Raw genomic sequence first — 461,373 nt, 5'->3', positions numbered from 1 at the left:
ATGACATTAATTTCAACCCAGTTGTACGGCATATCGCCAAGGTGCCGTTATCAGTCGTTACGGTTGGAGCCGCTGGCTGAACCGTTATTGGAACAACCACTGCTGGCGGAAAGTAAACCTTGTTCTGTCCATTCAGGAGTCGGGCCGTGTAGATGCCAGAGCCAACCGTCAGACTACTGCTGGTACTGCCTGTACTCCACGTGTATTGATAACCAGTTGGTTGTGTGAGCGTCAGCTGGTTGGAGCCTGCACAAGCCAAACTCGCTACCGGCTGAGCCTCTGCCGGATAGGGCGAAATCATGGCCAGGTACGAGTCGGAGATCGCATTAGCCCAGGAATCACCCGCTTTGTTTTGGCCAGAGGGCGAAAAATGAAGCCCATCGGGACGATCGGCTAGTGTGTTTATATTATCCAGATCAGGCCCCTGAAATGCTAAATAACCGGCCGTATTAATAACCCGAAACTGCGCAGCCCGTACATTGTCGAAGCGAGCCCCCACAAATGATGACAAAGCGATAATACAGGCCAGATTCGGCTTACTAAACTCGGATCTTACTTTATCAATAACCTTGTAATAATACTTTGCCGTTGAGTCGGTCGGGTTATCGCGATCATTCTCGCCGTGCTGAACCAACACAGCTCGTATCCCTGTAGTAGGCACATACAGATTCATCAGGTTACGCAGATTGGCATAAGGCATACGCAGGTCGTAGCGTACAAATGAATGCTGAAAGGGTATATTATAGGCGGCAAAGTAGTTTTGCTGCATAGTTGTTCCCCCAAATCCCGCATTGTAAAACATGACTGGGACATTAATTCGCTGGACGAGTACATCTCCCATATGCCCCCACAACCAGGGTATACTGGCAAAAGGCGAAAAACCGCTTGTGAGCAACAACTGACTGAATGCCAGCCCCGGTAGGTAACGCGTATCAGCAGTATTGAGATATTGCTGAAAATCACTGCCATTATCATCAATGGCAACAACAGTAACCCGATCGTCATTTGCTCCATTAATAGACGGACACTGGTTCGCTCCATTAACCGTACAGCTAGATCCCTGAGCATTAGAGTGCCCCATGATGGCAAACACCTCTCCTACCCCAAATCGATCTAATGAATCAGTGGTGACAATGGCGCCACCACTTCGGCCCCGGACCAGCAGTTTATACCAGCCCCCTTTAACGGATAGCGTACCCCTAAACTGGCCATTCGTTGGGTTGGTTTGCAACGTAGTCCAGTCGGTAGTGGTACCCTGTCCGTCAACACGCGCTACAACGCGAACTTCAACAGCATCTAAGGCCTGACTATAGCTTCCAACAATTTGTACGTTTGCCTGATTTCCGTTGTCTCGCTGAAGAACCAGTCGACTGACAGGAAATGTAATTTTGATTTGAGCTTTTGCTTCGCAAAAACCAGCTAGAACAGCTACAAGTGTTATCCACACGACCACACCCACCCTCCCGTTCATCTTGTACACTTTTATCATTTAAAAAACTGTAAGTCAGGATATATATATTATTATAATCACATGATCAGCTTATTATTTCATAAGCAAACGAATTCACTCAGTCTGCTCAGTGATAGGTGTGGGGTAGTTCTAACTAGTTTCCGGTGCGTTGCCAAAACTATCAACAAACTACCGTTTACACAATATTTATTTTACATATTTTTAAATAAATAAACTTACTTAATACGAAAACACCTTTTTATTTCACTTAAATAACATCAATATAAACACATATTTTACTGTAAAATTTTGCCTCAACAGACAGTTGCTATGGAAATTCCCTTAGCGTAACGTCAGATCTAGACGCCACAATTCTGCTTCTATTTCATTCAATCAGTTTGTTTCAGCGATGGTATTCCGGCTAAATTTGCCGTCTAAATCTCTCCCAATAAGCACTGTCATCCTCTTCTCAGAAGACCGTCAATAAACCGGCGAATTGATTAGATAGGCTGTTGGCGCCCAACTACCCTTATGAAAAAACTCCTCTATTTATTTGCCTGGGCAACGTTATTTTCTACCGCATCTGCCCAACCCACTACCTCCGATCCGGTCGCTCTGGTCAATCCATTAATCGGAACGGATTCTAAGCCGAGTTTGTCGAATGGAAATACCTATCCGGCCATTGCATTGCCCTGGGGAATGAATTTCTGGATGCCCCAGACGGGCAAAATGGGTGACGGATGGGCCTATACTTACACTGCCGATAAAATTCGGGGGTTTAAACAAACGCACCAGCCGTCGCCCTGGATGAACGACTATGGCCAGTTTTCACTCATGCCGATAACCGGAAAACTCCGAATTGACGAAAACGAGCGCGCCAGTTGGTATTCACACAAATCGGAATTGGCAACTCCCTATTACTACAGCGTGTATCTGGCCGACCACGACGTTACAACCGAGCTGACTCCCACCGAACGAGCGGCTACGTTTCGGTTCACCTTTCCCAAAACCGACCATTCGTATATGGTGCTAGACGCCTTTGATAAAGGCTCTTACGTGAAAATCTTGCCGAAGGAGCGTAAGATTATTGGCTACACAACCCGGAACAGCGGTGGCGTACCAGCCAATTTTAAAAACTACTTCGTCATCTATTTCGATAAGCCATTCACGACGGCGCAGGTCTGGCACGAGAAAACGATCACCAAAGATTCACTGGAAATACAATCGGATCATGCGGGGGCCGTGGTCGGTTTTAAAACCAGCAAAGGCGAGCAAATTCACGCTAGAGTAGCTTCGTCGTTTATCAGTCTTGAACAGGCCGAACTGAATTTGAAGGAGTTGGGGACCGATTCATTCGATACGGTTAAACAGAAAGCCAGACAAGCTTGGAATAAAGAACTCGCCCGAATTCAGGTTGAAGGCGGCACTCTTGCCCAAAGGCAAACCTTTTACTCCTGTTTGTATCGCTCACTCCTGTTTCCCCGAAAATTTTACGAACTGGATGCCGCCAGGAAAGTGGTGCATTATAGTCCTTACAATGGTCAGGTGATGCCCGGCTATTTATTTACCGATACGGGTTTTTGGGATACGTTCCGTTCATTATTCCCTTTTTTGAACTTGATGTATCCTTCATTGAACGTCCAGATTCAGGAAGGTTTAGTCAATGCGTATAAGGAAGGAGGTTGGCTACCCGAATGGGCAAGCCCTGGTCTGCGGAACACCATGATTGGCTCCAATTCGGCGTCTATCATTGCAGATGCCTACCTGAAAGGAGGACGTGGGTACGATATCAATACATTGTATGAGGCCGTATTGAAAAATTCGGAACAAGAGGGGCCATTAGATGCCGTTGGTCGGCGGGGAGCCAGTTATTACAATACGCTGGGTTATGTACCTTACGACGTAAAAATCAACGAAAATGCCGCCCGAACACTGGAATATGCCTACGACGATTTCACCATTTATCAGCTGGCCAAAGCCCTCAAACGCCCTCAGGCCGAAATCGACCGGTTTGCGAAACGGAGCCAGAACTACCGGAATTTATTTGATAAGCAGACGGGGCTGATGCGCGGCAAGAACCAGAATGGAACTTTCCAGTCGCCGTTTAATCCATTCAAATGGGGTGATGCCTTTACCGAAGGCAACAGCTGGCATTACACCTGGTCAGTTTTTCACGATGTGCAGGGATTGATTACTCTGATGGGTGGTCGGCAACAGTTCGTTACAAAACTAGATTCCGTTTTCACTATTCCACCTGTGTACGACGAGAGTTATTACGGCAGCGTTATTCACGAAATCCGGGAAATGCAGATTGCCAATATGGGCCAGTATGCCCACGGAAACCAGCCGATTCAGCACATGATTTACCTGTATAACTATGCCGGTGAGCCCTGGAAGGCCCAATACTGGCTTCGGGAAGTGATGAATCGGCTCTATTTGCCAACGGTTGATGGCTATTGTGGGGATGAAGATAATGGGCAGACATCGGCCTGGTACGTATTTACGGCTATGGGTTTTTACCCTGTTTGTCCCGCAACCGATCAGTACGTTCTGGGGGCTCCCCTATTCAAAAAGGTAACAGCGAAATTAGAAAATGGCAAAGAGCTGATTATTAAAGCGCCTAACAATAGCGACCAGCATAAGTACATCAACACACTACGCCTGAATGGAAAAACTTATTCAAAAAACTGGCTGAGCCATAAAGAATTAACACAGGGAGCCACACTGGACTTCGATATGTCGACAACACCCAATCGACAACGGGGCATCAAACCGGAAGATTTCCCCTATTCATTTTCAAGTAAATAGAACGCTGATTTTTATGAGAGTTATGATTAGAATTATACTAGTTTTTTGTCATCTCTCCTGAGGTCGGGATGACAAAAATAACATTATAAATAACTGAAAATCAATTGACAATTCCAGATACTATCCATTATTCACGTTAAATAAGATTCGCGGTGAACCGTGGCACGGTTCACCGCGAAAAGCTTATTTAAACAGCACCGGTAATCATAAAAATCAGCGTTCTTTGAATTTCATATCACCATTTTGGTGTTCTATCAGAGTTACATATACCATTTACTATTTTAAAAATCTTCGCAAATGAAAACAAACATTGGCATTTCAGCAGAGAACAGAGAAGTAGTCGCTCATCAATTAAGCAAGCTTTTGGCCGACGAATTTGTATTGTATACAAAAACGCTGAACGCTCATTGGAACCTGGAAGGGATGGATTTCCATTCGGTACACCTCTACTTCGAAGAGCTCTATAATGAGTCGGCCGAGATTGTGGATAATGTAGCTGAGCGCATCCGCCAGTTAGGCCACTACGCCCCCGCTACGCTGAAGAATTTCCTGCAACTAACGCACCTGACCGAACAGGACGAAGACGGTAACGATAGTCGGAGCCTAATGAAGAAACTGTTGAGCGACCACGAAAGCATCATTGAATTCATTCGCGGAAACATCAATGAGTTTGCCGATGCGCATAAGGATGCCGGAACCAGTGATTACATTACGGGTCTAATGGAAAAGCATGAAAAAATTGCCTGGATGCTTCGGGCACACCTGAAGTAAATTAGAAAATGAATAATGAGAAATGGATAATGCATAATGTCACTAGCAGCCATTATGCATTATCCATTTCTCATTATTCATAATTCATTGCTCATTATCAATAAACATTACCTATGAAAGCGATTGTTTTAAGCGATTGGGGTGGCGTCGAAAATTTCGCCATTCAGGAAGTACCTACTCCAACCATTACTCCCGATGAAGTTCTGGTGAAGGTCAAGGCTTTTGGGGTAAATCCGGCCGACTTTAAAACGCGAAACGGCACAACGCCCTACTCGCAGAGCTATACTCATCCCATCATTCTGGGTTGGGATATGGCTGGTGAAGTGGTAGAAACGGGAAGCAACGTAACGACGTTTAAGCCGGGCGATGCCGTTTATGGTATGGTTAACTTTCCCAAACCGGGCAATGCCTATGCGGAATACGTTGCCGCTCCAGCCGACAATCTGGCCCATAAACCTACTCAGTTATCATTCGAAGAAGCTGCGGCTGCCCCTCTGGCTGTACTCACGGCCTGGCAGGCGCTCACTGAACATGGGCATCTCGAAGCCGGTCAGAAATTACTGATTCAGGCGGCATCGGGTGGTGTTGGGCACTTAGGCGTTCAACTCGCCAAAGCAATTGGCGCCTATGTGATTGGGACGGCTTCGGGTAAAAATGAAGCCTTTGTCCGGTCGTTGGGTGTCGATGAGTTTATCGATTATACCACAACCGATGTCGAAAAAGCGGTGAGCGATGTTGACCTTGTTTTCGATACAGCCGGTGTCGATACGGTTTTCACCTCTGCGAAGGTTCTTAAACCTAACGGCCATTTGATTTCGATTGCTTATGGAGCTATGGATAAAGTATTGGCTATCCGACCCGACATCAAAGCAGAACGCACACAAGTGCATACCAGCGGCAGTGATCTCGAAACGATCAACCAGTTCATTGCCGACGGAAAATTAAAAATTACGGTTAGCCAGGTGCTCCCCGCTGAACAGATTGCCGATGCCCATCAACAATTAGAAAGTCGCCGGACAACCGGAAAAATCGTCCTGACATTTTAATTCTGAGGATTCTATAGGATTCTTTCGATTCTTTTTTGATAATCGATGGGAATAGAATCGAAAGAATCCTATAAAATCCTCAGAATCAAACTACTCCCTTGACTCAAAAACTATAGTGTGTGGGGGGTAAGCTAACCGTTTCCCACCAGTAGGCCCGTAATTCCTGAAAATAGAATAACCAATCCGAAAAAGTAGTAGGCTTTACCAGATAGGAAGAAACGCCCAATTGATAGGCCTTTACTATGTCGGCTTTATCTTCCGATGAACTGAGCATAACAATGCGAATCTGATTGATCGGCGAAGGCATTTGCTTGATCTGTTTAAGTAATGTCCAGCCATCTTCGCTGCTGGGCAAGTACAAATCCAACAGGATCAGTTTTGGAATTTCCCATTCCTGATAATGCCACTCATTAAGAAGAGTCATTGCTTGAATCGGCGTAGCAACCCGAACAAGAGTTACTTCGGGGAGCGATTGCTCCATAGCTTGCCTGGTCAGTAGCCAATGATCATCATTATCTTCAATAACAAGTATCTTGGCAAATCTGAAATTGGCTTTAATAAGGGAATGAGGATCATTACTCTTCATGACAAAGTGGCTAGGTTCTCACTTAATAATATATTGATTAAGTAGATTGTTTAGCCGTTCCGTCAATCTTATCAAATTTCACTACGAACGATACCACCCAATAGCATTTCCCAGCCAGATGAATTTTTAGTGCTCAATGATCTACTTTCAGAACTGCCAACGGCAGAAAAGTAAATAACTCCTTAATCGCAATACCTCCTCCCTGGCACTTCCCTTTGTCTTTATTTAATCGATTTTCCCAATGGACAGGCGCATCGGCAGGTAGTACTAGCCGAGTGTCTTTCCAGTCTAAAGATACGGCATCGACTTGCTGCTCCCGGCACACCGAAGCCAGTCCTAATGGAATAACAACCACGTACCACAACTGCTGATACAGGCGCGCAAAAGCCAGCACGTTTTCCTTATAAAAACCCTCTACCAACAATGGTTTGTAGCCTCCATTGGCAAAAAGCTCAGGTTGCTGATTTCGTTCCGTTAAAAGGCGATGTAACAACCAGAGTTTGATCCGTGCATCGTAGCGATTCTGCCATAACTCAGGCCACAAATCGTCGTTGGCCTCTAGCAATATCAGCTCATCAAGCCATCGTTGGCGCTGTTCGAAATCAACGGGTCGGCGGTTGTCGGGATCGACCAGACTTAAATCCCAGAGTTCGCAACCTTGATAAACATCTGGAATTCCCGGACAAGTGCATTTTAAAACCACCTGCACTAGTGAATTGATAATCCCGAAATCGGCCACGCGCTGGTGAAACGCTTGAAAACGAGTCCAAAATGGCCGTTTCTGGTCTAATAACGTCTGGGCAAAGGTTTTGGTAGTTTCTTCATAAACTTCGTTCGGATCAGCATGCGATGAATAGCGCTTGGCCTCGCGCAAGGCTTTCTGTAAATACTCCGTCAAACGATCAGCGAAATCAACTTGCTCATTAGCCGAATCTACACCCGGCATCGGGTAAGCCCCCACTAGTGTTTGATAAATGAAATACTCATCATTTCGGTCGGGAGCATCCAGGGGCTGGTTAAGTCGTAGCCATTGGTTTACTTCTTCAATCCATTCATCGGCCAGATCAGTTAGTACGTTAAGTCGGCTGCGTACATCTTCTCCCCGTTTCGTATCGTGTGTTGACGTGGCACTGAGCGCCAGTGGCCAACTGGCCTGCCGCTCGCACATTTTCTGGTGAAAATCAGCTATGGCCAGCCCAAAGAATTCCGGAGAGTCACCAACTTCATCATGTCCGATAAAGCGATTGTAGGTGTACATGAGCGTATCTTCAACGCCCTTCGCCATGAGCGGCCCCGTAAACTGCATACACCGCTGATAGAAGTGAAGGGCCCGATTGTTATAGTCGGGCTCACTGGTTAGTGGCTTTATCAACAGCACATCGTCCAGTAAATCAAGAGCGGATATCAGTTCTGGTTTACGGCTTCGTATCTGATCTAAAATAGCCCGTATTGCCTTCGCTTCCTGATTATCCAATGGCATGTCATTCCCGAAATAACGATACACAGGACACCAAATCAGAAACTCACCAATGGCAGCTTTGAGTGTTTCAGGCTGTACGACTTTTAATTGATCAGTATCAATCAGGTTCAAATCAAGCAGGAGCTGATGCAGATTGGTCAACTCCCCACCCATGTGTTCGTGCAGGATACTGGCCTTTTTATCGTGCAGTTCCAGATGAAGGTGTTTCTTCTCTCCCAGCAACTGCCGATAAAACTGCGTGAAGGCTTGTTGGCTACGGGTTTGCGTAAGCAGATTATTCAGAAGCGACAAATACTGATAGCCGGTTGCCCCCTGAATTGGCCAGTACGGCAGCAACTCTTCACCCTGTTCCAGTATCTTCTCAACAACAATATATGCATTCGGTCCGGCCAGTTCCCGAAGTCGATCCAGGTATTGGCTGGGATCATACAGTCCGTCGATATGATCAATACGCAACCCCTGAAACAGACCTGATTCGAGCAGCTTTTTCGTGTAACGGTGAACGTGTTCAAAAACGACTAGCTCCTGAATGTTCAGGCAGATCATGTTATTGACCGTAAAAAAGCGTCGATAATTAATCTGATACTCGGTTTCGCCAGAATAGCACAGCCTATACGCCTGATCATCAGCAATTTGACAAATAAGCGCCGGATTCGTATTCACTGCTTTCAGACCGGATTTCAAGTAGTCATCGACAGTCGGTTTTTTCAACAAATCAGCAAGATTCTCCTGTAATTCAGCGCAAAAACTGGCATACATTTCGGGCTCAATAATGGTATCTAATTTATCGAATTGCTGAATTAGCCCTTGAATCGACTCGTCTACGCGGTCTGTATCAGCCTGTAAAATAATCTTATAGGAGCGGAGATTAATCGGGTAGATTGCGTCCTGATAGGTTAGTACGAAACGCTTGTCCTGATAAGCGACGGACAGTTCTCCCCGGCTAATACATTCGGCCAAATTGGCACCTAACAGAGGAACCATCAATCGTCCTTCGTAAACGGAGCTTGTCCAGTCAATATCAAAAAATGACGCGTAAACCGACCGTTGCCCTTTTTCCAATACGTCCATCAGCCAGGCATTATCCGGATGGAGGGCCATGTGATTCGGCACAATATCCTGAATCCAGTTTATCCCTAGTTCTTGAAGTTGACGACTAATTGCTTTTAGTTGCTCTTCGGTACCGATTTCTGGATTAATCCGGTCCGGATTTACAGCATCATACCCATGCATACTGCCCGGAACAGCTTCAAAAATGGGCGAAGCATACACCGTTCGAATTCCCAGTTTGTTCAGATACGGGATAAGTCGCTCAAAATCATGGAAGGTAAAGTTTTTGTGAAATTGGACCCGGTAAGTGGAAATGGGGTTTATCATGAACTTACACGTAAAGGCTTGAGGGAAATTTATTCGACTACCCTAATTCGACCGGATTGGCAAACCCAGATTTTTATGTACGGTCCTGAGTCAGCCACTCAGTTCTTTAGTTACCAGATCTGCTGGAACCAGGTAATCTAACAATGTGCAGCCAGAATTGGCAGATACGCTCAATAGTGTTTTCAAAAAGTATGGACCCATTTGGCATCGACACCACTGAGTTTGCCTGTTTTTGGTAGCCATTAATCACCAATTGTTCGGTTGGCAAAACCATCAGTACAACAGGAATTCGACTAAGCTGGCTGTCGCTTTTTAACCGTTGCAGGGTGTTCAGTCGCTCCGTTGTTTGCGTTCTAGCATCTAGTATAATCAGCAATGGGTACTCTGATTCGGGCAGTTGGCTTAGGATTTCTGGCAGAAACGTACTTTCCTGGGCAATGTGAATATGATAGGAAGGCCATTTCCCCCGTAGCGATTGCTCGGCTAAAGAAGCCCTTTCCTGATCACTTGTAACCAGAAATACAGAGGCCACGGCGGGTTCCTGAGACTGCCCATCCAGGGGCGTACTCATGGCCTCAGACTGGGTATCCAATGGTTCCTCGCGACTGTCTTTCGTAGAATGCTTCAGCAACGACTCTACTACCTGAAGCCATCGTCGACGACTAACCGGGAATACTTCGCCACTATCCAGATGCACCTTGCCCGACATTTTTTTGTGCGGAGGCTCATCCAGGCTTTTTACATAAGCCGGATTGATCAGCACGGTTTTATGAACCCGAATGAAATCGGGTAGCTGACTTTCCAGATAACTAATTGGTTTAGCCAGCAATTTCTTTTCGCCATTCCGAAAATAAAGCCAGCAATAGTTATTAGCGCCTGAAAAATAAGCTATTAACTCTGGATGCTGGAGAGCTGGTTTAATAACACTCATACGTTAACCTACCTCCTATATCATTATGTACGCCCCTAGTCTACCTTACTACTAAACGAATAAATAGCCATTGGGTTTACTACTATTGGCATGCGTTTACTAGCCCCAATAGGTTGAGTGTAACCGTTTATACGCTTACTAATAACGTAGTAAACCACTAATTGATCAGTGATAATAACTATAACCAGCAGTCGCCTGGTTAGGTTAGGTTATTGAAAATTTACTGTCATTCGTGCCAGGATAAGCCGGTTCATGGCCTCCCAGGTGCTATCCCAGGAATTAGCCAATAAAAACGCATCGACAGCTGTCCAGTCGTCAGACATCGTATGATGAAGCGCCTTATCAATGGCCTGCTCAAAAGCCTCAGCCGTATCAGCGATAAGCACCGGCGCCCATCCTCCATAGGTACTAATCACATCCTGAATGGACGTTGACACAACGGGCAATCCGGCTGCCAGATATTCCGGTGTTTTGGTAGGGCTGATGTAGCGGGTTGCTTCATTGAGCGCAAACGGCATCATGGCCACATCCCATTGATTAAAATAAGCAGGTAGGTTTTCATACGGTTTCATGCCCAGATAGTGCAGGTTGGGGCCTTTAGGCAAATGTGCTGGATTAATTTTCACTACCGGCCCTAACAACACAAATTGCCAGTCAGGCCGCTTCTGGGCCAGTTCGCCCAACAAACCAATGTTCATCCGCTCGTCAATTACCCCACAAAAACCAATACGTGGCCCGGCAATTCCGATAACGTCTGCAGGTTCAGGCAATGAGTGCCGGGCTGGCTCGAAATGATTATAGTCAATGCTACTTGGAAACGCAAAGACGCTGTCATGCCGGGTTTTCTTGGCTTCGTATAAGCTCATTCCGCCCGTAAAGACTAAATCGGCCCGGTTAAGCAACTCCTTTTCTTTGTCCAGCAAACTCCGGGGTGCCCCTAAAAAGGCCGACAACTCGTCCATACAATCATAGATAGTCAAACGGGGCGTCAGATGATCACTAAAGGAGAGCGCCATGGGGGTATAATACCAGGCGATAAAATCACGAATCGAATGCTGCGCAATCAATTGATTTACGGCTTCCCGTTGCTGACGAATTGCCTCCTCGTGACTTGTTCCATGTTTCAGAAAGGGCACCACAACTGTTAGGGTCTCGCTGACAGGATGAAACTCTAATCGGTCTTCGTGGCTATAAATAGGCTCTTCAATAAACCAGACCCGCCAGTTTTGGCTGGCCCGGCTAAGGAGATGTTGGGGACGCTGATAAACGAAATTCCACCGAAGGTGCGAAAAGCAAAGTAAATCAGTTACTTCTCCTGCTGATTCATCTGGACTTTGTGATTGTTTTACGACTTCCGATTTAGCTAGTTCCTGATAGCCTGCGTGTACTGTTGAGTTAGGTTGATATTGAGTCATCGGTTGTATAGAAAAAACATAGAATAGCGCTTTCTGGCTCCTGTCCATAAAAAGCCAATGCCTTAACTCGAGAAACTCGTACAGCTATTGGCTATAAACGCAGAACTTGAAGGGGTACCAATGACTATGAACTAGCTGGGGCCAACTTTGTTGCTTCTGTGAGGGAGTGGTACCGAGAATTCTTTTTTTGCGTCAATTAACCTGGCCCTTCTACTTCTTAGAGAATGCCTAAGTTTCATAAAAATAGTCTAGGTTTTACCCCCACCCCCTGAAGGGGGCTTATTCCCACGATGAACTAAGCCCCCTCCAGGGGGGTGGGGATAGGGTAAATAAATGAAAAACTAATTTTTAGACAGCCTCTTAAACAATCTGCGAGGCTGTCGATTTAACAAGACATGAACGCCACGCAGGAAGCTACGTCTACTATTTCACGCCTACCAATTGATAGCCCAAGTCTGTTAAATCCATTGATTGATCGGATAGCGCTGGCCGCTCCGGATACAGATCAGGAAGGGGCTTTTCCTGAAGATGCCTTTCGCTGGATGGCGGAAGCGGGGTTACTGGCGATCACTCTCCCCGGCCATGATCTTGACTTTAGATCGGGGCAAACGGCTCGATTACTGCATTTACTTAAACGAATTGGGTCGGCTAATTTAGTTGTCGGTCGGGTCTACGAAGGGCACATCAATGCGTTGTATTTAATTCATCTCTTTGCTACACCCGATCAACGTATACGCTGGTATACCGACGTGATTCAACATCATCGATTATTCAGTGTCTGGAATACACAAGCCGATAACGGCGTACAGATTGAGGGAGTCAACACCCCGGCAGGCAGTACAACCTATCGACTGTCGGGAGCCAAAACATTTTGCTCTGGGGCTGGCTGGATTCAACGCCCCTTAATTACTGGCGAATTACAAACACGTGACCAGCAAGGAGAACAACGCAGAGGCTGGCAAATGACGATTGTACCAACTGAGCAAGTTTCACCGATTGCGCAGAACAATCAGTTCTGGCAACCGCTGGGCATGCGGGCATCGGCCAGTCTTAAACTTGATTTCACCGGCATTGAGGTAAGCGATGCAGACTTACTCGGACAACCCAATGACTATTACCGGCAGCCCTATTTTAGTGGTGGCGCCATTCGGTTTGCGGCCGTACAACTTGGCGGAGCGGAAGCTATGTACACAGCAACCCGACAATTTCTAACGATGCTGAAGCGCACCGACGATCTATTTCAGCAAACACGGCTCGCCGAAATGGCCTTTTTACTAGAATCGGGCAACCAATGGCTTGAAGCTGCTGGCAATAACACCGATCGCTGGCTGGCCGAAGGAGCTGATTGGACAAAGATCGTAGCCTACGCCAATATGACTCGAACAGCTATCGAAGAAATCTGTCTGCGGGTAATGCCACTAGCCGAACGGTGTGTAGGGGCCAGAGGACTACTCCGTCCGCACCCTTTTGAACGCATCCATCGCGACCTGACCCATTACCTGCGCCAACCCGCTCCCGATGCAACGTTGGTAGATATTGGAAAATTTGTACTCACAAACCCACAACCTGCCGATGAACTTTGGCGTTAATCAGACCCACCGGCTAGACGATCTGGCAAAACCGCTCACGAATCTACAAACCATTGGTTCAGCGTTAGTAGTGGCTCCTCACCCGGATGACGAATCGCTCGGTTGCGGAGGTACGATTGCCCAGTTACGGCAGCTAAATTATGCCGTACATGCTGTATTTGTCAGTGATGGTACCATGTCGCACCCACACTCAAAAGCGTATCCGGCAGAGCGGTTGCGTAATTTACGTGAGTCGGAAGCACGCGAAGCGCTACACATTCTGGGTGTTGCTCCAGACACCTGTACGTTTTTGCGCCACCGAGATCGGCAGGTACCGACTGTTGGGGTGGCTGGCTTTTCGGAAGCCGTTACGCAGCTAGTGACGCTGATCGATCAGCTAAAACCAAGCACCGTATTTGTACCCTGGCGACGGGACCCTCACCCAGATCATCGAGCCTCCTGGCAGATTGTCCAGGAAGCGCTCAGGCAACTGGCAACGAAGCCCAGGCTATTAGAATATCTGATCTGGTTATGGGAATTAGGCACCGAAGACGATATGCCTGACCCTGCTGACATCCTGGTATGGCGCGTTTCGATTGATTCCGTAATGAACCAGCGAAATCGGGCTATTGCGGCTCACCAATCGCAGGTAACTCATCTAATCAATGATGATCCAAGCGCTTTTTATCTGTCGCCGGAATTACTTACCCATTTCGATCAACCTCGTGAGCTTTTTCTAGAGGACAAACCAAATCGTTAAGCCAACCTATGTCAACTCAATTATCAACCTTAGATCAAGCCTATTTCGATCATGTTTATCAGGCGAACGACGATCCCTGGTCATTTGCCACCAGCGACTACGAACGTCAGAAGTATAAAGCAACACTAGCCGCTTTGCCCAATGCGCACTACGACGATGCCTTTGAAATTGGCTGTTCTATTGGTGTATTGACCCAAATGCTGGCCGACCGATGTAGCCGACTCCTGGCCGTTGATGCCAGCGTGTTACCCCTAAAAGCGGCTCGCGAACGATTGGCATCCTACCCTGGCGTAACGATCCAGCAGATGCAACTACCCAATGAATTTCCCGACAGCTCGTTCGATCTAATTCTATTGTCAGAAGTTGGGTACTATTTGGCCATACCCGATTTGACACGTACCCGACAATTGCTGATTGATCACCTCAACACCAATGGCCATTTACTACTGGTTCATTGGACGCCATTTGTACACGATTACCCATTGACCGGCGATCAGGTACATGATTTCTTTCTGGAAGCCGCGCAACCCAATGGTCCATTAATTCATTTAACCAACCAGCGTGAATCAACTTATCGATTAGACTTATTTCAGAAGAAATAAATCAACTCCCTAATTTTCAGAAATTTAGATCGAGTTCGAGATTAGGCTGTGTTTTTTGCCCCGTTAGGGGCTCCACAGCGTAGCGTCGGTAGAAGAGGGGAATTATCAGCCCCGTTTGCGTGCCGTAGGTACGTAACCATCGTCAATCCGTTACGTACCTATGGTACGCTTCCAGGCGATATCTATTTTTACTACCAACGCTACGCTGTGAAGCCTCTAATGGGGCGAGAAACGCTCGATTCAATACTAAAAGCCAGTCTGGGTTATCTTTAATTCCGAACTCACTTTAATTTACCCACAAACAGAGCGTTACCGCTGTCCGCTGGTACGCAGAAATAGGCGCAGGTCATGAATAGCCGTTGTAATTGGAACCAGTGGCCATAACGAAGGCCACTTGCCCTTAGCCATCTGTTCCTCTACGCGTTCCCAAAGTTGCCCAAAATAACAGCTTTGTACTACTTGTTGCTGTAGCCAATCCGTATCGACCAGTAGGTTGGCTGCAACTCCGTCTAGTTTGGTAGTCGGTAATTCAATAGCACGACGTTGCCAGAGTTTTCGTAGATCGTGCCGGTTCTGTATTCGTCGAATAATGGCTCCAGCGGACTCAGCCAGTTGACATTTACGAGCCTGATTCATAGCTTCCCAATAGCGCAATTGCTCCGAAAAACCAACCTCAACCCTACCCTGCATCCGGGTAGAAGTTGTAACGCGCACCTGCGGACTCTTACGAACTCGGATATCTGTTCGGAGTAGGGCTTTATACAGGGCTTCATCTTCCAGACAAGCCACCTTAGGTAATCCACCAACCCGCTGATAGGCCGAGCAGGTTAAGGCAATACTGGCCCCAAAATGCTGAAAATGACGAGGCCAGGGATCAGAAGGTGATGGATCAAGATAAGCTTCCAGTTGCGAAATCAACATGCGATAGGTAACATCACGTAGATGGTTGATACGTACGGGATTGGTATCAGGTTGGGTTAAAATTCGCCCCCCAACCGCTTCACAACCTTTACTAATTTCGGCCCGAATCTGAGCGATCCAGTACGTATCGACTTGTGTATCAGCATCTGTAGAGGCAATAATTCCCGGCGGGTTATTGACCGATAACAGCCGCTTGCAGGCTTCATCCATCAGTAATCTTCGTGCCGTGCCCACATTAGCTTTTTCAGAAGGCAGTTGAATATTGGCAATTCGAAGCGGGAAAGTTGGGTACTGTTGTTGGTAGCGTTCTGCAATCGTCAAGGAATGATCGGTGCAATTATTTAGTAGCACCAATACTTCATACCGGTTTACAGGCATTGGTCTGTCATCAAGTTGCCGTTGCGTACGAAGCGCATCCAGTGCATATACCAGATAATTAGCTTCATTCCGAGCCGGTATAACGACGGCCATCTGCAATTGGGGGTCAGGTGGATAGCCTTTAAAAAGTGAGAAGGATTGGGATAGAGAAGTAGTCAAAAAAGCAGGCGCAGACTGCATAGGTTCATTTTCCTGCTTTGATGAGCCAGGTTGGCCATACAGGTTACCTCACAACCAAAAGTTCGCTCTATTGTTGACAACAACTTGGCAACGGTCGGTTGCTTTACAACAATATCGCTTGCTGACAACAAAACCCATGAACAACAGTTTAGTCAAGTTGATAGCCCAACGGCATCTTACTCAACGACATTATGGAAACCTTTGAATTTCGCCCCAAGGCTGACGCTATTCCGGGGCAGCAGCTTCCTTATCCGGCCCGCCAGTCGGATATGAACCCCGCACCGGATAGTAATCTCTCGAACTACAAAGCAGCCGGAAAACTTACCGACAAAATTGCCATCATTACTGGAGCCGATTCGGGCATTGGTCGGGCTGTGGCCATTGCGTTTGCGATGGAAGGTGCCGACGTAGCCATTGTCTATAACGAGAATACCGACGACGCCATGACTACCAAACACATGGTGGAAAGCAAAGGTAGATCCTGCCTGGTCATTCAGGCCGATGTGCGGAGTTCGGCGGCTTGCCTGGATGCTGTCAGACAGACGGTGGATCGCTACGGAAAATTGAATATCCTGATCAACAATGCGGCTTTTCAGATGGCACAGGAAAGCATTGAAGATCTAACAGAAGAACAATTCCGGCGGACGTTCGAGACCAATATATTTGGCTATTTTTTCATGGTAAAAGCCGCACTTCCACATCTTCAGGCGGGCGATGCTATTGTGAATACGGGCAGCATTGTCGGAATTGTTGGCAATCCGATTCTGGTCGATTACACCGCTACGAAGGGAGCCATTCATTCGTTTACCAAGTCGCTGGCTATTCAGTTGGGGAAACGAAATATTCGGGTCAACTGTGTGGCACCCGGCCCTGTCTGGACGCCCAATATTCCCGGAACCATGCCCGAAGACGAGGTCAAGAACTTTGGTCACGAAGTGGCTCTCGCCCGCCCTGGTCAACCCGAAGAACTGGCACCAGCTTATGTGCTGTTAGCCTCGAGTGAAGGTAGTTTTATTACGGGTAGTATCGTTGAAGTAACGGGCGGAAAACTAGGATAATCGAGTATGCACGATCATTATCCCGAAGGTACCGTTCGCGCCTTATTAGCTACCGATCTGGTTACAGAAGCAACCCGTCAGGCGTTGGTTAAGCGGTTAACAGCCTCACCTCAGCCCCCGAAGTTTTTCACAACCAGCGAGTTCGCCCTGTTAGAAACCATCTGCAATCGACTGATTCCGCAGGGAGCTGACGATGAACCAATTGATATTGTAGGTGGTATTGACCAACGACTAGCTAACAACGAATCGGATGGCTGGCGGTACGACGTTATGCCCGCCGACGGCGATGCCTATCGCCTGGGACTTGCCGGGACAGATGAAACGGCCCAACTGCTATTCCAGCAGCCTTTCCAACAGCTCTCCGACGATCAACAGGACGATGTTCTCCTGAACATACAGCGAGCCACCGCGCCCGGCAAAACCTGGGAACACCTGCCTGCTGGTCGCTTTTTTGAAGAACTCCTGGCCGAAGCCACGCACCTCTATTACAGTCATCCACTAGCTCAGGAAGCCATTGGTTATGTAGGCATGGCCGACGTGCCGACCTGGCAACGCATCGGCCTGAATGAGCTGGAAGACCGCGAACCAAAACTAGTTAATGGATAATGAACAATGAGTAATGAATAATTGACTGCAATTAGGTAAAAATCGCGGGCAGTCATTAATAGCGTATCACTCATTATCCATTTTACATTATTCATTATGATCTCAGAAACCGTTGATGCTGTTGTGATTGGCACGGGTGCTGGTGGCGCTCCCTTATTGGCACGGCTAGCGGCTGCTGGCCTGAAAGTCGTGGCGCTCGAAGCCGGAAAGCACTGGAACCCAACCACCGATTTTGCCACCGACGAAAAGTCGCAGGAGAAGTTATTCTGGAATGATGAACGACTAAGCGCTGGTCATGATCCGTTGCCTTTCGGGAGTAACAATTCCGGTACGGGCGTGGGGGGCTCTACCTTACATTATACAGCCTATACTCCTCGCGCTCAACCCGATGATCTTCAACTCCGTACGCATTTTGGCGTTGGCGAAGACTGGCCCTTCGGCTTCGATCAGTTAGAGCCGTATTACGACGAAGTTGAACAGTTTTTGGGCGTTTCGGGACCGTCACCTTATCCGTGGGGTCCTGCCCGTAAACGCGCTTATGCGTTAGGACCATTGCCCATTAATGGAGCGGGGCAACTAATGGAACGAGGCTGTAAAAAACTCGGCATTAAGACCTCACCAGCAGCCAACGCAGCCTTGTCGGCAGGTTATTATCAGGAAGGCGTCGGACATCGACCTGCCTGCGCCAATCGAGGGTTCTGCCAGGCGGGTTGTACGACGGGGGCCAAAGCCAGTATGGACGTGACTTACATTCCGTTAGCGCTCCACCACGGCGCCGAAATCCGATCAGAAAGCTTCGTGACGCAGCTACTTCAGGATGCATCCGGCCGAATTCGGGATGTGATTTATATCCGAAATGGTCAGGAAGAACGGCAGCGTTGCCGGTTTGTTTTCCTTTGCGCGGGTACCATCGAAACAGCCCGATTGCTGCTCCTGAATAATCTGGCGAATAGCAGCGGCCAGGTCGGCAAGAATCTGATGGCCCATACCGGTTTACAGGTCTGGGGGGAATTTGAGGAAGATGTACGTCCCTACAAAGGCATTCCCGGTGCGCTGATTTCGGAAGATACACATCGACCCGATCAGGCCGATTTTGCAGGCGGCTATCTACTCCAATCTATTGGGGTAATGCCGCTTACATACCTTACGCAGATGGCGCGGGCGCGGGGGTTGTGGGGACAAGCGTTAAAACAGGCCGCATTGGCCTACAACCATGTGGCAGGCATTAATATTCTCGGCGATTGCCTTCCTTATAAACACAATTATCTGGAATTAGCCGAGGAAAAAGACAGTCGCGGCTTGCCTAAACCGCGTATTTATTTCTCGAATGGAGACAACGAAAAACGAATGACTGCTCATGCCGACAAAATCATGCGCAACATCTGGGACGCAGCTGGGGCCAAAAATGTCTGGGCTTTCCCCCGAAACGCGCACGTAATTGGTACTTGTCGAATGGGCACTGATCCCGATAAAGCGGTGGTGAACGCCGAAGGTCGATCATTCGATATCCCGAACCTGTTTATCAGCGATAACTCAACTTTCCCTAGTGCGTTGAGCGTTAACCCAGCCCTGACAATCATGGCCTTATCGCTCCGCACCGCCGATCGATTTTTAAAGAGCGAAAGAGCGAAAGAGTGAAAGAGCGGGTCGTTGCTTACGCTTACATAATCCACTCTGATACTTCACTCTTTCGTTCATTCACTCTTTCACTCTTTACTCATGGGATTTTTAGATCGTATCAAAAAACAGTTTGGCGATGGTAATTATGCTGGTGACGAATTCGGTGGAGCTTCCGGGCACGATGGCAGCGGGCTACCGGCCGATAATCCCGGCAACTTTATGTTTGCTACGGGTATTGAATGCTCGTATCCAACCATTCAGCAGGGCAAAGTTCGTCGGGATTTGCTCCGGGAATGCGGGCATTATGATCGCTTCAAGGAAGATCTCGGTCTGGTCAAGGAATTGGGATTGAACGTATTACGTTATGGTTTGCCGTATTACAACATCCAGCAGGGGCCAGGAAAATTCGACTGGAGTTTTGCTGACGAAGCCATGGCCGAACTAAAGCGGCTGAAGATAACACCCATTCTGGATCTGATGCACTTTGGCGTACCCGATTGGATCGGTGACTATCAGAATCCAGATTTGCCCGTTCATTTTGCCGAGTACGCCGGCGCTGTAGCTGAGCGTTATCCGTGGGTACGCTATTACACGCCCGTTAACGAGATTTACGTGACGGCCCGACTTAGCGCCAAAGAGGGTGCCTGGAATGAACAGCTCAAAACCGACAAAGGCTTCGTGACGGCCCTTAAGCATTGTGTGGCCGCCAGCATCATGGGGAATCATGAAATTGCCAAACGTCGGAACGATTGTGTGATTGTTCAAAGTGAAAGTGCCGAATACACGCATGAGCTTTGCGCAACCCCGTCTCCCCAAATTGCGTTGGAAAATGAGCTTCGTTTTTTGTCGCTGGATTTACTCTATGCCAATCCACCTTCGGCAACGGTGGCGATGTACATGATGGATAATGGCCTTAGCCGGGAAGAATACGCCTGGTTTATGGCCGGAAAACCGCCGGGTTATCAGGTAATGGGAAACGACTATTATGGCCGCAATGAACGAATAAAATTACCTGATGGCTCCATTCAGACTTCGATGGATGTTCTGGGTTGGTACGAAATTACCAAAGACTACTACGAGCGGTATCGAATGCCGGTGATGCATACCGAGACCAACGTATTCGAGCCCGATCTGGCACCCATTTGGCTTATGAAGCAATGGGTCAGCGTGATGCGAATGCGCCGGAATGGAATACCCGTTCTCGGATTTACCTGGTATAGTTTGATTGATCAGCTGGATTGGGATAGTCAGTTGAAAGAGGTCAATAAAAACGTCAATGCCTGCGGGCTTTATGATCTAAATCGAAAGCCGCGTCCGGTAGCCGAAACGTATAAATCTTTATTAAAGGAGTTTGGTCAGATTACGATTGTTCCGCACGCCGAGATGCTCGAAATCACAGACCGTCCGGCGCGATTGAAAACTATGATATAACAGAAAATTATCCTCACCCCCGACCCCTCTCCTAAAACAGGAGAGGGGAGTAGGACTGTCCTATTTTTCACCCCTCTCCTGTTTTAGGAGAGGGGCCGGGGGTGAGGTCAATATGAATTATGCACTACTCCATCAACAACACAAAACTCAATGTCCTTGAGTTAGGCAACGGTCCACTAACCCTTGTCTTTCTGCATTATTTTGGCGGGTCGGCGTTGGAATGGCAACTTGTGATGAGTCAGCTTGACGATCAGCACCGTTGTGTGGCGATTGACCTTCGTGGACACGGTGACTCCGAATCGCCAGCATCGGGCTATTCGGTGAGTACAATGGCCAATGATGTACTGGCATTGCTTCGGCTACTGGATGTTCGGCATTTTAGCCTGATTGGACACTCAATGGGGGGAAAAGTTGCTCTGGCGCTGGCTAGCGAACAGCCTGCCGGACTCCAGTCGCTGATTTTACTGTCGCCTTCGCCACCCGTCCCTGAGCCTATTTCTGACACCGACCGGGCAACGATGCTCGAAACACATGGACAACAAGAGGCCGCCGAACAGACAGTAGCCAAAATCACAGCCAGACCACTTTCTAAAGAAGTAAAGAATCAAATTATTGCCGATAATCTTCGAACATCTAACGAGGCCTGGAAAGCCTGGCTCACCCTAGGCAGTCGGGAAGATATTTCAGGAAAGATGCGTACCATTAACCAGCCTGTCGCCATTCTCGTTGGCACAGCTGATCAAGCGATTAAGCCTGAAGTTCAATCCGAGATGACCCTACCTTACCTGAAAACGGCCACCATCGACACCATCGATAAGGCAGGCCACCTCTTGCCTTGGGAGACACCAGACGACGTGGTTGCGTTTATTCGGCGCCATGCTAGCGCTTAGTCTGCAAAACAAATACCTAAGCTTAGGTAGTTAGATAGAGACTATGACGAATTCTCTATCCAATAATCCATTTCAGTCTTTCTGGTGGGCAGGTTACGAATGCACAGACCAACTCAACTGTTTTGGCAATCGAGTTGATTTACTAACCAAGACAGGACATCTTCAGCTCATTGATTCAGACTATGAGCAGCTTACTCCCTTTTCCATTCGCACCGTTCGGGAGGGAATTCGATGGAGTCAGGTAGAAAAAAAAAGCATATCAGTATGATTGGAGCACGGTCGAACAAATGCTTGTGGCTGGGAAGCGTCAGGGCATTCAACAGGTTTGGGACCTTTGTCATTTCGGTTACCCTGATGATCTGACGCCCTTACATCCCATGTTTGCCCGTCGGTTTGCAGCCCTATGCTGCGCCTTTGTCCAGTTTTATCGAGACCGATACCCTGATGATACCCTCATTGTTACCCCCATCAATGAAGTCAGCTTTATCGCCTGGTTAGGTGGCGATGTCAAGGGTACATCTCCTTACTGTGTCAGGCAGGGTTGGGAAGTTAAGTTGGGGCTCATGCGTGCCTACATTGAGGGCGTAGCAGCCATGCGCGAAATTGATCCAGGCATTCGCATTCTAACAACCGAACCGCTGGTTCAGATTGTACCGCCGATCAATGCCACCGAGCGCGAAATTATCGATGCGACCATTGCCGATGAAAATCAGTTTCAATCGGTCGATATGCTCGCAGGAATCATTGCTCCAGAATTGGGAGGCTCTCCCGATTATCTCGATATTCTAGGGTATAATTACTATTTTAATAATCAGTGGATCAACAAAATCGGAACGAATCTCGGTTGGAATGACCAGATTCCCGACCCACGCTGGGTTCCTCTTCGGCGCTTGTTGATGAAAGCCTGGCATCGCTATCAAAAACCAATTGCCCTTACCGAAACCAGTCACCCCGGTATCGACCGCCCGGTCTGGATTAATATGATTGGGCGCGAATGCAGCGCTGTTATTGAGGCAGGCGTGCCACTTTGGGGTGTTTGCCTTTATCCAATCATTGACCGCCCTGATTGGGATCATCTCGACCATTGGCATCAATCTGGACTTTGGGACGCCGACCTGTCCATGAATCCACCGGGCCGAGTGTTAGATGAGCCTTATGCCCACGCTCTTATACAGGCGCAATCAATGGTAAGAGAGCCTCTGATACCCCAAATCATTATTTATTAGTTACTTCTTTGTCCTATGCCATTCCTTGAAGAGATGACATAGGACAAAGAAGCAATTAGCTGCCTATAGCTTAACTTTCTACATGTTTCTTACGCGTAGCAGCCGCTTTTTTGGCGGACTCCGAACGTGCCTCGGCCGAGCGCGAAGCCGATGCGGCTCCTCCTTTCTCACCACCTTTATGGTAAGACTCATGGTTTTCGGCATGACCTCGGCCCGAGCCGCTTTTCTTACCACCACCCGATACTTTATTTACCGTTGCCCACGCCCGGCGTTCGGCTTCGTCATCAGGTACTCCACGATCCTCGTAACTCTCCTCGATATGTTCGGCCTGTCGTTTTTGCTTATCGGTATAGGCCGATTTATCTCCTTGTGGCATTGTTGTAATTGGTTTAGTTTTAGGTATCAAGCCAGCTTTTTACTAGCCTGAATTCAACTAATACTAAATCGAAACAAGTAGGTCAATTGGTAAAATTGTGAGGAAATGGGTCTGGCAAACTTTTTTGAGAACCCTTGTGGTTAAGCCCTTTACCGTTCTTATTTCAGGAAAATCTCGTCGTTATCCGTCACGAACATCCGGGTACTTTCGGTGTAGGTGCCACCTGTTGGTGCTTTATATTTCAGGTCGATATAAAACGCCCGATAGCCTGATGCTGGATATAGATCCGTTACCGAAATCGTCGATTGATTTTTAAGACCCAGACTTTTCCCTTCCCACTTTTCGTTCTGAAAAATCATATCTGTGGAGTTTGCCGACCAGACTGTGACATCTTCCAGTTTATCGGATGTTGTTTTTACTGTGACGTCAACACCTTTTTTAGTCGTCGTGACAGTCCATTTACAAGCCGGGTATGCTTGTTTGGCGAGTGTATTTCCGAAAAAAGCATTCAATCCTTCTAAAGCCTGCCGTTTATCCCCCAGATCGTGGCCCACATTGGGAACATAATGAATAAAATTCTCACCCGGAATCTGTCCAATGTAATGCTTCACGGCATCAACCGTCCAATACTCGTCGTTGGTGCCCATGAACAACATTTTAGGCATGGTTAACTTCTTTCGATACGAGTACGGATCAATCATTTCATTGATGGCGGCACCTTCTTTGGTATGTACGCTCTGCGGAATACCGATTTTCACATAGTCTTCAATCTGTTCACTATACTTATTCCAGCTCTTTATCTGATAATCCAGATTGACAGGCATATTCAGAATATCGATCACCATCGGTGCAATGGCCGCAACGCGCTTATCGCTCGCTCCCGTAAGCCAGGTAGTCCAGCCCCGTTTCGATGCACCCGACACAACGAAGCGATTGATGTCTTTATGCACCTTTTCTTTGGCCAATGCCTGCATGGCGTCCATCACCCGAACGGCACTTTTCACCATCGGAAACAGTAAGGGCCAGGAATAATCTCCGTCTTTTTTAAACTGATGCAGCGTATAGGTGATCAGGGCATCTTCTGTCAAGTTACCATAGAGCGGCTGATTGGGCGTTTGCCGAAGTACAGCCACAATGGCTTTGTTTTTGGTAGCCAACGTACTGATGGCCCGGTTAAAACCATCCTCTCGTTTATTCCAATTTGGCTCACCTTCTTTAAGCGATCCGCCGGTGATGAACAGAAGCGCCCCGTCGTAATTGATTTCGTTTGGCACCATTACCGTCAGCTGGTGTTTCCAGATATGTTCCCGCCATTTTTGCGACGTCAGCAACACTTCATAGGCGGTAATGTCGCCATAGGTATAGGTATCTTTCACTTCCCACTTAAACGACTGATCACCATTATGCAGGTAACTTTCCAGCGCCGTTGAGGGCGTAATACCCTCTTTCGTATTAGGCGAATCAAATGAAAAAAACAGACTGACACTGATCAGAAAAAAAAGAGCAAAAGTTTTTAGGAAATAAGGTTTCATGGGTGTGTTAGGGTTAATGTAGCGCGGGTGGAAACCCGCGTAGCCGAAGGCTAATTGGTAACAACATTATTTAGCCTACGGCTACGCGGGTTTCCACCCGCGCTACACGCTACTTGTATCCATCCGCTCCTGGCGATTCGGCGACTAACTTCAACGCTTCGTCCATGTAAATTTCGGCCGTATTTTCGCCAAGGCTCGTTCGACTAATGTAGTCATACCGCTTAAAACTAGTGAAGTCTACTTTGGTCAGCATATACCCAAAGGCATCGTTCGTCAGGCCAAATAATAGCGGTACTTTAGCGTGCATGTGCCGCTTCACATAGTACCCGATATTGGGCAAGGCTTCGCCCGGAATAGTCAGTATCTGCGCACTACCGATGTTGAGCAGGTTTACCTGTGCAACTACCTTGTCGCCGGGTTCTACTTTATAGTTCAACGGTGATTTTTTGACAATGTATTTCATCACCTCCGATTCAATGGGGAACGTCACATTACGAGCCGTACAGAAGAGCGTAGCATTTAGTTGGACTTCGGCAGGATTCACAATCCGTAAAGCTTCATCAGCCAGCAACTCGCCAATACGGATGCATTCTTCCCAGGTGTTGGCTTCTTTGGCATTTTCTCTCCGATTATCGGCCGTCACCATTCCGCCCTGGGCACCGTTCATAAAAATCGCCACTCCCCCCACTTTCGATTCGATTCGGTCGCAGAGGGGACCACATAAATCAGGGCTGAGGATACCCCGGCCGGAGCCAATCACCTCTGGATGAATGGCATAATTAACCACAGTTGCAATAGGTTTACCCGCATTGGCTCCCGTAGTAGCAATGGCCTGAATAACGCCACAACGCGGGTCGTATAGTTCAGGTGCGTAATAGTTGTAGGCGATTTGCCCTTTAGCCTCACCAACGGCAATTTTCAGGGAGGCCGGAGCTAATTTCATAACAGCTTCATTAACGGCGTCGGCTATAGCTTGTACGCATTTATCCAGATAAGGCAAGTCGGCGAAGGACTCCCCTTTCTCGTTCGGAAAGCCATACGCATCAGGCCCGCTGTGGGTATGCGTACAGCCAATCAGAATATTTTGTGGCGGAATCCCTTTAATGAGCGCCCTCGACTTATTGCCCAATGCCGACGGCCAGCCCAAATTATCAACACTGACTATGGCAACGCGAATGCCCCCTTTTTCAAAAACGCAGGCTCGAACAAACAGGTCTCCCTTTTTTTCGACTGCTTTTTTAGGCGTACCAATTCCTCCAGAAATGGGTAACAACGGGTTAGGCGTAATAAGCCTGACTGCCGCTCCCGCTTTAAACTCCTGTGCAACCACAGGATGTATCCATACAAAGAGCCAAAGTAAGCCAATAAGTGCTTTCATAATAAACAGAAACTTCCCGAAAGCAGGGTGCTTCCGGGAAGTTGACTTAGGTACGGTATTATTGACTTACCAGGGCGTTGTAACGCCTTGTAATAACCACATTTTCGACCAGGCACTATTGTTTCCATCAGCCTGCGAATAGTTCGTTGATGTCAAAGCACTAATAGCCTTATTTGCGTTGTCGGTATTATACCGCTGTTCATCAGTGGAATAGTAGAAACGCAGTGGCAATACAGATCGCTTAGCATACGTTCCTGCTTTCAGGACAGGGAAACCCGTCCGGCGCCAGTCGAACCAGGCTTCAGTTGCGGCTGTCCAGCCAGCAATCCATTTCTGGGTTATAATCTGTTGAACGGTACCATCGTATACAACCCCTGTGTTGGCAATGTAGGTGCTATACTGGCTACTAACTCCCCAGGTGGTAAGCGATGCGCTAATACCAGCGTAATAGTGCGTTTTCGCATCACCAGCGGCCCAACCTTTCTGAGCCGCTTCGGCCAGAATGAACTGAACCTCTGCTGCCGAAGCCAACCGCGCTTTCAGCAATGGAGACTTGCTGGTTGACGGCTGTGTGTACATATCGTTCAAATACGATACGTGCGGATTATACGATGCCTGACCTACAATTGGGTTCGCGTTGTAGGTAGACGGCGACTGAATACCGGCAGGAAGACCTACATAGTTCGGATCGGTATTCACAGGCGCAATTTGTTGGGTTTGCAATAAAGCAGGGGCAGCTGTACCAAAGTACCGAACGTTGTTGATAACCTGGTCGGTGGTTGGTGGCAAGGTAGGATCAATTACAATGGGGATCTCTACTTTCTTAGCCCAAACAGCTAACCGGGGATCTTTCAGGGTTGTCAGCGCGCCGACAAGCGTCTGACAAGGTTTCACCCGGCGATAGTTCTGACCACTGGCATCGAAATAGGTATTGGTTGGCCAATCGTCCAGTCCTGACGTAACACCAGGATAGCTCATGGTAGCATCATTGGCAGGATTGGTAATAAGCGGATACGTATCAGGCGCAGCGACGATTTTTTCGATACCAGCTTTGGCGACATCCGGCTTTTTAGCCGACAGACGCATGTAGTAACGGAGCAATAACGTGTTGCCAAATTGGCGCCATTTCGTTGCATCGCCACCATAATATACATCAATTGTACTCGACACAGTTTCTAAATTACTCTTTGCCAGCAGTTTATTGGCCGTTTCCAGATCAGCCATAATTGCCGTATAGATGCTTTCCTGACTATCGTAGGCCGGAGAAATAGTTTCTACCGTTCCCTCTTCGCCCCGGTTCGCCATCGAATAAGGCGCATCACCCCACAAATCAGTGACCAAGCCAAAGATCATCGACTTCATAATCAGGGAAATAGCCGTATGGAAGTCATACCCTAAGGCAACTGAGCGATCGTATAGCAGCTTGTTATTACGCTGAATACCATAGAAATCGCCCGAAGATGAGCCAGAGGCTGTCCAGGAGTTACTCTGTCCCCAGTCGTAATAATCACGACCTGAGTTAAACGCATCTCCCTGCGTATGCTGCACAATTCCCGATACATCGCCAAAGCCCAAGAGCAAATACGATTTGGCTGCTTCGGTTAGTACCGTAGGCAAAATAAGATCAGGGTTTACGTTTTGTGGTACTACCCCGTTGGGGTTGACATTCAACTCAGTTATATCCTTACAAGAGGAAAAGAACAGAGCGAATACCAGCGCACAAGAGGCCGAGTATTTACCAATTCTAGTTTTCATGATTCTTGTTCCTTATAGTTTTTTTAGAATGTCACGTTTAGTTTAAAGCCCACTGGAATCACCCACGGCGTAACATTGTATCGTTCAACACCTTGCATAAACGTGCCTGTAGTACCGGCAGTAGTTTGTGGTTGGAAAGCCATCTCGGGATCGATATTGATTTTGGCAGCTGTCCACAGAATGATATTCCGGCTATATACACCAAGCGATGCATTCTGTACTTTTAAGCCTTTCAGGAACGACCGGGGAATATCGTACGATAACGAGATTTCGCGAAGTTTTACGAAAGAAGCATCGAACTGAGCAGCTTTGTTGAACGACCAGGCATATCCATCGTTATAGCCAAAGTACGTAGTGCCAGGGCCACCCAGGTTTTCAGTATAGCCCGTAATGTTCCCTTTGGCATCATACTGCGCCATTACACCCGGAATAAAGTTACCATTGCTGGTTCCATTGTCGCCAGCCCAGCTAAACCCACCCGAACCAGCCGTAGGACCGCCTACTTGTGGGAATTGATTACCATGCGGAATAATATATTGGTCGGCGTTCGCTTTCAGCCAGCTAACCAGCGCATCGCCCGTACGTCCACCTGGATTGATAATGCTTTCGACATATCGTTGCGAGTGGAAATCCGACTCATAGTACCGATAGGTTTGCGACAGGAAGCTACCACCTGCACGCCAGTCGAAGTTCATATTCAGCGTAAAGCCTTTATAGGAGAGGGAAGTCTGGGTACCAAGCGTAAAGTCTGGATTGTAGTTTCCAATTTTATTCTTCGTGCTGGTTGCTCCTACTGAATTCCACTGACCATCTGATGTCAGGATAGGGTAGCCATAATAAGGCGATGACTTGTCCGTAACAGTGCTTAACTGAGCATCGTACATATCACCCACGGTTTCGCCCACGAACGTCCAGGCACCACCTTTACCAGCCGTCCAGAACGTAAACTTATCGATACCCGGCGCTAACTCCTTGATGATGGTCCGGTTACGGGAGAAATTGAACATAATGTCCCAACGGAAGCCATTTTTATCAATCGGTGTTCCGCCCAACGACAGTTCAAGACCTCTCGAAACCAGCAAGCCAGCATTGATATTTTTGGTTGAATAACCAGACGCTCCATCAATGGTACTTGGCAGAATCTGGTTTCGGTTTTCCTGGCTGTAATAAGTACCCGTAAACCGTAACCGATTCTGGAACATGTTCAGGTCAATACCACCTTCGTAAGATGTTGAAATTTCAGGCTTCAGCGTTGGCAACAGAATCGAGCCAGATTTTGACAGGCGGATCAGACTTCCTCCCCAGGCTCCTGCGTTCCCCAGCGTATTATATAAACTATAGGCAGCAGCGTCATTACCAACTTGTGCAACCCCAGCCCGTAGTTTGAACAAGCTAACATTCTTATTTACATTGACAAACTCATTCAACAGTACGCTCAACGAGGCCGATGGATAGAAGTAGCTGTTATTTCCTTTAGGCAGTGTACTTGACCAGTCGTTACGAGCTGTAATATCGAGATAGATTTTGTCTTTAAAGCCAATGTTCGCCAAACCATACACGCTTTGAATACCCCGTTGCTGATAATAGCTGGAGTAATTCAGGTTAGTTGGAGCAATGTTCGATAACGTAAACAGGTTCGGAATAATTAACCCTGATCCAGATTTACTCGAGTTGGTGATATTCGAATTCATAGAATACCGATTATTAGCACCAGCCGATACTGTGAAATGGAAGTCTTTCAGATCCTTCTTATACGTCGCCAGGAAGCTCATGTTACGCTCCAACTGATCAATATCGGCAAGTCCATAAGCACCTCCGTGGGTCTCCTTCGTATAGCTGTTCGTGATTTTGGTTTCCCGTCGTTCGTTGTATATATCCAACGCATACATTCCCATCACGCTCAGTTCGGGAGTGATTTGCCAATCGGCTTTCAGGTTTCCGAAGGCCCGGTTCCGGGTAAAGCCGTTATTGACTTCATACGCCATAAACCAGGGGTTGTTATAGTTACCCTGCGATACTGATAGTTGCTGAAGACCTTCCTGACCTGGTACCCAATAGTTCCGCAGATCCCGAATGTCGTTGTTTGGCGCTACATCGTAAGCAGCTTCCAGCGGGTTGGTTCCTACACCACTAGCCGGACGGTTGTTGGAGCGTTGCTGCGATACGTCCAGCGATGTGCTTATTCTCAGTTTATCGCTGGCTTTAACAGTAGAGTTAATAGCTACAGAATTTTTAAACAAATCGGAATTAGGAATAATCCCGTGGTTCGTCATGTTGCTATACGACAACCGGTAGTCAACCCGATCGGTACTGTTGGCAATCGAAATGCCGTTGGTCGTGGTAACGCCAGTCCGAACAAAGTTCTTCACGTTGTCTGGGTGCGATACCAGTGGCGTTGGGATTTTGTTGCCATTAGCATCTTTTGGGCTATTCCATTGGATGGCTTTGTACCCTTTATCCAGTTCTGGACCTGCCCACTGCGATTGCGATTCATCGATTGTGTAAGGATTACCCGACTGGTTTACAATAACGCCCTGTGCATTAGGCAGGTAAGGCAGGTTTCCTACCGCGTACTTGGTTTCCATAGGAAGGAACTTGTACGGGTTATCGAAAACCGTATTCGACGTAATCGATACCGTCATCCGCTTATTTTTTGCGCCACTCTTGGTCGTAATCAGTACCACGCCATTACCAGCACGGGTACCATACAACGCAGCCGCACTAGGCCCTTTCAGAACCGATACACTCTCAACATCTTCAGGGTTAATATCAGAGATGGCATTTCCATAGTCGACCGTGTTATTATTACCTGCTACCTGCTGTACGTTGCTTAGTGAGTTTACGATAGGAACACCATCAACAACAAAAAGAGGCTGATTATCCGTACTAAGCGATTTGGCTCCGCGAATAACCATGCTGACCGAAGAACCGGCACCACCTGTCTGGCTGATCTGTACGCCAGATACCTTACCAGCCATAGAGGTAAGTACGTTCTCCTGAACAACGTGGGTCATGTCTTTACCTGCCACGGTTCCTACGGAGTAGCCCAGCGAGCGTTCTTCCCGTTTAATGCCTAAGGCCGTTACGACTACTTCACCCAGTACTTCGCTGCTTTCGACAAGCGCCACGTTAATAACACTCTGATTACCAACAGTAACTTCTTGTGGAGTATGTCCCACAAAAGAGAAGACCAGAACTGCCGAGTTGCTATTTACGGAGATGGAGTAGTTACCTTTCTGATCGGTAACCGTACCAGCTTGTGTGCCTTTAATCAAAACGTTGGCACCTGCAATGGGCTGATTGTTCGTGGCTAACGTAACAGTCCCTGTTATCGTTTTGGCAGGATTCCGCTGAGGAAATCCTTTAGCCAGCGCTTGCAAAGAGCATAGCCCAACCAATATGGCAATGGCCAGCGTATGCCTTAGGGTTAGCTGAAATGTAGAACTTGATTTCATGCGTGTTCAGTAAATTAAATACAAGAGATTAATTAGTAGGACATTACACGTTTTTGAAGGGGGTGGGTTCTTTTTACTCCGGTTGTTTATCAGCTTCCGGCTGATGTTCGTGTTGATTTAGGAGTTCAATAAAATAAGCTTCGAGTATTTCCGAATAGGCCTGTCTTTCTTCGGGTTTATGCAGGCCCGCCAGAAATTGATCCAACTCTTCTGTTGAGAGTTTACCGTGAATTAATTGTTCAATAAGGTGTGTGACGCCTTGCCTTTCCATTACCATCGGTGTTTAGGCAGTTTACACATAGTACTGGCTAGGCCGAAAAAAAGGCTACTACTCGCTACGGATTTTATTTTGAGTTAATATTAGGAACGCTCAGAAGCCATGTACAGCCTGTGGTTTGCCAACCACAAGACATTATAATACAGAAGCTTACGATTCATATAAGCTTAAAAACCAACTCATATTCCAGACTTTAATTAGCAATATCCACCCGGTCCCGCAGAAGCTGTTTCGCTTTTACTAACTGGTTTTTAACGGTATTCTTCGAAATCCGTAATGACTCCGCGATCTCCTGATAGGACTTTCCTCCTTCTACATTGAGCAGTAGAATCAGCTTACGCTTTTCCGACAACGCATTAATAGCCTTATGTAGGGTTATATATCGGGTTTCCAGCTCGTCCTGGTCGTCTTCGGTCGCCCGTTCCATCCGCTCCATGTACCGCTGCCGAAGCAATTGGCTTTTTTCCATCTGCTTCATATAGTCAAATATCATATTCCGCAGGCAGGTGAACAGGTAGGAACTGAAATTAAGCTCAGGATTAATCAGGGCCCGTTTCTCCCATATCTTTATAAATACATCATGCACCATATTTTCAGCCTCTTCTTTATCCTTCAGCAACGAGAGACTAAACTTTAATGCGGGTGTCCGGTAATGCTGATACACTTTCGCAAAAGCCGCCCTATCACCCTGAATAGCTTGGTAAATGACAGTTTCGGTGAGACAAGCCATGAGTATTTAGTAGTTAAGGTGGAAATACTGGTAAGAAAAGGCACTGAACGCACAAGCAAGCTTTGGGTTAAATCTGCGATAGCTCTTACACCAAGAAGATCTAACAAAAACTATGAAATTGAATTAATTGCAAAATTTTTATAAACAATTCCAGAAAATATCAGAATAGGATTTTGCGTTAACTAAACAGAATGATTTTTCGTCAACTCACCAGTTTAGTTATTAATCATCCAGCCAACACGGTTTATTCAAAATAATATTTGGCCTATATTGTATAGCCGCAACAAATATAGAGTGGCCTATTTCAATTTATTTTCGCATCTTGCGTAAAATTGCCTTCAATTTGCGCAAATCAATTAAATTTCATTCAGGGGTAATCTTCCAATATGGAATAGGGCCGTGATCAACACAGTATCAGACTTTTACAAAAAAGTCGCTATACAGGCTCAGGAAGCGCTTAACATTGAGGTAATGTGCCTTTTCTCGAGCCTAAATGGCGTCTTTAGAAGTTCTCCTCGCTACTATTGATCTGGAAATTTACCACGTGACAAATAGTCCGATACACGATCATGGGAGTATATCAGGAGAACTTCACAAACGATGCGCTCACGATCCCAACAGAATTTGTCTCGACAGTTTGTGGCTGGTTTGAGGGTATATGCCATATCTCCAAGATATGGCATATACCTTCAAACCAGCCACAAACTAAGGCAATGTCTATGCATTATTGGGATAAGCTTATGGGGATGGGCCTGCTCGTCAGAAACGCATTCCGATACACATAACGCATCGTTAACGACTTATAGCGATACCGCTTTTCAGCAGGAGTATCATGAGCCCTATCCGGTTGGGCAAGATGAAAAAGCGAATGATATTCGAAGCATTTCGGTAGATCGCCAGGGGGTAGTTTGGATTGCGACAGGTGCGGGTATATTCTCAAAAAAAGCAGATCAAAATGAGTGGATGCCGATGTTGCCCGCTACAAAACAGGGGCCTGCATTTTCGGTAGTCGTCGACAATCAATCAGTAGTATGGGTTGGTACCTGGAATGGCCTGTATCGCTATAAAAACAATCTAGCGGAACATATAGCTGGTCTCGATGCACCCATTTCAACCGTAGCCGTAGCCCAGGAAGGTGTTTATGCGCTGGGACCACTAGGCGTATGGCTGATCAATGCAAAAGGCGTTCAAAAAAAGAACTTTATCCTCCCCCGCTCCATTCGAAACGCACTGTCCGACAGCCATGATGGCCTGTGGGTAACAACCGATGTTGGACTCTATCATGTCACCGATCAAGCCAGCACCGTTTTCCAAAACACCGACCAGCTATTGAGTGCATCCACCAAAGGAATTGCGTTTGATTCGGCTCATAATCTGTGGGTTGCAGGTTTGGGAGGAATAACAATTTTGCGACAGGATAAACCTAAACAGGTTTTGCAACCAGCGCAGGGAATTCCGTCCGTTTTTGTCACTTGTGTCGAACGAGCACCCGATGGCGACATGTGGATAGGCACTGAAACAGGCATTGTCCGATATCGTCCAGATGGCTGCCATTCCTTGCGTTTTAGTCGTAGATGGCTGCTGGATGATCACGTTACCGACATTGCTTTCGATACGCAGGGAAATGCCTGGATTGCGACCGTCAAAGGGGTAAGTGCGATCAAGCACCGGTCTATGAATCTGGCGCAAAAGCAGGATTACTTTTACGATGTTCTGATGAAGCGGCACATCCGCAGCCCCTGGATTGCGGGGCAGTGTCGCCTTCCGATTCAAGGCGACATAACTACCTGGGAGCCAGACGACGACGACAATGATGGCGAGTATACAGCTAACTATCTGGCGATGGAGTGCTTCCGTTATGCGGCCACCAAAAATCCTGATGCAAAAGCAAAGGCGAAAAAAGCGTTCGACTTTTTAAAATTGCTTCAGGAAGTGACAGGCACCGATGGCTTTTTTGCCCGCACCATCGTACCCGCTACCTGGACACGTGTTGACGATGGTAACCGTACGTTCAGTCCGCGCGAACGAGCTGACGAACTAGTCAAAGAGCCTCGTTTTAAACCTGTTGAAGTTCGCTGGCGAAAATCGAAAGACGGAAAATGGCTCTGGAAAGGCGATACCAGCAGTGATGAGCTTTGTGGCCACATGATGGGCTATTATGTGTATTACGAACTTGTAGCCGACGAAGCCGAAAAGGTTGTTGTAAGAAACCACATTGCGCGTATAGTCGATCATCTCATTGCCAACGGCTTTACCTTAACTGACGTCGACGGTAAACATACTCGCTGGGGAGTCTGGTCGCCCGACAAGCTAAACCATGATCCAGATTGGGTGCCGGATCGAAACCAGAATTCAATGGAGTTACTGGCGTTTCTTAAGCTCGCTGCTCATGTAACGGGCAAGCCGATTTATGAGCAGCGTTACCGACAACTTATTGATAAAGAAGGCTATCTGGATAACATGGCGAAGATCAGCCAGCAAAACCCAGCCTGGTTTATCTATTTCGACGTCATGCTGTCTGCATACATTTACCCTATCCTGCTTCGCTGCGAAAAAGACCCGAAAACCCGGTCTTTTTACGAGAATCACATAGATAACTGGCTGGTTCAGCGTAAGGCCGATAAAAATCCGCTGATCAATTTCCTATACTGCTATTCCCGCGATAAGAAGGTCGAATTAGCGCCTTCGGTAGACTTTTTAGTCGATACGCCCCTTGACTTAATTAACTGGACCGTCGATCATACCAAACGCGAAGATATTTCCATTGTGCGAACGCCCGTGCTGGATGAACTTCAGGTCAGCGAGCTACCTCCCGCCAGTATACGCACCGTTGTTCGCTGGGATAAAAACCCTTGGTCTGCTATAAACGGTCAGCCCGATATTGAACGCGAGCCTGTTTTCTGGCTTCTCCCTTACTGGATGGGGCGCTACCTGGGCATGATCGAATCCACCAAATAGACACAGCACCCATCATCACTGATTATCAAAACATTAACCAGTAAAGACAATCTCGCGACATCCAAAATTTACAACCTGTTCTTATTCATAATCATGCAAATCCGTTCTATACGATTAGCCTGCTGTTTACTATCATTTCTATGCCTGAATAGTCTGTCAATCAGTGCGCAGACTGTCTTTCAGGACAAACCATTTCAGCAGGATTTCAGTGTAAAATATTACTACAACAAATCGGGTTTTAACCTAACTGGCGTAGCCTGCGACCGAAATGGTGTTATTCAGGTCTTTTCATCCGAAGGCTTGCTTCATCCTGCCAACGGTGAATTTCTACATCCGGGCACCTTACAAGCTGATCAGACTTATCGATTCATCAAAGACCTGAATCTTAAGGCGATTGGATCACAAGATCAGCAACTCGTTTATCTAAGTGAGAAAGCGGTTGTGAGCAATGCCTGGGCCGGAAAACTAAATGCCGAACACCAACTCCCGCAAGCAACGATTTTTGCCGGAAAACCCGATCTAACGTTTCTGGTTTCGGACGGAAGCGCGATACAGGTTGTTAAAGACAGTAAGATTCTCTGGAAAGGAACACTCTCATCCGACGAGGTAATTGGCGCTCATTTTCAATCCACAGGTAACATATTCTGGGTACTTGGCAAAAAGGCGCTATACACGCTTTCAGGCGCAAACTTTACGCTTACCAAGGTTCTCGATGGAACGGGATTTACGTCTTTTGCACTCACACCCGCTCAAAAGGTAATTATCGGAACAAGCGACGGCTACATCGAATTTGATCCCATTAGCAAAAAACAAGTCGGTGCTATTCATCGCAAATTACCCTGGACAGAAATCACAACAGTGGCTACCGTGAATGGCAAAGTATGGTTCGGCACGACGAAAGGAGCGTTTTCGCTTCGCCCCGATGGCAAATACGATTACTACTACGGCGAACGCTGGCTACCTGGCAATCAGGTGACGGCGATTGCTGAAGGGCCCAAAAACTCTGTGCTCATTCTAACCACTGAAGGTCTGGGAAAAATCTGTTTCAAATCGATGACACTCCACGACAAAGCTGTTTTTTTCGAAGATCAGGTTCGGACAAGGCATATTCGGAATGGTTTCAATGCCTCACTGGATCGCATGGAAAAGGGCAATCTGGCCACGGGTTATCTGTCTGATTCTGACAATGATGGTCTTTGGACATCGATGTATCTGGCTGGGGAGGCTTTTCGCTATGCGGTCACGAAAGACAAAGACGCCCTGCAAAACTGTCGCGAATCGCTGGACGCAATGGAGCGGCTGTATACCATCACCCCGGTACCAGGCTTTCCGGCAAGATCCTTTGAACGAGCTGGTTACATCAAACAACTTCATGATTCGGAGCGTTGGCAGCATTCGCCACAACCTGGCTGGGACTGGAAATCAACGACCAGTAGTGATGAAATAATTGGTCATATTTTCGTCTTCGGGGTCATGGCCGAGCTTGTCGATGATAAGGCTATCCAACGACGATCTATCACGCTTATCGATACGGTCATGAGCCATATTCTGTCGCACAATATGTACCTGATCGACTTCGATGGCAAGCCGACGATGTGGGGCAAATGGCATCCAGAATACGTGAATAATTTCCCAATCAACGTAGGCGACCGGAAGCTCAATTCGTCCAACATTGTAGCTATGCTTCAAACGGCCTATCACTTCACCAAGAAGGAAAAGTACAAAAAGAAAGCGCTCGAATTAATGCAGAAAAACGGCTATCTGGAAAACCTGATGCGCCCAATGAGCATTATTGGTAAAGCTCCGGCAGACGCCGATGAACACAGCAAACACATGTCGGACGGCTGGAATCACTCCGACGATGAAATGTACTTTGTAGGTTACTGGGGCCTGTATCGCTATGCGTTCGATGATGCCTTAAAAGCGAAATATAAACAGGCGATCCTTGACCATTGGGAAGCCGAACGCCCTGAAAAAGAGGGCGCCTGGAATATCTTCACCGCCTTGACTGGCACCAAAAACTTCGACCTCCCCGAAGCGGCCTGGTATTTACGGGAATATCCACTCGACCTGATCGACTGGTCAATTATGAACAGTCAACGAAAAGATATTGAACTCGTTGCGCCAAACTTCCGGAATCAGACCACGAAAGAAGTGCTCCCTCCTGACGAAACACCGATCCAACGCCATAATGGGAACACGTTTGCCCTAGATCGTTCCAAAGGCAACAGCGGCACCTCTGAGCACAGCGCCGGTGATATCTGGCTCCTTCCCTACTGGATGGGCCGGTATCTAGGCGTCATCAGTGCTCCCATCGGGAAGTGATTTTTGTAATCTAAACTGTGGTGTCGGGTTCTAAACCCGACACTGTGAGGTTTCTCAAAACCGAATGCTTGTACCCATAGGTTTTGAGAAACCTAATCATGTCAGATTCAAAATCTGACACCACGGCTCGTCAGGTTGAAGAACCTGACGCCACCTAACTCAACAAACCGGAACTAACTCATGAAATCACTCTATGCTGTTTTCTTAGTCATTCTGCTTCCTAAGAGCCTACTCGCCCAAACCACCCCTTACCGCGATACGCCTTACTTACAGGACTATAGCATAAAATATTACACCCCCGACAGTACCAGTCAACTGCAACAGGTTGCAGCAGATCGGAATGGTGTGATTCAGGTTTTATCCTCAAAAGGCTTGTTACGACCTCGCTCGGGCCATTTTCAATACCCCGGAACTTTAGAAATTGACCGTTCCTATCGACCCATGTCTGACCGAAAACTGGTGGGACTAGGGCTTCAAGACCGACAGTTCGTTTATCTCGACGACAAAGCCATTTTCAGCAATGCCTGGGCGGGCAAGCTGTTCGACAAGCACACCTTACCCGACGCGAGGCTGTTTTGTACGGGTTCAGGCGCTGTGTTTCTGGTATCAGACGGCACTCGTCTGAAGCTGTTGTCGGAATCGTCGGTTATTTGGGAAGGTGCGCTAGAGCAGGATCAGGTGAAAGACATTCGATACGAAGCGGCCAAAAATCGATTCTGGCTGCTGGGCAGTCACTCGTTGAGCTTGCTTGACGTAAGTACGAAAAAATTGGCAACCGTCTTTCAATCGCCTGATCTCACCTGTTTCGACAGCGATCAGAATAAGGTTTATCTGGGAACGAACGATGGCTATTTAACCCTTGATGGCACTACGTATAAGTCCGTAGGTGGTCTTCAGAAAAAACTCCCCTGCCCCAACTTGACAGCCATTCGCGTGGCACACGGCAACCTCTGGTTTGGCTCTACCATGGGCGCATTTATGCTGCGGAAAGACGGTAAGTTTAATTATTACTATGGTGAACGTTGGCTACCCGACAACCAGGTAACAGCCATTTCAGAAGGTGAAGACAAAACCGTTTTAATCCTGACCAACAAGGGGTTGGGCGAGATTCATTTCGAGGCAATGACTTTACAGGAGAAAGCGCTGCAATACGAAAAACAGGTTCGGCAACGACACATTCGCTACGGCTTTAACTGCGACGTAACCGTAATCCAGCAGGGCGACTTATCGACGGCCCAAATGGGACAACGCGACAGTGATAACCTTTGGACGTCGATGTATCTGGTGAGTCAGTTGTTCCGCTACAAAGTGACTGGCGATAAAGTGGCGCTACAAAACTGTATGGAATCGTTTGCGGCTATGGAACGACTGTTCAGCATTACAGGCATGAGCGGCTTCTTCGCCCGTGGATTTGAACGGAGCGGCTATCACAAATTTGAAGCGAAAGCCTGGGACGGTGGGCTGACCAACGGCTGGAATCATGCGAAGGACCCAGAATGGGACTGGCGTGGAACTACCAGCAGCGACCAGACGGTGGGGCAAATATTTACGCTCACTCTCATGGCTGAACTGATGGATGGCGACGTGAAAAAGCGGGCCATTACTCTGATTGACCAGTTAATGACCAACATTATAAAAAACGATTGGTATCTGATCGATGTAGACGGGAAGCCAACCCTCTGGGGTAAATGGAATCCGAGTTATGTCAATGGCTTTGCGCCAAATGTTGGGGATCGAAAAATCAATTCGTCCAATATTATCGCCTTTCTGCAAGCAGCCTATCACTTCACCAGAAAACCCATTTACAAAGAGAAAGCCTATGAGCTGATGAACAAACACGGTTATCTGGAAAACCTGATGCGGCCAATGAGTGAAATTGGGAAAGCTCCGGCAGGCTCCGACGACTGGGCAAAAATGCTCTCCGAAGGCTGGAATCACTCCGACGACGAAATGTACTTCCTGGCGTATTGGCCTTTGTACCGGTACGCTTTCACGCCCGAACTGAAGGAAAAATACCGCGAAGCGATTCGTGATCACTGGCAAGCCGAACGTCCGGAAAAAGACGGTCTTTGGAATCTCTGCTACGCCATGACGGGCGCGAAAGCCTTCGATTTACCCGAAACCGTCTGGTATTTGAAGGAGTTTCCGCTGGATATGATCGAGTGGCCTATTATGAATAGTCACCGGAAAGACATTGAACTCGTTCCCGAAAACTTCCGTGGTCAAACCACTAAAGAAGTATTACCTCCCGATGAACGCCCTGAACTTAAACACAACCGCAACCTCTTCAAGCTCGACCGACCGGGGAAAGTTGTCAGCGAACTAAGTGCTGGCGATTCATTTTTATTACCGTACTGGATGGGTCGGTATCTGGGCGCCATTAGCGCGCCGGTGAACAAATAGAATTGTAAAAATAAATAGACTATGCAAGCATTGGATAGGTGAGGAATTCGAGCTTATTTTGGCCATTGATTCCTCACCTTTTATGCGTTCACTCTACTACTCATTAGCCGTTTTTATAACGGCAGTTTCCTCTCTTTTCGCCCAGTCGTATTCACCTTATATATTGACGATTACAAACAGTCCTGTCTGCGCTGGACAGTCATTTCAAATCAATGCGACTTATTCAATTCCACCGTCTGGTACAACAGTAAGTTTTCGCTGGGCGGGCCCAAACAGCTTCACCAGTTCGGGCTCTAATGCTATAAGTGTACCCGCTTCTGCTGCTACAGCAGGTGTTTATTCCGTAACAATGACGTATTCAGGCACGAGCCAGGGTACTGAAATCTCTTCAGCGACAGTAAGTCTCGGTACCTCAAAACCAAGGGCTTCCGTATATGATCAGTCGTTCTATACACGTAGTCGTTCAATATGTGGTCCAACTAGCTTGTCATTTGTAGCTTTTCCAGATCGAACATTTAGTAGCAACACAGCTACTTATCGCTGGACTGGACCTAATGGTTTTGTGAGCACAGAACAAAACCCGGTAGTACCACAAGGAGTAGCTGGCTTGTACATTGTAGAGGCCACCTATCCTAATAATTGTGGTGTTGGTAAAGATACTGTGCAGATATACAATACCACGCTTTCAGTTAGCGCGAACTCATATTCTACTGGATCAAATCCACAGCCTTTTAATACATTTTGTCCAGAAACATCCGCAGAGCTTCGAGCAACTGCATATCCTTCAACGGGAACAACTGTTACCTATCAGTGGCGAGGTCCGAGCGGTTTTACCAGTACAGCCCAGAGTTTCACATTGCCCAGTGTTACAACCGCTGTAGCTGGCACATATAGCGTAACAGCTACATTTTCTGGCAGCTGCCCAGGAACAGCTACTGCCTCACAAACAATCCAAACAGGTCAGCTGGCTGTCCCAATCGGTTCGTTTCGACTCAATACAGACGGCAGCCGATCGTCGGCACAAACGGTATGCCCTGGTAGTAATTTTGTTGTCAGTGCCTACTCAATGGCTCCTAGTTCCTATTCAGCAACATTTCGCTGGAGTGGGCCTAATGGGTTTACAAGCAACATTGATAGTCCTACCCTCACGAATGCAACAACGGCAATGAGTGGTCTTTACAGCGTAACCGCAACCTTGTCTACTGGCTGCTCGGGAACAAACTCGGTCAACATGAATATTGGCTTACCCACTATTGCTGTGACCAGTGCAACTACTGGTAGCAATACAGCCCTCAGCGGTACATTTTGTCCTGGCAGTTCCTTTGGAGTGAGCACTACACCCTCTTTGGAAGGTCTCTCTGCAACCTATTTATGGAACGGTCCGAATGGATTCAGCAGTACTAGCCAGAGCTTTACTATGACTAATGTAACTTACACTATGACAGGCACATACAGTGTAACTGCTACGCTGTCGGGAGCCTGTACCGGCGCCATTACTGCAAGTAAACAAATTCAAATTACGAAACCTCTTGTGAGTCTTTACAGTCAGTCAACCGATAAAGCATCCTATGGCAATCAATACTGTCCGGGTACCTCTTTCGACATGTATCCAATTTTCTTCAATGGTCCAAATGGGTTTCCCTCAAGTCGATCAACACTTACCTATCAATGGAGCGGTCCAAATGGCTTCACCAGCTCTGCGAAGCAGCCAACCATACCTACTGCCAGTACTCTGGCTTCTGGAACATATAACCTAACAGTCAATGTTTCAGGCGAATGCAGTGGTACCTATTCAAATGCTCAAGGTATTACTATCGGCAAGCCCATTAGTTATATTTCGGCCTATCCCTTAGCAGGAATGTCTCCCGCCACTGATACGTATTGCCCGGGGGCAACTATATTCCTATCGGCCTATAACTCAATTGATAGTACATCTGTAGCCTCCTACCATTGGAAAGGTCCAAACGGTTTTACTAGTTCGGCCCAAAGGCTGACACTTGTCAACGCAACTACAGCTATGTCTGGTGTCTACAGCCTGACGACAGTTTATACAGGCCAGTGTGCTGGCACACGAGTTAGTTTTGCAAATGTCATTATACAATCGGCGACAATGCAAATTGGTGTTTTCAGATCGAATGGTGGTGGTGGAGGTACTCCTCCACTTTGTCTTGGCAACACATATCGATTGGCGCCCAATGCCATGGCGTATAACTCTAATGATGTATTGACTCAAAACAGTTATGAATGGACATTGCCAGACGGTAGTACGTCTACTTCTCCCTCATTAAGTATCTCAAGTGCCAGTGCAGCCAATGCCGGACTTTACATTTTAAAAACTACGTTTGGCGGTGCTTGTGCTTCTGCCATTACCCGCGATACAGCTAGTATAACCGTAGGAATAACGGCACCTAAAATTTGGACTAGCAACTCATTTATTGCCAGCGGCCGATCAACAGTTCTGTACGCAGATAAGTGCATTGGGTCAGATGTTCAATGGTCGGATGGCCAAATGGGCCGTTCAATCATTGTCACACCAAATCAGACGACTATCTATACGGCAACCTGTTTGGGATATGAAGGCTGTGTGAGTCCCCCTTCCGCTCCACTAACAGTTCGGATTAGTGACCAACCTGAAACGGATTTGAGTCTACAACTCTCTGTCAACAACCGCATAGCAGTTATAGGTAAACCCATTACCATGACACTAACTATTAATAACAGTAGCAGTCAGGAAGCTCATAATGTACAGATCGAAAGCCGATTGCCTGCCCTAATGGCAGTTGTCAATGCAGGCAGCTTTCAAGCAGATGGAACAGTTATACGTGCCTTAGTCACCAATATTCCAGCTAATGGTTCAGTGGACCTATATTGTGAAGTAGCCCCAACAATAACTGGAGTGTTCAGATTAGCAGCTCAGATAACAGGTACCGACAACCCTGATCCTGATTCGGCTCCTGCCAGTGGCACCAATGACGGTCAAGACGACGTAGCCTGGATTGATCTGCGAACGACTGAACCTGGCTCTACTATCAGCGAATCACCTGAACCAAATCCAGCTTATTTACCATCACCTAAGGTCGATAAGATAGTATTACCAGATGAACTGGTTGATCTGAGTTTGACAACATTAGTAAGCAATGCTGCGCCTTCACTTAATGAGCTCATTACAGTTACCCTTCTGGTCGATAATTACAATAATACTCGCTTACTGAGTCCAGAAGTCACTTGTCTTTTGCCAGCGGGATTGACGTTCGTAGACGGCAAAGGCATGGTTGCAACAGGTCAGCAAATTGTCTTAACAGGTGGACAGTATTTTCCTAAATGGCCACAGGCATTTACGTTTCAGGTACAGGCAACTGGCCCAATAAATGAGCCCATTAAAGCACGAATCAGCCATTGTGATTGGGAAGACATAGATTCTGATCCAACCAACGGTTTTGATACTGGCGAAGACGATACAGCGCAGATAAGTTTGCGACTGAAGTAAATCTAACAACTTGTCTAAAGAGTCACAAATCGATGAAATTCCAGAAAAGACATGGACGATCGTAAGTTTCCCATCGGGCCTTTTGTTCCGCAAGACACCTATTCTACCGAGGAACTGGCCCAACTAATTAAAATTATTGAAAACAGCCCGGCGGCTTATCGAGAACTGGTCGAAAACCTATCGACAACTGATTTAGCAAAAACATACCGTGAAGGCAGTTGGACGGTACAGCAGTTGGTTCATCACGTGGCTGATATTCAGTTTGTGCATTTTCTTCGCATGAAAAAAGCGTTGACAGAACCCGATTATAAGGTGCTTACGCTCATCGACATGAACGCCTGGGCGCATACGCCCGATGCAACAGAAGCGCCCATTGACGACTCGCTGGTGCTGCTCGATGGAGTCACCCGACGCTACGTTTATCTGACCAAATCCCTAACAGAACCCATGCTGGCCATTTCGTATTTTCATCCAGTTCGGCAGATTATGATTAGCCAAGCTCAGGCTCTGGCCATGACCGCCTGGCACGTTCAACACCATCTGGCCCATATCAAACTGGCGTTATCCTGAACAGCTAGTGCGCTGGCGCGAGTATTTACTCGTGCCTGTTCATGAATTCAGTATTCACTGACGCAAGCGAATGCTTGCTATATGAACAGGCACGAGTAAATACTCGCGCCAGCTCTTACAGAGTCAAACTCCAGCCCTCTCTATAATCACGCTTAACAAACTGATTAGCCAGATCGTAATTCGTGATTTTCATATTGGGCGCATCATAATACAACTTCTTGCGACCATTGTATCGCTCCGAAGATCGTTTGGCGGACGGATTATCGCGCAACATCCAGCTACGCAGGGCCAGATTTCCGATAAGGATACTTTCCGCAAACGGGGCCGCGTATTCGAACGGCGAACTTGTTATGCCTTTACCATGCCCCGCAATGCACGCATCGACCCATTGCAGATAATGGTCTTCGTTAGGCACACGGGCAATCGTTTCGGGAATATTCAACGTCTCATTGGCTTTCAGGGGCAACAGACGCGGGTTGGCACCGTAGCAATCGGCCATGAGCTTGCCTTTAGTACCGATAAACAGCACTCCCCCATCCGAATTACCAAAGCTTTCTCCGGGTAATAGTTCTTCTGGAAGTTCCGGCAGAATACCGCCATCGTACCAGCTTAACTTGATGTCGCCCTTGCCGTCTTTACGGGGGTAATTAAGGTGAATAGATGATGAAAAAGGCGTCCAATCTGGATTGTCATCTTGTGGACGTAACGTAAATGCCCACGTGCCGGCCAAACTACATTCTACCGAAGTCGGGTAATCAATGGGTAAAATTCGGAAGACGGGGTCCATGATGTGGCAGGCCATATCGCCGAGGGCACCCGTTCCATAAGGCCACCAACCTCGCCAGTTCCAGGGTAGATAGGCTTCGTTATACGGCACTTTTTTAGCGGGACCTAACCACAGATCAAAATCCAGCTCTTTCGGAATATCGAAGGTTTTATCGGTCGGAACGGCTTGTGGCCAAACAGGCCGATTGGTCCAGGTCAGCACTTTATGAACCTCGCCAATAATCCCGGAATCATAGATTTCTTTCATCCGGCGAACACCATTCCCCGAACCGCCCTGATTGCCCATCTGCGTCACGACTTTGTATTTTTTAGCCGCCTGGCCCAAAATCCGCGATTCGTAAATGTCGTGGGTTAGTGGTTTTTGGGTGTACACATGTTTACCTAACTGCATGGCAGCAAGCGTGGCTACAGCGTGCGTGTTGTCGGGTGTGGAGATGGAGCAGGCATCAATGTTCCTGTTTTCCTTAGAAAGCATCTCCCGAAAATCCTTGTAATAGGTCGCCTTCGGATAACGGCTCCGGGAATCCACGGCCTGCCGATCATCGACGTCGCAGAGGGCCACGATGTTGACATTCGGGCTTTTTGCAAAGGAAGCCAGGTCGCTTTTACCTTTACCACCGGCTCCAATTCCCGCAATGTTGAGTTTATCACTTGGGGCTATAAATCCCTTGCCAAGAACGTGCCGGGGAACAATGAAAAATGACGTAGCCGCCAATGAGGATGTTTTCAGAAAATCGCGACGACTCTCTGCATTCGGTGTAATTTTCTTTTCTTCCATGAAAGTCTGAGAGGTTTGGGGGTTTAGGAATAGGTCCGATTTACAAAAGATCGCTTCGACCTAAACTATAGTACTGATTTATAGGGAAATCGTACCTTTCTGGCTGGCAAAAATTGTAAGTCAGATGATGATTTATCAATAGCCCCGCAGATTTTTAGGATAATTATGATTGACGCAGATTTCATTTAAATCATCCTTCATCGTAATCATCATAAAAATCAGCCGGTCCGTCGGTGCGGGGCTACTAGTCTAACATGAATTCGGGATTATGGGTGGTCCGTTAGGACCTTCACAGCGTAGCGTCGGTAGCAAAATAGGGTTGAAACAGTCAATGTGCCGTTAGGTACATAACAATTGTGTACCTAACGGCACACCTAGCTATTCGTATAGAGGCTTTTCCTACCGACGCTACGCTGTGAAGGCCCTATGGGCCAAAGCAAATGCAGGCTGATTCTGAAATCATGGTATAGTACACACGATCAGTTCTCTGGCCAGTATTCAGCTATTTTTTTCTGTAGGAACGCGACACTACGTTCTAGCTGCGCCATACCATCTACCCCATCCTCAATGCTGATCCAGCCATCGAAGCCCACTCGTTTCAGTTCCGTAAATATGGCATCGTAATCGTTAAGACCCTTACCTATTTCGCCGTGACTGAGTCGTTTGGCGTATCCAGCCGCACCACCTTCTTCACGACGAAGGTCTTCGATGGTCCCTTCGATCAAATATCGGTCGCTGGCGTGCATAGTCACCACCCGGTGCGATACCCGATAAAGAAGCTCCAGCGGGTCTTCACCGGCCAGATAGGTATTGCTTGGATCATAATTGACACCGAAATTTGGATGATTGATTCGGTCTACAAGCATACAGAACACATCCATTTTCTGGGCAAATTCAGGATAGGTCCAGAAGTCATCTTTATAATGATTTTCGATGATGAGCGTAATACCGCGTTCCTGCGCATAAGGCAAACAGGCTTCGATGCATTCGGCCGCCAGAGCTACCCCTTCTTCGATGGATAGCTCCGGCCGTCGCTGTCCAGAAAGCACCCGACAATACGAACCACCTAGTATATACGTCATATCGATCCAGCGTTTCTGCTTCGCAATTTCGTTGGCACGGAAAGCGGCATCAGGGTGCGTAAAATCGGGGGAGCAGCACATCATCGGAATCACCTTTCCATGAGCTTCCACTTGTTGGCGAAATACAGGCCAGTTGGCCTCATCGTCCATCTCCAGAAATCCGGCGTACCATTCCAGACCATCAATATTGAGTTGAGATGCCAGCTCAATCCATTCCGAAACACGCATGGTTCCGTCTTTGCAGAGCTGCTGCATAAACGCTTTAGGGAAAGCGGCTAATTGGGGCATATGCTTAATTTTTGAATTGTTGAATGATTGAATTATCGAATTGTTGTGTTGCGCTACTCATTCAACAACTCAATCATTTAATCATTTAATTTTTGGGCAGATTTCGGCCGATAAATGGGTACTGTTCCAGATCAACAATTTGTCCGCTAACGGGTCCACTTTCATCGGCCAACCAATACACGGCAGCGGCAGCAATTTCTTCGGGCTGCAAAATCCGGCCCGATGGTGCAAGTTCTGGCGGCAGGTGGTTGTACCAGTCATCAGCCATTCCCTGCTCATGCTTGCGTTGAATTTCCCTCTCGGTCAACACCCAGCCCAGGTTTAGTTGGTTGACCCGCACCCCCGATTCCCGATGAAGCGTATCGCCCAGATTTCGGGTCAACGTCACCAGCGCTCCTTTCGAAACGCTATAGGCCATTAGATTCGGTTCGCCACACCAGGCATTCAGTGAGCCAATATTCAGAACACACCCGTGCTGTTTCTGCAGATGGGGTAACGCCACCTTAATTAAGGCAAATGGCGCTAACGCATTCACTTCCATCACCTTCCGAAACAGTACCAGATCAGTTGTCTGGGTGTTTGACGAAACAACCATAGCCGCATTATTGACGACCGCATCCAGTCGGCCAAACGTTTTCAGGGCCAGATCCACTAAATGCTGTGGGGCATTGTCGGCGGTAATTTCTTCGATGTGTAGCACGGCGTTATCACTCCCCAACGAGGCAACGATCGCTTCGCCCAATTCCCGTTCCAGTCCGTGAACAACAACCCGTGCCCCTTCGGCAACACACCGCCTGGCAATGGCCTTTCCAATACCAGTACAACTTCCGGTAACAATGATGACTTTATGTTGCAACCGCATGGGTCAAACCGGTTTTAGTACGCTTTTTACAACATCGCCCCGGTGCATTTTTTCGAAGGCTTCGTGCCAGTCGGTAATAGACCACACGCCCCCAATAATGGGTTTCACATCGAGTTGCCCATTAGCAAGCAAGGCGATGACGCGCTCCCAGATTGGCCAGTTATGGCTAAAACTTCCCTGAAGTGTTACGTTTTTTTGCACCAATGGATCGAGCGAAAAACCAAGCGGCTGTGGTCCCCAACCAACTTTGGTAATATGCCCATTGGGCCGAACCAACTGCATCGCAATTTTCAGAGTAATGCTCGAACCGGCCGCATCAATGATACAATCGGCTCCGAGGCCATCCGCTTTTTTCGCCCATTCGGTAGCATCCCCAATAATGGCTTCACAACCGTACTGCTTTCCAATCGCCAATCGATGCCGATCGGCTTCCAGGCCAACCAAAGCAACTTCGGCCCCACAAAGACGGGCCATAGCGGCACACAATATACCAATAGTACCCGGTCCGAGCACAATCACGCGGTCGCCAGGTTTTATCCGGCTGTTTTCCACAACAGCATTGAACGCCACGCAGCAGGGCTCTGTCAGACAGGCCTGCTCGAAAGCGAGTTGATCAGGTACTAAATGCAGGCAGCGAGCTGGAACACGCACAAAGCGTGTCATAGCACCATTGACTCCATAGCCAAACCCTTTTCGGGTAGGGTCGAGATTATAGAGCCCGCGACGAGTCATTGGGTTGTTGGCGTCAATAACAGCCGCCGTTTCACTAACGACGCGATCACCCTCACGCCAACCCGTCACCCGACTTCCGAGTTCAACAATATGTCCACCAAATTCATGACCTAGTACGACTGGATAGTTTACGGGCCAGCTATGATCAGACGTCCACTGGTGAAGGTCACTTCCACAAACGCCAACGTTCGCCACTTCCAGCAACACATCATCTTCCCCAATCGTTGGTCGATCCAGTTCACGAATCTCGACGGAGCCTTTCTCCGGCGCATAATTAACAACGGCAGCAGATTTCATAAGGGTTCAAGTAAATGAATAATGCAGAATGCAGAATGGATAATGAAATGCTAATAGACAGTACATCAATCGATTACCTCATCATTCATTTTACATTTTACCGCACGGGCGGCCCCGATTATCCATTGTTCATTCTAATTTTTGTTCATTATTCATTTCAGTTTTACATCGCCATAGGCGTGGATTTTTTCACAGATCAGCCGAAGAGACGCTTCCAGATTGCCATCGGCGGTTTTGAACGCATCGGCATCAATGGTTAAAGGAGCGCCAAGTACAACTAGTGGAGCGCCATATTCCGGACAGCGAATAGCTTGTTCCAGACTTAGTCCGCCAACGGCCTGAACCGGCACCCGAACAGCCTGCACAACCTCACGTAACTGATCCAGCGGGCTAGGCATTCGGTGACCCTGAGCTGCAATCCCCCGCCGTTCGTCGTAGCCGACGTGGTGAATGATGTAATCGCAACCGAGGTCTTCGAGCCATTTTGCCCCTTCAACCATATCCGGGCAAACCATGTTATCGCCCATTACACTGACGCCAAAATCGCGACCAGCCTTCACGACGCATTTGACCGTTTCGGCGTGGGCACGCGCCATCACAACCACATGGGTTGCACCGGCTTTGGCCATCATTTCGACTTCGAGGTAGCCTCCGTCCATTGTTTTTAGGTCAGCGACGATTGGGACATTGGGGAAAGCTTCGCGTAATTTTCGTACACCATGCAGGCCTTCGGCCAAAATTAAAGGGGTTCCGGCTTCCAGCCAGTCGACACCTGCTCGCATGGCTAAAGCAGCTGTTTCGAGCGCTTCATCGATGTTGGTCAGGTCCAGTGAGATTTGAACAATAGGTTTCATTTTAACAGAGCGGAGGAATAATCATTGGTTTGGGCTTCCCTTCCAGAAGCTGATTGTTTCTGGAGTCAGCTACTCAAAATCAACCAGAAGCACTACTACTTCTGGTTATAGTACTACGGAGGTGTTTATTCAGGCTACTGGCAATTGGAAATAAATCATGGCCCTAATAGCCTGAAAGGCCCATTAAGCAGTACTATGGTAGTATATAATTGTAGCGATTAACCAGGACCAAACGGCCAATGGCTGATTGGTCCTTTGTCTTACAACCTCGTTATTCAGCACGTGTAATCACTCGTCAAAATGGCTATTCCGACCCACTTAAGTTTGCTTAAAAAACTACAACAGGGCAAAAACGTATACGGTAGCTGCATCACGTCGACCGCACCGATGTGGCCGAAAGTTATTCAGCAGACCGGCGTCGACTTTGTTTTCCTGGATACCGAACATATACCGCTGGATCGGGCTGATCTGGCGCGTCTCTGCCAGCAGTTTCGGGCGTACGGCATTACACCCATTGTCCGGATTCCAAGTCCCGATCCGTTTCGGGCCTGTCAGGCTATCGATGGGGGTGCCATTGGTATTGTCGCACCTTATCTCGAATCGGTGGAGCAAATTCAGGAACTGGTGGGTTCTACAAAATTTCGCCCGCTGAAAGGGGAACGACTCTATGCTTACCTGACTGGCCAGGAAGAAATGTCGGACGAGATGCAAGCCTACATTGCTGCTTACAATGCCGATACGATCTGCATCGCCAACATCGAAAGTGTGCCCGCCCTCAACCGACTTGACGAACTGCTGTCGGTACCGGGGCTCGACGCGGTTTTCATTGGTCCGCACGACCTATCGGTTAGTTTAGGGTTGCCTGAACAATACGATCATCCTGATTTTGAAGCCGCCGTCCGAAGCATTATTCACCAAACACGCGCCAAGGGGCTTTCTATCGGCATCCATTTCTCGCTGGAACCCGAGCGCCAGATTAAGTGGATGAAAGAAGGCGTTAACATCGTGGTACACAGCTTCGATGTAGCGCTGTTCAGTCAGCGACTGCGCCATGACCTTCGGATTATTAAAGAAGCCGCAGGTGATGATCTATCCCCCGATACCAACGCAGGACTCGTCATCTAATGCAGACGCTGGCATTTTCCCGTAATCGCCCAAGCCCTATCTGGCACTGGCAGAGCGTGTTGCTCGGCGGATTGGCCTTATCGATTGGCTGGGGTATCCGGGGCAATTTTGGCCACGAATATGGTGCTGCCTTTGCGGGATGTCTGGCAGCCATTGTTATTTCCCTCCTGTCGGGTCGCTCAGACTGGCAACAGCGCGTGCTTTACTTTGCCTTTTTCGGTGCCATCGGTTGGGGGTTCGGCGCGTCGGTTTCGTATATGCAGGTTATCGCCTATACGCAGAGTGGGCATAGCTCTACGCAGTTATATGGCTATGCGGCTTTGTTTTACATTGGTTTTCTGTGGGCTGGCCTGGGTGGTGCTGGCACAGCACTAGCGGCTGTAGCCGAGCGGGAACGACTGGTTCAGTTGTTTAAACCCATCCTGTTTGTCTTTGGCATCTGGTTTTTGCAGGACCTGTTCGAAGATCCCCTGGCAAATGCACTCCAATCGGGAATCAAGCTCGACCATACAGAATCCCGCCATAAAAGCCCGCTCTACTGGTTCGATGCCGATTACCTAGCGGCTTCAACAGCGTTGCTGGCCATGGGAATCTACGACCTCCTCGACCAAAAAACTCGGCAGGCGATATGGTTACCCGTTTTTGCCATAACAGGCGCATTAGTCGGTTGGCTGGCTCAATATCTGTTGCATCTGGCAGGGTTAGACCAATCACTGGCTTCCCTACTGACCTATCCATTAGGCGACCCTACCTACATCAATCCAGAAACGGGCAAGCTGGCTTTTGAGGCTCATAACCTATTGAATAACTGGCCGCAATGGTTTGGTGATTATCCGACGCACATTGGCTGGGTAATTGGGTTGACTCTGGGAATAATCGCCTATTTCATCCGCTTTGGAAAATTTCGAAATGGCTCCTCCTTGATCGTCTATATGGCTTCGGGCTGGCTGATTTCGTTTCTGGCCTTTCCGGTACTCGGTAGTTTATTTTTTACCAGCATTGGGGGGCTTCGAATGACCCCACCCCGTAGTGATGACTGGGCTGGTATTACAGGGGTCTTTATCGGCACGATTAGCTGGATGCGTCGCTATGGTCTGCGCCCAGTGGCGGTTGCTTCGGTGATGAGTGGTACCATTGGTGGGTTAGGTCTTTCGGGTATTCAGTGGATCAAACAACTACTCATGGTTCCTGGGAATCCACGCATTCTGGCAGGCCGGGGATTATCGCCAGAAAGTGCCGAATTTAAAGCGGCTGTGGCTACCTGGGCCGATTGGCAACACCAGAACTGGCATAGTTTTCTGGAACAGAGTTACGGTTTCGTCAACGGCCTTGCTATTGTTGTGGCGCTGGGTTTTCTGGCAACCCGCATCCCCCTACATAACGCCCTAACTCCGAACAAGCCGGCACAAGGAAAATGGACGCTGGGGGTTGCTACTGTTTTCGTGCTGCTGGCCCTCCCCTACGTCAATCTGGTTAAAAATGTAGAAGAGTGGGGCAAGCAATTAAATCCCGAAGTATGGACACGCCCTACCCTTCTGCCTGATGGTACGCAGGAAACAGCCCCCGCTCTGTGGGATGTTCCTTTCCTGGGCCATTTACCCGGTGTCGATTTTCTACATTTTACACCCGAGGGCTGGTTTAAGCTAACCTGGCTTCTGCTTCTGACGTTATTTATCATCCTGATTCGCAGGCATTTTCGAGAGCCAATAGCACTTGTACCATCGTCGTGGCTTGGCAAAGGGCAGCTTATTTTCCTGATTCTACTTTGGTTTATGGTCGTCGGAAATTTCGAACGGGCATTGGTAAACTGGCACCCCAGTCGACTCTTAACGGAGTGGATTATCACGTTCAATGCTATACTGGCGACCTTACTTGTTCTGACCGTCCCGACCGAAAAAGCGCCTGTTGTGGCTCAGGTACCAGACTCGTATGACAGGTTATACAAACAGACATGGATTCGGGCAGCAACTGCCTTAACGGTTTCTGCGCTGTTTTTCTGGCTGACCAACCGGGCGATTTACCACTATCCCGAAAACGAAAAACTGGATAGTTCACTTCATTTACGCTTTGGCCCGGAAGCCGACTGGCGTGCACGGCCAAACCTAAAAAACGCTCAACATAAATGAAAAATCGACAACGGATACAGACGTGTATTGCTGGCCTTTTATTGTTGGCTCTTGCCGTCCCGGACCTTGCTAATAGCCAACCTGTTAGCCAACCAAATTCGGTTACCGACTCTATTGGAAGATACAAAGCGATTATGGCCACCCGTCATCAGCCCGGCGTTTCGGCTCACCGGGGTAACTCTCAGCTCGCGCCCGAAAACACGCTTGCCACCTTTCAGGAAGTACTCCGAATGCAAGTCGATTTTATTGAGATTGACGTTCGGACAACGCAGGATAATCAGCTAGTAATTCTGCACGATGGCAGCCTGAATCGCACAACGACAGGCAGTGGTCCTATTAAAGACCAGACTCTAACAACCTTAAAAACCCTCTCGGCGGGCAAAGGCTTCGATAATCGTTTTCAGGCCGAACGGATTCCGACACTCGCCGAAGTATGTCAGTTGGTCTCTCGCTGGAATGCCAGTCATAAGACGCAGACAAATCTGTACGTCGATTGCAAAGCGGTGGCTCCACAACCATTAGTAGAAACACTACAGACCTACGGATTGCTTAAAAATGCCGTTTTTTATGGTTCCGACGAAGCGTTACTCGCTCTGAAACAGGTCGCTCCAACTGCCCGGCTGATGCCATCGCTCGATAAGGCAGAAGATATGCCCACCAAGATCAGCAAGCTCAAGCCCTATGCGTTCGATCTGAACTGGGCGGTGGTTAATGAATCGCTCATTCAGCAGATTCATCAGCAGGGGATTAAGGCGTTTTCTGATCTACTAGACTCGTTTGATACCCCCGAAAACTATCAGAAAGCAGCTCAGTTTCACCTCGATGTTATCCAGACAGATTATGTACTAAATGTCTATAAATCGCTGACTCAAAAAGTGCACTAAACCTCTCAAAACCACAGATTAACCCACTCTATACAAGTAGCCGTTTTATGAAATTTCTTTTCTTTTCATTCTTTATCGTACTCACCTTTTCCTCTTCCAACGCTCAGACCCATAAACCTTATCCGGCCACTGTTTATCCAGATCGGTTAATTTTAGGCTGGCAGGGCGATCCTGCGACATCGCAATCAGTCAACTGGCGCACTGATTCGACCATTACCAACGCAATGGGTGCCATCAGTGAAGCCGATCCTTCGCCCGATTTTGTCAAAAATGCTACCATAGTGCCCGCTACAAGCGAAACGGTAGTGCTCGACGGTAAATCAGTAAAGTATTATTCCGTTCATTTCAAGAATCTGAAACCAGCTACGCAATACAGTTACCGGGTGGGCGATGGCACCTACTGGAGCGAGTGGTTTCATTTCAAAACGGCTCAGGCTAAATCAGCCCCCTTCTCTTTCCTGTATTTCGGCGATGCCCAAAATGACATCCGTTCGCTTTGGTCACGGGCTATTCGTGGGGCTTATTCAACACTTCCAACCGTGAATTTCATGATTCACGCGGGCGATTTAATTACAACTTCCAACGCCGACTGGCAGTGGGCAGAGTGGTTCGAAGCGGGCGGCTGGATCAACGGTATGGTGCCCACGCTGGCCGTACCGGGCAACCATGAATATTTCAAAGATGAACAAGGCAAAAGTCGTGTATCGAGACATTGGCGTCCGTCGTTTGTACTGCCCGAAAATGGCCCTAAAGGTCTTGATGAAACAGCCTATTATCTTGATTACCAAGGCACACGCTTTATAGCGCTGAACTCACAAGCGGCCTTGCTCGATTCGACGGTTTTGGACGCCCAGGCAAATTGGCTCACTCAAGTATTAAGCCAGAATCCAAATCGCTGGACAGTTGTCGTTCACCATCATCCGATTTATTCAACCAAGCAAGGTCGCGACAACGATGAATGGCGGGTGAAAATGGAGCCGATTTACAAAAAATACGGCGTCGATCTGGTTTTACAGGGACACGATCATACCTACGGCCGCGGATTGAATATGCCGTTAGGGAAGAGTCGAAAGCATCCTGACGGGCCTATTTACGTGGTGTCGGTGAGTGGCCCAAAAATGTATGATATCGGCTTGCAGGACTGGATGGATCGGGCTGGATCGAACACGCAACTCTATCAAACGGTGTCGATTGACGGTGATAAGTTATCCTACCAATCGTATACCGTAACCGGTCAAAAATACGACACCTTCATCCTGACAAAAGATAGCAAAGGGAAGAACACGCTGATCGACCAATCACCGACCCTCCTCCCCGAGCGCCTGGATTTGCCAGCCGAGTATCAGCAAAAGTTCAAACCGGAACAAATGCAGGAATACCGAAATCGCTTTCAGGAATATAAGGCACGGAAACAACAGGCAAAGCCATAGAAGCTGTGGACTCTATAGAACCAATGTCCCGACAGAATCAAAAAATCTATAGAATCAAAAATATATCGATTTTATTCGCTTATTTATACCAAAAACGTATGTCTGTAGTGTCTACCTCGCCTACCGAGCCAGCTGTACTCCAGCCCGCTCCCGTTAAACGACTTCTCTCGCTCGATACCTTACGCGGCTTCGATATGTTCTGGATTATGGGCGGTGAGGATATTTTTGGAGTTCTTGCCAAAACAACGGGCTGGGCCTGGGCTATTCTCATTGCCGATCAGTTCAAACACCCCGAATGGAATGGATTTAGGGCTTATGATCTGATTTTCCCGCTGTTTGTATTCATGGCAGGCGTCTCAACCCCTTTTTCGATAGGGTCAAAATTGGATAAAGGCGACGATAAGGCGCAGATTGCCCGCAAGATTATTACCAGGGGGCTTATTCTGGTGCTACTTGGCATCATCTACAACAACGGCCTGTTTGTCAAAGCAATACAGGATACGCGTTTCCCAAGCGTGCTGGGTCGTATTGGCCTGGCGGGTATGTTTGCCCAATTGATTTATCTATATGCCCAACCACGCACCCGCTACATCTGGTTTCTGGGAATTCTGTTAGGTTACTGGGCGGCCATGATGCTGATACCTGTGCCGGGTTGTGGTGCTGGTGTACTAACAATGGAGTGTAATCTGGCCAGCTATATTGACCGGATTCTGGTGCCGGGTCATTTATACAAAACGATTCATGATCCAGAAGGTCTTTTCTCAACGATTCCCGCGATTGATAATGCGCTGCTTGGCATTTTTGCCGGTTCGTTTTTAAAGGCACATGGTAAAACGGGCAATCAGAAAGCCATACAATTAGTGGCTGCAGGGGCAGTTTTTATACTCCTCGGTGTACTCTGGAATTTCATTTTTCCCATTAACAAAAACCTTTGGACCAGTTCGTTTGTGATGGTTACTGGTGGTTTAAGTCTGAGCTTACTGGGATTATTTTACTGGATTATCGACGTTAAAGGCATCAAAGGCTGGACCTTCTTCTTTACGATCATTGGGATGAACTCCATTCTGATTTATCTGGCAGGTGAGTTCATCGAATTCGAATATGCCACCCACTTTTTCTTCGGCGGCCTGATTAAGCTCATCTCTTCGGGCTGGGTAGCTGCCGTGCTGGGTGTACTGGGTTACCTCGCCGTAAAATGGGTATTCCTGTATTTTCTGTATAAGAAAAAGACGTTTTTGCGAGTGTAGCTTAGTCGCCTATTACAGAAATATTGATACATTTCCGGAATGAAACGCGATGATTCTCTCTGGGAGAGTCACACAACGAAGTACGACGATGGGCATTGAACAATTTTTGTTAGAAAGGGCCCAAAAACAGGGCATTGAAAAAGGTATAAACGAAAAGACACTAGCCTTTACGCAAACGCTCATCCGGGAAACGGCTTTTACGGCAGACGAAATAGCCCGACTGGTCGGTGTATCTGTAACCTTCGTTGAAGATGTAAAGAGATCGGCTTCATAAACAATACACAACAAATCGATACCCCTATCAATCAGGTAATATCCTGATTGATAGGGGTATTTCTTATTTCTTAATCAACCAAATCTCCGTCACCTGCGAGCCGCGTTCACCTTCTCCACATTCCCAGATGAAGGTGACGGACCCATCAGCCAAAGCCGCTTTTGGAACATCGAACTCATAAATGGGCTGCTCGCCAGTCTGAATAAAATCATGGACTACCGAGCCATCGTCGGTGGTGAGTTTCATGCGCGACCGGAAACGGCCTGTATATGCGATACGCATCCGATACGAAGCATTCGGATCAAGCTCGTTGTACGCAATTTTTAACGGCTGATCGTATAGCGTTTTAGCCTGTTTCATCCAGACTCGGGGTGTAATCTGGCCTTTGAAGCCTGTTGCCTTAATTTCATCCACCCACTCGACACCCACCAAACCTACGCCAAACCCAATTCTTGGTGATTGTAAGCTACCGGGATCAACCGACCAGCTCACATCTGAAACCACTCGATGCCAGCTTTCGGGAGCGCCAAAATGGTCGTAGAAACCGCCCGGTCCCGGATCGGTACGGTGTAGCATTTCCCGAATTTTCTGAACGCGCTCCGGCTCACTACTCAGCTTTCCAATCTGCTCAAGTTGCGATAGTAACCAGGGCGAATCGTTGAGAGGAATATCGATGTTGTCAATAAAATTACCCCGGCCACTCATAGCGCCGTGTTTATCAATGGTGAGTTGTGCACCGATGCTCTTAAAAAGCGAGTCAGCCAGGGCAAAACATTTTGCTCGATATTCAGGTAAAATTGGTTCTTTCCACGCCTTTTCCAGAATAGCGTTCGCTTGCTGAATAGCCACCAGCGATCCTCCTGACCCAAGTGTTTCTAGTTTCATCCGTGCCTGCTGCTCCAGATCAGTTTCGTATACCAATCGACGGCGGGTAAAGGCATCGTAATAGGCTCGAATCAGACCCATCTGAAAGCGCGGGTTTTGCAATACCGACTGAGGAGCCGATTTCTCCAGAGCCTGCCACTGCATCAGTGTTCGCTCTACCGCGTCATTAGTCAGTAAATTCCCTCGCCAGTTTTGCTCTAGTGCAACCAGTCCCTGCGCCACCGATTCAGTATAATCACCCCCAATAAACAGGCGGGCGAAGTCGCGAAGCGTTTCAATGACGGGCGTTTCGGGATTCCAGTCCTGATCGCTCCAGACAAACTTGTTGACATCGTCATTCGTCCCTTCCGAATAGCTGATACTACCTACCCCATACTGATCAAGCGCGTTGTGAATGGCTTTCTCATCGTGCGGGCGCGGGTTGATGCATTCCCGACCCAATGTCATAGCCCAGGCCAGATCCCAGTGTGGTACTGGATACTGCGAGGCATAGTTGTGGGTGATGTCGGGATAATGTCGAATTGGAATCGACGACTTCACCACTTTCCGAATTTCCTGTACCGGCATCTTCACCCACGGCCCAAAAACAACCCCACCAAACCAATCATATTCCTTATTCACGTGCTTATAAAACGCATCGAACCACTGTTTGGTAGGTCGGAATACCTGCGGAGATACCCAGATTTTGGCTTTGGGATGGTATTTGTGCAATACCTGTGCTTCCTTCTCGAGCCACGCAAAAAGCACGTCAGGCTCCAGTTCGCCGGGGTCTCCGCCGGGAACAAAGACCGCATCCAGCTTCGGCACAGCGGCAAAGACTTGCTCTCGCTCAGCTAATTCTTTCTGAATTGAATCTGGATGGGCATAATCCATTCCCATATTCGGATACCACATCCAGACATCCAAACCATATTCCGCACAAATCCGTGACTGCTCGCCAATCATTTTAATAGCGGGCAGTTTCATATGGCGACTGGTAAAATCATCGTCAGTACGCGGAGGCATAATCTCGATGCTATTGGCCCCAAACAACGCTAAATCCCGAATATACTGATCGAATTGAGCCACCGAAAAAGCATCGTAAGCATTGGTTTTGGGTCGATACCCCAACTGATGCCCCCGAATTGGGTACTGCGGGCTGGTGGCAATGGCCAAATCTCCGGCAACAGCCAGCTTTCCCGACTTCATATCCAGTTTGCGTAACAATCGCCCCACGCCATACAGCAACCCTCGTGCATCATGCCCAACAATCAGCACTGCATTCGTCTTTTCAATGGCTACGAGCTTAAACCCTTCACTCCTGCTTTCGGGCATCGCCTGAACAACAGCCCGAACATCCGGTGACAATTGGGCAAGATTACTTTCCAGCAGAAGGGCAATGAATGGCAGCTTATCGGTGGGGAGTTTCGTGACGACCGACAATTGAATACCGCTTCGTTTCTGGACTTCCTGCTGAAGAATCTCGACCGTTCGGCGAAGGACTTTCTTGTCACTAACGATAGTGGCTATACGTGCTTTCGATAAATTGATTGTAGCCGCGTTCGCGGTTGTTAGAATTGATAGGATAAGAAAGGTTAGGCGGATTGTCATTTTCTTCGAAATTAAATAGGACTCTCAGGTGAGGTCAGGTTCTTCAACCTGACCTGTGAGGTTTTAAGAAACCTCTCGATTACATTAGACATTATTCTGAAGGTTTTGAGAAACCTCACAGTGTCGGTTTTAAGAAACCGACACCACGGCATGTACACCCGGACGTGGCCGTCCAGGCTACAACTTCACAACTTGATAAAAATCTTCCGCTGATATAATAAATAAGCCGGAATGAAATTGATGCCGATAAAAAACAGGGCATATAGCAGACTGGCGAGTTCGGGCTGTAAACCTGCGTTTATTAAGCCAGTCACTACCTTTTCGTTTAGCGGTAGCCCCCCGAATTTGAGTCGGTAGAAGAGGAGCGCGAAGATGTCGGCTAATACGTATACCGTAATGGCGTTAGCACCGAAGATGATTCCTAATTTCGTCCCCTTCTTACGTCCCAACACATCGACCAGAAAATACACGGCACCCAGCAACATGGCCGCAAAGCCAGACGTAACCAGTACAAACGAACTGGTCCAGAGGTTTTCGTTGACCGGAAAAGTCAATCCCCAGAAATACCCGGCGGCAGCCGTAAACAGTCCAGCCGTCATTAGATACGACACTTTTTCAGTTGGACTAACACGGCTGAGCATCCAGCGTCCGGCCAGCATACCGGTAATCCCTGTCACAATTGATGGAAACGTACTCAGGATTCCTTCGGGGTCCCAGGTGCCCTGCCACATACGGCCGGGCAAGTATTTTCGATCAATCCAGGCCGCCAGATTTTGCCCTCGTTCCAGCACCACTTTTCCAACATCGGGCGTGGGAATCTGTGTCATGGCCAACCAATAGGCAACGAGTGTGAGAGCGCCAATCCAGGCTTGCTGTTTCCAGTTTGTATTCAAAAAAAGAAACGCACAGACGAGGAAGACAATGGCAATCCGATGAAGCGTACCCGTCCAGCGAACGTTCGAAAAATCAAAATCGGGCATTAGATTAAGAAACATTCCCACTGCAAAAATCTTCAGCGACCGAATCACAATTTTTCGGTAGAGTTCGCCTTTCGGGCTGCCTTCATCCACTTTTCGGGCATAGGCTAGAGCAATGGAAACACCAACGATGAATAGGAAGGTTGGCGCAATTAAGTCGGTAAAGGAGAGGCCATTCCATATCGTATGTCGTAGTGTAAAATACACAAACTCCTCACTCCCCGGGAAATTGGCGACAATCATAGCGGCAATGGTAAAACCACGCATCGCATCTAAAGAAATGAGTCGGCTCGGTTGCTGTATCATTAAAAATATTTAAAAAGCCCCGCTAGAACAATGGTATCTTTAGTACTGATTTGAGTAGTATAAAGGCTACTTAACCTAAGGATTTATGCGAACTACTTTTTTGACCGTTCTCATCGCGACGATCATTGTTTGTTTTACTGGTTGTAGATCGGGCGATACGCCCTCCAACGATGAGGCAAAACAGATTGCTGTTTCCTGGGAATTAGTAAGTAATTTCACTGAAATCGAAACTGGCTTCGATGCTCGCTTTACGCTTACTAACAAAAGCGATTTTTTGCTGACAGATACCAATTGGGCCTTATTTTTCAATATGTCGCCCCGACCTATTGTCCAGACCAAGGACTCGCAGCCAGCTACGGTCCATCACATCAACGGCGATTGGTACAAACTCACCCCAAACGTAGGATTTAGCCTCAAACCGGGCGCAACTATCGATATCAGATACGAAGGGACAGAAGCCGTCAATAAGCTTACCGATGCGCCTATGGGCCTTTATTTCGTTTTTTACGATAAGGAAGGTAAGGAACAAAACATCGTTCAGGTAGCGAATTATAGCGTTAAGCCCTTCACGAAAAAGGAACAAATACTGCGTGGTAAAATCGATCTGGAGCCCCTTCCGACGCCTGAGCATACCTATCAGACTAACCTGGCAGCTTCCTTGCTTCCTGCCGATAAACTTCAGAAGATCATCCCCTCACCTGCCAAGTTGACACCGGGTACAGGTACCCTGGCACTCAGTTCATCGCTTCCGATTTATGCCGAAAAAGGTCTCGAAAGTGAAGCCCATTTCCTGAGTCAGAAATTAAAATCGCTGACCGGCAAAGACTTTTCGATAAGCAGCGGAACGGGCAAAGGAATTACACTCAAAGTAGGCAAAGTCAGTGTCAACGGGGTGACGAAAGAAGCCTATCAGCTTGGCATCGATGGCAACGGTGTTTCCATTGCGGGCAGCGACGCAGCAGGTGTATTCTATGGCGTACAGAGTCTACTGGCGCTGATTCCGACCTCAACCTATCTGAAGCCCTCTGACAATATTGCCCTGAATTACGTACAGGTTGAAGACGCTCCCCGATTTGAATTCCGGGGTATGCACCTGGATGTTAGCCGGAATTTCCAGACGAAAGAAACCATCTTGCGCCTGCTTGATTTACTGGCCTTCTATAAGGTTAATAAGTTTCTGTTTTACACAACGGAAGATGAAGGCTGGCGACTCGAAATCGACGGTTTGCCTGAGTTAACCCAGGTTGGCGCGCAACGGGAGCACACGTCGGGGAAAGAGACGGCTGTTTTGCATCCAGCGTATGGTTCAGGCCCCAAAGCCTACGACGAGGGCAAACATGGTAGTGGCTTCTACACCAAAGCCGACTTTATCGAAATCCTGAAATACGCGAAGGAGCGCCATATCAAAGTTATTCCCGAACTGAATTTACCAGGTCACGCACGAGCTGCGATCAAATCGATGGAAGCCCGGTATGAACGCCTGATGAAGGAGGGCAAAGAAAAAGAAGCGAATGAATATCGGCTCATCGACCCCGACGACAAATCGGTTTATCTGTCGGCACAGGGTTACACCGATAATGTGGTCAGCGTTGGGCGAGAATCCACCTATCATTTCTACGAAAAAGTAGTCGACGAGATTACGAAAATGTACAAGGAAGCTGGTCTTCCGATGGATGTCATGCATGCCGGTGGCGATGAAGTGCCGGAAGGTGTCTGGACAAAATCCCCCATTGCAGCCAAGCTGTTGAAAGAAAATCCGTCCATCAAGGACCCTAAAAATTTACAGGCTTATTTCTTCGGCAAACTTCGGGAGCGGCTCGCCAAACGCAACCTGGAAGTACACGCCTGGGAAGAAGCCGTACTGGTCAAAGCGGCTGATGGTAAACTAGTACTGAACCCTGAATTTGTAGGAAAAGGCGTCGTGCCTTACGTATGGAACAATCTGTTCGACATTGATCTCGGCAATCGAATGGCGAATGCAGGCTACCCGGTGGTATTGTGCAACGTATCGAACTTTTACTTCGATATGTCGTATAACAATGATCCGCAGGAGCCAGGTCTCTATTGGGCAGGTTACGTAGACACGCGAAACAACTGGGCGTTTGCTCCTTTCGATATGTTTAAGACCACCTACAAAACATCGATGGGTAAGCCACTTAGCTTCGACGGTCTACAGAAAATGAAACCCGAAGCCCGTAAAAACATCCGGGGTGTTGAATCGCAGCTCTGGAGTGAAACCGTGAAAGGGCGCGACATGGCTGAATACGATATTCTACCTAAACTATTGGGTTTTGCCGAAAGCGCCTGGGCTCCACAGCGCCCGTGGGAAACCATCGAAAACCGACCAGCCCGCGAAAAGTCGATGAATACAGGCTGGAATGTGTTCGCCAATACGCTTGCTCAGAAAGACTTACCCCGACTGGCCACGCTCAATGGCGGCTATAACTATCGACTACCACTACCAGGTGCTATCATCGAACAAGGAATGCTGAAAGCTAATATCGAACTGCCGGGCCTTGCTATTCGGTATACGACGAATGGTACCGAGCCTACTGCCCAATCTCCTTTGTACACAGGCCCCGTTAAGGTTTCGGGCACGGTAAAACTAAAAAGCTTCGATGCGTCGGGTCGGTCGAGCCGGTCAGCAATTATTACTGTCAATCAATAAATCGAGCTGATACCTCGGTTTCCAAATACTACCAAAAACTTCTTTCAAATGACTATTGGGGTCGACTTAGGAGGAACCAACGTGCGGGCCGGGCTTGTGCGAGATGGATCGATTGTCCACCAAATGAGTGGTCTGTTACACCAAAAAGAATCACTTTCCTCTACATTATCACAACTTATTGAGCTTATTCGCCCCCTGACAGAATCGTCGGTAAGCAGTATTGGCATTGGCGTTCCCTCTGTGGTTGATGTGAATCGGGGCATTGTCTACAACGTGGCCAACATTCCTTCCTGGAAAGAAGTGGCCCTTCGCGATATTCTGGAAGAAGAGTTTTCGATACCTGTATTCGTGAATAACGATGTAAACTGTTTCACCCTCGGCGAGCACCAGTTTGGTCTGGCCCAATCGTACCAATCGGTCGTTGGGATGTCGATCGGAACCGGGCTTGGCTCAGGTCTTATCATCGACAATCAGCTGTTTGTTGGCTCAAACTGCGGAGCGGGTGAAATTGGCCTCCTTCCGTATCGGGATAAAAATTTCGAGTATTACGCTTCGGCTGAGTTTTTTGAAGCCATACACGGCACAACGGCCCTGGAGGCTAGTCAGGCTGCGCAACTGGGCGACGAGAATGCCTTAAATCTCTGGACTGAATTTGGTCGTCACTTTGGCTGGGCTATCAAAGCCGTCCTTTACGCCTACGATCCAGAAGTCATTGTACTGGGAGGCTCCATCGCGAAAGCGTACCCATTCTTTAAAGCGGGGATGCTGGAGAGTATGCAGGACTTCGCTTATCCAATGACACTCAAGCGACTTAAGATTTTCCAATCGAAAAAAGAAGGAATCGCTCTGCTCGGTGCTGCGGCTCTAGTTGACCAACGGGAGCGCGTTTAGGTAATATAGAACCGCACCGGCGGACCGGCTGATTTTTAGGATGCCGGGTCGCCGGTGCGATTAAGATGAGATATGATTTCAAAAAAAGTGCATTCCTTCAAATAGACTATTTTACAATTAATCATCATTAATATAACCAAAAGCTATATAATCATATCAATCATAAAAATCAGCGTTCTATTGTATTCATGAAAAAAGTGTTCTTCTTAGTTGGCTTTACTACGCTCACGTTCTGGGCAGCAGCTCAATCTCCCGGAACAACAAAGCCCGTTCGTAAATCGCCCCCGTTAGCTGGTCCCAAATTAGTCGTTGGCATTGTGGTCGATCAGATGCGCTACGATTATCTGTATCGGTTTTATAACAAATACAGCGAAGGCGGTTTTAAGCGCTTACTAAATGAAGGATTTAACTGTCGAAATAACCACTATCACTACGCCCATACTGTAACAGCCGCTGGCCACGCTGCTGTTTATACCGGCTCGTTACCAGCGATCAATGGTATTATCGGGAATGAATGGTATGACTCGTTCGCGCAGAAGTCGGTGTATTGTGTAGAAGACAACACGGTACAAACGGTAGGAAGTACAAACGCCAGCGTCGGTCGGATGTCGCCCCGGAATTTATTAACCAGCACCATCACCGATCAGCTTCGGATTGTGACTCAATTCCGGTCTAAAACCATTGGAGTGGCCATTAAAGATCGCGGTTCTATTTTGCCCGCAGGTCATGCTGCTTCAGGCGCTTATTGGTACGATTCGAAAACCGGAAATTGGGTAACGAGTACCTTTTACCGACCCGAGCTCCCAACCTGGTTAACCGAACTCAACGCCCAAAAACTCCCCGCCCAGTACGTAAAACGAAACTGGAATACGCTGTTGCCCATCGCCGAATACACCGAAAGTACCCCCGACGATCAGCCGTATGAAAGCAAATTACCGGGTGCCTCAAAACCCGTATTTCCGTACGAACTGGTGAGTCAGGCAGGTGATGCGTTTGGAGCGGTCATGTCTACCCCCTGGGGCAACACCATGACGAAAGACGTTGCGATTGCCGCCATAAAAGGAGAAAATATGGGCAAAGGTCCTGTAACTGATTTTCTGGCCATTAGCTTCTCTACACCCGACCGTATTGGTCATGCGTTTGGCCCCAACTCGGTAGAAGAGGAAGATATTTACCTTCGGCTTGATCTGGAATTTGCGGACCTTTTTTCCTTTCTGGACAAGTGGACTGGCAAGGGCAACTACAGCGTATTTTTAACCGCCGATCACGGCGTCATGGATGTTCCTGCGTTCTGGCAACAGCATCATTTGCCAGCTGGGCTAATAGACGCCAAAGCTATTTCCAATACCGTCAAAAAATCGTTGACCGATGCCTTCGGCAGTGGCGATTACCTGCAGGCAAGTGAGAACTACCAACTTTATCTCAACCATGCCCTGTTGAAAGAGAAAAAGATTACGGTCGATGCTGCGTATGACGTAATTCGGGAAGCACTGCTACCCATGCCGGGCATTGCCGATGTGGTTAATTTGCGCAGTCTGTATACGACTAATTTGAATACGCATTTACTGGATCTGTACCGAAATATGCTCCATGCCAAACGTAGTGGTGATATTCAACTGATTACAGAACCCGGCTGGATTGCCAATGGCGGCACGGGTACTGATCACGGGTCGCCTTATCATTACGATACACACGTTCCGTTCGTTTTGTACGGCTGGGGTATTACGAAAGGCGAAACGCTCCGGTACACAACCGTCGCCGATATTGCGCCTACCATTGCGTCTTTATTGCATATTTTACCGCCGAGTGGTACCGTTGGCAATGCCGTACAGGAAGCGCTAAAGCACTAATTATGAACCGAAATACCCTGATTGTCGTCCTGATTCTGTTAATATTCTTCGTCATCTCGTTTCTGACGAATATTCTCGGGCCCATCATCCCTGACCTGGTCGATAGTTTCCAGTTGAGTATTGGTCTGGCGGGGTTTCTGCCGTTTGCCTTTTTTGTGGCGTATAGCGTGTCGATGCCATCGGGGTTATTAGTCGAAAAATACCGAGAAAAACCGGTCTTGCTCGGAGCCTTTTTTCTGGCTTTTCTGGGGGCGCTTTTGTTCGCGCTCGTTCCTCGCTTTTCGATTGCACTGGTATCTCTTTTTTCGATTGGTGTCGGAATGGCGATGTTGCAGGTCGTCATTAATCCGTTGCTGCGGGTGGCGGGTGGTGAGGCCCATTTTGCCTTTAATTCTGTACTGGCGCAGCTTTTTTCGGGCGCAGCTTCGTTTATCAGCCCGTTTTTATACAGCTATTTCGTCCTCAATCTGCATACGGCCAACACTAGTTTTCCCATTGCGCTACTCAACCGGGTTGTGCCTGTTCATCTGGAGTGGGTGTCGCTTTACTGGGTATTTGCCCTTACCACGCTGCTCATGATTGTGGTGGTTGGGGTGATTAAATTCCCCAACGTTGAACTGAAAGATGACGAAAAAATAGAAGTTGGCGGTACGCTGCTTGAGCTACTTCGTGACAAAACGGTGCTCTTATTTTTCGCGGGTATTTTCGCCTATGTTGGAACAGAGCAGGGTATTGCTAATTGGATTTCTAAATTCCTTCAACTCTATCATGGTGTCGACCCAGCCACAACCGGCGCCGAAGTAGTGGCTTATTTTTGGGGGCTGATGACGGTAGGCTGTATTTTGGGTCTGGTCTTACTAAAACTAGCCGACAGCCGTAAAGTACTGATGTTGTTTACGTTCGGTGCCGTTATTGCCTTATTGATTGGTTTGTTTGGCCCCAAAGACTGGGCTATTTATGCCTTACCGACAACCGGTTTTTTTGCCTCCGTTATGTGGTCGATCATTTTTTCGCTCGCCCTTAATTCCGTTCCGCAGCATCACGGCACATTTTCGGGTATCCTGTGTACCGGAATCGTTGGTGGTGCCCTGGTGCCGTTGATCATTGGGGGCCTGGCCGAACTAATCGGACTCCGTTGGGCCATGCTGATTTTGTTGCTTACCTTAGGTTACATTTTCAGCATTGGCATCTGGGCGAAACCGCTGGTTACGAATGCGACAATTAAAAGTGTAAAGGACCTATTTAAGTAGCGCGGACATCCTGGCCGCATAGCAAAAAAGTTATCTTTATGCTATGCGGACAGGATGTCCGCGCTACACAAAACCCATGCACAAGATTATTTTGTTGATCGATTTCGCGGAGGAGTATAGTAAGAGTCTGCTAAAAGGCATCACTAAATACTCGCGCGAATATGGTCCCTGGGTATTCTGCCGAATGCCGCTTTTCCACCGGGAAACGATGGGGATCAATGGTATTTTAAACTGGGCACTCGAATGGGAAGCCGACGGTATTATTGGTCAGCTTTACAACGAAGAGAGTATCCAGAAAATCACCGAAGCAGGCATTCCTCTCATTGCGCAAGACTTTAAAGAACGGTTTACGGAGATTCCGAATATAACGGGTGCCCACCAGGAAACTGGAGCCATAGCCGCCGATTATTTCTTAAAGAAAGGCTTCAAAAACTTTGCCTTTTATGGCTTTACCGACATCGTCTGGTCGAGGGAGCGAGCTGAAGGATTCGAAGAAAGCGTTTCCAAAGCAGGCTATAAGGTTCATTACTTTGAGAATCAGAACGCCCGCGAAAGTGAAATCGAACTCTGGTTCTACAAACCTAGTTCGTTGAGCCAATGGCTCCTGTCGTTGCCCAAACCCATTGCCATTATGGCCTGCGATGACCGGTTAGGGCAGCATATAACCGAAGCCTGTCGGCACTCAGGCATTCGAATTCCAGAAGAGGTGGCCGTACTGGGTGTGGATAATGATGAAATGATCTGTGAGCTTTCAGACCCACCCCTATCCAGCATTGCGCAAGATGCCGAGAAAGGTGGTTATGATGCGGCCCGCCTGCTCGACCGTATGATTCGGAAAGAAACCGCTAGTTTCTATGACATCGTTGTTCGACCAACGCAGGTGATCACCCGACAGTCGACCGATATTTATGCGACACACGATGATTTCATTGCCTCTTCGTTGAAGTACATTCACCAGAATATCGACAAAAATCTTCAGGTCGATGAAGTGGTAAAGCAGGTGCCGTTGTCACGACGATCGCTGGAAATGCGGTTTCAGCACGTGATTGGCTACCCCATCTACAAATACATCCAGAATCTGCGCATCGAGAAATTTTCCAAAAAACTACTGGAAACCGACCTGACCGTTTTTGAGATTGCAATGGAGCTTGGTCTTAACGACAGTAAAAACATTTCCCGGCAATTTCGTCAGGTTAAGGGCTGTACTCCGCTCGAATACCGGAATCGGTACCTGGCAGGAAAGTAAGAACGTAAAGTCCAGATTTTTAGAATTTAAGATTGACTGGTTAACATTCCCAAAAGCTATCTTTAGGCTCATTACCGGACCCTTGTTCCTTACACTATGAGCTTTGATCAAACGACACTAACCCTCTATGGAGCGGAATGGTGTGAAGACAGCCAACGGGTAAAAACCTACCTGGAAGATAATAAACTGAATTTCACCTATATCAACGTTGATCTCGACCGGCAATCTGTCCGGCAAGTCGAGGAAATTCAGGAAGGGAAACGGCTTACGCCCACTCTGGTTATCAATGAGACATCCGTTGTTAATCCGAGTAACGCCCAAATTGATTCGTTACTCGGCCTTAACCATAATCACCCTCGCATCCGTTTGTTTGGAGCCGATTGGTGTCCGGATTGTCACCGGGCAAAAGCCTATCTGAGCGATAATGGGATTAACTATCAGTACATTAATATTGATGTACACAGATGGGCCATACCCGTTCTGGAGACGATAAACAACGGCAAACGAATCATTCCCACCATTCTTATCAATGAACAAGCCTATGCCAACCCCGATAATAGAGTATTAAGAGACCTAATTGGCATAACTCAGGAAGCCCAGACACACCTTTACGATGTGGCTATTATTGGGGGCGGTGCTGCCGGACTAACCACGGCTATTTATGTACAGCGGGATAAGTTTTCATCCATTGTCCTGGAAAAAAAGCTCATTGGCGGCAATGCTTCATTGACCGAAAAAATTGAAAACTATCCTGGCTTTATTGACATCAGCGGAAAAGAGCTGATGAACAAAATGGCAGAACAAGCCCGAACCTATGGGGCAGAGATTAAGCTAGGAGTCGATGTTCGCAAAATCAGTTTTGAAGACCAGATTTTTCATCTCGAAACCAATCTGGGCGACCTTACGGCCCGATCCGTTGTAGTAGCCGTTGGATCGACTTACAAACGACTTAATATTCCGGGAGAATCTGATTTACTGGGTGCCGGAATTCATTTTTGCGCCACCTGCGACGGAGCCTTCTACCGCGATCGGGAGGTTATTGTTATTGGTGGGGGAAATAGTGCGCTAGAGGAAGGGATGTTTCTAGCTCGTTTTTGTCGGAAAGTATCGTTTGTTCATTATAAGCCAGCCTTTAGTGCAACCCAAACGTATACCGATAAATTAACTGAATTTACCAACGTAGCGGTCTACATGAACCAAACACCCAAGGCGTTTCTCAGTAACGAGCAGGGAACGTTTAAGGCGTTGCAGGTGACCGATAATACAACAGGTGAAGTTCAGGAAATTACTGCCGATGGTGTCTTTCTGTTTGTCGGTCTTATCCCTAATACCCGATTTCTGGCTAAGACACTTGACCTCAATGAGCAGGGATTTATTTGCACCCGCCCCGGATCAGTTGAAACATCGGTTCCCGGTATTTTGGCCGCAGGCGACTGTCGGCTAGGCGCTATTGCGCAGGTAGCCGCAGCAACTGGCGAAGGAGTGGTTGCCAGTTTTGGCGTTAAAGCTTATCTGAATCAGGCAATGGTATAAATTGTAACGCGGACGGTCGGCCGTTGCCGTGGAAACCCGCGATTGGTATAAGCTTATGTCTAATAGCTACCAATCGCGGGTTTCCACGGCAACGGCCGACCGTCCGCGTTACAATTACTTCTTCAACAACCAGATATCAGAGATACGGGAATTCTGCCGCCAGTTCAGGTGCGATTCTTCCGGTTCGTCGAAGGTGACGTTGATACGGCCATCCTGAGTAGCCGACATGGGCACGATCCATTCCTTCACTGTATCGGCCTCCCGATTATACACGATTGGGCTTAAGCGCTTACCATCAACACGCAACAAAGCCTCTCCAAACCCAACCACGCGAATCACATATTCTGCCTTCGGGTCCAGATTCTCATAGTCCAGAACTGGGCTCCGCTGAAAGGTTTGTGAAGAAAGGCGCGTCCGGCTAAACCCATTGTTCCACCAGGCAATATCCGTAGCATCGTCGGAAATAGTTTTTACGCGAGGACCTTTGCTTACGCTCGACACATCATCGTAGAAACTACCCTGGCCCGGTGTTTCCCAGGCACTGATTTGCTGTAGGCGCTTCTGTTTTTCTTCGTTCGTTTTCAGCGCCCGAACTTTTTCGAACTCATCGGCCATCCACCAGCGGTTATTCAGCGGATAATCGACAAAATCAAGTAGGCAACCTCGCTCATAGCCTCGTGCCTTGTGCTTTGGCATGCTGGTCTGTAACCCAATTGAGCTGTATAAATCGTCACATAACGACACAATTTTAGCCTTCAATTCTGGCGCGATTGGCTCCGTATCGGCTTTGTTTACAATGGCCAACGCCTGGCTCATCGCCTTATCAGGATCAGTATTCCTTTCCTGACTCAAAACGGCATCGGCTTTAGTTTCTAGTCCCTGCTCATACAGTAAGCGACGGCGGGTGTACGTGTCATAATAAGCCCGGAGTAGCAAAAGTTGCCAGCGCCAATTCGTGGCTAATGTTGGATTGGCCGTTTCGAGCGTTTTCCAGAACGAAAATGTAGCCTCTACGCCCCCATTTTGGGCGAGCGGCCCATCCCAGTTTTTTTCCAGCGCTTCAATGCCGTTCGCAGCGGATTCCGTCAATGGCCAGCCAAAGAAAAAGCGGCTGTACTCATTCAGAATCTGGTGCACACTCATCTGCATATTCCACGCCCGCATACTCCACATTACTTTGTTAATATCGTCATGACAACCGTCGGAATACGATACAAAGCCATCGGTAAACGGAGCCGCAGCCGCCTGAGCCCGCGCATAAAAATAAGGTCTCGGGTTCGATGCTTCACGGCCTAAAGTCAGCGCGTAAGCCTGATCCCAATGCTCTACCGGGAATTCGCACCGAACCGTATGGGTGATATCTGGATACTGCCGGAGCTGGTATTGTTTGGGCAGACGATAACGGGTTTCGGCAAGAGGGGGGCTACCTGGTCCGTAAACGACTCCCTGCAACCAGCTCGGATTGTTTTGTGCCAGATAGTCATAGAAATAGTTGACCTGCTCCACATTGAATCCTTGTAATGAAATCCAGACTTTTGCCTTCGGATGGTATTTCACCAACAGCGTGTGTATGTCCTTCAAAAAAGGCATTACATCCTTTGGATGATTCTCGCCGGGATCACCACCGGGAAAAAAGATATGGTCGAGACGAGGGCAAGCCTTGTAGAAAGCCTCGTGTTGATCAAGCTCTGCCTGCCGTTTCTTAGCGTCGGTCAGTTCAATCGTTGCGGGTGTCCATACCCAATAATCCAGATCATAGGCCTTACAGATTTCGCTCACTTTCACCCGCATGTCGGCCGCTGGTATCTTAAAATGAGGGCTAGGCTTTTCGTCTTCGTGAAACGGAATTCCTTCGATCGCGTTGGTCCCAAAAATGGCCAGATCACGGATGTACTGTTCAAATTGACCCACCGTCCAGGCATCGTACGAGTTTGCCGTGTGGCGATAGCCCAACTGGTGCCCTCGAATAGGATAATCGGGTGACGTAGCTACATTGACAGGGCTGGACAGCTCCAATATTTTACGATCCATTTTCAGATTTCTCAGCACCCAGCCAGTCCCGAACAGAATACCCCGGCTATCGGCCCCAATAACCCAAAGGGTTGTGCCAGTGGCATTTGTTTCACTAACAATTCGGTAGCCTTCTGGCTTTAGCTCGGGTCGTTCGGTTGCTGTGTTAGCTGGAACCGAAGCGCCTTGTAGTGTTTTATCACTTGCCAGGACAAGAGCCACACGGGTTATGCCACTCTTAGGCCATGTCGATGTTGTTTTCAACAAAACGCCCGTTCGTTTTTCAATCTCTTCGCTGAGTATTCGGGGAGCGGTTTCCCGCATGGGCGAGGGCACAGACGGAGAAACCAGTAGGACTGCCTGTTTAAGATTAATCGTCTGGGCCATTAGTGGGCCGCAACTCATCACCAAACACAAGGCAAGACTATTGATTAGCCAACTGATATTACGATTCAACTTCATGTATTAAAAAGAAAGGTATTGTTAAGATTTTAGGCAACTATTGATTTATGATTTGTACCCACGGGCCGGGCCGCGTTCGGCTTCAGCCCGTGTTTTAATTTAATTCATACACGGGCTGAAGCCCGTGTGTACAGCTGAATTTTCCGAATCGCCCTGGCAAACGATTCCATATCTTCTCGGGTACCCAGCATAGCGTGCTGGAAAACCCACACAGCCTCGTCGGCACAGGCTCGCTCGGCTTCCGGGCAATTTACCTGCGTATAATCGACTGAGTCAGGGATGGCGTAGCACATAAAATTCTTCTGCTGAAACACCGGCTGTTTATACAACGGATGCGGATAACCACCCGAACAGGGAACTCCTTCGGCCGATAACATGGCCACAAAGTCCTTCTTTGGTAGTTGACCGAATTTAGTTTTGTCGTACTTGAAAATATACAGGTGATAGCAATGCCGAATGGCTACCTCACCCCGGCTTAAGGGCGTAACGCCTTCAATATCCGCGAGCAAACCATTCAGGTACAGACCATTCTCGTTTCGGGTAATGGTTTGCTCATCAAGGCGTTTCAATTGTTCAGAAAGGAGCACAGCCTGAAGTTGGGTAATACGGTAATTGCACCCTGGATTAAAATGATCGTACCACTGTCCACTCGGCGAGCGGCCAACATTCCGGAGCGAATTCATGGCTTCATACAGCGCATCATCATTTGTAATTACGATCCCGCCTTCGCCACTCGTGAGGTTTTTGGACGACTGAAAACTGAAGCTACCTGCATCGCCAATGGAACCAAGTTTTCGGCCTTTATACTCGGCTCCATGCGCATGGGCTGCATCTTCAATAACGCGCAGATTGTGTCGTTGGGCAATAGTCAGAATCGCATCCATATCGCAGGCTAAACCGGCAAAATGAACGGGAATGATAGCCCTGGTTTTCTCCGTAATGGCGGCTTCAATACGGGCCGGATCGAGGTTGTAGGTGTCGGGATCAATATCCACGAAAACCGGCACGCAATTTATCTCCAGCACTACCGAAGCCGTGGCGATAAACGTATAAGGCGGCACAATGACTTCGTCGCCGGGACGAAGACCGCAGGCGATTAATGCCAGCCGGAGCGATACCGAACCGTTAACACAACTCACGGCGTATTTGCTCCCGCAATAGGCTGCAAATGCTTGCTCAAAGCGGGCAACTTCATCGGCACAATCAGGATTGCCCCACTGTCCACTTCGCACGATGTTAGCTACGGCCTGTACTTCAGTTTCGTCGTAGATGGGCCAGGGAAAGGTTTTAGTAACCGATTTTGGTCCACCCTGTATGGCTAATTGCCCCATTTCAGTATCGATCATTACACAGAAAATTCTCATCGAACAGCCATCCAGAAGGCCGGCTGAACGCATTTACTTAACTCTGACATAATACGCCGATGAGCCGATTTCAGGCTATTAGATGAGCTGAACTTTAATAAGTAATGAAGCTGGATTCCTCATGGAAACCGTTAATTTGGCTACAAAGAATCGCCAGTATATTGACGTGGAAATGTGACGATGTCGCGAACATCCGCATCGGCGACTCAGCGTACCAGCCTATCCCATTTTTCGGCTCGTTCAACCCATTTATTCCACGCGTCCACCTGCTCCAACTAGCTTTGACCACGTATCAATCTACTTTTCATATCCCATGCGAATTCGCTTATTAGCCTCATTCCTAAGCCTGCTCGTCGGCAGCAACCTGTATGGTCAATCGCCAGATCTTGTCAAAACTCAGGGCATTACCTCGGCGGTGCATCAGGCCAATATTGGCAAGATCATCTTTACGAGCAAAGACATTCCAGCGGCAAGCCTCCAAGCGTCCGATTTTCTGGATACCTATGAGCTGACCAACAAAAGCAATCTGTTCATGACGGTTTTCATGGGTAATTCGCTCACCAATTACCTGCATCAGCTGGCCCCTGAATTATCGGCAGACGAGCTTACGAAAAGCGGTTGCTACCAGTTCAATTTTTACGTAGATGATAAACTCATTTATCAAACCAATCTTCATCCTGGCGCGCCTTATGCTCAGATCAAAAACGTAGAAACGCTTATCAGTAAACCCTTGATTAACAATCAGCGGGAAGGTGCCTGGTGGAGCCAGTCTGCCTGGAATCGGTTTATGAATAATGGCGGAGATGCTGCATTAAGTGATGGTTCTCATATGTTCAAATTCGAAATCAAACCCTATCTCAACAAACCCGAATTGATTGTAGGAAACCTGATTGCAGTAGGTCAACTAAAGCTTTTGGTTAAACGCAAACCCGTTATTGATCTGGCCAGCATACAGTTAACACCCCCCAAACCATACAATGGACTTTCTGTGTCTTCGGAATCGTTTGATACCAACAAAATCAAGGCGTTAAAAGGAAATATCGACGCGGATGTCTTCCGACATATTACCAGCGTGGTGGTCATTAAAAACGGTAAACTCCTGATCGAAGAATATTTTAACGGCGCTACCCGCGACTCGCTGCACGATGTTCGTTCAGTGGGGAAAACGTTTGCCTCCACCTTAACCGGAATTGCGAAACAGGAAGGTTACCTGAAAAGCGAAAGTCAGACACTCAGCGAGTTTTACGATTTAAAAAACTTTGCCAATTACTCATCCGACAAAGCAACTACGAAACTAAGCGAGCTATTGACCATGAGTTCGGCCTTCGACGGCAATGATAATGACAGCGATTCGCCAGGTAACGAAGAGAATATGTACCCAATGCCAGACTGGGTAAAATTTGCGCTGGACTTACCCGTTGAACCGGCCAAGTTCAAAAACGAGTGGCATTACTTTACAGCAGGAGTTGTCCTGCTGGGCGATGTTCTGAATAAGGTCGTTCCCGGCAAATTGGATCAGTACGCAGACAAGAAACTATTTAAGCCTCTGGGAATTAGCCATTATAAATGGCAGTATACGCCCCAGCACGTAATCAGTACGGCAGGGGGAATTCAGATGAATGCGCTGGATTTTGCCAAATACGGTCAGCTTTACAAAAACGGCGGTCAATGGAATGGCAAGCAAATTATTCCAACAGCCTGGGTCAATCAGACATTTATGCACCATAAGACCCTCCCCGACCGGACCGATGAATATTACGGCTATCTGTTCTGGAACAAAAAGTATACGGTGAATGGCAAAGCCTATGAAACCTATTACTGCTCTGGAAATGGTGGCAACAAGATATTCGTTTTCAACGATCAGCCGTTGGTTGTTGTCGTAACCGCAACCGCTTACAACACCGCTTATGCTCATCCACAGGTAGATAAGATAATGGAACAGTATATTCTGCCAGCCGTGATTCGTTAGCTTTCCAGACTGTAGTTTATCGAGCAGTTTTTTGTCATGAACTGTGTCATCTCGACGTAAGGAGAGATCTCAAAATCACCACCTTGAGATCTCTCCTTGCGTCGAGATGACAAAAAATAGACTTTGGAAAGGGCCATTATCCCACTGATGGCGTCACCGTAACGATAATTGATTTCGACGTTGGCGTGTTGCTTTTATCTGCTTTTGAGTCGATGGGCACCAGCACGTTGGTTTCGGGAAAATAAGCGGCTGCGCAACCGCGTGGAATACTGTAGGGGACAACCACAAATCGATGGGCGGTTCGCTGTTTGCCATTGTATTGACTGTGTAAATCCACAACCTGCTTCTCGCGCAAGCCTCGGTTGGCAATGTCGTCGGGGTTCATAAATACAACCCGTCGTTCGTTGTAGATGCCCCGGTAGCGATCATCATTTCCGTATACCGTTGTATTGAACTGATCGTGGCTACGAATGGTCATCAGTAGCAATTCTCCCGGTTGCAGATCGTGATGGGTGGGTGTATTGACCGTAAAATGCGCTTTGCCATCTTTTGTTTTGAACTCCCGAACACGAGGTCCATTCGGGATGTAAAAACCACCCGGTATCCGCACTCGGGCGTTGTAGTTGTCAAAACCAGGAACAACCTGCTCAATAAGATCACGAATGCCGTCGTAATTGGCAACGAGGGCGTCCCAGAATGTAGTCTGGATGGCTACGTCCGGATAGTTAGGTTTGTCCGCCCGGACGTGGCCGTCCAGGTTACAGAAAACTGCTTTAGCCAACTCACCAATAATGGCCACTTCACTTTTCAGATAGGCCGATGACGGCTCAACTACACCGTGCGACTGGGCAACTACGCCCGTTGTACTTTCGCAACTAACGAACTGTTCACCGGTCGCTTGCATATCGTGATCGGTACGTCCCAGACAAGGCAAAATCAACGCTGTTTCGCCATGAATCAGATGGCTCCGATTTAGTTTTGTGGAAACGTGTACGGTCAGTTTGCAGGTTTTCAAAGCCTCTGCTGTGTAATTTGTATCGGAAACAGCCATCGCGAAGTTACCACCCAGCCCGAAGAAAATTTTGGCTTTCCCTTCATGCATCGCTTTTACAGCGGCAACGGTATCATATCCATTTTCGCGGGGAGGCTCAAACGCAAATACGCGTTTGAGCGCATCCAGAAATTCGGGTTTGGGTTTTTCCCAAATACCCATCGTACGATCGCCCTGCACATTACTATGCCCACGAATCGGGCTGGCCCCTCCCCCTTCGATACCGATGCTTCCTTTAAGTAAGAGCAGGTTAATGACTTCATTAATCGTCTCAACGGCGTTACGGTGTTGCGTCAGCCCCATAGCCCAGCAGATAATCAGCTTAGGCGTGTACTTAAACAAATCGACCGCTTCCTGAATCTGTGCAATTGTCTGACCACACTGCGCGGCTAAATCGCTCAACTCAAACTGATCAAGGCTTTTAACAAACGCTTCATAGCCGCTCGTATATTGCTTGATAAACTGCTGATCGAGCACCTTTCCGGGGCTCTTTTTCTCTTCCTCCAGCAACAGTTTGCACATGGCTTTCACGAGTGCCAGATCGGAGTTGATGGGAACCTGTAAGAATAAATCCGTAAGTTTTTGGCCGCCAAATACAACATCCCGGACACTTTGCGGGTACTTGAATGATAGTAGCCCCGCTTCGTGTAATGGATTGACCGCAATGATTTTAGCTCCATTACGCTTGGCCTGCTCCAAGGGCGTAAGCATCCTTGGCGCGTTGGTTCCGGGATTCTGACCGATAATCATGATCACATCGGCCTTTTCATAATCTTCATAGGTGACCGATGCTTTTCCCAAGCCAAGCGAATCCGCCAGCGCAACGCTGGTCGATTCGTGGCACATATTCGAGCAGTCGGGCATATTATTGGTACCAAACATTCTGACAAATAGCTGGTACAGAAAAGCAGCCTCGTTACTCGTTCGGCCCGAGGTATAGAAAATGGCTTCGTCGGGTGAATCGAGTGCATTGAGCTGACTGGCAATCAATTGCATAGCCTTATCCCAGCTGATTGGCTCGTAGTGCGTAGCACCGGGTTTCAGGATCATTGGCTGCGTCAATCGCCCTTGCTGACCAAGCCATAAATCGCTTTTCTGAAGCAACTCTGCCACCGAATATCGTTGAAACAGAACCGGCGAAGCCGAATGTTTCGTCATGATTTCATCTGCTACGGCCTTGGCCCCACTTTCGCAATATTCGCCCAACGTAGATCGATGGCCATCGGGGTCGGGCCAGGCGCAGGATGGGCAATCGAAGCCGTCTTTCTGGTTCAAATCAGCCAGCACCTTTAACCCGCGAATCAGTCCCGTTCCATTGCGAATATGCTCCAGCGATTTCACGATGGCCTCCACACCAGCAGCTTCAGTATAGGGCTTACCGACTTCAAGTTCGCCGGTTAGTTCTTCGGGGGGTGTATTTTGTTCCATAACCAATTCTATAATGTGGTTAATCCACTTTCTACTGAATGCTGTCGAGCTTCGGCACTGTGCGCAAAGTAGCAACAAGGAACACCCATTGCTTCGACATGACTCAATATTTCACGCGTTTTCGGCTGATTTTTATGATAAACCTGCCGAATATAGACACAACGAATCCGAGCCTGAAAATGCCTGACTACCGACTCATAAATTGTCGGGTCTTCCTGAGTATCATCACCCAACAAAATAAAACGCTGCTCCGGGTAGGCTTCCAGAATGCGGACAATCCGCATAAACTTGGTCATATGCTTCCCCTGACCCGTTTTCAGCACTTCGGCCAGTTGTTTTAACGGGCTTAACAGATATACGCCTTCCGGTAGTCCGTTCTTCTTCGAAAACTCTACAATGTAATCGTACAGGTTCCATTCACTACTCGATACATAGAAAAATGGGTTTGTTTGCCCATCTGTCCGATTCGCTTCGGCTAATAGTTTATAATGTGCAACAACGCCTTCAAACGGCTGGCGTGTGTGTGCATTCCGGGTGAGCAAGACTCGTAGTCGTTTCAATAACGTGGCCGAATGCGACACCAGAAATGTATCGTCGATGTCGGAAATACAGGCAAAGCCAGCCTGGTGAGGAATCAATATAGCTCCTTTACCCTCAGCCACCACCGTTTCCTCTCCGCTTTCCTGGGCAACGCACTGTACCTGAACAACATGCCAGCCCGATGGCAGCGGTTCAACAACCGGAACCTCAGCCCGAAAATAGCCATCCAGGTCCGCCTGCGTATATATAGTCTGTCCGCCTGCCTGTATGCGCATAGTCGCATGTGGGTATGGGCGAACTAAAAACAACCGAATCAGGCCCAGGAGATTTAACCAGATACTCGTTCGGTATTTCGTTCTGGGCAAGGCACTCCGCCGAAGCATACTTCCATGCACAATCAGCGTTTTGCCATTGCCAAAGCCCCGATATATTTTCACGGCTGGCTGATCCACCAGATGCAGCCATGAAAAAAAATGATGTTTTATACTATCCTTCAGGTCCTTATTTTGTTTATAAATAAAAGGCAGTTGCAACGTCTCCATCGTAATCAGTCGATACCTGTTAGTTATAACTTCTAAAACGCTTATAAGTTGACCTTTTTATTCGCAATTAATCCAGTTTCGGGTGGAACTGATAAAACTGTTTGGGAAACAGGTATTCGCGACTACTTCGCCGATTCACCACATACCGTTCACCAGTTTTACCTCGATGGTAAAACCGACAACGAGACAATTCCACAACAAATCGAAAAATATAAACCCGACTGCGTTGTGGCGGCTGGGGGCGATGGCACCATTAAACAGGTGGCAGAACACCTGCTTGACACCTTTATTTCGCTCGGGATTCTGCCTGTAGGATCGGCAAATGGCATGGCTCGCGAATTGGGTATTCTCACCGATGTACATGGTAGCCTAGATACGCTGGTCAACGGTATGTCCAAGAAAATCGATGTTATTTCGGTGAATGACGGAGAAAGTTGCCTGCACCTGGGCGATATCGGCCTGAATGCTCAGTTAGTTAAATATTATCAGCGGAATAACCTGCGCGGTAAGCTCGGCTATTTACAAAGTGTTATAAAGGTGCTGCGCAAACATCGGCTCATGAAGGTGTCCATTACCGTTGATGATGAGTGCGTGCACCGGGCCGCGTTTATGGTTGTGCTGGCCAACGCTCGTATGTACGGAACGGGGGCTGTTATTAACCCAGATGGCGATGTATCGGATGGTAAATTTGAAGTAATTGTTTTCCGACGCTTATCGTTTGGCGAAATCCTGAAATTATTCTGGCGATTCCAGCCCTTCGATCCGAAGCAAATTGAGATTTTCCCCGCCACATCGGTCACCATTGAAACAGGGCGTAAAGCCTATTTTCAGGTTGATGGTGAATATCGGGGCCTCACCACTACGGTAAAGGCCCATATTCGACCGGGTGCTCTTACGATACGGGTACCTGCTCCGGTAGCCTCTAAGCCAGTTGAGTTATCCGAACCCGCCCTGGCTCGCTATATAGGTTAAATCGTTCGTTACGGACAAATCCGGCCAGTGTCATTTGGGCATCCTGCGCCATTTGAACAGCCAGGCTGGATGGCGCACCCACGGCCGCAAGCAACGGCACACCCGCCATCCAGCTTTTTTGTACCAGCTCCACCCCTACCCGACCACTCAGAAAAATGCCGAACTGAGTAAGTGGCAGCCAATTTTGCCAGAAAGCAGCTCCAATCAGTTTATCCAATGCATTGTGTCGACCGATATCTTCCCGGACTAACAACAGCTTTCCCTCGGCATCGAACAAGGTAGCCGCGTGAATACCACCTGTGTAGGCAAACGCCAGCTGTGCTTCCCGAATCCGGTCGGCCAAGGAATGAATGATGGATGGCTCAACAGCGAAATCGGACAACATTGGGCCGGGAGTCAGTGCTCTGACGGCATCGATCGTGGTTTTCCCACACAACCCGCAACTCGATGATGTAAAGGTATTTCGCTCTAAACGGGCCCAGTCAACAACCACGTCGGGCTTAAGTTCAACCCGCAGAACGTTCCCCTCCTTTTCCGAATCCTGCACACAATGTCGGCACGAAACAATGTCGGAGGGCTGGTGAATAATGCCTTCGGTAAACAGAAAGCCCATCGCCAGCTCTTCGTCATGGCCGGGCGTCCGCATGGTAACCGAAACGGATTTCTGTTGGCGATCGTCAACGGGTCCAAATCCTAGTCGAATTTCGAGCGGTTCTTCAACCGCCAGCAGATCAGAAACTTCGGTCAGATTTTCGCCAACTACTTTCTGAATAGTGGCCGGAGCAACGAGTGACATAACGATACTGGTTTCTAGCAGAACAAGCCGTAGATGCAGAAAGTTATCGCATCTACGGCTTGTTTGTATAACGTCCTTCTAAGTAGACGGATGAATAACGATTGGCTCAAAAACTAACCGTTGCTGATGCCTTTAGCGCAAACGAATTGAATGGAATACCATTAGGCCCATCTTCCAGATAATCCAGTCGGTGAATGGCCTGAATCCGAATCAATTTAAAGATGTTATCGATGCCGTAACCCACTTCCATATACGGTTTTTTAGGATTGAGCGCTCCGAAGTAAATAGGTCTTACGCCATCGGGTAATGGTTTAGCACTCGAAACAGCCCGGTTCTCTTGCGATAAACTTCCCCAGAGCGCATCGAAATTGGCAATTAATCGCCAGTTCAGTTTCCGTATTCCCGGTATGCGGTTGAACAACAGTCCTTCAAAGCGGTGTTGAATGTGCATAGCCACAAAGCGGTCGCTGACAAATTCATAGAACTGCATCCGGTTGAACGTATTAGTTGTCAGCAAAGGCGTTGGATTACCAATGTGCGGGAACAGCATGGGAGCCGGCATTACGTCTGGTGTATAGCCTGCTGACAGCAGATAGGTCATCCGTCCGAGCGGGCCAAGACGCAACGTCTGTTGCGCCCGCAGGGTAATCCGATTATAATTAAAATCGCTACCCAGTGATTTTAGGCCACGCGTGTACCGGATGGTCAGGATAGGCGCCCGTTTTGTTCCGAGTGTAATCCGTTCGTTCCCGTCCATCAGGTATTTTTCCTTTCGGGCCAGTCGGGCTTCAATTGACCAATAAGCGTCGTTAATATCCGACTGTAACGGCGACTGATCGCCCAGTTCGGGGCTCTTCCGATAATGAAATGGGAACAGTGGATCAAACGTCCGGCTGCCTAACATAGCGGTCAGCAGGATTCCTTTAACCGGTTCTGTTTTAAAGAAAACTTCTTTCTGATAACTCTGATAACCACCCCGGTACCGACCAAAACGGCTAAATGCGTAGAAAATCCGGTTACCCCCAATCAGTTCAGGCGTTAACCCAAGGCGTTCCAGATCATTAGCGATCCGAACGCCCAACACCGTCCAATGCTGCCTGGAGAACAGGTAATCGATTTCACCACCGTACTTGAATTTATTATCCAGTGTACCATAGGCAGCATACCCGCGAAGAATCCAGTTGCGACTGAATTGTTCGTTGGTCCGAAACCCGATTCGCGTCCGTAAACCCTCGACACTATTCACAGCAAACAAGTAAGGATAGGGCCCTATATCAAACCCACCCACTTTATAAAAACCGGTAACAGCTACCTGTCCTACCGCTTCGGCCATCTTCACGGCTGGTACGGCCCGTAATTTCTCAATGATCTGGCGCGTCTTCTGGTCTTCCTTATTTAAGGAGTCGGCCCCAGCCATATTTTTCTGTACGCTATTCCAGTACGCATCGTTCTGGGTAGCTACCGTATCACTTGGCTCAATAGGCTGTTCATAAAAGCCCGACGGTCGAGGTCGGTTAACCGTTATGTTGGTGTTCCGCAAGGTCACCTGAGCCCGAAGTCCCAGCGATTGTTTACCTACTCCCGTTAGGTTTGCCATAAGGCGGATACTAACGGGCAACCAACCCGCCGTACCCGATACTGATGCGGTAGAATCGAGCGTTGATTCTAACTCCTGCTCAATGGTGAGGGAACGAACATAGTTCAGGTTAGCGCCCTGACCGATTTTAGCTTCAATCTGGCAGAGAGCAAATGAAGTTGTATCGATCCAGGCCTTTCCGATAAAGGCAAGATCTTCTTTTCGCTTGGGATCGAACTGAATTTCGTAACAGATATGATCGCCAATCTGGGTCGTATCGGCCAGAAAGAACTCGTACCAGTTCCGCCAGTTATCGCCAATGGGCGAGGCAAAATCTTTTCCCAGAATAGGAATGTAGTTGTCGTAGAAGTTCTGACTAACCAGATTAGTGCCCCCTAGCAACTGCGAACTAAGCCCAGCGTCGTCCACCGCTACCCCTTTGATTCGCGTTTTACGAATGTCTTCGCGTTTACGGTCGGGACTGGTTCGATAGTAATAACGGGATACCGACTCCGAAGCCAACAAGGGTAATAGCCGATGACCTTCATCGTCAACGATCGAATCCTGTTTGCTCATCGCTTCGTTAATGCGCTTGATGAGTGGATTCTTCCGCATTCGGTCGGTTACATGGCTGAGGGCAATATCGGTTTTAACATAGCTGTCATATTCATAAGCAGCCAGTCGTTTTCGGTCGTTGAGGGATCGGTTTTTACGCAGCTGCCGAAGTACACGCCAGGCTGGGTTTTCGCCAGCCTTTACCGTTACCTCCTGCAAGGCATTTCCTGCTGATGCCAGTTTGAAATCCACCGCCTGACTCGGCCGCTCAGGGTCGATAGCCTGACGCAGCGCTTTGTAGCCCATTGAGCTAACGGCCAGTGAATCCGACAAAACTTTAACCTTGAGGGTATAGCGTCCTTTTTCGTCGGTCAATGTACCACTTCGACGGCCTACGAGGGCGACGCTGGCAAAGGGAATTGGCTCACCTGTTTGAGCATCTGTAACCAGCCCAGTGACGGTGAAATCAGTCTGGGCTTTTACAGTACTGCTAAAGCTGACTAAGGTCAAGCAAAAAAAAAGTTAGCAGTGTTTGATATAGAAGTGTCTTCATAGAAATTACGGTCGGCTAAATTACAAAAAACTTACCAAATCCGAATCCTAAAAAGAGACTCAATTGTCGCAAATAAGTCCTTAATTGTCAAAATATTGAGATCAACTGTTCCTTATACCATAACAGGTAAATATACCCATAAAAAATGGATAGTTAGCTAAGTAATTCTAACAGTCCAATCTTGCCTCTTAACCAGCCCTATTCTGCCACTAACCAACTAGCCAGATACGGTCAGCATCAGCCCCTTGCTCAGTCCATTCAACCAGTACTTGTTGTGATTCAAGCGTATTTACCCGCTTGCCCGTATAGTCTGGTTTGATGGGGAGATCACGGTTATAGCGCCGATCGATCAACACCAGTAGTTCAACTTTTCTCGGACGTCCAAAGGCGGTCATCGCATCGAGAGCGGCTCGAACCATCCGGCCCGTTGCCAGCACATCGTCAATAAGAATGACTCGTTTGTTTTCAATAATGAACGGAACATGGGTTGTATTGGGCCGCAAGGGGGAATCCCGTCGACGAAAATCATCCCGATAAAACGTAGCATCTAAATAGCCCAATGGCACCGTATGCCCCAGCGCTCGATTCAGTTCCCGTGCCACTCGTTCGGCAAAATGAATGCCTCGTGGCTGCATACCCAGAATAACAGTATCGGCAAAATCCTGGTGGGTTTCAATTAATTGCTGGGCAAGTCGGCTAATCACAATTTCGAGTAGCGGACTCGACAAAATCAGGCGTTGTTGGTTCATGAAGTAAAAATAGGAAGGAAGTCTAAATAGTCGCTAGTTATAAATCCGACATATTCCCAAATGTTGCTACATTAGTAGACCATACGTTAGGTGTCTCGCCTAAACACCGCTGTTATGAACCGAAACATTACCATTGGCCTCTTACTGGTGTTCGGGCTGGTTCTTGCCGACAGCAAGGCGCAATCCAACGTGGCAGGTTTCTGGCTAGGCATAACCTATCCTGGCGACCCTACTCAGTCCGTCTACAATTACGCGCTAACGATTACCCAAACGAATACAACCTTAGGCGGCACAGCGCAATCAGCTAACCCGAAATTACCTCTTGGTGGCTTGGCCTATATAAAAGGAGCCGTTTCCGGTTCAACCGTTACGTTCAACGAATCGGATAAAAATGGTAGCACAGCCGTAAGAGGTATTTGTTACTGGCAGGGTACACTCACCTACAACCCTGTTGATGAAAGTCTGATTGGCACATACGAGAGCATCGTAAACGGGACCACTTGCTTCGATGCAGCGGGGGGCAAAGTTGAACTCTATCGAGTTGTTCTGAAATCGGGAAGTCCCGTTTGCAAAGGAAGCCCGGTTAATTTAGTCGTTACAGGTAAAGATATTCGGTGGTACTCCTCTTCGTCGGGCACCAATCTTCTGGCAAGAGGCAATACGTACAGCCCTCAAATTACAAAGACAACCACGTTCTATATCACCCAGACGCTCTATCAAAACGAAAGCCCACCAATTCCCATTACGGTTGAGGTTGTTGAGCCAACTATTAAGGCAACTCCCAGCAACACGGGTTGCGACAAAACAAATGGATCTATCGAAGTTGTTGCGACTGGGTCAACCGGTTGGCAGTATAGCCTAAATGGAAGTGCGTTTCAATCCAATCCTATATTTACCAGTCTCGGCCCAGGCTCTTATACGGCTGTTGCAAAAGACGCTGCTGGCTGCCAGGCTTCCCAATCTGTTACCCTCACGACCGACACTCCGCCAACCATTACAAGTCTGAAAAGTACCCCTCCTCATTGTGAAACAGCAAATGGCGAGGTGACTGTTTTAGCCACGGGTGGCAAAGCACCCCTAACCTACTCCATTAATTACGGGGGGTCGTTTCAGTCCAGTTCGCTTTTTACAAAGTTACCGGGTGGCACGTACACGCTTCGCGTACGCGATGCGAATGGCTGTGAAGTCAATAGTGCGCTGAGTTTACCTTCCTATAAACCGATGGTTATTCTGGATGCTATCGAAGTTCCTACCTCCTGCGGTCAGGCAAATGGGCAGCTGGCCATGAAAATTGCCGGGAATAGTAGCCCCGTTCAATTTAGTATCGACAATACTAAATTTCAGGACAGTCCGACTTTTACGGGCCTACCGTCAGGAAGCTACACCCTCGTGGCGCGAGACGGCGAAAATTGTACCATTAGTCAATCAATGAATGTAGCAGCCAGTGCGGGACCGCAGCGGGTCGCTGTCAATACGTCTGACGCAGCCTGTGGCCAAAAGAGTGGCTCTATTTTAATTACCACTGCGCGTGTTGCCGGAGTAGAACAATATTCGCTCGATGGGCAGCAATTTCAATCCTCGACCACATTTTCGGGCTTGACCGGCGGAATTTATACTCTAACGATTCGCGATGATCAAAACTGTGTGATCACGCAACCCGTTCAAATAGCGGTTGATTGTCCTAATCTCGTTCATCTGCCAGCGGCTTTCTCGCCCAATCATGACAATCAGAACGATGCGCTTGCCGCTTACTTTACTTTTTCCTCATTAACCATTGCTCGATTCACAGTTTATGATCGTTGGGGAGCAGTCATTTATAATCGTGCTAATTTTGTGCTTTTAAGTGGTGAGCCCTTATGGGATGGCTTCGTAAATGGTCAGGCGGCCTCCAGTGGTATCTATGGCTACCGACTGGATTGTCAATTCCCGGATGGCACCCAAACCACCTACCGTGAATCGGTAACCTTATTGAATTGATTTGTTATGAAATTTTTGATTGTTGGATTGGGCAATATTGGCCCAGAGTACGCGCTTACCCGCCACAATGCTGGCTTTATGGTTCTGGATCGACTGGCCGCGCAACATGGTTTTACTTTCTCGATGACCCGTTTGGCATATACCGCCAAATGGCAGCACAAAGGGAAGCAGCTTTTTTTTATAAAGCCCACTACCTATATGAACCTCAGCGGGCGGGCGGTGCAGTATTATATGAAGCAGGAGAATATTCCTGTTGAAAACATACTGATTATCACCGATGATAAAGATTTGCCCTTTGGAAAGCTACGCCTGAAGCCTAAAGGATCGCCGGGCGGACATAATGGACTCAAGAATATTGACGAGGTCCTAAATACGCAGGAATATGCCCGACTTCGGGTAGGAATTGGCAATAATTTTTCAAAAGGCAGGCAAGTTGATTTCGTATTGGGGCAGTTTCCGGAGGATGAATTGATTCAATTGCCAGGCTATTTAGATCGTGCAGGCAACGCAGCCATTACTTTTTGTACTATTGGAATACAGGCCGCCATGAATAATTACAACCAATGATATAACTTTTTAAAGAATTTTATAATTTTACGAAGGCATATTTTATAGGTATAAAGCACAGTTAATACAATATATTATTCCGAATCAAAGGAATTAAAACCATTATTATAAAAAAAACACCTCAAAATCAGCATTAAATTCGGAATAATATTTCGCAAACGCCCTATATGGGCGTTTGCAGTTTAGGAATTTCTATAGACATTTGTGCGTTCATTAATCGAAACCAAATAGAACAAAACAATGAAAACGCGTGTTATCTTTGCATCACTGATTCTTGGATTAGGATTAGCAACATCTCAGGCAACCGCGGCTACCACCACCAATACTGATGATAGCCCGGCAGCCAACAAGCCGGCAAGTGCTATGCTTGTCAATGGTTCACAGAAGCTTTTTGCTTCGTATGTTGAACAAAACGTTGCCAAGTTTGTAAATACTACCAACTGGCAAAACTTTATGAGCGTTGTCTCGTTGTACAACCAAAACCCGGCTGCAGTGCTGAACATCAGTCCTGCCGACCGAGCCAAGTTCAACGAAGCGGCTGTTCAAGTAAATAATAGACTGGCTAAGCAAAAAGATGCAGCTGCCGGTCACTGGATGAATCAGGCTGGTTATACAGCCCGGATGATCAACTTCCTTTGGGACGCGAATCAATCCATCAGCCAAGCTGCTGACGTTCAGTAAATTGAAACAAATACTGAATTAATTCGGTATTTGGAACAGAAAAGAGTAAAAGTTAGTTTTTCATGTAGAAAAGGTTAAGGGTTTAGGAATAGTCAGTATAGGGTTCTCTGCAACGTTCAGGGAACCTTATCTTTTTTATAGGGTTTTCGGAGCGGGCTATAAGCCCGTTTTTTGTATAGTGTGAGTAGAGGTTATTGTAGATTAACGTGAATAGGGAATAGATAGGCCCTAATGGGCCATTCCTAATCCTATGTTACTTTTTTACCATTGAGCTACTCACCAAAAAGGCCACTTGCTCAATAGCAAGTGGCCTTCGTTCATTCGTTAACAGTTTATTTATTGAGCCACAGTGGATTCAGCGAAGATGCACAAAGAAGCTACATAATCTTTGCTGCCGTCGGTAACCCAGGAATCCAGTTGAGCGGGGTCTTTCATTTGTTGGCCCCGGAAGCGAGGGACTTCGATATACCCGCATTTTACATCGGCCAGCGCCGACATATCACTCCATAGTTTTTCGATTTGTGCCACCGGATAAATGTCTTCCTGACCGTGGCCCCAGCGATATTTTACATCTTTGATCGTCACATAGGTCGGAATCCGGTGCGCTACACTTCGTACGGCTTTAGCCAGTTGCGCTTCATCTCCCGTTTGTAGATCAGCGCGCGTGAGGCCGAACAGTTTTAACAGGGGATCAATCTGAATCCAGGTTGTATTGGTGCTGTAATAGCTTAGGTTCAATTCGTCCTCTTCACGGGGTTGCGCTAAACCTTCTAACAGACGAAGCTGGCCATTTACGCGCGCCAGTCCACCCCCACGATCTTCAATGCGACGGGGCACAACCTCAAACGTAAGCGCATTCCCGGATTCGAGGTGATAACCCAGCACTGCCGGATCTACATCAGCACCGAGTGTATCGATGTTGTGCAGCATAATTGTTTCAACCTGTGGGTATTGAGCCAGTAACGCTGCCAGCGTACCGTTGCGCAACAGGTTCGATACTTCATACCAGTGACCGAGGGGCGAAAAGCGCTGAGCAGCAATATTATCGACATAATCGCTGCCCTCTCCTTTCGACTTCGCCCAAGCAATCATCGACTGACGCACCGCATCGCGAACTTTTTGCTTGTTCTCATCAAGCGTTTCCTGGGGCATATCTTCCCACAAAAAGCGTAAATCCCGTTCCATCGGTACAAAGCGCTGCCCAATGGATCGACCCGGCGACAGGAAGGTTGGCCCCTGATAACCAAAATTATTGGTCAGGTCCAGCTTTTTCCGGATAGGCTCATGGGTCAGATAACTGGTCGCTACGAGGTGCGGAATAGCAGCCCCATAGCGCTCGGCTACTTTCCGGGTTTTGGCTAAATGGATTTCCAGAAAACTCCGATGCACGCCGTCAATCTCCACGAATGGGTTGATCGCTTTGATCACACCAGCTCCTTTAGTCCAGCGACTACCTACACCCGCAGCCAGACTCAAAATGGCAGCTTTGCCCGACCGAATGGCAGCTTCACCCGCCTGAGCAGCGGCAGACAATGATTCTAATGAAACAAGGTCTCCGGGCAACACATCGTCAATGGCAGTTTCGGCCGACAATCGGTTGCGAGACAGACCGATACGTCCTTTTTGTATCTCTTCACGAATTTCATTATGCTGAATGTAATCGAAGCCGTTCTCTTTTTTAACCCGGTCGGCTTTTTCATTTTCAGCGCTCCGATTACCTTGCGAAGTAGGATCAGAAACCTTGAATAAGTTACTGACAATAGTGCGCAGTAACGGATACGCCAGGTTATTCTGGTCGCAATAAGTAGTGAAGTAATCGATCTCGGCCCGGCGCACGTACGAAATCGAACCTGGATCTTTCCGCACCAGCTCCGACACCTGAATACCGTAGTATTGTTCAGGCATAAGTGCCTGATTACCTTCCTGAAGCGTGGCCCACGTGCCTTTGTTGTTGATACTCCAATTGTAGACGACGGGCTCCATTGCAAAAGGAAGCGAATCGGAGAGCTCGTTTTTCGTTTTTCGAAGCATCTCCAGTACCTTCATTTTGTACTCTTCGTAATGAGCCGGATTGACAAACATGCCCATTCCTCCACCCGACATCCCTCCCAGCATCAGGAAGCCATAATAATCGTCGCCAAGTTGTTTTTTCGCTTTGGCAATGATCTGCTCCGTGAAATAAGTCGAAGCCCAGGGAATAATTGTTTTGATGGGGCCTTCCCAGTTTCGGGCCGTGTTTTGGCCTAGTTTCTTAATATCTCCCTCCTTAATAGCGGCCAGGATATTGTCAAAAATCTGGTTCGTTTGCTGGCGGGCATTCCATTCATTGTTACCCCGGAGCAGGTACTTTTCGGTTACCATTTCCAGAATAGGTCCAACGTTAGAAGCCATGCCTCCGTGCATCAACACCAGCGAGTTCATGATTTTCTCCTGAATATCAGGATGTACTTCTTCGCCTTGTAACACCCGGTGGCGAGGCAGCAACGTACCCCGACTAATGCCAAATTCGGGGTCGCCCTCTTGCGCAAATGTGCCCTGAATGGCTTTAATACCCGGCCAGACACCACCCGAATCCTGCCAGCCACCACCCGAACCGCCAATCCATTCACCCAGAATCGCCCGTGAGGCTACCAAACGTCGTTCGCTTTCCTGTAAACCGCCTTCCAGATTTTTCGTCTGACTCGTAGCACGCATCAGCAGACTGATGATCGAACCTAGCAAGTTGGTTGACACGGCAAACCGGGAGCCTTTGGGAATATCGTTCACTTTCGTAACGAGTTCAATACCCATGCCGGGCGCCACAATGCGAGCCAGAATTTCGGCCAGCGATTGGTTCGTACCTTCAAACGAAGGCGGAATCAGCCCCGATGCAATAACCCCGGCTTTGACCAGACTCAGGTAGTCATTACCAAAATTGAACAGATCAGCGAGGTCGTGAACATCTTTGGTGGTGTTCAAATCCACGCTGGTCAGGCGAAGAACAGGTTCTGATATAACCCGCACATAACAATGCAGGGGTGGTCGAATGTCTTTGTCGCGCCCAAAAACGCCCAGATCAATGGAGATATTAACAACCCGGGCACCTTCGGGATAATCCATCCCGAGGAAGAAAATATCCGACCAGCCGCTATGGGTCAAGTCCATCCGGACGGAGGTCTGCTCGTGCAGAATCGGGTAGAAGAGCGAGTTATCTGAGCGTTGAAGAAGACTCGGGTGAATCCGAATCGGATGCTCGGCCTGATGCCCTACCCGGAACATCCACTGGTTACCCTTGCTAGACCGAACACTCTTACGAACCTGATCAGCCAGTGTCTGGAAAGACAACTGATGGTAGCTATCGGCCAATCCACTGAACAGGGTTGCATTGGGACCTCGTTTGTCCAAATCCTGCAAAAACGTGGCAATAGCCTGCTCAAATCGGCGAGCTAGCAAATCGTCGAAACCAGCGTAGGGGATTTTTCCAATGGCCGGAATCTCCTTTGTTTCCATCAGAAAAAAGCGGAAACCAGCATACAGGAAAAGAATCGCCCGGACTTTATCGTAGAGATTGGGCGTAGACTTTCGAAATTCGTCCAGTTCACGCAGCGCTTTTAATAAGGTATTGGCGGATAAATTTCGGCTTATATCAAAAAAGGATCGGTTACGAACAGCGGGATCGGCAGACGTAATCGTTTCTATAAAAACATTCATGTTGATTGATAAGTAAATGAATAATGGATAGTGGCCAATGCATACTGAGTGGTGGATAATGAATACGGTTAATTCATTGTCCATTATTCATCATCAATTGACCATTTACTTACTGAATCAATTGCGCCTTTCGCGTATTGGCTTCGGCCAGCAGTTCGACCATCGACGTCAGGATTTCGTCGTGGGCCACGCCTGCTAAGCCAAGGGCCATTTGTGCCCGTAGCAAACCCTGCCGTCCGCTCAGGTCATAGCGATTGCCCTTAACCTCCAGCGCCAGGTATTTTTCGGTATCGGCCAATTCCTGTAGGGCCGGTGTTAGTGGCGTATTCTTGCTGCCCAGGGCCAGTTGCTTCTCAAGAAGGCTAAACACGGTGGGTGTAAATACGTGCATGCCGAAGAAACAGAGGTAATAACCAACACGTAAGCCGGGCGTTTGTAGTTCGAGCTCGGCCAGACTCAACGAAGGTTTCTCTATGAGTTTTTCAATCTGATAAACCCCATTTACCCCCGGCTCATGCTTGCCCGTAATCGTGCCATACTTTCCAATCTGATGCTCAATCGTGGGATTAACCGCCGATACAGAGCAGTTCTCCTGCATCGCCAGTTCGATGAGCTGAGCTGCACACCGCTTGCTGGTGAGGTTCGACACATACAGGTAATCGCCCAGGAGAAGTAGAAAAGGCTCATCGTTGACGAAGTCTTTGGCACAATAAACGGCGTGGCCATAACCCAGCGGCTCCTGCTGCTCGGTAAACTGAATTCGGCTAATGAGATTATCAATTTTTTCGGCTTCTTCCCGTGCCCAGTCAACACTTTTGTATGATTTAACCAGGTTGTCGCGCAGTGAGGTAAAGGCATTAATATAGCGTTCGCCATCGCCAGGGGCACAAACAATGCAGATTTCCTCAATACCGCTTAGAAAAGCCTCTTCAGCAATGGCCTGAATAACGGGCTTATGCAATCCATCGGTATCAATAACCGGGAGCATGGCTTTCTGTATCGTGTCGGCTACTGGATATAATCGTTCTCCGCGAGCGGCTGCGGTAATCACTGCTTTTCTAACTTTCATTTATCGAGCGTATTTGTCAACGAAGATAGGACAACATGCCTAATCTATCCAAAGCGCATGTATGTAGATTTATTTTACGCCATGATGGGTGGCTTAACCAGAGAACCCCTACCCGATTAGCTAAACTCGTTCGGCAGATTGTGAATTCATTGTGCTGGCTTTGAAAACAATCCTACAGAGGCCCCAATTTTTATACCTCCCCAACGATGCTGCATACCGGTGTCAAACTCTCGGGTAAGTAAGGATTGATAATATTCCAGATACAATTTTTTGTAACGAAATACGGCTCCATAGTTCGCCTGAAATGTCGTTCTCGCCAGTTGTTCGGTAGGGATCACGTAGGGGCTACTTCGATTGAACAGGCCTCCCTGCAAAGAAGCATCGTAAGCAACAAGACTCACCAGTGGCTGCGCATATACATAGAGTTGCAACGGCAACCTCTTTGCAGTTGTGCCAAACGGCGAATCGAATCGACCCACCATTACCACAAATCCCGTTTGTAATCGATCCACAAACGTGCCCACCTGAGCCTGAGCATTAGCACTTACCGATAGCGCGTGACGATAGGCATAGAGTTGCTTTTCGTAAGTAAGGCTATAATTCACGATCGCATCGTTGCGAATCTGATGTTGCCAGCCATGCGGTTCAACACCGTTTATGAGCCGGTGAATCGCCGACTGCATTTCGTACCCAAACGCAACCGGGCCTATCATCCCCGTACTCAATACCGACGCTATTCTAGCCCGGCGCAGTGTATCGGTTGATATACTGAATGTTTTGAGCAGAATACAAGCCGCAAACGGACGGTCGCCTACTAAAATAGCATCGCTTCCGAGGGTAGTCGGCGTAAATCCGAAATGTTCTAACGCCAATCCGTATTGAACATAACTGTCCCTGGCTTTAATGAGCAGCTTTGTCAGTGGATTTTTTCGGAGTGCCGGATTGACGATTTCAATATTGTAGCCCTGCGTATAGTATTGGTCCGTGGCGGTAAAATAATCGTTGTCGTAGTGAAAGCGCCAGTACTTATCACTATCAATTTGCCGAAACGATGCGGTATTATCAATGCGTTGGGCGAAACCCAACATCGGGATCAACCACCCTAAAGCGGCTAAATAGCGTTTAACGTTCTGCATGATAGGTTATGTACGCCTATCCTATGCCAGCGGATTGATTTATCACTTGACACCTCATCGCTTCTGTCTAAAAAGGGCATACACTAGTTCAACTTAGCTAGCCAAACCGTACGATATCCGCAGGTTGGATCTTCCACAACATGATCGATAACCGTAAACCCTTGCTCTTGGAGAAGGTTTTGGTAATCGATAGTATCTAAACTGGCATGATAAAGCGGTTCACCCTGGTATTCGCCTATTGCTTCACCGTACGAAGGGCCACTGGTAAACAGCAACGCAGCACCTGAGGCCGCGTAGTTACGAAAAACCGGAAACATCTGACGTTGGTCTGCGTGATTCAGATGAAAGAAACTATCCCAGGCTAAAATACCCTGAAACTTCTTGTCGAGAACTACATTACGCATATCCGCAACTAGCCAGTTTTGCTGAGGAAAGCGGTTTTTACATAGGTCGATGAACGTATGTGAGGTATCTACGCCTGTAACTGTACAACCTTGCTCAATTAAATAGTTAGCAATAGGCTCTCCCATACCGCAACCAAGATCAAGAACCGAAGCATCAGCCGGAATGAGACTCAGAAAACGATCCAGCCACGCCTTTTCAAATAAGCTCCGATTTCGCTCCTCATTCCATAGTAAGGCATGCCGTTGATATAAATCACGAATACGTTCTGAGTCTGATTGCATATACGAAGCATTGTGCGTTTTGTTGCTATGAAGGTATTTGTGCTTGCCTGATCTAACGACTTGCGCTTAGAGCCGAGCGTAACGACGCAGTGTAGTTTGTGGCAACCAAAGCCCCCAAAATAGACGAAAAGCTTGCCTATCGAGATAGGTTATTGCAGGGCGAATTAACGGACAGTATCTCTTTGGCTTATTTCCGCTTGAATACGCTTCAGATTTTGTGAATATCTCGAACCAATTAGGAACGAAAAACCCAGTAAAATAACAGGGAGGATAAAACTTTTATGAGTGGCTGCATAAATAGCGATGCCAACTAGCAAACCTATAAACACAGCAGTTGTAATTTTTTGTGATTTTATTTTTTTCTCTTCTGACACTAATTCGTCAAGTGTCATTTTCGAATAGTCTTTACTGGACAACATACTAACTTGTTACGTTAAAAAAATTCTGAGACTGTAGTTACGTTTTTATCGCTCAATTTATGCTTATCGGCATTTCCTCCCAAGAACGAATCGCACTGGCAGGACGTGCTAAGCGTGCTGTTGCTAAAAATCACCTTACCACTTCACTAACCAGTATAGTAGGAGTAATATTGGTGTACTTTGGAAAATCTGCCCGTATTGCATCTCGATTAGGAGCGATAGCAGCTTGATAATCAGGTAGACTCTTAACATAAAAACTTCCAATCGCCATAAATGGTAAGGGAGTGTTGGGAATTCCACTGGCGATACCTTTTTCTATTGTATAGCGTACCAAGTTAGACCCTAACAAACCTGCGACAAATGGCATATGGCTTTTTTCGTAATAATCCATATCGAACGTCTTGCCTTCTGCATACGGGTAAAAAATAGATACCTTAATCAATCCTTTTTCGACAACATCCGCTTTGATTTCGGATTTACGAGCTTGTGTTTGTTGCGCAAATGTTGAAAAATATGTGCCAAGAACTAATAAAACGAATACGAGATTAGTTTTCATACTGGTATTTTTTAAGGGTTTCTGTATTAATTGGTCCATCAGCGTAAAGCGGCATAGACCCACTTTTATCAGCCTGCCTAACCGGAGCAATTCTCGTGTCAACCGAAGCCTGACCGGCGAGCCCAAAAAGCTGTCCTGTTAAGATGTGCGGCCTATCGAACGCAATCTGCACACTATTGATCTGCCTGGTATGCTTATTTTCGGTCTGTTATATTGCCCCAACATTGAACGGCTTGACGTTATAATGGAATTGAAAATACGTCAGCCCAATTTAATACAAAAGTTTAACAGTAACACACCAGTTGAATGAGGCCCTTCGGCCACCCTATCGCCAAACCAATATTACCAGTAGGACTTTTTGTCGGTCACTGTTTTTTTGTCAGTTGAACGATTTCCTAAATTGTAAAGGTGAAAGCTGGGTCTTTGTTTTAAATAGTTTGCTGAATGATTGTAGGTGTTCAAACCCCAGAGTATATGCGATTTCGCTAACGGATAGATCCGTCGTAGATAATAATTCTTTGGCCTTAGAAATGAGTTTTTCGTGAATATGCTGTTGCGCATTCTTCCCAGTTATTGATCTCAACAGGGCACTTAGGTAGTGTGGAGAAATATTTAATTCTTCAGCGACCGCTGTAACATTTGGCAAACCCGATTTCAATAAATTCTCATTATCAAAATAGTTATTTAGCAAGTAGTCTAATCTATCGAGTAATTGATGACTAGCAACCTTATTCGCATTAAATTGTCTTTGATAAAATCGTTCGATATAGGCTAATAATGCATCAATTAAAGCAATCGTAATATTATGACTAAATCTATCTGTATTTTTTTGAAACTCGTACGAGATATTTGCAACAATGATGTTTATTGTGGTTTGCTCTTCGTCAGATAAAAACAGTGCTTCTTTTAAATCATAGTAAAAAAAATCATAGCTTCTGATTTTTCTTGCAAGCGGAGTGTGCCATAAGAAATCGGGATGAATGCAAAGCATCCACCCTGATGCACTAGGAGTTACAGCCTTGTTGGGTTCTACCTTTACTACCTGTCCTGGCGCTCGAAAGCCTAAAATACTCGCATCAGAATCTTCACATAACTGGCTATATTTTGTATTTGCCGTGCAACCACTTTTAAATGATAGTACATAAAAACCGAAGACTACACTTCCCGATTCGATCTGCTCATATACTGGGGCATTGGAAATATCGAGAACGCTAATTAGTGGATGCGCTGGTGGTGCTAAATTTCTTAATTTATAAAATTGCTCAATTGTTTTTATTTGATGAATCATCTGGCTAAACTGTAAGTACAATTTTTCCTGCGGTGCGACGAGTTTCTACCTGTGTATGCGCTTCAGCCATAGCTGTAAAAGGATACGTTTTAGCGATGTAGGATTTTAGTATACCCTTAGCCATTAAATCAGCGAACGCTCTAAGATCTTCTCCATTAAATTGCAATCCCCATAAGGACAATTTTACGTTTTTTGCCTGCGCTTTGGACTTTAGACGCTCGTCCGTCATAGGAATAATCGAAATAATTGTACCACCCGGCTTGGTTACATCAATCGAATGCTCCAACGTTTCTCCTCCAATAGTATCTAAAACAAAATCAACATCGCTAATTACTTCCCAGAAATGTTCAGTTTGGTAATCGATATGTTTATCAGCACCGAGGGACATAACAAAATCGTGATTTTTACCGGAAGATGTTGCAATTACCTCTGCATCTAAATAATGGGCTATTTGCACAGCATAGTGGCCAACTCCCCCGGCAGCTCCATGTATAAGAATTTTGTTGCCCTTTTTGATATTCATTCCGTGAACCAGTGGCTGCCAGGCTGTCAAACCAGCCATTGGAGCAGCAGCAGCTTCTTCAAAAGTAATCTTACCTGGTTTATGCGCTAATAGTCCTACATTGACCGCCACAAATTCAGCATAACCACGAGCATTTTGCAAAAGAGCAAACACGGTATCACCTACCTCAAATCCAGCCGTATTCTCAGACTTTTCGACAACCTCCCCAGCTATATCCCAACCCATTATTACGGGCTGCTCTTCACCAAATATATAGGAGATCAATTTGGATGAATTTCGATAAATGGTATCAGCGGGATTTATACCGATGGCTTTTACTCTGATTAATACTTCCCCACTTTTTAAAGTAGGTCTCTGGGTTTCGCTAAGAATCAACTTATCGACCCCTCCAGCTTCATATAATAAGTATGCTTTCATGGCTCAAAACTCGGAACAAATCGCAATGGTGATTTAGCCTAACCGGACTACTATTTAGCCAAAACGGAAATGTTGTATTGGCCGAGTAACAAACTGTCAGAAGGCAGTCCACCGTAGATTATTTCCAAGTGAGTGCAGAACTAAAACCGTACTTTAACCTTTAAAACCTCGTTTGGTTGGGCTGCAAACCTACCAACCGGCGAGGCTCCCGTCGCACGAGACCTGCTCTTGCCTATTTTTCGTAAGATTCGATTACTTCAATTGGACCGACTATGTGGCTATTGAACTCCTCAAGCTCTTCAGAGGGGACCCACAATTCATTATGAATAGGCCCTCCCACATTTTCTATATTATACTTTTTCAGGTATTCACTATCAACGTCAAACTTGGTTACGTACCCGTTGCCGTAAGCTGGCACATTCCATTCAACTGTTATTTGTCGGGCGTATTCGATGTTAGTGACTGGGTAGAAAATAGGTTGTTCAAGTAAGCGAGGTGGAAATTTTGTCCAGTTAGACTGTTCAATCAGGTCTAACTCTTTTTTACTAACAGGTCGGAATAAGGTAGTTGTCATTGTTTAAACTTGTCTTCACTAACTTGTAAATGTGGACTGTCTGAGGGTTTATATGTCATACGGACGCGGCCTAATGAGCCAAAAGCTACTCGGTTGGGACGAACGATCCATCGCACACGACCTAACCACTACATTATCTGTTGTTTGCTTCAGCCAATACCCAAAAGGGTTGATGATATGCAGGCTAGCTCGCTTTATATGCGTTACCTTCAACTTTATAAACTCATTTGGTTGGGCTGCCAACTTTCCCTGGGGACGTTTTTGATATTACTGGCAAACCAAACCGCCCCTATAAATCATAGATTAAGGCGCCCATACAGTTGATTTAATTTGTTCAATCTTCCACTGCCTTTCTGAAATCTTAGCGGCTTGGCCTTCATATGTGAGTGTGCTATCGTCGCCAATAATTGACAGCTCAAAACGTAACTTAGCTCGATTCGGCGATGTATACGAAAATCTATACTCTTTATAATCCCCTATATACTCCACCAAGGCTTTATCGGCTTTTGCTTGGTCAATCAACTCGAAGAGAAAAGAAGGAGTATAATAATCAACCACTAAACGGACGACGTTTGTCACAATGATGAGACAAATAAAACCAATAAACAACGCCTTTAAAATCCGTTTTTTATCCATTTACTCGAACATACTTTGTCGAAGTACAAGCGGTTAGCCTGTCGTACAAAACGTAGCATATGCACCTTTTAGCTGGCTAACTTAGGCGTTTGACTTGCCAACTGAAGCCGCCCAACGAGCCCCAAGGCCTGGCACCTGAGCGAACAAACACACGTTTTTTTATACTTGTCTGACGTACTCAACACCAGCGAGGATTGATAGATTGCCTCACAAGTTAACTAAAACAACCCAACTTTCGACCTTCCCCCCCCCCCCTGGTGGTTGTGCAAACTCTCCCACGGGACGTGCCTCCTGTCGCAGAGAAGCTCCTCCATTTAAAACGGCAATAAAGCTATTTCCTATTCGGTATAAAAGCGGCTGGCCTGTCACACGTAGCTCGCCCATGAGCAACAACCTAACTTGTCATTCCCTTGTCACCCGTCAACCGCCTAGTAAGCACTTTATGGGCACGTACCCAACGCCCCCAAGGGCTGATGGAGCGCTACACCAGCTAAGTAAACGAACAGAGTTCGGACTTTTCCAACCTCGCCCGGTTGGGCTGCGAACTTTCCTTCGGGACGTGATCCCTGTCCACAGACAGCCTGAAACTATGAAGCAATCAATGATTACACTTCCTTTTGTGGTGATTTAGGTTCACGTCGTTTAAAGATTAACTATAATTTCTGGTCGTTGGGTGTACTCGTGCAGGATAATGTTTGGTGTTACATTGGTAAATTGCTTAAAATCCTTTGCTAAGTGGTTATAGTCGGTATAGCCAAAATTTATGGCTATAGTGAGCCAGTCAACCGTTGGGTACTTTTCTTTATAATCAAACGCCTGGTAAAATCGACTGATACGGCTGTAGAGTTTAGGGCCGATGCCGATTCGTTCGTTGAATTTTCGCTCAAACTGACGGGGACTTAAGTTAGATTGGTCCGCCAACCAGTCTAACGAAAAGGGCGTTGGACAATGTAGTAACAAGCTTCCAATTTGGTCAATAGGATGTGCGTCAATTTTTATCGTTCGTAGTTGTCGTAGTAGGTATTCTTCCGCCCGATCAATCACCGCCGGATACGTAGTAGTATTGGCGATCTGGTCGTTTACGGACTGTAATTCGGCGTTAATCACCCATTCCGCATTACAGAATTCCTGAGTGAGTTCATTGCTTGAAATCCCCAGCAGGCGATGCATCGCTCCTGGCTGAAAAATGACCATCAACATCAGGAAATCGGGTTCCGTGAAGGTGTGAAAATTTAGGCGCGAAACGTGCTGACCAAACAGCGCATTACGAGCAATTTTTTCCCATTTTCCTGTCAGCGGATCGTGCGATTCAATATACCCCCGTGCAAAAAACACAAGTGCCTGTTCGATTCGCGTTGGGTAAGGTTTGACGGGGAAGATAACATCATGCAGATGAACCAGCAGGTAATTCCTGACAAAGGGCCTTAACGCTAGACAAGGAAGTATTTCTTGGAAAATCATAGCTCAGCAAGAATGGCGACCAGTTTTTCAGGCATCGAAAAGAATGGTGAATGACTACTGGCTAAAGTATACAATTTCTGGACGGGTACGTTCTGTGCTAAACTGCTTTTGTCCAAGTCTTTCGCCTGCGTGCAGAGAATATACACTTTCGAAACAGCCCCGTAACGGGCATTCGTTACGTTCACAGGCGTACCTAGGCAGGCCATCGACTGCGGACATAAGTGTGCCTTGGCAAAGCTTACGTCGTCAGCAGAGCAATCGTGGTAGAACAATTGACCGACCCTATCCGGCTTAATCACCGAAGTCTTTTTGTCATCCGAAAGAATTAGGCTCTCCGTTAATGAAGATCCCGACTCCGGTTTGCCAGCGGCTTTGTTTTGCTCACCCGCTTTTCCCGCCAACGCAAATACGGATTCGCCATTTTTAGGCATAAAGGCATCCAAAAATACCAACTTCGCCACTTTTTCTTTACCTAATACCTCGGCTGCCTGAGCAATCGCAATGCCCGCCATTGAGTGCCCAACTAGAATAACAGGTCCCGTTTGAGTATTGACTACAGACACTATTTTTTGTACATAATCGTCAAGCGTAACGGTCGCCATCGGGGTTTTATCGTCGCCATGACCAGGCAAATCAATAGCCAATACCCGATTGCCTTTGGCTTCCAGCAGGGGTACTACCTTTTTCCAGCACCAAGCCCCGTGCCAGCCCCCATGAATCAGCAGGTAGGTTTTTGACTGGGCCTGCGAAATGGTTTGAAGAAGGCACGTAATAAGCAGTAAAAGAAGTCCGGTTTTCATGATTGTCGCGGTTTAATGTCCGCCACAAACCTATCGGACCACAGTCAGATACAACAAGTAGAAAATCGACATCTTTTTATCGGAAAAATATTTTATTTAAAACAAGCGCGAAGCTTGACACTGTAGCGAAACCGCTATGCTTACCTCGTTAACCGGGGCGTTTCTGGAGTTACCCGGGACCCGCCGAACTTGCCCAAGCCCCACTGTCGGGGCGGTTGGCCTGTCAACGGAAGCCGCCGAGTGAGCCCAAAGGCCCCTATCGAGCCGGGCAGCTTGTCGCACGAGACCTGTAAACACTCATTCAGGCTGTTCGGAACACCCAACGCCCGCGAGGGCTGATGGCCCCAAAAGTCACTTGAAACTACAAACATAGCCGCCTGCCTTTACACCCCTGTTTGGTTGGGCTGCAAACTTCCCCACGAGACGCGCTCCCTGTCACCGGAAAGCGACCCCACGCGGAGCGGGCAAAACGCACCAATCCGATTAAAGCCGAGCGCGAAGCCTTTCACTACGTAGCGAATCCGCTTTGTTCTACCGAGTCTTGCCAAGGCTCGCCTGTCGGGGCGGTTGGCTTGTCGCAGGTGACATAGCAAGCCCACTTTTTCAACCTGCCCAACTGGGGCGTTCACCCTGTCGCACCCAACCCGGCAAATAAACCAAAACCACCCTGTCACGAAACATGCAAGTTGTCGCACGAAGCCCGCAAATACGCTTTTTTTAACAGCTTGTTGAGTTCACCCAACACCCATGAGGGTTGATGGAGTGCCACGCAAGATAATTAAACTAACGTAGTTTGGACCTTTACACCCTCATTGGGATGTACGCATGCTTCCTAACTCCCTTATTATCAGATCGCTCCTAAATTAGCAAAAAGGCCCAAATCTGTACCCGTAATCCCGAATTTGACTATTTTTTTCTTCATTAGACGAATCTGTTGCAGCCTGAACTGATCCGCATCCCGCACCAGTTTGCCCGGATCATAAGCCTCCCCCGTTGTCAGCATCTTGTATACCAGCACGGCCACCTTCCGCCCTGTGGCCGTAACCGCTTTGATCCGCCCTGCTTTGTAGGCTATCCTTTGAAAAAAGGCCGTCAGCGGATTCGCTTTCTTCATGTTGCCAATCGAGTTGGCTACCATCCGAAACGTATTGGGTAAGCCCGACTTGTTCTTCAAGGTCTTCTTGGAGAGTACTTTACCACCCGATGATTTATTGTTGGGTGTAAAACCAAGCCACTTTGCAAACGCTTTGGCCGAGTGAAAGCGGCTCACCGCTTCGCCCACCTCCCCTAAGAAGCCCAGTAAAGCATCCCGACCAAAGCCGGGAATGTTGCTTAGATCAACGCTCAGCAGTTTGTGAGCATACACCTCAATGGGGATACGCGGGGTGTTTTTGGAGATCCGCAGCTTCTGACGGCCTTTGGTGGGGTCTTCTGTTTTGGCTGGTAGGGCCAACTTCTGAGTATACTGAACAAAATGTTCGTCGAGTTTCTTATCTAAATCGGCCATCTCCGTCTGCAAAGTTTTGTAGATGCGATAACACGAGTGCACTTCAAAACGCATGACCTCGTTCCAGTTGCCCTGTAACAACTCGATGATCTCGGTGGGCTTTTTCTTACAGCCTGCATCAACCAAAGCCGCCAGTTTAACGGGGTCTTCCTCGCCCTCACAAATGGCGGCAATCACCCGCAGACCCGATACGGAAGTGGTATCGGTCAAGACCGTGTCCAGCCGCACATTGCCCGCTCGTAAGGCTTTCTGAATCTGACGAATGTAGCTAGAGGCATTGTCAATCAGCCCCCGGCGCATACGCACTAGAGGCCAAATAGTAGTAGCAAACTCATCGGGCAGAAAAATAGGTGGTAGCAGGCCCAGACTATGCAAAGTACGGATGTGAATAGCATCTGATGTATCCGATTTGAAGCGTCGGTAGTTCTTGGTGTTGGCTCCAGCGGTCACCAGAACCTCAAACCCAGCGACCTGTAACACATTGACCAATGGTTTTTCGTACCCACCAGTAGCTTCTAAAGCTACATGTTGAACATGGTTATCGGTGAGCCATCGGGCCAATCGAAATAACTCGCTGGTGGAAACGCCGAATTGCTTGACATCGGTTTTAGGGTCGTCACCGACGGCCACCACATGAAACTGTGAGCCGATGTCTATACCAGCTACCTGCTGATGGACGATGGGCATAGCGTGATAGTTTGGAATCTCCTGTTTTTTCATCGGGGCGATGGTCTAAAAGGTGACGAATTACTATCAGCGGGCTATTTTCAAAAACAAGTAGTAGGATGTACGGGGTAGCTTAAGGCTCCACCAGTTGCGAGTTCGATGCATCAATCTATCAACATAGACTGATAGCCAATAGCCAAATCGGAAGGTTGGACGGGTTGATGAGCACCAACAAATGAGACGATCTTCCCACAGGGGGCTACTGATAGCTCAGTAAAGATAAGCTTGGCAAGTGGCTTTTCAATTCATGCGTTCTTGTGCGTGTGTTCGCCCGCGAACTCAGCGGAGGTTGGGCTGCAAACTCCAAGACGGGACGGGAGTCCTGTCGCAGGAAGCAACCCCCACGCGGAGCGGACACAAACGCACGGAACCGATTTCCAGGCCGAGCGCGAAGCTCAACAACGCCACGCATCCGCTTTTGTCGAGCGGGCCCAATCGGGGCGTTTCTGCTGTCGCAAGTGAGCCGCCTAACTGGTCAAAGCCCGAGTTTAGGGGCGTTTGGCCTGTCAACCGAAGCCGCCCAACGAGCCCAAAAATACCTGTCGAGCCGTGCCCCCTGTCAGCCGTAACCCGCCTTTGATTCCTATTTTGGACCCGCCACCCAACGACCCAAAGGGCTGATGGATGAGCAAAATACTCGATACAACAAACGTAGTGTCAACCTTTACACCCTTTGCTGGTTGGGCTGCATACTTTCCTGCGGGACGTGCTTCCTGTCGACGGGGAACGCCCCCACGCAGAGCGAAATTAACTAAACCAGTTACGTATCCTGCTGATACTACGTTCAACAATCGTGGGACTTAATGCTGAGTATTCATCTTTAATAAATTCAGTTAGGTTTCTACCCTGTCGGTCGTATACTAAAGTTGGCTTAGACTCGAAAGCTGGGACTGCAATATCAATCTCCCAATGTTCAGGGATTTCTTCGATAGCGATTTTAGACTTGTGCAGGAACTGAAACCATCTGGGAGTTTCCTCGTAGATAGTGAATTGAAAGTTACTGTCACAAAATATGTCTAAGCCGATGGTATCAATAGTGTATAAATCTTTTTTAAAGCCTACCATACCGACGACATTTTCCCATTTTATGATGTGCGCCTTTTCGCTAATTAAGACTTCAAAGACATCACCAAAATAAGTGAAAATGCCATTATCATTATAGGCTCTTTCAAACGCTATTTTATCCTTTTCGCTCAGTGACATAGACACTTATGGCTATCCTTATTAGAGCGTTCTTTCTGTCAACCGAAATCGCCCAACGAGCCTAAAAACTACCTGTCGAGCCGTGCATCCTGTTGCCGGTAATCCGCCTAGCACTCCCATCTTGGCCGGGTCACGCAACGACCACAGGGGCTGATGGCCGCTGAGACCACTAAAAACAACAAAAGTATCTGCCTGCCTTTACACCCCTGTTTGGTTGGGCTGCCCCGCCTTCCCAACCGGCGAGCATCCTGTCGCCCGAAGGGTGACAGGGGAGCCAAACATATTATGGCCGTCTCAATTGATTCAAATTTTTGATACGTTCAAAACACGCTGAACAAACTAACTTGATGTCCGCAAAAGCCATATTATCATCGTTCCACCCCTGCCCAAGAGCTCGTAGGTTTTCGCATCGATTACACCACCCTTCTAAACTAGGCTCACCATCCTCGTCATGTCCCTGATGAAAGCCTAAACGTTCCCCATTAAATACATGCTGACATACAAAGCCACCGGGCAACTCCCCATGTTCTTCACAAGAAACTAACCGTTCTGCCATTTTTGTCTTTGTTATCGAGTTTCCAAACAGGGGCGTTTGCGCTGTCGCCCCCAAGCCGCCATACATCTTAAAGCCTAATTATCGGGGCGTACCCTTTGTCAACCGAAACTGACCAACGAGCTAAAAAGATCGCCTATCGAGCCGTACTCCTTGTCGACAGAAAGCCCACCACTACATTACAGACTGTTGAGTTCACCCAACATCTCCATGTGCTGATGACGAGCGTAGCGAGACATTTACACACATGGACGGTTGGGCTGTCAAAGCTTGACTTTGCGGCCTGCTACCTGTCTCCGGAGAGTTGGCGAACAAAGTTTTCGCTCACGCCAACGGTTTGTGCTATCTGACTGACAGTTAAAATGCCTAAGTTCAACAGGTTCTTTACTGTCTCAACTTCTTTTTTCTCTACTGCTTCTTGAATCCGTTGCTTCTCAGCCTTTACTGCTTCGGCATTAGCTGCTGTCACACGCGCAAAGTAAGCCCGCTCTTCTGGAGTCATTTTCCGCGTGTCCAACTCGTCAATAGCCCGTTTGAGCCATTCCTCATTCCAGAAAGCGGGGTATTGAGTAGGCTCAGTAGTATGAAGCGTCTTCATGGTATAAACCAGTTTTTCTAAATCGGTCTCTATTTCAGCTACTTGCTTATTAAACTTAGCCAATTCTACGGTGATAAACGTCATCTGACTATCAATAATTTCACCCTCCTCACTGCGTAGATTGGCAACGGTATGAAACTGAGTCGTTGGCAGAATGTTCTTTGCTAAAATAGCAATCGCATAGATTTTAGGCAGATTGGCATAATCGAACTCCCCTCGCTCTACCACTGTGTTAAACTTGTGTAGAGCGTAAAATTTCATCCGCTGCACAAAATGCGGAGCCAAGCCTAACTGCATTTCCACGATGAACTGACTACCGTTTTCATCCGTGCAGGCTAAATCAAAAATGCCGCTTCGACTGTCGATGGTCAGTGCTTCAAACACATTCTTATCAAAATGCACCTCTCGAATGGGTGTGTCTGATTTGATAAGTGCCTGTAAAGCGGTACGAAGGAATAAACTGTCAGCTTCATTACCAAAGGTAGCTTTGAAGCCATAGTCCGAAATAATAGGAATGTAAATACCTGTTTCCATGTCGCAAAGCTACTGGAAACCTTGAAAATACCCTTCCTGACATTTATAGAGATACACCTTCAATCTGAATGTGCGTTGGGATTAGGCAATTCTCCGATTATTTTGAAAGAGCTTTCAGGTAAACCAATGGCTTCGACAACTAACCGCGTTAATCTTTGAAAACTATCAGGGCTTTGATGAGTTCCGAGATACAGATTTGTTAATGGAATTTTGTGAGGACGGCTAACCTTTGATTCGTCAAAAGTAAAAAATGTAGCTCGGTTATTGTTCAGATTCAATAGTACATCCGGGTCTTTAAATCGTTTTTGTTCAGCAAAGATTCCTAACACTTTAGTTAGCATATCTCGCCAATGCTCAACAGTATGAATAGTGCCCTGTAACTCAAACTGTTTTAAAGTACGTTTTGATTTCGATTGCTTAACAGCATTTTTACGCAAGCTGGCAATCTCCCTCTTTAAATCAGCGTTTTCTTGAGTAAGGGCAGATATTTGACTGATTAGCGGCTTTACATCTACAACTTCGCTTCCTCTAACCCAGCCTTCTAAATTGTAGCGGCTATCAATTTCAATCATTGACTGAAAAATAGCCAATTTTATTCCATCCAAGCTGTCAAAAAATTTGACGATTTTTGACATCACAACTTTCTTGAATTTCCTGTACTTATCGACGTTATCCTGCTCAAGGACTGCTCTACTGTACGTCGTCAAATGAAAGTGGACAAAAGGGGTGAAAATGAGAAGAGACAATTCAGTAAATTGTTTCACTCAAACCTCCTTAATTATGTCCAATTCGGCTAAAACCTCCAAAGCCAAGCGCACAGCCTCGCAATCTCCCACCTCTGCCGAGCGCAAGCCTGCTTTATCCATCATCAAAGACATTCAGCGACAAACCCGACGCCAATACACCGCTGAAGAAAAGATTCGCATTGTGCTAGAAGGCTTGCAAGGCGAACAGTCAGTAGCTGAGATCTGTCGGCGGGAAGGGCTCAACACCAACATTTATTACCGCTGGAGTAAAGAGTTTCTCGAAGCGGGTAAGAAACGACTGGCGGGTGATACAACTCGAGAAGCCACCGCTCCCGAAGTGCAGTCCATCAAGTCCGAAAATGAGGCTCTTAAACAGCTGGTAGCCGAACTGAGCTTAGAGAATCGGGTATTAAAAAAAAGCCTTAAGGCCGACGATTAACCCCGATCATCACATGACTCAGTCCGAGAAAATGGAGATTATAAGCTTAGTCGAACAGTCACCCATCAGTGTAAAGGCCACGTTACAGGAACTGGGGATCAACCGAGCTACTTTTTACAGCTGGTATAAGCGTTATTTAAGCGCTGGCTTTGATGGCTTGGCCGATCAACCTTGCCGTCGTACAAGCATCTGGAATCAACTACCAATCGGCGAAAAAAATCGGATTGTTGAGCTAGCTTTAGATCGACCTGACCTTTCCAGTCGCGAACTGGCTTGCTATATCGTTGATAATGAGCAGTGGTTTGTCTCCGAATCCACCGTTTACCGGGTTCTCAAAAGTCGGGGGCTAATCACTACCCCTGCTTATCGGTTGATGGAAGCGGCTGACCACTTCTATAATCCGACCACGGCTCCCAATCAACTCTGGCAGACTGACTTCACCTATTTCAAGATCAAGCACTGGGGTTGGTATTATCTGTCGACGGTATTGGATGATTATTCTCGGTACATCTTAGCTTGGGAATTATGTCCGGGCATGCAAGCGACAGATGTAGAGCGAACCGTGCAAGCTGCTCTGAAAGCGAGTAGTCTGAAAAGTGGTCAGCGGCCTCGTATGCTCTCCGACAATGGTTCGGCTTATGTATCTCGCTATCTAAAGGATTATCTGAAAGGAGAAAGCATCGATCATATTCGTAGCGCTCCCTTTCATCCGATGACCCAAGGAAAGATCGAGCGGTATCATCGATCCATGAAAAACGTGCTGTTATTAGAACACTACTATAGTCCGGATGAGTTGAGAGAACGCCTAACGGAGTGGGTAGACTATTATAATCATCAACGCTACCATGAATCACTGGACAACGTACGGCCAGCCGATGCGTACTGGGGTCGTCAAGAGCAGATCTTGGCTAGTCGGCAAAAAACGAAGCAGCTAAGTTTGTCCCAACGCCGGAAAAATCATATTTTTCAGCGAGCCCAAAGTGGCTAAAACCATCTCTTCTCTTTTCACCCGCGTCTGTCCACTTTCATTTGACGACATACATGCTCTACCAACTTGAGTTATTTTCGTATCAAGAAAAGCATCTGACATAACCACAGCGAAAACGGGCTTTTTCTTTTCGATAGCGTATCTATATTCGACTTCTGTATATGCCAGCTTAGTCTTTGGGTCTAAAGAGCCGTATCTACCACCTAAAAGTAGCATGTAAACATCAGAAGCATCAATCCATCTTTTTATCGTTTCAAGCTGGGTTTCACTTCCTGCTGCAAATAACTCCATACCTGCGGGTATGTGACCTGCCTGCAAAATGGTTTCGACACAGGCTTGGCGCTCCTCTAACAAATCACTATATGTGGATGATACAAATACTTGTAATTTTTTCATCTTTAAAGTTACTCTCGCTCAATGTTAAAAGTAAGAACTAAAGTGGGACAGTACACTATATTAATAAAAGAGAGTCTTTTGTCGCCCGAAAGTCTACTTTCAACCAACCCATTAATTTGCCTAACGGGGCGATTCTCGTGTCAACCGACGCTTGCAAACAATCCAAAAATCAGCCTAACGAGCTGTGAGCGTTGTCACACGAAACCCGGCCACTACGTTGTTTTTCAGCCTGTTCGCATCACCCAACGCCAACAGGGGCTGATGGATGATGAAACCACCCAAGACAACAAACGAACTTTCAACCTTTACACCCCTGTTTGGTTGGGCTGCCCCGCTTTCCGGCGGGACGTGCTCCCTGTCGCCCGAAGGACGGCAGAGGAGATCAGAACCTTTCTACCTATCGTATTCAGCCTTGTCAAGAGCTGTCTGAATATCAGCCATTCTTTCTCCATTGGTCATATCCAGAATGACAACTGTCTCAATGTCAACCTCATCGTCATTGGCTGCGATAATTGAAAACCAGATACCGTCCTCAAAATCATGATGCCAAGTGGTCATTATAGCATGACTAGGAAGGTAAGGCTTGTCTTCTTCCTCTACTTCCCTAAATACGATTTCTTCATCTATCAAATCGTGTACCTCTTCACATTGCTTCCCAACTGTGGCTATCCAGCAAACATCCTTGAGGATAATTTTTGAGATGACTTCATCAAGATACCTCCTTTCCCGGTTATCACTCACTAAAACACATAACCAATTTTTAATTGGAATTTGAGCATACCAGTTTTGAGCAGTGTTATACTCAACCAAAAGAATGTCGCGAGAATTAATACGCCTTGCCAAAGTAATTCCTTCAAGTTTATTGTTGAGTCATGCTGTTTGTCAACCGAGGCTAACCCATGAGCCAAAAGCTTGCATGTTGAGCCGTGACCCTTGTCGACCGGAAGCCGGCCAACGAGCCAAACAGCCCGACTTCGGGACGAGCTTACTGTCGTACGAGAGCCCACCGCTACGTTATCCGCTGTTGTGTTCACCCAACGCTCATGAGTGTTGATGGTGGGCGAGTCTTCAACTGAACAAGCGTACCTGAACCTTTACACACTCATTTGGTTGGGCTGCCAAGCCTCCTGAGGGACATGCGTCTTGTCACAGGTAGCCTGCCCGCGCGGAGCGTCATTGCCGCCTACTAACTTGACGGTTAAGCAAAAAATAAACTCCACTAATTAAGCAAAACAAAAAGCCTAAACCCTTTAATACACTGCCCCAACCAATGACAAAATAGGTAGCATAAAGCTGAATGTCAAAAGCCTCGCCTTCGACCAAAAAGGATGAAATGAATAAAAGCAAACCGAGTCCCAAAAATAGCAGTTTGATGTTCATAAATTATCTGTCGAAGGGATGTACAAAAAGCGATTAGCTTGTCGCACACGAGGTTGCAAACTCACTTTCAAGCCACTTAACCGGGGCGCTTGGCTTGTCAACCGGAACCCAATCAACGAGCCCAAAGTCTGCGTGTTAGGGCGTCTCCACTGTCGCAGGTAACCCGCCTTGTAAACACATCTTGGCTGGTTCACCCAACGCCAACAGGGGCCGATGGAGCAGGCGCAAGTGCCCTGAACATGAGCCACTTTCACCTTTACGCCCCTGTTTGGTTGGGCTGCCCGCTCTCCTTCGGGACGTGCTCCCTGTCACCCGACAACTCCCATCATTATATTTTCAATATATTAATTTTTCGACGAGTTTATAAATGTCCGTACCCAAACCTGTAGGATAATTTTCTTGTGGATTATTTAAACTCTTTGCTCTTCTAACTGCTTCTTCAATATAGGGTAAGAATCTTTCGGGACGTAAATTTGATTCGTTGTAACCATCAGATAGAATTTGACTCAACAGCTTCTTCAAGTAAGTTCTCCTTCCTTTTGGCCTGATCTTTCTGTTTTCTGTAATCTGTATTAATTCTTCTTCAGTAAATTCTAATAAATCTTTAATATGCAGTAATAACCATAATTCAAAACATGGGTTACTCAATGCCAAGAAAAAATTAGTTTCTTCTTGGCATTTTTGGTAATATTTTTCGATATTGTTTCTATTTCTATCCCTATCAATTATCATCCATAATTCATCATCAATTCCTAGGTTATATTCATCCTTTATTTTTCGGAGATTCTCAAACACATATTTTGGAGCACTTTTTGTATCTCTCTTATCACGCCTTAGGGAAACGATTTCAATTATATCATTATTAAATCTGTAATCATTTTTCAGAGCTTCGAAATAAGTTGGTTCTGTTTCGTTACCCTCATAAGCTAAAAGAAACATCTTTTCGCGTTCTTTTACTCCGCTTATTCTGATTAGCTCTGCTCTTTCCCTTGGCATCTTTAGTTGTCCTGATTAGGTAAAGATGTTAACTTATTGCGATTTCCAATTCTAGGCACAGCCTTGTACCTGCCTAGTAAATAATCTTTCCTGATTTCCTTATCAAAACGGATGTTATATTCTTCAAGCGAATGTAAACGGCTATTCCCTTCTTCATCTTTAGTAACAAACCATATTTCATCTTTTCGTAAAAGCTTTTGAGTCAACAAAGTTGATTCATGGCTTGCTACAATTAACTGACTGTTAATGTTCTCGCTTTTATCTAAAAATAAATCAAATAGGTCGTATATTAAATTAGGATGAAGACTGCGTTCCATCTCATCTATTATGAATACATTATCGCCTTGCAGTAAATCAATTATAAAAGGTATAAGATCAATTATTCTGTTTGTTCCATCTGATTCGTCACGTGTATCGAACAGTTCTGGTTTTTTTTGCCCAGCTACGTTGTGTTTGGTCATAAACTTTTGAACAGACAAATTTTTATTTTTTGTCTTCGATATAAAATAAGTACTACTCTTAAGCGGCAGAATAAGACGAATATTTTCGGTCTTTTGATCTAATAAATCTTCTTTAATTTTATCAAGTATTTCAGTAGGCAATTCGATAGAATCAAATTCCACTTTCTCTAAACAGATACCACTTATTCCTGTATCAAAGTATTTTAATAGTTCTTCAAAAGTGATTTGTAGTTTCGAGTCGTCTTTTAACTCTGATTTAATTCCTTCCTTGTATTTATCATCAGGAAAAACAATTTTTAAAGAATTCTGAAACCAATCAATAACATTCAATAAATCTGAAATATCTCCTACATTCTCTTTGACTCTTCGAGTTCGTATTTCAGTTAAAAATAGCTGATTATTGGGCGTACTTTTGGCAATAAAATTCAAAAACTGCCTTTGTTCATCTTTTTTACTTTTCTTCAACAACGGCTCTAAATCGTATATGGATCTAAGTTTTATATTACGTTCAAAAATTTTAGACTCAGATTTACTAGTTAATTCAAAAAGCCATTCTTCAACGATCTCCCTTGAGTTAAAAACAAAACCATAAGCGTAATTTTTTCCCTTATGCTGAAATTCATATTCAATTCTAGAATTACTATTTACCGATTTGGAATTTAATCTAAAGGGTTGATATTTAATTGGCTGTTCACTTTTTACACCACTAAGTAGTAAAATTTTACCAAAGTCTAGAGCTTTGATTATGTTTGATTTGCCTGAAGCATTAGCGCCTAGTATTACAGCAGCCTTAAGGGTTGAAACACCCTTGACAGGTTTTGTCTTATGAGATTGTTTAAGCGTGCCTTTTCCAGGGATCATAGAGAAAGAGACCCTATCCCTAAATGACAAGAAATTCTCTACAGTGAATCTTATTAACATACCACTAGTGGTTTTTCGCTCAAATGTAGTGAAAAAATCACAACTAGAGTAAGTTTTACAAATTTCATGTTACACCGATGAAAATTCGTCTACCATCCCGAGTCAACCTATCAGAGAATGCAATTTGCAAGCCAATAACTTTTCCATTTTGACGTGCGACCCGTTAACATAAAGGTCGAAATCTGTGTCTATGCTTACCTAACCCGAAGCGTATCCTGTGTCGCAGGCGACCAAAAAAAGCCGCCAACTCCGGCGTTTCTTGTGTCGACCGGAACCGCCTAACGAGCCAGAGCCGCCCTGTCTCGAGACGTGCGGCCTGTCGCCGAGACGACGGCAAACACACTTTTTGGACTTGGGCCACCCAACGCCCACAGGGGCTGATGGTGATTAAAAAACTTACCTGAACACGAACCACCTGCACCTTTACACCCCTGTTTGGTTGGGCTGTCCGCCTGCCGACGGGACGTGAGTCCTGTCGCGGGAAGGCTGCCCACGCGGAGCGATTTAGCTTGTTATATTAGTTAGCCGACTTTGCTCATCGAACTCGCCTACAAGAGAGTCAGAACCATTTTGTCCACGTACCTGATTAACCGTTTCACTAACTGTGTAGCCTTTTGCTTGCAAATAATTTGTAAAAGCCGCTCGATGATCCACATTAAAATTTGAAATAAGCTGTGGGAAGGTAGTTATCATAAGAAAATGAGTATTTTTTTGAACTGCCTCAAACTCTTTCGCCTTGATGGTCACTAACATTGCCCCTTTGCCATAATCGGCGATGTAATAACAACTTGAGTCAAGCATCCCACTAGCAATGCAACCAATTTTATGCAGGTCATTGATGTCTGCGTCAAACTGACTCACCTGCAATAAATCAATGCCATTTGTTTCACCGTATTTTTTTAGCTGGTTAGCCTGTTCAAGCAGGTTAGCAGGAATGCCAGATTTCTCGTTGGCCCACGCCCACAACCACGTATTTGAGGAATGAGAGATCGTACCCAGCACCTGAATTGGAAACCGTAGACTTGACCCAAATGTGATTGTACCACTGTTCATGTCAACACCCCACGAGTTGTTACCTACAACAGTAGGAACATCAGCCTGTTTTTCAAAGCCAAGTGCACCATATTGGGCAAACAGTTCATCTTCTGTTTGCGCTGGTGGAAATGTTACAGAAATTGGTTTTGTAGTAGGTTCAGATTGGGGTTTAGCTGATTCAGACTTTCCAAAAAGGTTTTTGAAAAAACTCATATAATGTGTGTAATTGGTTTAACTGTAGTTTGATTACTCACCTAAGAGTTTGACCTGTCGGCGGAAAGGCGATACACGAGTCCCAAAGCTATCCTGTTGGAGCGGTTGGCTTGTCGAACGTTACGTGGCAAACTTACTTTTTTCAACTCCCTTACCGGGATGCTTCTGGTGTCACACGTGAGACGGCAAATGAACCCAAAAGTTACTTATCGAGATATGTTTCCTGTCGACTGAAGCCTGACTAATACGTTGCTTTATACCTGTCTGGCGCACCCAACGACCACAGGGGTTGATGGCCGCTGAGACTACTTCAAACACCAAACATAGCCGCCTGCCTTTACACCCCTGTTTGGTTGGGCTGCTGACTTTACGACAGGACGAGCATCTTGTCAGCGGTAGCCTGCCCACGCGGAGCGAGTAAAACGCACAATCCGATTTTTAGGGCGATTGGCGAAGCTCAACAACGGAACGAATCCATTTCTGTCGAGCCGCAACCACCAGGGCGTTTGCGCTGTCGCACCCAACCCGCCCAACTTGTCAAAACCCGACTGTCGGGGCGTTTTGCTTGTCAACGGGAGCCGCCAAATGAGCCGAAACCGCCCTGTCGCGGGACGTGAAACCTGTCGCCGAAACGCTGGCAAATAAGCATTGCTTTGACCCGCCACCCAACGCCCGCGAGGGCTGATGGATGATGAGACCACTCAAAACAACAACCGCAGCGTCAACCTTTACACCCTCGTTTGGTTGGGCTGCAAAGCTTCCACCGGGACGGGCTCCCTGTCACCGGGAAGGCTGGCAGCGCAAAGCGAATAACAACGCACACAACCGCTTTTCAGATCCACGCGAAGCCATTGCTACGTTCCGCTAGTGCGATTCCGAGTCTGTTTTTTTTCAGGCACACCAAGCAGGGCGGCTGCCCTGCCAAACGCTACGTGCCGAACTCGCTCTGGGCTTCCTAATCGGAGCGATTCTGGTGTCGACCGAAACCCAAAAAGTGCCCCCACTCTGACGACCCTCGTGTCAAACCCAACCCACCTAACGAGCCAAACAGCCTGACGTTGGGACGTGCGGCTTGTCACACGAAGCCCACAAACGAGCACTACTTTTTGGCTTCACCCAACATACTATTGTACGCAAGTCTGCTTAATATTAAAAGCCTGATAAGCAGTTAATTAATATTAAGCTTTACTCTCAGAAATTGCGCTTCTATGAGTATACACATATTTGCATTGAATAGCGACACAACTATAGGTAGACTCGCCTATTTTTGCAAACAATATGGCAAAAATAGTTCCTATTACTCAATTGGTTGAGCGAGTTTGGGATATTCATGGTTTCCCCAACTACTTTTTCGGACACGATAAACAATTATACCGTTTCGACTCGAGAGGGCAGGTAAAAACCAATAAACGAGTCGTCATTGGTACTACGCAAGGGTACATTCTGAAACGAAAATTCTATAGTTTATCACAGCTTCGTCCGCTACTCCGGCCACATATTTTATAAGAACGGTCAACTATAAATCATCAAGCGGACTTCTAAGCGTGCTTATTTTATCGGCTGTCACATGAGTATAACGCATAGTTGTCAAGATGCTTTCATGCCCGAGTAGTTGCTGGATATATCGAATATCGGTACCAGACTCCAGTAAATGGGTAGCAAAGCTATGGCGTAATGTATGGATACCGCCTTTTTTTTGAATGCCCGCAGCATAAATGGTATCACTATACACTTGCTGAATAGTACGATTAGCAAGTGGCTCACCTGTTTCCAGATCTTCGAACAAAAATGTTTGATGTGATCCAATGATGGCTGTATGGTGATTAAGATACTCTCGAAGTGTTTTCTCCAGTTTTGCCGTCAGCATCACAACGCGGTCTTTCTTCCCCTTACCTCCCCGAATACTAATGAGCCGGCGCATCCAATCAATGTCGGTCAAACGTAATTGAGCAACTTCGCTAAGGCGTATACCAGTAGCATAGACTAACATAAAAAGTGTACGGTATTTTTGGCTTGTTGTAGCGCTGAATATTGCCTTCACCTCAGCCACACTATACACAGTTGGGAGCTTAGTGGCCTGTCGGGGGTAGTCGATCTCGTAGAACTCTTTGTCTCGAAGCAGTACTTTCTCCTGATAAAACTTCCACGCATTTATATGGATATTGAGCGTAGACGAACTCAGTCGTTTCTTCTCTACCAGAAATAGTAAATACGCCTGATACTGAGGTTTAGTAAGTTCATCAATCGACTTAGGATCGCTATAACGAATGAGTGCGATAATAGCCTGCTTATAATTCCTGAGCGTTTTATAGCTATAATTCTGGATACTCAGGGTGTTACACAGTGAAATTATAACTGGGTGTTTATCAAACTCTCCCAGACGTGGAGAAAAGCGGAACAACAGTCGGTGCGCACCTGCAATACGTTTGTTAATCGGTGGCCAGGACGGGTTAGCAGCCTGTTCTATTTCGGCATTGGTAGCACCAGGTTTATAGCGTCGTACAATGGCTTCATCGAACCGACAATAATCCTTCCCAAACAATTTCCCAATCTGTACAATAGACTCACGTGTATTCGGTACAAGCCAGCATCGACGAGAAAAACCCCACCTTCAACCCCAAATTTCACGGATTAGGTTATTGCCAACAGGGTCTTCGGGAAAAGAGACGGCCAACAGAGTGGAGTCCTTCTCATCGATACGAATCGTGATCATTAGCACTTCACGGTTTAGTTGTATAGACTTGAATCAGTTTTGTTCGACTGCTGATTCCTACGGCTACATAAGTAGGCCCAGCCTGTAAGACATATCGCCCGGATACAATCAGTCCTTTGAAGCGCTTCACCCAGGCCTCCACGTCTTCAGGCTTATAGTATTTTGTGTTCCCGAATACACTAATCGGATAGAGTCGAAATGCTTCCCGAAGCCGCTCAAAGGCAATAGGTGTGATATTGTACTTTAAGCAGATCAGTTGCTTACTTAAACAGCCCGACGTTGATGTTGCTTTAGGTGGCTGAGTCAATCTGGGCTTGAATCGGGAAAGCGCTTCCTGTTCCAGCCGATCCAGATCGCTGGCTTCGCAGGTATGGAAGCGAACCCGAACGAAATTCAGGCCCGAAACCCGATGCTCCAGCAGCCGCGACTGAAGATTTACGGTCTGCCCTACATACATGATTTCGTTGTCGGCATCCAGCAAATAATAGATGCAGGGATGGGGCGTCAGCAGCGCAACGCTATCCAGAATTTGGCCCAGGTCAAGGCACGTTTGGGGTGTTTTTTCGGTGATTTTCATGCTTTAAATATAATACAAACAATACTTATATACAACAAAAAATACATATATTTTTTATCTTTGTTTTATGGCAGGAAGACGAGAAAAGAAGAGCAGTATTCAGGGTAAATGGCTCAAAGAAGCCCTGGCCGCGCAAGACATGACGGTCTACCGGTTAGCGAAAGAATTGGGGTACAGCCGGGAAAAATTCTACCGGCATATCGGCAACAAAACGTACCTCAGCAGCGAGTCGCTTGCCGAAATAGCGGGCAAATTCCCGACCATGAACATGCGCTATGTGCTCACGGGAGAAGGAGCGCCAACGATGGGAAAGTAAAATTGACGTTCGAGGTAGGGTCAAAAAAAATAGGACTTTCTAAAGAAAGTCCTATTCGAAGCATTAACACTAACCATCAGTCACTTCTTATAACTCAAATGTGATACCCTGCGCCAAAGGCATGGTGGTGCCATAATTGATCGTGTTGGTTTGTCGACGCATGTACGCTTTCCAGGCATCAGAGCCCGACTCACGTCCACCACCCGTTTCTTTTTCACCTCCAAAAGCCCCGCCAATTTCAGCACCCGACGTGCCAATGTTCACGTTGGCAATTCCACAATCAGACCCGACCATCGACAGGAATCGTTCGGCTTCGCGGAGGTTCAGGGTAAAAATTGCCGACGACAATCCTTGAGGCACGCCATTCTGCTGCGAAATAGCATCCTCTAACGTGCTGTATTTGAGCAAATAAAGAATAGGAGCAAATGTTTCGCGCTGAACAACCGGCCAACTATTTTTGGCTTCAGCAATACAGGGGCGCACGTAACAGCCTGACTCAAAACCTAATCCATCAATCACACCGGGCTCAACCAGAAAACGCCCCCCTAATTCTCCTATCTCATTTACAGTGGTCAGATAGCCTTGTACAGCCGACTGATCAATAACAGGCCCAACATGAAACGACTCATCTAATGGGTTGCCAATACGCAGTTGCGCATAGGCTTTTTTGAGTCGGACTTTCACATCGTCGTAAATACTTTCCTGAACAATAATTCGGCGCGTAGTGGTGCACCGCTGACCGGCTGTCCCTACCGCGCCAAACACAATAGCTGGAATGGCCATATCCAGATCGGCATGTTCCGATACGATAATCGCGTTGTTACCGCCCAGTTCGAGCAGGCTTTTTCCCAATCGCCCGGCCACAGCCTCGGCTACCGCTTTTCCCATGCGGGTACTGCCCGTTGCCGACACAAGCGCTACCCGTGGATCGCGCGCCAACCACTCGCCCGCTTCATGACCACCTGTGACCAGACAGGACACGCCTTCGGGAACGTCATTATTCCGCAATACATCGCCAATAATCTGCTGGCAGGCTAAAGCCGTTAAGGGCGTTTTTTCCGACGGTTTCCAGATACACACATCTCCGCATACCCAGGCAAGCATAGCATTCCACGACCAAACCGCTACCGGGAAATTGAAGGCCGAAATAATCCCAACAATCCCCAGCGGATGCCATTGCTCCAGCATTCGGTGGGCAGGTCGTTCGGAATGCATCGACAAGCCATAGAGCTGCCGCGACTGACCTACCGCAAAATCGCAGATGTCGATAATTTCTTGAACCTCCCCCAGCCCTTCTTGCAATGATTTACCCATCTCATAACTAACCAGGGTGCCCAATTCTCGTTTGTAACGCCGAAACTGGTCGCCCATCTGCCGAACAATCTCGCCCCGGCGCGGTGCCGGAACCAGTCGCCATTCGGCAAAAGCCGCTTGTGCCGTCTCGACAACACGGTCGTAATCAGCACGCGTCGATAGATGAACGCGCGCAATCAATTGGCCATCGGCGGGCGAATAGGAATCAAGGGGCTTATGACTGCCGACGGTGTCGGTAGGCCAGAAGTTCTGCCCGGTGCTGGTGCCAGGCTTAATTGGCTGAGTAGGCAGGGGAAGAATAGACTGCATAGCTACGTTTGTGGTTTGTTGAGACGAAAGCAAATCTACCGGCCTTTACGCAAACAATGCCTATTAAACGACAAACTTTTTGCCGTACGATCGGTTAAAGCAGAACACTCAACGATCCGTACAAACGGCACAACGTTATGAAAATCAAGCAATCTTTTGGTCTCTTCGCGCTTGGAATCGTGCTGACCATCACTACTGGCAGAGCGCAGACAACTCCGGTTGGCGCAGCTACCTCAACAACTTATCCGCAAGGAGCTATCGCCCCTGATTCAATCTCGCCCAAAGCGGCAGCCCGTAACCAAAAACGAGCCATGAGGCAGTCGAAGAAACTGATGAATCAGAATGCCAAAGCGGGAAATAACGGTACCACCAATACGTCGGTACAAGATGCCCGCTACCGGGAAAGTTCAGCCAGTGATGGCACAACAATGAACAACAGTAATTTAACCAATTACAACTCCAACAATGCCACCAACCCAACCAGTGGTGTGGGCAGCAATCCTAATACCCTGAAAAGTAAACCGAATCAGTACAATGAGCCCCAAACAACGAATGCGGTCAATTCAGATGCAGGGAATGTTGAAGCGGTGAAAGGGGCCAAAATGACCGAAACGCCAGCTGTAAAAGCAGGAAGCACTGTTCGGAATACCAGTATTGGCGACTTTATGGCCTCATCGCCTAATTACACAACGCTACAGAACGCCCTTCAATCCTCCGATTTATTCGACATGCTTAAAGGAACGGGGCCTTATACCCTTTTCGCGCCTACCAATAATGCCTTTAAAAAACTCCCTTCCGCTGTACAGGCAGGTTTACTGGACGGCAGCAACAAAACAGCCCTGAAGCAGTTGTTATCTTACCATGTTTTAGCGGGCTCGCTCAATAAAGAAGAGCTAAGCAAAAAGATCAATGCTGCAAACGGAAAAGCGCAGCTCAAAACGGTATCGGGTAGTATGCTTACTGCTTCGCTTGATGCCGATGGGCGTATCGCCTTAACGGATGAGCAGGGAAATACAGCCCACCTCGACAATACCGATTATCGCCAGGCGAATGGAATTGTTTATGGCGTTGATAGCGTCCTCATGCCCAAAGCAGGAGGATCAGCCTTTAGATAAAAAAATCGTTCAAACGAAAACATATTGTTTTTGTATCGCAAAATAAGTTATAGTTGTAGTCAAATCGATGCAAGTCGTTTTATACTAAACGATTTGCATCGATTTTTGGCTTTTGGTTTGGGCCAATCCTGAAAAACAGCTTTTTCTATAGTAGTATAATGATCGCGGACCTGCTGGGGCCCATTCATTTTTTAAAATTCTCTCTATATTTGGTCATCTTAATACCTATTGCGTGAAACGCCAGTCCTCTTTAGTGTCAGAAAGTGTCTTGATCGAAAAGCTAATTCAGCGCGATCAACAGGCATTTCAATGGCTTTACGATCAGTACTCCCCAGCCCTATATGGGGTTGTGTTACGTATCGTGCGCGATGACGAACAAGCGGCTGATCTCCTGCAGGATATTTTCGTTAAAATCTGGAAAAACTTAGATGGATACGATTCCAGTAAGGGACGTTTGTTCACCTGGATGCTAAATGTTGCCCGCAATACAGCCATCGATTCGTTACGTGCCCGTAAAACTCAACCCACTAACGCAATCCGAACTGATGAGGAGAACGTACATATTGTTGATCGGCAGCATAATACAGAGCAACCGAATCCTGAGCACATCGGCATTAAGGAAGTAGTTGATCAGTTAAGACCTGAACGCAAACAACTTATTGACCTGGTTTACTTCGGAGGGTATACGCATGAAGAAGCCGCCGAAAAGCTAAACCTGCCACTGGGAACGGTAAAAACCCGAGTGCGGGCTGCCCTGCAGGAGCTGAAACAACTATTTAAGTAATGAACGTACTCCAACAATTATGAACGTCACGGAATACATAGCGTCAGGTGTCTTAGAGTCTTACGTCATGGGCGCGGTGAGCGACCAGGAACGACGCGAGGTCGAGTGCCTTTCTTCTATCTATCCTGATATACGGCACGAACTTGACCAACTATCAGAAGCGCTTGAAAACTATGCTCTTTTGCATAGCGTAGAGCCCCCCGTTTCCGTAAAAGACAAGTTGCTTCAACAACTTAATTTCGAGAAACCTGTAGTAGAAGCTGAAAAAGAAACGATTATTCGCCCTATGCCAGTCAATTTGGCGGCAGAAGGCCCTATTACAACCGGACTCGCCTTCCGGACTACCTGGGTCGTAGCGGCATCGGTTGGGCTATTGGTACTACTATTTTCATTCTTCTTATTATCGCAGTTACGCACAAATCAGAAAACGCTTGCCGCTACTCGGGCCACAAACGAAACACTCCAATCGGAGATGCGCCAACTCCGCGAAAACCAAAACCAGAGTAATCAGGCGTTAGCCATGTTACGCCAACCTGGCTTGCGGACCATCGAGTTACAAGGGAATGAAAAGGCCCCGCAGGGCACTATGCTTGTTTTATGGAATAGCCGCACCCATCAGGTAGCGGTTGATGTTCGCTCACTCCCTGCCCTTCCTGCCGATAAGCAGTACCAGCTTTGGTGCATGGTAGATGGCAAGCCGGTTGATGCAGGTGTGTTTGAAGCAACCAACGGAAATGCGTTAATGCAACGCCTGAATCGCTCGGTCAATCGGGCTGATGCGTTTGCGGTGACGGTTGAAAATCGTGGAGGAAGTCCTACCCCTACCCTCTCCACATTGCTGGCTATAGCCACGGTAAATGCCTGAACGAGTCTCTCTGTTTTCTTGTTTTTAAACTAACCGCTTACGTAGGTGGTTAGGAGGTTCTGTTGGCTGCAAAAGCCGACGAATGAAATCCTGATGCACGAAGAAAACGTATATCAACTTACAATCCTTACGCATAAAACCTATGAAAAATATCCTGCTTTTTTTATTGCCAGCGTGTCTGTTTACTAGTGTTGCCTTTACAAACGTCAGTACACTAGATGATACACCACCGAAGAAAGTCGTGAAAACGAATGCCGAGTGGAAGAAGATTCTAACACCAGATCAATACGCGGTACTGCGGGAACACGGAACCGAACGGGCCTTCACCAGTCCGTTAAATGATATTCACGATCATGGCACATTTTATTGTGCAGGTTGCCATAGTCCCTTATTCTCGTCCGATACAAAGTTTAATTCGGGTACGGGTTGGCCAAGCTTTTATGCGCCGATCTCGAAAACAGCTGTTCATGAAGAGACCGACAAATCATATGGTATGGTTCGTACCGAAGTGATGTGTAGTGTTTGCGGAGGTCACTTAGGTCACGTGTTCAATGATGGCCCCAAACCTACAGGACTTCGTTACTGCATGAATGGCGTAGCCATGACATTCGAGAAAAAATAAAAAGAGAAGGGAAAGAAGTAGAGGGATATCGCCGTTAGTGAATTTCCTCTCGTCCCCTTCCTCCCTCTTTCTTAATAACCAGCCGGGCTGTATATACAGTCCGGCTTTTGTATATCACATCGGCCAAAAATACGTTATCTTTGACACCCCGCCCGGCCCAACTCGGTTGGGGTTAATTTGCTTCCGTTTTAGGAAGCTAACTGCTACAGAGCAGTTACTTGTAGAGCTAAGTCGAGTATTCTTAGAAAAAAAAGCATGAGTCAATATAGGGAGCGATTCCGCGCTGTTCGGCACGCTTTTGGAGCATTTCGACAACGGATTCGACAACGCCAGATGCTAGGCAATGTCAAACGCGGAGTAGGCCGACAGATCGCGAGAATCGCAGGTGAAGATCGGGTTAATTCATGGGTAGCGACCTACCGAGATTATAAGGATGGTTTCCGTTCGTTTGTTCATCAATATATAGATCCTGAAGCCTGGTACTATCCGTACCTCAAAAATGGCGTTAAGGGCTTTCTCTGGGCATTTTTGGCTTTGGGCATCTACGTCTTCATGCTCAACTATAACTTCCTGTGGCTAACAGGAGCTATGCCTAGCGTAGAGGAGTTGAAAAACCCGAAGCTTAATCAGGCATCGGAGATTTACTCGCAGGATGGTGTAATGATCGGAAAGTTCTACGCCGAAAACCGGACACCAATCAAGTACGAAAATATTCCGAAACCGCTTATCAACGCGCTTATTGCCACAGAAGATGTCCGTTTCTATGACCACGGTGGCGTCGATCCGCGCGCTATTGGTCGGGCATTGGTTACGTTTGGCCGCGATGGAGGTGGTTCGACCATCACACAACAGTTAGCCAAAAATCTGTTCAAAACCCGCCGAAAAACCACTACAGGCTTACTTACGCGCATTCCGTTGATTCGGAAAGTCATTTATAAGTCTAAAGAATGGCTGATGGCGCTCAAACTGGAGCGAAACTTCACGAAAGACGAAATCATCACGTACTATTTTAACACGGTGGATTTCGGCAGTAATGCTTTTGGACTGAAAACAGCTGCTCGAACGTTTTTCAACAAAGACCCCGACAGTCTGAATGTACAGGAAGGGGCCGTATTAGTTGGCTTGCAGAAAGCGACAACGAGCTACAATCCACTCAAAAATCCAGATCGCTCCCGCGAACGCCGGAATGTGGTAATTGGCCAAATGGCGAAGTATAAGTATTTGACCAAAAATCAGGCTGACTCCATTAGCGCATTACCATTGATAACTGAGTTCACACCCGAGAATCCATACTCAGGACCAGCCAGTTACCTCAAAAATGCGGTTCAGGATTATGTAAAAAAATGGGGCGAAGAAAACGGGTATGATCTGTATACCGACGGTTTGCGCATCATTACCACCATCGACTCGCGTATGCAACGCTACGCCGAGGAAGCGACGGATGAGAAAATGAAGCAGTTGCAACGCACATTCAATAATCATTGGCGCGACCGCAACCCCTGGACGGATGAAGACGGAAAGGAGATACCTGCCTTTATCGACTCCGTAGCCCGCCGGACCGAACGATACAAAACGCTGAGTCGGCGTTTTCTGCCAATGTACCCGGATTCGGTCATGTATTACATGAAGAATGTGAAATACAAAATGCGGGTATTTAGCTGGGATAATAAGCGTCATTACGATTCTACCGAAATGACTCCCTACGATTCCATTGCCTATTACAAGCACTTCCTGCAATCGGGCATGGTGGCTATGGACCCTCGTACGGGCTATATTCGGGCGTGGGTTGGTGGTCTGGACTACGACTATTTCAAATATGATCACGTAAAGCAGGGGAAACGTCAGCCAGGTTCTACGTTCAAGCCGTTTGTTTATACCACAGCCATCGACGATACGCTTAGTAACTTAAGCCCTTGCGACCGTATTCAAGATAAGCCTTTCCGAAAGGAATATCGGGAAAACGGGGAAGATAAGATTTGGGAGCCTCGCAATTCAACGGGCTTTTATTCGTACTCGAATATGACGTTGCGCAGAGCTATGGCGCGATCTGTGAACTCGATTACAGCCCAATTAACCGACCAGGTCGGCCCCGAACGGGTAGCTGAATACGCTCACCGAATGGGAATTAAGAGCCGCTTACAGGCTGTTCCCTCCATCGGCTTAGGCTCATCGGACGTTTCGTTGTATGAATTGGTAGGCGCTTACTGCACATTTGTTAATGACGGCGAGTCCACAGAACCAATTATTGTTCAGCGGATTGAAGATCGGGACGGAAACGTTATTGAAACGTTCACAAGTCAACATAAGCGGGCCATTAGCCCCGAAAGCGCATTCCTGATGCGCTACATGCTCCAGGGCGGTTTGCAGGAAGCAGGTGGAACGTCTCAGAATTTATGGTCCTTTGATTTATTCAAGAACCATAATGAAATGGGTGGCAAAACCGGGACCACCTCGAACAACTCAGACGGTTGGTTTGTGGGCGTATCCAATAACTTAGTGGTTGGTGCCTGGGTAGGCGGTGATGACCGAAGCATCCACTTCCGATCAACCGATTTGGGCGAAGGTGCCAAAACGGCATTGCCTTTAGTTGGGCGTTTTCTGGAGAAAGTTTACGCCGATCCGAAGTTCAAGAATTTGCAGGGGCCATTCCCAAAAGCCGATGGTAGCATTACTAAAAACTACCTAAACTGTGGTCCTTCGGGCGATGAAGAGACGACAGATGAGTCCGATTCAACCGATGTTTACGGTGAATATGGCGACTCAACGCTTGTCCCTACGCCCCCGGCACCTGACGCAACTACGCCACCCGATACCACGAAAGGGGCGCAATAAGATCGCAAAAAAGCTAACGGGTCAAACTTCTCTATCCCTTTTTGAGTTTCAATCAAAAAGGGATAGAGAAGTTTGACTACTAATTTGCAGGAGAATTATCCACACTACACGGGAATGAAACGCTTTTTAAAAATCCTTCGCTGGGCATTATTAACGCTATTGGTCTTAGCGGCTGGTATCGTTGTAGTAGCCTGGTTTGTTGATTCCCGGCAAACAACGGAAGAGTTGGCCGAGGAATTTGAAGGGCAGCGTATTCGCCCAACCGTTCATTCTTATCAGGTTAGTGGTGTTGATGCCTCCGAGCAATCCCGCACGATTCGTTTCATCGAGACGCCCGCACCTGCTGGTGATTCGACCTTACCAGTTGTTTTGTTTGTGCACGGTGCGCCTAGCTCGCTGTCATTTTTCAAGGAATTTTTCAAAGATACCCTGTTGCTCAATCGGGCTCAGTTAGTGGCTGTGGACCGGCCGGGTTATGGCTTCTCTGATTTTGGACGGGTTGAAACGTCGATCATTCGACAAGCTGAGTTATTACAACCACTCATTGATCGATACCGTAAAGCGCCTTATCTAATGATTGTTGGCTCATCCTATGGCGGGTCTGTATCAGCGCGATTGGCGATGAACAATCCTGACCGAGTCAATCACGTTTTGTTTGTTTCCTCGGCGTTGGGGCCAGGTCTGGAACGGACTTATCCGATCAGCTATTTCGCCGATAGTCCGCTGATTCGTTGGGGCGTCCCTCCTCTTCTCCGATTGGCCAATGATGAAAAACTAGCCCATCGGAAAGCGCTGGAAGCAATTTTGCCTGATTGGCCTAAAATTCGAGCAAACATAACCATGCTACATGGTCAGCGAGATGAATTGGTCTATCCAACCAACGTATCGTTTGCGCAGCATCATTTGATCAACGCGCAGGTAAAGCAATTTTTACTCCCCGAAAATCGCCACGACATCGTGTTCAATAAACGCGAGTACATGACACAAATCATCCTCGACATTCTAAACCGGCGCGCCGTAAAAGAAACGAGTAAAGTAAAAGCGATGGCCGTGAAGTTGAAAGTAGATGACGCAACTCGACTTTAGTTAAAGCAGAAACGTCATACCAGCATTAATCTTTTCATGAATCTCAGGTAGTTGCCGCATCGATTCAATAGTTATAGGACTTACGCAAAAGTGGTAAATTGAAATAAAAAATAGCTTGAAGGTCACCGCACAACTTTACGGACAGTTTCTACTGAGTAGCCAGATCAACTATACGGCTACCTACTTGGCTGATCACCTGGAAGGGATCACCCATGACAATGTGCAGTACTTTCTCAAAGCTAGCCGAGTGGCACCTCGCCAGGTCTGGCAACATGTCCGCCACCAAATTCAACTGGATACCGATGGCTATATCCTCTTTGATGATACCGTGCTCAATAAAGAACATAGTCATAAAATTGAACTGGTTCGTCGGCAATACAGTGGAAATGCTCATGGAATCATCAAAGGCATCGGTGTGGTTAATTGTGTCTACTTCAATCCTAAAATTAATCAGTTCTGGCTCATTGACTACCGTATTTTTAATCCCGATGAGGATGGAAAAAGCAAGTTGGATCATGTGTTGGACATGCTTAACCAACTAGCACCCCGCCAGATCAGTTATCGAATCGTCTTAATGGACAGTTGGTATGCTGTGACCGACCTCTTCAAGTGGCTCATTACCAATGAAAAACTGTTTTACTGTCCTATCAAGAGCAACCGTAAGGTCGATGATTCAGGTGGCAAAGAATCGTATCAACCTGTCAGCTATCTGAGCTGGTCAGCTCAACAGGTGCAGCAGGGTAAGCTGGTTAAAGTACACAAGATGCCTCAAAACACCTATCTTAAACTGTTCCGCGTACTGGTGTCTACCCACCGGACGGACTATATCGTCACCAACGATTTAGCTCAAAATGAGACGAGTGCCGCTGAAGAAAAAAGTGGTATTCGTTGGACAATTGAGCAGTTTCATCGAGAAGATAAGCAGATCACGGGTCTGGAATGTTGTCAATGTCGATTAGCTCGTAGTCAACGCAATCACATTGGCTTAGCGGCTCTGACTTGGTTACGTTTTAAACAGTTGGCTTATCAGACTAAGAAAACGGTTTACCAACTCAAACAAGGCTTATTAGATGCTTACCTTCGTCAAGAGTTGGCGAATCCTTCAGTTGCCTTTGCGTAAGTCCTAAGTTAATCAAAAAATCGTCTATGACCTGTGTGCCCCCGATGGGGTCACACAAAAATATAGCTATTGGCTTCTTTCTCGCATAGATGTAATGACAATCAGATTCTTCATAGCACGCCCACACTCACTATCATCCTGCTTATAGCGTATCCAGGCCTTTAAACTGTCTACATTGGCTGGTAGTGTGTCGGGGAAAAAAGCCGCAGGCACATTATGTGTCTGATACCTTTCGGAGCCAATTCGAACGGCTAAGTTGCTACAACACATACATAAAGCTGTAACCCGATATCGGTAAATAGTAGCAGCAGTTTCCTTTGGCTCAAGCAGTTGACAGCCATCCAAGAGAATCAAACTTAGTAGTAGAAGCAAAGTGCGCATAACTAAATTGATTTTTCTCCGGAGACCCTTATCGAACGGTGAAGGTTGGAAAACGCGTTTCCCAAGAAGAAGATGAATGATAGATGAATGAATTACTTCCTTTCTTGCCGCTCCTCCTTCTTCCTTTTTTATAGCACCAACGCTGGCATCCAGAACACGCCATCACCCAGCCATCGGTAGCGTTCATTTTTGAGAAAATAAGCCGGATAACGCTGAATGCCATACAATGTCAGACTCATCAGCGCGAGCATTAATGCTGAACGTTGAGCAAATCGATCCTCGACCAGGAAACATAGGGCGAGGCCCGTACCAATAATCACGAACGTAAGCCAACGTAAAATCAGATCACAACGGCTAGCCCCCCATTCACTGGCTAACGAAAACATCGGTCGATTCGGGGATTCAGCTTGCTCCATTACCGCAAACAGGAGAAGATTTTGAAAAGCAATGCCTGTAAACATCAGGCACTCAACGATTTCAGCAGTACTTACGGTTGGTCGTTGCACCCACACACTACCCCAAATACCAGCCGAATACAAGGCTGCCACAAGCGGCTCCTTTAAAAGCAAAGCCGGATGATAGGCAGGAAGTCGAAAAACGGCACCGACGTAGGCAATGCAAACAGCCCCTAGTACAATGCCAAATTTCACGACACTACTCGGCAAAAAAAACGTTAAAACAAGCGCCAACACTGCGCTGCCAATGACCAGCCGCCACAGGATAGGAGCATATTTGCGATGAAACTGATGACGGGGGGTTAAGGATTGTCCGGTCGAATTTAGAGCATCCTTCCGGACATCGAGAAGACGGTCGACGGTATAAATAATAAACACCACCAAGGCTAATACAATGGGCGTGGCCCAGTGAATAGGGTCAACATCGGACAATCGGGCCGCCATCTTATTCGATAGTACAGCCCCAATAATGACCGGGAAACTCAGATAGTAAAGATTTCGAATATAGACAAGCAAAGGACTTAACGTAAAGGAGTAATTTTTATCGTTCAGCAACAGATAACCATGAATGGTTATGCATTCAACGCGGGTGGAGCCAGCCAGGCCTCCTGATAACGTAACACCTCCGTTAGCTGGCCAATACGTAACGTTCCTAAAACAGGATTTCCCGTTAATTTAGCTAGTACATTCTGTCCGAACAGGATTTTGGCATTCCATTTTCGATAGGTCGTTAGCGTACGCAGGGGTTCTTTGCCCTTCTCTCCCGTTTCTGGGTCAATCGTGGTTAGCACACAACGGGCACAGGGCTTAACGCCGTAGAACTCCAGATCGCCCATCCGGAATTCGGCCCAACTGTCTTCTTCATAAGGTGTAGTTCCCTCCACAACCACATTCGGTCGAAAGCGAAGCATCGACATTGGCTCGGGCAATCGATCGTTAAGACAATCGAGGGACGCCTGGCTAATCAGCAGATAGGGATACCCATCGGCAAAACTAACCATGTCGTTATCGAGGGCGTATTTTGGATCAACAGCCCGCTGCGTGGTTTCGGGCATAAAGACTAAACGGCAGGCATTTCCCAGAACCGCCGAGAACCATTGATCGGCTTCATCACTAACTGTTTGGGCGAGTACGTCTTTGCTATCCCAGATGTTCACCAGCATCGTTTCGGTTGAGTTTCCTCCCGTAAGCGGCAGTTCAAGCACGTTATCAGGGTTGTGTCGGTGCCAAACCCGTAGCACCTCATCCGAAACGTCGGACTGCTGAATTGCCACATCGAGCAGGGCCATCTGATGGTAGGTTCGCTGCGTCATGAACTCGCCTTCTGGCGTAACCAGCATGAACCGACGGTCGTTTCGAAAGCCTTTCTCTTCAACAATAACCTCCGACACGGAGATACCGCTCAGCGATTTGATTGGGTAGATGTATAGTTCAGAAATAGTCATAATAGCTGGCGCGAGTCTGTACTCGTGCCTATTTATATTGTCAGCATTCGCTGGCCTATTGTCTATTCATAAGTCAGTGAATACTGACGAAATTAAAGACACGGGTGTATACCCGCGCCAGTTGCACCTATTACATACTCATTCTCGGCAGTGGGCTAACGGTTTGGGCCGTAAACTCTGCCTGTTCATATTTAAACTGGGCTGCCATGGCAATCATAGCCGCGTTGTCGGTACAATATTCAAATCGGGGAATGTACACATTCCAACCCTGTGCTTCACCAAGTTGCGTCAGCGCCGTACGCAAACCACTATTAGCCGACACACCGCCCGCAATAGCAATTTCCCGAATTCCTGTTTCGCGAACGGCTCGTTTGAGCTTGGTCAGCAGCATTTGAATAAGCGTATGCTGAATGCTGGCACAAATATCTGCCAGATTTTCGGCAATAAAAGCAGGATTGTTTTTTGTGTTATCCCGCAGAAAATACATGATCGCCGTTTTAATACCACTAAATGAGAAATCCAGATTCGGCATCTCGCCCATCGGAAACCGAAAAGCTAGCGGGTTCCCTTCTTTCGCATACTTATCGATCAGCGGACCACCCGGATACGGCAAGCCCAGTAACTTGGCCGATTTATCAAACGCTTCACCCACGGCATCGTCCATGGTCTGGCCAATAACGGTCATGTCGAGTGGACCATCCACCCGAACAATCTGGGTATGCCCTCCGCTGACGGTCAGACACAAAAACGGGAATGCAGGCTTAGGATTCTCAATAAAATGAGCCAGTACATGCGCCTGCATGTGATTCACTTCAATGAGCGGGATGTTTAGCCCTAAAGCCAGCGCTTTGGCAAACGAAGCCCCCACCAATAACGACCCTAATAAGCCAGGTCCGCGGGTAAAAGCAACGGCTGATAACGCATTTTTCGGTAAATTTGCGTCAGTTAATGCTCGCTCGACCACAGGCAAAATATGCTGCTGATGCGCCCTTGAGGCTAATTCGGGCACAACGCCCCCATATTGTTCGTGAATTAACTGGGTGGCAATTACGTTCGACAGAATATGCCCATCGGCCAAAACAGCCGCCGAGGTTTCGTCGCAGGAAGATTCAATGGCTAAAATATTCACTTTACAAAACTAATGGATAATGATTTCTCCCAGAATAAACAATGGAAGTTGTGACTAAACCGTTCCCTCAGTTAGTAGTCTAAACTACATTCCATTTCGTTATTCATTGTATCTTAGGTCTTTCCGCACTGGATGCGTCAGTTTTTCTCCATATTCCTTAAAACCCTACTCTACCTCGTTCTGACGGTATTAGTATTGTCGTTGGGAATTTTGTTGAGCCTGCAAATTCCGGCGGTCCAAACGCGCTTAGCTCAAAAAGGCGCAGAATGGCTTTCGTCAAAACTTCTCTTTCCTGTTGATATTGAGGGGGTTTCGATCAAATGGTTCGACTCGATAACCCTCGAGAAACTAACGATTAAAGACTATCAGGGGCGGCCAATGATTCGCGTGGGTCGGCTCGATGCAGATTATCATCTCCAACATCTTCTCGACTCGTCGGCGTATAACATACACATAGACGAGATAGTGCTGTATCGACCTGATGTTCAGATGATTAAAAATCTGAAGAACGGCGATACGAATCTCGATGATTTCATTGCCCGGATTGAACAACTCACCTCCGATCCTACCAAGCCGAGCATCCCGAATCAGAATGTTCCGTTTACGGTTGGCCATATTCATTTGGTTGATGGTGCCTACACGCTCGAAGATCCGCGCGAGCCGTTTATGCACAATAAAAACAGCTTCGACTATAATCACTTCAGCCTTCAACACCTGAACGCCGAAGTCAGTGACTTTTTAGTCTTAGGCGATACGATTGCCTTCAATGCCAAAGGTTTATCGGGCGTTGACCGGGACTCTCGCATAAAAATTCGGCAGTTAGATACGCACTTTTTGTATTGCAACACTAAAATGGAATTAGGGCAACTGTACGCTCATATTGGCAATTCCATTATCCGAAATGAGTTGGTTTTTCATTACGATAAACCATCGGCGTTCAGCGATTTCAACAGCCGGGTTCTTATGCAAGCCCGGTTTCGTGACAGCAAAGTTCAGTCATCCGATTTAGGCTATTTCTCTGATTATCTGCGCGATCTGCACGAAACCTGGACACTGACGACCAACTTTACGGGTACAGTTAACGACTTCCGGCTTCGTAATACCGATCTACGCTTTGGTCTTAACGGACGAAGCCGACTGGCTGGTGACATCGCCTGGAAAGGTTTGCCCGACATGGATAAAACGACGGTCAATTTTGCCTTTACGCCATCCACGGTCAACATGGCCGATATTCGGCAGTATTACCCCGATTCATCCTTCAACAAGACCATCCAAAAACTCGGCACTGCCACTTTCGATGCCACTTTTGTAGGGGCATTCGATGATTTTAAAACCAAAGGGACATTCCAGACAAGTATTGGCAGCGTGACGGGCGATCTGGCGCTTAAGCTGGCGACTAAAGCTACCCAAACAACCTATACCGCAAATTTAAAGGCAATTAATCTTGACCTGGGTCAACTGGTTAACGATCCCGATGAGTTTGGGAAGATCGATGGCGAAGGCCGAATTACGGGTAAAGGCACTGATCTAAAACAGGCAACAATCGACTTCGATGGCAAGTTTGGGCGCTTTGTCTGGCAGGGATATGCTTACCAGAATGTAGCTGCACGCGGTAACTTACTAAAAGCGCTTTTTCAGGGTCAACTACGCATCAATGACCCAAACCTGGCGTTTGACCTCGATGGAGAATTTAAGTTAAGCAGCATCAAGAATCACTACGATCTTCGTGGGAACGTTCAACATGCCGATCTTCGGGCGCTGGGTTATGTAGCAGATTCGCTGTCGGTGAAAACAGCCTTAGACGTCCAGTTAGAAGGTAATAAACTGGATGATATTGTTGGGAAAGCGGTATTTAATAATGCCACCCTCGGTTTGAATAAGCGAAATCTTAACGTCGATAAACTTACACTTCTATCCTCTATTGAAAACAAGGCAAGTGGTTCGCCCGATTCGGTCGGCACTCAACGCTATTTCGACCTTGACTCCGATTTCCTGACAAGCCGACTACAAGGCAATTTTCAGCCCCAACGAACGATTGACGACCTGACTCGGCTCGTGCATGAATACCTGCTCCATTTCAAAGGTGATGCGGCTGGTATGAAGGCTTATTACGAACAGAAACGAAAGCTGGCAACCCGCACATTAGGGCGGAAATTAATCGACCAACCAACAAGATATGGCGTTGATTACCAGATCATCACCAAAAACAGTATGCCTTTGCTGGCTTTTCTGGGTTCGTCGGATTTCATAGCGCCCGCCACCCGAATCGAAGGTCGGTTTACGGAAGACAATACCTCATTTTTAACTGGAACCGTTAAAACCGATTCATTACGAATTGGCGCTATTAGCTTTGGACCGAGCGACCTCGACTTAACGACGTCTAAATTTACGTATGGTGAAGACGTGCTGGCCTCGGCCATAATTTCGTCCAAACGACAATTTTTTACCTCACTCCTACCTACGCGTAATCTTCAGATTGAAGCGTCCTGGGATGTTGATCATATTGACTTTACTAGCGACATTGAGCAGGCAGACAGCAGCGGACGGTCTATAAATCGGGCTGACTTAAACGGCGAACTCCGATTTAAAGGAGACGCTATCGATCTAACATTCCGACAGTCAAAAGTGCGCGTTCTGGATGGCGATTGGGTCCTAAACCCTGAAAGCCTGATTCGGAAAGTGGGCAATGAGTACACGATTCGAAATTTGGCCTTGCTCAACGAAAATCAGTTGATTCAAGCATCGGGCAAAATTTCGCCTGACTCGCTTGAACATCTCGATGTAGAAGCCCAGAACTTTCTGCTGTCATCGTTGAACTCTGTCCTGAAAACAACCCTCGGTGGTACGCTCAATGGTTCTTTGGCCGTTCGAAATATTTACAACACGCCGATTATTGAAAGCGGTATGTCGGTCAGAGCGTTATCGTACCAGAACTCCTTAATTGGCGACGTCCGCGGACAAGGCGAGTGGGATCAGCAAACCCAGCGTCTGAACGTTAATGCCAGCGTCAATCGAAACGGGGCCGATGTCGTTACGCTCCTAGGAACCTATACTCCCCAACTAAAAACTAACCCATTAGCCGTCAAGGCGAGCGTTAATAATGCCGATTTGAGCCTTTTGGAACCCTTTACGACAGGGCTTTTCTCAAATCTTGGCGGTATTGCCAAAGGCATCATCGATATTAAAGGAACTCCAGCCACGCCAATCCTGAAAGGTGAGGTAGCCATACAGGGTGGCCGTGGTCGATTTGATTACCTGAAAGCCGACTTCACCTTCGACGACAAGATTTATTTCGGCGAAAACGAAATCGTTACCCGGCAACTGACTTTGCGTGACCCCCAGGGAAATACGGCCTTGTTGCGCGGAGGGGTTTACCATGATGGATTCCGGTATTTCACGTTAGGGTTCGATGCCGATTTCAAGAATTTCAAAATCATGAACACGGTCGCTAAAGACAACGACGCGTTCTATGGACAGGCCGTTGTAACGGGTAAAGCCGAGCTGTCTGGCCCAACCGATAACCTGACAATCCGGGCCAATGTAACGAGTAACAAAGGCACCCGAATCTATATTCCGCTCGACGGAGCCACAACGGTAGCTGCCGACGATCAGATTCGGTTTGTCAATCTGAGCACGGGCAAACCCACTAGCGAAACAGCCGCTCACACGGGTAATTCGTCAGAAAGTGAAATCGATCTGTCGCGTATTCAGATGGATTTCAACTTCGACATCACGCCCGATGCGTACTGCGAAATTCAGCTTGATCGTCAAACAGGCGACATTATCAAAGCGTATGGTCAAGGTAGGATAGCGATGAAAGTCGACACCAAGGGGGATTTCACCATGACTGGCAACTACGAAATCCAGAAAGGAGATTACACCTTTACGTTTCAGAATATCATTAATAAACGCTTCCAGATACGCCCCAACAGCCGTATTACCTGGACTGGTGATCCTTATGGTGCTCTTTTGGATGTAACGGCCGCTTACACCCAATATACCTCGTTGGCACCCCTGCTGGCCACGCAAAAAGCAACCGCTGATCAGACCCGTCGGTACCCGGTCGATCTGGTCATTAAACTCACTGGCGAACTGGGCAGTCCCGCTATTAGCTACGATCTGGATATTAAAGAATATCCTTCTTCTTCCGATTTCCGTCAGGCCGTCACCGCTTTTGAATCCCGGCTTCAGAGTAATGATCAGGAGCTAACCCGGCAGGTAAGTAGCGTCTTGCTGTTCAATCAGTTATTATCGGAAGGCACTAGTTTGTTCGATCAGGGCCAGGTAAACACTGGGGTAGCCAATAGCGTTAGCGAGCTTCTTTCTAACCAGATTAGCCGCCTTGCCTCCAATCTTAACGAGAATCTGGACGTGGGTGTCTCGTTTGGTGGTTTTACGAGTGGTACGCAGAACGAAAACCTGCTCAATAACCTGCAACTCCGGTTTTCGTATCGGCTGCTGAACGATCGGCTACGCATTAGCCGCGATGGTGGTTTTACGTATGGCCAGAGCCAGTATAATGCAGCCAGTTTACTCGGCGAATGGACACTGGAATATTTTATTACCCCTGATGGTCACCTACGGGCCAAAGTATATAACCGCAACCAGCAAAGTATTTTGAGCCAGTACAACCTAACCAGCACGATCACAACTGGCGGGGGTGTCAGCTTGCTATATACCCGTTCCTTCAATCACATCTTCGGTACGAAGCGCCCTACTCCTGGCGTGCAACCTACAACACCTGCCGACGAACCTACTCCCCCAACACCCGGCCCCAGCACGCTGCTAAATGCTACCCGAAATTCGTTGTAGGTTAGATAAGCTAAGAATCGTGCTCGTCTAAACGATCTTCCATCAGGCTAGTACACATTTTCTCTGGCAGCTACCGATCTCGACAAAACTGACAGATTATCAATTACTTAGCTTTTGTTCGTAAAAATTCTGGTAAACTTCTCCTCCAAATCCTTGCGTCGATAGGATTACTAAATTATGTTTGTTTAAAATTAGTCTAAATAAATAATTCCACAACTACTTATCAGCCTAAGCGCTATCCTAAACCCTTGACCCATCTTAAGCCCTGTGTGTCGGTAGTATGTATTGCGTTGCAACACACGATTCAGTAACAACCGGCCACAGGCACTACTTTAATCAGATCATGCTACGCTAAAATCCTGCTCATGGCTACACCTACCTGCAAACCCATTCTCTTAATCGATCAGGCTGATTTCTGTATAGCGCAGTGCCAGCACTGTCAGCGAATTGGATTGACCTTCAACAATTTGTTGCTGGGATTTAAACAGGAGGAGTTTATTGCGTTATGCAAGACAATTGAGACGGTAGATTTTGAGCAATGCTGCACGCTTATGACCAATGGACAGCCTTATCTGATTGTCAATACGGGTCATCCCGACATTCAATTTAGCCTGTCTAAAATAGACTTTGGTCGTTTTCGGACTGGTCTAATACAGGCGTTACGACGCATGAATCTTCATCAACTACTAAAAATTCAATCGAATTAAATAGCCCCTCGACACAATCAGGCATGGAACATCAGCATCAGCTACGGAATTTGATCCAGCAGGAAAACGGCTACATTGGTTATTGCACGGGCTGTCAATCATATAATGTAGCCTACAAAAATTCGCTATTTATTCTATCGGAGTCAGAGTTTGCCTGTTATCGGGAAGTAATGGCCGAGCGAACAGCTATGCGCCCTTTTTTCACCACACACGACAAATCGTGGCTCCTAAAAACCCCGATGCCAAATTACTTCATGCTCTTCTCGGATACTGAATTGGATGAGCTGATTCAAATGATGGATGAGGCTAGTATACTGATGGAAGTAGATCAACTATTACGCGTACCCACCGAAAAAAAATAGTCAGCAAAATGGATGAGTGATCAATGGGTTAATCAAGAAGCGTATTTACAATTCGATGGCTAGATATTACCCATAGCTGCTTATAAGATTCTATCACACTGAATGGCAGAAATAGCATCCAGAGGATCAATAGAATCTAAAGTTGCCTAGATACTAAAACTCTTTAAGGACTCTCAATTTCATACATAGGTTAGTAGGATAGTAAAGGAACTGGCCATTGACCAGTTCCTTTCTGATAACAGACACCACATATGCCAGACACAAATTCATTGCTCGCCACGGCTCGGGCCAAACTGGAAGAATCACTTTTGGCAAAAGGCTTACGTCGGTCTTCGGAACGTTTTGCCATATTAGACGAAGTCTATTCCCGCAACGATCATTTCGATGCCGAAGAATTATACCAGGCCATGCACCAGAAATCGTATCCGGTTAGTCGGGCAACGGTTTATAATACACTGGATGTATTGGTTGAGTGCGGGTTGGTTATACGCCACCAGTTTGGCGATGAAGATAACGTTAAAAGCCGCTATGAGAAATCGCTGGGCAGGCGGCAACACGCTCACCTGGTTTGTGTAGTTTGCCATCGGGTACAGGAATTCTGCGACCCTCGCTTACATCTGATCGAAACGAACGTAGGCAACTTACTTCAATTTAATGTACAGTCGCATTCACTGGTATTTTACGGCCAGTGTGCAGGTGATGGCTGCCAAACTAAGCCAGCCGATGAGTCAAAGTAGATTGATTTAGAGGAGAAGCAGGGGTAAAAACATCGATTTGAGTCTTTACCTAGCAACTACCATCTCTTTGTCATGACTCCTGCGTACATGAAAGGCTGGCTTTGGGTCAGCCTGCTTGGTTTTATTTTCTATCTGAGTGCAACTCAACAAGTACTGGCTCAGCGCACGTTTACCAATCCGATCAAAAATTCGGGTCCTGACCCCTGGGTTCTCCAAAAAGATGGCTGGTACTACTATATGAATACAACCGGTCAGAATCTAACGCTCTGGAAAACCCGCAACATAGCTGATCTGGCCAACGCCGAAAGCAAAATTATTTACACTCCGCCAACCGGCAAACCCTATTCAAGAGAATTGTGGGCACCCGAAATCCACTCCTTCAACGGAAAATGGTACATCTATTTCTCCGCCGATTCGCTCAATAATTTGTCGCACCGCGTCTGGGTAATTGAAAACCCTTCTCCCGATCCTATGCAGGGCGAATGGACAATGAAAGGGAAAATTGGCGATAAAGGTGATCACTGGGAAATTGATATGTCTGTCCTCAACTATAATGGGCAGCTCTACGCGACCTGGTCGGGCTGGGAAGGGCCCACGAATGGACGTCAGGATATTTATATTGCCCGCCTTAAAAATCCCTGGACGTTGGACAGTGACCGTGTGAAAATCTCGCAGCCCGACCTGCCCTGGGAGCAACATGGCGATGTGCCACAAGCCTGGCAGAAGAATGGCGAAGTACCCAAAATTTATGTAAACGAAGGCCCCGGAGTTTCTTCGCCACGGGAAAAAACTCTTCATTGTCTATTCGGCTAATGCCTGCTGGCTCGACTATTGTCTGGGCCTGCTGACTTATACGGGTAAAGGCGACTTACTTGACAAAAAAAACTGGACAAAAAGTAAAAATCCAGTATTCACACAATCGCCCGAAAATGGTGTGTGGTCTCCAGGCCATGGCGGGTTCTTTAAGTCGGTCGATGGCAAGCAGGATTGGATGATTTACCATGCCAACCCCTCGGCCAGCGATGGTTGTGGCAACAAACGTGCTCCCCACATTCAGCCTTTTACCTGGAATTCCGATGGTTCTCCTAATTTTGGCAAACCAGTTGCGAATAAACCTTTGCCAGTTCCATCCGAGTAATTAAGCGTTGTAATACCCAGAAACCACATAGTAACCCAATAATTCTAATCAATTTATCATGAAGCGATTATCGTTTTTAGTACTTCTTTTTGTTTCCACCTTTTCGATAGCCCAACAAGGCGGTAACGGACGCTGGCCGGCAGCGAAAGCCAATGCCTGGTATGCGAAAGAACCATTTCTGGTTGGCGCCAACTATGCCCCTGCCAATGCCATTAACGAACTGGAAATGTTTCAGGCCGACAGTTTCGACCCGGCAACGATTGATAAAGAACTGGCGATGGCCGAAAACATTGGCATGAACACTATGCGGGTGTTTCTGCACGATTTACTCTGGAAAGATCCCGCTGGTTTCACCAAGCGGCTCGACCAGTTTTTGAGCTTATGCGCTAAACATAAAATTCGCCCTATGCTGGTGCTGTTCGATTCTTGCTGGGACCCAAACCCAAAGCTCGGCAAACAGCATGAACCTACGCCTGGCATTCACAACTCAGGCTGGGTACAAAGCCCCGGTGCAGCAGCCCTGACCGATGTATCACAATATCCACGCCTGGCAACCTATGTGAAGGGTGTAGTGGGTGCCTTCAAAAATGATAAACGTATTTTAGCCTGGGACTTATGGAACGAACCGGATAATGCGAACGATAACAGCTATGGTCAGAATTTCACCATCAAAACTGAAGTACCCAAAGACCGGAAAATAGCCATCATCACGAACCTCTTACCACACGTTTTCCAATGGGCGCGTGAAGCGGGCGCAACGCAACCCCTTACCTCAGGTGTCTGGATTTATCGCAGCCCTGAAGATTGGCAAAACTCAGCCAAATGGTCGCCTATGGAAAAAGTGCAGTTCGAGAACTCTGATATCATCACCTTCCATCAGTACTCGAAACCCGAGGATCTGAAAAAAGTAATTCCGGCGCTGAAAACCTTTGGTCGCCCAGTTATTTGTACAGAGTATATGGCGCGGGGTGTTAACAGTAAATTCCAAACTCACCTACCCATTGCCAAGAAGGCCAAAGTCGGTATGATTAATTGGGGATTTGTAGCGGGCAAAACCCAAACGTTTCTACCCTGGGATAGTTGGCAGAAGCCTTATGTAAATGGTCGCGAACCCGCTATCTGGTTCCATGAAGTATTTAAGCAAGACGGCACACCTGTTGACCCCGCCGAAGTTGCGGCCATTAAACAGGCTACAGGAAAATAATTGAAAAAAATATCAAAAATAAACCTTCTGATTACCAGACGCTAACCAAAATACCTCACGAAAGATTACGTTTTTTTTCAATCGGCTCTTGCATGGAATAGCTTAAACCTCTACTTTTGTGCCACGATAAAGGAAAACGGCAACGTCAACCGGAAGTCAAAAGTTGGTTCGGTAGTTCAGTTGGTTAGAATACCTGCCTGTCACGCAGGGGGTCGCGGGTTCGAGCCCCGTCCGGACCGCCACTGAAAATCAAGCACTTATCAGAAATGGTAAGTGCTTTTTTCGTTAGTAGGCTATATTCTGGCATACAAAAGCGAGTCGAAACGAGTCAAATCTCAAAAGTTGTACATCTGGCTAGTCGATAAAAACTATTAATCGCTCAATTCTCCAAATGAATTTACGTGTCTAACCGGTTAGTATCCGTAGCGACTATCTGCTAGTTTTGTTTTTTATCACCTCAAGGCGAACGTTAAAAAGCGTGACTGACGATAAGAAGCGGGTCAAAAAACAACCTACCTCAGCACGAGGCAGCCAGCAACCACTCCAGCCAATAGAACAACACCTCGCTGATGCGTTTAGTAGAGCATCCGTAGGTTTGATCATCTCTCAATCAGATGGTATGGTTATTCACGCAAACGACGCTTTTCAGGCACTAGTCGGATTTGATGCTACGGATTTAGTAACGAAGCCCTTCAGCGCGACCATCCATCCCAATGACTTACACCTGTATGAAGTCCACTTTAGCGAATTGTTAAGCGGTAGTGCAGGCTCCTTAGTCAATCAAATACGTTGCCTTCATAAACAAGGGCACTGGATATGGGTCAAGGTAAACACAACCGTCCTTTGTAAGACAGAAGGTAAGGTCCAAAGCTTATTCTCAGTCATTGAAGAAATCACGAAGGAAGTAGCCATGCGCGATAACCAGCAAAAACTGCTGGCGCTGGTCGACAATAGCCTTAGTTTTATGGCCATCGCCGATTTAGACGGCCGGGTCACGTACATTAATGAAGCTGGTCAGACACTGGTAGGTCTGGAGAAATCGGATCTGCGGACGGGGAAAATCGTCGCTGATTTTTATAGCTCAGAAAACTACCGTTTCATTCAGGAAGTAGCCATTCCCACCTTGCTGAGCCAGGGATATTGGACAGGTCGGGTCGAGTTGAAACATTTTAAAACTGGTGAATCAATCCCCTGTCAGGCAAGTGGTATTCGTATCGATGATCCCAATACAGGAAAACCTCTGGGCCGAGGATTCACCATGCGCGATTTACGGGCTGAGCTCACAGCCCAGGAAACGCAACGCAGATTGCTTACTCTGGTTGATAATAGCGTGGAGCTAATGTCCATTCTGGAACTGGATGGTACAAATTCCTATATCAACAAAGCAGGAATAACCATGCTGGGCTTCGACAATGCCCAACAAGTTCGGGAAACGCCTATATCGCAGTTACACGCTCCGGAGCATTTTGACTTGGTTGCTCAGGAAGTACTTCCCTCCGTGATGAGTAAAGGCCATTGGTCGGGAGAAATGCTCGTTCGGCATTTGACGACGGGCGAGATCTTTCCAGTGTTTAATAACACAATTCGTATTGACGATCCGCACAATGGACAGCCCATTGCCATAGGAGCCGTCATGCGGGATAGGAGACCCGAACTGATAGCCCAGAGAGCATTGGAGGAAAGTGAGCTTTTTTCCAGAAATGTATTTCACTACTCACCAGTGGCTAAGGTGGTTTTTGTGGGAGAAACTATGAAAATCCGCATGGTCAATGAAAAGATGTTGACTTTGTTGGGGCGCGATACTACGATTATCGGAAAGCCTTTTAGCGAAGCCCTGCCTGAACTACTGACCATGCCAATTGCTCAGCCGCTAGCCCAGGTATTTACAACGGGCGAAACGCATTACCAACCTGAGGTCAGAATACAGCTAGGAGACTCGGAGCAACCTCGCTGGGGTTACTACGATTACATCTTCAAAGCCTTACACAATACGACTGGTGAAGTCTATGGTGTAATTGTGACAGCTTCTGAAATAACCAGCCAGGTACTGGCCCGGCAAAAAGTAGAAGAAGCCGAAGAAGCCTTACAAGGAGCCATTGAACTAGCTCAGTTAGGCACCTGGCAAATGGATATAGTTACGGGCATTATTGACTATTCTCCGCGACTCAGAACTTGGTACGGGCTCAGTCCCGATGGGCCGATAACCCGCGAGGAATCGATGGCAGCCATTCGGGAATCCGATAAAGCGCAGCTTCAGGAAGCCATTGCCAAAGCAACTGCACCTGGTTCTACTGGTCTATACGACATCGAATATACAATAGAAGCGGGCTACACGGGCCAGGAACGAATCCTGCGGGCTCAGGGTAAAGCTTTTTTCGATGAGGACGGTAAAGCCTGTCGATTCACTGGCACGGTACAGGATGTGACTGCGCAACGGCATCTTCAACTCGCCCTGGAGCAGCAAGTCCAACAGCGTACTGAAGAACTGGAAGCCATCAATAACGAATTGGCAGCCAATAATGAAGAACTGACGGCGGCCAGTGAAGAAGTGATGCTCGCCAATCAACGGCTCGAAGAAGCCAATTTCCTGCTGACTCGTTCTAATCAGAACCTGGAGCAGTTCGCCTACATTGCCTCACATGATTTGCAGGAGCCCTTGCGCAAAGTTCAACAATTTGGCGATCTGTTAATTGATCGATATGGTAACCAGCTAGGCGAAGGAAGAGCTCATCTGGAACGCATGCAGTTGGCAGCCAGCCGAATGTCTCAGTTAATTAAAGACCTTCTGGCTTTTTCCCGGATTTCGACTAAGCCGGCATCAACCGATCCGGTGTCACTAAACCACATTATTGAGCGAGTACTCGATAGCCTGGCCGTATCTATTGAAGAAACGGATGCACACATTGTTATTGAAAAGTTACCTGGGGTGCCAGGTGATGCCTTACAGCTAGAGCAATTATTCCAGAATCTTCTGAGCAATGCACTCAAATTCAGTCGTACGAAGCAAACAGATGGTAGCCAACGTCCACAAATTGTTGTCCGCACACAGCAAGTACAGGCCTCTCAGCTCCCTCCTTTTCTTAAGTCGACTCGATTCGCAGAAACATACCAGTGTATTGAAGTCGTTGACAACGGAATCGGTTTTGACGAGAAGTATACCGATCGCATTTTTCAGGTGTTCCAGCGGCTACACGGCAAAGATGAGTTTGCCGGAACTGGGATCGGACTGGCGATCTGCCAAAAAGTAGTAACGAATCATGGGGGAGTGATTACGGCCAAAAGCCGCCCCGGTCAGGGTGCTACATTCAGTGTGTATTTACCGATTTGATTACTAGCTCTCGTCATTTCAGACAAATTTGGCTACAAGATGTAACCCTTGTCTTGATCAAACTACAACTGACTTAATCCTGCTCTTGCTTTATTGTCTACGCTGTTTTTATACTCGTGGTGCTTAAAACTAAGGGCTTTCTGGAAATACGATCGGGCGCGCGTCCGGTCGTATTTTTGTTGATAAATATACCCCAGTTGCAAGGCTGCCGTTGCCCCAAATGACAGTTGATCGGGTTCACTGAGCGTTAGGGCATAGTTAAGGTAGGGAATAGCAGCATCGGGATCATTCCGACGTTGGTAGATACGCCCCATGCGGTAATTGTACTCCGCTTTCTCGGTCGTTAACGAAAACGTTGCCTCGTTATATGGGCGGAGGTAAGCGAGTGCGCTATCCGTAAAGCCACCATCCGATGCCAGCCGTGCCCGCATCAATACTTTTTGATTAGGTGACGCACCTTTTTTTAAGTAAGCTTCCGCAAATTTCTGAGCTGCTTTATCTGATTCGACCGTAGTTCGGCCAACTGCCAATACCTTTTTAAGAAAAGACTGGGCCTGCATTTCAGTTTGGTTAGTAGATAGCCACTGGCAAAGAAATAATTTGTAGTACGAATCTTTCAGGAAATTCTGCCCTTTGTAAGTGGCTAAAAACTGTCTGAAATGGCTTGTTGCCGTTAGATAATCTCCTTTTTGGAGGTAAATATCACCCAGAATATTTTCGATGACTGGCAACGGTTGATAAGCCAGCCCCATGGGCCGTTTGATCAAATAGCTCAGCGCTTGTTCACTATGCCCATTTTTCTGCTCAATGGTCGCTCCGAAAAAATGCAGTAGTAGATTGTCGGTGTGTTCACTAACAAGCTGCTGCAGGGCTTGCCCATCAGAATCACTAAACTTTACAACATAAGCACGAATCATCAGGTCGATCAACCGGGCTTCGAGCCGAAAGGTTGGGTCTTGTTGTGCTCGTTGTAATTCCTGTTGCCCTTGTTTAATATTGCCGTGTAGTCCCAGCAGATTAGCTACCCAGACGTAATTATCGGGCACCGACCCAATCATAACATGCAATGTACCCAGCGATTTGTAGGTCGGCAGGAAGTTGGGAAACAGCTTTTGGTTTTCGCTCAATAGCTTGTAGGCCCGAATAACATCCCAACTGGCGCTAAGCTCTTTGCCAAATTTGAGTTTGCTAAAGGCCCAATGCAAACGAACTTCGGCTAATAGTACCCGCTGCCAGGGAGAGTTGTCGTCCAGCTTCTTTAAGGCACTTAAGCGATCATCTTCGCGATCGCCCAGGGTAGTAAAGGCTCGGTCATCGTCGGAGGTGACGAGCAGGAGCATGTCGGCGTAATCGTCCAGGAAGATGCGAATACCAGTTTGCCCTGTTTCGGCCGCCAGCGTTTGCCTGGCCGACTGCACTTTTAGTTTTTGCAGATCGGCATAGGCACGTTGTAAACCGGGTGTCCAGACAAAGTCCTGCGCGTGGGCCACTATGGGGATGCAGAGGAGCAAAAACAAAAACACCGGGTTGAAACCCGGTGCAGTTGACAATATTCTCTTCATCTCTTGCGCCGGGTTGAAACCCGGTGTTTTTGAGTAAACTACCGTCCGCGGCCCGTTGGAGCTGGTTCAGGCGCACCTTCAACATCGGCGAAAATCCGTCCGCAATGTTCGCAAACGATGATTTTCTTTTTGTCTTTAATATCCGCCTGACGCTGAGGAGGAACTACGTTGAAGCAGCCACCACAAGCACCACGTTTCACCATCACAACGGCCAGGCCGTTGAGCGCATTACCGCGAATTTTGTTGTAGGAATTCAACAAACGTGGCTCAATCGTAGTTGCCTGATGATCACGTTGTTTGATGATTTCTTTTTCTTCTTCCTGGCTTTCCGAAGTGATCTGATCAAGCTCCTGCTTTTTCGCTTTCAGGTCTTCTTTCCGTTCGTTCAGAGCGGCCTGAGTTGTTTTGATTTCCTCTTCTTTGCCCCGAACCCGGAATTGAGCTTCATTCGCCCGTTTTTCAACGAGTTCGATTTCGAGCGACTGCAATTCGATTTCTTTAGAAATAGCGTCGAATTCGCGATTGTTCCGAACATTCATTTGCTGATCTTTATACTTAGTGATCAGCTTCTCGGCATCTTTCTTCGCAATGCGATTGCGCTCAATATCTTCTTCTAATGTCTTGATTTCGCTCTGAAACTTACCAATCCGGGTTTCGAAGCCAGCGATGTCATCTTCCAGGTCGCGTACCTCTTCAGGTAATCCTCCGCGAATTTTGATTAGTTCATCTAGTTGAGAATCAAGAGATTGTAATTTAAGGAGAGCGTCTAATTTCTGCGCAATCGTTAGTTCCATTCGGAGATTTGTGTTTTAATGTATAATGAATAATGTCTAATGTATAATGATATGTATTGTAACTATCTGAAAATCAGTGACTCCAGTGTTTTACATTATTCATTATACATTATTCATTAAAAGTATCGAATTGGATTCGTGTCCGTTTCAGATAAAATTACCGCAAAAGTAGAAAAATTTTTTGTCAAATGCCCGAAAATCAATTCTTTCGTAAATATCTCACTTTCATAGTGCCCAATGTCGCAAATACAAATGCGACCATCGGCATCAAAAAACTCGTGATATTTATAATCAGCCGTGATAAATACGTCGGCTCCTGCCCGCAGCGCATCGGGTAATAAGAAACTGCCAACGCCCCCACACACAGCCACGCGTTTGATTGGATGATCAGGCAAAGGCGTGTAGCGGATCAGGTTCAAGGCCATTTGCTCTTTCAGATAGGCAAGCCACTGACTGCTGTCCATTGGTTCTTCTAATTCGCCAATAGCTCCCGAACCGACTGTTTGATTCGCATTATTGAGCGGATAGAGATCATAGGCCGGAACTTCATACGAGTGGGCGCGCTTCATGGCAGCCACTACAGCGTTCTCCAAATAAGTTGGTACGAGTACTTCCAGCCGTTGTTCGTCAACCGTTTCATCCTGGCCAACAGCACCAACTGTCGGGCTGGCTCCATCCAGGGGCTTAAATGTCCCCTCGCCATTTACCCGAAACGAGCAATGTTCATAGGTGTCAATACGGCCTCCACCAGCTCCATAAATAGCTGTCAGCACGGCCGTTAAGTCAGCGTTGGGTACGAATACAACCAGCTTGGACAATATCTGGCTTTTGGGAGCCAGCACACGTACGTTCTGGAGTTTGAGCTTTTCGGCAATCTTGAAATTAACACCACCCGTTACATTGTCTAAATTAGTATGAGCGGCATAAATGGCGATGTCGTGTTTTATGGCTTTAATGACTGTTCGCTCAACGTAGGTTTTACCGTTCAGTTTTTTTAGTCCTTTAAATACAATAGGATGGTGGGCTACAATAAGATTACAGCCTTTGGCAATCGCTTCCTCAATAACAGCTTCAGTCGTATCGAGGGTCACCAAAACACCCGTTATTTCGGTCGAAGGATCACCTACGATTAACCCTGAATTGTCGTAAGATTCCTGATAGGCAAGTGGGGCGAATGCTTCAAGGTAAGCGGTGAGATGTCGAATCTGGGGCATAATCAGTATCGGCAAATAAATGCCAGAATTTTCACAAAGGTAACGACGTTTAGCGGGCCATTTTACTATAGCAGCTTTGTGACTAAATATGCTATTCAAGTAAATCGTCAGGTTAAGATAAATAGCTTGGCCTAATTCGTCGATTTTTTGAAACAACATCTACAAAACAGGTGGTCAACTGGCTGAGACAAAATTGAAATTTCATAGCACAAAATCGAAAGTCTAGAAGAATAGTATATACTCAAGTGTCTGATTCATAGTAGGAAACTATTATCGTGATAATTGAAAGAATTTGAACGACTTTCAAACACTCCTTGTCCCTCGCCTGCCGTAAGTTTGACTACAACCAACAAGCTACTTTCGGTTTTGGCTCGACGATGAGTAAACAACCGTATGCCGTCCTGTTTGTATAGAACAAGTTGCGATTTCTAAACCACCTTATAATGACACCAACAATAACCTGTTTCGGCGAAATTCTCTGGGATGTGTTACCAACCAGCAAACAACCCGGCGGAGCCCCCATGAACGTTGCTGCCGATCTGCGTAATTTCGGCCTGAATGCGCAACTCATTAGTCGCGTTGGGAGCGATGAGTTAGGGAAAGAACTCCTGGCCTTTTTAGCCGAAAAGCAACTCCCGCTCGACCTCATCCAGGTTGGCCAATCCCATCTCACGGGCATCGCCAAAGCCAACCTTTCGGATACCAACGAAGTGACGTATAAGATTGTACAACCGGTTGCCTGGGACTACATTTTTCTGGAGCCGCTATTGCTCGAAGCGGTTCGGCAAAGTACGTTGTTTGTGTATGGGAGTCTGGTTGCGCGTAATCAGCAGTCGCATGAAACGTTGCTTGCTTTGCTGGAAGTAGCTCCCAAAAAAGTATTTGATGTGAACCTCCGCGCTCCACATTACGAACGAGCAACCGTCGAAGAGCTTCTCTATCGAGCCGATATTGCCAAGTTGAATGAACATGAGTTAGTTGAATTGTCGGAGTGGTACAGCGATGAAACCGATCTGAAGCAGGCTATGCTACAACTGCGCGAGCGCTATCAGCTGGAAACGTTGTGCGTAACGCTTGGTGAGAAGGGTGCAGCCTTGCTCGATAAGGATTGCTTTACACAGCAGGCTGGTTTTTCGGTTGAGGTAGAAGATACCATTGGCAGTGGCGATGCGTTTCTGGCCGCTTTTATCTATAAAACTTTACAAGGCGCTTCCCCGCAAAATACGCTCGAATTTGCCTGTGCAACGGGTGCTTATGTCGCTACGCAACGGGGAGCTACGCCCACGTTCACAGAAGAAACCATCACGCGTAAAATTCTGCAAGCGGAAGTCTCCTAAACGTTGACCATCTTCACTAAATATCATGCAAAAAATACGTCTGACCAGTCTGCTATTCATTATTTTGAGTCAGTTTTCATTCGGGCAAAGCCATCAGGTACCGATGAAATCGGATCGCTACCGGCCGCAGTTTCATTTTACGCCCAAGGCGCATTGGATGAATGACCCGAATGGAATGGTCTATTACAAAGGGACGTATCATCTGTTTTTTCAGTACTATCCCAAAGCAACTGTCTGGGGTCCAATGCACTGGGGCCACGCGACCAGCAAAGACATGGTGCATTGGAAAGAGCAACCCATTGCGCTGTATCCCGATAGTTTAGGCTATATTTTTTCGGGAAGTGCCGTGGTTGATGTGAACAATACGAGTGGTTTTGGTAAAAATGGGCAAGTGCCGTTGGTCGCTATTTTTACGCACCATAACCCTAAATTAGAGAAGCAAAAACCCGATCAGGTAGAATCTCAGAGCCTGGCCTATAGCCTGGATGAGGGGAAAACCTGGACCAAATATGCGGGCAATCCAGTCCTTCCCAACCCCGGTATTACTGATTTTCGAGATCCGAAAGTTCGATGGTATGAGGCACAGAAGAAGTGGATCATGACCTTGGCAACCAAAGATCACATCACATTTTATTCGTCGCCCAATCTGAAAGCCTGGACGAAGGAAAGTGAATTTGGGATCGATGCTGGGGCGCATGGTGGTGTTTGGGAGTGCCCGGATTTAATTCCGCTGAATCACAACGGTAAAACCGTATGGGTATTGATCGTGAATATTAATCCGGGTGGACCCAATGGAGGTTCGGCGGCTCAGTATTTTGTCGGTGATTTTGACGGTAAAAACTTCAAGGCCTACTCGAAAGAGACGAAATGGATGGATTACGGAACCGATAATTACGCCGGTGTAACGTTTTCCAACACCGGTAACCGAACAATTTTGATGGGTTGGATGAGCAACTGGCAATACGCTACCGTAGTCCCAACTGCAGCCTGGCGTAGTGCCAACACCATTCCGCGCGAACTTGGCCTGAAAGAAGTTGGGAAGGAGCTTTTCCTGACATCCAAACCCATAAAGGAATTGGACGAGCTAAATGAGCAGCGCTTTTCACTGAAAAACCAATCGGTAAAAAACAGTTATGATCTGACGGCCAAGTCAAAAAACGCTACGGGCTTATTCAAGCTGGAAGTAACTACGCAAAACATAACTGATTTCTCGATCGTGTTGGCCAATGAGCAGGGCAATGAGGTTGTGATTGGTTACGATAAACGTGCTAACCAGTATTATATAGATCGCAGCCATTCGGGTAAGGTTGACGTTGAAAAAGGCTTTGCGAAACGGCATTCGGCTCCCCGCTTTTCGACGGATCAAGTAATGTCGCTGACAATACTAGCCGATGTGGCTTCTGTTGAACTGTTTGCAGATAATGGGCTGACCGTAATGACCGATATCTTTTTCCCCGACAAGCCGCTGAATCAACTATTCATTAAGTCAACTACAGGCATAACTCTGTCGAATTTGACCTATACTAAACTGACTCCCTCTGTAGAGTTAAACTAAATAATCGGTGAATTTTTTCATTCGAAAATTTGTCGCAGTACTACCTCAAATTGGCGTGTTTACCCCCGTAGCGTTAGCTAAATGAGCGATAATTTTGTTTGTCTATTCAACTGTCTGATGAGTAGACCAATGTCAATTTTTATCAACGTTTAACGAATAGGGCTATGTTTGAAAACACAAGAGCGTTTAGTGGGTTTTCGGTCGATGATCTGCAGAAAGCAAAAGAATTTTATCAGCACACGTTAGGGCTGAACGTTACAGAAGAATCAATGGGAGTACTTTCGCTCCATATTAGCGGAGGGAGCACGATTTTGATCTATCCCAAGCCTAACCATACCCCAGCTACCTTTACGATCCTCAATTTCCCCGTAGCTGATGTGGAAAAAACAGTCGACGAACTGGTAAAGCTAGGCGTCCAGTTTGAACACTATGAAGGCGATATTCAGACGGACGAAAAAGGGATTGTTCGTGGAAAAGGAGGCCCAACCATTGCCTGGTTCAAAGACCCAGCTGGCAATATTTTATCGGTATTGGAGGAAAGTTGATTTCGAGTGGCACATCCAATTTTACTGTTGGTCGTGTGCAACTACAGAACTTAGTTGAGCCCCAAAGAAACGCAACTGTCTCTTTGGGGCTTTTTGCGAGTGGCATAAACGTTTTTTTTGATTCGTTTAAAACTTTAGCGAGGCTATTTGGTTAACATGCATTAGACCTATTTCTTATCTTACGTTGAACACCATTACGATGAAACACTACCCTTTTCTTCAGGCAAGTGGAGAAATGGGGGAGCTTACCCGCAACTTCGATTGGTCCACAACGGTATTGGGGTCTCCTGATCAGTGGTCTCAAAGCCTACGTACGATCGTCAGTGTCATCCTAACCTCTAAGTTCCCCATGTTTCTATGGTGGGGGCCTGAACTCATTCAATTTTACAATGATGCCTACCGCCCTAGTCTGGGCAATGCGGGTAAACACCCAACGGCCTTAGGCCAACCCGGTGCAGATTGCTGGCCAGAGACTTGGCCCACAATCAAACCCTTGATTGATCAGGTTCTGGCAGGGGGCGAAGCAACCTGGAGCGAAGATCAACTCATTCCTATTTATCGGAACGGACGACTGGAAGATGTGTACTGGACGTTCAGCTATAGTCCAGTCAACGATGAATCTGGACGGCCAGCAGGTGTACTGGTTACCTGCTCGGAAACAACGGAAAAAGTAACCACAATTCGCGACCTGCAGGAACACAAAGACCAACTCGAATTCACCATTGAAGCGGCTGAACTAGGTACCTGGGATTTGAACCCGTTGACAAATAAATTCACCGCCAATTCTCGGTTGAAAAGCTGGTTTGGCCTGCTTCCCGAAGAGGAAATTCTGTTGCCGAAGGCGATTGAATCCATTGCCGAAAAAGATCGTCCACGCGTAATTGAGGCTATCGCTCATGCCTTAGACTATGCGTCGGGCGGTCGTTATGCCATCGATTATACGATTGTAAACCCCCTGGATGGAAGCGAACGTATCGTTCGGGCGAAAGGAAAGGCTTGGTTTACAGATCAAAAAATAGCGTATCAGTTCAAAGGCACCTTACAGGATATAACCAGCGAACGAAAAGCACAGGAGGAAACCGTAGCGGCTCAGCAACTAGCCGATCTGGCGATCAAGAGTGCGGGCATTGGTCTTTTTCAAGTTGATTTGCTGACTGGGCATATCGATTATTCGCCCACCTATGCTGCTATCATAACAGGCGATGCAACCAAAACGGGGTTTACCCGGCAAGACTTTACCAATTATGTGCATGTAGATGATTTGTATCTGCGAGATGCCGCCAATCAAATCGGTATAGAAACGGGCGACTTTTACTACCAGCCTCGGGTTATTTGGGACGATGGGTCTGTGCACCACATCAGTGTGATGGGAGGATTGGTCGTCGATGAAACGGGGAGGCCGGTTTCTTACTCAGGTACTGTACGTGATATTACGGAGCAGGAAAAACAGCGGCAAACTCTTCAGGAAGTCGAAGAACGATTTGCACAGGCTCAACACCAGAGCGACACCTTATTCCGTGCGTTGGTTGAAGAGGCACCTATTGCTACCTGCCTGTTTGTTGGACGGGATATGCGTATTGAAGTCGCCAACGAAATAATGATCGGCTACTGGGGTAAGGACAGTACAGTATTGGGGCTGCCTTTGAGCGAGGCCGTTCCTGAACTGCACGGCCAGCCTTTTTTAGCCATACTCGACGAGGTGTTTACCACCGGAAAAGCATATGAGGAAAAAGCTGCCCGTGCTGAGTTAGAAGTTGATGGCGTACTGGGTACCTATTATTTTGATTTTACGTATAAACCCTTACGTAATGCGGCTGGGCAGGTCTATGGTATTATGGATATGGCGGTTGACGTTACCCATCAGGTGTTGGCCCAGCAACAAATTGAGAAAACGCAGCGTCAAGTACTATCATCATTTGAACAATCGCCCGTTGGCATTGCGATCCTTAGCGGTCCCGACTTAAGTTTTCGGATGGCTAACCCGTTCTACAGCGCATTAGTCGGCCGAAAGCCAGACGATTTACTCGGAAAACCACTCTTGGAGGCATTACCCGAACTAACCGGGCAGGGCTTCGATCAGTTGCTTAACGGCGTAGCGGCTACGGGTGTTCCTTATCTTGCCAAAGAGGTTGCGGTGGATATTGTCCGGGACAATCAATTAGAACGTATCTATGTCGATTTTACGTACCAACCTCAATACGAATCGGCTCAGGGTATATCAACGTTGCCTGCTGACGGAGTTGATAATGACTATGTTTCGAGTATTCTGGTGGTTGTTACAGATGTTACTCAACAGGTATTAGCGAGACAAAAAATAGAAGAAAGCGAAGAGCGATACCGCATATTATCCGCAGAATTGGATGGTCAGGTTCAGGTGCGTACCCGGCAGTTGGAGGATTCTATTCAGGATTTAAAGCGCTCGAACGACAACCTAGAAAAGTTTGCTTATATCGCCAGTCATGACTTGCAGGAGCCGCTACGCAAGATTCAGCAGTTTGGGGATTTATTGAAAACACGCTATGCGACTCCACAAGCCGAAGAAGGCATTTATTTAGAGCGTATGCAATCAGCGGCAAGCCGAATGTCGAGGTTAATTCGAGACTTGCTGAGTTTCTCCCGAATTTCGACTCGCCGGGATGCCAGTGGCCCCGTGTCGCTGTCAGATGTTATTAAATCGGCACTGGGCGATTTAGACCTTCGTATCCAGGAAACAGATGCACAGATTGTTGTTGGCTCCTTGCCCGTTGTGTTGGGAGACGCTTCGCAACTGGGGCAATTGTTTCAGAACCTGCTAAATAATGCGCTGAAATTTCGTCAGGCTGAACTCACGCCCCTCATTACGATAACCGCTCACCAGGTGGCCCTAGCCGATTTGCCGCCTGCGGTGCGCCCAACCCAACTTACAGCGATCTACCATCAAATTGACGTGTCAGACAACGGCATTGGCTTTGAGCAAAAGTATATCGACCGCATTTTCCAGGTCTTCCAGCGGCTACATGGTAAAAATGAATTTGAGGGAACGGGTATTGGCTTGGCTATTTGTGAAAAAGTAGCGGCTAATCATGGAGGTGCCATAACAGCTATTAGCGAGCCTGGACAAGGTGCTACATTTAGCGTCTATTTACCTGCATAAACAGATTATTAATGATTTGACAATCTGATTTTACATACGCTACCAAATGAGGGTATTTGTTAAATAAAAAGTCAGTTCAATTAAATTGAAAATTGGTTGAGTTGATTTTTTGTTTAACTTTTCGACTTTATAGATAGCTAAAGGATAAACAAATAGATCAATGCCAATTCAGCAGCCCGAGGATGATGCCTCTTCATTCGATGGACTTAGCCCTAAACGTATATTAACAGAATGGACGGAAGCAATCACCAATTTGTATAAAAACTACCAGGAATTGTCAGCGTATATTGATCAGGCGATCGGACAAGAGGCTCATTTCAAAGAAGATACAAATACTTATATTGGGCAGTGCCCTTTGAGCCAATTAGTGACCCTAGTGACCACAATACAGGTCGAACTGGAGAAACTGCTTCAGGACGTTAGCAAGAAAGATAGCTCGACTAAACTGAATCCTCGGAACTATTATCAAAAACTGATTGAGCATACGCTACTAGTAGACCAATTAAATCAGCAGGCGCGGTCCAGACTCCATTTACTTTCTCTCTCCGCATCATAACTGGTCTGAACATAAAGTAAAGCGAATAGACAGCATGACGCATGTAAGCTGCTGAAGCCGTAGCGCAATAAAAAATAGCTATACGTATATAAGTGCCGTTATCGTGTATTTCGGAAAGTCTTTTCGAGTCGTTTAACGGCTATTTGTATCGATTTATCAGCTTCGTAGTTCAACCCTACTTGCCTGACATAATTTAACATTAGTTGATTGAAAGAATCGTTTTCGATTGATGAAGTTCCTTTTTTGGGAGAATCGTTCATTGAGGTTGAAGGTTCGCTAGGATAAGTTTCGTAAATGTACTATAATCTGTTGAAAAATAGAAGATTATAAGTTCATAAAACTACTTATAGGCACATACCGAATCTCAATAGAATCGCAAATTCAAAATCGAAACTGCATGAATAAAGTATAGTTCGAATCAATCGTTCTGGAGTTTAATTTCCGAAGTAGGAGTGAACTGCTTAAACTCACTTATTAAGCCCAACGTAACGATCTGATCGGCCACATAAATGTAGTTGCTTGCCCGTTGGAAACGGTTGACGATAGCGAAAGCCTGAAGCCGACGACGATACGTAAAAGAGCTTTCTCCCCGGAAGTTAAGACGTTGGTAAGCGTGAATATCCATAATAGCGCTGAAGGAATACTCTAAGCGCTGGCGCAAAATCTACGCCATTTTAAGGCAGGGAATTTCATTGCCTTTTCTCAAAAAAGTAGATTGCTCTAGCAGCAGCTATATGGTAGGCTTATTTACCTTATAAGTGGTTGATTTTAAGGAGAATGATGGGGTAAACTTATGCGGTAACAATGGGTATAGGCTCAGTAAACGAATGACTCGGGCATTTGCTATTGTTATTAAATGGATAAATGCCGAAATGATCATTTATTTCTGGCAAGAAATATGTAAGCGCGTTTGTCTGCTTCTAAGACATCGGCTCTTTCTGCAATTTATAGTGGATTACACCGCGTAGGGCAGGTTTCAATTTTTTAGCCAGCTCGTCCATATAACTAAACCCGGCTTTGGCTAAGGACGTTGTTCCACCCTGATAGTGGGCATGCATAAGGTTCCCTTTTGTGGATTTGCTGCCATCTGCCTGAGGCAATTCACGGAGGCTACCTGTTAACTTCACGACACCTTTCTGGAGCGATAACTGGCCTGTAAAAATAACCCCCTTATTATTGGCAATCGAGTTACCCTGTGAGCTAATCAAGAGCCCGTCGCTTGCAACAGAAAATAAGATAGACTGTTCGGTTAGTACTTTGCCGATGGCAAGGTAAGCTTCGGTATCGGTTAGGCTGGTGGTAATGAAAATGGCATTGGACCCTTCAGCGGGAAGCGATTGGCTCTGGGCGCTCGAAATCGTGAAAAAAAGTAAGCCTATCCAGAAACTAGCCGGGTTCAGTAATGAAAGTTTCATGGCCTATCAATACAAGGAATGGTTGATGTTCAGAAGTGCTTGGGAAAGTAAAAACATTGGAGAAGTTGAACCTATAGTTTTACTTTCAATTGGAGAAATCGAATGCCGCAATACGCGTAGAGTACAATAGCAGCTGTTTCCAGTATCACTTCGAAATGATTTTGTGCGTATACGCCAGTTTGATAATCCTGCACCCAATCGATCAGTGTTGCACAGAAAAAAAATAAACTAGCTATAATTCCAACTACTATGCCCGCAATAAGTATCGACTGTCTCATGATTCGTTAAAATGTAGAAAGATTCTCTGTTCATGTCGAGAATCCTCTACTGGCAATGACAATTTTTTTGCCAAACAAAAGGGGGATGTTGTTTGATAGGCTAGTTGCTGTACCGAAAAAGGGGGAGAGCGCGGGTTAATAGGTCTTTTCTGGCGTGCTCAGCTAAACGTATAGCCGATATTAAACTAACAACATGCGTTATTTTATTCGGCTTCTATGAGTAAAATTTTCTACAGAATTGAGGGGTTAATGCACAGGCCCACATGTGTTGGTTCGTACCAAACGATCGTATACAGCAGGAGCCAGCAGAAAGTTTACAAATCCTTAATGTCTTTATAAGGTTTCCAGGTGCTTTTAGTCAGAACAGCGCTGTTGGGATCTCCTGAGCAAACCCGACATAGGTAAACGAGTTCTAAAGACCAACCTCTATCAACATTGCCAAGCGCAAGGCGAATTTGTGTTCTGGGGGTTAGCCAGTTTACCGTTCGAAGTTCACCTACCTGAGTCACTTTGCCGCGCCCGTATTTTTCGTTCAATAAAGCTTCTAGTTCAGAGGAGGCCGCTGTTACATCTGCCTGGGTAATGGCTGGGGTGGTGTAATAATAGTAAGATACAGATAGCAACGAGTCGCCATTGAACTCATAGTCAAGCCCAACGTTGCGATCTACTAACGGCACGCGTGCGTAAATGAGTTTATCCTTCCGGGTCGAAGTTGGCTTTATCGATTCGGTTTCTTTTACTTGTTTAGGTGAAAAACCCCAACGGACCTGACGAACATCGGGCGTTTGTTGGGCCATGAGCTGCCCTGCGATAAATACTAAGAAGAGTACTATATAAATGATCCGTCGGTGAGTGGTTTGCATCGGAATTCTTAATAAGCTCGTTCGAATTGATAGGGCTGGATGGGGTGGCATTATGGAATGAGATACTAACCAGTCCACTTTTCTAAACCGGAGGCAATACGCAACGCCCGCTGGACACCCTCCCAGTAAAAACCACTGTCATAACCCGTTGATAACCGGTCGCAAATTGCCAGAAAGTCGTTGGCTGCATCCATATTTTTCTGTTGGGGCGATGGTTGCTCTTCTGCTGGCGCTGGTTGATCTGATAGTCCTTCCATTGAAATCGAATAAGCAGTTAATGGATTGAATAAGAGGCCTGTTTTGCAAGTTCAGACAATCATTCAGGCATTTTTACTATAAACTCCTAAAGGCGGCTAAATGGTTTTATTTTCTTGAGGCCTTCCTGTGACACTCACGGCTTTTGTTACCTAAAAACACTTTTTGGAGTCAAAAGGGTACGTTTTCAAACGTTAACCCATAAGACCGCCATTCGTATAAAAAAGCAGCCCCGTCAATCATGACGGGGCTGTATTGTATCCAGGCAACGCTTATTAAGCTTGCGCAACAGGCAATGTAGTCTCTCTTTGGTCAACGACCCGAAGGGACCGTTTGCTGAGTCTGTGCTTTAAGGCGCTGAATTTCCTGCTCAAGACTGTTCGCTTTGAAGTAAAAATAAAGCCCTGTTATCAGGAAAATCTTGGAGAGAATAAAGACGGCAATAAAAGCCAGTTTCCAGTGCTTGTGGACTCGTATGTGTGTATTGTCAACGTCGGCATTGACATAGTACGGCTCATTAACAGGCGGTTCGGTCGTTTTTTGAGTGAAATCAGTTTGGACAGATGGTTCCCATTTTTTGATTTCGGTTTCGCTGATACGCAGCTCAATTTTTTCTCGAATGGCCGGTGGCGGAGGAACAGCATGGCGCATGAAATAGGCTTCCATCTCAGTCTCAATTTCGTCTAACTGAGTTAAAACCTCTTCATCGGTGGCCAATATCTGTTTGAGTTCTTCTTTTTCCTGTTCAGAAGTTAATCCTAACAGGTATGATTCCAGAACTCCGTTTGTTAAATATTGATAGTTCTTCAAGTCAGTACAGTTAAGATAAGCGTTGTTGCTTAAAATAAGCATAAATCATGCTCAATACATTCGTTTGAGACAGTTGTAATTTATTCGCAATCTCCTCGATCGAATATCCCTTATAGAATGATAAATCAAAAACCAGTTTTTCCAGATCATCGTTCACCATAGTGCCCTGAACAAATGGAGATTTATTGCTCCGCGGAGGACTGGCTTCAAGCGCTTTAATTCTGGCTAAACGAATAATTTCAATGCTTATCCGATGCCCGTTTTCTGTATACGATTTTACATGTAGCGATGCGAATAGGTCAATAAGTACCTTCTGAGCAAGTTCGGGTTCTGGAATGATTTTCAAAATTATTCCATAGGCCAGTGAACCATAACGATCATATAGCGACAGATTGCTGGTTCCTCGGGTAGCCTCCTGAGTTTCCGGCGAACCATCAATGTGTTTCAATACACCCATGCGTTTTCATTTATTAAATAATATACCGGTTGATGACTAAATAGGTATCGTGTCAGGATAACTGATTCTTCTATTAAACGGAATGCCAAAATCCTTCTACTAAGTAATTATAGTGATGAAATATACTCAAATATGAGAGTTCTTGTGCTAAAATCCTAAGAAAAGTAAACTTATAATGAGGAGTTTATTCGTTGATAGGCAACTCCTTTAGCCAGGCTAGATTAAACTGATAATGCAGACTGCTACTAAGCAAGTGAATCATATTGTCGGGCGTTTGGGTGATAGCCAGATAGCCTTTGGGTTCTGCATGAGTACTGTCCATCTCGAAAGCGCCCGTCCAGGCTCCTCCATTAAGGTATCGCTCTTTGCCATCGGTCAATAGTTTTTTGATCGACCAGGTTTTGCCTTCGTCGAACGAAAGGGCAGCGTACATACCATAGCCTTTGTAAGGCGCTCCACTCGCTTTGTTAAACAACATACCCGCTTTCGGACCTTCCCGCTCGTCGGGATGATGGGTGAAGGACACGACAAGGAGGGGGCCTTCGTTGAGTCGGTAGAGTACTAACCGCTGCCCACTCCATACCGGGGGCAACTCCGACGCCGAATAAGTCCAGGTTTTTCCCATATCGGTCGACACGCTCATAGGCATTCGTAAACCGACGCTATCCGGTCCTGGAATATCATCTTTGCGCCCCAGCGCCAGTAGACTCCCGTCGTTCCGTTGCACGACACCCGCGTGGATGCCCGCAATAAGGCCACCGGTTGCCCCTGCTTTATAGTCGGGCGTTTGCGGTTCGGTATAGGGCATTTCCCAGATTTTACCCCGATCCTTACTTATATGAATTGCGGTTCCGCCGGTTGGGCCCGGATCGGCATCGGCCGCTTGAACAAGCCAGCCTTCTTTTGTCTGAAATAGACCTGCAATGACCTGATTCCGTTTTCTGTGTTCTGGATTTGCCAGCAAAGGCTTCGACCAGTTTGCGCCGTTGTCTTGACTGGTTCGGAGTATCATGGCCAGGTTTTGCCAGTCGCCATCGGTCTCTACACCGTTCATGTGGTAAAGGGTCCCTTGCTTATCCTGAAAAAGCGACGCTCCCGTCATGTTTCGATCGGGGACTTTAAAGAACTCCGAAGGCTCATCCCAAGTGGTTGCTCTGGCTCGCAAACGACTAGCCAGTACCGTCATTTCGCGTCCGGATTCAGCATCTGTCGAGAACCAGATGGCCAGAAGATCGCCGTTAGGGTACCAGGAAATGGCAGGTTGGTGGTTATGACTATAAAACGGTACGTTTAAGGCGCAATCCGGCTTCCTGACGTATCGTTGAGGCTCCTTAAAAACGGGCTGCGTTGTCGAAACCGGATGCCAACTGAAACGTTTTTGAGAGACCCGCTGCATCACGGCAGGGGCAGTCGCTGCTGGCTGGGGTTGTGTAGAAGGCATTGGTGCCTGTACGATGCGAAACCCTACCAACCAACTCTTATCTTCGGGAATCATAGCTAACCGATTGGCCGAACGTAGAAACGTAACCGGCGTTCCATGACTACCACCCCGCGTCACCCGAAACGTACCGGCTGCCCGACCAACCGGATCGCTTTGTTCGCCACTATAAGGCCCATACCAGTCCAGACACCATTCTTCTACGTTGCCATGCATATCGTGAATCCCCCACGGGTTAGGTACCGTCTGGCCTACTTTTAAGGAGACAATGACAGGGTCACGGTCGGTTTGCTGACTTTTTTGAAGCGCCTTGGGAAGCGAGTTGCCCGTTGAAAAATCGCTGATCGTTCCAGCCCGACACGCATATTCCCATTCGGCCTCGGTGGGCAGCCGATAGGGTTTGCCTTCTTTGCGGGATAGCCAGTCGCAAAAAGCAACTGCATTGACATAATCGACAAAAACGACGGCCTCATCATCTTCTTTCGAAAAGCCGTTTTTTCCCCGCAGCGTTTTGTGAGCCGGGTCAAATGCTTCGTACTGCGCATTAGTCACCTCGGTAGCTGCCAGCAGAAAGGACTTCGTGATTGTTACTCGATGGACTGGCGATTCGTCGGCATCTTTTCCGTCACGTTCCGAACCCATGTAAAACTTGCCGGCCGGTATCGAGACCAGCCGAATGCCAATTGAATTGACCGTTTGAGCCACTAAAGTAGTAATCCCAAGCAACCAAAACAGGACTATCATCATCGGTTTGGGACTTCTCGAAAGGGAACGTATAGGTATAAACATGTTGATCAGGTGACAACTAAAATTTAATGCAGTGTTTTTGATGGACATATGTTTTGGTGGAATTTTTCGGCTTAGGTAGAAATCCAGAACCAGCTAGGTAAAAATACGACACCCATATTAATATATCCTTAATCCCTGATTTTCAGGTGATGAGCAATTATTAACAGGTTTTCCTAGCAAACTTATCGGATCAAGCTAGTAAAGAGTCGATATTTTAAAAAATTTTATTTTATGAGTGGCGATTAAATAAATTTATTAATATTGTATAAAATTTCTTTAACTTAAACTTAATCCGATTATTCTATGGCAAAAGATTTACTAAGGCTTATTATCATGCTGTTGATAGTAAGCACGCCCGCATTGGCACAGTCCATTTCGGGTAGAGTAACGACAGGCGCCGATGGTCAGCCTTTACCGGGTGTCTCTATTGTGGTGAAAGGCAGTACATCTGGTACCATCACCGACGCTGATGGAAAATACACCATCGCCACCGCGAAAAACAAAACATTAGTCTTCTCATTCATTGGGTACAAAACCAAAGAAGTGGCCATTGAAGGCAAATCATCAGTCGATGTTACGCTGGACGAAGATGCGTCGGTGATCGATGAAGTGGTTGTAACGGCGTTGGGTATCAAGCGGGAAGAGCGTGCACTGGGTTATGCTACTGCCGTTGTTAAAAATGACGCGCTGATCAAAACGGCTTCACCGAACTTTGCTACGGCCTTGTACGGAAAAGCGCCCGGCGTGACCATCAATGCTACACCCGGTGGTGCAACCAGTGCGGTGAGTATCAGCATTCGGGGGTTAGCTTCCATTACGGGTAATACGCAGCCGCTGATCGTTATGGATGGTATCCCCATTCGGAATGGTGAGGTACGAAACAACGATTACTGGGGTGATCAACGCATTCGGGGTAATGGTCTGTTGGACTTGAACCCAGCCGATATTGAAAACATCTCTATTCTGAAAGGTGCTTCGGCTGCTGCGTTGTATGGTTCTGAGGCCGTTAACGGTGTGGTACTGGTAACTACCAAAACCGGTAAAGGCAAAAAAGGATTAGGTGTAGATTTCAGCGCTAGCTATAGTGTTGATAAAATTGCCTACTTGCCTCGTTATCAGAATGTAAGAGGTCCTGGTTATTTCAAGAACTATGCCGACGGCGGTCAGGATGCTAACGGCTTCATTTACTACGACACCGATGGCGATGGAAAAGGCGATACGCGTGGTTTACTTGGTGCCACGGTTAACTTCGGCCCTAAATTCGATGGGCAACCTGTTATGGCGTTTGACGGCGTAATCCGGCCTTATGTTGCATCGGGTAATAGCTATGCCGATTTGTTCCAGAGTGCGCACAGTGCTAATATCAACCTGGCGGTTTCGAAATCGACCGAAAATTCTAACCTGCGTTTTTCATACACCCGGCAGGATAACGGAATGATCAGCTACGGTGCGAAAAACGAAAAGAACATCATGAACCTGAACGCCAGCTTTAACGTCAACCCAAAGCTGAAAACGGATCTGATGGTTAACTACGTCAATCAGTTCACGCACAATCGTCCGTTTAAAGTGGATCGTATGATCAACAACTTTTCGGGGATGATGAACCGCTTTGAGTCGGCCGATTGGTATTTCAACAAGTACCAAACCAGCCAGGGCTATAAGTACGTGACCGGAACCAATCAAAGCCTGACACCTAGCGAGAACATTATTCGCAACGGTTTCAAAACGGATATTGGGGATTATGTGTGGAGCACGCGCGCCAATACCTACGATGAGTATAGCAACCGGATTATTGCCAGCATTACGCAAACCTGGAATATTCTGGATAACCTGTCGCTACGGGGCCGGGTTGGAACGGACTTTACGTCGGAACGTATAGAAGATAAGCAGCGCAGCTCTATTCCGCTGGCTTTTGGATACTCGGGTTCGTTCGCGATGAGCAACAACCTTTATAGCAATGTTTATACCGACATTCTGTTGAACTATACCAAAAAACTGAACGAAGACATGACCGTTTCGGCACGGGGTGGCTATACAGCTAACAAAATGCTGAACACGTTGATGACCCGTTCGACCAACGGTGGCTTGAGTACCGAAAATTTCTTCGATCTCTCCGCTTCGGTTAATACAGCCAATGGTACGAATAGCCGCGATCGCTATGTTCGGGACGCTTTCCTGGGTACAGTAAACTTTGATTACAAAAACTTCTTCTTCATCGAAGGAACGGTTCGCAGAGACCGTACCTCTACGCTGGCGAAAGGTAACAACGCCTTCGTTTACCCATCGGTTAACTCAAGCTTAGTGTTCAGTGATCTGTTTAGATTGCCTACAGCCATTAGCTATGCTAAACTGAGAGCATCGTGGGGTATCGTGGGTAACTATCCGGCTATCTACAGTGCGAACAACGCCTACAATCAGGGAAGCCTGAGCGTACAGCAAAGCGGTGGTAGCTCGGTGTTGTACACAAACATCAGCAGCGACTATGGTAACGATAAAATCCGCCCAGAGCAGAAGCACGAGTTTGAATTCGGTCTGGAAGCGAAACTGTTCCGAAACAGATTGGGTATCGATCTGTCGTACTACAACGCACAAATCGTAGACCAGATTCTTCCGTTGACGATTGCTGCCAGCTCAGGTGCCAAAACGATTCTGGCCAACATTGGTACACTACGGAACCAGGGTATCGAATTAGGTTTGAATGTATCGCCGATCAGAAGCACATCGCCTAACGGATTTAACTGGGATCTGACCTTGAACCTGGCCAAAAACAGCAACAAAGTTGAGAAACTGGCGAACGGTTCGACTGAACTGTTACACGCTGATTACGATGGTAATGCCGCTCAGTTACGCTCGGTAGTTGGTCAGCCAATGGGTGATATTTATGTGCACGGAATTCTGAAAAATTCCAGCGGACAGAGTGTAGTTGGTACGAACGGTATCTACCAACTGGATGCCAACAACTGGATTAAGGCTGGTAACGCCATGCCAAAACTGACGGGTGGTTTGCTGAACAACTTCAGCTACAAAGGCTTCAATCTGGACGTTGTGGTTGACTTCCGCTATGGGGGTTCGATCATGCCGACGGGTATTAACTGGCTGACATCGCGTGGTTTGACCGAAGAAAGCCTGACGGCTATGGATGCCGAACATGGTGGTCTTGCGTACTATAAAGACGCATCGGGCAAAGGTATCCAGACAACGGCATCGGCCGGACCAAACGGCGAAGTTGTTTACCACGATGGTATGTTGATGAGTGGTGTATTGCCAACGGGCGAAGCCAATACCAACGTTATCTCGCAGGCTGTTTATTACAACAACACCTACAACTGGGGTGGCCCGCAGTATAGCAGTTCCCGGTATGAGTTGTATGTGAAGGAAAACACCTATGTCAAAATGCGGGAGATCTCGTTTGGCTATCGGATTCCTGCCAGCCTGACGCGTAAAATTGGTACCCAGAACCTGACGTTGTCAGTGTTCGGACGGAACCTGTTCTTCATCTACCGGACCATCAAGGATCTGGATGCTGAGCAAACCAACGTAGGTACGAAATGGTCGGATAACATCAACAACGCTGGTAACAACCCATCTTTCCGGACAATGGGGGTCATGTTACGCGCCAGCTTCTAATCTTAATTCAATCATGAAAATGAAAAAAATATCATCTCTGCTTTTAGGAGGGCTTCTGCTGGCGAACGTGTCCTGTAAGGAGTCTGATTTCACAGAAGCTTACCCAAACCCGGCTAAGATTGCGGAAACAACCGTTGAAAAGCAATTTACGGGCGTCCTCTATTCCAATAAAGATTACGTACTTCCAGGCTATCGCTACTACTTCGTTAGCTTACGGACATCCATAAACCACTACACGCAGGCAACGGGCTGGACCAACTCATCGGGTCAGTACGTTCCGGGCTCGTCGGGAATTGAAGATGTATGGTACAACTATTACAACATGTTGGCGCAGTACCGCGAACTGCAAAAAATCTACGCATCGAAGCCTGCCGATCAACAAGCTGACCGCAAAATATTCATGCTGGCAGCTGCCGTGTACGTCTATGATTACACCGCGAAACTGGTCGATTTGCACGGTTCGATTCCGTTTAGCGCAGCTGGTATGCTTAGCACCAACGGTGGCGATTATATAGCATCCAGCGCGAAGTTTGATACGGCCGAAAGCATCTATACGTTCTTGTTGGATGATTTAAAGCGTATTTCAACTGAATTGAACGGCATCACGTTAAACTCGGGTTACCAGAAGTCGTTTCAGACCCAGGACTTCCTGAACAAAGGCGATGTAACGCTGTGGAAACGGTATGCGAACTCGCTACGTCTGCGGTTGTTGAATCGGGTTTCGGATGTAGACAGCTTCAAATCTCGTTCGAATACCGAAATGGCTGAGATTCTGGGTAATTCAACTACGTACCCAATCGTTGAAACGAACGCGCAGAATATTCAGATGAACGTGTATGATATCAACACCGATATCAACTCGAAAGGATTCCAGGACGGTTTAGAGTCGGCTGGCTGGTTTGGCAATACAGCGGGTAAAGCCATGATCGACAACATGAATGCCAACAACGATCCACGCTTGCCAATCCTTTTCGAGCCAGGTGCTAGTGCTGGCGGGAAGTACATTGGGCTTGATCCAACCGCTACGGAAGGTACGCAAACGGCGCTTTTCAATGCTGGCCAGGTAGCGATCTACAACCGTTATACACTAAGTCGCAATCAGTTCTTCCCAGGTATCCTGATCAATGCTCCGCAGATAAACCTGATCAAAGCGGAATACTACCTGCGTATCGGTAACGATGCTTCGGCAAAAACAGCTTACGAAACAGCGATTGCTCAGTCGGTGCAGTTCTACAACGGTATTTTAGCCGTAACCAACGCAACGGGTGTAACGGGTTCGACCAAGCCTACAGCAGCAACCGATGCCTCTATTTCGGCTTACATTGCTGGCAAAGGTGTAAACTGGAGCAGTGCCACCACCAGCGCCGACAAGCTAAAACTGATTGCTACCCAGAAATGGCTGCACTACAATCTGGTAATGCCGTATGACAACTGGTCAGACCTCCGCCGGTTGGATTACCCAACGCTGAGCTTCCAGGTCGACAATGCAAACAATCAGACATTACCTCCCGTTCGATGGACGATTCCGGGTAATGAAATTACGTACAACGCGACTAATTATGCCGCGATAAAAGCAACAGACAATCTGACAACCAAGATTTTCTGGGATGTAAAATAAGGTTTCAGTAAAGACAGATTAGGTAAATAAAGTAGAATGGGCAAGCTAATTGGTTTGCCCATTTTTGTTGATTAACTCACATCAATAATTTCATAACTCATGCTTTGTATTGCTTTTGAAAAAGCTGAAGTCATTGGCATTTTAGCCAATATTTTACTCTTAGGTTTAGGCGGATATCTGCTTTATCTGATAGTAAAAGCCCTAAGAAAATACACGAGGAATTGATAATGCAGTATTAGTGGAAAGTCCTCCAGCGTATTACTGGCAACCAGATGCACCCCTCTCCTGGTTTTCAGGAGAGGGGCCGGGGGTGAGGTAAGCAGCGCTTATTTTCCTTGATTCTCCAGCACCAACAGTTGCGGAAAAGACGTGATACCCTTAAACAGCAGCTGCGTCATTTCGCCAAGGGAGTGAAAATAAGAGCCCAGTACAATATCGATATCGCCATCTTGGTCGAAGTCAGCAGCTTCCATCGTTAGCCATTTGCCGTTGGCGGCTTCTGGAGTACTGAATGGTTTAAAAGTCAGTTTACCTTCGTTAGCCAGATAAATAAACCCTTGCTCTGGCTGGGCCAGATTGGTGTAAAAGGACGTGGCGGCAATGTCAAGATCGCCATCGTTATCAAAATCGCGGGCGAGGGCTTTACTAGCCCCATACATCGGGTAGAACCAGGCTTCTTTGAAATTATCTTTCCTGTCGTTCAGATAGATACGGACGCCGTGGTAGTTTTTATTGATCGCTGAGTAATCCCAGTTGTCACCATTCGTCAACAAAATATCCTGAAAACCATCCTTATTGAAATCGACAAGTTCGAAATAGCTGGAGCCAAAGAGCGGAGAGAAACGTAACACGGTTTTCTCTTTAAACTGACCGTTCCCCTGATTATAAAAAATAGAAACTTCTTCCCGTGCCTGCGCCATCAGGACCATAATGTCGGGTTTTTTGTCGTGATTGAAATCGGCGATTTCCACTTTCCGAGCGCCTGGGAGCGCTTTCAGAACATGCTCTTTGGTTGGTTCAAAATTGTCGTACCAGAAGAGTTTTCCCGCATTATTGCCAAAGCCGCAGATAAGGGCATCATCTTTCCCATCCCCATTCAGGTCGCCGGATGCAAATTGAACGGAACGCGGTAAGCCTTTAATATTGACAGGATTAGAGCCCGGTTTGGCCGAGCGTTCCAGCGTCATCAGTCGCCCCAACTGCTGGTCGGATGGGCTAAAGATTCCGATAGTCAGTACGCGTGGAGCCGCATTTTTAGGAAAGTCGATATCCGTTGGGGGCGTATCGATCCACCAGGTATCCTTCAGTAAGCCTTCACCCGGCTGTAACTTTCCATCAAGTACATAAAGTGCATTTTGAGCGTCGCCTACATAAAGCTGAGCCGTAGTTTTATCGTACTTCAACAAAGTTGTCTGTGGCACGGGCTTATCGCTCAGTACGAGTTCTTTGGCGGTAAATAGCGGGAGTTGATTTGTGACAGTTGGATGCGGCTTTTGGGGCAACGGCTCGGCGGGTGCCGTACGTTCATAATAGCGCACAATCGCTGACCACTCATCCATCGAGAGAGCAGGCGTTTCGGGGTAAATTGTTAGCTGGCTGATGGCTTTTTCTTCCTCTAGCGAAAGCGAACGCAACGAATCCTGCCCAGGAAGTTTGAGTCCAAGCCGCATCGCCATATTCGGCAGCACACCCGTTACCCAGGTCTTTTTGTCCAGTAATTCAGGTTCAGGAAACAAATGGCAACTACTACAATAGCGTATGGCCAGCTGTTTGCCCGCAGCAGTTGAATCGGCAGACATAGCTTCTTTTTTAGCTCCACCAGTCGTAGAGCGATTCATCTCGATGTCAGAAAACGAGGCCACACCGAGGGAAACAAAAAGTAGCAAACCGATTTTAAAGGCTGGCATCTGGATGATTGTTTACAGATGTGTAAATGTAAGAGACCATTAACGATTACCCTCACCCCAACCCCTCTCCCAAAACGGGAGAGGGGCTAAAAACGGCCGACTCTGCTCCCCTCTCCTGTTTTGGGAGAGGGGCCGGGGGTGAGGGTAAGCTCCCTAAAAACTTACGCATCCATAAACAAACTTTCGATTACGCACGCGTGCGTACCCAGCCATTTGGCCGATCCACCGAGTTGCGTTACTTCTACCATCAAATTATTGCGGAAGCCGCTCAAGCAATGCTTATTGATTGCCTGCTTAATAGAGTTGGTTATAAACAAAGAGTCTTCTGCCAGTACGCCATCAACGATAATGATTTCGGGGTTGAATAAGGTAACCGCAATAGCGAGCCCCTTTCCCAGCTGATAACCCGTTTCGTGCAGTTGATCGATCGCGAAGGTGTCGCCTTCATTAGCTGCCTGAATGACCTGACTAATGGTAATCTGGGTCAGATCGTCCTGATAAGCGGCTAATTTAGTCGCCTGACCCGATTGTACTTCCTTCTGCACTCGCTTGACCAGCGACGATGCCGAGGTGAGCGTATCCAGACAGCCTATTTTGCCACAGTAGCATAATTCCCCCTGCGGGTCAACCTGAATGTGTCCTAACTCGCCTGCGAAACCCGATGCGCCGTGGAAAACTTCGCCGTTGCTGATAATACCCAGCCCTACACCCCAGTCGATATTGATCGTTAGTGCATGCTGTTTCCCCTGACTTCGTCCGAAACGGTGTTCGCCCAAGGCAGTGGCTTTTGTGTCGTTGATCATAAAAACAGGAAAACCCCATTGCTGCTCCAGCCAGTCCGTAAAAGACTGACCAGCCAGACCGAGGTCAGGGTAACTTAGGTTAAGGCCCTGTTTCGAATCAATTAATCCCGGCATCGATAAGCCAACGCCAATCACATCCGATTTGGCAATTGTCGATTTTGTCAATGCCTCATTCATGAACGACGCTAGAAAATTGGCAAAACTGGCTTTGTTTTCCAGCGTGGAGTCACTGCTTTGCTGAAAGATAACCTCCCGCAAAAGATTGACGATCATAAGCTGCGTGCCGTGCGTATTGCTATCAATAATCAGCGCGTAGTGTCCAAGTGGATTCAGACCGAATAGAACAGGGCGTCGACCGTTGTTGCCCGAAACCGTTCCAATCGTATTTACCCAACCCTCTTCAGCGAGTTGCTCAACAATCTGAGTAACGGAAGGAACGCTGGTTTTTAAGACTTCGGCTAGCTTAGCCAGTGTGCAGGCACCTTCCTGATATAGGAAGGAAAGCACCTTTTTAACTTGTTGGTTTTTCTTAATAGCAACAATCGACTTTTTGGCAACAAGAGGGTTTTCTGGAGGAGTAGATATGAGCATAAGTAATAACGACTACTCATCAAAAGCAATCGTTTAAGTAGAAGCATTAGATCTGTATAGGTAGAAAGGCATATTTGTGCTATTTCTATTTGTTTGTTAAGAAACTTCTAAATAGTCTATAGCTATGCAGCTTTCGTACCATTTTCTGACATAATTAATAAAAATTTTTCTAAATCAGTTCACATTATTAAAAAAAATTAAAATATAAGTATCTTTGTTTCTTACTCTTTTTCCCCAAAGAATAGTGAAGTCGTTTTTATCATTCCTATCTATTTCATTGGCCGTTTCTCTATTCGGCCTATTGCTACCTACTACACCAACGGCAGCCGCAACGCAACCCCCTAAACGCTACGTACTTATTGGTTATGTAAGCGGAAACGGATGGACAAAAGAGCAGATCGAAGCCCAGAAGCTTACGCACATCAACTACGCATTTGCAGTACCTGCCCAAAATGGAGAGTTAGCGCCGATTTCGGCTAAAGACTCAGCCAACCTGGCGGCCTTAACCTCGCTTCGGGCAATTAATAAAGACCTGAAAATTCTTATTTCAGTCGGTGGCTGGGGTGGTTGCAAGTATTTCTCGGATGCTGCACTGACAGCGGCATCGCGTCGGAAATTTGCGAATAGTGCCGTCGCATTTATGAAAAAGCATAAACTCGATGGTGTTGATATCGACTGGGAATATCCCGCTCAAATTGGCGCAGGCAACATCTTTCGGCCCGAAGACAAAGAGAACTTTACGCTGTACCTGAAAGCCATTCGTGATCGGCTCGACGAACAAGGTAAGGTAGACAAGCGCACAGGTGCCAATCATTACCTGCTGACCGCTGCAACCGGGGGCGACACCGCGTTTGTAAGCCACACGAATCTGGGAGAAGCGCAGAAATACCTGGACTACGTCAACATCATGACGTATGACCTCTATCATGGCAACGATAAAGTGACAGGGCACCATAGCCCACTGGCGCAATCTAAAAAAGGCGATCAATCGCGGAATAGCTCGATCTCGGCCGTAGAAGGGCATATTAAAGCGGGCGTTCCTGCGCGTAAAATCGTGCTGGGTATTCCATTTTATGGACGTGGCTGGGCCGATACCCGTCCGGTAGACAATGGTCTGTATCAGCCGTCAACAGGTAAGCACTCGTTCATCAGTCACGATGAACTGGTGGATAAGTACATTAACAAAAACGGGTTTGTCCGATACTGGGATGCCGATGCCAAAGCACCCTATTTGTGGAATGCGACCTCGCATACCTTCATTTCCTATGGTGATGCAGAATCCTTTGGCCCGAAGATCGACTACGTGAAAAAGAAGGGCCTGGGCGGAATTATGTTCTGGGAGTACATCTACGACCTGAAACATAAAGCACTTCTTGACCCCGTGGTCAACGGCCTGAAATAACCCTGTACTGATGATTCCTACCCCCATGAAAAATACCTATTTTCGTTCACTCTACTTCGGCTGGACTTTAGCTTCTTTGCTGGTGTCTGGTGTTACGCAGGCTCAGCAGCATTCTGAGCAAAATCACGCCCATTACGTTCCCCCAAAAGACAGTCTGGTTAGCAAGAAACTCGCGCATTGGCAGGACGTTAAGTTTGGCTTGTTGATGCACTGGGGTACATACAGCAAGTGGGGCATCGTAGAATCCTGGTCGCTGTGCCCCGAAGATGAAGGCTGGTGCGAACGCCGGGGGCCATACGCGGCCAACTGGTACGAGTATAAAAAAGCCTACGAAAACATTCGGACAACCTTCAACCCGACTCAATTTAACCCCGAACGCTGGGCTACAGCGGCAAAAGATGCAGGTATGAAATACGTGGTGTTCACAACGAAACACCACGACGGATTCTGTATGTTCGACACTAAACAAACGGACTACAAAATCACCGATCCGAAAACGGCTTTCTCATCGAATCCACGCAGTAACATTGCCAAAGAAGTGTTTAGTGCTTTCCGGGGACAGGACTTCATGGTTGGCGCTTATTTCTCGAAACCTGACTGGAATACACCCTCGTATTGGGACCCGTATTTCCCGCCTAAAGATCGCAACGTGTCGTATGCCCCTAAAAAGTACCCGCAAAAGTGGCAGCAGTTCAAGGACTTTACCTACAATCAGATTCAGGAGTTGATGACGGATTATGGTAAAATCGACATTCTGTGGCTCGATGGCGGCTGGGTTCGTCCGGCATCAACCATCGATTCGACCATTAGCTGGCAGCGCACCATTCCGTATGATCAGGACATCGACATGGCCCGAATCGCGGGGATGGGTCGTAGCAAACAGCCGGGTTTATTAGTCGTAGATCGCACCGTAACGGGTGAATTTGAAAACTACGTTACGCCTGAGCAATCCATTCCTGATTCGTACATGCCTATCCCCTGGGAGTCGTGCATGACGATGGGTGATTCGTGGTCGTACATTCCGAAAGAAAACTTCAAATCGACCCGCAAATTGATTCACACGCTGGTGGATATTGTCGCTAAAAACGGCAACCTGCTCCTGAATATTGCTCCCAGCCCCGAAGGCGATTGGCATCCCGAAGCCTACCAACGATTGCAGGAAATTGGTGCTTGGCTGCGCGTCAACGGCGAATCGATTTATGGTACCAAACCCGTAGCACCTTATCGGCAGAAGCAATGGGCCTACACCGGAAACGGCAAAACGAAGTATCAGACGTACTTGCCCAGTGATAAAGAGACGGTGCCCACAACCATCACGCTCAGCAACGTTACGCAAAGCAAACCGACCGTAAAGCTGTTGGGATATACCAAAGCCTTGAAAGCTAATAAGACGGCAGAGGGATTAGTTGTTGCACTACCCGAAGCGGCTCAGAAGTTACTGGCTAGCCAACCAGCCTGGGTTTTTAAGCTGGAAGAACGGTAAACTATACTTCATTAATTGGCCGATAGTTGCATCCCTCTCCCGTTTTGGGAGAGGGGCCGGGGGTGAGGTCAGAGCTTCTCGGCGTTTCCCCTCACCCCAACCCCTCTCCCAAAACGGGAGAGGGGCTAGGCTAAATCATAGAATCCTGAAGCTAAATGTACATACGACTCATTACCCTTTTTGTCCTTCTCTCACAACTCTCCTTTGCCCAAACGCCAGCGCCATTTGGTGCGGTGCCATCGTCGCGTCAGTTGCAATGGCATAAGCTGAAGTACTACGCGTTCGTGCACTTCAACATGAACACCTTCACGAATGAAGAGTGGGGGCATGGGACCGAAACCGCTGATATGTTCAACCCAACCCAGCTCGATTGTCGGCAGTGGGCACGGGTGGCGAAGGAAGCGGGTATGGAGGGAATCGTGATCACGGCCAAACATCACGACGGTTTCTGTTTGTGGCCCTCAAAATTCACGGAACACTCGGTTAAAAACAGCAAATGGCGTGATGGCAAGGGCGACGTCCTGAAAGACCTATCGGCAGCTTGTAAAGAGTATGGATTAAAATTCGGGGTCTATCTCTCGCCCTGGGATCGGAATCACCCTGCCTACGGAACATCTGAGTACAACGAAATCTTTAAAAGTACACTCAAGGAAGTATTGACACAGTACGGCAATGTATTTGAGGTCTGGTTCGACGGGGCTAATGGCGAAGGGCCAAATGGCAAGAAGCAAGTGTACGACTGGCCCGGCTTTATCGCGACGGTACGCCAGTACCAGCCCAACGCGGTCATTTTCAGTGATGCGGGTCCTGACATTCGTTGGGTGGGTAACGAAGACGGCTATGCAGGTGAAACCAACTGGGCTACCCTGAATCGGGATAAGGTCTATCCAGGTTACCCCAACTATTGGGAACTAACTCCCGGTCATGAAGATGGTACGCACTGGGTGCCTACCGAAGTCAATTGCTCGATTCGGCCGGGTTGGTACTACCATGCCAGCGAAGATAACAAAGTGAAATCACTGGAACACTTGGTAGATATTTACTACAGTTCGATTGGACGAAACGGTAACTGGCTGCTCAACCTACCTGTTGATCGTCGGGGGCTGGTTCATGAAAACGACGTGGCCCGACTTATGGAGCTGAAAGCCTACACCGACAAGGCTTCGGTCAATCTGGCTGGTGGAAAGAAAATTACAGCTAGTAGCGTGTTCAGCAAAACGCCAACCTTTGCTGCCAGCAACATATTGGACAAAAGCCGCGACACCTATTGGGCTGCTGCAGATGGTACCAAACAAGCTACACTCGACATCAATTTGGGCAAATCAACTACCCTCAACCGATTGTTAATTGAGGAGTATATCGCGTTGGGCCAACGGGTGAAGAAGTTCGCCGTATCAGCCTGGAAGGATGGAAAATACCAGCCGGTTGCTCAGGGAACGACTATCGGTAATCGACGCATTTTGCGTTTCCCGACCATAACGACGAGTAAAATTCGAGTGAGCATTGAGGAGTCAAAAGCCAGTCCGCTTATTCGCCATATCGAAATCTATAACGCACCTGAGCTTATCGTACCACCGGCCATCAGTCGGAGTAAAGAAGGGTTGGTCTCCATCGTTTGTCCCCGCACTACCGATCCGGTTATTACCTATACGACCGATGGTTCGGAGCCAACGGCTAGTAGCCCTCGTTTCAGTCAGCCGTTTGCGATGCCGCAGGTTGGAACTGTGAAAGCCCGCGCCTTTATCGACAATATGAAAAAAGCCAGCAGCCCCGTTTCGACTGATTTTGACATTAGCTCAACTAAGTGGACAGTTGTCTCGGCTGGTGGCTCGACATCGGCTAAAGGTACTGATCGCCTGATCGATGGAAATCCGAATACTAGTTGGCAACAACGCAAAACGGGTGAAGAGCCTGTCACGGTGGTACTTGATCTCGGCGAAACCTTATCACTAAAGGGCTTTACGTACCTGCCTCGACAGGATGGTCGAAAGAACGGCATTGTTTATCGGTACGCCGTTTCGGTTAGTCAGGATGGGAAAAGCTGGTCAGCACCCGTTAGTCAGGGCGCGTTCAGCAATATCAACAACAACCCTGTCGGGCAGTCGATCCGATTCGACCAGCCGCAGTCAGCACGTTATCTGAAATTCGACGCCCTCGAAACCACCAGCGAAAAAGACGCTACTGTTTCCATTGCTGAACTGGGAGTTTTAACTCGTTAATAGTCAATATTTTAAAATAATAAGAAGGGTTTTTTTTTCATCCCGACGTCAGGAGGGATCTCAAGTTTCGTATCAGTCAAGCTTGAGATCCCTCCTGACGTCGGATCTCAAAAAAACACCCAAAACTAACGCCATCAACTATGTCAAACCGATTTATTCACCTTGCCCTTACGCTACTTTCGGTGAGTCAGCTTCAGGCGCAGACCAAGCCTGAGTCGACAACCTATTCGTTTACCAAAGGACTGGTTGCCTTAACAGGAAGCCGCTATGGCCGGGAAGCGATCTATGCCGATCCACTGGCTTATCAGCTCTATACAGGTGCTCTCAAACCACCAACCGACGGCGCTGTGTTTGGTACGGATGAACAAGGGAAAGAGATTAAATGGATACCTGTTACGGCCGATAGTCTGAACCGATTGCGACTTCGGAGCGGCTTTCGGGGGAATGGTGGAGCACCAGCAGGTCCCGGTGTCGTAACGGGCAGTCTGCGGGGCGGCATCGGTGGTGGCGGTGGCTATACCTACCTGACCTACCCATCGACTCGCGAACAGATTGCGTCGCTCAATATTAAAGGTAACAGCAATGTCTATGTGAACGGTGAACTCCACATGGGCGATGCCTACAGTATGGGCTATTTGCACATCCCGGTAAAGCTCAAAAAAGGGCTGAACGAGTTTTACGTGCGGGGAGTCATGATCACCGCCAACCTGACCTTCCCCAATAAGTCGGCTTTGTTACGTACCGACGACCCCACCTTACCTAGTATCCGACTAGGCGAATCGAACGCATTACTTCAGGGCGCTGTGGTCGTTATCAATGCATCAACAGCACCGTTGACTGGCTTACAACTGACCAGCAAACTGGCCGGTAAATCACTGACGACCAATCTGCCTGTTATTCCAGCTCTATCAGGCCGAAAAGTAGCGTTTACCTTCGATGGAAGTGGTGTTAGTGCCAAGGGGCCACAACCTTGTGAGTTAACCCTGACGCAAAAAGGGAAGTCGCTGGATGCTGGTGTGGTTTCGGTGGAAGCCGTTCCGGCGGGAGCTTCGTATAGTCAGACCTTCGTTAGCCAGATCGATGGAAGTTTACAATACTATGCCGTAACCCCACAGTCATCGGCCGCAACGGCTCCCTCGGCTTTGTTTCTATCGGTGCATGGCGCAGGTGTAGAAGCCAGCGGACAGGCTCGGGCTTATAAATCAAAAGACTGGGGGAATCTGGTGGCAGCTACCAACCGTCGGCCACGCGGTTTCAACTGGGAAGACTGGGGTCGTTTAGATGCGTTGGAAGTACTATCGATTGCAAAAAAACAATTCAAACCCGATCCGCAGCACATATATCTGACTGGCCACTCGATGGGCGGTCATGGTACCTGGTTCCTGGGCGCTACCTACCCCGACAAATGGGCGGCTATTGCTCCCTGCGCCGGTTACCCAACTTTAAAAGAATACGGTTCTGCCGATGGTGTGATTCCAGATGGAAGCAGCAACCCATTGGAGCAAATGCTGTTGCGATCTGGAAACCAGAGTGATGTACTGAAACTGACGAGCAACTATAAGCCACTGGGCATTTACGTACTACACGGCGATGCCGACCGGACGGTTCCCGTCACCTACGCTCGCCAGATGCGTAAACTGCTAGGCGAGTCGCAACCCGATATGAGCTACTACGAATATCCCGGCGGTAGTCACTGGTTCGGCGATGAAAGCGTTGACTGGAAACCGCTGTTCGATTTCTTCAAATGGCACAAGATTTCCGTTGATTCGACAGTGAACGCCATTGACTTCACGACGGCCAATCCCGGCATTTCGTCGGCATACCGATGGGCTTCTATTGAGCAGCAAATCCAGCCGCTGTTGTACAGCCGCATTCAACTGAACCGTCAGAGACAAGCCATTACCGGCACAACGGCCAATGTGGCTCTGCTAAAATTGGCCCTGAATGAGTTTGCCAATAAAACGCCAATAACCGTAACGCTTGATGGCAGTTCAGCGCTAACCTATACGACAACTAGTGATCAGGATACACTATTCCTGCGTCGCGAAAATGGGCAGTGGAAACAGGCACAACGACCCGATCTAGCGCAAAAAGGGCCTCACCGGAATGGTACATTCAAAGATGCTTTCAACAATCGTATGGTGTTTGTGTATGGCACGAAGGGTACGAAAGAAGAGAATGACTGGAACTGGCAGAAGGCTCGCTACGACGCTGAAACCTGGTATTATCGGGGCAATGGCGCTATCGATATCATTGCCGATACCGATTTCTCGTTGGCCAAATACGCTGATCGCGGGGTGGTTCTGTTCGGCAATGCAACCAACAATGCCGCCTGGCAATCGCTACTCGCCGACTGCCCAATTCAACTGGAGCGCAATCAGATTCGGGCCGGGAGTCAGCAATGGCAGGGCGATGATTTAGCTACTTACTTCGTATGGCCTATTAAGGGTTCAAAAACGGCATCGGTTGCGGTCATTGGCGGAACGGGTTTGAAAGGTATGAAAGCGGCCTCGGCCAACCAATATTTTGCCGGAGCCAGTGGTTTTCCTGATTTCATGATTTTCGGCCTGGACATGGTTCGAGATGGTAGCAAAGGCGTTCGGATGGCGGGCTTCTTTGATAACGACTGGAAACTCGCACCAGCACAGTATACTGTCAATGGCCAGAAAAACGGAACGGAATAACTCTCTCCAGCTAACAAGTTTTTTCGACAGGATGAACAGGATTTTAGGCAATAGAAATCCTGTCCATCCTGTAAATCCTGTCGAAAAACAAAACACCTTCAATACTCATCTTCCAATGACCCGATTACATTCCCTATTGTTCGTTCTGCTCGTGACATTGTCCGTCAAGGCGCAGGACGTTGCTCAACGATATCCGCTAATTCCGTATCCCACATCGCTCGTTCCGGCGTCGGGGCAATTTACTGTAACAGCTCAAACGGCGCTGGTTGTGCAGGATAGTCGATTCAGTAATGAAGCAAAACAATTGCAGACGTTGCTGGAATCAGGCATGGGTAAGCGACTGTCTGGTATGGGCAAAGGACCAAAAATTGTACTTCAGCACGACGCATCACTCACGAATTCAGAAGGCTACGATCTAACGATCACCCCACAGCAAGTAACACTAAAAGCCAGCCAGCCTGTCGGGATGTTCCGGGCAGTTCAAACCATTCGCCAGTTGTTGCCAGTAACGATTGAAAAACCCGGTCAAGCGTTGGTATCGCTCACGCTTCCAGCGGTTCAGATTCGTGACCAGCCCGCCTATGCCTGGCGGGGTATGCACCTCGACGTGTCGCGGCATTTTTATTCCATCGACTATTTACAAAAATTCATCGACAGACTGGCGCTGTATAAATTCAATAAATTTCACCTGCATCTGACCGACGATCAGGGTTGGCGACTGGAAATTAAAGCCTATCCCAAACTAACCAGCGAGGGAGCGTGGCGTACGTTCAATAACCAAGATTCGGTTGTTCTGAAACGGGCGGTTACCAACCCCGACTTCGATCTTCCCAAACAGTTCATTCGTCAGAAGAACGGACAAACGCAATACGGAGGCTTTTACACGCAGGCCCAAATGCGTGATCTGATTGCCTACGCAGCCGCCCGACACATTGAAATTATTCCCGAAATCGACATGCCCGGCCACCTGACGGCAGCGATCAAGGCTTATCCATTTCTGAGTTGCACAGGTCAGGAAGGCTGGGGTAAAACGTTTTCGGTGCCCATTTGCCCCTGCAATGAACCGACGTACACGTTCATGGAAACGGTGCTGAGTGAAATTATAGCCCTGTTTCCCAGCCCATACGTTCATATTGGGGCCGATGAAGTGGAAAAGTCGACTTGGGCGCAGTCGGCGACTTGTCAGGAGTTGATGAAGCGGGAGAACATCAAAAACGTTGAAGAGCTACAGAGCTATTTCGTGCATCGGATCGAAAAATTTGTGCAGTCGAAAGGGAAAAAACTAATGGTTTGGGACGATGCCCTCGAAGGTGGTCTCAAGCCTTCTACAGCCGTCATGTACTGGCGTAGCTGGGTGAAAGGTGCCCCCCAGAAAGCCGCCCAGAATGGGAACGACGTTGTCATGACGCCGGTGAGCAACCTGTATTTCGATAGTCCTCCGGGTATTCGGTCGGTTGAAAATGTGTACAACATAGCTGTGGTGCCCGAAGGTGTGACCGCCGAACAGACAAAGCAGTTTTTGGGCGCGCAGGCCAACATCTGGACCGAATACATTCCGACCGAAAATCGCGTTGACTACATGGCAATGCCTCGAATGACAGCACTCTCGGAAGTAGTCTGGACCGCGAAAAAAGACTTTCCATCGTATCAGAAACGGCTGCTGCAACACTTTTTGCGGATGGAGCAACTAGGCATTCATTACCGGCTACCTGACCTGACGGGCTTTGCTGAAGAAAACGTGTTTGTCGATAAAGCCACGCTGCGCATCAAAAAGCCGTTGGACAGCTACATTCTGCGCTATACAACAGACGGTACACAGCCTCAGGTAAATTCTCTTGAATTACCCGCCGATTTAACCATTTCAAAACCGCAGACGGTTAACGTTGCGGTCTTCACACCATCGGGCATTCGGGGGGATGTGTATTCGTTGCGCTATCAACAGCAAGCCTACGCAACTCCCGTTGGGGGCGCTAGCTCTGTGGCTGGCTTGAGCTGTCTCTACTTTAAGAAGTATTTCAAAGAAACGAAATTGATGAAGCAGCAAAAGGCTGATAGTTCCTATGTCATCAATAACGTTGTGGTGCCCAAATCAGTGAATGCTCCTAGCTTCGGGGTTCAGTTTCGGGGCTACATGACCGTGCCCGAAACGGGTGTTTACAGCTTTTTCTACACCTGCGACGATGGCGGTATTCTACGCATCGCCGACCGGATGGTGGTCGATAACGACGGTAATCACTTCCCCATTGAAAAAAGTGGTCAGGTTGCTTTACAGAAAGGAGCTCACCCTTTCGAAGCGGATTTTATTGAAGGCGGTGGCGGCTTCACACTAAAGCTGAAGTATAGCCTGAACGGCTCGGAGCCAATGGACATTCCCGACAGCTGGTTTACGCATTGATTTGGCGGTTTAGCCTCACTCCTAGCCTGTTGGTTGTTTCCCACAGCAAAGCGACTTTGTCCAAGTCCAGAAGGTAGAACTTGTCTTTAATCGATTAGACTAACCTATCCATCAAATAAAGCCCACCGATAGGACCATTTGGTACCAGTCGGTGGGCTATTGTTATGTTTACCTTTTTTACTAATTCACAAAATCTCTACTCCAACGCTGCTACACCTGGCAATACTTTTCCTTCCATATATTCCAGCAAAGCACCACCACCTGTTGAAACATAGCTTACGCGATCACCGTAGCCAGCCTGGTTAACAGCTGCGGCAGAATCGCCACCACCGATGAGCGAGAACGCGCCGTTTTCTTCGGTTGCTTTTACCACCGCTTCCGCAATGGCATTGGTGCCTTTGGCAAAGTTTTCAAATTCAAACACACCCATTGGACCATTCCAGAGGAGCGTTTTGGATTTAGCAACAATATCACTGAACAGTTCGATGGATTTAGGACCAATGTCCAACCCTTCCCAACCATCAGGAATCTCGCCCGTATCAACAACTTGTCGATTAGCGTCGTTCGAGAAGTCATCAGCACAGACGTTATCCAGCGGCATGTAGATTTTCACGCCTTTTTCTTCTGCCTTTTTCAGCAACTCAAGCGCTAAATCCTGTTTATCCGCTTCAAGTAACGATTTCCCGATTTTACCACCCTGGGCTTTCGTGAAGGTGTAGGTCATGCCACCACCAATAATCAGGTTGTCTACCTTGTCGAGCAATTTCTCGATAATCAGGATTTTATCAGAGATTTTAGCACCACCCATGATTGCCGTGAACGGGCGCTCTGCATTTTCCAGTATCTTTTTGGCATTGGCTAGCTCAGCTTCCATCACATAACCTGCCACACGATCCGTAAAAAACTGGCCCATTACGGCTGTACTGGCGTGGGCACGGTGAGCGGTTCCGAAAGCATCGTTCACCCAAACATCGCCCAGACTGGCGAGTTTTTTCGCGAAGTCTACGTCACCTTTTTCCTCTTCTTTATAAAAGCGAAGGTTTTCGAGCAACAGAATCTCGCCGGGTTGCAGGCTGGCGGCCAAATCCGTAGCCGACTGGCCAATGCAATCGTCTGCAAATTTCACCTCACGACCAAAGGCTTCCTTTAACGCAGGCAACAAATGCTTAAGCGAATATTTTTCTTCAGGGCCACCTTTTGGCCGGCCCAGGTGCGACATAAGAATGGCTGATCCACCATCGTTCACGATTTTCATGACGGTTGGAATGGTCGCCTTAATACGAGTATCGTCGGTGATGTTGTACGCCTTATCGAGGGGTACGTTGAAGTCTACCCGAACAAGGGCTTTCTTACCAGCAAAATTGTAGGAGTCTACGGTTTTCATGCGACTGCGTATGGTCGTTGGTTTGCGAGGCCAAACTTAGCAGTTTTTTGGGAGACGTGAACGCGAAGTTTACGATTACGGCTAAGCTTTAGCTACACGCAACGCGGTAAAGCGGGCGATTTGGTCAAAGTCGATATCGTTATGCAGAACAGGAATATCGTAGAATATAGCGTAATGGGCAATCAGGCAATCGTTTGGCTTTCGAATCGTTACACCCTTTCTGCGAAGAGTTCGATATAACTCAGCCGCACCAATGGCGGCCTCAACAGGATCTAGTTTCAGAATTGCCAAAGCCAATAGATTTCGTTTAACCTGATTGAATAATGAATCTTCATGAACACCTTGTAAAATCTCCTGCACAACGGTAGCAGTCATGTAGATGCTCTCATCAGATAACCGAAGATATTTTTGCAATAGGCGAGCCTGTGAAACATCACGTTGTCGGATGTAATCAATCCAAACAGAGGTATCCACAAGAACTGGTTCCATTATTTTTCAGCTCTCATTTGTTCAAGATCGCCCTCCCAATGAACTTTGCCTGGCCACTCTAAAATCTGTTTGCGATTGAGCATATTCACATAGTTCTCCAGTGCTTGTTCAACCACTTCTTTTTTTGTTTTGGCATGACTCAACTGCATTGCTTCCTCAAGCAACTTATCACTGATGTTAATATTTGTTCTCATCGTTTTCTATATCTATACACAAATATATCATTTTCTATACACATCAATACTTCCCTTCACTTCCAGCGCCACCAAAGTCGCCACCGCCAAATCGGAGATCATCTTTGGGTGCATGCTGAGTCGAACCAGCAGCCTGAACAGCAGCAATAGTGGCCGCATTTATAAAAAATTCGTCCGGTGAATCATCATCCGGTGAATCCGTAAAACCATACGCCAGCTGGCGTAGGTATCGAATACAGAGCACAGCTATTCCAATCAGCGCTAGTCCCCCCATTGTTAAGGCCACATTAAGCGGCACCAGAGCCGTATAGTCGTGCACTGTGGCTACAGCAGCAATCAGACCCAGTATGCCCAGAATGATCAACATTCGATTTTTCTTAACTAATCCTTGCCAGAGATAGACGGCCGGAACTCCAAATGTCAAAAACCAAAACAGCCACGGAAGCCCTATTTCGGGCGCTTCTGTATGTCTGGAGCCAAATAGATTAGGTCGGATTAGTAGCCCGTTCAATTCCCGCGCGACAAAATAGTTGCTACTGGCCGCTAATACAATCAGCGCTATCCACTGAGCCAGATTCAAGGGATCGGCATAATATACTTGTCTGGAATTCCGCAGGGCAACCTGACGCACAACTACATATAGTGCAAGCGAAACACCCATCATGACGAAAGGCAAGGCATCTTTCCCCCAACTGTACTTAATCAGTCCGTCGAAAATGGCGGTATAGAAAGTAGCTAGTGTAAAGAAGGCAATTAAGGTATCGCCATAGTACCAAAGAATGAGCAACAACAACGGCAGAGTCAGGAAACAATGAATACTTAGAGAAAGACCATCGGGTAGAAATTGATTAAAGCCGAACGCCAATAAGCCTGCCATCGTGACCACAAATGCATTATCAATTCCGTTCCGGTATAGTAGTCGCTGGTTAATAATCAATCGGCCTATCAACCCAATACTAATCCCAAAGACGATGTTATACACACCATAGGTTATTGACGATTCGGAGAATAACGAGAACATACTGGCAGGCAATAAGTAACAAGCCAGAATGGCTACTGTTGTGAACAGAAATAAACCGATTTCGAGAAAGCCGTTCGTTTGCCGAAATTCCATCGGATACGCTTTACGCACAGCCGTCATTTGCTCATCGGACAGTAGTTTCTGTCGATGCCACCGCTCAGCCTGCTCCAGAATCTCACGATTGCAGATCCATTCTTCGTTATACGCTTTCATTGGTGCGAATTCGTTTGGTGAACTGGCTCATCAAGTAGTACACTAAAGCAATACCTGTTACGATGAAATACCAGAAATAAGGCTCGTCGCTGGCGAAATCCATGTAATGAAAAAACAGATAGGTAGCACCAATGTAGCCGTAGACGGCGGCCATCAGCAGAAATAAAAAAGAGCTATCCTGTCTCGAATACCAATCAAAGGCGAAACAGGCGACGGCTAGTCCTATCGCAAACCATAAGCGTACCCCCTCAAAATTAAATAAGCCACCAAGCAAAGCGACCATCAGTAAGTTTCCGGCCATTGTGAGGTAGGTGTAAGTGAAGTGCGGTTTGATTCGCTGCCGATCGAGCAGCAAAGCAGCTCCGATCAGAACGAGTGCCAGTATAAGAGCCGAAAAGACGGTATCCTGATCGAAAAAGTTTGTTTTGAAATAGAGTTCCAAGGGGCGCACGGTGACGCCCACCCATGAAATTAGGGCCGTTAAACCCATGCCCAAAACACCTCGATGATCGAACCAATAAGCCAGCGCTAAGAACAATAGGGCAGGCAATAGTGTAACCAGCCCATATCGCTCCCCAAACACATTGTACGCGTATTGGGCGTAGCCTTCGAGTGTCAGAAATAGTAGGCAGGCTAACACTAACGCGTAATCGCCGAAAGTTGACCGACTTTTTGTTTCGTTCGGCGACCAGTCAGGTCGATGGCGCCAGGCAAAATAGAAGCAGCCAGCACAGGCCAGCGCAATAGTTGCCAGCAAAGCGCCGTGCCCAATCTGATCGAAGTTATCATACACTAAAAGACCCAACCCCGAACTCAATAACAGGATGCCGACGTACAGCATGGCCCGAAGTTCCCAATGCAAAGAAAACGGCTTTTTTAGCTCAATATCGGCTAGTTGAGTCTGCTGTTTAGCGGACAAAATACCTTGCTTATTGAGCTCGTTTAGCACATCGGTTGGGGACATAACTAGCTATTTTTTTGTTACTTGTTAGTATGGTTGGACGACAGAAAATTATTCTTACCCCTCGTTATTACCTCGACAATTTCCGCTATGTGCTGGACTTTGTCAAACGACTCTACGGCGGTCTACTAAACGAGGCCGAATGGGATTTTGTGCGCCGATTCGAGGAGTTGAGCCTCGATGCACAGTGCCTGTACGTTCGTTTTAGCAATCGCAAAGGACTCTTTTTCCGCACTCAAAAACTACAGTATACCGAAATAAGTGACTTACCGACAGCTGTTGGCGAACTTCTCAGCGCCGGATTCATTGAGCGCTTATCTGCTAGCCATACTACTATGGGCGAAGATGCACTCAGTGTTTTTACGAAACCCGAACTCCTCGACCTGCTACCTCTAGAACCCGAAGAGACCAAAGCTCTTGCCAAAGAGAAGAAAGAAGGTGTTGTACGGTATGCATTAAACGAACTTGATTTTGGCGAGATTGTTACGAGCCTGACCACGCGCGAGACGGTCGTCAAGATGAATTTCGAGGCTGAAGGCATGATGGTCAAATACCTGTTTTTCGGCAATCGGGGCAGTAGTATGACCGAATTCGTCATTCGCGATCTGGGCATGGTGAACTTCGAACGATACGACGAAAGCAAGCTAACGGCCCGATTCCGTACTCGGAAAGAGGTGGAAGATAAACTCCTGATATCGCTCACGAACGAGGAATTTTACGAACTTAAAGAAGCTGAAACACCCGCCGACGATATTTATAATTGGTTTCTGAACTGGAACGAAACCCGCCCCGAACTCACCGAAATTGCGATTCCGGGTTATCAGAAGCTCGTTTGTCGAGTTGGAGCTTATCTGGAGCGGCAGAAATTGCCAGAACAAGCCTTATCCGTTTACGAGCTCTCCGACCGGGTTCCGGCTCGTGAACGCCGGGTTCGGTTGTTATTCCGAAACGGAGCAATCGACGAAGCACTTGCCCTCTGTGATGAAATTGCGGTAAACCCACTGAATGCCGAAGAGCGTTACTTTGCCAACGATTTTCGCGAGAAAATCCTGGGTTTGAGCGAGAAAAAACGGACTCGTAAAGCCACCACGCGCTTTTTGTCGGATGCCGAAAGTGTCAATATTCCGGCCGCTTACCGTCATCATGTCGAAGCGGGTGTCATGAATTATTATCTGGAGCAGGATTTCGACGCGGCTTTTACTGAAAACTATCCCTGGCGTGGTCTGTTTGGGCTGGTTTTCTGGGACATCATTTACGACGCCAACGTATCGGCCATTCATCACCCATTACAACGGGCACCATCTGATTTTTACTTACCTGATTTTTATCTAAAACGCGAAGACCTCTTAAAAAAACGCCTTTCTGAACTCGAAACGAAAGACGACTGGCGACGCCATACGGGTCGGATGTTCAACGCTAAATACGGCATCACCAACGTATTGGTCGACTGGTCGGATGAATTGATCACGCTCGTGCAGCGTATGATTGAGCTATTAAGCGTGGAACAGCTTCGCCTGATTTTACTCGAGATGGCACGCAATGTCCGCGAGCATACACGCGGTTTTCCTGATCTCCTCATCTGGAATGAGCAGGGTAACTATGACTTTGTGGAGGTCAAATCGCCCACCGATCACCTTGGTCCACAACAATTACACTGGCTGGAATTTTTCCAGACAATTGGCGTGCGCGGAAAGGTGGTGCGGGTAATTTGGGAGCTTGCGTAAAAGTAGACTCCGTTCTACTTTTACGTTTGAAACGTTGATTCATCCACTCAGCTATCCACCTTCACGAATTCCTTCCTGCATGACCTTACCTGTACGCTTGTTTGTACTATTGACCGGATTGTTAATCTATTGTCAACTAGTAGAGGCTCAAATTACCATCACCTCTGTTACCCCAACCTCGGCCTGCGCGGGTTCTACTGTCACTGTTACGTATAACAGTCTTCAATTAGGAACACTTTATGCTTATCTCTACAATGCAAATTCAACAGATATTGGGGTGCCGAAACAACTGCAAACTATATCCGGAGGAAATAATCTAACTATAAGTATCCCGATTGCCAGCACCCAGGCATCGGGAAATTATACAATCAGACTTACCCTCTACACACCATCATCCACGAGTTATATCAGTACCAGTTTGGTCACGGTGAATTCAGTTCCAATAGCCCCTACGGTTAACAGTGCTGTCTCTTATTGCCAATGGGCAACTTCTTCACCTCTGTCAGCTACAGCTAGTGCTGGTGGGACCTTAAACTGGTATGGTACTAATGCCACTGGAGGAGCAACTAGTTCGTCACTAATGATTCCATCAACTTCAATTGTAGGCCTAACCAATTACTATGTCAGCCAAACTGTTAATGGTTGTGAAGGCCCTAGAGCATCTATTAGTGTGACGGTTAAACCCATTCCTGTAGCTCCTCTTACTATTGGGGGTATATCTTTATGCCAAGGCAGCATAGCTCCAGCTTTATCTGTTATTGCAAGCAGTGGAGGAACGCTCAATTGGTATAATACGCCAATAGGAGGAACCGCTTCGTCAGTAGCCCCTATTCCACCAACGTCACAAGCGGGCTCTATTAACTACTACGTCAGTCAAACACTTAATGGTTGTGAGGGGCCAAGAGCATCAATTTCGGTCATAGTTAACGCACTCCCTATTGCTCCATCAGTTAGTTCCGTCACTTATTGCCAGGGAAGCCCGGCTTCTCCTTTAACAGCTACAAAGAACGCAGGAGGAATTTTGAATTGGTATGGTGCTTCGGCCAGCGGGGGAACTGCCTCGGCGACAGCCCCTGTTCCACCAACGTTGACTCCCGGTACGTTTAGTTATTACGTCAGTCAAACGATCAATGGGTGTGAAGGTCCCAGAGCAACGATCAACGTCACTGTCAACCCTAGACCAACGGTAAGTATTGACGCAGGTGAGGCAATACTTACGCCTTCTCAGACTAGCCTTACCTTAACAGCTACATCATCTGCTTCTACTCTCTCCTGGTCGACAGGCGAGACAAGTCCAACTATTACAATCAATACAGCCGGAGTCTATGCAGTGACAGCTACAGCCGTTAACGGCTGTTCATCGATAGCTACTATTACTATTAGCCAGAGTAATCTGGACGTAATTTATTCTGTAAAGCCAGGCGGTTGGGACGATCCCGCAGTATGGTCGACTAGTCAAATCCCAACCAGTGCCGATGCGGTTCGGTTACGACACGCTATAAGCCTGCCTGCAGATTACCAGGCTCAAGCCGGATTATTGAGTTATGATGCGGGTGGGCAATTACAACCAGATATGGGCAGTTGTGTACGGTTGGGGATTTACCAGTAAACTGGATTTTCCTGTTAAAACTCCATATCAGTCTGTCTTACCGAACAGTGAAACGTTGCGTTTCTAATTGGTAGCTATCCTCACTTTTTTGTTACACACTGTAGTTTATGAAACCTCTCTTTACGCTATTTCTATTACTTTTCTCCTATTGTAGTTTTGCACAAACCGATACGATTTATGCTGGTGAAAAAAAAGATTGCCTGTATGGTGCTTGATGTAAAATCAGACACTATACGATTTATTTATCCAACCGAAGAAGTAATAAATAGCATCAATAAAAATACCGTACAGAAAATAGTCTATCTGTCAGGAGAAATTCAGATGTTTTCTGTGCCGCCTGCGTATAAACAAGTAATAGGTCCAGATGATTGGGAAAACGTCTCGATTACTCGATCAGCCAAAGAAGTAAGGAGTTTTCGGCAGGTTGGTTCTGTAAGTGCGCAAGCAAGAGGATTTGCAGGTACAGCCGTATTAGGTGGCATTACGGGAGCAATTTTGAATAATATGAGCGCCATTAAGAAAAGGACGTTCCGTAAATTAAAAATGCAGTGTGCCATGAGCGGAGGGAATCTCGTACATGTGACGCAACTTGACTCTATTTCCGCATTGTATTTAGTTATAGTCAGTAGAGCTGCTGAAATGGCCGGCCAGGGTATAGCTTATACAACAAGTGCGCTAAATGCAGATGAGTTCCGAAATAAACTGAAAGCAAAAACGTCGTTTACCTGCGTTGAGCGAATCGAGATGTCGACCCAGGATAACGAGTTTACCAAACACCAATTTGATTCTGTTTTCAAATTAAGTTATGTCATTTCAGAATCAGGGTTGTTATATGCCATTGGTAAATTAAATGATGTCAGCGCAAGCCAATTCAGGGTGACGGGCTTTACCGATAAATATTTCATTTTGATGTGCAAGGTTAAATCGACTACCTATAACTACATAATAAACTTCTAAACGATAAGGCAGCAAATAGCTTCTTCACACCCGCCCTACCCGTAAGAAAATGGGAAACTGAAGCTCACGCTCGGCATCACCCCAAATTGGCTTTAGCACCTCGCCTAACCAATTGACGGGGTCTTCTTCATTTTCGTGAATGTATTGCCGCACTGCCGACCAGGTACGTAGGTAGTTCAGAAATCGATCCAACGACCAAGCGTGTCGGGCCGTAAATTCGGCTCGTTGTGCATCGGCAAAAGGGAACGGCAAAGTAGCGTAGGCATTATCGATGTATTTCCGTTGTGGGTCCCAGTATGGTCCAATCCGGTTTCGGTAGAAATCCAGCAAAATAGGATCGAGATCCGATCCGAGCAGTACCAAGCCATAGCCCCACTCAGCGATCACAGCGCCAGGTTTTGCTACTCGGCGAACCTCCTGATGAAACGCACTGATGTCGAACCAGTGAAGTGCCTGGGCTACGGTAATCAGGTCGAAAGTTTGGTTAGCAAAGGGGGTTTGTTCGGCAGAGCTTAACTGGTAGTTAATATTCGGCTTTTTAACTGCCAGAATGAGTTGCGTTTCGCTAATATCGGTAGCTTCTACCTGATCAAAAATAGCGGCTAATGCCCCCGCGACCTGCCCGTTTCCAGTGGCGCAATCCCAGGCTTTTTGGCGGTTTTCGACAAATGAGAGCACAAAATCATATAATTCAGCGGGATAGTCGATTCGATATTGAGCGTATAGATTGGCGTGGCCAGAAAAGCGGTCGAGCGGTTGCATAGGTTTTGTTTTCGCAAAGTTTAAACGTTTTAAAACAATAGTTGTCTAATGTTTGGTTTAATAGGAAAAAGCGCAGTCAAAATTGGGTTATCATCTGAAACCATCTATTTTTGCGAGACTGACCTATAGGCCGATTATCAATCAATTCGTCCATTTATTGTTTACCCGATTCTCATGAAAAAAACGTTTGGCATTCTTATCGCTTCGGCTGCGCTCGCCGTTGCCTCTTTCGACGCTAACGCTCAGGCACCAGCCGATATTCCGGCAGATATGAATGCCCTGATGCAAAAGTACACCTGTATCGCCTGCCACCGCCCTAATCAGCGTCTGGTTGGACCAGCGTATGCTGATGTAGCCAAGAAAAAATACTCTGTCGATGAAATTGTGAAGTTGATTTATACACCCAATCCATCGCACTGGCCAGGTTACCCTCCAATGGCTCCAATGACACAGGTGCCTAAGGAAGACGCGGTAAAACTGGCTACCTGGATTAATTCGCTCGACGATAGTCCAACAAAGACAACCACCAAGAAAACGAAAACAACCACGACCAAGAAAACGACGAAGAAAACAGCCTAAGTTGTTTCACAGTTGGATTCTAATAAATCAAAAAGGCCATTTCCATACGGGAATGGCCTTTTTGTATAAACAGGTAATTTATTTTATTCTAATTCAAGTTGAGAGATACAAAAGTGGTCGCGTTAGCGATCAGATATTTGTAGAAAATGGTGATCGGGGGTAGGTTTTGGTCGCGTAGCGATCAGACAAAAGCACAGTTAGATCGCTACGCGACCAAAACCTACCCCCAATCACCATTTTCTACAAACATTAAGTCCCTATGGGACTATCTCGTAACTTGAATTTATTCTAAAGTATCATCCCCTCCAGTGTCTCTATAAGTCAACATTTTACTTATATTTGCTTCCATGAGACCCGACAAGGAACTTGATCAAATTGAGCCGTTACTAGCAGATCCGGTACAGTTATTAGCAGAATTAACGGTCAATATCAATCAACGGTTCGATCAGTTTCAACAGGAATTAAGTGACGTTAAAACAGGCCAGCAACTCATCTTGCAAATCCTTCGAGAAAAGCTTCCCTAAATCAAGGCGATTGGTAAAACTGGAGTTTCTATATATCACTCATAAAAAAGTCCCAACCTAACAGATCGAAGGTTGGGACTTTTTTTATGCAAAGAGCGGTTAACTTTATATAGCTTGAAGTTATTTCATAAATCTGACTTAGGGAAACTTTCAATTCGTTTACAATGCAACCAGATCAGTTAGTAAAGCAAATTGAGTTTATCAAAGAGATCGACAAGATCAAATACATTCAACGAAAGACAAAGCTTTTCAACAGCGACCGAAACGAAAATGACGCTGAGCATAGCTGGCATCTGGCGATGATGGCTATAGTGCTGGTTCAACACGCAAATGTCCCCGTCGATCTATTGAAAGTGTTAAAAATGCTCTTGATTCACGATATTGTTGAGATCGACGCTGGCGATACGTTTATCTACGATTCTCAAAAGAACCATACAAATACAAACGAGGAACGACTAGCTGCCGAACGCATTTTTGGCCTGTTACCTGCCGAACAAGCCGCCGAATTTATCGCGATCTGGGAGGAGTTTGAGGCCAGTCAAACCGATGAAGCGAAGTTTGCCAGATCGATGGACCGATTAGAGCCTTTACTTCAAAATGCCTCTAACAATGGGGGAACCTGGCAGGAATTTGGCGTAGATTATGCTAAAGTTTACGAAAAAAAGAAGGTCATTAACTATGGGTCAGCTACCATCTGGCAATACGCCGAGCAACTCATAAATGACAGCGTCGAACGGGGTATATTAAAAAAAGCGGCTTTATAAGGCCGCTTTTCCACTATAAATTAGCTGTTACTAGGCAGCTTCAATGGCTATACTTCGTTGACGCACCGCTTCGTAAAGCACCACGCCGGTAGCCACGGATACGTTCAGTGAGCCAACTGACCCTAATAGTGGAATCTTGACGTGGGTGTCGACCATCCGTAGCAATTCAGGTGAAATACCGTCCTCTTCCGAACCCATGATAATGGCGAGCGGCCCGGTAAGATCGGTGCTTCGTTCGTAAAGATCACGGCTCGATTTTTCGGTACAGGCTACTACTGTAACACCTGACTCTTGCAAATATTTCACGGTCTCGGTCAGATCAGGTTCGCGGCAAACCGAAATATGGTTCAGTGCACCCGACGATGTTTTCATGGCATCGGAATTGATTGCGGCAGCACCCCGGCCGGGTATCACGATACACTGAATACCTGTACATTCAGCCGTACGGGCAATTGCGCCGAAGTTTCGAACGTCAGTAATCCGGTCAAGTAGTAGGAAAAATGGCTGCTCTCCGCGCTCATATACATCGGCAATCACGTTTGAAAGCTTGACATATTGTACCTGAGCAATCAGACAAACAACGCCCTGGTGGTTTTTCCGGGTGAATCGATCTAGGCGTTCGGCAGGTACCCGCTGAATGGTAACCCGTTTCTGAAAAGCTAGATTCTGGATATCGGGGTTACTCAACTCCTTATCCATATACAGCTTATCAATCTGCTGATCGGACTTTAGGGTCTCGATAACAGACTGAATACCAAACACCATCTCGTCGGGTTCAGGACGAAATTGCGGACGGGAATTGTTCGTTTTATGCTTGGGGCGATTTACTCGCGGATTGCGCCGGTTCTCCATGCTTCGACAATCGGATACCAAATTGGCTGATACTCAATGTAACGCACCAGCTCGTAATGGTCCTCGACAAATTGATTCGGTTTCTTTGTGAATGTAAAATTAACCTCCGAGACATTAGCCCGGCGATTATAAACCCACACTTCGCGCTCTCGGTTCCGCTGTACACGATCAGGCGCCCCCAGCACAATGTAAATCATGCCTTTATCGGTTTTCCAACCCTCTTTGTAGGTCGTAAACAATCGATTGGCTTCTTCCACCCGATCAAAATAAGCTTTGAGTGTTTTTCTGGCTACATCTTCATTTCCTGACATCATGCTCAGCCAATACCGGTCAAAGGCTTTCTTTGTGTCTTGTGCCTGGTTCAATTCGCCAATCTCGCTGCTGGTGCTCATGTATAGCACAGGCTTGATGAGTTTGGCAGGTCGGGTCAATTTAGGAAACCGTTTATCAGCTACAACCAACCCAATGCCCGCTGCGTCGGTTGTGTCTTCCACAAAATAGTAAAGTCCTTCCTGGGGCAACACAAACGGCTGATTTGTGGTAATGCTCAGCGTCGAATCGATCGTCAGCGATTTGGCACCTGAACGGGGCGAAGTATTCATAGGTGACGAAGCCGCTTCGAAATCATGTCGATAACGGACTCCAAACAGGGTTTTACTTGTTCCACTTACATCACGAATAACAACGGTATCGCCGACGTTCACATAATTGCGCAGTTGTGGTTGTTTGTTGCTCTTGTTAAATAACGTAAACCGATCACTCAATTTAGGGGCAGTGAATCGCAATGACAGGTCATTTCGAGCTTTGGTACCACTGTTCGTTTCAGTAATTTCAGTCAACAAAACAGCGTTCGTAGCGCCTTTAGGGCGTTTGATATCGAATGTCAACGTCAGATGATCGCCATCATGGCCTACGTTCTGCGTAGTTAATGGAACCGTTCCATAGCCCAGCCGTTCGCGATTGTTGTAGTCTGGGTACATGACATAAGCAATCAGGAAATGTTCCACAAAATCGGCTGGATTCAGGATTGCGTCGCCGGTTGGCGTTTTGGCCGTTAAATCCATGTACACCCGTACATTCGACGTATCAATGGCTAAAAACTTCCCTTTGATCGAAGTAACGACCCACTCTCCCCCTTTGGTCGACATGGCAGGACCTGTACCAATAGCAGGTGCATCATTCGTTTTAACGGGTGCTGGCGCCTGAGTTGTAGCCGGACGTGAATCGGTTGGCGTAGCGGTGGCCGTACGCTGCCCATCGTTGGCGCGAGGAGTGCTTGGACGACTGGGCTGATTACGCTGTGCTTCGGTACGGGCGTCATAAGCCTCATTGACACGCGCCTGCTGCGTTTTTTTAGCGCTTGAGCAGGCCGACAGAATAGAAATAATGAGTAAAGCAGACAGAATGCGCATAAACAACGATGCAATCTAAAACCTATAAGCCAGACCACCCTTGAGCCGCCGAAGCGAAACGGTTTTTAACCCTTTATAGGTCTAATATGAACTAGTTTATTGATAACGAAAAAACAGGCCGGTTCGACTTATGAAACCGCTTCATTTTTCTTTGCTTCTACAAAAGAGTAATTTTACAGATTCAATTGCAACAAAGACGTTAACTAGTTAGCTATAGTCTACAGCAAACGTCCCGAACTAGCTATGTATAAGACCACAGAAATTACCTCAGCCGAAATCGCATCCGATAACCCAGTCCACCAACGTCTGCTATTTCCCTACGTTGAAGCAGCCGAAATGGTCAGCGGAAATGTACTCGAAATTGGTTGCGGCTGGGGCCGTGGGTTAGAACTACTGACTAAAGCCGCTAAACATTATACAGGTATCGATAAGAACGAGGAGTTGATTAAGGCACTTCAGGCCGAATATCCTGCCTCAACGTTCATAGCTGCCAACATTCCCCCACTCAGCACACTTGCTGACAATACGTTCGATTACATCGTAACGTTTCAGGTTATTGAACATATTGAAAACGATGATCTGTTTATCAAAGAAGCCTATCGCGTACTGAAACCGGGCGGTAAGCTGTTGCTGACAACGGTCAATAAAACCTTCTCGCTTACCCGAAACCCCTGGCACGTTCGGGAGTATTATGCAGACGGATTAAAGTCGTTAATCACGAAATACTTCCCCAAAATTGAAACGCGGGGAATTCACGGTAACGACAAAGTGATGACCTATTACGAGCAGAACAAAGAATCGGTCAAAAAACTGACTCGATTCGACATTTTTAACCTGCAATACCGTCTCCCTCGCCGACTGCTCCAGGTTCCTTATGATTTAATGAATCGTCTGAACCGCAATCGGCTCCTGCAAGCTGATGGGCTGGCGGCTCAAATCAATTACACGGATTATCTCGTCAGTAATAACCCGGCCGGAAGCCTGGACTTCTTTTACATCGCAACGAAATAATCGGGCACTGTTAAAGTGGCGGTACACCGGAGTACCACTCCGGTGCAGTCGCCTTAGCGACTAATGGTCCTGTGATAAACTTAGTCTTACCGCTCAATGGAGTGGCACTCCGATATACCGATCCGTTCCAACGTTCCGATTAGTTAATGGGTCTCATCATACAAAGTAAAAATGATGAGACACTTTCTATTTAGTTGCCTCGGCCTAGTTGGTCTACTGGGTTGTGAACAGAGTATTCAATCGGGATGTCGGTCTGTTTCAGAAACTGTAGATGTTAATGAGCGGTCTCATAGCGTTGAACCATACAGTCCCGATTCAGCACGAGTGTTCGTGTTTGAATATGACTTTGACGAACCGATATCAGTTCTGGTCAACGGCAATCTTATAGCACAGAAACAATTCGAAACTTCAACCAATGGGTTAGCTGGGCGTTTAAAAGTAAAAGCGAGACCAACTGATGAAATAGTTCTTAAAACGACCAATGGTTGCGCCCATTTCCAACTAAGAGATGGCTACAAATACTTGTATATAAACCGATTAAATAACAAAGATTGGGCTATCACCTATGCTAATTATGGCCGGGGTTATTTATAAAACAGGGCTTAAAATTAGGACTTTCAGGTTCTGAATACGCTAATTTCCTATCTATACTCAATCATGAAACTACTCTTCGTTCTCTGTTTAAGTTTGTTCTTAGCCAACACGAGTTTTGCCCAGGTATACGTTGATGGCGTGGCCATTGATACGACCAACACGCCCTTCTGCCAATTATTTTGTACCAATGCCAGTGGCTTGTCCAGAGCACGTGTCCTGATTGATTACGGACAGCGTTTTGTTGATAATGGCCTTTCCCGCCCGAAAATAGCAGGTCCCGATAAGCAAGTCATTACGTTCAATTCCAGCATTGATGCTCTGAACTTTATGGTTCGCCAGGGTTGGCAACTCGTTACTTTTAAGATGAAAGGCGATACGTTTGTTTACCTGCTACAGTGGAGGAAGCTCTGATTTGATAGCACGAACGTAGACGTTCGCGCCATCCTTTCTACGTCTTGCGCTTCTTTTTCCGAGCCGAAGGAAATAACACGTTATTCAAGATAAGCCGGTAACCGGGCGAGTGCGGGTGTAGATTCAAATCGGTGGGATTGCGGAAACCGCCCCCTCCACGCAATCCTTCTGGATCATGACCACCATAAAACGTCCATTGGCCCTTGCCCACTTCGCCGTAGAGGTAACGGTCAGAGGATTTACTTTCGCCCATCACTAAGCTACTCGGCTTCACAGCCCCCTTCCGAAAGGCCGTTGTCTGGCCAAAAAATTCCTTGATAATCGACTCGTGGTTCTGCGTCAGCATGGCCGGAATGACATCCCACTTGGCCGAAAAATTAAATAGCTCAAAGAAGCCCTGCGGTTGATCGAAACCACGACCACCGGCAGAGTTAATATCCGAAAATGTCGAGAAACCCCGGTAGCCATTGTCCGATTCGAGCGTGAAATTGCCAAAGGCAAACGTCTTGGTAAAATCAAGCTTCTGTTGAGCATTGGGGTCCATATCGTCGCCATCGTAGCTGCTCCCGACAATATCGACGCCATCGGCCGCCAGAGCAATATCGAGTGTTTCGGCAGCTGAGCACATGGCAAACAAATAGCCTCCGCCCGCACAAAATGCTTTAATAGCTTTGGCAACAGCCAGCTTCATCTGCGATACTTTCGCATAACCATATTTACGGGCAATGTCTTCCTGAGCTTTAATATCGGCTAAGGTCTGCCGATGCATGTTTCGGCCATACTGCCCTGTAAAATCCTCGTGGTGTAAATGCAGCCAGTCATATTTTGCCAGATCACCTTTGAGAATTTCTTCGTCGTAAACGACTTCATACGGGATTTCGGCGTAGGTGAGCACCAAGAGCACAGCATCGGTATTTTCGAACTCAGCCGGACTCACTTTAATGGGCGAATACACAATGATTTTGGCCGCTTTCTGAAGCGTCACCACATTCATATTCACATCAGGGTCGGATAGTTGCTGGCGAATAGAAGCAGCTTGCCCATCCGAAATTGTCTCAAACGAGACACCCCGAACCCGACATTCAGTTTCGAGGGCAGTGGTGTATTTAATCATAAAACTGCCGCCCCGATAGTTCAGCAGCCAGTCAACGTCCTGATCGTCTTTTAAGATTTTGTACGCAATACCATACGCTTTCAGGTGGTTGGTTTGCCGGTCGTCCATCGGAATCAGGACGTGATTGGCCAAAACAGGCATAGTATTGCCCAAAATTGCCAGCAATAGCAGCAGAAAAGATAGGTGCTGTTTCATAGAGTACCTTATTTTTGACCAACAAATTAGTTGTCATTGATTGCCATACGCTGTCGGTAAGGTCATTCATTGGTAAACTATGGAATGACTACCGCGAGGACGCCCCCGCACTGACCATCACTGACTATTAAATGACCATTCTATGAATCGTTACGGCATTACTCTATTCCTCTTTTTCTTCATCGCCATGCTAGGCAACGCACAGTCTACACCAGCCATTGAAGCGGGTGTATCGCAAACATTGGCTAAGGCACGCAGGCAGCAAATCAGCCAGCTGGCGTATGCACTAAAGTTCGACATTCCAGCGCAGAAAAACCAACTAATTCCAGCCAGTGAAACAATAACATTTACCTGGGCCCGAACAACGGCTCCACTTCAGATCGACTTTAAGGAAGAACGTACTCATATCCAGAAAGTTTCAGTCAATAAAAAGGAAATTCCGGTTGTGTTTGAGAGCGAACATCTGCTGATTTCTACTGCTTTTTTGCAGCCCGGAAAGAACACTATTTCAATCCAGTTTACGGCGGGTAATTTGTCGTTGAATCGGAACGATGATTACCTCTACACACTGCTTGTTCCCGACCGTGCCCGAACCGTTTTCCCCTGCTTCGATCAGCCCGATCTGAAGGCCACGTTTCAACTGTCGCTTACGATTCCAACAAACTGGCAAGCGATGGGCAATGCTGCGGTTAAGGACTCATCTATAGCGGGCGAACGCAAAACGGTCAATTTCCAGGTCTCCAACATTATTCCCACGTACTTATTCTCATTTGTAGCCGGGAAATTCTCACCAGTAACCCGTACGCTTAATGGCCGGCCAATGACGCTCCTGCACCGGGAAACCGACACGACCAAAATTCGCCTGAGTATGGAGACGCTCTTTAAACTTCATGCCGATGCACTGACGTTTCTGGAAGACTATACTCAAATTCCTTACCCATTCCAGAAGTTTGATTTTGCCGCCATTCCCGACTTTCAGTACGGCGGCATGGAGCACGTAGGCGCCATTGACTATCGGGCCTCGGCTTTGTTTTTAGATAATGGGGCCACTCGCGATCAGCGGTTGTCGCGTGCCAGTGTTATTTCGCACGAAACGGCGCATATGTGGTTTGGCGACATGGTTACAATGCGCTGGTTCAACGATGTCTGGCTGAAAGAGGTTTTCGCCAATTTCATGGCCGACAAAATCACCGAAGTATCCTCCGCCGATGCCAACTACGATCTCCAGTTTGTAGTCGATCATTTTCCGGCCGCTTATGCCGTTGATCGTACCGAAGGCGCTAACCCAATTGGGCAACCACTCGCTAATCTGAAAGAAGCCGGAACGCTCTACGGTGGCATCATTTACCATAAAGCGCCTATCATGATGCGGCAACTGGAGCGACTCATGGGAAAAACAGCCCTACGCGACGGATTACGTGAATACCTCAAAAAATACGCATTCGGCAACGCAACCTGGGCCGATCTTATTGCCATTTTAGACGCTCGAACACCCGCCGATCTGGCTGCCTGGAATCACGTCTGGGTAAGCGAAACGAGTCGACCAAAATTTAGCTATCAACTCGATAAGCAGGCCGGAAAAATTAGCCGATTCACGATTTCGCAGATGGGGGAAGATGGTACAAAGCGCTTGTGGCCACAGGGATTTGAAGTTGCCCTCGTTTATCCCGACCATGTAGAGGAATTGACCGTGCCTATGAATCAGGCTACCGTAACGCTTACCGAAGCTGTTGGCAAAGCCGCCCCGTCGTTTGTTATTTTCAATTCATCGGGGCAGGGTTACGGCATTTTTCCGGTGGATACCGCGATGATTTCGCAACTGGGTACGGTGAAAAATCCCGTTACGCGAGCTGCTGCGTACATCAACCTGTACGAAAATATGCTTTCGGGTCAGGTCGTTAGTCCAGTTAAGTTGGCTACTGTCTATCAAAGTCTGTTAGGCAAAGAAAGCGAAGAGTTAAATCTGCGCTTATTGGCGAGTCAGTTGGCAGATATCGTCTGGAATTTCACCAAGCCAACCAATCGACCAGCCCTTGCCGCTTCTGTTGAGAAAGAGGCCTGGCAGGCGATGGAAAATGAAAAAGCTCCCGGCAAAAAGAAACTCCTCTTTCGCTTATACCAGAACATTGCGCTCAGTTCCGAGGCCAAAGATCGGCTGTATGCTATCTGGAATGAGCAAAAGGCACCCGCTGGCGTAACGCTCACCGAAGATGATTACACATCGCTGGCTCTTGCATTAGCTGTACGAGATTACCCGGTTGAGGGAATCCTGACGAAGCAATTAGCACGCATCAAAAATCCAGATCGTAAAAAGCGGCTCACGTTTATGATGCCTGCTCTATCGGGCAATGTAGCTGAGCGCGATCAATTCTTTGCCTCTTTGGCCAACGAGACTAATCGGGAGCGTGAGGCCTGGGTGGTAGATGCTTTGGGCTATCTGCATCACCCCTTACGAACCGTGACCTCAGCAAAGTATCTGCCTAAAAGTCTGGAGCTGTTAGACGAGATTCAGCGAACAGGTGATATTTTCTTTCCTGAACGTTGGGTGAGTTCTACCTTATCGAGCTATCAAACACCGGAAGTAGCACAGCTCATTCGCAAATTTCTGGCCGACCGGCCCAATTACAACCCGCGTTTACGAGCCAAGTTGCTACAAGCCGCCGACAAACCATTTCGAGCTAGTAAGTTGGTTTACCAACCCTAGATCTGAACAGTAGCCAGATCCATTTCGGGCTTTATTCGCGTAGATATCTCCGAAACGACAAGCACGAAATCTCATTCAACTTATGTAATCACGTAGCCCTGTTGTAGGTGCTCATGTTGTTCTTCGAAAAGTAAGGTATTTCGTTTTCTAGCTATAAGAAAGGCCAGTCGTGATCACACAACTGGCCTTATACTTGTAAACCTATAAGGTCTTTGAGACCTTATAGGTTTAAACCAAATAATTCTTTAGTTGGCAGCTTCGATAGCCGCAGCAGCTTCAATGGCGGCAATGGCCGCGCTGTTTTTCTCAGCGTATTCATCACGCTTACTTTCGAAGTGGGAAAAAATCTCAATAATCGTGTCGAGGTTTTCGGCAATCTTACCGTGCATCGTACCCAGATTTTTTTCCAGATACGAGTCATTTAACCCATTCATATTATCCACTTCAATCTTACCTATTTTCTCGATTAAAGCCGTCTGGCTGTTTTGCAGGTCTTCCAGTTCACGAACAATCTTGTTCATCAACTCAAACTTCTGTAGCTTATCCATATTATTTTTTGTTGAGTATTGTTTTATAAACGAGCTATCAACAAAATGGTTTGATTTTAGTCACTTTTGAGCAGTAAGCAGTAGATATGCAATTGCGCTTTATTCTGTATGCAAATGGACATTCTGCTGTCCGTTAACCACCATGTATACAAAGCCGACCCTACTTTTCACCATCGCATTTATCGCCATAACTTGCCTCGAAATGCTGGGCGATACGCTATCCATCCAGTGGCTACATTATGGTTGTAAACCGCTTATTATGTTGATGCTCCTGGGGTATTGCTGGCAACAGTATCGACCAGCAACTTTTCCGTTAGTAATCCGCTGGCTAATGATCGGTATGGTATTCGCCTTGTTGGGCGATGTTTTTTTAATGATTCGTGAAGTCGACTTGTTTGCCCCAGGATTGGGCGCATTCCTGGTCATGCAATTGTGCTATAGTCGGGCATTCTGGTTATCCATTCGTCAAGCCGGGATGCTACTCACCATTCAATCGATCTGGAAACGTGCGCTGCCTTTCCTGATATACCTCATTATTTTCCTAATCCTGCTCAGGCCAGCCTTCGCACAAAATCCAGCTTTGCAGGCATTGTGGTGGCCAGTTGTGGTATATGCTATTTCCCTGAATACGATGGGGTTGCTCGCCGTACTGCGTCAGGGTACACTGCATTATGGATGGGTAGTTGCTGGCGCGTTATTATTTATCCTATCCGATTCCTTAATTGCTATCGATAAGTTCCTGCAAACCATCACGGGGGCAGCCTGGTTGATCATGAGTACATACGCGGCTGCTCAATATATGATTGTCACGGGCACTCTGACCCATGAACAATCAACTCGACCACTCCATCAAGCTGGCAGCTAGATCATATAGTATTTATCGATACGATAATCAATTAAATCAATTTGATTTATAGCTCTCATCCTAGTAACCTTGCACTAGTAAATCACTTCATCGTCTTTTCGAAAGTCATATTAACCTACATATTCAGACAAGTCCTTAACAATAAGCTGTAAAAATGGAAAACAAATCAGGAGACATTAGCCAATGCCCGTTTCACAACGGAACTCTAAAAAGTGAGCCTGCTCAAAAAATTAGCGCTGCTGGTGATGGAACCCAAAACCGCGATTGGTGGCCCAATCAGTTAAAGGTGAACATGCTTCGTCAGCATTCTTCATTGTCTGATCCCATGGGGCAAGGCTTCAACTACGCCGAAGAATTCAAGAGCCTTGATCTGGAAGCCGTGAAGCAAGACCTTCATGCGTTGATGACTGACTCCCAGGACTGGTGGCCAGCTGACTTCGGTCATTATGGACCTTTGTTCATCCGCATGGCCTGGCACAGTGCGGGTACCTACCGCATCGGTGATGGTCGTGGCGGAGCAGGTGCAGGACAGCAACGATTTGCTCCACTTAACAGCTGGCCCGATAACGTTAGTCTCGACAAAGCTCGCCGGTTGCTTTGGCCAATTAAACAGAAATATGGTCGGAAAATCTCCTGGGCCGACCTGATGATTCTTACAGGTAACGTTGCACTGGAATCGATGGGTTTCAAAACGTTTGGTTTTGCCGGTGGACGTGAAGACGTTTGGGAGCCAGATCTGGATATTTACTGGGGTTCTGAAAAAAAATGGCTGGGTAGCGATCTGCGTTATGCAGGTGGTTCTGAGGGCGTAGATGAGCATAGCGTATTGGTATCCGACGAAGATCCAAGTGGCAAAATCCACGCTCGCAACCTGGAAAAACCACTGGCGGCTGCCAACATGGGCTTGATCTATGTAAATCCAGAAGGACCAGACGGCAATCCTGACCCACTTGCTTCGGCGAAAGACATCCGCGATACATTCGGACGTATGGCCATGAACGACGAAGAAACCGTTGCCCTGATTGCAGGTGGCCACACGTTTGGCAAAACCCACGGTGCTGCTTCGTCGGAACACGTAGGACCTGAACCAGAAGCGGGTGACATTGAATTACAAGGTTTCGGCTGGGCAAACAACTATGGCTCAGGTAAAGGTGGCGACACCATCACCAGCGGCCTGGAAGTAACCTGGACCACCACGCCAACGCAGTGGGGCAATGGCTTCTTTGAGAACCTGTTCAAATACGATTGGGAACTGACCAAGAGTCCGGGTGGTGCCCACCAATGGGTGGCTAAGAATGCCGAGAACATCATTCCAGATGCTTATGACGCATCGAAGAAGCATGCGCCTACCATGCTTACCACCGACCTGACGCTGAAGCTTGACCCTGGTTTCGAAAAGATTTCACGGCGTTTCTACGAAAATCCCGACGAGTTTGCTGATGCCTTTGCGCGTGCATGGTTCAAACTGACACACCGCGACATGGGTCCTCGGGCTCGATACTTAGGTCCTGAAGTTCCAGAAGAAGTCCTGATTTGGCAAGACCCAATCCCAGCTGTTGATCATGCGTTGATCGATGAGAACGATGTAGCTGCGCTGAAAGCCAACATTCTGGCTTCTGGCCTGGCTGTATCTGAGCTAGTATCTACAGCCTGGGCTTCGGCTTCTACCTTCCGTGGTTCCGATAAACGGGGTGGTGCCAACGGGGCGCGTGTCCGCCTGGCTCCTCAAAAAGATTGGGCGGTAAATAATCCAGCTCAACTCGAAAAAGTATTGGGTATCTTAGGAAGCATCCAGGAAGAGTTTAACAGCACGCAAGCCAACGGTAAGAAGGTATCACTGGCCGACCTTATAGTACTGGCGGGTTCTGTAGGTGTTGAAAAAGCGGCCAAAGATGCAGGACAGGACGTAACTGTACCGTTTACGCCGGGCCGTATGGATGCGTCGCTCGAGCAAACGGATATCGAATCATTTGCCGTACTGGAACCTATTGCCGATGGATTCCGCAACTACCTGAAAGGCAAATTTACGGTATCGACTGAAGAGTTATTGATCGATAAAGCGCAACTGCTAACCCTAACGGCCCCTGAGCTAACGGTTTTGATCGGTGGTTTGCGTGCCTTGAATACGAACTACGACGGCTCGAAACACGGTATTTTCACCGAACGACCAGGTGTGTTAACGAACGATTTCTTCGTAAATCTGCTCGATATGAACACAGCTTGGAAAGCCACCGCTGATCATAAAGAAGTATTTGAAGGACGGGATCGAAAAACGGGCGAGGTGAAATGGACAGGAACCCGCGCCGATCTTGTGTTTGGTTCAAACTCCGAACTGCGAGCAATTGCTGAAGTGTACGGAAGCTCCGATGCACAGGAAAAATTTGTGAAAGACTTCGTAGCGGCCTGGGCCAAAGTGATGAATCTTGATCGATTTGAGCTAGCTTAATTATTTCTTTCTCCAATAAAAAAACGCCGGACATTTTTGCCCGGCGTTTTTTTATTGGAGAATACTGATTCGTTTATCAGTCGTTAGGCGGCATCTGGCTTCTTACCCAGAATATCATGGATAGTGGCTTCGGCATCCGGGAAATTGGTTTTTAGCATCTCGGCAAGCTGTGTTTTCAATTTCTCAAAATACTCCGGTGCGTTATCAATGGCTCCTTCGGCTTCCGTTTTGAGTTGCATCCCTTTTTCTTTCAGGTCAGACATCAATTTCTGACCATCTTCTGTTTGGGCATACTTATTAAGCGCTACCCCAGCGGCTGCTCCGAGGATAAATGTGGCTAAGTGTTTCGCGTTGACAGACATTGGTTTTGTTTTTAGTTGGTTAAATTACCAGACCAACCTACCCAATAGTTTTTAGAATGCAGCATGCAATGTGAGCAGTTGTACATTTAGACTGTTCAACGGTCAAAAAACTCCGCAAGAATCGGGTTTCCTCCCAGCGCAGGTATTCCGACATTTGTATAGGTCAAACAACAATATTAGATGACAACTGCAAGCACCTACACCTATCAACAAATTGCCAGCGCTATTGAGCACCTGACCACTCACTTTCGGGAGCAACCATCGTTGGGCGAACTCGCTGAGAAAGCGAACCTGAGCGAATTCCATTTTCAACGGCTATTCACCGAATGGGCCGGAGTTAGTCCAAAGAAATTCAGTCAGTACCTAACCCTGGAACATGCTAAAAATCAACTTCGTAAAGGTGCGCCCCTAAGCGATGCTGCCCACGGAGCGGGGCTGTCGGGTACGGGCAGGCTTCATGATCTGTTCGTAACGATCGAGGGGGTTACACCCGGCCAATTCAAGCAGGCTGGCGCTGGCTTAGTATTACAATATGGCGTATTCGACAGCCCATTTGGCCACTATGTTTTGGGGTCAATTAATGGTAAAATCGCTCTGCTGCATTTTCTGAATGAGGGCGACGATCCTGAAGCTATCTTAACGGCAGCCTGGCCCGAAGTAACGCTTCGCCAAGACTCAGCCAACGTTCAAGCACTGGCGAATCAGATCTTCCCCTCTAATGACGCCGAAGCACTAACACACCCTCTCCCCGTTTTACTCAGAGGATCGGCTTTTCAACTCAAAGTATGGGAAGCTTTACTCAAAATTCCCGAAGGGCGGCTGGCCAGTTACGACCAGATTGCTGAGGCAATCGGGCAACCCACAGCCTCTCGGGCGGTTGGCACGGCTATCGGCAGCAATCCAGTTGGTTATTTGATTCCATGTCATCGGGTTATTAAGAAAACAGGTTTGTTTGGCGGCTATCGCTGGGGAACAGACCGGAAACAAGCCATGCTCGGCTGGGAAGCTGCACGCACAGAATTGTCTGTTAGTTAATTGGGTTTCAGGTTAAAACAAGTTTCTTATGAACGCCACTATCGACTGGTCGACTTACCAAACGACGCTCTCCGAATCGGGATTTGTTTTACTTCCTCCACGCCTATCTTCCGACGAATGCCTTGAACTAGCTAGCCTGTTCGATCAACCAAACCTACATCGCAAAACCATTGTGATGCAGAAGCATGGTTATGGAAGTGGTGAGTACAAATATTTCAATTATCCCCTACCTGCCCGCCTTGATGCACTTCGTCATGAGCTATTTAAGCCAATAGCCCTCGTTGCCAACGACTGGAACGAAAAACTCGGTCTTACCCAACGCTATCCAACCGATCTTGACGAGTGGCTGGCCATTTGCCACAACGCAGGCCAGAAACGCCCAACAGCGCTAATCCTAAAGTACGGTTCAGGTGACTGGAATGCGTTACACCAGGACATTTATGGCGAACTGTATTTCCCGTTTCAGGCCGTTTTATTTCTCAATCAACCGGGGCAGGATTTTACGGGCGGTGAGTTTGTTTTGGTGGAACAACGACCCCGTATGCAATCTCGGGCCATCGTACTCCAACCTGAACAGGGTCAGATTCTCATCTTCACGACGAAATTTCGGCCAGGGAGAGGGTCACGAGGGTATCATCGGGTTGGCATGCGTCATGGGGTCAGTGAAGTAAAAAAGGGGCAACGGATGACCATTGGGCTCATTTTTCATGATGCCACATGATTCGCCAGACAGCACTTGGAGCAACCCGTTTTGCCCAGCTCCGAACTTTAGTAACACTCATAAACCAACAGGCAATTACGCTAGGCGGTCATCGTCCGGGTAAAATTTATGGTAAGCTCACCTGCCGGACGGGCAAACGCATGAAGCCCGAAAACCGTGTGTTTTTTCAAGACGAGCGAGAAGCCTTGCACCTTGGCTATCGGCCCTGTGCGATCTGTATGCCAGAGACATACAAAATCTGGCGAACCAGTTAATAACTACAAAAGCGAAGGAGAACGTAATCAGAGCCGCCTAAAGCGGCTTTTTTTACATTCACAGAGGCAAACTCACCTGGTTCGGCTCAGAGTAAACTAGCTCACGGAGCAGTATTTGTCTCCCAGAATAAGCAGGTTCGGAGAACATGTTGACGTACGAAGGAAAATAGAATTACAAGTTTAGCGCTAAAACCTACAGTACAAGTTTACGTAAATATACTTATAGAGTCGATTTGCATTAGGCTTCCCCTAATTACGCTAAAAAGTGCTCCACTATCCACAAATGACATTAAGAGAAGAACCCAGATTAGAAAAAAAGATACTGCCTTAGCTTCTTAAGCATGAACAATACCATTGAGAACCAGCTAACCTATAAACAAAAATGGCAGCTTGCTACAACTGTGTTCGCCATTTACTGGCCTATTCGTATCTACGTTCATGTAAACCACTTTTCGCTCGAATTAGTCCAACGGGTATGGCCTTTCTGGATCATGGAAATTATCGTGACGATTCTGTTCTTTGGGCTATGGCTCACGGTTACAGATTGGATTCAGCAACGTTTTTTTAGCAAGATGAACAGGGAATTTCTGATTGAGTTTGACTTACCCGCTCAGCTAGCTACTTTAGTCGTGGCAGGTGCCCTGGCGGTCTTATTTAATATGGCTTTTCACCGAATGTGGATCACAATGGCAGGTGTGGAACGTTTCCATTTTTCGCAGCCAATTCGTACTTCAGCGCTCAACTTAAGCCCTGAAGAGAGTAATCAACGAAAAAAAATCGATAACGGATTAACCATCATGGCTATGTTGTCGGCGTTCTATCTGGCGGCTAACCGAAGAGGGTACAAACGATTGGAAGCCATAAAAGTAAACGCGGAGCAACTTAAACAGGAGGCTATCCAGGCTCAGTTTATGGCGCTTAAAAACCAGGTAAATCCTCATTTTCTTTTCAATAGCCTAAGTATTCTTTCCTCACTTATTGAACCTAATCCTAAACTCTCTATTCAATTCGTTGGTCAACTGGCAAAGGCGTTTCGTTACATTTTAGAACAACGGGATACCAACTACATTAAACTTCAGGATGAATTAAACTTTACGAATGCCTATACGTTTCTACTTCAAATTCGCTTTGGTGAAAAGTTGAAGATTAGGACCGATGTATCGGCATCCATAGCGACTAAATACAACATTGCTCCATTAACCCTACAGCTGTTAATTGAAAATGTAGTAAAACACAATCAGATGTCGAGCGAAGAGCCTCTTCTTGTAAACATACAAACTGAAGACGATTATTTATTGGTTACCAACCCTATTCGACTGAGGCCCCAGAAAGAGGCTTCGACAGGCTTGGGACTAAAAAATATTGCCGATCGGTACCGACTACTTACCGAACGTCCTGTTTACTTTGGCGATCAGGACGGCATATTTATTGTTAAAATTCCGCTGCTTGCCTAGTTGCCATTTTAGGACTTTCGCCTGGAGCCGTGCCACGGCTATCCAGGTGGGACAATTGAACCGTGGCACGGCTCCAGGCGAAAGTCCTACATTTAAAACGTTATGAATGTATTAATCATTGAAGATGAAGCATTAACCGCTCAGCGGTTATCTACCTTGCTTCATGAATATGACCCCAGCATTAAAGTACTGGCTTTCCTGCCATCTGTAGCCAAATCGATCAACTGGCTAACCGCTCCTCAACCTGCTTCGCCAGATTTGATTTTTCTGGATATTTTTCTGGAAGACGACTTAGGATTTAGCCTGATTGAGCAACTTAATTTAACGATTCCAATCATTTTTACGACGGCCCACGAGAACCACGCCTTGCAGGCATTTAAAGCCAACAGCGTCGATTATCTGCTTAAACCCATTGGCATTGAAGAGCTTACGGCAGCGTTAAATAAATTCAAACTATTTCGTCAATTACCCAATGAGCCGGGGACCGAGCACCTTGTTGTAGAGCAGCTCGCAAGAGGAGATGAATCCAAAACCTACCGCGACCGATTTATGGTTAGCGTCGGTCCTAAACTCCGCAGTATTCGAACTGATGCAATAGCTTATTTCTTTTTTGAGAATAAAGCGACCTACTTAATGCCCCAGGTTGGCCCTCCAATATCGATTGATTATAGCCTGGATAAACTAAGCCAACTGGTCGATCCTGGTCAGTTCTTTCGTGTCAACCGTTCGTATTTAGTGGCTATTGATGCAATCCAATCCGTTCATACCTATTCAGGGAGTAAACTCAAAGTTGAGTTACAGCCAGCGGCCCGTCAGGAAGTGTTTGTCAGTGTTGAGCGTGTCACTGAATTTAAAGATTGGCTAGGCCGATAAGCTATTAATACCTCTCTTCTCCTCCCGGTTTCAACCGCCAAAATCCCGAATTCAACCCCCCAAACCCGGAATCAGTCATCTTTTTTTTCGTCTTCACTAACCGCTGGGCAAAATTAGCAATGTCTTTCTGCCAGATTTAGTAGGCGGATGGACAACCTGACAACTGCTGACAGCTGCAATTAGCCACTGTCATCGGTAGTTCTCAACAGTTACACAACTGATTACTGGGGTTATGAATTACTATTTCTATGCGTATTTCCGCAATCCAAAAGTAACGTTACATGTCGGTAGTTGCCGGTTTTGTAACAATGGGAAAGGGATGCAACCCAAAAAGCTTGGCTATTTAACGGGTCGTTGGCGAGGTGGCTATGCCAGCTTTGAACTCGCTCTGGAAGCCGCTCAGGGATTTAGCCAGGATTTAGGTGTACAGCCTGTTTATTGTCAGCGGTGCTTTCCAGGAGTAACGGAATCAAACACGACTCAACAAGCACTATCGCGCAATTAGTATACGTAATCAGACTCGAAAAGATCGATTAAGTCGTCTGATTACTAATGGATTCAGCGAGTCTTAAGGTAACGAATTTCACTAGAGGGATACGTTATAAAGTTCATTTTTCTAAACCCTAACCTTTATAAGACGATACAACAAAAATCACAGTATATACTGAGTAATTTAGTTAAGTATTAACACTTAGTTTTTGTTAATTTAACTAAATATATTAACAAAAAAGCTCGTAAAAAATCAATTTTTCAAAAATGAAGAATTGATTTTTTACGAGCTTTTTTGTTGAAAAAATTGGACAAAAGTGCTTTCGTTAATTAAAATTTAATTCACAAAAAAAAAGATAATTTAATTAACATAAATTGTAGATTAACTAATTGATAATCAATGCATATATATTATTACAATTTAACTTTTTTCATAATTAGATTATTAGATGAAAAAATAGACCATAGTACTATTTATATATCTTTTTGAAATATAAATCTCACCCTCTAATATTGAGCCGATTACTCATTTTAAAAAACCAACCTAATCTTCATGAAAGCAACGTTCTACAGATTTCTGCAGACAGCTTTTCTGGGTGCATTATTATTGCTGGGAAACTTCAAAGTTTCCGCCCAGGACCGTCGCTTGACGGGTAAAATTACAGGCAGTGATGGCGCTGTGCCAGGTGCCAACATCGTACTGAAGGGTACTCAAACTGGTACCAGTTCCGATGCAAATGGTAGTTTCTCGATGAACATCCGGGGAGCTAGCCCAGTGCTCGTTATCTCGGCCATCGGATTTAAGACGCAGGAAGTTTCGGTCGGCAATCAAACCAATATTGACGTCCGACTCGAAGATGATGCGACTGCTTTAAGTGAGGTTGTTGTAACCGGGTACTCCACCGAAAACCGCCGGGATGTAACCGGTGCCGTTTCGACGGTGAAACCAGCCCAACTGAAAGTGGTTCCTTCCGCTAACGTTGAGCAACAGTTACAGGGCCGCGTAGCTGGGGTAACCGTTATCACCAACGGGCAACCAGGTACATCCAGCCAGGTGCGGGTTCGTGGTTTCGGTTCGTTCGGAGGTAACCAGCCACTTTACGTGGTTGATGGAGTTCCTACCCAGAACATCCAATTCCTATCACCAGATGACATTGAAAGCACCACCGTTCTGAAAGATGCCGCTTCGGCCTCTATTTATGGAGCGCGGGCTGCTTCGGGTGTAATCGTGTTGACTACCAAGAAAGGTCAGCGCCGGGCTCAGAAATTAACCGTCACCTATGATGGGTTAATTGGTGCTACCGATCCAGGTAAAAGCTTACCAATTTTGAACCCACAGGAACAGGCTGACTGGACTTGGCAGGCACGCAAAAATGACTTGTTTCAGGCCGGTACAACACCTGATGCAACGAGCTTCGCGGGTATCGCGGGTGGTCAGTACGGTACGGGCTTAACGCCCGTTCTACCTGATTATCTGCTGGTTGGTAGTCGTTCAGGTTTGTCGGCTTCGCAAGTTGATTTAACGGCTGAAGCTGCTAAGTACAACGTTAATCCAGCTAACGGTGCTATCTATAACGTTATTCCTGCAAACAAAGCAGGTACCGACTGGTATGCAGCCATCACACGGGTTGCTCCTATGATGCGTCACTCATTAGGTTTCTCGGGTGGTACCGAATCCAGCCGTTTCTACATTAGCCTGGCTATGCAGAAACAAGCGGGTATCGTTATTTTCAATGATTACTCTCGCTACACGCTTCGCGCTAACACAGAGTTCGATATCACCAAGAAACTCCGTTTTGGTGAAAATATCCAGATGGCTTATATCTCGAATAAAGGTGTTTTGGGTGGTGTAGGTAACCAGTTTGGTAACTCTACGAATAACAACTCAAGCTCATCTTCAGATGAAAACGAGGTATTAACGGCTTTCCGCACTCCGCCGATCATTCCAGTTTATAACTCATTTGGTGGGTATGCGGGTACCGCTGCTCCTGGTTTTAACAACCCGCACAACGCGGTTGCCGACCGGACTGCTAACGCTAACAACGGTAACTTCAATGTCTCTGCGTTTGGTAATGCCTACTTAGAGTACGATGTCCTTCCTTCACTGACCTTACGCAGTAGCCTTGGTGGTAACTATTTTACTAATTACTACAACAGCTATGGTCGGGTACAGTACGAAAACTCGGAAAACAACACGACCTACACTTACAGCGAAGGGTCAGGCTATGGTTTAGCCTGGACGTTTACCAACACGGCTACCTTCAAACAGAAGTTTGGTCGTCATGACATCTTCGCTTTGGGTGGTATCGAAGCGTTAAATAATGGTGCTGGACGCAACATTGGTGGTTCAGGCCAGAACCCCTTCTCGACCGATCCGAACTACGTAACCATCAGCACGACAACGCCTGGTGCTACCCGGCAGGTCAATAGCGGTTATTACCTGGGTAACAAGTTTTACTCATTGTTTGCACAGGCTCGTTATACCTACAACGACAAGTACATCCTGACGGGGGTAATTCGTCGCGATGGTTCATCGCAATTTGCGGCTAGCAATCGTTACGGGGTATTCCCAGCTGTATCAGGCGCTTGGCGTCTATCGTCGGAAGAATTCATGAAAAACCTGCCCTGGGTATCGGACCTGAAAGTACGGGGTGGTTATGGGATCATGGGTAACTCCAACTACCTGAGTGCTACTAACCAGTATAACTTGTATGGTGGTGACGCTAGCCAGGGTTATGATATCAATGGCTCGAACGGCTCGATTGCTTCAGGTTTCTATCGGAGCCAGATCGGTAACGCAGCGGCTAAATGGGAATCCAGTATCACGAAGAATATTGGTATTGATGGATCGTTCTTCAACAACAAGTTAGAAGTCGTTCTTGATTTCTGGCAGAAGGATACCAAAGACCTGTTGTACCCATTGTCGCTGCCTGGCGTAGTTGGTGTTCGCTCGAGTGCTCCGTACAAAAACGTAGCGAGCATGACCAACAAAGGGATCGACATCTTGGTAACCAACCGGGGTACCCTATCGGGTGATCTGACCTATGAAGTGACGGGTATCGCCAGTTTCTTAAGTAATAAAATCACGGCGATTGACCCATCGGTTCCTTACTTCACCGCAGGCGGTACTCGTTTAGGTACGCCCGTTGTTCGTAACCAACCTGGCCAGGCACTGTCTTCGTTCTATGGCTACAAAGTGATCGGTCTGTTCAACAGCAAAGAAGAAGTAGCCGCTGCGCCAACGCAGGATGGTGCCGCTCCAGGTCGTTTCCGCTATGCTGATACCAACGGTGATGGAAAAATCAACGATGATGACCGCCAGTTCCTGGGCAACCCAATTCCGAAGTTCACGGGTAGTATCACCCTGACGCTGAGGTACAAAGGTTTCGACTTGAATACCAATTTATATGCATCTTTGGGCAACAAGATCTTCAACAACCAACGTTGGTTTACCGACTTCTACCCATCCTTTACGGGTGCTGCGGTTAGCGGTCGGGTGAAAGATTCGTGGTTACCAACGCACACCAACACAACGGTGCCCATCTTCGAAAGTGCTTCGAACTTCAGCACCAACACCCAGGCGAACTCGTACTACGTAGAAAACGGTTCGTACGCCCGGATGCAGTATCTGAACCTGGGTTATACCTTCCCAGCGGTTGTGTTGAACAAAGTTAACCTGAGCCGGTTGCGTTTATCGGTATCGGCAACCAACCTGTTCACCATCACCAAATACTCGGGTCTTGACCCAGGCGTAGGCGGATCGGCTGACCAGAACTTTGGTATCGACGTAGGTAACTACCCTGTTCAACGTGGCTATAATGCGGGCTTAAGCTTCGCTTTCTAATTCTATTCAGAGACAACGACAGGATGTGGGATTTACTTGAATTCAACATCCTGTCGCCTAACACACAAACTCATTTTATTTCTTAGGCAAATCGCACTATGAAAAAATATATAACCAAGGGAACCGTAGCCACTGCCATGATGGTCATGGTTACCTTCGCTTGCCAGGACAAATTCCTCGACGTGCCCGCCACCGGACAGCTGGCCGGGGCTAATCTCACGTCAAAAGCTGGACTCGACGGACTCCTGATTGGTGCTTATGCTCAGTTGAACGCCCGTGGCTTCTCCCAATCGGCCAGCTCCTTCAACTGGGTACGCGGTAGTATTTCTGGGGGCGATGCCAACAAAGGCTCCAACTCGGGTGACTTTAACGCCCTGACTCCTTATCAGACTTATCAGTTGCTGCCTTCTAGCGGTGAGGTGAACGCCAAGTGGAATGCCATGTACGAAGGCATTGCTCGCTGTAACTCTACCCTGCGCTCGTTAGCCACCGCTGGTGCCGACGTGACAACAGCTGATAAAGCTCGTATCTCGGGGGAAGCTCGCTTCCTACGCGCTCACTACTACTTCGAGTTAAAACGTGCGTTCAACATGGTTCCTTACGTTGATGAAACCAAGGACTATGGCACAGGTATCGAAGCGGTTCCCAATAGTTCTGATATCTGGCCTAATATCGAGGCTGATTTCAAATACGCGGTTGATAACCTGCCGGTGAGTCAGGGTGCCGTGGGTCGGGCTAACAAATGGGCCGCTACCGCTTATCTGGCCAAGACTTATCTCTATCAGAAGAAATATGCCGATGCTAAAACCCTGTTCGATCAGGTGATTGCCAGCGGTATGACCTCCGATGGCAAAAAGTACGCCCTGGTAGCTAACTTCCAGGATAACTTCAATGCCGCTAAAGACAACAGCTCGGAGTCCGTTTTTGCCATTCAGGCGGCTGCCAACACCGGTAGTTCGGATAATGCTAACCCTGATCTGGTGCTGAACTTCCCCTATAACACGGGGTCGAACGGTCCTGCTGGTTGCTGCGGTTTCTTTGCCCCTAGCTTCGAGTTAGCCAACTCCTTCCGGGTAGATGCCAATGGCTTGCCCTTATTGGATGGTTCCTACAACACGGGCGCCAATCAGTTGAAAAACGACATGGGTATTGCGTCGAGTGCAGCCTTTACACCAGATGCCGGTCCTGTCGATCCTCGTTTAGACTGGTCGATTGGTCGTCGGGGTATTCCTTACCTGGATTGGCAGGTGCACCCAGGTCTGGACTGGATTCGTGACCAGACGTTTGCTGGTCCTTACTCGCCCATCAAGTTTGTCTTCTACAAATCGCAGGATAAATCACTGACCGATGGTAGCTCATGGACGGATGGCTATTCAGCTATCAACTACAACATCATCCGGTATTCGGATGTACTGCTGATGGCGGCTGAGTGTGAGGTGGAAGTGGGTAGCTTGGCAACGGCGCTATCGTATGTGAACCAGATTCGCAGCCGGGCCAAAGGCACGACTTATGTAAAAACGGCCGCTGGTGCTAATGCCGCTAATTATCAGATTGGTTTGTACACGGCTTTTGCGGACAAAACAACGGCTCGGACAGCGGTTCAGTTTGAGCGCAAGTTGGAGCTGTCGGGCGAAGGCCACCGGTTCTACGATTTAGTTCGTTGGGGCACGGCTTCAACTGTGATGAACGCCTTCATTGCCTATGAAAGCAAATTGTTGCCAGTGGGTTACACAGGTGCTAAATTCACGGCCGGTAAAGATGAGTACATGCCAATTCCGCAGACTCAGATTGACTCGCAGGGCAAGAGCGTACTCGCTCAAAACCCTGGATATTAATCCATTACTATTTAACAAAGAAGCCCAGCCTGATCATCAGGCTGGGCTTCTTTGTTGTTTTATGAATCAGGAGACTGACAATAAATCTTCCTTTTTAACTGCGACCTACGCCACCTTACACGTCACGCCATCAATGGCTTCCAACGCCTTCAGGAACGAGTTGGCTGGTGAAACTTTCAGCGTTCTTGCCTGTAAACTGATCTCGATGCGCTCGATTGGGTCGACAACGTTAAAGGAAAGTGTACAGGTGCCGGGGTGCGCATTGGCCAACTCGTTGAGCTTCGTAACGACCTGGGCATTCAAGGCATCGAGAGTTAAGGAGACACGTAATTCTTTGCAGAATTTTTCACGCATGTCGTTCAACAATCGGATACTTACAGGCTTGAATTCCAATTGTTCCGAACCCCATTTGTTCTGGGTTTTGCCTGTAATGTGCAGGAAGCGACCCACCTCAATGTATTGCACCAGTCGGACGTAATCATCTCCGAACAGGGCCATTTCGAGGGACGAGTTGTAGTCTTCTATCTTGAAGATACAGAACGGGTTACCGCTTTTAGTTACCCGCATTTGCACTGCGGACACAATGCCCCCAACTTTAATTTCAGGTTGTTTGGTTTCGAAAATATTGGCCAGTGTACAATTACAGAATCCGTCCATTTCGAGTTTGAATTCGTCGAGTGGATGGCCTGTGATATAAAAGCCGACAACGTCTTTCTCAAACTTCAGTTTTTCGATCTGGTTCCACTCTTCTACCGTAGGAGGTTTAGGCCGGGCGAGCATGGGTTCGCCATTCATCATAGCCCCAAACAGCGACTGTTGGGCAGCGGCTTTCTCAGCGTGGTAGTTGTTGGCGTACCGAATGATTTTATCCAGAAATGGCGATGTATCACCTTCGGCCATGTTGAAATACTGCGCCCGGTGGTACTCGTCGAGGTTATCGAACGCACCCGCATAGGCCAGCGATTCCCAGGTTTTCTTGTTCACGGTTCGGAGGTTGACCCGAATGGCAAAGTCGAAGATGTCCTTGAAGGGCCCACCTGCTTTTCTTTCCTCAATAATGGCTTCGACAGCCGCATCACCCGCTCCTTTGATACCACCTAATCCAAAACGAATTTCCCCTTTTTGGTTAACCCCAAAGAAACGCTCTGATTCGTTTACATCGGGCCCAAGAACGGGAATGTTGATATTCTTACATTCCTCCATGAAGAACGTAATTTTATCGATCGTACCCAGGCAGCTTGTCAAAACGGCCGCCATATACTCCGAACGGTAATGGGCTTTGAGGTAAGCCGTTTGATAGGCAACGAAGGCGTAGCAGGTCGAGTGCGATTTGTTAAAGGCGTACGACGCGAAGGCCTCCCAGTCGGTCCAGACTTTTTCACAAACTTTCAGGGGCAAATTGTTGGATGCACAACCATCCATAAACTTACCCTTCATTTTATCCAGCGTGGCTTTGTCCTTCTTCCCCATCGCCTTCCGCAGAATATCAGCGTCGCCTTTGGTGAAGTTGCCCAGCTTTTGCGAGAGCAGCATTAACTGCTCCTGATAAACTGTAATCCCGTAGGTGTCAGCCAAATACTCCTCCATTTCTGGCATATCGTATTTGACTTCTTCGCGACCATGTTTACGGTTGATGTAGTTCGGAATGTAGGCAATCGGGCCCGGACGGTAGAGGGCGTTCATAGCAATGAGGTCACCAAAGCGGTCAGGCTTCAGGTCTTTCATGTGCTTTTTCATGCCGTCGGATTCAAACTGGAATACGGCGTTGGTTTCGCCCCGCTGGAAGAGTTTGTAGGTTTCGTCGTCGTCTAGTGGAATATCATCGATGTCAGTTTCGACGCCATCGATGAGGAAACCACCATAATTTTGCCGGATGAGTCGGAGGCACTCCTTGATGATAGTCAAGTTGCGCAGACCCAAAAAGTCCATCTTAATTACGCCCGCATCCTCAATAACTTTACCCTCATACTGGGTAATAATCAGGTTCGTATCTTTTGAGGTCGATACCGGAACAATATCCGACAAATCGCTGGGAGCGATGATAATTCCAGCTGCGTGCAGTCCCGTATTACGAACAGTTCCTTCAAGTTTTCGGGCTTGTTTGAGTACAGCCGACACCTTTTCGTAATCGACAATGCGCATGGCCATAGCCGCGCTTTTGTCGCCCGATTCAAGGGCACGCATGCGCTTCACGTTATCGACCTCTTCGGGCTGAATAACGCTGGCTAATCCACCCGGCCCGTCAATTGGATCTTCGAAGATGCGCTTGAGGGTCATGTTGTAGGTCGGCTTGTCGGGCACGAGCTTCACCACGGCGTTGGCATCCTGCAGAGGCAAATCCATAACCCGCGCAACGTCTTTGATCGACGATTTCGAAGCCATGGTACCGTAGGTCACAATCTGCGCCACCTGCGATTTGCCGTACTTCTGCACCACGTAGTCAATCACCTTCTGGCGGCCTTCATCATCAAAGTCCGTATCGATATCGGGCATCGACTTCCGGTCGGGGTTCAGAAACCGCTCGAACAGCAAGTCGTATTTAATCGGGTCAATGTTGGTAATGCCGGTACAATACGCCACCGCACTACCAGCCGCTGAACCACGACCAGGGCCAATCATAACCCCCAAATCGCGACCCGCTTTGATGAAGTCAGACACGATCAGGAAGTAACCCGCGAAACCCATCGTTCTGATTGTAAACAATTCAAAATCAAGGCGCTCCTGAATATGCGGCAGAATATCTACATAGCGTTGCTTAGCCCCTTCATACGTAAGGTGGCGCAGGTATTCCCACTGGTTGAGTACATCATCGGTATGTTGCTGAAACTCCTTCGGAATGGGAAAGTTGGGCAGCATAATATCGCGCTTCAACTTCAGCGTATCCACTTTGCCAACAATCTCATTGGTGTTGTCGATGGCTTCGGGCAGGTCGTGGAAGAGCGTGGTCATCTCCTGCGTGTTCTTGAAATAGAACTGATCGCTGAAGAAAGCAAAGCGTGTATTTTTAGGCATCACATCGTCATCGCTGAAATCCTTCATCGACGGCGTGCTTTGCTTTTCGTTGGTGTTGACACACAGCAAGATATCATGCGCTACCCAGTCGTCTTGATCGACATAGTGCGAATCGTTGGACGCAATAATCTTGACGTTATATTTCCGGGCAAACTTGATCAGTACTTCGTTGGCTTTGATCTGATCAGGAATTTCATGACGTTGGAGTTCAACATAATAATCCTCCCCAAAGCGGTCGAGCCACCATTTGAATTCAATTTCGCCCGCTTCTTCGCCTTTTTTAAGAATTGTTTTCGGAACCGACGCACCGATGCAACAGGTGGATGCAATCAACCCTTCTTTATATTGGTCGATAAGTGCTTTGGTAACACGGGGGTATTTACCGTACAAACCCTCCATATACCCCAATGAGCAGAGTTTCGCCAGGTTTTTATAACCCTGTGCGTTCTTAGCCAACAACAACTGGTGGTATCGGACGTCTTTCTGCTCCTTGGTAAACTGCTTTTTATGGTGATCCTCCACCACGTAGAATTCACATCCCACAATCGGCTTGATGCCCTGCTTGCTGGCTTCTGCTACGAACTCAAATACCCCGAACATGTTGCCGTGGTCGGTGATAGCGACGGCAGGCATATTGTCGGCTTTTGCCTTCTTAATCAGCTTCTTAATGTCGGCTTGACCGTCGAGCAGCGAGTATTGCGTGTGGCAGTGAAGGTGTGAGAATTGCATACGTCTGAAGTGTCTGAACCAGGATTTTCCTGATTAGAAAGGTTCACAGGATTATTGGCTGGTCTGTAAATTTAAGAAAACTGGCGGGGAGACAGACGAGGTATGGTCAGGAATTTTGAAAATATTTTGGTAACGTATTGAGGCTGAAAAGAATGCCAACAAGTTCATACTAGCTCCTTAACGGCTCGCAAAACGCAATCTTTTACTTCGGGCCAGGTAATTCCATTGAGAGCAATTGGATCAATCTGTAGCTCGGCATCCTCAAAATAGGTCAATGAGCGAACTACATACCCTGGATCACTATTCGCGTATTTGGCCGCAAAGAATTGAAGCATTTGGCTCAGTGAATAATGGTCCAGCAATTTGGCTATGTCCCAAAAATCTTTTTTAGCTCCTCTCCCACTCACAGCCCCCAGTTTCATAGCGATAATATCTTCGATTGACCAGAATCGGACGCCTGCCTCTTGCGTAAAACTGGAAAGCAATGGATATCGGTGGGCCAACAGATCGACTTTAATTCCCTCAATGAATAAGCTGAGCGTATTCTTCGCTTCATCTGTTTTGATAGTTGTTGGAAAGTCGACCAATAGCTCCTTAAAAACATCTTGTTCAGAAAACGACTGATCTGTAAATAGGTCAAGATCAACCGATAAACGATGGCCAAAATGTAAGGCTAAGTTTGTCCCCCCTGCCAATGCAAATGATTTGAGGAAAGGTTGACGCATCAGCCGCTTTAATAATTCCAGGGTAGTGGGTTCGACTGTTGCCGAGTATAACATCGAAACTGATCAGGAGTAAGGTCAAATATAGCGCAACAAAATGAAAGGGTTTTCTTCTTGAGATAAACCGCCTGAACAACCTCTGCTTTCACTCGCTCATGACCGTAGTAGCGCAATATTTCCAGGATATCAGCCCACAAGCCATAATTCATCACTTTTTCAATAACGAACCGGGTATTGGTTTCGTAATCAATTGCCCGCATGTCTACATCCCAGAAAGCGGTAGAAGAAAGTCTGGGGGAATCAGTCATATCTATATTGGCATAACGCTTTATACTATCAAGGTTCAAATACGTTATTGCCTGTTCAATATAGTTCTGAAATTACTAATTCTGCAACGCCCAGGCATAACAGCCCGAATTGGCAGTGGGTCGTTTCACAAAGGCGAAGTATTTAGAGGGTAAGTCTTTCCCATTACAGTTGATCGTCACCTGCACAACAAATTTAGGGGCATCTTTTAAAACGGTTTCGGAGATAATGATTTGCTCATTTGACGCATTGGCATAAGAACCTTTGGTCAGGTTATTAGAGAGGGTATCTTTTTGAACGAATATATAATAGATAAACTGAGAGAATGATCCTCCTGCATAATTCGATGCCACTAATTGAGCGCCGGGGTATCCGCTTTCGCAGGGGGCTTTGGCAATAAGGGTAGCGGGCGGCTGGCAGTTTGTTGCCTGAGGGTCATCTTTTTTCTGACAGCTACCAAACAATGCAATCATCAGAAGAGAGCAAGTATAAAGTCGAGCGATGTTCATAGTTCGCTGGCGAATAAACTGTTTGACAGATAACTAATTACAAGCACTTTTGTCTTACTATTTTTACATTATCCCCTTAAAAAGTCAAATAAAGGCCATCAATAAGCGGTATACAGATTGAGGTTAACCGATTTTACGGCTTTTGCTCATCAGTCATTGATCGCCTGATACACCAACGGCTTAAAGGCTTTGTCGGTATTGGAGACGTATGGTCCCCACATATTTCGATAGATTAACACCAGCATATCTTCTTTGGGATCGACCCAATATGAGGTCGAGAAGACGCCACCCCAGGAGTACGTACCTGCCTGACTGGGGGTAAACTTGCTCCCATTTTCAGAAATAACCAGAAAACCGAACCCGAATTTATTATCAAGGGCATGGTCGCCGATATTGGGATTTAGATCGCCAATTTGATTCATGGTCATCAGACGAACTGTGTTTCGAGCTAACAGGCGAACGCCATTGTATTCTCCATTATTTAACAACATCTGTAGGAAAGTGGCATAGTCATAAACCGTGGATGACATGCCCCCTCCGCCCGAAAAATAGTCGTGTTTTTGAAGTGGATAGTTCATATCGAGCACTCCCCCAAAGACGGACGCCTGCTTTTTAATGGTTCCCGCAGAATCACCCTGAAAAAAGTTGACCAGCCGGGAGCCTTTCTCGGGCGGGACGTTAAAGTAGGTGTCTTTCATGCCAAGTGGCTGGCAGATACGCTTCTGAAAAAAATCTTCCAGATTCATACCCGACCATTTCTCAATCAGATAGCCTAATACGTCCATATTCAGCCCATATTTCCATTGTTCGCCGGGTTGAAAAAAGAGCGGCAGGGTACCTAGGCGGGTCATGGCGTCGGAAAGTTTTTGGCCTTTAACACCAACTCCCCCTGTCATATTGCTTTTTGCATAAATGGCGCTTTCTGCCGGAGGCCCGATGGCGGGGTAACCTAAACCCGATGTATGCGTTAGCAAGTCGCGAATCGTGATGGGTCGTTTGGCCGGAACGGTCGTATAGGTAGTGTCTTTGGCGTTGAACGTAGCCAGCACTTTTTGATTAGCAAAGGTTGGAATGAATTTAGAAACCGGATCATCCAGTGAGAATTTCCCCTCTTCCCAAAGCATCATGACGGCCACCGTGGTAAGCGCTTTCGTTTGGGAAGCAACCCGGAATATCCCGGTCTTATCAAGAGGAGCTTTCGTAGCTGGATCGTTATAACCGTGCGCTTTGTAGAAAACAACTTTGCCATGACGAGCGATCAAAACCACAGACCCATTCACCCATTTCTGGTTAACCCAGGCTTGCATGCTAGCATCCAATCGAGCAAGACGAGCCGCCGAAAATCCGCCAGCCGCCGGAGCCGCTTCAGTCAGTATTTTTGATTGTGCCTGTACAGTTTGATCGTTAACGATACTGGAAAACAAAATCAATAGGGCGATTAAGGAACGAGTCATAGCTTTGAAGTAGGATATATTTTTGCGTAAATGGATAATGAACAATGTAAAACAGATAACGATTAACCTATTGACAGTCATAGCATTATTCATCTTACATTGCCCATTTACTTAATGTCAACGAAGTGTTTGTAGATCGACCGCTAGTTTTTTGGAAGCGATCAAAAAGAGGGTTGTTGACCCAAAACTGATAAAGATTACGATCGACATCGCCCATCGTAGCGACTCATTGCCTAAAGTCGGAGTCAGCCAATCGCTGAGCATCCCGACAACCAATGGCCCGAATCCCAACCCAACCAGATTGAGTACAAAGAAGAGAATCGCAGACGTAAGCGAACGCATCGACGACGGAACCAGACTATGAGCTACCGCAATAGATGGCCCCAGATACAGGCTTTGCAGAGAAGCGGTTAGTCCCAGGCAAATCAGTGAATAAGTCGTATTTTCCAGAAAAAGGGCTCCTGTTGCGCACGGAATAGAGATGATAATAGCGTAAGCTGGAATTCTGAGATACAGCCGTTTATCTATTTTTCCGAAGTGATCGGTCAATAACCCACCCGCATAAGAACCGATGGCCCCACCAATACCAAAAAGTGGGCCGAGTAAAGCACCTATTTCAGTATTCTTCATCCCATGAATCCTCGCCAGAAAAGAGGGTGCCCAGTTATTTACGCCATACAGGCAAAAGACATGCAGCCCTGTAGCCAGCGCCAGATACACGAAGGTTTTGGTGGCATACAATCGTTTTAACACCTCCCGCAATGAGGGTGATTCAGCGACCAACGTTGGGTTTGCATCAGTGGCTCCACGTTTAGGCTCTTTCACCAACGCAAAAAACAGCAACGAAAAAACAACTCCCGGAATACCCACCACAAAAAATGCGTTTCGCCAGCCAAGGTGTTGATTCAAATACCCACCCATTAAATACCCTACCAATATCCCGAAATAAATACCCGTTGAGTAAGTCGAAAGCGCCGTGGCTCGTTTTTCGGGTGGGAAGTAATCGGATATCATGGCATGAGCCGGAGGACTTCCGCCTGCTTCCCCAACACCCACGCCAATTCGGGCCAATAGCAACTGAAAGAAATTCCGCACCAGACCCGAGCTGGCAGTCATTATACTCCATAGACCCAGCGATGCGGCTACAATATTTCTACGGTTGGTTTTATCAGCAAGGCGCGCAATTGGAATGCCCAGCGTAACGTAAAACAGTGCAAACGTAAACCCAGAGAGTAACCCGAGCTGCGTATCGGACAATAGCAACTCCTTTTTTATCGACTCCTGAAGGATGACGAGCAATTGCCGATCAACAAAGTTGAAGACATACACGAGTGTCAGCATCCCCAGAACGTAATTCCGGTACAGGCTGCTCACTTCCTCAGTAGCAGTGATTTCACGGGTTTGCATAAAGGTGTTGAGGGGAGTGTACGGTCCTAGCTAAGCGTACTATATCGAAAAGGAAAAGAAGGCTTCCAGTTACTTCGACCTCACCAAAAAAATATAACAAAAACGCGTTAAAGTTGGCAGTAACACAGTTTTTGGTAGCGTGCCAAAATCCAGCATTAACGAAAAAGTACCTAAAGGTGCAGGACGGGTAAATCCAGTTCCTCGTATGCGTGCTTTTCATAACCGCACGAACTGTGGCTTAAAATTGATATAACGTATGACCCCCTTCAGAGTCAAATATTTATAGCATAGATGACCCTACTATAAACATTTGACCCAGAAGGGGGTCATACAAAAACTGGCAACATTTAATTCTACAGGAACACCTACCCGATCAACCGTTTCAACGAAAACTTCTCCAGCTTAGCTTTCTCGCCCGCTACAGTATTGGCAGCCATCTCTCCGAACGAAGCGCCCTGCTTATAGCCGTGTCCCGAATCGCCACCCATCACCCAGAGGTTGCTGGCTTCGGGATGGGTATCCAGAATGAAATCAGAGTCGGGGGTCATGGTCACCTGACAAACGCGCTGTTCGATCAGCGGCTGACCTACCATTTTGGGGAATCGTCGTTTAATGACACCCAAGGCCAATTCAAATTCCTCCGGTTTTACAAAGCGGTTATAGGTATCAAACCGATCCGTTATGTTGTTATCTGGAGGAGTCAACCCCAATTTGAAACCCCGAAAATCGCTGCCCGGTACCCCAAACGAGCGAAACGGCCCAGCCATATCCCGATCCATCCAGGTTGGCAATTTATTCTCCATAAAATCGGATTGGCCTGTGGGACTGGCAAAGAAGAACACTAGGGCTCGGGTCACCACAAGTTTTTTCGTGAGTTCTGGGAAAAGGCGCGTTTGCCACGGACCACAGGCAAATACGAACTGATCGGCCTCCAATACGGTGCCATTGGCAAGTGTGATGGAAGTTGCCTTCCCACCTTTAATGGTTTCCTGTTTTACCTGTTGTTGCAAAAACGTGCCCCCTTCTTTTACAAACAGATTACAAACAGCCTGACAGCCTTTGCGGGCATCCAGATACCCTGCCGTTGGGTCGAACATGACGTGATCCAGTCCTTCAGTACCAATTTGCGGCCAGCGTTTGACAGCGTCATCTAAACTTACTTTTTCGAGCGGAAGCCCCAACCGTTTGTAGATCGAAACGGCGGCTTCGGCTTCGGCCTTGCTAGATGGGTAATTGAAGAGCAAAAGGCCATTCTGATGTAGTATTTTTTGCCCCATCTTCGGCTCGTTCTCTTTCCAGAGTTGTGAAGCCCGTATGGCCATGTCGGCATAAAGCGGGTCGGCATAATACGCCCGAATCAGGCGGGTTTCGCCACCCGAACTTGACTGATTGTTGCCAGGGCCAAATTGATCAACAAGCGTTACGTTGTAGCCTTTTCGTAGTAGATGTAAGGCTGTCCAGCCCCCAAAGGCACCCGCTCCAATGACAACGATTTTGCCATTTTTAGCTGGCTCTTTGATGAAATTTGGAACATGGGCTTGTGCGGATGCAGTAGCGCCCAATGCACTGACAACTGCGCTATGGAGACTCAGTTTCAGTAGTGTTCGCCGGTTCAGCTGATTCGTCTGGTTACTCTCTTGAGTGGGCATGATGTGATCTGGCGCGCATTTACCGCACGGGCGGCCCCGTCGTGTCTTTTAATAAAGCCAGCATTCGCTGGCACTAATGAACAGTAGACCTAGTTAATGCGCCAGTGAATACTGGCGACATTAAAAGGCACGAGCAAATGCTCGCGCCAGTGATGCTAAACTGCATCTGACAAACTCGTGAACGTAAACTCACGAATTTTCATGGACGGAATGAGGTAATTACTAAAGGAGCCTTCGCTACTGACCACCCGTTCTACCTTTCCCAGCGTTTCCAGATTGTTGAGCATAATCACGGGGCTTTCGTTGAACCGGAAATTCTTGATCGGATGTTTGATTTTGCCGTTTTCGATGTAAAACGTACCGTCGCGGGTCAGGCCGGTAACTAACAATGACTGTGGATCGACGGAGCGGATGTACCAGAATTTGGTGACCAGAATACCTCGCTGTGTGCTTTTGATCAGCTCATCTAACGAAGCCGTTCCGCCCACCATCATAAAATTGGTTGGAGCCGGAACAGCTTTGACACCTTTTTTCTGCGCCCAATAGCGGGAATACGACAGATTTTTAACGACGCCTTTTTCAATCCAGTTAAGTTTCTCCTGGGCACGCCCATCAGCACTCCAAGGCGAAGAGGGTAATTCCGGGTTCGTTGGGTCTGAGTAGATCGTTACCCGTTCGTCCATGATTTTCTCTCCGAGTTTAGTCTTTCCACCTGGTTTGCTCAGAAATGAGCGACCCTCATCGGCACTACGCGCATCCAGACTTCGGAATAAGTGTTCGAGTAAAACGGCAGCAGCCAGTGGCTCCAGAATGACCGTGTATTTGCCCGGCTCAATAGCGCGCGCGCCTACCGAACCCAGCGCTTTTTGTAAAGCGATTTGTGTGGCCGACGCCGTATTTAACTTTGGGAACTCGCTTACGCCCTGCGTGGCATAGCCCGAACCAGTTCCATTATCGGTGCGGATGGTGGCGCTGAAATTGACTTTTGTGCTGGGGTAATATGCAAACAACCCCTTGCTATTCATCATCGCCGAATAGCCAACACGGTCTTCCAGATAACCAGCCACCGTTTGTTTCTGCGTCTTAGCGATTTGAATACTCTGGGCCACTGCTTTAGCCCGATCAACTGCCGACATGTTCGCTGTCGAGTCGAAAAAACCACTGGCAGGAAGGTATTGCTGAGGGCCTAACAAGCCAATGTATTCGGGATTTTCGGGAGCTAACTGAGCAACTTCTTCCGAACGACGAACGGCCTTTTCCAAAGAAGCATCGTCAAATTCATCGACCGTAGAAACGCCTACTTTTTTCCCAAAGGCCGATTGAACCGAAACTGTTTTATAGGTTTTTGAGCCACAGGTGGTCACTTTGTTGAGCGCATACCGAATATTGCTCCACTCTTCGCCCTGTAAATTCACTTCACACTCGTCGGCTTTGGAGTAGCTCAAAACCTTTTGCAACAGCGTCTTTGCGTCTGCTTCAGTTAGAATGATTGCCATTTCTTTGAGTATATAGGAGTGAGGAGCGGGGAGTGAGAATAGCTGGCGCAAGCCAATAGCTGCTGGAAGTATTCTCACTCCTAGCTCCTCACTCCTAATTCCTAATACTTATATTTTCCGGGCTGTATTGATCACATTGACGCCGTTGAACCGGGCGGTTGCGCTGCCGTGCGAGACAGCATTGATCTGGATTGGCTGACCCTTTCCGTCGAAAAATGAGCCGCCTAAGCGGTAATCGCGCTCATCGCAGACTTTTACGCAGGAGTTCCAGAATTCCTGCGTATTGGATTGATAGGCCACATCTTTGAGCATACCAACGATCTGCCCATCCTTGATCTCGTAGGCTAACTGGCCGCTGAACTGGAAGTTATAGCGCTGTTGATCAATGGAGTAGGAGCTATCGCCAATGATGTAAATGCCCTTCTTGACATCTTTAATTAGTTCATCAACCGAGATGGGTGTTTTACCGGCGGCCAACGACACATTAGCCATGCGCTGGAACTGAACCGAGCCCCAGCTATCGGCATAACAGCAGCCCTGCGATTCGTTTTCTCCCAACATGTGAACCTGATCCCGGATGGCCTGATAATTGACCAGAATCCCATCTTTAACCAGATCCCAACGTTTGGTTTGAACGCCCTCATCATCGTAACCAACAGCCCCTAAAGAACCAACCTGGGTTTTATCGGCAAACAGAGTAACCTGATCACTGCCGTAATTGAAACCCTTTGTCTTCCACTTATCGATAGTCGCAAAGGACGTACCGGCGAAATTGGCTTCGTACCCCAACACGCGGTCTAACTCCAGCGGGTGCCCAACCGATTCGTGAATGGTCAGCCAGGTATGCGATGGATCAAGGACCAGGTCGTATTTACCCGCTTCAACCGATTTGGCGGTGAGTTTTTGTCTCGCCTGTTTGGCCGCAGCTACTACATCTTCGAGCATGTCGTAGCCTTGGTTGTATCGAGTGGTAATACCCGTTATTTTGTCGGCGGGATTTGTTTGCAGATATTCGTAGCCCATACCCATTGGCGCGCTCAGGGCATCTCTCGTTTCAAACTTCCCGGTTTTGGGATCGATAACCGTAACAGTGAAACTAGGCCATAGCCGATGAATATCCTGATCGATATACGAACCATCAGTCGATGCGAAGTATTTCTGTTCGTTTATTAGAAATAGCTGGGAGTTAACAAAGCTGGCCCCGTTTTTCGTAGCAGCACCGTTAACCGCCATCAGCAAATCAACTTTCTCTTTTATAGGGATTTCGAAGGCGTTTTTCTGGATGGGCGTTTTCCAGCTTATCTCCCCAAAGCCTTTTTGCGGAGCCAGTTGCACTGGATCACCTGATAGTAATAAAGCGTTTGCTTTGGCCATAGCAACGGCCTTCTCAGCGGCTTTAGCCAATTCCATTTCGGTTTTAGCATCGCCAACAGCTGCAAATCCCCAACACCCATCGGCAATAACGCGAATACCTACGCCATACGATTCTGTACTCGCAATATTCTGAACCTTGTCTTCACGGGTGATAACGAACTGATTCAGGTAACGACCAATACGAACGTCGGCATACGATGCGCCTTTTGACTTGGCGGCATTGAGAGCAGCATCGGCCAGACGTTTCTTTACGACCACATCCAGACCAGGAGCGAGTAGGGCTTCTTCGGAGACGGGGCGCCCGAAAACGGGGAGTTGTGATAGCATCAGTGTACCGGTGCCCAGGCCCGCTACCTGCATAAAATCTCGTCGATTCAAGAGCTTTTCCTGCGTTTAGACTATGTATTGGTTGATTTCAATGTTTTGGTTTTCGCCAAAACGCTGTTTCACCAAGAAGGCAATGCAATACCAATGCAGGAAGGTATGAAATTATCTAGCTATTCAAAATATAATTTGTAATATTAAATATATTTATAGATAAAATTCTACAATTTCTATTTAATATAAAATAAAATACAGAGTTTGTATTTATTGTAATCGTTTAGTACGAGCTGAATAGTAGCGGCTTTAACCAACACAAGGTTTCTTAATAAAATACTCAGAAAGGGTCACGACCAGGTTGTCTGCGTTGTAAGAAAGTTGATTGCGGTATCGTTCTGCCATAGCGTAAACCTACGTAAATTTGCACTTTTCGTGCTGGTTTATACTTCACAAACCCGGCACGACGTTTGATAGACATCATATGGACACAACCCATCTATACCAAACCATGACTACTTCTTTCGCCGTCCGGCCTTTCCGGAATGTGCTCTTTCTAGTACTTGCAATCGCTCTACTAACTACATCCTGTAAAAAATCGGGTGGCACCGATGGCGTTGACCCACGCGATCAATACGTTGGTACGTACGTAGGTGGCTTTCAAACCTCGTTTACGGTGGGTGGCGTTGAAAGCGCACCAGAATCAGGAACAGCCACAATTACCATCACCAAAGGATCGAATGCAAAGGAAATTTACATTGAAACAACGGTTCCTCGCCCAACAGCCCTAAAGGTTACGGCTCAGTTGGATGCTTCAGGTAAAGCATTCACGGTTATTGATCGCACACAGGATCAAATGGCCGTGCTGAACAAGACGTTTACAGGTGACTTTACCGCAACAGGCGTTTTTGACAGTAATCAAATTGCCATAACGACAACTACCGAAACGGTTCAAGGTGGCCGCATCAGCCGGTACGAATCAATCACAGGTACCAAGAAATAAAGCAATACTGATTCTGTAATTAGTTATTAACCGGCCAACTGGCCGGTTTTTTTGTACCCACATAAACCGATAAATAAACAAATTGGGCTGGCTATGCTTTTATATTGAAGAGCAACCTGAAATTGTTTAGTGCTGCGCCATGGCCCTAAGCGAAAGTCCTGGTCTTTTTGAATCGTGTTAACCGAGCTGGATACTCCAGAAACGGATGTTCCGGCTTTCTAAACAGTATAGCCTTATGATTCGCTCAACCCTACCTCTGCTGATTAGTTGCATCGGTTTTTACAGTTGCACTACCCCCGATTCTGAACCTGTATTTGTTTCTGCAAGACAATTTCAACCACCTATTGAGCGGGTGAGTAAAATGGTGGTCTACTATACCTCTCCATTAACGAGCCTTAACTATGTCGGAAAAGATACGGTAAATGGCCAGGTTTATAATTTCGTTGGCGCAGATACATACACATTTCAGTACGACGCTCAGAATCGGACGGTTAAACACACACTGACCCAAACCAGTGCCTCGGATATTGGGTTGTACACCCATAAAAATCAGTACCGCTATGCGTATGCCAATGGTCGAATGACCGAGGCCCAAACCAGCGATGCTGGTACACAAACCTACTCGTTCCCGCTCGATAGTACCCAAAGCCGCGTTCTTGCTTATACCAAGCGTATTTACGCAAATGCCCTTCTCGATACCCTTAGGCAATACTCAGCTGAAGGCATTTTGAAAAGTGTGCTTAGGGGTTCTAATCGACAGACTATTACGATCGATACGAAAAATATTACTCAGATCGATGAGTACAGCAACAGAACAGGTAAGTTAGATAACACTACGGCTTTTGTGTATGATATGGATCATTATGCGCCCCCTGCCTATTTTACCTTTCTGGGAGAAACAAGCCAAAACACGGTCGTAAAACGAACTATTAACTATGGCAGTCAGGCGCAGGTAGATGTTTATATTTCAACCTATCAGAATACGTATGATACCCAGAAACGTTTAATTAAACAGGTTGAATTTTCGCAGTATCCCGGCCAGGCTAAGCCTACCGTAGCGACCGTAACCACCTATTCTTATTAATTCAATGAAATTCACGTTAACCTTAGGTTTATTCTTCGCCCTTCAGTTTGTGCGGGCTCAAACATCAGTATCACCCTCAGCCGCTGCGTCGACCTCGTTTACAGCTACATCGGCGGATGAAAAGGCCGTTATCGAAACCGAAAAACAGCGGTTCGCAGCACAGGTAAAGGCTGATTTAGGCGTACTAGACCGTGTGCTTGCGAATGATCTGGTTTACGCTCATTCGAACGGCGGTACCGATACGAAGCAATCCTATCTTCAATCAATTCGGGATGGGAAAACAAAGTACAGCTCCATCGATATCGAAGAGCAGAAAGTACGAATCTATGGCAATACAGCAGTGATTAATGGACTTTGTTCACTAGTTGCCATCAACAACGGCGAAGCACTAAACAGCCATTTACGCTATATCTCGGTTTATGTTCGCAATGCGGGCCAATGGCAGATGGTGGCCTGGCAGTCGTTGAAGCTGGCCAAATGAAACCTGGATTTTTGTGATTTTACTGACCGACTATGATTTTATTATTCTTTTTGGCGAAGCCGTAAAAATCATAGTCGGTCAGTAAAATCATAAAAATCCAGGTTCAGACTTTCAAAAACTCCCGCAATTCTGTGGCATCCTGCGGATTCATGCGTCCGGCCAGCACCAACCGCAACTGCCGCCGACGTAGAGCGCTGGCGTAACGATCTTTTTCTTCGTCCGTTTCGGGTATAACGGCTGGCACTTCAATGGGTCGTCCACTCTGATCGACAGCCACGAACGTATAGAATGCACTGTTCGTGCTAACCCGAATACCGGCAGGAATATCTTCGGCCCACACCTCAATAAAGACCTCCATCGACGAACTGAACGCTCGCGTCACCTGCGCTTTCATGGTTACAATATTGCCTAATCGGATGGGTTCGGAGAAGGATACATTATCGACCGACGCCGTGACCACAATCCGATTAGAATGTTTTTGCGCAGCAATGGCAGCGGCAATATCCATGAAGTGCAGCAGTCGCCCACCCATCAGATTGTTAAGCGTATTGGTGTCGTTAGGCAATACCATTTCGGTCATGACCGTCATGGATTCGTGGGCGTACTTGGGTTGAGGCATTTGTCGATGATTAATAACCAGTGTCTGGCAGACAACTATCTAGTTGCAAACCAACCACCGAAAACCGACTTGGGCAAGCGAAGTATAAAGAGTTTTGCGGACTTCGATGTATCTGACTCAACAAAACGTCCGTTTCACGAAATAGATAAGTTGAGCCAAAATCTGGAAAGCATCACCGAAAAGTTAGCAGGTCAGTAGAAATTGTCAAATTAATGCTGTTGTCAGATGAACAAAACCAACAAATGTCTGTTCTGCCAACAGGCAGTACGTTACTCCCTTACTCATTAATCACCAATTCATTATGTCAATCCGTCAATACACGTCCGCCGGACGTAGTTGGGGCTTACTTCTCACGTTATTTACAGCTCTAACACTTTCCTTTACAGCCTGTAAGAAACAGGACGACACCACACCTGCTTTATCAACCATTACGGAGATCATTAATAACGGCAGTAAGTTTACGCTCCTGAAAGCCGCTCTTGTTAAGGCCGGATTAGATGGAACGTTAAGCCAGGCGGGCACCTATACCGTTTTTGCTCCCACAGACGATGCCTTTAAGCTGTTTGGCTATGGCGATGTGGCTGCTATCAATGCGGCCCCCGTCGATATTCTAAAAGCCGTTTTACAATACCACGTGCTCCCAACTCGTATAGAATCATCGGCCATCCCCTTGGCTGTCAATACCGCTCAGCAAACATTACTTTCTAACGCTGTGCTGTACACCTCTAAAGTATCGTCGAGCACATCGACCTCGTCTTCATCTACCACCTTATCAGTGAATGGCGCTCATATTTTACAGGCCGACGGTCTGGCTAGCAACGGGGTAATTTATGCGATTGATCGGGTTTTGTTACCCCCTCTCTTTGGCAACGTTGCCGCTACGATTCAGAGTATCCCACTCTTGTTGCCTACCGCATCATTTAAGCTCCTTCAGGCAGCCGTATTGAAAGCCGGAACGCAAACCGCAGCCACCTTAACTGCCACTGGTCCAATCACGGTTTTTGCGCCGACAGATGCAGCCTTTAAAGCAATGGGCTATGATTCTGCAAAGATTGCGACAGCCCCAGCAGGTGCGCTGGCGAATGTTTTAAGTTATCATGTACTTAACAGCCGTACATATACTCCACTGATTACCAATGGCTCAAGTTTGAGTACCTTACAGGGTGGCACGATCACGGCAGGTATCAGCACCACGGCACTGACTGTAACGGGACGTGGAAACGCCAATACAGCGTCAAATATTACCGGGCCAGATATTACGGCAACCAATGGTGTTGTGCACATCATAGACCGGTTATTAATACCTTAAAAAGATATTTTTTTACCGCAAAGGGCGCTGAGGTAGCGCAAAGGCCGCAGAGGAAAAAGATTACTATTCCTTTGTGGCCTTTGCGCTACCTCAGCGCCCTTTGTGGTAAATTTTAGGAATCAAAAGCAGCGTACATCTGTTCTGTTTATAGATAATTTCTCCTGTAAAACTTCGCAATTTGTCAGACCAAAAGCGCGCGATTGTCCGCAAGACTGTCGACCTTTGGGGTCTTGATATGTGACCGTTTCGAATGGCAAAACCACAAAAAAAACTCTTCCTGCTCGATGCGCTGGCTCTGATTTACCGCGCTCATTTTGCTTTCAATAAAGCTCCCCGTATTTCATCACGTGGCATTAATACCTCCGCCGTATTCGGCTTCATGAATGCCATGATCGAGGTGTTAACAAAGGAGAAACCCACCCACATCGGTGTCGCGTTCGACTCAGCCAAGAAAACCTTCCGGCACGAGCAGTTTCCGATGTACAAAGCTACCCGCCAATCGCAGCCCGAAGATATTAGCGTAGCCATGCCTTACATCAAACAGATTGTAGAGGCCATGCACATTCCCATTCTGATTCTGGAAGGCTACGAAGCGGACGATATCATCGGTACGATTGCCAAGAAAGCCGCCCTGGCCGACTTTGAGGTGTACATGATGACACCCGATAAAGACTATGGCCAGTTGGTCGAAGAGCATATTCATATTTACAAGCCAGCGTTCATGGGCAAGCCTGCCGAAAAACTGGGGGTTAATGAGGTACTGGACCGCTGGCAAATTGAACGCATTGACCAGGTGACGGATATGCTCGGCCTGATGGGCGATTCGGTCGATAACATTCCGGGGATTCCGGGTATTGGCGAAAAAACGGCTCAGAAACTTATTGCTGACTTCGGTTCGGTCGAAAACCTGATTGCCCGCGCCGATGAACTCAAAGGGAAACAAAAAGAAAACGTTATCAATTTCGCTCAACAAGGCCTGCTGTCGAAACAACTGGCAACGATTCATTTAGATGTTCCCGTTCCATTCGATGAAGAACACCTTCGCCATACGGAGTACGATAAGCCTCGGTTAGCTGCGCTCCTGGATGAACTAGAGTTTCGGCAGATGAAGACTCGGTTACTGGGCGCTGATTATGATGAAAAACCGTTGCCTGCGGCTTTTAAAGCACCGGCAGCAGGGCAAATGAATCTGTTCGATTCACCTGGGGGGAATAGTCCTGCGTTCATACCCTTCCCAAATATGGGAGCGGTTAATCCATCAGGCGCGGATGACTTGCCGTTTGATTTTGGCAGTGCTCCCTCACCCCCAACCCCTCCCGCAACGGCGGACCGCCCATTGGGCGAGGGGAGAGCAAAATCGAAGAAAGTGCCCGTTAGTATACCTGTTGCCTCGGGTACTGCCGAAACACCTAACCAGGTTACAGAAACCATTACGACAGACGACTCTACCGGTGCAGAGGCTCCTGCTTATTTGGATGTGTATCCTGATTACGAGATAGATCCAATACAACCCGAACGTCGGAAAACAATTTTATCCGTTAAGCACGATTATCGGTTAGTCGATACGGCCGAGTTGCGCGCTAGCCTGGTGCATTATCTGGGTCTTCAGGAAAGTATCTGTTTCGATTCTGAAACCACCGCTGTCGATCCTGTAGAAGCCGATTTGGTTGGTTTGTCGTTTGCTTATCGAACAGGCGAAGCGTTTTATGTACCTGTTCCTGCCGATCGTGATGAGGCCCAGTTGATTGTGGACCAGTTTAAACCTGTTTTTGAGAACGCCACCATTGGCAAGATTGGGCAGAACCTGAAATACGATCTGCTCATGCTGAAAAAGTATGGCGTGGAAGTTCAGGGAAAACTGTTCGACACGATGATCGCCCATTACCTGATTGAGCCAGAAATGCGCCATAACATGGACATGATGGCGATGACCTACCTGAATTATAGCCCAGTTGAAATTGAGTCGCTGATTGGCAAGAAAGGCAAAGGACAGTTGACGATGCGCGATGTGGATATTCAGAAGGTGGTAGACTATGCCGCCGAAGATGCCGATATCACGCTTCAGCTCAAGGACGTTTTCGCTCCCCGACTCGAAAAAGACAGCCTTCACAAACTCTTCGATCAGGTCGAGATGCCACTTGTGCAGGTGCTCACCGACCTGGAGTTAGAAGGTATAACGCTGGATACAAATGCGCTGGCCGAACTATCGGCAACGCTGGAAATCGACATGCGACAGGTGCAGCAGGAGATTTTCGACATTGCGGGTGAGCCATTCAACATCGGTTCGCCAAAGCAACTGGGCGAGGTTCTGTTCGATAAATTAAAGCTCGATAAGAACGCAAAAAAGACCAAGACGGGTCAATACGCCACGGGCGAGGAAATCCTGTCGAAAATGGAAGCCGAGCACGAGATTGCCCGGAAAATCCTGGACTATCGGGAGTTAGTTAAACTCAAGAATACGTACGTCGATGTGTTGCCTTTGCTAATTAGCAAACGCACCGGGCGGGTTCATACATCATTCAATCAGGCCGTTGCTGCAACAGGCCGCTTGTCGTCGGTCAATCCCAACCTGCAAAACATTCCGATTCGAACCCCACGCGGAAAAGAAATTCGGAAAGCGTTTGTACCCCGCGGTCCAGAGTTTGTGATTATGTCGGCCGATTATTCTCAAATCGAATTGCGGATTATGGCCGCTTTCAGTGGTGATCAGACGATGCTGGAGGCCTTCAATAACGGCGTCGATATTCATACCCAAACGGCTAGTAAAGTCTTCCACGTCGACCTTGATGAAGTCACGAGCGACATGCGTCGGAAAGCCAAAACCATCAATTTTGGCATTATCTACGGCATTTCGGCCTTCGGGTTGAGCCAGCGGTTAAAGATTCCCCGTAAAGAAGCGGCTCAGATCATCGAAGAATATTTTGCCGGTTTTCCAGCGGTGAAAGACTATATCGACCAATGCATCGAAAAAGCGCGAGGCTTTGGCTATGCCGAAACCATTCTGGGTCGTCGCCGGTATCTGCGCGACATCAATTCGCGGAACCAAACCGACCGGATGTTTGCCGAACGTAACGCCGTAAACGCGCCCATTCAGGGTAGTGCGGCCGATATGCTCAAGATTGCCATGATTCAGATTCACGAGTTCATGCAGCAGGAGAATTTGAAGTCAAAAATGATCCTAACCGTGCACGATGAATTAGTATTCGACGCCCACCGCGACGAAATTGACATCCTTCGTGTACGTGTCGATGAAATCATGCGCAACGCCATCCCAATGGGTGTTAAAATGGAAACCGGCATCGGCACCGGCGAAAACTGGTTGCTGGCGCACTGATATGGCAAGAGATATATTTCACCCCATCGTTCGGGAAGCACTTGAAAAGGATGGGTGGACAATCACGCACGATCCATACTCAGTTAAAATTATGGGCAGAGATTATGCGATTGATTTGGCTGCCGAACAGATAGTTGCTGCCCAAAGAGGTATGGATAAGATAGCGATTGAAGTCAAAAGTTTTGTCTCCCCTTCTATCTCTTATGAATTCCACACAGTTTTGGGACAGTATTTAAATTACCATACGTTTATGGAGATAAAGGAACCCGAACGAGTTCTTTATCTTGCAGTGGCTAAAAATGTTTACAATGAGTTTTTTATTGAAGAAGGTACTCAACTAATTCTGAATAAATTTAGTATCAATACTATCGTCATTAATGCCGAATCAAAAACTATAGAAGCATGGATGCTAAGATCGAAACCTACTCGCTGATTATTGCAGATTGGCTTACTGAATTTGTTAAGAGCCGCAACAATGGCTCAGACACTGATTATGAGTTAGTAATTGATCCTGTTCATCGCCATTTTCAAGTTATGCGTACAGAATGGTATCAAGGTAGTTTCAAGTTTAGAGTTGTTTTCCATTTTCAGATTAAACCAACGGGTAAAGTCTGGCTACTGGTCAATAACACGGATATTTTAGTAACAGACGACCTGATCGAACGAGGTATTCCGGCATCAGATATTGTTATTGGCTTCTTGCCAGAGGCTATGCGGACTTACTCAGGCTTTGCGGTGGCATAGCCGCAACAAACGTGCATTAACTCTCAACTAAAGCCGTCTTACTTTATCTAGGTAAGGCGGCTTTTTTATGATTACTGACCATTTCTTCAGACGCTCAACCGAGTATTAAACGCGGTCGTTGGTAAACGTTAGAAAAATGGCAATCTTAGCGAATCATCTCACTATCAGCTTCTCCCATGAACTATACACGTGTACTTCATCGATTCTGTTTGGCTGCAATAGCCATTCTTTTTATTGCCTCCCCAACCTTCGCACAAACCAAAGGGGCCAAAATCGACGCTCTCGTTCAACAGTACGTTGCTAATCGTCAGTTTAACGGGAGCGTGTTAGTAGCCGAACATGGTCAGGTGATTTTCAAAAAAGGCTACGGGATGGCCAATATGGAGTGGAACATTCCGAATGCACCCGATACCAAATTTAGACTAGGCTCCATTACCAAACAGTTTACGGCCATGCTCATTATGCAGCTGGTTGAAAAGGGGAAACTGAAACTGGATGGGAAGGTAACCGATTATTTGCCGGATTACCCGAAAGCCTCTGGCGACAAAATCACTGTCCATCACTTGCTCACGCATACATCGGGAATTCCCAATTATACCAATTTCCCGAAATTTTTTGAAATGGAGAGTAGAGAGCCAACTACGCCCAACGGATTCATTAAAAAATTCGCGGATATGCCCCTGGACTTCGAACCAGGTTCCAGGTTCTCATATAGCAACTCGGGTTATTTTCTACTGGGCGTCCTCATCGAAAAAGTCTCGGGAAAATCGTATACTACTCTTTTGAAAGAAACTATTCTCACTCCTTTGCAACTCAAAGACACAGGCTATGATTTATTTGGCCCGATTATCCCTAAACGAGCAACTGGTTACGAAAAACAGGGCAGTACCTATGTGAATTCGCCTTATCTGGATATGACAATTCCGTATGCTGCCGGGTCATTGTACTCAACCGTCGAGGATTTGTACCGCTGGGATCAGGCCTTGTATACGGATAAGCTACTGTCGGCAAGCGCAAAAGCAACCATGTTTACACCTTTTTTAGATGGTTATGCGTACGGTTGGGGAGTACGAAAAACAAAGATCGGCGACCTGAAAGATAGCTTACAGATTATTGAACACACGGGCGGCATCAACGGCTTCAACACGATCATCAGCCGAATTCCCAAAGACAAACAACTGGTAGTTTTGTTGAACAATACGGGTGGGGCACCACTAGGCGCTATCCGCAAAAATATTCTCAACATCCTCTACAATCAACCCATCGAACCACCCAAAAAGCCAATTACAGATTTACTACGACAGTCGGTTTTATCAGAGCCGTTGGCCAAATCGCGGGAGAAATTAACTATCTGGAAAAATGATAAAGCCTACAATGTCGATGAAAATGACATCAATAGCCTGGGGTATGAGCTCATGCGGGATGGAAAGCTAACGGAGTCGATCAACGTGTTTACGCTTAACGTCGAAGCCTATCCAAAGTCATTTAACGTATATGATAGCCGGGGAGAAGCCTACATGACGGCAGGTAACAAAGCGGCTGCTATTCAGGATTACAAGAAATCGGTAGAGCTTAATCCACGCAATACTAATGGTTTCGACAAACTGAAAGAATTAGGCGAAACTGTCGAAGCGCCTAAAGAGATAGCCATTACTGTAGACACAGCCACGCTGGAATCGTACGTTGGCAACTATGAGCTTGCCCCTTCGTTTGCGATTGTGATCACGCGCGAGGGTGATAAACTCTTTGGTCAGGCCACTGGTCAACCCAGATTTGAACTCTTCGCCGAATCGAAAACGAAGTTTTATCTGAAAGTAGTTGATGCCCAAGTAACGTTCGAGACGAACGACAAAGGAGAAGTTCAGCAACTGATTCTGCATCAGAATGGACGGGATATGCCAGGCAAACGAGTTCGATAAATCCCCTAATTGCACCGACTAACTAATAAATTATACCTTTCCCAGAACAGGGAACGATTTTGCACTTTTTTTATTTGCCAGATAAAATGGACCTCATTTGATGAGGTTTATTGTGAGTTTTCCAAGTTTAGTAAACTCACGCGCTGTCAGAAAATAGAAAGCTGCAAATGAAAAAAGAATTACTGCCTCTCACGATAGGAGGCTTTGGCATTGGCATGACGGAGTTCGTCATGATGGGTATTCTGCCCGATATCGCAACCTCATTACAAATCTCGATTCCACAGGCTGGCCACTTAATTTCGGCCTATGCGCTGGGCGTTGTATTAGGCGCTCCTCTGCTGGTGGGGTTTGCCGGAAATTATCCACCGAAGAAAATTCTGTTGGGCCTTATGGCCTTGTTTACCTTTTGTAATGCCCTTTCGTCCTTCGCGCCCAATTATGAACTCATGATGGTAACTCGCCTATTGTCTGGCTTACCACATGGCGCTTTTTTTGGTGTAGGTGCCGTAGTAGCCAGCCGATTAGCGACTAAGGGAAAAGAAGCACAGGCCATTTCGATGATGTTTGCCGGACTTACCGTTGCCAACATCATTGGTGTACCGCTGGGTACTTACATTGGTCACACCATGAGCTGGCGCATCACATTTTTGATTATCGCTGCGGTTGGTCTGATCACGTTAGTATCTATTCAAAAACTGCTGCCGGCAATGCCCGTAGCGAACCAGACCAATTTGCGTAAAGACCTCAAACTGTTTACGCACGTAGAACCCTGGATAATTTTAGGCATCACCGCCATTGGTACGGGGGGCCTGTTTGCCTGGTTCAGCTACATTGCTCCCTTATTGACCGAAGTGGCTCACTTTGGTAGCAATCAGATTACCTGGATTCTGGTATTGGCAGGTTTAGGCATGGCGGTTGGTAATTTAATTGCCGGACGCACCGCCGACAGTACTTCTCCAATTAAGGCAACGGCTTTGTTTTTATTGTTAATGACCCTTTGCCTGCTTCTGGTATACTATGTTGCCCCATTTCAGATACCGCTTCTTGGCATGACATTCCTTACCGGAGCGATTGCCTTCTCGTTAGGGCCACCAATTCAAATTTTGATGATTCGGGCAGCCAATGGTTCTGAAATGCTGGCGTCATCGGTTAGTCAGGCAGGTTTTAACATTGGCAATGCACTGGGTGCTTACCTGGGAGGCTTACCAATTGCTGCCGGCCTGGGCTATTCATCACCTCAATTGGTAGGCGCTATGCTGGCATTTTCAGGATTCGGTTTAGCCATGATCATGTACTTCCGGCAACGGGAAGAAGAAAACTTCGAACTGTCGCCCGGACACTAAGCAACGACCGATTATACAAATTTCCAGTTAGGCTATCAACGGATTCCGTACCTTAAATGCGGAATCCGTTTTTGTTTTCTAACCTTTACTATATATGAGCTTTCTGGGCATAATTTTCGTATTAATCATTATTGTCGTTTACCTTTCAGTGGTCATTGTGCAACAGGGCACGGTGGCTGTTATTACCGTTTTTGGTAAATATTCCCGTGTTATGACGCCGGGGCTGAATTTCAAAATCCCGTTTATTGAATTCATTTACCGACGCATTTCGATTCAGAACCGTTCGGCCGAACTGGCATTCCAGGCCATTACTGCCGACCAGGCTAATGTCAACTTCAAGGCTATGCTCGTTTATTCGGTACTGAACCAGAGCGAGGAAGTCATTAAAAATGTGGCCTTTAAGTTCATTGATGAGGCTTCGTTTATGCAGGCGCTGATTCGGACGATCGAAGGCTCTATTCGTAGCTTTGTGGCTACAAAACGCCAGTCTGAAATTCTGGCTCTCCGCTCCGAAATCATCGAACACGTTAAATCGCAACTCGACGTTTTGCTTGAAAGCTGGGGATATCACTTAACCGATCTGCAATTGAACGACATTGCGTTCGACGAAGTCATCATGCGGTCGATGGCGCAGGTAGTGGCCTCTTCCAACTTGAAAGCAGCCGCTGAAAACGAAGGACAGGCGTTACTGATTACCAAAACAAAAGCTGCCCAAGCCGAAGGGAATGCGATTCAGATTTCGGCCGAAGCCGAGAAAACGGCATCTCAACTACGCGGTCAGGGCGTGGCTTTATTCCGGGAAGAAGTTGCCAAGGGGATGGCCGAATCCGCTAAAGTGATGAACGAAGCCAATCTGGATGCATCGCTGATTCTATTCTCGATCTGGACGGAAGCCATCAAGCATTTTGCCGAGAACGGAAAGGGCAATGTTATTTTCCTTGATGGCTCAACCGAGGGTATGGAGAAAACCATGAAGCAGTTACTCGCCGTTGAAACAATGAACCGAGGTGGCGATTCGAGTGGTATCATTACCCCACCGCCAACACCGGGCAGACGTTAAACATAGTTGGAGGTTTACGGTTTTTGGTATATAGTTTTTGGTGATGCGTCGACCACCGAAAACTATATACCAAAAACCGTAAACGTTTTATGACCAACTTACTATTCCCTACCGATTTTTCGGCTAACACAACAGCCGCTCAGGACTGGGTTCGCCTTTTTGCCAGGAAAACAGGTGCAACCATTACGTTGCTACACGTTTTTCAACCTATGGTTCCCGATTCCACATTGCCGACTATGGGCGATCCGGGACTGGGACTTATAGCCTCTCAGGAAATTGAAGATATCAGCCGCGAACGGCTTGGTAAATTAGCTGATGAACTCCGTGCCGAAGGGCTATCAGTTGAGGTAGAATGGCGTATTGGGTTTGTGGATGATGGTATTCTGGATGCCGCCAAGGAACGCTCGGCCGATTTGATCGTGATGGGACGCAGTGATCTGAGCACTTTTTTCGACCGATTGGCGGGTAGTGCCGTTAGCGATGTAGCCGATGATGCCAAATGTCCGGTACTTATTGTTCCCACTACCCCTGAAGGCCATGCCATTCGTCCGGCGCAGGTGCATACAATTGCCTACGCCATGCAGCCGCAGACAACCAATGCGGATGTCACATTCCAGACCAGTTCACTCGTCGATACGTTCGACGCACAATTGCTCATTCTGACAGAAGACAAAATCGAAACCGCTCATGTCGACCTGATTGTGATGCAGTTATATCCTTCATCAGGCTTTCTGGATAGTCTGTTTCACCCGAATCATGTGGCCAAACTGATTGAAAAATCAGAAGTGCCCGTGTTGGTTTATCACGAACAAAAGTAATCCTCAGACCTTTAGTATAGTGGTGTCGGTTACTTATAATCGACACTATAGGTTTCTCAAAACCTACTGTTTGTATCTATAGGTTTTGAGAAACCTTATAAGTCAGATTGAAGAATCTGACTCCACGACATTTATTGCAATACAAGTCGGTTGGTGGTGCACCGGAAAATTGCAGGAATTGGCAATGAAGCAGAGTTTGTTAGCCTGATGATGTAATTCGTTTGCTTTAGCCACCATCGACTCCTCGGCAACAACAACAAGCGGATATAGTGTAACTTCAGTAAAGTGCCCTCCCCCATCTGGCGTTTCGGCCATCGTGCCTGTAGCCTTATCGGTATAGTCAAGAACCACGACGCCAGCCACCGCACACAAGTGCAGATACGACAACATATGGCAACTCGATAGCGAGGCAACCAGGAGTTCTTCTGGGTTATACCTTGTTTTATCGCCCCGGAAGGAAGGGTCCGATGATCCGAGCAAATCTGGTTTGTTTTCGACAGAAATCGTATGACTGCGTTCGTATGAGCGATATGTACTGGTCCCTTCTCCCTTATTTCCAGTCCATTGGATGGTTAAGGCATAAGTATGTTGTTTCGCCATGGTGGTATTTGTCTGGGCCAAGTTCCAGCTTGGCCGTGCATTATGAAATTCAAAGGCCAAGCTGGAACTTGGCCCAGACAATCATGGTCGACGGGCGGCCATTTCATCTGCTAATTCACTTGCACCAGCGTGCCCCGTTTGTCGAAGTTCAGAAATGATATTCTGATAATTTTTATCGTCACGGTTTTGACTCAGTTTAGCCGTTCCCTGTATGGTGTCGATTGTCATCGTAAACGCTATGATTCCACGCATTTCTTTCCGTACATAACCTTCCGTCATACTCTCAACCGATACTGGGCATTTCGAATGAGCCTCGTATTTATCTACTTGTCGACGTAAAACTTCCAGCGCTTCGTCGTCCGACAAAATGTCCGTCTGGCCAGTCACCTGTACTGACAGATAATTCCAGGTAGGCACATTTACGTGATCGTACCAGGAAGAGGAAATATAACTATGTGCGCCTGAAAATACAGCTAGTGCGGGCGTATTATTCCCCAACAATCGCCCTTGTGGATTTGCTTTGGACAGGTGCCCCACTAGTTGAAGCTTACCCGCTGCATCGGGCTGGAGTTCGATAGGAATATGGGTAGCTACTGGAATGCCATCAGTACCCGTTGAGACCAATAAACCAAACGAATTGTCGCGAATGAATTGATACAATGTATCACGATCTGTTTCCTGAAAAGCTTTTGGCGTATACATAGATGTCGTTGTTAATGCGGTTAAGCGATACGGTTTATTTCCCTTTACCAATTATGGGTGCGTATTGTCGGTCAAAAAAAGTACCATCAGCTCTTCATCGTAATAAATATCTCCGTCTTTAATGGCATTTTTCTCGAACGAAAATGAGCGAAAGCCTAACTTTTCATATTGGCGTTTAGCTCGGCTATTGTTCGCCAAAACCTGTAGATTAATCTGTTCTATATCAGGCACTAAGCGCACCCGTCGGATGGTTTCTTCTAACAGAATACGTCCCAAACCCTGACCAGTGTATTTATCGGCTACATACATGCCAAAAAGTAAGCCTCTGTGTCTGAATTTCTCATGATACTGGCCTTCACGCTGAAAACTTACCACACCTGCCAATTCATCGGCGGTGTTGAGCATGCCAAGCGTAAAACTATCTGCTGTGCCATTTGTCGGGAAAGGTTTATTGAGTTGGTCGGCGGGAGTACTCCGAAAACAATCCTGATGTTTTCTTATGCCCTCTACCAAAAACTGTCGGTAGCCAAAGTTTTCCGTGGCGGTCAATTCAACAAGTCTCATGATAAATAATTAGGCAAAGGTGTTTCCAGACTCGTCTCAGCTGGGACCGGAGTAAGGCGTACCGTTTGCAGCGGAATTACCCCCGACCAGGTTGGCAGGTATTCATCTTCCGGATCATCGCTCGGGCCGCCCGTCCGCAGCTTGGCCGAAGCTTCAGCCAGCGAAAACGCCAGTACCGTTGTCTTCCGCATTTCGCTGTCAGTTGTTGGGCGCAGATCGCCCCACCGATTGGGAATCAGATGATCAGTGATCAGGGCAAGCGCATTCATTCGTTCCGTCTCATCCGTCACCTTCTCCGCATTAGCAAAAATTATTACCGACCGATAATTGACCGAATGATGAAAAGCTGATTTGGCTAACACGAGCCCATCGGCCAGCATAACGGTAATACACACCGGAGCCCCATGCTCAATAGCGCGAATAAAATGACTGCCCACCGAACCGTGGATATACAACTTATCATCCTGCCGGGCAAAGGCGGTAGGAATAGCCATCGGCTGGCCATCAACCGCAAAACTGACGGTACAAAATAGAGCTTCATCCAGAATAGGGTGAATCGTAGCCTCGTCGTAATGAGCGCGTTTGGCTAATCGGCTGGGGATTGTGCGAGCTGTTTGCATAGCGTAGAGACGCCACCCTTGGCGTCTATTTACGTGTTCTAGTAATTTTCAAAACAAATGTCGTCCTTTGCCGGACTAGTAAAATCATCCAATTTCAAGAAAATAGCTAGTCCGGTTATGCTACCTTTTAAATCGCTGATTCTGATTGATAAGTCGTCGACTACGCCCGTTTTTTTACAACTAAGCGATCAGCTTGGGCAGCTCATTCGAAAAGGCATGTTGACGCCCGGTCAGCGGCTTCCAGGATCGCGCCAATTGGGGGAATTATTGACGCTGAATCGTCAAACTATTGTAGCCGCTTACGACGAAGGGATGGCGCAGGGATGGCTCGAAAGTCGTTCAGGCAGTGGAACGTATGTAGCGGCTCACGTGCCAGAAGTTAAACCGCAGCCTTTGGTGTTAGAGGGTAGAGATGGTATATCTCAAGGATATGCCATCTCTAATAAACAACCGGGTTATGCTTTCGAATCAATCAATTTTCTAAATCGGCCTGTTCTCACCAATCAGGCTGGGTTACGGTTAGATGATGGGTTTCCGGATATCAGGCTGGCTCCAATGGACGAACTAAGTCGGGCTTACCGTTCCTATTTTCGATGGGGGAATCCGCAGAAACACTTTGGCTATGGAGACACAAAAGGGAATAGATTGCTTCGAGAGCAACTTTCGATTCATCTGAACGAAACGCGCGGGCTCCGAACAACACCTGATAATCTGCTTATTACGCGGGGCAGCATCATGGGTCTGCATTTGACCTGTCAGGTATTATTGCGTCTGGGCGATGTGGTCGTAACGGGCGAAACGAACTGGGCAGGCGCCACGATGAACATACAGAAAGCAGGCGCGTTGGTATTGACGGTTCCCATCGATCAACATGGGATGGATATGGATGCGCTGGAAATTCTTTGCCAAAAACAGCGAAGTGTCGCCCGGCCAATCCGAATGGTCTTTGTAAACCCGCATCATCACTATCCAACAACAGTAACACTGCGTGCCGATCGGCGTGTACGACTCTTGCAATTGTCTGAACAATATGGCTTTGTTGTTCTGGAAGACGACTACGATTACGACTTCCACTACCTCAGTCGCCCGATCTTACCACTGGCCAGCGCCGATCAACACGGCATGGTTGTTTATGTAGGCTCCCTAACGAAGTCGGTAGCCCCCGCCTTTCGAATTGGTTACGTAGTGGCTCCAACAGCCGTAATTGACGAGCTGGCCCGACTTCGGCGCATCATCGACCGCCAGGGCGACCCCATGCTTGAGTTTGCCATTGGCCAATTGCTCAAAACAGGTGATTTGAAGCGCCATTTCCGCAAAGCGCTACGCACGTACCACGCCCGGCGCGATCATTTCTGCGAACTAGTATCGACAGAACTATCGGACATAATTCAGTTTAATAAACCCGACGGCGGGATGGCCGTTTGGGCGCTATTCGATCCGTCGATAGACATGGAATTAATGGCACAACGGGCTGATCAGGAAGGTTTGTCACTGTCGAATGGTATAGCGCACAACCCGCCCGGTCAGCGGCTCAACGGCACGCGATTAGGGTTTGCATCGAGTACGGAGGATGAGTTGGAACAGAGCGTAGCCGTCTTGAAGAAGGTGCTAAAAATCCGGTCATGACCAAGCCTCTGCAGTTAAGAAAATGTGCTCGCCAGCGCATTGCCCGAAAATAAAGGCTGCTAACAAGGTGATGTAGAATTCGGAACTAATCGTTATGAAAAGGGTTTATGTCCATGAAACAAGTTCAACATAACAAACTCATTTCAATCATGGCAGCAGGATCAAATGCCGTAGAAGCAACCGACGCTAATTTTAGCGAACTTATAAATTCAGACAAACCTGTTTTAGTAGACTTCTGGGCCGAATGGTGTGGCCCTTGTCGGATGGTAGGTCCAATCGTTGAACAGCTTGCTGGCGAATACGAAGGAAAAGCCATTGTTGCTAAAATGGATGTTGACCAGAACTCAGCAACACCTGCCAAATTTGGCATCCGCAGCATTCCTACACTGATGGTTTTCAAAAATGGTCAGTTAGTCGATAAAGTGATTGGCGCTACGTCTAAAGGCGTATTAGAACAAAAGCTGGTAGCCGCTATGGAACCCGCTACGATCTAATTTTTAGAGGGAGAAAAGGGAAGAGGGGGAAGAAAGGGAGAATGGATAAAACCACTTACTCCCTTTCTTCCCCCTCTTCCCTTTTCTCCTTTTTATACCAGCATCCGCATTGGATCTTCGAGCAACTGCTTAACTGTTTGCAGGAAGGCCGAACCCGTAGCTCCATCAACCACCCGGTGATCGCAAGAGAGCGTTACTTTCATAACGTTCGTTGGTTTTGCTACATCGCCTTCGAACTTAACTGTTTGCTTGATAGCACCAACAGCCAGAATACAGGAATCAGGCGGGTTGATGATTGCGGTAAATTCTTCGATACCAAACATACCCAGGTTCGAGATCGAGAAGGTACTTCCCTCCCAGTCTTTCGGCTGGAGTTTCTTGTCTTTGGCTTTACCGGCCAGATCTTTTACTTCGCCCGAAATGGTCGACAGTGTTTTCTGATCAGCATTCCGAACAACGGGTACCAGCAAGCCTTCGTCAACAGCAACAGCTACGCCGATATTCACATACTTGTACTTCCGGATTTTATCGCCAAGCCAGGACGAGTTGACATTCGGATGTTGTTTCAGAGCCAGAGCAGCCGCCTTGATCACGAAATCGTTGAACGAAACTTTCACCGGGCTAAGTCCATTGACCGTACCACGCAGTTCCATCGCCTTGTCCATGTTGATTTCCATCGTCAGGTAGAAGTGTGGAGCCGTGAACAGGCTCTCACTCAACCGACGGGCAATCGTTTTCCGCATCTGGCTAACTGGAACATCTTCATAATCACCGGCAGGTGTTGGTACAGGAGCCGGAGCCGATGGCTGAGCCGCGGGTGTTGGCGCTGCGGTTGGTTGCGCAACAGGAGCAGCAGGTTGAGCCGCTGGAGCTGCTTTGCCTGGAACGAACGACTCAACATCGCTTTTTACAATACGACCTTCGGGACCGCTACCATGAACCTGAGACAGATTAATGCCTTTATCTTCGGCAATCCGCTTCGCTAACGGCGATGCTTTCACCCGACCATTCGATTCAGAAACATCACCCGTTCCACCCGCATATGATAAATCAGTATCGGCATTGGCAGGCTCACTGGCCTGTGGATTTTGTTGAGCAGTAGCGCTTCCGCCTTCGCCGGTAGCAGCCTGTTGACCAGCACCACCATCCAGCAGAACTTTGAAGTTGGCACCTTTTTCACCAACAACGGCAATGATGTCGTCAACGGCTACGGATGCACCTTCTTTTACTCCGATATACAGCAGTGTGCCTTCTTCGTATGCTTCGAGGTCCATCGTGGCCTTGTCGGTCTCAACTTCGGCCAGAACATCGCCCGATTTCACGGTATCACCTTCTTTTTTATGCCAGGCCACAATAGTGCCTTCGGTCATCGTATCGCTCATTTTCGGCATCCGAATAACCGACGCGTTGACCTTCTCGGCTGGAACAGCCGGAGCGGCTTTCTGTTCAGGCACTTTGGTTGCCACAGGTGCTGACTCAGCAACAGGCGCAGGAGTTGGCTCTGCCTTAGGAGCAGGCGCTTCCTGGCTACCACCACTTGCTCCATTCAGCAAGGCTTTGTAATCTTCGCCATCCGCACCGATAATAGCCAAAACGCCATCTACCGGAACTGAAGCACCTTTTTCAACACCGATATAAAGTAGTGTACCTTCTTCGTAGGACTCCAGGTCCATCGTAGCTTTATCGGTTTCAACTTCGGCCAGTACGTCGCCGGATTTTACTTTATCGCCCACCTTTTTGTGCCACTCTGCAATGACGCCTTCAGTCATTGTGTCGCTCATCTTGGGCATTCGGATTAATTCAGCCATAATTAGCTATGTATGTAATCGGGTTATACGAAAGGACTGACCGGGTCACCAAAGTATCAGACCGTCGAGGTGCCAGACCGGTTGAGACCCAAAATTAGCGGAAAGCAATTAATGTTAATCTATCAGACCAATAAAGGTTGCACTTTAATTGCTTCTACATATTAACAGCAAACCTATCTATTTCGTTAAGCTACCACCAACAAACCTAAAAATTACTCTACCCAAAGCACTAGCCCTTTCAGGTAGCCGCCTTCTGGGTGGAATAAACTAACAGGGTGATCGGCAGGTTGACTCAGATGATGTAGCACACGAACCTGACGTCCGGCCTCAATCGCTGCGGCCACAATTGTATTATAAAACAACTCTCGGTCTACCACCTGCGAGCACGAAAAGGTAAATAAAATTCCGCCCTTCGCTACCCGGCGAAAACCTTCTGCATTCAATCGTTTGTAGCCTTGCACAGCCCGGTGCCGCGCCGAAAGGCTTTTGGCAAAAGCAGGTGGATCTAGCACAACCACGTCATAGTTATGATCGTGGGCTTTCAGATAATGCATCACATCTTCTGCATAAGCCTCATGCCGCGTGTCGGTCTCACCAAAGTTGGCCTCAATGTTTTGATTAGTCAGGCCAATTGCCTTCTGAGAAACATCAACCGAATGAACCAGGTTAGCGCCCGCTTTGAGGGCATACACCGAAAACCCACCCGAATAACAGAACGCGTTCAGAACATCCTTGCCCTGAGCGTACTGGGCCAGGAGCGCCCGATTATCGCGTTGATCGAGAAAAAATCCTGTTTTCTGTCCTGTAATCCAGTCAACCAGAAACGTATTACCATTTTCCTGGACTGGATGTGGTACAGGGGTTCGGCCAAAAAGGTAGCCATTCGTAACCGTTGCGCCGTATTCGTCGGGCAATGTATCGGCACTTTTGTCGTAAACGGCAGTCAGTTCATTCCCAAAAACGTCTTTGAGGGCATCGGCAATGATGTCTCGTTCGCGGTGCATGCCTATGGAGTGCGCCTGTACAACCGCCACACCATTATACATGTCTATAATAAGGCCTGTACAGCCATCGCCCTCACCATGCACCAGTCGGTAGCAGTTTGTTTCGCCAGTAACGATCACTTGCCGAATGCTGCGAATATGGGCCAGTTTCTTCGTCCAATAGGCTAAATCGGGAATAACAGGCCCGCCTGCCGTTGCCCCGAACGAGAAAATACGCACGGCAATACTTCCGTCGTGATAATGCCCAGTAGCGATATATCGGTTTTTATTATCAAAGACCTCTACTACATCGCCATCGCTCAGGTTACCCTCGTAGCGGCTGATGGCTCTGGAAAACACCCAGGGGTGGAAACGCCGAACAGCCTCATCGCGTCCTGCCTGCAGATATAATTTGGAAAATGTCATTCGTATTGAAGAAAGACCGCAAAGATAGGCAGGAAGGGGAAGAAAGGGAGGAAGGAGGAAAGGGAAGAAGCAAAAGAATAAATTAGAAATTAAATACTGCTTCTGCCTTCGTCCCCCTCCTCCTTCTTCCCTTTTCTCCCATAAATGAGCTTTATTCGCATAACCGAGCCATATTTGCGTTTTAAAGCCGAAAACTTTTTTCTACCTATGCAACGACGTAGTTTTCTTAAACAATCCGGTCTGCTTACAGCCGGAGCCTTCGCCCTTGGTCAATCTGACTTATTAGCCAATGCTTTTGCCAAGCCCATCAACCCGTTTGGGGCACAGCTATATAGCGTCCGGGATGTCATTCCGAAAGATCCTAAGGGCGTCATGACACAATTGGCTCAGATGGGTTATAAGCAATTTGAGAGTTATGGTGGTCCGCAAGGTTTTCTGTGGGGTATGGAGCCAAAGGAAATCAAATCATTCCTCGATGGCCTGGGCGTGAAGATGGTCAGTACGCACTTCAATTATCGCGGTGAAGTCGATAAGCCGGATCAACTTAAGAAAAGTATCGAAATGGCGCATGATGCTGGTTTAACTTACCTGCTCTGCCCTTACTACGGTGCACAAAAAACGTTGGATGATTGGAAGAAAGTGGCCGATCAATTCAACAAAGTTGGTGAAGAGGTGAAGAAGGCCGGGCTGAAATTTGGTTATCACAACCACGACTATTCGTTCCGTCTCCTCGATGGCAAGCTGCCTCAGGAAGTCCTGCTAGAGAACACCGATCCTAAATATGTCATGTTCGAACTAGATCTGTGCTGGATTGATGTGGCGGGTGTAAATACGGAAGAGCACCTCAAAAAGTATGGCAAACGCTACGAGCTTTGCCACGTGAAAGACTATACCGTGAAAGACGGCAAGCCTGTGCAGAACGACCTAGGTAAAGGTAACGTGGACTTTAAAAAGACATTACGCATAGCTAAAGACAGCGGTATCAAGTATTTTCTGGTAGAGCAGGAACAATATCCTGAGTCATCACTGATCAGCATGAAAAACGATGCTGAGTATATGAAGGTGTTGTCGGTCTAAAACCAGGATTTTTATGATTTGACTGACCGACTATGATTTCTTTTGAATTTGCTTTCAAAGAAAGCTAGATAATAAAATCATAGTCGGTCAGTCAAATCATAAAAATCCCGGTTCAGATTACTCCTCCCTTGCCGAAAACAGTCTCTTCAACCAGCTCTTCTTTTCTTCGGCTTCTTCTTTTTGTTCTTCTTCCGTAAGCTGATACTTCGCCAAGGCTCTCAAATCAGGCTGACCGGCATCTACCCAACAGGTGTACCAAAAATTACCGACCATTTTTACGGACGCCCGCATCTGGCGCTCGACTTGCCCTTTCAATTGGTCGTGATAGCGTTGTGAGAAATCGGCCGAATAAACTTTGGTTGTAATACCATTTCGCTCTTCAAAACCGAATTTCCGCGTCTCTCCCATCGCTTCCGTCAGTTTCTGTTCGAAACGCAAGACCGAGTCAAGTGCTGCATTTGCCTTGAATACTGCTTGCCAGGCTACTTTCTGGGGCGAATAAATGTATTCGGCCTGCCCGGTCAGGAAATCATAGTCTGTACTAAATAGCTCTGGCAAACGCGACTCCCAGAAACCATGAATTCCCTGCTGGCCGGTCAACTGGCCATTGTAATTGCGTGTGGTGTGTAGCGGCACGTTGGCATCAGCAATATAATGACCTAAATCGGCAGCTACGCGCAGGATACGCCGGACGTTTCTCTGCTTAAACGCTTCGGTCAATTGATACTTTGTCAATTGAATTTGCCAGGGAACCAGCCCATGCAAGGCTAATGTATCGGCCCCATACCGATCGGTAGCTTCTTTGTAATAGCGAGGGAGCGTAGTTGCCAGGGTATCCGGATAAGCATCAAGGTCAATGAAATGCCGTGGTGCCTCACCTACAACAGCATACCGCCGTTTGTCGGGATTGACAGCATTATCAGCTAAAAAACCAATATGTTTTTTGAAAAAAGGCATCATCTCTACTGGCAACGTAAAGACGGCTAACCGATTAATTTGCTGGTGTGCATAAAACCCCCAAACAGGTCGACCATGATTACCCAAGAATTGGTCAGAAAAGCGCCAATGCAAGGACTTTTCTGACCGAATTTCAGCCTTGGAAGGCGTGCCGTTTACTAAACTTCCGAAAAAAATAGCAGCCGAAACTATCAACCAAATAAAACAATTGTACATTTGATAAAACATGGTACTTTAAGTGGAAAATAGTTAACTATTCAATTAAACAACCATGTTATTCAGAATAATATTTCGAAAAACGATTCAAACTCAAATAATCATGAATGCCAAGTCAAAAGGATATACCCTTGTTATTGTGTTAATGTGCTCTTTCGCTTTAACAATCTACGGTGCCTACTCACCCGCTAGAAAAGCTCAGAAACAGCAAGTTGTGTGTATTAAATTCAAAAAAGGGGTCGAAAGTGCAGCAGTTGAGCAGCATATGAACGGTTTTGCGTCATTAAAGCACGAAATTCCACAGGTCGTCAATTACACATCTGGCAAGACAATTTTGCCAAATCAGGCTGTTGCTGACTATGACGTAGTACATTACCTGACGTTTCAGAGTGAAGCTGATATAAAAACTTTTGAGAACAGTCCAGCCTACAAGCAATTCATTGCTCAGAACAAAGGGATCTGGGAAAAAACGCTGATTGTCAACGCTGATATTCGTCCTTAAGATGGGCTAGCAGAAAGAATTTCGGTTGGAACTATTTGTTATTCCAACCGAAATTCGTATTTTTGCGCCCTCATATCGCGACAACGATCTCATTTATATACCAATGGCAAATCATAAGTCATCAAAAAAAGCAATACGGTCGAGTGCCAAGAAGCGTCTATTGAACCGTTACCAACATGTTACGACTCGGAACATGGTGAAAAAACTTCGTACCACTACCGATCACGCAATGGCAGTTGAACTGTTCAAGACTGTTTCGTCGGCATTGGACAAACTTGCAAAACGCAACATTATTCACAAGAACAAAGCTTCTAACAACAAGTCGAAACTGGCTCGTTTAGTTAATAGCTTGAAAGTTGCCACTGCTTAAGTAGTAGGCATTTGTTATTGGTTTATAAGTTATTGATGGTCATGCCGCGAATAGTAACTTGCTAATCAATAACTGATTTTCACTGACAATACATATAGAACCTTACCTGTTTGCGGGTAAGGTTTTTTTGTGCATTTTGTCAACGAAAATTACGCCGTAACTTACTTAAGCAAATGTCCTATCAGAACTCAGGCACCATTCAGAGTTGGGCCGAAGAAGACCGCCCACGCGAAAAACTCATACTTAAGGGGAAAGCCGCCCTATCTGAAGCTGAGCTAATTGCGATCTTGATTAACTCGGGCACTGTCGACCTGACGGCTGTCGATGTCGCTAAAATCATTCTTAAAAGCGTCAACAATAACCTCAACGACCTTGCCAAACTGAGTATCAAAGACCTTTCAAAGTTTCGAGGTATTGGCGAAGCAAAGGCGATAAGCGTCATAGCGGCTCTGGAGTTAGGCCGAAGACGGAAAGAGCAGGATCGGCCACAACGCGCTAAAGTAACCTGCTCGCGCGATGCTTACAACGAAATGATCCCGCACTTGATCGACAAGCCACACGAAGAGTTCTGGATTTTATTGATGAACCGAGCCAACGAAATTTTACGGCCGGTTCAAATCAGTACGGGTGGTGTTTCGGGAACCGTAGCCGATCCTAAGCTTATTTTCAAACAGGCTATTGAGCATTTGGCCTCATCGATGATTTTATTTCATAATCATCCGTCGGGTAATCTCCTGCCATCGCAAGCGGATAAAGATTTGACAAAGAAGCTCAAAGATGCCGGACGACTTCTCGATATTCCGGTACTTGATCACCTGATTTTTACAGATAAATCTTATTACAGCTTTGCAGATGAAGGGACTTTGTAGCCTGGCCGGCGCACCAGCGTCTACGTCCGGGTTGGATAATTGGGTTTACAACCCGAACGTAGACGCTGGTGCGCCAGCCAGGCCAGGCTACTTCAGCCTCAATCCATTGAGCACCTCCGCCCTACTCAACTCACGAACCTGACCCGGAACCATTCCTTCGGCAGTGAGGCTTTCAATGGCCCAGCGCACTAACCGGAGGGTTGGAAAGCCGACAGCGGCAGTCATTTTACGCACCTGCCGATTTTTACCTTCATGCAGCGAAATAGACAGCCAGGACGTTGGAATGGTAGCCCGGTATCGAATCGGCGGATTCCGTTCGGGCAAGCCTGGTTCGGTTATAATTCGGGTATTAGCCGGTAATGTAGAATAGGCTTTACCATCTACCGAAATAGTAACCCCTTGGCTTAGCTGTTGGCAAGCCCCTTCCGTTAACGCTCCATCCACCTGAACATAATACGTGCGATTATGCCGAAACTTCGGGTTGAGTAAGCGATGATTTAATTGCTTATCGTTCGTTAGTAGCAAAAGCCCCTCGCTATCGGCATCGAGCCGCCCGACTGGGTACACATCCGTCGGAAAATCGAAATCCAGATCAGCCAACGTTTGCTTCTCCCCTTCCCGCGAAAACTGCGAGAGCATGAGGTAAGGTTTGTAGATGAGGAAGTAGTCTGAACCGGGATTCATGTGATTTGACTGATTAAACTGATTTTCTTCTACTGATCAATGTGCTAAAATCAAGAACATCAATTTAATCAGTCAAATCCAGGTTCAGATATACCGGGCAATGATCGGCGTGCACGGCATCGGGTAGCATCTGGCAATCAATGATTTGGTCACGAAGATTATCGGTGACCGAAGCATAATCGATACGCCAGCCTTTGTTATTGCCACGTGCGCCAGCCCGGTAACTCCACCAGCTATAAGCAACCTCATCGGGATGTTTGTAGCGAAACGAATCAGTCATTTCAGAACCGAACCATTGATCCATCCACGCCCGCTCTTCGGGTAAGAAACCGGTTGAGTTTTTGTTTCGTATAGGGTCGTGAATATCGATGGCATTATGAGCAATGTTATAATCGCCCACAACGATCAACTTAGGACGGGTCTTTTTCAGATTTTCTATATAGTCGTAAAAATCACGCAGAAACTCCATTTTCACACCTTGCCGTAACTCGCCCGATGTTCCAGAGGGGAAATAGCAATTCAACAGGGTCAGGTCGCCGAAATCAGTGCGTAGGATACGGCCTTCACAATCATAAACGGGCAAGCCACAGCCTAAAACTACATTGGTGGGTGCGATTTTAGAAAACGTCGCTACCCCAGAGTAGCCTTTCTTTTCGGCAGCATGCCAATGGTACTGATAACCCAGTTGCTCCAACAAAGTCAAATCCACCACATCGGCAGTAGCTTTGACCTCCTGAAAGCAAATAATATCGAAATTCTTGTCGGATAGCCAGTCGATCAGCCCATTTCGGATAGCTGCCCGAATGCCATTAATGTTGTAGGAAATGAATTGCACTTAGGAATTATTTATATCTGAACCACTATTTTTCTTGACCTCGTCAATAATTTCATCAATCATTACGATGTCGTTTAAGTCTTTCGTACGGCGAGCCAATACTTTGGTTTCACGTAGATCATTAATGTGTAGAAAATAGATGACTTGGCCTTCTTTGGCAGTAAATGCTCTGGCTCGTTTACGACAAGCAAAATAATCTAAACGATGATGAACACTTGTCAGAACATCCATCGGAATGTCGTGAATACGAATCATTTGCGGTCGAGTAAAGTCCGTTTCTCGCATACGTTGGACTTGATCTTCCTCATAACCAAATGCTAAAAGTGATTTAATGAAACGATCCCTATTTTCGTTAGTCGGTTCAAGCCAAAGATCAGCGTCCTGCGTAAAGCGTACTGCGCCATTGAGGATCATCGCTAAACCACCAATAAGAATGTATTCTAACTGATTCGCATCAGCAGCCGCTACGAACTCTAGAAATTCCGAATTTTCTACATCCATGACGGCCGCGTGATTGTAATATCCTTGGACAGTTTCGGAGGATCACCTACTAAACCATAGTACATTCGACGCAATTTGATAAAGACCTGCCATCTCTCCTCTGGAGTCATGGCAATTTGCTCCCTTACCTGATCAGCATGGGGGCCATTCAGGTCATCATAGAAAGTAATTTGCCGTTTCCTTCTCATAACTATAGGTAGTTAATGGGCAATGCGCTATAAATTCCTACGCACTGCCTATTATACCGTTCATTATAAACTTCCCGAAACTAACTCCTCTTTTGCGGCCGATTTCCGTGTATTATCCGTAAACAATAGAACGAACACAATCAATACCGCAGCGGCAATACCCGCCGGAACAAGCCAGACGGCCAGCCAATCTTTAGTGCCATCAGGACGGGTGTACATATCCAGCACCATACCCGACAGCTTAGAGCCGATACCCATTCCAATACCATAGGTAGCCAGCGAAATCAGCCCCTGCGCCGACGATTTGATTTTCTCGCCCGCTTTATTGTCAGTATAGATTTGACCCGTTACGAAGAAGAAATCGTAACATACACCGTGCAGCACAATAGCCAGATAAAGCATCCATTCGCCCGATCCACCGTCACCGTAGCCGAAGCATACAAAGCGCACGATCCAGGCTACCAGACCAACGATCAGCATTTTCTTTACACCAAGCCGCGTGTAGGCTAATGGAATTAACAGCATGAAAATTACTTCTGAGGCTTGCCCCAGCGACATTTTGTTCTCCACATTAAGCATACCACCATCCGTCAGCGAAGGGTTAGCCATCGCGTAATAGAATGACAGAGGAATACAGATTAGTACAGACGACAGGAAGAAAATAGCAAACGAGCGGTCTTTGAATAATTTGAAAGCGTCAAGCCCCAGAATCTGCGAGAACGAAGTCGATGTGGTGGCTTTGGGAGGTGTATCGGGTAAGAAAAACGAAAACACGCCCAGCGCAGCGGCTGCGTACATCGACAATTGGAAGATGGTCACCTTATCGCCAAAACCATAGAAACCAACAATATTCGTTACGATAATCCAGGAAACGGTACCTAGGACACGAATACCCGGAAACTCTTTTTCAGGACTTGTCATCTGCTGCATGGCAATAGACGACGTCAGGGCCAGGGTTGGAGCAAACGTGATGCAATAAGCCAGAATCAGATAGAAAAAGTTATCAGCATCTGTATTTTGGGTAATAAAGTACAAAACAACGGCTCCCAACAGGTTCAGGACACCCAGCACTTTTTGAGCGGCAAAGTAACGGTCGGCAATCATACCAACGAAAAATGGAGCAATGATCATAGCCAGCGAGAACGCAGCATAGGCATTACCAACCTGATCACCAGTTGAATGAAGTTGCGTTAAGAGGTATTTACTCATCTGACCATACCAGGCTCCCCACACAAAAAACTGGAGAAACATCATGGCAGAAAGTTTAACGCGGGTTGTTGATAGCATCGTAGGTTTGCGATTTAAAGTTTAAGCCGATGAAGGTAGAAAACACTCGTCAGGCTTGCAAGCCGACTAGTCCCGAAAGTTGCCGATGGTGCAGGAATAGACGTAAAATTCATACACTTATTCGGATTATTGCCTCACTGATCAGACGGCAGCCTGGTGTAGTAAACACCTGCTCAATTTCTTATCTTTGACACAGTTTCTTACTAAACTAATTCATGAAAAAACAACTGATTGCACTCGTTGCCCTGGTGGCAATTCCGGCTATCTCCTTTGCCCAAACAGCCGACGAAATTATCAATAAGAATATTACAGCTCTGGGTGGTGCCGATAAAATAGCTGCCGTCAAAACGGTTCAGTACGATCAGAGCATGAGCATCATGGGTATGGATATGACCGCCAAATCAACCATTGTGGTTGGTCAGTCTTTACGCAACGATATGTCGGTGATGGGTCAACAGATTACGCAGGTTGTTGATGGCGACAAAGGTTGGGCCATCAATCCAATGCAGGGTGGCTCTACTCCGCAGGCGCTTCCCGACGATCAGGTAAAAATGCAGAAAGGAAACACCTATTTAGTTGGTACTGATTTAGCGACGGCTAAAGCCCAAAAGTATCCCGTTGAGCTGGTTGGCAAGGAAAAAGTGAATGATAAGGATGTTTACAACCTTAAAGTAACCCGCCCCGAAGGTGTGGCTAACTACTATGTAGATGCGACTACTTATCAAGTAACGGGAATGAAAGCAACTGTCAGTATGCAGGGGCAGTCGGGCGAAGTTAAAATGCAATATGGCGGTTATAAAACCATTGAGGGTTTAACGATTCCTTCGACCATCGAACTCAACAGCCCAGCTATGCCTGGTTCCATCAATATGACCATCACCAACATGGTATTTAACCCCAAAGTAGACCCGTCTATTTTTGCCATGCCTAAATAACAACTCTGAACGCTAGTCGTAAAAGGAGATGCTCTCAAAAGGCATCTCCTTTTTTATTGACCAAATATTCATTTGTAATTTTTCGTCTTTACCACAGTAAATACCGATATTTGAGAATTATACAACCTAGCTTTCATGAAATTCTCCTCTCTACTCAGAATCACAGCCTTGCCTGCTACGGTTGCGCTGAGCACCGTAGTTGCACTAGCTCAGTCGACCACGAGTCCAACACTCAGCGGTTTCGTTCCAGCCCGGCAAGCCGCGCAGGTCAAACTCGAAACCGATTTCAAGACTAAACAGTCGTCGGCAGCCTTTAAAAATCACCTCGAAAAGCTGAGCAGCGTGCCTCACATTACCGGCACGAAAGAAAACGAACAGGTGCGCGACTACATCGCCGAAACCATGCGGAAAGCTGGCTGGCAAGTGGACATATATCCACATGACGTACTCCTGCCCAAAGGCCCTGGTGAGATTGCCGTTGAGTTGGTTGAGCCCATTCGTCAGCCGCTGAACATTAGAGAATTTCTGTTCAAAGAAGATAAATATAGCAGTGATCCCCGTCTGACGCCTGGCTACAATGCCTGGTCGGGTTCGGGCGATGTAACGGCTGAAGTGGTCTATGCCAATTACGGTCGGAAAGAAGATTTTGAGCAATTAAAATCGATGGGTATTTCAGTAAAAGGCAAAATCGTGCTGGCTCGTTACGGCGGTAACTTTCGGGGCTATAAAGCGCAATGGGCGCAGGCAGATGGCGCTATTGGTGTTATCATTTTTACCGACCCTGCCGACAGCGGCTACATGCGCGGGCTGACCTTTCCCGAAGGCCCTTATTATAGCGAAAGCGTCATCCAACGGGGTTCGCTATTAACAACTCCATACACCGGCGATCCACTCACACCTGGCGAAGCGGCTCTGCCATTGGATGCCAAAAACACCCCAAAACGGCTCGACCAAAATGCTGTTGGCTTGCATAAAATTCCGGTAACCCCACTTCCTTATGGTTCCGCAACCGAAATTCTGAAACGCATGGCGGGTACCAAGGCTGTTCCCGCAGGCTGGCAGGGTGGCTTACCGTACACCTATCGCCTGGAAGGTGGCAAAGACTTGAAAGTACGTTTGATGGTAAAACAGGAAAAAACCATTCAGCGGATTTACCAGGTAGTGGGCACATTAACTGGCGCTGAGTTTCCTGACGAATGGATCATTGCCGGTTGTCACTACGATGCCTGGTCTTACGGAGCCACCGACCCTAACTCAGGCACAGCAATGTTACTGAGTATGACAGAGTCTTTAGGCAAATTAGCGAAAGCAGGCCAGCGGCCTCGACGTACGATCAAGGTTTGTCATTGGGATGCCGAAGAACCGGGCGTCATTGGTTCGGCGGAGTGGAGCGAGCAATTCCGCGATGAGTTGACCCAGAAAGCGGTTGCTTATATGAACTATGATGCGGCTGTGTCAGGCCGAACGTTTGGAGCCAGCGCGTCGCCGTCCATGAAAAAGCTGATTATCGAAGCGACTCAATCAGTTCAGTACCCAGACTCAAATCAAACCGTTTATCAACACTGGATGGGACGTAAAGCCGCAGGCAACCCAACTCGTGTAACGGGTTCTTCTGCCCCAGCTATGGTAGTTGGCGAACCAACTATTGGAAATCTGGGTGGCGGTTCCGATCACATTGCTCCTTACATGCACATCGGGATTCCGGCGTTGAGTGCTGGAATGGAAGGCCCAACGCTCTACCACTCTCAATACGACGACCTGTATTTCTACGATAAATTCGCTGACCCTACCTATAAAATGGGTCCAATGATGGAACAAGTGGTGGGTACCATGACGCTCCGACTCGCTAACGCCGATCTTGTTCCGTACGATATAGCCCGTTACCCAACCGATCTGGAAGTTCATTTGAAAGCGGCCGAAAAAGCCATCCAGGCTTATGCGCCAACCTATTCAATATCTCCCCTGCTCAGTGCTGTAGCCGACATGAAAAAGAACGCGGATGCCTGCGAAATGGCCCGGCAGAATTACTTAAAAAGCGGCCGTACGGATAAATTAGTTGAGCTGAATAAGGAGCTTCGCTTATTGGAACGCTCGTTTATTGATCCAAAAGGAAACGCATTTGGAGGCTGGTACAAATCGCTCTACGCATCCTCCGATCCAAACAGCGGTTATGCTTCCTGGATGCTACCAGGCTTGCTTTATGAAGCCTCTTTGAAATCAACGGCTAACCTACCCGACCTGGAAGTTCGCTATAAAAAGGCCATTCAGACGCTGAGCGATAAACTATTAGTGCTTTCACAGGGCATGGGAACACCGGCTTCTGTAGGGAGCGGGAAATAAGTTTAGTTATGTATGATATAGGGTATATGATGTATGTTTCTGATATACATCATATACCCTATATCATACATAACCATCATAACCATCATAACCATCTCGAATAGCTATTAGTCTGTAAACTCTAACGCAACTTTAATTGCCATATACTTACTTATTTACCAGTGATTGGCAAACTTTTTGTGAAGCTACTTTTCGTAATTGAAACCGTAGCAAGACATGCTAAAACAGGTAATCAGGTTTACTATTTTTTTAGTCTGGGGTTATGGTTGCCCCGGACTAGCCCAATCAACAAGTACCCAATCACCCGCCGAACCCATTGCCACTACCTGGGCTGATATGACGGTCCGGATCATGACGAAAGCCCCTAAAAATACCCCAACCTACGGCTCTCGAGCTATCGGTTATCTGGGACTGACCATGTACGAAACCGTTGTGTATTCATCCCCAAAATATCGATCGGTGATTCAAAAAATAGCCGATACGCTTTCCTTACCCAAACCTGACCTTACGAAAACCTATTGCTGGGAACTGGCCCTTAACGCTGGCCAGGCTTACATGCTCAAAGCGTTGTATGCGTATACTGAAAAAACGCAGCCAATCGACTCGCTGGCAGAGGCTGTACACCAACGCTATGCCGCCCAACTTAGCCCAGCTATTGTTGAACGTTCTGAGCAATTTGGCAGATCAATAGCCGAGAAAATTTACGCGTGGTCGAAGACCGATGGGGGCCATGAAGGCTACGATCGAAATTTCCCCAAAGACTATGTACGACCAATAGGTACCGGCCTATGGGTGCCCCCCAATTGTTGGGCAGTCCAATACCAAAATACCTATGCATCCAAACTGGGGGCAGAATCGAACGTTTTCTGAGCGTAATAGTAAATTACCATTGCCCAAACCACTGGAGTATTCTACCGATACAACCAGCAAATACTTTATTCACTATAAAGAAGTATTTGAGCGAAAAAAATCCCTTACCGAAGCAGAGCACGCAACCGTCATGTGGTGGGGAGATGATCCAACCGAAACCTGCTCTCCTCCTGGACACTCGTATAATCTGGCAACAATTGCCATTCGCAATAGTAAGGCCGACTTAGTAAAAGCCGCAGAAACCTACGCCCGCGTAGGTATGGCCGTAGCTGACGCTTTTATTTGTTGCTGGAAAGTAAAATTTACGTACAATGTAGAGCGACCCTCTTCATTTATCAGAGCCAAAATCAGCGAGAATGAGTTAAGAGGCCCCTGGCTTCCTTTCTTTCTAGAGCCGCCTTTCCCTTCCTTTTATTCGGGCCACGCTGTTCAATCCGCAGCTACTGCCACCGTCCTGACGGAGTTGTATGGTAAGAGTTTTTCATTTACCGATAATACTCACGTGAATCGCCCTGATCTGGTTTATCATGTTGAGGGGAAAGTGGCTGTTAAGCCTAATCCGACCCGTTATGAAGATTATTACCCTATTGCTGTTAAGCACGTGCTTACCTACAAGGCCCGGCACTACAAGTCGTTTTGGGCAGCTGCACAGGAATGTGCCGAATCGCGGTTAATGGGCGGCATTCATACACGTCACGATAACGAAGTAGGATTAGTTGAAGGAACTAAAATAGGCCGCAATATCAATGCGCTTAAGTGGCATTAAGCCGTTTTTACTGTCAATTTGTTTCAAGCTACAGGTTTCAAGTTCCAATCATACTAGAACTTGAAACCTGTAACTTGAATCAAATTAAGCAGTCTTAGCCGCCGGTTTTGCGTGTTCGGGTTTTAACACAACTACGTCGCGCACCGCACCGCCCGCATTGAGCTTTTCTACCATTTTATCCAGCAAAGGGGTAGCCCAGTCGGGTATGTATTTGTCGGTGGTTTGAATCAGGACTTTTGGGAAATCATACAAAGCACGGCCCAATCCAAATTGCACGGCGCAACGCTTCATGGCATCGCTGATACCACCCTTTACTGGCTCGACACTTGTACGGCTGGCGCCATCCGTTTTCCGCACGATTTCACCCCCCGGCAAAATGGCTGTGATGGTACATAAGAAACCTCCTTCAATTTCCTTGATTTCGTTTTGCCAGCCCGCCCAGCCAAACTGATCGTCGAACCGCTGCATAACGCAACGATTGGTGATGTACGGCACTACAATAATCTTCTGACCATCTTTGGTCTGGCTCTGCACCCGCCACTCAATTTCCTGCACAGTGAGCGGGGCGGTTAATACATTTAGGTCCATTTTCATTGTTGTTTACTTTTTACTCATAAATCTGTCGACGATGCCCAACGGCCACCACTTCGACAGTCAATACATCGTCAAGAATATCATAGATGATCCGATAATCTCCTTTCCGAATTCGATAACCTGAGCGTCCTTTTAATTTCTTACATCCATCTGGTCGTGGATCATCAGCTAAATTTTCAATAGCGTCTAACAGCATTTCGGCTACCTGATCGGGAAGTTTATCTAATTGTTTCTGTACCGTTTTGGTTAAAACAATAGTGTATTCAGCCATTTGCCTGCTGCCGTTTCTGCCGATATTCTGCTAGTGAGACTGTTGGCTCATTACGAGCTTTTACGTCATCATAAAGGCGAATGTCATCCAGTTCTTCTAATTCATCAAGAACTTGTTGCCATTGTTGAATAGGAAGCACTACCGAAACTCGTTTACCATGTTCGTCGGTAATATATTGGGGATGAAGGGCTTTGTTCATATTCTAGAGCTAGGTGAAATATACAAATATGGCATAGCATACTTTTTATTTTGTTTTTTATATAGCTGCATAGCCCAAACATACTCTTGCCATTGTTCAGTACTCCTCCGTTTAATAATAGCTTTATAAGCTTGTTTCCCTAGATCAATTATTATTTTAGCAATTTCTTCTGCATCATGAGGATTCCTAAGTTGTTCTAGAGAAATTTGCCCATCCTCCATAGACAAATTTCTACCTGTTAGGCCCGTACCATGTGTAACATTTGATGCATATGAGTACACTATCTTGTAGTATTTATCTTTTTTCAAAAAATCGGCAAGATATTTAAGGCTATTCATTCTTGTAAACAGGTTATACCATTTAAGGTCAACTTTTTTTCTAGTACCATCAGGCTTAAATGCTTTTAATATATATTCTGACCGAATTGGGTCAAAAATTGAATTGTCAATAACTTCTTTAAAGTGCTTAATACGTTCATCCAGATCAGGGATATTCTTCCCAAAATCATCCCCAACCAAACTTTCATAAAATGCTAAATCTTTATCTAAATCTGTTAGAAGATAACATAAACATCTCTTTTGTGTATCTGCCTGTAAGAGATACTCAAATGCTAATGTAATTTCCAGTAAAGCCCGAAGTTGATTAATACATGGATCAATAGAACCTACTTTCAACAACAAGGCAGTAGAATCTAGCAAGTCTAATATTCTTTTAAAAAACACCCCAACAACGCCCCTTTCATCTTCTGATTTGGGTTCATCCTCCAATTCCCAACGTAATAAATGTGTTCCTACTGCAATTAATTGACTAACCGCAGATGAACACGCATCCAAGTTTTTCTGAACTACCTCATCATGGTATTGAGGAAAAACTTCTAAATCTGGTGTATTATAATTTTTCATTCTATCATTTTTAACAGCTCATTCAGCTTTAGTAAGGCTTCGATGGGTGTTAGACGGTTCACGTCGATGGTTCGTAACTTTTCTTTGATTGCTTCTGATTTTGGGTCGCCGGATTCGATGATGCGTAGCGCCAGCTCGCGTTCCTGCGGTACAGCCTGTCGGATATTTTCTTTGTTCGTTTCCCGATTGTGCGACGACTCCAGTTGTTTCAGAATTTCATTGGCACGGCTCACAATCTGGGCAGGCATACCGGCCATTTGTGCTACGTGAATTCCGAAACTATGTTCCGAGCCGCCTTCCTTCAGTTTCCGAAGGAAAATCACTTTGTTGCCCAACTCCTTTACCGCTACGTTGTAATTTTTGATACGATGGTTATCCGTAGCCAGATCATTCAACTCGTGATAGTGCGTGGCAAAGAGCGTTTTAGGGCGACAATCCGTTTTATTGTGTAGGTATTCGGTGATCGACCAGGCAATCGAGACGCCATCATAGGTGCTGGTACCCCGGCCAATTTCGTCCATCAGGACTAAACTCCGTTCGCTGAGGTTGTTTAGAATGCTAGCGGTTTCGGTCATCTCAACCATGAACGTGCTTTCTCCCCGAGAGAGGTTATCGCTAGCACCAACCCGCGTAAAAATTTTATCGACAATCCCGATTTCTGCCGACGATGCAGGCACAAAACTCCCCGACTGAGCCATCAGTACAATCAAAGCCGTTTGCCGTAACAGCGCCGATTTACCCGCCATATTTGGTCCGGTGATGATGATGATCTGCTGGGTTTGGTCGTCCAGGAAAATATCATTGGGAATGTAGTGTTCACCAGGAGGCAATTGCTGCTCGATCACCGCGTGCCGTCCGTCTTTGATATTCAGCACTTTGCTTTCATTAATTAGCGGTCGAACGTATTTGTTCTTCACCGCCACACGCGCAAACGACGACAATACATCGAGTACCGACAACACGCGGGCATTCTGTTGAATAGCCCCAACATATTCGCCAGCTGCCAGAACCAGTTCATTAAACATTCGAGCTTCGATCTGGAAAATCTGCTCTTCGGCATTCAGGATTTTTTCTTCGTATTCTTTCAGCTCAGGCGTAATGTAGCGCTCGGCGTTTACCAGCGTTTGCTTCCGAATCCAATCTTCAGGAACACGATTTTTGTGTGCGTGCGTAACTTCCAGATAGTAGCCAAACACTTTGTTATACGCCACTTTGAGCGAGCTGATACCTGTTCGCTGTACTTCACGCTCCTGCAATTGAAGGAGGTAATCTTTACCCGAGTAAGCAATAGCCGTTAGTTCATCCAACTCGGCATTGATACCTGGCTTAATCATGCCACCCTGATTCGAAAGGGTTGGTGGATCTTCGCGCAATTCGGTTTCTATACGATCAATCAGGAACGAGACCGGATTTAGTTGGTCAGCATATTTCTTTAAGGACCCTGAATGCAGGCCCGTCGATTCATTCTGACTCAAAGCCGTAATAAGTAACTCCTTAATCGGCAACACATGCTGCAACGATCGCTTAAGTTGCAGCAATTCGCGCGGGCTAATCCGCCGGACGGCCACCTTCGAAACCAGTCGTTCGAGATCACCAATCTGTCGCAGATGGCCAACCATTGTATCAGCCAGATCAATATCTGAAACGAGTAAGTCAACCATGTTGAGTCGCTCGTCGATCAGGGCTTTTTCCTTAAGGGGCAGACTCAACCATTTACGTAGCAGTCGGGCACCCATCGGCGTAACCGTCTGGTCAAGAATCTGAATCAGCGGAACACCTCCCTCCTGTTGAGCGGCTGTCAGTTCGAGGTTGCGAATCGTGAAGCGATCCAGCCAAACGTATCGATCTTCTTCAAGTCGGGTGACACGGGTAATGTGCTGAAGATCTTTGTGTTCGGTTTCGTTCAGGTAATGCAGAATTACGCCAGCAGCAATAATACCGTCTGGCAGACCTTCAATACCAAATCCTTTGAGCGAGGTGGTCTGAAAGTGCTGTTTCAGAAAGTTATAACCGAAGTCGTAGGTAAAGGCCCAGTCCTCAAGGGTGTAGGTATGAAATTTATCGCCAAACAAACTCCCAAATTCCTGCCGATTACGCTTGCAATAGAGCACTTCCGACGGATTGAAGCTTTGCAACAGCTTATCGACATAAGCCGAATTTCCCTGCGATGCCAGAAACTCGCCCGTCGAGATATCCAGAAATGAGATCCCGAATGTGTCATCTGTTTTACCAAAATGCACGGCTGCGAGGTAGTTATTGCGTCGCGTATCGAGTACGTTATCGTTGAACGAAACACCGGGCGTCACCAATTCCGTAACGCCCCGCCGAACAATTCCTTTGGCCAGTGCAGGGTCTTCTAACTGGTCACAGATAGCCACACGCTCTCCTGCCCGAACCAATTTGGGCAGGTGCGTATCAAGCGAGTGGTGCGGGAATCCAGCCAGTTCTTCGTTCGACCCACCATTGTTCCGTTTGGTCAGCGTGATACCCAGAATCTTGCTGGCCCGAACAGCATCTTCACCAAACGTTTCGTAGAAATCGCCAACGCGAAAAAGCAGCAATGCACCGGGATATTTGGCTTTAATCTGGTTGTATTGGCGGTTGAGAGGAGTTTCTGTTTTCTTCGCTTGCGGCTTTGCTGCGGTGGCTGATTTCACTGATTTCTGTTGGATTGTCGTAAACAAAAATAGTGTTTTTTGGCGAAAATATGGCTACTTTCCAGCGTTATTATAGGCCTTCTCCGCTAAACTAACTCGCCTTTTATGAACTCCCAGCCCGAACTCACTCTCCCGTTGAAAGTTAGCTTCAATCCTATTATCCGAACCTATCTGCTTTTGTACATAGCCTTTTTTATGGCCATTACAGTTGTTGGCATTTTGCTACTTCCAATCTGGTTTTTAGGCGTAGGCCAATGGTGGAGCCGACACTATTTTCATAACCTCGAATGCGAGTTATCGGAACGGTCATTACGCTTTAAAAAGGGAATTCTAGTGCAGGTCGAAAAAACGATTCCGCTCGAAAACATTCAGGACGTTACCTTTGTAGCTGGTCCGCTACTCCGGTATTTCGATCTATGCATTTTGAAATTTGAAACCGCCGGGCAAAGCCCTAATCAGGCACACGATATGGAATTGATCGGGATCATCGACGCTCAGAATTTCCGCACACATATCATTGAGCAACGTCAACGATTAATTGCTACCCGGAGCAGCCAGAAACCTGCTGATACAGATCAGACACTTCTCACTGAAATACGCGACGCCTTGCGCGACATTCAGCAATTGTTACAGAATAATTTGAAACAGAATAATGCGTAAACTTACCCTTGATGAACTTAATCGGCTCTCTGTCGATGAATTTAAAGACGCTGATAAATTTCCATACTGCCTGATTTTAGACGATATCCGAAGCCTGAATAATGTTGGATCTGTATTTAGAACAGCCGATGCTTTCAGAGCGTCTAAATTGTATCTGTGCGGCATTACAGGCCAACCCCCTCATCGCGATATTACGAAAACAGCCCTTGGGGCTACCGAGTCGGTAAACTGGGAACACACCTCCGATGTAGTTGCTTTAGTACAGGCGTTACAGATCGATGGCTGGGTTGTAGCTGCCGTTGAACAGGTCGAAGGAAGCACTTCACTCAGCAATTTTTCGCCTGAACCAAACAAACGCTACGCTTTTGTGTTGGGTAACGAAGTGACAGGTGTTCGGGATGAGGTTGTGCAGTTGGCTGATGTAGTACTTGAGATTCCTCAGTTTGGCACAAAGCACTCGCTTAATATTGCCGTTACAGCAGGGATTGTCTGCTGGGATTTCCTCCAAAAAAGATAACGAAAACTTAACATTGGGCTTTTGATTGTCATTAAAAATTCGTATTTCTTTGTAAATTTTTTTCATACAGAACAAATGGCCAACAAAACCCTAAAAACCAAGCAGAAGTCGCTTAGCTCGGAAATTCTTAGTTCAATTGAAAGTAAGCTCAGCGAAGCCGGTGCCGCCACAAAAAAAATGAAGAAGTCCATTGAGAAATCGGCGGACAAACTGGCGAAGAAACTGGCGAAATTGATGCATAAGGCTGAAACAAAAGCCGCCAAGCCTGCTAAAGCAGCGGAAAAGAAGGTCAAAAAAGACGCTGCCAAAGCGAAGAAAAACGCTGATAAAGCCGCTAAAAATGCCAAACGCACAGCGAAAAAAGCAGCGACTGCCGTAAAAGAAGTTGTATCTGATGCAACTCCAGCACCTGCAACTACTCCTCGTGCTACCCGCAAGCCAGCTCCTGCACCTAAACCAGCCGCACCGAAAACGGCACGCGCCCCACGGCCCAAAGCAACTACGCCAGCAACATCAACTCCGGCAGAAACAACAACTGAAGCTGCCTAAAAGCCTCAATTAATACCAGATTTTACTATAAGCCCGTAAAAACGGGCTTTTTTTGTTATCAATTATTGCGTTTTAGGCTATACATTTACGCATGCGTTCATGTAGTCTGTTTGTTGGCTTTTGGTTGCCTACTAACCCATAAAAAGACAGCGTTATGCTGCGTCGTTCTATTGTCTATCCGCTATCCGCTCTTACGTTTCTGCTAGTCATTATCATTGGTATAGTGTTCTACGGAAACTGGACATCAGTATCAGCAACATCCTCCCCTATATCATCTTCATTCCGATGGTTGGGTCTACTTGGATTGATCCTGATCACGCAGATATTGATAGGCTATCTGGTCTGGTGGTTTCTTCGGCGACAACAGCAACCAGTTGTTCAGACCGAGGTACTCCACTCCATTGTCCATGAATTTCAGTCGCCTATCACGGCGATTCGGATGGCTGCCGATATTCTTGACTCCCCGATAGCCCGCAATCAGCCTGAACGCACAGAGAAATACGTTCGTATTATCCGGGAAGAAACCGAACGGCTCCAGCACCAGGTCGAAACTATGTTGACGCTGGCCCGTGCCGATCGGAATACGCTCATTTTAAACCCAGAGCCCATTCAGGTTCATCAACTTCTTCGATCAGTAGCCGAACGGCATGGCGATTACCTAACGCTGAATTTGTCGGGTAATGATACCCATATCCTGGCCGATCGTCTGCACTTCACCAACGTACTGTATAACCTTCTGGATAATGCCATAAAATATAGCTCAGAAGAACCCCAGATTACGTTACTTACCAAAACCAATACCGATGGCCTCACGATTACGGTGCGCGATCGGGGCGTTGGGATTCCTCCTAAATTAGTGGCTCAGATTTTCCAGCCTTTTTTCCGGGTGCATGATCGGAATCAACCTAGTGTAAAGGGGTTTGGCTTAGGCTTGAGTTATGTCCAGCGAATTATTCAGTCGCATAAGTGGACAATCTGGGTAAAAAGTGAAGTGGGCAAAGGCAGCGACTTTATGATTCAGGTGCCACCTTCCGCGCTTTTATCGCCCGATGAATCAACAGGTAAATAACGTGAATAATGGATAGAGCCTAAAATTATCCGCTGATTGTCAGTTATTTATAATGTTATTTTTTTGTCATCCCAACGTCAGGAGGGATCTTCGGTAAATAACCAGTTGCCGAAGATCCCTCCTGACGTCGGGATGACAAAAAACTAGTCAAAAGGGTGGCAATCAGGACTTGATTGCCACCCTTTTACTTTCAAACCTATAAGGTCTTGAAGACCTTATAGGTTTACTATCGATTCACGAAATTCTTATTTCGCATTCATGCTCTGCGCTGCTTTCGTAACCCTCATAACACCATTCATAATCCGCCAGTGACCGGGGAATGTGCAAACGAATGGATAATCGCCGGGGGTTGTTGGAGCTGTGAATTTGAGCCGATACGTTTGATCAGGATTGACCAATGGCGTGGCTGCAATCACCTGTGCAATTGACGGTACGTAGTTCTTCTCCGCTCCGTCTTTAGCCGTGATCATCTTATCGGCAGCTGCGCCAATGATCTCCATGCTTTTAGGCTTACCGATCACCAGATTGTGCTGCATGGCATCGGGGTTTTCCAGTACGATCTCAACTTGTTTTCCTGCCGTAACGGTAAATTCTTTTTTATCGTAACGCATTTCTTCACGTACCGTTTTCATCCGCACCACTTCCACATTCGGATCGACTGGGGCTTCTTTCGTAATACCCCACGCTTCATAAAGGCGGCTCAGACGTTCCCGATTTTCGTTCGAAACAGAATTGCTCAAACTAGCCAGGAATGACTTATCGGCATCTTGAACCGTAGCTTTTTGTTTCAAATTCCAGCCTTCCGATGCGCCTTTTACAATAGCTTCTCCCTGTGCTGGTGCTACTTTCTGACTCTGCCGGAGTAAAGCAATAACAGAATCGACAGGAGCAACCGATGCATAACTCCGGGTAGCTCGTTCGAGCGCGTAGGCGCTCAGGCTTTGGGGAGCCCGGTAGATGAGCGTATGGGTAGCATTGTTGTTTTGCTCGTTGCCTTCCGCAATTTTGTTCTCGCGATCGAGCATAACTGTAATGGTATATTGTCCAGCCCGCTCAAAGTTTACACCCATATCACCAACCCAGGGGCCATTGTTCGACTTGCTGATCGTGACGGTTTCGCCGGGTTTGATGCCCGTATTGTGAGTCACGCTCACAAAGTCAATTTTTGCTCCTTCAGCAGCGCCTTTAGGTCCTTCAATACGAAGCGACAAGGGGATAACCGTTCCTTCAGGGATAGCGACTCCACCGTTGTTTTTTACATCTACAAACAGGCGGGCACCCTCGCGAACAAAAGGCGACTCTGGCGTAGTCCGAATTGCGGCCACCACAAGATCAGGCAGATTCGATGAGGAGACCGCCTGTGTTGCCGCAGAAGTCGTAGCAGCTATAGGCGCTTTTTCCATAGCGGCATGATTGTGAGCGGTCATATCATGAGCTGCAGGTGCGTTCGTCGTGATCTGCTTCATATAAGCCTTCAGCAATCTCCCGTCCTGGCTGGTCAGAACAGCCGCAAATGCCTCGGGCAACCAACGGTCGTTAACCTCTGTTGCTTTTTCCAGTCGGGCCAGAATAGCCTGCTGCGTAGCCTGACTTTGTGGCATTTCAGACAATTTCAACAGTGTATTTAGTACGACTAATGGCTCCGTATCAGTCAACGAATTAGAGGCTAATAATGCATTCGCCACTTCTGGAGTAGCTGGCATTACCTGAATCGCGGTTTTCCGAACGGGTGCCGACGGATGTTTCAGCGCCTTTGTAACTGCAACCGTGGCATTTTGATCAGATCCATCCAATGCATGTAAGCCTTTTAATGTCCATAGGGCGTGAATTGCCGCCGGATTATTGCCAATTTCATCGAGAGACTGCTCATTGACCAACGCAATTAGTTGTGGCACTACGTCTTTATTATTCCGTTCGATGAGCAGCCGCTGAGCCGTCATCCGCCAGAACATATTCGTGTTTTTCAAAGCAGCAACCAATTCCGCTGGGCGGTCTTTGCTCAACGTCATTGGTGTATAAGCGGGTGCGTTTTTGTAACCAACGCGGTAAATTCGACCGTGAGTGAAATCGCGAAGTGGCGTTTCGTAAGCGTTACCCGATCCATTGGTTGCTCCTTTAGGTGTCGGGTTGTGCTGGATAATGTAACTATACCAGTCAACTACCCAAACTGCGCCGTCGGGCCCAACTTCGGCAAATACCGGTGCAAACCATTCGTCGGCCCCGGCCATCAGGTTAAACCCTTCCGCGTCTTCGAAATTGGTGCCGTTTTTCTGCATCACGTTCTGGTGCAAAATGTGCCCCGTTGGTTCAGCGACGAAAGCGATATTGTTCCAGTATTTTTTCGGGAAAGCACGAGCGGTGTAAAAATTATGCCCCGCTGCAGCCGTGAATCCACCAAACACGTCAACCTGCCGCACTTTTACCGTAATGGGTTTCATGTCTTTGTGCGTATCGGTGCTGCGGCTACCATTTTCGCGGAGATGCGGAGCCCCATGAAAATACTGGTTGGGAATAGCCATGTACCAGCCGTGCGAGTTGTTAGCTGTCGAACCGAAAATATCACCGGTTTCCTGTAGGCCTAGTCCCCAGGTGTTGTTCGAGGTGCTGGTCATGTATTCAAGCTTCGATCCATCGGGCTTGAACCGGAAGAAGCCCTGACTGAACTTAACGCTATCGGCACCAACTTTCCCTTTGAAACCAGAATAGCCCACGCTTCCCCAAATCCAGTTATCGAAACCGTAATGCAGGTTGCTTGGTCCAGCATGTGTATCAAAGGTGCCAAAACCAGTGAAAACAATCTTTTTCACGTCGGCTTTGTCATCACCATTCGTGTCCTGTAAAAACAGCATGTGTGGCGCTTGCGAAACATATAGACCGCCATTACCGAAGGCCATACCTGTCGGAATACTTAGCCCTTCGGCAAAGTTGGTAAACTTATCGGCTTTCCCGTCTTTGTCGGTGTCTTCGCAAATAACGATGTAATCAGAACCACCTTCGGGCTTGCGCTCGTTAGGATAATCTTTGGTAATGAGGGCATAAAGCCGTCCCCGTTCATCCCAGGCCATCGCAATGGGGTGCATGACGTTGGGTTCATGCGCAAACAGATCGAGCGTAAAATCAACCGGCACCTGAATGTGCTTCATCGACTCTTCAGGCGAAAGTGGATTTTGCTCTAACTGAGCTCCAGGGCGCTTTTCGTAGTTTGGCAAGTTCGCTTCATGATACGTAAATGCCTGCGGCTTTAAGTCGTCGTGTAGCTTTTTGACCTCATCACCCACCGCCCAAAGAATACCTCGTTCCAGCAATTGCTGAAAACCAGGCTGGAGCCAGGTGCGTTCATCGTGACCATAGGCCGTGTAAAACACGCGGCCTTTTCCGTATTGACGTGTCCAGGTGTAAGGTTCTTCCTTAACGCCTGGCTTGTCCTTTTCCTGATCGGCTTTAATTTCCCGGACTGCCAACACGTTGTTGTCGGCTTGTAAATGGCTGTGCAGATACGTTTCGTCATAGGCTTTGAATGACGGTAAACCCGCTACAATTGGGTTGTTTGGTTGCGTAAAGCGAGTTTGAATGGTGTCCATCCGATGCCGCCAGAATTGCCCACCTACCACTTTATCAACGTATTCCGTCGAATTCCGGAAACACCACGACGCGCAATGCACTGGAATTATCCCTTTCCCGGATGCCACATAATCCAGCATTGCTTTTTCCTGCGGTTTCGGGATACTATCCCAGTTGGCGTAAATAAGCAAACCGTCATATTTATTTAGATTCTCCGTATTCAGATCCTCCAACTTATCGGTGTAGGTGAAATTGATGCCTTTATCACCCAGTGCAGCCATAATTTCCGGCACGCGCTCGATCGGTTTATGATGGCCGTTATCACCTAGAAACAGAATTTCTATTCGGCGGGGGGTGGCTTTGCCCAGCTTGGCCCCGCGTTGATTCGCCGATTCTTGTCGGACACTCGTGTTAGGAGCCGACTGGCGGGCGCATTGGGCAAAGACAGTTGCCAGCCCAATCAGAATAAGTAGTTTTTTCATTTTAACACAGAGGGACGGAGGTAAACACAGAGATCACATAGAAACGCCGTGCGCTCCGTGTTTACCTCCGTTACCTCCGTGTTTAAATTTTATACGTTTTTAAAATCTGGCAACTTGATCAACTTTCCTCCCTGCAACGCCGATTCGTGCGCAAGAATACCCACGCTCGTCCAGTTAGCCGATTGAGCGGCATTGGGGAACGGTTCACGATCTTCGACAATCGCCGACAAAAACTCATTTACCATGTGTGGGTGCGACCCACCGTGACCTCCACCCTGCGTAAACGACAGGTGTTGCTGCTCATCGGCATCATAAACGCCCTTTGTGGTGAAGCGCTGGATCGGTTCGGGCAACAGGTGCGCGTAGTCTGGCACGGTTACTTTTTCGGGGATTTCCGGCTCAGGCTTTTTGGCGGTATGAATTACAGGCTGCTCGTCTTCAATGAGCTGCCACTCGAACGATTTTTTATCGCCGTACACCTCAAAACTCTCGCGATACTGCCGCGCTACGTCAAATAGCGACCGATAAACATAAGCAGATAAATCGCTATCTTTAAACTTGATATGCGCCGATTCAACCGCAAAAGGCGAATTGTGAATCTTTGCCAGCTCTTCCCGAATCGTTCCTGAACCAAAGCATGATACGTAATCGGCTTCGAGTTTGAGTAAGCCAGCTACCGGCCCAACGCAGTGCGTGGCATAGTGCATTGGGGGTAAACCAGGCCAATAATCCGGCCAGCCGTCCATGTCCTGCTGGTGACTTGCTTTCAAAAATTGCACTTTACCCAACTGCCCTGTTTCATACAACTCCTTGACAAACAGAAACTCCCGGCTATACACCACGGTTTCCATCATCATGTATTTCTTGCCTGATTCTTTAGTCGCTTTCACGATTTCCAGGCACTCTTCAACAGTTGTCGCCATAGGAACCGTACAGGCAACGTGCTTGCCGGCCCGCAGGGCTTTCAGGCTTTGCTCGGCATGGTTTGGAATGGGCGAATTGATGTGAACTGCGTCGACATTCGGATCGGCCAGTAATTCATCGTAACTGCTGTAGCGTTTCTCGATGCCATAGGCATCGCCGATTTCGTTCAGTTTTTCGACATTACGCTGGCAAATAGCGTACATGTTCGCGTTCGGATGCCGCTGATAAATAGGAATAAATTCGGCCCCAAAGCCCAGGCCAACGATAGCGATGTTGATCATTGAATAAATTAGTGAGTGATTGAATTATTAAATGATTGAGTGATTGAATATGCCGTTTGGTGATTCCTATTCAATCACTCAATCATTTAATAATTCAATCATTTGGTTCTTTATAAAGGCCAGTCCATCAACAGCCAGTTGTTCAGGCGAGTCGAACATAGGCCGGAAAATATGCGTAGCGGCTGCGAGTTCGGGCGGATTTGGTCCAAATGCTTCAATGGCAATCGGCCCTTCGTAGCCAACCTCCTGTAGGGCACCAAATACTTCATCGAAATTGATATGGCCCCGGCCCGGTGTCGAGCGGTCATTCTCGGAAATCTGAACATGAGCCAGATAAGGAGCCACTTTCCGGATAGCATCGGCAATGTTTTTCTCCTCCATGTTCGCATGGAATGTATCAAATGCAGCCCGACAATTGGGGTGATTAACGTCTTCAACGTAACGAACAAGATCATCTACACAGGTGAGCAGATACGTTTCAAATCGGTTCAGGTATTCTATGGCCAGCACAACACCCTTCTCTTCAGCATATTCGGCTACCTCGCGCATACCCGTTACCGACCAGTTCCATTCTTCGGCCGTGGCTGGCTTACCCGTAAAGGTTTTGAATCCCGCATACATGGGGCCCATCAGAATCGTAGAGCCAACCGCCTGTGAGCAATCGACAACCTTTTTCAGAAAGTCGATACCTTCCCGACGCACGCGCTCATCAGGGCTAATCAAGCTATATTCATGTCCGCAGATTGTGCAGGTCTGAACACCCAGGCCCAGATCTTTCAGTTGTTGACCAAGATTCTGCCACTTCACCAGGTTTACATCGTTGATGGGTGTTTCGACAAAATCAAATCCGCTCGTTTTCAGAAATGACAGAGTATCAGACAGATCCTCATCCATTGTCATTGTCCAAACGAACATATTCATTCCTATCTTATTCATATTGCATCTGCATAAAATTACACAAATCTAAGCAGTAGTAAAATTACAGATGTAGCTTTTATTGGCCAATGTCGACTATATTTTTACGCGATTAAAAGGGATTGTCCGTTATTTGCGTTAAAAAAGAAGTAATTCAATGAAACAACCCCTCCGGAAAGACCTTGAACCCGTTTCTGCTTCGTTCACGGTGAAAGAATTGATGGAGTCTCACTTTGACCCAAACTGGCACTTCCATCCACACTATCAGTTATTCCTGGTAGAAGAAGGGACGGGAACTCGTTTTATTGGCGATTCAATCAAGCCTTTTGGACCGGGCGATCTGGTTTTTCTCGGCCCGAACCTGCCGCACCTTTGGCGCAGTGATCAGGCCTATTTTGATAAGCAGTCAGGTCTTAAAACAAAAGGGATTGTTGTGTACTTCACTGGAGATTTCCTGGGAGCTACCTTTTTCGAGCAACAAGAAATGGCACCATTGCGCCAACTGCTCGGTCATGCCCGACAAGGGTTAGAATGGACCGGCCCTACCCGCAATCGAGCCGCTGCCACTCTTCGTCAACTAGCGCAACAGCCCATTACCTTCGAACGGATTCTGAATCTGCTGACGTTATTGAATGAACTTTCTCACGCTACCGATTATCAATATTTGACTAGTGCCGGCTATACGAATACCGTTAAGCCCACGGAAACGGATCGGATGCAACTTGTACACGATTATGTACTGGGGCACTTTCCCGACGATCTGAGTCTGGATAAAGTTGCTGATCTGGCGGGTATGACATCACCAGCTTTCTGCCGGTATTTCAAAGCCCGTGCGAATAAAACCTTCTCGGAGTTTGTGTCTGAAGTTCGGATTGGTCATGCCTGTAAACTGTTGATGAACGGGAAACTGTCTATTACGCAAATCAGCTTCGAGAGCGGGTTCCGAACGCTCTCCAACTTCAATCGGCAGTTTAAAGATATTACGGGCCAAACCCCTTCGACTTATGTGAAAACATACCGGCAATTTTGATAGATCGTCAAATGATTGTCCTGCTTAGACAGGAATTATTAAGTATCGTCGATTCCAATTCTCTTTAGAAACAGAGTGCCCAGCCTTTCAATAAGGCTGGGCACTCTGTTTCTAAAGAAGGCAAGATAATCTAATACAAAGTTGTTGTTCCAACTGATTTTGGCACCGATACACCTTCTAGAATAAACGAAAGTAAATCTTCGTTCAAGCGATCTTTCTGGGTTACAAACAGGCCGTGTGGCTCCCCTTCATAGACAATATATTGAGCTGTTGGCAGTGCGCTAGCTGTCCGCTCGCCCGATGCTTCAATCGGCACAGTCTTATCCGAATCACCATGAATAACCAGTGCCGGGACCTGAATTTCAGCCAGATCATCGCGAAAATCGGTTGATGAGAACGACTTGGCGCATTCAATTGTGGCCTTGTGCGAGGCCACGTAGGCGCGGGCAAAATCACCGTCAAGGTGCGCCTGACTGACAGGCTGACTGACCAGATTTACGCCATAAAACTGTTTGCCAAACGTTTTAAGGAAATCAGCACGGTCTTTCTGTAAGTTAGTTAGTATATCGTCAAAAACGTCCTGATCAACACCATCTGGATTATCATCTGTTTTAAGTAGATAAGGCGTTACGGCACTGATAAACGCTACTTTGGCTACTCGCGCTCCGCCATGACGACTCATATATCGGGCTACTTCGCCCCCGCCCATCGAAAAACCAACCAGCGTCACATTTTGCAGGTCCAATTCATCGAGTACAGCTTTCAGGTCGTCGGCCAGCGTGTCATAATCGTAACCATCCCAGGGTTGTGATGATTTACCAAATCCACGACGATCATAAGTAACAACGCGAATGCCGTGTGCGGGCAATTCGGCCAGTTGATAATCCCACATTTCGTGACTCAACGGCCACCCATGAATTAATACGACTGGCGCACCAGTACCCAAATCCTGATAAAAAAGCTTGATGTCGTTGCCAGACGCATCCGTACCTGCTTTAATGTAGCTCATAACGTGTTTAAATTTATTCTGTTGAGTTATTCTATTTGCTTAGTAGAACTATGGCGAAGTTGGATAGTTTTCAATAAATTTCCCACTCAATCAATTTTAATGACAATTGCATCATTCTTACATAAAGCAGTTGCTACTTGCCATTTAGTAAGAATTGTAGGCCCGACATATAGCGTTCGATTTGCCGATTGACGTAAACCCAACCCGATTAGAACATGTTGACGACGGACTATTTAGATAGCATTAAAAAGCAGTTTGCCTATTATAAGCTGCTTGGAGAGAAGACGTTCGATCAGGTTTCTGAAAATAGACTATTCTGGCAATTCAACCGAGAAAGTAATAGCATAGCCACCATTGTCAATCACCTGCATGGAAATATGCTTTCTCGGTGGACCAATTTCCTGACCACTGACGGCGAAAAAGAATGGCGAAATCGGGATAGTGAATTCGAGAATGACCTTACCACTAAACAAGAGGTTTTGAACAAATGGAATGCTGGTTGGGCGTGCTTATTTGAGACTCTCGATTCGCTGACGCAAGACGATTTACAAACGGAAATTTATATCCGCAATCAGGGTCATACAGTGGTAGAGGCCATAAACCGTCAGCTTGCTCATTACCCTTATCATGTTGGGCAAATCGTATTTATCGGAAAAATGATTTGCGATACCAATTGGACTTCTCTTTCCATACCGAAAGGTCAATCAAAGGAATTAAATGAAGAAAAGTTTGCACAGCCCAAACACAAAGAACATTTTACGGACGAATATCTAGCAAAATAATCAGGTTGTGTTTTTACCAGTAGATAAACTGATAAAACACAACCTGATTACTTCTCTTAAAAACAAACTCCTACTACATCAGTACTCCCTGAAACACCTCGTCCAGTCTCGATACAGGCTTGATACTGATTTTATAATCCTTCGTATCCAATCCCTTCATGTTATACTTGGAGATAAACATCTTCTTGAATCCCAGCTTTTCAGCTTCAGCAATGCGCGACTCAATTCGGCTAACGGCCCGCACTTCGCCACCCAAACCGACTTCAGCAGCAAAGGCAACTGAGGGCGCAATAGCAATGTCTTCGTAGCTCGACACAATTGCTGCACAAACGGCCAAATCAATAGCCGGATCTTCGACACGCAGGCCACCGGCAATATTCAGGAACACGTCCTGCTGGCCAAGTCGGAAGCCGCCCCGTTTTTCCAGCACAGCCAGAAGCATATTCAGTCGTTTGGCATCGAAACCTGTGCTGCTTCGTTGCGGAGTACCGTAATTGGCCACGCTGACTAAGGCTTGAGTTTCGATCATAAGTGGCCGGTTCCCTTCCAGCATCGACCCGATTGTCACCCCGCTTAAGGCTTCGTCGCGCTGCGAAATCAGGATTTCTGATGGATTCGTTACTTGCCTCAGACCGCTACCTAACATTTCGTAAATACCTAGCTCGTCGGTACTGCCGAAGCGATTTTTGGTAGTCCTCAAAATCCGATAGGTGGTGTGTCGATCGCCTTCAAAGGTCAATACGGTATCGACCATATGTTCCAGCACTTTCGGGCCAGCCAACGAACCTTCTTTGGTGATATGGCCAATCATAAATACAGGCACGCCACTTTCTTTGGCGTACTTCATAAACTCGGCCGTGCATTCACGCACCTGCGAAACACTCCCCGCCCCCGACTCTACCAGCGACGATTGCATGGTCTGGATTGAGTCGATGATCAGGACTTCCGGCTCAAAATGTTCTACCGTCCGAAAAATGTTCTGGGTAGACGTTTCGGTCATGACGTGACAATCGCTGGTGGGTGCGTCAAGTCGCTCAGCGCGCATTTTTATCTGCTGTTCACTTTCTTCTCCCGACACATATAACACACGCATACCAGCCAGACTGAGTGCAATTTGCAGAAGCAGTGTTGACTTGCCGATGCCCGGTTCTCCGCCAATAAGTACCAATGAACCGGCTACAATGCCACCACCCAGTACACGATTCAGTTCGGCATCGGTAGTTCGAACACGGGGTTGTTCTTCATAGTTAATGGCATGAATTGCTTTAGGCTTAGCCGCAATTTTGAGTCCTCCCGGACCTGATGATGGACTTCGCCAGCCACCTTTTTCGGGTTCGTCTTTCTGAACGAGTTCTTCAACAATTGTATTCCATTCGCCACACGAGGGACAGCGCCCCATCCACTTAGCAGACTGATGTCCGCAACTCTGACAGAAATAGGTAGTTTTTAGTTTGGCCATTCGGGGTTAAGTGAAGAATGTATAGTGGATAACGAATAATGAATTTATAGGCTGGTTAAACCCCAAAAGCATTTGTGAATCAAAGCTTCCGAAGCGCTTCAATTATGCATTATTCATTGGGCACTATACATTAACTATAACGCCGTTTACTCGAAATAAGTTGACTTTCTGTACCGTATTACCCCGATTCACGTTTAACAAACAGTACTATTATTTTACAGCCAGCTATGAAAAAAATCCTGCTTTTTACTTCCCTAATTTGTTTGCCTGCGTTCACATTTGCTCAGGGCTTCCAGATTGGTATTAAGGGAGGGATAAATCTCTCCAAGCTTACCTTCGGCGATTTTGTCTCTACCGGAACAAACGCCAACGGCTCGCCCAACGTCAGTGTTGATGGTCAGACGTTCCGCAATAATTTACAGGCCAGTCTGGACAGCAAAATGGGAACGTCCTTCGGAATATATGCGCGATTTGGGCGTAACCTATTCATACAACCCGAGTTGTTATATTCTACCCGGTCGGGTTCGTTTAGTGTGATTCGGAATGGTCAAACGGAGACGTCGACCGTAAAAACAACCAGCTTCGATGTACCGCTGCTCCTCGGGATTAAAGGTGGCCCCATACGCATAGTAGCCGGTCCGGTAGCTTCCTTCCGAATCAATGATAACCAGAGTCTGGGCAATGCGCTTAATCAATACACCAAAGGCTCTTTAAATGACGCCTGGGCGCAGGCTTATTATGGCTATCAGGTAGGCGGTGGTCTGGATATTGGCTCTTTTGGACTCGATGTTCGCTATCAGGGCAACATTTCTGATATTGCCGAAATTAAAGATAGCGGTGCCAAATTCAGTCAGGGCATGAAATCCTGGCAGATTACCCTGGCTTACCGTCTGTTCTAAAATTAGTTGTAAGTCAATCCCTTACAAAAACAAACCGTTGCTGTCCGCTCCTGTAAGGAGTTTGCAGCAACGGTTGTTTCTTTCAAATTAACCCGTTAAATCTTAGAATTGATTCACACCAAGGAATCTCTTCTTAATTATATAGACGTTGCCAATATTGCGATAATTGGAACGAGATATCTTTCATTCTACGACGAGATATGGCTACTTCACGGCCATCAGCTAAACGTACCTGACGATCCCGTGTAAAGATGCTTTTTTGTACGTAAGCCAGATTGACAATATATGATTTGTGGATTCGTAAAAACATCGATCCATCTAATGTTTTTTCAAATTCTTTAAGCGTTTTTGACACTAAAAATCGTTTCCGATCGCGGGTGTGCAAAAACGTATAATTCCCCTCTCCCTGTAAACACAAAATATCATCCACCGAAATAAAAATTGTCCGATTCAGATAAGGTAATGCAATGCGTTGGGCACTACGCTGATAAGAAGAAGGAAAATGGGGGACAACGGAAAGTGGTTGGGCAGATGAAAATAGTTTAGCTTCCATGGTAGAGAGTAGTTTTGGTTCGTTTTTTAGTTCCTGATTAGCGAAACAAAGCTACCTCAAGCATGCTGGTTCAAAAAAAAACGACCTGATCAATAAGGGCTCCCATGCAGAGATAACCAATTATTAATCAGGTCGTTACAGATAAAATCTGTGTATTATTTGGGTGGATTTACCCACCCTATTGCGTAAAACTACGTAGTAAAGCAGGCTGTGAATTTGCGCTATAGTTTTCGGAAAAACCCCGCTAATTCAACTAGCTTAGAGCTACAGGCTGAAAGGTCCGAATACGATCGATAAACATTTGCGCACGCCGACGTGATATTTTCACTTGCTGTCCATCAGTCAACTCAAGTTCACCTTCTTTCTTCACAAAAAACTTCCGTACAAAACCAAGATTTACAATGCAGGATTTATGGACCCGAACAAATGCCTGACCATCAAGCAAAATTTCGTATTCTTTTAGCGTACGGGATACCAACATTTTGGTGCCATCTTTCAGAAAAAATTTGGTATAGTTACCGCATCCTTCTAATCGTACAATTTCGTCGACAGATACTGTGCGTTTGCGGTCATAAAATGGAATGAGCAATTTCTGCAAACAGGTCGAATCGGCAATTTTTTCCACACTATTGTGGAAAGGCATGGACAGTGTGTCGAAAATAGAGTCGTTAGCGAATGCGTTCATAATCGTCTGGTTATATAATTGATTAGTAGTAGTTATGAGTTGATAGTCAGTCGATTAGTTTGCAGATTTAAATGCCGAATTAACTAGCTATCACTCATTCTCTATGGAATCAATCTACAAGAATCAGTCCTACTTAGTAAATCGCAGTCATATAATTACAGATATTATCATAACTAATTAATAGTCAGCACCAATTTACCGATTAATCAATAAATGAAAAATTCCATGTACCAGTATATTTTTTTCAGATTTTTACGCGAACTGGTCTGACTCACTCAGAGTCTTCTTCAACTCATTCGTACGCTCTTCCCAGTTTTGCCTACCTTTGTGAAAGCGAATAGCGAAACGAGTAGCGTATGTTGGATAAAGTAAAAGATCTCCACCTCGAGATTGATCAATATAACATTACATCGCCGGAACAATTAGAGGAGTTCCGTATGCGGTTTATCAGCCGTAAAGGCGTCATTACGGAGTTGTTCGAACAACTCAAAAGTGTTCCACAAGCTGATCGTCGGGCGGTTGGGCAAGAGCTGAATGGCCTGAAAAACCTGGCTCAGGAGCGGTTTGACAGCTTCAGCCAAGTTATTGACGAACAGCGGGCATCGGCCAATAGCGCTCCCCCTGTCGATCTGACTCTCCCTACGATTCCGAATCTAACGGGCACGCAACATCCACTCAGTCTGGTCCGCCAACGGATCATTCAGATTTTTGAACGGATTGGGTTTAACGTTGCCGATGGGCCCGAGATCGAGTCGGATTGGTACAACTTCGGGGCGCTCAACTTCCCTGACAATCACCCGGCCCGCGATATGCAGGACACGTTTTTTGTCGAAAAAGCCACCTCGGGCGAAACTTCAGCCGACATGCTGCTGCGGACGCATACCTCCAATGTTCAGATCCGGTTAATGGAACGGCAGAAACCACCGATTCGCTCAATTATGCCGGGGCGGGTTTATCGAAATGAAACCATTTCGGCGCGGGCGCACTGTATGTTCCACCAGGTTGAGGGTATTTACATTGATCGAAATGTAGGATTCAAAGACCTGAAAGACACGCTCTATCATTTCGTAAAGGAGATGTTCGAACCCGGAACCCAAATTCGTTTCCGTCCATCCTACTTCCCGTTTACGGAACCCAGTGCAGAAATTGATATTTCCTGTCAGATTTGTGGTGGTAAGGGTTGCAACATCTGTAAACATTCGGGTTGGGTCGAAATTGCCGGATCGGGCATGGTTGATCCACAGGTGATTGCTAACTGCGGCATCGACCCCGAAGAATACACAGGCTTTGCTTTTGGCATGGGCATTGAGCGAATCACCCAGCTAAAATACGTGGTAAATGACCTGCGCCTATACACGGAAAACGACGTCCGTTTCCTCCGCCAGTTTGAAGGACTTTAATCAATTTTGAATGAGTGAATGATAGAATGAATGAATAACTGACGCAAAACCTATTCATTCATTCTATCATTCACTCATTCTATCATTACCATATGTCTCCCATCCGCCTTTCTGATTTAGCGTTTACGCTCGAAGCCGTCATTGACGAAGCTTTCGGACAGAAGGCTGTGTGGGTCGTGGCCGAAACGAGCGATATTAAGAATTATCCAGATCGAGGCTATTGCTTTTTAACGCTTGTAGAACGCGAATCTGCCGGACGCGAAACCTTAGCCAAACTCGATGCCTGTATCTGGCGACGGAATTATCATACAATCAGTGCCTTTGAACAGGCTACTGGGGTATCTTTCGCCCGCAATATCCAGCTCTTACTACTGGTATCGGTGAGTTTTAGTCCAGTATATGGGTTACGCCTGGAAATTTTAAAAATTGACCCATCCTATACACTGGGCAATCTGGAACGAGAACGGCAGGCGGTTCTCGATTCACTGGTCAAGAATCACCCCGACCTTATCTGGGTCGAAGCCGGACAATACATTACAGCCAATCAGTTGTTGACGCGGCCCGTTGTCTTCCAGCGAGTGGCGTTAATTACGGCTCCAAATTCGGATGGCTGGCGTGATTTTCGGCACGAGCTGGCGCAAAATCCATTCGGCTACGATTTTGTAGTCGATGAGTTTTTGACCCAAGTACAGGGACAAGGGGCAGAAAAGGCAATTTGTGGCCAGTTAGAGCGCATTCGCACGAGTGAAGTACCTTATGATGCTGTTGTCATCGTGCGTGGTGGTGGTTCGCAATTAGATTTCGGTTCGTTCGATACGTATTTGATGGGCGAAACAGTAGCCGGGTTCCCGATTCCCATTCTGGCGGGCATTGGCCATGAGCGCAACGTGAGCATTACCGATTTACTTTGCCACCAGAGCGTGAAAACGCCTACCAAAGCAGCCGCTTTCTTGATTGAACACAATCGGCAATTTGAAGCAGCCTGTCTCCAGTTACACGAACGCGTACGACTGGTTGCTCGTGAAGCACTGCAAACGGCTCGGGAGAATTTAGATCGGGAAACAGAACGATTACGCTTTGTAAGTCAAACGTACTTTCGCGAACGTCATACCGACTTAGCCGAAAAAGCCGTTACGCTGCGTCACCTCGATCCTGCTAACGTGCTTCGCCGAGGATACGCTTTATTGCTTCGCAACGGTCGGATACTAACCCAAACGGCTACAATTCAACCCAATGAAACGCTCCAGGTGCAAATGCACGACGGTAGCATTGGAATTAAAGTTATAGAGTTATAAAGTCATACAGTTATAGACTGGGCTATCAGTGCAGCTGCAATGGCCTGTAAACTTTACAACCACATAACTGTACGACTATACAACTTACTAGAAAGAATGACTTATCAGGAAGCTTATGACCAACTAACTACGCTGGTCGACGAAATAGAAAATGACGAGGTTCCGCTTGATGAATTACCGGGCAAAATCAGGCTGGCTTCCGACCTAATTACCTTTTGTCAGGAACGGCTTCGGGCTGTGGAGACGGAATATCAGGAAGTTATAGAAAGGTTACCTAAACGATAAATCGGTATTTTATTATTCTGGCATGCGCGACCTTTGCTAAACCTTGCCTAATTTTATCCCCAATGTAAACTTCGATGGTGCTTAGAGACCCGGTTTTGGTTGTGATGTAAGCGATAAGCACCTATTTTCTGCCTGATTGAGTCTGTTGATTATATGAATTTATTTGCCAATCTAACGAATGTATTAAACTCGGACGTTCTGTCGCGTATTGCCACATACATCGACGAACCCACCGAAAAAACCACTAAAGCCGTTAACGGGCTTGTCTATACCATTATAGGTGGACTGATGAAACGCACAACCAGCGAAATTGGCGTTAATCAGCTCTACAATCATATACAGAAAGGACGGTATGACGGCAGCCTGACTGAAAATCTGCCGGCTGTATTAAAAGATGCTGCCCTCACGAACACACTCATTACGCAGGGGAATGATGTGATCAGCCATCTGTTACCCGCCATGAAAAGCTCAATTGGCAGCATGATTTCGGGCTATGCCGGTATTCGCAATTCATCGTCCATTGGCCTATTAGGGTTAACAACAACGATCGTACTGCATGTGCTGGGTAAGCAGGTTAAAGATCAGAAATTAGATGCCGACGGACTCGCAGCTTCCTTATTCAGCGAACGTGATGCGTTTGTTAATGCTGTACCAGAGGACTTTATGCCCCAACTCGTCGAAAAAGTAGGATTGCATCAGGTGGTAGCTGGCTTAGCCATGCCCGCTCGTCGAACCACAGCCGAACCGTCGGGACGAACGACAACCACAGTTACTCGCCCCACCATTAGCTACGAGCCTACCGATGACTCTGACTCAGAAAACGAAACCTTAACTAAGTGGGGTGTTGGTGCTTTAATCGCTGTAGCCCTGGCTGTGGGTGGTTATTACCTGTACCAGAACACGCAAAAATATTCGAACGGCGAAGAAGCGATAGAGGTCACATCAATGGCGGATACGGTTCAGACGGATACCGTTGCGCGGTCATTGGCTGTTCCTAAAGATTCAACAGCGAAAACGGCACCAAAACCAGCCCCAGCGGCAACCACGCCAGTTGCAGCTACGTCGGCAGTTGCAACAGGGGGGCTAACGCAGCAACTAGCTCCTTATCTCGGCAATGCGGCTTTACCCAAAGGACGCATATTTCCGTTAACCGGAATAACCTTTCAACCGGGTTCGCTATCCATGACGGCTGGCGCTCAGGCTACTGTCAATGAATTGGCAACGATTCTGAAAACGTATCCTCAGCTACAGATACAACTTGTTGGGTACGCCAATGATGCTACAGGCGAGTTTACTAACAAAAGTTTGTCGTTTAAACGGGTAAATCAGATCAAGCAGCAGTTGATGGCGTCGGGCATTAATTTTATGCGAATCGATGCCATTGGGCGTGGTACAGGAGTGGCTAAAGGAGATACCTCCCGCATTCCGAAACCAACCCTCAAAAAGATTGATTTGAAAGTAGTTGTAAAATAAGTATCTGTTTTCATCGCTAGATTTTAGTCATAAAAAAGCCATTCCTGGGCGCAGGAATGGCTTTTTTATGACCTGCTCTTTTCGCCAATTCAGTTAGACATATTTAGAAATCTATTTATTTTCTCAAAACAACTTCTGGCGGTCACAGTTCATAACGGGTAGTAACGAACAACTAACGGTTATGAACACAGGAACAGGAAAAACTGCTCTGATCACCGGTGCCTCTAGTGGCATTGGCCAGGAACTCGCTAAACTGTTTGCTCAGGATGGCTATAACTTAATATTGGTGGCCCGAAGCGACGATAAGTTGGATCGGTTAGCCGATGTGTTTAAAAGCAACTACGGAACCCAGGAGATCACAGTCATTGGTAAAGATCTGGCGACTGAAGACGCTGCACAGGATGTCTACAATCAGGTGAAAGCCAAAGGTCTTGCCGTCGATGTGCTGGTCAACGATGCGGGCGTAGGGTTATACGGTCTCTTTGCGACTGATACAGATTGGGAACGAGAGAAAGCGATGATTCACCTCAACGTTCTGACATTGACGCAGATGACGAAGCTCTTTCTGTACGATATGCTTGCGCGTAATGAGGGAAAAATCCTAAATCTGGCATCTTTACTGTCCATCACGCCTACGCCACTGATGGCCGTTTATGCAGGTACGAAGGCGTATGTCTACAACTTCACCCAGTCGCTCATCAACGAGGTAAAAGATACCCACGTAACCATCACGGCCCTTTTACCAAACGCCACCGATACCGACTTCTTCTTTAAAGCGGGTGCCGAGAATACCAAAGTAACCGACGAGGTGCAAGACCCGGTTATGGTTGCCAAAGCTGGTTACGATGCGCTTATGGCGGGTAAGTCCAAAGCTATTCCGGGTGGATTTAAGAATAAATCGTACGAAGTATTGTCCTATGTAGCGCCACAGGAAACCCTGGCGGCCGTTATGCGCGATAAGATGAAGCAAAAACCAGAGCCCGACGAAAACGAACCTAAAATTTCATTAGCCTGGGGAATTGGTTTCGGTATTGCGGTGATTGCCGGAATCGCCCTAACAATTGGCTACAAGAATACAAGCGATTTCACGAAGGCAAAGTATAAGTACAAAGCGAAATCGGCGGGCGATACATTGTCTGACACGTTCTCGTCACTATTGGATACCGTAGTCGATTCGGTAGTTGATGCCTACCAGACCACGAAGGCCAAAGCAGAGAAGGTTGTGTCGAAAGCAGAAGATGTGGAAGAGGAAGTAGCCGTCTAATTGATTACATCGTATGAAAAACTCTTCATTCTGGCGAATTGCGACAGCCGCCTTCGCCGTTGGCAGTATCATTTACACAACCGTATCGAGCAGTCGGGCACGGCAGGAAAGTAAGGCCAGAAAAGAAGCCGAGAAAGGCGGACTGGCCTACGAATACGATGTGCCAGAAGAATATGAGCAAGTGTTCGAAAAGAACATGATCGTTCCGGCAGGCTGGGCCTTTGGTGCTGTGTGGTCTACCATTTACTCTGGTCTGACCGCCCTACTAGTGCACCAGGCATTGCCTTCGCAGGAGCACAACCCGCGTTACGAAAAGGCACTACCCTGGTGGTGGGCCAGCTGGTCGCTCAACGCTATTTTCGGGCGGTTCTTTTCGGAGAATGATCCACGGAGCATTGTCATTTCCGACCTCACTACGAAGTTTAATTTACCAGCGGCTTTAGCATTACACCAGAGCCTGGAAATTGGTAAAACCGATGTGCCTTCGCCCGAAAAATACCTTCGCATTCCGGTAAGCCTGTATGCTGGCTGGCTCACGGCCGCTACCGTTGTGGGTACGCCCAACACGATACTAACGCTGAATGCCTGGAAACCTGATGAGGAACGAGATGAACCAATATCGGCAGGTATTCTGGCCACCACAGCACTGGCAGGTTATTTTATTGCCCGACGGCTGAATGACCCCTGGTACATGCTCCCATTCGTAGCTGGCTTTGCCGGAATTGCCAGTCGACAGTGGTCGAAAGAGCCTATTGTTGGTCAGACAGCCGGTGCACTAGCAACGGTTTATGCCGCTTTACTGGCTTACTGGCTCCCCAAAGGCAAATTCCACGATTACGACAATTTTGTTGTGTACGATGCCGAAGCTGAAGTACTGGCAGGTCCCGTTGAAACCAGAGAACCCCATCAAGCCGAAATCGCCCGCGAGCGCATGAAGCCTATAGAAGCTGAAGGGTTGGATTGATAGACGTTATATTCATTACAAAGCGCATCCTGACTATGGTGAGGGTGCGTTTTTTTGTATGTAACCCCGTTAGGGGTGGCCGGTCAATAGAATCTCGCTCAAATCACCCACAATCAAAGCCCCGTTAGGGGCGACCGAACTATTCACACGATTAGGGTCGCCCCTAACGGGGCTCAACTAATTTAACACAACTGGTTTCTATTAACAGGTCGCTCCTAACGGAGCTAGCTATTGAATATGATCGACTTTACAATTGAGTAGGGACAATTGTGATGCTTTCGCTTACCTCAACCGTCTAAGGATTATAAATCCTTGAACTATGCCTAACACTTATACCCAGCTTTATGTCCAAATTGTCTTTGCTGTTAAAGGGCGTCAAAATCTTATTTCCAGTGAACACAAGAATGACCTGCATAGCTACATAACCGCCATTGTCCAAAACCGCGGAGCTAAGTTATTAGCCATCCATTGCATGCCTGATCATGCTCATTTATTCATTGGTTTTGGGCCCACGCTTACCATATCCGATTTAGTACGTGATGTAAAGGCATCCTCATCAGGCTTCATTAAGGAGAAAGGATGGTCTCAAAAGTTTGCTTGGCAGGAAGGTTATGGCGCTTTTACCTATGGCCAATCGCAGGTAAAAGATGTGATTCAATATGTACTGAATCAGGAAGAACATCACAGAAAACGAACTTTCCGAGAAGAGTATTTGACATTTTTAAAGCGTTTCGAAGTGCCCTATGAACCAAAATATATTTTCGATTTCTACGAGTAGTGAGAATTAACTCTTTTTATAACCCCGTATGGGGTGATCGGTCAATAGCAAGACCATAACTCCACACAATCAAAGCCCCGTTAGGGGCGACCCCAATCCTAAGAATAGCTAGGTCGCCCCTAACGGGGCTTCGATTGTAAGGGGCAATTAGTTTCTATTGACAGGTCGCTCCTAGCGGAGCTAAGCTATAATCAAGACATTAAATTCTTAACCATCCACATTACTTGTCATTTTGTCTTAAAGTAGACGCAAATGCATTCAAACCCCGCCAAAATGTCCGAAAAACTACTACGGCCCGTGATTTGTTAATGGATAAGAGACAATGCATACTATGGTTAACTCCCGCAGGGCATTATACTTTATTCATTGCACCTTATCCATTATTCATTCCTAACGCTCATGGACTTTAAGAATTACACCATAAAAGCACAAGAGGTCGTTCAGAAGGCATCGGAGATTGCCCTCGGCAACGGCCAGCAAAGTATTGAAACAGGGCATTTGCTACAGGCCATTCTGTCGGAGGATGAAAATGTAGTTGGTTTCATCGCTAAGAAGACTAGCATCAACTTACAGAATACCAGTGCCGCTTTAGAAGCCATTCTGACCACTTACCCAAAGGTATCAGGCGGTAACGGAAGCGTCTATTTAAGCAACGACTCAGCCGCAGCGCTGGCTAAAGCCAGCAATTACACCAAAGAGTTCGGCGACGAATTTGTTAGCGTTGAGCTAATGTTGCTGGGACTTATGGCGGGCAAAGACCAAATTGCAACGTTATTGAAGGATGCCGGTTTCAATGAGAAGCAAACGAAAGCGGCTATCAACGAACTTAGAAAAGGAAATTCGGTGAAAGACCAAAACGCAGAAGCGAAATATCAATCCTTAGAACGATTCAGTATTAACCTCAACGAGCGGGCTCGTACCGGCAAAATTGACCCAGTCATTGGTCGCGATGAAGAAATTCGTCGGGTGTTGCAGATTCTGAGCCGCCGTACCAAAAACAATCCAATCCTGCTCGGTGAGCCGGGCGTTGGTAAGACTGCCATTGTGGAAGGGCTGGCCCAACGGATCGTATCGGGCGACGTACCTGAAAACCTGAAAAGCAAAACCATCGTTTCGCTGGATATGGGCTTGCTCATTGCTGGTGCCAAATACAAAGGCGAGTTCGAAGAACGTTTGAAAGCAGTTATTAAGGAGGTAACTGATTCTGACGGGCAGATTATCCTGTTTATCGACGAAATTCATACCCTTGTAGGTGCAGGGGCTGGTGGCGAAGGTGCCATGGATGCCGCGAACCTGCTGAAACCTGCTCTGTCGCGGGGCGAATTGCATACGATTGGAGCCACCACGCTGAAAGAGTATCAGAAATACATTGAGAAAGATAAAGCGCTCGAACGCCGGTTCCAGGCTGTTATAGTCGATGAACCTGACATGGCCGATGCCATTTCGATCCTGCGTGGTATCAAAGAAAAATACGAACTCCACCACGGTGTTCGGATTAAGGACGACGCGGTTATTGCTGCTGTCGAACTCTCGACTCGCTATATCACCGATCGTTTTCTGCCCGATAAAGCCATTGACTTAATGGACGAGGCAGCCGCCAAACTCCGGTTGGAAATGGATTCGGTTCCCGAAGAACTCGATGAGTTGAATAGGCGCATCATGCAGTTGGAAATTGAACGGGAAGCTATCCGTCGCGAAAACGACAAAGAAAAGGAAACCGTACTGAACAAACAGATCGAAGATCTGAGTGAACAACGAAACGACCTGAAAGCCAGATGGGAAACCGAAAAAGCATCGGTCAACGAAGGTCGGACATTGAAGGAGCAACTCGACAAATTGCGTCTGGAAGCCGACCAGGCCGAACGCGCTGGTGACTATGGTAAAGTAGCCGAAATTCGGTACGGACGCATTCCTGAAATTGAAACAAAGCTGAATAGCCTGGCTGAAGAAGGGGCTGATAAAGGTTCATCGGACCGGATGATGCAGGAGGAAGTTACGGCTGAGGATATTGCCGAAGTTGTGGCAAAATGGACGGGCATTCCGGTCTCGAAAATGCTGCAAAGCGACCGCGAGAAACTGCTTAATCTGGAGAAAGAACTAGGCAAACGTGTAGCTGGACAAGCCGAAGCCATTGAAGTAGTGGCCGATGCCGTCCGTCGGAGCCGGGCCGGTATGCAAGACCCCCAACGTCCCATCGGTTCGTTTATCTTCCTGGGTACCACAGGGGTTGGTAAAACCGAAGTGGCCCGAACACTGGCCGAATATCTGTTCAACGATGAGAGCGCTATGGTACGGATCGACATGTCGGAGTACCAGGAACGCCATGCAGTGAGCCGCTTAATTGGTGCCCCTCCGGGCTATGTAGGCTACGACGAAGGCGGTCAGTTAACTGAAGCTGTTCGCCGGAAACCATATTCCGTTGTGTTGCTTGACGAGATCGAAAAAGCGCACCCCGACGTCTGGAACATCTTGTTGCAAGTGCTCGATGAAGGTCGCCTGACCGATAACAAAGGTCGCGTAGCCAATTTCAAGAACACGATCATCATCATGACCTCGAACATCGGTAGCCATCTGATTCAGGAGAAATTTGCCGAAGACGAAGGCTGGAATCACTCGCTGGTACTGGAAGAAGCGAAATCGGCCGTGATGGAGTTGTTGAAACAAACCATCCGTCCTGAGTTCCTCAACCGGATCGATGAAATTGTGATGTTCGAACCGCTGACAAGAGCTAACATTCGTAAGATTGTGGACATTCAGTTCCGGGGCATCAAACAGCGTCTGGCCGAAAACGGCATCCAACTCGATGCCACCGACGAAGCCTTGAGCAAAATCGGTGAAGAAGGATTCGACCCCGTCTTTGGCGCCCGTCCGCTGAAACGAGTGTTGCAACGCCGAGTCCTCAATGAACTCTCGAAAGCCATTCTGGCGAACGAAGTCAAAAAAGATTCGGTCGTTCTGATGGAGTTGAACGACGACGGCGAGATTGCCTTCACGAATCTGGACACGCACATCGAAAATTTGTAATTGATTGATTTTCAAAAGCCCGGTTACTGAGAAGTAGCCGGGCTTTTTTTGTATATTTATGCAGATAACTTTTCAGACTCATGAAGTTTATTGTATCCTCTTCAGTACTTCTAAAAAATCTACAGCATATTAAAAGCGTAGTGGCTACAAATCCAATTGTACCGATTTTAGAGAATTTTTTATTCAGAATTCAAGATGGAACGCTTAACATTCAAGTAGACGATAAAAAGCCATTAAAGCTTAATGAGATCGGTATTACTGCAGTTATAATACTTAATGAACTGAGAAGAACATCACAAATAGATGAAGTTGATGAACTGATTTTAGAAATCTATAAAGACAACAAAAAGATACAAAGCATACATCATTATGATTTTGAGAGGATTGTTAGAAAACTCTTTGTTGGCTTAGGTTATAATGTAACTCCTACTAAAAGAACTAGGGATGGCGGATATGATATGATAGCTGTACAGGAAGGTCTTATCCCAACAGCGCACCTAATCGAATGTAAAACTCGTAAGAAAGCCCCTTTAGGTATTGAACTAGTTGAACGTTTTTTATTTAAAATCAATGAGCTAAAAGCTAGTAGTGGAGTAATTATTACGAATTTCAGATTCTCCAAAGAGGTTATAAAAAAATATGCAACTAAAGCGTATCAACATTATCTTAAGCTAATCGATGGTCAAGAGTTATTAACAATGGTAAATAGTTATGTGGCTAGGTTTCTTAGTTACTCCCTATAATTGATTTAATGTTTTTTATGCCGATGACCTCAGAAGCTCCTTCCTCGTCCAGAAACATGTTTGAATTCGCTCAGTGCGTACATTACCACCTAAATAGCGAATTTCTTGTAGGCACCCATCAAGGAACAAAGCTTCGAACTCGAAATATGTATAAGCCTCGTCACGAACTGAGGTATAGAAATTAATAATGCCATTCGCGTCGGAAATACGAAAGCATTCGTTGTGAGGATTAATGACCCAATTTTCGTCTGAGAAATCAGGACCCGGTCTCATTTCCAGATAACCATCCTCGGTGATGTAATAATCCGTCAAATCACGGTATAATGATTTGGTCTGAAAACCTTCATTGCTAATCAGACGATTTCGTTCATCTTCTGCCAAAGGGAGCAACGTCAAATTGACGTGCATGTAATCGAACATACCCATATCTTGTCACCTTTTTCCGTAATTTATAGAAAATAGAAAGATGAGCTGACTGAAACATAAAAACTATACCTCGGAGCACACTACTACCAGGACAAACGATAAATAAGCCGATATTATGAAACAGATAACAGTCGATCAAGAAAAATACAACATCGAAGAGCCGACTAAGGCACAACTTATTACGGAGTTGAAAGAGGCTATTCAAGAATTAAAGGCCATTGAGCAAGGCACCAAGCAAGCTCGACCACTAACAGATCTTCTCAATGAGTTATAAGTATCTTTATCTACATCAAACAAAAAAGCACTCCCAAACGAGAGTGCTTTTTTGTTGACAAACTCCTCTAACCTACCGTCTACGACCAAACAGGCGCAGCAAGTAGAGAAACATATTAATGAAATCCAGATAGAGCCGCAGGGCACCCATAATAGCTTCCTTACGATCTTCATCGGTACCAGCATTCCCGATCACGTTCATTTCTTTGATCTTCTGCGTATCATATGCAGTCAGCCCTACGAAAATCAGAACGCCAGCATACGTAGCAATCCAGTACAGCGTCTCGTTTTGCCAGAATAGATTGACCAGCGAAGCGATAATCAAGCCAATGAGGGCCATCATCAGAAAGCCACCCATTGACGTCAGGTCACGTTTGGTGAAATACCCAAAAGCGCTCATAGCTCCGAATGTCCCGGCCGTAACAAAGAAGGTGGAAGCGATCGAACCGCCGGTATAGAGCATAAAAATCGACGCCAGTGTCAGGCCGTTCATAACGGCATAGCCCAAAAACATAGCGGTTGCCGCCTGCGCCGATACGCGTTGCACGGCTGCCGATAAATACATCACCAGCAGTACTTCACCAATCAGTAACGCGTAAAAAACCACGCGACTTCCAAAAATAATATTCAGCAAGGCAGGCGTACTGGCCACCCAGACCGAAACAGAGGCCGTTATAAGCAGGGCTACGGTCATCCAGCCGTAAACCTGGGTCATGAAAGCAGCCTGCTCACGTTTTATCTGATCGGCTGTTAGAAAAGGGTATTGTCGTTCAGGGTAGGATTGTGATTCCATTGGAGTAAATAGATTTTTATGTCCGAAAGAAAGCTAAATACCGAAACAGATGCAACCCTCTCAAAATGAACTTTATGTCTAGCGCAACAGCCCATCCCGGCGAGCCCGGTCTCGCACTCGTTGTGCGCGGGACTGACTATCAGGGTGCGAGGACAAAATTGTTGCAACTTTACCACCTTGTCCTCCACCGCTTAGCTTAGCTAATTTCTCAAATGAAGTAGCCAATGCCAACACATTGTACCCATAACGTTTCAGGAATCCATAGCTGTAATCGTCGGCTTCGGTCTCCTGCTGGCGACTAAATTTTGCCCCTAGTAGACCATCTGCGATATCGCCCAATTGCGACCGGGATAGTTCGCCTAATTTACCCGATGTTGAACCAACAGCATCCCGGATAGCCGAACGTTGCAACGATCGTTTCATGGCATCGCGTGTATCGTGGTTCACTACGTGACCGATTTCATGGCCCATAACAGCCAGAAGTTCATTATCGGTCATGATATCCATAAGCCCCTTAAAAACCCGAACACTCCCATCAGCCGTAGCAAACGCGTTAACATCGGCGACTTTATATACTTTGTAATTGACGGGTATACCACTAATCGTATGATGGCGACTGACGATCTTATTCAGTCGTACGGTATAGGGGTCGTTGGCTGCAGCCACCGGATTTTTGGCGTCCATCTCAACAATGGCCTGGCGCGAAAGCTCGGCAACCTGCGCATCAGATATAGTCGCGGAGCCCACTGCTTCCATAAGCGCCTGCATGAGGTTAGAGTTGATTTTGATCTGGGCCTGGCTTCCTTCATGAAAGCCGAGAAGAGCCAATACAATGATTATGACACGTTTCATAAGTTGAATTATTTAGTAAATCTGCACGAATGGTTTGGCAATAAATTACATGTATTGACTATTAAAACGACTAAAAGTTTACCAGATGATTAAAAGGCAACTCTTTGGTAGTGTCCCAAGCTTGGTTAGGTAATGAATTATGCCGTAAAGAATTTCTTCTTCCAGCGGATTTGCGTTCAGATTTGCCTGACGACGAATCGTTTGGCATTTTTGCTTTTAAAAGGAACTTGATTTCTTACTAATCTGAAAACGAGAACACCCAATGAACGAGCAATCACGGAGAAGTTTTGTTAAAAATAGCGTTGCAGCCGGGCTGGGTGCCGGGTTGCCAGTCATTGAATCAGCCCCTAAAGAAATGTTTGTTCACCACGTTTTCTTCTACCTGAAAAATGCGGGTAACGAAGCCGATAAAGCCAAACTGCTGGAAGGCTTAAACAAACTGGCCAAATGCCCTACCATCAAAATGGTACACATTGGCACACCCGCAGGCACCACCCGCGATGTCATCGAGCGCAAGTACACCTATTCCTGGTTGTGCTTTTTCGACAGCCCTGCCGATGAAGAAGCGTACCAAAAACACCCCATTCACGACGACTTCCGCAACAATTATGCGCACCTGTGGGAGAAAGTAGTCATTTACGACTCCGTCGGGCCAAAACGATAGAATGCTGTAGCGCGGGTGGAAACCCGCGCTACGAAATTACCCTTCAGGAACAACGGCTACTGGCGGGGATGTCTGTGTGGCTTTCCCACGGGTCAGGGAAATAATTGCGCCTGTTAATACCAGACCCGCCATTACCAAATAGGCGTAATGCATGCCAAGTAGTTGCGCAGCAGGCGTTTCAGGTGTTACCTGATGCGCAATTCCGTAACGATTTCGGGTACTGTACCAAACGGCAGCAGCCAGCGCAATACCAACGACAAAACCCAGATTACGCATAAACGCAATCATGCTACTGGCAATACCCCGCTGCGAAAGTGGGGCCGCATTCAGGGCACTGCTACTATTAGGCGACTGAAACAGACCAAAACCCAGGCTAACCAGCGAACTTCGCCAGATCACCTCCTTCCAGTCCCAACTAGTATTCAAAAACGAAAAAGCAAAATAACCACAAGCCGTAATTAGCAACCCGATGCTGGACAACCAGCGTGTGCTAATCCGACTGGACAAGTACCCACCCAAAGGCGCTATGATACTCAGGGTTAACGGCCCAGCTAACAACACCAGCCCCGCTCGTTCGGGATTTAAGCCCAGTAATTGCTGCAAAAAAAAGGGGATGACAAACAGGTTTCCGCCCGAGGCAACAAATCCGCAAAAAGCGGCCAGAATTGCGGACGTATAGGGGCGAATCTGAAACAGACTCAATCGGAGCATCGGCTCACTAACCCGCATTTCCCAGAAGAGAAACGCCAGCAATAGCACACCGCCAACGGAAAGCAATCCGATGACCAGACTATCATTCCAGCCGTAATCAGGCTCCGGACCGAAATCCAGTCCGGTCAATAAGGTAGTTACGCCAATCAAGAATAGGCCCGCTCCTACCAGATCAAACCGTTGGTTGGTTACTTTGGGGCTTTCGGGCAAAATGGTCCAGGCTCGCCAGATAGCGATTAAACCGATGGGCACATTCACAAAGAAAATACTGGACCAGCCGAATTTACCCAGCAACAGACCACCAATAACAGGTCCGGCGCTGGAGCCTGCAGCCACTACCGAGCCCATTAAACCAAGCGCCTGCCCCCGTTCCTGCGGAGCAAAGGCATCGCCAATAATGGCCGGACCAATGGCGTAAATCATGGAAGCTCCCAACCCCTGTAATACTCTGAACCCAACCAGCGACCAGAGATTCCAGGCCAGGCCACAAAGTAAGGAACCCAGCACAAATACGCAGAAGCCCGTGATATACAATTGTCGGCGGCCTACCCAGTCGGATAATTTGCCCATAATCAGCAGTGTACTCGTCGTTGTGAGCAGATAACAGAGTACGATCCATTCCACATTATCGCCCGCTCCTAACTCACGCCGAATGGTCGGCAAGGCAATGTTGACAATACTACTATCGAGCGTCGACATGAAGGTGCCGAACATAATCGTACCTAGAATAATCCATTTATTGGGCGACGACGAAGTAGTCGTTTGGGCGGGGGATACGGACACAGGGAATCAGGTTATTTCTGCAACCTAACTGGCTAAACAGCTGGGTTGTTTAGAGCAATCTGGCACCTAGTAGGCTAACAACGAGCCTCATTGGGCTCAATTCTCCATTGATTTAGTATCTTACTACGCTTATTCATTGAGCTTGCTCAATCATACAACCTCATGTACACTTCCAGACGAACTTTTTTACGCAAAACAACCCGAAACGGGCTGGCTATTTTCGCAACCAGCGGATTAACCACTACGCCCTTTACGCCAACCTCAGATGAGGTTAATCAGCCAGAAACGCTATCCACTCAGGCAGCAGCCATCAAGCCCGATCATGTGGTACGGTCGTTACCCGAAAATATGGTTTGGGGCTATTATGGGGCCGATGTCCCGCCCGTAGCTAAAGTAAAAGACGGCGACATTGTTGAAATTCAAACTGTTAATCCATCGGGTGTGAGCCGAACCAATCCCGAAGAGTTTTATACTAAGAATAACCTTCCGCTCGATCAACATGCGCAGGAAGTCATTGCAATCCTGAAAAATGTAAAACCTGAGCCATCTGGTATTCGCGGACACATGTTGACGGGTCCGATTTACATTGAGGGAGCCCAACCCAGCGACAGCCTTGAAATCCGCATTCTCGATCTGACGTTTCCGGCTCCTTTTGGCGTCAACAGTGTCTGGCCGGGTGGCGGGGGCATTCCCGACGAGGTAAAAACTCGCGAAACGTTCGTGTATCGATACGATATGAAACGCAAAACGGCATCGCTCAAAGAAGGTATCGAGATTCCGTTGAAGCCATTTATGGGTGTCATGGCGCTGTCGCCACCCGCCGATATGGGCCACCAGAGTTCAATTCCACCAAATTTTTACGGTGGCAATCTGGATATTAAGCACTTAACAAAAGGCTCAACCCTATACTTGCCAGTTTCGGTACCCGGTGGGCTCTTTACAACGGGGGATGGTCATGGGGCGCAGGGTAATGGCGAAGTAAGTGGTGTCGCTATTGAAACGGCCATTAACCTCACCGTCAAATTTATTGTCCACAAAGGAAAAACACTAAAGGTGCCTCGTGCCGAAACGCCTACCCATTTTATTGCTGTTGGCCTGGACAAAGACCTTAACAAGGCGATGAAAAATGCCCTTTCCGAAGCCTGCGCCTTCATTAAAGATGAACTAGGTTTTACCTTCAACGAGGCTTTGTCAATTGCCAGTACAGCTGTCGATTTTGAGGTTAGTCAGGTGGTTGACCAGACGCTGGGCGTTCATGCCATGATTCCTAAAGCGATCTTTACGAAGAAGAAATTTGCATATTGGGCGTAGTAGCTAACTTGACCATTTAACCAACTCATCCTATGCAATGGCTAAAAGGACTTAATCAGACCGTTTATTTTCTACTGGAACTAAGCATGTTAGGCTCTTTTGGCTATGCTGGTTTCCATAGCAGTCAGAATCCATATGGCAAGTATTTGCTGGCCATTGGTCTTCCAGTGGTGGCCGCAACCCTGTGGGGAATCTTTGCCGCTCCACGATCTGCTCATCGTTTGGAGCCAGTCTATCGTTCGCTATTTGCCCTGACTCTTTTTGGAATTTCCTTTTTTCTCCTTTACCGAACCGGTCAGCCTCGTTTGGCGATTATTCTAGGAATTATTGCTTTACTAAGTGTAGTAACAGCGCTGGTTATCAAGCAGTAAATTGAGTTTGTACCCACGGGCTTCAGTCCATGTATGCGTCGAACGAAAGCACGGACTGAAGCCCATAGGTACAAACCCCGTTGAGCGTAGTCTCCGGACTACGCTCAACGGGGTAGTATTGAAGCAGTAGGAGCCACACCTTTAGTTTTCGTTTTATAGGAACGAATGAACGCACTAATCTCTTGACGTTCTGTGGCATTTGGCTGACGATTGACAACTTCTACGTCTATTTCTTCGATCAATTTTGGGGATTTCGGTTTCATAAGTAAAGTTTTATTAAATGACTAGCCGCCTGTGTATCAACAAACATTCGGATTGAGCTACCCAGGCGTTGTGCTCCTAATAAGTCCTGATAATGATTTATCAGTTTTGTTTTAGACTCAAATACAATAAAACCATCATATCCTCTTGCAAACGACTCTTGGCAAGCAATTGCAAATAAATTACCGGCTACGCCCTGATACAAACGCTCAACACCTCGATTAAACGGGGCCGATTCAACGACGTTTATAAAAATGTGATCACCAAAGTCAGACCAACTAATCAAGCCTTGTATGACATCTGGATTTTCTTGAGTAGTTAATTTATAAACAACTCTATTAACCAATTTAATTTCCTTTTTCCAGTCAAACGACCAGAACTTTTTATTCAAACGGGGCAGATCTTTCTTTTCAATTTCTAGAAAGATCGTTTGAAACTGCTCTTGACTAATTCGGTTGGTGATCAATTTTTAGGTGACGGATAGGATCGAAACGTAGTGACAAGATACAAATAAACAAGGTAGTGTTGCCAACCGCGTTCACATATCGTTAATGCAGCGCACTTTCTAAGTTACCCGGTTTTCATAACCTTTGTGGTTTCTAGTATAAGCTCAACCGGCATCTCGACTTCATGACCACGACAACCCCGCATCTTACCCCCGGATTACTGTTTAACAACAAGCAATTACCTTCTCGCTGGGCAGCAGCACAGGCCGCCTTTATTTGCTTCACACCTTTCCCTGCCGGATTTGAGCCTTATGTAGTCGAAGTCTCCTCGGAGCGTTATTTCCTGCATTCACCCTGTAGCGAAGTTCGTTTTTGTGCCTATGAGGGTATTTCCTTTCTTGTTATTAGCGAGGTTTACGGTTTTGAAGTAGGCTCGACTACCGTGGAGGAACTAGTGTATTATGGCATTAGCACCATTATTGGCGTCGGGTACGTAGGCGCCTTCAATGGAGCACCCATGGGGCAGCGATTTATTGCGTCTGCCGCCATGTCCGATTTACCCCTCGGTCAGCACTATGGCGTTGGTGCTTTCGAATTGACTCACCCTGAAACCAGTTTATACCAGACCTTAAGTACGCTGACAGCCGTCGAAGAATTAGATTGGCCTCATTATACGGTCTGGTGTTCCAACAGTTTGTACCGTGAGTATCCAGCAACCATTCTGGCTATGAAAGCCCACGGATGCAGCGTGGTTAATATGGATACAATATCGATCTATGGCGTAGCGCCCCTGTGTGCCAAAGAGTCGGGGTTGAACGTTCGGTATGTGTATGTGGGAACGGTTACGGATGCCGTGAGCAAAGAAGGCACGAGTGGAGAAAGTGACCTCATGGAAACCATCACCAGCTATGCCCGGCAGCCACACGACGACCTAGTCACCTATCTGGTAGAAACGCTTTTGCCCGAACTATAGCGCACCTACCCGAATGAAACGACGTACGTTTTTAACTACTGGACTTGCCGCTTCTTTACTTCCTGACCATCAAGCAATTCCACAAGGGAATACGCAGGCAAAACGCGCTATTCGGATTGCTCATATCACAGACATACATATCGGTCCAGGAAATCGATCAGCTCAGGGCTTTGCCAAAGCCCTGCAATTTATCAATTCACTATCCGACAAACCCGAACTTATTCTGAACGGTGGCGACTGCATCCTCAATGCGTTAGAAACAGATAAGGCCGATGTGAAAGCCCAATGGCAATTGTGGCACTCAGTTCTTCGTCAGGAGAATAATATACCCGTCATGAGTGCAATTGGCAATCACGATGTATTTGGGTGGTTTATGCCCAACGACACGTTAAAAAACGATCCTCTTTACGGCAAAAAATGGGCGCTTGACGAATTAGGCATGTCAGAGCGTTATTATAGTTTTGACCGTCAGGGCTGGCATTTCATCGTTTTAGACAGCATTTACCAGACCCCAAATCCGGCCGATCCAGAACTTGGCCTGGCCGGACGTTTAGATGATCAACAAATGAGGTGGTTAGCCAATGATTTAGCCAATACGACTCGCCCAACCTGCATTTTGTCGCACATTCCCATTCTGTCGGCTTGTTATCAATTCTTCCGGTTCGAAACAAGAGCCGGTAATCAGATACCCGCCAGCCTGCTCACCCACACCGATTCGCTTGAGTTAAAAAACTTATTTAAGCAACATTCTCAAATTAAGCTCTGCATTAGTGGCCACCTTCACATGCAGGAAGAATTAACGTATCTTAGCATAAAGTACCTCTGTAACGGATCAATAGCTGGTCGGCGATGGATAGGGCCATTTCAGGAATTTGAGCCGATAGTGACCATAATCGACCTTTACGAAGATGGGCGAACACAACACTATTGGTACGACTATACAAAGGCTCCTCGTTAAAAAGTTACATGATTCTGCTGTCAGTACTCGACATTATTGTACTACTACAGGAAATTCAAGTTCGATTTAGAAACCGCTTAGATTTCCTGTGTTCTATTAAAATTGTATAGTTTTTGTCATTCCGACGCAGGAGGAATCTCAAGTATCATGTTAGGCAAGCTTGAGATTCCTCCTGCGTCGGAATGACAAAAGTAAGCTAGCAATGAAATAGCCTAATAAATTAAAAATCAATTATGACCACACGAATACTCGTCACTTTCTTATTGTTTCTCAAGATCAACTTTTCCTTTTCTCAATCGGCAGCTACTTATTTTGAGCGAATCAGAAATGATGAAGCTTCCTTAACGGCTTTTTTTACACAAATGCCCAAAGGTGGCGATTTACATCACCATTATAATGGCTCTATTTATGCTGAGTCGTATATTGATTATGCGATTTCTAAAGATTATTTTATCAATAAGAAAACAATAAAAATTTCCGAACAAAAACCATCGGGAGACGACTGGGCTCGACTATCAGAATTAAAAGCGGAGGGTACATTACCCGAATACAAACAGAAGTTATTTCAGAAATGGTCTATCAAAGATTATAATCATATTGACTATCCATCAGACAAATTATTTTTTGAGACGTTCTCTTATTTTGGTCCTGTTAGTCGAGCCGAAGTAGATAAAGGATTATTAGAAATTAAAAACCGTGCGAAAAAAGAAAATGTCAGTTATATAGAAACGCTTTTTGCCTATGCTCCCTGTACAATAAATTTGAGCGATCTGGCAAGTTCAACAACGGCACTCAGAAACTACCAGACTACAAAAGATACCGTTTCCTGTTTACGATTACTGGATTCACTGTATACGCAGCTACAAACGAAAGGCATACGCGAATGCGCAACTAACGTTATTAACCAACCACTTACAAAATTACATAACGAGCTAAAAATCGACGACTCCCAGTTTACGATGCGGTATCAGAGCTATGTTGTCCGTACCGTTGAGCCTCTTGACGCCTTTAAGAGTATGGTCGTCGCCTTTGAATCGGCAGCCGCCAGCCCTCTAGTCGTAGGCGTTAATATTGCCGCACCCGAAGACAACGAAGTAGCCTTAAAAGATTATTGGCTGCATATGGTTATGTTCAACTACTGCCATTCCAAATACCCAACCGTAAAATACACCCTGCACGCAGGTGAGTTGACACTGGGCTTGGTAAAACCCGAAGAATTAACCTGGCATATTAATGCTGCCGTTTATTTAGCTGGTGCCAATCGAATCGGGCATGGCGTCGACATTGCCCATGAAGCCAATTGTTATGATCTTTTACGGTATATGAGTAAGCAGAAAGTAGCTGTAGAAATAAATCTGTTTAGTAACGAATTTATTCTGAAAGTAAAAGACGATAAACACCCTATTAGTTTATATAAAGAGTTTAACGTCCCTATGGTTATTTGTTCCGATGATGCCGGTGTATTGCGTACTAATTTGACCGATCAATTTGTCCTATTGGCAAAACGGTATAAACACATTTCGTACGAAAACATTAAGAAATTCGTCTTCAATAGTATCGAGTACAGTTTCATTAAAGAAGAAGCCATAAAAAAAGCACTTCACGCAGATTTGACACAACGATTTACCAAATTCGAAAAGGCAATTTTGAGCATTCAGCGATAAGGTTGTTATCAATTTTACGGCTACCAAAACCCGTTTTCACCTGGCCGTTACCTGAACTATGTAAGTTCGGATTGTTTGTCCGCTGCCTGCCTGATTCAACGGTTTCGTAGTGAAGATTACGTTGGCAGTACCTACAGTCACCCCTTTTATTTGAAAAACCATTGGGGATTTTTTGTTAGTAAGCGTATCGACCGCTGGCGCAAGTTGGGGTCGGGAAACTTCTACGACTTCCTGGTTATCGGATGTGCCAATTAACTCCGCAGCGCTATCACTCTCAGTAGATAAGGATACTTCTTTGATCTCGCCAACAGAAACACGCAACTTTTTCTGAGGTCCAGAACTCGGCAAACTGCCTTTACTACAGGATATACATGCAAGTACCAGCCAGAAGAGCGCAAACGCTCCAGCCGTTTTCGGGGCTCTGTGAGAAGTAGTCATGCTGCTATAACCACCTAGTTCCGCCAACAGTTTTAAATCTGCACATTTACTCACTTCGCCTTTCGCCGATAAAAAACGAATCCATTTTCCTCTCCTGTTTTTCGAACGTCAGGAAGCGAATCGAGCAGGGTTGGCTCCTCAGAAGCATGGCGAATGAATAAAACGTCTTTATCGATTTTGCCTTTTAGTAACCAATCCAGGTTGTATTCATTAGGATTCGTAACAGGTTGTTTTCGCGTATAGAAAAAGGGGCCGTAGCTATGATAACCGTAGGTTTTCACGTATACATTCTGCCCCTGAGCCCGCTCAAAAAAACGCATAGCGGCATCCTGTGAAATTCCTTCGATACGACCAATGAATAACCAGAGCGTGAACGTTACGAACATCGCTACACCAATGAAAAGTGTTACTGAAGCACGAGCCATTTCGCGCTGATTATACCAGATCAGGGCCAGGGCAATAATAATCAGTAGCCATACACCCGGAAATGCTTCCCAGCCGGTCCACTCTACTTTGGCGTTCAGGTTCCCCTGAGTAAACGCATCCTGATCGGCCGCAGCCTTCACAATATCCATACGTCGGGCCAGAAACGGCAGACCCGCAATAGCGGCCACATAAATTCCACCGATAACCAGCAAACCTGCCCGCATCCAGTTGTTAAACTGAATTTTACGCTCTTCCAACTGTAGGAGTGTCAGCGCAGCGAAGTACGTCAGGGGAAAATAGCAAAGCGACGAATAATGGACGATTTTCGATTGAACAATGCTGAACAGAACCAGTACTATCCAGAACAAAATCAGCATCCACCGCCGAAACTCGCGCTGGTAGTTTCGTTCGATAAACAATGATCCAAACGCACGGATTCCGAAGATTGACGCCGGAAAACAACCAACTAACAGAATAATAATATGGTAGCCCGGAAAGCCAACATGACCCGCATCGGGCGTACTGAATAACCGGATGCTATAAGCTATAAATTCGCGCACCAGCGTTGGTCCGTTCAGATAAATATCGAGGCCATACCAAAGCAACGAACCCGCCGAGGCCGCTGCCGTAAAGGCCAGAAATTGCAGCGGAGTAATGAACCACCGGAAACGATTCAACATCCAGTACGTAACCAACACTAAGCCCACAATCAGATAAGCTACGGGGCCTTTGGTCAGAATGGCCAGGCCCAGTACAATGCCACCCAGCAAAATATAGGTCCATTCGCTTTTGGGTACGGTCATGGCCCCGCCCAGTCGTTCGCGCTTCCAGGAAGCAAAAATCACATTGACCAGGCTGACGAAAATAAACAGATTAAAAAATGGGTCGATGATCCCCGATCGAAAATAAAGATGCGGTAATACGGACCCTAAATATGCCAGCGCCCACAAGAACCCGAACCGATGCCCATGTAGTTTTTTGCCGATATGATAGAGATAAACCAGCGTAATGATCCCGCAGATTGCATTCGGTAAACGGGCCGAAAACTCGTTGATCCCGAAGACATTCATCATCATCGACTGGAGCCAGAAAAACAAGGGTGGTTTTTCGTAAAACGGCTTAAAATCAATGTGAACGTGCAGATAGTCGCCCAGCACAATCATCTCGCGGGCGCATTCGGCGAAGTTGATCTCATCCCAGTCAAACAGTCGGACGCCCCCCAGGAATGGGATAAAAAATAAGGCCCCTAAACCGACCAGTACCAGCGAATAGAAAAGTTTTTGATTCATTAATGGGTGTATTGATGTCAAAAAACAACGATCCCGAATGGAAAAGGAGCGTAAAAATAGCCGAAAAAAGATTGCCGGGATTCACGATATTCGCGCCAGTGAAATGAGTTTCGAGTTTCAGGTTCCAAGTTCCGGGGTAGCTGACACGTCAGTAACGCTGGTGACAGTTGACCTGAAACTTAGAACCTGAAACGTAAAACCTCCTTATGCTCGCCAATCATCGATTTACCGACTTACCGGCTTATGCCCAACTGCAAGCTCATTATGATGGTCTGAAAGATCGCCATCTGCGTGATTTGTTTGCCGAAGACCCAGAGCGGTTTAATACGTTCAGCCGTCAGTTTGAGGATATTCTGCTCGATTTCTCGAAAAACCGCATCACCGCCGAAACGTTGAGCCTACTTGTACAACTCGCCGAACAGGCTGAGTTAAAGAGTGCTATCAAGAAAATGTTCTCGGGCGATAAAATCAACCGGACTGAAGATCGCGCCGTATTACACGTTGCCCTGCGCAATCGTTCCAACACGCCTATCTTGGTGGATGGTGCCGATGTTATGCCAGATGTCAATGCAGTGCTGAACCACATGAAATCCTTTACCGAGCGGATTCGGTCGGGTGAATGGAAAGGTTACACAGGTGAAGCGATTACCGACGTCGTCAATATTGGCATCGGCGGTTCGGACCTTGGCCCCGTTATGGTGACCGAAGCACTGAAACCGTATGCCGATGATAAAAAACTGCGGGTGCATTTCGTTTCGAACGTCGATGGCGTACACATCTACGAAACGCTGCAAACGGTCAAGCCCGAAACTACGCTGTTCCTGATCGCATCGAAAACGTTCACTACGCAGGAAACCATGACCAATGCCCAAACAGCACGTCAGTGGTTTTTAGATGCCGCCAAAGACGAAGCCGCTATTGCCAAACACTTTGCCGCGCTATCAACCAATCAGAAAGATGTGGAGAAATTCGGCATCGATCCCGACAATATGTTCGGTTTCTGGGATTGGGTTGGTGGTCGTTACTCGCTCTGGTCAGCTATTGGTTTATCCATTGCGCTCTATGTCGGTTTCGACAAGTTTGAAGAACTGCTGGATGGCGCTCATGCAATGGACCTCCATTTCCACGACACTCCCCTCGACCAGAACCTGCCCGTTATTTTAGGGCTGGTGGGTATCTGGTACAACAATTTCTTTGGCGCACAAACCGAAGCCATTCTACCCTACGACCAATACATGCACCGGTTCGCGGCTTATTTCCAGCAAGGCGATATGGAAAGTAATGGCAAATCGGTTGATCGGGCTGGTCATCCTGTTGATTATCAAACGGGTCCAATTATCTGGGGCGAACCCGGCACCAATGGTCAGCACGCGTTTTACCAGCTCATTCACCAGGGCACTAAATTAATTCCCTGCGATTTTCTGGCACCAGCCGTGAGCCAACGGCCCATTGGCGAGCATCATAAAATTTTAATGGCCAATTATTTTGCGCAAACCGAAGCGCTTATGAACGGCAAAACGGAAGGCGAAGCGGCCGAAGAACTCCGCAAAACGGGCAAAAGCGAAGAGGAAATCAAAGCACTGACCCCATTCAAGATGTTCTCGGGCAATCGCCCTACGAATTCTATTCTGTTCAAGAAACTGACGCCTTACACGCTCGGCAGCCTAATCGCCATGTATGAGCACAAAATATTCACACAGGGCGTTATCTGGGACATTTTTAGCTTCGATCAGTGGGGTGTTGAATTGGGCAAACAACTAGCCAGCCGAATCCTGCCTGAATTACAGAATGATGAGCCTATTAGCTCACACGACAGCTCGACCAATGGCTTAATGAATGCGTTTAAAACCATGCGAGCCGCGTAACTCTTTTGTCTCTACTGAAAACAGAGTCATGAAGAATTTAGAGAAATCGTTATCGGTTCTTACTGAGGGTTTTGTAACTCTTCGTTTATTAAAATTGAAATAGTTCAAAACATTGCTTGGTAACGGCCTGTTAATGGGGTGTAATTTCGATTACACCCTTTTTTATTTATACACTCAACGAGAGAACAAGTTATGAAAAAGCAATTTTCCCTCCTGGCAGCTTGCCTGTGTGGTATCGGGTTCGTGAATGCCCAAACCACACCCACGTATTCGACAACGAGTACAACAAGTCCTACGTACACATCGCCAGTTACGACTGATAGTACGAACTCGATGAACAGCAGCTCGACGATGGACAACAATTCTACGAATAGCAATAATTCTACGAATAGCAATTCGTCGACTACGAACAGCACCTATTCAACGAACAGCATGGCAAGTCCTGCTGATGGTACAACAACGACCGTTTCAACGGAAACCTATTCGACCACGGATCGGCCAGAACGCACCAAAGCGAAAGATTACAAAAACTTCGTCTTTGGTATTTATGCCGGTTTGAACTCAACTAAACTAAAAGGCGAAACAACGGGTGGCGACATCTCGGGCCGAGTAGGTTACCAGGCTGGTTTCTTTGTGCGGGGTGGTGGCCGACTCTTCGGTCAATTAGGGGCTGAATACTTTGCCTCTAGTTCAAATTATTTCACGAAAGGTGATGGTCAGACAGCTAGCCAAATTCAGGATCAGATCAATATTCAGTACGTTCAAATCCCGGTTTATATCGGTTATAAACTGCTGCAATCAGATCGGGGAATTTCGGCTATTCGCTTGCAGGTTGGTCTTGAATATGCCAATCGGATCAGTTCCAGCAGCGGTAATTTCAACCTGACCAATGCCGAAATCAAAAGCGGTACCTTTAATGGTCTGGGTCAGCTAGGGTTTGATATTGGTCCGTTGCTGATCGATCTGACTTATCACTATGGCTTAAGCGATTCGATCAAAAACCCAACCAATGGTAACACAACCTCAACAGGTTTTGCCGGTTCGCAACGTCGTATCCTGAGTGCTAGTGTAGGATTTAAATTCTAAAGCTGGCTTAGCGCTGCACAGAAAAGCCGCCTTTCAACGAAGGCGGCTTTTTTATAGCCAGTGGCCAACTAAAATGGCTTGCAGACATGATTACACAAACATTCCTCCATATAGGCGGTTTTAGAATTGAATCTTGGTATTCATTTACTCAACTCAACAGGTTATGAAAACGTTAACAAAAACAGCTTTACTTGTCGCAGGGGTCTGTAGTACGAGTTTCGTATTAGGCCAGCAAAATTCCTACAACGACCGATACGATTACAACCGGAACGATAGCCGCGATCAACGGCGTTACAACCAGCGTGATGAACGCCAATTCAACAATGCCATTGACGAACGGCGCGAGTATAATCGTCGGAATGAAGAATATCCACGCTACGACAACCGCTACGAAGGCCGTATTGGCGACAATCGCCGGTTCGATGAACGTGATCTAAGCAAGGCCTACGACGAGGGTTTTGAAGATGGGCAACGCAGCCAGGATGTATCTGAACGTCAGGAACATCGCGAGAAATACAAACACTTTACATTTGGCGTTTATGGTGGGGCCAACTCAACCCGTTTCGAAGGAGAAACAGTCGATGGTAAGAACTTGACAGGTCGATTGGGTTATCAACTGGGCTTCTTAGTACGGGCCGGTGGTCGAATCTATGGACAGATTGGGGCGGAATACCTGACCTCCAGTTCTCAGTTCTATAAAGCAGGCGATGGTCAGAGCGTTAGCGATATCACATCCAACATCGATCAGCGTTATCTGCACATTCCAGCGTATATCGGGGTGAAGCTGGCGCAATCGGAACGGGGCGTATCGGGTGTACGGCTGGCTTTGGGTGGTGAATATGCTACGCCACTGGGCACCGACAAAAACGATTTCAATCTTAATAATGCTGACTTTCAGGCAGCAACGATCAACGGTCTGGTTAACCTCGGCTTCGATGCAGGCCCAATTATGCTGGACTTTGTTTACCATTATGGATTTGCCGATGTGTTGACCAGCGGTAACAGCAAACGTCGAATTCTGGGCGTAAACCTAGGGTTCAAGTTTTAAAAAAGTCGTCAGTCATCAGTCGGGTAAGTTTATTTTAAACTTGTCATACACCCCATCAGTCGATAGTCGTAAGTTTGTTAGTAGAAGTAAGTTGGTCTATCCCTCTTATAACTAGCGACCTACGACTATCGACTTTTTGTATGAATACCCTCTTCCCTATTTTCCTCAAAGCTGAGAACCTGCATGTGCTCATTGTAGGTGGAGGTTATGTAGGTCTGGAAAAACTGAACGCTTTGCTAGGCAATTCGCCTGAGGCTCGGGTTACGCTTGTAGCGCCTGACATCCGGGACGAAATTCGGGAGATGACGCACCTGTTTCCCAAACTCCAATTGATTCAGGAAGCTTATCACGAAATTTATCTGTCCGACAAAGATTTAGTCATTGCCGGTACGAACGACAAAGCCGTTAACCAACAGGTGCAATCCGATTGCAAACGCCATCGAATTTTGGTGAACGTAGCTGATACGCCTGATTTATGCGACTTTTACCTGAGTTCTGTGGTCAAGAAAGGCGACTTGAAAGTTGCTATTTCTACCAACGGCAAATCGCCCACCTTTGCCAAACGATTCCGTGAAGTACTGGAAGATATTCTGCCTGATAGCTTACAGGAAACCCTGGATAATCTGACCGCTATCCGGAATCAACTCAAAGGCGATTTTGTCCAGAAAATGGAGAAACTAAACGAGATTACGAAAGTGTTGCGATAGGTACTAGTCCCAACACGCATGAACATTCTGGCCATCTCGGGTAGCCTGCGGGCAGCCTCCACGAATACATCGCTCCTGCGAGCCATCGCCAACTTAGCCCCATCGGAGGTAACAGTCAAACTCTACGACGGGCTTGACGATCTTCCACATTTCAGTCCCGAACGCGATACCGATCAAGCGCCCGAAGCGGTAAAAAGTCTGCGCACTCAACTTCGAGAAGCCGATGCCGTAATCGTCTGTACTCCCGAATACATTCATGGTATGCCGGGTGTTCTGAAAAATATGCTCGACTGGATTGCTTCATCGGGCGAGTTTGTGCATAAGCCTACGGGCATTATCAGCGCTGGCCCTTCCGATACAGGTGGCATGCGGGCACATGCTGCGCTATCGCACACGCTGGACGTTCTTATGGCGATAACGCCCGGAAAAGCGTCACTGATTGTACCTTTTGTCAAGCAAAGATTAGCCGCTAACGATCAATTAACCGACCCTGTTCTGGCTCAGGAATTACAAGATGTGCTATCGGTCTTAGCGAAGCTAGTTGAGCAGCAAAAACAGGCGGCTTAAAACCTCTCTTACAAAGCCAGTTCAACCGCAGGGTCCCAGAAAACTTTTTTGAAGTCAACGACTTTATCGTTTTTAACCTGAACACCTTCTGCTTCCAGAAGGCGCTGCATAACATCAGGTTCACCAAAAAAGTGTTTGCCTGATAGGACGCCCACACTGTTGACGACCCGGTGTGCGGGCACATCAGGTCGATTGTGACAGCCATTCATGGCCCAGCCGACCATTCGAGCGCCCGCCCGAAGACTTAGATAGCGGGCAATCGTGCCATAATTCGTCACGCGACCTTTGGGGATCAGTCGTACTACTTCATATACCTCTTCAAAATAATCGCGTTGTTCCATGAGCAAACGGCAATCCGTTTATTCTTTTTCTTCAATTGCTTTCGACAAGCGATTATACCATTCCTCGCCATAAGCCCGAATAAGCGCTTCGCGAACAAATTTGTAGATGGGGACATTTAATTGCTCACCAAAGCTACAAGCTGGACTACAAATTGGCCAGCGGTCATAGTTGAGAGCATGAAACGCTTCATATTTGGTAACCCGAATCGGGTACAAATGACAGGAAATCGGTTTTTTCCAGTCGACTTTACCATCATTGTAGGCTTCTTCAATAGCACATTTCAGAATCCCTTTATCATTCCAGGTTGCGTAAACACACTCCCGGCCACCAACCGTATTCGTTACAAAGCCGTCAAAACCGTCGGATTCATAACCCCCTCGTTCTTCAATAACTTTGATCCCTTCGGGCGAGAGATAGGGTTTTATATCTTCGTAGATGCGATCCAGAATCAGATGTTCATCGCCTTCTAAAGGTGCGCCCATGTCACCCTCAACACAACAGGCACCTTTACATTTATCTAAGTTGCAAACGAAGAATTTTTCAGCAACATCATCGCTGATGCAGGTATTATTAATCAGAATCATAGCTTTTTAATGTAAAATGGAGAATGAATAATGTAAACTGCGGGAAAATAGACTTTACACTATTCATTCTCCATTATTCATTTTTCATTAGTTTTTCATAATCTTAATTTTCTGCCCCAGCTTAACCCCAACATCCGGCAAATTATTCCAGGCCTGAATCTGCTCGATGGTTACCCCGTATAGCTGCGAAATACGGAACATGGTTTCCCCCTTTGCAACGGTGTGATAGGTTACTGATGATTCAGTGGGCGAAGTCGTTTTAACGGTTGACGAAGGCTGCACAAGCCGTCCACCCGGTGTAAGCTTAATCGTCAGTTGCTGACCTACTTCAAGCTTATCATTTGCCGTTAGATTGTTTAGTGAGAGCAGTTCATCAACAGTCAACCCATATAATTTTGAGATGCTGTAATAGGTTTGCCCAGCCTCAACGGTATGTGTATTCGCAGAACGATTTGCTGCCGGAGCCGACGGGGTAACTGTCTTAGGCTCTGAGGTTGTCGTGGCAGGCACAACAGGGCGCGTTTCTACCTTGGCAGCTGGGCGAGGAGGAGCTTTCGTTGGCGGTACGGCAGATGGTATGGTCAATGAACCATCGGCCTGCTGTTCACGCGGCCCTTCGTACTTCCCAGACTCTGGCCGACCCATATCGATGTCGGCTGCGGGAGTCAATTTAGGCTTTGGGGCAGTTGCATATGTATCCGACGGTTTGGCTTTCGGTGTACTCGTTGGGGTACTAGCCGTTTGATCTCGCTCGGGCATCGTGGCTACTGGCACCGATTTGGTTGGCTGTGAGCCATCAGGCGTACGAACAATTACGACGCGCTGCGAACCATCCGAACTACTCAGCGTCGAACTACTCGCGACCGGTACTGATCGGCTATTGGTTGGTTGCGTAGCTGGTCGGCTTACTTCTGGTCGAGGAGCTGTTGCGGGTTCCGATGTACCATCGTTTGGCGTTACGCCACCGCCTATCAGTTTAGGTTGGTATAATTTCCGTTCCGATGGATTTCGCGGCACAGCGTCGCCACCGCTCACCGTTCGAGGAGCCCCACCCACTGTGGTGTTAGCAGCCACTTCCGCCCGGCTAGGCGTCGGGGTCTGATCGTAAACAGGAGGAGTTGGCGCGTTAATAATTTCGACAGGTTTGTTACTTGGTCTACGTTCGCGAAGCCACATCACCCGGCCTGTTGCCAGTTTCTGCACTCGATCCAGGCGGTTATAACGCATCAGCTTTTTAAGCCTGATACCATACCGTTGCGAGATACTACGAGCTGTTTCGTCTTCACGAACCGTATGAAAAGGAACCAGCGCTTTTTTCCGTTTCTTTGCCAGATAGTATACATCGTTGACAATAATCGGATCACGATCGGTCATATCGTTATAGCGTAAAAAGCTAGATAGGCTAACCTTTGACTTCCGCGATAACGAGGCCGCATTGTCGCCTGCCTGAGCCTGAATACCCGGCAAGCCGTTAATCTCATACAAAATCGGATCGTTTTTGCTACTTAGGCCCGTAGTAACCCGACGTAAAACGGGAAACCCAACATCGTTCTGGACAAAATCAGGCGTCTTTTTCGAGTCTACGTTCACAATTTTCTGCCGGACATCGTTGATCTGATTGCTAGCCACCGGCACAGCCATCACATAAACTTTGTCGGTTGGCACAGCATCGCCCAAAACCCAGCGGTTATATTTTCGTAGCTCAAACTCATCGACGTTTAATTCCTCGGCAATATTCTTTATGCTTTTACCTCCTCCACTGGGGTACTCAATCAGCGCAAACCGATTGCTGGTCTGGTGCGTTTGGAGTGCGTTTTCTATGGCAATTTTATGGGCGAAGAAGCGCAGAATATACCGATCCGTACGACCATCAAGCGCTACTTCACGCGCATACGACCAATCGGGTGGAATCAGTTTGGCAATGCCACCCGCACCAAGGTAATAGGAATAGAGCGATGCAACCCAGTTGTTGAATTGAGCGTTACTCCGCTTCAAATATTTGGCCGCTCCATGTGTTGAACCTGTAATGCTCTTTCTTTCATCGACAACATCATCTACGCGCATACCATTATCCATAGCGGTTTCGCGCTTAAACTGCCAGTACCCCACCGCTGTCGACGACGATACGGCATCGGGTGTAAGTGAGCTTTCCTGAACGGCGAGGTATTTAAAATCGGTAGGCACATCTTCGTCAATCAGAATCGCTTCGATCATAGGGAAATACAAAACCACCCGATCAAGTTTCGCGGTCCAGTATTGGCGGTTCGCCATCAGTGCGTTGACATCCTGCTGCACGATGCGCCGGGCATCGGGGTCTAACTGTACCGATATATCGGCAAACGTCAGTTGCTCCGGTACCGTTGGCACGCTCGTTTGTGCCGACGCCATAAAGCCTGTAAGCAGGAAGAATAGGGCAAGGAACTGAATTCGTTTTTTCATAAATCGTACCGCTACGGCGGCTCATTTTCTCAATCGCACTTATCGTTTTCGCATCACCATAATCCCGTCTCGCACGGGTAAGAGCACATTTTCTACGCGCGAATCATCCTGTACTTTTTGATTAAACGCCAATACACTCATTGTATCAAGGTCCGATGGTTTTACTGGTTCAACAACCTTGCCACTCCACAAAACATTATCGGCCAGAATGAAGCCACCGGGCCTCACTTTTTCGATAATCAGATCGAAATAAATCGAATTGTTGCGTTTGTCAGCGTCGATAAATACCAGATCAAACGTTTCATTGAGCGTTGGCAGTATATCAACGGCCAATCCAATTCGAAAATCCAGCTTATCCTGTAAGGGAGATTGCCGCCAGTACGATCGGGCAAAATCTTCAAGTTCTTCGTTATGATCGATGGTAATCAATAGTCCATCGTCCGTTAAGCCTTCGGCCAGACAAAGGGCTGAGTAGCCCGTATAGGTTCCAATTTCAAGAATTCGACGGGGGCGAATCATCCACGAAATCATCGATAAAAAACGACCTTGCATGTGCCCCGACAACATGCGGGGCGCCATAATGTGAGCGCGGGTATTTCGATTGAGTTGGTACAACAACTCGCTTTCGGGAGCGGTGAACGCTTCGGCGTAGGCGCTTATGTTCGAGGGTAAAAAATCCATTCGGCTATTTACCTGTACACGCTGGTTTGGCAACAGGCAAGGGCTGGTTACAGTAAAAGTAACGTATCGTTAGCATAAATCGGTAATCGAACCAGGCTAAATCCGGTTTTTCGAGTCTATTATAATCGTAACCGGTCCATCGTTAAGGAGCGACACCTTCATATCTGCCCCAAATTCTCCGGTCTGAATAGGTTTACCCAAGTCGGCGGTTAATTGGGCAATCATGGCTTCGTAAAGCGGTATAGCAATTTCCGGACGAGCTGCTTCGATAAAACTGGGTCGGTTTCCTTTCTTGGTATTGGCATGAAGTGTAAACTGGCTGATCAGTAATATATTACCATTAACAGCCATTAAATCAAGGTTCATTTTCCCATCATTATCACTAAAGATTCGCATACCAATTATTTTTCGACTAAGCCATTCTACATCTTCGCTAGAGTCGGTATGAGTTATACCCAATAAAATTAAAAAACCGGTTTCAATTTGTCCTTTAATCTGATTATCAATAGAAACCGATGCGTTTGAAACACGTTGTATAACAGCAATCATATAAAATTTCAAAAAACTTGCGAGAGCAATTTACAAGAAAATAGCAGGATATAGCCTGGTTCTTTTTGGGGTGAGTGAGCATAAGTTAGCGAAAGCTTATAAAATTATTTAGTGATTGTCGAAAGTAATTAATTCATTAAAATCTCCTTATCTTGCGCCCTCAACCTAAAACCACACGATTTCCATTTCATTTTATTTAATCTATTTATATGATTAAATAAATTATCAGGATGGAAATTAAACTTCTTGATGAGGTAAGTGTCATACACCATATCACCTCTCTTCGGCAGATTCAAAAATGGATAAGAAATTACTGATAGTGCTAGTTATAATAGGAGCAATAACTGCGTTTATCGGCTTTTTTATTGTCTTGTTTGACTGGATACAAGCTTACACCAGCGGAATTTACAGCGTCAACTCTATCGAAGGATTTTTAAAAACTGCCGCTTTGCTCGTTTACGTTTATTTTGGCATTCGATTTTTCAATCGGCACTTCAGTTCGTTACCCTAAATACCTTTTACAAATTGCATTTCCAGAAACCTATCTCTCTTTAATCGCTTTTTGGAGACAAACTTGTGCGCTATTTTTCGGTCACTTTTTTACCATGAGCCAGAAAATAGAGCGCTCATTGCTAAGCAGTTTACAAGTCTTTTTTACAGTAGTTGCTTAATTTCCTCTTCGACAAGTTCCAGTATATAATCTGTTCTATTTCGGTACAAGTAGGTCGACTAAAATACAGTAGATTATTTTTTGTCCTGCTGAGGAAGGAAGCATCTTTGGTAGCCGGATAAATAGCCTCACCCGAAGATGCTTCCTTCCTCAGCAGGACAAAAACGCCTTTTCAAAATAACTTAAGCTATTTATACTTGAGTACGTATAGTCGATAAATTTTCGCTCATAAATATCGGGTAAACCACCCCTATTTAATCAGCTTTTTATTCGATAAAGGCCTGATATATATTCAGTTTTGATAAGCTCCAGCACTTTATTGAAATTTTGTAATGACCTTACGTAAAGGCCGTTATATTCATCACTAGGGTCGCTAAGATTGCTCTTAACTCTATTTTTCGGCTAAACCTATCGACCGATTTAACTCCTTGGCGCATTAACAGGCAATAAGGCCTGCAAGAATAAACTCACGCAGGGGAGAGCCTGATAGAAAACAAGCAAAGATTTGTAATATTTGGGGTATTCAGCTACTAAATATGTCTATTTATAGAGTGACACCGTTGCTCACTAACCAAATTCCAAACCTGTTTTATGTCTGTTTTCAGTCCAATTGTCTCTTTTACTAGCCGAAGTCTAGGGCTGTTACTGATTGGGGTAACTGTCGGCACCCCCCTTTATGCCCAACAAGGTGCTCCTAAAGCCAACGATTCAACCACTCCGCTGCACTTACTGCAACCTGATTATCCAGTTCCCTATGGGCAACCTAAAATTGACGAGGTAACAGGGGTATTACGCCGAATCTATACCTATCTGGACGCAAATACTCCGACCCAGCTCATTGATAAAGAGACGAAAAAAGACATTCCTACAGGCGGACCATTCAACCCAAATGCTATTTTCAAACCGGGCGACTTCCGGCTAATTAGCTATGAATGGGGTGTCACCTATGCCGCCATGTTACAGGCAAGTGAAGCTACTGGCGACCCTCGTTATGCCGATTACACCCATAAACGGCTTCAGTTTATAACGGAACAGGTTCCTTATTTCCGAAATCAGGTAACGGCCGATCCTAAAGCAAATACGCCAATGCGATCGGTACTGGCCCCTCATGCGCTGGATGATGCTGGTGCTATGTGCGCAGCCATGATTAAAGCGAGTCGGACGGGAGCAGTTAAGGCCGACATGCGCCCCTTAATTGACAACTACATCAATTACATACAAACGAAAGAGTTCCGCCTGACCGATGGCACTTTGGCCCGTAATCGTCCGCAGCCCAACACCCTTTGGCTCGATGATTTGTTTATGAGCGTCCCGGCGCTGGCACAAATGGGCAAACTAACCGGCGACAAAAAGTATTACGACGAAGCCGTAAAGCAGGTTACGCAATTCGCCAAACGCATGTTCAATCCGCAAAAAGGTTTGTATATGCATGGTTGGGTAGAGGGCATGGCTGTGCACCCCGAGTTTCACTGGGGACGTGCGAATGGATGGGGCATTTTGACGGCGGTGGAGTTACTGGATGTTCTTCCCGAAAATCATCCTGGTCGGCCAGCCATTCTTGACTTATTAAAAGCACATGCCAAAGGGTTAGCCGCTCAACAATCAGGATCAGGATTTTGGCACCAGTTGCTCGACCGGAACGATTCGTATCTGGAAACATCAGCTACGGCCATTTACGTTTACTGTTTTGCCCGGGCAATTAACCGGGGTTGGCTCGATCCCCTGGCTTACGCTCCAGCAACATTACTGGGCTGGAATGCAGTTGCTACCAAAGTTACACAAGCGGGTCAGGTTGAAGGCGTTTGCGTAGGAACTGGTATGGGATTCGATCCAGCGTTCTACTACCATCGGCCTATCAACCCTTACGCAGCGCATGGATATGGCCCTGCGCTATTAGCCGGGTCCGAAGTGATAAACATGATCAAAAAGCACACCTTTGAGATCAACGATAGTTCGCTGCAATTGACTCAGAAAAAATAAATAGCGATTTATGAAAACGGGTATCGTAGCGTAAATACAGCGCACAAAAAAAGGTGGCCAATAATTGGCCACCTTTTTTGTGCGCTGTATAAAAACACTTAATCTCACTAAACTATAGCTATTTGAAAATCAGGCAGGTGAGTTCAGGAGAGTTTGACTAATAAAACGCACTTCTTTTGTACAATACGTTTTATCATAGGTTTGTTATCGGATAAGCCCATCAGACATCTGATGGGCTTATTTTGTTTACCAGCAAGTTAAATTAGATTTTTACTGCTTGTCGGGCCAACAATTTCCAGGTTCCTTTCTGCTTAATCCACACCTGGAGCACGCTCAATTTTGCCTGTCCTGGTTTACCACCATCGAGCGTTTCGCCCATCAATTTATGGCGCACAAGAGCCGTGTTATCGACTACCGTTACTGTTTGATCGGTAAGTTCGATACTTACGAAATCGGATGTACCACTTGTAAACGCTTCGACAAATGCAGTTTTAGCTTCGATTTTACCGTTCGAGTGCCCATAACTTAGGTCATCAGCAGCAAGTGCTTCCAGTTTAGCTTTATCTGGAGAGATCATCTGTAAACGAAGCGCTTCAACCGCCTGGGCAACAGCAGCTTGGTCTTTACTCTGGGCAAAACTATTTGTGGCAACAGTTAATAAACTGGAAAAAAGAAGAAGGGTAAATGCAACACTTTTCATTGACATAATTTTTTGATTTTGATCTAATTTGGTGCAGTTGCCTCAAAGGCAACCATTCTTTTAAAACGCAAAATTCGAAAAAATTACCCTAGAGTTAACGAAAAGTTATTAAACCGCACCTAGTAGTTTCTCAAAACGCCGAACCGTCCCACTTTAAAACTCACCTTCACCAGGTTCTTTCATTTTCTTTTTGGCCTGATGCAGCCGGTAGTTGAATGTCAGATTGATCTGGCGCAATCGTCCCTGTGAATTACTTTCGGTATAAAAGTTAGCCCCCTCGGTAATCGAACGATACCGACGGGAATTAAATACGTCCAGTACGTTAAGAACCAGCGTGCCGTTATTCCTGAGAATATCCTTGCTGATCGACAAGTCCAGCGTAGCAATCGCCTGCCGTGTGCCTTGCGGTGTTTTCTGTGGCGCTTCGTAATTACCCCGCATCTGGAAATCCGTATTTCGCCAGATCGTAAATCGGGAAGTCATGCGGGTAAACCAACTATAGGTATCACTCTGGTAGCTGGCGTCCAGATTACCCCCGTTTGTAATAGCCCTGAAGAAGTTGACGCTTCCATCGAGTTTCCACCATTTATAGAGCGCATACGAACCCGCAAATTCGGCTCCGTACGAGTGTTCCGTAGCGAGGTTTTCGGGGCGGGTTGTCGAAAAACCCTGGTCATTTACCCGACGAATCCGGATAATTTTCCCTGTGGTGTACCGATAATAAACCGACGAACTAATCGACCCTTTCTCCACATATTTAATATGACCAATCTCAAAGGCATCGGTGAATTCGGGGTTTAGGTCCGGATTACCGCTGAAAAAGTTACGACTGTCGCTAAACGTCATAAATGGGCTCAAATCGTTGTATTGTGGGCGACGTACCCGACGGCTGTAGCTAACTTGTAAGGCATGCTGATTCGGCAGATCGTAGGTAGCGTGTACACTCGGAAACAGGTTTGCATAACTACGAGGGTTAACGTCATTAGTTTGTTTCAACGTCGTTGTTACAGCGGTCCACTCGGCTCGTAAGCCAAGCTGATAGGAAAACTTCCGAACCTTATTTCCCACAATTCCGTAGAGCGCGTTAATCTTTTCATCATACAAAAAATCATTGGTCAGGTTAGGAAGCTGAAACCAGCTGCCATCGGCGTTTTGCTGAATAACGGTGTAATCGTTGGTCATATGCCGCGTGCTACTGCGAAACCCACCCTCCAGCTTACCATCTTTCTTAAATGGCCGTACATAATCAACCTGCACCAAAAATTGTTTTTCGGTTTCGTCGTTAATCGCGCGCTGCAAGGAACTAGGAATGCTCGAAGGTGTACCATCGGGCAAAACTGTTTGCTGGGCAAAATACTGATCCGATTTTTCCCAGTTGTCCAGATAGCGGACATCAGCAGTGAGTTCGTGGCCTTCGCGGGCAAAGGTCTTTTTATAACTTACCACGTATTCCGAATTAGGCTCCGTTTCGGTTTCATCCTGCGTTCGGTTGGTAATCGTTTGCAATGTGCTGGTATTCGGAATATAGTCCAGATACTGGATATCCGAAAAGCGCTTCCCTTTGCTTAGTCGCCAGGTGTAGGAAGCCGTCAAAATACTTTTTGGATTGAAAAAATAGTCGATACCAGCGCGGGCATTGTTGTTTTGCCCTTTTAGTTTGTAGGTTGAATTTTGTCGGTAAGCAAAGGTTGTATCGTTGCTGTAGAGTTCCTGGTAAAGCGAACTCCGGCCGGGCGTATTGCGGTAAGAAGCCGTATAATTAATGAAGAAGTTCAGGTTTTTTCGGCGGTAGTTCACGTTAGCGGCAGCCCCAAAATTGGCAGGATTACCCGTAATGATGTCGAAGGAGCCGTTGAATCCCTCCTTCCGCTCTTTTTTTAGAACGATATTAATGATACCACCCATACCCTCCGCTTCGTAGCGGGCCGACGGGTTCGTAATGACTTCAATCCGCTCAACCATACTCCCCTGCAACTGCTGTAACCCAGCTCCCCCTTTAAGGCTCACGAGGCCCGATGGCTTTCCATCAATCAGAATTCGAACGCTATTGCTACCACGCAAACTGACATTTCCATCGCCATCTACCGCTACTGACGGTATGTTTTTCAGAATGTCCGACGCCGTACCGCCCGCATTAGCTAAGTCTTTGCCGACGTTGAAAATTCGTTTGTCGAGGGATAACTCCATCTGACTTTTTTCGCCCTTCACAACTACTTCATCCAGTTTTTTAGAGCTGGGTTTAAGTACCGACGTGCCCAACTGCATCGCCTTATCCACCAAGTGAATGTCGGAAATGGTTTTATCCTGGTATGATAGGGCCGTTATTTTCAGAGAATAGTTTCCTGGTTTGGCCTGTAATTCAAACTTGCCGGCATCATCCGAAACAACGCCGGTCACCAACACCGAACCCTGATACAAGGCGACCGAAGCAAAAGGCACGGGCTTAGTTTCTTCATCAACAAAAGCACCCCGAAGCCAAACCGAATGTTCTGATTTACTCGACTGAGAAAAAGTTATCGTTGGGAAAAGAAAAAATAGAAGAAGGAAAAAACGTAGAGCAATTTGATGCATAGCTAAGCAGCCTGTTCTGATGAGTCCACCCGAATCAGTCAGAAATTGAAAATTAAAAGAGGATTAACCCATAAAGAAATCGACGCTGGTCATCTACCAGCGTCGATGTAATTTTTCTTTATGGCCGATGGCACAAGGCTGGAGCTTTGTGCCGACTATTCTCCAGCCTCTGGCTGGCTTAGATATAGACCTATCAAAACTGGCCAGAGGCCAGACAATAGTCGGCACAAGGCTGGAGCCTTGTGCCATAACTAGCCATCATTAAGGAAGCATATAGACAATCAGCGAGCGGGCACCATGAGCGCCAATCACCAGGCTTTGCTCAATATCGGCCGTTTTAGAAGGACCACTGATAAACGTACCAAAACCTGTGGTATCAACTTTTATTTTCTTGTACGCATCGTGCATGTTCGCCACAATTGTCGACTGCCGGATAATGATGGCCAGGTATTGCGTAATCATGGGAAGTACCCGGTGCGGCAGTTGCTTCTCATCGACCCAGATAGCGGCATTCTCAGCAACGGCAATTGGCCCTTCGATGATCGCCAAATTCACGCCAGCCAAGTCGTGTGGGTCCGTAATATCCAGACTCACATCGGCCATATGCGCCAGTTCAGGACAAGTCGTTGCGATGTTTGTGAAGTTGGGATAATACTCTTTTAGATGAGTTTCAATGGCTTTATAATCGGGGACGACAACCGGCATACCACCAACAAATGTCAGTGAATCACTGAATTGTTTCGTGAGATCAGGATACGTAGTGGTAAACGTAAATTGCTCAGGCAGTGGTAGTATCGATGGCTGGTTAGCCTGAATACTGGCCAGAATTTTTTCGCGAGTGGTCATGCTTTTTTGTTATTAATGTACCAGTCGCGGAAACTCTCTGCCGGTGGCTCGGGCATTTCGCGCTGATTATACCACGGATTGAACCGGTTTTCGACCGTAACAGGGGCAAATCGTAAGACGCCCCGGCCAACCTTACCGGCCATCCGATACAGTCGGGGTGACTCCAGTACAGTAGCCATTGCTTTCATCGACACGGTTTTTGCTGCCGGACCATATCCTTCCTGCATCAACACCTGACGCCATTTATAGAGCTGGTCGTGAATATCAATCTTAACTGGACACACATTCGAACACGATCCGCAGAGCGTAGACGCAAACGGCAGATCAGCGTTTTGTTTCATATCCAGATTCGGGGCCAGAATAGAACCAATTGGTCCGGCAACAGCACTATGGTAGCTGTGCCCACCCGACCGCCGATAAACCGGGCAGGTATTCATACAGGCCGCACACCGAATGCACTTGAGCGAATTCCGAAAATCGGGGCGCCCTAACTGACGACTACGTCCGTTATCGACAATCACAATGTGCATTTCCTGACCGGGTCTTGGTTTGTGGAAATGGCTCGAAAAGGTCGTAATGGGCTGTCCTGTTGCCGATCGGGCCAGCAAACGCAGGAACACCCCCAGGTGCTCGGCTCGGGGAATGATTTTTTCAAAACCCATAGCTGCAATGTGCACATCGGCTAGGTGAGCACCCATATCGGCGTTACCTTCATTGGTACACACCACAAAACCGCCCGTTTCAGCAATAGCAAAGTTGACACCTGTAAGGGCAACTTTACGCGTCAGAAACGTATCTCGTAGGTGCTGACGAGCGGCTTCGGTAAGGTACTGAGGGTCTGTCGCTCCTTTTTCGGTACCCAAATGTTCATGAAAAGTATCCCCAACATCGGCCTTGGTGAGGTGAATGGCGGGCATAACAATATGCGAAGGTGGCTCCTTCCGCATTTGCACAATACGTTCACCTAAATCACTGTCAATCACCTCAATACCGTGCTTTGTCAGGTAATCATTGAGATGGCACTCTTCGGTCAGCATCGACTTCGACTTGACCATTCGGGTGGCCCCCGCCTTTTGTATCAATCCATGAATGATCGCATTGTGCTCAGCACCATCGGCTGCCCAGTGCACCGTAATGCCATTGCGTTTGGCATTTTCCTCAAACTGCACCAGTAAATCGTGCATGTTCGACAACACATGATTTTTTATTTGCGAAGCGGCCTCACGCAATTGCTCCCACTCGGGTATCTGGGCTACCGCGCGGTCACGTTTCGTACGTACAAACCAAAGCGTTTCGTCGTGCCAGTTAACTCTTGGTTCGTTTTTATTGAACTCAATAGCGGCATGAGCGTGATCTAAAGTTGGCTGGTTCATAGAGGTTAATTTCTTTAGCTTGGTTTACAGTTCACGGTATTTAGTTTACGGTGGCTAAGCAAATCGGCGGATTGACGCGGGCTATTTATGCGTCAGCCAACCGACAACCGAATACTATAAACCATAAACATCAAATCGTAGCCGTTAGGATTTCTGCGATATGTTTGACCTGTACATTTGAGTTGGCCCGTTTCAGGATGCCTTCGAGATGCATCAGGCACGACACATCGACCCCCGTAATGTAGTGAACGCCGTGGCGAAGATGATCAGCCACCCGATCCTTACCCATTTTGGCGGATACGGCTTCTTCGGTTACGCAGAACGTTCCACCAAACCCGCAGCATTCGTCACGCCGGTCGAGTTGAATTAACTCCAGATCTTTTACCAGATTGAGCAGCTGTACGGGCTTAGAATAAGGCGGAGCCACCAGCTCCGACATTTGGGCTAAATGCAACCCACGCTGACCGTGGCAACTCTGGTGCAACCCAACTTTATACGGAAACGTGGCTTCTAATGACGAGATTTTCAGTACATCAGTCAGAAATTCGGTAAGTTCATAGATTCGTGAACGGATCTCTGTAGCTGCCGTTTCATTGGTTCCGTGTAAATGATGCTTGATATGCAGGGTACAACTTCCTGAGGGCGAAACAATGTAATCATAGCCCGCAAAGTTGCTCACGAAATTGTCGTTACAACCTCCCGTCAGATGCTCGTAACCCGAGTTTGCCATCGGCTGGCCGCAACAGGTTTGTTGTAATGGATAGTCAACATCGCAACCTACTTTTTCCAGTAATTTCAGCGTAGCGATGGCTACTTTTGGGTAAAACTGGTCAATGTAACAGGGAATAAATAAGCCAACTTTCATAGACAATTTAGGCTAACTGCATGCCTTGTTGAGTGAGTTCATCGGAGCCTGTATCACCAATCGGGACTTTCGGGTTGTTCCGCCCCAATGGAAGACAAGACTTCTTACAAAAGTAGGGCCTTTCTTAAACCTAACCTTTCCTGTACTCTCCTATAAACCGATTAATATTCAATAAAAGCTACCTATAATCGAATTGTACTTACACAATTCCAGATGGAATGACATACTACCTGGAACTGTCATCGGCTAATGATAATTCATAGCCTACTCTAGCGGACTAAAATCCACCTGATGCCAAAACCGGAAACGTATATAAATTCTTAGCTTTACGACTCCAACCGCTTCCCCTAAAGTGACCCACTTTGCCCTGTTTCACTTTGATAAATACAAAATTTCACCTTTCCGTTTATGGGATAACTTGCCTGGCAACCTATGCTGTTTACTATTAACGAAGTTACTTCTTACAACTAAATTGGATAAGCCTACGTTTTGATAACGTTACCGGAAACGTTTGCATAGAAATAATCAGATATTTTCTTCTTTATATCTAGTATTTTTCAGAAGATTATAGCCTATTTCAGTCAGGGTTAAGGTTAACTATTACAAGGGTTATCATCGAATAATCCAGAAAATATGAAAAATTATGATAGCGAAACTTCCTTCTCCGGTTCAGGGTCGCCGACAAGCATACGGATTTGTCGATGTGGATTGCAGCCCGTCAGTTCCGCTGTATAAACTTCAGTTCAATCCGAAAGACAAGACGCCCAAGTACAAACAGATCGTCCAATCGGTAATCACCGATATTGAGCGGGGTGTTTTAAAAAATAATGAGCAGCTTCCCTCTATAAGTGAGTTAAGCGTTGAATATTATCTGGCTCGGGATACAGTCGAAAAAGCTTACCGGGAACTTCGGGAACAGGGCTACATTACATCGGTGCAGGGTAAGGGGTATTATGTACAGGCCAGTGCAGCGCCTAAACTGAAAATTCTCCTTATTTTCAATAAGCTTAGCTCATACAAGAAAATCATTTATTACTCATTCCTGAAAGCACTCGGCGATAAAGCAACGGTTGATTTGCAGATTCACCATTATAGCGCCTACCACTTTCAGCAAATTATTGAGAAGAATCTGGGAAAGTACAACTATTATGTTGTCATGCCGCACTTCACCCAGGATCTGGACAAGGCTAACTACAGGAAGGTTCTGGAGTCGATTCCGACCAACGAGCTGGTGTTGCTCGATAAAGATGTTTCGGAGTTATCGCCTGCCACATTGAGCGTTTACCAGAACTTCGACAAAGACATTTGCGAAGCCCTCGAAAACGCACAGGATTTGTTGGCCAAATACCCTCGGATGGTTCTGATTTTACCCGGCGATGGCAACCACCCAGCCGAAATTGCGCATGGGTTTCGATCCTTCTGTGTCAACTACAACAAGGAATTCTCCATTAAAGAGAACGCCATGAATGAGAATCTTCAGGCGGGTACTGCTTATGTGGTCATCGAGGAAACCGATTTGTCGGAAGTGGTCAAGAAAGTTCGCCAGTCGAACTATGAGCTGGGTCACGAAATCGGTATTATCTCGTTCAATGAAACGACACTCAAAGAGCTTCTGAACATCACCGTAATCACGACTGACTTTGAAGCGATGGGCTACACCGCAGCGTCTTTATTGCTTGACAATAAGCACATTAAAGTAAAGAATCCTTTTTACATGATCCGGCGCGAATCATTGTAATAGAGAAAATTTAGCTTTCATTTAACCACAGCGGTATAGAGCGCTGTGGTTAAATCTTATACTTGTGTAAGCGAATACCCTACTTCTTCTTCGGCATGGCGGCTGTCATGGTCATTTCGACGCTGGCCCCAAACACTAGTTTAGCCACTCCTACTGTTGTTCGGGCTGGGTAAGCACCTTCTTTAAAGTATTTTTTGTAGACGGTGTTCATCTTTGCGAAGTCGTCCATATTGCTGAGGTAAACCGTTACGCTCACCACATCGTCAAGTGAAGCGCCAGCATCTTCCAGAATACCCTTAATATTCAGAATCGTTTGTTCGGTTTCAGCCTCTATCCCACCGGCCACAACTTTGGACGTTTGTGGATCGGTACCCACTTGTCCAGATACAAACAGCAAACCATTGCTAATAACACCCATGCTGAATGGGTAAGACATCGCAGGTGCTTTACGAGGTTTCACAATTTCTTTGTGCTGCCCTACTGCCGAAAAACTGATACTAAAAACAAGCAGGGAAAGGATAAGGTACTTCATGAGTAGTATGAGGTTAGTTGATTGGATACAAGACTATGAAAAAATCTAGCGCGTTAACCGATAAATATACAGGGCTGCGCGTTGAACCAGCAAGGGAAACTCTTTGGTATTCATGGTTTCTTCGATGCTATGCGCTCCTTTACCCGATGCGCCTAACCCATCCAGGCAAGGCATGAATTCGGCCACAAACGACACATCGCCCGCGCCACGAGCACCCGGATCAAAGGCGCTTACGGGTCCAAGCCCCATGTCCTTACTGAGCTTATCAAGTTGTTTACGCAGTTCATCGTTAGCGGCAGACGGTTCCATACCCGGAATGCCATCGGTAAACGAAATGGTGGCTTTCGTCAATGGCAAGCTTTTCTCCACGATTTCCCGCATTTTGGCCCGTGCATTTTCTTTCTGTTTTTCCGTCAGGAAGCGTAAATCACCTTTCACCAGTGCCGTTCCGGCTACGATGTTCGTTTTGCCAATCGTTTCCGCTTTGGCCGTTTTGTCGTCGTAGTGTACTTCCGAACCACCCACAATCAGGCCAGGGTTGAAGGTAAGGTACTGCTCCTGACCTAGCGTCCGTCGAAACTCATTCAGAATCCGAACGGCTTCATAGATAGCACCATAGCCCAGATCGCTGAAAATTCGGGAGGAGTGCCCCGTTCGCGCTTTTACGTTGAGTGTCCACCCGCTCGAACCCCGCCGACCAGTCGTCACGCTATTCAACCCCTGTGCCGTTTCGAAGGCTAGCGCGATGTCGCATTTCTTAGCCCGTTCGATGAAATCACGGCGACTTTCTGGTCCACCCGAGCTCTCTTCATCGCCCGTGAAATAGATGGTGATAGACGTATCGTCGAGCAATTTTTGCGCTTGTAAAGCTTTGAGCGCTGCAATAACGAGCACATCGCCCCCTTTCATATCGGCAACGCCCTGTCCCGACGCCGTCGAGTCGTTGATGAGCGTGAAGGGTTCCATAGGCAGGCTTTTTTCAAAAACGGTATCGAGATGCCCGATCAGAAATAGCTTTTTGCCTTTTTTACCCTGCCGGGTGGCCACCAAATGTCCCGCCCGATTCAGGGAGTCCGGCAAGTTGACCCACTCGGTTTTAAAACCCAGTTTATCAAATTCATCGGACATCAATTTTCCGACCTTACGTACACCTTCTTTATTAAGGGTACCGCTGTTGATATTGACGACTTTTTGCAAAAACAGATCGGTTTCGGGCATTTGTCCTATTACTCTAGCAATAACTGCCTTTTCAACGTTCGAAAGTGACTGGGCCGATACACTATAACCAGCGATCAGTAAAAGAAAGAAGATTTGTTTCATAGGTAGTTTGATTGGGCTAATGGGCTAAAATACGGAAAGTTAAAGGCCAATGAACCAACGATTTGATTAAGTACAACTTTTACTTCGTTCTGGCCTACTACGACTAAAAATGAACGAGCTTATGAGCTGCCTCCAAATACTATTTGGCTATTCTTCCTATCTTCGATTAAAAATACGTACCTCTCTGCCCGCAATTTTCGCTTAATCGCGTCAACCGACTTCATGAAACAAGCTTTCCTCCTATCGCTACTCTGTTCGTACCTAGTTATTGGTGCTCACGCACAAAAACCGGCCATTACCGAGAAACAGCAGTCCAAAGATGACAAACCGGCCTCCCTCTCGCGTACGCTCAACATTGATTCGCAGGTTACTACCAATGGTCAGGTAACCATCAAAGGCCAACGAGTACCGTACAAAGCGATTGCCGGAACTATTCCGGTCTGGGACGAAGAAGGAAAACCACTGGCCGGAGTCTTTTTCACTTACTTCGAACGCTCCGATGTGGCCGATCGAGCAGCGCGTCCGCTGGTTATTTCGTTCAATGGTGGTCCTGGTACGGCTTCGGTCTGGATGATGATTGGCTATACCGGTCCACGCATTCTGAAAGTTGATGACGAAGGCTATCCTATTCAGCCCTACGGCATCAAAGACAACCCTCACTCGATTCTGGATGTAGCGGATATCGTGTATGTCGATCCGGTTAATACTGGTTTTTCGCGCCCTGTCAATAAGGACGTTCCAGTTGCGAAACTATTCTTTGGGGTCAACGCCGACATTAAGTACCTGGCCGATTGGATCAACACGTTTGTGAGTCGTTACAATCGGTGGGCCTCTCCCAAATACCTGATTGGCGAAAGTTACGGCACCGCTCGCGTGTCAGGACTGGCTCTGGAATTGCAAAATGCGCACTGGATGTACCTCAACGGCGTCATTTTAGTATCGCCAACGGGCCTAGGTATCGAGCGCGATGGACCAGCACAGGGCGCGCTGAAACTCCCTTATTTTGCGGCAACAGCCTGGTATCATAAAGCCTTACCTGCCGATTTGCAAAAGAAGGATCTGACCGACATGCTCCCCGAGGTGGAAAACTTTGCCATTCAGGAATATCTGCCAGCGTTGGCATTAGGCGGCTCCCTAAGCGACCAGAAACGGAAGGAAATAGTTGCCAAAGTAGCTCGTTATTCTGGCTTGTCGGAAACGGCTGTGATGCAGCAGAATCTGGACATTCCCACCAATTTCTTCTGGAAAGAGCTACTTCGAAGCAAAAGCCAGACTGTTGGGCGACTAGACTCCCGTTATTTGGGAATTGACACCAAAGACGCCGGTGTTGCCCCCGATTATAATTCCGAGCTGACCTCCTGGTTGCATTCATTTACGCCTGCTATCAACATGTTTATGCGGGAAGAACTCAACTACAAAACCGACCTGAAGTACTACATGTTTGGCCCTACGTTTCCCTGGGACAATACGAATAACCATACCGGAGAAAGTTTGCGTCAGGCAATGGCTCAAAATCCGTACCTGCATCTATTGGTGCAATCAGGCTACTACGACGGAGCCTGCGATTATTTCAATGCGAAATACAATCTATGGCAAATGGACGCTGGTGGCAAGCTGAAAGATCGGATGGAGTGGGAAGGCTATCGGAGCGGGCACATGATGTACCTTCGCAAAGAAGATCTGGCCACCAGTAACGAACGACTTCGGAAATTCATCCAGAAAAGTACACCCAAAAACAGCGAGCCAGCGAAGTATTCGGGCAGTCGGTGAAAACTGGCGCGGGTATTTACCCGTGCCTTTGAATGAAGTCAGTATTTACTGACGCAAGCGAATGCTTGTTATATAAGTAGGCACGGGCTCAAGCCCGCGCCAGTATGTTCTAGTCAACCATTCATCTCATGGCGAAATTCAAGAAAATAGTAGTTGGCATCCTGATGATGATCGTTTGGGGTGTTCTGTTCGCGATGGTGATCCCCATGAAAAGTCTTCGTGGACAAGTGGTAACTGTACTTATTTGTCTTATAATCAATAGTATTCTGGCAGCTTATTACAGCTGCATTGATCGCCGACCAGCCAGCTTTCGGGAATGGCTTAAGATGTGACACACGGGCGCGGGTATATACCGCTCGGGCGGCCCCGCCGTGCCCACCTATATAGCAAGCATTCGCTTGCGTCAGTAAATACTGACTTCATTCAAAGGCACGGGCCCAAGCCCGCGCCAGAACTCCTAAAAATGACTTTAGATCCTAACACCTTTCGTCAATTTAGACACGAGCTTCACCGGTTTCCTGAAGTTTCAGGGCAGGAAATTGAGACTCAGAAACGAATAAACGCATTCGTCAGCCAGTTTAATCCGGTAACAATTACTGAAGTTGGTGGCACAGGTTTATTGCTTCAATATGGTCAGGGAGATACCGGGCCAGTCACCTTAATTCGGGCCGATATTGATGCCCTCCCCATTCAGGAAGTAAATGCATTTGCTCATAAATCGAAATATGAAGGCGTTTCGCACAAGTGCGGACACGATGGGCACGCGGCTATTCTTGCCCGTTTAGCGTCTTTATTAGCCGAAAACCCGGTTTCGGACGGTCGGGTATATTTGCTGTTTCAACCCGCCGAAGAAACGGGCAAAGGTGCCGAAGCCGTCCTGCGAGACCCCAATTTTGCGGCCATTCATCCCGACAGAGCGTTTGCCCTCCATAATTTACCGGGATTTACAGTAGGGAGTATTGTATGCAAACCCGGTTCGTTTACATCGTCAGTGCTTAGCATCATCGTCACGTTTACGGGCAAAGTTTCGCACTCCGCCGAACCCGAAAAAGGGCTTAATCCAGCCTATGTGATGGCGGATTTTATGTTGCGCACGAAACAGATACAGCACCCAGAGCCACAATCGGATGATTTCGCGTTGATAACCCCGATTTACACCACGATGGGTGAGAAATCTTATGGTATATCGGCAGGTTATGGCGAAGTTCATCTAACACTCAGAACCCGAAACGCCAAAAGGATGGATGTCTTAACTGCTCAGCTACAGACTTTACTCGCTGAGCTTTCAACAGCGAGCGGTATCGATATACAAACGAGCTATACTGAAGCGTTCGTGGCCAACGAAAATGATATGGAGGCTTATAACCTGATCAGGCAAAGCGCTCAGGCACTGGGATATGACTTTATCGAAAAAACGGAGCCATTCAAATGGGGGGAAGATTTCGGTTTGTTTACCCAACATTATCCCGGAGCCATGTTTGGCATTGGCAATGGTGAAGACTCCCCCGCCCTGCACAACGACGACTACGATTTCAACGACAGCCTGATTGAACCAGCCGCCCAGTTATTCCTGACATTGGTGCATCAACTGCATGGCTCAGCATAGCCAATCAATTGCCAGTCAAACCAATTGCTTACACCCAACGTTTACAAAGTCTACAGGTGTATTCAAGATTCCGATGCCAGTTCTTATCAAGCCAACCCGTTCATTTTCCGACAACTTGCTCCAGCCGTATAGGCAGCAAGGCGACTCTCCTGCCGACGCTGCTATTGCAGCTGTGGTAGAGGCAAACGGTCCCACAGGATTACGGTCGCTGATGGCGTGGCTAGCCGATACAACGGACTTTTCAACCGCGAACCAGCATCAGGTTGTTCAGGCCTTTTTTGTGGATCAGGCCCAGCTGCCCAGTTGGGCGAATCCAGATCGGATGCAACGGGGCATGGCCTTTTTTGAAAAACATGCTCAACAAATTGGCCTTGTGCTGGGCTTCTTTTCACTACCCTTCTCCTATCTCGGTGCTCATGGCGCCCAGGTGTTATGGTTGACCGAGCGCATTAAAAACGATACAACCCGTCGATTACAGGAAACCGGCGAATGGGTATTTGGTGTCAATGATTCAAAGGAGTGGAAAGCCGGAAAGGCCATTGACCGAATCCTTAAAATCCGCCTGATTCATGCCGGGGTGCGCTGGTTTGCGATCCATTCTAAAAAATGGAACACAGACTGGGGATATCCTGTCAATCAGGAAGATATGGCTGGCACGAACCTAACCTTTTCCTACGTTGTCCTGTTGGGCCTACGTAAATTGGGGATAGTCGTTAGTGAGCAGGAAGAAGAAGATTATCTGCACCACATTAACGTGGTAAATTATCTCAATGGAGTAGCGGAAGAACTTCTACCTAGGAATCTTCGGGAAGCGTACACCCTTAGTCACGCTATTGGCCGACGTCAGTTCGCCCCTTCCGAAGCAGGTATCGGGCTTACCCGTTCGTTACTGGATGCCATTGCCGAACAACTCGCGCAACATCAAAAAGGCCGACCTGAAACGATTCGGAACCTCGTGGCCGGTGAAATGCGTTTCTTCCTGGGCGACGCTTATGCCGACTGGCTTGAAATTCCAGCGGTACCCGTCGAAAAACGACTGGCTGGACTGCTGAATCAGTTACCCATTTTTCCAAAAACGGTATAAGGTATTCAGTTTGTGGTTTACGGTTAGCTGGCGGATCAACTAGCCTATCAGCCGTTCTATCGTAGCAACGGGCTGCCGTAAACCAAATACCGTAAACCATAAACCAGATACTACAAACTTGTTTCAATTAGATCCCATTGCCGCCCTTGCTACTGCGCCGGGCATTGGTGCCATTGCCGTTATTCGTGTATCGGGCGAAGGTGCCATTGAGCTGACCAGCCGTATGTTTCGGGGAAAAGAACTGACGCAACAAGCGAGTCACACCGCTCATTTTGGCACACTTCGGAATCGCCCCGACGAAACCGGAAACGCCAGCATCATCGACGAAGTACTAGTTACGGTTTTCCGCGCGCCGAAATCGTTTACTAAAGAAGATGTGGTTGAGATTTCGTGTCATGGATCGGAGTTTATCATTCAGCAAATTCTGCGTCGACTTACGCAGGAAGGCGCTCGCCTGGCCAAGCCGGGTGAGTTCACCCAACGTGCTTTTTTAAATGGTCAGTTCGATCTTGTCCAGGCCGAAGCTGTGGCAGATCTTATTGCGTCGGATTCGGATGCCAGTCATCGGGCAGCACTGACCCAATTGCGCGGAGGTTTCTCGAAACAACTGAAAGTACTCCGCCAGCAACTCATTGACTTTGTGGCTTTAGTAGAATTGGAGCTGGACTTTGGCGAAGAAGATGTAGAGTTTGCCCACCGCGACCGACTCCGACAACTGATGCTCGACATCCGGCGGGCACTACATCCACTAATCGATTCATTCTCAACCGGAAACGCCATAAAAAACGGTGTACCAACAGTTATTGTCGGCAAACCCAACGCAGGCAAATCGACCTTGTTAAATGCACTGCTTAACGAAGAGAAAGCCATCGTTTCCGATATTCCCGGAACCACCCGCGATGTCATCGAAGATGAACTGTTCATTGAGGGCATCCGCTTTCGGCTGATTGACACAGCCGGTTTACGGCAAGCCACCGACCGTATCGAAGCCATTGGGATTGAGCGAACGCAGCAGAAAATGCGCGATGCGGCTCTGGTTGTTTATCTGTTCGACGGAAAAAACATTGAACTCAATGAACTACAAACGGCACTTACCGAAGTACGTGAATCGGGTAAACCCTATTTACTTGTCGGGAATAAACTGGATGCGATTGACGACCATAAACGTCAGGCATTAGAGACCGTAGCTGGTGAATCTATTGTCTGGATTTCGGCAGCCAAACAAACGCATTTAGAGGAGCTAAAAGCCGCCCTTTCAGCTCGGGTTCGTACCGATGCCGCAGTACAAACAGGCAGCGCCGTGGTGACCAACGCCCGCCATTACGACCACCTCACCGCCACCGACGAGGCCCTCGCCCGCGCCATCTCAGGCCTGGATACAAACGTAACCCCCGACTGGTTAGCCATGGACCTACGCGTTGCATTACAGCATCTGGGTGAGATCACTGGCGAGATTACAACCGACGATCTATTGGAGTCTATTTTCAGTAAGTTCTGTATCGGAAAGTAACCGCATTGACTAACCATTTTGCAATAGTTTAACGTGAACACGGGCTTCGCTTTCAGCCCTAATACCCCTATGCAAACGCAGATTTCTGAAGAAAACTCATTGATCTAGTTAGTATAGTAAATGCTTTTATCAATCTATTCAATCAATGGCTAGCCGCGCGCTGACCATCCCCCGAAACCTCAATGCTTTATGTAGTTTTTGTGCTCCTCCAGTTCCTTTCATGGATATAGAGGTAGCAGTTGTGCGCTAAAGCGCCAGGAGAGCTTTTCATTATGCAACAAAAGCTGACTATGTCTGCGTAGTAGTATGTACACTGCCGGAGCGTAGATAAGACTAAAGAGACGACTTATCAGTAGTCCTAGCACTTCTTTGTATGCAATTTCAAATAATAGACAACTTGTTAGTTAATAATTTTTTAATAACTATTTGTTGACTATTCTTTTTTTGCTTTGTCTAAACAATAAATCCCAACTCACTCACCCATAATGAAAACGCCTAAAATGCCACTTCTTTACCCCTCGTCCATTAGTAATGTGGATTGTCTTATTCTATTAGGAAGAGTATTAGCTGGATTTCCATCGCCCGGCAAGCCAACTAACGTTAGACCTACGGTAACCCGCTCCCCTAACGCTCTATTTAACCTTCCTGAATTAGTTTAATAGTTTTTGCCACATTGCAAAATGAATCTTTTTTCAAATCCGAAATGGATTAATCAGTACGAATATCCATTTACTACAATAGATGAAGTCCCTCAATCTCTGTTTAATTCTATCAATCTACGGCTCGATAGTCGACTCAATACCAATCCATTAGTTTCGATAATTGTTATAGCCTACAACGAAGAAATCAATCTTCTACGTACGATCAGCACCCTTTCGAAGCTTTGTACAAAAATCCCTTTTGAAATTGTTGTCATTAACAATAACTCCACGGATAGAACTCAGGAGTTAATTGAGAAACTACACATCAGGCATTTTTTTCAACCTATTCAAGGCTGGGGACCTAGCCGACAACTCGGACAGGAGATGGCGTTGGGGAAGTACGTTTTACTTGCGGATGCGGATTGTCTATACCCGCCCAATTGGTTAGATGAAATGATGCAAAAACTGAATCAGCCAGGTGTAATCTGCGTTTATGGTCGTTATTCGTTTATTGCTACAGCAGACATCCCGCGCTGGCAATTTCAACTCTATGAATTATTAAAAGACTGTTTGACTGAGTTTCGACACTATAAACGCCCGTATCTAAATGCATATGGGCTTAGTATGGGCTATCAAAGGGATATTGGGCTAAAAGTAGGTTACGTTCAGCGGTATCTTCGAGGTGAGGATGGTCGGCTCTGCTTTGATATGATGTCCTACGGGAAGGTTGTACAAATGAAAACACGCTCGGCGCGTGTATGGACATTTCCTCGAACGCTACTACGGGATGGCTCCCTTTGGCAATGCTTAAAAATAAGAATTTACAAGGAGTTACATCAATTGTTCTCCTATTTAACTCCTCACCCACCTCATGATACCAGAAACTCGTTCAATTAAACTTGAAGCTAGACTAAAACTATGACAGGTGTAAGACCCAGCTTCTTGAAGAACGAGATGACCAGGTTGAACAGTTCGATATAATGCTAATGTCGACCTTATCTATTCGGCTTACTGCCATAGCCTAATTGACAGTGAGAACCGCTGCCTTAAAGTAAATCTGCCGGATCGAGCAAGCGATTCTTGATCGCGAATAAGACCAAGCCAGCCGTATTGCGGGCGTTTGTCTTTTCGAGGAGGTTGGCCCGATGCCCATCTACAGTCCGAATACTGACGCTCAAACGTTCGGCAATTTCGGGCGCTGTAAGCTGTTTACAGATCAAATTCAGCACTTCTATCTCACGGGCAGTGAGCGTGGCGGGTAGATCATCGGTAAGCAATCGGCGGGGCTTTTTTACCAGCATCCTGTTTTTCAGGGCCGACAAAAACGCTTCGTTGAAATAAAAATCTGTTTCTACAACCGCTCGGATCGCTCGTTCGACTTCGAGCGGTTCTACGTTTTTGAACAGATACGCATTAACACCCAAGTCCATCAGGTGTGTAACAAACCGATCTTCGCCATACACCGACAGAATAATAATTTTCAACGCTGGGTAATTCTTATGAATGAGTTTGGTTGTTTCAACGCCGTTTAACTCTGGCATCGACAGATCGAGCAGGACAACATCGGGCAACGTATCGGTTGTAGCCAGCGCATCGAGCAGTATACGCCCATTGTCGGCTTCGATCGTGATCTGCATGCCGTCAAATCCATTCACAATTGCCATCATGCCCTTGCGAAATAGCACCTGATCGTCGGCAATAGCTACTCTAATCATAGTCATAGGTCACTATTAATAGGCATCACAGCCGTTACGCGCAGTCCCTGTCCGGGCTGGGTTTCAAACGTTACCGTACCCTGAAGCATCTGAGCACGGGTTTCAATATTTTTCAGTCCTAGGCTTCGCTTCTGATAAGCCTGTTCATAATCAAACCCTTTGCCGTCGTCGGTATAAAGCAATGTTAGCTGGTTGTTCTGACGATTCAAACTTAGCTGAATGTCATTGGCTTCCGCATGTTTGATAGCATTATTCAGCAGTTCCTGAACCAATCGATAAACGATCAGATTGGTACGGGCAGGCAGGTCAATTTCTGCATCAACGGTCAGTTCGATAGTTACATCGGCAAGATCCATTGCACTTTCGCACAGCCCTTCGAGCGCGTAGGTCAGACCAAGTTCGTTGAGCCCCTGCGGTAACAAATCATTCGATATACGCCGAACGCTGTCCATTGTATTATCAATAACTCCCTTAAAGCGCGTTGTCAGATCGTTGATCTCGGCAGTTGGCGGACTTGTCTGGACGAGTTGCCCTACCAGCAAACGCATGGCCGACAGAGCTGCTCCCACTTCGTCGTGAAGGTCGCGGGCCACCCGCTTTCGCTCGTCCTCTACGGCATCGAGCGTGCGGTAAACCACTTCCTGCTGGTAGTTCAATTCCATTTGTTTTACGATTAATTCCTGTTCGGAAACCCGTTTCTGATAAAACAATAAAAAACCAACCACACCCGCCACCAATAGCGAGAGAGCCAGTGCTCCACCAAAAACAAGAACATATAAGTCTACCGAAGTCTCGGGCTGAACCATAAACCTACGCCAATAAAGATGTGCATCAGTACCATCAGGAATGAATGAAGTCCGAAAATCATCAATGTAAGCGCTCGATTTGAATCTGTAATGACGGCATTGCTCAAAATGAGAAAAAACAGGCTCCCGGCAAAATAGAGCAGGAATCCTGTATTGATCCAGAACACGGGATTTTTATCGAGCCGTTTGGCCGATAGTTCCGTTAGTATTTTATAAAAACAAAACAAAGCCATTGCCATCACCAGCAAAGCCTCTAACCCACGGGCATAGGTATTGTAGCGATTGAGCGGTTGCAGCAGCAGGCTGTTCAGAATAGCAAATCCGGTAAAGCCCACCATGAGTACAGGAACCAGCCAGCGCGGGTAAAACTGGCCGAAAAAGCTTCGGTAAAAGAGGGCAATCAGGTTAAATTCGAGAATGGTGTACACATGCAGAATGTGCAGATTTCGAATATTCAATTCGGCCGTTATCAGCGAAACAATCTCTCCCAAAGCCGCAAGGCCGACAAACCAACCAACATAGCGAAGGCAATCGATGAGATAACGCCTTCTGATAAGGGCAATAATGACAGAAAATAGCAGGAAGTAAGACCCGTTGCGGAGCATCCAGTGAAAAAAAACCTGCATGATCGTGATTCGTTACAAAGACTGTCTGTTCCCTAATGAATACCCATTAGCTAACAGACAGTCTTCCAATTATGGAGTAGATAGAAAATTAGGAGCAACGCTCATCGGATTGACCGATAAACAAAACACTACCGGTGTCACAATCGGGCGGACAACCGTGCGAAAAATCGAATACCTCATAGGTTTCCTGGACGGTCTTTCCTTCGCTAAGTACCGACATGGTTCCAACCAGGTCGATAATCACATCAGAATCTGGCTGCGCGGGATCGATATCTTTCTCATAAGCTGCCGACACCAGCAACAGGCAAGGACGCATACGTCCGGCATCTTTCTCTTCTTTCCGGCCAACATACATCCGAACAAACTCGGTATCCTGCTGAGCCAGTAATTCAACAAAATCGGCCCGACGCACAACAAAGGCCCGCATTTCGGTAGGATCAAGCGGTTTCCCTGCCGGATCGGCATCGATCCAGTTGGTAATCCAGTTTTGAGCGGTTTCAATGGGAACAGAGAAAGGTACCCAATCGATGGTGTTCTTATCAGTGGTCATTATTGTGTAGTTAATTGGTTCAGAGAAGCGCAAAACAACGCAATTAAGGAAGGCTATACACCCGTAGAACTACCCGTTTTTATACCATAGGCAGAAAAGCCCGGATGCGCCCCTGTAAACTACCTGTTTCGATGATTGGGCAATTCTACTAGTTTACTGATTTTGAAAATCGTACACTTTTGCATCATTAATCTTTCCTATTTCACCTTTTTATAACCAAACAAAATCATGGTACTCGAAGCAGTAACGTTCTCGCCAACAGTAACGCTCCCTAATCAGGATAGCAACAATCAGCCAATTCAATACTATCTGGTATGGGCATCCATACCGGCCAATGACGACAAAGGAATTATTATCGACAACGTGCTGGAAGGTGACGAAATAGAGGTGTACAATACCGCTGGAATAGCCTCTTTCACGAAAGTAAACATGGAGCCTATCAAGGGAATTGTGGGCATTATCAACGCAGTGGCTGGGGGAGCAATCGTTCTGGCTGAGCCCGAAATGGCTCCGCTGGTTGCCGGATTTACGGCGGGTGTAGAAGCCATCATTGCTGCCGTTCCGAGCGAATTAGGTAATGCCCGACGCACAGCCTATGGCCTGGACCCCGGCACCGGCGACTACGCCAAAGACGAAGGCGGTCTGATTGTTTGTATGCCCGAATCGAACGGAGCTATCTATGCCACAGATAAGTATCATCTCACGGGCGACACCAAGAATCAGGGACGGCTCTATAAATATTATAGCGACGCAACGAAAAATGTCAATGCCTTTTTCCCTTGCCCAGTCGTGAATGATTCGAATGACCCTACCAGCCCCAACAACGGCCGCATGAGTGCAACGTCGGGAAAACCAGGACGTGGTGCCGTTAATATTCTGGCTTTCGATGAGCGGTTCGACGATAACGCAGGCTACTACAATGTGGGTATCATCATTACCCGCCACAGCAATCTTGACCAGAGTGCTCAACTCAAAAAGGAACTCATCAGCAGTGTACCGAATACAATTTTCGGTTCGATGTAGTATCGGTAGAATGTAGCGCTCTGGGTGCGCTCAACTACCAACAAGTCTGCCTGATCATTTTCGGCATCGCTGTTCCTCATAGCGGTGCCGAAAATGACTAGAAGGCTAAGGCACGGCAAGAGTTAATCTTTTTTCATTAATGGAACATATGTGCTAATAGATGCAACATATATGGCAGTAATTAATAAATAGTCAGCCGTATTTAGCGACTTTATTAAACGACCTATTTATCGCTTTTTAGCCAGCCCCTGTCTAGTGCTTTGGAGCTAAGTAATCCTATTCCTTCCTCTTTTTACCTTTTAAACGACACGTAATCATGGAACCCTATATTGGTCAGATTCAACTTTTTTCCTTCAATTTCCCACCTAAAGACTGGGCTTTCTGCGACGGACGACTCCTGTCTATTGCTCAGAACCAGGCACTTTTTTCGCTCATTGGAACCACTTATGGCGGTGACGGTATTACGACCTTCGCCTTGCCCGACCTTCGCGGACGAACACCCATTGGCTTTGGGCAGGGACCAGGCCTCTCAAGACAGGAAATGGGTGAAGCGGCAGGAACAGAATCCGTCACGCTTATCTCTAGTCAAATGCCTGCGCACAATCACATGCTCATGGCCTCATCGCAGCCCGCAACCCAGAGCTCGCCAGAAAATCATTTATTGGCCGTATCGAGTGGAGTCGATAGCAGTTCCGACTCCCCAGTCAATGTGAATACCTATGGCACAACGGCTAGTACAACAGCCAATCCAATGGCAATTGGGGTAAGCGGAGGCAGTCAGCCGCATACCAACATGCAACCGTATCTGGCGATGAACTACTGTATTGCGCTGTATGGCGTATTCCCAAGCCGGGGTTAACGAATGCGCTTTACGATCGACCAGTATGTATAGGCCTTTTAGGCGATGCATACTGGTCGATTTACCTATTTCTCATTGTTTGTTTCACTCCTACCCAATACCTCATCTGCGTATGAACACTTTATACTCTTCTCAGCCTGTTGGCTCTTTTCAGTCATCACAGATCCGTACTTTTTTTCGACGTGTGAGCCTGCTGGTGTGGTTATTCTGCTTGGCAACAACAGTGAATGGGCAGTTGTATTATGTATTGAATGATGGAAGTGCAAGCACACGAAACGATCAATTCAAGAAACGCGCTGCAGATGGATCAAGTGACTCATTTATCATCGATAATTTTGCCGACTCTCCTGGCTCGATAGCTATCGACAGAACCAACAAGAAGGCATTTATCATCGAAAACCGGGTAACGACTTCATCCCGGATTTACGCTATAAACTTGACGGCAGCCACCTCAACTACCTTCCTGACCTCAACGAGCATTGTTACCGGGTTGGCTGTCGATAATGTAAACAATCGCCTGTACTATACCGCTAGCGACGGATTGGCATCTAGCCAGAACGATTATTTACGTCGGATTAATCTGGATGGCACCGGCGATGCTGCTGTTGGTTCGGGCTTTGCTTATTCGGCGGGGAATATTGCATTAGATCTGGCGAATAACCGTGCGTTTGTTGCTGATCGTCGATTTGGCAGTTCACAAATTTATTCGGTTAATCTAAGTACCGGTGCTTCTTCAACGTTTCTGATACCAACACCACCAGCCTCTACCACTGTTACGGTACGGGGAATGGCAGTCGACGCAGCCAATAATTACCTGTATTATGCGGTCAGCGACAACGATGCCAACCGGGCCGACGATGCTTTATGGCGAATTAATCTCGATGGGACAGGTAATACACAGCTTTCAACCGGCAATGTCTATAGTATGGGCGATATTGCCCTGGATAAAACCAACAACCGCGTTTACATATCGGATTTACTAGCAACTGCTCCCCGTGTTGCCTACCTCAACCTCAACAATAATGCAACCGCTACGTTTCTTACCCCTTTGAATACATCACAGGTAACTGGTATTTCCTTTGATGCCCCCTCCTGCCCTACTAGCTTTATTGTTAATAATCTGGGCGATGGTACCGACGCCAATCCGGGCGATGGTGTCTGCGCCACATCGGGCGGTGTCTGTACACTGCGGGCTGCTATGCAGGAAGCCAATGCGCTAACCAGTTGCCCCGGCTCCTTAAGCATCTCGTTTAGTGTAACGGGAACCATCAATACCACGTCGATCCTGCCAACTATTGCCCGAGATTTAGTCATTACCGGACCCGGTGCCAGTCAGCTTACCGTTAATGCATCCGGTTCACCCCACCAGTTGTTCAATGGAAGCGGCACGATCACGATAGCTAATCTGGCTATCACCAACGGATCGGGAGGGGATGGAGCTGCCATCACTGTCAATAGTGGCTCATCCCTAACGGTGGCTGGTTGTGCCCTCATCAATAACACAGCTGAATATGGTGCCCATATTTACGCCGTCCAATCATCCGTATGGATTCAAAACTCGGCCATCACTGGTAATACGGCAACGGGCGGGGGAGGTGTAACTATTGATAGAGCAACTCTCACCCTTATTAACTCGACTATAGCCAATAATGACTTAGGTATCTTCGCCTTTGGCAGTCCGTCAATTAATCTCCTGAATGTAACCCTGGCTAATACCAGCAACGGTATTGTGTCTCAAAGTGGGACTCCCACGATTACCGTTAAAAACTCGATTCTGGCTAATGGCGCCCCGGCGTTTGCCACCCTGGGCGGCTCCTCCCAAACGATCACATCACAAGGGAACAATCTCTGCACCGATGCGTCGCTAACTCCCACCGCTTCGGGCGATCTGGTCAACACGAATCCATTGCTGGCTACGCTAGGCTATTACGGCGGATCGACCCTTACCCGTGCGTTGTTGCCGGGCAGCCCGGCTATCAATGCCGGCACCAGTACGGGAGCCCCAACCACTGACCAGCGCGGGGTTGCCCGGTCAGGCAATACCGACATTGGCGCTTTCGAATCGCGGGGTTTTAGTATGGCCATTACCGGAGGAAATAACCAGTCGACAGTTGTTAATACTGCTTTTACGAATCCGCTCGTCGTTTCGGTCAGTAGTGCCAATAGTGAGCCGGTGGCTGGAGGCATAGTCACTTACACAGGGCCGGGCTCGGGTGCCAGCATTAATCCGGTTTCTGGTACAGCCAGTATTGCGGGGACAACCGCGTCGGCTTCGGTGACGGCCAATGCCACGTCGGGTGGATCGTATAATGTGACGGCAAGTGCCAATGGAGCGAGTTCATCCGTCAATTTTGCGCTTACCAATACGGCATTAGCGCCTAGCTTCACAACCATGCCCACCTCTAAAACGGTTTGTTCAACGAGTGGTACTACATTTATTGTAGCGGCTTCGAATGCTACTTCCTATCAGTGGCGGGTTAATACGGGTAGCGGGTTTACGAATCTGAGCAACGGAACCCCTTATTCAGGGGTTACCAGTACAACGTTAACCATCAGTAACGTAGCGGGATTGAATGGCTACCAGTATCAGTGCGTAGCTACGGGAGCCGGATCGACTACGTCCAGTTCTGCTACCCTGACCGTCCCCCCCACTCCCAACGCTACGATTACGTATGCGGACTCTCCTTTCTGTAAGACTGATGGCGTAGGAACTGTAACCCAAACGGGTACAAGTGGTGGCACTTATACGGCCAGTCCAACAGGCCTAAGTATCAATGCGAGTACGGGTCAGATCACCCCTGCTAGCAGCACTACCGGCATTTACACTGTTACCTACTCAATGACTGCCAGTGGTGGTTGTCCTCAGGTTACAACTACCACCAGCGTAACGATTAACGGCTCACCTACAGCAATCCTAAGCAACAATGGCCCGCTAAGTTGCACCCTCACCACGGTTACTCTAACGGCCAGTGGTGGCAACTCCTATACCTTTGTCAATAGTATCGGGACAGTGCTGGCCGGTACCGGCAACACTCGACAGATAACCACACCGGGTACTTATTCAGTCACGGTGGCCAACTCGAGTGGTTGTGTGAGTACCACCTCAACCACCGTATCCAGTAATACCGCTTCCATTACGGTCAGTAATCCCACAATCACCACGGGTACAACGGGTATATCCTTCACCCAGAGCTTCACGGCCACAGGAGGAGTAGCACCCCGAAGCTTTACCTTAGCCGGCGGTACGTTACCCTCGGGAATAAGTCTGGTCAGCGGTACGGGGGTTTTGTCAGGCACACCTGTCCAAAGTGGTACTTTCCCCATTACGGTGCGAGCCACCGATGCCAATGGCTGTTCAGGAACCGGTGCTACCTATACGTTGGAGATCAACAATCCCACACCCACACTTAACAACTTATCAGCAAGTTCAGCTACACTCTGCGTGGGTAGTCCCGTCACGTTTACAGCAACAGTGGGCAACATATCGGGTAGCTATACCTACACCCTTGCTAACGGGACCAGCACCACCCTGACCGGTACAGCCACGAGTACCACCTTTAGTCAATCCTTAATTACGACCGGCTCGGGTGTGCAAACCTTTACTCTGACCGTGGCCAGCAGTGGACAAACGACAACTGCCACTACTACTTTGACGGTCAATACACTACCATCCCTAAGCGTAACCCCAACTAGTGCTACCCTGACCAACGCTAGCCCAACCACCACGCTAACGGCTACCGGAACCGGCAACTTCCTGTGGTCGACCGGGCAATCTTCATCAATCATCTCGGTTACGGCCAGTGGTCTTTACTCGGTCACGCTGACCAATGCCAGTGGTTGCAGTAGTACAGCCAGTGTACCCGTGACGGGTTCTGATCTAACGATAAACCTCGACCTGCCTCAGGCTAATTTTGCGGCATCGGGCACGGCTTCGGTAGGTAACTTTGTGGTTAATGTTTTTGAAGTGGGCGGTTTACCCACTTCCTCAGGCAATGTCCGAATCACCATCAGTGCTCCGGTGGGTTATACTTTATCCTTCCCTCCCTCGCTGACCTCGATTCAGGTTTCAGGAGGCAGCTTAACGCCGATTAACAACGCCCAGTGGACAGTGAGCACGAACCTAGCCAATCGGCAGTTGACCCTAACGATGGCTAGTGGAGCTTTCATTGGGGCTGGTGGAGAATCAAGTCTAGGCTTTAGTATGACCCGGACCAGTGCTAATTCGGGTAGTGTGTCGAACATCACGGTAAACGTAGCCGATGATCTGACTATGACCTATGACGGCAATTTAGCCAACAACGTCTACGCCCGAATTATTAGTGGTTTATAAAGACGAAACCTGCGGGGTGATGGTAAGTGCTTGTAGTCACCATCACCCCGCAGGCTTTCATGTCCAGAAGGTCACTTATCAGTCTTACCATCTATGAATTTCCCAATTGGCATCAAGCCAATGGCCTTTCTCTGATAAGTTTTTTGCTGTATGTGGGCCAATAAGTCTCTTTTACCTGTTTTACCTCTTCGGCCTCTTCAAATTCTCCCCACTCTTCAAGCCGGGCAAGAAAGACTTCAAATAACAAAGCACTTGTGTCTGGATTGCTTGGGTCTGGAATGTGCCTGATCCGCGTAATATTAGCCGCTACATAAACAGGTAATTTGTCGGCTAGTGGTTCGTCATCTATGCGATAAACTAATCCATAACGATATAAAGGGTATTTGTCCACTAACCTGTCGGTTCCCAATTGAGTGAAATGCTGGCGAGATGGACCATCATAAACTTGAAAGCGTAGAACGTACTGCATGATGTAGATTTGATGAAAAGCTTCATAGTTTCATAACTTCTAGTAGGTTGAATTTTACGAACAGTTAAGCTCCCAATAGGATACTCCTGTACACCTACATTTGTCAACAGAGTTTTATCTCACTAAACAATAAGACTTCAAATCAACCTGAATGGTTGCTCTCATTCACTTTTTATTGATTAAGCGGTTAACGGGAGAAAGATACTGATTGGCTCGATTATTGCCCATTATATTTTAACTACTACTAGCCTAAACCGTTAGACCAGAAACATTTAAAATACGTAGAGTGCGGTCTCGGTATCAGCTACTCATATAGAAACAGGAAAACTCTCAACGAGAGAACGACATACAACCCATAAATAACTAAAGCCCCATCGTAACTGATGGGGCTTCGGTTTTACTCACTAATTATATTCTTATACGATATATACCTGACAATTCCCTCTAAATCAACGCTTTTCTAGCATATAAACGTTGTACTTTCTCTCGACTTCTCTTTAGCCGCATCTTAACTGCGCTTGATTTTAGACCATACAACTCGGCAATTTCATCGATACTCATGCCGTCTTCATATTTTAATCGTAACAACGACCGCTCCTCAACCGAGAGAGTTCCCATAGCTTGCTTAACCATCTGAAGTGTTTCTTCATGCAGCAAAGCTTCATGCGACTCATCTATACAATCAACATCGTCATTAAGTCCGGTGGTGGTCAGTCGTTTAGCTATCCGAAGCTGATCGGCGCAATAGTTATAGGCAATAGAATATAACCAGGTTGAAAAGCTGGATCGCTGTTGAAAACCATCGAGTTTATCGAACACTTTCAGAAAAATATCGTGTGTAAAATCCTCGGCTTTCTCAGAATCCTTGGTCATTGATAAACACCGTTGGTAAACTTTACCTACATATCGATTATAGAGGGTTTCAAAGCACTGATTGGGTTGCGTAGTTAAGCATTGACGAATCATTTCTTCGTCTGTCAATGAAGTCATCATAATAAATTATATCGTACAAGTTAACTAAAATCATATTCTTTAAACAAATACAATTGTCGATTGAACTTTAGAATAAATTCAGTCAATTAAGACACAATAAATCTATTATACGGTAGATATATTTTCTATATCCAGTTCTGGGTCTTTAACGGCCCCAATTACTTACCTTAGCTCAGGTTACAAGACGTTTACGCTCCTATCCGAAACAAGTACATTTTCTCTATAGCTAATTAGCGAACGATTTTTAGTGAACAAATAGCTACCTATATGTTATATACTGATGAGCCACTAACCCGCTTACTAATCATGAAAACGAAACGATCGGGCACAGGTCAGCCACAGTATAGTTCCGATATAGATTTTGCCAGTATTACCGAACACCACCTTAGCGAATGGCTTCACTTACTGGATCATTTGCAGGATATCCATGCCCCAACCGATCAGTTAGCTTATTGCCGTAATCAGGTAACCCGGCTCCAACTCGAACTGTACCAATTGCGTAATACTAACTGGCGGGAAAAGGCGGGGTAGGGTATTCAGGTTCGTTTTTGGTCTAACACCTTTATTGCTCATACGGTGAAAAAAGTAGCTCCCCTTCTCTTACTCTTAAAACAGGCATTCACCAACCTGCAAGCAAATGATCCTATCCGGATGGCGGGGGCCACTGCTTTTTTCTCTTTTTTTGCCTTACCGCCTATTGTCATCATTATTAGTAGCGTACTTAGTCGGCTTTTTAACGATCACTATCAGCACATTAGCGGCCAATTTTTTGACGAACTAGCCGACCTGTTTGGGGCCAGAAGTGCCAATCAGCTTGAAGACATTTCGCATCGTCTTCAGGGCTCGAAACCTAGTTTTCTGTTGACTGTACTGAGCTTTCTCTTGTTGCTGGTAGCTTCTACTACTTTATTAGCCATCCTTAAAAGCTCCCTGAATCAACTGTGGAGCATTAAAAAAAAGGAAGGGAGAGCCTTTCTGGCCACTCTGATCGATAAGCTTATGGCTATGGCCATCATTATAGGCTCCGGGTTCCTGTTTAGTTTGTCATTAACCCTTGAGCAATTCACCGCTCAGTTAAGTCTACAGTGGTCACTTCCTTCATTTGCCTACTATCAGTCAATAGCTAATGTTGGCCATTTTTTGGCTTCCATACTTATCCGAATGATTTGGTTTGCGCTATTATTCAAGTTTTTACCCGATGTCAGAATAGACTGGAGAGCTGTTTGGCCAGGTGCATTTTTCACGAGTATTCTGTTCAAAGCAGGCGAAGCCATCTTAAATAATCTCCTTATTCATAGCCAGATTGGGCCACTTTATGGCAGGTCAGGGGCAATTATTTTATTGCTGTTGTTTGTCTTCTATGCGTCACTATTGTTTTATTATGGAGCCTCTTTTACCCGTCAGTACAGCGAGTGGATTCATTTAGCCGTCAAACCCAATAGCCGGGCAGTGGCTTATACAATTAAGGAAGTTGGTGGATCAACTTCATGATGGAGAAACTCACTCTATGAAACAGTAAAAAGTTTTTTATGAGCTGAAAATCTGTCGGTTAGTTTACTGCGTATATAAACTAACCGTTAACTTTTACAGCCGTGAATAATCCTCGTTTTTCTTCGTTTGCCTTGGTTCGTGTCCTAACCTGGGTAACTGTGTTCTTGATTACCTTGATCTATACTTACAGTGTAGTCAAATTCTTGCTCTAAACAGTTTGACTCTATAAAGCCAGTGTAGCAATTTTGAACCATTGCAAATCAGTATCAGTGTACTTCTTCTACCGATTCCGTCAGCATTAGCCAATCCTTAACTTCTGTTAGCATAAGCGCGGCCGACTTTCTGGTTGCTTCTACCTCGCTATACAGTTGTTGCAGACGGGTATTCACGGCTCCCTGTACATTGAGCAATACACTATATTCGTTGATGTGTTGGGGGCCACTAGGCAGATCACGGCCCGAAAAGAAATCGACTAACTCCTGGTGTTCACGACTAAGATTCATAGTACGAAAGTAGGGAGTCAGCTTCTTAGTTCCATAAATTGTCAATGCATTATTGGCAATAATTCTGCTATTACCAGCTCGTCTATACCAAATCCAGTGGCTCCTCTACCCACTCATTCTCCAAACAAACCGTTCTTTCTCTATTTTTTCGGCTACATATATAAGTCTCCGTTACAGGCATTTTCTACCCATGACTAATGCCTGAATCTAAGTACATACAAATTGGTATGTAAAGGCATTGACCGTGAGACGAATAGACTTTTTAAGGCAATCGATAGGAAGTTTTTTAGACTAAAATAACCTTCATTAATGCGGGCTGGCTCAATTATTGAGGTTTTTCGCTCGAGAATTTACAAACCAACAGGTTTGGTTTGTAGTTGGATAGTTCATTAATCGCTGACTCTTTTAGGGTCAGCGATTTTGAACTATAATGCTCGAAGGCTACCTCCTAACGATTACGCTTTATTCAGGAACGGCCTTTAACAGCAAAAGCCCTGCCAATATGGATAGGGCTTTTGCTGTTGTATAATATAGGATCGAACCCTGTCAACTCTGCTTGAGCGGTTCGATTCAGGCTTTGGCCTAATTTTCGTTTAGTATAGCTGGTATCGTTTTTCAACGGCCTTATTTTCCCTTTGCCTCATAAAATCAATTAAGTTAAATCAATCTTCTATTTATCTTCGTTAGGTCATATGTAAGGCTTTTATTCGTTGCTCTCAGATTAATAAAAGGCACGAATTTCGCTATAGATTCACTTAAAGCTACCTATAGTTCGTTTGTTTTAACATGACTCTTACATTTGCTCAATATAGTATTCTAAAGGCCACAGAAAAAGGGGTGACCTATCCTCAATTGGAACAGGAAACCAATTTTGACTACCTCATGATTAATTACTACATTGAGGGATTATTAGCCATTGGCATGCTGTGTGCAAATGATAAAGAAGAGAGTAATACGATTAGTTATCAACTAACCGATGAGGGTACCGATTCGCTCGATGAATACGAGCGCGCGAATCCAGCGTTAGTTATCAAGGACTTCCAATAACGCAGTACCGTTTTTACTCAATACCACCCATCCACTTTTTCAGGGGTTTCGATAAAAGTAGTAGCAGAAAACCGAAGCCTAAACTGAAATACGCAACACTTTGGAACATTTCCGGCATCTGGTGAACGTTTTCTTCGTCAAAACCACCCGCAAATAGCCCCGCAATCAAATTCCCCAACGACGTACCCACAAACCAGACACCCATTAACTGGCTGGTGTACCGTTTTGGTGCCAGTTTAGAAAAAGCACTCAACCCAACCGGACTCAAAAACAACTCGCCAAGGGTAAAAAACAGGTAAGTAAACGACAGGTATAAAGGCGATGTACGGGTACCCGTCAATGCTATTTTAGACGCAATAACCATGATAACATAAGCCAGACCAAGCAAGAGGAGGCTTGTTGCAAATTTGGCAGGTACCGAATAATTTAGTTTTCGATTCGCCAGAAAAACCCAGAGCATGGCCAGAATAGGCGAAAAAGTCAGAATGAAAGCTGGGTTAAGGTTCTGAAACCAGCTCGATGGTACTTCCCAGCCAAAAAAGTTGAGGTCCGTATACCGATCGGCAAAGATTTGTAGCGACGATCCCTGCTGCTCATTTCCCGCCCAGAACAAAGCGGATGCCAAAAAGAAAACGAACAAAACAATTACCCGTTTTTTTTCAACAGCATCCAATCCTCCTGCCGCTAAAATGTACACAAAATAGCTTACGGCTATCAGCGAAATGATCGTTCCCATTGCCCGCGCCAATCCTTGGGCGGTAGTCATATCGATCATGCCCGTCAGTTGCAGCGCCCCTAGTACCACAATTAAGAAAACGACAAAAGCTAGTATGGAGCGATTTCCCGTCTGAGATTTCGGGCCATCCGTTGCTGGCCGGGCTACGTAGTTACCATACTCCCCCAGAAACCGTTGTCCTAAAACCCGGAAGGTAACTAACCCAAGGGCCATTGCTATAGCAGCAGCGCCAAAACCATAATGCCAGCCGACTCGCTGCCCCAGATACCCAACCGTAAAAATGCCAAGCAACGAACCTAAGTTGATCCCCATGTAGAAGATAGAGAAAGCCGCATCTTTACGCGCGCCCCCTTCAGGGTATAACTCCCCAACAACACTGCTAATGTTTGGTTTCAGTAGACCAGTTCCCATAGCAACCGTACAGAGACCTACATAGAACAACCCCGGCCCCGACGGAATAGCCAGGATAAGGTGACCAAGCATAATAATCCAGCCGCCGTACCAAATAGACTTCCGCTGGCCCAGAATTGTATCGGCAATAAAGCCCCCCGGTAAAGAAAGTAGGTAAACGGATGCGGTATAGATTCCATAAATAGCCGCGCCTTCTGCTTCACTAAGCCCCAACCCTCCCCGAACGTTATCGATCAAAAACAGGAGTAAAATAGCCCGCATGCCGTAATAGCTAAATCGCTCCCACATCTCGGTAAAGAATAGGACGAACAGACCTATAGGATGACCAAAGAAGGTGACGTTGTTAACGGGTTTTTCAATAGTAGCTTCCATCTAGTTAGGTTAATTGATCAGTTTGCCGAAGAATCTGCGTAAATAACGGGTAAAATAGCATCAAATATACCCTCAACATACGAAAGCAGCAAAGTCCTCAATAGCTCGGATCAAACTCCCATAAATCATCAAAACGAGACTTGCCAGTTGCCCCCGTAGTTATATAGCCTTTTTGGCCAATTGAGAATCCAACCGCTTTAGTCCGTGTTGATCCCTCAAAAGGTTGTAGCTCTGTCCATGAATCATCTTCTGGTCTGTAGGCCAGAACTCCTTTCCTATCCGTACCCACGAGAAGATAACCGACTGCATTGATCGAAAAGCCTGATCCATATGAATTCGTGCGACTTACCTCAGGAATACTCCGCCGTAGAGTCCAGTTATTCGTATCAGAATTGTACATCCAGAAGTCGTTAAGATTGCTACCCTGTGCGCTCCCTCCGCCAACGTATGCAATGTTGTCGATCACAAACGCTGTTGCCCCAACGCGTGCGGGACCTCCTATATACTGTCGTTCTGTCCATTGATTATTCGAAGGACTATAACGCCAAAGATCAGCCCGTTCACCCCCATCGAATCCAAAGGCCACAAAACCAACGTCAAAGAGACTAAAAGCTGTTGCTGAACGGCGGGCTGAGCCACTAAAATCGGCAATGCGTTTCCAGACATTCGTTGTCGGATCATATTCGTAGAAATCACGAAGTAGGTTCCCCTGAGCATCTATGCCCGTTCCGAGGTATCCTTTTTTCTGTCTGGTAGCAAACGCCACAGCTTCGCTTCGGGCTTTGCCAGGAAAATTGGCGACCTGTGTCCAGGCATTTTGGGCGGGGTCGTATTGCCAGAAATCAGCCAGTGCATTATTCGACACATCCAAGCCCGTTCCGATGTAGGCCAGATTGCCAATTGTAAACGAAACAGCCGAACTTCGGGCTACTCCCTCTAATTCTGCTCGTGAATCCCAGTTACCTGTAAGCGATCTTACGGTAGTGTCAGGCGGTGTACAATACTGCAATAAGAGAAGTACACCAACGCATAAACTAAAAAGTATATAGTTGATTTTCATTGGATTAAGGAAATTTGTTTGATCGTTAACTTATGCACCTGCTTGTAGTTTGTTCGACTTGCCCTATTTTGAGATAAAGTTTCGCTACTTAGCCCGATGTCGATGCTGCTCCCTTTCGATTTTCAAAAAGACCCTTTCTTGATTCTGGACTTCTCAGCCAGCAATCCTGACCTTAGCACACTTGACCTGACCAATACTGCTCTTTTTACCAACTATGTGTTTGGTAAACTAAAAGCAGCAGGTGCCAAAGTTGGTGTCGGTGGCTATAATGAGCATCGGGTCATCTACCGTAGAAGCCCACATTTTAATGCATCGGTTGAAGAGCCTCGTGAAATTCACCTCGGAATCGACCTTTGGGCCGATGCTGGAACCCCCGTTTTTGCTCCCCTAGCCGGACGTGTGCATAGTTTTCAGGACAACGCGAACTTCGGCGACTATGGTCCCACGATTATTCTGGAACACCCAGGTAACGCGGCTGGAAAACCGCTGTATTCTCTCTATGGCCATTTGACCCGCCAATCGTTGGATGGGTTGTATGAAGGTAAAGAATTTAATGCAGGCCAGAAACTGGCCGAAATAGGTCCCTACCCCGACAATGGCGATTGGCCTCCACACCTTCATTTTCAACTCATGACCGACATGCTCGGCCTGAAAGGCGATTTCCCTGGCGTGTGCTCACTAACGAATCGGAAGAAGTTTATAGCTCTTTGCCCTAACCCCAACACGCTGCTACATATCCCTGGGCTAGATTAATTAGGACTTTCGCATTCAATCTTATCCCTACCCAAAAATCATTTCTTTCAAAATATTTTGAAAATACAAAAACTACAATTTACCTTTGACGCATGACATTCGACGAAGCCAAGGATAAATTTATTCACACCTGGGGTACACTAGCTACTCAATGGGGTATCAATCGGTCGATGGCGCAATTGCATGCGTTATTGCTGATTTCACCACAAGCATTGGCTACTGAGGATGTTATGGAGCAGTTACAGATTTCGCGGGGTAACGCCAGCATGAATCTCCGCGACCTGATGGACTGGGGACTGATTTACAAGCAACTCAAACCGGGCGAGCGTCGGGAGTTTTTTATGGCCGAAAAAGACATCTGGAAAGTAGCCCGTCAAGTAGCTAAAGAGCGTCGTCGTCGGGAAATTACGCCGGTTGTTGACGTACTGAATGAATTAAAAATGATCCCGACTGATACACCCGAAGCACAGGAATTCCAGCGAGTTATGGAAGGTTTGAGCAGTGTTGTTGGTTTCGCGGATGGTACGCTGAATGCGGTCATCAAAGCTGAGGAAAACTGGTTGATGAGTCAGTTTATAAAAGTATTTCGGTGATATTTTTTTGTAACAAACTTTCAATTATTTCTGAAATTTTAAAAATTACAGAGTTATGAAAAAGTTAATCATTTATGATGAAAGCTGCCCGATGTGCAAACTTTATACAAAAGGTATGGTGGCAGCTGATACAAGTGGCTGTTTAACTCGACTAAGCAACGGCGAATTACCCAATTCATCAATCATTAGCCGTCTAGATCAGCAACGGGCACGTCATGAGATTCCCCTGATCGATCTTGATGGTGGCGAAACCTTATATGGAGTTGATACGTGGATTTATGCGTTTGGCCATCATAACCAGAAACTAGCAAGGCTCTTATCGCTACGTTGGTTCAGGGCTATCCTTCAAAAGTTGTATGCCTTTATCTCCTACAATCGCCGAATCATTATTACCGCTGCACCCAGGCGTTGGCAGCTATTAGATCTTCAACCCGACTTTCATGCTGGCCAACGTCTGGCCTTTATTCTTATCACGTTCAGCCTCACTAGCTGGCTATGGTTGCTTGGTCATTCTACCATTTGGCCGTTAGCCGTAGTGATAATTGGCCAACTAGCAACTGCCAGACTTTACCTACTTACGCAACCCTCTGTCAATACGCTTGAAACAGCACTGGATTACACAGGCCATTTGGGCATGAGTGTTCTGATTGGGGAAATCATCATCACAAGTAGCGCAATTACAAGCTGGCCCACCCTTAGCCTGGTTGGTTATTCGCTAATGATTGGTCAACATTTCATCCGGGCTTACCGGCTTGGCCTGAGTCCCTGGCTAAGTGTTTGGTTTACAATCCTGGTCTTCGCTTTACTGCTTCCGAAATAAAACTAGCATAACTCGAATTGCTGTTTTTAAACGATACAGACTATGAATTCCAACTTCGATTCCTATACTTGGTGGCACAACAACCTGCGTATGTGCTGGATTGTATTACCTGTTCTGGCCCATATCATAAGCTGGTTGACGGGAATGGGCGGGATATTTTTCTTCCCAATTCTGATAACTATTGCACAGTACCTCATTTTCAAAATTCACCCTGCTGTTGCACGACCCGGCCTCTGGTTTCTGACGCTGCCTCTCACTTTTTTTATTTGGATGAAATGGGGACCATTCATAGATTATTTAAAACCAGATGGTGTTTTGCATGGAGTAATGGCTTACTATGCAGGTCAACTCGTCAACGCGTTGTTCATTCCACTGGTAGCTCAAAAAGAGCGGCCTGAATTCCTGCTAAATTGGTTAATATGCACATCGATAACTGCTTTAAGTTGGTTAGGAGCTTATTGGGTTGCAATTCATTGGCTAGGCATTGATGAACTACATTACGGTCTATTCATTATGTACCCGACAATAGCGTTACTTGCTAATTGGATTAGCAGTTTTTTCCTTCTGGAAGAATAGTGAATAAAATTTAGCTGTCGAGGTATATGCACTACTTTGTCAAAAACTCCACAACAGCCTTCGAAAATTCAGGCGTCCGCATCGCTCCACCATGGTTGCCTGGAACAATGACAAGCTTAGAGCCAGGGATAGCGTCGACCAGTGTTTGTGGATCGCCGTTATCTTTATCCTCATCACCATTGACAACAAGCACCGGAATTTTAATCTTTCCTAAGTCGGCTCGGCTCGTAACGGGTTGAAATTCCTGTAATCGGGCCAGCACAACCGTATCGGCTCCTGCTTTTTTAGCATTGTCGACGGCCGGTTGCAACTCTGGATGACTGCCGGGTTTGGTAAGAGCTTCGTGAAAATTTTTGCGCCGAATCCAGTTCGGGTCCGAGAAATCGACACTAATGCCACCCATCACTGCCCGACGAACCTCCTTGTCCATCGTCAATAACTTAGCCGTCAGGATAGCCCCGCGCGAATAGCCAACTACGTCGTAGCTGGTGATACCCAGGAACTGTACCAACGCCATTACATCTTTCAACTCAGCATTGTTATTATAAGCCTCAGCTTCATGAGGTTTATCGGAAAGGCCATTACCGCGCAAATCGAGCGTTATAACTTTGAATCCCGCATCGGCCAGAGCCTGTCGTACGTGCGCCCGTTTCCAGCTTTCGCTGGTCGAAATAAAGCCGTGCAATAACACAACGGGCTTGCCTTCTCCTATAATATCATAATGGATTTTGGTCCCATCGAACGAGATAAACAGCGGATCGCGGGTGGTTTGGGCGCGCGTAGCGGAAACGATGAACAGGATGAACAACAGCAGAATTAATTTCATAGCGTATATCGAGTAAAATGCGGAGAAGAGGCAGCGACTTAAGTCTAACTTTTCGCTATTCTAACGAGTTATCTTGTTATAACCAAATTACGCAACGGATATGATAACCTCACTAAATCACCCAAATCCTAGCGGTACTGCCCTGGTCGATGCACGAATCGGCGGAACTGACGCGGACACCATTAAGAACCAAAACGGCGACGAGACCGAAGAAGAAGCAGTGAATGAAGAACTTGACGATGAACCTGTAGACGAAGATGGCGATCCAACCGGCGAACATGATCACCATCAGGACGATAATTATGCCTTAGGAGGCCATGTAACCCGCTCTGGTAGTGTGTAAGCAAACCTATAAGGCTTCAAAAACCTTATAGGTTTAATGATAAATCCCTAAAAATCAACACCATGAACACCAACGACTATAACCCCGCTGATGATGGAAATCAGGGCATTATTCAACCAATGGCCCAAAGCGAAGAAGCGACTGCTGGAATTCCACAAGACCAGCAACTAAATCCCGTCCACGCATCAGGCCCTGAACCCGAAAAAGCAGAGGTTGCGCTTGATGAATCGGACGGCGATTACGGCCTTAACGATGATGTACTGGAAGAAGAAGCAGTAGAAAATGGCGATGCAGATGAAACTAACGATGACTAACGGCCAATTAGCCAGGCTTGTAATTCGTATTGGTCTGGGCATCAACATGCTCATGCATGGACTGGTACGCATTCCCAAACTAAACGCGTTTGTGGCAAAAACAGAAGCTGGCTTTGCCAGTACCCTCCTCCCTCCCATTCTGACCAAAGCCTTTTTATATACCCTACCATTCGTTGAACTCACCGTTGGGGTTCTGATCCTGCTGGGGGGACAATTTAGCCGATGGGGCTACTTTCTGGGTGGACTAACGATAGGTGCTTTATTGTTTGGCACAACGCTGAAAGAAGACTGGACTGGTGCCGGAAATCAATTAATTTATGTCATTGCTTTCTATCTCGCCTTGAGAGGATTAGACGAATCGGCACGTCGGCGTTAACGATTTGCACCTTGCTAGTTGCAACCGTTGGCCTGGTGAGCGGGTCAACGGAAACAAACCAAACAAGACAAGTATGCGTTTAAATTCATTTTTGCTCATCGTTACCATTATCTTTTCGCTCATCGCTTCATCCTGCCAAAAGGAGCTGAATCCGGTGATATCCCCTAACATTATTTATCAATCCAACTTCAAACAAAACCAGGATGGCTGGCAAGCCGACATTGCCGATTACAGTACCCAGCAACAGGATATCCAGTTTGAATCGGGATGGTCTGCTTTACCCAGTCCGCTGGATTCGACCCGCAAATCGATCCGGGTATCGAGCATGAACCGAAGCGATGATCTTTTTATGTTTCTTAAGAAGAAAATTTCCGGTCTGCAGGTCAACGCAGAGTATAAACTGGTTTTCGATATTGAGCTAGCATCGGCATACGCTACGAATTCAATAGGAATTGGCGGTTCTCCAGGGGGAAGCGTTTATCTGAAAGCGGGAGCCACCGCTACAGAACCTACTAAAGTGCTGAAAAATGGTTTTTACAGCATTAATCTGGACAAAGGAAATCAGTCTACGGGAGGTAAGGATGCCACCTTGCTAGGCAATATTGGCGCTGGTGACGACGTAACCAGTTATAAACTAATCACCCGTAGTAATGCTGACGCTCCACTTACCGTTCGCACCAATGCCCAGGGTGAACTCTGGCTCGTTGTTGGAACCGACTCGGGCTATGAAGGTCTAACTACACTGTACTATAGCACCATTAAGGTAACCGCGAAATAGTTCGTGTTGATCTAATCAGTTTACGAATGCCATCATCCTGGGGTGATGGCATTCGTGCTTTAATGGGAGGATATTTCGTTGTTATCGCTTTCTGTCTGCGAGCTTCTTTAGCATCGCTATAAACAGATAGACTATAGGCGCTAAAATAACTGACGTAACGGAAAGTTTCCGATATTTGTCCAACCTGCCCGGAACGTACATATCGGGCAAATTGTTAAAAAAGTATTGCACTGGTTGAGTACCGGGCAATTAACCGAGACTATGAGCAAGGACGTTGAAATTTTAGAGAGTATTACCAACGCCGAATATAAATACGGATTTGAGACGCTGATTGAAGCCGATGAGGCTCCTGTTGGTCTTGATGAAAGTACGATTCGATTCATTTCTGCGAAGAAAAATGAACCCGACTGGCTTCTTGAGAATCGTCTGAAAGCATTCCGTATGTGGCAGGAAATGACTGAGCCTACGTGGCCCAATGTTTTCTATCCAAAGATTGACTATCAAGCCATTAAATATTACTCGGCTCCGAAGCAAAAGAAGACTGTTAACTCCCTCGACGAAATTGACCCCGAACTGCTGGATACGTTTAAGCGGCTCGGTATTTCGCTGAACGAACAGAAACGGCTGGCCGGTGTTATCGAACCGGAAGGTGACCGCCCACGCGTAGCGGTAGATGCCGTTATGGACTCGGTGTCGGTAGCCACTACGTTCAAAAAAGACCTTGCCGAACGGGGTATTATTTTCTGTTCTATTACAGAAGCCGTTCATGAACACCCTGAACTCGTTAAGAAATACTTAGGATCGGTTGTTCCAGCCAAAGACAACTACTTTGCAGCCCTGAATGCGGCTGTCTTTACCGATGGCTCGTTCTGCTACATTCCGAAAGGGGTTCGTTGCCCGATGGAGTTATCGACCTATTTCCGGATCAATGCAGCCGGAACGGGTCAGTTCGAACGGACATTGATCATTGCGGATGAAGGTTCGTATGTGAGTTACCTCGAAGGTTGCACGGCTCCTATGCGCGATGAAAATCAGCTTCACGCTGCCGTAGTTGAACTGATTGCGATGGGCAATGCCGAAATCAAATATTCGACCGTACAAAACTGGTATCCAGGCGATAAAGACGGAAAAGGTGGAATTTACAACTTCGTGACCAAGCGTGGTATCTGCGATGGTCCGAACGCTAAAATTTCCTGGACGCAGGTTGAAACCGGCTCGTCCATCACCTGGAAATACCCTTCGGTTATTCTAAAAGGCGACAACTCGATTGGTGAGTTTTATTCAGTAGCTGTTACGAATAACATGCAGCAAGCCGACACAGGTACCAAAATGATCCATATTGGTAAGAACACCAAAAGTCGGATTGTTTCGAAAGGTATTTCGGCGGGAAAAAGCCAGAACTCTTACCGGGGTTTGGTGCAGGTTTTAAAACGTGCCGAAAATGCCCGGAATTACTCCCAATGCGACTCGCTTTTGCTGGGCGATAAATGCGGTGCCCATACCTTCCCCTATCTGGAAGTAAACAACCCTTCGGCCACGGTTGAACACGAAGCAACAACGTCTAAAATTGGTGAAGACCAATTGTTCTATTGCAACCAGCGCGGCATTCCAACCGAGCAGGCTGTAGCCCTGATTATCAACGGTTACGCCAAAGAAGTCTTAAATCAACTTCCTATGGAATTTGCGGTAGAAGCCCAAAAACTACTGGCTATTAGCCTTGAAGGTAGCGTTGGGTAACTAGTATATAGATTATGCTTATATTAGAGCCTCTGCGGAAACGTGGGGGCTTTTTTATAAACAAATCGCTATGGACTTCCAAAGTTTAGATAATCTAATCAAAATGATATCTACGTCTGCGGATTTAACCACTTTAATAATTAACCTAAAGCAGCTAGGAGTTAGAATTAGTGGAAAAACGCTTCAAGACATACGAAACGATCATTTCATTACTGAAGATATCTTACATGAATGCTTTATGAGAAAGGAAATAATGTGGCAGCGATACGAGTATGAAAATAAATATTGGTCCATCAACAGTTTGATTGATCTTCAAGAAAAATGCGACCGTTACCACTCTACATTTCGTACTACGAATAATGAGAAACATTATTTTTTCTCTCAGTTAATGAGATCATGGGGCAACTACTGCAACGAGGCATATAAAGAATTATATCGAAATCAAAATGATAATGACTATCGAGAAATTGTAGCTTTAAAGCCATTCCGTAGAAAGTCGCTCAAAGTTGTTGTCACACTAATACAGGCTTTACCTGATAGTAGTTTTTTGAAGCAACAGGCATTTGACAAAATTGATGTAGCTTGCAAAAACAGCGTAATTACATACAAACAAATTTTGCCGGAATGGCTAATAGATCAGGCTTAATCTCAAAACTTAAATAACCTAGCCTTATGACAGCTGCCGAAGAAAAAATTAAGGTAATCGAGAAAGTGCTCGAAACGAACGATGCTTTACTGCTTCGCGAGATAGCCAGTTTGTTATATACGCCCTCTCTCACAGATTACCCCAGCCAGCCAATGAGCCAGGAAACATTTCTGGCAAAAATTGAACGGGCCGAAGAAGCTGCTCGCCGTGGAGAAGTAACTGATCATGAAGACGTCAAAAAATTGATCGCTACGTGGGGCAAGAAGTAAGCATTACATGGACAAATCCATCGCTGGAGGATTTGCAAACTATTTTCGACTTTTATGCTGCTCATTCTACTACACTGGCAGACCGAATCGTAAGTCGAATTATAGACCGAGTTGAATTACTCAAAAAAGGCTTTCTTGAAATTGGTCAACAAGAACCTTTGCTAGCCGAACACCCAGGCAAACCTCGCTATTTGCTGGAAGGCTATCATAAAATTATTTACCGAATAGTTGATCCGCAGCATGTATTGATACTGACGGTATTCGATGTAAGACAAGACCCAAATCGGTTGACAGAACGATTCGAATAACCTTATTAAAAGGCTACTCCTAATGCCATACCAAAATCAGTATGGTTAAAAAACACGCCCAAATACCCTTTTACCAAAAAATAGCTGAATTTTACCGCATGAAACTTTTCCGCTTCGGCTCGCCCGACCACGAACACCCCGGCGTTGTATTACCTACCGGCCAACATATTGACGTAACCCACTTTGGTGAAGATTACGATGAATCATTTTTTGCCAGCAATGGTCCAGAACGTCTGGCTCACTGGCTTACTGCTCATGCACACACTTGCCCCGAAGTGTCTTCCGACGAACGCTTCGGCCCTTGTACCAAGCGCCCATCTAAAATAGTCTGTATTGGCCTGAACTATGCCAAGCACGCTGCTGAAACCAATGCACCTGTTCCGGCAGAGCCCATTGTTTTCTTTAAATCAACGACGGCTTTTTGTGGGCCAAATGACAACGTCGTAATCCCTAAGCGTTCCGAAAAAACAGACTGGGAAGTCGAATTAGCCATTATCATTGGTAAAAAAGCCAGCTATGTTGAGCTAGATGATGCTATGGATTATGTAGCAGGCTATGCTGTGCACAACGACTACAGCGAACGCGCCTGGCAGTTGGAGCGTGGTGGACAATGGGTGAAAGGGAAAAGTGCAGATACCTTCGCTCCTCTGGGACCCTATTTGGTTACGAAAGATGAAGTGCCTGAGCCTAATAACCTGAATCTCTGGCTAAAAATCAATGGCGAGGAATTACAAAACTCCAATACGGACGATATGATTTTCAATGTGCCGACTTTGGTTAGCTACCTCAGCCAGTTCATGACGTTACTTCCTGGTGACGTTATTTCCACAGGTACGCCAGCAGGTGTGGGCATGGGTTTGAAACCACAACGTTTCCTCAAACCCGGCGACGTAGTCGAGCTGGGCATCGAGGGTTTAGGCCAACAGAAACAAACGGCGGTAGCATTTACTTAATTTACGATGTACGAATTACGATGTGCGATTTTGCTGGCGCAGGAAGAAATCGTACATCGTAATTCGTACATCGTAAATAAAATAATTCGTACATGACTATCGACGCCCACCAACATTTCTGGTATTTTGACCCTATCCGTGATAGCTGGATTACGGATGATATGGCTACCATCCAGCGCGATTTTCTACCTGCTGATTTAGAACCGGTTTTGGCTCAAAACGGAATCGATGGATGTGTAGCCGTTCAGGCTTCGCAATCGGAGGAGGAAACGCTGTTTCTGGTCAACATGACTCAGAATTACGACATCGTGAAAGGCGTTGTAGGCTGGGTTGATTTGCAGTCGGAGCAGTTGCGGGAGCGACTGGATTTTTTTTCTCAATACAAGGAGATCAAAGGCTATCGACACGTAGCCCAAGCCGAACCCGACGATTTTCTGGCTCGTCCAGAGGTTATCGAAGGTATCCGACAACTAGCCGATTATGGCCTGACATACGACATTCTGATTTACCCCAGCCAACTAAAAGCAGCTTTGCAGCTAGTGCGTGCTCTTCCCGAAATCAACTTTGTGATCGATCACCTGGCAAAACCCTATATCAAAAAGCAGGAGATCAGTCGCTGGTCGAATTTTATGGCTGAGATCGCCAGGAACAAAAATGTTTCCTGTAAACTGTCGGGCATGGTAACCGAAGCGGACTGGCACAACTGGAGCAAGAAAGATTTCTTTCCATACCTGGATGTTGTCTTCGAACATTTCGGCCCCAACCGATTGATGTTTGGCTCCGATTGGCCCGTATGCTTAGTAGCTGCCAACTATACGCAGGTTAAAACGCTGGTCGAAGAATATGTAGATGCCTGGGGCGAGGAAGTGCGCGCGAAGGTATTCGGCGAAAATGCGGTGTCGTTTTACAACTTGACTACATAAAGTAAATGGTTTTCAGTTTACGGTTTACGGTAAGCTGACGCAAGAACAATAGACGCGTTAGCCTACTATAAACCATAAACTGAAAACCGAAAACACCAAGCTTATGAATTGCTTCGTTGGCGTTGACGTCGGTACTACCAACGTAAAAGCCCTGGCTATGCCGCCGGATTTGAGTCAGATTCTGGCTCATGCATCCGCTCCACTCACAACGCTCAATCCCGAACCCGGTTATGCCGAACAGGACCCTAATGAAATCTGGTCTGCTTTTGTACAAGTGATTTCGGAGGTATGCCGGGAGGCAAGCCAAAATGGCCATACAATTACGCACGTTGCTTTTTGTACAGCGATGCATAGCCTTTTACCCATGGATATTCATGGGGCGTCATTAGGCAACGCAATCCTTTGGTCCGACAATCGAGCGGAAGCACAGGCCAACGACTTACGAACGAAGCACGCTGATTTAGGAAAGACCATTCATGAAGAAACGGGCACGCCTATTCACCCCATGATTCCGCTTTGCAAACTGGCCTGGATGCGTGAACACGACCCACGTTTGTTGCGCCGTACTGCTCACTTTGGCTCGATTAAAGAGTTTTTGTGGCAAAAACTGACGGGTGAATTTGAAATTGATTTCTCAATTGCAACCGCAACCGGCCTATTTAACGAGAGCAAACGCCACTGGAGCAAACGCGCGATGGACTATGCGGGCGTCCGGGTCGATCAACTATCGACGCCCGTTCCCACAACGTTCCTGCGAACATATAAACCCCGGCCCGATACAGCCGGAACAGGCTTACCAGATGGAGTTTCGCTGGTTATTGGGGCTTCTGATGGTTGTCTGGCAAATCTTGGGGCCGGAGCCATAAAACGTGGTACCGCTACGCTTACCATCGGCACAAGTGGTGCCATTCGCCAAACTGTACGCAAACCCCTTCGTGACCCCAAAGGACGACTCTTCTGCTATTTTCTGGATGAAGGCTACTATGCCGTTGGCGGTCCAACCAACAACGGTGGGAACGTGCTGGAGTGGGTATCCGAAAAATTGACCCAACAGGATACAAAAGCCGTTTTGGAAGAAGCCGAAACTATAGATCCCGGTTCGGATGGGTTATTGTTCCTACCCTATTTGCAGGGCGAACGCGCTCCTTTATGGGATGCGTCGGTGCGGGGGGCTTATCTGCATGTCGATTGGCAGCACACCCGAGCCCACTTTGTCCGGGCGGCACTGGAAGGCGTCTTGTTCAACCTGCTTAGCATTAACGAATTACTCAAAGAATACACAGGCCCAGCGCGAGTCATTCACGCCAATGGCGGCTTTGCGCAGTCAACCTTGTGGGTACAGATGCTGGCCGATATGGCGGGGGTTCCAGTACGCCTGAATGCCAGCAACGAAAGCGGATCGATGGGCGCTATTCTATTGACCATGAAAGCCATTGGCCAGGTAAAAACGCTGGACGAAGCGGCCGATCGTGTGGCTTTTGGCGAAACATTTGAACCCGACTTAGATCGGCACAAAGTCTACCGGGCCGAGTTTAAAAAATGGCAGGATGCCCTGACGAGGTTATGAGTTGCTGATTGACATGCCGAATAAGAAAACCTCATCGCCGGTCGTAAGATGAACCTTTCGTTCAAAACAAAACCCCAGTTTTTCGAGCAGGTGAATGGAGTTTTGGTTGTCTTGGTTAGTAATGCCGACAATCCGGGAAGCTTTTAAAACGTCACGTGCGTAAACCACAACAGCCGTTGCTGCTTCAAAGCCGTACCCTTTTCCTATGGAATCGGGTAGAAACGCAAAGCCAATATCCATATCTTCCAGCGTGTCACGCTTAAACAAGCCACACATGCCGATGGGCGTTCGCTCGCTTTTTAGCTTGACCAGGAAGGGGCCAAAACCTATTTGCTCGTAGCTTTTAATTGCTCCATTTAGAATGTACTGCCGAGCATCATCAAGCGTTCGCACCTTCCTATCGCCAATAAACTGTAGCCACAAAGGCGAATTCAGAAGCTCCAGCATAAAGGGAGCGTCCTCAACGGTGAGCTTCTCCAGTACAAGGCGTTCGGTTTCAAGCATTTTAGTAACGCGGTTGGAAAACCGCGCTCTAGATACAATAAAGCGCGGTTTTCCAACCGCATTACTTCCTTAAAACGCAACCGATTTCAGTCGTAGCCCAGTATCTTCTGGCAAACCAAATATCAGATTCAGGTTTTGAACGGCTTGCCCCGACGCCCCTTTGGTCAGGTTGTCGATGATACTTGTGATGAGTAGTTGACCGTCGTGCACTTCCAAATGTAACAGGCATTTATTCGTGTTCACGACCTGTTTTACATCAATTGATGCATCGCTGACATGTGTAAACGGATGGCCTTCGTAATAGGCTTTATAGAGCTGTTTGGCCTCTTCCAACGTACCCGAAAATGGCGTATACACATTGGCCATGATGCCCCGCGTATAATCACCCCGATAGGGCACAAAATTAATAGCGTGGTTAAACTCCGGCTCCAATTGTGTTAGACTCTGACGGATTTCAGCCAGGTGCTGATGCGTGAAAGCCTTATAGATCGATACGTTATTGTTCCGCCAGGTGAAGCCTGTTGTGGGTACAAGCGCCTGACCTGCCCCGGTGCTACCCGTAATGGCACTCACCTGAACAGCATCAGTTAATTTTCCTGCTTTAGCCAATGGCAAAAGGGCTAGCTGAATGCTGGTAGCAAAACAGCCAGGATTGGCAATACGCGTAGCTTCCTGAATACGGTCCCGCTGCAATTCGGGAAGGCCATACACAAAATCGTCGTGCTCATCGCGGAAATCAGCGCTGAGATCGATAACAGCCACATCATCAGATACTTCGTTTTCTGCCATGAACGTAACCGAAGCCCCGTGTCCTGAACAGAGGAAAATAGCATCGACAGTCGCTTCGCCATCCTTCAACGAAGGGATTTCGCCCGAAAATGTAAGGTCTGTATCGCCCAGCAAGTCGGTGTGTGTTGCCCAGACGGGTTTCCCTGCCTGGCTGTTGCTATACACAAACGCTACGTTTACAAATGGGTGATTTATAAGAATACGGAGTAGTTCGCCACCTGTGTAGCCAGCTCCGCCAATGATACCAACATTAATTGTTTCCATACTTTTTAGCTAACGACCGCTTTACCGGATTGATTCACTTAGACGGGGTAATTCGGCTGTGTGTATTCACGCTCCGAAACCATTCCAGTGCACGATCCAGAACGGTATCGTCAAAAACTGTAACGTATTCACTACTAAAGCCAGGTCGATCAATGGTAAGATCTCGACTAAGCTGGTGATTATGCACCACGACCGTCGGCTGACTGGCAATCGGGAAGAATTGAACGCCCATGCCATTTTTCTGAAACGAGAATGTTGGACATCCTAAACAGCAAAGGTGCATCGGTAGCGAGTCGAGTGTAAAAGCAACCTGTGCCTGTTCGCTTAAACTGGCAATATCCTGAAGATTCAGCGTACCAACAGCCGGTACCAATCGGTCGGCATCGACCGGATGATCGTTCCGAACACGCTCATATAATTCGGTTGTAAATGCTTTCTGTCCACTGAATACTAGCGAATTCGGGCTTTCGATCAGTAGCCTACTTGCCAATTTAGCCCAGTATTCAATAGGTAACATCCGAAACTCTCCACCCGATTCGGGGAAAATCAGAACGGGTTTCTGCGTCGGAACCGGGCGGTTCATCTTGGCCCACAACTCAGTTGGCGAGAGGGCTGGGTGAACAAAGTACGGCTCTACGGTCCGTAAATCGCCTTCAACGCCCATCGGTTTCAATACCTTCAGGATCAGATCGAAGTTGTGAATCTCCTCATCGGGCATGAAAAATTCCTCATCAAGCAAGCCGCCGAAACCTCGGGTACCAAAACCGAATTTGCGTTTGACCTTCAGATAAGGCAACACAAAGTGCATGGGAGAATCGGAGAACCGAACATCAACCGAGTAATCATACACCGTATCACGCAGTTCGCTTATAGCCGATCGGGTTGTTCGGTAAAACTCCTGCCACTTGCCCCATTTCGACAAAGGTCGTCGGTTTGTGCTAACATGGTTGAGGTGGACAACCTTACGGATGTACGGGTTTCCCTTCCAGATAGGATCGCACCAGGAGCCCGCCAGCACGTCGATTTGTGCTTTAGGATAGCGTTTTCGGATGAGAGGGAACGCATAGGATAAAATCAGGGCATCGCCCAGATGCCCCGACGTCATGAGCAGAATAGACGGCGCTTCGGTATTTAAAGAGCCGTAATCGCGCTGGCTATAGCTTCCCCGTGCGTATTGGTCAACCACTACATCAAGGAGTTGCAGCGGGTAACCAATACGTCGAGGAGCACAATATTTTCGCGATTTACCGATCACTGATTGTTGATTTTCTCGTAGATCATTACCTGATTGGAAGCTACTTTCGAGAAGCCCCGTACATCGTCGCCAGTCCAGGCATTGTTCATTTCGCCGTATGAACCAAATTTCGACGACATCAGATCATGATCCGACTCGATACCCAGCACCTGGAAACGATAAGGTGCCAGCAACACATGCACTTTACCCGATACATGTGCCTGTGAATCGGCCAGGAAGGTTTCGATGTTGCGCATAACGGGGTCCATAAATTGGCCTTCATGCAACATCGTACCGTACCAGTTCGCCAGTTGCTCTTTCCAGTACAATTGCCACTTGCCCAATACGTGTTTTTCAAGCGTGTGGTGCGATTTGATCAGAATTAACGGAGCAGGTGCTTCGAAACCAACGCGACCTTTGATACCAATAATCGTGTCGCCTACGTGAATGTCGCGACCGATACCATACGGCCCAGCCAGTTCGGTTAGTTTCCGAATGGCATCGACTGGGTTGGCAAATTTCTCATCACCGAACGTCGGCCCGGCGATCGCTTTGATTTCACCGTGCTGGAAGGTAAGCGTAATGGTTTCCGGCTCAGTTTTCGTCACCTGAGTTGGCCATGCCGATTCGGGCAGAAACTGGTCAGACGTAAGGGTTTCTTTACCGCCAACCGACGTTCCCCACAAACCTTTGTTGATCGAATAAGCCGCTTTGTGCCACTCCTGATCAACGCCTTTTGCTTTTAGGTATTCGATTTCGGCTTCACGCGACAGCTTCAAATCACGGATTGGCGTAATCACTTCCGCATCGGGAGCAATGATCCGAAACGCCATATCGAAACGTACCTGATCGTTACCAGCTCCGGTGCTACCGTGCGCAATGGCCGACGCACCAATTTCCCGCGCATATTCAGCCGCAGCAATGGCCTGAAAAATCCGCTCGGCACTCACCGAAAGTGGATAAGTGTTGTTTTTCAAGACATTACCGAATACCAGGAATTTCAGGCATTGCTGATAATAATCATCTGTTTTGGAGATGGTTACGTGGGATTTAACGCCCAGCGAGTAAGCCCGCTCCTCAATTGCCTTGAGTTCGGCATCGGAGAAACCGCCCGTATCGACAAGCACCGAGTACACATCCATACCCCGGTCTTCGGACAAATATTTAACGCAGAAGGAGGTATCGAGACCTCCGCTGAAGGCAAGAACTACTTTTTGAGACATCAGACAGAAGACACCGAACGATATCGCCCGGCATCAGTATAGTTTTGGAGGGGCAAATATCGGGCTTTTGACGTTTAGTTGCGTCAATGTGTTGAGAGACTTATAATAAAACCAGCAAACTGCCCGCTACTATCCGTACTTCAGCCCTCCCTGTAGGTAGCGTCAACGGTTCGCCATCGGCATGAATTAATAACGGTTCGCCAGTTTCTACGGTAGCTGTCGTAATCGAATTTCCGCGCCAGTAGCTCGACTGATTGAGCGTTTTGTTGAATAATCGCCAGGTGATCATGGGGGCTGCCTGTGCCGGAAATGGTCGAATTTCGCATTGTTCCAATCGCCCGTCCGAAATATTGGCCGTTGGTGCCATCCAGGCATTGTTGCCAAACTGCCCCGCATTGGCAAACGTTAAGGAAAACACTTCTTTGGTTTGCCCATTCAGCAACAGCTTTTGCGGCTTATAAGCCTGAAACGCCCGAAAGGCGGTGCGTACATACGTTGGCAGACCACGCACAGGCTGTTTGGCAAACTCATGAGCTACGTAGGCCTCAAAGCCCAGGCCAGCCGTACAGAAAAATGGATATTCGTTAATTTCTCCACTATCGATCACCACAGGCCGACCGCTTAAGGCTCGATCAATGGCTTTCATGGGATTGAGGGGCACGCCCAAATGACGAGCCAGTCCATTGCCCGACCCAATGGGTACAATTCCCAACGCCGTAGCCGACCGCCGAAGTGCCTTGGCGATTTCATTAATAGTTCCATCGCCCCCAATGGACAGTACGCGCGTAACACCCCGTTCAACGGCGGCCGCGGCCAATTCGGTAGCGTGCCCGGCATGCGTTGTATGCGCAATTTCGGGGGCGTAGTCCAGAGCCGTAGCCTGACGCATAAAGGCATCCTGAAGCAGTTTTTTCTGCTCGGCAGATGTGGTGCCAGAATTTGGATTAATGATGGCCAAAACAGCCGATCGGGTAGCCACTTACGAAAAAAATATAAATAAGATGAGAATGAAAACAACGATAAACACATAGTACCAGCCGTCCGAAAAAATGTACGGCTTATACTCATTATAAAATTTTCGGATTCTGTTCATGGATCGTTTACGGCAAGTACGACGGCAAAGATAAGGACGGTTTGGGGTTTGTGGTTTACGGTGAGCTGACGCGTCAGTAACACTTGCGTCAGCTCACCGTAAACCACAAACCCCAAACCGTCTACAACGCCTGCCCTCCGTTGACAGACAACACGTGCCCATTCACGAACGACGCTTCATCCGAGGCTAAGAATAAATAGGCGTAGGCAATGTCTTCGGGTTTACCAATACGACGCACCGGAATAGTCGCGACCGCCTGATTACGAACTTCGTCGGGCATGGCATCGGTCATGGCCGTTTGAATAAATCCGGGAGCCACAGCATTAGCTGTAACACCTTTAGGACCCAGTTCTTTAGCCCATGATCGCACCATACCAATGATGCCCGCTTTTGCAGCAGCATAATTTGTTTGTCCGAAGGCCCCGTGAACCCCGTTGATCGAGGATGTGCAGATAATTCGGCCATATTTTTGGTCAACCATATAAGGCGCAACCACTTTGGTACAGTTAAATACGCCCGTCAGGTTTACATCAATAACCTGCTGCCACTCGGCAAATGACATTTTCAACAGGGTCTTATCGCGCGTGATTCCGGCATTGTTGATCAGGATATCGATCCGGCCATAACGGTCAAACACATCACGGGCTGCCGCTTCGATGGCTGGCACATCGGTTGTGCTAACGTGTTTGAATTCGCATCGAAATCCTTGTGCAACCAGCGCTTGTGCCGTGCTTTCGCCTTCGTCGAGCACATCCCAGATAATGACGGTTGCCCCTTCCTGGCAAAATACTTCGGCAGCTTTCTGGCCTATTCCTCGGGCAGCACCGGTTATGATGGCTACTTTATTTTGTAATCGCATGGTTTGTCGTACCTAAAAGTCTACGTAGAATACGCGTTAAATAACGGTAAAATATAGGCTATTTGCCAACCACGAACAGGCTTCCATCGTTTCATTAAAAAATAGCCATCATGAACCGAATTATCGTCGCAGTCTTACTTACGTCAATCTGGTGGCCTGTCCTGGGTCAGCACACCATCGAATCCGAACAAAAGGAACTATCGAAAGAACGTCGAACTATTCTGCAAATTCTGGAGCGCCAGACCGCCGACTGGAATTCTGGACGAGTCGATAAGTTTATGAATGGCTATTGGCCCTCCGATTCGCTAACGTTTGTCGGTAAAGCAGGCATTACGTATGGGTATGAGGCAACGCTCGCCAACTATAAAAAGCGGTATCCCACTCGCGTTTCTATGGGAACGCTCAAATTCGACATTTTACAATTGGATTTCCCCGCACCAGACGTCGCCTATGTGATCGGCCGCTTCCACCTGACGCGTCCTAAAATTGGCGATGCTGATGGCTACTTTACCCTCCTATGGCGTAAGCTTAATAACCACTGGCTAATCGTTAGCGACCATTCGAATTAATGTTGAATGAGTGAATGATAGAATGAGTGAATAGGTTTTGCGTCAGCTATTCACTCACTCTATCATTCAATCATTCTATCACTCAATCATTCAACATTGATCAACTGCGTAGGCTCCTTGGAGGATAGGCGATCGCGGAGTTCGGTGACGGGCTTCTCGAAAAGTTTGTACAGAAGGGTTGACGATACCAGTACTAATGCCCAAAACAGGCCAACTTTTAGCCAACCAGTTGTATAGGAGGTTGTTGGTATTCGCTCAACTATGTTCAGCATAATGGGGGTTAGATTCAGCAAATACATCGAATACGAAATCAGGCTGATATGCGTGATTGCCCGTGCAATGCCAAAGCGAGCCCATACGCCCGTTGCAGTTCGCCAGCCATCCATGTAAGGCATAAGCAAAGCCATACTTAGGCCAATAAGTGGGAAATAGAATGTGCGTTTAAAAAATGTGTAAGCCGGAAAAAGGCCCAGCTGGCCATAGTAACCGATAATGACAATAGAAGCCGAGAAAGAAGCGATTACCGTCATGATCAGGCCGATAACCAAAAGTCGGCGACGCAGCGATTCATTTGTCCATCGGGCCGGAAAATAATGTCTGGCGTAAGCCGCCAGCACCCCATACGAAATAGCATCCAGCCGTGTTATTACAATACCCCGATACCCCAGTTCTCCCTCCGAAATCGGGATCTGTAAAGCCGTTATAAATCGGTACAAATTCGTACTAATAATAATGGTTAAAATAGTTGTCAGCACAATTCGCTGTCGAGGCCACCGAGCCGAAAATAGGCTATGCATGATCCATAACACCAACGGGAGCGTAATGTACGACCACTCTTCGATGGCTAAACTCCAGGTTTCGGTGAAGAAATCAGGAACGTATTGCGCAAAGTTCTGGACGAAAAAGAAGTACTTAATCAATGTTCCTGCTGGCGGCAAATTATGATGGAGGCCACTACGCCAGGCCCTTACCAAAGCCATTAGAATCAATCCACCCAATACCAGGTAATAGTTGGGTAAGGTCCGAAACCACCGACGTGTCCAGAAATTAAGCAGTAGCTCCCGATCGAAGCGTTGCTTTTTTTCATAGGATCGAATCAGAATACCGCCAATTAGAAAACCACTCAGGACAAAAAATAACTCGACGCCGTCGGGTAGCAGATGATGCAGAAAGATTCCATTATAGTATTCTTTCAAAGCAATCGTTGCATGGGCATCCACCACGATCAGGATGGCCAACGCCCGCATCACATCTAATCCAAATACGCGTTTAGCAGTCGCCGTATGGAGCGAAAACAAGTTCGTAAGCATAAGTAACTACGAAGGTAATGATGAATGATGAATGATGAATGATGGCCGGACTGGTGGACCAGCAATCTGTAGTGCCGAACTATTCCTGAATCATCATTATTCATTGTACATTCGGGTCCGCTTTTGTAGCATATTATTCATCATTTATCATTCATCATTCATTTTCCTATGGAATTTGGACTCAATGCTGTTCATCGCTACGCCTTTCAGTTTTCGCAGGCCGATGTAGTCGATTTTGCCCGCGTTACAGGCGATAATAACCCGCTTCATCTTGATGCTGACTTTGCCGCTCAAACGCCCTTCAAACGCCCAATTATTCACGGTATGTTAGGTGCCAGCGTTTTCACAAAAGTGCTGGGTACGGAGTTTCCAGGCTACGGCTCCGTTTATTTAGGGCAAACGCTGGAGTTTTTACGCCCTATGTTTGTTGATGTGGATTATGAAGCTACGTTCACCGTTCAGTCAATTGATTCGGTTAAGCACATTGCCCAAATCCTGGGTGAAATCCGGGATGTAAAAACGGGGAAGGTCACAACAAAGGGCGTTGCTACACTTATGCACAAAGAAAAGGTTCAGTAAAACGAGAAGCAGCTCGTTCGTACAAAAATAGATGAAAGCCGTGCCATGGTTGTTTTCAGATTAGGAGGCAGACCGTGGCACGGTTTTCATCTATTTTTGCGAAAGGCCTAAAAATTTAAAACTCCCTTACCAGCATATCATCTGGTGAGGGAGTTTTAAATTTTTGGTCTTAAGGACCTTTGCTTACGCAGCCGCGTTCTTGGTATTTTGAACTTCTGAACGGATTTCCTGCGCCAGCGTTTTCAGATCCTGCATTCCTTTACGAACGCGAGTACCGGCAGCCTGGTTATTTTTTTCGTAGAATTTTTCGAAATCACCTTCTAGCGACATAACCAAATTCTTTACTTCATCGAAGCGTGCCATAGCGATAAGTATGGGTTTAAATGTGTGAAAAATGCCCAAATTCCGCTAAAAACGCGGTTTTCGACTGAAATTTAGTCATTCTCTTATACAGCGCAATAGCTTAGACAAAAAAATGACCAAAAAATCCAATTTTTCACTCAAAACCCTACTCAGTGGCTGCTTCGGCCGATACTTCCAGCGTTTTTGGGGCTACAGGAGATATATTTTCCCGGTAAACACCGCGCTTGAGCTTATCACCCATTTGCGCGAAGGCATTGAGCGTATATTCCACATCTTCCAGCGAGTGAGCAGCCGTTCCGAATAATGCGCAACATGATCGTGCCTTTCGGAACAACGGGGTATACAACGATCGAGCAGAACACGCCCATATTTTCGCGAAGATCCTTCGTTAGGGTAGCCACTTCGGCAACGCCCCCCTCAATATGGTGCAGGAACACAGGCGTTACGGGCGATTCTGTTTCGCCAATATCGAAGCCTCGTTCGCGCAGACCATTCTGGATGGCCCGAACGTTCGCCCAGAGTTTATCCCGGAATTCCGACGAGTTGCGAATCATCTCCAGACGCTTCAGACCACCGACCACATAAGGCATCGGGAGCGCTTTAGCGTACGTCTGCGAACGCATGTTATACTTCAGGTACATGATGATGTCGTGATCGGCCGCGATAAACGCACCAATGGCAGCCATCGATTTAGCAAAGGTTGAGAAATACAGGTCAATTCCCTTCTGGCAGCCGAGCATTTCGCCTACACCAGCACCCGTTTCGCCCATAGTACCGAAGCCGTGCGCATCGTCAACTAGTAAGCGGAATTCATATTTCTCTTTCAGTGCAACAATCTTATCCAGGCTACCAACCTTACCCGACATACCAAACACACCTTCGGTAATCACCAGAATGCTTCCTCCCTTCTCAGCGGCTAGCTTAGTGGCCCGCTGAAGGTTTTTCTCCAGACTAGCCATGTCATTATGGTTGAATTTGTAGTATTCACCCATTTTTGCTTTATGCAGGCGGATACCATCAATCAAACAGGCATGACACTCAGCATCGTAAACGATTACATCCCGGTGATCCACAACAGCCTCGATGGCCGACATAACCCCCTGATAGCCATAGTTGAGCAGGAAAGCGTCTTCTTTTCCTACAAATTCAGCCAGCTCCTTTTCAAACTTCTCGTGGAGATCGCTGTTTCCCGACATCATGCGGGCACCCATTGGGTAAGCTAGGCCCCATTCTGCCGATGCATCGGCATCCGCCTTCCGAACTTCGGGGTGGTTCGCTAAACCAAGGTAGTTGTTCAGGCTCCAGTTCAGTACTTCTTTGCCCCGAAAACGCATGTGGGGGCCAAGCTCGCCTTCTAATTTAGGAAATGCGAAATAATGGTGGCCATTGAACTCCCGTGCCGGCGAACCGATGGGACCTAAGTTGTTACGTAGCTTCTCAAATAAATCCACTTTTTATTATTGTTTATCAGGGCAAACCCTTGTTTTTTACAGAGTAAATGCAAAAATACGGTTAACTTTCGGTAGCGCAAATTTTCGATTCGATAATCGTTTTGTAACAATCATGTATTATTGTTACAAAGTAGTCAGGAATGGTCAAGAATAGTCATTATTGCAACTTCTTGACAATCTTTGACTACCCTTGACTATTCCTGATATTTTCTGACTAGCAGCGTGGCTAAAATCAATAAACTCCTTATTGCCAATCGGGGCGAAATTGCTTTACGAATTATGCGAACTGCCCGTGAAATGGGTATCCAGACGGTCGCTATTTACTCCGAGGCCGATCGGAACGCACTTCATGTTCGCTATGCCGACGAGGCTGTATGCGTTGGTCCGCCCCCCTCAACGGAATCGTATCTGCGAACCGATGAAATCATTGATGTGTGTAAACGATTGAACGTCGATGCCATTCATCCGGGTTACGGTTTCCTTTCCGAAAACGCCAATTTTGCCAGTGCCGTTCGGCAGGCAGGGTTAATTTTCGTTGGACCTTCTCCCGAAAGTATTGAGGTGATGGGCAGTAAACTGGCTGCTAAAGCGGCCGTTGCCCACTATAATATCCCGATGGTACCCGGTACACCTTCGGCCATTACCGACCGGGAAGAAGCCAAAGTTATATCTGCCCAAATTGGTTACCCTATTCTGATTAAAGCCAGTGCTGGTGGTGGTGGCAAAGGCATGAGGGTGGTTGAGAACGAAGCGGAATTCGATGAGCAGATGGATCGCGCCGTGAGTGAAGCTCAATCGGCTTTTGGCGACGGTTCGGTATTTATTGAGAAATACGTCACGTCGCCCCGACACGTTGAGATTCAGGTATTGGGCGACCAGCACGGCAATATCATTCACTTGTTTGAGCGGGAGTGTTCGGTACAGCGACGGCACCAGAAAGTCGTTGAAGAGGCTCCTTCGGCCATTTTAACGCCCGAAATTCGGGAGGCTATGGGCCGGGCAGCTGTCGATGTAGCTCGTGCCTGTGGCTACTACGGCGCTGGCACTGTCGAGTTCATCGTCAACGATAAACTCGACTTCTATTTTCTGGAGATGAACACGCGCCTTCAGGTCGAACATCCAGTTACTGAACAGATTACGGGGGTCGATCTGGTGAAACAGATGATTTACATCGCCGAAGGCAAACCCCTCACGATTAAGCAGGAAGAGTTACAAATCAAAGGTCATGCGGTAGAAGTACGGGTGTACGCCGAAGATCCGGCCAATAACTTCCTGCCCGATGTAGGCACGCTCGAAACCTACATACGACCACAAGGAAACGGGGTTCGCGTTGACGATGGTTTTGAACAGGGCATGGCCATCCCAATCTACTACGACCCGATGATTGCCAAGCTCATCACCTACGGCGACACGCGTGAGGAAGCCATCCAGAAAATGATTCGTGCCATCGACGAATATCAGATTTCGGGGGTACAAACAACACTCCCTTTCTGCCGGTTTGTGATGGAACACGACGCTTTCCGATCAGGCCAGTTCGATACGGGTTTTGTGAGTAAATACTTTACCCCCGATAAATTAACGCCTGTACCGAATATTACTGAAGCGGAATTGGCGGCTGTGTTAGCAGCTTATCTGATGGAGAATCAGAAGCCAAAGACGAACGGACCGACTACCCAGATAGCGACTAAAGGAAGTAAGTGGAAAGCGAATCGGCTGAGCTAAAGCTTGATACCCCCGACGCCCTTAAATTGATTAATCGCTATTTCAAACTTTGACTAGTATGAGCCTTATTAGAGAACCAAAAGATGTTGACTTTATCGTTGATAGTCGCGACTTAACTCCTGAAGAACATCAGAAAATCAGCGAATATATACGAATGCAAAAAAAAGCGCGCCAGCCGAAAAGCATGAAGCCAGAGATGAAACACGGCAAGAACTACGCTTAAAACCTATCAAAATCCCATTTTCACCTCGTGCCGCTCGCCCGAAACGGTTTGCTCTTCAAGATTGAAAATATCGGCCAGGGTCATAGGTTCTTTGGTCCGGTATTCCATACCGAGGTTGGAGAGCAGGTTATTCGCCTTGATAGGATCTAGTTTGCCAAATGCGTAATCGACCATCAGACGCCCTTTTCGAAGCAGTGCTTTGTCTAAGAGGTGTTTGCTGGCGTTAAATGTGGCAATGACCTGTATGTGCATACAGTCGGCAAGGAGGCCATCGGTCAGGTTCAGTATGTTCGAAACGCTATTCGTGTCGCCACCGGCCTCACGCGACTGTAGAATTCGTTCGGCGTCTTCGATGATCAACACAGAATCTTTATTATCCAGCAAAAACGGAATAATTTCAGGCGATGTCAGGTAATTGGTCATATAAGGTGGCAGAATGAGCATGTCCTTTTTGACCAACGAACTGAGGTGCTTGATATAAGTCGTTTTGCCCGTTCCAGGCTCACCGTGGAGCAGAATCAACCCCTTGCTTTTTGGCTGAGCCAACAGGTTAACCAACCGCTCGTGAACAACCGGAAAATCATCGTTGTAATGCAATTCCAGATCGATAGTGGGTGGTAGAATTTCTACGCGTTCGGTGTGCAAACCACCCAGACCACTCTGAATCAGATAGATGTGCGTCTGATTGTCTTCGTGTACATATTTATGATCCTGAAATCCATCCAGTAGCTTCTTTGCCGATAGCTCGTCACGATAGTAGCCGTAGAGTCTAAAAAAGCGATCACCCACAAACTCTGCTTTCAGTAGAATGCCATCTTCGTGCTGATAAATTCGCTCGATAGCATGCCAGCCCTGATCCGTAACCCGAATAGAGTGGTTAATTAACACAAACCCCCGTCCCTCTAACAATTGCTGCCCAGAGGGCTTAAAATCGTCATTGAAATGAAGATAATTCGGGTAGGAACCGAACGTCTGCACAAAATGCGGAGCAAGCGGAAACTCACGATCAAGATCGCTGGGTATATACAAATTCTGAATAACAGATTGATTAGGCATACGACTACTGGCCGATAAATAGCGCAACATGTCGGCCCTGAAAATCTCAGTAGAAGGTTTCACACGGGCATTTTGTTACGTTTCAAGGGGGACAATTTACTACTTTTTTCATTGCCTTGCCTATCTAAAAAACCAGGCAATAGATCAATACTTAAAGGTCAGCACGTTGGGCGAAAAACGAAGCATAATCTCATGAACGCTCTTCTGATCATATTGCATGGCGTTGGGGCTTTCCGGGGTTTGGGAGTTGAAGGTATAAGCCAGCCGGATTGCTTTTGTTAATTGGTATTCGGCTATTGCCTGCACATAGTTTGTTGAAATTACTCCTGGACTATTCTGCCGGTACGACAGTCCTAATCCTATCTGCTCGTTGAACCATGCCCGAAGGTTGATATCAAAACCAAGATCTCGGTCGGCGATTTTTGAAATCAGGACTGAGGGAATCAACACCGTATTTTCAGCGACCTCAATGGGCATTCCTGCCTGAATCATAATCGGCCGGACACTTTTGTAGATATATCGCCCCGTCAGATCCGTCACCTGTCCGCTCAGCTCTGGCGCCGAAACTCCTGCAAAGAGACGATCTGACTGGTAGTAAACTCCCACGCCCAGGCTGGCAACCGCTTTATTTATACTTGTGGCTGTAGTTACGTCGTAAAGAGGTATTACGCTTACTCCTCCCTGGACTCCAATGGACAGTTTTGCCAGGGCCGGCAAGTTGAAACGGTAGGCAACGCTCCCGTACGCTCCCTGCGTTGTGTATATACCCATTTTATCGTTTAACGCCTGGAAACCCAGCCCTACCTTGCCATTGGCTACAGCCCCATCAACTGCCACGCTCTGCGTAACGGGTGCATACCGAACACTAATCCATTTGCGTCGGAGGAAGGCCGATAGATGTAATGATTCACGACTTCCGGCATAAGCGGGGTTGATACTTAAGGGGTTTAAGAGGTACTGTGAGTACAAAACTTCTTTTTGTGCGTAAACACACTGGGCCGATAGCAGTAAAAAGCCAGCGATCAAAAAAGAAATAGTTGAGGTAAGGAAACCTAAGCGCATAGAGTCGTTGAAATAAAGAAACAAGTTGCGAGGTTTTGCGTGGAAAACCTAAAGCATTAAAAAGGTAAAACGCAGAGGGCACAGAGAAAAAACGGAGTACACGGAGAAAACCAATAATAGCGCTCTGTGTACTCCGTTTTTTCTCTGTGCCCTCTGCGTTTAAAATTTGTTAATCCAACTTGAGAATTTTAATCTCGGTCCGACGGTTTTGCTGATGTTCTTCTTCAGGACAGTTCACGCCATCTTTGCATTTATTCAATAATTCGCTCTCCCCGTAGCCTTTGGCCACCATTCGTTTAGCCGCAATACCTTTCGATTTTAGGTAAGCGACGGCAGCCCTTGCCCGACTGGTCGACAATGTATTGTTGTATTTGGCCGTTGCCCGACTATCGGTATGGGAGCGCATTTCGATGGTCATAGTTGGGTACTTCTTCATCAAGTCAACCACTTTGTTCAACTCAACAGCCGCATCGGGACGAATATTCGATTTGTTAAGGTTGTAGTAGATGTTATCGATTTTAACAACATCACCCTTCTTAAACATAGTCAGGTCGGTTGAGCCAACACCTTCTTTGGAAATACGACTGCCCATTGTAGCCATATTGTCCTTCATGGCTTCGAGCGAATAGTTGCAACCTGGCTTTACGGAAAACTCATAGCTACCATCCTCACCTGTAATGGCTTCCTGCTTACTACCATCGCAATCATTCACTAACACAACTTTTACACCGGCAATTGGAGTTTTGTCGGTTTGAGTCGTTACCCGACCACGCAAGGTAGTCATGGCTGTAGACTCTTCTGCTTTCGGTTTTGTCAGAGGAATTTCTAAACGAGAAGGCTGATCATCAGACAAATCCTTTGTTGAGAAACCAACTTTACTGTCGGTGTATCCTTCGTGGCTGGCCAGGAATTTAAAGTCACTATCTACATCCAGACAAATACGAACCAAGCCCTCCGAATCGGTTTTCAGTTGCTTTTGTTTATCGTTGGCTGCATTATCCCAGGCAACAGAGGTATTTGCTAGTGGTTGCTTCGAATCGGCATCGGTAACACTCACCGTTAACTCACGACATGGATAAAGTGATCCCTCACGCGTGAAACGATACACATCATCATCGGCACCCCCATTTTTACGGTTACTGCTGAAATAACCGCGCATCCGGTCGCCATCTGTTACAATACCAAAATCATCTTTAGGCGAGTTAAGCGGTTCGCCCAGGTTACGTGCGAGTACGCCTTGCTGGCCATCGGGCGTGAGTTGTGCGTAGAACATATCCAGATCACCCAGACCAGGACGACCATCGGACGAGAAATAAATATTCCCTTTTTCATCAACAAATGGGAATAGCTCGTTCCCTTTTGTGTTCACTTCTTTACCCAGATTAACCGGCTCACTCCATTTCCCATTGGTCCACTTAGAGACATAGATATCGGTACCACCTAATCCACCGGGCCGATCTGACGAGAAGTACAGAAGTTGATCATCTTTAGAGAGAGTTGGGTGCCCCGTCGAATATTCGTCGCTATTGAACGGCAATTCTTCTGCTTTACTCCAGATACCATTTGTTTGGGTTGCGGTATAGAGCTTTAGTTTATTCACCCCATCGCTACTCTTCCGATACTCGCCTTCATTGAAGTTGTTTCGCGTAAAGATCACCCGCGAACCATCTTTTGTAAACGTAGCGGGCCCTTCGTGGTATTTGGTATTCAACGTCCGGCTAAACCGATCAGATTCGCTAATTGGCTGATCTTCATAGCCTAGGCTAAGATTGGTACCCCCATAGAAACCTATTGTTTTTGAGTCATTGGCAGTTGGAGCCGTGAAATCATCACTACCCAATGGTCGAATCAGTCGGGTTTGGGGCCGTTTTGTAACTGTTTTACTTCCCCCCAAACTTGAGGCTTTACCGCGTAACGTTTGCGCATCAGGCAGATAATACAAATCCAGGAAAGGGGTATTGTTCCATTTGAAAACGCGCTTGATACCATTTCCACCCGTACCCGCCGACACAAATACAAGCCCCTCTTTATACAGTACCGGACTGAACTCGGCCCGTTTTGTATTCATACTTAGGAATTCAACTTTATAGCTACCCGCATTTTTCGTTAATGCGCTTACATCGCTATAGAGCTTTGAAAATGATGGCGCCCGTTTGTCGGAATTCTGTACACTACCATATTTATCGTAGGCTGCCTGAGCTTCCTTGTACTTACCATTGCTGGCCAGGGCCTGTGCATAAAAAAGGTAGCACTTGGAATAATCTGCCGGTAAATCTCCCCCACTCACCAAGTCATGGTAAACCCGTTCGGCATTGGGCATATCACGAGTTTGCTGATAGCTATATCCCAGCTTGGCTCTCGCGTCCCGACGGTCGACGTCTGACATAGCGGTTTGTTTGGTAAGAGCCTGCTCGTATAACTCTATGGCCTTTGTATAGGCTAACTGGTCGAACTGGCGGTCGGCTTGTTTAATCAGCGACTGGGCCATCAGTGGACTGACGAACAGCCAGAGAAGAGCGATGATAGGAAGAATTCGTGTCATACACTAGTGTAAGTTGGTAACCGGCAATACAAAAAATAAGGTGTACTCCACCTAACACGTTAGGAGAATACACCTTACTAACAAGCAAATACTGAGCCGGAATTAGCAGAAGAAAGCGTAAAAAGTCGAAAATACTTTCGACTTTTTATCACATTTCCCGAAAAATAAAAAAGCAGAAATCAGGCCATTAAATCATTGAAAGACAAATCTTTACAACAATTCAACAACCTAATTTCTGCTTTTATTTTCTACTTAAAAATAACGCGGTGTCAGGATTTTGTTTTTACCAAAACCGAACTCATACCGAATCATAATTTCGTGCGAACTAGGGGCTACACTCTGTAAGCCGTTCATCGTGTAATCATAGGCATAGCCGAATCGGAACTGGTCCGTTAGCTGAACCTCAAGCAAGCCAACGACAGCGTCGGTGGTGTACTTAGCCCATGACGAAAACTGATTTCGGCGAATCGATGCACCAATAGAAATACGATCGGCAAACCAGAAGTTGATGTTTCCATCGAAGCCCAGTGGCGCACCTTCAGCATATTTTACCAGCAACGATGGCTTCATTTTGATGCCTGGTGTTAGCCCAACCACAAACCCAGCGGCTAAATAAGCCTGGCGAGCCTGCACCGACCGATAGTCGCCTACGTTGTACTCGCTCAGTTTGTTTTTAATCAAGCGAGGCACCGATAAGCTCAGATAAGCCCGGTCATTGCTCAGGTAGACACCCGTACCGAAGTTCGGCAGAACCTTTGAGATGTTGGAAGCAAAAGCTGGGTCAACTTGATTATCAGGCGACGTTTTTACGTCCGTTAAATTAAGTTGATAGCTCGATGCACCTCCTTGTAAGCCCAACGCCAGGGTTGTCTTAGCGCCTACTTTGATACGAAAGGCGTAAGAGGCAAAGCCACCGGCTTCCTGCAAGACACCAATCTTATCGCTGTAGAGCTGCAATCCGACGCCAACCCGTTCATTATTCAGGGGCATATCCATCGTGAACGTAGCGGTCTGGGGCGCACCCGGTAAGCCAGTCCACTGGTTCCGGTAGAGTGCCGACATGCTCAGCACATCTCGACTACCGGCATAGGCCGGGTTAAGGGCCATCATGTTGAACATGTACTGCGAGAACATCTTGTCCTGCTGAGCCCGGACCTGGCTGCTACCGATCCCAAGGATCAGTAGCAGCACGACTGCCCAATGTTTTTTTGAAAACTGATTTGACATCGGTATTAGCGGTTAATCGTCATGTATCGTACAAACTTGCGTCCATCGCTCAAATTAATCACGTAGTAGTACGTTCCGTCTGGTACGCCGTTCGCATCGGCATCCACTACAGTACCCGAGTTAGCTTTACCATCCCAATCATTGTGGTAATCGGCATTGCTGTACACCAAGTTACCCCAGCGGTTGTAAACGTCCATACTAACGGTCAGGCCAGCGGTTCCACGAATCACGAACAGATCGTTGACACCATCATTGTTCGGCGAGAAACCTTCTGGGATGAAGATTGTCTGGAACGTTGGTGGCAGGTTCAGCGCAGTTGCTTCGCGTTCATTCGAATCGGTTGGGTTGCCATTACCATTCAAGTCTGGGTTCAGGCCACTCGTCGACACATCACTGACCGTACCTGACTTAGCGACTGCCTGCGCATACGCTGAGTTCAGGAACGTGGTCGTGCTACCGCTCGAAGCGACATTTACTACCACCTGAATTGTGTCGACTTTACCTGCAGCCAGCGTACTAGTGCTGTCACCCAGAACAACCAGCGGATCGGAACTACCGTTGAAGTTCGGGTTCAGTTTCAGCGCACTACCCGTTGAGGTGATAATCGGCGCACTTACTACTCGGTAGGTCGACCCTGTCAGGTTATTGAAGACCTTCGACAGTGTATCGCTCACGCTCACACTCTTCAGCGGATCAGGACCGTAGGCTTTCACCACAATCTGGTAGGTTACGTTGAAGCTACCATCCGATTGACGAACCGTATCGCGAATTGCCATCGCCACCCCAATATACGAGTTAGACGAGAGACCATTCAACACAATCGGCGTTGTCTGGCTGTTATTCCGAGGGTCCAGGTCATTATCTGGGTCATCGTTCGTACCAGCCGTCGACACATCTTCGACTACTTCATCGGTCGGTGTCAATGCCGAAGCCAGGGCCGTGTTGTAGAAAGTCAACGAGTCAGCACTTCTAACGTCCACCCGAACGGTGAAGCTCAGTGTCGCTTTCGCACCAACGGCCAGTGTACTTGCCGAATCAACCAGCATTTGGGTGATCAAGCCCTGACCTGAGTAGTTTGGATTAACACTTACTGAACCGGTGCTTGTAATCGCAATTTGATTACTAGCAATCAGGGCACCATGGCCAAACGTTTCAGACAGTTTATCCTCTACCTGAACCTTCTTGAGGTCTACACTACCCAGGTTACTCAGGATAATCGTGTACGGAATGTCGTAGACACCGTCAGACACCAGCGTTGGCGTACCCACCGATTTGGCTACCCCAAGTAAGCCTTTTGGTAGATCGAAGCGAACCGTTGTCGAAGTAGAACCTACTGGGTTTGGATCGATTCCATTGTTGGAGATATCCTTAACCACCTGCGTACCGTCGAGCGTGCTACCTTCAGCCGTTGCAGTCGAGTAGAACGGACCGTTGTTTCCATTGGCCTTCACATTCACGACGAACACAACGGTATCCAGAACACCAGCGGCCAATGTACTGGCACTGCCCAGCAGATTTGGCTGCGTATTTCCATCGAAGCCTGCATTCGCTACTAACGTGCTACCCGATCCGGTTACGGGAGAACCCACAACGCTATACGAAGCCGGTAACGCAAATACTTTGCTCAGGCTATCTGTCAGGCTGATACCTTTCAGATCCACATCGCCAAAGTTCTTAATCGTTGCCTTGTAGGTAACGTTGTACGAACTATCAGGCTGCTGCTCTATTTTCACAACCGCCAGCGCCAGACCAATACTTGGGCCCTGTGGCTGTGCTGTGCTCAGCGTGAAGCTGGCTGCACTTGTGTTGTTGGTAGGATCACCATCACCATCTGGGTCAGCATCACCACCGCTCGTCGAGATATCGGAAACGATTGTTACGCTGTTGAAGGCAGTCGCACTACCATAGTTGTTAAACGACTTGGTCGAATCACCCGCAGCCCGTTTCACCGTCACGTCCAGCACAATCAACTCCGAAGCACCAGGTTTGATATAGCTCGTGTTGTCAAGAAGGTCACTGTTGCTTCCCGTTCCAGTAAAGGCCGGATTCAGCTTCAATGTCGATGCACTGTTCGACAACGTCAGTTTGGTAGAAAGCACCGAATTTGGCGAGAACGCATAGGCCAGATCATCACCAACCTGCACATGCGTCAGAGTGTCATCGCCGAAGTTCGTTACCACGAATTGGTACGAAACCTTGATCAGTGAATCACCTTCAGCACGTGGCGTACCAAGTACCGCTTTCGCTAAACCAATCAGGCTGTGTTTCTGCGCCGTTGTGTCTTTAACCGTTACACTTGAGGTGTTATTAGCCAGGTTGGTGTCTTTATTGTCGAGATACGTAATCTCGGCTGTATTGACAACATCCTTGCCTTTCACCGTCAACTTAGCAGCAAACACAATATCGGTAGATGCACCTGCCTGCAGGCTATCGATCGTTTGCGTGATCACACCATTCGACACTTTGTACGATGGTGCCGATGCTGGCACCAGCTCAATGCCTGTTGGCAGTACGTCACGAACGTCGATGTTTTTCGCTGTATGAGAACCTTCGTTTTTCACCGTGATGGTGTATGTAACAGGCTCACCATTTTTAACGAACGCCGTGTTAGCTGTCTTAGCAATGCTCACATCGGTATCGAGTGTGTCCGAAGCGCAGTTGAAGACTTTAACGACCACTTTAGATGGCTTGCTTACACAACCCAGCGCGTTCTTCTCAACGATCCAGTACGTACCATCACAAACCGAATCCGGACGAATCACGATGTTTGACGTGTTGCATTCGCAAATCCGATACGTGTACGTGCTACCTGGGTTTGTCGAAGAAAGAGCCGTTGTCAGGTCAACAATTTTCGACGGACAGGTATTCCGCAGATTGTGCACCAGCGGAGGTAGAACTGGCTCGCTAACATGTACGACCACATCATCCGATTTAGCCGAGCTACAGCCTTTGCCATCATAAAGTTGGACACTGTAAACTCCGCTCTTCTTAACGACGATGCTCTGAGTCGTTTGGTTATCACTCCATTTGTAACCTGGAGCACTTGGTAGTGCTTTCAGAACTACCGAGTCACCGTAACACAGGTTCAGTGCGCCAGAAACTACTGATATCGAAACCGGCGATTTAATACCGTCGATGGTCAGGAGCATATCATCCGTCGCTACTGCACAAGCTGTATTGTTCGTGCTTGCCGTCAATGTCAGCGTTACTTTACCCGACAGTACATCTTCTGGACTGGCGGTATAAGTCGCGTTCAAGGCATACGAGTTATCGAAGGTACCACTACCGCTGGTGGTCCAGTGGGCGGTTTTACCCGCACCACCAATGACACCACTCAGTTGGAAACTCTTCGCAGCACACACACTGGCATCAGCGCCAGCGTTGGCCGTTGCCGGATTCTGCGGATCACAAGGCTGCTCTTCGCAAGTTGTGATCTGAACATGAATCGCTATTGGCAGACCGATGCAACCGTTGGTCGTACGTTCAACTACGTAGTACGTTCCGGTACCTACGTGTGCTGGGTCAGCCACTTTCGATGCACTGCTTAACGCTGCATCCGTATAGTATTCAAACACACCACCTGTTGTTGCAGGGTTGCTGCTAACCGCTCTCGACAGATCGGCCGTCAGGATCGGACAGGTATTGGTAATGTCGCTTACCGTTGGTTGTGGAACCTTCGGCAGTACAGTCACCGTGATTTGGTTCGAAGGCACGCTCTTACAAGCGTTCGAGTTGCAGCAGCGAGCAAAGAAGGTTTCTGTGCTGGACAAGGATACAGTGATCGAGTTACCTACCTGATTGTTCGACCAGGTCACGTAACTGTTCGGACCACAACCTTCAGCTACCAGCGTTACTGGTGCACCGAAGCAGCTTGTTATGTTACCAGAACCACCCGCGATCGAGATTGTCGGAGCAGATGGAGCACCCACTTTGATGGTCGTATAAGCTGACCAATCGCCGAGGCACTCACCTACTTTGCAACGTACCCGGTAGCTAACATCCGATGTTGGTGTTACAGTCAGCGCACTGCCTGTTGTTCCATCCGACCAGATGTAGGTTCCACCTTCGCAGCCAGTAGCCGTTAGAGAAAGCGTTTCGCTTACGCAGACGGAAGGCTTGTCGCTCACAATGATCGGGATAGCAGGAGCGGCCAGAGTAACATGTACGCTTGCCGATGGGCTGCTTGAGCAACCGTCAACCGTACAGATGGCGGTCAGCCACTGATCGGTATAGACTGGTTTCGTGTAAGCAGCACCTTCAGTACCATCCGACCACGTTACTGTTCCCGTGCAGCCGGTAGCGTTCAGAGCAACCGTTCCACCACTGCAAACGGTGAGCGATGTCGCCGATAAGGTTGGCGGAGCAATAACATGTACAGTCACTTGAGCACCTACTCCATCCAGATCAGCACACTTCGTACCAATCAGAGCCAGTACATCGGCCGTTGTGGAGATGTCAGGGTGTATTGCAGCATACAGATTAAGGTAGTTATTATCACCTGCGTTACCGTTATAGACCAGCGTTTGGATGGTATATACTCCACCATTACTTCTTCCGTCTAAGTATGGTATGGTATTGATAGTGAAGCTTGGCGTTGCACTGATTCCTCGAACCACACCCCCTCTCATCAGCAGATAGACAACTGAGTAGCCCGTAGGCTGAACGAGTCCGCCGTTGAGCGTTGCCCCAATCGTTACTGTACCGCTTGTACCACCGCAAATCGTACCATTTACCGCTACCAGCGTACCCGCTTTCGCTACACAATCGCCTGGGTTGATCACAATCGTGACAGATGGATCGCTCAGACAGTTTCGGAACTTACACTGTGCGTAGTAGGTCTGTGTGCCTTCTGGACGCACGACGATAGACGCACCCTGGTTGTTTCCGTTGATGTCGTTGGCCGACCAGATCACCGTACCATTACAGCCAGTAGCTGTCAACGTAACCGTTTCACCTGGTGCAACTGTTGTAGCAGATGCGGTGATGGTTGGCTCCGTCACTGGGATTACCGTGATTTTGTAGCCATCCGTTGTCGTGCTTCTGCAAACACCATCCTGACAGTAAACTGTATAAGAAGTGGTTACGGTCGGCGATACAACGATGTTCGTGGTTGTTTCACCGGTGCTCCAGTAAGGCGTGCCCTGACAATCTTTCACCGACAGTTTCACTTGCTCACCTGGGCAGATCGTATCCGCGCTACAGAGGCAACGAACAATGCTTGGTGTTGGGGTCGGGGTTACGTTGATGTTCACAACGTTCGACTTACCAGTACCACAAGCTGTGCTGCTGGTTGGCAGGCAAAGCGCGTAGAACTCATGGTTGCTCGTTGTTGCCGTTACCGACACAACTGAACCCGTCTGACCATCCGACCATTTCACGGTACCAACGCAGCCAGTAGCTGTCAGCGATACCAGACCATTGTTACAGGTAGCCAATGTTGATGCAGCAACTGTTGGTGCCGGAGCCGTCGAGGTATTGACGGTTACACGAACCTTGGTTGATGGATCGCTTTCACAAGAACCCTGCTTACAGGTAGCATAGTATTCTTTGGTCTCCGTTGGGTAGATGTTAATCGAAGCCCCAACTTTATCCACACCGTGCCAAACCACCGTACTATTGCAACCTGTAGCTGTTAACGATACGAGATCTCCGCTACAGATGAGTGTTTTGTTCACTCGTACAATTGGCGTTGTTGGTGCTACAACCGCAACGTTCACCGTGTTCGATGGATCACTTAGGCAGGTCCGGAACTTACATTGAGCATAGTAGCTAATGTTAGCCGTTGGGCTTACCGTGATGCTTGGACCCGTTTGGCCACTCGACCAGTAAACCGTTCCGTTACAATCAGCAGCCGTCAACGTTATCGAACCACCAACGCAGATCGTATCGGCGCTAGCTGTTATCGTTGGTCTAACTGGAGCTACCACGTTAATGGTATACACAGGAGACGATTTGCTCACACAGGCACCATTTTTACAGTATACCGAGTAGGTATTGTTGCCAAGTGTTGGCGTCACAATGATGCTGCTCGTGGTTGCTGTAGTGCTGTTCCAGACTGGCGTACCGAGGCAATTCTCAACCGTCAGTGTCATGGTTTCACCTGGGCAAACCACCGTGGTGCTACAAACGATAACTGGTGTTGGAATGTCGGTGTTGACGTTGATCGTCTTCACAGCTGGGTTGCTTAGGCAGTTCGCCAGACGGCACTGAGCCGTGTAGGTTGTTTTGCCGTAAGGCGTCACCACGATCGAAGTACCCGTTTGCGCTTTATCAGACCATTCGATGATGCCACCCGCACAACCCGACGCCGTCAGCGTCACCGATGTACCTGGGCAAACATTATCGGCACTAGCCGTGATCGTTGGCGTTTGTGGTTCTACGATTGTTACTGTAATCGCGTTCGAAGCAACGCTCTTACACTGACCAACTACGCAGCTAGCGGTATAAGTCGTTGTTACACTTGGCGTAGCAAAGATTGTTGCTCCCGTATGGCCATCCGACCAGACAACCGTACCATCGGCACAACCTTTCGCACTGAGCGTTGTGGTTCCGCCTTTGCAAATCTCGGTGATTGCGCAGACGATCGATGGTGGGTTAACCGCACATGCGTTAACTGGAATCGTAACCATTGAGGTATCGTTGTACGCCAGGTTCGGATCATTGTCTGGGCTACCTACAATCGCAGTGTTTCTAACCGAGCCGGTACCTACGATACCTACTTCGATTAACAAGTTGCGATCTGAGTTTGCCGTCAAATTACCGACTGTCCAGATACCCGTTGCTGGGTTATACTGACCAACTGGTGTCGAACTTACATACGTCAGCGAAGCCGGTAATACGTCGGTCACTTTAACGCCTGTGGCTGTTATTGGGCCATTATTCGTTACCGTGATAGCGTACGTAATTTTCTGACCGATGCTATATGGACCAGGCGTGAGGATCGATTTCACAACTGCCAGATCAGCCCGGCATGTACCAACTGTAATTGTCAGTGACGAGCGTTCGCTTACGCAACCAGCATCACTGAAGGCTTCAGCAGAGTACACTACAGCGCCAGCTTTCGATGGGGTCACCACCAGTTTACCACCGCTTTGTGTTGTACCAATCAGCTTGCCATCACCATCATACCAGTTGATTTTGAAGCCAGGAGCAAAACCAATCAGTTTCGTGCTGCTACCCTGGCAAACCAGTGTATCGTCGCAGGCTACATTGAATGGAGCATCTGGCCGTGGCGTGATTTGCAGGATCAGCGAGCTAGTAGCTGCCTGACAAACACCACCCACTCCGTCTGGATCGTTGGTTGTTGCGGTGATCAATACATTACCAGCCGTAATATCAGCTGCCGATGGCGTATAGGTAGATGTCAGACTGGTTGGGTTGCTAAATACACCCGTACCATTCGACGACCAGGTTACGCTCGTTGCCGAACCAGAAAGTACTGCTTTGACTGGAATAATATCTCCAGAGCAGGCAGCGACACCTGGGCCTACATTCACACCAGCAACATTCTGGCAGTTACAATCAACAATCTCAACAGTCAGTACCGTTGGGTTGCTGTAGCAATTGCCCGATTTCGCAAACAGATAGTATTTACCTGCACCCACAGCCGTCAGGTTCGTTACTCGTGTAGCCACCGAGCGATTGATGCTCGTGTACCACTCGTAGGTCAAACTGGTGTCGTGGTTTTCAATTTCCATCTTGGTCAGATCGACCGTGGTAGCTGGACAGGTATTTTTCGTGTTACCCAGGCAAATTGGTGCTGGTACATACGTCACCTCAATAACAACTGGCTTACGAGCGCTCTTACAACCATCGGTCGTAACAACCTCAGCGTAGTATACAGTCGTTGTTGTTGGATGAACCGGAACCGCTTCACCACTATTGACGGTCGCAAAAGCAGTTCCGTCATATGGCGTCAGATACCAATTAACCTTTGCTCCCTGAACCGAAGTTGTAGCCACCAGGCTAAGTGTATCTCCGTTACAGAGCGTTGCATCATTTGATACGACCAGATTAAAGTTAACTGGGCAGGATGGGCGGAAACCAGCATCCAGATTTCCGTTAAACTCACCTGATGTTAACGTTACCGACTGGGTACGGCCTGTAGTCGGGTCAGCATCACTATCCAGCGCATCATTGCCACCCTGGTGAGCCAGTACAGCAGTATACCCTGAAGGTGTTGTGAAACCAACTGAGTAAGAAAGGCTGCTGCCTGGGGTCAAGCCCGTGAAGCTGTAGAAGCCAGAGGCATTCGTGACCGTGGTAGCGGAAGCAACTCCGTTTGTATACAGAGTAACCACAACACCAGCGATTGGCGTATCACCTGCATCTTGGACACCATTGTTATTATTGTCAGAGAAGACATAATCGCCAAGACCTGCAACAGGATCGAAACCAGCATCCAGGGTTGGGTTGAATTCACCTGGAGCTAACGTGATCGATTGAGTACGACCTGTAATTGGATCAGGATCGCTGTCTAAAGCATCGTCTGTACCAGCGTTAGATATGGTAAGCACGTACCCTGGAGATGGACCAAATCCTACCGAGTAAGAATAGCTGCTACCAGGAGTTAAGCCGGTGAAGCTATAGAAACCACTCGCATTACTTACCGTTGTTGCCGAAGCCACACCGTTCGTATATAAGGTCACTACGACACCGGCAAGTGGCGTATCGCCTGTATCCTGGATACCATTATTATTGTGATCAAGGAACACATAGTCACCCAAGCCAGCCGATGGAATGTAGAAACCAGCATCCAAAGTCGGGTTGAACTCACCTGGAGCCAAGGTCACCGACTGAGTACGACCCGTGATCGGATCGGCATCGCTGTCTAAAGCACCATTACCACCCTGATGAGCCAGCGTAGCCGTATAACCAGCCGGAGCAGTGAAGCCTACTGAGTAGCTCGTGCTGCTACCTGGGGTTAACCCGGTGAAGCTGTAGAAGCCGCTCGCGTTGGTCACTGTCGTTGCCGAAGCAACGCCGTTCGTGTACAGAGTAACCACTACACCAGCGATTGGGGTATCACCACCGTCCTGAATACCGTTCTGATTATTGTCAGCAAAGACATAATCACCCAAACCAGCACCTGGAATGTAGAAACCAGCGTCCAAAGTCGGATTGAATTCACCTGGCGCTAACGTCACTGATTGGGTAAGGCCCGTAATCAGATCAGCGTCACTGTCCAGCGCATCATCCGTGCCTTGGTTAGCTAGCGTAGCCGTATAACCAGCCGGAGCAGTGAAACCTACTGAGTAAGAAAGGCTGCTGCCGGGGGTTAAACCGGTGAAGCTATAGAAACCGCTCGCGTTAGTCACCGTCGTAGCCGAAGCAACGCCGTTCGTATACAGAGTAACTACGACATTAGCGATCGGGGTGTCACCACCATCCTGAACACCATCTTTGTTAGCATCGAAGAACACATAGTCACCTAAACCAGCCGATGGAACGTAGAAACCAGCGTCCAGGGTTGGGTTGAACTCACCGGGTGCTAATGTTACCGATTGAGTACGGCCCGTGATTGGGTCGACATCGCTATCCAGGGCACCGTCTGTACCTTGATGAGCCAAGGTCGCGGTGTAACCCGATGGCGTTGTGAAACCTACCGAGTAGCTTGTGCTGCTACCAGGGGTTAAGCCCGTGAAGCTATAGAGGCCGCTCGCGTTGGTCACCGTCGTAGCCGAAGCAACACCGTTCGTGTACAGAGTAACTACAACACCGGCAAGTGGTGTATCACCACCATCCTGAATACCATTGTGGTTATTGTCATTGAAGACATAGTCACCCAAACCGGCACTTGGGATGTAGAAACCAGCATCCAGGGTTGGGTTGAACTCACCAGGAGCCAAGGTCACCGATTGGGTACGGCCTGTAATCAAATCCGCATCACTGTCCAGAGCATCATCCGTACCAGCGTTCGCCAGCGTAGCCGTGTAACCCGATGGGGTCGTGAAGCCTACCGAGTAAGAAAGGCTGCTGCCAGGAGTCAAACCGGTGAAGCTGTAGAGACCAGATGCATTCGTAACCGTCGTGGCCGAGGCAACGCCGTTCGTATATAAGGTGACTACTACACCAGCAATTGGGGTATCACCACCATTCTGGATGCCGTCCTTATTGTTATCAGCAAAGACGTAATCGCCCAAGCCAGCTTTCGGAATGTAGAAACCAGCATCCAACGTTGGGTTAAACTCGCCTGGAGCCAAGGTCACCGATTGAGTCTGGCCTGTGATTGGATCCGCATCGCTGTCTAAAGCACTGTCTGTACCTTGATGGGCCAGCGTAGCCGTATAACCTGCCGGAGCAGTGAAACCTACCGAGTAACTCGTGCTGCTACCTGGGGTTAACCCGGTGAAGCTGTAGAAGCCGCTCGTATTGGTCACTGTCGTAGCCGAGGCAACGCCGTTCGTGTACAGAGTAACCACGACACTAGCAATTGGGGTGTCACCACCATCCTGAATACCGTTCTGGTTATTGTCAGCAAAGACATAATCACCCAAGCCAGCACCTGGAATATAGAAACCAGCGTCCAACGTTGGATTAAACTCACCTGGAGCCAAGGTTACCGATTGAGTCTGGCCCGTAATCGGATCCGCATCGCTATCCAAAGCATCATCTGTACCAGCGTTCGCTAGCGTAGCCGTATAACCAGCAGGAGCAGTGAAACCTACTGAGTAAGAAAGGCTGTTCCCAGGAGTCAAACCGGTAAAGCTGTAGAGACCAGAAGCATTCGTAACCGTCGTGGCCGAGGCAACGCCGTTCGTATATAAGGTAACTACGACACCAGCAATTGGCGTATCACCTGTATTCTGAACACCATCTTTGTTGGCATCGAAGAATACATAGTCACCCAAGCCAGCCGATGGAATGTAGAAGCCAGCATCCAACGTTGGATTAAACTCACCTGGAGCCAACGTCACTGATTGGGTACGGCCTGTAATCAGATCCGCATCACTGTCCAGAGCATCATCCGTACCAGCGTTCGCTAGCGTAGCCGTGTAACCCGATGGGGTCGTGAAACCAACTGAGTAAGAAAGGCTGCTGCCAGGGGTTAAACCCGTGAAGCTGTAGAGACCAGATGCATTCGTGACCGTGGTGGCGGAAGCAACTCCGTTTGTATACAGAGTAACCACGACACCGGCAATCGGAGTGTCACCACCATTCTGAATACCATCTTTGTTGGCATCGAAGAATACGTAGTCACCCAAACCAGCCAATGGAATGTAGAAACCAGCGTCCAGGGTTGGGTTGAACTCACCTGGCGCTAACGTTACCGACTGAGTTTGACCTGTAATTGGATCAGCATCACTATCCAAGGCGTCGTCGGTACCAGCGTTCGCTAGCGTAGCCGTATAGCCTGAAGGTGTTGTAAAGCCTACCGAATACGAAAGGCTGCTGCCAGGAGTTAACCCGGTAAAGCTGTAGAAGCCGCTCGCGTTGGTCACCGTCGTAGCGGAAGCGACTCCGTTTGTATATAAGGTAACAACAACGCCCGCGATTGGGGTATCACCACCATTCTGGATGCCGTCCTTATTATTGTCAGCAAACACGTAGTCGCCTAAGCCAGCGCCTGGGATGAAGAAACCAGCATCCAGGGTTGGATTAAACTCGCCCGGTGCCAAGGTCACCGATTGGGTACGGCCCGTAATCAGATCCGCATCACTGTCCAGGGCGTCATCCGTACCAGCATTCGCTAGTGTTGCGGTGTAGCCCGATGGGGTTGTGAAGCCGACTGAGTAAGAAAGGCTGTTGCCGGGAGTCAAACCGGTAAAGCTGTAGAGACCAGAAGCATTCGTAACCGTCGTGGCCGAGGCAACGCCGTTTGTATACAGAGTAACTACTACACCAGCAAGTGGCGTGTCACCTGCATTCTGAACACCATCTTTATTGGCATCGAAGAATACATAGTCACCCAAGCCAGCCGATGGAATGTAGAATCCAGCGTCCAGATTTGGGTTGAACTCGCCTGCGGCTAACGTTACTGACTGGGTACGGCCCGTAATCAGATCCGCATCACTGTCTAAAGTACCGTCTGTACCCTGATGAGCCAGTGTCGCGGTGTAACCAGCCGGAGTCGTGAAGCCTACTGAGTAGCTCGTGCTGCTGCCGGGAGTTAAGCCCGTAAAGCTGTAGAAGCCGCTCGCGTTGGTCACCGTCGTAGCTGAAGCCACACCGTTCGTATATAAGGTAACTACGACACCAGCGATTGGGGTATCGCCCGCATTCTGAATGCCGTCCTTATTATTATCCGCAAACACGTAATCGCCCAAACCAGCCGATGGGATATAGAAACCAGCGTCTACTGTAGGATTATTACGTGCGGTGCTGGATTCTGGCTGACTCGTATCAATTGTATATACACCCGTAAATCCATTTACGCCAGCATCACTATCTAAATCATCTGTTACACCAGCCGCATTAGCCGATGTAGACTGATAGCCAGATGGTGAAATGAATTGCACCACGTAACTACCATCGGTTAAACTATCAAACAGGTATTTACCGCCACCAGCAGTAACGGTTGAGTCTAACTTAGTCGTACCGGTCTGATCGTATAGATAAACTTTTACGCCATCTATCCCAGGCTCACCAGATGTTTGTGCGCCATCCTTATTCGTATCTAGCCAAACAAAATCACCTAAACTACCATAAGGTCCCTGAATCATCTGGATGTCACAGCAGTTTGTTGCCGGACAGCCATTGCGGTAGGTTATAAACCGATAGACACCAGGGCTCTTAATGGTCAGCGAAAAATCACTATTCACTTCTGCTAACGACGTAGATACCGCCGACGTACTAATTGGTGTGTTGTCACGATACCAAACAATCTGGTCATAGCCAGATGGGATCGTTACGGTATATTCATCACCAACATACCAAAGGATAGGAACCGAAAAACAGACAGCGTCGTAATCATCTTCCAACAAGCTCTGATTGTTAGGAACTGAATTCGCATCTGTCTGATCGGCCGCAGCCACCTCAGCCGTATTGAACCAAACACCCCGTTGTAAAACGGTTGCTTTTAAAACGACAACTGCCGAATCACCGGGTGCTATAGAAGGAATAGACCAGGTACCCACCGTAGCCGTTGCCGAACCAGTTGGTGTATAGGTACCACCCCCACGTGTAATAGTAGCTGACCCTGGCACGAAGGCCACACCGCCAACTGGCAAATTATCGGTTACCGATACATTCGTGGCTGTAGTTGATGCCGTGGCGGCATTAGCAACAGCTATTGTATAGGTAACAACATCACCAATAGCGGGAGCCTGCGTACTGATACTCTTGTGGAGACTTAAGTTGATGGTTGCTTGCGCCTGTGCCTGCACGGGCGAACCAACAAGCCAAATCAACAGAAGAGAAAATACCGACAACGCCCCTGTCAAGGCGGGTCTTGTTGTACCATGAACCGCATTCATCAACAAAGATAACAACCGATTAAGGCTGCCTCCCATTGATGATTTGGGTATCACGGCTACAGAAATCCCACCCGTATCAACTAACGGAGGGGTTTCATGAGGTGACTTACTTAGTATAAATTGCTCATTCATTGGTTGTTGTGCAAAAAAATGATAGGCTTTTTTCGTTATAGAAACGTGCTTCCCAGGTGGACCCGAATCGAGTATATCGGGCGGCTCCGGGTCGAACCCTACCAAATCCTGCGTACTACTTCTTAGACATTCAGGCTTTGTAAATGATGATGAGAAAGATGCCGTCGAAACAATCTGAAACGGAAGAACCCTCCCTTGAATCAGTTCCCAGATGTAGCTTATTATCTGCCCGACAAAGCAAATTATCTGGTTCTTCTTCCCTACGAATTGGCGACGCTGTTCCGAAGAGGTACCGCCAATCACAGGCTTAAGACGTTCTGTGTGTAGTGTAGACATTTCTTCCATCTGCAACTTAATTTGGGACAATATCATAGCACAAAATAGACCTTACAGATTATATGATGATTAAGACCAACATATCCCTCTGTTAGTAACAGTGGGCCGTTCGGGCATAAAAAGGCTATTTTGCTTCTTAAAATTTAACTAAAACTATGCCAAACCACAGTTACTTTTCGGATCTTAACTCGAATGAGGACTAAAACACTGTAAAATAGACACTTAACACCAAGTAACTATTTTGCTGTTATGTTATTGTATATTCGTAAAAGCATGATAGAGTCAGCAGATAGGGTATAAGGAGGGTTGGCAGACGATTAGCGAAAACTATGCCAACTGCATTGTATACAGCCTTGTCTCGTTTATTTATTTGTGATGCAATCATTGCTATAAGACAGCCATAAATAATCTATTAGCCTATTCAGGAGCTTAAAAAGAGGGATAATGCAGCAATTTATGGGAGGGGAACCTTCAGCTCAATCAATGGCTGGAGTGTGGCGAAGATACTTATCAGCCTTCGGAATAAAGCAATAATTTACTTTTCGGCGACATTCGGCAAACAAAAAAAAGCCGTTCGTACGAACGGCTTTTTGTCTCATTATCAATAGTTTTTCTAGAAATCGTAGCCAAGCGTTAAATAAGGAATGGGCTTCCCAATGGTCTTGTCTTCAAGACCCCAGGCGTAATCAAACTTAACAAAGTAGCCAAAAATCATGGTCCGTACGCCCGCTCCATAACCAATCAGGAATGGGTTTTTAAAGTTTGTTACAATAGCCCGGAATGGAATATTTTTTCCACCCACAATCTCTGTATTCAGGCTGTTCTGTTGGCTAAAAGGCCCACTGCCAGTCCAGGCAGTTCCAATGTCGGTGAAGGCCACCAATTGCAGATTACGCAGGAAATTTGACGTTATATTCCCTCTGTACAGATAGCGAACCAGCGGTATACGAAGTTCGGCATTGAACAGCATAGAACTGTTTCCGGTTAACTTACCCTGCCGAAATCCGCGCAAGGGAGCAGCAAAATCCAGGAAGAACACATCCCGATAATCATAGGGAACATTAACGTCGCTTGTCAGTGTATTAGGAACCAGTAACGGATTCGACGCAACCTGCTCTTTGGTATTGGAGCCAATCCAGTTTTCCATACCGCCTAACGTGCTCTTTTTGGGAGCGGCTCCACCTGACTGATTAAACGAAAACCGTAAGGCCAGAACCAGATCACGATGGATTTTCTGATAGTGTCTCAAATCGAGTGACAGACGCCGGAAACCATCGGCAGACGATCGCAAACCGGCATATTCTTCATACCGAAGTTTGGCTTTTGTGCCCGTCAGCATATTCATCCCGTTCACCTGCGTATTGTCGAATACAAATTCGCCCCGTAGTCCGGCATAATCAGACACTAAATCTGGCGCGTCCAGGAATGACAGATCGATCAGGCGCGTCATGGCGTAGAAAGGCGATAACGTGAAACGGCTATTGACCGAAATAGGATACGAAGCAGATACCGAAACCCGATTATACCGATACTTCTGGAGTAACCCAGCACCATCGACAAACAGCGTTTGTCGGTCAACTCGAGCACCGTAATCAATGCGGTGGGTCAGGTTAGTATATTCGGCAAATAAGTCGCTGTTACGCAGTGTATTGGTCAGACTAACAAACCCTCCCGCACGCAATACATGGTTTTCCAGTAAGTCCGTTAACGTTACATCTTGCGCATAACCAAATCCTTTAATTGGATCAATACGCCAGTTCGAAGGAGCTTCATTAACGCCAAAAGTGCCTTTATAATCAAATGGGCCACGAATCGTGATGTTCTCCCGACGGCGATTTCGGGGCAGTGTTGTTGCCAGACTTGGCATCGTGTTACCCGCCACTGTACGGCGCTGACGATATTCCGTCGATTTCAACACGTCGGGGTCAAACTGATAATTATCGGTATCGACTTCTCCGGGTTCCAGTGCCGTTTTTTTAGTTGGATCAACCACAGCTATATTCCGCCCAGCCTTGCTTGTGTCGGCTACTGCACGCTCAATTGGCTTGGTTGTATCAACTTTCGCCTGGCCCATCCGAGCAGCATTGGCGCGAACCGTACTTAGGCTACGCTGCGTGGGTGGAACCTGTACAGACTGGTTCAGATTGAGTTGCGAACGGAAGCCAATAACTTCGTTCCCATTTTTCAAACTGCTATAGACAAAGCCCCCATTAGCCGGGTTAAGATCGTATAAATGAATACTTTGTGGGAAAGCCGTTACCTGAGATACTGCTTTACTTTCAGTCTCGAGCCGGTATAGGTTTTGGATACCATACACGTCATTGAGGAAGTAAACGGTTTTTTCGCCAGCTGGAATAGGTTGTGTCGCACGCGACAGTGAATCCGTTAATCGGACAACCGATAAATCACGGGCACTCCCCTCGTGCGTGAACAGCACCATGTGGTCACGGATAGTTTTATACGATCCTTTATCTACCCCAAGCGTATCTTCCCGCCGGTTCGAACTAAATACTACCTCTCGAGCAGTACGCCCAACGAAGGAAGGGTACAAATCGTCGTAAAGGTCATTAGTCAATTGCTGATAGGAACCCCGGTTAATGCTATACAAAAACAGGTCATTCTGCCCTTTTCGTTCTGCACTAAGGATCAGACTTCCCCCATCTTCAGATGCATCCATCCAAACAACCTGCGACAGTCCATTCACCTTACGTTTGAACTGACGCTTTCCCTTCTTTTCAAAACCACTGTATTGATACAGGTTCGTTTCGCCAAGTTCATCCGTGATAATCAACAGGTTATTATCTTTCTGCCAGGCTACCAAGGGCGTGCTGGTACGCGTTGCCTGTCCATCAAGCCGATAGCCACCCGACAAAACGGTTGACTTCTTGTGGTTCGATGTGTTAACTACCTCGACATGGAACTTCCCATCCCGTAGAATCGAATAGGCAATAAACTGCTTGTCGGGGCTTAGTTTAAGGCTAATCAATGACGACTTATCGTCGGCAGAACTTACTTTAAGCTGGAAATCGTCGCTACCCTGTTGATACGACTGCGATACACTGGTAGCCATACCCGCATAGTAATCGCGCCATTCGCGCAGGAACCGGCTATAAGGTACACCAAGCGTGCTGGAAATGCTGCTTTGCTCATTTCGGATAATGCGCGTTAGGTTCAGGATATTCGATACATTATCCCGGCCGTATCGCTGAACAATGTAATTCCAGATCGAATGTCCAACTCGCTCAGCTTCAGCCCCTGAAAGCAGCGATGGTTTTTTAACAGGACGAGTCAGCGAAACATCCCGCATGTAATCGTCTAACTCCAGACTATTCCCTTCTGCCAAATAGGAGGCAATACCGGGCATAAACCAGTCGGGCAACGTAAGCAAAAGTGAACTCTGAAGTGCATCTTTCAGGCTGCCGCCGTAGAGCATATCATACACGAACAACATCGAAATATCGTGGATGATTTGACGCCGAAAACTAATCTGATCGCCTGTAAACGCGAGTTCAACACGCGATTTAGACAAATTCTGCTCTTTGCTGCTTAGTCCACTCTGCGCATTGAGGCCAATGTTGCTTTGAGCTAGTTCGGCGGGTGAATTAAACAGGAAAATTTTGACCCGATTATAGGGTGTATAGCCCAACAACTCGGTAATGCGATCGAACTCTGATTCAGCATACTGCGCCGTCAGGTTGGCAATCTGATTACCGTCCTGATAATAGTAAATCTCAAAATTTGAGGTTCGAACGATTTTCCACTCAAAATTCCGGTATTGAATCCGGTTCTTCCCAAATCGTTCCAGCGACGGATAGTTTTGCGCCATAGCCACGCTTAACCCGCCCAGCCACAGGCCTACTAACAGAATGTATTGATTTCGCATACGTGTTTAGCAATCAGAAGCGAGGACTTAGGACCGAGAAACGATCATGCTGGTTCCTATTTTTCTTGTTCTACCAGCATTCTCTCTCCCCGTTCTAACTCCTAACTACTAAGTTATTCACTTCTCGATAATAACGAAACATAGCGGCTAATATTCGCTTCCGGTTCCAAATCTTCGCCATCTAATAAGTAACGCGCAAACTGTTCAGCCAGATAAGGAGCCAGTGATACACCTTTTGTACCCATACCCCCAAAAATACCCACAACGGGTTGAGTTGGATGTAAGCCAATAAACGGTCGACGATCTTTGGTTGATGGGCGAATACCGGCTTGCTGCGCAACAACCTGATATGGTATTTTTAGCAGTTCACGAACCTTCGATTCTAGAAACTCGCGACCGTCCTCCGTTGTTTGCCAATCTAAATCGTGCCAGCTATAGGTAGCACCAATTTTTAGCAACCCATCCCGAACAGGCAAAATAAAAATCCCCTGATTAACTATATTTTTAATAGAGTACCCTTCGGCAAGAGCTGTCAGAATCTGTCCTTTCACGGGATTGTACGGAAGCCAGTCAAATAACGGATTCTCGCGGGCTTGAACCCCATCACAAAATATAACTTTTCCGACAGTAACTCCTTTCAGCTCTGCTTTATTATCATTGATCTTCAGATCGTCCAGACTAACACGACCCTCATAATATTGATTTTTTTTAATAAAATAGCCCTTGATAATTCTGACGAACTCAGTTAAATCCAGCCAGCCTGCCTGGGTTACTTCCAATCCGCCAAATGGATTATTAATAAACTGACTATATTGCTGGTTGTCAACATCTTTAGAAACATACGCCTGTACACCAGGGTCGTTTGTCAGCTCCAAATAAGCCGTTTGCTCGGCCAATGACCGGAATGGACGGTAAATATTTTTAGGATGAAAGAAGCGAACACCGAGTTTTTGTTCGATGCCGCTATAAAAATGATGTAGGAACGGGAACAGCTCGTCTGCTTTCCAGGTATGAACGAGTTTACGGCCCGTCAGTGGATTGACGACCCCGGCGGCTACTGCCGATGCCGAAGGAAGCGAAGGGTCATCGGCCAGGATAACTGAACAACCTCGTTGATCGAGTGTCCAGGCGAGTGCCGACCCTGCCACTCCCTGCCCTACTAGTAAAAAATCGGCAGTCATTCGTTATGGGTGTAGTGTGTGGAGTATGTATACCTAGCGAAGTGTGTTAACCACTTGGCTTACTCCACTAGTGACTTCCTGCTTCGCTTTCGATGAAGTTGAGCCAGACATTGATCGGCCTGTTCGATTACCCAATCAACCTGCTCTTCAATAGTCATGTGCGACGTATCCAGGAGCTTGGCGTCAGAGGCTTGCCGAAGAGGACTTTCGGAACGCGTTGTATCGATATGGTCACGCTTTTCTAAATTGTCGATAATATCCTGAAGATTAACCAGTTCGCCCTTAGCCAGTAGTTCCTGTTGCCGACGTCTGGCTCGGGTATAAGTGTCGGCAGTCATGAATACCTTCACTTCAGCATCGGGAAACACTTTTGTACCAATGTCCCGTCCGTCCATAACAACACCCCGCCGACGTCCCATTTTCTGCTGCTGTGCAACCATCGCCCAACGCACTTCCGGGATGGCGCTCACTTCGCTTACAATGTTGGATATGTACATTTTACGAATTTCCTCTTCTACGTTCAGGCCGTTCAGACAGGTCTCATTCTTACCGGTGCGAGCGTTGTGATTAAACGTAATATGGATTTTCTCCAGGGCGTCGGCTACTTCTCTTTCATTGGAAAGCGCAACATGTTCCCGTATAAAGAACAGACTGACAGCGCGATACATAGCGCCCGTATCAATATAACCATAGCCCATCCGGGCGGCTACCGCTTTAGCAGTTGTGCTCTTCCCGCAGCTGGAATATCCGTCAATGGCAATCACTATTTTAGACATGAATAGTGGGTCCGCCGAAGCGGTAATGGTTTAAAGAGTTAACCACAAAAAATGGTTATAGTTAAGTAAGTTATTCGTCAGTACCTTATTAAACCCCAGAAAGCAGGTTACCAATGGCTAGCTAACGGTTGCTAGATGAGGGATTCAACGCTCTATGCTCGGCGCGGAGAATGGCGAAAATATGTTCGTCCAGGTACTGATTGTTTTTAACCGCAGCTTTCCGATGAATTGCTTCATGGGTATACCCAGCGGTTTCGAGTACGCGCATCGAGCCGATATTCCCTTCCAACACGCATGCAAAGATGCGATTAACCTGGAAATTCTGAAAGATATAATTTGTCATAATCGGTACAGCCTGCGTCATCACTCCCTTTCCCCAATAATCTTCGCTGATCCAATACCCGATTTCGGCATTATACCGATAAATATCATCTTTCACCGTAAAGCCAATGTTCCCTACGGCTTGCCCATTTATTTCAACCGCCAGGTTGTTGGGCTGCTGGTACGATTTGTTTGAACGTACCCATGAATGTGCATCTCTTGGCGTATAAGGATAGGGAAAAAAGTCACGTACGTTGTTCCAGATATGCCGATTGCTGGCATGCCGAACCAACGACTCTTCGTCGCCCTCACGCCAGGGTCGAAGTTGGCCGATAGAAAGAGGAAAGGAAATCAACGCAGTAGTCAATGGAGCTCAGGTTATTATGTCACTAACAATGCGTACAGCTAAATGTTAGCCTGACAAGGTGTTTTGAAACACAATTTGCATTTGTTTTTCAATACTACGAAATAACTTCATCTCTCCCCTACCCTATTTCACACCTTATCAGCTGACATTCGTCAGAAAATGCGGGCAATCCGCACAGGCACAGTCTAGCTTTGTCTTATCCAATCGGGAAATAATTCTTTCAGAAGCAGATGGTTACCTACATGAAAGTCCTAGAAGAGCCTCAACCAGAAGCAAAATCAGCTAGACAGGCAGACGAAGTTGCTATTCATCAGGTTTTCACTCAACTGGCAACCGCCTGGGATATGGGCGACGCCAACATCTTCGCCGAATGCCTGACCAACGATTGCGACTACATTACGTTTGCGGGTCAGCATATTATTGGCAAGGAAGCAAATCGCCAGATACACCACGATTTATTCAATTCATGGGCGCTCAAAGGCTCAACTATGCATCCGGCCCAGAAGCAGCCATCTATTGTTTTTTTGAGCGATACGATCGCGCTTGTTCATTCAACGGGTACGATTAAATTACGCTTTCAGAAGAACCCACCCCTGAATCGGCGCTCGATTCAAACGATGGTAGTAGTTAAAACCGATGGCCAATGGAAAATCAGAGCCTTTCACAATTGTCGGATACAACAACCGGGCTTATTCCAACGACTGCTCATGGCTTTAAAAGGCAAATAAGCAGTTGAAAAATTTACTACTTTTAAATCAGCCAGCGATCTGTTGCCAAATCGACAACCGTAACCCGAACTCAGTAAATCTAGACTAAAATGACCCGCGAACAACTCATCGGCACGATTGGTAAAAATGGCCGACGGCTCAATATGATGGGCTCAGACCTGGCTAATTTCGATTTTAGTGGTCTTGACCTGACAAAAGCAGACTTTCGATTTTCAAACCTCGATAAAGCTAATTTTCGGGGAGCTATTCTCCGGGGAGCCGATCTGAGTTTCTCAAATCTTACGGGGGCTTCTTTCGCCGATGCTGACTTATACGAAGCCAACCTGAATTTCTGCTCTCTGGAAGACGTCGATCTGAACGGCGCCAACGTGGAAGGAGCCACATTTAATTTTGCCGGACGCAGCAAATACCGTAATCCCGCAACCGAATCCCGCCCGGAGCCCATTACGCTGACTACTGTTCTGCAAAAATCAGGCTGGGGGACGCTCATTGGCATTTTTTTAGGAGCCGTGCTGGTATATGGCAGCAGTGCGATTATTTATTTTACAAACCTGATTATCACCGCTAAAGACCCCATCTTGGCGGGTTTATATCGGTTCCTGATCATTCAGAATATAACCAATGGTGCCCTTGTATTTCTCTTAACATGGGCGTTATCAGGATGGCTTACTCATCAATTTCCCGCCATCTGGCAACGCCATCTGGTTATTAGTTTTGTTGTTCTGGTCAGCATTTTCGCTATCAATACAAGCTTGTATCTTGTATTACTCAAGCCTTATATCGACGAATTAGCCAAGCGGCCAGGGATAATCGGAGAGACAGCTCCCTGGTACATTTATATGCTGGGCGATTTGCTGATTACCAACATTTTCCTGTATGTACTGCAACAGGGGCGGCAACTTACCCGAAAACTATCAGAGCAGGAATTTCAGTTGCTCAACATGGAAAAGCTCAAAACACGGGCCGAATTAGATGCGTTGCAGGCAAAAATCAATCCTCATTTTCTGTATAATGCCCTCAACAGCATTGCCAGCCTGGTGCATGACGATCCTGATAAAGCTGAGGAAATGACGCTACTTCTATCGAAACTCTTTCGGTACTCGACGGGGCGGGATGGCGAACTCTTTTCTACACTGGCCGACGAACTGGAAATGGTACGCACCTACCTTCAGGTTGAACAGGTGCGTTTTGGGAACCGGCTTTCTTTTAGCGTAGAAGTCTCCGATCCAGCCTTGAATGATCTAAAATTACCGCAGTTTCTACTGCAACCCATCGTTGAAAATGCCATTAAACACGGTATCGCCAAACTTGCTGACGCGGGGCGAATTGATGTCCGGATTTACGAGAAAAATGGCGAGTTAAACCTCTGCGTCCACGACAATGGCCCTGCTTTTCCCGACGATATGGATGGTGGTTATGGCCTGCGCAGCATTCAGGACAAACTTAAATTACTCTATGGCAACGACGCTCGGGTTGAGCTTCAGAACTGGCCGTTAAAGCAGGTTCTGCTCTCTATTCTGATGACGAAAATTCGAAGTAGTCAGACCTATTTAACCCCTGAAGCGTAACGTACAATCACCTCTCAACTGATTATGGCACTCCCCTTAAGAACGATATTGGTCGACGACGAATCGCTGGCAATTAGCCGATTAAAACGCCTGTTAGACAAACACCGGGACATGGTAGAAATTGTTGGTGAAGCCTCCAACGGAGCCGAAGGACTTACACTCATCGAAGCCGAACGACCCGATCTAATTTTTTTTGGACATCGAAATGCCCTTGCTCAACGGCTTCGAAATGCTCTCCCGACTGACGTTTATGCCGATGGTTGTCTTTGCAACGGCCTTCAACCAATATGCCATTCGGGCCTTTGAAGAGAACTCGATTGACTATCTCCTAAAGCCAATTGAAGCTGAACGTCTGAATCGTACCATCCAGAAGATCAGATCATTAGTGGAGCGAAGCGATGCTATCCAAACAACGCAAAACCCAATGACGGAGAGCGTTATGCGGCTTCTGGCGCAAATGCAACCGAAGAAAGAAATCTATTCGATCTCGGTGAAAACGGGCGATAAAATCAAGCTGATTCCCCTCTCCGACATCGCCTATTTTGAAGCTGAGGATAAATATGTTTTCCTGTCCACCATGGATGGGCAAAAGTTTCTAACGACCTACACCTTAACAACCTTGAACGAAAAATTACCCGATACCTTCATACGCGTCAGTCGGTCGGTGATGGTTAATCGGCATAAAGTTGCGGAAATCCATCGTCATTTTGATGGTAAGTTTATGCTCGCCATGAATGATAAAAAAGGGACCAAAGTAACCAGTGGCAGTACTTACGGTGATGCCGTTCGTCAACTGATGGAACTTTAAAAAGATGGAACGCAGGTTTACATTGATAATAAACCCTCTAAAATTCAGTTTAATTAGTTTTTATCATTCCGACGCAGGAGGAATCTTAAGGTCTCCTTACTCTCAGATGAAGATAATTGAAGATTCCTCCTGCGTCGGAATGACAAAAAATTCAGATAAATCATAAAAATCTGCCGCACTGGCAGACCAGTCATCTGCGTACTATACTTAGCTTTGCTCATAAATAGAGTTTTCCATGAGCAAGAAAAATCGCACCGGTGTTGTCTACTCCACCAACCCCGATTTCCACTATCAATCCGACGAGCAATCTGAAGCCGAAACCTTACCGCCTGCCCAACAATCGCTTAAAATCTGGGTGGTTAAGTTGGGTGGCAACAAGGTAGTAACCGCCGTGCGTGGGTTCATTGGTACAGAAGCCGACTTGGCTGATTTGGGAAAGCAGCTTAAAGCGGCCTGTGGCGCAGGCGGGTCTAGCAAAGACGATGAAATTCTGATTCAGGGTGACCACCGCGATAAAGTACTGGCCTGGCTAACGGGCAAGGGGTATAAAGCAAAAAAGGCTGGCGGTTAACTGCAAAATCGTCTCATCAGAACTATTCCATTCCTAAACCACATCCACGCCAATGAACCGATTTTTACTCTCGCTTACGTTACTTACTGCTTGCTGTTTAAGCGCTTTCGCTCAACGATGGCAGGGGCAAATTGGCACCAACCTGGCAGCCCTGCCAGGACGTTCTGCTGAACTAGCAACTGCCTGGAGCCCTAACCTGGATACGTGGGCCTTAACGCTCAATGCAGGCTATACCTATCAAAATCATGCCGCTGCTGCACCTTCCGACTACGCCTGCGACTGTGGCTTTAGTGCTTTAAACTCATCAGGTGCTTTTGTAAAAGTAGGCTCACGAATCGATGCGATTCGAATGGTAAAATCCAAAGCTCGAATTGGGTTGCCAATCGGCCTGATTTTGATTGGCTCGCAGTATCAGCAAGACGCCACTATACGGTCATTTCCTTCGGGCCATGACCTCTTCTCTACTCAGTCGGCCCAAGGCTTTATTATAGGTGCTGGCGTAACGGCTGCCATGAATATCCGGCTCTCCAACCACTGGAATATTGACCTGGGCATTCAGAAATTCATCGGCCTTCAAAAGCGAACAGATTATCTGCTGTTTGCGAATTTTAGAACCTATCAACCGGGTATTGGCTTAACGAGCTGGGATAAATTCTGGCCGGGCCTACAAGGTATCGTTACCGTGAATTATCGTTTGGGTGGGTTGTGATTCTAACCCTAGATGTCAATCGAGGCACATTTAATAAATCTATTTAAGCTTCCTGGCTCTTTTTAACCGCAGAGTTCACCGAGAAGTATTACTTAGCGAGCTTGGCGAATACCTTTGCGTTCTCTGTGGTTAGAACATAAACCATTTTCTCCGTAGACACTACCTTTCGACCGAAAACCTTTCCATTTCCTTTAGGGTTATGGCCGAAAGTTAAAATCCATTTCGTTTACAATACCCATGGCAGATAGTACAAAAACAGCGCTCATTACGGGCGGTTCGAAAGGCATTGGCTACGGCATTGCCGAAGTTTTAATCAACGAAGGTATTAAAGTAGCCATTACCAGTCGCTCGTCGGTGGCGGCTGAGCTGGCAGCGGCTAAATTGAACGAAATCAAACCCGGTTACGCCCTCGGTGTAGCAGCTGATGTTCGCGATCTGGCATCTCAACAGAAAGTAGTAGATGCTATTTTAGGCAAGTGGGGTCAACTCGATTATGTGATTGCGAACGCAGGCGTAGGGCACTTTGCATCCATTCAGGAACTCACTCCCGAGCAATGGCATGAAACCATCGACATTAACCTGACTGGCGTTTTCTACACCGCCAAAGCAACCTTGGAAGCGCTTAAAAAGTCAGAAGGCTATTTTATTACGATTGCCAGTCTGGCAGGTACGAACTTCTTCGAAAACGGAGCGGCTTACAATGCCAGTAAGTTTGGACTGGTGGGCTTTACGCAGGCCGTCATGCTCGATTTACGCAAAGAGGGCATCAAAGTATCGACGATCATGCCAGGCTCAGTAGCCACCTATTTCAACGACCATCAACCCAGCGACAAGGACGCCTGGAAAATACAACCCGAAGACATTGGCCAGATCGTTTCCGATCTGCTAAAAATGAATCCGCGCACGCTACCTAGTAAAATTGAAGTACGTCCAACCCGGCCGGGCGGAAAATAAGCGAGCTGATGGCGCAAGGCTCTTGCCTTGTGCCGCCTATTCCCCGGCCTCTGGCCGGATTTATTCTTAGCTAAACCGGCCAGAGGCCGGGGAATAAATGGCACAAGGCTGGAGCCTTGCGCCATCTTAGTCATCTAATTTTATGCCAGAATCCCCGAACAAGTTAACAACACGATGCTGCATTGTTGGCGGTGGGCCAGCTGGAATGATGCTGGGTTTTCTGCTAGCCAGATCGGGAATCGAGGTTGTTGTTCTGGAAAAGCACAAAGATTTTCTACGCGATTTCCGGGGAGATACCATCCATCCGTCAACGTTGGAATTGCTGGTTGAGCTAGGTTTATTAGATGAGTTTCTCAAACTGCCCCACCAGGAACTTCGGGCCGTTCATGGAACCATTGAAGGGCAGGAAATACCCATCGCCGACTTTGCCCATTTGCCCACAAAATGCAAGTTCATTGCGTTCATGCCGCAGTGGGATTTCCTGAATTTCCTGGCAGAAAAAGCCAAACAATTTCCCACGTTTCACCTGCATCTGGAAACAAAAGCGACTGATCTGATTGAAGAAAACGGGCAAGTTGTAGGCGTCCGAGCCACCAGTTTAACAGGTGAATTAGCCATTAGAGCCGATATCGTTGTAGGTACCGATGGCCGTGCTTCCCTCATCCGCGAAAAAGCGGGGTTACCTGTTCAGGATTTCGGGGTTCCCATTGATGTACTCTGGATGCGGATTCCGAAAGACCCGTTGCTTGGCGAACAGTCATTAGGCTATTTTAAAGCGGGGCAATTTATGGTTCTGATTGATCGACAGGAGTATTTCCAGTGCGGCTACATTATCCCAAAAGGTCAATTTGAGACGCATAAACAACGAGGTATAGCGGCATTACAAGCCGACATTCTACGTATGGCTCCTTTCATCGGCGATCATATTCGAGAGTTAAAATCCTGGGATCAAATTAGCCTGCTCACCGTGAAAATCGATCGCTTACGTCAATGGGCCAAACCTGGCCTATTATGCATTGGCGATGCCGCTCACGCCATGTCGCCAGCGGGTGGTGTGGGCGTCAATATGGCGATTCAGGATGCCGTTGCCACAGCCAATTTATTGACGGCTTCGCTACAAAAAGGTCCGGTTACGATGACTGAGTTAGACCGCATTCAACGCCGACGTCTGTGGCCCATTCGCATTATTCAGGCAGGCCAGATTTTTGTTCATCGACGCTTTATTAATGCGTCGATAGACAAACCCTCCTCCTTTCCACCTTTTGCGATTTGGTTTCTCAAACACGTACCTTTCGTACGTCGGATACCCGCTTATCTGGTTGGTGTTGGGCCGCTACCCGAGCATATTCAGACGAAGGCGAAGTAATTTTCATTGTCTGGGCTAAGCTCTGGCTTGGCCACTAGTTTTAAGAATTCGACGGCCAAGCCAGAGCTTGGCCCAGAAAAATATCACATGACCGTACGATTTGGCGTCGACATTTTCCTAAAACAGGCCGCTCGTTATTCTTCTCAACGATTAGCACTTGTCACCAACCAGGCAGCCACAACCTCAACTTATATTCCAACAAGACAAGCATTATGTTCGGCTGGCTTTAATCTGGTAAAATTATTCTCGCCCGAACACGGTCTGGAAGCGATTGGTGAGGATGGGCGATTGATGCCGAATGGAATTGACACCTTAACCGGTTTACCAATTATCAGCCTGTACGGCGACAAACTCCAGCCCACCGCCGAGGATTTAGCCGATGTCGACGCGGTTATTGTCGATTTACCCGACATCGGTTGCCGCTTTTACACGTATCTCTGGACGCTTACGTACGTTATGCAAGCGTGTACGCTCCATCAGAAACCCTTAATTCTCCTTGATCGACCCAATCCACTTTCAGGCAACATGGAGTTGGCAGAAGGCCCTATTTTGGACGAGACCACCTGCTCTTCGTTCATTGGTAGATGGCAATTAGCGTTACGACATTCCTGCACGTTTGGCGAATTGGCTAGCTATTGGAAACAGCAACGATTGCCCTCTCTAAACCTTATTGTTGTAAAGACTGAAGGCTGGCATCGGGAGGCTTTTTCGCGCGACTGGCAGTCTTCTTTTGTGCCAACTTCGCCTGCAATGGTCAATGCCGAAGCTGCTTTGCTTTACCCTGGTCTGGGGCTACTGGAAGCCACCAATCTCAGCGAAGGGCGAGGGACCGCTACACCTTTTCAACTAGCGGGAGCGCCCTGGTTAGACGCAAACCAATTGGTGCAACAATTCAATGAATTAAAGTTGACAGGTATGGTCGGAAGAGCCATTACGTTTACACCACAAAGCGGCAAATACGTAAGTCAGTTATGCCAAGGGATTATGTTTCATGTTACAGAACCGACCCACGTTAAGCCCGTTTTATCGGGACTGTTGTTGATCAAACTGGTGTATGATCACCAGCCTGATCAATTTGACTGGGCACCTTACCCCACTCATGTCAACCCGACGGGAAAACATCATCTGGATAAACTATCGGGCATTCCTGATTCGGAGTCGCTATTTGAGCTACCGATTGCTTCGTTCAAAAAAACGCTTCACAAACTACTAGCTTGTGAAGCGTGGATTGAGGAAATAAAGCCGTATTTGCTGTACTGAGTATTGAGTATAACGTTGAGTAAGTTACGTTGAGCGTAGTCTAAGACTACGCTCAGGTGTTATCCGGTCTCTGACCGGTGTAAAAGCAAGATGAAAATCCGGTCAGAGACCGGGTAACACATCGACGTAGTATTCACTACGTCGAACGGCAGCATTCAGCGTTGTTACTTATTCACACCTTTAACTTCCTGACCATCACGAATTTCTTCCGACGCTTTTTTGACAATGGTCATACCCGGTTGTACATCGCCAAATACTTCCACCAGACTGTCTAGAACGTTCCCTTTTTGCACCGATACCCATTGTGCCCGGTTGTCATTCACTTTGATGACGAACATTTTTTCGCTTGAACTCACGACAGAAGTCGTCGGTACGAACATCGTTTTACCTGTTCGTTCGATAGGCATCTGCACTTCGGCATACATACCGGCTTTCAATTCGTGACCGGGATTAGCTACGTCAAACTCCGCCATCATAGAGCGGTTAGCCTCAACCAGACTTTCCGCTGAACGGGCAAGCTTAGCATTGAACTGGCGGTTAGGCATTGCATTGACCGTGAACGAAACGGCACTTTTCGACTTTAACTGATTCGCAAATGATTCCGGAATGGCAACCGTTAAACGCAACGTTCGGCTATCTTCTAAAACAAAGAGCGGTTTACCACTATCACCAGCTCCCACTAATGCACCAGGGCTGATATTCCGTTCAATCACCATACCATCGAATGGAGCTGTAATCGTGAGATACTGCCGAAGTTCGGTTTTGGCCTGGTAGTTGGAACGAGCCGCCTGTACCGTGCCTCGTGCTACGGCCACCATCGCGCTGTCGCCCTGCATTCGGGCCAGCGCCTGATCTAGTTCATTGGCCGATACGGCGCCTTCCATTTTAGCCGTTTGCAGCAACCGATTGTAAGTTAACCGACTGGCACGGGCACGAGTTGTTTGCTCGACCAGCGTAGCCTCCTGCGCCTGAACCTGCGCCTGTGCCTGACTCAGTTCCGAAATCACTTCGGGCGCATCAAGTCGGGCTAATACCTGGCCTTTGTGAACCATCGTGCCCCGATCGACCGAAATATCACGCACAAAGCCTTTCACTTTAGCATACATATTCACTCGGTTCCAGGGCTTTAACTCGCCCGGCAGTGTGACTCGTTTGCTGGGTTGTAACTCCTGCACAGTCGTTACGGCCACCTGCTGTACTTCTGGCGCTTTCTCGGCAGTTGATTTCGTTTCGCTACTGGCCGACGAACAGGCGTTGAGGAGAGTGCCTGCAATGAGTGAAAGAGTTAATAAGCGAATGAGCGAATAACTACGTCGCGGGTTAACGCTTGAGCGATTTATGATTGACGAATTCATGTCGATTTCCTTTGACTAGAGACAGTTGATAGATGATACTTTTATTACCTCTAAATCCCTTGAAGAAACTTTGTCTACAAGTGAGCCAAGTCCCCTTCAGGGGATTTAGGGGTACATATGTTACAAGCTGTGACTCAGCTCCTGATGATAGTATTTGCTTTCCGGATCTTCGGGATCAAGCGATACCGACTGCATGGTGGCCTTGGCCTGTAGTTGCGTAAACACACACGGTAGAATCAGCAGAGCGGCCAACGTAGAGGCAATCAGTCCACCGATAACGGCCTGACCCAGTGGGGCAATCTGATCACCGCCTTCGCCCAGTCCGGATGCCATCGGCACCATACCCGCGATCATGGCAATACTGGTCATCAGAATCGGGCGAATCCGGCTATTGGCAGCCAGTACAACGGCTTTGCGTGTATCACCGATGTCCAGGCGTAGGTTTTCGGCATTGGTTACCATCAGAATGGCGTTCGCTACCGATACCCCTACCGACATAATCAGTCCCATGTACGATTGCAGGTTCAACGTAGCACCGCAGGCCAGCAACATGAGCAAGGCCCCCGCCACCACCGCCGGAATAGCTGCTAGAATCACCAACGACAACTTAAACGACTGGTAGTTAGCAGCTAGTAAGAGAAAGATAATCACAATAGCCACGAGCAGACCCGTCTGCAAACTGCTAAGTGTATCCGTCAGGAGGTTGGTTTGACCGCCCATTTCCACAATGACACCACGAGGTGGTTGACCCGCTTCCTTAATAGCCTGCTCAACAGCTTTACGAGCTGACCCCAGATCTGTTTCCTGTAGGTTAGCTGTAACCGTTACCAGATTGTTTGGCCCGGCGCGGTCGTATTCGCCGGGTGCGGTACCTTCCGAAAAGGTCGCTACATCCGACAATACAGGGCGCATTTCGCCACTACGTAACGGAATGTTCCCAATGTCGCTGGCGCTTCCCATCTGATATTCAGGAATCTGCACCTGAACCTGATACGCTAGCCCTTTCGATTCATCAAGCCAGAGGTTTTTATCCGTAAAACGGCTCGACGACGTAGCCGCTACCATAGAACGAGCTACCTGTGTAGACGTAACGCCCAACTGGCCAGCCCGTTCGCGATTCATGGTCACGTTTAGAATCGGATAATTCAGCGGCTGAGCAATCTGCACATCACGCAGGAAGGTGATTTTTGCCATTCGCTCCCGAATCTTGTTGGCAAACTTACCTGCTTCTTTCAGGTTCTTGGCGGCTACCTTCACTTCTATAGGTGTGTTGGCACCCTGACTCATGATCTTTTCGGTCAGCTCAATCGGTTCAAACGAAATAGCAGCCGTCGGTAAGGCCTGGGCAATTCGTCTCCGTAGTTCTTCTTTCAGATTATCCATTTTAACATGATAATCTTCTTTCAGGGATACCTGCAAGACCGCTTCGTGCGGACCACTGTTAAACACGAAGATGTTGGATGTACCATAGCTGGACGGGACTGTACCGACATAAGCCGATGAAATTTCAACATTGTCACCGCCCACTGCTTCTTTGATAATCCCCAGAACTTTTAGCATGGCTACTTCCGTACGCTCTACCCGCGTACCGTCGGGAATCCGCAGGCGCATCTGAAACTGGTGACTATTGCCATGCGGCAGAATATCGGTGCCGATGACCATAAAACAGGCAACGATAATCGCCAAACTACCAACCAGATATCCGCCAACAACCAAGCCTCTACGATTCAGAATTTTTTCGAGCGCTGCGGAATAGCGCTGCTTAAATTTCTCAAATCCTTTGGCGTCAGTTGGCGCATGTTCCTCTTCGATCATGTGGCGCTCTTTAGCATCCAAAGCAAGAGTCGGCGCTTCATGTTCAGGATGGCTTTTCAGCAACCAGTTCGCCAACACAGGTACGAACGTCTGCGACAGCAGGAACGACGCAATCATGGCAAAACCAACAGATAGTGACAACGGCAGGAACATCGAGCGAGGCACACCACTCATCACGAATGCGGGCGCAAATACAGCCAGAATAGCCAGCAGAATCAGGAATTCAGGGAAAACGATTTCCTTACAGGCATCCCAGATGGCTACAGCCTTAGGCTTGCCCATCTCCAGATGCTGGTGAATATTTTCGATCGTTACGGTAGCCTGGTCAACCAGAATCCCAATAGCCAGCGCTAACCCGGATAGGGTCATGATGTTGATGGTCTGGCCAAACAGATTCAGCATGATTACGGCCGATAGAATCGAGATCGGAATGGTCATTACCACGATGATTACACTTCGCCAGTCGCGCAGGAAGAGCAGCACCATCAAACCGGTCAGTACAGCGCCAAGAATCCCTTCGGATACTAGACTTTTCAGGGCGTTGGTTACGTAAACCGACTGGTCGAATTGGTACGAAATTTTCACATCTTCGGGTACAGCTGCCTGCAACTCGGGCATGGCTTTGCGAAGGTTATTGACAACGTCGAGGGTCGATGCATCCGACTTTTTGACGACAGGAATGTAGACCGCCCGCCGACCATTGACCAGTGCATAACTCACCGTGATGTCAGCAGCATCTTCTACAGTACCAATGTCCCGCACAAACACTGTTGGTCCTGAACCAATCCGAATGGGGATGTTCAGAAAATCTTCGGGCCGTTTAACCAGTGAGTTAACGGGCGTCATCAAGGTTTTATCACCAACCCGAATATTACCGGCTGGCGACGGCTGGTTGTTGGTCACGATCGCCTTAATGACCTCCTCAGGCGTTAACTGATAACTGCGTACCAGTTGAGGATTAACTTTAATAATGACGGACCGTTGATTCCCCCCAAACGGCGGTGGACTGGATACGCCCGGAATCCGGGAGAACATGGGTCGCACCCTCGAATGACGCATAATCCTGAATTTCATTTAAGGAGCGACTCGGACTTTCAAAAACAAGTTGCCCCACTGGCACCGAACTCGCATCGAATCGGACAACTTGGGGCGGTACCGTTCCTTCCGGCATGTACGCCTTCGCCCGCGATACGTTGTTTGCCACCTCGGCCGCAGCCTGCGCCATATCGGTACCTGGGTAGAACGAAAGTTTGATCAGCGATAGCCCCTGAATCGTTTTTACATTGAATGTCGCGAATACCCGACACATACAGAAAGTGATCCTGATAACGCGTCGCCATGAAGCCATCCATCTGATCGGGCGACATACCGCCATACGACTGCACCACGTAAATCGTTGGCAAATCCAGATTCGGGAAAATGTCGACCGGAATGGTAAACAACGACATCACCGAGAAAAACAGAAGCCCCATAACCATCACAACCACCGAAATGGGTTTACGTAACGCGGAACGAATGATGTTATACATAGCTTTTTCGTATTCGGTTTATGGTATTCGGTTTACGGTTGGCTGGTGCATGAGAGCTTACGCGTCAGCCAACCGTAAACCGAATACCATAACCTGTAAACCTTATTTAACTTGATTCATAAACAGCGACAAGTCTCCATCAGCGGCTGCTTTCAGGAGTAGGAAACGCCATACGTTGCTGACAGCCACATAGCCATCGACCTCCGCTCGGTTGAGTGTGAGTACACTTTGGAGCAAGGTTGGCAAATCGGTTAAGCCACTTTCGTAGCGTGATTTTGCCTGGTTATAGGCTTGCCGGGCGGCCTGCAATTGAATAGGTGCCTGTCGGGCTTGTTCCAGGGCAACCTGATATTGCGTCTCGGCTTCCTGGTATTGGCGGGTAATCTGCAATCGTTGCGTGTTGAACAACTGGCGGGAACGTTCGACCAGAAATTGATCGGCCTGATAATCGTGTCGGGCACGTAGTGTGTTGGTCAGATTCCAGCGAGCTACCACGCCAACGAGGTAGTTACCCACCTGATAACCAAGGCCATTTAACTGATTCGATTGAAAAACATCCCCCTGTTGGTTAGAGAAACCGGAACCCCGCGCATTACCCACACCAACAAACGAAATAACCGGCATCCCCGAGCGCTGGGTAGCCAGACTACGAGCCGCCGACAGATTTATTTGCGATTCAAATAACCGTAAGGTTGGATTCTTGGGGGAAAGCGAATCGGATAGAAAAACTCCATTCGGAAGCGTCGAATAGAAACTCATACTGTCTACCCGCATATTGTTTTGCAATTGACCGGCCAATTCCGAAAGACGCAATCGCTGCACCTGTTCCTGTTGCTGGCTGCCCAACAGAAGCAGTCGGGCACGAACGGCTTCGGCAGTGGCCAGCGAACTATCGACACCAGCCCGCATCCCCGACCGGACACCTGCATCGACCACCCGTTTGAAGGTCTGCGCCCGATCCAGATTCGTGCGTTGGATTTGAACTAGTTTCTGATTGATCAACAGTAGCAGATAGGCATCAATTGTGCGTACCTGATGCTGAAAAATCTCGTTTTCGTAATCAACCTGACTCCGCTGAAGGTCGGCTTTAGCTACCCCCACATTCGCTTTGATACGACCGAATGTAATGGCCCGCCACTCGATAGACGCGCTGGTGTAACTACCAAAACTAGCCTGCGAAATCGCATTAGCCCGCACACCACCCGAGGTCGAGATATTCGTACCCTCGTTTGGAAAGAACGAGTTATTCAGGCTGTTGCTCGTAGCGTAGTTGTACTGATCCTGAAGGATCATCGTAGGCAGTAACTCCGTCCGGCTGGCCTGTAACCGCCGTTCGGCGCTACTAACCTCAGCCTGTTTGGATTTCAGGAACGGATACTGTCGAACCGACTGCTCGACTACCTGATTTAGTGTAAGCGATTGCCCCGATGCCTGGAATGTCAGCAGGCTAGTACCCAGCATTAGGAGGCAGCCCACCCGTTTTTGGTAAGCAAGACTACCGGAGAATCGCTGTCGGGAGCAATGAAAAAGAGCGTGTTTCATTCACAACAACCTGACCGACCTTAGGCGCCGGTACGATCAAGTGTCTACAAAACACGATCTCAAATTTGGAAACATTTGGGAAAAAGGGCCTTTGGCAGAAAGAATTGGGGGTGATTGGAAGGATTATGGAATAAGAAAATCTATTTGATATAGATGCCAATATAAGGTGCCTTGATTTAATAAAAATTATAGCAAGTCCCCCAAATGTCACATTAATAAAGATAATAAATACTAATATTTCTCTAACTTAGTTTTTATAGCTAATCTTGAGCCATGGAAACATTGGAAACTAGTGATTATCGTTTTATTCCCATTATATCAGACTATGGTTTTAAGGCTACTTTTGGGAACGAAACAAATACTCTTTTTCTACGAAGATCACTACAGGCGCTTACCAAATCTGCTATACCTATTCGTGATATACAGTTTGAAAAGAATGCTTTTGAAGCTTTAACAATAGATAGCCGAAGTGGCATTTACGATTTAGCTTGTACCGACGAGAAAGGAAACCAGTTTATCGTTGAAATGCAATTAGCACATTCGCCTAATTTCATTCAACGCATGAAATTCTATACGCTTCACAAGTTCAATACGCTTGTCGAACGTGGTCAATTCGACTATTCTAACTTGCCTAAAATATACTGTATCGCCTTTCTAGAAAAGAGTATTTTGCCTACAATGAATTACCATACTATAGCTAATCTGCGAAGTGAGTCTGGCGAACTGGTTGATAGTCAGATATCGTTTATTATCATAGAATTAGCTAAATTTGACATAGAAGCCGCTACTATCCAAACCGATTTAGAGAAACTAATTTTCACCATGAAGACTTTGCATACAGTGACAGAAGCAACACAGTATCCAGCTTTTTGGAATGAAGAATGGCTGAAGAAGGCGATCGATGAATTAGACACTCGAAAAATGTCTCCTGAAGAGCGATTTCAGTTTGCCCGAATTACAGCTATTAATGCAGAAGCGGTAAATGAGGAGAAGAGAAAGATTGAGGAAATGAAAACCGAAGCTGTGAAAAAAGCCTTGATTCGACAAAAATTATCAATCGAAGAAATTGCTGAGGATAATGATGTTTCGATTGACTTTGTACTCTCCGTCCAAAATCAATTCGAAGACCAGTAAGCATCTCCCAGAAGGTTCTCACCATGCTCCTCCTCCCCATCCTTCCAACCCTTTCCGAAAACACGCAATTTTTCAATCATCCCGATTGCGAGCCAAGTCTTTTGATGACGATTGAGTTTTTCAATAAAATAGGCTACAACCCACCCTGGATTGGCTACTATGTTCAACTCGATGGTCATTTAGTAGGCAGTTGCGCGTTCAAAGGAAAGCCTAAAAACGGTCGGGTTGAAATTGCGTATGGCACCTTCCCAGACTACCAACATCAAGGCGTCGGAGCCGAGATGTGCGCCCAATTGGTACAACTTGCTCTAAAGACTGATCCTACCGTTACAGTTACAGCCCGAACATTACCCGAGGAAAGTTATTCCACACGTATTCTTCAGAAAAATGGCTTTGTAAATCTCGGAACAATCTGGGATGAGGAAGATGGCGACGTGTGGGAATGGGAATTTGTTCGATCAAAATGAGCCGAAATTAGTTAACCGTTTATACACTACATTTTATTCGGATGACTATAGAACTGTATACGGCTCCCATCAACGAATCGGAGGAGCCAGCCGACTCCCCCATCTCTAACACAACAGGAGAACTCCCCGATCAGGAGCCAGCCCTTAACTTAGGCGATTTACTGGGTAGTTTCGACTCGCAGGACGAAGCACTTGAGTTCATTAAAACCCAGACGTTATCGCAAGGCCAAGCCATTATCGACAGTGTAATCGTTTTGTTCAGCCCCTACACACACGTTTCATTTCTGACGGTTACGATTCAAAACGACGATCAATCGACTTATCCCAAGAGTTATTATTTAGTTACGGATGAAGGGTATTAGCGTACGGTTTTATCTGTGCATCCTCGGCCTGTGAGGACACCTAGAGTATATACACATCTTTGGCATAGTCTTATCAGCCCTGTAAGGGCGTCCTGTCGATAGATGTTGTTGCTTAGTAAGAATCCTTAGCACCATAGGTGCGACCGATATGAGCAGAAATAAGTCGCACCTACGGCGCTTCAGGCTATAGCCAATTCTGTGTTTTCTATTAACAGGCCACTCCTAACGGAGTTTTAAACAGGTTCAGAAGATGTGCATATACTGTATGTGAGGACACAAACCGAGGATGCGTATCATCAAAGACCATCATTTACGCGCCACCTGCGCCCGAATTCGACTCAACGATGGACCTTTGATACCCAAATAAGACGAAATGTGACCCAACGATACGCGATTCAGAATATCCGGCTGACTTTCGATTAAATCGACATAACGCTCCTCGGCGGTTTGCGTCAGTAAACTTTCGGATCGCATCTGATTGAACAGAAAATACTGCTCAGCCAGTATCCGTCCGAAGCGTTCCCAACTGTGCGATCTTGGGTAAAGTTGCTGTAAGTCCTCCCGATCAATGACCAGCAATTCGGCATCTTCCAGCGCTTCAATCAGGTATGGGCAGGCTGTTTTGGTGAGCAGACCCTTTAGCGAAGTCAGGAACATATGCTCGGGAATGAAATAGAGATTGTGCTCCAGTTCCGTTTTCGGATCGATGTAGTACACCCGGAACAACCCTTTCAATACAAACCCCACCTGCCGACAAACTGAATTCTGGAAATTGAAGTAGTCATGTTTAGGCATTTTCCTAAAGTGCCAGAATTCGTTAGCCAGTTTCATATCAGCTTCAGGAAGTTGCGCAAACTGTTGTAAGTGTTGGTACAATATCTCGTGTGAGGTAGAAATCATCTTTTTTAGTTTGTTCCAGCGCTTTTTAACATAGGTGAAAAATAGGTAGCTATCGCTCCTCTACTTTTGTCCTATCAAAAACAAATCGCTAACAAATCTAAATCATACAGACATGAAAATTGCACGGAATGCATCAGCACATTGGGCCGGAACAGGTAAAGAGGGTAAAGGAAATCTGACAACAGCCAGCACGGTTCTGAATCAAACACAGTACTCATTCAATACCCGTTTCGCCGATGGCGTAGGTACCAATCCGGAAGAGCTAGTAGCGGCTGCGCATGCAGGTTGCTTTGCCATGCAGTTAGCCTTCAATATTCAGGGAGCGGGCTTCGCGGCTGATTCGCTCGATGTAAAATGCACCATTACGCTCGAAGAGGCTGGCATCACCAGTTCGAAACTGACACTTACGGCCAGCGTACCCGGTTTAGACAAAGCCAAATTTGACGAGTTGGTTGATCATGCCGAACACAATTGTCCAATCTCGAAACTGTTCAACACCACGATTAGCGTTGATGCGACCTTAGTTTAAGGCATATAGTTAATTGAATTGTATACTGGCGCGGGCATTTGCCCGTGCCTTTTTATTTAGTCAGCATTCGCTGGCGTCAGTAAATACTGACTTTATCAAAAGGCACGGGTAAATACCAGCGCCAGCAAAAACCAGCAAAAAACTACAACCAACTCATTGACAGTCAATCCAAAATGCAATAGATTTGAGCAAACGAGTTTTCCTAAAAATCAATTCCTTACCATGATAACCGCGCTAAACTTGTTCAAATCGCTGGACTGGACCATTCATACCATCCGGTTTATCAAAAATCACTTTTGGGTCATCTTTGGTCTGGGTCTGATAGCCGCATTTGGACGAGCTATTCAATTAAGAGCCTTCGGGCCAATCAGTCCACTATCGCATACATTGCTTGAAGTAGTGGTTGAGTCAGCTCGGGTGTTGATTTTCGTTTACGCCTTAGGTCTTACCAATGTTAAAACCGGTGTCCTTCGTCTTGTTCAACTCGTTACAAACAAGCAGAGTCGTAAGCAAAACTGGCGAGTGGCTGTCCAAAAAGTGAAAGATAAATGGCCTAGTTTGCTGATAAATCTAATTGTATTTTCAGTTATCGCACTGTTATTCAACAAGCTGATTAATCACATTGCGTATGAGACCTGTCTATACATTACACTGCAGGCACGCCAGGTTATTTCCAGTCAATCGTCTGAATGGGCGCTCATTCTGTTTTTTAAGAATATCTCCGTTATTCCATTCACCTTAATTTTCAATGCGCTGTTTTGCCTTTGGCTCGTGAATCGACTTCCTAAACAGATGGCCTATAGTTAACTATGTAATCCTAGGCCTATTTATCGACCCGTCGTTTTCGCCATACTAATCGTGATATCGTGAGGGGCTGTCATGCTTAGTGTGATTAGGGTACCAATGAATAGTGAAGCGAAAATAACTCCCAGTAATAAGCAGTGTTTGAATTTCATGAGCAGTGTTGTTTCTGTTAGCAGGATGATACAAAAATGAATCATTACCGTCCTTACTCACAGCTTAAATTGCCCAAGCGCCTATTCTGATGGATAAACTGCCCAAAAACGTGGATAAATCACAAAGGGCCGTTTTTGTCTTATGATTTTACCACTGAATTAATCTGTAAACGCTTAGCACGGCTTCACTTCTTTAGCAACTGCTGTAGTTTCTCGTCCAATTCTGAAACAGACATATATCGACCGATCATTATTTTGTTGGCATCGAGCAACACATTATCGGGCATCCCTTCAACGGCAAACTCGTCCATAATCTTCGATAAATCCATCATATTCTGTACTTGTATCCAGGGCAACTTATATTCTTTTAAACCCTCTTTGGCCGATTTTTCGTCGGGTTCAAAAGATATCGTAATTATTTCTAAACCAAATGTATGATATTTCTTATAGAGCCTTTTTAGATCGATATGCCGCTTCTGGCAACTAATCAGGAATCTCTGCGAGAAATCCAGCAGAATGTAGCGACTGTTGAGTTTGGATAACGTAATGTTGGTACCGTTTTCACTTGGTAAGCTAAAATCTGGCGCTTTGTTTCCCAATCGCTTTCGAGTCAGTCTTTTGGCAATTTTCTGATAAGAAGGATACATCGAAAAAGAATTAAGATTGGTAAACAGGCTTTCCGTCTGTTGATACGAAAAGCTATTCGATACGAACAGATACCAACTGACGGGTAGCGAAGGATGATTCAAGATCAGTTTGGCAATCCTGTTTCTTTCAATCGTTTGTAATGAATCGAACCTATGTTCTAGCCTAAAAGCGGTTAGTGAATCTTTATTCAATAAGGCATTGTACATGTCCATTTGAGCATCAGCTTCAGGTTCTCCAGAATTTCTCAAAAGCTCAAACTCTTCTATCCACAGTTCGCTACTGGCAGAGCCCGTAATTACAGGTTGGTTGAAGGCTGCCGGATCAACACCAATGTTGATTTGAGGTGAGTCGATAAAAAACTGGATATCGTCAGGATTCCCTTCAACCCAAAGATAAGCCGGACAGGGTTCGGCTAGTTTGATTGTAAATGTTGCACTGCGACCAACGATAGTAGTGGTATCAATAACATTTGACCCATCTACTGGCTTCGCAACGATCATTGCCTGTTTACCCTCCCAGGATTTAGGGAAAAAGCCATTAACTCTGCTAATAAATTGCGCCTGTAAAGCACCTGGTACAATAAGAAGAAAGCAAACACATAGTTTAATCAGCGTAGGAGAGTTATTTTCTTCTTGTAAACTAAAGCTCATGTCAGTTAGTGTAGAAGGGTATGAATCAATACGTGCTGGATGAATGAGAACGTACAATCGCGATTATTTAATCTACAAGAATCAACTCATTTGGCTGGCCGCTAAAAAACTTCAACTTTCTCTTGACTCTCCCCTTACGTCATAGCCTACATTTGTTTTGTCAATCAAAGTAAGGCGTTAAAAATGAGGCAGTATTCAGTTAAACATCTGGCGAAACTAGCGGGTGTCAGTGTCCGTACGCTGCACCACTACGATCGGGTGGGCTTGTTAAAACCATCTATTCGTACCGAAGCCCGGTATCGGCTATATGGCGAAAACGAGCTAATTCGGTTGCAACAGATTCTCTTTTATAAAGAACTCGACTTCTCGCTCAGTGAGATTATCGACATTCTGGAAGACCCGAATTTCAATATGACCAGGGCGCTGGAAAGCCATAAACTGGCGCTTCAGGCTCGGCAATATCGACTCTCAACGCTATTGACCACGATTGACAAAACCATTTCAAGCTTAAAAGGAGAACAAGTCATGCTAACCAATGAAGAACTATACGAAGGCTTCCCCAAAGGAAAAGCGTATCGGCAGGAAGCGGTAGACAAGTATGGCGCAGAAGAAATTGAAGCCAGTGAGCAAAACCTGCGTCAACGTGGAAAAACGGGTTTCGACCAATTAAAAATCGACCAGAAAGAGATTGCCCAAATGCTGATGAACATGCTGAATCAGGACCCAACCAGTACAGTGGTCCAACAGCAGATTGCGCGTCACTACGCCAACATTAGAGGCTTTTGGGGTGAATCGGTTTGTCAGTCGAAAAATATGAAAGAAGCCTACAAAGGGTTGGCTCAACTTTATCTGGATGAACCACGCTTTACGAGTCAGAATGGTCAGGAGAATCCCGACTATGCCAACTTTCTGCATAAAGCGATGGTTTATTTTGCAGATACACAGATCATGTAGAGACGCAACCCTTTGCGTCTCCTCACGCGTCAGCATTTTTTAATCAGTTAAAACCATCTGGGTTAGGAGACGCAAAGGCCGGGCCGCCGGTGCGGTTGCGTCTCTACAGAATCTTTCCAACATTGCGGCCTACATTAGCGCTCTATTAGCGCAGACAACGTCATGAAAGTACTGGTCGTAGAAGATGAACAGGGGTTAGCAGAAAGCATCACTGATTACATGGTGAAGGATGGGTACATCTGCGAAACAGCAGCTACGTTTCGGGATGCCGAAGAGAAAATCCACCTCTATACCTACGACTGCGTGATTGTTGATCTGACGTTACCCGATGGCAATGGATTTCAGATTATCGAAACGCTGAAACGGCTTATTGCGACAACAGGCGTCATCATTATATCGGCCCGTAATGCACTGGAAGACAAACTAAAAGGACTCGAAATTGGCTCCGATGATTACCTGACTAAGCCCTTCCATTTGTCGGAGCTGAATGCCCGTGTTAAATCGCTGCTTCGTCGGCGGCAGTTTGGCGGACACACCGAAATTCGGTTTCAGGAAATCGTAGTGGTGCCCCATACTCGCAAAGTATTCGTCAATGGGCAGCTCACAACATTGTCGCGAAAAGAGTATGATTTACTGCTTTATTTCCTGTCGAATGTGGATGTAGCCCTCACAAAAGCCTCTATTGCCGAGCACCTTTGGGGCGATAATATCGACTCCGCCGATTCGTTCGATATGGTGTATTCGCACATCAAAAATCTACGCCGGAAATTGCTGGAAAAAGGAGCTGCCGATTACGTACAATCCATCTATGGAATAGGCTATAAATTTTGTCAGCCTTGAAACTGCTTACCAAAACCAACCAGATTTACCTGACGTTTTCGCTGGTTATTTATCTGCTGACCGCGCTGGCCTTTTACCAGATTATCCGGCTTCTTATTTACGATGAGGTCGAAAGTCGGTTAAAAGTCGAACGGCGGGATTTCGAAACTTATGTCCGTAAACATAATGCCTGGACGAGCGCTCCGTATTTTGTTGAGAATAAGATCGAGGTAATACCCGTTAGTAAACGTGTCCCGATTCGGGAAGCCTTTAAAGACACACTTATTGAAAATCGCTACGACGGCGAACTGATTCCGTTCCGGCAATTGACCTTCTACGAACCGATTCACGGCGTTATTCACCGGGTATCTATCCGTAAGTCACTGATTCAGACCTATCGGCTAATCGAAGTGATTAGCGTTGCGATGGTACTTTTTCTGGGTTTACTGTTGCTAGGCATGTTCTGGTTTCAGCGGAAACTCTCCGGCCGACTCTGGCTTCCGTTTTATGGCACGTTGGCGCGTATCAAGCAATTTGACCTCAACAACGATACATCTCTGCAATTGAGTAAGTCAGAAATTACGGAGTTCAATGAGCTGAACGATGTGTTGCAAAAAATGGCAGCGAAGATGCAGCAGGACTATCAAAGTCTGAAAGAATTTACCGAAAATGCATCGCATGAGATGCAAACACCCCTGGCTCTCATCAATGCCAAAGTGGAGCAACTCATCCAGACCGAACAACTCACCGAAACCCAAACGAACTGGATTGAGTCAATCTATCAGGCATCCCGACGCATTTCTCGGTTGAATCAGGGATTACTCCTATTGGCTAAAATTGAGAATCGGCAGTTTAGTGATACGCAATCGGTCGATTTATCGGCACTCCTGACAGAAAAACTAACCGACATGGAGGAGGTTCTGTCGTTCAAACAGTTATCAATAAATCTACAAACGACTGCGCCCTTTGCCGTCCAGCTACCCGCTTCTCTGGCAGATAGTCTTGTCACGAATCTGGTCAATAATGCCATCAAACACAACCAGCCCAATGGTCGAATCGAGCTGACATCGACCGCCGATCAGTTGTGTTTAAGTAATACAGGGGGGCAATTAATCTCAGACCCTGAACGATTATTCGAGCGTTTCAAAAAAGAAAGTACTGGACCCGATTCGGTAGGGTTAGGACTGGCTATTGTCCGGCAAATCTGCGACAGTTACGGCCTGCACATTGCGTACCGGGAAACGGGTGGCATCCATGAATTTTGTATTTCCCACGTGTTAACGTAGCCTGGACGTCTACGTCCGGATGGACATGCGAGCCTTAGTTTAACACCCGGACGTGGACGTCCAGGCTACGAGATTAATCAGGTTGCGAAGGCAGTTTCTCGGAGTTTTTACTGCGCTTCAGTCGGTAGGTCAGCCCAACTACGATGTTGTTCTTACCCGTTGCCAGCTGCGGGGTAAATACACCACTTTCAAACGTAGCCGGATTGTAATTCGTCTGGTTTATAAGGCCCAATTGTATAATCCAGCGTTGATCGAACTGGTAGCCCACACCTGCATACAATCGATTTCGCTCAAACGTTGGTCCTAGCGGATTAACGAAGATTTCGTCGTACAAAGACAGGAAAGCTGTTTTATCAGTAATTGTCCGATTATTAAGGGGCACGAACATATTCAGCCGATACCGAACCCGGTTGCGGTAGGGTGTTGTACCGTCACGATATGTAAACCACCGCTGCTCAATGCGGTACCTGTGTTCAAACTTAAGCCGGGTCAGGTATTGATTGATAATGAGCTGTTCCCAAATACGCTTTTCGGTATTGAGTGGACCAGCTGAGAGGTCCTGATAATCATAGGTGGCATAACGCCCACCGGCTACCATCAGCGAGAAATTTTTATCAAGGTCGTAACTAACGCCAGCCTTCAGTTCATTGTAAAAATATTGGCTAAACGTACCATTACTACGGGCCTGTAATTCGGCAAAACCGCCCCATTTTTTATCTCCAGCGGGCAACTGAACCGTGGCAATCAGCCAGCTTCCTAACGGAGTTGCCGGCGTAAGAGATGTTTGTGCAAGTGTACGACTAATCGTACCAATAAAGAAACTGATTACCAGACAAAAAGCTAAAGAACGGCGAATCACAAGTTCAAGAATTACGTAGGGTACTCGTAAGTAAAATCACTTACAAAAGTACAGGCAATTAAGCATGCATTACCTTGCTTACCTCATTCTTAACAATTTGATAATTTTACCAATCGCTGTTTACCTCGTGGGAACCTCAACCGTAAACTTGTACTCTTTCGATTTAAGGATTAGCATTTTGTCTGGGCCAAGCTCCAGCTTGGCCCAGACAAGAACACTAGTTTCTAGTAGGCTTCTTTTTGATCTCTAGTTGGGTAATGGGAATTGGCACGGGTGGGTTTGTCTGATAAGGTTGGAGTGGTAACTGAAACCAGGACACACTATGCCACGCCCCCAGCTTGTAGCCAATATTCGTATACGTCCCGATGTGTTCGAAGTCGAATGAACGATGAAATGATTCGCTCTTGTGATTAGGCAACGTAATACCCGCATAGGCATTGTAATAGCCTTGCCGACGTAATAAATCAAATAATGTATTATAAAGCTGACGAGCGATCCCTTTCCGATGACCATCAGGATGCACATACACCGATGTCTCGACGGACCATTGATACGCGGCTCGGTCCCGGTGCTTCGACGCATAGGCGTACCCTAGCAATCGCCCGTCGATTTCAGCTACCAGATAAGGAAATTGCTGCTGAATGGCTTGAACACGTTCGGTAAACTCAGCAACAGTCGGTACGTCATATTCAAACGTAATGGTCGATCCTGTAATGAAAGGCGCATAAATAGCCAGAATAGCGGGCACATCGGCTGATGTAGCAAAACGAATGGTCATAGTTCAGGCAAGATAAGAAAAGCTTGCCAACGATTAATTAGAAAATCTGGTATGCCATATCTTAGAGATATGGCATACCAGATTTTCTAATTAATCTGCCGATGGCTCTATTTTGCTCAATATTTTCTTGTCGATGTAGAACGTACCAAAGGGAACCATACAGGCAAGCAGCACTTTCCAGGTCGTCGTTTTAAACTTCCATCGGTATTCGACTCCCACGCTTAGCGTATTGAACACGAATAGAAGAAATAACACGCCATGAACCGGCCCAATTGCTTTTACGAGCGTCGGGTCACCCAGCAGGTGTTTTGCCGGAACGGCAATACCAATCAGTACAAGTAACGAAATGCCTTCTAAAAGACCAATGAGTCGAAGACGGCCGATGTTTGTTGTGAGAAAGTTTTTCATGATTTGTTGGGAACCGCACTGGCGGACCGGCAGATTTTATGATTGGTAAGATTTCTATTTTTTGTCATCTCGACGTCAGGAGAGATCTCAAGGTGGCAATTTGAGATCTCTCCTGACGTCGAGATGACAAAAAAAATTAATATACTCGCAAATAAGGCCGATTTGCCAGCGGTGAAAATGGCCAGGGAATGGCAATAAAAATGATGAACAACGCAATTGAAAACCAGATCAGCATCGTTCTGAACTTCTCCTGATCGGTTGGTCGGCGTTTGGCCAGAGCCGAACCAATGGTCAGAACAATTACCGAAATAAGCATTAATAGCATGTGCACAAGTCCGAAAAAGGCGGTATCGATATGCGTAATTGTGTTCTTAAAATCATGCCAGAAATAGCTAACAATCGGGCTCTTGCTGTACAAAATAACGCCAATCGTCAATTGCAAATGGGCAATGGTAGCCGTCCAGTGGCGAACCGAGTTATCCGCTTTCGAAAACACCGCCCGAGTTGTGAATCCTTTGTATGCCCTGAAGATGGCGTAAAACAGACTTAGTAAAACCAGCCAGCGAAAAATTGAATGAGCAACAAGTAGGGACAAATACATTTTCTAAAACCAATACATCGGCCTGTTTATCAGGTCAATCAATCCAATAAAAAGAGTGCTGCAAAGGTCGCTACCAGCACTAAATCAGGCTAGGACTAACAACGCGACTTTTAGGACATTTCAATCATCTTACGAAACGCTATAGGCGTTACACCTTCGTATTTTTTGAACAGACGACTAAAGTATGATGAATCGAAAAGACCGACTTCGGCAGCTATTTCGCTGATTGACAATGTACTCTGATAAAGCAGTACTTTGGCTTCCAGTACAATGGCTTCATCAATCCATTTGGTGGGTGATTTTCCAGTGATTGCCCTGACTGCCTTATTCAGGTGGTTTGGCGTAATGTTCAATTCGGATGCATAGTCCGTTACCCGATGATTGGTCCTGATTCGATCAACCAATAATTCCCGAAACCGATTCGTAATACTCACCGCGTTGGTCTTCGTACTGACCGACACGGGCTTGTACACCCGATTCACTTCGCACAACATCGCGATAAAATAGGATTGGATAATGTCCAGATTGGCTAACCCGTTTTCTGAATAAGCGAGCAATATCCGTTTAAGGAGTCGACGGACAAACTTGGCCGTTTGCTTATCCAGATGAATACGAGGATTGCCCCAAACCCGCAAAAATTCGAAGTCCTTGAGCAGCTCATTTTTACCAAACTTGCCAATAATGAAGTCGTTATGAAAGTTGCACAGGTAACCGTGGTTTTGATCGACATTATTGAACGAATACACCTGACCGGCTGGCACAACCAAGCATTCGTTTTTGTAAATGGTGTAGGTTTCACTCCCAATCGTCATCACTGCTTCGCCATCAGTGAGGAAAATAAACGTGTGCGTTGTCGAGCGAATCGGCGGAACAGGAAGCTTTATTAGACGAATGAGTTTTTCGACTTCTACGATAAAAAACTTCCCGAAATCAAGTTTCAACATAGCATCCAGTTTCTGTTCAGGCTGCATATAGGCATCCCGAAACGTTTCTGTGCTATATGTTCGTATTTTACTTTTCGACACGTGCAGTAATAACAATCACACTTCCGTTAGTAACAATTGTGCAATCAGGAAATAAACACCAATGCCGATCAGGTCGTTTGCCGTTGTGATAAAGGGCCCGGAAGCTACTGCCGGATTAATCCCGATTCGGTTGAGCAGCAAGGGCGTAACCGTACCCATAAATGACGCCAGCAATACCACGGCCAGCAATGACGTGGCCACAACGAAAAACAGACGTGGTTCGCCAATGATGAAGGTATAGGTGCCAGCAATCAGGCCCACGACCAGGCCGTTGATAATCGCTACCAACAGGGTTCGGAGCAGCCGCTTGGCCATTGTCATACTTAGGCCCGTTGTATCAGTAAGGCTTTGCAGAATAAGCGAAGACGTTTGAATTCCCACGTTACCTCCCGTCGATCCAATGATTGGAATAAACGCTGCCAGAGCCGCGACTTTCCCCAATTCGCTCTGAAATCCGTTGATAACCGTTGCTGCCAGCAAACTCCCAACGGCCCCGGCAACCAACCAGGGAAGCTGCACTTTAGAACGCTGCCAGACAGTATCATCTTCTTCTACTTCGCCCGATAAACCCGAAATGACCTGAATATCTTCTTCGGCCTGTTCAGTGATGACGTCGACGACGTCATCGAATGGTAATCCGGCCAAGCAACCGCTGCTGTACGTTTACAACCGGAATGGCATCCAGGTCATATTTCTGCATCAACTCAGCTACTTCGGCAACTGGTCGATAGGTTTCGACAAACACCACATCTTCGTCGTAGAGATCAGCAATCTTAGCATTCTTCCGGGCAAGCACGATTTTTTTGAGCGATATCAGCCCAAGGAGTTTGCCCACTTCATCGACCACATAGACGGCGTACACATTTTCGACGTCTTCGGCTTGCTGGCGGATTTCTTCAATGCAGGCGTTGACCGTCAGGTTGACACTGATTTTGATCAACTCCTTCTGCATCAAGCTACCTGCAACACCATCTTCGTAATGCAGCAAATCCAGAATAAAGCGGGCCTGCTCACGATCTTCCAGGAAGCCGATGACCTCTTCCCGCACCTGAATAGGCTGCTCATTCAGCAAATCCACGGCATCATCCGAATCCATTTGGTTGATGAATGGAGCCAATTCTTCCGACGTAAATAATTTAAGCAGATCGGTTCGTACCGTAGGGTCGCTATTAGCCAGAATTTCGGCGCCAACCGATTTGTCCAGTAACCCTAACAGGTAGTGTGCCGATTCAGGCTCCAGTTCGTCCAGAATCCCCGAAATATCAGCCGGATACAGCTCTTCCATTTCGGTCCGAAGCAGCGTTTCATCACTCGCTTCAATCGCCGATTGAATATGATCGAGATAGTCTTTGGTGAGTTCGAAAGTCACGGTTTCAATGATGAATTATAAATGATGACCGGGTCGCCGGAGCGATGATGAATTAATGACATGGAAGAGAACCACTCCATTCATCATTTATAATTCATCATTCATCATTAATTGTGTCAGCTCTACAAACTGAGCCACACTCAATTGCTCGGCACGTTTATCCATGAATGGACTGGCAAGAGCGGCTTCCGTTGGATTTAGGGGTTTCAGGGCATTACGAAGCGTTTTCCGGCGCTGGCTGAACCCATGTTTTACTACCTGCGTGAATTTGCGCACGTCGCAGCCGAGATCGGTGACCGCATTACGCCGAAGCGACAACACACCCGAAAACACTTTTGGTGGAGGATTGAATACGGATGGATCGACCGTGAATTCGTATTTGATGTCGTACCACGCCTGTAACAATACGCTCAGAATACCATAATCCTTGTTACCTGGTCCCGACGCCACGCGTTGTGCCACTTCGCGCTGAAACATACCCACCACTTCGGGCACCCGATCGCGCATGTCCAGTATTTTGAAAAGAATCTGGGTCGAAATGTTATAGGGGAAGTTACCGATTACGGCAAACAACTCGGTACTATCGGGCTGTTTGGTCGGGAGTAAATCGGGTCGAATATTCAGAAAATCGGCGGGTAAAATATGCCCATCGAGTGCGGGGAAATGCTGCTTCAAATAATCTACCGACTCACGGTCAATTTCAATCACATAGGTCTCAAAACGGGTATCGTTCAGGACAAACTGCGTCAGAACGCCCATGCCCGGTCCAATTTCGAGGACTTTTTTATATTCACCATGCCCGGTCAGCAGTTCAGCAATGCGTTGAGCAATACTCAGATCTTTCAGAAAATGCTGGCCGAGTTCTTTTTTGGGTTTGACGTACATCTGTGGCTTATTTTCGAACGGTTCGGCGTTCCGACGGTTCGGCGTTCTGGTACAAAGGTACGGGGCTATGCGTAAATTATTGGCGATTACTTATGACGGAGTATTGCTATTTCCTTGATTATAGACGGCAGCCTAGTTGTTTGGCGATATGTCCCTGTTTATCAACACCAAACGAACGATCGGCACACTTCTCTACTTCCTAAGCTCACATTATAAAATCTGTATCTACCGTTTAGTCATTTCACTAAACGAACGTAGAATGTCTCATACCTTATGTATTGCTTTACCAGTAAGTCTAGTTGCGAAATTCAATGATCCGATGAGCTAAAGGATGATGATAATGTGTAATTTAAAGTTCTAAGATGTTGCGGGCAAGTTATGTTGATCTCAGTAGAACAACTAATAACGTAGTGGACAGCATGTATGCGGTAAGCAGATTTGGGCTCTTTTTCAGCTTTCTTGGAACATAGAGAACCTACCAGTCAGGCAGCCATTTTTAGTCTACCTTTACCGCATGAATTTATACAATGACAACGAGCGATTTATTTCCATTCTCTCTGATTATGGTTTCAAGGTGACCTTTGGCAATGAAACCGACACACGGTTTTTACGCAGAGCACTACAAGCGCTGATTCAATCGCCCGTAACGATTACCAAAGTTGAGTTCATTGAAAGCGAGATTCCGGGACTAACCAAAGACAGTCGAAGCGGAGTTTACGATATAGCTTGTATTGACGAAACGGGCAATCAGTTTATCGTTGAAATGCAGTTGAGCAAGTATCCAGACTTTATTCAGCGCATGAAATTTTACTCATTCTATAGACTGAATACTTTGATTCGGAAGGGGAAATACCGATTTGAGGGACTGCCCAAAATTTATTGCATTGGCATTTTAGCTGCCAGTATCTTTCCAAGCATAAGTGATTATCATAACGTCGCCGTTCTGAAAAATGAGAAAGGCGAACTGATTGACGATCAAACCACGTTTATTACAATAGAACTGTCTAAATTCAAGAAGCGGTTAGCCTATATACAAACTGATTTGGACAAGCTCATTTACACGATGAAGACCTTACATAAAGCCACCAACCTCAAGCAGTTCCCTCAATTCTGGAATGAGGAGTGGTTGGAAGCAGCCATCAAAGAGTTAGACACGCGAGCTATGACTCCTGAAAAGCGAATGGCTTATGAAATGACTCTTTCGGCCAATGCGCTGGCAGTTGAGAATGAGAATAAGAAGATTCAGGAGGCAATTAATTTGAAGAATATTGAGACGGTTACTAAGTCTTTGAAGCGCGGCAAACTCACAATCGAGGAAATAGCCGAAGACAGCGGAGTTAGTGTTGATTTCGTTCTTGAAATTCAGCGGAGTCTCGCCAAAAATCAGTAAGGTAAGTTTCTAAGTAACAGTCAGCAGGCCGAAAATCAAGGCTTGACAGCCATTCCCATCGCCCACATCCTTAAATCAGTATCTATTGGTTCAATCTTTGACCTTCCAACTCCTTATGGCAATCTTATGTTGATCTGGATGTCCAGAATCAAAAAGAGAAATAGAGTCACCGCCGTTTTGGAACAATCGTTCTCGATTGAGCGTCTCTATAAGTGTACCATTCTCGGAGTTTATGACTCGCCGTCAGCATTTTGTTATTATCCTGATTTTAGGGACACTCTCTACTATCAGCCCATTCTCTATCGACATGTATTTGCCGGGCTTTCCGGCTATTGCCAAAGATCTTCACACGTCCATATCGCAGGTTCAGTTGTCGCTGACCGCTTATTTAGTGGGCATTTCGGTTGGACAACTTCTGTATGGGCCTTTGTTGGATCGGTTTGGCCGAAAACTGCCGCTTTATGCCGGTCTGGCCGTTTATCTCCTGGCCTCAATCGGTTGTGCCCTAAGCACCTCGATTGATATGCTGATTATGATGCGCCTTTTCCAGGCATTGGGCGGATGCGTTGGTCTGGTGGCGGCTCAGGCGTTGGTGCGCGATCTATTTCCAGTCAATCAGATTGCTCAGGTTTTTTCGCTGCTTACACTGGTGATCGCCGTTTCGCCAATGATTGCTCCAACCGTTGGCGGCTATGCTACCATTGCGCTGGGTTGGCATTCGATCTTCCTGATTCTGGCTGTAATAACAGCGCTCATTCTGGTCGGTGTGTACTTCGTTCTGCCTGACGGTAAAGCGCCAGATACGGCTCTGTCTCTTCAACCGAAAGCAGTACTGGGAAGCTTTTTCACAGTGTTGAAACAACCCCAATTTCTGATCTACGCGCTGGTAGGTGGCCTGGCAACCTCGGCCCCCTTCGCGTTTTTGGCGGGCTCTTCTGATGTGTTCATGAATATTTACCACGTAAACGAACAGGAATACGGCTGGATTTTCGCCATTCTGTCCGTAGCCGTAATTGCACCCACGCAATTGAATCGGTTTTTTCTGAAACGATTCACCAGCGAACAAATCATTTTTGCTACACTCCGGTATCAAGCTGTAGTCGGAGCTTTGTTAGTGTTTGGCACCTGGGCGGGCTGGTATGGACAATATGGCCTGATGGTCATGCTGTTTCTGTTCCTATGTGGTCAAGGAATTACGGGGCCCAACGCATCGGCTCTCTCATTAGCTCCCTTTGTTCGTCATGCCGGGAGTGCCGCAGCGCTGATGGGAAGTTTCCGCATGGGTTTCGGAGCCTGCGTTTCGGCGGCTGTCAGCGTGTTGCACAACAATACCGCCCTCCCGATGGTGGGTGTTATGCTGACGGTTGTGGTTAGCGGATTGCTGGTTCTGCTGATTGGCCAACGAGCCGTGCAGCATCGAAGCCGTCAGGAAGATGTCAATGCGCCTGTGGCTGAGGTTATGTTGTGAGTTTTCAGCCCCAAATTGATTTTCATAATCACCGGGTTAAAACCCGGCGCATCTGATCCATGCTGGGTTTTAACCCGGTGATTATGAAAAAATGCCCACGATTATCTACTAAAAACCAATATTCTGCGCCATGCACGATCATGCCGATAGCTTTGACCCTGATCACGACTATTGGTTAGAAGGCATCACAATCCCTACGCTGACCGATATCCTATTGGCTAAACATAGCGCAGGGTACAATTCCTTCTCCGATGGGTATATTGATATCCAGCCGCAGGAAATTGCTGTCAATCAAGGGCTATTTACGGGTGCACCTCGCTTAACCTACTTCCCGACGGTTACCGTTACGCAAACGGAGGAATCGCTACTAATTTCCTGCCTTTGTGATGCGCCAAAAGATAAATTGTGCGAACACCAGGTGCAGGTTTTATCGAGTTTGCTTAGGCGCAGGGAGTTCCGCATTTTCTTCGATCAGGCACTTCGGCACGACGCTATCAAAGCGGTTGCCAAAGATTATGGCCTGGAAAATGAAGGACAACTGGATGATTTTTTCGACGTAGATTATCAGAATAAAACGCTAACTATCAAGCCTAAACGAAAGGAACTCATTCCATTATCGCAGGCAGATAAAGATGTTCTTATTACCAGCCTTTTGCCGAAAAAAACGCATCTGGGACCAGTGGTTGGTCAGCCTATTTCGAATCTGAAACGAATTCTGGTTTTTACGAAACATCGCTACTATAATCAGTTCTGTCTGGAGCTGTTTGAAGCTGCTACGGCGCGAGATGGCCGAATCAAGAATCCGTTAGCGTCTGTTCAACCTTTCGAAGTATTACCGAAAGTCGATAACCTGAACGACGTAAAATTCTATTCGGCCGTTGCCAGATTCCAGAATCAGCACCGCATTAAACAAGAAGAAACGGATTTGGAGAGCTTACGTTTAGTAGCCTCGAATCCGGCAAAGCTGGCCGTTTTTTATCATTCGAATAGTATTTCAGAAAACATTACGGCCCATTCGCTTACGCCCGTTAAGCTAACTGTTCTGAAAACGAAACTAGCCTTACTGGTTCGGCAGATCGATCACTTTTACGAGATTTCTGGATCGCTGACTATTGATGGTGGAACCTACGAACTTCACACGCTAACCCTTAAATACGATTATTTCATTCTACTCGATGATACGCTCCATCTAATCGGAAATCCTGATTATCTGCGCGTTATCCAATTTTTCACGAAGCAGAGCAGTAAGATCATTCTTCACCAGTCAAAATATGAAGCTTTTCAACAGGAGGTTCTGGCTAAACTGGAAGATCAGATTCAGATCAATTATGCGTATCTGAAACCGGCAACGCCAGCTCAGTTGATCGAAAAAGGCTTTAATCAGGTTCGGGAGCGAATTATTTACCTCGAAGACACGGAAAACTATGTCGTATTGACGCCTGTCATGAAATACGGCCCTGTTGAAGTACCCGTACTATCGACCCGGCAAATTCACGCTGTCGATAGCAAGGGGAAACCATTCACGGTAAAACGCGATGACGATGCTGAAATTCAGTTTACACTGGCAGTGTTAGCACAGCACGCTGATTTTCAGGATCAGCTTCATCAAAATCAGTTTTTCCTGCACAAAAAACATATGCTCGAAGAAGGCTGGTTTCTCAATGCCTTCGAAGCCTGGCGGACTCAGGATATTCAAATCAGAGGCTTTAATGCTCTCAGGAACAACAAACTCAATCCACACAAAGGGAAAGTTTCGGTTATTGTTAGTAGCGGTCTGAACTGGTTCGAAACTTCACTGGGATTATCGTACGGGAAGCAGCAGGTGACACTGAAAAGCCTGCACAAAGCCATAAAGAACAAGAGCCGGTTTGTTACCCTCGACGATGGAACGCAGGGCCTGTTACCTGCTGAATGGCTCGACCGATTTACCGCCTATTTCCAGGCCGGAGAGGTTGTTGACGAGCGTATCCGAACACCGAAGGTTAGCTTTGCGAGCATTGGTGAATTGTATGCCGAAGAGCAGTTGATGAATGACGTAAAAGATCAACTGGCTTTGTTTACGAAAGGCTTCGCCGACTTTAAAGCGATCAAGCCTGTCGCCGTTCCCAAAGAGCTGAATGCCACGCTCCGGGACTATCAGAAAGAGGGACTGAATTGGCTGAACTTTCTGGACGATCTTGGTTTTGGGGGGTGTCTGGCCGATGATATGGGACTCGGAAAAACGCTTCAGATTATCGCTTTTATGCTGCTCTTACGCGATAAGAAAAAGGCTATGACCAACTTAATCATTGTACCCACCTCGCTCCTATTTAACTGGCAGGCCGAAGTGGCCAAATTTGCTCCAACCCTGAAAATCCATACGTTTTACGGTGCCGATCGTGCGTTGACCAAAAAGGAGTTTGGCCAGTACGACATTATTCTGACATCTTACGGAACCCTCCTGTCTGAGATCCGATTTTTAAAAGAATACCCGTTCAATTACATCTTCCTGGACGAATCGCAGGCGATCAAAAACCCGGAGTCGCAACGTTACCAGGCAGCGCGATTGTTGCAGTCTCGCAATAAGCTTGTGCTGACAGGAACGCCCATCGAAAACCACACATTCGATTTATACGGTCAACTGTCTTTTGCCTGTCCGGGTCTTTTGGGGAGTTACAAACATTTCAGGGCTCACTACTCTACGCCCATCGATAAGTTTGGCGACAGCAATCGTGCCCGGGAACTCCAGAAAAAAATCAGTCCGTTCATCCTGCGTCGAACCAAGGCGCAGGTGGCCACCGAGCTACCCGACAAAACGGAGATGATCCTCCATTGCGACATGGGCGTAGACCAGCGGAGTGTGTATGATGCCTACGAACGTGAGTTTCGGAATTTCTTACTGACAACCAAGGAAGGAGATATTCCCAGAGATCGGCTGCATGTGTTACAGGGCCTGACCAAGCTACGACAGATTTGTAACTCACCTGTGCTGCTGAACGACGATGAATTTTATGGTGATTCATCCGCCAAAATCGATATACTGATGGAGCAGATCGAGAATAAATCACCAAATCATAAAATCCTGGTTTTCTCGCAATTCGTGTCCATGCTCGACTTGATTAGAAACGAGTTAGCGAAGCGCCAGATTGGTTTTGAGTACCTTACGGGGCAAACGCGTAATCGGGCTACCATCGTTGATCGGTTCCAGACGGACGACACTATACGCGTGTTTTTGATCAGCCTGAAAGCGGGGGGAACGGGTCTTAACCTAACGCAAGCCGACTATGTATACTTGGTTGATCCGTGGTGGAATCCAGCTGTTGAAAATCAGGCTATCGACCGGAGTTATCGCCTTGGGCAGAAGAAAAATGTAGTTGCCGTTCGGCTAATCTGCCCCAACACGATTGAAGAAAAGATTTTACTACTCCAGGAATCGAAAGAAGAACTAGCTGGCAATCTGATTAAGACCGACACGGCCATTGCTAAATCGTTGTCCAGAAAGGATTTATTGAATTTACTGAGCTAATGATGTCGTGGTGTCGGTTATAAGTAACCGACACCACAGAAAACTAGTCTTACTCGTCCATTGGCTCAATAGGGCCATATTTAGCTTCACGGATAGTGATCCACTCGCGAGCTGTACCGCCCTTTGAAAAATGGTCATCTTCGTCCTGAATTTCCTGATCCCAACTAAACTCAGTCGAGAATTGGCCTTGAGCTGTCAGATCAATTTGAAGCCGATTCGCGGGCGGCAAACCTTCCGTTTTTCGATGTAGATATAATTCCTGAACAGCCTCTACCAGTTCATCCGGAAAATCGGTCGACAAAGGTTCTGCTTCACCAGCTGGCGTCAGGTAAGTACCTTCAAATTCAATATCTTGCCCATCCGACAAAATCTGAACATTCAGTCGGACAATAGTCCATTCGTCGGTGATAATGCTGCTGATACCATCAGTCAGCACATCATAAATTTCATTGGTAGTCATGCGTATGCTATAAGGCACTTACACGCTAAATCGTTCGCGAATCGTATAGCTTGTTGTCATGGAAGGTGGAGACAGGTTCTAAACCTGCCTTAGTGAGGTTTCTTAAAGCCGAATTATACAAACCGCTCGGTTTTAAGAAACCTCACTAAGGTCAGATTTAAGAATCTGACCTCACGAAAAAGAACAAACGAGACAATTAGTTTTTCACCTGAACAGGCAGATCTTCCAGTTGCGCGTAGCTCAGTTTCCAGGTATTATCACTCCCTTTTTTCCAAAGCAAAATGTAGTTGCCTTCGCCGTACGCATGTGGATCTTTCGGATTCAGCGGCAGTACATCGACAGAAAATGTACCGGCTTCGTACGCAATTTTGCTATCTGATTCCGAGCTTACTACATTGGTTTTCAGGTCGGTCAGTGTGGGCAACGTTTCGCGCACCCATTTGTCGGCAACTTCTGCTTTCCCTTTAAAGTGCGTACTACCTTGCAGGAAATGGGCATCATCGGCCAAAAGCGAGATTATTTTGGTTGAGTCTTTATCGTTCCAGGCGTTAATAAATTGGCGATTAAGATCCTGAATATTAACCGTATCGGTCGATTGCGAACAGGACGCAAAAAGGGTGGCCGCGACTAAAATGCGGATGGATGTGTTCATGACATAACGTTTTAGAAGTGAATGATAAAAAAGGTGTTGCCGTAAACGGAGATTCTGTGGATTCTCATTGATTCTAATGAAATCAAGATTCTATTGATTTACGGCAACACACAGGCACTAGTTGTTACCAGCTTTTCCGGCGGTATTCGGAAGTTGGATAGGGCGACAGCGGATCACCGTAGGTATCGTTCGGCAGATAGCCCGCTTTCAACACGTAAGAAGTGGTAGGTTGAGTCGTGTCGATCAGGCTAGCTCCCTGTGTCTGGGCAACAGCAGCAACGGCAGGCATACCTGGCTGTGCGGCTGGTGTTGCAGGAGCCGTTTGCTGAGCTACAGCTCTTTCGTGGGCAGCCTGATTAGCCGCAGCGCGATCGGCGGCAGCTTTCTGAGCCGCAGCCCGTTCAGCAGCGGCAATCCGGGCGGCTTCGGCTTTGTTTTTATTGTCTTTATGCTTACCAATAGCATAACCAGCAGCCCCCCCAACGACCCCACCAATCACGCCACCTACAACCCGGTTACGTTTATTGATGATGGCACCCGCAGCGGCACCCGCTCCTGTACCAATGGCCGTTCCGGTTGCCTGTGGACTCCAGCGTCGTTTTGATTTTTTACCGATGGCATACCCAGCAGCACCCCCAACGACTCCACCTACCACGCCACCGACAACCCGGTTACGTTTGTTGATGATAGCTCCTATGGCAGCACCGCTACCGGCACCAATAACAGCCCCATTTGTACCCGTTCCCCAGCCTTTTATAGCCTGGGCTTCAGCGTACTGACCAAGCGAAATGATTGCCAGCATAAGTAGCGTAACAATCTGATGTGTCTTTTTCATAGTCGTAATTCTTAGTAGGATAAGTTGACTTACCAATGACAATTAACGCGTTCGCCTTCGTCATTGTTTAGCATAAGACTATGATGAGAACAGATGGTTTAATGAAGATCTCTTTATTACACTTGCCTATACAGAGGTAATTCCGCAGCCAATCAGACACAAAATAGAATCGGGCTGTTCATTGGTTTAGCCAATGAACAGCCCGATTTAAACGTTCAGAATAATGTTAGTCTACAAATTTTTCTGCCAGATTTCGCGGAGTTGCACTTGTTGTGGCGTAGCCTGAGGGTTCAACTCGAAAACATATTGTTTAAGCCCCTCCTTTTCCAGCATCGGGCATTTTACGGTAATATCCTGCCCGTTTCGCCGAACCGTGACTTCGTAGGTATCGCCCGGTTTCAGTTGCTTCAGGTCAGTCTGAATCTTGCTGATATTGTCCATACTCAACGGCTGACCATTGAACGAAACCCATTCATCGTTTTCCTGTAAACCAGCCTTCAACAGGGGGTCAGTTATACGCGTAAGGACAAATTTGGTACCGGTAAAAGCGGGCTTCATCCCTAGCAGGGCAACTTTCTCTCCGGTGGGAATAGCTGGCGTATAGGTGATTCCCAGTTTACCATAGTAGTCGCTAAAGGGCAGTGGTTCAGCCGCTTTGATGTACCGATTAAAGAAATCACCAATTTCAGGATAGGTCTTTTCGGTGAAAACGGTGAAGAACTCTTTTTCCGGGAATGATTTATCCGGCCCGTAGGTAGTAGCTAGTTCATTGATAACCTCGCGCAACCCTCGTTTCCCGCCCGACAGTTCTAACAGGCGGATATCCAGCAACCCCGCAACCAGAGCGCCACGGGCATAAATGTTCCCGTATTGACGCTGGCCTTCGTCGGTATAACAGGTCAGACCTAATTTGCTCAGGCTATAGGTTGTATCGAGACTTTTGTCGTAAGCAATTTTCTGGCTTAATTCACCGAAATAAGTCGGCAAATCCATAATCTGACCGCGCAATTGCATGGCATCGCTGGCCCATTCGGTCACACCTTCGTATAACCAAAGGTGCTCCGAAGGCGTAGGTGTTTCGAAGTTGAACTGCTGAATGATTTCGCTATGAATGTTCAATGGAGTGACTACGTGAAAAAATTCATGCGCAGCAATCGACGTCATCTCATCGGCCAGTTTCTTCGAAAACTCTTCCTCTTTGATCACGTATTCTGAGCTATATGAATGCTCCCAGGCACCCCAGCTTTGGTCCTCGAAGTGATACAGAAACGTATAACGTTTTACGGGCAGTTGCTTCAAAAACTGACCAGCCGCCGTCAACATCGACTGCATGTTGTTCAGTAATTGATCCGACTTGATTTTGTCGCTTTTTGAGTAGGTGTACACATCAATCTGCGCACCAGCAACGGTTGTTGTGGCTTTCGTCAGGCGGCCCAACAAAATAGGTGAATCCACAATCCGGTCGTAGGTTGGCGCGATGAAATTACCCTTCGCATTTTTGTCTAGAGCCGTTCCAACTACCCAGCTAGCGGGGTAATTTAGTTTCAATTCGATCGGTGCCGATTGCATGCCCATTGGGAAACCAAATACCCCCTGCCCGTTGATCAATACATGATCATTTTCGATAGACGTACCGCACATGTTATACGGTTTGTGTTCATTTACAGGCGTATCCCAGGTTTCGGCAACACTGTATTGAACCGTCCGGACTTTTTCGGGTTGGTCAAACTTCCACTGGTTGGTCGATACTTGTGTTGTTTTCACTTCTTTTCCTTTACCGTCAAATGCCTTGAACGAGCGTACATATCGGCCAATATCCATAACCTGATAAGTTCCCGGCGCCGTTGACGCAAACTGATACACAGCGTTATCGGCAGTTAATCCATTCACGTGCAACGTTACTTTGAATTCGTCGTCGGCGCGGTCGTTAAGGTTCACCTCATACAGTAACGGAAGCGTTGGTTTGGCAGTAGAAAACTGAAAAAACAAGCTGGCGCAAACCAGCAGAAGCAGACGTATGATCTTCATAAATTTTGGCACTACTTGAATACGAACGAGCAAGTTAATGGAATCGCGCGGTTTCGTAATCAGGCACATTTCTTACGGAAGTATTTGCGGATGAATGGCAGAGCTTTCTAATTCAGATTAATCCGCTTTATGAAAACCATGTCAATAGCAATAACCAGAACCTGATTTGACCAATGCTATCTTTTAACCATACAACTTGGGTAATTACTCAACGTAGAATCTTCTTATCTCGGACCTCGTGCATTAATTCGTACCTTCGCTCCGAAAACTAAATATATCCTGCACATTATTTTTCTTTCATGAAAAGCAATCTATTATCTGCTATTTCGGCAATCCTTTTGCTGACCGTAGTCTCCATCAACATCGCTACCGCACAGTTAAAAATCCCTGCTGCCAGCCCACTTCAAACTACCAAACAAAGTTTTGCCTTAGGCGACATCACCCTCGAATACTCGCGACCTGCAACCAAAGGACGAGCCATTTTTGGCGATCTCGTTCCGTATGGCAAAGTATGGCGCACAGGTGCCAATGCTACCTCGAAAATCACGTTTTCGAGCGACGTAAAACTGGGTGGCAAGGATGTAAAAGCGGGTACATACGGTCTGTTTACGATTCCTGGCAAAACCAGTTGGGAAGTCATGTTGTCCAAAGATTTGAACCTGGGTGCCAACGTAGCCGATTACAAACTCGACAACGAAGTAGTACGGGTTCAGGTAAAACCAACTACCCTGCCCAACAAAGTAGAGACCTTTACGATCAATATCGCCGATATTCTGGCCAGTTCAGCAACTCTGGAAATCATGTGGGATAACGTCCGTGTTCCAGTTCCTATCACTGCCGACATCGATAATATCATCACTAAAAATATCGAAGCGTCGATGGCATCGGACAAGCCAGCTTATTTTGAAGCGGCCAGCTACTACTACGAAAACAACCGGGACTTGTCGAAAGCTCTGGGTTGGGTCAATAAAGCGACGGAGCAAAACCCAAAAGCTTTCTGGATTATGCTGCTGAAAGCTCGAATCGAACTGAAGCTGAAAGACAAGAAAAATGCCATTGCAAGTGCCGAAAAAACCGTTACTCTGGCAACTGAAGCCAAAAATGGTGATTATGTTAAAATGGCCAAAGATCTGATCGCCAGCGCTAAAAAGTAACAAGCGCCAGCATCTTTCTATAGAAACACATCGTGCCCCGTAATATTGGATTTATACCATATTACGGGGCACGATGTGTTTGAGGACTTCCGATGAATAAGTAAATAATTGCTAACGGCTAATCTATTGACAAGTCTCTACGACGTGGAGTCAGATGCTCACATCTGACATAGTGAGGTTTCTCAAAACCTCGTGTATTGTGTTTATCTAGGAGAATACGCTTCAAAAGGTGTTAGCAAACTGTACAACGGAGTGGTACTCCGTTGGGCATGACGCCATTCGCTACCCCATTAGCCTGTCGGCTCAACGGAGTACCACTCCGTTGGACAAACTTAACCCACATGGAAATCCACCGAATCTGTAGAATTATTTCTATTTGATTAAAAAAAAAGTACCATAGCTATTGACTTTAGAACATTCAGACTTATATCTTTGCAAGCACTAACTTAGTGCGTTAAGTAGTATGAACAAAAATCTCCGCTGGCTGATTGTTTTCCTCCTGTTTATAGCGACTGGCTTAAGTTTTCTGGATAGGCAGGTGTTATCGATTGCGATTATTAAGATCCAGCAGGAGTTTCACATCACCGATGTGGAATACGGCATGGTCAATACCAGCTTTCTAATCAGTTACGCACTAATGTTTACGCTTGGTGGTTGGCTGATCGACCGGGTGGGTGGTAAGCTAGGACTGGCCATTTCGGTAGGTGTATGGTCAGTGGCGAACAGCCTGCATGCGGTCATGACTACCTTTTCGCAATTGCTGACCTTCCGATTCTTCCTGGGTATGGGCGAAGGTGGCTGTTTTCCCGGAGCTGCCTGGACGGTCTACCGCTGGTTCGATAAAGAAGAGCGGGCCCTAGCGAATGGAATCGCTATTGGGGGTTCGGCCATTGGTGCGGTAGTTGCCCCTCCTCTAACGATCTGGTTATCTACTAATTATGGCTGGCGGGGAGGCTTTCTGATTCCGGGCTTGATTGGTATTGCCTGGGTAATCGCTTGGTTAGTAACGCCCTGGAAGAAAGAAACTATGGCCAACGTTTCTCAATTGGAAGATGGCCCCAAAGAAACCGTCTCTTTTTTGGAATTACTCAACAAACGGCCAACCTGGATATTCATCATCATTCGATTTATGCTCGATCCGGTATTTTATTTCATGATGTTCTGGATTCCGAAGTACCTCAGCTCGGTTCGGAATGTCTCGTTCGAAGAGATTGGCAAGCTATTCTGGATTCCTTTTCTAGCGTTGGGAATTGCGAATATTCTCGGCGGTTGGTTTTCTGGCCAGTTAATCGCTCATCAGTATACGGTCAATAAAGCCCGAAAAACGGTGATGGGCATTGCTGCCATCTTGACACTTTCAGCACCAGCTATTTCGTGGGTTTCGTCGGTAGACGTAGCTGTAGCGCTGATGGCGGTATTCATGTTTGCACATGGATTCTGGATCACCAACTACATTACCTCCATCTCCGATATGTTTGGTCAAAAGGCCACCTCAACGGTTGTCGGGCTATCGGGTACGGCAGGGGCCGTTTCCAGTTTATTGCTCAATCCGCTGATGGGTGTGGTTATCCAACGGTATTCGTACACGCCCCTATGGATTGCTTCAGGCTTGCTTTATCCATTGGCGTTTGTGTTGCTACTGGTGTTCATTCCCAGGATAAAAGCGCTGTCATTTGGGAATAAACAGGAAGTAAAGAATCAGCCTTTATTCACATCAACTACATAATATCTTATTGATTTACAGTGCTTTATCAAACAATAAATCAAATCAAATCTTGTGTGAGTCTAAATTGATTTACTAGTAGATCGAGCTTTTTTTGCCCCGTTGGGGGCCAAATAGCGTAGCGTCGGTAGAAGAAATGCCATTTCCAAACACCTTCGTGCCGTCAGTTACGTAACTGCTTTGAATCGTCGCGTACCTACGGCACGCTGGATCCACTCTGCATTTACTTTTTCTACCGACGCTGCGCTGTTAAGCCCCTAGCGGGGCGAAAAATGGCCAGGTTATTTTAGGAAACTCAATAGGGGATCATACAATCAAAATCAACTTAGTGCACTAACCAAAACTAACAAAGACACCAACACTAATTTATATGCAGAATCAATCATTGAATGGGCTAGTATCGGCGAAAGAGGGCGCCTTTGTAAAACGGAAACCAACGCGTGCCCGAATCGGGGTGTTTGGCGTAGGCTATTTCAAATACTGGGGCCAGTTCGACGGATTATTAGACGATCTGTTGAAAAAACAGGCTGTATTCATCGATAAAATTGAAGCACAACACGACGTGGAGATCGTTGATTTTGGGCTTGTCGACGATGTTACGAAAGCTTATGAGCTTGTTCCGAAACTCAACGCGGCCAATCTGGACCTGATTTTCTGCGACATGCTAACCTACGCAACATCGAGTACGTTCGGCGTCATTATCAAAAGCATCGACACCCCAATCGTCCTCGTGGCGTTGCAACCCGACAAGGCCATGAATTATAGTCAGGCGTCGACCTACTTGCAATTGTATAACGACGACATCTGCGCTTTACCTGAGTTTGCCGGGGTAGCCGTTCGGATGGGGAAGAAAGTGCCCCAGATGATTATTGGGACGCTATATGACGATCCGGCTGCCGATGCCGAAATCAGTGAATATTGCCGGATTGCCGCTGTCTTGCATGATTTAAAAACGGCAAGAATCGGGCATATCGGACACCCGATTGAGGCCATGCTGGACATGCACTCCGATTCGACCATGCTGACCGCCCACTTCGGCGCGCACATTGTTCAGTGCGAAGCACATGAAATTGTGAGTCAGTATCAGCAGGCTACCGAAGCCGAAATCGATGCCGTTAAAGAGCGAATTCTGGACTTTTTCGATACCCCCGATCCCGTTTCCGACCCCATCTCCGAAAAGCTCCGGGATTCTGATCTGCACATTGCAGCCCAGGCGGCTGTAGCCTTGGAAAAATTCATCAAAGCCAAAAAACTGGACGGACTAGCCTATTACTACGATGGCCCGGATAACAGCGATACCCGCGTCGTTATGTCGAACCTGATTGTGGGTAACTCCCTGCTCCAGGGCGCGGGCTTCCCAATGTGTGGCGAATCAGACCTGAAAACCTGCATTGCTATGCTCATTATGGAACGGCTGGGCATTGGTGGCAGTTTCGCCGAGTTTCACCCGGTCGATTTCAAGGAAGACTTTGTGCTGGTCGGCCACGATGGGCCCCATAACATCGCCATTGCTGAAGGACAGCCGGTGTTGCGCAGTCTGAAAAAATATCATGGCAAACCCGGTTTCGGAGCGGGTGTCGAGTTCAAAATCAAGGAAGGGCCAATTACAATGCTGAGTATCAGCTCGACTTACGAAGGCAAAATGAAATTCATCATTGCCGAAGGCGAGTCGATTGCGGGACCTATTCCGCCAACTGGCAACACCAACACGCGCGGCTTTTTCAAACCGGATGTTCGCACGTTCCTGAAACGCTGGATACAGGCAGGCCCAACGCACCATTTCGCACTGGGTGTAGGGCACCACGCCGAAACGATTCAGAAAATCGCGGATTACCTGAAGATCGAATCTGTGATTATTAATGGATAGATCAGTAATGGATAATGTAAAATGAATAATGGACAATGCTCCTTCTAAAGAGATAACCAACTCACTAACAATACATTATACAGCAACCTCATTATCCATTTTACATTGTTCATTATCCATTCTTTTACTACTTAAACCTTAACCAATTAATCATGAATCATTTTTTATTCCATCGGCTGCGACTCCTGGTGATTGGCAGCATGTTAAGCGTATTGTCTGTCGTGCATAGCGTATCTGCTCAATCGACGAAAGGGTTGGTAAGCGGCAAAATCACCGCGGAGGAAGACGGAGAAGCTCTGGTTGGCGCAACTGTTACTGAGAAAGGCACCACAAACGGTACAACGACCGATGTGAATGGAAACTTCAAGCTGAATGTCGCATCCAACGCCACGCTGGTCGTCAGTTTTATTGGCTATGCCCCTCAGGAACTGGCCGTTAATAAGCGAACGACCTTCAACCTGTCGTTAAAAACCGATCAACAGCAGTTGCAGGATGTGGTTGTCGTGGGCTATGGTACTCAGCGCAAAAAAGACCTGACGGGTTCGATTGTCAACCTGACTAGTAAAGATCTGGTGCCCGTACCATCGGCTACGAGTGTCGATCAGATGATGCAGGGCAAAGTGGCGGGTGTCCAGATTACCCAAACGTCGGGTGCGCCAGGCGGAAACGTTAACGTGATTGTTCGGGGAATTAGCTCCATTACGGGTGGCAACTCTCCGCTGTATGTAGTCGATGGCTATGCGATTGGTACCGGTGGGGGTGGCTCTGATCTGAGCAGTTTTAGTGCGAACTCCTACACCGCCAGCGGCATTGCCAGCAGCAGTTCGACCAACCGGATCAACCCACTCAGCATCATCAACCCCGCTGACATTGAGTCAATTCAGGTTTTGAAAGATGCCTCAGCAACGGCGATTTATGGCTCTCGCGGTTCTAACGGCGTCATTATCATTACCACCAAACGCGGTAAGTTAGGCAAACCGACCATCAGCTTCGAGCATTCGAGCGGCATGCAGGAGCTAGCCCGAAAAATGAAGCTCCTGACACCCCGACAATACGCTGAGTTTGTGGCCGAAGGTCGCGACAATGCCTGGGTATTTGCGGGTGGAAAAGCTTCTGACCCAAACAGTGTTCGCAGCACGGCGACGCAGGTTAAACCCGAGTTCCGCAATCCATCCCAATTTGCCGATCAAGGGTACGGCACCGACTGGCAGGATGTCATCTTCCGAAAAGGCATGGTGCATAATTACCAACTATCGGCCAGCGGGACTAGTAAGGATGTAAGCTACTATGTATCAGGCGGCTATTTCAACCAAACGGGTATCATCATTGGCTCCGACTTCAACAAATTCACGCTGCGTACCAACATCGATGCGCAGCTTACTCCGTGGATGAAAATTGGGGCTTCCTTTTCTGGGGCTCACTCCTACGGCAATTTCGCCCGAGCCGAAGGGCACCTGCAATACCGGGGTTTGATCTCGGCAGCTCTGGCCAGCGACCCAACCATTCCAGTCACGAATCCCGACGGAACGCCTTATTCTGAATTCTCCAGTCCGACGGGTATTCCGGTCGAAAATCCGTTGGTGATTGCCGCTGAATTTTCGGATAAGCGCAACAACACCAACGTGTTCACAAACAATTACCTGCAATTTGAACTGGCTCCGGGTCTGATTTTGAAAACCTCCGTTGGGGTTAACTATTCCAACAACGTCACGCGTTTGTGGAAATCATCGAAAGTCGGCTTGGCGACTAGCCGGACAGGAGCGGCTACGGCGGGGTCTACGGAAGTGAAGAGCATGAACTGGTTAAACGAAAACACGCTTAACTACCGGCATAAGTTTGGTGGCAAGCATGACCTCGATGCCTTAGTTGGCTATACCGTCCAGAAAAATTCGGACGAAATTTTGCAGGCGGGCGCTACGGGATTTTCGACGGATTATGTGCCTTATCTGGCCGCTGGCACCGTTTCGACGGGCACGAATTACATCAGCGAATGGGCCATCATGTCGTGGCTAGCACGGGTAAATTACACCTATGCAGGCAAATATTTGTTAACCGCCACGATTCGGCAGGATGGTAGTTCGCGCTTTGGGGCCAAGAATCGCTGGGGCACGTTCCCCTCGCTGTCGGCCGCTTACCGACTGTCGGATGAGCCGTTCATGAAATCAGCAAGTTTTATCAACGATCTGAAAATCAGAAGCCAGCTTTGGCGTTTCGGGAAACAATCTAATTCCGAACTATGCCACTCAGGGTTTGCTGGGCGTAGCCCGAACGGTATCGAACGGGCAGATCGTTTCGGGTATCGTACCAACCAGTTTGGCCAACGACCAACTAACCTGGGAACAATCGGTGCAATCGAATATAGGCATGGATTTGTCGTTGTTCCATAACCGGCTCTCGTTCACGGTCGATGCTTATCAGGCCTACAAAAAGAACCTGTTGCTGAACGTAACGCTACCGTCGGCTTCGGGATTTGGTAGCTCGGTTCAGAACATTGGCGAGGTCGAAAACAAGGGACTCGAGCTGACTATTAACTCGCAGAACATCGGCAAAGGCCCTTTCCAGTGGAACACCGATTTCAACATCAGTTGGAACCGTAATAAAGTCCTGTCGCTCAATTCCGATGCCGCCCGAATTGTCACTTCTGATTATCAGGTAGCGCAAGTGGGTTCACCCATTTCCAGCTTCCGGTTATTGAATATTCTGGGCATTTTCCAGACGCAGGAAGAAATCAGCAAAAGCCCGCTTCAAAACCCCAGAGTCCAACCCGGCGACTATAAATACCAGGATGTAGACGGCAACGGTACGATCAATACGTCCGATAAAACCATTGTCGGCAGTCCCTGGCCAAAATTCACTTGGGGTTTAGGCAACCGCTTCAGTTACAAGAATTTCGCATTGAGTGTCAGCCTAAACGGCACCTATGGCAACCAGATTTATTTCCAGGGGGGCGAAGTAAATCTCAACGATGCCGGGGTTCAGAACCAGTTGGCGTCCATAGCTAACCGATGGAGATCACCAGACAGTCCGGGCGACGGTTTATACGGTCGCGCCATTCGGAACGATTATGCCTTTGGATTCAGCGCGGGCACAACCAAGTACCTGTTCGATGGCTCGTTTACCCGCATTCGGGATGTCAATTTATCCTACACCTTCCCGACAACGATGGTTAGCAAATTGAAACTTCAGGCGCTTTCTGTCTATGCCGATGTCACGAATCTGTACACCTTCACCAAGTATCCGGGTTATGACCCGGAAGGCAGTACGGGTGGCGACAATCTGGCCAAAAGTGGCGTCGACTTTTTCTCGTACCCAAACCCACGGACGTATACGCTGGGACTGCGTGTGACCTTCTAAACTAATGAATAATGGAAAATGAATAATGCACAATGCAAAGCTATCGACCTGACAATGAGCGCTAAAAGTTATCCATTATTCATTGTTCATTCTACATTACCATCAACCCTTTAACTGTCATGAAAAAGAAATTATTGGCCATACTCTTTCTGACGGCCACCTTGACCTCCTGCCAGGATTTTCTGAATCTGAAGCCGGCTTACCAGATTAGTGATCAGAGTTTTTACCAGAATCAAAATGATTTTGAAACGGCGCTGGTTGGCGTGTACAGCACCTTTCGGGGTTTGTATAGCAGTAGCAACATCATTTATCTGGCAGAACTGACCACCGACAATACGGAAATCCAGTGGTCGTCGCCATCAGCCGATGAAATGCAACTGGATCAAAATGGCGTTACGGCAACGAACGCTTTTACCAGAGCGGTCTGGAGTACCTGCCTGTATACCATCTCGCAGTCCAGCAATATTTTGAACCGGATTGATGCGGTCAATTTCGACCAGACGGCCAAGAACCGCATTAAGGGCGAAGCGCAGTTTTTACGGGCGTTCAGCTATTTCTATCTGGTACGCTTATTTGGCAACGTACCCATCGCTACCCAGACGTTCACCAGCCCCGCGCAGGTGTCAGCCGCCGATTTAACGCTAAAGCCCAAAGAGGAGGTCTATAAATTGATCCTCTCCGATTTAACCAGTGCCGAATCGTTATTACCCGCCACCCTGGTTACGGATAAAACCAAGACCTCGCAAATGACCGTGAAAGCGTTGTTGGGAAAAGTGTACCTGACACAGCAGAACTACGATCTGGCTGCTACGAAACTGAAAGAAGTAATCGATTCCAAGCAGTATTCGCTGGTAGCTGACTATAAAACGCTGTCGACCAATGGCAATACGAACCTGGCTGAGACAATGCTGGAAGTCGATTATTTATCGGGGCAAACGCTGGGCAACAACTATTCCTCGTTGTTTACTCCCGCCATCACCAGCATGGCTATCTTCCCCAATAATTCGCAGGGAGCAGGTCGTATTGTGCCGACGCTGGATTTAACCAGAGCTTACGAAGCGGGAGACGCTCGCAAAGCGATTTCGGTTAACGATTCTGTCGCACTCATTGGTGGCAAGAAATCATATAGCCGCTACGGGTTAAAATTCGTCGATTTTAAAGCTGTCGATCCCAATGATGGCAGCATCTCGTTCACCATTCTCCGCTTTGCCGACGTCTTGTTGATGTATGCCGAAGTGCTCAATGAACAAGGTAAAACAACCGATGCGTTGCCTTACATCAATCAGGTTCGTCAGCGGGTTAAATTACCCGTTCTGGCTGGCCTTACCCAGGCTTCCTTGCGACTGGCCCTTGAACAGGAACGACGCGTTGAATTGCTGTACGAGGGTCATCGCTGGTTCGATTTAGTCCGAACGGGTCGGGCGCAAACGGTCTTAAACGCCCATTATGCCAGTCAGAAACTTAGTTTTTCGGTGCAGGATTTCGAATTGGTGTTCCCGATTCCACAAGCAGAAATTGACTTGAATCCGGCACTGAAGCAGAATCCGGGGTATTGATTGTACCCATGGGCTTCAGCCCGTGATTTATCCAGCATTGGTCACGGGCTGAAGCCCATGGGTACATCACCTAAACCTAACTTTTTCAACCCATGCGTACCCAAATCCTAACCTCCCTCTGCCTGTTAAGCATTGTCATTCTGGGCTTTACAACTACGGTAGATACACCCAATCTGGACAATTCGACGCTACGAGGTAAGAACTTCAACAACATCACCCTGGAAGCATCGCTGAAACCGTTTAAGAAAAACGACAAGGCGTATATTCAACAGGTGGCTACGGAGTTGTTTACCCAATGGTCATCATTGCTGCGTCATACCGACACGGTTTCGGTGATGCTCTGGACGTCGGATGGATCGGAAATTCTGGACTATAAAGGCAAGTTGACGCAGCCGCTAGAATGGGCGCGCTACATCGGCAACCCAAACACGGAACATGAAGTGGGTTCGGGACCGAAAGAGTTGTCCCTTCACGAGCGGGCCTATCTGTACATCGAAAATCCACCCGCATTCACCTACGGCGATTTGAAGTTTATCATTCAAACCCTGAAAGAAACGGGCAAGCGTATCACAGGCAAACCCGTTATGATTGGCGCTACGTTTGACCCCGGCCCGGAGTTCGCCAAATCGGAGTTTAAGTACAAAAAGCACCCGGAAATTTTGGGTGGCAACGCGATGGGCCACAAGACGATGGTCAGTTGTTATTCGACCCTGAACGCCGATGCCGACGCCTATGCTGGTTTCCCCAAAGGCATTCCGGCCAATACGCCTTTTGGTACGTTTTTGGGGCGGCAGAGTCAGCATTTCCTGACCGATTTAGGCTACGATTTCATCTGGCTCAGCAATGGATTCGGCTTTGGGGTTGAGGGCTGGTCATCGACCGGGGCTATCTTTAACGGGAAAGCCTTTGCACCCGAAAAATTGGCGAATACCAAAGAATTGATTGCGGGTTTCTGGAATCTGTTTCGCAAGGAATGCCCTGCGTTTCAAATTCAAACCCGAGGCACGAACCTATCGACTGGTGCCGACTTAGCGCGTGATGGCGTCGATTTGAAGCAGATTTACGGGGGCCATTACAACATGCTCCCGCCCCCCAATTCGCCCTGGGCAGCTCTGGATGGTGATTTTGGTCTGGAAATGGTGGGGTATATGTCGCGGATGGCGGAGTTGCCCGACGAGCGTTATCTGTTTCGCTATTACACGCACGATCCTTGGTGGGTGAATAGCCCGTGGCTGGATCGCTACGGGCAGGAGCCGCACGATATTTACCTGCCAATGGCGGTGGCACGTATCAACGCGAAGGGCGAAATAAAGCTGCCAACGCATTTGAATTTCCTGACTGCCGACAATTCCTACGGTGAAATGCCCACTCAGGTACCCGATGAAGTAACGCCCCACATCCTGAAAGCCCGCTACGATGCACCCACCGCGCCAGGGCCGCTGGTCTGGGTCTATCCGTTCGATGAATACCATAGTTGGGCCTACAAACAGCCCGAACGACTCCCGGAAATCTATTACGGCGACTGGCTTATCCGGCAGGCCATCAACAACGGTTTTCCGTTGAACACGATTACGTCTACGGGTTCACTCCAGAAAGTGTTGGCCACAAAGCCTACTTACTTCAATGAGTCGATTCTAGTTTCCATCGTACCCGATGCGGGTTCATCACTCGAAAAAACGCTGATCGACTTCGTTCAGAATGGCGGCAAACTCCTCATCTACGGCCCCGCCGACCATGCCGGAGCGGCTTTCCTAAATCTGCTCAATCTTCAAAATACCAAAGCGCTTGACGGGGAATTTCAGGTTAATTCAAGCATAACATTGGACGAACTGACGAAAAAATACCCGAACAAGATCATCCACAATCCGCTCTTTTCGGGAGGTGGTATTGCGACGCAGGTGAAGAATAAAACTGACGTTGGAACGAAAGTACTGGCAAAAATGAGCCAGAGCCAGCATGAACGCGACGTGGTTTGGGTACGCGAAAAACCGGAGTGGAAAGGCGGTAAAGTCGCCTATGTACGGGGCACCAATTCGAGCAAGTTTACAGGAGGTAAACTCCTAACGCCAGATGACCCGGAACAACTGTTTACGGGACCGCTTTTGATGCGTTACGTTCTAAACCAGTTTGGTCTGGATTACCGAATCGACAAGCGAAACCCATCCGTAAAGAATCCCGTACTCACTATTTCCCGAGGCAGCAACGGCTTTTTCTTTTCGGGTTACTGCCCCAATACAACCATCACGCATCGGTTCAAATTACCGCAGGGCGCACCTATTCTGACGGGTTATGAAACGGAATTGGCGAATGGGTATTCCGTCTACTCAATGCCTAAAGCCTGGCATCGGGAAAGCCGTGTGTTTATTGATCAGGCGGATGGAATCGTGTCGTGTCAGGAAATGACGTCGGGGGTGAAGCACATGAAACGCTGCATCCGATTGATGGGTTTAAAGAACGCTACTGTCCGCATTTATCCTGATGACAAGGTTACGGAACAAGGACTGAATGTTTATTCGAACACGAGCTACCCGTGGAAAAAGCCCCAAACGGCCTTCAAGCTCGGCGATAAAAAGTACGGTAAGCATTACGTCGTTGAAAACGTAACGGGTGATTTGGTAGCGTTTTGGTAGCGTTTTTTAAACGCAAAATTGGTCGCTCTTTTTTGTCATTCCGACGCCAGGAGGAATCTCAAAAAGCTCTCTATATTTTATTTTCAGAAAGTTCAATTGGCTTCTAAGGAAGCTGTTAAAACTTTCTAAAATCGACTACAATCAGGGTGTTTCTGTCATTCCGACGCAGGAGGGATGACAGAAAATGCGAATACAAAAAGAAGTTTAAACAACTTTAATACACAAATACGCTAATGATAAATAGAATCTATAAAATGCTTGTTTTGTTTCTGGGAGTATCCTTGAGCACACTGGCCCAGCAGGCGGATTCTGCTACGTATCTGAGCACTCTAAAACAAGAACTCACAACGCAGTGGCCGAAAAACCGGACGATCAATCTGGTGTTTCATGGGCACTCGGTACCAGCGGGTTATTGGCACGATCACGAAGTGCATACGCTGGAATCGTATCCAAATCTGCTGCTGGCAAAACTGAAAAAGCAGTATCCGTATGCCGTTATTAACGTGATTGTGACGGCTATTGGCGGGGAGAATTCCATCAAAGGACAAACTCGTTTTGAACAGGATGTGCTCGTTCACAAACCCGACGTCCTGTTTATCGACTACGCCCTCAACGACCGTTTCTCGGACATTGGCAAGGTAAAAGAAGCCTGGGCAAGCATGATACAGACGGCACTGGCCAAGAACATAAAGGTAATTCTGCTAACTCCCTCTCCCGACCAGCGGCTGGACATTCTGGATGCAACCAATCCACTGGAGCCACACGTTCAGCAGATCCATCAACTAGCCAACCAAAACCACATCGGAATAGCCGATCCGTATTCGAAGTTTAAGCAGATTGCCAAACGGGGTGAATTGACCAACTACATGTCGCACGTGAACCACCCGAACAAAGCAGGGCATGAGATCATTGCCGACGAAATTCTGAAGTGGTTTACGAACTAAGCGGATTGGCGGGCCGATAATCGAATTCGGGATTGGCAATAACGGCGAATTTATACTTATCGCCGTGGTAATAGGACTGCTCAATTTCAACAACTTTATCGCCCGTACAGATCACGGCACTGTCGAGCAAAAAGACGGGTGTTGGCTTATTGAGGTCAAAATTAGTGGTGTTGGGTTCCAGAATTTTCACGCCTAGCGTCTGCTGAACCTCGTTGATTTTCAGGTGATAGTTGTTTTCGTAGACTTTGAAATACGAAACCTCGGTCGGTATTTTATTGATCTTCGGACAAAGCGTCAGGGAAATGTACTTGACCTCATCTTTAATCAGCAACTCATCAGCATAGCGCAGTTGATGAAGCTTTAGGGCCGGGCCTTCAATAATAAAATGCCGTCCGTTGATCTCCGACGAAATCCCATCCTGTAAAATCGTTTTCTCCAGAACGATGTTTTTGGGCGTAAACCCTTCGGCAATCAGGCTATCGTGAAAACCACGTCGGGTAGCGTAGATTGAGCCTAACGTGCGGAGTAAATGATGATCTTCTGTCCGATTGAGTACGTAGGTACCTTTGCCTTTTATACGCCGTGCCCAACCTTTGGATTCAATTTCGAGGAGCGTTTTTCGGGCGGTTGTGTTGCTTATTTTAAAGGTTTTAATCAGCTCATTTTCAGAAGGTATCTGGTCTCCTGGCAATAACTCCCCCGTTTTTATTTTATCAATAATGCTTTCACTCAGCGCGATAAATTTCGCCTTACCTGTGGTTAGCTGAGCAGTTGCCCCTTTCTTTTCCATCCAGTTCAATCGACCTATAATCCGTTAACATTCGGTGTGTGAGCCTGTTCCGTATAACTAATCGTGAGTTCGTCGATACGTTGCAGGTTCTGTAAATATACAGCTTCCTTTTCAGGATTAATCGAATCAGTAGAGCCAGATGCAGGTCGTGTTTAGTGAGTAATAGACCGCTGATGTTTATGATCGTTTAAGATTAAAAAAGATCAATTGACTAAATGGTAAAATTCCGTCAATTGGCAGTAGTATAAATGTGGAATCAGATCATCCCTATAAATCATAGAGTTCATAAAAATCTGTGTTCTACTTACAGACCTCCATTTCCTAAACCATGATGAGTCGTTCCTTTCTGTTTTTCATATTTAGTCTATTCGTAGTAACCTCTGGCTCCGGTCAGCAAACCGCGTTTCAGTGGCAGCAGATAGCGCCCGGCGTGTGGAAGTCTGTTATTGGAAGCCCGGATGGCATTACGCCACTAGCAGTTGCAGACGTAAAACCCCGTCTGGATGGCTTACAAAAGCTGGGTGATATGCCATTCCCGACACTTCTAGGCGAGAGTGTACACGAAAAAACAGACAACAAAACATTTCTACGATTTCCCCTCCAACAGGGCGAACAACTCTTTGGCCTAGGCTTAAATTTTAAAACCGTTCAGCAACGGGGCACCATCAAAACGCTGCATGTAGATCATTACAACGGGAAAGACAACGGCCGAACCCATGCGCCCGTTCCGTTTTACGTGTCCAGCCTCGGGTATGGTGTTCTGATTAATTCAGCCCGGTACATCACGGTCTACGCGGGTACGGGGGTGCTGGCTGAAGGCAAACACACCCCAGCCGAAATGAACCGGAATACCCAGCGAAACTGGAGTGCGCAACCTTACTCAGATGCAGTAGAGATGGTGGTTCCGGCGGCTGGTACGGAGGTTTATGTGTTTGCCGGACGTACGCCAATGGAAGTTATGCAGCGCTACAATCTTTACTGCGGAGGAGGTACGTTGCCGCCAAAATGGGGCTTGGGTTTTACCCATCGAACGCCAACGCTATTTACCGACAAACAGATTCTGAACGAAGTTGCCGAGTTTGAAGCCAAAGGCTATCCGTTAAGTTTTGTTGGGCTGGAACCCGGCTGGCAATCCCACTCCTACCCAAATAGTTTCGTCTGGGACAGTACGCGCTTCCCTCACCCCGACCAATTTCTGAAGCAATTAGCCACTAAAAACATCCGATCCAACTTATGGATCAATCCTTACGTTTCATCGCATTCACCCATTTTTAAGGACGTGCTGCCGTATACCGGCTCGCATACGGTTTGGGTGGGACGCGTTCCCGATTTTAATCTGGCACCTGCCCGCGATTTATACAAGAGCTTATTCACGAAACAGCACCTGTCCATTGGCGTGTCGGGCTATAAGGTCGATGAAGTGGATGGGTACGATCACTGGCTTTGGCCCGACGTTGCTAAGTTTCCTTCGGGCATCGGTGCCGAGCAGATGAGGCAGATTTACGGTCTGCAATTTCAGAAAATGACCGACGGTTGGTTTCGGGAAAAGAACCAGCGAACCTATGGACTGGTACGCGGTTCAAATGCGGGCTCTCCATGGATGCCCTACGTGATTTACAACGACTACTACGACCACCGCGATTTCATTACAGCCTTGTGTACCAGCAGCTTTGCCGGTGTACTCTGGACACCTGAAGCACGAACATCTAAAACCTCGGAAGAATGGCTACGCCGGATGCAGACGGTATGCTTTTCGCCGATGGCAATGCTCAACGCCTGGGCCGATGGCACCAAACCCTGGTCGTTTGCCGATGTGGCCGACGAGGTAAAAGCGGTGATGCAACTACGGATGGAGTTACTGCCCTATCTCTACACAACCTTTGCTCAGTATCATTTCGAAGGCAAGCCGCCAATTCGAGCCATGAATCTGGTCGATGGTTTTTCCTTTGATGATAAGGCGACAACGGCTCAATTTAATTCTACCGATAATCCCTACGCGATGGCCGTGAAACAGGATATCAAAGATCAGTTTATGGTGGGTGATTTCTTGCTGGTAGCTCCTCTATTTGCCGGTGAAACAAGCCGAAAAGTGGTACTACCACCTGGCAACTGGTATGATTTTTACACTGGAAAATTGGCGGGCAACGGCGAAGTAATCGACGTTAAGCCAGCGTCGTTAGCTATTCCGGTATTTGTAAAAGAAGGGGGTATTATTCCGATGATCCCATTCCAGTTGCATACGCCGGGCGAAACCGAAAAACTTCCGTTACAAATCCGACATTACGGCACTACAGAAGCCAGTTGGAACTTGTATGATGACGACGGCATCACCTTCGACTACGAAAAAGGCAAGTTCAGTTGGGCGCAACTCACCGTCAAAAAAGATAAAAAGGGGAAGCTAACCGGCAGTTGGATAGCGCCCAAAGACCCTTCGTTTCATTATACCAAAGCAACCTGGGAATTTATGACGCGGTAAGCGAAATAGTGTTGAGCAAAAATTACTTCGGCGAAAGCTGTACAGCTACTCGCCTGCTTATTGTTTTTGTATCCTCCTGATTCTCAGCAGATGCTTTTAGCTCCGGCTCTTCCCACTTGACTATAATCTGGTCGGGATGCACACCGCGTTGTTTTAAATAATCTGCTACGGTTTTAGACCTACGCTCCGCTAAAACCAGATTCAACTCGCGCTTGCCTACGTTGTCCGTATAGCCAGTTACGGTTGCGATCCAGGCTGGTTGTCCGGCAAGTTGTTGCGCTATCGAATCCAGTGTGACTTTAACGCCGGGTCGTAGTTTGGGACTACTTTGGTCAAAGTACAGAATATAAATACTCAGCGGCAATTCAGCTGCATTAGCATTGGCTATTGCACGACCGGCCGAGCGCATCTTAGGGTCTTGCCCGAAGGAATAGCTACCGCCTATCCATTGCCAGGCGTAGAAACACAGTAACAACCTGATAATTAACAGCATTCTCATGATCTAGTTTTGCGTAAGTTCTGTTCAATCCAACCTACAACATTCTAATGTATTGCCTTACGTCAACTTAAATAACGCTGATACGAAACTATTAACTGATGAGTTCGTTCCTTAATTTGGCCGGGTTGGGGAAGTAGTAGAATTATATTCCCGATAGATTTATAAACATGTATATTACCCATAGAGCGCCGTATTTCTTAACTTGCGCTTATGTAAACCATTATAAGGACTGCTGTTAATTAAATGCGAAGTAAAAGAGCATAAATTGTAACATTATCAGCTCACGATTTAATAGTATTACCTTATTGGTTCCTGTCTGATCAGATAAAAAAATTCTGATTAGCGATCTTGATATTATTTAATTCTGATTTAATCATATGTCCTCTATTTTTGCCACTCACTCCCTTTTCCATCTCTACTAATGGCTACTACAATTTCGGAATTACTTAAAAAGAACAAGGCCCAACTGCTGGATACCTGGATTCAAAAGCAATTAGCCAGTGAAAGCCTGCGGGACGATCTGATGACGAACGACGAATTGCGAGCGCAATCGGAAGAGTTAGTTAATGCCCTGGCCAATATCATTACAGAAAGCAATATAAACCAAGTCGATTCTACAGACTTCGACGAGATATTTGAAATCTTATCGGCGGTTTCACTGTCTCGTGCCCGACAAGGTTTTTCTCCCCGCGAAACAGGCTTGTACATCTTCGGTCTGAAAGAGGCTATTCTGGATTTGCTACAGGATAAATTAGCTGATAACCCAACGCAGCTTTTTACAGAGGTCCGAAAAATAAACCGGCTCCTCGACAGTTTCTCCGTTGTTACATTCGAGACCTTTATTAAAGGTCGGGAAGAAGTCATTTTCCGCCAAACCGAAGAAATCACCGATATCTCGACCCCAGTGATTCAAATATGGGATGGCATTCTGGCACTTCCCATCATTGGCACGTTAGATAGCGCCCGAACGCAGGTTGTGATGGAAAGCCTGTTACAAAAAATTGTTGATACGGGTAGCAGCATTGCCATTCTGGATATTTCGGGCGTACCCGCTGTCGATTCATTAGTGGCGCAGCATTTAATGAAGACCGTTAGCGCAACTCGCTTGATGGGGGCCGACTGCATCATTAGCGGTATCCGACCTGAAATTGCCCAAACAGTTGTTCATCTAGGTATCGACTTGTCCAATATCATTACTAAAGCCTCTCTCGCCAGTGCGCTTAAGCATGCGTTTAGTATGCATAAGTTGATCGTTAAGCAAGGGGGAACGGACAAGACTATACGCTAAAATACCCTGCCCATGGAAAAAATACCTATCCTTCGAATGGGGGCCTTTCTGCTGGTCACCATTCAGGTTGATTTATATGACCGGCTGGCGTTGACTCTGGAAACCGATTTGATCAATATGGTCCACAAAACAGGTGCCCGTGGTGTATTGATCGATATCTCGGCTGTATCCATTGTAGACTCATTTATGGGTCGAATTTTGGGAAATATTGCCAGCATGACCAGAGTGCTGGATGCCGAAACAGTGGTAGTTGGTATGCAGCCAGCTGTAGCTATTACTCTGATTGAGTTAGGATTATCACTCAGTGGCGTGTATACCGCACTCGACGTAGAACGGGGGATGAGTCTGTTACAAACAAAGCTTGGCCCAAACGACGAACTGACGGATGATGACGACGACGCTGACGATACTGAATAAAGACAGTATGACCATTACCCGCGAGCAGGACGTTGTTCCATGCCGCAATCGGGTTAAGGAGGTAGCGATTAAGATCGGGATGGGCCTCGTTAACCAAACGAAGCTCATTACGGCAGCCAGTGAGTTATTGCGGAACATGCTTCGCTACGGCAACGGTGGAGAAGTATTGATCGAAGCCGTTAGTAAAGGACGCGAATCGGGTGTGCGCCTGACATTTATAGATAAAGGCCCTGGTATCGCCGATATTAATCTGGCTATGCAGGATGGATTTTCTACTGGCAAAAGCCTGGGTTTAGGCTTGCCGGGCACCAAACGCCTGGTCAACGAATTTGACATTAAAAGTACCGTTGGTCAGGGAACAACAATTACCATTTTAAAATGGAAAAATGGATAACTCCGTACATGTACGCTTTCAGGCACCCGATCGGAGTTATTTGGCTCTACTCAAGAAAGGAATAAATCAACTAGCGGTACAGGCTGGTTTTCAGCACCAACGTCTTAGTGAAATCGACCTGATTGTGGCCGAAATGGCTACGAATCTAATCAAACATGCAGGCGGGGGCGACATCCTCGTGCGTCATTTTCAATCAACCAATCAGTCGGGAATTGAATTGATTAGTATTGATAACGGTCCCGGAATGGCTGATACCGCTAAAATGACAAAGGATGGCGTTTCCACTACAAGTACGCTGGGACATGGCCTGGGAACCATCAATCGATTAGCCGATCAGACGCAGATTTACTCGATAAAAGGATGGGGAACAATCCTGTTAGCCCGGATATTTCTCAATCCAGCGGCTGCACTTATAAGCGAACGATCGTCTGGGTTTGAGTTCCGTTCCTTACTGGTTGCTAAACCCGGCGAAACTATGTGTGGCGATGGTTGTTATCTGAAAATGACACCAGGCCATATCAAGCTATTTCTGGGAGATGGTTTGGGGCACGGCCCGGAAGCTCACCTGGCTGTGCAGACTGCAATCAACTCGTTTCGTCATTGTCCGGATCATCGCCCGGTCGATATTCTGCGGTCGATGCATCGTTCGGTTACAAAAACCCGCGGATTAGTTGGTTCTGTAATTGTTTATGATGTGGCAACTCAGCAATGGAACTGGTGTGGTGTGGGTAATATTTCAACCCGGCTCAGCGGGGTAACTTCTTCCAAAAACTTCCTGTCTTACAACGGAATTATTGGGATGAATCTGCCTGCCACCATGAACGATCATATGCTGCCTTTCGAACGAGGGCAATTACTCATTATGTGTTCAGATGGGTTACAATCGCGCTGGGATCACACCAAATATCCGCTAATTCATCGGTATGATTTGACTATTTTGGCCGCAGCTTTATACAAAGATTATTCCCGGCAAACGGACGATACATCCTTAGTTGTTGGGCGTGCTCACGGAGATCATGGAGGAACTAATTAAGATTTCGCTCGACAACGAGATGGACCTGATTCTGGCCCATAAACGGGCTATGAAACTGGCCGAATTGGTTGGTTTGTCGCTGGCCTCCCAAACTACCTTTGCTACGGCTGTATCAGAGGTAGCCCGTTATGCCATTGAGCAGGGTACCGGCCCGCTGCTGTCGCTCAGCACTGATCGGCTTCGAGGCAAACAGTTTTTAGTGGCGGTTATCGAAGACAAGAACCTTCCCGTGGCAAATCCACTCAATCAGGGGTTGCTCTATGCGCAACGACTAGTCGAGAAAATGGAGATCACCAACACGGGAAAAGGTGGGAAAATCATCCTGTACTATAGCCTGCCCACTTCCCGAAAACCAAGTCCTGAACAGATCGATTATTGGCGGGCCCAATTCGATGTCAATCACTCCCTTTCGGCTTATGACGAAATCAAGCGAAAAAACGAGCAGCTACAGGAGCTTGCCTTACGATTACAAGCCAGTGAGCAGCACTACCAACGGGTAACCAACTCATTACCCCTGCTCATTTTTACAGCGAATCAGGCAGGGCAGTTACTGTATACCAATTCCTGGCTCACAGAACTTACCGGTCACACCCTCCAGGCCATTAATCAGACCAAATGGGCAAAAATCATCCATCCCAGCGATTACGAGGGTTTCTGGGCATTGTGGAATAAACAAGCCGCCAACTATTTGCCGTTTCAGTATGAGTGTCGATTGCGCGACGCAGCCACCCAAACCTATTTATGGCATCTGTTCACCGCCCAACCCGTAAAAAGCGATGTTGAAAAAGTAGCCGCCTGGACGGGCTTTGTGGTGAACATCCACGCACAGACACTTGTTACACAGACACTTCGACAAAACGAAGAGCTAGCTCAGGCAAAAGAAAAACTGGAACAATCGCAACGCGAACTAGAGTCAACAGTACGCGAACTGAACCGGAGCAATGAAGATTTAAGTCAGTTTGCCTACATTGCCAGTCATGATTTGCAGGAGCCCCTACGCAAAATCCAGCAATTTGGCGATCTGCTCCAGACTCGAAACAATGAACTATCAGGTGATTCACGAACGTATCTGGGTCGGATGCAGTCGGCGGCCAACCGGATGTCGGTACTGATCAAAGATTTGTTGAGTTTTTCCCGCCTGTCGACCCGTCGCGAAGCACCAGTTCCAGTGGCACTTACAGCACTGATTAACAACTGTCTGGAGAATTTGTCTTTACCCATCGAGGAAACGCAGGCGCAAATTCATATACATACTCTCCCGATCATTGAAGGAGAAGCCTCGCAGCTTGGCCAGTTGTTCCAAAACTTGCTGAGCAATGCGCTTAAGTTTCATCAGCAGGATGTACCTCCTCAAATTCATATTCAGTCGCAGGAGATAGCCTCTGCCGATTTACCCGACACTATTAAGCCAGCACGCCAATCGTCGCTCTATCACCGAATTGAGGTTCGTGATAATGGAATTGGTTTTGACGAAAAATACCTGGACCGTATTTTTCAGGTTTTTCAGCGCCTACACGGCAAAAATGAGTTTGAGGGTACGGGCGTCGGTCTGGCCATTTGCCAAAAAGTAGCCAACAATCACGGGGGTGCGATTACGGCTACCAGTCAACCCGGCGAAGGCTCTACGTTTCAGGTTTAT

Annotated in this window: 376 protein-coding genes, 1 tRNA gene and 6 pseudogenes (2 of these 383 running past the window's edge); 201 read left to right on the top strand and 182 right to left on the bottom strand. The window is 47.1% G+C overall.

Annotation, left to right across the window (positions count from 1 at the left end; genetic code table 11):
- Positions 1 to 1,489, bottom strand: the 5' portion of a protein-coding gene (locus tag H3H32_RS03120; protein WP_240543639.1) for a hypothetical protein. 1,025 nt of this gene lie to the left of the window's left edge; only the first 1,489 of its 2,514 coding nucleotides appear in the window; it begins with the start codon at positions 1,487 to 1,489; its stop codon lies off the left edge, out of view.
- Between the two features lie 492 nt (positions 1,490 to 1,981).
- Here H3H32_RS03120 and H3H32_RS03115 point away from each other — a divergent pair, with 492 nt between their 5' ends.
- The 3 genes from H3H32_RS03115 (at position 1,982) to H3H32_RS03105 (ending at position 6,075) form a co-directional block, all read left to right on the top strand.
- Positions 1,982 to 4,258 (top strand): GH92 family glycosyl hydrolase, encoded by a 2,277-nt coding sequence (locus tag H3H32_RS03115; RefSeq protein ID WP_182461220.1) that lies wholly within the window; start codon positions 1,982 to 1,984, stop codon positions 4,256 to 4,258.
- Positions 4,259 to 4,555: 297 nt separating this feature from the next.
- Positions 4,556 to 5,029, top strand: coding sequence for a Dps family protein (locus H3H32_RS03110; RefSeq protein WP_182461219.1), 474 nt, complete (start codon positions 4,556 to 4,558; stop codon positions 5,027 to 5,029).
- 113 nt (positions 5,030 to 5,142) lie between these two features.
- Entirely contained in the window at positions 5,143 to 6,075 is a 933-nt protein-coding gene (locus H3H32_RS03105) for an NADP-dependent oxidoreductase (protein ID WP_182461218.1), read from the top strand.
- Between the two features lie 103 nt (positions 6,076 to 6,178).
- Here the strand turns inward: H3H32_RS03105 and H3H32_RS03100 are convergent, their stop codons facing one another.
- The 4 genes from H3H32_RS03100 to H3H32_RS03085 form a co-directional block, all read right to left on the bottom strand.
- On the bottom strand, positions 6,179 to 6,661 hold the full coding sequence (locus H3H32_RS03100) for a response regulator (protein WP_182461217.1): 483 nt from the start codon (positions 6,659 to 6,661) through the stop codon (positions 6,179 to 6,181).
- Positions 6,662 to 6,794: 133 nt separating this feature from the next.
- Entirely contained in the window at positions 6,795 to 9,518 is a 2,724-nt protein-coding gene (gene treY, locus H3H32_RS03095) for a malto-oligosyltrehalose synthase (RefSeq protein ID WP_182461216.1), read from the bottom strand.
- A gap of 106 nt (positions 9,519 to 9,624) precedes the next feature.
- Positions 9,625 to 10,449, bottom strand: coding sequence for a response regulator transcription factor (locus H3H32_RS03090; protein WP_182461215.1), 825 nt, complete (start codon positions 10,447 to 10,449; stop codon positions 9,625 to 9,627).
- A 209-nt stretch (positions 10,450 to 10,658) separates the two neighbouring features.
- Entirely contained in the window at positions 10,659 to 11,864 is a 1,206-nt protein-coding gene (locus tag H3H32_RS03085) for a glycosyltransferase family 1 protein (protein WP_182461214.1), read from the bottom strand.
- Between the two features lie 395 nt (positions 11,865 to 12,259).
- On the opposite strand from H3H32_RS03085, the gene H3H32_RS03080 reads away from it, so the two are divergent.
- The 3 genes from H3H32_RS03080 to H3H32_RS03070 are packed head-to-tail and all read left to right on the top strand — an operon-like array spanning position 12,260 to position 14,794.
- Positions 12,260 to 13,453 carry an acyl-CoA dehydrogenase family protein gene (locus tag H3H32_RS03080; protein ID WP_182461213.1) on the top strand — a complete coding sequence of 398 codons (1,194 nt, stop codon included), beginning with the start codon at positions 12,260 to 12,262 and terminating at the stop codon, positions 13,451 to 13,453.
- The gene (locus H3H32_RS03075) at positions 13,437 to 14,192 is read left to right on the top strand and encodes a PIG-L deacetylase family protein (protein ID WP_182461212.1); all 756 of its coding nucleotides are present in this window, start codon (positions 13,437 to 13,439) and stop codon (positions 14,190 to 14,192) included. Before H3H32_RS03080 ends, H3H32_RS03075 begins: the two co-directional genes overlap by 17 nt.
- 8 nt (positions 14,193 to 14,200) lie before the next feature.
- Complete coding sequence (locus tag H3H32_RS03070) at positions 14,201 to 14,794, top strand: class I SAM-dependent DNA methyltransferase (RefSeq protein WP_182461211.1); 594 nt, start codon at positions 14,201 to 14,203, stop codon at positions 14,792 to 14,794.
- A 309-nt stretch (positions 14,795 to 15,103) separates the two neighbouring features.
- On the opposite strand, the gene H3H32_RS03065 is transcribed toward H3H32_RS03070, so the two are convergent.
- Positions 15,104 to 16,186: a glycosyltransferase family 2 protein gene (locus H3H32_RS03065; RefSeq protein WP_240543638.1), complete on the bottom strand. Its 1,083-nt coding sequence runs from the start codon at positions 16,184 to 16,186 to the stop codon at positions 15,104 to 15,106.
- A 278-nt stretch (positions 16,187 to 16,464) separates the two neighbouring features.
- Between H3H32_RS03065 and H3H32_RS03060 the strand changes: the two genes are divergently transcribed.
- The 6 genes and pseudogenes from H3H32_RS03060 to H3H32_RS03035 all read left to right on the top strand — a co-directional run bounded on the left by H3H32_RS03060 (position 16,465) and on the right by H3H32_RS03035 (position 23,104).
- Positions 16,465 to 17,331, top strand: coding sequence for an SDR family oxidoreductase (locus tag H3H32_RS03060; protein WP_182461209.1), 867 nt, complete (start codon positions 16,465 to 16,467; stop codon positions 17,329 to 17,331).
- 6 nt (positions 17,332 to 17,337) lie between these two features.
- Complete coding sequence (locus H3H32_RS03055) at positions 17,338 to 17,937, top strand: gluconate 2-dehydrogenase subunit 3 family protein (RefSeq protein ID WP_182461208.1); 600 nt, start codon at positions 17,338 to 17,340, stop codon at positions 17,935 to 17,937.
- Positions 17,938 to 18,033: 96 nt separating this feature from the next.
- Positions 18,034 to 19,575: a GMC family oxidoreductase gene (locus tag H3H32_RS03050; protein WP_182461207.1), complete on the top strand. Its 1,542-nt coding sequence runs from the start codon at positions 18,034 to 18,036 to the stop codon at positions 19,573 to 19,575.
- Between the two features lie 81 nt (positions 19,576 to 19,656).
- Entirely contained in the window at positions 19,657 to 20,988 is a 1,332-nt protein-coding gene (locus H3H32_RS03045) for a family 1 glycosylhydrolase (RefSeq protein ID WP_182461206.1), read from the top strand.
- 119 nt (positions 20,989 to 21,107) lie between these two features.
- Positions 21,108 to 21,878: an alpha/beta fold hydrolase gene (locus tag H3H32_RS03040; RefSeq protein ID WP_182461205.1), complete on the top strand. Its 771-nt coding sequence runs from the start codon at positions 21,108 to 21,110 to the stop codon at positions 21,876 to 21,878.
- Positions 21,879 to 21,921: 43 nt separating this feature from the next.
- Positions 21,922 to 23,104 (top strand): annotated as a pseudogene (locus H3H32_RS03035) (amine oxidase).
- Between the two features lie 70 nt (positions 23,105 to 23,174).
- Here H3H32_RS03035 and H3H32_RS03030 read toward each other — a convergent pair.
- The 7 genes from H3H32_RS03030 to H3H32_RS03000 form a co-directional block, all read right to left on the bottom strand.
- On the bottom strand, positions 23,175 to 23,480 hold the full coding sequence (locus H3H32_RS03030) for a plasmid stabilization protein (protein WP_182461204.1): 306 nt from the start codon (positions 23,478 to 23,480) through the stop codon (positions 23,175 to 23,177).
- Positions 23,481 to 23,638: 158 nt separating this feature from the next.
- Positions 23,639 to 25,012 carry a PhoPQ-activated pathogenicity-related family protein gene (locus tag H3H32_RS03025; RefSeq protein WP_182461203.1) on the bottom strand — a complete coding sequence of 458 codons (1,374 nt, stop codon included), beginning with the start codon at positions 25,010 to 25,012 and terminating at the stop codon, positions 23,639 to 23,641.
- A 109-nt stretch (positions 25,013 to 25,121) separates the two neighbouring features.
- The gene (locus H3H32_RS03020; protein WP_182461202.1) at positions 25,122 to 26,390 is read right to left on the bottom strand and encodes a hypothetical protein; all 1,269 of its coding nucleotides are present in this window, start codon (positions 26,388 to 26,390) and stop codon (positions 25,122 to 25,124) included.
- Between the two features lie 66 nt (positions 26,391 to 26,456).
- Complete coding sequence (locus H3H32_RS03015; RefSeq protein ID WP_182461201.1) at positions 26,457 to 28,145, bottom strand: SusD/RagB family nutrient-binding outer membrane lipoprotein; 1,689 nt, start codon at positions 28,143 to 28,145, stop codon at positions 26,457 to 26,459.
- A gap of 23 nt (positions 28,146 to 28,168) precedes the next feature.
- A complete protein-coding gene (locus H3H32_RS03010; RefSeq protein ID WP_182461200.1) occupies positions 28,169 to 31,600 on the bottom strand; it encodes a SusC/RagA family TonB-linked outer membrane protein in 3,432 nt (1,143 codons plus the stop codon).
- Positions 31,601 to 31,673: 73 nt separating this feature from the next.
- On the bottom strand, positions 31,674 to 31,871 hold the full coding sequence (locus H3H32_RS03005) for a hypothetical protein (RefSeq protein WP_182461199.1): 198 nt from the start codon (positions 31,869 to 31,871) through the stop codon (positions 31,674 to 31,676).
- Positions 31,872 to 32,070: 199 nt separating this feature from the next.
- Positions 32,071 to 32,607, bottom strand: a complete 537-nt coding sequence (locus H3H32_RS03000) for an RNA polymerase sigma factor (RefSeq protein WP_182461198.1) — start codon at positions 32,605 to 32,607, stop codon at positions 32,071 to 32,073.
- Between the two features lie 600 nt (positions 32,608 to 33,207).
- On the opposite strand from H3H32_RS03000, the gene H3H32_RS02995 reads away from it, so the two are divergent.
- From H3H32_RS02995 to H3H32_RS02975, 5 genes are all read left to right on the top strand, one after another.
- The gene (locus H3H32_RS02995) at positions 33,208 to 35,565 is read left to right on the top strand and encodes a ligand-binding sensor domain-containing protein (protein WP_182461197.1); all 2,358 of its coding nucleotides are present in this window, start codon (positions 33,208 to 33,210) and stop codon (positions 35,563 to 35,565) included.
- 93 nt (positions 35,566 to 35,658) lie between these two features.
- The gene (locus H3H32_RS02990) at positions 35,659 to 37,890 is read left to right on the top strand and encodes a hypothetical protein (RefSeq protein ID WP_182461196.1); all 2,232 of its coding nucleotides are present in this window, start codon (positions 35,659 to 35,661) and stop codon (positions 37,888 to 37,890) included.
- 180 nt (positions 37,891 to 38,070) lie between these two features.
- The gene (locus H3H32_RS02985) at positions 38,071 to 40,293 is read left to right on the top strand and encodes a hypothetical protein (RefSeq protein ID WP_182461195.1); all 2,223 of its coding nucleotides are present in this window, start codon (positions 38,071 to 38,073) and stop codon (positions 40,291 to 40,293) included.
- A gap of 82 nt (positions 40,294 to 40,375) precedes the next feature.
- A complete protein-coding gene (locus tag H3H32_RS02980; RefSeq protein WP_182461194.1) occupies positions 40,376 to 43,780 on the top strand; it encodes a DUF11 domain-containing protein in 3,405 nt (1,134 codons plus the stop codon).
- A gap of 51 nt (positions 43,781 to 43,831) precedes the next feature.
- Positions 43,832 to 44,350 (top strand): YfiT family bacillithiol transferase, encoded by a 519-nt coding sequence (locus tag H3H32_RS02975; protein WP_182461193.1) that lies wholly within the window; start codon positions 43,832 to 43,834, stop codon positions 44,348 to 44,350.
- A gap of 115 nt (positions 44,351 to 44,465) precedes the next feature.
- Here H3H32_RS02975 and H3H32_RS02970 read toward each other — a convergent pair whose 3' ends face one another.
- From H3H32_RS02970 to H3H32_RS02950, 5 genes are all read right to left on the bottom strand, one after another.
- A complete protein-coding gene (locus tag H3H32_RS02970) occupies positions 44,466 to 45,914 on the bottom strand; it encodes a Gfo/Idh/MocA family protein (protein WP_182461192.1) in 1,449 nt (482 codons plus the stop codon).
- 479 nt (positions 45,915 to 46,393) lie between these two features.
- Positions 46,394 to 47,284, bottom strand: a complete 891-nt coding sequence (locus H3H32_RS02965; RefSeq protein ID WP_182461191.1) for a sugar phosphate isomerase/epimerase family protein — start codon at positions 47,282 to 47,284, stop codon at positions 46,394 to 46,396.
- A gap of 85 nt (positions 47,285 to 47,369) precedes the next feature.
- Entirely contained in the window at positions 47,370 to 48,146 is a 777-nt protein-coding gene (locus H3H32_RS02960) for an SDR family oxidoreductase (RefSeq protein ID WP_182461190.1), read from the bottom strand.
- A 3-nt stretch (positions 48,147 to 48,149) separates the two neighbouring features.
- Positions 48,150 to 49,175, bottom strand: a complete 1,026-nt coding sequence (locus H3H32_RS02955) for a zinc-binding dehydrogenase (protein WP_182461189.1) — start codon at positions 49,173 to 49,175, stop codon at positions 48,150 to 48,152.
- A 152-nt stretch (positions 49,176 to 49,327) separates the two neighbouring features.
- A complete protein-coding gene (locus H3H32_RS02950) occupies positions 49,328 to 50,029 on the bottom strand; it encodes an orotidine 5'-phosphate decarboxylase / HUMPS family protein (RefSeq protein ID WP_182461188.1) in 702 nt (233 codons plus the stop codon).
- A gap of 300 nt (positions 50,030 to 50,329) precedes the next feature.
- Between H3H32_RS02950 and H3H32_RS02945 the strand changes: the two genes are divergently transcribed.
- The 6 genes from H3H32_RS02945 to H3H32_RS02920 all read left to right on the top strand — a co-directional run bounded on the left by H3H32_RS02945 (position 50,330) and on the right by H3H32_RS02920 (position 57,115).
- Positions 50,330 to 51,154, top strand: a complete 825-nt coding sequence (locus tag H3H32_RS02945; RefSeq protein WP_182461187.1) for an HpcH/HpaI aldolase family protein — start codon at positions 50,330 to 50,332, stop codon at positions 51,152 to 51,154.
- Positions 51,154 to 53,280: a hypothetical protein gene (locus H3H32_RS02940; RefSeq protein WP_182461186.1), complete on the top strand. Its 2,127-nt coding sequence runs from the start codon at positions 51,154 to 51,156 to the stop codon at positions 53,278 to 53,280. Before H3H32_RS02945 ends, H3H32_RS02940 begins: the two co-directional genes overlap by 1 nt.
- Positions 53,277 to 54,164: a glycerophosphodiester phosphodiesterase gene (locus H3H32_RS02935; RefSeq protein ID WP_182461185.1), complete on the top strand. Its 888-nt coding sequence runs from the start codon at positions 53,277 to 53,279 to the stop codon at positions 54,162 to 54,164. The genes H3H32_RS02940 and H3H32_RS02935 overlap by 4 nt, the downstream gene beginning before the upstream one ends.
- 47 nt (positions 54,165 to 54,211) lie before the next feature.
- Complete coding sequence (locus H3H32_RS02930) at positions 54,212 to 55,594, top strand: purple acid phosphatase family protein (RefSeq protein ID WP_182461184.1); 1,383 nt, start codon at positions 54,212 to 54,214, stop codon at positions 55,592 to 55,594.
- Positions 55,595 to 55,692: 98 nt separating this feature from the next.
- Positions 55,693 to 56,841: an acyltransferase family protein gene (locus tag H3H32_RS02925; protein WP_182461183.1), complete on the top strand. Its 1,149-nt coding sequence runs from the start codon at positions 55,693 to 55,695 to the stop codon at positions 56,839 to 56,841.
- 88 nt (positions 56,842 to 56,929) lie between these two features.
- Positions 56,930 to 57,115 carry a hypothetical protein gene (locus H3H32_RS02920; RefSeq protein WP_182461182.1) on the top strand — a complete coding sequence of 62 codons (186 nt, stop codon included), beginning with the start codon at positions 56,930 to 56,932 and terminating at the stop codon, positions 57,113 to 57,115.
- Between the two features lie 63 nt (positions 57,116 to 57,178).
- On the opposite strand, the gene H3H32_RS02915 is transcribed toward H3H32_RS02920, so the two are convergent.
- Together H3H32_RS02915 and H3H32_RS02910 are read right to left on the bottom strand one after the other, a co-directional pair.
- The gene (locus H3H32_RS02915) at positions 57,179 to 59,590 is read right to left on the bottom strand and encodes an immunoglobulin domain-containing protein (protein WP_182461181.1); all 2,412 of its coding nucleotides are present in this window, start codon (positions 59,588 to 59,590) and stop codon (positions 57,179 to 57,181) included.
- Positions 59,591 to 59,775: 185 nt separating this feature from the next.
- Positions 59,776 to 60,873: an acyltransferase family protein gene (locus H3H32_RS02910; protein ID WP_182461180.1), complete on the bottom strand. Its 1,098-nt coding sequence runs from the start codon at positions 60,871 to 60,873 to the stop codon at positions 59,776 to 59,778.
- 85 nt (positions 60,874 to 60,958) lie between these two features.
- Here H3H32_RS02910 and H3H32_RS02905 point away from each other — a divergent pair, with 85 nt between their 5' ends.
- The 6 genes from H3H32_RS02905 (at position 60,959) to H3H32_RS02880 (ending at position 70,311) form a co-directional block, all read left to right on the top strand.
- On the top strand, positions 60,959 to 63,541 hold the full coding sequence (locus H3H32_RS02905; RefSeq protein WP_182461179.1) for a family 20 glycosylhydrolase: 2,583 nt from the start codon (positions 60,959 to 60,961) through the stop codon (positions 63,539 to 63,541).
- 48 nt (positions 63,542 to 63,589) lie between these two features.
- On the top strand, positions 63,590 to 64,432 hold the full coding sequence (locus H3H32_RS02900) for an ROK family protein (RefSeq protein WP_182461178.1): 843 nt from the start codon (positions 63,590 to 63,592) through the stop codon (positions 64,430 to 64,432).
- A 188-nt stretch (positions 64,433 to 64,620) separates the two neighbouring features.
- Positions 64,621 to 66,282 (top strand): alkaline phosphatase PafA, encoded by a 1,662-nt coding sequence (gene pafA, locus H3H32_RS02895; protein WP_182461177.1) that lies wholly within the window; start codon positions 64,621 to 64,623, stop codon positions 66,280 to 66,282.
- A gap of 2 nt (positions 66,283 to 66,284) precedes the next feature.
- Positions 66,285 to 67,532, top strand: a complete 1,248-nt coding sequence (locus H3H32_RS02890; protein WP_182461176.1) for an MFS transporter — start codon at positions 66,285 to 66,287, stop codon at positions 67,530 to 67,532.
- A 76-nt stretch (positions 67,533 to 67,608) separates the two neighbouring features.
- Complete coding sequence (locus H3H32_RS02885) at positions 67,609 to 68,778, top strand: AraC family transcriptional regulator (RefSeq protein ID WP_182461175.1); 1,170 nt, start codon at positions 67,609 to 67,611, stop codon at positions 68,776 to 68,778.
- A 96-nt stretch (positions 68,779 to 68,874) separates the two neighbouring features.
- Positions 68,875 to 70,311 (top strand): FAD-dependent oxidoreductase, encoded by a 1,437-nt coding sequence (locus tag H3H32_RS02880; RefSeq protein ID WP_182461174.1) that lies wholly within the window; start codon positions 68,875 to 68,877, stop codon positions 70,309 to 70,311.
- A gap of 114 nt (positions 70,312 to 70,425) precedes the next feature.
- On the opposite strand, the gene H3H32_RS02875 is transcribed toward H3H32_RS02880, so the two are convergent.
- Positions 70,426 to 72,783: a hypothetical protein gene (locus tag H3H32_RS02875; protein ID WP_182461173.1), complete on the bottom strand. Its 2,358-nt coding sequence runs from the start codon at positions 72,781 to 72,783 to the stop codon at positions 70,426 to 70,428.
- A gap of 104 nt (positions 72,784 to 72,887) precedes the next feature.
- Positions 72,888 to 74,114, bottom strand: coding sequence for a DegT/DnrJ/EryC1/StrS family aminotransferase (locus tag H3H32_RS02870; protein WP_182464219.1), 1,227 nt, complete (start codon positions 74,112 to 74,114; stop codon positions 72,888 to 72,890).
- 346 nt (positions 74,115 to 74,460) lie between these two features.
- On the opposite strand from H3H32_RS02870, the gene H3H32_RS02865 reads away from it, so the two are divergent.
- Positions 74,461 to 76,116, top strand: a complete 1,656-nt coding sequence (locus H3H32_RS02865; protein WP_182461172.1) for a serine hydrolase domain-containing protein — start codon at positions 74,461 to 74,463, stop codon at positions 76,114 to 76,116.
- A 136-nt stretch (positions 76,117 to 76,252) separates the two neighbouring features.
- Here H3H32_RS02865 and H3H32_RS02860 read toward each other — a convergent pair whose 3' ends face one another.
- Both H3H32_RS02860 and H3H32_RS02855 read right to left on the bottom strand, forming a co-directional pair.
- Positions 76,253 to 78,595, bottom strand: a complete 2,343-nt coding sequence (locus tag H3H32_RS02860) for an FdhF/YdeP family oxidoreductase (RefSeq protein ID WP_182461171.1) — start codon at positions 78,593 to 78,595, stop codon at positions 76,253 to 76,255.
- Between the two features lie 8 nt (positions 78,596 to 78,603).
- A complete protein-coding gene (locus H3H32_RS02855) occupies positions 78,604 to 79,572 on the bottom strand; it encodes an App1 family protein phosphatidate phosphatase (protein WP_240543637.1) in 969 nt (322 codons plus the stop codon).
- Positions 79,573 to 79,725: 153 nt separating this feature from the next.
- On the opposite strand from H3H32_RS02855, the gene H3H32_RS02850 reads away from it, so the two are divergent.
- Complete coding sequence (locus H3H32_RS02850; protein WP_182461169.1) at positions 79,726 to 80,649, top strand: diacylglycerol/lipid kinase family protein; 924 nt, start codon at positions 79,726 to 79,728, stop codon at positions 80,647 to 80,649.
- Here H3H32_RS02850 and fdhD read toward each other — a convergent pair.
- The 3 genes from fdhD to pyrR all read right to left on the bottom strand — a co-directional run bounded on the left by fdhD (position 80,600) and on the right by pyrR (position 84,878).
- The gene (fdhD, locus tag H3H32_RS02845; RefSeq protein ID WP_182461168.1) at positions 80,600 to 81,445 is read right to left on the bottom strand and encodes a formate dehydrogenase accessory sulfurtransferase FdhD; all 846 of its coding nucleotides are present in this window, start codon (positions 81,443 to 81,445) and stop codon (positions 80,600 to 80,602) included. The genes H3H32_RS02850 and fdhD overlap by 50 nt on opposite strands.
- A 106-nt stretch (positions 81,446 to 81,551) precedes the next feature.
- Positions 81,552 to 84,086 carry a DUF5686 and carboxypeptidase-like regulatory domain-containing protein gene (locus H3H32_RS02840; protein ID WP_182461167.1) on the bottom strand — a complete coding sequence of 845 codons (2,535 nt, stop codon included), beginning with the start codon at positions 84,084 to 84,086 and terminating at the stop codon, positions 81,552 to 81,554.
- A 252-nt stretch (positions 84,087 to 84,338) separates the two neighbouring features.
- Complete coding sequence (gene pyrR / locus H3H32_RS02835) at positions 84,339 to 84,878, bottom strand: bifunctional pyr operon transcriptional regulator/uracil phosphoribosyltransferase PyrR (RefSeq protein WP_182461166.1); 540 nt, start codon at positions 84,876 to 84,878, stop codon at positions 84,339 to 84,341.
- 114 nt (positions 84,879 to 84,992) lie between these two features.
- On the opposite strand from pyrR, the gene H3H32_RS38390 reads away from it, so the two are divergent.
- The 3 genes from H3H32_RS38390 to H3H32_RS02820 all read left to right on the top strand — a co-directional run bounded on the left by H3H32_RS38390 (position 84,993) and on the right by H3H32_RS02820 (position 88,103).
- On the top strand, positions 84,993 to 86,855 hold the full coding sequence (locus tag H3H32_RS38390) for a T9SS type B sorting domain-containing protein (protein ID WP_182461165.1): 1,863 nt from the start codon (positions 84,993 to 84,995) through the stop codon (positions 86,853 to 86,855).
- A 6-nt stretch (positions 86,856 to 86,861) separates the two neighbouring features.
- A complete protein-coding gene (pth, locus tag H3H32_RS02825) occupies positions 86,862 to 87,422 on the top strand; it encodes an aminoacyl-tRNA hydrolase (RefSeq protein WP_182461164.1) in 561 nt (186 codons plus the stop codon).
- 240 nt (positions 87,423 to 87,662) lie between these two features.
- Positions 87,663 to 88,103, top strand: a complete 441-nt coding sequence (locus H3H32_RS02820; protein ID WP_182461163.1) for a hypothetical protein — start codon at positions 87,663 to 87,665, stop codon at positions 88,101 to 88,103.
- 336 nt (positions 88,104 to 88,439) lie between these two features.
- Here the strand turns inward: H3H32_RS02820 and H3H32_RS02815 are convergent, their stop codons facing one another.
- The 17 genes from H3H32_RS02815 to H3H32_RS02735 all read right to left on the bottom strand — a co-directional run bounded on the left by H3H32_RS02815 (position 88,440) and on the right by H3H32_RS02735 (position 107,114).
- Entirely contained in the window at positions 88,440 to 91,793 is a 3,354-nt protein-coding gene (locus tag H3H32_RS02815; RefSeq protein ID WP_182461162.1) for a UTP--glucose-1-phosphate uridylyltransferase, read from the bottom strand.
- Between the two features lie 109 nt (positions 91,794 to 91,902).
- Positions 91,903 to 92,862: a UTP--glucose-1-phosphate uridylyltransferase gene (locus H3H32_RS02810; RefSeq protein WP_182461161.1), complete on the bottom strand. Its 960-nt coding sequence runs from the start codon at positions 92,860 to 92,862 to the stop codon at positions 91,903 to 91,905.
- A 146-nt stretch (positions 92,863 to 93,008) separates the two neighbouring features.
- Positions 93,009 to 93,998, bottom strand: coding sequence for a lipid A deacylase LpxR family protein (locus tag H3H32_RS02805; protein ID WP_182461160.1), 990 nt, complete (start codon positions 93,996 to 93,998; stop codon positions 93,009 to 93,011).
- An 83-nt stretch (positions 93,999 to 94,081) separates the two neighbouring features.
- Positions 94,082 to 94,684 carry a class I SAM-dependent methyltransferase gene (locus H3H32_RS02800; RefSeq protein WP_182461159.1) on the bottom strand — a complete coding sequence of 201 codons (603 nt, stop codon included), beginning with the start codon at positions 94,682 to 94,684 and terminating at the stop codon, positions 94,082 to 94,084.
- A gap of 164 nt (positions 94,685 to 94,848) precedes the next feature.
- On the bottom strand, positions 94,849 to 95,076 hold the full coding sequence (locus H3H32_RS02795) for a hypothetical protein (protein ID WP_240543636.1): 228 nt from the start codon (positions 95,074 to 95,076) through the stop codon (positions 94,849 to 94,851).
- Positions 95,077 to 95,233: 157 nt separating this feature from the next.
- Positions 95,234 to 95,659, bottom strand: a complete 426-nt coding sequence (locus H3H32_RS02790) for an EthD family reductase (protein ID WP_182461157.1) — start codon at positions 95,657 to 95,659, stop codon at positions 95,234 to 95,236.
- A 379-nt stretch (positions 95,660 to 96,038) separates the two neighbouring features.
- On the bottom strand, positions 96,039 to 96,947 hold the full coding sequence (locus H3H32_RS02785) for a helix-turn-helix domain-containing protein (RefSeq protein WP_182461156.1): 909 nt from the start codon (positions 96,945 to 96,947) through the stop codon (positions 96,039 to 96,041).
- A gap of 4 nt (positions 96,948 to 96,951) precedes the next feature.
- On the bottom strand, positions 96,952 to 97,887 hold the full coding sequence (locus H3H32_RS02780; RefSeq protein WP_182461155.1) for an NADP-dependent oxidoreductase: 936 nt from the start codon (positions 97,885 to 97,887) through the stop codon (positions 96,952 to 96,954).
- 232 nt (positions 97,888 to 98,119) lie between these two features.
- Positions 98,120 to 98,461, bottom strand: coding sequence for a hypothetical protein (locus H3H32_RS02775; RefSeq protein ID WP_182461154.1), 342 nt, complete (start codon positions 98,459 to 98,461; stop codon positions 98,120 to 98,122).
- 303 nt (positions 98,462 to 98,764) lie between these two features.
- Positions 98,765 to 99,097: a hypothetical protein gene (locus H3H32_RS02770; RefSeq protein ID WP_182461153.1), complete on the bottom strand. Its 333-nt coding sequence runs from the start codon at positions 99,095 to 99,097 to the stop codon at positions 98,765 to 98,767.
- A 642-nt stretch (positions 99,098 to 99,739) separates the two neighbouring features.
- The gene (locus H3H32_RS02765) at positions 99,740 to 100,558 is read right to left on the bottom strand and encodes a helix-turn-helix domain-containing protein (protein ID WP_182461152.1); all 819 of its coding nucleotides are present in this window, start codon (positions 100,556 to 100,558) and stop codon (positions 99,740 to 99,742) included.
- Positions 100,555 to 101,358: an alpha/beta fold hydrolase gene (locus H3H32_RS02760; RefSeq protein ID WP_182461151.1), complete on the bottom strand. Its 804-nt coding sequence runs from the start codon at positions 101,356 to 101,358 to the stop codon at positions 100,555 to 100,557. Before H3H32_RS02760 ends, H3H32_RS02765 begins: the two co-directional genes overlap by 4 nt.
- Positions 101,359 to 102,205: 847 nt before the next feature.
- Positions 102,206 to 103,585, bottom strand: a complete 1,380-nt coding sequence (locus H3H32_RS02755) for an IS110 family RNA-guided transposase (RefSeq protein ID WP_182461150.1) — start codon at positions 103,583 to 103,585, stop codon at positions 102,206 to 102,208.
- Between the two features lie 512 nt (positions 103,586 to 104,097).
- On the bottom strand, positions 104,098 to 104,379 hold the full coding sequence (locus H3H32_RS02750) for a hypothetical protein (RefSeq protein WP_182461149.1): 282 nt from the start codon (positions 104,377 to 104,379) through the stop codon (positions 104,098 to 104,100).
- Positions 104,339 to 104,794 carry a hypothetical protein gene (locus H3H32_RS02745; RefSeq protein ID WP_182461148.1) on the bottom strand — a complete coding sequence of 152 codons (456 nt, stop codon included), beginning with the start codon at positions 104,792 to 104,794 and terminating at the stop codon, positions 104,339 to 104,341. The genes H3H32_RS02750 and H3H32_RS02745 overlap by 41 nt, the downstream gene beginning before the upstream one ends.
- 839 nt (positions 104,795 to 105,633) lie before the next feature.
- Complete coding sequence (locus H3H32_RS02740; protein WP_182461147.1) at positions 105,634 to 106,479, bottom strand: Rpn family recombination-promoting nuclease/putative transposase; 846 nt, start codon at positions 106,477 to 106,479, stop codon at positions 105,634 to 105,636.
- Positions 106,480 to 106,538: 59 nt separating this feature from the next.
- Positions 106,539 to 107,114 carry an SH3 domain-containing protein gene (locus H3H32_RS02735; protein WP_182461146.1) on the bottom strand — a complete coding sequence of 192 codons (576 nt, stop codon included), beginning with the start codon at positions 107,112 to 107,114 and terminating at the stop codon, positions 106,539 to 106,541.
- Positions 107,115 to 107,259: 145 nt separating this feature from the next.
- Between H3H32_RS02735 and H3H32_RS02730 the strand changes: the two genes are divergently transcribed.
- Positions 107,260 to 108,652, top strand: a protein-coding gene (locus H3H32_RS02730; protein WP_374191813.1) for an IS3 family transposase whose coding sequence is annotated in 2 segments (ribosomal slippage) — positions 107,260 to 107,651 and positions 107,650 to 108,652 — 1,395 coding nt in all. Because the reading frame shifts where the segments join, the coding sequence is not laid out codon by codon here.
- On the opposite strand, the gene H3H32_RS02725 is transcribed toward H3H32_RS02730, so the two are convergent.
- From H3H32_RS02725 to H3H32_RS02690, 8 genes are all read right to left on the bottom strand, one after another.
- Positions 108,596 to 109,048, bottom strand: a complete 453-nt coding sequence (locus tag H3H32_RS02725; protein WP_182461145.1) for a DUF4062 domain-containing protein — start codon at positions 109,046 to 109,048, stop codon at positions 108,596 to 108,598. The two genes, H3H32_RS02730 and H3H32_RS02725, sit on opposite strands and share 57 nt — an antisense overlap.
- 393 nt (positions 109,049 to 109,441) lie before the next feature.
- The gene (locus H3H32_RS02720) at positions 109,442 to 109,891 is read right to left on the bottom strand and encodes a DUF7684 family protein (RefSeq protein ID WP_182461144.1); all 450 of its coding nucleotides are present in this window, start codon (positions 109,889 to 109,891) and stop codon (positions 109,442 to 109,444) included.
- Between the two features lie 330 nt (positions 109,892 to 110,221).
- Positions 110,222 to 110,428, bottom strand: coding sequence for a hypothetical protein (locus tag H3H32_RS02715; RefSeq protein ID WP_182461143.1), 207 nt, complete (start codon positions 110,426 to 110,428; stop codon positions 110,222 to 110,224).
- A 336-nt stretch (positions 110,429 to 110,764) separates the two neighbouring features.
- Entirely contained in the window at positions 110,765 to 111,424 is a 660-nt protein-coding gene (locus tag H3H32_RS02710) for an RloB family protein (protein ID WP_182461142.1), read from the bottom strand.
- A gap of 2 nt (positions 111,425 to 111,426) precedes the next feature.
- Entirely contained in the window at positions 111,427 to 112,806 is a 1,380-nt protein-coding gene (locus H3H32_RS02705; protein ID WP_182461141.1) for an AAA family ATPase, read from the bottom strand.
- Positions 112,807 to 113,084: 278 nt separating this feature from the next.
- A complete protein-coding gene (locus H3H32_RS02700; protein ID WP_182461140.1) occupies positions 113,085 to 113,300 on the bottom strand; it encodes a hypothetical protein in 216 nt (71 codons plus the stop codon).
- 10 nt (positions 113,301 to 113,310) lie between these two features.
- Positions 113,311 to 114,054, bottom strand: coding sequence for a DUF6882 domain-containing protein (locus H3H32_RS02695; RefSeq protein WP_182461139.1), 744 nt, complete (start codon positions 114,052 to 114,054; stop codon positions 113,311 to 113,313).
- Between the two features lie 389 nt (positions 114,055 to 114,443).
- Positions 114,444 to 114,755, bottom strand: a complete 312-nt coding sequence (locus tag H3H32_RS02690; RefSeq protein WP_182461138.1) for a hypothetical protein — start codon at positions 114,753 to 114,755, stop codon at positions 114,444 to 114,446.
- Here H3H32_RS02690 and H3H32_RS02685 point away from each other — a divergent pair.
- Positions 114,743 to 114,922: a hypothetical protein gene (locus tag H3H32_RS02685; RefSeq protein ID WP_182461137.1), complete on the top strand. Its 180-nt coding sequence runs from the start codon at positions 114,743 to 114,745 to the stop codon at positions 114,920 to 114,922. The genes H3H32_RS02690 and H3H32_RS02685 overlap by 13 nt on opposite strands.
- Before the next feature lie 410 nt (positions 114,923 to 115,332).
- The gene (locus H3H32_RS02680) at positions 115,333 to 115,560 is read left to right on the top strand and encodes a hypothetical protein (RefSeq protein ID WP_182461136.1); all 228 of its coding nucleotides are present in this window, start codon (positions 115,333 to 115,335) and stop codon (positions 115,558 to 115,560) included.
- 10 nt (positions 115,561 to 115,570) lie between these two features.
- On the opposite strand, the gene H3H32_RS02675 is transcribed toward H3H32_RS02680, so the two are convergent.
- Both H3H32_RS02675 and H3H32_RS02670 read right to left on the bottom strand, forming a co-directional pair.
- On the bottom strand, positions 115,571 to 116,596 hold the full coding sequence (locus H3H32_RS02675; protein ID WP_240543634.1) for a tyrosine-type recombinase/integrase: 1,026 nt from the start codon (positions 116,594 to 116,596) through the stop codon (positions 115,571 to 115,573).
- 178 nt (positions 116,597 to 116,774) lie between these two features.
- A complete protein-coding gene (locus H3H32_RS02670; protein ID WP_182461135.1) occupies positions 116,775 to 117,344 on the bottom strand; it encodes a GIY-YIG nuclease family protein in 570 nt (189 codons plus the stop codon).
- A gap of 67 nt (positions 117,345 to 117,411) precedes the next feature.
- Between H3H32_RS02670 and H3H32_RS02665 the strand changes: the two genes are divergently transcribed.
- Positions 117,412 to 117,660, top strand: a complete 249-nt coding sequence (locus H3H32_RS02665; RefSeq protein WP_182461134.1) for a helix-turn-helix domain-containing protein — start codon at positions 117,412 to 117,414, stop codon at positions 117,658 to 117,660.
- A gap of 87 nt (positions 117,661 to 117,747) precedes the next feature.
- Here the strand turns inward: H3H32_RS02665 and amaB are convergent, their stop codons facing one another.
- Positions 117,748 to 119,283 carry an L-piperidine-6-carboxylate dehydrogenase gene (gene amaB, locus H3H32_RS02660; protein ID WP_182461133.1) on the bottom strand — a complete coding sequence of 512 codons (1,536 nt, stop codon included), beginning with the start codon at positions 119,281 to 119,283 and terminating at the stop codon, positions 117,748 to 117,750.
- Between the two features lie 137 nt (positions 119,284 to 119,420).
- Here amaB and H3H32_RS02655 point away from each other — a divergent pair, with 137 nt between their 5' ends.
- The 7 genes from H3H32_RS02655 to H3H32_RS02625 all read left to right on the top strand — a co-directional run bounded on the left by H3H32_RS02655 (position 119,421) and on the right by H3H32_RS02625 (position 127,707).
- Positions 119,421 to 120,398 (top strand): fasciclin domain-containing protein, encoded by a 978-nt coding sequence (locus H3H32_RS02655; protein WP_182461132.1) that lies wholly within the window; start codon positions 119,421 to 119,423, stop codon positions 120,396 to 120,398.
- A 232-nt stretch (positions 120,399 to 120,630) separates the two neighbouring features.
- On the top strand, positions 120,631 to 121,182 hold the full coding sequence (locus H3H32_RS02650; protein ID WP_182461131.1) for an RNA polymerase sigma factor: 552 nt from the start codon (positions 120,631 to 120,633) through the stop codon (positions 121,180 to 121,182).
- 19 nt (positions 121,183 to 121,201) lie between these two features.
- On the top strand, positions 121,202 to 122,047 hold the full coding sequence (locus H3H32_RS02645) for an anti-sigma factor (protein ID WP_182461130.1): 846 nt from the start codon (positions 121,202 to 121,204) through the stop codon (positions 122,045 to 122,047).
- A 142-nt stretch (positions 122,048 to 122,189) separates the two neighbouring features.
- Entirely contained in the window at positions 122,190 to 122,669 is a 480-nt protein-coding gene (msrB, locus tag H3H32_RS02640) for a peptide-methionine (R)-S-oxide reductase MsrB (RefSeq protein WP_182461129.1), read from the top strand.
- A gap of 255 nt (positions 122,670 to 122,924) precedes the next feature.
- Positions 122,925 to 125,501 (top strand): penicillin-binding protein 1A, encoded by a 2,577-nt coding sequence (locus H3H32_RS02635; protein ID WP_182461128.1) that lies wholly within the window; start codon positions 122,925 to 122,927, stop codon positions 125,499 to 125,501.
- A 114-nt stretch (positions 125,502 to 125,615) separates the two neighbouring features.
- Complete coding sequence (locus tag H3H32_RS02630; protein ID WP_182461127.1) at positions 125,616 to 126,587, top strand: alpha/beta fold hydrolase; 972 nt, start codon at positions 125,616 to 125,618, stop codon at positions 126,585 to 126,587.
- A 115-nt stretch (positions 126,588 to 126,702) separates the two neighbouring features.
- Positions 126,703 to 127,707: an IS701 family transposase gene (locus H3H32_RS02625; RefSeq protein WP_182458304.1), complete on the top strand. Its 1,005-nt coding sequence runs from the start codon at positions 126,703 to 126,705 to the stop codon at positions 127,705 to 127,707.
- A gap of 66 nt (positions 127,708 to 127,773) precedes the next feature.
- Here the strand turns inward: H3H32_RS02625 and H3H32_RS02620 are convergent, their stop codons facing one another.
- From H3H32_RS02620 to tsaD, 4 genes are all read right to left on the bottom strand, one after another.
- On the bottom strand, positions 127,774 to 128,088 hold the full coding sequence (locus H3H32_RS02620) for a hypothetical protein (protein WP_182461126.1): 315 nt from the start codon (positions 128,086 to 128,088) through the stop codon (positions 127,774 to 127,776).
- Between the two features lie 128 nt (positions 128,089 to 128,216).
- On the bottom strand, positions 128,217 to 129,059 hold the full coding sequence (locus H3H32_RS02615) for a UbiA prenyltransferase family protein (RefSeq protein ID WP_182461125.1): 843 nt from the start codon (positions 129,057 to 129,059) through the stop codon (positions 128,217 to 128,219).
- 56 nt (positions 129,060 to 129,115) lie between these two features.
- On the bottom strand, positions 129,116 to 129,988 hold the full coding sequence (locus H3H32_RS02610) for an MOSC domain-containing protein (protein ID WP_182461124.1): 873 nt from the start codon (positions 129,986 to 129,988) through the stop codon (positions 129,116 to 129,118).
- Between the two features lie 130 nt (positions 129,989 to 130,118).
- Positions 130,119 to 131,117 carry a tRNA (adenosine(37)-N6)-threonylcarbamoyltransferase complex transferase subunit TsaD gene (gene tsaD, locus H3H32_RS02605; RefSeq protein ID WP_182461123.1) on the bottom strand — a complete coding sequence of 333 codons (999 nt, stop codon included), beginning with the start codon at positions 131,115 to 131,117 and terminating at the stop codon, positions 130,119 to 130,121.
- 132 nt (positions 131,118 to 131,249) lie between these two features.
- Between tsaD and H3H32_RS02600 the strand changes: the two genes are divergently transcribed.
- The 8 genes and pseudogenes from H3H32_RS02600 (at position 131,250) to H3H32_RS02565 (ending at position 143,405) form a co-directional block, all read left to right on the top strand.
- A complete protein-coding gene (locus tag H3H32_RS02600) occupies positions 131,250 to 135,929 on the top strand; it encodes a translocation/assembly module TamB domain-containing protein (RefSeq protein ID WP_182461122.1) in 4,680 nt (1,559 codons plus the stop codon).
- A gap of 365 nt (positions 135,930 to 136,294) precedes the next feature.
- Positions 136,295 to 136,636 (top strand): DUF6686 family protein, encoded by a 342-nt coding sequence (locus H3H32_RS02595; RefSeq protein ID WP_182461121.1) that lies wholly within the window; start codon positions 136,295 to 136,297, stop codon positions 136,634 to 136,636.
- Positions 136,637 to 136,659: 23 nt separating this feature from the next.
- Positions 136,660 to 136,998 carry a DUF6686 family protein gene (locus H3H32_RS02590; protein ID WP_182461120.1) on the top strand — a complete coding sequence of 113 codons (339 nt, stop codon included), beginning with the start codon at positions 136,660 to 136,662 and terminating at the stop codon, positions 136,996 to 136,998.
- A 251-nt stretch (positions 136,999 to 137,249) separates the two neighbouring features.
- Positions 137,250 to 137,735, top strand: coding sequence for a Fur family transcriptional regulator (locus H3H32_RS02585; protein WP_182461119.1), 486 nt, complete (start codon positions 137,250 to 137,252; stop codon positions 137,733 to 137,735).
- Positions 137,736 to 137,822: 87 nt separating this feature from the next.
- Positions 137,823 to 138,873, top strand: a pseudogene (locus tag H3H32_RS02580) (glycoside hydrolase family 43 protein).
- A gap of 58 nt (positions 138,874 to 138,931) precedes the next feature.
- Complete coding sequence (locus H3H32_RS02575) at positions 138,932 to 140,077, top strand: cellulase family glycosylhydrolase (RefSeq protein WP_182461118.1); 1,146 nt, start codon at positions 138,932 to 138,934, stop codon at positions 140,075 to 140,077.
- A gap of 165 nt (positions 140,078 to 140,242) precedes the next feature.
- Positions 140,243 to 140,319: transfer RNA gene (locus H3H32_RS02570), tRNA-Asp, on the top strand.
- Between the two features lie 236 nt (positions 140,320 to 140,555).
- Positions 140,556 to 143,405 carry a PAS domain S-box protein gene (locus H3H32_RS02565; RefSeq protein ID WP_182461117.1) on the top strand — a complete coding sequence of 950 codons (2,850 nt, stop codon included), beginning with the start codon at positions 140,556 to 140,558 and terminating at the stop codon, positions 143,403 to 143,405.
- A gap of 62 nt (positions 143,406 to 143,467) precedes the next feature.
- On the opposite strand, the gene H3H32_RS02560 is transcribed toward H3H32_RS02565, so the two are convergent.
- From H3H32_RS02560 to H3H32_RS02550, 3 genes are all read right to left on the bottom strand, one after another.
- Entirely contained in the window at positions 143,468 to 144,967 is a 1,500-nt protein-coding gene (locus H3H32_RS02560) for a tetratricopeptide repeat protein (protein ID WP_182461116.1), read from the bottom strand.
- A 38-nt stretch (positions 144,968 to 145,005) separates the two neighbouring features.
- A complete protein-coding gene (locus H3H32_RS02555; protein ID WP_182461115.1) occupies positions 145,006 to 145,761 on the bottom strand; it encodes a zinc ribbon domain-containing protein in 756 nt (251 codons plus the stop codon).
- Positions 145,762 to 145,877: 116 nt separating this feature from the next.
- Complete coding sequence (locus H3H32_RS02550) at positions 145,878 to 146,975, bottom strand: Nif3-like dinuclear metal center hexameric protein (RefSeq protein ID WP_182461114.1); 1,098 nt, start codon at positions 146,973 to 146,975, stop codon at positions 145,878 to 145,880.
- 443 nt (positions 146,976 to 147,418) lie between these two features.
- Between H3H32_RS02550 and H3H32_RS02545 the strand changes: the two genes are divergently transcribed.
- The 5 genes from H3H32_RS02545 to H3H32_RS02525 all read left to right on the top strand — a co-directional run bounded on the left by H3H32_RS02545 (position 147,419) and on the right by H3H32_RS02525 (position 154,101).
- Positions 147,419 to 148,312: a carbohydrate kinase family protein gene (locus tag H3H32_RS02545; protein ID WP_182461113.1), complete on the top strand. Its 894-nt coding sequence runs from the start codon at positions 147,419 to 147,421 to the stop codon at positions 148,310 to 148,312.
- A gap of 25 nt (positions 148,313 to 148,337) precedes the next feature.
- Positions 148,338 to 149,867: a glycoside hydrolase family 32 protein gene (locus H3H32_RS02540; protein ID WP_182461112.1), complete on the top strand. Its 1,530-nt coding sequence runs from the start codon at positions 148,338 to 148,340 to the stop codon at positions 149,865 to 149,867.
- 164 nt (positions 149,868 to 150,031) lie between these two features.
- Complete coding sequence (locus tag H3H32_RS02535; protein WP_182461111.1) at positions 150,032 to 150,412, top strand: VOC family protein; 381 nt, start codon at positions 150,032 to 150,034, stop codon at positions 150,410 to 150,412.
- Between the two features lie 199 nt (positions 150,413 to 150,611).
- Positions 150,612 to 153,545, top strand: coding sequence for a PAS domain-containing sensor histidine kinase (locus H3H32_RS02530; RefSeq protein ID WP_182461110.1), 2,934 nt, complete (start codon positions 150,612 to 150,614; stop codon positions 153,543 to 153,545).
- A 160-nt stretch (positions 153,546 to 153,705) separates the two neighbouring features.
- Positions 153,706 to 154,101 (top strand): hypothetical protein, encoded by a 396-nt coding sequence (locus tag H3H32_RS02525; protein ID WP_182461109.1) that lies wholly within the window; start codon positions 153,706 to 153,708, stop codon positions 154,099 to 154,101.
- 418 nt (positions 154,102 to 154,519) lie between these two features.
- Here H3H32_RS02525 and H3H32_RS02520 read toward each other — a convergent pair whose 3' ends face one another.
- From H3H32_RS02520 to H3H32_RS02485, 8 genes are all read right to left on the bottom strand, one after another.
- Entirely contained in the window at positions 154,520 to 154,762 is a 243-nt protein-coding gene (locus H3H32_RS02520; protein ID WP_182461108.1) for a hypothetical protein, read from the bottom strand.
- A gap of 259 nt (positions 154,763 to 155,021) precedes the next feature.
- Positions 155,022 to 155,516, bottom strand: a complete 495-nt coding sequence (locus tag H3H32_RS02515; protein ID WP_182461107.1) for a hypothetical protein — start codon at positions 155,514 to 155,516, stop codon at positions 155,022 to 155,024.
- A 71-nt stretch (positions 155,517 to 155,587) separates the two neighbouring features.
- Entirely contained in the window at positions 155,588 to 155,794 is a 207-nt protein-coding gene (locus tag H3H32_RS02510; RefSeq protein ID WP_182461106.1) for a hypothetical protein, read from the bottom strand.
- A gap of 314 nt (positions 155,795 to 156,108) precedes the next feature.
- Positions 156,109 to 156,657 (bottom strand): hypothetical protein, encoded by a 549-nt coding sequence (locus tag H3H32_RS02505; protein WP_240543633.1) that lies wholly within the window; start codon positions 156,655 to 156,657, stop codon positions 156,109 to 156,111.
- A 65-nt stretch (positions 156,658 to 156,722) separates the two neighbouring features.
- Positions 156,723 to 156,914, bottom strand: a complete 192-nt coding sequence (locus H3H32_RS02500) for a hypothetical protein (RefSeq protein ID WP_182461105.1) — start codon at positions 156,912 to 156,914, stop codon at positions 156,723 to 156,725.
- Positions 156,915 to 157,224: 310 nt separating this feature from the next.
- Positions 157,225 to 157,722, bottom strand: coding sequence for a hypothetical protein (locus H3H32_RS02495; protein WP_182461104.1), 498 nt, complete (start codon positions 157,720 to 157,722; stop codon positions 157,225 to 157,227).
- Between the two features lie 10 nt (positions 157,723 to 157,732).
- Positions 157,733 to 158,179 carry a hypothetical protein gene (locus tag H3H32_RS02490; RefSeq protein ID WP_182461103.1) on the bottom strand — a complete coding sequence of 149 codons (447 nt, stop codon included), beginning with the start codon at positions 158,177 to 158,179 and terminating at the stop codon, positions 157,733 to 157,735.
- A gap of 184 nt (positions 158,180 to 158,363) precedes the next feature.
- Positions 158,364 to 160,364, bottom strand: a complete 2,001-nt coding sequence (locus H3H32_RS02485; protein ID WP_220472594.1) for an SUMF1/EgtB/PvdO family nonheme iron enzyme — start codon at positions 160,362 to 160,364, stop codon at positions 158,364 to 158,366.
- 345 nt (positions 160,365 to 160,709) lie between these two features.
- On the opposite strand from H3H32_RS02485, the gene H3H32_RS02480 reads away from it, so the two are divergent.
- Positions 160,710 to 164,033 (top strand): SusC/RagA family TonB-linked outer membrane protein, encoded by a 3,324-nt coding sequence (locus tag H3H32_RS02480; protein WP_182461102.1) that lies wholly within the window; start codon positions 160,710 to 160,712, stop codon positions 164,031 to 164,033.
- A 19-nt stretch (positions 164,034 to 164,052) separates the two neighbouring features.
- On the top strand, positions 164,053 to 165,651 hold the full coding sequence (locus H3H32_RS02475; RefSeq protein ID WP_309547133.1) for a SusD/RagB family nutrient-binding outer membrane lipoprotein: 1,599 nt from the start codon (positions 164,053 to 164,055) through the stop codon (positions 165,649 to 165,651).
- A gap of 326 nt (positions 165,652 to 165,977) precedes the next feature.
- Here H3H32_RS02475 and H3H32_RS02470 read toward each other — a convergent pair whose 3' ends face one another.
- Both H3H32_RS02470 and H3H32_RS02465 read right to left on the bottom strand, forming a co-directional pair.
- A complete protein-coding gene (locus tag H3H32_RS02470) occupies positions 165,978 to 167,558 on the bottom strand; it encodes an FG-GAP repeat domain-containing protein (protein ID WP_182461100.1) in 1,581 nt (526 codons plus the stop codon).
- 161 nt (positions 167,559 to 167,719) lie between these two features.
- Positions 167,720 to 168,952 (bottom strand): ROK family transcriptional regulator, encoded by a 1,233-nt coding sequence (locus H3H32_RS02465; RefSeq protein ID WP_182461099.1) that lies wholly within the window; start codon positions 168,950 to 168,952, stop codon positions 167,720 to 167,722.
- A 241-nt stretch (positions 168,953 to 169,193) separates the two neighbouring features.
- Here H3H32_RS02465 and H3H32_RS02460 point away from each other — a divergent pair, with 241 nt between their 5' ends.
- From H3H32_RS02460 to H3H32_RS02440, 5 genes are all read left to right on the top strand, one after another.
- Entirely contained in the window at positions 169,194 to 170,354 is a 1,161-nt protein-coding gene (locus H3H32_RS02460) for a glycoside hydrolase family 18 protein (protein WP_182464215.1), read from the top strand.
- 25 nt (positions 170,355 to 170,379) lie between these two features.
- A complete protein-coding gene (locus tag H3H32_RS02455) occupies positions 170,380 to 171,837 on the top strand; it encodes an alpha-L-fucosidase (RefSeq protein WP_182461098.1) in 1,458 nt (485 codons plus the stop codon).
- Between the two features lie 155 nt (positions 171,838 to 171,992).
- Positions 171,993 to 174,056 (top strand): alpha-L-fucosidase, encoded by a 2,064-nt coding sequence (locus tag H3H32_RS02450; RefSeq protein ID WP_182461097.1) that lies wholly within the window; start codon positions 171,993 to 171,995, stop codon positions 174,054 to 174,056.
- Positions 174,057 to 174,196: 140 nt separating this feature from the next.
- On the top strand, positions 174,197 to 176,740 hold the full coding sequence (locus H3H32_RS02445) for a carboxylesterase family protein (protein WP_182461096.1): 2,544 nt from the start codon (positions 174,197 to 174,199) through the stop codon (positions 176,738 to 176,740).
- Between the two features lie 115 nt (positions 176,741 to 176,855).
- Positions 176,856 to 179,135, top strand: a complete 2,280-nt coding sequence (locus tag H3H32_RS02440) for a family 20 glycosylhydrolase (RefSeq protein WP_182461095.1) — start codon at positions 176,856 to 176,858, stop codon at positions 179,133 to 179,135.
- Between the two features lie 196 nt (positions 179,136 to 179,331).
- On the opposite strand, the gene H3H32_RS02435 is transcribed toward H3H32_RS02440, so the two are convergent.
- The 5 genes from H3H32_RS02435 to H3H32_RS02415 form a co-directional block, all read right to left on the bottom strand.
- Positions 179,332 to 180,519 (bottom strand): phosphoglycerate kinase, encoded by a 1,188-nt coding sequence (locus H3H32_RS02435; RefSeq protein ID WP_182461094.1) that lies wholly within the window; start codon positions 180,517 to 180,519, stop codon positions 179,332 to 179,334.
- Positions 180,520 to 180,600: 81 nt separating this feature from the next.
- Positions 180,601 to 181,008 (bottom strand): type II toxin-antitoxin system VapC family toxin, encoded by a 408-nt coding sequence (gene vapC / locus H3H32_RS02430; protein WP_182461093.1) that lies wholly within the window; start codon positions 181,006 to 181,008, stop codon positions 180,601 to 180,603.
- Positions 181,008 to 181,202: a type II toxin-antitoxin system VapB family antitoxin gene (locus H3H32_RS02425; protein WP_182461092.1), complete on the bottom strand. Its 195-nt coding sequence runs from the start codon at positions 181,200 to 181,202 to the stop codon at positions 181,008 to 181,010. Before H3H32_RS02425 ends, vapC begins: the two co-directional genes overlap by 1 nt.
- A 43-nt stretch (positions 181,203 to 181,245) precedes the next feature.
- Positions 181,246 to 182,436, bottom strand: a complete 1,191-nt coding sequence (locus tag H3H32_RS02420) for a hypothetical protein (protein WP_182461091.1) — start codon at positions 182,434 to 182,436, stop codon at positions 181,246 to 181,248.
- On the bottom strand, positions 182,423 to 183,400 hold the full coding sequence (locus tag H3H32_RS02415) for a DUF2157 domain-containing protein (protein ID WP_182461090.1): 978 nt from the start codon (positions 183,398 to 183,400) through the stop codon (positions 182,423 to 182,425). Before H3H32_RS02415 ends, H3H32_RS02420 begins: the two co-directional genes overlap by 14 nt.
- Positions 183,401 to 183,429: 29 nt before the next feature.
- Here H3H32_RS02415 and H3H32_RS02410 point away from each other — a divergent pair, with 29 nt between their 5' ends.
- The 3 genes from H3H32_RS02410 (at position 183,430) to H3H32_RS02400 (ending at position 187,687) form a co-directional block, all read left to right on the top strand.
- Positions 183,430 to 185,121 carry a VRR-NUC domain-containing protein gene (locus H3H32_RS02410; RefSeq protein ID WP_182461089.1) on the top strand — a complete coding sequence of 564 codons (1,692 nt, stop codon included), beginning with the start codon at positions 183,430 to 183,432 and terminating at the stop codon, positions 185,119 to 185,121.
- 79 nt (positions 185,122 to 185,200) lie between these two features.
- The gene (locus H3H32_RS02405; RefSeq protein ID WP_182461088.1) at positions 185,201 to 186,730 is read left to right on the top strand and encodes an immunoglobulin domain-containing protein; all 1,530 of its coding nucleotides are present in this window, start codon (positions 185,201 to 185,203) and stop codon (positions 186,728 to 186,730) included.
- A 177-nt stretch (positions 186,731 to 186,907) separates the two neighbouring features.
- Complete coding sequence (locus H3H32_RS02400) at positions 186,908 to 187,687, top strand: hypothetical protein (RefSeq protein WP_182461087.1); 780 nt, start codon at positions 186,908 to 186,910, stop codon at positions 187,685 to 187,687.
- A gap of 24 nt (positions 187,688 to 187,711) precedes the next feature.
- Here the strand turns inward: H3H32_RS02400 and H3H32_RS02395 are convergent, their stop codons facing one another.
- The gene (locus H3H32_RS02395) at positions 187,712 to 188,449 is read right to left on the bottom strand and encodes a class I SAM-dependent methyltransferase (RefSeq protein WP_182461086.1); all 738 of its coding nucleotides are present in this window, start codon (positions 188,447 to 188,449) and stop codon (positions 187,712 to 187,714) included.
- Between the two features lie 174 nt (positions 188,450 to 188,623).
- Between H3H32_RS02395 and H3H32_RS02390 the strand changes: the two genes are divergently transcribed.
- From H3H32_RS02390 to H3H32_RS02380, 3 genes are all read left to right on the top strand, one after another.
- Positions 188,624 to 189,028: a c-type cytochrome gene (locus H3H32_RS02390; RefSeq protein WP_182461085.1), complete on the top strand. Its 405-nt coding sequence runs from the start codon at positions 188,624 to 188,626 to the stop codon at positions 189,026 to 189,028.
- A 347-nt stretch (positions 189,029 to 189,375) separates the two neighbouring features.
- Positions 189,376 to 189,552 (top strand): hypothetical protein, encoded by a 177-nt coding sequence (locus H3H32_RS02385; protein WP_182461084.1) that lies wholly within the window; start codon positions 189,376 to 189,378, stop codon positions 189,550 to 189,552.
- 164 nt (positions 189,553 to 189,716) lie between these two features.
- Positions 189,717 to 190,316: an HD domain-containing protein gene (locus tag H3H32_RS02380; RefSeq protein WP_182461083.1), complete on the top strand. Its 600-nt coding sequence runs from the start codon at positions 189,717 to 189,719 to the stop codon at positions 190,314 to 190,316.
- 30 nt (positions 190,317 to 190,346) lie between these two features.
- Here H3H32_RS02380 and rlmB read toward each other — a convergent pair whose 3' ends face one another.
- Entirely contained in the window at positions 190,347 to 191,168 is an 822-nt protein-coding gene (gene rlmB, locus H3H32_RS02375; protein ID WP_182461082.1) for a 23S rRNA (guanosine(2251)-2'-O)-methyltransferase RlmB, read from the bottom strand.
- The gene (locus H3H32_RS02370; RefSeq protein ID WP_182461081.1) at positions 191,141 to 192,580 is read right to left on the bottom strand and encodes a GWxTD domain-containing protein; all 1,440 of its coding nucleotides are present in this window, start codon (positions 192,578 to 192,580) and stop codon (positions 191,141 to 191,143) included. The genes rlmB and H3H32_RS02370 overlap by 28 nt, the downstream gene beginning before the upstream one ends.
- A 243-nt stretch (positions 192,581 to 192,823) precedes the next feature.
- Between H3H32_RS02370 and H3H32_RS02365 the strand changes: the two genes are divergently transcribed.
- The gene (locus H3H32_RS02365; protein ID WP_182461080.1) at positions 192,824 to 193,591 is read left to right on the top strand and encodes a class I SAM-dependent methyltransferase; all 768 of its coding nucleotides are present in this window, start codon (positions 192,824 to 192,826) and stop codon (positions 193,589 to 193,591) included.
- A 657-nt stretch (positions 193,592 to 194,248) separates the two neighbouring features.
- Complete coding sequence (locus tag H3H32_RS02360) at positions 194,249 to 194,596, top strand: hypothetical protein (protein ID WP_182461079.1); 348 nt, start codon at positions 194,249 to 194,251, stop codon at positions 194,594 to 194,596.
- A gap of 37 nt (positions 194,597 to 194,633) precedes the next feature.
- On the opposite strand, the gene H3H32_RS02355 is transcribed toward H3H32_RS02360, so the two are convergent.
- Positions 194,634 to 195,905, bottom strand: a complete 1,272-nt coding sequence (locus tag H3H32_RS02355; protein ID WP_182461078.1) for an asparagine synthetase B — start codon at positions 195,903 to 195,905, stop codon at positions 194,634 to 194,636.
- Between the two features lie 142 nt (positions 195,906 to 196,047).
- Here H3H32_RS02355 and H3H32_RS02350 point away from each other — a divergent pair, with 142 nt between their 5' ends.
- Entirely contained in the window at positions 196,048 to 198,609 is a 2,562-nt protein-coding gene (locus H3H32_RS02350) for a M1 family aminopeptidase (protein WP_182461077.1), read from the top strand.
- Positions 198,610 to 198,854: 245 nt separating this feature from the next.
- On the opposite strand, the gene H3H32_RS02345 is transcribed toward H3H32_RS02350, so the two are convergent.
- Positions 198,855 to 199,157 carry a hypothetical protein gene (locus H3H32_RS02345; RefSeq protein WP_182461076.1) on the bottom strand — a complete coding sequence of 101 codons (303 nt, stop codon included), beginning with the start codon at positions 199,155 to 199,157 and terminating at the stop codon, positions 198,855 to 198,857.
- A 142-nt stretch (positions 199,158 to 199,299) separates the two neighbouring features.
- Here H3H32_RS02345 and H3H32_RS02340 point away from each other — a divergent pair, with 142 nt between their 5' ends.
- Together H3H32_RS02340 and katG are read left to right on the top strand one after the other, a co-directional pair.
- A complete protein-coding gene (locus H3H32_RS02340) occupies positions 199,300 to 200,022 on the top strand; it encodes a lysoplasmalogenase (protein WP_182461075.1) in 723 nt (240 codons plus the stop codon).
- Positions 200,023 to 200,176: 154 nt separating this feature from the next.
- Positions 200,177 to 202,468 carry a catalase/peroxidase HPI gene (gene katG / locus H3H32_RS02335; protein WP_182461074.1) on the top strand — a complete coding sequence of 764 codons (2,292 nt, stop codon included), beginning with the start codon at positions 200,177 to 200,179 and terminating at the stop codon, positions 202,466 to 202,468.
- Positions 202,469 to 202,551: 83 nt separating this feature from the next.
- Here katG and H3H32_RS02330 read toward each other — a convergent pair whose 3' ends face one another.
- Complete coding sequence (locus tag H3H32_RS02330; protein ID WP_182461073.1) at positions 202,552 to 202,830, bottom strand: YtxH domain-containing protein; 279 nt, start codon at positions 202,828 to 202,830, stop codon at positions 202,552 to 202,554.
- A 180-nt stretch (positions 202,831 to 203,010) separates the two neighbouring features.
- On the opposite strand from H3H32_RS02330, the gene H3H32_RS02325 reads away from it, so the two are divergent.
- The 8 genes from H3H32_RS02325 to H3H32_RS02290 all read left to right on the top strand — a co-directional run bounded on the left by H3H32_RS02325 (position 203,011) and on the right by H3H32_RS02290 (position 213,335).
- Entirely contained in the window at positions 203,011 to 203,865 is an 855-nt protein-coding gene (locus H3H32_RS02325) for a methylated-DNA--[protein]-cysteine S-methyltransferase (RefSeq protein WP_182461072.1), read from the top strand.
- A gap of 28 nt (positions 203,866 to 203,893) precedes the next feature.
- Positions 203,894 to 204,586 carry a 2OG-Fe(II) oxygenase gene (locus tag H3H32_RS02320; protein ID WP_182461071.1) on the top strand — a complete coding sequence of 231 codons (693 nt, stop codon included), beginning with the start codon at positions 203,894 to 203,896 and terminating at the stop codon, positions 204,584 to 204,586.
- The gene (locus tag H3H32_RS02315) at positions 204,583 to 204,840 is read left to right on the top strand and encodes an Ada metal-binding domain-containing protein (RefSeq protein WP_182461070.1); all 258 of its coding nucleotides are present in this window, start codon (positions 204,583 to 204,585) and stop codon (positions 204,838 to 204,840) included. The genes H3H32_RS02320 and H3H32_RS02315 overlap by 4 nt, the downstream gene beginning before the upstream one ends.
- Positions 204,841 to 205,181: 341 nt before the next feature.
- Positions 205,182 to 206,294 carry a sensor histidine kinase gene (locus H3H32_RS02310; protein WP_182461069.1) on the top strand — a complete coding sequence of 371 codons (1,113 nt, stop codon included), beginning with the start codon at positions 205,182 to 205,184 and terminating at the stop codon, positions 206,292 to 206,294.
- 102 nt (positions 206,295 to 206,396) lie between these two features.
- Complete coding sequence (locus H3H32_RS02305; RefSeq protein WP_182461068.1) at positions 206,397 to 207,167, top strand: LytR/AlgR family response regulator transcription factor; 771 nt, start codon at positions 206,397 to 206,399, stop codon at positions 207,165 to 207,167.
- Between the two features lie 232 nt (positions 207,168 to 207,399).
- Complete coding sequence (locus H3H32_RS02300) at positions 207,400 to 207,672, top strand: hypothetical protein (protein WP_182461067.1); 273 nt, start codon at positions 207,400 to 207,402, stop codon at positions 207,670 to 207,672.
- Between the two features lie 537 nt (positions 207,673 to 208,209).
- Positions 208,210 to 211,500, top strand: a complete 3,291-nt coding sequence (locus H3H32_RS02295) for a SusC/RagA family TonB-linked outer membrane protein (protein WP_182461066.1) — start codon at positions 208,210 to 208,212, stop codon at positions 211,498 to 211,500.
- Between the two features lie 98 nt (positions 211,501 to 211,598).
- Entirely contained in the window at positions 211,599 to 213,335 is a 1,737-nt protein-coding gene (locus tag H3H32_RS02290; RefSeq protein ID WP_182461065.1) for a RagB/SusD family nutrient uptake outer membrane protein, read from the top strand.
- Positions 213,336 to 213,440: 105 nt separating this feature from the next.
- Here H3H32_RS02290 and dnaE read toward each other — a convergent pair whose 3' ends face one another.
- The 9 genes from dnaE to H3H32_RS02245 form a co-directional block, all read right to left on the bottom strand.
- The gene (dnaE, locus tag H3H32_RS02285) at positions 213,441 to 217,076 is read right to left on the bottom strand and encodes a DNA polymerase III subunit alpha (RefSeq protein WP_182461064.1); all 3,636 of its coding nucleotides are present in this window, start codon (positions 217,074 to 217,076) and stop codon (positions 213,441 to 213,443) included.
- A 164-nt stretch (positions 217,077 to 217,240) separates the two neighbouring features.
- Positions 217,241 to 217,801, bottom strand: coding sequence for a nucleotidyl transferase AbiEii/AbiGii toxin family protein (locus H3H32_RS02280; protein WP_182461063.1), 561 nt, complete (start codon positions 217,799 to 217,801; stop codon positions 217,241 to 217,243).
- A gap of 8 nt (positions 217,802 to 217,809) precedes the next feature.
- A complete protein-coding gene (locus tag H3H32_RS02275; protein WP_182461062.1) occupies positions 217,810 to 218,106 on the bottom strand; it encodes a DUF6922 domain-containing protein in 297 nt (98 codons plus the stop codon).
- Between the two features lie 75 nt (positions 218,107 to 218,181).
- A complete protein-coding gene (locus H3H32_RS02270; RefSeq protein ID WP_182461061.1) occupies positions 218,182 to 218,613 on the bottom strand; it encodes a hypothetical protein in 432 nt (143 codons plus the stop codon).
- Between the two features lie 149 nt (positions 218,614 to 218,762).
- Positions 218,763 to 220,067 carry a serine hydrolase domain-containing protein gene (locus tag H3H32_RS02265; RefSeq protein ID WP_182461060.1) on the bottom strand — a complete coding sequence of 435 codons (1,305 nt, stop codon included), beginning with the start codon at positions 220,065 to 220,067 and terminating at the stop codon, positions 218,763 to 218,765.
- A gap of 117 nt (positions 220,068 to 220,184) precedes the next feature.
- Complete coding sequence (locus tag H3H32_RS02260; protein ID WP_182461059.1) at positions 220,185 to 221,474, bottom strand: spinster family MFS transporter; 1,290 nt, start codon at positions 221,472 to 221,474, stop codon at positions 220,185 to 220,187.
- 365 nt (positions 221,475 to 221,839) lie between these two features.
- Positions 221,840 to 223,123 (bottom strand): NAD(P)/FAD-dependent oxidoreductase, encoded by a 1,284-nt coding sequence (locus H3H32_RS02255; protein ID WP_182461058.1) that lies wholly within the window; start codon positions 223,121 to 223,123, stop codon positions 221,840 to 221,842.
- Between the two features lie 155 nt (positions 223,124 to 223,278).
- Entirely contained in the window at positions 223,279 to 224,619 is a 1,341-nt protein-coding gene (locus H3H32_RS02250) for a TldD/PmbA family protein (RefSeq protein ID WP_182461057.1), read from the bottom strand.
- Between the two features lie 108 nt (positions 224,620 to 224,727).
- Positions 224,728 to 226,371 (bottom strand): TldD/PmbA family protein, encoded by a 1,644-nt coding sequence (locus H3H32_RS02245; protein WP_182461056.1) that lies wholly within the window; start codon positions 226,369 to 226,371, stop codon positions 224,728 to 224,730.
- Positions 226,372 to 226,822: 451 nt separating this feature from the next.
- On the opposite strand from H3H32_RS02245, the gene H3H32_RS02240 reads away from it, so the two are divergent.
- The 3 genes from H3H32_RS02240 to H3H32_RS02230 all read left to right on the top strand — a co-directional run bounded on the left by H3H32_RS02240 (position 226,823) and on the right by H3H32_RS02230 (position 228,879).
- Positions 226,823 to 227,314 (top strand): hypothetical protein, encoded by a 492-nt coding sequence (locus H3H32_RS02240; RefSeq protein ID WP_182461055.1) that lies wholly within the window; start codon positions 226,823 to 226,825, stop codon positions 227,312 to 227,314.
- 235 nt (positions 227,315 to 227,549) lie between these two features.
- A complete protein-coding gene (locus tag H3H32_RS02235; protein WP_182461054.1) occupies positions 227,550 to 228,398 on the top strand; it encodes a hypothetical protein in 849 nt (282 codons plus the stop codon).
- 4 nt (positions 228,399 to 228,402) lie between these two features.
- Positions 228,403 to 228,879: a nuclear transport factor 2 family protein gene (locus H3H32_RS02230; protein ID WP_182461053.1), complete on the top strand. Its 477-nt coding sequence runs from the start codon at positions 228,403 to 228,405 to the stop codon at positions 228,877 to 228,879.
- Between the two features lie 103 nt (positions 228,880 to 228,982).
- On the opposite strand, the gene H3H32_RS02225 is transcribed toward H3H32_RS02230, so the two are convergent.
- On the bottom strand, positions 228,983 to 229,498 hold the full coding sequence (locus H3H32_RS02225; protein ID WP_182461052.1) for an acyl-CoA thioesterase: 516 nt from the start codon (positions 229,496 to 229,498) through the stop codon (positions 228,983 to 228,985).
- A 301-nt stretch (positions 229,499 to 229,799) separates the two neighbouring features.
- Between H3H32_RS02225 and H3H32_RS02220 the strand changes: the two genes are divergently transcribed.
- The 8 genes from H3H32_RS02220 to H3H32_RS02185 all read left to right on the top strand — a co-directional run bounded on the left by H3H32_RS02220 (position 229,800) and on the right by H3H32_RS02185 (position 240,025).
- The gene (locus tag H3H32_RS02220; RefSeq protein ID WP_182461051.1) at positions 229,800 to 230,807 is read left to right on the top strand and encodes a fasciclin domain-containing protein; all 1,008 of its coding nucleotides are present in this window, start codon (positions 229,800 to 229,802) and stop codon (positions 230,805 to 230,807) included.
- 250 nt (positions 230,808 to 231,057) lie between these two features.
- Positions 231,058 to 234,141 carry a DNA polymerase I gene (gene polA, locus H3H32_RS02215; RefSeq protein WP_182461050.1) on the top strand — a complete coding sequence of 1,028 codons (3,084 nt, stop codon included), beginning with the start codon at positions 231,058 to 231,060 and terminating at the stop codon, positions 234,139 to 234,141.
- 1 nt (position 234,142) lies between these two features.
- On the top strand, positions 234,143 to 234,574 hold the full coding sequence (locus H3H32_RS02210) for an element excision factor XisH family protein (protein ID WP_182461049.1): 432 nt from the start codon (positions 234,143 to 234,145) through the stop codon (positions 234,572 to 234,574).
- Entirely contained in the window at positions 234,544 to 234,885 is a 342-nt protein-coding gene (locus H3H32_RS02205) for an element excision factor XisI family protein (protein ID WP_182461048.1), read from the top strand. Before H3H32_RS02210 ends, H3H32_RS02205 begins: the two co-directional genes overlap by 31 nt.
- 176 nt (positions 234,886 to 235,061) lie before the next feature.
- A complete protein-coding gene (locus H3H32_RS02200) occupies positions 235,062 to 236,804 on the top strand; it encodes a serine hydrolase (protein WP_182461047.1) in 1,743 nt (580 codons plus the stop codon).
- Positions 236,805 to 236,971: 167 nt separating this feature from the next.
- A complete protein-coding gene (locus H3H32_RS02195; protein WP_182461046.1) occupies positions 236,972 to 238,147 on the top strand; it encodes an MFS transporter in 1,176 nt (391 codons plus the stop codon).
- Between the two features lie 94 nt (positions 238,148 to 238,241).
- On the top strand, positions 238,242 to 239,207 hold the full coding sequence (locus H3H32_RS02190; protein WP_182461045.1) for an SPFH domain-containing protein: 966 nt from the start codon (positions 238,242 to 238,244) through the stop codon (positions 239,205 to 239,207).
- Between the two features lie 89 nt (positions 239,208 to 239,296).
- Positions 239,297 to 240,025: a universal stress protein gene (locus H3H32_RS02185; protein WP_182461044.1), complete on the top strand. Its 729-nt coding sequence runs from the start codon at positions 239,297 to 239,299 to the stop codon at positions 240,023 to 240,025.
- A gap of 102 nt (positions 240,026 to 240,127) precedes the next feature.
- Here the strand turns inward: H3H32_RS02185 and H3H32_RS02180 are convergent, their stop codons facing one another.
- From H3H32_RS02180 to H3H32_RS02165, 4 genes are all read right to left on the bottom strand, one after another.
- On the bottom strand, positions 240,128 to 240,625 hold the full coding sequence (locus H3H32_RS02180; RefSeq protein ID WP_182461043.1) for an OsmC family protein: 498 nt from the start codon (positions 240,623 to 240,625) through the stop codon (positions 240,128 to 240,130).
- An 81-nt stretch (positions 240,626 to 240,706) separates the two neighbouring features.
- Positions 240,707 to 241,327, bottom strand: a complete 621-nt coding sequence (locus H3H32_RS02175) for an FMN-binding negative transcriptional regulator (protein WP_182461042.1) — start codon at positions 241,325 to 241,327, stop codon at positions 240,707 to 240,709.
- 51 nt (positions 241,328 to 241,378) lie between these two features.
- Entirely contained in the window at positions 241,379 to 241,891 is a 513-nt protein-coding gene (locus H3H32_RS02170) for a GNAT family N-acetyltransferase (protein WP_182461041.1), read from the bottom strand.
- Complete coding sequence (locus tag H3H32_RS02165) at positions 241,888 to 242,511, bottom strand: pyridoxamine 5'-phosphate oxidase family protein (RefSeq protein ID WP_182461040.1); 624 nt, start codon at positions 242,509 to 242,511, stop codon at positions 241,888 to 241,890. The genes H3H32_RS02170 and H3H32_RS02165 overlap by 4 nt, the downstream gene beginning before the upstream one ends.
- Before the next feature lie 117 nt (positions 242,512 to 242,628).
- Between H3H32_RS02165 and H3H32_RS02160 the strand changes: the two genes are divergently transcribed.
- Both H3H32_RS02160 and trxA read left to right on the top strand, forming a co-directional pair.
- Positions 242,629 to 244,137 (top strand): aminotransferase-like domain-containing protein, encoded by a 1,509-nt coding sequence (locus H3H32_RS02160; protein WP_182461039.1) that lies wholly within the window; start codon positions 242,629 to 242,631, stop codon positions 244,135 to 244,137.
- 149 nt (positions 244,138 to 244,286) lie between these two features.
- The gene (trxA, locus tag H3H32_RS02155) at positions 244,287 to 244,631 is read left to right on the top strand and encodes a thioredoxin (RefSeq protein WP_182461038.1); all 345 of its coding nucleotides are present in this window, start codon (positions 244,287 to 244,289) and stop codon (positions 244,629 to 244,631) included.
- 92 nt (positions 244,632 to 244,723) lie between these two features.
- Here trxA and H3H32_RS02150 read toward each other — a convergent pair whose 3' ends face one another.
- Together H3H32_RS02150 and H3H32_RS02145 are read right to left on the bottom strand one after the other, a co-directional pair.
- Positions 244,724 to 246,439, bottom strand: coding sequence for a pyruvate dehydrogenase complex dihydrolipoamide acetyltransferase (locus H3H32_RS02150; protein ID WP_182461037.1), 1,716 nt, complete (start codon positions 246,437 to 246,439; stop codon positions 244,724 to 244,726).
- 212 nt (positions 246,440 to 246,651) lie between these two features.
- Positions 246,652 to 247,848 (bottom strand): class I SAM-dependent rRNA methyltransferase, encoded by a 1,197-nt coding sequence (locus H3H32_RS02145; protein ID WP_182461036.1) that lies wholly within the window; start codon positions 247,846 to 247,848, stop codon positions 246,652 to 246,654.
- Between the two features lie 207 nt (positions 247,849 to 248,055).
- On the opposite strand from H3H32_RS02145, the gene H3H32_RS02140 reads away from it, so the two are divergent.
- Complete coding sequence (locus H3H32_RS02140) at positions 248,056 to 248,925, top strand: sugar phosphate isomerase/epimerase family protein (RefSeq protein WP_182461035.1); 870 nt, start codon at positions 248,056 to 248,058, stop codon at positions 248,923 to 248,925.
- 117 nt (positions 248,926 to 249,042) lie between these two features.
- Here H3H32_RS02140 and H3H32_RS02135 read toward each other — a convergent pair whose 3' ends face one another.
- Positions 249,043 to 249,969: a zinc dependent phospholipase C family protein gene (locus H3H32_RS02135; RefSeq protein ID WP_374191811.1), complete on the bottom strand. Its 927-nt coding sequence runs from the start codon at positions 249,967 to 249,969 to the stop codon at positions 249,043 to 249,045.
- 232 nt (positions 249,970 to 250,201) lie between these two features.
- Between H3H32_RS02135 and H3H32_RS02130 the strand changes: the two genes are divergently transcribed.
- The 3 genes from H3H32_RS02130 (at position 250,202) to radC (ending at position 251,839) form a co-directional block, all read left to right on the top strand.
- Positions 250,202 to 250,600 carry a Dabb family protein gene (locus H3H32_RS02130; protein ID WP_182461033.1) on the top strand — a complete coding sequence of 133 codons (399 nt, stop codon included), beginning with the start codon at positions 250,202 to 250,204 and terminating at the stop codon, positions 250,598 to 250,600.
- A gap of 103 nt (positions 250,601 to 250,703) precedes the next feature.
- Complete coding sequence (rpsT, locus tag H3H32_RS02125; protein ID WP_182461032.1) at positions 250,704 to 250,970, top strand: 30S ribosomal protein S20; 267 nt, start codon at positions 250,704 to 250,706, stop codon at positions 250,968 to 250,970.
- 173 nt (positions 250,971 to 251,143) lie between these two features.
- Complete coding sequence (gene radC, locus H3H32_RS02120) at positions 251,144 to 251,839, top strand: RadC family protein (RefSeq protein ID WP_182461031.1); 696 nt, start codon at positions 251,144 to 251,146, stop codon at positions 251,837 to 251,839.
- Positions 251,840 to 251,926: 87 nt separating this feature from the next.
- On the opposite strand, the gene H3H32_RS02115 is transcribed toward radC, so the two are convergent.
- The 4 genes from H3H32_RS02115 to H3H32_RS02100 all read right to left on the bottom strand — a co-directional run bounded on the left by H3H32_RS02115 (position 251,927) and on the right by H3H32_RS02100 (position 255,334).
- Positions 251,927 to 252,523: a pseudouridine synthase gene (locus tag H3H32_RS02115; RefSeq protein ID WP_182461030.1), complete on the bottom strand. Its 597-nt coding sequence runs from the start codon at positions 252,521 to 252,523 to the stop codon at positions 251,927 to 251,929.
- Positions 252,524 to 252,587: 64 nt separating this feature from the next.
- Complete coding sequence (locus H3H32_RS02110; RefSeq protein WP_182461029.1) at positions 252,588 to 253,358, bottom strand: exodeoxyribonuclease III; 771 nt, start codon at positions 253,356 to 253,358, stop codon at positions 252,588 to 252,590.
- Positions 253,359 to 253,859 (bottom strand): DUF6036 family nucleotidyltransferase, encoded by a 501-nt coding sequence (locus H3H32_RS02105; protein WP_182461028.1) that lies wholly within the window; start codon positions 253,857 to 253,859, stop codon positions 253,359 to 253,361.
- A gap of 251 nt (positions 253,860 to 254,110) precedes the next feature.
- Positions 254,111 to 255,334 carry a nucleoside permease gene (locus H3H32_RS02100; RefSeq protein WP_182461027.1) on the bottom strand — a complete coding sequence of 408 codons (1,224 nt, stop codon included), beginning with the start codon at positions 255,332 to 255,334 and terminating at the stop codon, positions 254,111 to 254,113.
- A 215-nt stretch (positions 255,335 to 255,549) separates the two neighbouring features.
- Here H3H32_RS02100 and H3H32_RS02095 point away from each other — a divergent pair, with 215 nt between their 5' ends.
- The 4 genes from H3H32_RS02095 to H3H32_RS02080 all read left to right on the top strand — a co-directional run bounded on the left by H3H32_RS02095 (position 255,550) and on the right by H3H32_RS02080 (position 260,245).
- A complete protein-coding gene (locus H3H32_RS02095; RefSeq protein ID WP_182461026.1) occupies positions 255,550 to 256,269 on the top strand; it encodes a DUF4292 domain-containing protein in 720 nt (239 codons plus the stop codon).
- Positions 256,270 to 256,404: 135 nt separating this feature from the next.
- Positions 256,405 to 258,609 (top strand): M28 family peptidase, encoded by a 2,205-nt coding sequence (locus tag H3H32_RS02090; protein ID WP_182461025.1) that lies wholly within the window; start codon positions 256,405 to 256,407, stop codon positions 258,607 to 258,609.
- 216 nt (positions 258,610 to 258,825) lie between these two features.
- Positions 258,826 to 259,479: a hypothetical protein gene (locus H3H32_RS02085; protein ID WP_182461024.1), complete on the top strand. Its 654-nt coding sequence runs from the start codon at positions 258,826 to 258,828 to the stop codon at positions 259,477 to 259,479.
- A complete protein-coding gene (locus H3H32_RS02080; protein ID WP_182461023.1) occupies positions 259,442 to 260,245 on the top strand; it encodes a vanadium-dependent haloperoxidase in 804 nt (267 codons plus the stop codon). Before H3H32_RS02085 ends, H3H32_RS02080 begins: the two co-directional genes overlap by 38 nt.
- A gap of 84 nt (positions 260,246 to 260,329) precedes the next feature.
- On the opposite strand, the gene H3H32_RS02075 is transcribed toward H3H32_RS02080, so the two are convergent.
- From H3H32_RS02075 to mutS, 5 genes are read right to left on the bottom strand one after another with little or no spacing between them, the layout of a single operon-like run.
- On the bottom strand, positions 260,330 to 260,833 hold the full coding sequence (locus H3H32_RS02075; protein ID WP_182464214.1) for a Rad52/Rad22 family DNA repair protein: 504 nt from the start codon (positions 260,831 to 260,833) through the stop codon (positions 260,330 to 260,332).
- 19 nt (positions 260,834 to 260,852) lie between these two features.
- Positions 260,853 to 261,110 (bottom strand): type II toxin-antitoxin system RelE family toxin, encoded by a 258-nt coding sequence (locus tag H3H32_RS02070; RefSeq protein ID WP_182461022.1) that lies wholly within the window; start codon positions 261,108 to 261,110, stop codon positions 260,853 to 260,855.
- The gene (locus tag H3H32_RS02065; protein ID WP_182461021.1) at positions 261,103 to 261,309 is read right to left on the bottom strand and encodes a RelB antitoxin-like protein; all 207 of its coding nucleotides are present in this window, start codon (positions 261,307 to 261,309) and stop codon (positions 261,103 to 261,105) included. The genes H3H32_RS02070 and H3H32_RS02065 overlap by 8 nt, the downstream gene beginning before the upstream one ends.
- On the bottom strand, positions 261,306 to 262,211 hold the full coding sequence (locus tag H3H32_RS02060; RefSeq protein WP_182461020.1) for a DUF5677 domain-containing protein: 906 nt from the start codon (positions 262,209 to 262,211) through the stop codon (positions 261,306 to 261,308). Before H3H32_RS02060 ends, H3H32_RS02065 begins: the two co-directional genes overlap by 4 nt.
- Entirely contained in the window at positions 262,208 to 264,868 is a 2,661-nt protein-coding gene (mutS, locus tag H3H32_RS02055) for a DNA mismatch repair protein MutS (protein ID WP_182461019.1), read from the bottom strand. Before mutS ends, H3H32_RS02060 begins: the two co-directional genes overlap by 4 nt.
- A gap of 105 nt (positions 264,869 to 264,973) precedes the next feature.
- Between mutS and H3H32_RS02050 the strand changes: the two genes are divergently transcribed.
- The 4 genes from H3H32_RS02050 to H3H32_RS02035 all read left to right on the top strand — a co-directional run bounded on the left by H3H32_RS02050 (position 264,974) and on the right by H3H32_RS02035 (position 267,663).
- Entirely contained in the window at positions 264,974 to 265,528 is a 555-nt protein-coding gene (locus tag H3H32_RS02050; RefSeq protein WP_182461018.1) for a PH domain-containing protein, read from the top strand.
- Entirely contained in the window at positions 265,521 to 266,045 is a 525-nt protein-coding gene (locus H3H32_RS02045) for an RNA methyltransferase (RefSeq protein ID WP_182461017.1), read from the top strand. The genes H3H32_RS02050 and H3H32_RS02045 overlap by 8 nt, the downstream gene beginning before the upstream one ends.
- Before the next feature lie 75 nt (positions 266,046 to 266,120).
- Entirely contained in the window at positions 266,121 to 266,594 is a 474-nt protein-coding gene (locus tag H3H32_RS02040; RefSeq protein ID WP_182461016.1) for a hypothetical protein, read from the top strand.
- A 154-nt stretch (positions 266,595 to 266,748) separates the two neighbouring features.
- Complete coding sequence (locus tag H3H32_RS02035) at positions 266,749 to 267,663, top strand: sensor histidine kinase (RefSeq protein WP_182461015.1); 915 nt, start codon at positions 266,749 to 266,751, stop codon at positions 267,661 to 267,663.
- A 245-nt stretch (positions 267,664 to 267,908) separates the two neighbouring features.
- Here the strand turns inward: H3H32_RS02035 and H3H32_RS02030 are convergent, their stop codons facing one another.
- The 3 genes from H3H32_RS02030 to H3H32_RS02020 all read right to left on the bottom strand — a co-directional run bounded on the left by H3H32_RS02030 (position 267,909) and on the right by H3H32_RS02020 (position 273,847).
- On the bottom strand, positions 267,909 to 271,706 hold the full coding sequence (locus tag H3H32_RS02030; RefSeq protein WP_182461014.1) for a PVC-type heme-binding CxxCH protein: 3,798 nt from the start codon (positions 271,704 to 271,706) through the stop codon (positions 267,909 to 267,911).
- Positions 271,707 to 271,795: 89 nt separating this feature from the next.
- The gene (locus H3H32_RS02025) at positions 271,796 to 272,911 is read right to left on the bottom strand and encodes a Gfo/Idh/MocA family protein (protein ID WP_182461013.1); all 1,116 of its coding nucleotides are present in this window, start codon (positions 272,909 to 272,911) and stop codon (positions 271,796 to 271,798) included.
- A 78-nt stretch (positions 272,912 to 272,989) separates the two neighbouring features.
- A complete protein-coding gene (locus tag H3H32_RS02020) occupies positions 272,990 to 273,847 on the bottom strand; it encodes a sugar phosphate isomerase/epimerase family protein (protein WP_182461012.1) in 858 nt (285 codons plus the stop codon).
- Positions 273,848 to 273,983: 136 nt separating this feature from the next.
- Here H3H32_RS02020 and H3H32_RS02015 point away from each other — a divergent pair, with 136 nt between their 5' ends.
- Positions 273,984 to 274,856: an AraC family transcriptional regulator gene (locus tag H3H32_RS02015; RefSeq protein ID WP_182461011.1), complete on the top strand. Its 873-nt coding sequence runs from the start codon at positions 273,984 to 273,986 to the stop codon at positions 274,854 to 274,856.
- 130 nt (positions 274,857 to 274,986) lie between these two features.
- Here H3H32_RS02015 and H3H32_RS02010 read toward each other — a convergent pair whose 3' ends face one another.
- On the bottom strand, positions 274,987 to 275,865 hold the full coding sequence (locus tag H3H32_RS02010) for an alpha/beta fold hydrolase (RefSeq protein WP_182461010.1): 879 nt from the start codon (positions 275,863 to 275,865) through the stop codon (positions 274,987 to 274,989).
- 218 nt (positions 275,866 to 276,083) lie between these two features.
- On the opposite strand from H3H32_RS02010, the gene H3H32_RS02005 reads away from it, so the two are divergent.
- Complete coding sequence (locus tag H3H32_RS02005; RefSeq protein ID WP_182464213.1) at positions 276,084 to 276,647, top strand: DUF1572 family protein; 564 nt, start codon at positions 276,084 to 276,086, stop codon at positions 276,645 to 276,647.
- Between the two features lie 73 nt (positions 276,648 to 276,720).
- Here H3H32_RS02005 and radA read toward each other — a convergent pair whose 3' ends face one another.
- Complete coding sequence (gene radA / locus H3H32_RS02000; RefSeq protein WP_182461009.1) at positions 276,721 to 278,106, bottom strand: DNA repair protein RadA; 1,386 nt, start codon at positions 278,104 to 278,106, stop codon at positions 276,721 to 276,723.
- Positions 278,107 to 278,333: 227 nt separating this feature from the next.
- Here radA and H3H32_RS01995 point away from each other — a divergent pair, with 227 nt between their 5' ends.
- A complete protein-coding gene (locus H3H32_RS01995; protein WP_182461008.1) occupies positions 278,334 to 279,005 on the top strand; it encodes a porin family protein in 672 nt (223 codons plus the stop codon).
- Positions 279,006 to 279,138: 133 nt separating this feature from the next.
- On the opposite strand, the gene H3H32_RS01990 is transcribed toward H3H32_RS01995, so the two are convergent.
- Positions 279,139 to 279,558: a LytR/AlgR family response regulator transcription factor gene (locus tag H3H32_RS01990; RefSeq protein WP_182461007.1), complete on the bottom strand. Its 420-nt coding sequence runs from the start codon at positions 279,556 to 279,558 to the stop codon at positions 279,139 to 279,141.
- A gap of 253 nt (positions 279,559 to 279,811) precedes the next feature.
- Entirely contained in the window at positions 279,812 to 280,243 is a 432-nt protein-coding gene (locus tag H3H32_RS01985; RefSeq protein ID WP_182461006.1) for a LytR/AlgR family response regulator transcription factor, read from the bottom strand.
- A gap of 356 nt (positions 280,244 to 280,599) precedes the next feature.
- Here H3H32_RS01985 and pheS point away from each other — a divergent pair, with 356 nt between their 5' ends.
- The 10 genes from pheS (at position 280,600) to H3H32_RS01935 (ending at position 292,169) form a co-directional block, all read left to right on the top strand.
- The gene (pheS, locus tag H3H32_RS01980; RefSeq protein ID WP_182461005.1) at positions 280,600 to 281,643 is read left to right on the top strand and encodes a phenylalanine--tRNA ligase subunit alpha; all 1,044 of its coding nucleotides are present in this window, start codon (positions 280,600 to 280,602) and stop codon (positions 281,641 to 281,643) included.
- 92 nt (positions 281,644 to 281,735) lie between these two features.
- Positions 281,736 to 282,938 carry an exodeoxyribonuclease VII large subunit gene (locus H3H32_RS01975; RefSeq protein WP_182461004.1) on the top strand — a complete coding sequence of 401 codons (1,203 nt, stop codon included), beginning with the start codon at positions 281,736 to 281,738 and terminating at the stop codon, positions 282,936 to 282,938.
- Between the two features lie 96 nt (positions 282,939 to 283,034).
- The gene (gene xseB / locus H3H32_RS01970) at positions 283,035 to 283,223 is read left to right on the top strand and encodes an exodeoxyribonuclease VII small subunit (RefSeq protein WP_182461003.1); all 189 of its coding nucleotides are present in this window, start codon (positions 283,035 to 283,037) and stop codon (positions 283,221 to 283,223) included.
- Between the two features lie 153 nt (positions 283,224 to 283,376).
- A complete protein-coding gene (locus H3H32_RS01965) occupies positions 283,377 to 284,696 on the top strand; it encodes a DUF937 domain-containing protein (protein ID WP_182461002.1) in 1,320 nt (439 codons plus the stop codon).
- Positions 284,697 to 284,877: 181 nt separating this feature from the next.
- Positions 284,878 to 285,960, top strand: coding sequence for an SDR family NAD(P)-dependent oxidoreductase (locus tag H3H32_RS01960; protein WP_182461001.1), 1,083 nt, complete (start codon positions 284,878 to 284,880; stop codon positions 285,958 to 285,960).
- 13 nt (positions 285,961 to 285,973) lie between these two features.
- Positions 285,974 to 286,924: a TspO-related membrane protein gene (locus H3H32_RS01955; RefSeq protein WP_182461000.1), complete on the top strand. Its 951-nt coding sequence runs from the start codon at positions 285,974 to 285,976 to the stop codon at positions 286,922 to 286,924.
- A gap of 319 nt (positions 286,925 to 287,243) precedes the next feature.
- Complete coding sequence (gene tnpA, locus H3H32_RS01950) at positions 287,244 to 287,702, top strand: IS200/IS605 family transposase (RefSeq protein WP_182460999.1); 459 nt, start codon at positions 287,244 to 287,246, stop codon at positions 287,700 to 287,702.
- A 399-nt stretch (positions 287,703 to 288,101) separates the two neighbouring features.
- On the top strand, positions 288,102 to 290,726 hold the full coding sequence (gene clpB, locus H3H32_RS01945) for an ATP-dependent chaperone ClpB (RefSeq protein ID WP_182460998.1): 2,625 nt from the start codon (positions 288,102 to 288,104) through the stop codon (positions 290,724 to 290,726).
- A gap of 80 nt (positions 290,727 to 290,806) precedes the next feature.
- Positions 290,807 to 291,469 (top strand): restriction endonuclease, encoded by a 663-nt coding sequence (locus H3H32_RS01940; RefSeq protein WP_182460997.1) that lies wholly within the window; start codon positions 290,807 to 290,809, stop codon positions 291,467 to 291,469.
- A gap of 541 nt (positions 291,470 to 292,010) precedes the next feature.
- Entirely contained in the window at positions 292,011 to 292,169 is a 159-nt protein-coding gene (locus H3H32_RS01935; protein WP_182464607.1) for a hypothetical protein, read from the top strand.
- Between the two features lie 72 nt (positions 292,170 to 292,241).
- Here H3H32_RS01935 and H3H32_RS01930 read toward each other — a convergent pair whose 3' ends face one another.
- Both H3H32_RS01930 and H3H32_RS01925 read right to left on the bottom strand, forming a co-directional pair.
- The gene (locus H3H32_RS01930) at positions 292,242 to 292,961 is read right to left on the bottom strand and encodes a Bax inhibitor-1/YccA family protein (RefSeq protein ID WP_182460996.1); all 720 of its coding nucleotides are present in this window, start codon (positions 292,959 to 292,961) and stop codon (positions 292,242 to 292,244) included.
- Positions 292,962 to 293,039: 78 nt separating this feature from the next.
- A complete protein-coding gene (locus tag H3H32_RS01925) occupies positions 293,040 to 293,813 on the bottom strand; it encodes a M48 family metallopeptidase (protein ID WP_182460995.1) in 774 nt (257 codons plus the stop codon).
- A 262-nt stretch (positions 293,814 to 294,075) separates the two neighbouring features.
- On the opposite strand from H3H32_RS01925, the gene H3H32_RS01920 reads away from it, so the two are divergent.
- Entirely contained in the window at positions 294,076 to 294,477 is a 402-nt protein-coding gene (locus H3H32_RS01920; protein ID WP_182460994.1) for a Dabb family protein, read from the top strand.
- A 36-nt stretch (positions 294,478 to 294,513) separates the two neighbouring features.
- Here H3H32_RS01920 and H3H32_RS01915 read toward each other — a convergent pair whose 3' ends face one another.
- Positions 294,514 to 295,971, bottom strand: coding sequence for an MFS transporter (locus H3H32_RS01915; protein ID WP_240543632.1), 1,458 nt, complete (start codon positions 295,969 to 295,971; stop codon positions 294,514 to 294,516).
- A 162-nt stretch (positions 295,972 to 296,133) separates the two neighbouring features.
- On the opposite strand from H3H32_RS01915, the gene H3H32_RS01910 reads away from it, so the two are divergent.
- Complete coding sequence (locus tag H3H32_RS01910; RefSeq protein WP_182460993.1) at positions 296,134 to 297,282, top strand: acetamidase/formamidase family protein; 1,149 nt, start codon at positions 296,134 to 296,136, stop codon at positions 297,280 to 297,282.
- Positions 297,283 to 297,314: 32 nt separating this feature from the next.
- The gene (locus tag H3H32_RS01905) at positions 297,315 to 297,653 is read left to right on the top strand and encodes a YrdB family protein (protein WP_182460992.1); all 339 of its coding nucleotides are present in this window, start codon (positions 297,315 to 297,317) and stop codon (positions 297,651 to 297,653) included.
- A gap of 104 nt (positions 297,654 to 297,757) precedes the next feature.
- On the opposite strand, the gene H3H32_RS01900 is transcribed toward H3H32_RS01905, so the two are convergent.
- Both H3H32_RS01900 and H3H32_RS01895 read right to left on the bottom strand, forming a co-directional pair.
- Positions 297,758 to 297,916, bottom strand: a complete 159-nt coding sequence (locus H3H32_RS01900) for a hypothetical protein (RefSeq protein ID WP_182460991.1) — start codon at positions 297,914 to 297,916, stop codon at positions 297,758 to 297,760.
- Positions 297,913 to 298,380 (bottom strand): hypothetical protein, encoded by a 468-nt coding sequence (locus H3H32_RS01895; protein ID WP_182460990.1) that lies wholly within the window; start codon positions 298,378 to 298,380, stop codon positions 297,913 to 297,915. The genes H3H32_RS01900 and H3H32_RS01895 overlap by 4 nt, the downstream gene beginning before the upstream one ends.
- A gap of 164 nt (positions 298,381 to 298,544) precedes the next feature.
- On the opposite strand from H3H32_RS01895, the gene H3H32_RS01890 reads away from it, so the two are divergent.
- The 3 genes from H3H32_RS01890 to H3H32_RS01880 all read left to right on the top strand — a co-directional run bounded on the left by H3H32_RS01890 (position 298,545) and on the right by H3H32_RS01880 (position 301,955).
- Positions 298,545 to 299,333 carry a phosphorylase family protein gene (locus tag H3H32_RS01890; RefSeq protein ID WP_182460989.1) on the top strand — a complete coding sequence of 263 codons (789 nt, stop codon included), beginning with the start codon at positions 298,545 to 298,547 and terminating at the stop codon, positions 299,331 to 299,333.
- A gap of 13 nt (positions 299,334 to 299,346) precedes the next feature.
- Complete coding sequence (locus H3H32_RS01885) at positions 299,347 to 300,291, top strand: metallophosphoesterase family protein (protein WP_182460988.1); 945 nt, start codon at positions 299,347 to 299,349, stop codon at positions 300,289 to 300,291.
- Between the two features lie 233 nt (positions 300,292 to 300,524).
- The gene (locus H3H32_RS01880; RefSeq protein WP_182460987.1) at positions 300,525 to 301,955 is read left to right on the top strand and encodes an amidohydrolase family protein; all 1,431 of its coding nucleotides are present in this window, start codon (positions 300,525 to 300,527) and stop codon (positions 301,953 to 301,955) included.
- A 36-nt stretch (positions 301,956 to 301,991) separates the two neighbouring features.
- Here the strand turns inward: H3H32_RS01880 and H3H32_RS01875 are convergent, their stop codons facing one another.
- Both H3H32_RS01875 and H3H32_RS01870 read right to left on the bottom strand, forming a co-directional pair.
- Positions 301,992 to 302,393, bottom strand: coding sequence for a hypothetical protein (locus tag H3H32_RS01875; protein ID WP_240543631.1), 402 nt, complete (start codon positions 302,391 to 302,393; stop codon positions 301,992 to 301,994).
- Between the two features lie 50 nt (positions 302,394 to 302,443).
- The gene (locus H3H32_RS01870; protein WP_182460986.1) at positions 302,444 to 304,108 is read right to left on the bottom strand and encodes an ArnT family glycosyltransferase; all 1,665 of its coding nucleotides are present in this window, start codon (positions 304,106 to 304,108) and stop codon (positions 302,444 to 302,446) included.
- A gap of 37 nt (positions 304,109 to 304,145) precedes the next feature.
- On the opposite strand from H3H32_RS01870, the gene H3H32_RS01865 reads away from it, so the two are divergent.
- From H3H32_RS01865 to H3H32_RS01840, 6 genes are all read left to right on the top strand, one after another.
- Positions 304,146 to 304,298: a hypothetical protein gene (locus H3H32_RS01865; RefSeq protein WP_182460985.1), complete on the top strand. Its 153-nt coding sequence runs from the start codon at positions 304,146 to 304,148 to the stop codon at positions 304,296 to 304,298.
- 16 nt (positions 304,299 to 304,314) lie between these two features.
- Complete coding sequence (gene pgi, locus H3H32_RS01860; RefSeq protein ID WP_182460984.1) at positions 304,315 to 305,973, top strand: glucose-6-phosphate isomerase; 1,659 nt, start codon at positions 304,315 to 304,317, stop codon at positions 305,971 to 305,973.
- A 192-nt stretch (positions 305,974 to 306,165) separates the two neighbouring features.
- Entirely contained in the window at positions 306,166 to 307,059 is an 894-nt protein-coding gene (locus H3H32_RS01855) for a porin family protein (RefSeq protein ID WP_182460983.1), read from the top strand.
- Positions 307,060 to 307,222: 163 nt separating this feature from the next.
- Positions 307,223 to 308,107, top strand: a complete 885-nt coding sequence (locus tag H3H32_RS01850; RefSeq protein WP_182460982.1) for a hypothetical protein — start codon at positions 307,223 to 307,225, stop codon at positions 308,105 to 308,107.
- 140 nt (positions 308,108 to 308,247) lie between these two features.
- Positions 308,248 to 308,814 (top strand): precorrin-2 dehydrogenase/sirohydrochlorin ferrochelatase family protein, encoded by a 567-nt coding sequence (locus tag H3H32_RS01845; RefSeq protein WP_182460981.1) that lies wholly within the window; start codon positions 308,248 to 308,250, stop codon positions 308,812 to 308,814.
- Positions 308,815 to 308,832: 18 nt separating this feature from the next.
- Positions 308,833 to 309,381 carry an NADPH-dependent FMN reductase gene (locus H3H32_RS01840; RefSeq protein WP_182460980.1) on the top strand — a complete coding sequence of 183 codons (549 nt, stop codon included), beginning with the start codon at positions 308,833 to 308,835 and terminating at the stop codon, positions 309,379 to 309,381.
- 8 nt (positions 309,382 to 309,389) lie between these two features.
- On the opposite strand, the gene H3H32_RS01835 is transcribed toward H3H32_RS01840, so the two are convergent.
- From H3H32_RS01835 to dtd, 5 genes are all read right to left on the bottom strand, one after another.
- A complete protein-coding gene (locus tag H3H32_RS01835) occupies positions 309,390 to 309,722 on the bottom strand; it encodes an MGMT family protein (protein ID WP_182460979.1) in 333 nt (110 codons plus the stop codon).
- Positions 309,723 to 309,740: 18 nt separating this feature from the next.
- Positions 309,741 to 310,307, bottom strand: coding sequence for a DUF3109 family protein (locus H3H32_RS01830; RefSeq protein ID WP_182460978.1), 567 nt, complete (start codon positions 310,305 to 310,307; stop codon positions 309,741 to 309,743).
- An 87-nt stretch (positions 310,308 to 310,394) separates the two neighbouring features.
- Complete coding sequence (locus tag H3H32_RS01825; protein ID WP_182460977.1) at positions 310,395 to 312,746, bottom strand: LysM peptidoglycan-binding domain-containing protein; 2,352 nt, start codon at positions 312,744 to 312,746, stop codon at positions 310,395 to 310,397.
- 39 nt (positions 312,747 to 312,785) lie between these two features.
- A complete protein-coding gene (locus H3H32_RS01820; protein WP_182460976.1) occupies positions 312,786 to 313,427 on the bottom strand; it encodes an O-methyltransferase in 642 nt (213 codons plus the stop codon).
- Positions 313,428 to 313,523: 96 nt separating this feature from the next.
- Positions 313,524 to 313,976, bottom strand: a complete 453-nt coding sequence (gene dtd, locus H3H32_RS01815) for a D-aminoacyl-tRNA deacylase (RefSeq protein WP_182460975.1) — start codon at positions 313,974 to 313,976, stop codon at positions 313,524 to 313,526.
- A 1,261-nt stretch (positions 313,977 to 315,237) separates the two neighbouring features.
- On the opposite strand from dtd, the gene H3H32_RS01810 reads away from it, so the two are divergent.
- Positions 315,238 to 316,626 (top strand): glycoside hydrolase family 88/105 protein, encoded by a 1,389-nt coding sequence (locus H3H32_RS01810; RefSeq protein WP_182460974.1) that lies wholly within the window; start codon positions 315,238 to 315,240, stop codon positions 316,624 to 316,626.
- Positions 316,627 to 316,888: 262 nt separating this feature from the next.
- Here the strand turns inward: H3H32_RS01810 and H3H32_RS01805 are convergent, their stop codons facing one another.
- The 5 genes from H3H32_RS01805 to H3H32_RS01785 all read right to left on the bottom strand — a co-directional run bounded on the left by H3H32_RS01805 (position 316,889) and on the right by H3H32_RS01785 (position 322,981).
- Entirely contained in the window at positions 316,889 to 317,326 is a 438-nt protein-coding gene (locus tag H3H32_RS01805; RefSeq protein ID WP_182460973.1) for a nuclear transport factor 2 family protein, read from the bottom strand.
- Between the two features lie 153 nt (positions 317,327 to 317,479).
- A complete protein-coding gene (locus tag H3H32_RS01800; protein WP_182460972.1) occupies positions 317,480 to 319,897 on the bottom strand; it encodes a TonB-dependent receptor in 2,418 nt (805 codons plus the stop codon).
- 261 nt (positions 319,898 to 320,158) lie between these two features.
- Entirely contained in the window at positions 320,159 to 320,743 is a 585-nt protein-coding gene (locus H3H32_RS01795; RefSeq protein ID WP_182460971.1) for a LutC/YkgG family protein, read from the bottom strand.
- Positions 320,740 to 322,116: a lactate utilization protein B gene (locus H3H32_RS01790; protein WP_182460970.1), complete on the bottom strand. Its 1,377-nt coding sequence runs from the start codon at positions 322,114 to 322,116 to the stop codon at positions 320,740 to 320,742. The genes H3H32_RS01795 and H3H32_RS01790 overlap by 4 nt, the downstream gene beginning before the upstream one ends.
- Positions 322,117 to 322,246: 130 nt before the next feature.
- On the bottom strand, positions 322,247 to 322,981 hold the full coding sequence (locus H3H32_RS01785) for a (Fe-S)-binding protein (protein WP_182460969.1): 735 nt from the start codon (positions 322,979 to 322,981) through the stop codon (positions 322,247 to 322,249).
- A gap of 643 nt (positions 322,982 to 323,624) precedes the next feature.
- On the opposite strand from H3H32_RS01785, the gene H3H32_RS01780 reads away from it, so the two are divergent.
- Positions 323,625 to 324,719 (top strand): GntR family transcriptional regulator, encoded by a 1,095-nt coding sequence (locus H3H32_RS01780; protein ID WP_182460968.1) that lies wholly within the window; start codon positions 323,625 to 323,627, stop codon positions 324,717 to 324,719.
- Positions 324,720 to 324,798: 79 nt separating this feature from the next.
- Here the strand turns inward: H3H32_RS01780 and H3H32_RS01775 are convergent, their stop codons facing one another.
- Positions 324,799 to 325,251: a RidA family protein gene (locus H3H32_RS01775; RefSeq protein WP_182460967.1), complete on the bottom strand. Its 453-nt coding sequence runs from the start codon at positions 325,249 to 325,251 to the stop codon at positions 324,799 to 324,801.
- 45 nt (positions 325,252 to 325,296) lie between these two features.
- Complete coding sequence (locus tag H3H32_RS01770) at positions 325,297 to 326,571, bottom strand: M20/M25/M40 family metallo-hydrolase (RefSeq protein ID WP_182460966.1); 1,275 nt, start codon at positions 326,569 to 326,571, stop codon at positions 325,297 to 325,299.
- A gap of 222 nt (positions 326,572 to 326,793) precedes the next feature.
- Here H3H32_RS01770 and H3H32_RS01765 point away from each other — a divergent pair, with 222 nt between their 5' ends.
- The 6 genes from H3H32_RS01765 to H3H32_RS01740 all read left to right on the top strand — a co-directional run bounded on the left by H3H32_RS01765 (position 326,794) and on the right by H3H32_RS01740 (position 334,079).
- On the top strand, positions 326,794 to 328,341 hold the full coding sequence (locus H3H32_RS01765; protein ID WP_182460965.1) for a S10 family peptidase: 1,548 nt from the start codon (positions 326,794 to 326,796) through the stop codon (positions 328,339 to 328,341).
- 128 nt (positions 328,342 to 328,469) lie between these two features.
- Positions 328,470 to 328,673, top strand: coding sequence for a hypothetical protein (locus H3H32_RS01760; protein ID WP_182460964.1), 204 nt, complete (start codon positions 328,470 to 328,472; stop codon positions 328,671 to 328,673).
- A gap of 131 nt (positions 328,674 to 328,804) precedes the next feature.
- Positions 328,805 to 329,947: an amidohydrolase gene (locus tag H3H32_RS01755; RefSeq protein WP_182460963.1), complete on the top strand. Its 1,143-nt coding sequence runs from the start codon at positions 328,805 to 328,807 to the stop codon at positions 329,945 to 329,947.
- A 73-nt stretch (positions 329,948 to 330,020) separates the two neighbouring features.
- Positions 330,021 to 331,031 (top strand): oxygenase MpaB family protein, encoded by a 1,011-nt coding sequence (locus H3H32_RS01750; RefSeq protein ID WP_182464210.1) that lies wholly within the window; start codon positions 330,021 to 330,023, stop codon positions 331,029 to 331,031.
- Positions 331,032 to 331,149: 118 nt separating this feature from the next.
- The gene (mnmE, locus tag H3H32_RS01745) at positions 331,150 to 332,541 is read left to right on the top strand and encodes a tRNA uridine-5-carboxymethylaminomethyl(34) synthesis GTPase MnmE (RefSeq protein ID WP_182460962.1); all 1,392 of its coding nucleotides are present in this window, start codon (positions 331,150 to 331,152) and stop codon (positions 332,539 to 332,541) included.
- A gap of 680 nt (positions 332,542 to 333,221) precedes the next feature.
- A complete protein-coding gene (locus H3H32_RS01740; RefSeq protein WP_182460961.1) occupies positions 333,222 to 334,079 on the top strand; it encodes a glycosyltransferase family 2 protein in 858 nt (285 codons plus the stop codon).
- Positions 334,080 to 334,228: 149 nt separating this feature from the next.
- Here the strand turns inward: H3H32_RS01740 and H3H32_RS01735 are convergent, their stop codons facing one another.
- The 4 genes from H3H32_RS01735 to H3H32_RS01720 form a co-directional block, all read right to left on the bottom strand.
- Positions 334,229 to 334,903 (bottom strand): response regulator transcription factor, encoded by a 675-nt coding sequence (locus tag H3H32_RS01735; protein ID WP_182460960.1) that lies wholly within the window; start codon positions 334,901 to 334,903, stop codon positions 334,229 to 334,231.
- On the bottom strand, positions 334,900 to 335,703 hold the full coding sequence (locus H3H32_RS01730; RefSeq protein WP_182460959.1) for a sensor histidine kinase: 804 nt from the start codon (positions 335,701 to 335,703) through the stop codon (positions 334,900 to 334,902). Before H3H32_RS01730 ends, H3H32_RS01735 begins: the two co-directional genes overlap by 4 nt.
- Positions 335,679 to 336,329 carry a hypothetical protein gene (locus H3H32_RS01725; protein ID WP_182460958.1) on the bottom strand — a complete coding sequence of 217 codons (651 nt, stop codon included), beginning with the start codon at positions 336,327 to 336,329 and terminating at the stop codon, positions 335,679 to 335,681. Before H3H32_RS01725 ends, H3H32_RS01730 begins: the two co-directional genes overlap by 25 nt.
- A gap of 88 nt (positions 336,330 to 336,417) precedes the next feature.
- Positions 336,418 to 336,879, bottom strand: coding sequence for a hypothetical protein (locus tag H3H32_RS01720; RefSeq protein WP_182460957.1), 462 nt, complete (start codon positions 336,877 to 336,879; stop codon positions 336,418 to 336,420).
- 228 nt (positions 336,880 to 337,107) lie between these two features.
- Here H3H32_RS01720 and H3H32_RS01715 point away from each other — a divergent pair, with 228 nt between their 5' ends.
- The 3 genes from H3H32_RS01715 to H3H32_RS01705 all read left to right on the top strand — a co-directional run bounded on the left by H3H32_RS01715 (position 337,108) and on the right by H3H32_RS01705 (position 343,091).
- The gene (locus H3H32_RS01715) at positions 337,108 to 337,902 is read left to right on the top strand and encodes a hypothetical protein (protein WP_182460956.1); all 795 of its coding nucleotides are present in this window, start codon (positions 337,108 to 337,110) and stop codon (positions 337,900 to 337,902) included.
- A gap of 316 nt (positions 337,903 to 338,218) precedes the next feature.
- A complete protein-coding gene (locus H3H32_RS01710; protein WP_182460955.1) occupies positions 338,219 to 338,761 on the top strand; it encodes a phage tail protein in 543 nt (180 codons plus the stop codon).
- 112 nt (positions 338,762 to 338,873) lie between these two features.
- Entirely contained in the window at positions 338,874 to 343,091 is a 4,218-nt protein-coding gene (locus tag H3H32_RS01705; RefSeq protein WP_182460954.1) for a beta strand repeat-containing protein, read from the top strand.
- Positions 343,092 to 343,203: 112 nt separating this feature from the next.
- Here the strand turns inward: H3H32_RS01705 and H3H32_RS01700 are convergent, their stop codons facing one another.
- Together H3H32_RS01700 and H3H32_RS01695 are read right to left on the bottom strand one after the other, a co-directional pair.
- Positions 343,204 to 343,560: a hypothetical protein gene (locus tag H3H32_RS01700; protein WP_182460953.1), complete on the bottom strand. Its 357-nt coding sequence runs from the start codon at positions 343,558 to 343,560 to the stop codon at positions 343,204 to 343,206.
- 444 nt (positions 343,561 to 344,004) lie between these two features.
- Complete coding sequence (locus tag H3H32_RS01695; protein ID WP_182460952.1) at positions 344,005 to 344,553, bottom strand: RNA polymerase sigma factor; 549 nt, start codon at positions 344,551 to 344,553, stop codon at positions 344,005 to 344,007.
- A 306-nt stretch (positions 344,554 to 344,859) separates the two neighbouring features.
- Between H3H32_RS01695 and H3H32_RS01690 the strand changes: the two genes are divergently transcribed.
- Both H3H32_RS01690 and H3H32_RS01685 read left to right on the top strand, forming a co-directional pair.
- Positions 344,860 to 345,084: a hypothetical protein gene (locus tag H3H32_RS01690; RefSeq protein ID WP_182460951.1), complete on the top strand. Its 225-nt coding sequence runs from the start codon at positions 344,860 to 344,862 to the stop codon at positions 345,082 to 345,084.
- Between the two features lie 45 nt (positions 345,085 to 345,129).
- Positions 345,130 to 346,044 carry a YihY/virulence factor BrkB family protein gene (locus tag H3H32_RS01685; protein ID WP_182460950.1) on the top strand — a complete coding sequence of 305 codons (915 nt, stop codon included), beginning with the start codon at positions 345,130 to 345,132 and terminating at the stop codon, positions 346,042 to 346,044.
- Between the two features lie 266 nt (positions 346,045 to 346,310).
- Here the strand turns inward: H3H32_RS01685 and H3H32_RS01680 are convergent, their stop codons facing one another.
- The gene (locus H3H32_RS01680; protein WP_182460949.1) at positions 346,311 to 346,547 is read right to left on the bottom strand and encodes a DUF6965 family protein; all 237 of its coding nucleotides are present in this window, start codon (positions 346,545 to 346,547) and stop codon (positions 346,311 to 346,313) included.
- Between the two features lie 786 nt (positions 346,548 to 347,333).
- Here H3H32_RS01680 and H3H32_RS01675 point away from each other — a divergent pair.
- A complete protein-coding gene (locus tag H3H32_RS01675; protein WP_182460948.1) occupies positions 347,334 to 347,594 on the top strand; it encodes a winged helix-turn-helix domain-containing protein in 261 nt (86 codons plus the stop codon).
- 13 nt (positions 347,595 to 347,607) lie between these two features.
- Here the strand turns inward: H3H32_RS01675 and H3H32_RS01670 are convergent, their stop codons facing one another.
- Both H3H32_RS01670 and H3H32_RS01665 read right to left on the bottom strand, forming a co-directional pair.
- Positions 347,608 to 349,113 (bottom strand): peptide MFS transporter, encoded by a 1,506-nt coding sequence (locus H3H32_RS01670; protein ID WP_182460947.1) that lies wholly within the window; start codon positions 349,111 to 349,113, stop codon positions 347,608 to 347,610.
- Between the two features lie 97 nt (positions 349,114 to 349,210).
- On the bottom strand, positions 349,211 to 350,173 hold the full coding sequence (locus tag H3H32_RS01665) for a Kelch repeat-containing protein (protein WP_182460946.1): 963 nt from the start codon (positions 350,171 to 350,173) through the stop codon (positions 349,211 to 349,213).
- Positions 350,174 to 350,275: 102 nt separating this feature from the next.
- On the opposite strand from H3H32_RS01665, the gene H3H32_RS01660 reads away from it, so the two are divergent.
- The 4 genes from H3H32_RS01660 to H3H32_RS01645 all read left to right on the top strand — a co-directional run bounded on the left by H3H32_RS01660 (position 350,276) and on the right by H3H32_RS01645 (position 352,915).
- Positions 350,276 to 350,926 carry a peptidoglycan DD-metalloendopeptidase family protein gene (locus H3H32_RS01660; protein WP_182464209.1) on the top strand — a complete coding sequence of 217 codons (651 nt, stop codon included), beginning with the start codon at positions 350,276 to 350,278 and terminating at the stop codon, positions 350,924 to 350,926.
- A 92-nt stretch (positions 350,927 to 351,018) separates the two neighbouring features.
- Positions 351,019 to 351,519, top strand: coding sequence for a GbsR/MarR family transcriptional regulator (locus H3H32_RS01655; protein WP_182460945.1), 501 nt, complete (start codon positions 351,019 to 351,021; stop codon positions 351,517 to 351,519).
- A gap of 55 nt (positions 351,520 to 351,574) precedes the next feature.
- Positions 351,575 to 352,339 carry a thiol-disulfide oxidoreductase DCC family protein gene (locus H3H32_RS01650; protein WP_182460944.1) on the top strand — a complete coding sequence of 255 codons (765 nt, stop codon included), beginning with the start codon at positions 351,575 to 351,577 and terminating at the stop codon, positions 352,337 to 352,339.
- Positions 352,340 to 352,381: 42 nt separating this feature from the next.
- Positions 352,382 to 352,915 (top strand): hypothetical protein, encoded by a 534-nt coding sequence (locus H3H32_RS01645; protein ID WP_182460943.1) that lies wholly within the window; start codon positions 352,382 to 352,384, stop codon positions 352,913 to 352,915.
- A gap of 31 nt (positions 352,916 to 352,946) precedes the next feature.
- On the opposite strand, the gene H3H32_RS01640 is transcribed toward H3H32_RS01645, so the two are convergent.
- The gene (locus H3H32_RS01640) at positions 352,947 to 353,741 is read right to left on the bottom strand and encodes an alpha/beta fold hydrolase (protein WP_182460942.1); all 795 of its coding nucleotides are present in this window, start codon (positions 353,739 to 353,741) and stop codon (positions 352,947 to 352,949) included.
- Between the two features lie 100 nt (positions 353,742 to 353,841).
- Between H3H32_RS01640 and H3H32_RS01635 the strand changes: the two genes are divergently transcribed.
- The 11 genes from H3H32_RS01635 (at position 353,842) to H3H32_RS01585 (ending at position 361,955) form a co-directional block, all read left to right on the top strand.
- The gene (locus H3H32_RS01635; protein WP_182460941.1) at positions 353,842 to 354,084 is read left to right on the top strand and encodes a hypothetical protein; all 243 of its coding nucleotides are present in this window, start codon (positions 353,842 to 353,844) and stop codon (positions 354,082 to 354,084) included.
- A 62-nt stretch (positions 354,085 to 354,146) separates the two neighbouring features.
- Positions 354,147 to 354,398 carry a hypothetical protein gene (locus H3H32_RS01630; protein WP_240543630.1) on the top strand — a complete coding sequence of 84 codons (252 nt, stop codon included), beginning with the start codon at positions 354,147 to 354,149 and terminating at the stop codon, positions 354,396 to 354,398.
- On the top strand, positions 354,379 to 354,774 hold the full coding sequence (locus H3H32_RS01625) for a DoxX family membrane protein (RefSeq protein ID WP_374191810.1): 396 nt from the start codon (positions 354,379 to 354,381) through the stop codon (positions 354,772 to 354,774). Before H3H32_RS01630 ends, H3H32_RS01625 begins: the two co-directional genes overlap by 20 nt.
- Before the next feature lie 73 nt (positions 354,775 to 354,847).
- The gene (locus H3H32_RS01620) at positions 354,848 to 355,552 is read left to right on the top strand and encodes a hypothetical protein (protein ID WP_182460940.1); all 705 of its coding nucleotides are present in this window, start codon (positions 354,848 to 354,850) and stop codon (positions 355,550 to 355,552) included.
- A 261-nt stretch (positions 355,553 to 355,813) separates the two neighbouring features.
- A complete protein-coding gene (gene sufB / locus H3H32_RS01615) occupies positions 355,814 to 357,289 on the top strand; it encodes a Fe-S cluster assembly protein SufB (protein WP_182460939.1) in 1,476 nt (491 codons plus the stop codon).
- Positions 357,290 to 357,359: 70 nt separating this feature from the next.
- Positions 357,360 to 357,935, top strand: a complete 576-nt coding sequence (locus H3H32_RS01610; RefSeq protein WP_182460938.1) for a hypothetical protein — start codon at positions 357,360 to 357,362, stop codon at positions 357,933 to 357,935.
- A gap of 26 nt (positions 357,936 to 357,961) precedes the next feature.
- Positions 357,962 to 358,204, top strand: a complete 243-nt coding sequence (locus H3H32_RS01605) for a hypothetical protein (RefSeq protein WP_182460937.1) — start codon at positions 357,962 to 357,964, stop codon at positions 358,202 to 358,204.
- Entirely contained in the window at positions 358,189 to 358,512 is a 324-nt protein-coding gene (locus H3H32_RS01600) for a type II toxin-antitoxin system RelE/ParE family toxin (RefSeq protein ID WP_182460936.1), read from the top strand. The genes H3H32_RS01605 and H3H32_RS01600 overlap by 16 nt, the downstream gene beginning before the upstream one ends.
- A 98-nt stretch (positions 358,513 to 358,610) precedes the next feature.
- Positions 358,611 to 359,465, top strand: coding sequence for a fumarylacetoacetate hydrolase family protein (locus H3H32_RS01595; protein ID WP_182460935.1), 855 nt, complete (start codon positions 358,611 to 358,613; stop codon positions 359,463 to 359,465).
- Between the two features lie 92 nt (positions 359,466 to 359,557).
- Positions 359,558 to 360,388, top strand: a complete 831-nt coding sequence (locus H3H32_RS01590; RefSeq protein ID WP_182460934.1) for an amidohydrolase family protein — start codon at positions 359,558 to 359,560, stop codon at positions 360,386 to 360,388.
- 103 nt (positions 360,389 to 360,491) lie between these two features.
- Positions 360,492 to 361,955, top strand: a complete 1,464-nt coding sequence (locus tag H3H32_RS01585; protein WP_182460933.1) for a gluconokinase — start codon at positions 360,492 to 360,494, stop codon at positions 361,953 to 361,955.
- Here H3H32_RS01585 and H3H32_RS01580 read toward each other — a convergent pair.
- The 6 genes from H3H32_RS01580 to fabG all read right to left on the bottom strand — a co-directional run bounded on the left by H3H32_RS01580 (position 361,950) and on the right by fabG (position 367,921).
- Positions 361,950 to 362,459 carry a GNAT family N-acetyltransferase gene (locus H3H32_RS01580; protein ID WP_182460932.1) on the bottom strand — a complete coding sequence of 170 codons (510 nt, stop codon included), beginning with the start codon at positions 362,457 to 362,459 and terminating at the stop codon, positions 361,950 to 361,952. The two genes, H3H32_RS01585 and H3H32_RS01580, sit on opposite strands and share 6 nt — an antisense overlap.
- A 69-nt stretch (positions 362,460 to 362,528) precedes the next feature.
- Positions 362,529 to 363,512 (bottom strand): N-acetyl-gamma-glutamyl-phosphate reductase, encoded by a 984-nt coding sequence (gene argC, locus H3H32_RS01575; protein WP_182460931.1) that lies wholly within the window; start codon positions 363,510 to 363,512, stop codon positions 362,529 to 362,531.
- Between the two features lie 34 nt (positions 363,513 to 363,546).
- The gene (locus H3H32_RS01570) at positions 363,547 to 364,767 is read right to left on the bottom strand and encodes a glycosyltransferase family 9 protein (RefSeq protein WP_182460930.1); all 1,221 of its coding nucleotides are present in this window, start codon (positions 364,765 to 364,767) and stop codon (positions 363,547 to 363,549) included.
- Complete coding sequence (locus H3H32_RS01565) at positions 364,764 to 365,969, bottom strand: argininosuccinate synthase (protein WP_182460929.1); 1,206 nt, start codon at positions 365,967 to 365,969, stop codon at positions 364,764 to 364,766. Before H3H32_RS01565 ends, H3H32_RS01570 begins: the two co-directional genes overlap by 4 nt.
- Before the next feature lie 100 nt (positions 365,970 to 366,069).
- Positions 366,070 to 366,948, bottom strand: a complete 879-nt coding sequence (locus tag H3H32_RS01560; RefSeq protein WP_182460928.1) for a diacylglycerol/lipid kinase family protein — start codon at positions 366,946 to 366,948, stop codon at positions 366,070 to 366,072.
- Positions 366,949 to 367,183: 235 nt separating this feature from the next.
- Entirely contained in the window at positions 367,184 to 367,921 is a 738-nt protein-coding gene (fabG, locus tag H3H32_RS01555; RefSeq protein ID WP_182460927.1) for a 3-oxoacyl-ACP reductase FabG, read from the bottom strand.
- A gap of 110 nt (positions 367,922 to 368,031) precedes the next feature.
- Between fabG and H3H32_RS01550 the strand changes: the two genes are divergently transcribed.
- Entirely contained in the window at positions 368,032 to 368,490 is a 459-nt protein-coding gene (locus H3H32_RS01550) for a YybH family protein (protein WP_182460926.1), read from the top strand.
- An 86-nt stretch (positions 368,491 to 368,576) separates the two neighbouring features.
- Here H3H32_RS01550 and H3H32_RS01545 read toward each other — a convergent pair whose 3' ends face one another.
- Positions 368,577 to 369,800 carry an acyltransferase family protein gene (locus H3H32_RS01545; protein WP_182460925.1) on the bottom strand — a complete coding sequence of 408 codons (1,224 nt, stop codon included), beginning with the start codon at positions 369,798 to 369,800 and terminating at the stop codon, positions 368,577 to 368,579.
- Between the two features lie 168 nt (positions 369,801 to 369,968).
- Here H3H32_RS01545 and H3H32_RS01540 point away from each other — a divergent pair, with 168 nt between their 5' ends.
- Entirely contained in the window at positions 369,969 to 370,379 is a 411-nt protein-coding gene (locus H3H32_RS01540; RefSeq protein WP_182460924.1) for a MaoC family dehydratase, read from the top strand.
- Positions 370,380 to 370,562: 183 nt separating this feature from the next.
- Here H3H32_RS01540 and H3H32_RS01535 read toward each other — a convergent pair whose 3' ends face one another.
- Entirely contained in the window at positions 370,563 to 370,742 is a 180-nt protein-coding gene (locus tag H3H32_RS01535; protein ID WP_182460923.1) for a BF3379 family histone-like protein, read from the bottom strand.
- 145 nt (positions 370,743 to 370,887) lie between these two features.
- Positions 370,888 to 372,193: pseudogene (locus H3H32_RS01530) on the bottom strand (aminotransferase class I/II-fold pyridoxal phosphate-dependent enzyme).
- A gap of 222 nt (positions 372,194 to 372,415) precedes the next feature.
- Between H3H32_RS01530 and accC the strand changes: the two are divergent.
- Positions 372,416 to 373,915 carry an acetyl-CoA carboxylase biotin carboxylase subunit gene (gene accC / locus H3H32_RS01525; RefSeq protein ID WP_182460922.1) on the top strand — a complete coding sequence of 500 codons (1,500 nt, stop codon included), beginning with the start codon at positions 372,416 to 372,418 and terminating at the stop codon, positions 373,913 to 373,915.
- 58 nt (positions 373,916 to 373,973) lie between these two features.
- Entirely contained in the window at positions 373,974 to 374,138 is a 165-nt protein-coding gene (locus tag H3H32_RS01520) for a hypothetical protein (RefSeq protein ID WP_182460921.1), read from the top strand.
- Positions 374,139 to 374,144: 6 nt separating this feature from the next.
- On the opposite strand, the gene H3H32_RS01515 is transcribed toward H3H32_RS01520, so the two are convergent.
- The 9 genes from H3H32_RS01515 to H3H32_RS01470 all read right to left on the bottom strand — a co-directional run bounded on the left by H3H32_RS01515 (position 374,145) and on the right by H3H32_RS01470 (position 400,436).
- A complete protein-coding gene (locus H3H32_RS01515; RefSeq protein WP_182464206.1) occupies positions 374,145 to 375,224 on the bottom strand; it encodes an AAA family ATPase in 1,080 nt (359 codons plus the stop codon).
- 114 nt (positions 375,225 to 375,338) lie between these two features.
- A complete protein-coding gene (locus H3H32_RS01510; protein WP_182460920.1) occupies positions 375,339 to 376,256 on the bottom strand; it encodes a PorP/SprF family type IX secretion system membrane protein in 918 nt (305 codons plus the stop codon).
- A gap of 169 nt (positions 376,257 to 376,425) precedes the next feature.
- The gene (locus H3H32_RS01505; RefSeq protein WP_182460919.1) at positions 376,426 to 378,798 is read right to left on the bottom strand and encodes a carboxypeptidase regulatory-like domain-containing protein; all 2,373 of its coding nucleotides are present in this window, start codon (positions 378,796 to 378,798) and stop codon (positions 376,426 to 376,428) included.
- A 252-nt stretch (positions 378,799 to 379,050) separates the two neighbouring features.
- Complete coding sequence (locus H3H32_RS01500) at positions 379,051 to 380,025, bottom strand: PorP/SprF family type IX secretion system membrane protein (RefSeq protein WP_182460918.1); 975 nt, start codon at positions 380,023 to 380,025, stop codon at positions 379,051 to 379,053.
- A 5-nt stretch (positions 380,026 to 380,030) separates the two neighbouring features.
- Positions 380,031 to 393,944, bottom strand: coding sequence for an SdrD B-like domain-containing protein (locus tag H3H32_RS01495; protein WP_240543628.1), 13,914 nt, complete (start codon positions 393,942 to 393,944; stop codon positions 380,031 to 380,033).
- 577 nt (positions 393,945 to 394,521) lie between these two features.
- Positions 394,522 to 397,791 carry a hypothetical protein gene (locus tag H3H32_RS01485; protein ID WP_182460917.1) on the bottom strand — a complete coding sequence of 1,090 codons (3,270 nt, stop codon included), beginning with the start codon at positions 397,789 to 397,791 and terminating at the stop codon, positions 394,522 to 394,524.
- A 113-nt stretch (positions 397,792 to 397,904) separates the two neighbouring features.
- Entirely contained in the window at positions 397,905 to 398,972 is a 1,068-nt protein-coding gene (locus H3H32_RS01480; protein WP_182460916.1) for an NAD(P)/FAD-dependent oxidoreductase, read from the bottom strand.
- A gap of 59 nt (positions 398,973 to 399,031) precedes the next feature.
- Positions 399,032 to 399,748 (bottom strand): (d)CMP kinase, encoded by a 717-nt coding sequence (cmk, locus tag H3H32_RS01475; RefSeq protein ID WP_182460915.1) that lies wholly within the window; start codon positions 399,746 to 399,748, stop codon positions 399,032 to 399,034.
- A 121-nt stretch (positions 399,749 to 399,869) separates the two neighbouring features.
- Positions 399,870 to 400,436 (bottom strand): GNAT family N-acetyltransferase, encoded by a 567-nt coding sequence (locus H3H32_RS01470; protein ID WP_240543627.1) that lies wholly within the window; start codon positions 400,434 to 400,436, stop codon positions 399,870 to 399,872.
- 242 nt (positions 400,437 to 400,678) lie between these two features.
- On the opposite strand from H3H32_RS01470, the gene H3H32_RS01465 reads away from it, so the two are divergent.
- From H3H32_RS01465 to H3H32_RS01430, 8 genes and pseudogenes are all read left to right on the top strand, one after another.
- Positions 400,679 to 401,164, top strand: a complete 486-nt coding sequence (locus tag H3H32_RS01465) for an SgcJ/EcaC family oxidoreductase (RefSeq protein WP_182460914.1) — start codon at positions 400,679 to 400,681, stop codon at positions 401,162 to 401,164.
- Positions 401,165 to 401,253: 89 nt separating this feature from the next.
- Positions 401,254 to 402,732, top strand: a complete 1,479-nt coding sequence (locus H3H32_RS01460) for a histidine kinase (RefSeq protein ID WP_182460913.1) — start codon at positions 401,254 to 401,256, stop codon at positions 402,730 to 402,732.
- A gap of 24 nt (positions 402,733 to 402,756) precedes the next feature.
- Positions 402,757 to 403,540: pseudogene (locus tag H3H32_RS01455) on the top strand (LytR/AlgR family response regulator transcription factor).
- A gap of 235 nt (positions 403,541 to 403,775) precedes the next feature.
- Positions 403,776 to 404,111: a translation initiation factor gene (locus tag H3H32_RS01450; RefSeq protein WP_182460912.1), complete on the top strand. Its 336-nt coding sequence runs from the start codon at positions 403,776 to 403,778 to the stop codon at positions 404,109 to 404,111.
- A 52-nt stretch (positions 404,112 to 404,163) separates the two neighbouring features.
- Positions 404,164 to 404,820: a hypothetical protein gene (locus H3H32_RS01445; protein ID WP_182460911.1), complete on the top strand. Its 657-nt coding sequence runs from the start codon at positions 404,164 to 404,166 to the stop codon at positions 404,818 to 404,820.
- Between the two features lie 237 nt (positions 404,821 to 405,057).
- Positions 405,058 to 405,774, top strand: coding sequence for an SDR family oxidoreductase (locus H3H32_RS01440; protein WP_182460910.1), 717 nt, complete (start codon positions 405,058 to 405,060; stop codon positions 405,772 to 405,774).
- A 142-nt stretch (positions 405,775 to 405,916) separates the two neighbouring features.
- Positions 405,917 to 407,140, top strand: a complete 1,224-nt coding sequence (locus H3H32_RS01435; protein WP_182460909.1) for an FAD-dependent oxidoreductase — start codon at positions 405,917 to 405,919, stop codon at positions 407,138 to 407,140.
- A gap of 87 nt (positions 407,141 to 407,227) precedes the next feature.
- On the top strand, positions 407,228 to 408,400 hold the full coding sequence (locus tag H3H32_RS01430) for an exo-beta-N-acetylmuramidase NamZ family protein (protein ID WP_182460908.1): 1,173 nt from the start codon (positions 407,228 to 407,230) through the stop codon (positions 408,398 to 408,400).
- A 164-nt stretch (positions 408,401 to 408,564) separates the two neighbouring features.
- Here the strand turns inward: H3H32_RS01430 and H3H32_RS01425 are convergent, their stop codons facing one another.
- The 3 genes and pseudogenes from H3H32_RS01425 to H3H32_RS01415 form a co-directional block, all read right to left on the bottom strand.
- Positions 408,565 to 409,755, bottom strand: a complete 1,191-nt coding sequence (locus tag H3H32_RS01425; RefSeq protein WP_182460907.1) for an efflux RND transporter periplasmic adaptor subunit — start codon at positions 409,753 to 409,755, stop codon at positions 408,565 to 408,567.
- A gap of 120 nt (positions 409,756 to 409,875) precedes the next feature.
- Positions 409,876 to 413,099: pseudogene (locus H3H32_RS01420) on the bottom strand (efflux RND transporter permease subunit).
- A gap of 102 nt (positions 413,100 to 413,201) precedes the next feature.
- Complete coding sequence (locus tag H3H32_RS01415) at positions 413,202 to 414,641, bottom strand: TolC family protein (protein ID WP_240543626.1); 1,440 nt, start codon at positions 414,639 to 414,641, stop codon at positions 413,202 to 413,204.
- Between the two features lie 273 nt (positions 414,642 to 414,914).
- Between H3H32_RS01415 and H3H32_RS01410 the strand changes: the two genes are divergently transcribed.
- From H3H32_RS01410 to H3H32_RS01400, 3 genes are read left to right on the top strand one after another with little or no spacing between them, the layout of a single operon-like run.
- Positions 414,915 to 415,775: an Rpn family recombination-promoting nuclease/putative transposase gene (locus tag H3H32_RS01410; protein WP_309547131.1), complete on the top strand. Its 861-nt coding sequence runs from the start codon at positions 414,915 to 414,917 to the stop codon at positions 415,773 to 415,775.
- A gap of 23 nt (positions 415,776 to 415,798) precedes the next feature.
- Positions 415,799 to 416,242 (top strand): GNAT family N-acetyltransferase, encoded by a 444-nt coding sequence (locus tag H3H32_RS01405; protein WP_182460906.1) that lies wholly within the window; start codon positions 415,799 to 415,801, stop codon positions 416,240 to 416,242.
- Positions 416,243 to 416,283: 41 nt separating this feature from the next.
- The gene (locus H3H32_RS01400; protein ID WP_182460905.1) at positions 416,284 to 416,604 is read left to right on the top strand and encodes a hypothetical protein; all 321 of its coding nucleotides are present in this window, start codon (positions 416,284 to 416,286) and stop codon (positions 416,602 to 416,604) included.
- Between the two features lie 306 nt (positions 416,605 to 416,910).
- Here the strand turns inward: H3H32_RS01400 and H3H32_RS01395 are convergent, their stop codons facing one another.
- Positions 416,911 to 417,504, bottom strand: a complete 594-nt coding sequence (locus tag H3H32_RS01395; RefSeq protein WP_182460904.1) for a Crp/Fnr family transcriptional regulator — start codon at positions 417,502 to 417,504, stop codon at positions 416,911 to 416,913.
- Between the two features lie 112 nt (positions 417,505 to 417,616).
- Here H3H32_RS01395 and H3H32_RS01390 point away from each other — a divergent pair, with 112 nt between their 5' ends.
- Positions 417,617 to 418,033 carry an OsmC family protein gene (locus H3H32_RS01390; RefSeq protein WP_182460903.1) on the top strand — a complete coding sequence of 139 codons (417 nt, stop codon included), beginning with the start codon at positions 417,617 to 417,619 and terminating at the stop codon, positions 418,031 to 418,033.
- 222 nt (positions 418,034 to 418,255) lie between these two features.
- A complete protein-coding gene (locus tag H3H32_RS01385; RefSeq protein WP_182460902.1) occupies positions 418,256 to 418,840 on the top strand; it encodes a hypothetical protein in 585 nt (194 codons plus the stop codon).
- A 20-nt stretch (positions 418,841 to 418,860) separates the two neighbouring features.
- On the opposite strand, the gene H3H32_RS37755 is transcribed toward H3H32_RS01385, so the two are convergent.
- Both H3H32_RS37755 and H3H32_RS01380 read right to left on the bottom strand, forming a co-directional pair.
- Positions 418,861 to 418,989 (bottom strand): hypothetical protein, encoded by a 129-nt coding sequence (locus H3H32_RS37755; protein ID WP_256432942.1) that lies wholly within the window; start codon positions 418,987 to 418,989, stop codon positions 418,861 to 418,863.
- A gap of 185 nt (positions 418,990 to 419,174) precedes the next feature.
- Entirely contained in the window at positions 419,175 to 420,287 is a 1,113-nt protein-coding gene (locus tag H3H32_RS01380) for a TlpA disulfide reductase family protein (protein ID WP_182460901.1), read from the bottom strand.
- A 183-nt stretch (positions 420,288 to 420,470) separates the two neighbouring features.
- On the opposite strand from H3H32_RS01380, the gene H3H32_RS01375 reads away from it, so the two are divergent.
- The 3 genes from H3H32_RS01375 (at position 420,471) to H3H32_RS01365 (ending at position 423,346) form a co-directional block, all read left to right on the top strand.
- The gene (locus tag H3H32_RS01375) at positions 420,471 to 421,241 is read left to right on the top strand and encodes a MerR family transcriptional regulator (RefSeq protein ID WP_182460900.1); all 771 of its coding nucleotides are present in this window, start codon (positions 420,471 to 420,473) and stop codon (positions 421,239 to 421,241) included.
- Between the two features lie 162 nt (positions 421,242 to 421,403).
- Positions 421,404 to 422,081: a response regulator transcription factor gene (locus H3H32_RS01370; protein ID WP_182460899.1), complete on the top strand. Its 678-nt coding sequence runs from the start codon at positions 421,404 to 421,406 to the stop codon at positions 422,079 to 422,081.
- Positions 422,078 to 423,346, top strand: coding sequence for a sensor histidine kinase (locus H3H32_RS01365; RefSeq protein ID WP_182460898.1), 1,269 nt, complete (start codon positions 422,078 to 422,080; stop codon positions 423,344 to 423,346). Before H3H32_RS01370 ends, H3H32_RS01365 begins: the two co-directional genes overlap by 4 nt.
- A gap of 73 nt (positions 423,347 to 423,419) precedes the next feature.
- On the opposite strand, the gene H3H32_RS01360 is transcribed toward H3H32_RS01365, so the two are convergent.
- From H3H32_RS01360 to rsmA, 7 genes and pseudogenes are all read right to left on the bottom strand, one after another.
- Positions 423,420 to 424,205, bottom strand: a complete 786-nt coding sequence (locus tag H3H32_RS01360) for a DUF2490 domain-containing protein (protein WP_240543625.1) — start codon at positions 424,203 to 424,205, stop codon at positions 423,420 to 423,422.
- Positions 424,206 to 424,422: 217 nt separating this feature from the next.
- Positions 424,423 to 424,983, bottom strand: a complete 561-nt coding sequence (locus H3H32_RS01355; RefSeq protein ID WP_182460897.1) for a GNAT family N-acetyltransferase — start codon at positions 424,981 to 424,983, stop codon at positions 424,423 to 424,425.
- A gap of 90 nt (positions 424,984 to 425,073) precedes the next feature.
- On the bottom strand, positions 425,074 to 425,391 hold the full coding sequence (locus H3H32_RS01350) for a DUF3817 domain-containing protein (RefSeq protein ID WP_182460896.1): 318 nt from the start codon (positions 425,389 to 425,391) through the stop codon (positions 425,074 to 425,076).
- Positions 425,392 to 425,527: 136 nt separating this feature from the next.
- Positions 425,528 to 425,992, bottom strand: a complete 465-nt coding sequence (locus H3H32_RS01345) for a hypothetical protein (RefSeq protein WP_182460895.1) — start codon at positions 425,990 to 425,992, stop codon at positions 425,528 to 425,530.
- Positions 425,993 to 426,102: 110 nt separating this feature from the next.
- Positions 426,103 to 427,017 carry an AraC family transcriptional regulator gene (locus H3H32_RS01340; RefSeq protein ID WP_220472593.1) on the bottom strand — a complete coding sequence of 305 codons (915 nt, stop codon included), beginning with the start codon at positions 427,015 to 427,017 and terminating at the stop codon, positions 426,103 to 426,105.
- 15 nt (positions 427,018 to 427,032) lie between these two features.
- A pseudogene (gene mgtE, locus H3H32_RS01335) lies at positions 427,033 to 428,386 on the bottom strand (magnesium transporter).
- A gap of 87 nt (positions 428,387 to 428,473) precedes the next feature.
- Positions 428,474 to 429,271, bottom strand: a complete 798-nt coding sequence (rsmA, locus tag H3H32_RS01330) for a 16S rRNA (adenine(1518)-N(6)/adenine(1519)-N(6))-dimethyltransferase RsmA (protein ID WP_182460894.1) — start codon at positions 429,269 to 429,271, stop codon at positions 428,474 to 428,476.
- 514 nt (positions 429,272 to 429,785) lie between these two features.
- On the opposite strand from rsmA, the gene H3H32_RS01325 reads away from it, so the two are divergent.
- The 3 genes from H3H32_RS01325 to H3H32_RS01315 all read left to right on the top strand — a co-directional run bounded on the left by H3H32_RS01325 (position 429,786) and on the right by H3H32_RS01315 (position 435,634).
- Positions 429,786 to 430,661, top strand: a complete 876-nt coding sequence (locus H3H32_RS01325; RefSeq protein ID WP_182460893.1) for an Rpn family recombination-promoting nuclease/putative transposase — start codon at positions 429,786 to 429,788, stop codon at positions 430,659 to 430,661.
- 232 nt (positions 430,662 to 430,893) lie between these two features.
- Positions 430,894 to 432,129, top strand: coding sequence for a multidrug effflux MFS transporter (locus tag H3H32_RS01320; RefSeq protein WP_182460892.1), 1,236 nt, complete (start codon positions 430,894 to 430,896; stop codon positions 432,127 to 432,129).
- A 130-nt stretch (positions 432,130 to 432,259) separates the two neighbouring features.
- Positions 432,260 to 435,634 carry a DEAD/DEAH box helicase gene (locus H3H32_RS01315; RefSeq protein ID WP_182460891.1) on the top strand — a complete coding sequence of 1,125 codons (3,375 nt, stop codon included), beginning with the start codon at positions 432,260 to 432,262 and terminating at the stop codon, positions 435,632 to 435,634.
- Between the two features lie 49 nt (positions 435,635 to 435,683).
- On the opposite strand, the gene H3H32_RS01310 is transcribed toward H3H32_RS01315, so the two are convergent.
- The 4 genes from H3H32_RS01310 to H3H32_RS01295 all read right to left on the bottom strand — a co-directional run bounded on the left by H3H32_RS01310 (position 435,684) and on the right by H3H32_RS01295 (position 439,609).
- Positions 435,684 to 436,094: an immunity protein YezG family protein gene (locus H3H32_RS01310; protein WP_182460890.1), complete on the bottom strand. Its 411-nt coding sequence runs from the start codon at positions 436,092 to 436,094 to the stop codon at positions 435,684 to 435,686.
- A gap of 196 nt (positions 436,095 to 436,290) precedes the next feature.
- Entirely contained in the window at positions 436,291 to 436,746 is a 456-nt protein-coding gene (locus tag H3H32_RS01305; protein WP_182460889.1) for a YybH family protein, read from the bottom strand.
- 124 nt (positions 436,747 to 436,870) lie between these two features.
- A complete protein-coding gene (locus H3H32_RS01300) occupies positions 436,871 to 437,581 on the bottom strand; it encodes a glycine zipper domain-containing protein (RefSeq protein ID WP_182460888.1) in 711 nt (236 codons plus the stop codon).
- A gap of 231 nt (positions 437,582 to 437,812) precedes the next feature.
- Positions 437,813 to 439,609 carry a M61 family metallopeptidase gene (locus H3H32_RS01295; RefSeq protein WP_182460887.1) on the bottom strand — a complete coding sequence of 599 codons (1,797 nt, stop codon included), beginning with the start codon at positions 439,607 to 439,609 and terminating at the stop codon, positions 437,813 to 437,815.
- 299 nt (positions 439,610 to 439,908) lie between these two features.
- On the opposite strand from H3H32_RS01295, the gene H3H32_RS01290 reads away from it, so the two are divergent.
- From H3H32_RS01290 to H3H32_RS01260, 9 genes are all read left to right on the top strand, one after another.
- On the top strand, positions 439,909 to 440,763 hold the full coding sequence (locus H3H32_RS01290; RefSeq protein ID WP_182460886.1) for a DUF2911 domain-containing protein: 855 nt from the start codon (positions 439,909 to 439,911) through the stop codon (positions 440,761 to 440,763).
- Positions 440,764 to 440,992: 229 nt separating this feature from the next.
- Positions 440,993 to 441,127, top strand: a complete 135-nt coding sequence (locus tag H3H32_RS37750) for a hypothetical protein (RefSeq protein ID WP_256432941.1) — start codon at positions 440,993 to 440,995, stop codon at positions 441,125 to 441,127.
- Positions 441,128 to 441,226: 99 nt separating this feature from the next.
- The gene (locus tag H3H32_RS01285; RefSeq protein ID WP_182460885.1) at positions 441,227 to 442,489 is read left to right on the top strand and encodes an MFS transporter; all 1,263 of its coding nucleotides are present in this window, start codon (positions 441,227 to 441,229) and stop codon (positions 442,487 to 442,489) included.
- A gap of 367 nt (positions 442,490 to 442,856) precedes the next feature.
- On the top strand, positions 442,857 to 444,353 hold the full coding sequence (locus H3H32_RS01280) for an L-fucose/L-arabinose isomerase family protein (RefSeq protein WP_182460884.1): 1,497 nt from the start codon (positions 442,857 to 442,859) through the stop codon (positions 444,351 to 444,353).
- A 152-nt stretch (positions 444,354 to 444,505) separates the two neighbouring features.
- Positions 444,506 to 446,740: a SusC/RagA family TonB-linked outer membrane protein gene (locus tag H3H32_RS37285; RefSeq protein ID WP_374191808.1), complete on the top strand. Its 2,235-nt coding sequence runs from the start codon at positions 444,506 to 444,508 to the stop codon at positions 446,738 to 446,740.
- Positions 446,700 to 447,707 carry a SusC/RagA family TonB-linked outer membrane protein gene (locus H3H32_RS37280; RefSeq protein WP_374191807.1) on the top strand — a complete coding sequence of 336 codons (1,008 nt, stop codon included), beginning with the start codon at positions 446,700 to 446,702 and terminating at the stop codon, positions 447,705 to 447,707. The genes H3H32_RS37285 and H3H32_RS37280 overlap by 41 nt, the downstream gene beginning before the upstream one ends.
- A 119-nt stretch (positions 447,708 to 447,826) precedes the next feature.
- Positions 447,827 to 449,263, top strand: a complete 1,437-nt coding sequence (locus H3H32_RS01270; RefSeq protein ID WP_182460883.1) for a RagB/SusD family nutrient uptake outer membrane protein — start codon at positions 447,827 to 447,829, stop codon at positions 449,261 to 449,263.
- A gap of 92 nt (positions 449,264 to 449,355) precedes the next feature.
- Positions 449,356 to 451,893 (top strand): hypothetical protein, encoded by a 2,538-nt coding sequence (locus H3H32_RS01265; protein ID WP_182460882.1) that lies wholly within the window; start codon positions 449,356 to 449,358, stop codon positions 451,891 to 451,893.
- 233 nt (positions 451,894 to 452,126) lie between these two features.
- Positions 452,127 to 452,837 carry an SGNH/GDSL hydrolase family protein gene (locus H3H32_RS01260; RefSeq protein WP_182460881.1) on the top strand — a complete coding sequence of 237 codons (711 nt, stop codon included), beginning with the start codon at positions 452,127 to 452,129 and terminating at the stop codon, positions 452,835 to 452,837.
- Here the strand turns inward: H3H32_RS01260 and H3H32_RS01255 are convergent.
- Positions 452,827 to 453,627, bottom strand: coding sequence for a GntR family transcriptional regulator (locus H3H32_RS01255; protein WP_182460880.1), 801 nt, complete (start codon positions 453,625 to 453,627; stop codon positions 452,827 to 452,829). The two genes, H3H32_RS01260 and H3H32_RS01255, sit on opposite strands and share 11 nt — an antisense overlap.
- Positions 453,628 to 453,955: 328 nt before the next feature.
- On the opposite strand from H3H32_RS01255, the gene H3H32_RS01250 reads away from it, so the two are divergent.
- Positions 453,956 to 456,103 (top strand): glycoside hydrolase family 31 protein, encoded by a 2,148-nt coding sequence (locus tag H3H32_RS01250; RefSeq protein WP_182460879.1) that lies wholly within the window; start codon positions 453,956 to 453,958, stop codon positions 456,101 to 456,103.
- Positions 456,104 to 456,125: 22 nt separating this feature from the next.
- Here H3H32_RS01250 and H3H32_RS01245 read toward each other — a convergent pair whose 3' ends face one another.
- Positions 456,126 to 456,602 (bottom strand): OmpA family protein, encoded by a 477-nt coding sequence (locus H3H32_RS01245; RefSeq protein ID WP_182460878.1) that lies wholly within the window; start codon positions 456,600 to 456,602, stop codon positions 456,126 to 456,128.
- Positions 456,603 to 457,023: 421 nt separating this feature from the next.
- On the opposite strand from H3H32_RS01245, the gene H3H32_RS01240 reads away from it, so the two are divergent.
- The 5 genes in view from H3H32_RS01240 to H3H32_RS01220 are tightly spaced (at most 12 nt apart) and all read left to right on the top strand, a layout consistent with a single transcriptional unit that may run on beyond the window.
- Complete coding sequence (locus tag H3H32_RS01240) at positions 457,024 to 457,890, top strand: STAS domain-containing protein (RefSeq protein WP_182460877.1); 867 nt, start codon at positions 457,024 to 457,026, stop codon at positions 457,888 to 457,890.
- 12 nt (positions 457,891 to 457,902) lie between these two features.
- Positions 457,903 to 458,307, top strand: a complete 405-nt coding sequence (locus H3H32_RS01235) for an STAS domain-containing protein (protein ID WP_182460876.1) — start codon at positions 457,903 to 457,905, stop codon at positions 458,305 to 458,307.
- On the top strand, positions 458,276 to 458,701 hold the full coding sequence (locus H3H32_RS01230) for an anti-sigma regulatory factor (protein WP_240543623.1): 426 nt from the start codon (positions 458,276 to 458,278) through the stop codon (positions 458,699 to 458,701). The genes H3H32_RS01235 and H3H32_RS01230 overlap by 32 nt, the downstream gene beginning before the upstream one ends.
- On the top strand, positions 458,694 to 459,734 hold the full coding sequence (locus H3H32_RS01225) for an ATP-binding SpoIIE family protein phosphatase (RefSeq protein ID WP_182460875.1): 1,041 nt from the start codon (positions 458,694 to 458,696) through the stop codon (positions 459,732 to 459,734). Before H3H32_RS01230 ends, H3H32_RS01225 begins: the two co-directional genes overlap by 8 nt.
- Positions 459,718 to 461,373 carry the 5' portion of a sensor histidine kinase gene (locus H3H32_RS01220; protein WP_182460874.1) on the top strand. Its footprint extends 27 nt past the window's final position, so the window shows 1,656 of its 1,683 coding nt (coding positions 1-1,656); the start codon lies at positions 459,718 to 459,720; its stop codon lies beyond the right edge, outside the window. The genes H3H32_RS01225 and H3H32_RS01220 overlap by 17 nt, the downstream gene beginning before the upstream one ends.

The sequence above is a fragment of the Spirosoma foliorum genome (genome assembly GCF_014117325.1).
GTDB classification, from domain to species: domain Bacteria; phylum Bacteroidota; class Bacteroidia; order Cytophagales; family Spirosomataceae; genus Spirosoma; species Spirosoma foliorum.
The sequence above is the reverse complement of the archived record's forward strand: the minus strand, read 5'-3'. Positions and strand labels throughout refer to the sequence as shown.

Bases quoted from the DNA above. Each gene is read 5' to 3' on its own strand.
- H3H32_RS03115 (WP_182461220.1), top strand. From the start codon at position 1,982: ATGAAAAAACTCCTCTATTTATTTGCCTGGGCAACGTTATTTTCTACC.
- H3H32_RS03110 (WP_182461219.1), top strand. From the start codon at position 4,556: ATGAAAACAAACATTGGCATTTCAGCAGAGAACAGAGAAGTAGTCGCT.
- H3H32_RS03105 (WP_182461218.1), top strand. From the start codon at position 5,143: ATGAAAGCGATTGTTTTAAGCGATTGGGGTGGCGTCGAAAATTTCGCC.
- H3H32_RS03100 (WP_182461217.1), bottom strand. From the start codon at position 6,661: ATGAAGAGTAATGATCCTCATTCCCTTATTAAAGCCAATTTCAGATTT.
- treY (WP_182461216.1), bottom strand. From the start codon at position 9,518: ATGATAAACCCCATTTCCACTTACCGGGTCCAATTTCACAAAAACTTT.
- H3H32_RS03090 (WP_182461215.1), bottom strand. From the start codon at position 10,449: ATGAGTGTTATTAAACCAGCTCTCCAGCATCCAGAGTTAATAGCTTAT.
- H3H32_RS03085 (WP_182461214.1), bottom strand. From the start codon at position 11,864: ATGACTCAATATCAACCTAACTCAACAGTACACGCAGGCTATCAGGAA.
- H3H32_RS03080 (WP_182461213.1), top strand. From the start codon at position 12,260: ATGAACGCCACGCAGGAAGCTACGTCTACTATTTCACGCCTACCAATT.
- H3H32_RS03075 (WP_182461212.1), top strand. From the start codon at position 13,437: ATGAACTTTGGCGTTAATCAGACCCACCGGCTAGACGATCTGGCAAAA.
- H3H32_RS03070 (WP_182461211.1), top strand. From the start codon at position 14,201: ATGTCAACTCAATTATCAACCTTAGATCAAGCCTATTTCGATCATGTT.
- H3H32_RS03065 (WP_240543638.1), bottom strand. From the start codon at position 16,186: ATGGCCGTCGTTATACCGGCTCGGAATGAAGCTAATTATCTGGTATAT.
- H3H32_RS03060 (WP_182461209.1), top strand. From the start codon at position 16,465: ATGGAAACCTTTGAATTTCGCCCCAAGGCTGACGCTATTCCGGGGCAG.
- H3H32_RS03055 (WP_182461208.1), top strand. From the start codon at position 17,338: ATGCACGATCATTATCCCGAAGGTACCGTTCGCGCCTTATTAGCTACC.
- H3H32_RS03050 (WP_182461207.1), top strand. From the start codon at position 18,034: ATGATCTCAGAAACCGTTGATGCTGTTGTGATTGGCACGGGTGCTGGT.
- H3H32_RS03045 (WP_182461206.1), top strand. From the start codon at position 19,657: ATGGGATTTTTAGATCGTATCAAAAAACAGTTTGGCGATGGTAATTAT.
- H3H32_RS03040 (WP_182461205.1), top strand. From the start codon at position 21,108: ATGCACTACTCCATCAACAACACAAAACTCAATGTCCTTGAGTTAGGC.
- H3H32_RS03030 (WP_182461204.1), bottom strand. From the start codon at position 23,480: ATGCCACAAGGAGATAAATCGGCCTATACCGATAAGCAAAAACGACAG.
- H3H32_RS03025 (WP_182461203.1), bottom strand. From the start codon at position 25,012: ATGAAACCTTATTTCCTAAAAACTTTTGCTCTTTTTTTTCTGATCAGT.
- H3H32_RS03020 (WP_182461202.1), bottom strand. From the start codon at position 26,390: ATGAAAGCACTTATTGGCTTACTTTGGCTCTTTGTATGGATACATCCT.
- H3H32_RS03015 (WP_182461201.1), bottom strand. From the start codon at position 28,145: ATGAAAACTAGAATTGGTAAATACTCGGCCTCTTGTGCGCTGGTATTC.
- H3H32_RS03010 (WP_182461200.1), bottom strand. From the start codon at position 31,600: ATGAAATCAAGTTCTACATTTCAGCTAACCCTAAGGCATACGCTGGCC.
- H3H32_RS03005 (WP_182461199.1), bottom strand. From the start codon at position 31,871: ATGGAAAGGCAAGGCGTCACACACCTTATTGAACAATTAATTCACGGT.
- H3H32_RS03000 (WP_182461198.1), bottom strand. From the start codon at position 32,607: ATGGCTTGTCTCACCGAAACTGTCATTTACCAAGCTATTCAGGGTGAT.
- H3H32_RS02995 (WP_182461197.1), top strand. From the start codon at position 33,208: ATGCGCTCACGATCCCAACAGAATTTGTCTCGACAGTTTGTGGCTGGT.
- H3H32_RS02990 (WP_182461196.1), top strand. From the start codon at position 35,659: ATGCAAATCCGTTCTATACGATTAGCCTGCTGTTTACTATCATTTCTA.
- H3H32_RS02985 (WP_182461195.1), top strand. From the start codon at position 38,071: ATGAAATCACTCTATGCTGTTTTCTTAGTCATTCTGCTTCCTAAGAGC.
- H3H32_RS02980 (WP_182461194.1), top strand. From the start codon at position 40,376: ATGCGTTCACTCTACTACTCATTAGCCGTTTTTATAACGGCAGTTTCC.
- H3H32_RS02975 (WP_182461193.1), top strand. From the start codon at position 43,832: ATGGACGATCGTAAGTTTCCCATCGGGCCTTTTGTTCCGCAAGACACC.
- H3H32_RS02970 (WP_182461192.1), bottom strand. From the start codon at position 45,914: ATGGAAGAAAAGAAAATTACACCGAATGCAGAGAGTCGTCGCGATTTT.
- H3H32_RS02965 (WP_182461191.1), bottom strand. From the start codon at position 47,284: ATGCCCCAATTAGCCGCTTTCCCTAAAGCGTTTATGCAGCAGCTCTGC.
- H3H32_RS02960 (WP_182461190.1), bottom strand. From the start codon at position 48,146: ATGCGGTTGCAACATAAAGTCATCATTGTTACCGGAAGTTGTACTGGT.
- H3H32_RS02955 (WP_182461189.1), bottom strand. From the start codon at position 49,175: ATGAAATCTGCTGCCGTTGTTAATTATGCGCCGGAGAAAGGCTCCGTC.
- H3H32_RS02950 (WP_182461188.1), bottom strand. From the start codon at position 50,029: ATGAAACCTATTGTTCAAATCTCACTGGACCTGACCAACATCGATGAA.
- H3H32_RS02945 (WP_182461187.1), top strand. From the start codon at position 50,330: ATGGCTATTCCGACCCACTTAAGTTTGCTTAAAAAACTACAACAGGGC.
- H3H32_RS02940 (WP_182461186.1), top strand. From the start codon at position 51,154: ATGCAGACGCTGGCATTTTCCCGTAATCGCCCAAGCCCTATCTGGCAC.
- H3H32_RS02935 (WP_182461185.1), top strand. From the start codon at position 53,277: ATGAAAAATCGACAACGGATACAGACGTGTATTGCTGGCCTTTTATTG.
- H3H32_RS02930 (WP_182461184.1), top strand. From the start codon at position 54,212: ATGAAATTTCTTTTCTTTTCATTCTTTATCGTACTCACCTTTTCCTCT.
- H3H32_RS02925 (WP_182461183.1), top strand. From the start codon at position 55,693: ATGTCTGTAGTGTCTACCTCGCCTACCGAGCCAGCTGTACTCCAGCCC.
- H3H32_RS02920 (WP_182461182.1), top strand. From the start codon at position 56,930: ATGGGCATTGAACAATTTTTGTTAGAAAGGGCCCAAAAACAGGGCATT.
- H3H32_RS02915 (WP_182461181.1), bottom strand. From the start codon at position 59,590: ATGACAATCCGCCTAACCTTTCTTATCCTATCAATTCTAACAACCGCG.
- H3H32_RS02910 (WP_182461180.1), bottom strand. From the start codon at position 60,873: ATGATACAGCAACCGAGCCGACTCATTTCTTTAGATGCGATGCGTGGT.
- H3H32_RS02905 (WP_182461179.1), top strand. From the start codon at position 60,959: ATGCGAACTACTTTTTTGACCGTTCTCATCGCGACGATCATTGTTTGT.
- H3H32_RS02900 (WP_182461178.1), top strand. From the start codon at position 63,590: ATGACTATTGGGGTCGACTTAGGAGGAACCAACGTGCGGGCCGGGCTT.
- pafA (WP_182461177.1), top strand. From the start codon at position 64,621: ATGAAAAAAGTGTTCTTCTTAGTTGGCTTTACTACGCTCACGTTCTGG.
- H3H32_RS02890 (WP_182461176.1), top strand. From the start codon at position 66,285: ATGAACCGAAATACCCTGATTGTCGTCCTGATTCTGTTAATATTCTTC.
- H3H32_RS02885 (WP_182461175.1), top strand. From the start codon at position 67,609: ATGCACAAGATTATTTTGTTGATCGATTTCGCGGAGGAGTATAGTAAG.
- H3H32_RS02880 (WP_182461174.1), top strand. From the start codon at position 68,875: ATGAGCTTTGATCAAACGACACTAACCCTCTATGGAGCGGAATGGTGT.
- H3H32_RS02875 (WP_182461173.1), bottom strand. From the start codon at position 72,783: ATGAAGTTGAATCGTAATATCAGTTGGCTAATCAATAGTCTTGCCTTG.
- H3H32_RS02870 (WP_182464219.1), bottom strand. From the start codon at position 74,114: ATGGGGCAATTAGCCATACAGGGTGGACCAAAATCGGTTACTAAAACC.
- H3H32_RS02865 (WP_182461172.1), top strand. From the start codon at position 74,461: ATGCGAATTCGCTTATTAGCCTCATTCCTAAGCCTGCTCGTCGGCAGC.
- H3H32_RS02860 (WP_182461171.1), bottom strand. From the start codon at position 78,595: ATGGAACAAAATACACCCCCCGAAGAACTAACCGGCGAACTTGAAGTC.
- fdhD (WP_182461168.1), bottom strand. From the start codon at position 81,445: ATGTCACTCGTTGCTCCGGCCACTATTCAGAAAGTAGTTGGCGAAAAT.
- pyrR (WP_182461166.1), bottom strand. From the start codon at position 84,878: ATGAACCAACAACGCCTGATTTTGTCGAGTCCGCTACTCGAAATTGTG.
- H3H32_RS38390 (WP_182461165.1), top strand. From the start codon at position 84,993: ATGAACCGAAACATTACCATTGGCCTCTTACTGGTGTTCGGGCTGGTT.
- pth (WP_182461164.1), top strand. From the start codon at position 86,862: ATGAAATTTTTGATTGTTGGATTGGGCAATATTGGCCCAGAGTACGCG.
- H3H32_RS02820 (WP_182461163.1), top strand. From the start codon at position 87,663: ATGAAAACGCGTGTTATCTTTGCATCACTGATTCTTGGATTAGGATTA.
- H3H32_RS02815 (WP_182461162.1), bottom strand. From the start codon at position 91,793: ATGAATGTTTTTATAGAAACGATTACGTCTGCCGATCCCGCTGTTCGT.
- H3H32_RS02810 (WP_182461161.1), bottom strand. From the start codon at position 92,862: ATGAAAGTTAGAAAAGCAGTGATTACCGCAGCCGCTCGCGGAGAACGA.
- H3H32_RS02805 (WP_182461160.1), bottom strand. From the start codon at position 93,998: ATGCAGAACGTTAAACGCTATTTAGCCGCTTTAGGGTGGTTGATCCCG.
- H3H32_RS02800 (WP_182461159.1), bottom strand. From the start codon at position 94,684: ATGCAATCAGACTCAGAACGTATTCGTGATTTATATCAACGGCATGCC.
- H3H32_RS02795 (WP_240543636.1), bottom strand. From the start codon at position 95,076: ATGACACTTGACGAATTAGTGTCAGAAGAGAAAAAAATAAAATCACAA.
- H3H32_RS02790 (WP_182461157.1), bottom strand. From the start codon at position 95,659: ATGAAAACTAATCTCGTATTCGTTTTATTAGTTCTTGGCACATATTTT.
- H3H32_RS02785 (WP_182461156.1), bottom strand. From the start codon at position 96,947: ATGATTCATCAAATAAAAACAATTGAGCAATTTTATAAATTAAGAAAT.
- H3H32_RS02780 (WP_182461155.1), bottom strand. From the start codon at position 97,887: ATGAAAGCATACTTATTATATGAAGCTGGAGGGGTCGATAAGTTGATT.
- H3H32_RS02775 (WP_182461154.1), bottom strand. From the start codon at position 98,461: ATGACAACTACCTTATTCCGACCTGTTAGTAAAAAAGAGTTAGACCTG.
- H3H32_RS02770 (WP_182461153.1), bottom strand. From the start codon at position 99,097: ATGGATAAAAAACGGATTTTAAAGGCGTTGTTTATTGGTTTTATTTGT.
- H3H32_RS02765 (WP_182461152.1), bottom strand. From the start codon at position 100,558: ATGATTTTCCAAGAAATACTTCCTTGTCTAGCGTTAAGGCCCTTTGTC.
- H3H32_RS02760 (WP_182461151.1), bottom strand. From the start codon at position 101,358: ATGAAAACCGGACTTCTTTTACTGCTTATTACGTGCCTTCTTCAAACC.
- H3H32_RS02755 (WP_182461150.1), bottom strand. From the start codon at position 103,585: ATGAAAAAACAGGAGATTCCAAACTATCACGCTATGCCCATCGTCCAT.
- H3H32_RS02745 (WP_182461148.1), bottom strand. From the start codon at position 104,794: ATGTCACTGAGCGAAAAGGATAAAATAGCGTTTGAAAGAGCCTATAAT.
- H3H32_RS02740 (WP_182461147.1), bottom strand. From the start codon at position 106,479: ATGGAAACAGGTATTTACATTCCTATTATTTCGGACTATGGCTTCAAA.
- H3H32_RS02735 (WP_182461146.1), bottom strand. From the start codon at position 107,114: ATGTCAAAAATCGTCAAATTTTTTGACAGCTTGGATGGAATAAAATTG.
- H3H32_RS02725 (WP_182461145.1), bottom strand. From the start codon at position 109,048: ATGAAAAAATTACAAGTATTTGTATCATCCACATATAGTGATTTGTTA.
- H3H32_RS02715 (WP_182461143.1), bottom strand. From the start codon at position 110,428: ATGAACATCAAACTGCTATTTTTGGGACTCGGTTTGCTTTTATTCATT.
- H3H32_RS02710 (WP_182461142.1), bottom strand. From the start codon at position 111,424: ATGCCAAGGGAAAGAGCAGAGCTAATCAGAATAAGCGGAGTAAAAGAA.
- H3H32_RS02705 (WP_182461141.1), bottom strand. From the start codon at position 112,806: ATGTTAATAAGATTCACTGTAGAGAATTTCTTGTCATTTAGGGATAGG.
- H3H32_RS02695 (WP_182461139.1), bottom strand. From the start codon at position 114,054: ATGAGTTTTTTCAAAAACCTTTTTGGAAAGTCTGAATCAGCTAAACCC.
- H3H32_RS02685 (WP_182461137.1), top strand. From the start codon at position 114,743: ATGATGAGACCACTCAAAACAACAACCGCAGCGTCAACCTTTACACCC.
- H3H32_RS02680 (WP_182461136.1), top strand. From the start codon at position 115,333: ATGGCAAAAATAGTTCCTATTACTCAATTGGTTGAGCGAGTTTGGGAT.
- H3H32_RS02670 (WP_182461135.1), bottom strand. From the start codon at position 117,344: ATGAAAATCACCGAAAAAACACCCCAAACGTGCCTTGACCTGGGCCAA.
- H3H32_RS02665 (WP_182461134.1), top strand. From the start codon at position 117,412: ATGGCAGGAAGACGAGAAAAGAAGAGCAGTATTCAGGGTAAATGGCTC.
- amaB (WP_182461133.1), bottom strand. From the start codon at position 119,283: ATGCAGTCTATTCTTCCCCTGCCTACTCAGCCAATTAAGCCTGGCACC.
- H3H32_RS02655 (WP_182461132.1), top strand. From the start codon at position 119,421: ATGAAAATCAAGCAATCTTTTGGTCTCTTCGCGCTTGGAATCGTGCTG.
- H3H32_RS02645 (WP_182461130.1), top strand. From the start codon at position 121,202: ATGAACGTCACGGAATACATAGCGTCAGGTGTCTTAGAGTCTTACGTC.
- msrB (WP_182461129.1), top strand. From the start codon at position 122,190: ATGAAAAATATCCTGCTTTTTTTATTGCCAGCGTGTCTGTTTACTAGT.
- H3H32_RS02635 (WP_182461128.1), top strand. From the start codon at position 122,925: ATGAGTCAATATAGGGAGCGATTCCGCGCTGTTCGGCACGCTTTTGGA.
- H3H32_RS02630 (WP_182461127.1), top strand. From the start codon at position 125,616: ATGAAACGCTTTTTAAAAATCCTTCGCTGGGCATTATTAACGCTATTG.
- H3H32_RS02620 (WP_182461126.1), bottom strand. From the start codon at position 128,088: ATGCGCACTTTGCTTCTACTACTAAGTTTGATTCTCTTGGATGGCTGT.
- H3H32_RS02610 (WP_182461124.1), bottom strand. From the start codon at position 129,988: ATGACTATTTCTGAACTATACATCTACCCAATCAAATCGCTGAGCGGT.
- H3H32_RS02600 (WP_182461122.1), top strand. From the start codon at position 131,250: ATGCGTCAGTTTTTCTCCATATTCCTTAAAACCCTACTCTACCTCGTT.
- H3H32_RS02595 (WP_182461121.1), top strand. From the start codon at position 136,295: ATGGCTACACCTACCTGCAAACCCATTCTCTTAATCGATCAGGCTGAT.
- H3H32_RS02590 (WP_182461120.1), top strand. From the start codon at position 136,660: ATGGAACATCAGCATCAGCTACGGAATTTGATCCAGCAGGAAAACGGC.
- H3H32_RS02585 (WP_182461119.1), top strand. From the start codon at position 137,250: ATGCCAGACACAAATTCATTGCTCGCCACGGCTCGGGCCAAACTGGAA.
- H3H32_RS02575 (WP_182461118.1), top strand. From the start codon at position 138,932: ATGAAGCGATTATCGTTTTTAGTACTTCTTTTTGTTTCCACCTTTTCG.
- H3H32_RS02560 (WP_182461116.1), bottom strand. From the start codon at position 144,967: ATGAAGAGAATATTGTCAACTGCACCGGGTTTCAACCCGGTGTTTTTG.
- H3H32_RS02555 (WP_182461115.1), bottom strand. From the start codon at position 145,761: ATGGAACTAACGATTGCGCAGAAATTAGACGCTCTCCTTAAATTACAA.
- H3H32_RS02550 (WP_182461114.1), bottom strand. From the start codon at position 146,975: ATGCCCCAGATTCGACATCTCACCGCTTACCTTGAAGCATTCGCCCCA.
- H3H32_RS02545 (WP_182461113.1), top strand. From the start codon at position 147,419: ATGACACCAACAATAACCTGTTTCGGCGAAATTCTCTGGGATGTGTTA.
- H3H32_RS02540 (WP_182461112.1), top strand. From the start codon at position 148,338: ATGCAAAAAATACGTCTGACCAGTCTGCTATTCATTATTTTGAGTCAG.
- H3H32_RS02535 (WP_182461111.1), top strand. From the start codon at position 150,032: ATGTTTGAAAACACAAGAGCGTTTAGTGGGTTTTCGGTCGATGATCTG.
- H3H32_RS02530 (WP_182461110.1), top strand. From the start codon at position 150,612: ATGAAACACTACCCTTTTCTTCAGGCAAGTGGAGAAATGGGGGAGCTT.
- H3H32_RS02525 (WP_182461109.1), top strand. From the start codon at position 153,706: ATGCCAATTCAGCAGCCCGAGGATGATGCCTCTTCATTCGATGGACTT.
- H3H32_RS02515 (WP_182461107.1), bottom strand. From the start codon at position 155,516: ATGAAACTTTCATTACTGAACCCGGCTAGTTTCTGGATAGGCTTACTT.
- H3H32_RS02510 (WP_182461106.1), bottom strand. From the start codon at position 155,794: ATGAGACAGTCGATACTTATTGCGGGCATAGTAGTTGGAATTATAGCT.
- H3H32_RS02505 (WP_240543633.1), bottom strand. From the start codon at position 156,657: ATGCAAACCACTCACCGACGGATCATTTATATAGTACTCTTCTTAGTA.
- H3H32_RS02500 (WP_182461105.1), bottom strand. From the start codon at position 156,914: ATGGAAGGACTATCAGATCAACCAGCGCCAGCAGAAGAGCAACCATCG.
- H3H32_RS02490 (WP_182461103.1), bottom strand. From the start codon at position 158,179: ATGGGTGTATTGAAACACATTGATGGTTCGCCGGAAACTCAGGAGGCT.
- H3H32_RS02485 (WP_220472594.1), bottom strand. From the start codon at position 160,364: ATGATGATAGTCCTGTTTTGGTTGCTTGGGATTACTACTTTAGTGGCT.
- H3H32_RS02480 (WP_182461102.1), top strand. From the start codon at position 160,710: ATGGCAAAAGATTTACTAAGGCTTATTATCATGCTGTTGATAGTAAGC.
- H3H32_RS02475 (WP_309547133.1), top strand. From the start codon at position 164,053: ATGAAAAAAATATCATCTCTGCTTTTAGGAGGGCTTCTGCTGGCGAAC.
- H3H32_RS02470 (WP_182461100.1), bottom strand. From the start codon at position 167,558: ATGCCAGCCTTTAAAATCGGTTTGCTACTTTTTGTTTCCCTCGGTGTG.
- H3H32_RS02465 (WP_182461099.1), bottom strand. From the start codon at position 168,952: ATGCTCATATCTACTCCTCCAGAAAACCCTCTTGTTGCCAAAAAGTCG.
- H3H32_RS02455 (WP_182461098.1), top strand. From the start codon at position 170,380: ATGAAAAATACCTATTTTCGTTCACTCTACTTCGGCTGGACTTTAGCT.
- H3H32_RS02450 (WP_182461097.1), top strand. From the start codon at position 171,993: ATGTACATACGACTCATTACCCTTTTTGTCCTTCTCTCACAACTCTCC.
- H3H32_RS02445 (WP_182461096.1), top strand. From the start codon at position 174,197: ATGTCAAACCGATTTATTCACCTTGCCCTTACGCTACTTTCGGTGAGT.
- H3H32_RS02440 (WP_182461095.1), top strand. From the start codon at position 176,856: ATGACCCGATTACATTCCCTATTGTTCGTTCTGCTCGTGACATTGTCC.
- H3H32_RS02435 (WP_182461094.1), bottom strand. From the start codon at position 180,519: ATGAAAACCGTAGACTCCTACAATTTTGCTGGTAAGAAAGCCCTTGTT.
- vapC (WP_182461093.1), bottom strand. From the start codon at position 181,008: ATGGAACCAGTTCTTGTGGATACCTCTGTTTGGATTGATTACATCCGA.
- H3H32_RS02425 (WP_182461092.1), bottom strand. From the start codon at position 181,202: ATGAGAACAAATATTAACATCAGTGATAAGTTGCTTGAGGAAGCAATG.
- H3H32_RS02420 (WP_182461091.1), bottom strand. From the start codon at position 182,436: ATGAAAGCGTATAACGAAGAATGGATCTGCAATCGTGAGATTCTGGAG.
- H3H32_RS02415 (WP_182461090.1), bottom strand. From the start codon at position 183,400: ATGTCCCCAACCGATGTGCTAAACGAGCTCAATAAGCAAGGTATTTTG.
- H3H32_RS02410 (WP_182461089.1), top strand. From the start codon at position 183,430: ATGGTTGGACGACAGAAAATTATTCTTACCCCTCGTTATTACCTCGAC.
- H3H32_RS02405 (WP_182461088.1), top strand. From the start codon at position 185,201: ATGACCTTACCTGTACGCTTGTTTGTACTATTGACCGGATTGTTAATC.
- H3H32_RS02400 (WP_182461087.1), top strand. From the start codon at position 186,908: ATGCTGGTGAAAAAAAAGATTGCCTGTATGGTGCTTGATGTAAAATCA.
- H3H32_RS02395 (WP_182461086.1), bottom strand. From the start codon at position 188,449: ATGCAACCGCTCGACCGCTTTTCTGGCCACGCCAATCTATACGCTCAA.
- H3H32_RS02390 (WP_182461085.1), top strand. From the start codon at position 188,624: ATGAAAAAAACGTTTGGCATTCTTATCGCTTCGGCTGCGCTCGCCGTT.
- H3H32_RS02385 (WP_182461084.1), top strand. From the start codon at position 189,376: ATGAGACCCGACAAGGAACTTGATCAAATTGAGCCGTTACTAGCAGAT.
- H3H32_RS02380 (WP_182461083.1), top strand. From the start codon at position 189,717: ATGCAACCAGATCAGTTAGTAAAGCAAATTGAGTTTATCAAAGAGATC.
- rlmB (WP_182461082.1), bottom strand. From the start codon at position 191,168: ATGGAGAACCGGCGCAATCCGCGAGTAAATCGCCCCAAGCATAAAACG.
- H3H32_RS02370 (WP_182461081.1), bottom strand. From the start codon at position 192,580: ATGCGCATTCTGTCTGCTTTACTCATTATTTCTATTCTGTCGGCCTGC.
- H3H32_RS02365 (WP_182461080.1), top strand. From the start codon at position 192,824: ATGTATAAGACCACAGAAATTACCTCAGCCGAAATCGCATCCGATAAC.
- H3H32_RS02360 (WP_182461079.1), top strand. From the start codon at position 194,249: ATGAAACTACTCTTCGTTCTCTGTTTAAGTTTGTTCTTAGCCAACACG.
- H3H32_RS02355 (WP_182461078.1), bottom strand. From the start codon at position 195,905: ATGAAACAGCACCTATCTTTTCTGCTGCTATTGCTGGCAATTTTGGGC.
- H3H32_RS02350 (WP_182461077.1), top strand. From the start codon at position 196,048: ATGAATCGTTACGGCATTACTCTATTCCTCTTTTTCTTCATCGCCATG.
- H3H32_RS02345 (WP_182461076.1), bottom strand. From the start codon at position 199,157: ATGGATAAGCTACAGAAGTTTGAGTTGATGAACAAGATTGTTCGTGAA.
- H3H32_RS02340 (WP_182461075.1), top strand. From the start codon at position 199,300: ATGTATACAAAGCCGACCCTACTTTTCACCATCGCATTTATCGCCATA.
- katG (WP_182461074.1), top strand. From the start codon at position 200,177: ATGGAAAACAAATCAGGAGACATTAGCCAATGCCCGTTTCACAACGGA.
- H3H32_RS02330 (WP_182461073.1), bottom strand. From the start codon at position 202,830: ATGTCTGTCAACGCGAAACACTTAGCCACATTTATCCTCGGAGCAGCC.
- H3H32_RS02325 (WP_182461072.1), top strand. From the start codon at position 203,011: ATGACAACTGCAAGCACCTACACCTATCAACAAATTGCCAGCGCTATT.
- H3H32_RS02320 (WP_182461071.1), top strand. From the start codon at position 203,894: ATGAACGCCACTATCGACTGGTCGACTTACCAAACGACGCTCTCCGAA.
- H3H32_RS02315 (WP_182461070.1), top strand. From the start codon at position 204,583: ATGATTCGCCAGACAGCACTTGGAGCAACCCGTTTTGCCCAGCTCCGA.
- H3H32_RS02310 (WP_182461069.1), top strand. From the start codon at position 205,182: ATGAACAATACCATTGAGAACCAGCTAACCTATAAACAAAAATGGCAG.
- H3H32_RS02305 (WP_182461068.1), top strand. From the start codon at position 206,397: ATGAATGTATTAATCATTGAAGATGAAGCATTAACCGCTCAGCGGTTA.
- H3H32_RS02300 (WP_182461067.1), top strand. From the start codon at position 207,400: ATGAATTACTATTTCTATGCGTATTTCCGCAATCCAAAAGTAACGTTA.
- H3H32_RS02295 (WP_182461066.1), top strand. From the start codon at position 208,210: ATGAAAGCAACGTTCTACAGATTTCTGCAGACAGCTTTTCTGGGTGCA.
- H3H32_RS02290 (WP_182461065.1), top strand. From the start codon at position 211,599: ATGAAAAAATATATAACCAAGGGAACCGTAGCCACTGCCATGATGGTC.
- dnaE (WP_182461064.1), bottom strand. From the start codon at position 217,076: ATGCAATTCTCACACCTTCACTGCCACACGCAATACTCGCTGCTCGAC.
- H3H32_RS02280 (WP_182461063.1), bottom strand. From the start codon at position 217,801: ATGCGTCAACCTTTCCTCAAATCATTTGCATTGGCAGGGGGGACAAAC.
- H3H32_RS02275 (WP_182461062.1), bottom strand. From the start codon at position 218,106: ATGACTGATTCCCCCAGACTTTCTTCTACCGCTTTCTGGGATGTAGAC.
- H3H32_RS02270 (WP_182461061.1), bottom strand. From the start codon at position 218,613: ATGAACATCGCTCGACTTTATACTTGCTCTCTTCTGATGATTGCATTG.
- H3H32_RS02265 (WP_182461060.1), bottom strand. From the start codon at position 220,067: ATGACTCGTTCCTTAATCGCCCTATTGATTTTGTTTTCCAGTATCGTT.
- H3H32_RS02260 (WP_182461059.1), bottom strand. From the start codon at position 221,474: ATGCAAACCCGTGAAATCACTGCTACTGAGGAAGTGAGCAGCCTGTAC.
- H3H32_RS02255 (WP_182461058.1), bottom strand. From the start codon at position 223,123: ATGCCCACTCAAGAGAGTAACCAGACGAATCAGCTGAACCGGCGAACA.
- H3H32_RS02250 (WP_182461057.1), bottom strand. From the start codon at position 224,619: ATGGCAATCATTCTAACTGAAGCAGACGCAAAGACGCTGTTGCAAAAG.
- H3H32_RS02240 (WP_182461055.1), top strand. From the start codon at position 226,823: ATGACTACTTCTTTCGCCGTCCGGCCTTTCCGGAATGTGCTCTTTCTA.
- H3H32_RS02235 (WP_182461054.1), top strand. From the start codon at position 227,550: ATGATTCGCTCAACCCTACCTCTGCTGATTAGTTGCATCGGTTTTTAC.
- H3H32_RS02230 (WP_182461053.1), top strand. From the start codon at position 228,403: ATGAAATTCACGTTAACCTTAGGTTTATTCTTCGCCCTTCAGTTTGTG.
- H3H32_RS02225 (WP_182461052.1), bottom strand. From the start codon at position 229,498: ATGCCTCAACCCAAGTACGCCCACGAATCCATGACGGTCATGACCGAA.
- H3H32_RS02220 (WP_182461051.1), top strand. From the start codon at position 229,800: ATGTCAATCCGTCAATACACGTCCGCCGGACGTAGTTGGGGCTTACTT.
- polA (WP_182461050.1), top strand. From the start codon at position 231,058: ATGGCAAAACCACAAAAAAAACTCTTCCTGCTCGATGCGCTGGCTCTG.
- H3H32_RS02210 (WP_182461049.1), top strand. From the start codon at position 234,143: ATGGCAAGAGATATATTTCACCCCATCGTTCGGGAAGCACTTGAAAAG.
- H3H32_RS02205 (WP_182461048.1), top strand. From the start codon at position 234,544: ATGGATGCTAAGATCGAAACCTACTCGCTGATTATTGCAGATTGGCTT.
- H3H32_RS02200 (WP_182461047.1), top strand. From the start codon at position 235,062: ATGAACTATACACGTGTACTTCATCGATTCTGTTTGGCTGCAATAGCC.
- H3H32_RS02195 (WP_182461046.1), top strand. From the start codon at position 236,972: ATGAAAAAAGAATTACTGCCTCTCACGATAGGAGGCTTTGGCATTGGC.
- H3H32_RS02190 (WP_182461045.1), top strand. From the start codon at position 238,242: ATGAGCTTTCTGGGCATAATTTTCGTATTAATCATTATTGTCGTTTAC.
- H3H32_RS02185 (WP_182461044.1), top strand. From the start codon at position 239,297: ATGACCAACTTACTATTCCCTACCGATTTTTCGGCTAACACAACAGCC.
- H3H32_RS02180 (WP_182461043.1), bottom strand. From the start codon at position 240,625: ATGGCGAAACAACATACTTATGCCTTAACCATCCAATGGACTGGAAAT.
- H3H32_RS02175 (WP_182461042.1), bottom strand. From the start codon at position 241,327: ATGTATACGCCAAAAGCTTTTCAGGAAACAGATCGTGATACATTGTAT.
- H3H32_RS02170 (WP_182461041.1), bottom strand. From the start codon at position 241,891: ATGAGACTTGTTGAATTGACCGCCACGGAAAACTTTGGCTACCGACAG.
- H3H32_RS02165 (WP_182461040.1), bottom strand. From the start codon at position 242,511: ATGCAAACAGCTCGCACAATCCCCAGCCGATTAGCCAAACGCGCTCAT.
- H3H32_RS02160 (WP_182461039.1), top strand. From the start codon at position 242,629: ATGCTACCTTTTAAATCGCTGATTCTGATTGATAAGTCGTCGACTACG.
- trxA (WP_182461038.1), top strand. From the start codon at position 244,287: ATGGCAGCAGGATCAAATGCCGTAGAAGCAACCGACGCTAATTTTAGC.
- H3H32_RS02150 (WP_182461037.1), bottom strand. From the start codon at position 246,439: ATGGCTGAATTAATCCGAATGCCCAAGATGAGCGACACAATGACTGAA.
- H3H32_RS02145 (WP_182461036.1), bottom strand. From the start codon at position 247,848: ATGACATTTTCCAAATTATATCTGCAGGCAGGACGCGATGAGGCTGTT.
- H3H32_RS02140 (WP_182461035.1), top strand. From the start codon at position 248,056: ATGCAACGACGTAGTTTTCTTAAACAATCCGGTCTGCTTACAGCCGGA.
- H3H32_RS02130 (WP_182461033.1), top strand. From the start codon at position 250,202: ATGAATGCCAAGTCAAAAGGATATACCCTTGTTATTGTGTTAATGTGC.
- rpsT (WP_182461032.1), top strand. From the start codon at position 250,704: ATGGCAAATCATAAGTCATCAAAAAAAGCAATACGGTCGAGTGCCAAG.
- radC (WP_182461031.1), top strand. From the start codon at position 251,144: ATGTCCTATCAGAACTCAGGCACCATTCAGAGTTGGGCCGAAGAAGAC.
- H3H32_RS02115 (WP_182461030.1), bottom strand. From the start codon at position 252,523: ATGAATCCCGGTTCAGACTACTTCCTCATCTACAAACCTTACCTCATG.
- H3H32_RS02105 (WP_182461028.1), bottom strand. From the start codon at position 253,859: ATGGATGTAGAAAATTCGGAATTTCTAGAGTTCGTAGCGGCTGCTGAT.
- H3H32_RS02100 (WP_182461027.1), bottom strand. From the start codon at position 255,334: ATGCTATCAACAACCCGCGTTAAACTTTCTGCCATGATGTTTCTCCAG.
- H3H32_RS02095 (WP_182461026.1), top strand. From the start codon at position 255,550: ATGAAAAAACAACTGATTGCACTCGTTGCCCTGGTGGCAATTCCGGCT.
- H3H32_RS02090 (WP_182461025.1), top strand. From the start codon at position 256,405: ATGAAATTCTCCTCTCTACTCAGAATCACAGCCTTGCCTGCTACGGTT.
- H3H32_RS02085 (WP_182461024.1), top strand. From the start codon at position 258,826: ATGCTAAAACAGGTAATCAGGTTTACTATTTTTTTAGTCTGGGGTTAT.
- H3H32_RS02080 (WP_182461023.1), top strand. From the start codon at position 259,442: ATGCATCCAAACTGGGGGCAGAATCGAACGTTTTCTGAGCGTAATAGT.
- H3H32_RS02075 (WP_182464214.1), bottom strand. From the start codon at position 260,833: ATGGACCTAAATGTATTAACCGCCCCGCTCACTGTGCAGGAAATTGAG.
- H3H32_RS02070 (WP_182461022.1), bottom strand. From the start codon at position 261,110: ATGGCTGAATACACTATTGTTTTAACCAAAACGGTACAGAAACAATTA.
- H3H32_RS02065 (WP_182461021.1), bottom strand. From the start codon at position 261,309: ATGAACAAAGCCCTTCATCCCCAATATATTACCGACGAACATGGTAAA.
- H3H32_RS02060 (WP_182461020.1), bottom strand. From the start codon at position 262,211: ATGAAAAATTATAATACACCAGATTTAGAAGTTTTTCCTCAATACCAT.
- H3H32_RS02050 (WP_182461018.1), top strand. From the start codon at position 264,974: ATGAACTCCCAGCCCGAACTCACTCTCCCGTTGAAAGTTAGCTTCAAT.
- H3H32_RS02045 (WP_182461017.1), top strand. From the start codon at position 265,521: ATGCGTAAACTTACCCTTGATGAACTTAATCGGCTCTCTGTCGATGAA.
- H3H32_RS02040 (WP_182461016.1), top strand. From the start codon at position 266,121: ATGGCCAACAAAACCCTAAAAACCAAGCAGAAGTCGCTTAGCTCGGAA.
- H3H32_RS02035 (WP_182461015.1), top strand. From the start codon at position 266,749: ATGCTGCGTCGTTCTATTGTCTATCCGCTATCCGCTCTTACGTTTCTG.
- H3H32_RS02030 (WP_182461014.1), bottom strand. From the start codon at position 271,706: ATGAAAAAACTACTTATTCTGATTGGGCTGGCAACTGTCTTTGCCCAA.
- H3H32_RS02025 (WP_182461013.1), bottom strand. From the start codon at position 272,911: ATGATCAACATCGCTATCGTTGGCCTGGGCTTTGGGGCCGAATTTATT.
- H3H32_RS02020 (WP_182461012.1), bottom strand. From the start codon at position 273,847: ATGAATAAGATAGGAATGAATATGTTCGTTTGGACAATGACAATGGAT.
- H3H32_RS02015 (WP_182461011.1), top strand. From the start codon at position 273,984: ATGAAACAACCCCTCCGGAAAGACCTTGAACCCGTTTCTGCTTCGTTC.
- H3H32_RS02010 (WP_182461010.1), bottom strand. From the start codon at position 275,865: ATGAGCTACATTAAAGCAGGTACGGATGCGTCTGGCAACGACATCAAG.
- radA (WP_182461009.1), bottom strand. From the start codon at position 278,106: ATGGCCAAACTAAAAACTACCTATTTCTGTCAGAGTTGCGGACATCAG.
- H3H32_RS01995 (WP_182461008.1), top strand. From the start codon at position 278,334: ATGAAAAAAATCCTGCTTTTTACTTCCCTAATTTGTTTGCCTGCGTTC.
- H3H32_RS01990 (WP_182461007.1), bottom strand. From the start codon at position 279,558: ATGGAAGCTAAACTATTTTCATCTGCCCAACCACTTTCCGTTGTCCCC.
- H3H32_RS01985 (WP_182461006.1), bottom strand. From the start codon at position 280,243: ATGAACGCATTCGCTAACGACTCTATTTTCGACACACTGTCCATGCCT.
- pheS (WP_182461005.1), top strand. From the start codon at position 280,600: ATGTTGGATAAAGTAAAAGATCTCCACCTCGAGATTGATCAATATAAC.
- H3H32_RS01975 (WP_182461004.1), top strand. From the start codon at position 281,736: ATGTCTCCCATCCGCCTTTCTGATTTAGCGTTTACGCTCGAAGCCGTC.
- xseB (WP_182461003.1), top strand. From the start codon at position 283,035: ATGACTTATCAGGAAGCTTATGACCAACTAACTACGCTGGTCGACGAA.
- H3H32_RS01965 (WP_182461002.1), top strand. From the start codon at position 283,377: ATGAATTTATTTGCCAATCTAACGAATGTATTAAACTCGGACGTTCTG.
- H3H32_RS01960 (WP_182461001.1), top strand. From the start codon at position 284,878: ATGAACACAGGAACAGGAAAAACTGCTCTGATCACCGGTGCCTCTAGT.
- H3H32_RS01955 (WP_182461000.1), top strand. From the start codon at position 285,974: ATGAAAAACTCTTCATTCTGGCGAATTGCGACAGCCGCCTTCGCCGTT.
- tnpA (WP_182460999.1), top strand. From the start codon at position 287,244: ATGCCTAACACTTATACCCAGCTTTATGTCCAAATTGTCTTTGCTGTT.
- clpB (WP_182460998.1), top strand. From the start codon at position 288,102: ATGGACTTTAAGAATTACACCATAAAAGCACAAGAGGTCGTTCAGAAG.
- H3H32_RS01940 (WP_182460997.1), top strand. From the start codon at position 290,807: ATGAAGTTTATTGTATCCTCTTCAGTACTTCTAAAAAATCTACAGCAT.
- H3H32_RS01935 (WP_182464607.1), top strand. From the start codon at position 292,011: ATGAAACAGATAACAGTCGATCAAGAAAAATACAACATCGAAGAGCCG.
- H3H32_RS01930 (WP_182460996.1), bottom strand. From the start codon at position 292,961: ATGGAATCACAATCCTACCCTGAACGACAATACCCTTTTCTAACAGCC.
- H3H32_RS01925 (WP_182460995.1), bottom strand. From the start codon at position 293,813: ATGAAACGTGTCATAATCATTGTATTGGCTCTTCTCGGCTTTCATGAA.
- H3H32_RS01920 (WP_182460994.1), top strand. From the start codon at position 294,076: ATGAACGAGCAATCACGGAGAAGTTTTGTTAAAAATAGCGTTGCAGCC.
- H3H32_RS01910 (WP_182460993.1), top strand. From the start codon at position 296,134: ATGTACACTTCCAGACGAACTTTTTTACGCAAAACAACCCGAAACGGG.
- H3H32_RS01905 (WP_182460992.1), top strand. From the start codon at position 297,315: ATGCAATGGCTAAAAGGACTTAATCAGACCGTTTATTTTCTACTGGAA.
- H3H32_RS01900 (WP_182460991.1), bottom strand. From the start codon at position 297,916: ATGAAACCGAAATCCCCAAAATTGATCGAAGAAATAGACGTAGAAGTT.
- H3H32_RS01890 (WP_182460989.1), top strand. From the start codon at position 298,545: ATGACCACGACAACCCCGCATCTTACCCCCGGATTACTGTTTAACAAC.
- H3H32_RS01885 (WP_182460988.1), top strand. From the start codon at position 299,347: ATGAAACGACGTACGTTTTTAACTACTGGACTTGCCGCTTCTTTACTT.
- H3H32_RS01880 (WP_182460987.1), top strand. From the start codon at position 300,525: ATGACCACACGAATACTCGTCACTTTCTTATTGTTTCTCAAGATCAAC.
- H3H32_RS01875 (WP_240543631.1), bottom strand. From the start codon at position 302,393: ATGACTACTTCTCACAGAGCCCCGAAAACGGCTGGAGCGTTTGCGCTC.
- H3H32_RS01870 (WP_182460986.1), bottom strand. From the start codon at position 304,108: ATGAATCAAAAACTTTTCTATTCGCTGGTACTGGTCGGTTTAGGGGCC.
- H3H32_RS01865 (WP_182460985.1), top strand. From the start codon at position 304,146: ATGGAAAAGGAGCGTAAAAATAGCCGAAAAAAGATTGCCGGGATTCAC.
- pgi (WP_182460984.1), top strand. From the start codon at position 304,315: ATGCTCGCCAATCATCGATTTACCGACTTACCGGCTTATGCCCAACTG.
- H3H32_RS01855 (WP_182460983.1), top strand. From the start codon at position 306,166: ATGAAAAAGCAATTTTCCCTCCTGGCAGCTTGCCTGTGTGGTATCGGG.
- H3H32_RS01850 (WP_182460982.1), top strand. From the start codon at position 307,223: ATGAAAACGTTAACAAAAACAGCTTTACTTGTCGCAGGGGTCTGTAGT.
- H3H32_RS01845 (WP_182460981.1), top strand. From the start codon at position 308,248: ATGAATACCCTCTTCCCTATTTTCCTCAAAGCTGAGAACCTGCATGTG.
- H3H32_RS01840 (WP_182460980.1), top strand. From the start codon at position 308,833: ATGAACATTCTGGCCATCTCGGGTAGCCTGCGGGCAGCCTCCACGAAT.
- H3H32_RS01835 (WP_182460979.1), bottom strand. From the start codon at position 309,722: ATGGAACAACGCGATTATTTTGAAGAGGTATATGAAGTAGTACGACTG.
- H3H32_RS01830 (WP_182460978.1), bottom strand. From the start codon at position 310,307: ATGATTCTGATTAATAATACCTGCATCAGCGATGATGTTGCTGAAAAA.
- H3H32_RS01825 (WP_182460977.1), bottom strand. From the start codon at position 312,746: ATGAAAAAACGAATTCAGTTCCTTGCCCTATTCTTCCTGCTTACAGGC.
- H3H32_RS01820 (WP_182460976.1), bottom strand. From the start codon at position 313,427: ATGGATTTTTTACCCTCGAACATAAGCGCCTACGCCGAAGCGTTCACC.
- dtd (WP_182460975.1), bottom strand. From the start codon at position 313,976: ATGATTGCTGTTATACAACGTGTTTCAAACGCATCGGTTTCTATTGAT.
- H3H32_RS01810 (WP_182460974.1), top strand. From the start codon at position 315,238: ATGTCTGTTTTCAGTCCAATTGTCTCTTTTACTAGCCGAAGTCTAGGG.
- H3H32_RS01805 (WP_182460973.1), bottom strand. From the start codon at position 317,326: ATGAAAAGTGTTGCATTTACCCTTCTTCTTTTTTCCAGTTTATTAACT.
- H3H32_RS01800 (WP_182460972.1), bottom strand. From the start codon at position 319,897: ATGCATCAAATTGCTCTACGTTTTTTCCTTCTTCTATTTTTTCTTTTC.
- H3H32_RS01795 (WP_182460971.1), bottom strand. From the start codon at position 320,743: ATGACCACTCGCGAAAAAATTCTGGCCAGTATTCAGGCTAACCAGCCA.
- H3H32_RS01790 (WP_182460970.1), bottom strand. From the start codon at position 322,116: ATGAACCAGCCAACTTTAGATCACGCTCATGCCGCTATTGAGTTCAAT.
- H3H32_RS01785 (WP_182460969.1), bottom strand. From the start codon at position 322,981: ATGAAAGTTGGCTTATTTATTCCCTGTTACATTGACCAGTTTTACCCA.
- H3H32_RS01780 (WP_182460968.1), top strand. From the start codon at position 323,625: ATGATAGCGAAACTTCCTTCTCCGGTTCAGGGTCGCCGACAAGCATAC.
- H3H32_RS01775 (WP_182460967.1), bottom strand. From the start codon at position 325,251: ATGAAGTACCTTATCCTTTCCCTGCTTGTTTTTAGTATCAGTTTTTCG.
- H3H32_RS01770 (WP_182460966.1), bottom strand. From the start codon at position 326,571: ATGAAACAAATCTTCTTTCTTTTACTGATCGCTGGTTATAGTGTATCG.
- H3H32_RS01765 (WP_182460965.1), top strand. From the start codon at position 326,794: ATGAAACAAGCTTTCCTCCTATCGCTACTCTGTTCGTACCTAGTTATT.
- H3H32_RS01760 (WP_182460964.1), top strand. From the start codon at position 328,470: ATGGCGAAATTCAAGAAAATAGTAGTTGGCATCCTGATGATGATCGTT.
- H3H32_RS01755 (WP_182460963.1), top strand. From the start codon at position 328,805: ATGACTTTAGATCCTAACACCTTTCGTCAATTTAGACACGAGCTTCAC.
- H3H32_RS01750 (WP_182464210.1), top strand. From the start codon at position 330,021: ATGCCAGTTCTTATCAAGCCAACCCGTTCATTTTCCGACAACTTGCTC.
- H3H32_RS01740 (WP_182460961.1), top strand. From the start codon at position 333,222: ATGAATCTTTTTTCAAATCCGAAATGGATTAATCAGTACGAATATCCA.
- H3H32_RS01735 (WP_182460960.1), bottom strand. From the start codon at position 334,903: ATGACTATGATTAGAGTAGCTATTGCCGACGATCAGGTGCTATTTCGC.
- H3H32_RS01730 (WP_182460959.1), bottom strand. From the start codon at position 335,703: ATGGTTCAGCCCGAGACTTCGGTAGACTTATATGTTCTTGTTTTTGGT.
- H3H32_RS01725 (WP_182460958.1), bottom strand. From the start codon at position 336,329: ATGCAGGTTTTTTTTCACTGGATGCTCCGCAACGGGTCTTACTTCCTG.
- H3H32_RS01720 (WP_182460957.1), bottom strand. From the start codon at position 336,879: ATGACCACTGATAAGAACACCATCGATTGGGTACCTTTCTCTGTTCCC.
- H3H32_RS01715 (WP_182460956.1), top strand. From the start codon at position 337,108: ATGGTACTCGAAGCAGTAACGTTCTCGCCAACAGTAACGCTCCCTAAT.
- H3H32_RS01710 (WP_182460955.1), top strand. From the start codon at position 338,219: ATGGAACCCTATATTGGTCAGATTCAACTTTTTTCCTTCAATTTCCCA.
- H3H32_RS01705 (WP_182460954.1), top strand. From the start codon at position 338,874: ATGAACACTTTATACTCTTCTCAGCCTGTTGGCTCTTTTCAGTCATCA.
- H3H32_RS01700 (WP_182460953.1), bottom strand. From the start codon at position 343,560: ATGCAGTACGTTCTACGCTTTCAAGTTTATGATGGTCCATCTCGCCAG.
- H3H32_RS01695 (WP_182460952.1), bottom strand. From the start codon at position 344,553: ATGATGACTTCATTGACAGACGAAGAAATGATTCGTCAATGCTTAACT.
- H3H32_RS01690 (WP_182460951.1), top strand. From the start codon at position 344,860: ATGAAAACGAAACGATCGGGCACAGGTCAGCCACAGTATAGTTCCGAT.
- H3H32_RS01680 (WP_182460949.1), bottom strand. From the start codon at position 346,547: ATGAATCTTAGTCGTGAACACCAGGAGTTAGTCGATTTCTTTTCGGGC.
- H3H32_RS01675 (WP_182460948.1), top strand. From the start codon at position 347,334: ATGACTCTTACATTTGCTCAATATAGTATTCTAAAGGCCACAGAAAAA.
- H3H32_RS01670 (WP_182460947.1), bottom strand. From the start codon at position 349,113: ATGGAAGCTACTATTGAAAAACCCGTTAACAACGTCACCTTCTTTGGT.
- H3H32_RS01665 (WP_182460946.1), bottom strand. From the start codon at position 350,173: ATGAAAATCAACTATATACTTTTTAGTTTATGCGTTGGTGTACTTCTC.
- H3H32_RS01660 (WP_182464209.1), top strand. From the start codon at position 350,276: ATGCTGCTCCCTTTCGATTTTCAAAAAGACCCTTTCTTGATTCTGGAC.
- H3H32_RS01655 (WP_182460945.1), top strand. From the start codon at position 351,019: ATGACATTCGACGAAGCCAAGGATAAATTTATTCACACCTGGGGTACA.
- H3H32_RS01650 (WP_182460944.1), top strand. From the start codon at position 351,575: ATGAAAAAGTTAATCATTTATGATGAAAGCTGCCCGATGTGCAAACTT.
- H3H32_RS01645 (WP_182460943.1), top strand. From the start codon at position 352,382: ATGAATTCCAACTTCGATTCCTATACTTGGTGGCACAACAACCTGCGT.
- H3H32_RS01640 (WP_182460942.1), bottom strand. From the start codon at position 353,741: ATGAAATTAATTCTGCTGTTGTTCATCCTGTTCATCGTTTCCGCTACG.
- H3H32_RS01635 (WP_182460941.1), top strand. From the start codon at position 353,842: ATGATAACCTCACTAAATCACCCAAATCCTAGCGGTACTGCCCTGGTC.
- H3H32_RS01630 (WP_240543630.1), top strand. From the start codon at position 354,147: ATGAACACCAACGACTATAACCCCGCTGATGATGGAAATCAGGGCATT.
- H3H32_RS01625 (WP_374191810.1), top strand. From the start codon at position 354,379: ATGAAACTAACGATGACTAACGGCCAATTAGCCAGGCTTGTAATTCGT.
- H3H32_RS01620 (WP_182460940.1), top strand. From the start codon at position 354,848: ATGCGTTTAAATTCATTTTTGCTCATCGTTACCATTATCTTTTCGCTC.
- sufB (WP_182460939.1), top strand. From the start codon at position 355,814: ATGAGCAAGGACGTTGAAATTTTAGAGAGTATTACCAACGCCGAATAT.
- H3H32_RS01610 (WP_182460938.1), top strand. From the start codon at position 357,360: ATGGACTTCCAAAGTTTAGATAATCTAATCAAAATGATATCTACGTCT.
- H3H32_RS01605 (WP_182460937.1), top strand. From the start codon at position 357,962: ATGACAGCTGCCGAAGAAAAAATTAAGGTAATCGAGAAAGTGCTCGAA.
- H3H32_RS01595 (WP_182460935.1), top strand. From the start codon at position 358,611: ATGAAACTTTTCCGCTTCGGCTCGCCCGACCACGAACACCCCGGCGTT.
- H3H32_RS01590 (WP_182460934.1), top strand. From the start codon at position 359,558: ATGACTATCGACGCCCACCAACATTTCTGGTATTTTGACCCTATCCGT.
- H3H32_RS01585 (WP_182460933.1), top strand. From the start codon at position 360,492: ATGAATTGCTTCGTTGGCGTTGACGTCGGTACTACCAACGTAAAAGCC.
- H3H32_RS01580 (WP_182460932.1), bottom strand. From the start codon at position 362,459: ATGCTTGAAACCGAACGCCTTGTACTGGAGAAGCTCACCGTTGAGGAC.
- argC (WP_182460931.1), bottom strand. From the start codon at position 363,512: ATGGAAACAATTAATGTTGGTATCATTGGCGGAGCTGGCTACACAGGT.
- H3H32_RS01565 (WP_182460929.1), bottom strand. From the start codon at position 365,969: ATGTCTCAAAAAGTAGTTCTTGCCTTCAGCGGAGGTCTCGATACCTCC.
- fabG (WP_182460927.1), bottom strand. From the start codon at position 367,921: ATGCGATTACAAAATAAAGTAGCCATCATAACCGGTGCTGCCCGAGGA.
- H3H32_RS01550 (WP_182460926.1), top strand. From the start codon at position 368,032: ATGAACCGAATTATCGTCGCAGTCTTACTTACGTCAATCTGGTGGCCT.
- H3H32_RS01545 (WP_182460925.1), bottom strand. From the start codon at position 369,800: ATGCTTACGAACTTGTTTTCGCTCCATACGGCGACTGCTAAACGCGTA.
- H3H32_RS01540 (WP_182460924.1), top strand. From the start codon at position 369,969: ATGGAATTTGGACTCAATGCTGTTCATCGCTACGCCTTTCAGTTTTCG.
- H3H32_RS01535 (WP_182460923.1), bottom strand. From the start codon at position 370,742: ATGGCACGCTTCGATGAAGTAAAGAATTTGGTTATGTCGCTAGAAGGT.
- H3H32_RS01520 (WP_182460921.1), top strand. From the start codon at position 373,974: ATGAGCCTTATTAGAGAACCAAAAGATGTTGACTTTATCGTTGATAGT.
- H3H32_RS01515 (WP_182464206.1), bottom strand. From the start codon at position 375,224: ATGTTGCGCTATTTATCGGCCAGTAGTCGTATGCCTAATCAATCTGTT.
- H3H32_RS01510 (WP_182460920.1), bottom strand. From the start codon at position 376,256: ATGCGCTTAGGTTTCCTTACCTCAACTATTTCTTTTTTGATCGCTGGC.
- H3H32_RS01505 (WP_182460919.1), bottom strand. From the start codon at position 378,798: ATGACACGAATTCTTCCTATCATCGCTCTTCTCTGGCTGTTCGTCAGT.
- H3H32_RS01500 (WP_182460918.1), bottom strand. From the start codon at position 380,025: ATGTCAAATCAGTTTTCAAAAAAACATTGGGCAGTCGTGCTGCTACTG.
- H3H32_RS01495 (WP_240543628.1), bottom strand. From the start codon at position 393,944: ATGATATTGTCCCAAATTAAGTTGCAGATGGAAGAAATGTCTACACTA.
- H3H32_RS01485 (WP_182460917.1), bottom strand. From the start codon at position 397,791: ATGCGAAATCAATACATTCTGTTAGTAGGCCTGTGGCTGGGCGGGTTA.
- H3H32_RS01480 (WP_182460916.1), bottom strand. From the start codon at position 398,972: ATGACTGCCGATTTTTTACTAGTAGGGCAGGGAGTGGCAGGGTCGGCA.
- cmk (WP_182460915.1), bottom strand. From the start codon at position 399,748: ATGTCTAAAATAGTGATTGCCATTGACGGATATTCCAGCTGCGGGAAG.
- H3H32_RS01465 (WP_182460914.1), top strand. From the start codon at position 400,679: ATGAAAGTCCTAGAAGAGCCTCAACCAGAAGCAAAATCAGCTAGACAG.
- H3H32_RS01460 (WP_182460913.1), top strand. From the start codon at position 401,254: ATGACCCGCGAACAACTCATCGGCACGATTGGTAAAAATGGCCGACGG.
- H3H32_RS01450 (WP_182460912.1), top strand. From the start codon at position 403,776: ATGAGCAAGAAAAATCGCACCGGTGTTGTCTACTCCACCAACCCCGAT.
- H3H32_RS01445 (WP_182460911.1), top strand. From the start codon at position 404,164: ATGAACCGATTTTTACTCTCGCTTACGTTACTTACTGCTTGCTGTTTA.
- H3H32_RS01440 (WP_182460910.1), top strand. From the start codon at position 405,058: ATGGCAGATAGTACAAAAACAGCGCTCATTACGGGCGGTTCGAAAGGC.
- H3H32_RS01435 (WP_182460909.1), top strand. From the start codon at position 405,917: ATGCCAGAATCCCCGAACAAGTTAACAACACGATGCTGCATTGTTGGC.
- H3H32_RS01430 (WP_182460908.1), top strand. From the start codon at position 407,228: ATGACCGTACGATTTGGCGTCGACATTTTCCTAAAACAGGCCGCTCGT.
- H3H32_RS01425 (WP_182460907.1), bottom strand. From the start codon at position 409,755: ATGAATTCGTCAATCATAAATCGCTCAAGCGTTAACCCGCGACGTAGT.
- H3H32_RS01415 (WP_240543626.1), bottom strand. From the start codon at position 414,641: ATGAAACACGCTCTTTTTCATTGCTCCCGACAGCGATTCTCCGGTAGT.
- H3H32_RS01410 (WP_309547131.1), top strand. From the start codon at position 414,915: ATGGAAACATTGGAAACTAGTGATTATCGTTTTATTCCCATTATATCA.
- H3H32_RS01405 (WP_182460906.1), top strand. From the start codon at position 415,799: ATGCTCCTCCTCCCCATCCTTCCAACCCTTTCCGAAAACACGCAATTT.
- H3H32_RS01400 (WP_182460905.1), top strand. From the start codon at position 416,284: ATGACTATAGAACTGTATACGGCTCCCATCAACGAATCGGAGGAGCCA.
- H3H32_RS01395 (WP_182460904.1), bottom strand. From the start codon at position 417,504: ATGATTTCTACCTCACACGAGATATTGTACCAACACTTACAACAGTTT.
- H3H32_RS01390 (WP_182460903.1), top strand. From the start codon at position 417,617: ATGAAAATTGCACGGAATGCATCAGCACATTGGGCCGGAACAGGTAAA.
- H3H32_RS01385 (WP_182460902.1), top strand. From the start codon at position 418,256: ATGATAACCGCGCTAAACTTGTTCAAATCGCTGGACTGGACCATTCAT.
- H3H32_RS37755 (WP_256432942.1), bottom strand. From the start codon at position 418,989: ATGAAATTCAAACACTGCTTATTACTGGGAGTTATTTTCGCTTCACTA.
- H3H32_RS01380 (WP_182460901.1), bottom strand. From the start codon at position 420,287: ATGAGCTTTAGTTTACAAGAAGAAAATAACTCTCCTACGCTGATTAAA.
- H3H32_RS01375 (WP_182460900.1), top strand. From the start codon at position 420,471: ATGAGGCAGTATTCAGTTAAACATCTGGCGAAACTAGCGGGTGTCAGT.
- H3H32_RS01370 (WP_182460899.1), top strand. From the start codon at position 421,404: ATGAAAGTACTGGTCGTAGAAGATGAACAGGGGTTAGCAGAAAGCATC.
- H3H32_RS01355 (WP_182460897.1), bottom strand. From the start codon at position 424,983: ATGACCATTCGTTTTGCTACATCAGCCGATGTGCCCGCTATTCTGGCT.
- H3H32_RS01350 (WP_182460896.1), bottom strand. From the start codon at position 425,391: ATGAAAAACTTTCTCACAACAAACATCGGCCGTCTTCGACTCATTGGT.
- H3H32_RS01345 (WP_182460895.1), bottom strand. From the start codon at position 425,992: ATGTATTTGTCCCTACTTGTTGCTCATTCAATTTTTCGCTGGCTGGTT.
- rsmA (WP_182460894.1), bottom strand. From the start codon at position 429,271: ATGTACGTCAAACCCAAAAAAGAACTCGGCCAGCATTTTCTGAAAGAT.
- H3H32_RS01325 (WP_182460893.1), top strand. From the start codon at position 429,786: ATGAATTTATACAATGACAACGAGCGATTTATTTCCATTCTCTCTGAT.
- H3H32_RS01320 (WP_182460892.1), top strand. From the start codon at position 430,894: ATGACTCGCCGTCAGCATTTTGTTATTATCCTGATTTTAGGGACACTC.
- H3H32_RS01315 (WP_182460891.1), top strand. From the start codon at position 432,260: ATGCACGATCATGCCGATAGCTTTGACCCTGATCACGACTATTGGTTA.
- H3H32_RS01310 (WP_182460890.1), bottom strand. From the start codon at position 436,094: ATGACTACCAATGAAATTTATGATGTGCTGACTGATGGTATCAGCAGC.
- H3H32_RS01305 (WP_182460889.1), bottom strand. From the start codon at position 436,746: ATGAACACATCCATCCGCATTTTAGTCGCGGCCACCCTTTTTGCGTCC.
- H3H32_RS01300 (WP_182460888.1), bottom strand. From the start codon at position 437,581: ATGAAAAAGACACATCAGATTGTTACGCTACTTATGCTGGCAATCATT.
- H3H32_RS01295 (WP_182460887.1), bottom strand. From the start codon at position 439,609: ATGAAGATCATACGTCTGCTTCTGCTGGTTTGCGCCAGCTTGTTTTTT.
- H3H32_RS01290 (WP_182460886.1), top strand. From the start codon at position 439,909: ATGAAAAGCAATCTATTATCTGCTATTTCGGCAATCCTTTTGCTGACC.
- H3H32_RS01285 (WP_182460885.1), top strand. From the start codon at position 441,227: ATGAACAAAAATCTCCGCTGGCTGATTGTTTTCCTCCTGTTTATAGCG.
- H3H32_RS01280 (WP_182460884.1), top strand. From the start codon at position 442,857: ATGCAGAATCAATCATTGAATGGGCTAGTATCGGCGAAAGAGGGCGCC.
- H3H32_RS37285 (WP_374191808.1), top strand. From the start codon at position 444,506: ATGAATCATTTTTTATTCCATCGGCTGCGACTCCTGGTGATTGGCAGC.
- H3H32_RS01270 (WP_182460883.1), top strand. From the start codon at position 447,827: ATGAAAAAGAAATTATTGGCCATACTCTTTCTGACGGCCACCTTGACC.
- H3H32_RS01265 (WP_182460882.1), top strand. From the start codon at position 449,356: ATGCGTACCCAAATCCTAACCTCCCTCTGCCTGTTAAGCATTGTCATT.
- H3H32_RS01260 (WP_182460881.1), top strand. From the start codon at position 452,127: ATGATAAATAGAATCTATAAAATGCTTGTTTTGTTTCTGGGAGTATCC.
- H3H32_RS01255 (WP_182460880.1), bottom strand. From the start codon at position 453,627: ATGGAAAAGAAAGGGGCAACTGCTCAGCTAACCACAGGTAAGGCGAAA.
- H3H32_RS01250 (WP_182460879.1), top strand. From the start codon at position 453,956: ATGATGAGTCGTTCCTTTCTGTTTTTCATATTTAGTCTATTCGTAGTA.
- H3H32_RS01245 (WP_182460878.1), bottom strand. From the start codon at position 456,602: ATGAGAATGCTGTTAATTATCAGGTTGTTACTGTGTTTCTACGCCTGG.
- H3H32_RS01240 (WP_182460877.1), top strand. From the start codon at position 457,024: ATGGCTACTACAATTTCGGAATTACTTAAAAAGAACAAGGCCCAACTG.
- H3H32_RS01235 (WP_182460876.1), top strand. From the start codon at position 457,903: ATGGAAAAAATACCTATCCTTCGAATGGGGGCCTTTCTGCTGGTCACC.
- H3H32_RS01230 (WP_240543623.1), top strand. From the start codon at position 458,276: ATGATGACGACGACGCTGACGATACTGAATAAAGACAGTATGACCATT.
- H3H32_RS01225 (WP_182460875.1), top strand. From the start codon at position 458,694: ATGGATAACTCCGTACATGTACGCTTTCAGGCACCCGATCGGAGTTAT.